Origin of the sequence: uncultured Polaribacter sp., assembly GCF_947503875.1 — a bacterium.
Classification (GTDB): Bacteria; Bacteroidota; Bacteroidia; order Flavobacteriales; family Flavobacteriaceae; genus Polaribacter.
Genome location: NZ_CANNFH010000002.1, coordinates 57,672 through 519,044, shown reverse-complemented (window position 1 = coordinate 519,044; position 461,373 = coordinate 57,672). Strand labels below are relative to the sequence as shown.

Sequence of the window (461,373 nt, the reverse complement as noted above, 5' to 3'; positions counted from 1 at the left end):
TTCCATCTAAGTCTTCTCAAAACAAATGAACTTACAAAACTTTTCCATAAATTTTATTTATAACGATTCTAAATAACATTGAATTAAAAAATAATAATTAAGTTATTAACTTTACCTTCGACTTAATGCTCAACAATCAATCACCTATGGAACACATCGTAATTATTGGTAATGGAATTTCTGGCGTTACCACAGCAAGACATATTAGAAAAAACTCAGATAAAAGAATAACCATTGTCTCTACAGAAACCGAATACTTTTTCTCTAGAACAGCCCTTATGTATGTTTACATGGGACACATGAAATTTGAGCATACCCAACCTTATGAAAACTGGTTTTGGAAAAAAAACAACATCGAACTGAAACAAGCTTTTGTTAAACAGGTAGATACCGCAAATAAAACATTACAATTTTCTAATAACGAAAGTTTACAATATGACAAATTAATTATTGCAACAGGCTCTAAACCAAATAAATTTGGTTGGCCAGGGCAAGATTTAGAGGGTGTTTTAGGAATGTACCATAAACAAGATTTAGAAAATTTAGAAAAATATGCACCAGATAACAAGACCTGCAACAGAGCTGTAATTGTTGGTGGTGGTTTAATTGGTATTGAATTGGCAGAAATGTTAAGAAGTAGAGATATACCCGTTACTTTTTTAGTTAGAGAAACTAGTTTTTGGAATGGCGTTTTGCCCGCTCAAGAATCTGAAATGATTAACAAACATATTAAAGACCATCATATAGATTTGCGTTTAAGTAACAACTTAAAAGAAATTAAAGCAGATGAAAATGGCCGTGTAAAATCTATTATTATTGAAGAAACGGGAGAAGAAATACCTTGTAATGTTGTTGGATTAACAGCTGGTGTATCTCCAAATATAAGTTTCTTAAAAGATTCTGGTATTGAATTAGGACGTGGTGTAAAAGTTAACCGTTTTTTAGAGACAAATATACCAGATGTTTATGCCATTGGAGATTGTGCAGAGCAGCACGAAGCTATTGGCCAGCGCAGAAATATTGAAGCAGTTTGGTACACAGGTAGAATGATGGGAGAAACTTTAGCGCAAACCATTTGTGGTAATAAAACGGAATATAAACCAGGACATTGGTTTAATTCTGCAAAGTTTTTAGATATAGAGTACCAAACTTATGGTTGGGTATTTAGTGAAAGAGGAAAAAAAGAAAATGAAATTTATTTTCAGTGGCAACACCCTAGAGATTACAAGTGCATTACCATTTCTTTTGATAAAAACACACACAAATTTATAGGTATTAATACGTTTGGCATTCGAATGCGTCATGAAATTTTTGACAAATGGCTTACAGAACAACAATCTGTAGAACATGTTTTAGAGTATTTAGCAGATGCAAATTTTGATCCTGAATTTTACAAAGTACATGAGCAAGAAATTGTAGCTAAATTCAACAAAGAAAACGGCACAAATATTCAATCAAAAAAGAAAAGCTGGAAACGTATTTTCTCTAAGGCTTAAAAATAACAAATCATCCAAATTACTTAAAACTACAGATTTTGAAAATTATAAAATATATAGGCTTAGCCATTTTTCTTATTGGTCTAACCATCTTTACAGGAACAATTTTTACAGGAAACTTTTCTTTTACACCACAAGAATTAGATAGCTATATTGCAGAAAAGGGCTACAAGAATGAAGTAATAAAAGAAGAACTATCTAAAGCAATAGTTACAGAGCAATCTTTAAATATTTTTCAGTTTTCTAAAAAAGCGAGAAATGCATTTACCAATGCCAATGCTCATTATGACGAATTAATTGCAAAATACGATACAGCAAAAAACTGGGATAAAAAAGGCGAGCAATACCAATATAAAATAAATGGAAAACCACATACATTAAGTTATCAACTAGCAAAAAAAGCAGGAAGTGGTTTTGTAAAAGAAAATGCTGGTTTAATGTGGTTCTTAACCTTTGGTTTAGGTATTATTGGAGCACTATTATTTATTATACCAAACTTAGTTTTATTAGGTAAACCTGGCATAAAAAATGATGGTATTTATTTAGAATCTGCCACCAATAGAGGTTGGATTGCTTGGTTGGTTTTAGTTTACTTAGTTACGTTTTATTTGGTACTTTATTTTATGGCAGATTACGCTGTAAACTGGACCTTTATTTTAGATCCAATTAGTAAAGCTCTAAATGGTGGGCCAGCATCTCAATGGTTTGTATACGGTTTTTTATACTGTACTATAATGTTAACCATGGGTGTTAGAATGTTTATTAAATACAGACACAACAAATACCAAATTGTTAGAACCATATCTGTTTTATTCTTTCAAATAGTTTTTGCTTTTTTAATCCCAGAAATTATGACTAGTTTAAATATGCCTGGTTACGATTTTAAAAATGCATTTCCATTAGATTATGATTTTTTCTTTGATTGGAATATTGAAAACTTAAAAAACAGTGGAGGAATTGGAATTTTTATTTTAATTTGGGGAATTGTATTAACCTTAATAATTGTGCCAGTTATGGTGTATTTCTTTGGAAAAAGATGGTACTGTTCTTGGGTTTGTGGTTGTGGTGGTTTAGCAGAAACTCTTGGAGATCCTTACAGACAACATTCTAACAAAAGCTTAAACGCTTGGAAATTAGAAAGATGGTTAATACATGCTGTTTTGGTATTTTCTTTAGTAATGACTTTGGTTACATTGTACTGTTATTTCTCTGGAGCAGAGTCTTTGTTAGGCATAAAATCTCAATGGATTAAAGACACTTATAGCTTTTTAATTGGTGCTTGGTTTGCAGGTGTTATTGGTACTGGTTTCTATCCTATTTTTGGTAATAGAGTTTGGTGTAGATTTGGTTGTCCTTTAGCAGCTTATTTAGGTTTAGTACAACGTTTTAAATCTAGATTTAGAATTACAACAAATGGTGGGCAATGTATTTCTTGTGGAAATTGTTCTACTTACTGTGAACAAGGAATTGATGTAAGAGCATACGCCCAAAAAGGAGAAAACATTGTAAGATCTAGTTGTGTAGGTTGTGGTATTTGTTCTGCAGTTTGCCCAAGAGGAGTTTTAAAATTAGAAAACGGACCAGAAGCAGGAAGAATTAACCCAACAGATGTTTTGTTAGGGAATGATGTAAACTTAATGGATTTGGTAAATAATAAATAATTACAAAGTCCCATAATCCCATCCCTAGCCCTTCCCAAAGGGAAGGGGACTTGAAGTAAAATTAAAACGAAATTTAGAATTAATGTTTTTTAGAAAGTTGTTTATTGTATTGTTTATTTTTTGTGTAACTCCCACTTTAGTTGCCCAAAAAACATTCAAAAAAACGCTTTATCAGAATGGCCAAATAAAGGAACAAGGTTGGCTTTTAAATAATGAAAAAACGGGTTATTGGAAGTTTTTTTACAGCAATGGAAACCTTGAAAAAGAAGGATGGTATAAAGACAATTTAGAAGTAAAATATTGGTACTTTTATCGCAAAAATAAACAGAAGGAAAAAGAAGGTCATTTTAAAAAAGGTTTTAAAACAGATTGGTGGTTATTTTATGATATTGAAGGGAACATCAACCATAAATGCCAATTAGAAAAAAATCAAAAAAATGGCTATTGCTTAATTTATAAACAAAAAAAACTCGTTAAAGCTTCCAAGTACAAAAAAGGAAAGAAGATAAATGAGTGGAAAGATTTTTCTTCTTTTAGAGAAGACAATAGTCTAAAAGACTTAAGATAAATGAACCCTATTATAAACGTAATTATTCCTGCTTACAACGAGCAAGACTCTATTGCAAATGTTATAAATGACATCCCTAATTCTGTTGAGGAAATTGTTGTTATAAGCAATAATTCTACAGATTTCACGGAACAAAATGCAAAAAACGCAGGTGCAACTGTTTTATCTGAAAACAGAAAAGGTTATGGATATGCCTGTTTAAAAGGTATGGAATACATAGCCAATAAAGAGACTAAACCAGATATTATTGTTTTTTTAGATGGCGATTATTCTGATTATCCAGAACAACTTACAGAACTAGTAGCACCTATAACAAAAAATAATATTGATTTTGTAATTGGTGCACGTGTTAAAGCGTTAAGAGAAGTTGGTGCTATGACACCCCAACAAATTTTTGGCAATTGGTTAGCTACTTTTTTAATGAAGCTTTTTTTTGGTGCAAAATTCACAGATTTAGGACCATTTAGAGCCATAAAATACAAAAAACTTTTAGCGCTTAATATGGAAGATAAAACCTATGGTTGGACTGTAGAAATGCAACTAAAAGCTTTAAAACAAAAATTCTCTTACACAGAAATACCTATGAAATACAGAAACAGAATTGGAGTATCTAAAGTTTCAGGAACCGTAAAAGGTAGTATATTTGCCGGAATAAAAATCTTAAGTTGGATTTTTAAATATAGCTTTAAATAATGGTTCTATCCTACATCATCATTGTAATCTACTCTGTTGCATTATTGCTTATATTCATGTATGCTTTAGCGCAATTAAACCTTCTTTTTAATTACTTAAAATCTAAAAAACAAGAAGATACATCTGAAAAACTAGATTTTTCGAAAGAAAAAGAAATTCCTTATATAACAATACAATTACCTGTTTATAACGAATTGTATGTTATGGAAAGGCTCTTAAAAAATATAGCCAAATTAGAATATCCAAAAGACAAACTAGAAATTCAGGTTTTAGATGATTCTACAGATGAATCTGTAGAAACTACTGCAGAACAAATTAAAATAATTCAAGAAAAGGGTATTGATATTTCTCATATTAGAAGAACCAATAGAAAAGGGTTTAAAGCAGGTGCTTTAAAAGAAGGTTTAAAAATTGCTAAAGGAGAATTTATTGCCATTTTTGATGCAGATTTTTTACCACAAAAAGACTGGTTATTACAAACTGTACCTTATTTTAAAAACGATAAAATTGGTGTTGTACAAACAAGATGGGGGCATATCAATAGAAATTATTCAACATTAACAAAAATACAAGCTTTTGCTTTGGATGCTCATTTTACCCTAGAACAAGTAGGTAGAAATAGCCAAGGGCATTTTATTAACTTTAATGGAACAGCTGGTATTTGGCGTAAAGAATGTATTTATGATGCTGGCAATTGGGAAGGAGATACACTTACAGAAGATTTAGATTTAAGTTACCGCGCACAACTTAAAAAGTGGGAATTTAAATATTTAGAACACGTGGAAACTCCTGCGGAATTGCCTGTAATAATTAGTGCTGCAAGATCGCAACAATTTCGTTGGAATAAAGGTGGTGCAGAGAATTTTCAAAAAATGATGAAACGTGTTATCAAAAGTAAAAACGTTTCTTTTAAAACTAAAATACATAGTTTACTACACCTTTTAAATAGCTCTATGTTTACCTGCATATTTTTAGTTGCTATCTTAAGCATACCTATGTTGTACATTAAAAACGAATATGCACACCTTAAAATGTACTTTTATGTGATGAGCTTTTTTGTAATAAGCTCTTTAATATTCTTTATTTGCTATTGGCACATGTATAAAAATATTTATGGTGGTGGCTTAAAAAATTTCTTTAAATATATTGGTGCTTTTTTTACCTTTTTCTCCATTGCCATGGGCTTTTCTTTGCATAATACTATTGCTGTATTAGAAGGGCATTTTGGTAAAAAAAGTGAATTTGTAAGAACACCAAAATTTAATATTAAGTCTATAAAAGATGGCTGGAAAAACAACAAATACATTAAGAAAAAACCATCTGTGCATGTAATCTTAGAAGGTATTTTAGCCATTTACTTTGTATTTGGCATGTACAGTGCATTTATAGTGGGTAACCAAGGTGGAGATTTTGGTTTATTTCCTTTTCATTTTATGCTTTTTATTGGTTTTGGATACGTTTTTGTAAAGTCTGTCTTTTCTAAAGCATAATGGTTGGGCTTAAAAAATATCAGGTTGTTTTTGCAACTGTATTAAGTATATTTACCTATTTCTTTGTTGCCTATTTTTTAGAAAGAACTCAATTTTATGTGCTTAGTTTTTCTTGGATTGTGCTTTTTAGTGCCTTTTATTTCTTTCTAAAAAATGAAAAACTAACCTTTAGAAACTTAGCGGCAATTGCCATATTATTCCGACTTATTTTTTTATTTTCCACACCTAACTTATCGCAAGATTTTTATCGATTTATTTGGGATGGTCGTATGATTTTAAACGATTTAAATCCTTATTTATCTTTACCACAAACTTATATAGCACAAAATTTACAGCCCATTGCAGAGGCAAATGCGCTCTATAAAGGAATGGGCGCTTTAAACGGAAGTCATTACACCAATTACCCACCATTAAATCAGCTTTGTTTTTTTATTGCAGCAGTATTTGCAAACAAAAGTATTTTTGGCGCTGTAATTGTATTAAGAATTATAATTATAGCTGCAGATTTAGGTATTTTGTATTTTGGAAAAAAATTATTGGAAAGACTACATCTTCCTGTAAAAAATATCTTTTGGTACATATTAAATCCTTTTGTTATTATAGAAATGACAGGGAATTTACACTTCGAGTCTGTAATGTTATTCTTTTTAGTTTGGGCACTGTATCAACTACACCAAAGAAAATGGATTTTTGCCGGAATTTTAATTGCATGTTCTGTTTCTGTTAAATTAATACCGCTTTTATTTTTACCTTTATTTTATCAATTCCTGAATAACAACAGTTCGAGAAAATGGTTACCAACCCAAAAAGGAATTAAAAATTTAATACTTTTCTATAGTGTAATTTTAGGCACTACAATTTTGTTTTTTGCTCCATTTTACTCCAATAACCTAATTGCTAATTATGGTAATTCAGTTGGTTTATGGTTTAGAAATTTCGAATTCAACGCCAGTTTCTATTACATTTTTAGAGAAATCGGGTATTTATTTAGAGGTTATAATGAGATTGCCATTATTGGCAAAATAACGCCCATTTTAACGATTGTCTTCTTAATTTACCTTACTTTTTTCAGAAAAAACAACACACTTATAGCATTAATTACTGCAATGCTATTTGGCTTAAGTTTTTATTATTTTACAGCCACAACTGTCCATCCTTGGTATGTAGCTACGCCATTAATTTTGTGTGTTTTTACCAAATACAAATTTCCTGTGGTTTGGTCTTTTGTAATTATTTTATCCTATCAAGCCTATGCCAACAATCCTTGGAAAGAAAATTTATATTTTATTTTTATAGAATATGCGGTCTTATTTGGTTTTCTAGGTTATGAAATTTACAAACAACGGCTAGTTACCAAATTGTAAAATAAAACCGGTTTACATCTATGGTAAAACAGTTTTTTGTATTTTAGTAAATTAATATTTATTATTTATGAAAAGACTTACCATTAAAGATATAGCAAAAGAATTTAGTGTTTCTATATCTACGGTTTCTAAGGCACTAAATGATAGCTATGAAATAAGTGTAAGCACTAAAGAGAAAATTCAAAAATACGCTAAAGAAAACAACTACAAACCCAACTTTAACGCGTTAAGTTTAAAAAACAGAAAAACCAAAACCATAGGTATTGTTATACCAGACATGCTAAATTATTTTTTTGCGCAAGTTTTTAAAGGGGTAGAAAAAACAGCCAACAAAAAAGGCTATAAAATCATTTCCTGTATTTCTAACGAATCTTTTGAAAAAGAAAAAGAGACTATAGAAATGCTTTCTAATGGTAGTATAGATGGTTTTATTATTTCTTTAGCTGAAGAAAGTGTGTTAAAAAATGATTTTAAACATTTTGAATATGTTATAAACGAAGGCACACCCATTGTAATGTTTGATAGAGTTGCAGAGGCTATAAATTGTGATAAAGTAGTTACAGACGATTTTAAAGGCGCTGCAAAAACGGTAAAATATTTAGCCAAAACTGGTAGTAAAAATATTGCTTTTATCTCTACCATAAGCAACCTTAAAGTAGGCAAAAAAAGACATCAAGGGTATTTAAAAGGATTAGAAAAAGCAAATTTACCTATAAACAACAATCTAATAATTAACATTTTAGATGACGATTATAAAAATTACGAGAAAATTTTAAAACCCATTTTTGAAAAAAACACAATTGATGCCGTAATTGCAACAGATGAGTCTTCTGCCATTGCAGCAATGAAAGTTGCGCAAAGAAAAGGGCACAAAATACCAGAAAATTTTGCTGTAGTTTCTTTTTCTAACGGAATTTTAGCAAGACACTCTAGCCCTAAAATGAGTACTGTTAGTCAGCATGGAGAAAAAATGGGTGCTACTGCAGCTAAACTACTAATTGAAAGACTAGAGCATAAAGGAGACAGCAATTTAGAGCACCAAACAGTAGTTATTAAAACCGATTTAGTGGAGCGTAATTCTACTAAAAAATCTTAATTAATGAATTTAGAAAATGTAAAATTAGTAGTTTCTGATATGGATGGAACGCTACTAAACTCCAAAAACGAAATAAGTCCTTTATTCTTTTCTCTTTTCAAAAAATTACAAGCAAAAAATATAACTTTTTGTGCCGCAAGCGGAAGACAACACAACAGTATTGTAGATAAACTAGCACCCATTAAAAATGATATTTTTGTAATTGCAGAAAATGGAGGCATTGCAAAAAAAGGAGAACAAACCATATTATCTCATTTTTTAGATGCAAGCAAAGTGCTAAAACTGATTCCCGTTTTAAGGGAAATAGCAGGTGCCAATATTGTTTTATGCTGTGATGAAGCAGCTTTTATAGAAAGTAAAGATGATGCATTTATAAAACTATTTCAAGAGTATTATAGCAGTTTTAAACAAGTAGAAGATTTGCAGGAAATTGCAATTACTACACCCATTTTTAAAATTGCAATCTATCATTTTAACTCTTCAGAAAAATATATTTACCCAATAGTAAAAAGTTTTGATAAAGAACTTTTAATAAAAATATCTGGAACCAATTGGTTAGATATTTCTGCTAAACAAGCCAATAAAGGCAATGCTCTAAAGGAGGTTCAAAAAATATTGAAAATTACCAAAGAAGAAACCATGGTTTTTGGAGATTACCATAATGATATTGAAATGATGCAAGAAGCCGATTTTAGTTTTGCTATGCAAAATGCACATAAAGACATAAAAGAAATTGCAAAATACACCACAAAAAGTAACAATGAATTTGGTGTAGAAAGTATTTTAGAACAACTTTTATAAATTTTATTTACATAGCAGCACCAAAAGCAGAAAGCACTAACTTTCTAGCGCCTCCATAATTTCTATGTTCGCATAAATAAATTCCTTGCCAAGTGCCTAAATTTAATTTTCCGTTGGTTATTGGTATTTCAATTGAACAACCCAAAACAGATGCTTTCAAATGCGCAGGCATATCATCACTACCTTCATAAGTATGAATGTAATAAGGTGCATTTTCTGGAATCATTTTGTTAAAATGACTTTCAAAATCTACTCGAACACTTGGATCTGCATCTTCATTAATGGTTAAACTTGCAGATGTATGTTTTATAAAAACCTTTAAAAATCCTTTTTCTATACTTTTTATTTCAGGTAATTTATTTAAAATAAAATTTGTAATCGAATGAAAACCTCTTTTGTAGGGTTTTAATTGTATTTCTTTTTGTTCAAAAATCATAGTATTAATTTAAAAATTATCGAATGTCATTTCGAGCGCAATCGAGAAATCTCAATTATGGTAATTAAAAATTTAGAGGTTCCTCTATTTCGCTATCGCTTCAATCAGAATAACATAGGGTACAAATTTAATATATGATTCTAAAAATGATATGAATCGAATTTTAAATAAAAAATACTTTAATTATAGAAATCATAAAAGTGTCAAAAATCTTTACACTTAATCATCCTGGAAGGAAACCGTACTTTGTCTTTCTCTGTTTACATGTAATTTAGTTACATCTGGTCTAGAGTAATGCCCAACACAATCAAAATTTTGTCTTTCCTCTAAAACACGATTAAAATCTAAAGTTTCTATAATTAAACCTTCTTTATGTAAAACGGGTGCTATTAACCATTCTCCATCTGGTCCTGCAATACAAGAGCCTCCATTAGCTAAAGTATCTGGCGCTTCCTGTAAAATTTTATCTAAATGTGGTGTATCGTCAGGAAAATCTGTTTTTGTCATTAAACTAGAAACAGAAATTACAAAAGAACGCGATTCTCTTGCTATAAAACGCGTTATATCTTTAGTGTTATAATCGCTGCCAGGCCAAACTGCAATGTGTAAATTTTCGCCTAAACCATACAGTGCTGCTCTTGGCAAAGGCATCCAATTTTCCCAACAATTTAAACCTCCAACTGTAAACTCTTTTAAAGGATGTACTTGTAAACCATTTCCATCTCCAGGCGCCCAAGTTAAACGCTCATCAAAAGTGGGTTGTAATTTTCTATGTACAGATTTAATTTCTCCTTCTTGATTTATATACACCAAACTGGCATAAATGCTGTGTCCTCCTCTATTCTGTGCACGTTCCATAATTCCTAAATAAATAGCAATGTTGTGCTTTTTGGCCAACTTACAAACGCTATCTAATTCACCTTTTTCTATAGTGATAGAGTTTCTAACATAATGCGCATGAATTTCTTTTTGCGTTTTAGAGTTCCATGCAGCACCATTAGTTAAAGCAATCCAAAACGGATAACCAGGCAACAAAGCCTCGCCAAAAACAATTAATTCGCAATTTTCTTTGGAGGCATCTAAAATTACTTTTTCAATCTTTTCAATTGTTTTTTCTTTATTCAGCCAAACAGGTGAAATTTGTGCTAAGGCTACTTTTAAAAGGTTATTTGCCATAATTTTCTAAATTTATACTGTTTTACTAAATACTTAATTCTACCACCAAACCTTCATTACTTCTTACATTAAAAACAGTTTCGTCTTCAAAAATTAAATACTGCCCTTTAATACCCACTAATTTTCCGCTAAAAGTTGGTGTTTTTTCTAAATTTAAACTTTTAGGTTTTTCAGGATATTTTAAAACCGGAAAATTGAGATTGGTTTCTGTATTATGCTCTATGAAATACGGTTTTGCTTCTTCAGGAATGTATTGTTTCAATTTATCTCTCCATTCTACTAAACTTTCATCTTCAATATCATTCTTTAGCATTTTGCGCCAATTGGTTTTGTCTGCTACAAATTCTTTTAACGCAACTTCTGTAATTCCTGCTAAATATCTGTTAGGCACCTCCACAATTTCTATGGCTTCATGCGCTCCTTGATCTATCCAACGTGTGGGAACTTGTGTTTTTCTAGTAACCCCTACTTTTACATTGCTAGAGTTTGCCAAATAGACAATATGTGGTTTTAATTGTACCGATTTCTCATATTCCAAATCTCTATCTTCTTCACCTAAATGTGCTCTACTTAATTCTGGTTTCATAATCCAATCGCCTGCATTTGGTGTATCAAAAAAACAAGATTTACAAAATCCTTGCCTGTAAATTTTCTTTTCTAAATGGCAATTTAAACATTCATAAGTAACAAATTTCAAAGAGATTTCTTTATCTAGTAACTGATTTACATTTAAAAAATCAGTTTTCATATCTAAATAATAATTGATTTCAGAGCCGTTTTCTGTCATCATTTTTTTTAGCACTCCTGTATAAATCATTGTACAAATTTTAGTATTTTTAAAATTCGATTTTAAAACTTATTTTGTTCAAAAATCGACGCTAACAAACTTACGAATTTCTATGGCTTTTCAGTTTATCAATTCTATAATTTCTTGGTTTTTAAAAAAACGAAAACATCAAATTGAGTTATTTTTAAAATACCCAAAAGATGTGCAAGAAGAGTTATTAATGAAGCTTTTAAAAACTGCAAAAAACACAGATTTTGGAAAAGAAAACAACTTTTCGTCCATAAAAAATCATGCAGATTTTATTAAAAATGTACCCATTCAAAAATATGAAACGTTTGAACCTTTGATTGAAAAATGTAGAAAAGGCACACAAAATATTTTTTGGCCATCAGATATAAAATGGTTTGCAAAATCTAGTGGAACTACTAATGCAAAAAGTAAATTTATACCTGTTTCTGATGATGCTTTAGAGTATTGCCATATGAAAGCTGGTAAAGATATGTTGTGTTTGTATATTAATAATAATCCTAAAACTCAACTTTTTACAGGTAAAGGTTTGCGCTTGGGCGGAAGCTCTGAAGTTTATAAAGACAATGGTTCTTATTTTGGTGATTTATCTGCCATAATTATAGAAAACATGCCTTTTTGGGCAGATTTTAGCTCTGCTCCTAGCCAAGAAGTAGCTTTAATGAGCGATTGGGAAACCAAAATGGATGCAATAATAGATGAAACGATAGCAGAAGATATTACAAGTTTAGCTGGTGTACCAAGTTGGATGTTGGTTTTATTAAATCGAGTTTTAGAACGCACAGGAAAAGCAAATATTTTAGAAGTTTGGCCTAATTTAGAAGTGTATTTTCATGGTGGCGTAAATTTTAATCCCTACAGAGAGCAGTACAAAAAAATTATACCCAATAAAGATTTCAAATATTACGAAATCTATAATGCTTCTGAAGGTTTTTTTGCAATTCAAGACAGAAATAATTCAAAAGAATTGTTGTTAATGCTAGATTATGGTATTTTTTATGAATTTGTTCCAATGAGCGAATACAAAGGAGAAAATTCTATAGCAATACCGCTTTCTGAAGTTAAAAAAGACATAGATTACGCCATAATTATTACCACAAACGCTGGTTTGTGGCGTTATTTAATTGGAGATACTGTTCGTTTTACTTCATTAGAACCTTACCGCATTAAAATTACAGGACGTACCAAGCATTTCTTAAATGTTTTTGGTGAAGAGTTGAATATTGAAAATGTAGAAGAAGCCTTAAAATTGGCTTGCGAAAAAACAAATGCCATAATTTTAGATTATACTGTTGGCCCCATTTTTATGGAAGGTAAAGAAAAAGGCGGACATGAATGGTTGTTAGAATTTAAAGAAAAACCGAATTCTATTGGCTATTTTACAGAAGTTTTAGACAATGCTTTAAAATCTTTAAACTCAGATTATGAAGCCAAACGTTATTTAAATATGACGCTTATGCCACCAAAGGTACATGCTGCTAAAACGGGTTTATTTTACAATTGGTTAAAATCTAAAAATAAGTTGGGTGGGCAGCATAAAGTACCAAGACTATCTAATTCTAGAGATTTTTTAGAGGAATTATTGGCGTTATAATACTATATCTTACGTTCAACTACGTAATCAATCATCATTTTTAATGATTTTTTATATTCAGATTCTGGAAAATCGTCTAAAATAGTTAGTGCCTTAGCTTTATAAGCGTTCATTTGATTGGTTGTATATGCTATACCTCCATTTTCTTTAACAAAAGCAATAACTTCTTTAACTCTAACTTTATTTTTGTTATGCTTTTTTATGGAATTGATTAACCAAGTTTTCTCCTTTTTAGAACAATTATTTAAGGTATAAATTAAAGGTAAAGTCATTTTTTGCTCTTTAATATCTATACCTGTTGGTTTTCCTATTTTAGCGTCTGAATAATCAAATAAATCGTCTTTTATTTGAAAAGCAATACCAATATACTCACCAAATTTGCGCATTTGTTGCACACAATCTTGGTTTGCACCAACAGATGCTGCACCAATACCACAACAAGCAGCAATTAAAGTTGCTGTTTTTTTTCTGATGATATCAAAATAAATGGCTTCTGTAATATCTAATTTTCTGGCTTTTTCTATTTGTAACAATTCACCTTCACTCATCTCTCTAACGGCGATAGAAATTAATTTCAGTAAATCAAAATCTTCATTGTCTATAGAAAGTAATAAGCCTTTAGAGAGCATGAAATCGCCAACTAAAACGGCAATTTTATTTTTCCATAATGCATTTATAGAGAAAAAACCTCTTCGCCTGTTACTATCATCCACAACATCATCATGTACTAAAGTAGCTGTGTGAATTAATTCTACCACAGATGCACCTCTGTAAGTTCTTTCATCAAAACCACCATTAGAAACCATTTTTGCTACCAAAAAAACAAACATTGGACGCATTTGTTTTCCTTTTCTGCGCACAATATAATAGGTAATTCTGTTTAAAAGTGGTACTTTAGAAAGCATGGATTCTTTGAATTTTTCTTCAAAGAGCTCCATTTCATTCTTAATGGGAAGTTTAATAAGTTCTACTGGTTTCATCTATATCAAAAATACGATAAATAACTAAGAATCTATTTGGTTTAAATTGCTAAACAACTACAATTAACACAAAAATAAGATTGTTTAATTTTAGGTTACAACAGAATAAAAAAATAATACTTTTTAAGATTTATTTGCCAATTGCCCACAAGCTGCATCTATATCTTTACCTCTACTTCTTCTTACGTTTACAGTAATATCATGCATTTCTAAATTAGAAATATAATTGTTTATGGCAGAAGAGCTGGCTTGCTGAAACTCACCATCGTCTATTGGGTTGTATTCTATTAAATTAACTTTGCAAGGCACATATTTACAGAATTCTACTAATGCTTTTATGTCTTGTTTTCTGTCGTTAATTCCGTCCCAAACTACATATTCATAAGTAATGGTTCTTTGGGTTTTCTCATACCAATATTCTAAAGATTCTTTTAAATCTTTTAAAGGAAATGTAGTATTAAAAGGCATTATAGAAGTTCTTACTTCGTCTATGGCAGAATGTAAAGAAACGGCTAAATTGAATTTTACTTCTTCATCTGCCATTTTTTTAATCATTTTTGGCACTCCAGAAGTAGATACTGTTATTCTTTTAGATGACATGCCTAAACCTTCTGGCGAAGTTATCATTTCTATAGATTTCAATACGTTTTTGTAGTTCATTAAGGGCTCGCCCATTCCCATAAACACAATATTGGTTAATTTTTTATTGTGATATAATCTGCTTTGTTTATCAATTACTACAACTTGATCGTAAATTTCATCTGGATTTAAATTTCGCATTCTTTTTAAACGTGAAGTTGCGCAAAACAGACAGTCTAAACTACAACCAACTTGACTAGAAACACAGGCTGTTGTTCTTTTTGGTGTGGGTATTAAAACAGATTCTACCACCAAACCATCATGTAATTTTATTCCGTTTTTAATAGTTCCATCGTTACTTTTTTGCATGGAATCTACTTTTATATGGTTGATGACGAAGTTGGCTTCTAACATTTCTCTGGTTTGTTTAGAAATGTTTGTCATAGCATCAAAAGTGTGTAAAGATTTGCTCCAAAGCCACTCGTAAACTTGATTTCCTCGAAATGCTTTATCGCCATTTGCTACAAAAAATTCTCTTAATTGTTCTTTGGTTAAGGCTCTTATGTCTTTCTTTTTAGTCAAGTTTTCTAGGTTTTAAAATGCTTTGGCAAAAATACAATATAATTTGAAGTTATTACTGTTGTTGGCAAACTGTTGCGTTAGTGATTGAAGCGATATCCTTTTTTGAGGTACGAAAAAAAGATTTAGCGGAAAGCACGACCCTTGGGTAACGCCCAAATAAAACTCAAAAAAAAAAAACTGACAATTCAAATTAATCATCAGTTTTAAATATATTTTTTTAGAAAGGTTTGTTAGATAATTAACATTGCGTCTCCGTAAGTTGAGAATTTGTAACCTTCTTTAATGGCTTCTTTGTATGCTTCCATTACAAAATCGTAACCACCAAATGCTGCTGCTTGCATTAAAAGGGTAGATTTTGGTGGGTGAAAATTGGTAATCATTGCATTTGCAATACTAAAATCGTGTGGTGGAAAGATGAATTTGTTTGTCCAACCACTGTAAGCATTTAACTGCTGATTTGAAGAAACTGAAGACTCTATAGTACGCATAACTGTTGTACCTACTGCACAAACTCTTCTTTTTTCTGCTTTTGCTTTGTTAATCATATCTGCAGAATTTTGTGGTATCACAATCTGCTCAGAATCCATTTTATGTTTGGATAAATCTTCTACCTCAACATCACTAAACGTACCTAAACCAACGTGCAAAGTCATTTCTGCAAAATCTACACCTTTAATTTCTAAACGTTTTAATAAGTGTTTAGAAAAATGTAAACCTGCTGTTGGCGCTGCAACTGCACCTTCATTTTTTGCAAAAATTGTTTGGTAACGCTCCTCATCTATTGGCTCTACCTCTCTATTCATTTCTTTAGGCAAAGGTGTTTGGCCTAATTCTAGTAATTTTTCTCTAAATTCTTCGTAAGAACCATCAAACAAAAAACGTAAAGTTCTACCTCTAGAGGTTGTATTGTCTATAACTTCTGCAACTAAACTATCATCTTCTCCAAAAAATAGTTTGTTACCGATTCTAATTTTTCTGGCTGGGTCTACTAAAACGTCCCACAACCTGTTTTCTGCGTTTAATTCTCTAAGTAAAAAAACTTCTATTCTTGCACCTGTTTTTTCTTTATTACCAAACATTCTGGCAGGAAAAACCTTGGTGTTGTTTAACATTAAAACATCACCTTCATCAAAATAGTTAATCACATCTTTAAAAACTTTGTGCTCTATAGTGCCTTCCTTTCTGTTTAAAACCATTAAACGAGACTCATCTCTATGGTCTGCAGGATATTTTGCTAGTAATTCTTCTGGTAATTCAAATTCAAAATTCGATAATTTCATACGTATATTTTCTTAGAAAAGTAGCAAATATACGATATGGAGATAGGCGTTGTCAAGCATTTGCCAATTTATCTTTACAAATTATCTATTTTAATACCAATTTGTTGCATATTATCCCAAAAACTTTGGAAGGATTTGGTAACCACTTCTGCATTTAAAATTTTAATAGGCACTTTTAAGGCTAAAGGAGCAAAAGCCATTGCCATTCTATGATCGTTATAGGTTTTTATGGCGATATTTTGGTTGATGTTGGTCGATTTTTCTAAATGCAAACTTTCATTAGTCACCGTAATTGAAGCGCCTAATTTGGTTAATTCTTCTTTTAAAGCTTCTAAACGATCTGTTTCTTTAATTTTTAAGGTATGTAAACCTGTTAAATTACAAGCAATACTTTCTGAAAAACAAGTTACTGCAATGGTTTGTGCAATGTCTGGCGCGTTTTTTAAATTGATTTCTAAGGTTTCCGTTTTGCTTTCGGCTACCTTTTTTAAGGTGATAAAATCTTGACCAAAAACAGTTGCTACTCCAAAATGTTGGTAAATTTCTGCCAAGCAAGAATCGCCTTGTAAACTTTCTTGTTTATAAGCCGATAATTTTATTTCTGAACCAATTTTTGCTGATGCAATTATTGAATAAAAATAACTTGCAGAAGACCAATCTGACTCTACAACTACCGTTTGTTTTTCAATATCTTTTTTAGGCAATACTTTAATAATATTTTCTTCAAACGAAGTTTGGATGCCTAATTGATTTAATAAACTCAACGTCATATTAATATAAGGAATTGAAGTTATTTTACCCACTAATTCAATTTCTAAACCATTTTCTAATTTAGAGGCTATTAATAATAATGACGAAATATATTGGCTACTTACATTACCATTAATGGCTACTTTTGCCTTGGTAATTTTTTGTCCTTTTACACGAATTGGAGGATAGCCAACTTTGTCTTCATAGGTAATTACTGCGCCTAAATCTTTTAGAGCATTTACTAGAATTTCTATAGGTCTGTTTTGCATACGCTCAGAACCTGTAAGCACTACTTCTCTGCCTTCTTTTACAGCAAAATAAGAAGTTAAAAAACGCATTGCAGTACCTGCATGCCCAATATCTACAGTTTCTTTATCGGTTGCTAATGCGTGTTGCATGTGCACAGAATCGTCTGAGTCTGATAAATTGGCTATAGTTAATTCTGGAAACAAGTTTTGTAAAATCAATAATCTGTTCGATTCGCTTTTAGAACCAGAAATTGTTATTTCTTCCTTTATTTTTTGATCCGCTAAAACATTTAACAATATGTCCATTCTAAAAAATGATTTTAATTCTTATTTTTAAACTTTAAAGTTACAACGAAACCTTATGAAAAAATATCTTTTTCTGGCTTTTTGCTTCTTTTTAACTGCAAACGCCAAAGTTAATGCACAAAAGAAATCTACCAAAGTTTCTAACGAAAATTTTAGCGCAATAAACTACAGAAATATTGGGCCTTTTAGAGGCGGCAGAAGTGCTGCTGTTACTGGTGTTACCAATAAAGCAAACCTTTTTTACATGGGAACCACAGGTGGTGGTGTTTGGAAAACCACAGATGCTGGTAACACTTGGCAAAACATTTCCGACGGATTTTTTGGGGGTTCTGTGGGTGCTGTTGCAGTTGCTGAATCTGATAATAACGTAATTTATGTTGGTATGGGTGAAAAAACTGTGCGTGGAAATGTTTCTTCTGGAGACGGCATGTGGAAATCTGAAAACGCAGGTAAAACTTGGAAACATATTGGTTTAAAAAACGCTAGACATATTCCTCGTGTAAAAATTCACCCAAAAAATCCTGATATTGTTTTTGCGGGTGTTATGGGAGATTTATACAAACCTACACAAGAAAGAGGTGTTTACAAATCTACTGATGGTGGTGCAACGTGGTCTAAAAAGTTATTTGCCAATGAAAATGCTGGTATTGTAGATTTAATAATAGACCCCAATAATCCTAGAATTTTATATGCAACTACATGGAATATTAGAAGAACACCTTATAGTTTGTCTTCTGGTGGACCAGGTTCTGCACTTTGGAAAAGTACAGATGAAGGTGAAACTTGGACCAACATTTCTACCAACAAAGGTTTGCCTGATGGCGTTTGGGGAATTAGTGGTGTTACAGTTTCTCCTGTAAATTCTGATATTGTGTATGCTTTAATTGAAAATAAAAATGGTGGTGTTTACAAATCTACAGATGCTGGTAAAACTTTTAAACTCATAAATTCGGAAAGAAAATTAAGACAAAGAGCTTGGTACTACACGCGTTTGTATGCAGATACACAAAATGAAGATATTTTATATGTGTTAAATGTACGTTACCACAAATCTACAGATGGTGGTAAAACTTATAAAACCTACAATGCGCCTCATGGAGATCATCATGATTTATGGATTGACCCAAATGACAACCAAAGAATGATTATTGGTGATGATGGTGGTGCTCAAATTTCTTTTGATGCAGGTGAAAATTGGTCTACTTATTTAAATCAACCCACTTCTCAATTTTACAGAGTAACCACAGATAATCATTTTCCGTATAGAATTTTAGCAGCGCAACAAGACAATTCTACCATAAGAATTTCGCACAGAACTGCTGGTAGATTTATTACAGAATCTGATTGGGAATCTACTGCTGGTGGAGAAAGTGCACATATTGCTGTAGATCCTTTAAATGATGAAATTGTGTACGGTGGAAGTTATGGTGGTTTATTAACTAGAAAAAACCATAAAACAGGAGAAACAAGAGCGATTAATGTTTGGCCAGATGACCCAATGGGGCATGGAGCAGAAGATTTCAAATATCGTTTTCAATGGAATTTCCCAATTTTCTTTTCACCAAATAATAAAAACCGTTTGTATGCAGCTTCTAATCATTTACACGTTACTGAAAATGAAGGACAATCTTGGAAATTAATTAGTCCAGATTTAACTAGAAACGACCCAAAAACCTTAAAATCTTCTGGAGGACCAATTACACAAGACAATACTGGTGTAGAATATTATGGAACAATTTTCGCTGCAACAGAATCTGCTTTAGAAACTGGTTTAATTTGGACAGGTTCTGACGATGGTTTGGTTCATATTTCTAGAGATAATGGAGCAAATTGGACTAATGTTACTCCTAAAAAAATGCCAGAATGGATGATGATTAATTGTATTGAAGTTAGTCCGTTTGATAAAGGAAGTGCTTATATTGTGGGTACAAAATATAAATCTGGAGATTATAAACCCTACATCTACAAAACAGAAAATTATGGTAAATCTTGGAAATTAATTGTAAGCGGAATTGAAAATGAAAGTTTTACAAGAGCTTTAAGAGCAGATCCAAAACAGAAAGGTGTTTTATATGCTGGTACAGAAAAAGGAATGTATATTTCTTTAGATGATGGTAAAAACTGGGAATCTTTTCAGCAAAACTTACCAATTGTACCTATTACAGATTTAGCCATTAAAAACGATAACTTAATTGTAGCAACTCAAGGTAGATCTCTTTGGATTATTGATGATTTAACACCTATTCATCAATTAAATAATGCGAAAGGGAAAGATAACTTTTTGTACAAACCCAAAGATGCATACAATTTAAGTGGCGGAAATGGTAGCACTTCTAGAACTTTAGGCACAAATCATCCTGGTGGAGTTGCAGTGAATTTTTTCATTAAAAATAAAGAAGAAAAAGATGTAGTTTCATTAACTTTTTATGATAGTAATAATATTCTAATTAAAAGGTTTTCTACAAAACCAAACAAAGAAAAAAGAGAAGGTACGCTTAACCTAAAAGATGGCAATAACACGTTTTACTGGAACATGATGTATGATGGTGCTGAATCTGTAAAAGGAATGATTCTTTGGTGGGCATCTTTAAGTGGACCAATGGCTTTGCCTGGTAATTATAAAGTTGAATTGACTGTAAATGAGACAAAAATGTCTCAGAATTTTAATCTTCTTAGAAATCCATCTTCTGAAGCTACAGAAAGTGATATGAAAGCGCAATTTGATTTCATTAATGACATCAATACTAAAATGACTGAAATTCATAAAGCACTTAAAAATGTAAAGAAAGTTCGTAATCAGGTTGGTCTATTAAAGAAGTCAATAAAAGATAAAGAAAAGTATAAAGCCTTACTTGACTATGCTGATACTCTATTAAAAGGCATGACTGTAATAGAAGAAGCTTTATATCAAACAAAATCGAAAAGTGGGCAAGATCCTTTAAACTTCCCAATTCGTTTAAATAATAAATTAGCGCATTTAAATTCTCTAACAAGAATGGGGAATTATGCACCTACGCAACAAGCAATCGATTTTAAAAATGAAATCACCAAAGATATTGATGCTGAATTGGTGAAATTAAATGCTCTTTTTAATTCAGGAGTACCTAAATTAAACAAAATGGTTAAAGAAAGTGATATAGATTTGATTCAGTTGGATTAAGTAATTTAGGTTTTAGTTGAAATTCAAAAGTCACACTGACGTAGATAGTATCGATTAAATTTTTGGATTTTAGATTATTTTTTAAGATTCAAAAAAATTATAGCTTAATATAAATACAATAAAAACTCAAAAAAGTCACACTGATCTTGTCGAAGTGCTCTCCACAACGTTGGCAGTATTATGATATCTTCGAAAAGCTCAGACTGACTTAGATAGTATTAATTGAAATTTTAGCGTTTATATTATTTTTGATAATAAAATAAATTATAGCTCAATATAAATACAATACAAACTCAAAAAGTCACACTGAGCTTGTCGAAGTGTTTTACACAAAGTTATAAGTATTATCTGGTCTTCGACAGGCTCAGACTGACTTAGTTAATGTTCATTGAATTTTTAGAGTTCATATTATTTTTGAGATTCAAATAATCTATCGCTCTAAATAAAAACGCAAAAAGGCCAACTATATATGTATTAATAGAATTTTCCTCTTTATTCTACTTCATTTTTTTATTAGTTATCCAAAGTGCATAGAAGAAACAAATAAAGATTTTTATTCCCCAAAAAGATTTCCATTTTCCATCAGCAAAATTCACCTCATTTACCTTTGCGAAATCGCCGGCAAAAATATCGCGCCAGCTGTTCATAAATAAAGAAATTAATGTAACCATTATAAAAAACGGAATGGCAACCTTAGCTAAATTTCTCCAAAAAACAGGTTGTTTAATTTTTTCTAAAAAAGTCATTTTATTTTAATTTTTCGTTATTGTGATGACGATCGTGATCTCGTTTTGTTTTTATATCTAATTTTTTTTCAAAAGCATCTTGTAAATTTATTCCGGTTTGATTTGCCAAGCACAAAACCACAAATAGTACATCTGCCAACTCTTCACCTAAATCTTTATTTTTATCAGATTCTTTTTCACTTTGTTCACCATAACGTCTGGCAATAATTCGTGCAACTTCGCCAACTTCTTCCGTTAACTGTGCCATATTAGTAAGTTCATTAAAATACCTTACTCCGTGGGTTTTAATCCAATCGTCTACCTGTTTTTGTGCGTTTTCTATATTCATTTGTTCTATTTCAAAAAATTATTTTTTCCATTTAATACCACAACCAACACTTGGCTTTTGATTTTCTAAAATTAATTTATTTTCTAGTAAATTGTCTAAAGCAAGTCTAATATCTGCACCTGTTACTGGTTTTCCATTTCCTGGCCTAGAATTATCTAACTGCCCATGATAAACCGACTTTAAATTTTCATTAAAAATATAAAAATCTGGTGTACATGCAGCATCATATGCCTTGGCTACTTCTTGCGTTTCATCAAATAAATACGGAAAAGGGTATTTTAAATTAATAGCAACTTGTTTCATATATTTTGGGGCATCTTGTGGATAGTTTTCAATTTCATTAGCGCTAATTGCAATAAAATTGATGCCTTTGGCTTGATACTCATTGGCCATTTTAACCAATTCTTCATTGATATGAATTACAAACGGACAATGATTGCAAATAAATAAAATAACTGTTCCTTTTTCTCCTTTTGCTGCTGCTAAAGAAACAAATTCATCATTTACTGTATTTAATAAATTAAAATCAGGTGCTTTTGTACCTATTAAAAATTCGTTAGATTCTGTTAATGCCATAACTTGGTTTTTGGTTGTTAGTTTTTGGTTTTTAGTTTGCTACCTATATTTTAATTATACTTCAGATATCGCTTGCGCGCAAAGATAACCACCTGTCCATGCATTCTGAAAATTAAATCCGCCAGTTACAGCATCAATATTTAAAACTTCACCTACAAAAAAGAGGTTTTTATGTTTTCTGCTTTCAAAATTTTTAAAATTGATTTCTTTTAAATCTACTCCACCAGCCGTTACAAATTCGTCTTTAAAAGTAGTTCTACCATTTGCGTTGTAAACACCGTTTGTTAATTGTTGTGCTAGTTTTTCTAGTTGATTATTATTTAAATCTGCCCAATTGTGGTTTTTAGAAATATCTGAAAACGTTACAAAACGCTCCCACAATCGTTTAGAAATTTCTGTAAAAGGCGATTTTAAAATTACCGTTTTTCTTGGTTCTTTCTTTTTTAAATTCAACAAAACATTTAATACTTTATCTGTTGGTCTAGACAACCAATTTACCACAACATTATATTGATACTTTTTATCTGCTAAAATTCTTGCGCCAAAGGCGGATAATTTTAAAACTGCAGGACCACTCATTCCCCAATGTGTAATTAGCAAAGGGCCAGACGCTTCTAGTTTTGTACCTGAAATGTTTACAGTTGCATTGGGCACAGCAATACCCAACAAATCTGTTAATCGTTTATCTTTTATATTAAACGTAAACAAAGACGGAACAGGATTTACAATTGTATGCTCTAAAGTTTTACACAACTCCCAAACCTTTTTAGAACTTCCTGCAGCAATTACAACTTTATCTGCCTCAAAAATTTGTTCTTTTGTGTTAATAACCCATTTATTTTCTTGTTGATAAACAGAATTTACGCCATGATTTGTGAACACTTTTATGCCTAAGTTATCAACCGCTTTTTGAAAACAATCTATAATTGCCTGACTTGTATTTGCTTCTGGAAAAACACGATTATCTGCTTCTATTTTTAAAGGAACTCCTCTATCATCAAACCACTCAAAAGTATCTCCTGTCATAAATTTATGAAAAGGTCCTAGCAATTCTTTTTCTCCTCTAGGATAAAATTTCACTAATTCTTTAGGTTCAAAACAAGCATGGGTTACATTACATCTTCCACCGCCAGAAATTTTTACTTTTTGTAAAACCTCTTTTCCCTTTTCTAAAATTGTAATGTCTAAATTGGGATTCTTTTCTTTTGCATTAATCGCTGTAAAATAGCCTGCTGCTCCTCCACCAATGATTATTATTTTTTTCATAAAATCATTTCTTCATAAGTAAGTATTGTTTCAAATCCTTTATTCTTAAAATAACTTGGTGTTTCTGTATTACCTGTTACTAAAACAAAATCTCCTCCCCAAGCACCTAAACTTTTTATTTCACCTAAATTATAGTCTGAAAATAATTTTTCTTTTACCGGTTGAATTTTTATGATTTCACTAATAATTTGTTCGTGCTCAACGATTAATTCGTTTAATTTTAAAACAGAATTGGCTTTTAAAAATTCATCAGCAATTTCTGAAATTCTTTTTATTTCTTTATCAAAATTAACACCACTTTCTCTAAATTTTGCAATACCTTCTTTAGAATCTTGTTTTTGATTTAAATGCACAAAAAACAAATTTTCTTTAAAACTAGGGTTAAATTCAACTTGATTTACAAGAGGTTTTTTATCATTTATTTGATAAAAAATTGGCGTGTTATTTTGAGCGCAAGCAATATCATAACCGCTTCCTTTAAAAGAATTCCAAAGTAATTGAAACGCGTCTACTTTTGCCCAAGCTGCAATAGAATTTATTAAGGTTGATGAACTACCTAACCCCCAATCTCTTGGGAAAGTTAAATTTGTTTTTACTACAAATCCGTTTGCTGTTGCTAAGAAACTTGGATTCATTCTTTTAGCTTCCTTTAAAATATCTAACAAGGTTTCTGCCACAAACTCTGCACTGCCTTCTTTATCTGAATTAAAAGTAGCATTAATTAAACGCATTTTATTTAGATCAAAAACGGCTTCAAACCAACATGCTCCTGTACTTGTAAAACTGCCCCAAATAATTTGGTTTTCTTTAATTTTTTCTACAACTAAATCTTGCCCAAATTTTGTGGGCAATGCCAAAGATTTTGCGCCATCTAAAACAAGGTATTCTCCTGTTAATAATAATTTTCCGTTAGAATAAAAATGCATTAAATTAAATTGAATTGTTTAAAATGATGTGTAAAATGTTTAGTGTGAAATTTAATCCAACCTGAATAATCTAATTCCCCAAAAAAGGGATGATTTTCTAATTTAGCGGTTTTAAAATGCTCATGAAATTTAACAATCTGAATAAATAAATCTTCAATCGCTTTTTCTAAGGAAGCATATTTTACAGGTGTTGGTTCTTCTGATAAAACAGCAGGTTTAAAACCTACTTTTAACTCTTCCGCAGAATCTAAAAATATTTTTCTTCTTTCAGATTTTTCTTCCTCTACAAAACTATCTGCTTGTATTCTACCATTAGAAATACGTAATATAAAACCCAAATGTTCTATCATTTGTTGGGCGTTCATTTTTCCAAAAACGGGCTTTGTATCAGGTTTTAATGGGTCTAATACATGTTTCAATTTGATTTCATCATTAAAATCGACCCAATTTACTGTATTTTTAATTGCTTCAAATTTTGAGACCACAGCTGCATGAGACACCGTTTTTTCTTTAAAATATTCTTCAACTATCACTTTTTCTCTGTTTGTAGCGCCTAATTGATTCAAAATATTTTGCAAATGCATTTTCATATGCCCATGCTGAATTCCTTTTGTTGTTAAGGCTCTTAAAGCTGCGAAATTTTGAGCTAAACCAGCAGCTGCAATAATTTGCATTAATTCTTGTGCAGAAGGTTTTTGTAGCATTTTTAAAGATAATTTTGCCAAAGGATGCAAAGCTGTTAAACCACCTACAGTTCCTAAAGCTAGCGGAATATCCATCCAAAATCTAAAAATATTGTTTTCTATGGTACAATAAGATAAACTACTATATGTTCCATTTCTAGATGCATAAGCGTGTGCGCCAGCTTCAATAGCTCTAAAATCGTTACCAGTAGCTAAAACTACAGCATCAATTCCGTTCATTATACCTTTATTATGGGTAACTGCTCTATAAGGTTCTATAGCTGCAATTTTTACAGCTTGCTCAAATTTCTGGGCAAATTTCTGCGGATTTTCTCCTCCCAATTCTTCCACTTTACAAGAAACCTCTGCTCTAACCAAACATTCTGGCACATAATTAGAAAGTATACTCATTACAATCTCAATGGTATCATTTCTAAATTGGTTTGCAATGGCCTCTAAACAAGAATTTATAAAGTTTGCACCCATAGAATCCTTGGTTTCAAAAGTAACATGCAACTGATAATAATTGTCTAATTTATCAGTTTTATCAACCAATTGTATATCTAAAATTCCTCCACCACGTTTTTCCATATTTTTGGTAATGGAAGCTGTAGCTGCATATAATTCTGTTTTATTTTTATTGAAATACGACGCTAAATCTGCCTTTTTACCAGCAAACATAAAATGAACTTGCCCTATTTTAGTGGTTCCTAAAACGGTTGTCTTAAAGCCACCTCTTGTACTCCAAAACTTTGCTACTAAAGATGCTGCTGCTACCACAGAACTCTCTTCAATAACCATAGGTATTGCGTATGTTTTATTATTGATTACAAAATTAGGCGCAACACCCATGGGTAAATAGAAATTTGAAATGGTATTTTCTATAAAATCATCATGCAGTTGTTGTAATTTTTCATCTTCATTAAAGTACTGTTTTATTATTGCTGTAGCATTTGTATTCTTTTGAAAGTAATTGTTTGCCAACCAAGCAATTTTTTCTTCTTTCGTAAATTTTGAAAAACCGGAAATAATTTTAGACATTGATATTCTTATTTTCTTAGAATACAAAGATAATTTAATCTGTATTACAGAACCTAAATAATGGATTGAATAAATAAATTACTATTAAAAATTAAAACCTTATTAAAAATCTATTAAACATTTCGTAAAAAAAAGTTAATATTTTAAATATTCAATAATTTAAATCAATGTTATCATAGAATAATTCAATTAAAATACCTTTTTATTAAGTTATTTCCAAATTATCTTTGAAGAGGACAAAAATAAAATATATACATATGAGAAATTTAAGCGTAATAGCAATTTTAGGGATTTTTTTATTTTCTAGTTGTGCAGTAGTAAGACCAGGAGAGGTAGGAATTAAACAAACTTTGGGTAAATTCTCCCAGGAGGTTAAAACTCAAGGAACTGTAGTTTACAATCCTTTGATTAGTAGGGTTATTAAAGAGTCTACTAAAACGAGTAATATAAAACTTGTTTTAAGTTTACCTAGTAAAGAAGGTTTAAGTGTAGATAGTGAAATTTCTATACTATATAGATTAGAAGCAAATATGGTTGCTTCTGTATTAGAAAATTTAGGGCAAGACTACGAATCTGTAATTACAAGTGTATTTCGTTCTGCAGCGTCTGATGTCTGTGCTCAATTTTTTGCAAAAGACATGCATTCTGGTATGAGAGCTTCAATTGAGTCGGAAATTCTAAAGAAAATGAAAATAAATCTTGAAAAGCAAGCAGACGGAATTGATTTAATTGCGGTTTTAATGAAAAGAATTCGTTTGCCTAGAGGTTTGGCAAATTCTATAGAAAGAAAATTACAAGCAGAGCAGGATGCTATGCGTATGAAGTTTGTTTTAGACCAAGAAAAATTAGAAGCAGAAAGAAAAATTATTAATGCTAAAGGTGAAAGAGACGCACAATTAATTATTGCAGAAGGTTTAACAAGCGGAATTATAAGATTGAAGGCAATTGAGGCTTTTAGAGAATTGGCAAAGTCTGGTAATAGCAAAACAATTATAACAGATGGTAAAACTCCATTAATTATTGGTCAAGAAGAAAAATAGTAAAAGACAATTTTAAATAAAAAATTAAACTCTTAATACAATTATTGTATTAAGAGTTTTTTTTTGAAAACTGTTAAAATTTTAAGTATTTTATAGTTTACAAGTAAGTTTTAAGCCTTTTTTTGCCAATTTTTCCGTAAACTTGACAAAGATTTATTAAACGAGACATTTCATGAAAAAAATACTATTTTTAATAGGAATAATTTCTATGACCAGTTGTAAAAAAAACAATTTAAACTCCACCAACTCTAACAACGGAGACAAAGCAATTACTTTAGAAGAAATTTGGGACGGTACATTTTCGCCTGAACGTATGAATGCTTTAAATGCCATGAATGGGGATTTTTATTCTTTATTAAATACAGATAATAGTGGTAATAGCACTGTAGATAAATACAGTTATAAAACCCTAGAAAAAGTTGCTACTCTAGTAAACAGCAAATCCTTAGATGCTATAGATGGTTTTTCTTCTTACAGCTTTAATGAAGACGAAACTTCTGTAATTTTAGGTACAAATTTTAATAAAATATATAGACGCTCTTTTACAGGTACTTTTTATCATTATAACTTACAAACAAAACAAGTGCATTTAATTGGCACAGATATTCAAGAACCAACCTTTTCTCCTGATAGTAAAAAGATTGCATTTGCTAAAAAAAACAATCTTTACATACTAGATATTGCAAAAGGAAACAAACTTACCCAAGTTACAAAAGATGGTGAATTTAACTCCGTTATTAACGGAATAACAGACTGGGTTTATGAAGAAGAATTTGCTTTTGTAAAAGCATTTGAATGGAGCAAGGATAGCAATAAACTAGCTTTTTTACGTTTTAACGAATCTGAAGTTCCTACTTTTTCTATGGATATTGTGGGTACAGAAAACTACCCAACAAGGCAAGTATTTAAATACCCTAAAGCAGGAGAGAAAAATGCAGTTGTAACCTTACACACGTTTACACTTTCTACTCAAAAAACATCCAAAATAAATTTGGAAGATTACGAATATATACCCAGAATAAAATGGACTAATGACTCAAATATTTTGGTGGCAACTACTTTAAATCGCCATCAAAATCATTTAAAATTACACAAAATAAACACTAAAAACAAAAACGTTAGCCTTTTGCTAGAAGATACAGATAAGGCTTATGTAGACGTTACAGACAACCTTACTTTTTTAGCAGATAATTCATTTATTTGGACTAGCGAAAAAGACGGGTTTAATCATATTTATCATTATGATTTTAATGGAAAATTAATCAATCAGATTACAAAAGGAAATTGGGAAGTAACCAATTATTATGGTTTTAATGAAGACAAAAAAACAATTTATTATCAATCTGTAGAAAACGGCTCTATAAACAGAGGTGTTTATTCCGTTGGTTTAAACGGTAGCAATAAAAAACAATTGAGTAATGTACAAGGCACAAATGCTGCATCATTCAGCCATAATTTAAATTATTTTATCAATACTTTTTCTACAGCTATAACACCTCCTGTTTACACTTTGTACACAGCAGAAGGAGAAAAATTAAAGGTAATTAAAGATAATGCAGATTTAAAAGAAAAAATTGCTTCTTATCAAATGTCTGCAAAAGAATTCTCTACCATAACTATTAATGGTAACGAATTAAATATGTGGATGATTAAGCCTGTAGATTTTGATGAAAACAAAAAGTATCCGTTACTAATGTTTCAATATTCTGGACCAGGATCACAACAAGTGGCTAACAAATGGAATGCGAGTAATGATTATTGGCACAATATGTTGGCTCAAAAAGGAATTATTATTGCTTGTGTAGATGGACGAGGAACAGGATTAAAAGGCGCTGAGTTTAAAAAATCGACTTATTTAAACTTAGTTAAATATGAAACAGAAGATCAAATTTCATCTGCTAAAGAGTTGGCTAAATTAAGTTTTATTGATAAAAACAATATTGGAATTTGGGGTTGGTCCTTTGGAGGACATATGAGTACCAATTGTCTTTTAAAAGGAAGCGATATTTTTAGTACTGCAATTGCAGTAGCGCCAGTAACTTCATGGAGATTTTATGATACTGTTTATACAGAACGCTTTTTAAGAACACCACAAGAAAACCCTGCAGGTTATGATGATAATTCACCAATAAATTACGCAGAAAAACTGCAAGGAAACTACCTTTTAGTGCATGGTACAGGTGATGATAACGTGCATGTACAAAACACCTTTAGAATGACAAATGCACTAATTGAAGCCAACAAGCAATTTGATCAATTTATTGTACCAGATAGAGCACATGCCATCTATAAAGGAAAAAACATGCGTTTGAATTTATATACTAAAATGACAAATTTTATAGAAACGCATTTAATTACTAAATCTAACTAAAATCCAAAATAAGAAATATGAACAATACAGTTAAATTACCGCATCAAAAAGAATTATTTGGACATCCTGTAGGACTATTTGTACTCTTTTTTGTTGAAATGTGGGAACGTTTTTCTTACTATGGAATGCGCGCAATACTTACACTATATCTTGCTGCTCCTGTAATTTTAAATGATCCTCAATCAGGATATGGTTGGACTAATGCAGAGACATTATCTTTTTATGGAACTTACACCATGTTTGTTTATTTAACCTCTATTCCTGGTGGTTGGCTGGCAGATAAGTTTATGGGACAAAAAAAGGCAGTTATGTTGGGTGGTATTTTGCTTTGTATAGGACATGGAATTTTAGCTGTAGACGAGCAATGGGCGTTTTTTACAGGTTTAATTTTTATAGTAACAGGTGTTGGATTTTTAAAACCTAACATTTCTACAATGGTTGGTGGTTTATACAAAAAAGGAGACGATAGAAGAGATAAAGGATTCTATGTTTTTTATATTGGTATAAATCTTGGCGCATTTTTAGGCGCATTAGCTGTTGGGGCAGTTGCTGCAAAATATGGTTGGCATTATGGCTTTGGATTAGCAGGAATAGGAATGGCTTTAGGACAAATTGTATACATGTATGGCTTAAAGTATTTAGGTACAGTTGGAGATTTTATTGGAAAATCAGATTCGCCTGATAAAGATTTATTAAAAAAACCTCTAAACAAAGTAGAGAAAGATAGGATGCTTGTAATGTTTTTATCATTCTTAATAATAATTGTTTTTTGGGGAGCCTTTGAACAAGCGGGTGGCCTAATGAGTTTGTATACTGAACAGAAAACAAACAGAATGCTTTCATTTTCATTACCATTAATTGGAAATGAGGTGCCTGCAGCAGTATTTCAATCTATAAACGCATTTTTTATTATTGTATTAGGAACTGCAATAGGCAGTTTTTGGCACAAATGGAAGAATAAAGGAAAGGAATCCTCCTCTTTATTTAAAATGGCAGTTGGAGTGATTATTATGGCTTTTGGGTTCTTCTTTATGAGTAAAGCATCTTCAGAGGTTGTAATGAATGGTAGTGAAATAGCAGAAAAATCAGCAATGATTTGGCTTGTTTTAGCATATCTTTTTCATACAATTGGAGAATTATGTGCGTCTCCAGTAGCGCTTTCTTTTATAACAAAACTAGCGCCAGTTAAATATGCGTCTTTTATGATGGGAGCATATTTTGCAGCAACAGGATTAGGTAATAAAGTTGCTGGTTATGTGGGAGGACTGTCTGAGAATGCCGGAGATTTTGAAATATTTACAGGAATTGGTGTTACGTGTACAATATTCGGTTTATTAATTATTGCTATTTTAAAACCACTTAAAAGATTAACTCACGGAGCAGAAGATAAAGTCTTAAGTGAATAAGATTTTAGAAAATAACTGTAAATTTCCCAGTGAAATTTCGACTTAAATATTATGAGAAAGCTAATATTAACTTTATTTTTAGTTGGAACCATTTATTCCACAAAAGCACAAGACAAAATAAATTGGATTTCTTTTGAAGAAGCAATAGTGCTGAACAAAGAAAACCCTAAGCCTATTTTAATAGATATATACACAGATTGGTGTGGCTATTGTAAAAAAATGGATGTAAATACATACACAAATCCAACAATCATAAAAAGCATAAACGATTCTTTTTATGCAATTAAATTTGATGGAGAATCAAAAGAAGACATTACCTATAAAGGACATACATTTAAGTATCAAAAAAGTGGCAGAAGAGGATATCACCAATTGTCTGCATCTTTAATGAATGGCAAACTTTCTTATCCTACAACCATATTTTTAGATGAAAACGAAGCTTTAATTCAAGCGATTCCTGGTTATTTAGATAAGAAATTAATGGAGAAAATTTTAGCTTTCTTTTCAAACAAAAACTATAAAGACAATAAATGGGATGTTTTTGAAAAAGAATTTAAAAGTCAAATACAAGACTAGTCTTTAAGTACAAAAGCACCTTTTTGCCCTGTATAATGAAAAGGGATCTTGTTGCGTAAACAAATCCTTTCCCAACCATTTACATAACTTTTAAAATTAGAGCCATCTGCAATTATAACAGATGGTTTTATTTTCTTTATCAATCGCTGTAAATTAATTTTAGGTGCATATTGTAGCACAACAATCGGGTTTTGCATACCATCAATATTATACACACCCAAACTATCTACCACTAAAATATGTTTTTCTTTTAAACGAATACTATTGTTAAAATGGGTTGTAAACACATTTAAATTCTCTTTAATACGGTATTGTTTAAGCGCATAAATGTCATTACTGTTTATTGAATCTAATTGATGTTGTACATATAAATTCTTGGCGAAACGTTTGCCTATAATTGAATTTCTAGTTTTATGAAAAACAATAAATGCATTGGTTTCCTTTGCCTTTTTCTGTTCTAACAAATACAAACCCTGCAATATTAAAATAGAAACTAAAACTACTATGAAACGGTTTGACTTTCGCTTCATTAAAAAATAAACTACAGAAAATATAAAAAAGTAACAAGCCAGCATCATTACTAATGACAATGTTAATTCTTTAAACAAAAAAGATTCTTGCTTAGAAATCCAACTTACAAAAGCATTCATTACAGAAATTACATTAGCATAAATACTTGCTAAAAATTGTGGCAATATATTTAACAAAGCCAACCCAATAATAAGAATTCCACCTATTAAAATAGCTCCTAAAAAAGGTATAATAACAAGGTTTGCCAAAATAAATAACCCAGGAAATTGTTGAAAATAATAAATACTTAAAGGCAATATGCCTATTTGTGCACCAATAGAAACTGTAATAAGTTCCCATATTTTTTTATCTACATAAAATTTGGGCTTGTATACTTTATACAACTTTGGCTGTACCCAAACAATACCAAAAACTGCCAAATAACTCAGCTGAAAACCAACATCAAATAAAAACATAGGTTTACAAATAAGCAGTAATAATAAAGAACTAATTAAAGAAAAAAACACATTGTTTTTTCTAAGAAAAATTTGCCCAAAAGCAACAAATGTAAACATGGTTACTGCCCTTACTACAGATGCAGATAAACCTGCAATAAAGGCAAACATCCAAAGTAAAAGAATAAGGATAACTACCTTGATATATTTACCTTTTCTTAATAATAGCAAAGGTTTTAATAAAATTGATAAAATTAAAAGCACAATACCTACATGCAAACCAGAAACCGCCAAAATATGAATGGCACCAGCATTGGCGTAATCTGCTAAAAGACCTTTTGAAACATCTTGCCTTTGCCCTAATAAAAGGGCATTAATTACCGCAAATTCATCGTTTTTAAAATGATAACGCTTTAACGCTTTCTGAATGTTATTTCTAACTTTTTCTGAGACTCCAACTAATGATGTAAACTGTTTTTCTTGGGCTATATATTGCTTGCTAGTGATAAATACTTGCTCGTAAATACCTTGTTTTGCTAAATATTTTTTGTAGTTGAATTGTTTCGGATTTAAGGGTGGCCTTAATTTACTGAAATTTTGAGTCGCTACAATTACATCATCAACATGTAAAAGACTTTGAGTGCTATCTTTTTCAAGATTTAATAAAATACGACCTCTAGTTTTAGTTTGCCTTACCTGAATAACCTCTGCAATATATTTTTTATGGTAAAGACTAGGCTTTAGCACACTAACAATTCGTAAAGTAACTCTAGAATTTGTGGAGCTAAAAAGTTCATAATTATTATTATAATTTTTAGAATTATTTACAAAAACCGCAGAAACTCCTAGAATAAAAAACAATAGAAAAGTAAGCAATGTGAATACTTTTCTATGAGTTATAAAAAGTAAAATTATGCCTAAAACAGATAATAGCAGGAATATTGGTAAAAAACCAAACACCCAAATTTTATAATAATATTGACTTAAAATACCTAAAGTTAGGCACAATAATAGATGCAAAGGCACATATTTAAGTAACTTGTTCATAGCAAGTTAAATATAGCACTTTTTCTTATAGAATCCTATTTACCTTTACAAATGCCTTTTTCCAATAAGGGTTACTTAATGACGATACAATAACGCCTTTAGATGTTGTAGCGTGTATAAAGTTTACTTGGCCATTATTTACAGAAACAATTAAACCTACGTGATTTATTCCCGCTCCTTTTTTAGCTGTTTTAAAGAAAATTAAATCACCTTTTTTTGCACTTTTTAGGCCTACTTTTTTACCAGTTTTAGCCATTTGTTTAGATACTCTTGGTAATTGTATATTTTCTTTTTTATAAGCAACAAAAACAATTCCAGAGCAATCCATGCCTTTATTAGTAATGCCACCATATTTGTATTTTACCCCTTTAAATTGTAATGCATTAGCAACTACTTTATCAGATTTTGATATGCTTACTGCTTTTGTTGTTTTTACATTTTTTGTAGTCGAACAAGAAGATAAAACGAATATCAACATTACAAACAATAAAAAAAAGTGCTTTAAATTCATTTTACTTGTAATTTCTTTACAATTTCTTTGGCGGCTTTTTTAGATGCGCCTTTACCACCTAATTTTTGCTCTAAATCAAAATAATTTAAGAATAATTTTTCTCTGTGTTCAGTATTCAAAATTTTACTTAACTCTGTTTTTAAATTCTTCTTATTAAAATCATCTTGAATTAATTCTTTTACCACTTCTTTGTTCATTATTAAATTTACCAAAGAAATAAATTTTAAGGTAATAATTCTTTTTGCAATTTGGTAAGAAATGTAGCCACCTTTATAACAAACCACTTGTGGTACCTTAAATAAAGCTGCTTCTAAAGTTGCAGTGCCAGAGGCAACTAAAGCTGCGTAAGAGATACTTAATAAATCATAAGTTTTGTTATTAATAAACGCTACTTCTCTAGAACCAATAATACGCTTATAAAAAGAAAAATCTTGACTAGGAGCACCAGCAATTACAAATTGATATTCTTTAAAATCATTTACTAAAGATAACATTACAGCCAGCATTTTAGTAATTTCTTGTTTTCTACTTCCTGGTAAAATGGCTATAATTTTTTGATCTCCTAATTGATGTTCTTTTCTAAATTTAGCTTCAGAAACCTGTTTTCTATCGGCAATAGCATCAATTAAAGGATGCCCTACAAAAGTTACTTTATAATTGTGTTTCTTGTAAAAATCCTCTTCAAAAGGAAGGATTACAAACAGTTGATCTATATCTCTTTTGATATCTTCTACTCTACTTGCTCTGCTTGCCCAAACTTGTGGAGAAATGTAATAATTGGTGCGATATCCTTCTTTTTTTGCCCATTTTGCAACTCGTAAATTAAAACCAGAATTGTCTATAAAAATTATAACATCTGGATTAAAACTTGCAATGTCTTTTTTACAAAACTTTATAAAACCAAGTACTTTAAATAAGTTTTTAATCACTTCAAAAAAACCCATAAAGGCTCTTTCTTTGTAATGGCTTACTAAAGTTCCGCCAACTGCCTGCATTAAATCACCACCCCAAAAACGTATTTCTGCATTTTGGTCTGCTAAAAATAATTCTTTCATTAAGTTGGCACCATGCAAATCTCCAGACGCTTCGCCAGCAACAATATAATACTTCATCTTTTAAAAAAATTTTAGTAATAAAGTAGTTAATGCTATTAAAATGGTGGTTAACAAAACTCCTTTTGCCTTATGATCTTGTTTCTTTTTAATAAAAACAAAAAAGACAAATAAATTAGGTATTGCTGCTAAAGCTAAAACTTTACCATACAAATCTCCCTCTTTTATCATTTGTAAAGTATCTGCAAAACTATATTGAGAAAAATATTCTAGGTATAAAAATATTCCACCAAAGGTGGCGAAAAGAGCAACTAAAACACCAATAAGTATGTCTTTTTTTACAGTTCCCATGCGTTTAATTTTTGAATCATGTGGTGTGCAGTCATATCAAATTGTACAGGAACCACAGAAACATAGCCGTTTTCTAAAGCATAAACATCTGTATCTTGACCTTTATCTTTACTTACAAACTGGCCAGAAAGCCAATAGTATTCTTTACCAAAAGGACTTTTTCTTTTATCAAAATCTTCTTTCCAATAGCCATTTGCTTGTCTACAAATTTTTACACCTTTAATTTCATTGGCTTTTAAATCTGGTATATTTACATTTAGCACAACACCTTCTGGTATGCCATTTAACAAAGCATTTAATGTAATATTTTTCACGTAAGTTTCACTTGGCACAAAATCTGCATGCCATTTAAAATCTAACAGAGAAAACCCAATAGCTGGTATACCTTCTATACCTGCTTCTATTGCAGCACTCATAGTACCCGAATAAATTACGTTTATAGAGGAGTTTGCACCATGATTTATTCCAGAAACACAAAGGTCTGGTTTTCTATTTAAAATTTCACTAATTGCCATTTTTACACAATCTGCAGGTGTACCAGAACAGGTATATTCTAACTGAGGCCCATCATCTATTGTAATTGGGTTACAAGTTAAAACATTATCAACTGTAATTGCATGTCCCATTCCACTTTGTGGGCTATCAGGTGCCACAACAACAACATCTCCAATTTTATTCATTATTTTTATTAAAGCTCTAATTCCTGGAGCTGTAATCCCATCATCATTGGTCACTAAAATTAAAGGTTTCTCTTGCATAGTTAGTATATTTTTAACACGAATTAAAGCATCTTTATTTACAAATGTAATTGAATTTATTCATTTTCTTTTTAACAATTTGTAAAGAATAAACTGCCTGTAAATTCTGTATTATTGTATAAAGAATCTAAAATAATCCTTTTTTAAATAATTTGGCACTATTTTAGTAATCTATAATTCTAAAAATTAAGAATAAATAGACAAACGCTCAATATATTTATGAATTTAAGACACCAAATTAGTATCGTATTCATAGCAACCTTAATGCTGTTTACTAGTTTTAACGGAAGTGCAAATAACACTGAAAAAAATCCAGATCCAAAGAAAGATAAAATTTTAGTATTTGTTTTAAAAAATATTTTAACTAGAGGCCATTTTGTGGTTAAAGATTTAAATGACGATTTCTCTGAAACAGTATTTACCAATTTTATAGACGCCCTAGATCCTAGCAAACGTTATTTTACTCAGAAAGATATTAAAGAATTTTCACGTTACAAATACGATATAGACAATCAACTTCTAGCAGATAATGTTGATTTCTATAATTTGGTTTATGATAAATTTTTAAACAAAATTAAAAATGCAAAGGCTTATTACGGAGAAATTCTAAAACAACCTTTCAACTTTAATAAAAAAGAAACTATAGATATTAATTATGCTGATGCTCCTTTTGCAAAGAATGAAAAAGAGCTGGTAAATTATTGGAGGAAACAATTAAAGCTTAGTACTTTAAGCAGAATTCAAGACAAATTAGATAAAGAAGAGTCGAAATTAGAAAAAGATAAAACGTATCAAAAAAAATCTTTTAAAATTTTAGAGCAAGAAGCTAGAGAAGAGGTTTTAAAAAACATGAATGATCTTTATTTAAGAATTGAAGAATTAGAACATGAAGATTGGTTTTCTGCATTTTTAAACAGTGTTGTGGGTGCTTTTGATCCACATACAACTTATATGGCACCAAGAATTAAAGAGCGTTTTGACCAAGATATGTCTGGTAAATTAGAAGGTATTGGAGCAAGATTGTCTAGAAAAGGTATTTATACTGAAATTTTTGAATTGGTTTCTGGCGGACCTGCATGGAAAGAAGGAAGTTTAGAACCTGGTGATATAATTTTAGAAGTTGCACAAGGAGAAGAGGAACCAAAAGACATTGTGGGCATGCGTTTAGATGATGCTATCAAATTTATAAAAGGCCCTAAAGGTACAGAGGTTAGATTAACGGTTAAGAAGAAAATAGATGGTACCACAAAAATTATATCTATCATAAGAGATGTGGTAGAATTGGAAGAAACCTTTGTAAAATCTACAGTTGTAGAGAAAGATAATAAAAAATTCGGTTTAATTGATTTGCCAAGATTTTATATTGATTTTACCGATAGAAATGGAAGAGATTCTGCCAAGGATATGGAAAAAGAAATTGCACGTTTAAAAAAGGAAAATATAGACGGACTTTTAATTGATCTTAGAAATAATGGTGGTGGATCTTTAAAAACTGCTATTGAAATTGCAGGTTTATTTATAGAAAAAGGGCCTATAGTACAAGTAAAATACAGAGGGCAAGATCCCATAGTAAAAAATGACGAAGATCCAAAAATGCAATGGCAAGGTGCTGTGGTAGTTTTAGTAAATGAACTATCTGCCTCAGCATCAGAAATTTTTGCAGCAGCAATGCAAGATTATGGCAGAGCAGTAGTTGTTGGCGGTAACCAAACCTATGGCAAAGGAACAGTGCAAAGTGTAATACCTATAAACAATTTTTACCCAAACTACAAAGAAGATTTAGGCGCTATAAAAATGACTATCCAAAAATTTTATAGAGTAAATGGTGGTTCTACACAGATTGAGGGTGTGTATTCTGATATTGCAATGCCAGACAGATTTAGTTACATGGCCTTTGGCGAACGTGACGTAGAAGGCGCTTTGGCTTGGGATAAAGTAGCACAAGCGAAATACACAAAAACCAATTCTTATGAGAATTTTAATGATGTGATTTATAAAAGTAAAAATAGAATTGCATCCAATAACAACTTTAAGCTAATTAACGACTACGCTAAATATTTAAGAAAAAATCAAGACGACAACTCTTTTTCTTTAAATTCTAAAGAATTCTTTAAAGAGAATGAGATGCAAGAGGAATATGCAAAAAAATACAAATCTGTATTTGAGTATACATCAAATTTAACTTTTAAATCTCCTGCATACGAAGCTGCTTTACTAAAAAAAGATAGTATTTTAAAAGATAAAAGAGCTGCATGGCATAAAAACCTCTCTAAAGACATTTATGTAGCAGAGGCCTTAAATGTTTTGGGTGATTTAAAATTAAAAAATAACGCCCAAGTTGTAAAAAATTAAAAATAGAATTAAAATAAAGGCCTGGTAATTTCCAAAATTATCAGGCCTTTTTATGTAAATAAATTATGAGTTTTCAAGTAGATTTTGCCACAAAATGGTCAGATTTTGATCCAAACAGACACATGCGTCATACAGCTTATAACGATTATGCTGCAGAGGTTAGAGTGCGTTATTTTGCCAAGTATAACTTTTCTATAGAAGAGTTTACAAAGCATAATTTAGGCCCTATTTTATTTACTGAAGAAACTTCTTTTAGAAAAGAAATTCATTTAGGAGAAAATATTACGGTAAACATAAAACTACAAGGTTTGTCTGAAAACAATGAGCGTTGGAAAATTGTACATGAAGTTTTTAATGAAGCAGGAAAACTATCTGCAATTATAAAAGTTTACGGTGCTTGGATAGATCTAACCAAAAGAAAACTAAGAGTACCACCAAAAGAAACCCAAGCCCTATTTAATTTTGCTGAAAAATCAGAGGACTTTGAAGTGATTCCTTTGAAAAAGTAACTTAATTTTAAATTGTTTAAAATTTAAGTTTTTGATCTTTAAATTACAGGTATCAACTTCAATTAAATCTACAATTTAATGATGAATTGCATTTAAAACTTAACCTTATAAATAAACCTCTATAAGCTTGGCTTGTTTTGATTGCGAAACTAACTTCACTTTATTAATAATTGCAGGTAATAAAATTGTTTCTCCCTTTTCAAGGGGATAAATTTCGTCATTAAAAGACAACTCTAAATTACCATCTACACACATATAAATTACAAAAGAATCTAATTGGGTGTAATCTTGTTCTAATGTTCCTTCAACCACTAAAAAATTAGAAGTAAAATAAGGGGAATGCACTAATTTATTCGCAACATTTTTAGCTGTCTTATAATTGGTTTTATAATTTTCTTTAGGCTCAAAATCAATTACATCTATGGCTAAGTCATTATGTAAATCTCTTAATTTACCCGTTTTAGCATCTACTCTATTATAATCGTAAATTCTGTAAGTAATATCTGATGTTTGCTGAATTTCTGCCAATAAAACGCCAGCACCAATGGCATGCACTCTACCTGTTGGAATATAAAACGTATCTCCTTCAGCAACTTTTTCGTGATGCATTTTTTCTAAAACAGTCCCATTTTCAACCAAAGAATTATACGCTGTTTTATCTAATTTTTCATCAAAACCAACAATTAATTCTGCATTTTCATCAGCTTCCATTACATACCACATTTCATTTTTACCAAAAGAATTGTGGCGTTCTTTTGCAATTTCATTACTTGGGTGCACTTGTATAGAAAGTGGTGTTTTTGCATCTATAAATTTAATTAATAAAGGAAATTCATTTCCAAATTGCTCATAAACTTTAGTTCCTAGAAAATCTCCTTTAAACTCTGCTATTAAATTGGATAAAGTTTTGCCTTTAAAAAAACCATTAGCAACCACAGTTTCGTCATTTTTAACATCAGAAATTTCCCAAGACTCTCCAATACTAGTCTCAGAATAATTTTTATTTAAAACTGTTTTTAATTTTTCTCCACCCCAAAGACGGTACTTATATAAAGGTGTAAATTTTAAAGGATATAATTTCATAAACTTATTTTTTTTTGAGCATAAAAAAAGCTGAAGTTTAAAACTTCAGCTTCAATTTGTACAGGCGGAGAGACTCGAACTCTCACACCTCGCGGCACTAGATCCTAAGTCTAGCGTGTCTACCAATTCCACCACGCCTGCTTAATTAGCAGATTAACCTGCAAACTTTCCGAAGATTTCGGGATGCAAATATAAACAATACTTACAAACTACAAACTTGTTATTAATAATTTTTCTATTTTTGAAAGAGAAAATAAAAACTAAAAATGGATACCATAAAACAATACATTTCAGAAAATAAAGAACGTCTTTTAGCAGAATTGATAGCTTTATTAAAAATACCTTCTGTAAGTGCCGACTCTAAGTACAAAAAAGACGTTTTAAAAACGGCAGATTTTATTTTAGAAAGTCTAAAAAAAGCGGGCTGTGATAAAGTTGAATTATGCGAAACACCAGGTTATCCTATTATTTATGGTGAAAAAATAATAGATAAAAATTTACCAACAGTTTTGGTGTATGGTCATTATGATGTGCAGCCTGCAGATCCTTTAGAATTGTGGGATTCTCCGCCTTATGAACCAGTTATTAAAAAAACAGAAATTCATCCAGAAGGTGCCATTTTTGCACGTGGTAGTTGTGATGATAAAGGCCAAATGTTTATGCATGTAAAAGCTTTAGAATATATGACTTCTAAAGGAAAATTACCTTGTAATGTAAAATTTATGATTGAAGGTGAAGAAGAGGTAGGTTCTGAGAGTTTGTCTTGGTTTGTACCTAGAAATAAAGAAAAATTAGCCAATGATGTTATTTTGATTTCAGATACTGGCATGATTGCCAATGACATTCCTTCTATTACAACAGGTTTGCGTGGCTTAAGTTATGTAGAAGTAGAAGTTACCGGGCCAAATAGAGATTTACACTCTGGTTTGTATGGTGGTGCAGTTGCAAATCCTATAAATGTTTTAACCAAAATGATTGCTTCTTTACACGATGAAAATAACCATATTACCATTCCTGATTTTTATGATAAAGTTGAAGATTTATCAACCTCAGAAAGAGCAGAAATGGCAAAAGCACCGTTTTCTTTAAATGATTATAAAAAAGCTTTAGATATTGATGCTGTTTATGGCGAAAAAGACTATTCTACAAACGAGAGAAATTCTATAAGACCTACTTTAGATGTAAACGGAATTTGGGGTGGTTACACTGGCGAAGGCGCAAAAACAGTAATTGCATCTAAGGCTTATGCTAAAATATCTATGCGTTTGGTGCCCAATCAAGATTGGAAGGAAATTACACAATTGTTTAAAACACATTTTGAAAGCATTGCACCTAAAGGTGTAAAAGTAGCAGTAACACCTCATCATGGAGGACAAGGTTATGTTACACCAATAGATAATGTTGGGTATAAAGCAGCGAGTAAAGCATATGAAACTACGTTTGGTAAAACTCCAATTCCGCAAAGAAGTGGCGGTAGTATACCAATTGTTGCATTGTTTGAACAAGAATTAAAAAGCAAAACTATTTTAATGGGCTTTGGTTTAAACTCAGATGCCATTCACTCACCTAATGAACATTTTGGAATTTGGAATTACCTAAAAGGAATTGAAACCATACCTTATTTTTACAAATATTTTACGGAGTTATCTAAATAATGTTAGTTTGAAATAACTTTTATAGTTTATGTTTTCTATGTGTTTGAAAATTAGTTCTATGTCATTTCCAACGAAACGAAGTGTAGTTGAGAAATCTGGTATTACATTTGAGATTTCTTCATAAAGTGGAAATGACATTAGTTTTAAATATTGTAAATCGTAAATAATAAACAGCATTTTGTTAATCCAACTCACCTTACATAAAAAACAACAGCACAGCATTACCTATTGTAAAGAAATATACCAAGTGGCGCGAAACCAAAACTGATTTTCAGTAGCATTTTGTATAAAATTACTAACTCTGTAATCGATACCAAATTCTATTTTGTCTTTTGCTGAAACTTGGTAGCCCAAATATGGTGTTAACCTAATTTCTAAATCTTTTTCTGCAAAGGCATATAAATATTCGTTACCTAATTTTAAGTAAAATTCTTTCACGTCTATTCTTTCTCCATTTAAAGGCAGCTCTGTGCTTACTCTATATCTAGATCTAAATGTAGTTTGTTTTTTTACTTGATAAAATTGTTCTAATGCAAAACGATGCCCAATTTTTAAAGCATTGTAATGCTGTAAAATATTATAATGCTGAAATGTTCTATGGATAGTTTCTGTACCTCTAAAACGTAAAATGTACCCAAAATTAAAAGATTGGTTTAGCGAAGTCTTTAAAGAATATATGGAAGAAATATCGAGTAAATTGTGAGTCAACTGCAAATTTTCATCATAAAAAATAGTACGTTGCTCTACACTATTTACCCATTTAGAAACCTTGTTTATTTTTTTAGACAACACTACTTTTGGTAAAAAAACCAAATCTGTATTTGATTGCGAAAAAACATTTAAACCAACAAAGAAAGTAAGAAACAAAAGTGATTTCGTTTTCATTAAAATTCTAGATTTAAAGTTAAACCAGTTCTTATTTTTTGCTCTTGTTCAATTTCTCCGTTTTGGTTTATTAAAACTTCAAAAAGTTGTTGCTTAGATTCTTTCTTCCCTTTCACCACAATTTCATACTTTAAAATTGGCGCTGCCTGCTCTGTTTTTACCTGAAATATTTTGTTATAGATAGCAGTTGCTGTGCCTGAATATTGTATTTGAATCTTATTAATTTTGTATTTCTTAAAACTAGATTGCAATGCTTTTTTTAAAACTTTTTTCGTTTCTAAAGACAGTTGTTTGAGCTTTACTGTTTTTTCTACATCTAAAATTTCACCTTTCGCATTAAATTCTATGCTATATTTATGCTTTTTAAAACGTGTTTTTGCTTCAAAGGTTTTGCCAATATTGCTTTCTTCTGCATACCATTTTACTTTTTTAGGAAAATTCCATGTTTCAAGTATTTGTAAGGCTTGTTTTGGCACTAATTCTGAATTCACCCGATATTCTTTTTCGAATTTTTCTTGTGAGGTTAGTGTTTGAAAACTCAAAAAAATAAATATAGATACTAATTTTAATTTCATCATTTTAAACTGTGTTTTTAGCTTACTAAAAGTTGAGTTAGCAATTAAGGCACTTTGTTTTTTTGGTAGAATAGACTTTACTTTTTTGTACTCTTTTCTGCACAAAATATTGGTTCAAGAAAGTGGATTAAAACACCCAAATAAATTACTTTTTTAAAATATAAGCTTTGGTAATAAAATCGATTTTAGGAAAATTTTCTTTGACATAAGTATTGCCAAACTTCGCAATTTGACCTTGTTTTTTTGCTGGTTTTTCTGCGTAACCACTGTAAAACTTTAAAATATTTTCTTGGCCTGAAATTACTTTTGCCACTACAGGAAAACCTTTTGCACCACCATAATCTAAATTATCTAAACGAAAATTATCCTCTAAATTAATAAATATTTGATTAGAACGTGAGTTTGCTCCTCCTCTAGCAAAAGCAATGGTCATTTTCTCATTTTTTTCTAGAACAGGTTCATCTGCAATAGATTGATCGCCCCAACTTTTGTTTATAAACGTATTGTTATGAATACCAAATTGCGCTACAAAATTGGGTACAACTCTAAAAATTGCAATATCTGTATAGTAATTTTTACTAATTAATTGATACAATCTGTCTACTCCTTTTGGAGACCAAGCTCTTTTTGCTTCAATATCAAAATTACCTTGTGTGGTTTCAAAACGAGCGGTAAAAGTTTCTGGAGCTTGAATCTCCGTCCATTTTTCTTTGAATAATTTTGGGCTACAACCCAATAAAACACTAAACAAACACAGGTAAACTAACTTTTTCATTTCAAAAAATATTTGATAGCGAAGATAGTAAAGAAATCGATTATTTTTAACTCTACATTTGTAGAATTCATTTTTTTATTCTATGTTTGTAGAGTAAAAATAGAATTCACATGCAATTATCTAAAACCGAAGAACAATTAATGCAGTATTTATGGAAACGTAAAAAGGCATTTTTAAAAGAATTGTTAGAAGATTTTCCAGAACCAAAACCTGCTACAACAACTGTGGCTACTTTATTAAAGCGTATTACAGATAAAGGTTTTATAAATTATAAATTGTTTGGCAAGTCTAGAGAGTATTATCCTATTATTAAAAAAACAGATTATTTCTCTAATCATGTAAACGGATTGATTAAAAACTTTTTTAATGATTCTGCGAGTCAGTTTGCATCTTTTTTTACCAAAGAAACCAATCTTACTACGCAAGAATTAGAGGCTTTAAAAGAAGTGATTGATAGTCAAATTAAAAAACAAAAAAAATGATAGTGTACTTATTAAAATCGGCAAGTTGTTTGGCATTGTTGCTGTTTTTCTATCACTTGGTTTTAGAGAGAGAAAAAATGCACAATTTCAATCGTTTTTACTTATTAATTGGGGTTGTATTTTCTTTTTTGGCGCCGTTAATAACGTTTACTACGTATGTAAAAGCTACAACTTACATTCAACCAGAAATTGTTAAAACCCCTTTTACAGAGGAATTTACTCCTATAATTATAGAAGAATCTACTGTAGATTATTCTCAAATTTTATTCGGAATTTACCTTACAATTGTTGGGGTTTTTCTATTTCGATTTGGAAGAAATCTATTTAAAATCGTCAAGAAAATTAAAACAAATAAAAACGTTGCACATCAAAAAGCGACTTTGGTTTTGGTGGATGACAACATTCTTCCGCATTCTTTTTGGAATTATATTTTTATCAATAAAACAGCATACGAATCTGGTAAAATTGAAGCCGAATTATTTACCCACGAATTAACACACGTAACCCAAAAACATACGTTTGACGTGTTGCTAATTGAATTATTACAAGCCGTTTTTTGGATAAATCCATTATTTATTTTCCTAAAAAAGGCAATACAATTAAATCACGAGTTTTTAGCAGACGAAAACGTAATCAATCAACATAAAAACACGCACCAATACCAGCATTTGTTGTTAAACAAAGCGTCTTGGAACAACGAATATTACTTGGCCAGTAATTTGAATTATTCACTTACTAAAAAAAGATTAAAAATGATGACAGCACAAAGTTCTCGAACAAAAGTTTTGTTCAAAAAATTGGCGGTAATTCCGTTATTAATTGGTTTTGTTTTTCTGTTTGCAGAAAGAGTGGAAGCGCAAGAGAAAGAGGAAGAAACCATTGAAATTGTAGAAACAGTCTCAATTAATGACACCAAATTAGAAGAAACAGAAATTTATAAAGAATATGTTTATAGAAACCTTAAGGTAGTACAAAAAGATAAAAATGGTAATAAAATTAGCAAAACGTACGCTGAATTAAATACAGAAGAAAAAGCCCGTTTAATGACTCCTCCATTAAAATTAAAGAAGATTGTTCCTACACAAAAGCAATTGAACGATTTAAAAAATGAAAAAAACTTCGCAGTTTGGATTGATGGAAAAGTTGTAAACAATACTGCTTTAAACCATTACAAAAATACAGACTTTGCAAGATATTCTAATAGTTATGTACATAAAAATGCTAGAAGTAAACGTTTTCCTCAAAAAAATCAAGCACATTTAGAAACTACTAAATATTTTGAAAATCAAAATAAAATTCGATTTCAAAATTATAGAGCGTTTTTTGAAAAAAAACATGGTATTCAAATAATAAATATCAAAGAAAACAGCACTAAAGCAGACAAAAAATATATAGAAGAAAAGAAGAAACTAAAAAACAACTATATCGATTCTCCTGTTATACAAGATAAAATTATATCCTTAAATAATATGAGAAACGAAGTTCCTTCTTTTATAGAAGAGATTAGAAAAAATAATGCCACTAAAGAAAGTAGAAAAGTAGATTCACTTAAAAAGGACAACGAGGTAACTCCAGAAGAAATGAAAACCTACACTACTTTATTTAATAAAGGCAAAAAATATAAATTTTATAAAGTAAAGGATGTAAATAAAATGAAAGATATTTACAATAGAATGTCTAAAAAGCAGAAACTTACGGTAGAAAGTGTTTTTAATTTAGTTCCTTCATCTCTTTTCCCAAAACCAGATTGGATTTATACTTATAATCGATTAGCCAATAAAGTTAAAAGAACCTCAGAAAACAGAAAAGCAAACCTTATTCGTTTAAAAGAAATCTATAATAAAAAAATGACGGATGCAGAAAAGTTAAAAGTTACTGCTCCTCATTTGTTAGTTCCACCTCCACCAACTCAAAAAGTTTTAAAAGGTGAAAAGTCTGATATTCCTCTATCACCAAAGAATAATAACAAAAGTAAAATAAAGCAAGATACGCTAAAGAAAAAACCAAAATGGACTGTAACCGATGAAGTACAATTCTTAGAAATAGAAGAAAATGACAAAAATATAGATGAAATAAATTTATTGTCCATAATTATAAACAGACCTGAACTTGAATCTAAGACTAAAAACTATTTTGTAAACAGTAAAAAAGTCACAAGAAACGATTTAGATAAGATTGACAAAAAATATATAGAAACAATCTCTATAAGTAATGTTAGTAAAAATGAGGTGAATTTGCATATAACATTAAAGCAAAAAAAAGAACTTCCTTCAAGTTTTAGAAAAAAGTACAATGCTAAAGAAGACTTTGTTTTTAACTCTGTTGCTGAAGTTAAAAAACAAAAAGAAACAACATCAAAATTAAGCGACAACGAAAAAAGACAATTTTTACTAAGAAAAACAATTATTCAAGCAACTACTTATAAAGCAACAAAATTCAATTTTAAAATTGATAAAAAAGTTTCTAAAATTAATGATGTCTATTCCTATTTACATAACAATCCACTTTGCAATATTAGTACTAGTAAAAACAAAGATGGAATACAAACATTACTTTTAAATAATTCTTCAAGTAAAAAAATGAGTGAAAGCGCTTTACAAAATATTTACACAGAAGTCTTTAATACTATAAAATAAAATTAGATTTCATAACTTTAAAAACCTCGAAATTTCGAGGTTTTTTCGTGTAACAAATTCTTTTTTAAAACGTTGTAAATATTCACAATTTCACTTCGAGTAATCACGTTTTTTTGCCTGATTGTATCGAAAAGTCTTTTTAAAAATCAATACAATTTTATGCTTCCTTCACAAATCTGCTTAAAGATGAAACTTCAAGCTGATTCTTTTTATAAAAAACAACAAAATATGCTGTAAAAAGAATGTGTTGGCAAACAAGTGCGTTAGCGATTGTAGCATTTGTTTGAGCTCTCACGCTTTTTAGCGTGAAGCGAGTGCGAAAAGCGCGACCTGCAAGGTAACGCCCAAATAAAATTAGAATTACTATGTCATTTCCACTTTATGGAGAAATCTTAACTTTAAGAATTCTCAATCGCTTAAAAAAGGGCATTGGGAAATGACAATAAACTAAAACTACTCCTTCTCTGCCATTTTTTTAACATAATCTGTAATAATTACAATTTGTGTTGGCCCAACTTTACCTTCTATATATTTTGCGTTTTCATGATCTAAAGAAATTCTGCGTACTGCTGTGCCTTGTTTAGCAACCATGCTAGCCTCTTTTACCTTTAAATCTTTTATTAAAACTACAGAATCTCCGGCTTGTAAAATGGCGCCATTTGCGTCTCTGTGAATTATTTTTTCGCTATCGTCTAAATGATCTCCAGATTCTTTTGCAAATCGCAAATCGTCGTCTTCTAAATACATCATATCCAACAAATCTTGTGGCCAACCTTCTTTTCTTAAACGAGACAACATTCTCCAAGCAACCACTTTTACAGCTCTGTGCTCACTCCACATGGCATCGTTTAAACAACGCCAATGGTTTGGTTCTGTAGCATCTGCATCCTCTATTTGCGTTATACAAGTTTTACAAGCCAGTAAAGAACCATCTACGCCACCACCGCCAATTAACGTTGGTTTTACCTCGTAAATAGTCAAATTATTTGTTGATGTGCATAATTCGCACGCATTGCCACTTCTGTTTTCTAATTCTTGCTGTAAACTCATAATTATTTTTGGTTGCTTGTGGCAAAAGTACATTTTTAATTTGAAGCCATTTCCAGCTTTCCACTATATCTTTTTGCCAAAAAAAGGCAAAAAGGATGCCGTTTCAATCTGGGCTAAACCTGTTTGCTGGCTTTTAGTTTCACCTTAAACCATTATTATTACCAATGGAATGATAATTCGCATAAAAAACACTTCGACAAGCTCAGTGTGACTTGTCCCGTTCAATTAAAAATAACAATATCAGTAAAAGCTTATCTTAAACCGCATAATAAGCTATCAAAAAGTGTATTTCTTACTAGATTTCTTTATTAGGTAAAATGATAAACAAAACACAATGTAATTTCGAATGAAACGCAGTGAAATTGAGAAATCTATTAAAATACAAATCGTTTTAAAATAATAAGATTTCTCCACAAAGTCGAAATTGTAAACGTAATGTCTACTCTTTTAACTCAATTTTAATAGGCAATTGATATCTTGTAGTTACAGGAATACCTCTTTTTACTGCAGGTAAAATACAAGGAATATTTGCAAAACTTTCGTTTATTAAACTGTCTAATTCTGGGAGTTGTTGTTTTATCTTTCCTGAAGAACGAATTGTGTCTAATATGAAATTTCCTCTTTGATTGATTATTAAATCTACAAGTACCAACTCATTAATAGCATCTTTAATTACAAACTGATGACTTTTTAAAACTGTGCCAATTTTTTGGTGAATTGTAGCTCTAAAACAATCTGCTTTTTTCTGTTTATGAATAATAGAATCACAATTTTTAAAAGAAGGATAAACATCTACGGAAGAAAAATCTACAATGGTATCTAAAACAGGTGCTTTTTTACTTTTAGTGAAAGAAAATTTATCACAAGAAGTAAAGCTAATGAGCACTAATAAAAAAGTAAAAACACGTAAAGACATGAGTAATTTTATGCTGTGAAATTACTAAAAATTAGTCAATTATTATTCTAAACTTTCTCCTTTAATAAAAAACGCTTTTTTAATGGCAGTAATTCTACTTTCCACAAAATCTGACATTTCTTTATCGCGATTTAAAAACATTTTTTTAAATGTTTTATAATGTTTATATGCTATCTTTTTGTCTTCATAATAATCGTCGGATAATCTTGCCAATTGAAAAAGTGCTTTGTAATTTCTAGAATTTTCTTCAAATGCTTTTTTAAAATACCTAATTGCAGTTTGTGGTTTTTTTTGCTCGTAAGCCATGGTTGCCAATCCGTAAAAAGCATCGTCTCTTTTTTCTTTACCAACAGTTGTTGCTCTAAAATAATAAAGCCTAGCAATTTTATAATTCTTCTCTTTTAAAGCAATATTGCCCAAATATGTATACGCCTTAAAATCTTGTGTATCTATTTTTACAACATTTTTAAAGCGTTTTGCTGCATTTTTATAATCTTCTTTTTGATAATAAACCTTACCTAACATGTTATTGGTAAAATGTTCCATTTTCTCTAAACTATCTAACTGTAACAAAACAGGTACAATTGCCTTAAAATCTTTTTCTCTATACAATTGATTTGCCTTAATTCTATTTAAACTAATATGATTTGGATTTACTTGCAACCCTTTATTAATGTATAAATAAGTAGAATCTTTATCTTTCAAATAAAAATAACTTGATGCCAATTTTGTCATTGCTTTTAAATGCGTACTATCTTTTTTAACCACATCTAAAAAGCTATTCATTTTTCTATTATTGTCTCTATTTAAAGCATAAGCCAAACCTAATTGATAAGAAAAATGAGGATTTAAACTGTCTTTTGCTATCAAGTTTTTAAAAACAGCAATTGCTTTTTTAGGTTTTCTGTTTTTTAGATACAATTTACCCAACTGATATTTTAAAATTAAATTACTGGTATCTTTCTCAACTAAATCTTCATAAATAGTAATGGCTTTATTCGATTTTGAAATTCTTAAATAGGCTTTTGCCAATTTTAAACTTGCTTTTTTATTTTCTTTAAAACGTAATGCTTTTTCTAAATAGGCTATAGTTTGTTTGTAATTGTCTATAGACTCATAAATTAACGCTGTTTTGTAATTGGCTAAAAAAGAAGGCGGTTGTATTGCTTTTAACTTATCTAAAGCTATTAAATACCTACCATTTTCTACTAAACTATCTATTGCTGAAAAAGTTGGAGTTTGCGCCCCAACTTTAACAATTACAAATAATACTACAATCAAAATTTTCTTTTTCATATTTCTTTAATCAACTATTACTGTAAATGGGAAATTGTAAGAAACAGTTATTTTTTCACCCTTGGTTTCTCCTGGTTTCATTTTAGGTAAATTATGCATTACTCTTATCACTTCTTCTTCTATTTTTGTATGTGGACCTCTAGCTTCTACATCTATAACATCTCCTTTAGTGTCTACTTTAAAACCTATAAAAATTCTTTTTATACCTTTTTGCAAACCTAAACTCTTTGGCAAATCTTTATCAAAATTTCTGACAAAATGTTTTTGAATTTTCTTATTAAAACAATCTTTATCTCCTACTTCACAACCTGGAAAGGTTGCTGCTGTTTCTATAGACATGAAGTTAACTGAATTACTCTTATATAATTTTTGTAGTGCTGTTCTTCTCTTCATCTGAGAATAATCTACTTCCATTACAATAACCTTTCTATTCTTTTTGTATGCAAATATTCTTAAATCTATTTTTGTATTAGTACCTCTTGCATTTAAACTACTGTCTAATGCAAATTTCATTTTTTGAAACTCCATTTTTTCACCAACAGTTAAATCCTCTGCATTAAACTCTTTACCTTTAGGTAACCTATATTCATCTCCAATACCTACGTAAGTATCCAAATAAGTCTCTGTTTTACGTACATACTCAGATTGTTTTCCTTTATTATTAAAATACATTGTTCTTAATTCTTTTTCAGAACCTAAATCTTTATTCAATTCATTCTCCGAACAAGAACTATAAAATAGCATAGCAATTAATACAGGAATCAATACCAAATATTTTAATTGATTCGTTTTTTTAGATTTGCTTTTCGTCATCATAAGAATTCTTTTTTTGATTAAACTTTGTTTAGTAAACTGGTTTATAAAAGCAATATTTTCTACCTGAAAAAAGTTAGACAATAACTGATTGATGTAATTCTCTTTGGGTAAAGATTTCGTGGCAACTTCGTCTGAAATATATTCATGTACTAAAGTGATTCGCTTTTGATAGATATAAACCATAGGATTAAACCACATTACAATTTTTAAAATTTCAAAAAATAACAGGTCTAAAGAATGCTTTTGCTTGCTATGCACTAACTCGTGCGCAATAATTTCTTCTTTTTGATTTTCTGGTATTTCTTTACCAATAAAAATGTAGTTGAAAAAAGAAAATGCTTTGGCTTCTTTTGGAATTAGAACCAACGTATAATTTTGCTTTTTAACGCGTTTGTAAGAACTTATCAAATCTATTATCTGCCATAATTTTGCTATAAAAACTACACTAAAAATAATAACGCCAATAGCAAATAAAATATCGATATAATTTAAAGATTGATACCAAGAAGTTTGTGCAATAACTTGTTCTGGATAAAAGACAATTTCTGGCACAGATAAAACATATGATTGTGGTACTGCCTTTTGAAAAGTAGGAATTTTAACCAATGGCAATACAAACGAAAGTATAGGTGTACTTAATAAATACCATCTGTTTTTATTAAAAAAGGTTTCTTTACTTAGAAAGAAATCATAAATAACCAAAAATAATATTTGGAAAAGGACTACTTGTATAATGTAATTTAACATAGCTTTTGTTTTTTTACTTGAACTTTAATTTTACTGACAACTGAAGACTGAATACTGAAGACTGCAAACTGCAAACTGAAGACTGCCAACTGAAGACTAAAAAACTACCTCTTCTTATTCACTTCCTTTAAAATAGATTCTAATTCAGAGACATCCATTTTGTTTTGTTTTACAAAAAAGGATACCATACTTTTAAATGAGCCGTTAAAATAACCGTTCATTAATTTGTGTAAACTTTGGTTGCTATACGTTTCTTTTTCTATAATTGGGTAATACACAAAACCTCTACCTACTGATCTATGCGCAACAAATTCTTTGTTTTCTAAAATTCTTACAATGGTAGAAACTGTATTGTATGCAGGTTTTGGCGCTGGCAATTTCTCGATAATATCTTTTACAGAAGTTTCTTCTAAATCCCACAAAACTTGCATTATCTGCTCTTCTGCTTTTGTTAATTGTTTGTTCATAATTTCAACTAAAGTTTTAGTTTAACAACACAAATATAACTAAATATTTAGTTTAAACTAATTTTTTAGTTATAAAGTTTTTACTAATCAGTTTTTGATTGGTACATTTTGAAGAAAAATTTTATGAAGTATTGTGGTCTTCGACAAGCTCAGACTGACTTGGTTTTGTCTATTCAATTTTATAATTACTCTATTTTTTTTTATAGATTGAATTATATTTTGCTTTTCTGTAGCTGAATTAAATCTAAAAAGTAGGACAAAATTTATAGCGGTTTTTATTTACGAATTGAAACGATTTTGTTTGTTATAATGAATGAAATAAAAATTAAACAGGATGTTAGCAAACAAGTCTAGCCCACATTGAAGCCCTTCGACTACGCTCAGGACAGGCTTTTTTTTTGAGCTCTCACGCTTTTATGCGTGAAGCGAGTACATAAAGCTGGAACCTGCCTGCCGCAGGCAGGATAGCTTCAAAAAAAATATTTTGAAATACATTCTTGAGTGCCTGAGGAAAATTCAGGATAAAAAAAAAGCGTCCCATTTAAGGGAAGCTTTCCATTGGTTAACAAAACCACGACACTTTTACTAAAGTGCCAAACAACACAACTAAATGCTACTTTAACAAAAAGTAGCATGCAAATATACAAACTTTTAAAAAATCTACAACAAATAATCTTTATTTTATCGAATTCTGCAATTGCTAGCTAATTGAAAGATTGTATCTTTGCACTCTTTAAAAATCATCATTAAAATATTAGAAATGCAATTATCAGAACAAGAAGTTGTACGTAGAGAAAAGCTTGTAAAATTAAGAGATTTGGGTATTAATCCTTATCCTGCAGATTTATTTCCTGTAAATGCAACTTCAGCCGAAATTAAACAAGAGTTTGTTGCCGACAAAGAGGTTGTAATTGCTGGTAGATTAATGGTGAAAAACATACAAGGAAAAGCCTCTTTTGGGCAATTGCAAGACGGTGAAGGTAGAATACAATTGTATTTTAACAGAGATGAAATTTGTGCTGGCGAAGACAAAACTTTATACAATACTGTTTTTAAAAACTTACTAGATTTAGGAGATTTTATTGGGGTAACTGGTACACTTTTTACTACACAAGTTGGTGAAAAAACGGTTTTGGTTAAAGAGTTTAAATTGCTTTCTAAATCTTTAAAACCTTTACCAATTCCTAAAGTAAAAGATGGTAAAACGTATGATGCATTTACAGATCCTGAAATGCGTTACAGACAACGTTATGCAGATTTAGTGGTAAATCCGCATGTGAAAGAGGTGTTTGTAAAAAGAACAAAATTGTTTAATGCAATGCGTTCTTTTTTTAATGATGCTGGTTATTTTGAGGTTGAAACGCCTGTTTTACAACCCATACCTGGTGGTGCAGCTGCAAGACCTTTTATTACACATCATAATTCTTTAGACATTCCTTTATACATGAGAATTGCGAATGAATTGTACTTAAAAAGGTTAATTGTTGGTGGTTTTGATGGGGTTTATGAGTTTTCTAAAAACTTTAGAAATGAAGGAATGGACAGAACGCACAATCCTGAATTTACAGCCATGGAAATCTATGTTTCTTACAAAGATTACAATTGGATGATGGATTTTTGTGAGCAGTTACTAGAGCATTGTGCAATTGCTGTAAACGGAACTGCAGAAGCTACTTTTGGCGAACATAAAATAAATTTTAAAGCGCCATATAAGAGAATTACAATGCGCGATTCTATTTTAGAATTTACTGGTTTTGATATTTATAACAAAACAGAAGATGAAATTAGAACTGCAGCAAAAGGCATGCAAATTGAGGTTGATAAAACCATGGGGAAAGGAAAGTTAATTGATGAGATTTTTGGCGAAAAATGTGAAGGTAATTACATTCAGCCTACTTTTATTACAGATTATCCTAAAGAAATGTCTCCACTTTGTAAAGAGCACAGAGAAAACCCAGAACTTACAGAACGTTTTGAGTTGATGGTTTGTGGTAAGGAAATTGCCAATGCATATTCTGAATTAAACGACCCAATTGACCAACGTGAGCGTTTTGAACATCAGCTAAAATTAGCGCAAAAAGGAGATGATGAAGCTACTGAATTTATAGATGAAGATTTTTTACGTGCTTTAGAATATGGTATGCCACCAACTTCTGGAATGGGAATTGGTATGGATCGTTTAATTATGTTTTTAACCAACAATCAATCGATACAAGAAGTATTGTTTTTCCCTCAAATGAGGCCAGAGAAAAAAGCGCCTGCTGTTGAGTTAAATGATGATGAAAAAGCAGTTTTAGCGATTTTACAAAAAGCTGAAAAAATAGATTTAACTGAATTAAAAACTCAGTCTGGTTTATCTAATAAAAAATGGGACAAAACCATAAAAGGTTTAACTAAAAAAGAGGTTGCCAAAGTTTTTAAAACAGATGAAGGTTTGTTTGTGGAAGTTGTATAAGAATTTTTAAATCTAATTTTTTTCAGAAATTCTATAGATTTGATAAAACAAAAACTAGCCATGAAAAATTATCAAAATATAATTTCTAATATCTACAACAAATTAAAAACTGTTGAAGATTCTGGAAAAGTAGCGAATTATATACCAGAATTAGGCAATGTTTCTGCAGCTAATTTTGGTATAAATATTACTGCTATCAATAGGGAATCTTTTAGTATTGGAGACGCTGATAAAAAATTTTCTATACAAAGTATTTCTAAAATTTTAACGTTAACCTTGGCCTATCAATTAGAAGGCGAAGACCTTTGGAAACGTGTAGATGTAGAACCTTCTGGAAATCCGTTTAACTCACTTTTACAATTAGAAGCAGATTTTGGTAGACCTAGAAATCCTTTTATAAATGCAGGAGCAATTGTAGTTTGTGATGTATTGTTAAGTCATTTAAAAAACCCAAAAGAAGATTTTTTAAATTTCTGCAAAAATATTTGTCATAATAACAATTTAGCGTATTCAGATAAGGTAGCACAATCAGAAAAAGAAACGGGCTTTAGAAATACAGCTTTGTGTAATTTTATTAAATCTTTTGGCAATATTAAAAATAATGTTGAAGATGTACTCGACTTTTATTTTTACACTTGTGCAATAGAACTAAGTTGTGCAGAACTTTCTCAAATATTTTTATTCTTAGCAGATGACCATTTTCTTTGTAAAAAAGGTAAACCTGTTTTAACTGAAAGCCAAGCCAAAAGAGTAAATGCCATTATGTTAACTTGTGGTTTTTATGATGAATCTGGCGAGTTTGCTTTTAGAGTTGGTTTGCCTGGTAAAAGTGGTGTTGGTGGTGGTATTGTGGCAATACACCCAGACAATTATGTTATTACAGTTTGGAGTCCTAAGCTAAACCCAAAAGGAAATTCTTATAAAGGAATGTTATTTTTAGAGGAATTTACTACGCAAACGGGTATTTCTATATTTTAAGAAATTACTATTTCCAAAATACTATTATTCAAAAAACGTAACATTTGCAAACGTTGGTGCAGATTCTGAAATAGAAGCTACACCTTTTTTGTTTATTTTAAAAGTGATATCTTTAGCTGTACTAAATAAAATAACCGATAAGAAAGTAGTTTTTAAATAAGGTTTTACCATACCAAAGGCTTCTTCTAAAGTACAAAGGGTAACTTCATCATCCATTTCTCTTGGCCTAAAACTTAATTTTACGGCAACTTTTTCCTTCTCTAATTCCGACATAGGTCTCACAAAAATATTTTTTAATTCTCGTTTACCTATTGTCTTGGCTAAAGTAACTTTGGCAAAAGTACCATTATTTGCACTTTGCTTTACTTGTTCCCAAAACTGCACAAATACTTCTTGATATTCCATTTGAACCATAACCAAACTAGCCTTTAAACTTCATTCCTAAATGCACTACTTTTTTGGTTTCAAAAAAGTCTTCTTCAAAAAAGTCTGGTAAATTATAAATTGTTGCAGAAGTGTATAATTTTAATTCTTCCGTTAAATCGCCACCTTTTAAGTATAAAATTCCGTTTTTTAAATCGTGATTTTGTTTTTTAGCAATTTTACCTTTATTCCAGCGCACAAAAGTTTCCATTTGTGCTACTGCTCTACTTACAATAAAATCATAAGTATCTTTTACCTCTTCTACTCTGCCATGTGTAGTTTTTACGTTTTCTAAACCTAAACCGTCTACAACTTCATTTACCACTTTTATTTTTTTTCCAATAGAATCTACCAAATGAAATTGTGTATCTGGAAATAAAATCGCTAAAGGAATTCCTGGAAAACCACCTCCAGTACCAACATCCATAACTTTAGCACCTGGTTTAAACTGTATTATTTTTGCAATTCCTAAAGAATGTAAAACGTGTCGTAAATACAATTCGTCAATATCTTTTCTAGAAACTACGTTAATTTTTAAATTCCAATCTTCGTACAATTCTTGCAATTTAGAAAATTGCGTAATTTGTGATTCTGTTAAATTTTTAAAATATTTGTGAATAATATTCATTTATGCTTAATTTAGTGCTGCGAAAATAGTTATTTAGAACGAAACAATTATAAGTAAAAGATGTCGTTTATGATTAAAAGCGAAATAAAATAGGCTATTTTTGCACTTTTAAATTTTTACATGAATACAATAAACTTCTCAAGGGTAGACAAAGCAAAGTTCTTTAGAACTCTTAATAAAAGAGTAAACACTTACTTTAAAGAAAATAACTTAAAAAGAACAGGAAACTGGAAACTTTATACGAAAGCAATCTTAATGTTTTCATTATTTTTGGTACCCTTTATACTTATTTTAACCGTTTCCATGCCACAATGGACAATGGTTTTATTAATGATTTTAACTGGTGTTGGCATGGCTGGTGTTGGCATGAATGTAATGCATGATGCAAACCACGACTCTTTCTCTAAAAGAAAATGGGTGAATAAATTAATGGGAAGCAGTATTTACATTTTAGCAGGAAATGTATACAATTGGAAAGTACAACACAACGTATTACACCATACTTTTACAAATGTAGAAGGACATGATGAAGACATAGATGCTGGTAGAATTATTCGTTTTTCAAAACACTCTAAATGGTTTAAAATACACAAAATTCAAAAATATTACTCTGTTTTTATTTATGGGTTACTAACTATTAACTGGGCAATTACTACAGATATCAAACAAATGCACAGGTATTTGAAAAGAAAATTATCTTATGGTGAATTTCCGAATCCTGCAGCAGAATGGACAAAACTAGTAATATCCAAGATTGCTTATTATGCCCTTTGGATTGTTTTACCAATTGCCATTTTAGATATTTCTTGGTGGAAAGTTATTATTGGTTTCTTTGTAATGCATTATACAGCAGGAATGATTTTAAGTTTGGTTTTTCAATTGGCGCATATTGTACCAAAAACAGAAATGCCAGTACCAGATAAAAATGGAAATCTAGAGCATACTTGGGCAGTCCATCAATTGTACACCACATCTAACTTTGCACCTAGCAATTGGTTGATAAACTTTTATACGGGTGGTTTAAATCACCAAGTTGAACATCATATTTTTCCGCATATTTCTCATGTCCATTATGGAAAATTAGCTAAAATTGTAAAAGAAACAGCCAAAGAGTTCAATTTGCCATATCACGAATATCAAACCACTAGAAAAGCGTTATTAGAGCATTTTAGACACTTAGGTGTTCTGGGTAAAAAACCTGAATTAGCATAACACAACAACTAATATACACAATGAAACATCCATTATCGGACAGAATTATGAGCTTACCAGCTTCTGCTACATTAGCAATGGCTGCAAAAGCAAGAGAATTAAAAACAGCAGGTAAAGATATTATAGGTTTAAGTTTGGGAGAGCCAGATTTTAACACTCCAGACTTTATTAAACAAGCTGCCATAGATGCTGTAAATGAAAACTACAATTCTTATACACCTGTAGACGGTTATGCAGAATTAAAAGAAGCAATTTGCACCAAATTTAAAAGGGATAATGGTTTAACATATACACCAAATCAAATTGTAGTTTCTACTGGTGCAAAACAATCTATCGCAAATGTAATGCAGGTATTATTAAATCCTGGAGACGAAGTTTTATTACCTTGTCCTTATTGGGTAAGTTACTCTGCAATTGCTACTTTATGTGAAGCGAAGTCTGTAGAAATTCGTTCTTCTATTGAAGCTAACTTTAAAATTACACCAGCGCAATTAGAGGCTGCCATAACGCCAAAAACCAAGTTAATTTTATTCAATTCGCCAAATAACCCAAGTGGAGTTATGTATAGCGAAGCAGAATATAGAGCTTTGGCAGCTGTTTTAGAAAAATATCCAGACATTTATATTATGTCTGATGAAATCTATGAGCACATTAATTATGATGCTAAACCATTTAGCTTTGGTGCCATAGAAAGTTTGTTTGACAGAACAATTACCGTAAACGGATTAGCAAAAGCTTTTGCTATGACAGGTTGGAGAATTGGGTATTTAGGAGCCCCAGAATGGATTGCAAAAGCGTGTACAAAAATGCAAGGACAAATTACTTCTGGTACAAACTGTATTGCACAAAGAGCAGCAATTACAGCAGTGTTAGCGCCAGTAAGTAAAATACAATATATGGTAGACGAGTTTAAAACTCGTAGAGGAATTATTATTGATTTACTTAGAGAAATTGAAGGTTTTAAAGTGAATGTACCAGAAGGTGCTTTTTACGTTTTTCCTGATGTTTCTGCATTTTTTGGTAAAACTTTAAATGGGGTAAAAATAGATAATGCTAGCGATTTTGCATTATACTTGTTAGAACATGCCAATGTTGCTACTGTAACTGGAGAAGCTTTTGGTGCGCCAGATTGTATAAGAATATCTTATGCGGCGTCTGAATTACAAATTAGAGAAGCTATTAAAAGAATTGCAACAGCATTAAGCTAAAAGCACTTCAACTGTTTTATATCATATTAAAATCCACCTTTTTCAAGGTGGATTTTTTTATGAGTAAGAATTAAAATTCTTAATTTATTTACTATACTTCTAAGGAAAATTCATCTAAAATAAATTAGATGCATTATGACATTTAGGAGTTTTTAATATTATCTAATCTACGTTATCGTGTAAAAAAGAATTGTTTGATTTAAAATCAATACTATCATCTTTTTTAATAGCTGTTTTAGACTTACTAATTGGTGCATTTACACTTAAATCTAAACCTTGTCTTTTATATGCTGGTTGCTTTTCTATTTCGTCTATATTTTTATTTAACTGATCATTAAACTTATAGTTAAACCCTTTCATTTTCTGACGTCTTTCTTCTGCTCTTTGCTGTAATTCAGAAATAGTAAGATCTAAAGGAGAAACTTCTTCGCTATAAGTTTCTATTTTATTTATTTTTTCTTGCTTTGGTTCTGCAGTTTTCAATTCAAAGTACATCTCTTCTTCCTCCACTTCGTTCTTTGGAGTAATATGAGAACTTTTTCCTATAGTAGGTTCTGCCTTAAAATCTTCCAAAACATAACGTGTTTCTTCAACATTATTTTCAGAAACCAACTCTTCTGAATCTTGATCTTCTAGGCTATGTACTTTAATTACGTCAGACTCCTTTTTTTGAACTTCCTCTTCAATTTCTTCCTTCGCACTATTTAAAGGAAACTCAAAAGATAAATCGGTTTGCAATTTTTCTGGTTCTTCATAGACTTCCTCTTCCACTACTGGGGTAACATCTGTAATTATAAATTTTTCTTCTGTTACGCTTTCAACAGAAATTTCTTCATAAGAAACCGGTATTTCTGCAATTACCTCAGGTCTTACTAAACTTTGTTTTCTTTGTTTTTCTATTTCTTTATCTTCAATATCGTCTTCTAAAGTATGTATAATTTTTTGCGATACCTCTTCTGTTATTGGACTATCTAAAGCAGGTGCCTTTGTAAGTGTTTTCGCATCAAAGTTATAAGTTGCCTTTTGTTCATCTTCTAAAGTATGTACAATTTTTTTAACCTCTGTATTGGTAATATTACTTTGTTGATCTGCTGCAAAACCTGTAGCTACAATAGTTACAGCAATAGCTTCTCCCAATTCTTCATCTTCTCCAATACCCATAATAATATTGGCATCGTAACCTGCTTCATCCTGTATAAAATCGTTAATTTCTCCTATTTCATCTAAGGTAACTTCATTGGTACCAGAAACAATTAAAAGCAACACATTTTTAGCGCCTGTAATTTTATTATCATTCAACAAAGGAGAGTCTAAAGCTTTTTTAATGGCATTTTTTGCGCGGTCTTGTCCGTCTTCTTTTGCAGAACCCATAATAGCTGTACCACTATTAGAAAGTACAGTTTTGGCATCATGTAAATCTATATTTTGTTTGTAGTGATGTGTAATTACTTCCGCAATTCCGCGAGAAGCTGTAGATAAAACTTCATCTGCCTTAGAGAACCCTGCTTTAAAGCCTAAATTACCATAAACCTCACGTAATTTATTGTTATTTATTACAATTAAAGAATCAACATTTTGGCGCAATTGATCAATTCCTAACTGAGCTTGTTTTGTACGTCTTCTACCTTCAAAAGCAAATGGCATTGTTACAATTCCCACCGTTAAAACATCCATATCTTTGGCTATTTTAGCAATAATTGGGGCAGCTCCTGTACCTGTACCACCCCCCATTCCTGCAGTAATAAATACCATTTTTGTTTGGGTATTTAACATTTGCTGAATTTCTTGCATACTTTCTTTAGCCGCTTGCGCACCAATTTCTGGATTAGCACCTGCACCCAAACCAGAAGTTAAGTTTGCACCCAATTGTATTTTATTGGGTACAGGACTATTTTCCAATGCTTGTGCATCTGTATTACAAATTATAAAATCTACACCCCTTATTTGTTGGGTATACATGTGATTTACGGCGTTACTACCACCACCACCAACACCAATAACTTTTATAGTATTGGATTGTGTCTTTGGCATATCAAATAAAATGTTATCAAATTCTGCGCTCATAATAACGTTCTCTTTTTTTATTGATTGGTTGAATAATTATTCTAATTTCTTTTTTAATTTATTTTTCTAACACCTATTTACTCGGCATTATCTAAAAAATCTTTTAGTCGTTCTGTAAATTTCTCAAAAAACGATGTTTTATTTTTCTTATCTGGTTTTTCTGACTCCAAAGCTTGTACTTCCTCTTGTGGCGAAATAGTATCTACAAAATCTTCTTTCGTTTCTATAACTTCTGCTACTATTTCCTCATCAACCTCTTCATCAATATCTTCCTTATGCAAACCTTCCATAAGCAAACCTACTGCTGTTGCGTATGAAGGACTAGATAAAATGTCTTCTGAATCTCCTGCTAAATGTTCATTAGGAAAACCAATTCTAGCATCCATACCCGTAATATATTCTACTAGTTGGCGTAGATGTTTTAATTGAGACCCTCCACCTGTTAACACTATCCCTGCAATTAATTTCCCTTTTTGGGTTTCATGTCCGTAGTTTTTTATCTCTAAATACACACGCTCTATGATTTCTTGTACTCTTGCATGTATAATTTTCGATAAATTTTTTAAGGTAATTTCCTTGGGTTCTCTTCCTCTTAAACCAGGAATAGAGACTATTTCTGTCTCCTTATTTTCACCTGGCCAAGCAGAACCAAATTTAATTTTTAACAATTCTGCCTGTTTTTCGATTATAGAGCAACCTTCCTTAATATCGTCTGTAACAACATTTCCTCCAAAAGGAATTACAGCTGTATGCCTTATAATACCGTCTTTAAAAATTGCTAAATCTGTTGTACCACCACCTATGTCTATTAAAGCAACACCGGCTTCTTTTTCTTCTTGACTTATTACCGCAGATGCTGATGCCAGCGGTTCTAACGTAATGTCACTTAAACTTAAACCAGCACTTTTTACACATCTACCAATATTTCTTATTGACGATACCTGCCCAACTACCACATGAAAATTAGCCTCTAAACGCCCTCCATACATACCAATTGGCTCTTTAATATCTGCCTGAGAATCTACCTTAAATTCTTGCGGTAAAACGTGAATAATTTCTTCCCCCGGCAACATTACCAATTTGTGTACTTGGTTTACCAAATCTTCAATATCAGACTCTTCTATAACCTCGTCTGCATTATCTCTAGTAATGTAATCTGAATGGTGCAAACTACGAATATGTTGCCCTGCAATACCAACAACAACATTATCTATTTTAACCCCAGAAACACTTTCTGCCTCTTCTATGGCTTGCTGTATAGATTGAATAGTTTGCGTAATATTACTTACAACACCACGTTTTACACCTAAACTTTTTGCTTTACCAATACCAACAACCTCAATTTTGTTGTACTCATTTTTACGCCCAATCATTGCTACAATTTTGGTTGTACCAATATCTAAACCAACAGCTATTTTATTGTTTTCCATTTTGATTTATTTTGTGCACACAACTTGGTTGTGATATTTTACATTAATCGATTTATACTCTTGTATCTTTTTATTTCTAAATGTGGTATTGTAAAAAGCTTTTAACTTGGTAAATTTTACTGCTACATTTTCTAATTTTCCAAAATCTATTTTATAATCTCCACTTCTAACTGAAAACTGATATTCGTTTGTATTAGATTTCGTAATACCGACAATTTCTTTTTGTAAAAAATCATCTTTTAAAATCAGTTTTATTAAAGGCAAGACAAGCTTTACCTCATCTTTTACCACCCCAGAAACCAACACAACTCTTGCCGAAAAAACAGTCGACAAGGGTATATTTACTCCCTCTTTATCAATATAATAAGAACTATCTTTTGCTATAATTCTTGCAACCGGTATTCTTTGTTTAATAGTTGTTTTTAACACACCATCAATAGTTAAAAACACCGCAGATTCTTCTACATACGGATTTTTAGAAACCTGCTGCTCTAATTTGTATAAATCTATTACAGATTTTGCAGATTTTACCATATTAGAATCGTTTTGTATTAACAATTTATTAACCATACTATGCGTTAAAAAATTATTGTTTCCCTCTAAAAATTTCACCTCGATTTCAGCTACTTTTTTAGTTGTATTTCTTGTTGTAGTAAAACTATATAAAAAGCCCACAAACCCTATGAATAATAGAAAAAACACATATTTCAAATTGCGTTTAACTTTCATATCTATCGCTATTTATAAGTGCTTGTGCTACCGTATTTGTAAGTGCTCCTATATCTCCAGCACCTAACATTACTACTACATTTGCAACTGAATTTTTAATATCTTTAATTAAATTTTCTTTTTTTACTATTTTTTTCTGCTTGTGCTGCATTTTATTAAGCAACAAATCTGATGTTACTCCTTCAATCGGTTTTTCTCTTGCAGGATAAATATCTAAAAGTATTACTTCATCAAATTTTTGCAAAGCAGTAGCAAAATCATTTGCAAAATCTTGAGTTCTAGAGAACAAATGAGGTTGAAAAACAACCAAAACTTTTTGATTTGGGTACATTTCTCTAACTGAACTTTCTACTGCATTTATTTCTGTAGGGTGATGCGCGTAATCATCAATTAAAACAAAATTTTCTGTTTTTATCTTATATGAAAATCTTCTTTTTACACCTTTAAAACTTTGCAAGCGCTCTTTTATAATTGCTAAATCTACCCCGTAAACATCTGCCATAGCAAAAGCTGCTAGAGCATTCATAACATTATGTTTTCCTGGTAAATTAAAGGCAATATCTTTTATTTTGCTCCTAGGTGTTTTTACATCAAAAATATACGTACCATTCTTTATTTTTAGGTTTTGTGCAGTATAATCTGCAGCCTCTTCAATTGCGTAGGTTAAGCCTTTTAATGGTATACCTTTAGCTACAATTAAAGCGCCTGTTACTTTATTTGAAAATTCCTGAAAAGATGTAGTTAAAGCTTCTGGATTTTTATAAATATCTAAATGATCTGCATCCATAGAGGTTACACAGGCAATATTGGGACTCAATTTTAAAAAAGAACGATCAAATTCATCTGCCTCTACAACACTTACTTTATCTGCACCTAAAATTAGGTTAGAATTATAGTTTTCTGCAATTCCTCCTAAAAAAGAAGTAGCATTTTCTGTTGCCATAATATGCCCCAAAATGGCAGATGTAGTAGTCTTACCATGTGTACCTGCAACCGCTAAACAAAAAGAAGTATTTGTAATTTCTCCTAAAATTTCTGCTCTTTTTAAAATTGTAAAATTGTTATTTACAAAGTAATTGTACTCTGCATGATTTTCTGGAATTGCAGGCGTATAGACTACTAACGTTTGTTCTTTATTCAAAAAAGCAATTGGTATGTGCTTAATATCATCCTCAAAATGAATTACAACACCTGCTTTTTGTAATTCTTCTGTAATTTTTGAAGCGGTTTTATCATAACCTGCAACAGCTTTACCAATAGAAACAAAATAACGTGCAATTGCACTCATTCCTATGCCTCCAATACCAATGAAAAAAATAAATTCCCATCCTAAACCCTTACCAAAGGGAAGGACTTTCTCACTATTGATGATATGATTTCTTTCTGTATTCAATTTTATTAAAGTATTCTATTGTTTATTAATTTTCGTTTTTAATATTTTTACTTTCCCACAGTCCTCAAGAGTATTTCTTACCTTTGGGAAGATTAAGTAGGGGTTTTTAATAATTTTTCTACTTCATCTACAATATCTTTCGTTGCACTTGGTAAAGCCAATTCTTTTATGTTTTCTGATAAACTTTGCTGTTTTCCTTCATCTTTTAATAAGGTTTCAAAAACAACAGGAAACGTATCTAGTTCACTCTCTTTTAATAATAAAGCGCCATGTTTATCTGCTATAGATTTTGCGTTTTTTGTTTGATGGTCTTCTGCCACATTGGGCGAAGGAATAAATAACACAGGTTTACCTACTATACACAATTCTGAAACAGAACTTGCTCCTGCTCTAGAAATAATTACATCTGCGGCAGCATAAGCTAAATCCATTCTATTTAAAAACTGATGCACTTGTATATTTTCTACATTGTTATATTTTTTATAGTCATCAATATAAAATTTACCACATTGCCAAAGCACTTGTACTTCTTGATTTTTAAAAAACTCCAAATTCTTCTCAATCAATTGGTTTACTTTTCTTGCACCTAAACTACCACCAATAACTAATACAGTTTTCTTGTTTAAATCTAACTTAAAAAAGCTTTTTGCTTCTGCAGTTTTACTGTGAATAGACAATAAATCTTGGCGCACAGGATTTCCTGTTTTTCTAATTTTTTCCCTTGGGAAGAAACGTTCTAGATTATCATACGCAACACAAATTTTACTTGCTTTTTTACTAAGTAACTTATTTGTAATTCCCGGGTAAGAATTTTGTTCTTGTATTAAGGTTGGTATTCTTTTTCTATTGGCCATAATTAATGTAGGCCCACTTGCAAAACCACCAGTACCAATAGCAATATCTGGTTTAAAACTTTTAATTATTTTTGATGCATTCCATAAACTACTCATTAATTTAAAGGGAAAAGAAAGATTATCTGCTGTTAATTTTCTTTGAATTCCAGAAATCCACAAGCCCTTAATTTTATAACCAGCTCTTGGTACTTTTTCCATTTCCATTTTATCTTTTGCCCCTACAAATAAAAAATTTGCATCAGGATAACGCACCTTTATCTCATTTGCAATTGCAATTGCAGGATAAATGTGTCCTCCTGTTCCACCTCCAGAAATAAGTACATTAATCGACTGTTTCATACAGACTTTTATATTTGTTTATATGAATGTATTTGACAATCATCATAATTTGTGTATTTAATTTTAAATATTTAGTCGATTGTTTCATGCAAAATATCTAAAGGATTATCATCTAAAATATCTTCTTCTGTTTCTTCTTTTGAGGCGCTTACACTTAAAATCATTCCAAGTGCAATACAAGTCATCCAAATAGAAGTACCTCCACTACTAATAAGTGGTAATGTTTGTCCAGTTACAGGAAACAAATTTGTAGCCACAGCCATATTTATAGTGGCCTGAAAAACAATAGGCAAACCAGAGCCAACTACTAATAAAGTACCAAAAATTGTAGTGGTTTTCTTTAAAACAACAAATATTCTAAACAGTAATAAGAAATAAACAACCACTAAAACAACACCACCAAATAAACCAAATTCTTCCACAATTATGGCATAAATAAAATCTGATGAAGATTGTGGTAAAAAATTCTTTTGTACACTTTTTCCTGGTCCAACACCAAAAGAACCACCTGTAGCAATTGCAATCTTCGCTTTTTCCACCTGATACGCTTCTTTACTACCTTCTTGCGAAAAACTCTCTATTCTACTTTGCCAAGTTTGCACGCGATTAGGCATAGCATCTGGAAAAGCTTTAGCCATTAAAATAAAAAACAATAAAGCAACCAAACCAGCTCCTAAAACAAACCCAAGGTACTTTAAGGGATAACCTCCTATAAAAGTCAATACTAAAACCATGGTAAAAACAATAGCGGTTGTTGAGAAATTTGCAGGCAAAATTAACATTAAAATTAAACCAACTGGCAGCCAAAGCTGCAATAAACTCTCTTTAAAAACAATAACTTTTTCTTTATTTTTAGCAAGATATCTTGCAACATAAATCATTAAAACCAAACCTGCTAAGGTTGATGTTTGAAAACCAACACCACCAATTCTAATCCACCTACTTGCATTTGCACCACCAATAGTAGTACCTTGAGCTAACGTAACAATTAGTAGTATAAAAACAATGGGTAACATTAAAGCAGAACCACCAGAAAAATAACGATAAGGAATTTTATGCACGCCATAAATGATTAAAAAACCAAAAAACAATAACGTTGCATGCTTTACCAAGTGCCCTAAAGTAGAACCATTACCTACAACATACACCAGATTTGTACTTGCACTGTACACTGGCATGAAGGAGAAAATAGCTAATGCTGCAACAATTGCCCAAATAGCTCTATCTCCTTTTATATGTTGAAGTATGGTTTTCATTTATAGGTACTTAGATTCTTGGATTTTTAGATTGATAGATTCTTAAATTAAAAATCAATTTCAACGAATTATTTATTTATATTTTTTTAAAGACATTTAACCGCTTTTTTAAACTGACGTCCTCTATCTTCATAATCTTCAAACAAATCGAAACTAGCACAAGCAGGAGACAACAACACTGCATCTCCTTTTTCTGCAATTTTGTGAGAAACTTTTACTGCCTCTTCTGCCCCAGCAGTTTCAATAATTATATCAACCACATTGCCAAAAGTTTCTTTAATTTTATCATTATCTAAACCTAAACAAACAATTGCCTTCACCTTTTCTCTTACTAAAGGCAGCAAATCGTTATAGTCATTTCCTTTATCAACTCCTCCAACAATCCAAACAGTTTGCTTATCCATGCACTCTAAAGCGTAAAAAGTTGCATTTACATTAGTTGCCTTAGAATCATTTATATAAGACACTTCTCTAATTTTAGCAACGTTTTCTAAACGATGTTCTACACCTTCAAAATTCGCTAAACTTTCTTTAATAGATTCTTTTCTAACTTTTAATAATTGTGCTGCCATTGTTGCTGCCATGGCATTTTTTACATTGTGTTTTCCCTTTACTGTTAGTGTAGATAATGGCATATAAAATATTTCTTTATTTATGTTGATTGTAATTTTATTGTCTTCTAAAAAAGCACCATACTTCAGTTTTTTTTCTATAGAAAAGGGAACTAATTTTGCTTTTGTAGTATTATTTTCTAACCAATTATTTATGGCTTGGTTATCTGCATCATAAATTAAATAATCTGATGCAGTTTGATTTTTTGTAATTCTAAATTTTGACGCGATATACTTATTAAAATCATAATCATATCTATCTAAATGATCTGGAGTAATATTGGTTAAAATGGCAATATGTGCTTTAAAATCTTCTATACCATCCAACTGAAAACTACTTAATTCTAACACATAATTTTTACAGGCCTCTGTTGCTAATTGCGCTGCAAAACTAGCTCCTATATTACCAGCTGCAGCAACATTTAAACCCGCATTTTTTAAAATATGATGCGTTAATAGCGTTGTTGTTGTTTTACCATTTGAGCCTGTAATACCCACTAAATTGGCATTGGTAAACTTTGCGCCAAATTCAATTTCAGAAATAACTGGAATTTGCTTTTGTTTCAATTTTAAAACCAACGGAACTGTGTCTGGTATACCAGGACTTTTCATTACTAAATCTGCTACTAACACCTTACTTTCTGTGTGCTTTTTCTCTTCAAATTCAATTGCATTTTCTAGCAACACTTTTTTATACTTTGCTGCAATTTCTCCTTTATCAGAAACAAATATTTGGTAACCTTTTTGTTTGGCCAAAACAGCTGTTCCTACACCGCTTTCTCCTCCACCAAGAACAACAAGCTTCCTTTCTTCCGAAGAAGAAAAAACTGTTTTTTGTATATTTTCTCGATTACTCATTGTTACTTTTCTATTTTTATTCTTCTATTCTTAATACTGTTTCGCACAAAATCAAAACATATCTACCGTCATATTCTAAAAAGAATCAGATGGTGTTTTTGAATTATCTTAATTTTAAGGTTACAATTGTTAATACTGCTAATAAAATTCCCACAATCCAAAATCGGGTAACTATTTTACTTTCGTGATAACTTAACTTTTGATAATGATGATGTAGTGGCGACATTCTAAAAATTCGTCTTCCTTCTCCAAATTTCTTTCTAGTATATTTAAACCAAGAAACTTGAAGTATTACAGATAGATTTTCTACTACAAATATTCCTGCCAAAATTGGCAGCAATAATTCTTTTCTTATCGCTATTGCAATAACCGCTATAATTCCGCCTATTGTTAAACTACCTGTATCTCCCATAAAAACTTGAGCAGGATAGGTGTTGTACCAAAGAAAACCAATTAAGGCGCCTGCAAAAGCGAGAATAAAAACCGTCATTTCTCCGGAATTGGGTATATACATTACATCTAAATAATCTGCGAAAATAATGTTACCTGAAACCCAAGCAAAAACACCTAGTGTAACCACCATTATTGCAGAAGAACCTGCAGCTAAACCATCTATTCCATCTGTTAAATTAGCACCGTTAGAAATTCCTGTAACAATAAAAACAACAATAAAAATGAAAACAATCCATCCATATTTTTCATAACCGTCTCCTAAAAATCCTAGTGCTTTTGAGTAATCTAATTCGTTATCTTTAAAAAAAGGAACTGTTGTTTTGGTAGATTTATGCGCTTCTCCAAACACTTTAACTTTACCATTATTTTGTACAATTTGTTGCTCTTTTGGTAGCTGTTCTTTAATTGTTACATCTTCATTAAAATACAACATTGCACCAACAAAAATGCCCAAACCAACCTGACCTAAGACTTTAAATTTACCGCTTAAACCGTCTTTATCTTTTTTAAACACTTTAATATAATCATCTAAGAATCCTATTAATCCCATCCAAACTGTGGTAATCAAAAGAATAATTATATAAATATTATCTAATTTTGCTAGCAAAATTGCTGGAATTAGAGTGGCTAAAATTATAATAACACCACCCATTGTTGGTGTACCTGCTTTTTGTATTTGACCATCTAAACCCAAATCTCTAACAGTTTCTCCAACTTGTTGATTTCTTAAAAAATTTATAATTCGCTTACCAAAAATTGCAGAGATTAATAATGATAAAATAAAAGCTGCAGCTGCTCTAAATGTTATAAACTGAAACACACTTGCGCCAGGAAAACTAAACTGAGTTTCTAAATAATGAAATAAATAATATAGCATGCTCTGTTTATTTTTTTAGTTGATTGAAACAGTTTTTCACTTCCTCTAAATCATCAAAATGAGTTCTAACTCCGTTTATTTCTTGATAATTTTCGTGTCCTTTTCCTGCTATTAATATGATATCTCCTGTTTCAGAAAATTTACAAGCTGTTTTTATAGCTTGCTTTCTATCTAAAATGGCAATTGTTTTTTTGTAATTTTCTGGTGAAACCCCTGCTTCCATTTCATCTAAAATGGATTGTGGATTTTCTGTTCTTGGATTGTCTGAAGTAAAAATAGCCTGGCTGCTTAATTGCGAGGCAATATTTGCCATTTTAGGTCTCTTGGTTTTATCTCTATCTCCACCACAACCCACAACTGTAATAACTTTTTCGTTATTTGTTCTAATATCGTTTATGGTTTCTAAAACATTTTTTAAAGCATCTGGTGTATGCGCATAATCTACAATTGCAGTTATACCATCTTCTGAAATTACATACTCAAAACGACCACTAACACTTTCTAATTCACTAATAATGGTTAAAACCTCTATTTTTTCTAAACCTAACAACTCAGCTGTGGCAATTATGGCAGTTAAATTATAAATATTAAATATGCCAATTAATTTTGTCCAAATTTCTGTACCATCAACAGCTATTAAAGTACCAGACAATTGCTTTTCTAAAATTTTAGCTTTAAAATCTGCAAAGGTTTTTAAGGCATAAGAGTATTTTTTTGCTTTAGTATTTTGCAACATATAATTGCCATTCTTATCATCTATATTTGTTAAAGCAAAAGCGGTTTTAGGCAAACCATCAAAAAATTCTTTTTTAACATCTCTATATTCTGCAAAGGTGTTGTGATAATCTAAATGATCATGAGAAAGATTTGTAAAAATACCACCAGCAAAGGTTAATCCCTCTATTCTTTTTTGATGTATACCATGAGAACTTACCTCCATAAAACAGAAATCTACACCTGCATCAATCATTTTATCTAAATAACTATTTATGGTAATAGAATCTGGTGTAGTATGTGTAGCTTTATGCTCAGTAACACCTACCAATACTTTTACGGTAGATAACAAACCTACTTTATAACCTGCTTTTTTAAATAATTGGTATAATAAAGAAGCAATAGTTGTTTTACCATTGGTACCTGTAACACCTATTAAAGGCAACTTAGCAGAAGGGTTGTTATAAAAATTAGAGGCCATGATTGCCAATGCTATATTTGCATTGTTTACCTGAACGTAAGTAATACCATCTTGTGTTTTATCTGGAAAAATCTCGCAAATAATTGCTATTGCACCTAAACTTATTGCTTTATCAATATAATTATGCCCATCTACAGTAACCCCTTTCTGAGCCACAAAAACTGTATTTTTCTCAACTTTTCTAGAATCGAAAACAATGTTTGCAACATCAATATTTGTAACTCCAAACACTTTGTTAATAGCAACCTTATATAATATCTCTTGTAAATTTTTCAAAACGACTATGATAATTTTAGGGTTATTACTTTTCCTTTAACTAACCTTTCTCCTTTTTTTAAAGATTGATGCTTTACTTTACCTGTTCCAGAAACTTTTACTTTTAATCCTAAATTTTCCAAAAGCGCTAAAGCATCCATACCTGTCATACCTTTCACACTAGGTATAACTGTATAATTTTTTCTTAAATAATTATCGTATTTGATATATTCTTTCTCAACCTCTTCAAAATCAATTTCATCTTCTACAGATTGTTTATCTATGGGAGTTGTAGTATAAATTTTTTGCGCAATTTCTTTAAAAACAGGTCCTGCAACAGTTGCTCCATAATACCCTTTTTCTTTTTTAGGATCATGTACAACTACAATACAAGAGTATTTGGGCGTATCTGCTGGAAAAAAACCTGCAAAAGAAGCTACATAGTGTTTATTTGAATAGCCTGCACGAACTATTTTGCCGTTTTCATCTTTATGTTTTGGCAAAAACTTTTTAGCTGTTCCTGTTTTACCAGCCATAGAAAAGTTGGGAGAGTATATATTATCTGCAGTACCTTTAACCACAACATTCTCCATTATTTTTCTTATTTTTTTTAGAGTAACATCTGAAGCTATTTTTGGGTTTACAATTGTAGTTTCAAATACTTTCTCAGTCTTGTCTTGTTTTCTTAGTTCTTTTATAAAGCGGGGCTTTACCATTACACCATTATTTGCAACAGCATTATAAAACATAAGAGTTTGCATTGGCGTAACAGACACTCCGTAACCCCAAGACATCCATTCTAAAGAAATTTTATTCCAGCGTTTTTTATCTTTAGGATTAGGTATATAAGGTTTTCCTTCGCCTTTAATTTGAAACCCTATGGGTTTTGTAAATCCGTAATCTTCTAACTTTTGGATAAATTTTTCTGGCTTTGCGTCGTAATGTTTTTTAATTAATTTTACTATCCCAACATTGGATGAAACTTCAAATACTCTTGCTGCCGAAATTTTACCATAACCTCCTCTATGAGAATCTTCTACTTTAGAACCATGTATAAAAATTCTACCTCTTTCTGTATCAACTACTGTAGCTGTATCTATTTTTTTATCATCTAAAATTGCCATTAAACTTGCCAACTTAAAAGTAGAACCTGGCTCATGACTTTCCCACACAGCATAATTCCTTTTTTCGTAATACCCAGTGTTACTATTATTTCTACCTAAGTTTGAAATCGCTTTAATTTCTCCTGTTGCAGTTTCCATAACTACTGCACAACCATGGTCTGCTTCAAACTTTTCTAATTGCGCTAACAAGGCGTGATGTGTAATATCTTGAATATTTACATCTATAGTGGTAATTATATCATGGCCATCTACAGGTTCTTTCTCATTATAATCACTAATAGGTTTCCATTGGTTTTTAGCAATTTTTTGTTCCCACCTTAATCCATTTTGCCCTTGCATATAATCTGCAAATGCTCCTTCTATACCTGCTTCACCCCTAAAATCATCATAACCAATTGTTCGTTCAGCAATTTTACCAATAGGATGTGCTCTTTCTGTTCTGTGTTTTGCAATAAACCCTCCTTTGTAGACGCCCAATTTAAAAATTGGAAATTTCTTCATCTTCAAATAATCTGTATAACCAATATTTCTTGCAATTAAAAAATAACGTCTTTTTTTATTTTTTGCGTTTCGTAACCTTTTTTGATGATAACTAGAAGACCCACCTAACATTTTAGAAAGCTCGTTAGACAATTCAATAAAATTATCTTCAAAAATCTGACTATTTACAGTTTCCAAATCCATGTAAATATTAAATTTAGACATAGATGTTGCTAACAAGTTGCCGTCTGCAGCATAAACGTTACCTTTGTTAGCATAGATAGTATCTTGTCTAACAGTTAAATCCATAGCCAGCTTTCTATACTGCTCTCCTTTTACATACTGTAAATGAATAACTTTAAAAATAACTGCAAATAAAAACAGTGCCATAAAAGCTGCCACCAAGTAAAATTTAGTAAGTATGCTTTTTTTATGTGTTGCCAATTTTAATCTTTATTTATAGTTACTTTTATTTTTTTTGGAGGAGTTGCTGACGGTTGTAAACCCCTTGCTTTCGCCTTTTTCTTAATACTAGACTCCATTTTCATTCGCATTAAAATAGTTCCGGTATCTATATATTCTGCTCTTAATTCTCTTTTTAACTTATTTAAGTCAGATATTTTAATCACCTTCTTATCTGCGTTGTGTGAGCTAGTAATCATAATTAAAAACAGAAACACTACGAATAAGATAATTTTCCAGTTTTTTAACGCAAACTCATCAGTTAAAAAACTACCTCTTAAAAACCCGTAAACACCTTTTTTAACCTTAGACATTTTTACACAATAGAAATTTATTTTCCACTATTTTTTATTCGCAACTTTTTTTAAAGTTGCAATTCTTAGTTTAGCACTGCGAGCCCTGTTGTTCGTGGTAATTTCTATTGGGGTAGGTATTACTAACTTTCCAACTTTTTGTAATGGCTCATTTGTGTTTCCAAAAAAATCCTTTTCTGGCTCGCCGCTAAACATTCCTGTTCTAATAAATCGCTTTACTAGTCTATCTTCTAGAGAATGGTAAGAGATTACACTTAGCCTACCTTCTTCTGTTAACAAATTTGGAGTTTGCTCTAAAAATTCTTTTAAAACTGCCAATTCTTCATTTACCTCTATTCTTATTGCTTGAAAAATTTGCGCTAAAATTTTATGCTCTTTTGCTTTTGGTAAAAACCTACGCAACGCCTCTTTTAACTGAAAACTAGTTTCAATTTTCTGCTCTTCTCTTTTTTCTACAATTGTTTTGGCTATGTTTCTAGAGTTTCTTAATTCCCCGTACAAAAACAAAATTTCCGCCAACTTCTCTTCAGAATAATTATTTACAATTGCTTTCGCAGAAATCTTAGATTTTTGATTCATTCGCATATCTAAATCCCCATCAAAACGAATAGAAAATCCTCTTTCCGCTTCATCAAACTGATGCGAAGAAACCCCTAAATCTGCCAAAATACCATCTACCTTTCTTACACCATGAAACCTTAAAAATCGTGTTATATATCTAAAATTTTCTGGTATTAAAGTAAATCTAGAGTCATCAATAACATTCTGTTGTGCATCAGGATCTTGATCAAAACCAAACAACCTACCACCTTCTCCTAGTCTACTTAAAATCTCTTTTGAGTGCCCACCACCACCAAATGTAACATCTACATACACCCCATTATGCTTAATAGCCAAGGCGTTTACACTCTCTTGCAATAAAACTGGATTATGGTAGCTCATCAAAATCTGTATTTCCCATTACTTCTTCTGCCAAATCTCCAAAATCTCCAGTAGCATCATCAATCGCCTTTTCATATCGTTCTTTGTCCCAAATTTCTATAATGTTTACCGCAGATGATAATACTACCTGTTTTTTAATACCTGCTATTTCACATAAATCTTTTGGTATTAAAATTCTACCAGCCGCATCAAATTCTACAATTTTAACTCCTGCTGTAAACCTTCTAATAAAATCGTTGTTCTTCTTTTTAAACTTATTTAGCTTATTTAGTTTTGCCATTAATAAATTCCATTCCTCCATAGAATACAATTCTAAACAAGGATGAAAAACAGCTCTTTTGATTACAAAACCTTCATTTAAAATTGGCTGCAATTGCTTTTTTAGAGCTGATGAAAACATCACTCTACCTTTAGCATCTGCCTTAACTTCGTATGTACCAATTAGGTTTATCACTTTTACTTATAACTTTAAACTGCCTCAAAAATATATAAATTTTACCACTTTTTACCACTTTTTACCACATTGTTAATAAATAAACACAATTCTAAGGAATTACAGCTAAAAAACCTGTTAATAACTGAATAATAGCCAATTACAGAAATAAGATATATGTTACAAAAAAAGGATTACATTTGCGGTTAGGTAATTATGAATCGAACAAATGACTGACAAGTTAAAAACGCAAGGAAAATTTACATATGCAGAAGCAGGAGAAGGACCAGTAGTTATTGTTTTACATGGACTAATGGGCGCTTTAAGTAATTTTGAAGACACTTTTAGCTATTTTTCTACAAATGGTTATAAAGTATTGATACCAGAATTACCGCTTTATACTTTACCACTATTAAAAACTAATGTTAAAAATTTAGCAACGTTTTTAAAGGAGTTTATGGAGTTTAAAGAGTTAGATAGCGCAATACTTCTTGGAAATTCTTTAGGAGGACATATAGGGCTTTACTATACAAAACACTATCCAGAAAAAGTGAGAGCGTTAGTTTTAACAGGTAGTTCTGGCTTATACGAAAACGCTATGGGAGATAGTTTTCCTAAAAGAGGAAACTATGCATACATGGAAGAAAAAACTAGAAATGTATTTTACGACCCAAATACCGCCTCTAAAGAATTAGTTGATGAAGTTTTTAGAATTGTAAACGATAGAAACTCTGCAATACGAACTTTAGCTATTGCAAAAAGTGCCATTAGACATAATATGTCCAAAGATTTACCTGAAATGAGCCAACCAACTTGTCTTGTTTGGGGAAAACAAGATACAGTTACACCACCAGAGGTTGCCATTGATTTTCATAAATTACTACCAGATTCAGAATTATTTTGGATTGATAAATGTGGCCATGCAGCAATGATGGAAAAACCAGAAGAATTTAATAGCATTGTTGACAATTGGCTTACTGAGAGAAAGTTTAAGTAATGAAAATTAAAGCGGCTGAATTTATAATGAGTAACAGTAATGTTACCAAAGCTCCAAAAGATAGATTGCCAGAATATGCTTTTATTGGGCGCTCTAATGTTGGTAAATCTTCATTAATAAACATGTTAATGGAGCGTAAAGATTTGGCCAAAATTTCTGGTAAACCAGGTAAAACACAACTAATTAACCACTTTAAAATTAATGAAGAATGGTTTTTGGTAGATTTACCAGGCTATGGTTATGCGCAAGTCTCTAAAAAGAAACGCGTAATTTTTCAGTATTTTATAGAAAACTATTTTAAAGAAAGAGAGCAATTGGTTTGTACTTTTGTTTTGATAGATTCTAGACACGATCCTCAAAAAATAGATTTAGATTTTATGCAGTTTTTGGGCGAAAACCAAATTCCGTTTTGTATTGTTTTTACAAAAGCAGATAAATTAGGAAGTTCTAAATTGAATAAACAAATTACCTCTTACAAGAAGAAATTATTGCAACATTGGGAGTCTTTACCCGAAACTTTTTTAACTTCATCTTCTACTGGTTTAGGCAGAAAAGAATTTTTGACATTTATTGATCAAATTAATGAAGATGTAGCCAAAGATTTTAAATAAGTTACTTATTCATAGTTACTAAATCTTTATTTTAGAGCATTACAATGCAATCTACCAAAAACAATTTATCGGTTTTATTTGAAGACAATCATATTATAGTGGTTAACAAAAACTCAGGTGATATTGTACAAGGAGATAAAACTGGCGACAAGCCATTAAGCGATGTTGTAAAAGAATATGTAAAAGAAAAATACAACAAACCTGGTAATGTTTTTATTGGCACAGTGCACAGATTAGATAGACCTACTTCTGGAATAGTAATTTTTGCAAGAACCTCTAAAGCTTTGGAGCGTTTAAACAAAATGTTACGCGATAAAACTATTGATAAAACGTATTGGGCTTTAGTACAAAACAAACCTTTGCAAGCAACAAATACGCTAACTAATTTCTTAAAAAAAGATACTAAAAAAAATAAATCTTTTGTGTACAAAAAAGAAATTGAAGGCAGTAAAAAAGCAATACTACACTATAAAGTAGCAAAAAAGCTAGACAATTACACCTTATTGGAAATTGATTTAGAAACTGGCAGACATCACCAAATAAGAACACAATTGGCAAATATTGGTTGCATAATTAAAGGCGATTTAAAATATGGTGCCAAAAGAAGTAATAAAGATGGAAGCATAAGTTTACATGCCAGAAAAATAAAATTTATACACCCAGTTTCTAAAAAAAACATTACTATAATTGCACCAACACCAAAAGACCCAATTTGGGATGCTTGCCAATAAATTTTGCTATTTTTTGGGTTTCAAAATTAGTACTTGAGTGCTATTTTTAACACCTTCTATATTCAGACGCATTTTTACAAACTCACCATCTACATACTTTTTTGCCTGATCTTTGTAATATTTACTAAACACATTGCCAGATTGCCCTGTTGGTAAAATAGACAAACTATTTTCTACATCAGAAAAATCTACTACTCTTCTTGTAGAAGGCCCAGCTTTAATTTTATAAATTCCTGTGCTATCTAAATCAAAAATTTGGTTGTTAATTACTTCATTTCCACCAATAGTTTCAAAAGGGCCAACATTAAAAAATGTTCTTAAAAAACCACCTGCTTTACCTATTGCATGTTCATACTCCACAGAAATCACCCTACTCCAAGTCCAATCTTTTATATTTTGTCCTAATTGATTTTCTAAAAACACTATTGTTTTTAGAAAAGCCTTTGTAATAATTTCCTTTCTATTTTCAACTTTATTTTTAGTATCAATATTATCCCACCAAACAGAAGTTTCTTTCTTAAGTTGTATTGGCAAGGCTTGGTCTTGCAACTGAGAATTTATAAACAACGTAAAACTATCGCCCATTTCATCTTTATACGTTGCTGCCAAAAACTCATATAAAAATCGGTTGTAAATTGTTGGTGCTACAGCATTTTTTAAATAATTACTATCCCAATTTTGTAAAATTAAAATTGCTTTTTTTTCTAAAGCTGATAAATTCGACTGATTGATATTTTTTACTAAATCTAAAATTATTTTTGATACTTTAGAAGATTTTACATCATACAACATAGTAGCTACATCATTTTTAGTAAAATTATCCTTTGCATTTAGTAAGGTTGTTATTCTTTTTGCTCTGTCTTCTGGTTGATAATAGCCTGGATACAATTCCCCATTTTGCATTTCTGGTTGATTATTTGCAGAATACACATAGTAATTACTTGGATTTATAGCTTGTGGGTTTTCAGAAAATAGTAAATAAGCTAAAATATCATCTTTACCATTGCTTCCTTTTAAATAGGTTTTAGAGGACAAACTATCTCTTAAGTTGTATAATTTTGCAGAGGCAAACCATGCAATGTTATCTTTTGCATCACCATACATTACATTTAAACCAGGAGCATGAATTTTTGAAACCGCATTTCTAAAATCCATTAAAGATTTGGCATGAGACATTTCATAAGTAACTGCCAATTGTTCATTTTTTAATTGCGTGTAAATCCAATGCATGGCAATAGGTCTTTCATCTTCTAAATGCGAAATAATTCCATTCATTATTGGTCCATGCCTGCTTACTTTAACTTGAAAGGTAGTATCTTTTTCATTTTTAATTGAAATGGTTTTATTGCGAATCGCGTAATTTTTAAAACCATTTTCTGTTTTGTATTGCTTATGATTATTAGGATTATTTTCTTCTATATAAAAGTTTAAATCGTCGTTTGCCATCATTGTTAAACCATAGGCATACGTTTTATTATGACCTAATAATGGAAATGGCATTAACGCAATATTAAAACCATACATTTCAAAATCTGGTGTTCTAATATGGTTTTGATACCAAACTGAAGGTTGCGAATATCCTATGTGTGGATCATTCGCAAAAATTACTTTTCCATTTTTAGTTTTTTCTGGCCCCAAAACCCAAGAATTACTGCCAATAAATGTAGCTACTGGCAATTTTTGCATCAATTTATTTACAGCAACTGACAAACTTCCTTTAATTTTAGAAACTTCTGTTTTATTTATGGTTAAGTTTTCTAAATTATTAGACACTAATTCTTCAAAATAATTATCTCCTAACTTTTCTTTCACCTCTGTTAGTAAAGGGTCTGTTTTATGCGCAACAGCAAAACTAAAAGCCATATAACCAAAAACATTATACACATCTTTTATGGTATAATATTCCTTTTCTATACCCAACATGGTAAACTCTAAAGGTGTTTTTCCTTCTTTTATATATTGATTAATTCCATCTAAATAAGCCTGTGTTAACACATAACTTTCTGCTGATTTATCTAATACTGCAATTGTTTTTTCAGCCGCTTCTTCAATTCCTAAACCAGCAAAAAAAACATCTGTTTTAAGCAAATCTCTACCAAAAATTTCAGACAATCTGCCAGCAGCTATTCTTCTTATCAATTCCATTTGCCATAATCTATCTTGTGCATGCACATAACCCAAAGCCAAATAGGCATCTTTTTGATTTTGAGCACTAATGTGAGGCACGCCAACTTCATCAAATTGAATAGTTATCTGTTCAGAGATTTTTTCCAATTCAAAAGTTCCATTATAATCTGGCGCCAACCACTTTGCATAACTCCACGCACAGGCAATAATTAAAACAATTATGAATACTAAAGAAAGCACTATTTTTTTAATAATTTTCATGGAAATGTTTTTGATAATCTCAAAGATAAAGGAATTATATTGTATTTTTGAAATGTTAAAAAAACGCAACTTCATGAAAAAAATTCAGATGGTAGACCTACAAGGTCAATATGCAAAAATTAAAGATTCTGTTAACGATTCTATTCAACAGGTTTTAAACACATCTGCATATATAAACGGACCTTTAGTACACGAATTTCAGGCGGATTTAGAGAAATACCTAAATGTAAAACATGTAATTCCGTGTGCAAATGGTACAGATGCTTTGCAAATTGCAATGATGGGTTTAGGTCTAGAGCAAGGAGACGAAGTTATTACAGCAGATTTTACTTTTGCAGCCACTGTAGAAGTTATTGCTTTGTTAAAATTAACACCTGTATTAGTAGATGTAGAAAAAGATACTTTTAACATCAATATTGAAGCTTTAAAAAAGGCAATAACTCCAAAAACTAAAGCAATTGTACCCGTTCATTTATTTGGACAAGTAGCAAATATGGATGCTGTTATGGAAATTGCTAAAGACCACAATCTATTTGTAATTGAAGACAACGCACAAGCAATTGGCGCAAATTATACGTTTAAAGATGGTTCAAAAAAGAAAGCAGGTACTATAGGCAACGTAGGAACTACCTCTTTTTTTCCTTCTAAAAATTTAGGTTGCTATGGAGATGGTGGTGCAATTTTTACTAATGATGATGATTTAGCACACACCATTAGAGGAATTGTAAATCATGGAATGTACACCAGATATTATCATGACGTTGTTGGTGTAAACTCTAGGTTAGATGCTATACAAGCAGGAGTTTTAAAAGCAAAATTACCTAATTTAGATAGCTATTGTAATGCAAGAAGAAATGCGGCTCGTTTTTATAACAATGCATTTGCAAATAATAAAAATATAATTACACCAACTACAAAATCTAATGCAACAAATAGTTGTGGACAAATTTGCGATGTTTGTGATTGCCACGTTTTTCATCAATATACATTACAAATAACCAATGGCAAAAGAGATGATTTGCACCAACATTTGTTAGAAAAAGGAATTCCAAACGCCATTTATTATCCGGTTGCTTTGCATTCTCAAAAAGCATATAAAGATAATCGTTATAAAGAAAGTGACTTTCCTGTAACTAACGAATTGATAAAAACAGTAATTTCTCTACCAATGCATACAGAGTTAGCTACTGAACAATTAGAATTTATTACAAGCACCATTAACAATTTCATAAGCTAAAAATGAAAAAAATATTAGTTACAGGTGGTTTAGGTTTTATTGGTTCTCATACAGTTGTAGAACTACAAAATAAAGGTTTTGAAGTTGTTATTATTGATGATTTATCTAACACTACCTTAAAAGTTTTAGACAGTATTACAGAAATTACAGGAAAAAAACCGGAATTTCACCAGATAGATTTAAGAATTAAAAGTGATGTCAAATTTTTTTTTGACACGAATAAAATAGACGGAATTATACATTTTGCGGCATTTAAAGCCGTTGGAGAAAGTGTACAAAACCCATTAGATTATTACGAAAATAACATTGGCAGTTTAGTGTATATTCTTCAAGAAATGAGAAATAGAAAATTAGATAATTTTATTTTCTCTTCTTCTTGCACGGTTTATGGCCAAGCGGATGAACTACCAATTACAGAAAATGCTCCTGTTAAAAAAGCAGAATCTACCTATGGAAACACCAAGCAAATAGGAGAAGAAATTATACAAGAAACGTGTAAAGCACACGGATTAAATGCAATTGCTTTGCGTTATTTTAATCCTATTGGCGCACATGAATCTATTAAAATTGGCGAATTACCATTGGGTATTCCTCAAAATTTAATTCCGTTTGTAACACAAACTGCGGCAGGAATAAGAAAAGAACTTTCTGTTTTTGGTAATGATTACTCAACTGAAGACGGAACTGCCATTAGAGATTATATACATGTTGTAGATTTAGCAAAAGCTCATATTGCTGCGTTAAATAGATTAATAGAAAATAGAAATAAAGAAAAGTTTGAGTTTTTTAACGTAGGATCTGGCACAGGAAGTTCTGTTTTAGAGGTTATTAAAGCTTTTGAAAAAGCTTCTAAAAAACCTTTAAATTATAAAATTGTTGGCAGAAGAGAAGGAGATATTACTGCTGCTTATGCAGATACTACAATTGCCAATAAAGAATTAAACTGGAAAACAGAAAAGTCTTTAGATGAAGCCCTAGATTCTGCTTGGAAATGGCAACAGCAACAAAAATAGTAACTACCTAAAATACAGATACATTTAAACCTTAAAACAGATGCTTTTAAGGTTTATTTTTGCATTTTATTTAACAAAAATCTTAATTTTTATCATTGTCATTTTAGTAGTTTTAAAATCTAAAATCCACTTAATCATGAAGAATACATTTCTTGCTTTTTTAGCAATTCTTTTCCTATTTTCTTGCGCAAACTCATCCGAAGAAAAAACACCAGAACTTAGCATCAATTATAAAAAAATAGAACTAGAAAATGGTTTAGATGTAATCTTTCATGTAGATAAATCAGACCCGGTTGTTGCTGTAGAATTAATGGTACATGTGGGTTCTGCAAGAGAAATTGAAGGCAGAACAGGCTTTGCTCATTTATTTGAGCACTTATTATTCTTAGAAAGCGAAAATTTAGGAAAAGGCGGTTTAGATAAAATGAGTGCAAGAATTGGAGGTTCTGGCGCTAATGGATCTACTTCTAGAGACCGAACAAATTACTTACAAACTGTACCAAAAGATGCTTTAGAAAAAATGATTTGGGCAGAGGCAGACAAATTAGGATATTTTATAAACACAGTTACAGAACCTGTTTTAGCCAAAGAAAAACAAGTAGTTAAAAACGAAAAAAGACAAGGTGTAGACAATAGACCTTATGGGCATAATCAATATGTAATTGGTAAAAATCTGTATCCTAAAGACCATCCTTACAATTGGCAAGTAATTGGTTCTTTAGAAGATTTACAAAACGCAACCTTACAAGATGTAAAAAATTTCTTTAACAAATGGTATGTACCAAACAATGCTACTTTAGTTTTGTCTGGTGATTTAGATATTGAACAAGCTACAAAATGGGTTAAAAAATATTTTGATGAAATCCCTAAAGGGGAAGAAATAGCGCCTTTAGAAAAAAGATCCGGTTTTGTAAAAGAAACTAAAAAATTATACTACGAAGATAATTTTGCAAGAGTACCACAACTTACTATGGTTTGGCCTACTGTAGAAAGTTATCATAAAGATGCTTATGCGTTAGATGTATTAAGCGAATATTTAACAGACGGTAAATCTGCTCCTATGAATCAAGTTTTAATAGACGATTTAAAACTCACTTCTTTTACAGGAATGTTTAGCAGAAATTCTGAATTGGCAGGAGAAATTCAATTGTCTATAAGAGCTTTTAATAACAAAAAATTAGACGAAGTTTTAGCAGGAGTAGAAAAAGCTTTTGCAAAATTTGAAGCAGAAGGAATTTCAGAAAAAGATTTAAAAAGAATAAAAGCAGGCCAAGAAACAAATTTCTACAGGAGTTTATCTAGTGTTTTGGGTAAAGGAACAAATTTAGCGTCTTACAATACGTACACTGGTAATCCTGGTTTTGTAACTGAAGATATAAAAAACACATTAGGAGTTACAACACAAGATGTAATGCGCGTTTATAATACCTACATTAAAAACCAAAACTACATTGCTACTAGCTTTGTACCTAAAAATTCCAAAGAATTAGCACTTGACGGCTCTATATTAGCTGATGTTGTTGAAGAAAAAATTGTGGTTGGTGCAGAAGAAAGTTTTGACCCTAAAATTACAGCAACTTATACCAAAACACCATCATCTTTTAATAGAAGTGAAGAGCCTCCTTATGGTAAAACGCCTTCTTTAGCTGTTCCAAAAGTTTATGAAAATACCCTAGAAAATGGCTTAAAAATTTATGGTATAGAAAATGATGAAGTTCCTTTGGTTCGTTTTAATTTAACTATTGATGGTGGACAATTATTAGAAAGTATGGATAAGTTAGGGGTTGCCAACCTAACCGCAGAATTGTTAAATAAAGGCACAAAAAACAAAACGGTAAAAGAATTGGAAGAGGCTATACAAGAATTAGGTGCTTCTATTTTTGTGTATTCTGATAAAGAGAGCATTACAATTAGTGGTACTACTTTAGCCAAAAACTACACAAAAACTCTCGCTTTAGCAGAAGAAATGTTATTAGAGCCAAGGTTTGATGAAAAAGAGTTCAGCTTACTGAAAAAAGCAACTGTTACTAGTTTAAGACAGCAAGAGGCAAATCCAAATGCGGTGGCAAGAAATACGTATAATGAGTTAATTTACGGTAAAGAAAATATGAGGTCTAAAAATACTTTAGGTACAATTTCCTCTGTTAAATCGATAACTATTGAAGATGTAAAAAGTTTTTACAACAACTACATTTCGCCAAGTGTGGCAAAATTATTAGTTGTAGGTGCTATTTCTGAAGAAAATATAACTGCTTCTTTAAATGATTTAAATGAAAAATGGAAAGCTAAAAAAGTAACCATTCCTGAATATAAAACACCAGATGCACCAACAAAACCTGTAGTTTATTTTTATGATATACCCAATGCAAAACAATCTGTTTTACAATTTGGAGCCCCTGCTTTAGCAGCTACAGACAAAGATTTTTACCCAGCCTCTGTTATGAATTATATTTTAGGTGGTGGTGGTTTTGCTTCTCGATTAACACAAGAATTAAGAGAAGGAAAAGGGTACACCTATGGAATTCGTTCTAATTTTTCTGGCACAAAAGCAAAAGGAGCATTTACCATTTCTAGTGGCGTACGTTCTAACGTTACTTTAGAATCTGCGCAAGCTGTTAAAAAAATATTAGAAGATTATCCAGAAACATTTTCTGATAAAGATTTAGAAACTACCAAAAGTTTTTTAATTAAAAGTAATGCTAGAGCTTTTGAGACTGCTGGTGCTAAATTAAGAATGTTGTCTAACATTAGTAATTATAACATGAAAGCTGATTATGTTTCAGAAAGAGAAAAAGTAGTAAAAAATATGACTACAGATAGAATTAAAGAGTTAGCAAACAATTATGTAAACCCTAGTAAAATGATTTGGCTGGTTGTAGGTGATGCAGAAACGCAATTAGAAAGAATGAAAGAATTGGGTTATGGAGAACCAATTTTACTAAACAAAACGCAAGAGAAAATTAAGAATTAGGAATTAGTTTTAAGTTTTAAACAACAAAAAAAATCCCAATTTCAAATATGAAAATGGGATTTTTTCCTTGTTTCTTGTTTCTTGCCTCTTGATTCTTGATTCTTGATTATAAGTTCTTTTTTCCTTCCTACTGCTTCCTTCTAAAACCTATTCAATAACAGCGCCACTTGCGGCAACACTTCTATCTATTTTACGCATTAAACCTTGTAATACTTTACCAGGTCCAACTTCCACAAATTCTGTTCCACCATCTGCAATCATTGCTTGTACGCATTGTGTCCATTTTACAGGAGCAGTTAATTGAGCAATTAAGTTTTCTTTAATTTCTTCAGGATTTGTAACCGCTTTTGCCACCACATTTTGATACACAGCACAAGTTGGTTCGCTAAAAGTAGTTGCTTTAATTGCTGCAGCTAATTCTTCTCTTGCAGGTTCCATCATTGGCGAGTGAAATGCACCACCAACAGGCAACAATAAAGCTCTTCTTGCTCCCTTTTCAGTTAAAACTTCACAGGCTTTTTCTACAGCTTCAATTTCTCCTGAAATCACCAATTGCCCAGGACAATTGTAATTTGCTGCTACTACTACTCCATCAATTGCAGCACAAGTTTCTTCTACTACATTATCTTCTAAACCCAAAACAGCTGCCATTGTAGATTTTTGCACTTCGCAAGCCTTCTGCATGGCCAAAGCACGTTTAGAGACTAAAGTTAATCCGTCTTCAAAAGATAAAACACCATTTGCAACCAATGCAGATAATTCACCTAAAGAATGACCTGCAACCATTTCTGGCTGAAAAGAATCTCCTAAAACTTTTGCTAAAATTACAGAATGTAAAAAAATCGCAGGTTGTGTAACTTTTGTTTCTTTTAACTGTTCTGCAGTTCCTTCAAACATAATATCTGTAATAGAAAAACCTAAAATATCGTTTGCTTTTTCAAAATATTCTTGTGCTAAAGCAGATTTTTCATATAAATCTAACCCCATTCCAGAAAACTGTGCTCCTTGTCCAGGAAAAATATATGCTTTCATTTAAAATTATTTAATTGTTGTTCTAATTTACTTTTTTAATCAGCTGCGAAAATAATCATTTTTATTGGAAGCTATTTCTTAGTATTGATTTATCTTATTTCAAAAAGACGCAAGAATAATGCAATTCAGATAAAATAATATTTCTACTGTACTTTGTAATTTAAATGAAGTGAATATTAAGAACTATAAGTTTCACAATTCAATCTACTTTTTATAAAGTTTTATTTTAACAAATCCTTTTCTACTAACTCTGTTTTGTTTTGTAATTTTAGGCACTACAAAACAAACATCTTATGAAAAAAACACTCCTTAACTACTTTACTTGCCTATTTATTAGCGTTGTTTTTATGAATTGCACTGCAGATAAAACATCAGAAAAAAACAAAAAAGACACTTATGTTGTAGATAATTACACTAAAAAGGAAGTAGCCATTACAATGCGAGATGGTATTAAGTTGCACACTACTATTTATTCGCCTAAAGATACCTCTAAAAAATACCCAATTTTAATGCAAAGAACACCTTATAGTTCTGCGCCTTATGGGGAAGGAAAAATGAAAACAAAAATAGCCCCAAACGTGCATTTAATGAAAGAAGGTAATATTGTTGTTTACCAAGATGTGCGCGGGCGCTGGATGAGTGAAGGCGTTTACGATAACATGCGTGCTTATTTACCCAATAAAAAAGAAAACGAATCTGACGAAGTTTCTGACACCTATGACACTATTGATTGGCTGGTTAAAAATGTTAAAAACAACAATGGAAATGTTGGTACTTGGGGTATTTCTTATCCTGGCCATTATGCAACAGTATCTGCAATAGATGCACATCCTGCTTTAAAAGCGGCTTCTCCACAAGCTTGTATTGGCGATTTCTTTTTTGATGATTTTCATCATAATGGCGCATTTTTATTAAGCTATTTTAGAGCCATCTCTTTATTTGGCACTTATAAAGACACACCAACAGACGCTGCTTGGTATTCTTTCCCAAAAATGAACACACAAGATCAATATCAATTCTTTTTAGACAAGGGGCCTTTAAAGAACTTAAACGAGTTTTTTCAATATGAGAAATTAGATGTAAATGGAAAGGCTTCCAAAGAAAAAATAGATGATTTCTTTTGGAAAGAAATTACAGAACACCCAAATTACGATTCTGTTTGGCAAAGCAAAGGCATTATTCAGCACATGAATAAAGTACCAAGCTCTGTAGCAACCATGGTTGTTGGTGGTTGGTTTGATGCTGAAGATTTATACGGACCTTTAGAGACCTATAAAGGCATAGAAAAACATGGTAAAGACAATTACAATACGTTGGTTTTTGGTCCTTGGGATCATGGTAGATGGGCAAGTTCTGTGCAAAAAAACTATGTGGGTAATTATTATTTTGGCGATTCTATTTCTTTAAATTATCAGAAGGAAATAGAAACCAAATTTTTTAATCACTTTTTAAAAGGAACAGGAGATAAAAACTCTGGTTTGCCAGAAGCTTATGTTTTTGATTCTGGTAAAAAAGAATGGAAGTCTTATGATGCTTGGCCACCTAAAAATGTAGTAAAAGAAGATTGGTTTTTATCTGAAAATCAAGAATTAACGGCTAATAAAAAAGGAACAGCAAAAATTAATTTCATTAGTGATATAAAACGACCTGTGCCCTATTCTGAAGATATTAAAACGGTTTTTACACCACGTAAATACATGACAGACGACCAGCGTTTTGCTGCAAGAAGACCAGATGTATTGGTTTTTGAAACTGATATTTTAACTGAAGATTATACGCTTGCTGGAGATATTTTAGCGAAATTAAAAGTGGCTACAACAGGTACTGCATCAGATTGGATTGTAAAAGTAATAGACGTGCATCCATCTGACTTAGCAACCGATAAAGAAAATGACAAATTACAAGATCACTTAAAAATGAGTAACTACCATTTAATGGTTAGAAGTGAAGTTTTAAGAGGTCGATTTAGAAATAGTTTTGAGTTTCCAGAACCTTTTACACCGAACAAAAAAACAGCTGTAAACATTAAATTACAAGACGTTTTTCATACTTTTAAAAAAGGACATAAATTACAAATTCAAGTGCAAAGTACTTGGTTTCCGTTAATTGATTTGAATCCGCAAACGTATGTAGATAATATTTACAAAGCAGATGAAAAAGATTTTAAAACCCAAACACACAGTGTTTTTACAGACTCTAGTATAGAATTTACAGTATTAAAATAGTAGCTAAACTTCCGACTTTAGGAGAAAAACAATACAGATGAAAAAAATAATTTACATACTATTACTTACTTTTATTATTCAGGTATATGCTCAAGAAAAAGTAACACCTATTTTTAAAGACGGTGAAGCTCAAGTTGTAGAAAGTTTTAAAAATCCAGAAAATTGGATTCGCCATGATTTATGGGTAGAAACTGAATTTGATTCTGATGGTGATGGAAAATTAGACAGAATGCATGTGGCTGTAACAAGACCAAAACAAACAGAAACTGAAGGTTTAAAATTACCTGTAGTTTACGAATCTAGCCCATATTATGCAGGAGTAGCAAGAGGTGGTAAAGAATTATTTTGGAATGTAAAGCATGAATTAGGAGAAAAAATGCCAAAACCTGTGCATGTAGAAGTGCAAAGAACAGGTAAAAGACCCATTATTTCGAATTCTCAAATTAGAACTTGGGTTCCTAGAGGTTATATTGTGGTGCATTCTTCTTCCCCAGGAACTGGATTATCTGATGGTGCACCAACAGTTGGTGGAGATAATGAATCTTTAGCGCCAAAGGCTGTAATAGATTGGTTAAATGGCAGAGCTAAAGGTTTTTCTGAGAGAGAAGGAAACGAAAAAGTTACTGCGTTTTGGAGTACTGGAAAAGTAGGAATGACAGGTACTTCTTACAATGGAACAATCCCTTTAGCAGCAGCCACTACAGGTGTAGCTGGTTTAGAAGCTATTATACCTATTGCACCAAATACTTCTTACTATCACTATTACAGATCTAATGGTTTGGTGCGTTCTCCAGGTGGTTATTTAGGTGAAGATATAGATGTTTTGTACGATTTTATTCACAGTGGCAAAGAAGAAAATAGAGCTAGAAACAACCGCGTTGTAAGAGATACAGAATTGGCAAACGGAATGGATAGAGAAACTGGAGATTATAATGATTTTTGGGCAGGTAGAGATTATTTAAATGAAATGCAACCCATGAAAGCGGCCTTGTTAATGTCTCATGGTTTTAATGATTGGAATGTAATGCCAGAACACAGTTACAGAATCTATAAAAAAGCTACAGAAATGGGCTTACCTACTCAAATCTATTACCACCAAAATGGACATGGAGGACCACCAACAATTAAAATGATGAATAGGTGGTTTACCAAATATTTACATGGTGTTGCTAATAATGTAGAAAACGATGCTAAAGCTTGGATTGTTAGAGAAGATGACAGACAAAGTTCACCTACTGCTTATGAAAATTACCCAAATCCTGATGCACAAAATGTAACGCTATATTTAAGTGGAAATGCACCAGAAATTGGTACTTTAACTTTTAAACAAAATACAACAAAACAAAAAGAAACCTTAGTAGATAATTATTCTTTTTCTGCAGAAGCTTTGGCCCAGGCAGATTATACAAACCACCGTTTGTTATACGTTACACCAACTTTAAAAGAAGATGTACATATTTCTGGTATTTCAAGAATAACTATTAAAGCAGCCAGTTCTAAAGAGGCTGTAAATTTATCTGTATATCTGGTTTCTTTACCATGGAATAAAGGAAGAAGAACTAAAATAACAGATAATATTATTACGCGTGGTTGGGCAGATTTACAAAACTACAAATCACTTACAAAAAGTAAACCTTTAAAAGTAGGTAAGTTTTATGAAATGACTTTTGATTTACAACCTGATGACCAAATTATTAAAAAAGGACAACAAATTGGTTTGCTTATTTTTTCTAGTGATTCTGAATATACCTTACTACCAAAACCTGGTACAGAATTAACTGTAGATTTAACCAAAACTAAAATTACAATACCTATTGTTGGCGGTTTTAGTGCTTTTAAAAAAGCCATGGAATAAAGTAATATCAATTTAGTTTGAATGAAGTTAACAACACTCCTTTTATTTTTTAGTTTGATAAGTTTTGGACAGAATTTAACGAAACACAAATGGCAAAAAAGAGTGTTGTTGGTTTTTACTGAAGATAAAAATGATACTGATTTTAGAAACTATGTACTAGAAATTGATAAAAAACAACATCAATTTTTAGAAAGGAAATTAATACTATACAAGTTTAATACAACTTCTTATGGTGTTAATTTTGAAAGGGAATGGATTAACTCTTCTAATTTATATTCAACATTTATTTTAGAAAAAACAAAGTTTAAAACAATTTTAATAGGTTTAGACGGCGCTGTAAAACAAACAGCAAACAAGTTAATACCTTTAGACAATATTTTTACTAGTATAGATGGAATGCCAATGCGAAAAAGAGAACTAGAAAAAAACAAAAAATGACTTCTACAGAGATTGCTTTATTATTAAATAGTGACAGCGAAAAAATTACGCGTATTGGAGAAATCATCACAAAAAAAATTGCTAAAAGAGATGATTTTAGCAATTTAAATGATTTTGAAAAGAATTTTATCTATATCGATATTTTAGAAAACAATGTTACAGAAGGTGGTTTTATTCAGTTCTTTTTTGATTCTTCAGGGCAATTTACGCATGAAATTTTTCAGGCATATTTGGCAATAAAAGCAGAAAAAACTGTAGCTATTTTAACCAAGGCCATTTTCTTGTTTCCCGTAATTCCTGTTCCTAAAGATTTAAATACTAGAAGAAGTATTTTAATGGAAAAAGAAGCAAACATAGATTTATGGGACGATTTAGATGACGAATTCGAAAAATATGAAGATGATATTATTGCACTTACATTAGATTATGTTAGAGAAAATATCACTCATTTTGATTAAAATGCTAAAAAAATAATTTCAATCTAACTTCTGCAAAAAGGCTAAAAAAACTCTATTAAATATTACCTCTTTGCTATCCTGATTCTTGTATCTTGTTTCTTGAAATTTGTTTCCTGATTCCTGTCTCTTGTCTCTTGTCTCTTGTCTCATATATCCTGTATCTATAATCTAAGAAACTTACTGCTCTAAAATCTCTTTAATATTTGGTTTAAAATAATTGGGTCCTTTTAAAATTTTACCATCTTCTCTGTAAATAGGTTTGCCATCTTCTCCCAACTTGCTCATATTACTACGCTGAATTTCGTTGAACACTTCTTCTATTTTTTCTTGCATACCATGTTCTACAATTGTGCCGCATAAAATATATAGCATATCACCTAAAGCATCTGCAACTTCCACCAAATCGTTATTTTTAGCAGCTTCTAAATATTCTTCGTTTTCTTCTTTCATTAAATTAAAACGCAGTAAATTTCTATCTTCTCCTATAGATGCTGTTGGTTTGTGTTTTATTCCTGCACCAAAAGCCTTATGAAATTTTTGTACGGCAGCTATTTTATTTTTCATACTATTTTAATTATTAAAAGTTATTTAATTCGTAATTTCGTATTGTAAAATTTATATTATTTTTAGAAAGACAAAATAGCTCGATTTTTTAAAAATTTTATACTTTTTAATTAAATTTAATAAATAACTTATTAAGAATACGACCTTATGTTTTTAGCTTTTTTTACCACAGGAAGAATTATTTTTATGATATTTTTTATTGTTGCTTTTATTTCTTTAATGATTTATAGCTACAAAAAAGATGTTAAAAATCATAAACGTTACTATCAAAATTCAGGTAAAAAAGTATTACTTTATGGAGGTTTAATTGTTTTAATTTTTATGGCAATTCGTTTTTTTACGGGACATTAATTCACCTTCTCTAGCAATTTAAAATTGTAAAAATCTGCTTCATCAGCATAACAAAAAGCACTAATTTTTAGTTTTAACACTTTTAAAACGTGACCATGTTTTATTGTAAATTAAAAAATAAATTAAAAAACAGCTAATATCCAGTAAAAAATAGAACAAACTAATTCCGCTTGGTGGATTATTACTAGGTAAAAAATCAAACACATTAAACGCAAAAGCAGGCCAATACCAACAACCAAAGGCAGTTCCTCCAATTTCTAACAAGGCAACTACAATATACATGGTATAAAAATACAGTTTATCTTTAGGTCTTTTGTGTAGTAGTAAAAAGACGAAAAAGGTCATTACAAAACCAAAAACATCGGCAAAAAAAGCTAAATACACTGTTGCAAAAGCTATAATAATATAACTAAATAGTTGTTCTATTTCTTTGTGATATTTTCTTGCTAAAACGTCTTTGCTAAAAATAAAAACTCTACCATAAAGTGCTGCATGGCCCAGAGGTACATACCAAGGCACATTTCCTAATCTGTAGGTATACATATTTAAATAAACAGAAAAAAAATACTCTCCTAAAAGACCAATTATAACTGCAATTAGCATTAGTTTTCTAACCCTTGGAAAAGCCCTTTTGTACATCCAAAGAAAGCTGAACAATGCTAACATATTTATAGGCACTTGAGAATTTACATAGTTTTCTGTGAAATAAGTTCCATCAAAAAAAAGTATAAAAATAAAACCTATAAAAATGCCCACTTTTCTTAGAAAAACATAACCAAGTCTTTTTAAATCTTGTTTGGGTATTTGCAATATTTTCATAAAACAGGATATTTAAAACAGTTTTTTGTATGATCATTAACCATACCTATTGCTTGCATGTATGCATAGATAACTGTAGAACCAACAAATTTAAAACCTCTTTTTTTTAAGTCTTTAGATATTTTTTCTGATAATGTTGTTGTTGCAGGAACGTCTTCTCTATTTTCAAACTGATTTAAAATAGGTTTATCATTAACATAAGCCCAAATAAATTTAGAAAACGAGCCAAATTCTTCTTGAATCTGCATAAAAAGTTTTGCGTTTGTAATGGCACTTTTAATTTTTAATTTATTTCTTATGATACCTGCATCTTGTAATAAAGATTGGTATTTACTTTCTGGATATTTTGCTATTTTTCTGTAATCGAAATTATCAAATGCGTTTCTAAAATTTTCTCTTTTGTTTAAAATGGTAATCCAACTTAAGCCTGCTTGAAAAGTTTCTAGCAGTAAGAACTCAAACAAGGTTTTATCATCATAAACTGGCTTACCCCATTCATTATCGTGATACTCTTGGTATAATTTACTTGAGGTAACCCAAAAACATCTTTGTTTCATACTTTAATTTTAAAAAGCAAATTACTACTAAAAATCATAAAAAATCATCTATTTTTTTAAGTATTTTTCTATAAAAACTGGTTAACTAAATAAGCATACCTATTTACTAAATGAAAGTTTTATTTAGAAATACGGCTATATATTTAACAAAAATGAGGAAACACAAACTACAATTTCAATTCATAAAAATTTAATACCTTTAAGAATCATGAAAATTATAAAAAAACTTGTAACTTTTTTAATACTTGCCTTTATTTTTTGGTCTTGTTCAGGTTTACCAAAAAACAACCCAAAACTAACAAAAGAAGAACCTGTAGTAATTGCTAATGACAGTTTAGAGTATAAAATTATTATTATAGATATTGGCTTTAACAATTACTTAAATTCAATTGCACAACCAAAAGGTTTTTACAACCAAAACTATTTAGAAGCTAGAAATAGAGCTTGGGTAATTTCTTGGAATTTAAGAGCACAAAATCCATCGCGTTTTAATCAGAATATTTACGAAAACATCATCGATTATCAACCAAACATAGATTATGGTTATGATGTAAACTACAAATTATTCAATTACTTTTTATTTGCACAACAAAAATATAATATAAATTTAGGTGGTGGTTTTAGAACGAATAGAATAAATTAGTTTTTCTGATAAGAGATAAAACTGTAGTCGTATTTATTTTTGTCATCAGCTTTAAAATCTTCTCTTGCTGTTTCTTTCCAGATCTTTTTATTAATCTCAGGAAAATAAACATCTGCATCAAAGGCTTTATGCACCAATGTAATATCTAACTGATCTGCCAAATCTTTTGCCAACGTTTCTTTATAAATCTGAGCCCCACCAATTATAAATATTTGTTTTTGTGCTTTTGCTAACTCTAAAGCTTCCTCTAGGCTATGCGCAATTAAACAACCTTCTTCAAAATAATTTGTATTTCTAGTAATAATTATGGTAGTTCTATTTGGTAGTGGCTTGCCAATAGATTCAAATGTGTTTCTACCCATTATTATATAATTACCTGTGGTAACCTTTTTAAATCTCTTTAGGTCTGCAGGCAAGTGCCATATCAAATCGTTATTTTTACCAAGTGCATTATTTTCTGCAATAGCAGCAATTACGGTAATCATAGTTGTTTATTTTAAAAAACAAAAATAGCTGAAATGTTTTGAGAAATGTTCATTTTAACTATTTTTAAGAAAAATAAGTGGTCAAAGAGACCTATACCTGAGCAAAGTTACTGAAAATCAAGCTAAAAGAGAATTGCTAATTTTAAGAACATAGCAATAGAATACAAGAAAAATTACTAAATAAGAACTTTGTAAAGCTACAAATTGGTAAAGTGATAATTCTTTTATAAAACACTTAAATTCTGTTTGTTATGTTGAAGGTCTTCTTTAATTTTATCCTATATTAGATTTAATTAAGAGATAAAATTAAAAAATTATGGCTATTAAAAAACAATTTTTGAAGAGTAAACCTGTTTGTAAAGTAACGTTTACTGTACCCGCAGAAGAAGCTAAAACTGTTGCAGTTATAGGTAGTTTTAATGAATGGAACGCAAAAGCTACGCCATTAAAAAAGTTAAAAAACGGTACATTTAAAGGAACAGTAAATTTAGAAACAAATTCTTCTTACGAGTTTAGATATTTAATAGATGGTGCTTACGCAAATGAAACAGAAGCTGATGCTTTTGCTTGGAATGAATATGCTGGCGCAGAAAATAGTGTTTTATCTCTATAAAAAATTAAAATGACAGATATAAAAAACGCTTTAAGTTTTTAATTTAAAGCGTTTTCTATTTTATTGTATTCAGGTATTAAATTGCTACTTTACCTTTTATATGCGGATGTGGATTGTAATCTAATAATTCAAAATCGTTAAAGGTAAAATCTTCTATATTTTTTATTGCTGAATTAATTTTCATCTTTGGCAATGGCCTAATATCTCTAGACAATTGCAACTCTAATTGTTCTTTATGATTGTTGTAAATGTGTGCATCTCCAAAAGTGTGTATAAACTCTCCTGCTTCATAACCACAAACCTGAGCAATCATCATTGTAAACAAAGCATAAGATGCAATATTAAAAGGAACACCCAAAAATATATCTGCACTTCTTTGATACAATTGACAAGATAATTTTCCGTCTGAAACATAAAACTGAAAAAACGCATGGCAAGGTGGTAAAGCTGCTTTACCATTGGCTACATTTTCTGAAAAAGACACAGAAGTATCTGGCAAAACAGAGGGGTTCCAAGCAGAAACCAACATTCTTCTTGAGTTTGGGTTCGTTTTTAAAGTAGCAATAACTTCATTTAACTGATCTACCTCATCACTATTCCAATTGCGCCATTGATGCCCATAAACGGGACCTAAATTACCCTTTTCGTCTGCCCATTCATTCCAAATTCTTACACCATTTTCTTGTAAGTATTTAATATTAGTATTACCTTTTATAAACCAAAGTAATTCATATACAATACTTTTTAAGTGCAACTTTTTAGTAGTTACCATAGGAAATCCTTCACTTAAATCGAATCGCATTTGATAACCAAAAACACTTTTTGTACCTGTTCCTGTTCTATCGCCTTTTTCGTTTCCGTTTTCTAAAACGTGCTTTACTAAATCGTGATATTGTTTCATATTCCCATCTTAATCTTCCCTAAGGGAAGAAACACTCTTGTGTTTAGTTTGTTTGTAAATTTAAAAAATGACCGATAAAATTTAACTCTTTCAAACCATAATTTATCAATAGGTTATTAACTTTTTCCCCTTTGGTGAAATGTCTGAAAGACAATGGGGATATTAACCAATAATCATCCCTGCAATAGTTGCAGACATTAAAGAGGCAATTGTACCGCCTATTAAGGCTTTTATGCCAAATTCTGATAAGGTTTTACGTTGGCCGGGTGCTAAAGAACCAATACCACCAATTTGTATACCTATAGATGCAAAATTTGCAAAACCACAAAGCATGTAAGTGGCCATAATTACCGATTTATTATAGGTTAAATGCGTTGCATTAGCAACATCTTTAAGTTCTGCTAGCTGAATGTAGCCTATAAATTCACTAGCCGCTAATTTAATACCTAAAAGCTGCCCCATTAAAGTCATATCTACAGTTGGCACACCAATTAACCACATTAATGGTGCAAAAGCATAGCCCAATAAAAATTCTAAAGAAAGCTTTTCATATCTTGTATTTGCTACAATTATTTCGTTTAAAGAAGTTAGGTCTCCAATAAGACCTAAACCACCATTTATCATGGCAATTACTGCAACAAAAACTAGTAACATTGCACCAACATTAACCGCCAAACGCAAACCTTCTGTTGTACCATTTGCAATAGCATCTAGTATATTAGACCCAATTTTTTCTTGAGAAACGCTAACGTCTGTATTCACTTTTTCCGTTTGAGGATATAAAATTTTAGCTATTACAATTGCACCAGGTGCTGCCATAACAGAAGCTGCCAATAAGTGTTTTGCAAAAACCAATTCTAGCGCCTTGTCTCCACCACCTAAAAAACCAATATAAGCTGCTAAAACTGCACCAGCAACAGTGGCCATTCCACCAATCATCACCAATAACATTTCCGACTTATTCATTTTTTCTAAATACGCCTTAATTAATAATGGTGCTTCTGTTTGACCTAAGAAAATATTACCTGCTACAGATAAACTTTCCATACCAGAAATACCCAAAAACTTAGACAAACCAATGGCTAATATCTTTACAATCCACTGAATAATACCTAAATAAAATAATAAAGATGTTAATGCAGAGAAAAATATAATGGTTGGTAATACTTGAAAAGCAAAAATGTAACCAAAAGTATCCATATCTGCAATTAGGCCGTCAAATAAGAATTTACTACCCGCTTTTGTATATTCTAAAATCTCTATAAAAAGTTTTCCTACAAGCTCAAACGCTTTTTGTACAAATGATATTTTTAAAACACCTACAGCTATAATTAATTGCAAGGCTAAACCTATACCTACTTTTTTCCAATCTATAGCTTTTCTATTGGCACTAAACAAAAAAGCAATTATAATTAAAGAAAACATTCCTAATACACCTCTCCACAAAGTACGCATACTAAAACCTGCACTTGGTCTTATTTCTGCAGTATTCTTTAGTTTATCAGCTTCTAATTTTGCTTCCTCTTTCTCTACTTGTAGATTTTCTTTTTGTGCTACTTTGGTTTCTGGTATTGTACTTTTAACATATACCTGAGATTTTAAATTGTAGATAGTATCTCCTTCTGATAATATTAAATTAGCATCATTTAAGGAAACAATATTTAAATATTTTAATTGCTGTTTTGGCTGTAAAAAATTTAAAATAAGTAAATTATTCTGACGTATGTAAGACCCACTTGCTCTTTTATGATCTCCAAATGTTGGATACTCAAAATTACCATTGGAAAATGAAAATACTGGTGGTTTTTCTTGATCTATACTAGAAATATCTCCTGCCTTAATTACTGAGTTTACTAACCAATCTTGCTCCAAATCTTGAGCAAAAAACTGCGTAAACACCAAGCAAAAAAGTAGGACGAATTTTTTTTTCATGTTGCTATTTTTTAAGAACGTTTGCTAATTTCATCCCTAATTTTTGCAGCTAATTCGTAATTTTCATCGGTAACTGCTTTATTTAATTTTTCATTTAAATCTTGCATAGAAAGCTTTGCATAAGGTGCAGGGTTATCTGTGTCTAAAATTGTTTCTATTGCAGCAGATACCTCTTCCTCTTGTTCTGATGGGTTATTTAAATCTAATTCTTCTTCTACTTTTAAATAAACTCCGGCTTTATCTAAAATATTTTCGTAAGTGTAAATTGGTGCCTGAAAACGAACTGCTATTGCAATAGCATCTGACGTTCTAGTGTCTATTACCTCTTCATCTCCATCTTTTTCACATACCAAACTAGAAAAGAAAACACCGTCTACTAATTTATGAATAATTACCTCTTTAATTTGTATTGCAAAACGGTCTGAAAATGTTTTAAACAAATCGTGTGTTAAGGGTCTTGGTGGTCTTATTTCTTTTTCTAAAGCAATTGCTATAGATTGTGCTTCAAATGCACCAATAATAATTGGTAATGTTCTAGAACCTTCTATTTCACTTAAAACCAAAGCATATGCACCGCTTTGTGTTTGGCTGTAAGAGATTCCCTTAATGTTTAGTTGTATTAAACTCATATATTTTGTTACAAAATAAAATAGCTTAAGTTGCTATTATTTTAAGCGCACAATTTACTAAAAAATAAATAGTGATTAATGATATATCTATTGAAATAATTTTAAAAAAATGACGAAAGCCCGCGTGAAGCATTAAACCTTTGTTTGAGCTCTTACACTTTTTAGGGTAAAGCGAGTGTTGTTTCGACAAGCTCAACAAAGGTTTAAGCCTGACGAAATTATTTTGATTAAAAACTAAATTGCATAAATAAGCCTATTATATTTTATGTTATAATAGGCTTATTAAAATGTACTATTTAAAATAATTTGGGCACGCCCAAAAGATTGTTTTTATTTTAAGCGGCTTTAAAGGCTTTTAATTTCTCAATAAGTTGTGGGATTACTTCAAAAGCGTCTCCTACAACTCCATAATCTGCGGCTTTAAAAAAGGGTGCTTCAGGATCTGTGTTTACAACAACTTTTACTTTAGAGGCATTTATACCTGCTAAATGCTGTATTGCACCAGAAATACCAATGGCAATATATAAATTAGAAGCAACTGGTTTACCTGTTTGCCCAACATGCTCTCCATGAGGACGCCAACCTAAATCTGAAACGGGTTTAGAACAGGCGGTTGCAGCGTTTAAAACACCTGCCAACTCTTCTACCATCGCCCAATTTTCTGGTCCTTTTAAACCTCTACCTGCAGAGACTACAACATCTGCATCTGCAATAGTTACTTTGCCTGTTACCCTTTCAATATTTTCTGATTTTACACCTGTAGTGGTAATTTCTGCATCAAAATTTTCTGTGGTTCCTCCTACTGGGTTTTCATGAATACCAAAAGAATTTTTAGCCAAACCAATCACTTTATTTTCTGTTGCAATTACAGTATTAGAAAAGGCTTTATTAGAAAAAGCTTTTCTTTTAACTGTAAAAGGTGCTGTGCTAGAAGGTGCTGCAACTGTATTTGATGCATAACCTGCTTCTAAATTTACAGCTACAAAAGGTGCCAAGTACAAACCATCTATACTAGAGTCTACAATTACCGTGTTTGCTGTTTCTTTTTTAGCTACTTGAGTTATAACATCTGCATATCCTTTGGCATTAAAAGTGGTTAAGGCTTCATTAGAAATGTTTACTACCTTTTCTGCTCCGTAAGTGTATAAATCTGAGGTGTTGTTTGCATTTATAGTTACAACAACTAAATTACTACCTAATTGTTCGGCAACTTTTTTTCCGTAAGAAACTACTTCAAAAGCAGATTTTTTAAAAGTACCTTCTGTTGCGTCTGCATATACTAAAACTGACATATTTTTTATTTTTTTAATGCTGAAACTAGTTTCAGAATCTTGTTATTTTAATTTTCAAAACCGATTAAGAATCAAATTACATTTGTTTCTAAATCTTTATCTGCTGAAGTGCGTTCAGCATAATTTAATAAAAGATTAAATTACTTTAGCTTCATTATGCAAAAGGTTAATTAGTTCATCTAAATTATTTGCATCTACTAACTTTACGGCTCCTTTTGGTGCTGGTTTTTCAAATGATGAAATACTTGTGGTTGCGTTTGCATTAACTGGTTCTATAACTTGTAAAGGTTTTTTACGCGCCATCATGATACCTCTCATGTTTGGTATGCGCAAATCTTTTTCTTCTACAATACCTTTTTGCCCACCAACTACCAAAGGTAAATTTGTAGATAAAGTTTCATTACCACCATCTATTTCTCTTTTGGCAGTTACATTTTTATCTTCAACTTCAACAGCTACACAACCGTTTACAAAGTTATAATCTACCAAACCTGCTAACATACCTGGCACCATTTGTCCGTTATAATCTGCAGATTCTTTACCTGCCAAAACTAAATCGTAACTACCATTTTTTACAACAGCTGCCAATTCTTTTGCTACTGAAAAACCATCTGTAGCCTCTGCATTAACTCTTATAGCATCATCTGCGCCAATAGCTAATGCTTTTCTTAAAGTAGGTTCTGTTTCTGCACCACCAATATTTACCACTGTTACTGTAGCGCCTTGCTTTTCCTTAAACCACATTGCTCTTGTAAGGCAAAATTCGTCATAAGGGTTAATTACAAACTGTACACCATTCTTGTCAAACTCGGCATTATTATTGGTAAAATTTATTTTGGAAGTGGTATCAGGAACATGGCTAATACAAACTAATATTTTCATAAATTGATTTTTATTTACGTTTCTAACAACGAAATTACGGCTTTTTTTTAAAATTTACTATGCATGCATAGTAAATTTTAAATTATTTAACAAATACTCGTTTAGTTTACCTTTAATTTTAGAATGATTAATATTGTCTTTTAATTGCGTATATCTAAAAAACACAACTTGCTTTTAAAACAAAAAACTACAAACAATAGAATAAATTGGTTAGACCAATTAAAAGGTTTCGGTATTCTTTTAATGGTATATGGCCACAATTTTCCTGTATTAGAAGATTATATTTATAGTTTTCATATGCCTTTGTTTTTTATTGTTGCAGGCTTATTTCATCCGGAAAAAATGGATAATGCCATTATTAAAAAAAGGGCAAAACAAATTCTAATTCCTTACTTTTTGTGGAGTTTTTTTTTATTTGGATTTTGGTTAATACTTGGTAGAAAATTTGGGGAATCTGCTCTTTTAGATTTATCAATTACCGAAAACTTTATTGGTATTTTCTTCTCTCAAGGAGATATTAATTACATGAATTGGGGAATACCCATGTGGTTTTTACCAACAATATTTTTAACATTTTTATTTTTTGGTTTTATTTTAAAATGTAAAAACAAGTATTTACAACATGGTGTTCTAGTTGCAAGTATTATTTTGGGTTTTTTAATTGCAAACTATTATAATCTTTATTTAATTTGGAGTTTAGATGTGGCTTTGGTTTCTCTTTTCTTTTATAGTTTTGGATTTTATACTACAGATTTTATTATCTCTAAAAAAATTAAAAACAAATATGCTTTACTAATACTTGGCGTACTACACGCGTTAGTCTCTATATTTTTATTACAAAAAATAGATATGTATAGGTCTATTTACAGTAACGAAATCTTATTTTTAGTAAATAGCCTTGTTGGTTTTCTTTTTTGGGCTTCTTTTTTTAAAAACTTTACACAATTAAAATTTTTAGCTTTTTTAGGAAAAAACACAATACCTATACTAGCCTTGCAAGCTAGAGCTTTAAGTGTTATAAAACTTTTTTTCTTTCTAATTTTAGGAATTTCTATTTTTAATTTTACAGAATTTGAAAAAGTGATTTTAACCTTTGCACAACTTATTATAATGTACCCAATTCTTATTTTTATTAACAGATATATTCCCATTTTAAATGGAAAAAATAAATAAATACAAACACGAATTTACTTTTCATATACTCTTAAATATAATAATCGCTTTTTTTATTAGTGCAGCCTCGTATATTCATATTCCATTTGGAAGCACAAAAGGAGTGCTTGTATATTGTATTCATTTTGTGATATTACAGTTTACTATTTTTGGTTTTATTTACGTTTACACTCTCTTTAAAACGCTATTTAAGTTCACCTTCCCAATATTGTTTAGCACGCTATCTGCACTAGCTTTTTGGGTATATACACAAGATATTACACTAGAGTCTAGCATTATTCAAGCAATTTTAGAAACAAAATTAGATATTGCTATAGATACACTTAGTTTTCCTTTTGTAATTTATGTGATTTCAGCTTTTCTAGTTTCGTTTTTTTTAATGAAAAGGTTTCAAAAACTACAACTAAACAATATAAAATCGCCTCTTTTTTTAATAGCAATAGTTGCTATTATCTCTTTTTTTATTGCAGAAAACTACCGTTTTGGAGTTTTAAAAAGAAAATTACCATATAACAGTTTTGTTTCGGTAAAAAATTACCTTACTAAACCGGAAATTCGATTAAAAGAACCTGAAAATAACATAACTGGAGCTAAAGAAAACCTTCATATTATCTTTGTTTTGGGAGAATCTGTTAGAGCAGATCATTTAACTCTTAATGGATATTACAGAAATACAACACCTTTACTTTCTTTACAAGAAAATATTGTTAGCTTTAAAAATATTTATACGCCTTTAACTTACACAGCTGTAAGTGTTCCGCAAATTTTAACCAATAAAGCAACTACAGACATTTCAAAAACGTCATTTTATAGTGTGTACTCCATACTAAATAAAGCTGATTTTTACACAGATTGGATTGGAAATCAGACCTTAGAAAAAAGCTACGAAGCAATTGTAAAAACAAATAAAAAAGTAACTATTATAGATCAGTTTCACTCTGTTTTAAGTTTCAAAAAAAAGAAAGATCTAGCGCTATTAGAACAGTTTAGCCTTCATAACACAAACCATAAAAACAGACTATCTACAATTCATATGATTGGTAGTCACTGGTACTACAATAGTAAGTATACAAAAGAATTTGAAAAATTTACACCAATTACCAATAGTAAATATGTAGGTTCCTTATCTAAAGAACAACTTATAAATTCTTATGACAATACAATTCTATACCTAGATTATTTTTTAAATGAATTAATTGAAGAATTAAAAAAATCGTCAAAAGAAACCTTACTAATTTACCTTTCTGATCATGGCGAAATTCTAGGCGAAAATGGGCAGTGGTTTCATGCTCAAAAAAATAATGCTTCAGAAAACCCTGCCATGTTAGTTTGGTATTCAGAAAATTTTAAAAATAAGAACCCTTTAATCGTTAAAAATGTTATCTCTAATCAACAGCAAAAATTTACTACAGATTTTCTATTTCATAGTATTTTAGATGTTTCTAAAATTAAAGGGTTTAAAATTGATAATACACAAAGTATTTTTAGCGATTTTAAAGAATTTAAAAAGTTTAACTAATGTAACTTTTAAGTATAAATTTTAGGTTTAAAATGCTTACTTTTGTGAACTAAAATTAACAACAACTTAGATTCAATGAAAACAGTTCAATTTAGAGAAGCCATTTGCGAGGCAATGAGCGAAGAAATGCGAAGAGACGAAAGCATTTATTTAATGGGTGAAGAAGTTGCAGAATATAATGGAGCTTACAAAGCCAGTAAGGGAATGTTAGATGAGTTTGGCGAAAAGAGAGTTATAGATACTCCTATTGCTGAGCTAGGTTTTGCAGGTATTGCAATTGGTTCTGCCATGAATGGTAATAGACCCATTGTAGAGTATATGACTTTTAATTTCTCTTTAGTTGGAATTGATCAAATTATAAATAATGCCGCTAAAATTAGACAAATGTCTGGTGGGCAATTTAACTGTCCAATTGTTTTTAGAGGACCTACAGCTTCTGCTGGGCAATTAGGTGCAACACACTCGCAAGCTTTTGAAAACTGGTTTGCAAACACACCTGGTTTAAAGGTTATTGTACCTTCTAATCCTTACGATGCAAAAGGTTTATTAAAAGCTGCTATTAGAGATGACGATCCAGTAATTTTTATGGAATCTGAACAAATGTATGGTGATAAAATGGAAATTCCAGAGGGAGAATACATTATACCAATTGGAGTTGCAGATATTAAAAGAGAAGGTACAGATGTTACCATCGTTTCTTTTGGTAAAATTATAAAAGAAGCTTACAAAGCAGCTGATGAATTGGCTAAAGAAAATATTTCTGTAGAAATTATAGATCTAAGAACTGTAAGACCTATGGATCATGATGCTATTTTAACTTCTGTTAAGAAAACAAATAGATTGGTTATTTTAGAAGAAGCTTGGCCTTTTGCAAGTGTATCTTCAGAAATTACATACAGAATACAAGACGAAGCTTTTGATTATTTAGACGCACCAATTAAAAGAATAACTACTGCAGATGTACCTGCGCCTTATTCTCCAGTTTTATTTGAAGCTTGGATACCTAATGCAAACGATGTTGTTAAAGCAGTAAAAGAAGTACTTTACGTAAAATAAGTAATTCACAATATATATTTTTAAAAATCCTTTTTTCTTAGTTGAAGAAAGGATTTTTTATTGTATTTCTATTTTCTGCTTATTCTAAAATTCGCAATACAAATACAAGATTAAAATTATAAAATACACAATAGATTTACTACTTTTGCTTTTATAATATAAATAATAGAAAGAAAAGAACATATGAGCGAAGAACAAAAAGGAGATTTAACTTTTGACGTTTTAATTGAAATCCCAAAAGGAAGCAGAAATAAATACGAATACGATTTTACTTTACACAAAATTCGTTTCGATAGAATGCTATTTTCATCTATGATGTATCCTGGAGATTATGGATTTATACCAGAAACTTTAGCACTAGATTCAGATCCTTTAGATGTTTTAGTTTTAGGACACCAACCAACTTACCCAATGGTTGTAATGGAAGTAAGACCAATTGGTGTTTTTTATATGACTGATGAAAAAGGACCAGATGAAAAGATTATTTGTGTACCTGTTTCTGATCCCATTTGGAGTAAAAAAGGAGATATTGCTGATTTAAACCCTCATAGATTAAAAGAAATTGAACACTTTTTTAAGGTTTATAAAGACTTAGAAAAGAAAAAAGTAGATACTGGTGGTTGGGGAAATGCAGCTGAAGCCATTAAAATATACCACGAATGTGTAGAGCGTTATGATAATAGTGAACACAAGAAAAAACGAACCTTTACCATATAATTGAGATATCCTCAATAAAACACTAAATAAATAAGCTATCTTTAATTAAAGGTAGCTTTTTTTATTACTTTGATTTTATTACATTTACCCATACTAATTAAAATAATAAGAAAAATATGGGATCATTAATGATTTGGATGCCAATTGCAATGGCAATTTTAGGTTTAATCTACATGTGGGTTAAACAATCTTGGGTAATGAAGCAAGATGCAGGAGATGGTAAAATGAAAGAAATTTCAGATTACATTTATGAAGGAGCACTCGCATTTTTACGGGCAGAATACAAATTATTAGCCGTTTTTGTTATATTAGTGAGCATTGCCTTAGCCGTGGTTTCTTTTATAGTACCAACCACACATATTCTAATAGTAGTTGCTTTTATTTTTGGAGCTGTATTTTCTGCTTACGCAGGAAATATTGGTATGAAAATAGCCACCAAAACAAATGTTAGAACTACCCAAGCTGCTAGAACAAGTTTACCAAACGCACTAAAAATATCTTTTGGTGGTGGCACAGTAATGGGTCTTGGTGTTGCAGGTTTAGCCGTTTTAGGTTTAACCGCATTCTTTATTTTCTTCTTTTGGTTTTTTATGGGAAGTGAATGGACAAATACCATGGATATGACTATTGTTCTAGAAACTTTAGCTGGTTTTTCTTTAGGCGCAGAATCTATTGCTTTATTTGCGAGAGTTGGTGGTGGTATTTACACAAAAGCTGCAGATGTGGGTGCAGATTTAGTGGGTAAAGTAGAAGCTGGAATACCAGAAGACGACCCAAGAAATCCTGCAACAATTGCAGATAATGTTGGTGATAATGTTGGTGATGTTGCTGGTATGGGAGCAGATTTATTTGGTTCTTATGTTGCTACAGTTTTAGCAGCTATGGTATTAGGAAATTATGTAATAAGCGATATGGGTGGAAGTATTGCTGATGATTTTGGTGGAATTGGTCCAATTTTGTTACCAATGGCTATTGCTGGCGCAGGAATAATTATTTCTATAATTGGTACTATGCTTGTGAAAATTTCAAATAACCAAGCAAAAGAATCTCAGGTAATGGGCGCTTTAAATAAAGGAAATTGGACATCTATTGTACTTGTTGGCCTTTCCTGTTTAGGCTTAGTAACTTGGATGTTACCAGAAACTATGCAAATGGAATTTTTTGGTGAAGGCTTGCAAGAAATCTCTTCTCTTCGTGTTTTTTATGCCACGTTAGTTGGTTTAGTAGTTGGAGCAGTTATTTCTTCAGTTACAGAATATTATACAGGTTTAGGAAAATCTCCAATTTTAAAAATAGTACAACAATCTTCTACAGGAGCAGGCACCAACATTATTGCAGGTTTAGCTACAGGTATGATTTCTACTTTCCCATCTGTACTTTTATTTGCAGGTGCAATTTGGGCTTCTTACGCTTTTGCTGGTTTTTATGGTGTTGCTTTAGCAGCTTCTGCAATGATGGCAACAACAGCCATGCAATTGGCAATTGATGCTTTTGGACCAATTTCTGACAATGCTGGTGGTATTGCAGAAATGAGTGAACAAGAACCAATTGTAAGAGAACGTACAGATATTTTAGATTCTGTAGGAAACACAACAGCAGCAACTGGTAAAGGTTTTGCCATTGCTTCTGCTGCATTAACTTCTTTAGCTTTATTTGCTGCCTATGTAACTTTTACAGGAATAGACGGAATTAATATTTTTAAAGCGCCTGTTTTGGCGATGTTATTTGTAGGTGGAATGGTACCTGTAGTTTTTTCTGCCTTAGCAATGAATGCGGTTGGTAAAGCTGCTATGGAAATGGTACAAGAAGTAAGAAGACAGTTTAAAGCAATTCCTGGTATTATGGAAGGTACAGGAAAACCAGAATATGACAAATGTGTGGCAATTTCTACACAAGCATCGTTAAAAGAGATGATGCTTCCTGGTTTATTAACCATTGGTTTCCCATTAATTATAGCCTTTTTACCATTAGCTTTTGGTATGGATAAATTAGCAATTGCAGAAATGTTAGGTGGTTATATGGCTGGTGTTACGGTATCTGGTGTATTATGGGCTATTTTTCAAAACAATGCAGGTGGTGCTTGGGATAATGCTAAGAAATCTTTTGAAGCTGGTGTAGAAATTAATGGAGAAATGACCTACAAAGGTTCTGATGCTCATAAGGCTGCAGTAACTGGAGATACTGTTGGAGATCCTTTTAAAGATACTTCTGGACCATCTATGAATATTTTAATTAAACTAACTTGTTTAATTGGTTTGGTAATTGCACCAATATTGGGTGGTCATGCAGATGCTAATGAACATGGTAAAAAATTAAAAAAAGAAGTACATCTAAAACATGAACATTCTTCTGAGCATATAGGAGTAACAAATTATAGCAAAACACAAATCAAAAATGACTTTGTAAAGATTGAAACTCACAAAAAAATTGTAACCCCAGTAAAAAATACAGAAAGAACAAACACAATTACTTCAGCAAAAAACAATATGGCTTTAAATAATAAAACACAACCATAAAAGTAATTGTAATAATATTAGCACAAAAAGGGACTATTTTTTAATAGTCTCTTTTTTATTTAAAGAACTTTTTAATCAGAAATAAAAAAACATATTTACCCGCATACTTTAAAATGGTACTTACAGAATTTAAAGACTTTATTTGAGTATCAAAATCGGTTTTTGTAACTTTTAATTCTTCTAAAGCAACCTTTCTTTCTAAATCAAGTTCTAGCTCCTCGTTACTTGTATAGTTTTTTGATAATCTTTATTTCATAAATTTACCAGCAACTTTAGCAATAACGAGCGTATCTATCTTTTTTCGCATCAAAAAAACTACAAAACTAAACAGTAAAAACAACAGACTAACAGCAACATAACCCAAAACCACATTTTGAAAACCTGCTCCTAATAATGATCCTACTAAAACTCCTGATAAATATTTGATATACTATTTTTAAATTGTTAATTTGTTATTCACACGTATTTTGTGCTATTTCAATTAATAAAAAGCAATAAGCATACGAGGTAATAGTTTAGTAACAGAAGGAATTTGATATTAATTTATAAAGAAAACTGTATTTTACAACCTACTGTTTTTTGAGCTAAAATATTTAGGGCAGATTCTTTTAATTGTAATATTCTTGGGTAACCACCTGTAACTTGGCAGTCTTTCATTAAAACAATTAGTTTTCCTGATGGCGTTAATTGTACTGTTCCTGGTAAAGCTGAAGAAGTTATGATACTGGACAAATTGTTTTGTAAACTTTCGTTTAAACGATAGCCCATTCTATTCATATCATTAGATATTGTGTATTTTTCTGCAAATAATTGTTCTTTTTGTAACGCTGTTAACAAATTAAATTCTGGTCCTTTACAGCAATTTAATAAACCTTCATCAAAATAATTTTTATGTACTTTAATAGAAGCATAAGATAATTCTGGGCTTTCCATTTTTTGTTTAAAATGTAAAATGGTGCCATCTTCTATTTTTTTCATTTTTGTAATGCACTTAAACATACTCCTGCTTTTTAACTTTACTTCAGATGCTAAACCTCCTAAAACAGCTATATAAGTTCTTGCTCCATAATTTATCTTTCCAAAAGTTAACACATCATTTTTATGTATAGCTATTCTCGTATTTTGTTTTACAAGAGTATCATTAATTTTAGGAGAAAAGTCTGCGCCCGAAATACAGATTGTAGTGGTTTCTAAAAATTGAAATTTGCAATTCGAAAAATTAAGCTCTAGTACTGCACAATTTAGATTATTATTTAAAATAGCATTGGCCAAATCCATAGCATAAGCATCCATAGCACCAGAAATTGGCACACCAATATTAGCAAAGCCAAACCTGCCTTTATCTTGTATTGTTGTATAAAAACCTGCTTTTAAAACTTTAATCATTTTACAGGATATTTACTTAATGTGTATGTCTTTTTATAAATACTATTTTTTATATGTTGATATTCTAAAAGGGAAATCGCTTTAAAATTTATAAAATCACCGGGTTTTGCAAAGCAGGGGTTTTCTTTTGAGATGTCAAAAAAATCAACGGGACTGTTGCCTATAATATTCCAACCACCAGCAGTTTCTGTTGGGTAAACACCTGTTTGATTTCCGCCAATGGCAATTGCTCCTTTTGCAACCTTTAATCTAGGATTTGCTTTTCTGTCGAAAAATAATTGCTTGTTCAAACCTCCCAAATATAAAAAACCAGGTAAAAAACCGATAAAATAAACTCTATACAATTTTTCTGAATGTAGTTTTACAATTTCTGAAATTGACAAACCAGATTTTTTTTCCATTTCTTGCAAATCAATACCAAACTGTAAATCGTAACAAACGGGAATTTCCCAAATAAAATTCTCTTTTTTAAAAGTTTTTACTGTTGAATTATAAATAGTTTTTAATTGATGTATTTCTTTTTCAAAATCTAGAATATTATCTTTAAAAATAATAGTCAACGAGTTATAAGCAGCAATTACATCTACAATATTTATATCTTTTTTTGTTTCAATTTTAGAGGCAAACATTAAAATATCTTCAGAAATTTTTGTGCTAATTTCTTTTTGCCATTCTATTAGAATTGCCTTTTCTCCATAAAGTTTGTAGGTTATTTTAATTGGCAACTTGTATCCCTTTAATTTTTAATTGCGAAGTTAAATATTTTAAAATTTCAACTGAGTTTTTATGATCTCCATGCACACAAAAAGTAGATGCTTTAATATTTTTTTCTTCGCCAGAAATGGAGATTACTTTTTTATTTGTTACCATATTTAAAACATGATTTAAAACGTCTTTTGGCTCTTCTATAATTGCATTTTTAGCCGCTCTTGCCACTAAAGTTAAATTGGTATTATAATTTCTATCTGCAAAAGCTTCATATTTAATTTTGATGTGATTTTCTAAAGCAACTTTTTCAATTTCTGAATTATAAGGAACATACAGAAAACAATCTTTTAAGTATTTTTTTGTAATACTGATAAACTTTTCAGCTTCACCTCTATCCTTAGCTATTAAATTATACAAAGCCCCATGAGGTTTTATATGATGTATTTTCTGGTTGAAGTTCGCCATTCTCTCTAAAAATAATTCTAATTGAAAGTCTAAACTTGCTTTTAATTCTTGTTCAGAAATTTGCAACACTTTTCTACCAAAGTTTTTAAAATCTGAAAAACTAGGGTGTGCTCCTATTTTTACATTATTTTTAACTGCCAGTTGTATGGTTTTATCAATTGATTTCACATCACCAAAATGACCTCCACAAGCAATATTACAAGAAGAAATATAAGGAAACAACAAATATTCATTTGCAATTCCTTCTCCAACATCACAATTAATATCAATATACATTTATGGAAAATTTAATACTTTTAAAATACCTTTTACACCTAAAAAAATAGCGATTACTAAAATTACAAACCCTAAAAAGTTTTGTGTTTTCGTATTTACAAAACTTCCTAAAACCGATTTTTTATTTACAATCCACAATAAAATTCCTGCTATAATTGGTAATAACATGCCATTTGCCACTTGTGCAAACTTTATAATTTCAATCGGTTTTATTCCTATAGAAGAAAATAAAACACCTAAAAAGAGAATGGAAACCCAAACAAATCTAAATTTTTTAGATTTTAAACCTTCACTCCATCCCAAACAACCTTTTGCCACATAAGCAGCAGCCAAGGGTGCTGTAATTGCAGAAGTTATACCAGCTGCAAACAAACCTAAGCCCATAAAATATTTAGCAAAATTACCATACAAAGGTGCCAAACCTTTTGCCAAATCTGCTGCATTTTTAATATCTGTAGTTTGTATAGCTGCTGCAGAAATTATAATTGCCATAGAAACCAAACCTCCAAGAATAATAGAAACAATGGTATCTTTTCTAGCAAATTTTAAATCTTCTTTTTTTTGCCAACGTTCTTTTACTAAAGAAGCGTGTAAAAATAAATTATAAGGCACCACAGTTGTACCCACCAAACCAATAATAGTTAAAATACTTTTCTCTGGAAATTTAGGAACGAACAAGCCATTTAAAATTGCTAAAATATTTGGTTTTGTTATAATTGCAGTAGCTACAAAAGAAACACTCATTAGTAAAACCAACGTAATTAATGCTTTTTCTAAAAACTTATAATTTCCAATATACAGCAATATAAACGCAATAATTCCTATTACAATACTCATTAAGTTTATTGTATTTTCTCCTAAAGAAAAACTATAATTTCCTAAAATACTTTCCAAACCTAAAATACCTCCACTTATATTTCCTGCTTCGTAAGAAGCATTTCCAATAACTACAGCAGCTAAAATTAAAATAGTAATAAACTGTCTTATAAAAGGTGTTTTTATCTCTTCTCTAATTACTGAAGATAATCCTTTTTGAGAGATAATGCCCAATCTTGCAGCCATTTCTTGTAAAACAATAGTTGCTATAATAGACAATAACATTGCCCACAATAAATTAAAACCAAAATTTACACCTGCCAAAGTACAAAGTGTAACCGTTCCTGGGCCAATAAAAGCGGCTGCAACTAGAGTTCCTGGACCAATATTTTTGAAATATTTTTTCAACATTAATAGGAATTAATTCAATAAATATACTTCTAAAAATAAAAAACACCTCAAAAATGAGGTGTTTTATTAAAAGTGAACAAAAATTCACTTTTCACAAAATCAAAAACTAAAAAAAAGATAAGTTTTATTGTTTTTAAAATGCAAAACGTTGTGGACCACCTCTTCTAATATCTTCGTTCGCAATTTCTTCAAATTGTGTGAAATTATGTCTAAATGCGTTTGATAATTTAAAGGCTGTTTTATAATATTCTTCATCATTATTCCAAGTTGATCTTGGACTTAATAACGCTGTAGGCACACCAGGGCAAGTTCTTGGTTGTGCCAATCCAAAAACAGAATGAATATGATAATCTTCATATCTATAACTACCTAAATCGCCATTTAAAACAGCGTTAATCATTGCTCTTGTATATTTTAAAGGCATTCTTCTACCAACTCCATATTGGCCACCAGACCAACCTGTATTTATCAACCAAACATTAACACCAGCTTCTTTCATTTTTTTGCTTAACATTTCTCCATATTTTGTGGGATGTAAAGGCATAAAAGGTGCACCAAAACAGGCTGAAAAACTTGGTGTTGGTTCTTTAACTCCTGCTTCTGTTCCTGCAACTTTTGCCGTGTAACCAGAAATAAAATGATATGCTGCTTGGTTTGGAGTTAACTTAGAAATTGGAGGCAAAACCCCAAATGCATCTGCTGTTAAAAAGAAAATATTCTTTGGATTTTTACCAATAGAAGGTGTTTGAATGTTGTCTATATGATAAATTGGATAACTAACTCTCGTATTTTGCGTAATAGAAGTATCTGAAAAATCTACATTATTATCTCTATCTAGAACTACGTTTTCTAAAATTGCACCTTTTTTAATAGCTCCAAAAATTTCTGGCTCCTGCTTTGCAGATAAGTTAATCACTTTTGCATAACAACCTCCTTCAAAATTAAAAACAGTGTTTTCTGCAGTCCAGCCATGTTCATCATCACCAATTAAACTTCTATTTGGATCTGTAGAAAGTGTTGTTTTTCCTGTTCCAGAAAGTCCAAAGAAAATGGCAGTATCGCCCTCTTTACCAACATTTGCCGAACAATGCATTGGTAAGGTATTTTTGTAAACAGGTAAAATAAAATTTAAAGCAGAAAAAATTCCTTTTTTTATTTCGCCTGTATAACCAGTTCCACCAATTAAAGCAATTTTTTTAGTGAAATTTAAAATTGCAAAGTTGTGTTGTCTTGTTCCATCAATTGCTGCATCTGCCATAAAACCTGGCGCATTAATAACTGTCCATTCTGGAGAAAACTCTTTTAGTTCTTCTTCTGTTGGTCTTAAAAACATATTGTAAGCAAACATATTGCTCCAAGGATATTCATTTACAACTCTAATGTTTAATTTGTAATTTTCATCTGCACAAGCATAAGAATCTCTTACAAAAATTTCTTTTTCAGATAAATAGTTTGTTACTTTCGTGTAAAGTGCATCAAACTTATCAGCAGCAAAAGGTATGTTAATATCGCTCCACCAAACTTTATCTTTTGTAATTTCATCTTTTACAATAAACCTATCTTTAGGTGATCGTCCTGTAAACTCTCCTGTATTAATGGCTATTGCACCTAAAGAAGACTCCACTCCTTGGTTTTTACACAAAATTTCTTGATGCAGTTCATCTGAAGTTAATTGATAATGAACAGTTGCATTTTTGATTCCTAAATCGACTAACGAAATCGATTTCGTATTTGATTCTATCATTGGTATGAATTTAGATGTTCTTTACTTTGTCTTAACAAAATTACATAATATTTTAAAACAAAAGTAAATAAGTATTATTTTTTACGATATTACGAATTAAAAGTTCTTTTCTTTAAAAAGTATATAACCATTAAAATCCACCCAATTATAAAAAACAAACCACCAAGAGGTGTTATAAACCAAATTGATTTTGCAGCAATGTTAGTCAATTGGATTAAATATATAGAACCTGAAAAACAAAAAATACCTAGGAAAAATAAGTAACTAATATAATTTTTCTGTTTTACAGAAAAACCTGCAAAAGTATTTACAAACAACAACACAATAACATGATACATTTGGTAACGAACTGCTGTTTCAAAACTTAACAACTGAGCAGATGTAAGTGTTTCCTTTAGCGCATGCGCACCAAAGGCACCTGAAATTATAGCTAGTGCTCCTAGCAAACAAGTTATTACTAAATTTTTAACCATGTGAGTTATTTTACCGACTAAAATAAGAGAAAGGAACACAAAACTACATTTTCAAATAAAAATCTTTTGTTAAATCTATATAATCTTGGGTATATTTATGTCGCTCTATTTCTATAATTAAAGTGTTCTTTTCAACATCTTTCTTCTCAAAAGAAAAAGCTAACAAACTTCTTTTAATTGCTGAAGTTTCATTTCCTTGAACATGACAAACTCTGTTTAAAAACAAATTTTGTGCTTTTGCTAGATTGATAAAACTTTCTTCCTCTTTAAAAGGAATAATTACAGAGAAAACTCCCTTTTTAGCTAAAATTTTTGCAACTCCACTCAACAATGCTTCAAAAGATAAAGCGGAAGTAAAACGTGCTTTGTTTCTGCCTTCATTTTCAGATTCAAAATCATCAGTATAAAATGGCGGATTTGAAACAATTACATCATAGGTTTCTTCTTCTTCGGCAATTTCATCTGCGAATTCAGTAAAACTTGTATGATAGCAATACAAACGATCTCCCCAATCTGATTGTTCAAAATTTTCTACAGTTTGTTCGTAAGCATTCTCATCGATTTCTACAGCATCAATAGTCATGGCATCACAACGTTGTGCCAACATTAAAGCAATGACTCCCGTTCCAGAACCAATATCTAAAATTGTATCAGTATAATTATCAACAGTACACCAAGCACCTAGCAAAACACCATCTGTACCTACTTTCATAGCTGTTTTATCTTGATGAATTGTAACCTCTTTAAATTTAAAAACTGTAGACATTGTAATATTTTTTTAACCAAAAAGTTCTGTGAAAAACACAGAACTTTTAAACTTTTTTCTTTGCAGAGAGGAAGGAACTAACTAAAAATTAAAAACCTCTTTATTTATCTGTGTTTGCAAATATATAATTTTATACTGACACCTAATTAGTCCCTTAAAATTTAATCTTTAATATACTCATTTACTATTTCTACCTGAATTCCAGAATATTCAGAAAACTCATTGATAGTTACAAATTGGTGAGGTTCTTTATCTAAAAAGTCTTTGATGTCATTCAACAACTTGCGCCCATAGCGTTCACTTCGCCCTGTGATACGCTGAATGTCTTTGGGATATATACAAGCTCTCTTTTGATTCATAATACTTTATCCGTGCTTTATCTATGGTTATAGATTACTTGAAAGTAATTTATAATGATGAAAATTATGCGTCGTTAAAATGTTGAAAACTCGAAGAGTTGTCAATATTTTAATGACGTTTTTGGTTGTTTCGGAATGAATGGCCAAAAACGGAATTTGTTTTTTTACTGACTGCTATAAAGTTACGTGATTTGAATTATTAATCATAAAAAAAGTAAAAATTATGGCAAAACAAACTGGAATTATTAAACTAAAAGGAACGATTGGAGGTATTTCTTTCTACAAAACTGCTGATGGTCATCTAGCTCGTGAAAAAGGTGGAGTAGATAAAAGTAGAATCCAAAATGATCCTGCGTTTCAAAGAACGCGAGAAAATGGCTCTGAATTTGGAAGAGCAGGTAAAGGAGGCAAAGTATTACGAAATGCCATTCGTGTGCTCTTGCAAAATGCAAAAGATAGAAGAGTTGTCTCTCGTTTAACAAAAGCAATGGTTGCAATTACCAAAACTGATGTTGTAAATGAAAGAGGGTTAAGAACTTTACAAGATGGAAATTTAAACCTGTTAGAAGCATTTGAATTTAACTTGAATGGAAAATTAGGTGCTACTTTATTTGCCGCATTTGCAAAAGAATTTGATAGAGTTTCTGGAGAAGCTGCTTTAGATATGGCAGCATTTTCTCCAACTGTTAGAATTGCAGCACCTGCAGGAACAACTCATTTTAAAATTGTAATGGGTGCATCTGAGTTGGATTTTGTAAATGAAACATCAACTTTTGAAAATGATGAAACTGCAATTTTACCTTATACAGCTGCTAACACAGCTGCAATTGCATTATCTGCGACTATCACTGCAAATTCAACTTTACCAGTTATTCAAGTTTTAGGTGTAGAGTTTTATCAAGAGGTAAATGGGCAAATGTATTCTTTAAAAAATGGTACTTATAATGCATTATCAGTTACCATTATAGATAAACCTTAATCATGGAGTTAATTCTTCATAGAAACTATTTTAAAGAGGGTACCAATGGTACTCTCTTTAATTCTGACAAGTTTCTTTGCCATACGATTGAATTACCTTGGAGAAATAACAAACGAAACATTTCTTGTATTCTGGAAGGACAATATGAAGTTACTCCTCGTTTTTCAAAACGTTTTAAACATCATCTAATATTAAAAAATGTAAAAAGTAGAAGTTTTATTTTATTTCATCCTGCTAATGATGCAAAAAGAGATCTAGAGGGTTGTATTGCTCCTGTAACTTACTTGAATGGAATTGGTAGAGGTGTTTATTCAAGAGAGGCAATGCAAAAATTACTATCATTAGTATATCAAGCTAGAGATCGAAAAGAAAAAATAACATTAACCATTAAATCACAGAATTATGAAAATTATAGAACGTTATAAAAAACCTACTCCGAAATTCTTCAGAATTTTAAGAAACATTGGAATTGCACTGGCTACCGCAGGTGGAGCAATTATTGCTGCTCCAATTAGTATTCCTGCAACCATTATTACAATTGCTACTTATATGACAGTTGCAGGAACTGTTGCAACTGCAGTAAGTCAAGCTGTAGTTTCTGATAAAAAAGAAAAATCAGTAGTAGATACAAATGAAAAAAGTAATTGATATGAATTTCCAATTACCTCATCAAAATTTGAGTGCTGGTGTTTTAGGTGGTATATTTTTATCTGCAATAACTCATATTGGTTCAGAAGATATTATTACTACTATTGTTTTGGCTATTTTGGGGGCAATCGTCAGTTTTATTGCATCTTTTATGATGAAAATATTGGTAAAAACGATCAAAAAAAAGCGCAAAAAGTAATATCAAAATTTAGTTAGAGAAAAGGATGTTTATATTTTAAATGTCCTTTTTTTTGTTTTTTACTTAACGAAATGAGGCAAACAAAGAATTTTGATAAAGAAACTAAATGAATTTAGCAGAATTTTTGTGCAGATGAATGAGATAAGGAAAAAAATTAATTGATATTATCGTTTTTAAAGATTGAAAAACAGAGGCTGGTTTGAGCGTGGAGTTTATCAATCTTTAAAAATGTTAGCCCAATGGCGATTGAATTAAATAATTAAAGACGAAGTACGTAGTGCGCTGGCAGAAGCGAGAATAAGTGTAAAGACTTTTTATTTTTGCTAACGTATTTTATTAGGTTTTATTAAAAGTGAATGCTCACAAAATTTAATTTTAAGTGGGTATTTTTCCTATTAATTAATTGTTTCATTTTTTCTAATTGCATTTACTTTTAGTGAAAACGGTACTGATTAATTTCCTACACAAATAAAAAGTTTTACTCTTATTGGCTTTTTTTGATTTTATAGGTGCTTTATAAATTGCCTTTAATTTATGTATTTGTTTATGTAGTACTTATTTGTAGTTTACTATTACCGCAAGCACTTATAAAAACAATGCAACAAAGAAGAAATTTCGTTTAAATATCTAAATTTCATTATTAACAACGGATGTGCGCGTTGGGTGAGCGGCTATTTTAAATAATGGAGTTATAGTGCCTGGAGTTTTTACGGCAGAGCAGTATAACTACCCGTTATGTAACTTAGCTTTGGGAAGTTTTGTGTTTTATGAAAAAATAGAAATGTGTTGGTTTTTAGAGTTGTGCAATGAGTATGCGAATGGAGCAAGCTCTAAAATGCAACAACCTATAGAATATTAAAACGCTAAACTTGCGTTGGCGCGCGGAACAAACCGAAAGACAAAGATTTTTTGCTTTTTTGCAATAAATTGGGTTTTGGTTTGTGGGGAATTTAATTGTTAGGAAGTAATTTATGATGTAGTTCTATATTTTCAATTTCATAAACTTTTGTAGTAATACATTCTAATTTATCAGGATTGAAAATTGCTAAATTATATCCTTCAGCAAACAATGAACTTTGGTATTCTTCACCATCAAAACCTAATGATTTAATATATTCTGAAATGTATTGAGTAGGAATATAATCTAATTGTTTATCTCTTTTTCTTATTGGTAATGAGATTTCTTTTTGTAAAGTTTGAATAAATGGAACATAGGTTAAAAAGTCTTCTATTGCTTCGTTTTCTGACCAAGGAATTGGATCATCTTTAGGATTTCTTAAATTAAGAATTTTTAAATCTTCATTCAAACGAAATTCGCCAACTGTAACATAATCAAATATAGATGCTCTGGTTTCATACAATGATGTTTCTAACTTATCAGCTACATATAAATAAGATATTCCTTTAGGATTTGCTCTACCACCAGTAGCAAGTTCGTTAGGTGGATTACCCATTTGATTTGTAGTAAAGCCTGTTTTATTTGATATGCGACATCTATAAAAAATGCGACCTTTTTTTATCGTTTTGTAGAAACTTTCGTGATTAAAAAAATTAGCTAATTTATTTAAATCAATAGTATTTTTAATGTGGTAGCGATTTATAGATTTTATTTCGTCTTTAAATTCTTTCCAAATACTATGAATTTGATTGGTTTCAGAAATTAATTCAATCTTTATTTCTGACGATACATTAACATTAAATAATTCATTTAGAATTTCTTCTTCATCCACAAAAATAGATTCAAATAACAATCTATTATTAGCAACTAAATTACTGGTGAGATTAAAATCCTTTTTTAAGGATTGTGCTAAATCAAATACTGAATTAATATCTACTTGATACAAAGAAATTATATTACGAAAAAAAGGAGCTAACTCTCTTGCTGCATAAATAGAAACGTTTATTGATTCACAAAAATCACAATTACCATTTCTATCATCAGCATTAATAATACTTATTAAGTATTCGCTATTGAAACAATTTACACAACAATTCATAATTAAATCTTATCTACAATTAATTCGATATGATTCATTATTGACAATTTTTTTAAGGTACCTAAACCAGGGAAATGACCACGATTACGAAGGTCTTTATATACTTCTACAGCTTGGGTATTTATATTGTTGTTAACACACCAATTTACAAGTTTTTCAAGTGCTTCTGCGAATTTACCACCTATATCAGATACATCACCATTTGAGTCAGAAACAAAATGTTTTACCATTATTTTGCCTGATGCATTAATATATGATAAATGCATTGCTACAGCTCTTGGTAAAAAACCTGAATCTGAATAATTATCGCCAACCGTTAAAAAGTCAGAAAAACCAAAAAAGCCTTCATCTTTATAAAAACTATATTCTTCAGAAAAAGGACTTTCGCCTACTTCAAGATAATCTGCATTTCTTGGCATATCTCTAAAGTAATCATCTAAAGAAATTCTACTTTCTTCAGAAAACAATCTATAATAACGTCTGCTTGTATTGCTAAAGTAAATTATGTTGTAAATAACATTTATGTTATTTTTAATTTCATCGATACTACCTTCTGATATTTCAGAATTATGAATTAAAGTAATGCCTTTATAATCTAACTCTAAATTATTTATACCTTCAATTAAAGCTGGAATTTGCTCTTCAATTTTTGTATCGATGATTATTGCAATTTGATAATTATTATAGTGTTGCAGTACCTCTTTTAGGAGATCTATAATTTTATTACCCTCACCAACTAAACCACCCACTTTAGGATTAATAATAATACTAAAATTTACATTTTTAGATGCTAAAGTCTTTAAAGCAGATTTTAAAGTAGAAGAACCTTTAATTGGTTCAATTACAGGTGAAATTTTAGCAGAAAAACTTGAAAGCAAACCACATAATTCTCTTAACGCGATTAATTCAAATTGTTTACCTCTGACATATGGGAAATACATAGCTTACTTTTTTTATATAGAAAATCTTCTAATTCAATAAATTCTTCATTTGAAAAATTTAAAGTGTAACAGATGTGTTTTAATGAATCTGGTACTAAATCTTCATTAAATAATTCTGGATTAGAAATATTTCTAAATTTTAATTCTTTAATAACTAATTTTTGAAACTCTAAAATATCTATTTTTTTTGAAAGTTTAAAACATTCTCTGAAAATTAGCGTGTTAGGAACATTAGGAACTTTTCCAAAATATTTTTTCAACAAATTAGTATATTCATCTTTTCGTAAACTTTTGAATAGTGTTTCGTGAGAAAATAAGAAATTTTGACCTGCTTTTTTAATAGTTTTTAATGCGTTCCTTTTTGTTAACTCTATTAAGCCAATATCTGTATTATGAAATTTAACTAAAAGATTTGGTATGTGTTTAGAATTTGAAACAACATAGATTTTATTTGCAAATTTTCTATAATCTGCTAACTGTTTATCTAATTTATCTAAACCGTCTAATTCTGTTTTTATTTCATAAACACGAGCTTCACCATTTAGAATTACAAAGTCAGCTATTGAATTACCAATTTTAAATTCTGATAATGCAATTGATTTTTTTAAGCTATATTTTTTAAGAAGTTTTTGATTTAAAAGTATATTTTTATAGACATATTCATTTTTATAAGTACCTAAAAGTGATTTGTAAATGTTATTAATGACTTCAAAATTAGTGGTAGTGTCAGATATTTTAGTATGCTTACTAATGCGATAGAATGTATCAAAATAATTCCTCTCCTTTACTATTTTTTTAAAATTAGCAGGAGATAGAATTTGTGCTAAATTCCTTAAACTTTCTATATTTTTAGCTACTTCCATTATTTTACAAAGTTAACAATTTACAGAAATTAAATTAACTGATTTTAGAAACTATTTTCGCTTATCAATACTTTCTTTATCAAAAGCAATTAAATTAAATAACTCTCTCATTCTGGAGCGTACACGAATACCATATCTACTTTCTATTTCTTGTGCATTTAAATTTGTGGTTGCGTGTGTTCTAATCTTTCGCTTTAGAAATAAATCGTAACGTGATAGTAATATTTCTCCCATTACATTGCAATCTTTTCCAAAATGTCTTCCTGTTGTTTCTACACCTAAATCGTCAAAACAATAAAAACCATTATTACCATAATCTTCTACAATTTTAAAACCACTTTTATTAAAACTAAACGTGATATTTCTTGCAGGAATTAATTTATGTTGATTATGATGTGGAACAATAAATGGCAATAATTTCATTAAACTGGTTTTACCACAACCTACTGGACCTGATAATAAAATACCTTTGTTCGGATCTATATTTAATTTTCTGCAGGTTTTAAAATCACGAATAAAATAAATACATAGTTTGTATAAAGTTGCTTCGTCCTCCATATATATTTTGAAGTTTTTACCAAACATTAATTTACCCTTTGCTTCTAAATAGATTAGCATTTTTGGGAAATCGTATATTATTTGATTTCCGCTTTGTGCACCTAATTGGTATTGAACGCTTCCTTCTTGGATTATGTGAGGTTGTAAATTATTCATGGTTCATAGACCTTTCGACTGCGCTCAAGGTGACATTTATAAAGGTTCATTGTAATTTTTGTTTTTACTTGTCTTTAAGTTGTCCATATTCTGGCTAATTGAGTTTTGTGTTTCTTTGTTTTTTTCTCTCGACTGCGCTCGAGACGACATAATTTCTTCCGCTTTTATCATCCAATTTTTTGCTGTTGCTTGCCAATTGACAATTTTTGTTTTACCCCCAACTTTCCAACCAATTCCTTGGTAATGGTTATAAAATTTTTGAGCCTCAATTATTGGCCAGTTTTCCTTTTCAAAAAAATGAATTACTTCTTTCTCATTTTTTGGCTGGTCAAGTTTACTAGTGTTTTTATTGTTTTTACTAGTTTGTATATGTTTATTAATAGATACCAGTGCTTGTTCATTACTTGTCTCAAATTTGAACATCTTAATCTTACTGCCTTTGTAAGGATTGTGTGAAGGAAAATAAACGATGTATTTCCAGTGACTTAATTCTTTAATACATTTATGATAAGTTGATTTAGATCCTATTTTAGAAAAACGCATTACTTCTTCTCGATTGATATAGAATTCTTCTAAAAATCGATTACTATTCCAAATTTGAAATAATGCTATATATAAACTTATATGTGTTGGATTTAAACGATTGTCTTTTGAGAATTGTATAAATACACCTTTTAGGTGTTTGATGTAGTTTACGTTTTGCATAGTATAGACTTCTCGATACAATTTTAGCATCAAATTTCACTAAAGTTCAACTTGATACTAAAATCACTCGAAGTGACAGCATTATTAAAAATTTAGAACTTATTATGAACACGGTTTTCTTCTAACACTTTGGTAATTTCTTCGTAATCGTAGTAAATAACACCACCAACTTTTGTGTAAGGTAACGTGCCGTTAATTCTTAAATTTTGTAACGTTCCTGGAGAGATACTTAGTAAATCTCTAACTTCTGGAGACTTGAGCCATTTTTTAGGCGCAAAACCAGATTGATGATTAATCATAGCTTTGATGTCTTCTAATAATTCTTCCTTGAATTCTCTTAAATCGTCTGTTGTGATGATTGAGGTTGGCATAGCTTTTTTTTTAAAAATTAATACTTTTTCTTTTCTAATATTACGAATTGACAATCAGATTATAAAAAGAAACTGCCCAAATATCCCTAACATTTTGGGCAGCCCTTTTTGTTACGATTTGACTTTCGTTTTACAAATATGAAGTGAATTATTGAAGAATACACACAAGTTACACCCAACTTGGGTATTTTTACGCACTCATTTTTAATGTATTAGATTGTTTTTATTTGATTTTTTAATACTTAAATCAATACCACAAAAAAGTGCAAATTATATGAAAATAATTTGCACTTTAAAACACCCAAGTTGGGTAATTATTCGTCTGACTCAATCATCTTTTTGAGCAGTGAATCTCTTATTTTATCAATAAATTTTGTCTGATTTATTTTTCTTGATTTTATTTCTAAAAAGGTTCTGTAATAATCGCCTAATTCAATATTAAACATCTGCTCACAAACCGATGCCAATTCTTTGATATCTGCTGTACCACTATTAATTGCTCCTGAACTATGTAGTGCATAAATCAATTCTATTAGATCTGTTTTGTTACCAGTCCAGAATAATTTTGATTGTTTCTTAAAGGCTCCATAATTTGTTTCCATTGTACTATAATTTTCAAGTTTATCTATTTCTATTTTTAAATAGATGATTAACATATCATAAGCAAGTATTGTTGCAACAGAAGAATCGTGACTTGTTGAAAACGTATCATCAGTAAAAAAAGAAAGTGAATCTGGAAATAATCTTAAATCTACTTTACCTCTCATAAAATATTCTTCATCGAGAAATTTAGCACCTCTTCTAAAATAATGATAAAACTCTAAATTATCATTAAAATAATTTTGCAGTTTATCAATATGATTATTGAAGTATTTAATTTGTGATTTATTACTACTTCGTGGTCTTTTACTTTCTATATTAAATAATTTTACATAATAAATTAATTTGCTAAAAACATAAGGTTTAGAATTTTTAAAAAAATGAATTTCTTCACTTTTAGACATCGTTCTGATTTTAAGAAACAAATTTTTTATTTGACCTAAAACTCGTTTCGTAATTCTTATACCTTCTTCTGCTCTTTCAATTGCACCTTCAATTTCTTTTTCTAAAAATTCTAAATTGTGATCTAACTCTTTAATAATTTTTTCAATCTTTTTCAATTTTCATAATCTGGAGGAAATCATCTTATAACAAAAATGATTTTTGTTACTATTCTATTTATTGGTTCATTTCCATAGTATGGTCATATTTACAACAACCAGGTAAATTGTCATAAGCATCTATATCTCCTATCGCTTTTTCTGTATCATAACCAGAAGCTGCAATTGCTTTATGAATAGCCATTTCATTAGTTTTACTTTCATCAAAAGAAACAGCAATTTTCTTTTTATCAACATCCCAAGTTGCAGTTGCAACACCATCAACATTGTTTGCTGCTTTTTCAATTGTACTTTTACACATACCACAGTTTCCTCTTACACCAAAAGAAATTTCTGTTGTTGCCACTTCTTTAGAAACTTCAGTTTTGTTGGTGTTTGTTTCTTTTTTACCTTCTTTTTTACAGCTTGTAAATACTGTTGCTGTAATAATTACTGCACTTAAAATTACTTTTTTCATTTGTTTAAAATTTAATTATTAATTTGTTTTATTATTGTATTACTTGTTTTAATTCTCCACAGGTTAACATTTTATCACCATAATAAGGATTTATTACTTTTTCTTCTTTACTTAACCAATAAGCACCCTTGTTACTATTTGCCATAGGACAGAATTCTACAAACACTTTTCTGTTGATTCCGAATATTTGAATTGCTTTTATTAAGTTTAAAGACAAATTTTTAAAATGACTTCTTTGTTCTTCAATATTTGATGTTGTAGAAATTGATGTTGTAGAAATTTTTATCTCTTTTACTAAAGACATCCAATTTGTATGAGTTTCGTTATCTTTTAGTAGTTTCATATCTACTTTAGATATGTTTTCTAATAGCTTTTTTGAAGCTGAAATTGATTTATTAGTTTTTACTTTAACCAGAGCATCTTTTAATTTTATATACTCATTAAAAACTGTTTTTAATTGATTTTGAAAATCCTCTGATACTTCTACTCTCTCGTTTTTATTGAAGTTGTTTGTTATTGATGAAGTATTCTTTTCCTTACCAAGATGATTTTCGTGACCTGTCATTACTTCACCACCTTTTTTATTCATCATAGATTTTTTACCTTGTAATTGAGCTGCTGCATCAACCGTAAAAGTTCCATTAGTTACTATTTCATCTTCATTTTTTAAACCTTTTAAAACTTCGTAGTTATCGCCAATTCTATTGCCTAATGTAATTTCGCGCATTTCAAAAACAGGAGCATTCTCATTCGTTTTTACATAAACAACAGAGCGTTTTCCTGTCCATAAAACTGCTGATGCTGGAATAGAAATAATTGCTCCTTCATTTGAATTTATTCCTTTAATTTTTCCTTCAACAAACATTCCTGGTTTTAATAGGTTGTTTCTATTATTAAGTACAACTCTTAATTTTACAGTTCTTGTTTTTGTATCTAAAACAGGATCTATAAAATCTACTTTTGCATTAATTACTTTATTAGTATTTGTTGTTATAGAAATTTCTTGACCTTTTTTAAACAAACCAATCTGATTTTCATACACATCAAAATTTGCCCAAAGAGTGTTAAAGTTTGCTATTTTAAATAATGGTTGCCCTTGTTTTACAGACGCTCCTTCTGCTACTAATTTTTCTAAAACTGTACCAGAAACAGTTGCATACACAGGAAAGTTTTCTTTTACTTTACCTGATGACTCAATTTGATTAATTTGAGTTTCTGAAAGTTTCCATAATTTCAATTTGTTACGAACAGCTTTGTATAATGCTGGTTGTGTTTCTTTTAAAGATGAAGCTGTAATTAATTCTTGTTGTGCAGCAAATAATTCTGGTGAATAAATAGTTGCTAATAGTTGCCCTTTATTAACCTTTACACCTGTAGAATTGATGTTTAAACGTTCTATTCTACCAGAGAAATAACTTACTTGTATAGCATTTTCTTCTTCATTTTCTACAATTTTTCCTGATAATAGAATTCCATTATTTTCTACTTTATCATTACCAACAATAGACGTTTGAATGTTTGCTAAAGCCATTGCATTTTCTGTCAGTTTAAATTGGTTTGCCATTAAACCATCTGAATTATTTTCTGCAGGAATTAAATCCATTCCACAAATTGGGCAATCACCAGATTCTGATTTCATAATTTGCGGATGCATAGAACACGTCCACATTTGACTTTTTGTAGAAACTTCATTGTGATTGTGAGTTGTCTTATCAGAAGAATTTCCGAAGAAAAAATAGCCCAACAACAAACCGAAAGCAAGTATTCCCAAATAGATTGCTATATTTTTATTTTTCATTTTCTAAACGTTTTATCATCGCTTTCATTTCTTCAATTTCTCTTTTCTGCGCTTTAATAATATCTTCTGCCAATTTTTTAACTTCTGGGTCTTTAATATCAGCTCTTCCACTTGTAAGGATTGCAATTGAATGATGTGGAATCATTGCTTTCATCCAAAGAACGTCGCCAACTGTAGATTTTTGTTCACGAACCAAACCTAATGAACCTGCAAAAAGAACAAAACTTCCAATAAGAATTGCAATGTTTTTTTTCTTATTCTCATACATATTTCTCATAAAAAACCACATAATTACTGCCATTGTAGAAGTACCTAAACAAACCATATAAAAGCGTGTTAGACTAAAATATACGTGGTCAAATTCATAGGTATTTAAATACATAGTTATGTACATCGCTATAAAAGATAAACCTAACATTAAAAAGAATTTGGTGTAATTACTCATACTTTTATTATTGTTTTTGTGTTCATTTGAATTCATAATTTTTCTATTTTAAATTGTTAACATTAATATTGCCATTATAATCATAATTGCGTTTTCTATAAAAGTAGCTTCTGTCATTGGTAACTTTAAAGCAGTACCAAGACAAGCGCATCTAATTGCTTTTTTGTCTAAAAGTGTTTTTGTAACTCCAATTGTAGTAACACCTAAAATAACCAGTGTAATTATTAGGGCTATAGTTATTTCAAAACGCATTAAAAACATTAGACCTAATGCAGTTTCTATAAAGGGATAAATTTTAGCATAAATAGGAACTCTTTTTGCCAAAGGATCATACATTCTAAATGAATCTGGAAATCCTTTTAAATCTAACATTTTAAAAAAGCTAAATACAATGTAGAATAAACCCATAAAATCGAGCATAAAACTACTCCAATTCCAGTTTTTGTAGTTCAATAAAATACCTGCAGTTGTAATATAAAAGATGATTAGAAATAATGGTTTTAATTGCTCGAATTTTGATTTTTCAAATTCTTCACCAAAATCTACTGCTGGTATTTCTTTCTTTTCTTCTTTTTTTTCTGAAAGTGTATATTTTTCTGGCAAAGCATCTTTTAAAACTTTGGTTTCTATATGTTTTTCCATTGTAACTTCTGCTACTCCTTTTTCGAGATTTACAGAAACATTGGTAACATTATTTATATCTCCTAAATATTTTTCTACGGAAGCTTTACAACCACCACAAGTCATTCCTGTAATATTATACGTGTGTTTCATTATTAAATATTTTAAATTAATCTGTAAAATTACATTGAGCTTTTCTAATTTACTTTTCTAATTATGCTTCATATTTATACAATTTTGTCTAAAGACTTTCTATCCCATATCTCTGATTTTTTTATAAGCTGTCATTGTAATACCCGTATTATTTTTAAATTGTTTTGCTAAATGACTGCTATTATTATAGTTTAAACTGTACGCTATTTCTGTAAAGTTTAAGTCATTTAGTTGGATGTGTTCTTTTACTTTTTCAATTTTCAAATTGATTAAATATTTTTCAAGCGTAATTCCTTCAGACCTACTAAAAACTTTACTTATCGTAGCATAATTTTTACCTAATTCTTTTGTTACTTCTGAAAGAATGTTGAGCGTGTTATTTTGTGTTACACGTTTAATCATACTAACTTTAATTTTTTCAATTAGAATATCAGAAGAATCTTTCATTAGCTCAAAACCCTTTTCAATCAAAGAATCTTCAAGACTACTATAGTTTATATTTTGATGGTCTTTTACAACTACTTTTCCGAGTTCAACAGATTCAATTTCTATGTTTGCATCATTAAACAGTTTTAAAACTGTCGTTTTACATCTACCACAAACCATATTTTTTATTAATACTATTTCACTCATTTTCTAAATAGTTTTAAAGTTATTTCGTTATCAAATAATAAATCATCAATATGGCCAGCGACTGTATTGTCTTTTGTTTTAAAATGAAGATATATATTAGTAGTATGATGTGTAAAAACTGCTTTATGTTTTGTGGAGTAAAACCCAATAATTTGAACCTCTTTATTTTCTGAATTTCCTTTTAAACCAGACTCTTTATGCTTTTTATGAGTATGTATTTTATCATTATCCTTCCAGTTTATAACGTGCCAGTCTATAGATGCAATGCTACCTTCTAATAAAAATGGAAAAGGGTTTTCTACATCTATTCCGTTACTTTTTGCTATTGAGAATATCCGATCTTCTAAATCTGTTTTGGTTTTAATATTTTCAATTTTAAAAGTGTTCCAGTCTTCAACTACTGCATATACTAATAGTGATGCTTTAATATTGTAACTGTCGTTAATTTGTAAATTATCGTTAATAACATAACTATTGCTTGGTTGACTATCAAATATTTGAATTTCTCCTTTTAAATTTTCTACAGCACCAAGTGCATATAAATTCTTTTTATTTAGACTATCCAAACTAATTACTGATTGAATATCCCCTGACATTATTGTTTTTAAAGCACCTGAATATTTTACTTTTACTTTAATGTTTTTTTTATCTTTCAATTGGCAGGAATTGATAAACAATATTATGATTAGTGATGCTATTATAACTATCGATTTTTTCATTTTTAATTGGTTAGATAATTAATAATTGTGGTTTGTACGAAGTAAGATTTTATAGATTCAATTTGATTCATTTTAAACTTCAATTGTAACTCTTGAATATCTAAAACATCATTAAAATCTATAGTACCAGTTTCGTAGTTTTTAATTAGAATTTCTTCTGCATTTTTAGCTTGTTTCAGATTTTTAGTTTGTGTTTTATAACTAATTCTTGCAGAAATGCGTTCGTTTTTTGCTTTATCTAAAAACGTTTCTAATTTATTTTTTCGTTCTTGCTTCTGTGCTAAAACTTCTTCTTGTTGTAAGCTGTTTTGTTTGGTTTTTGATTTATAACTATTATTAAAAATAGGAATAGAAAGAGATACCATTGGCATCAAAATATCTTTACCATTATCACTAAAACTAATATTTGGACGTTCTGTAACATTTATATAATCTAAACCAAAACCAATCATTGGAGCGCTTTCTTTCTGATTTAATAATTCTGATTTTTCTATAGATTGATACAATCTATCGTACTTTAATAATTCTGGATGAACTGATAAATTATTAGTTTTGGTATCAAAATTTTCTGCAGGAAAATTCAAATTACCCACAACATTTATAAAAATCGATTTATCTCGATTCAATAACTTATTGAAGGTAGTTTGTTCAGCTAAATACTGTTGATTTAAAATTGCCAATAATTGCTCCATTTCATTTTGGCGCATTTGCAAACGCAATACATCTACCATAGATGCCTTATTAACTTCAACGGATGTTAATGCTAATGTTTCATAAGTTTCAAGCAGTTTTATATTTTCTTTTAAAACATTTTGCTTTGCTTTATTTGCATACAAATTATAATAGGATTGAGAAACTGAAGTAATTAGTTTTCGTTTGGCAATAACAATATCTTCATATTTAACCTTTGCCAAAGAAGAAACATAGCTTTCTCTGGAAGTAATTGTACCAAACCAAGGCAACATTTGTTTTACAGAAATTCTAAATCGTTGTGCTCCAGTTCTGGTTTCTGGTTCACTTACAAAATACCCAACACCAAATTCTGTATTTGGTAATGTATTTACTTCATTAATTTTTTCTGAAGCAATATTATATTGCAATTCAAATTTTTGAATTGCTGGGTTATTTTTTAAAGCTTGCTCAATAAGTACATTTAATTCTTGTGCATTTGAAAAACCAAAAGCTAAAAAACTTATTAGTGTAAAAATTAAATTTTTCATTTGTTTGCTTTTTTTAATTTGAATTCTTCTCTCCAACTATATAAAACAGGTAAAAGAAAATAAGATGTGATATCTATGACCATTCCTCCAAAAATTGGAATCGCCATTGGAATCATAATATCGCTTCCTTTTCCTGTAGAGGTTAAAACTGGTAATAATGCTAAAATTGTTGTAACAGTAGTCATTAAACAAGGACGAATTCTTTTTTCTGCAGCTTCCAAAGCTGAAGCTCGTATGCTCTTTTTATCTGCAGGTTTTTCACGTTTAAAAGTTTGTGTTAAATAGGTTGCCATAACTACACCATCATCTGTAGCAATACCAAACAATGCAATAAAACCAACCCAAACTGCTACACTTAAATTGATGGTTTTCATATTAAATAAGTCTCGCATATTTTCACCAAAAAAGCTAAAATTGAAAAACCAATCTTGCCCATATAACCAAATCATAATAAAACCACCTGCAAAAGCAATGGTTATTGCTGTAAAAACCATAAATGATGTAGCAACCGATTTAAACTGGAAATATAAAATCAAGAAAATAATTGCTAATGCTAATGGAACTATAACAGACAGTGTTTTTTCTGCACGTAATTGGTTTTCATAAGTTCCAGTAAATTTATAACTGATGCCTTTTGGAACCGTTAATTCACCAGAATCTATTTTTTGTTGAAACAATTCTTGGGCATTTTCTACTACATCAACCTCTGCAAAACCATCTAATTTATCAAACAGTACATAACCAATTAAAAAAGTATCTTCACTTTTTATAACTTGTGGACCTTGCTCATATCTAATCGTTGCTAACTCACTTAAAGGAACAGAATTCCCTTTTTCAACAGGAATATAAATGTCTTTTATAGATACAGGATTGTTACGCAATTCTCTTGGATAACGAACTCGAATTCCATAACGTTCTCTTCCTTCAACAGTTTGAGTTAATTGCATACCACCAACTGCAACTTTTAAAACATTCTGAACGTCTTCAATAGAAATACCATAACGTGCTATTTTTTCTCTATTAATATCAATCAGTAAGTATGGTTTCCCTACAATTCTATCTGCAAAAACAGCTTCAACTTTAACACCTTCTGCTTGTTTTAAAAAACTTTCTAATTGCAAACCAAAAGCTTCAATTTGTTTTAAATCTTGTCCTTTTACTTTTATTCCCATTGGTGCACGCATACCAGTTTGTAGCATTACCAGTCTTGTTTCTATGGGTTGTAATTTTGGAGCTGAAGTAACGCCTGGTAATTTGGTGACTTTTACAATTTCATTCCAAATATCATCTGGAGAACTAATTTCTGGTCGCCAATTTCTGTAGTATACACCATCTTCATCTTCGATTAGTTGAGACCTTTCGACTTGGCTCAAGGTGACATTTTTAGAATTATTCGGATTTGTTACAAAACCACCATTTTTCAATTCAAAATCACCATCTTCATTTACTTTATAACGTTGTCTTTTTCCCTCTGAATTTCTCATATATTCAGTTTTATACTGAATCATATTTTCATACATTGATAAAGGTGCAGGATCTAAAGCAGATTCTGTTCTACCGGCTTTACCAACCACAGTTTCAATTTCTGGAATGGTTGCTACTGCCATATCCAATTGTTGTAAAACACGTTTATTTTCTGCTACACCAGAATGTGGCAACGAAGTTGGCATTAATAAAAATGAACCTTCATTTAAAGAAGGCATAAATTCTTTACCTGTGTTGTTTAAAATCCAACCTCCAAAAATAAGAACAGTTGCAGGAATTATTAAAAACAAAACTTTATTAGCCAAGGCCCATTTTAAAATTTGACCATAATATTTTCTAAAAACTGAAAATATACCTAAAATACCAAAGCAAATAATGGCTACAAAAAGCAGGTTGATTAAGATACTTCTATTAAAACCTAATGGACGCCAATATTCTGCGAGTAAGAATATAATGGCTGTACAAGAAATAATGATATTTATAAGGTTGTTATTTTTCTTGTTTAGTTTTCCTGTAATAACCAATAAACCATTAACTCCAAAAGCAATTAGAATTACACCTAACCAATAACCACTAATTGTAATTACAATACCAGCAACTATTAAAGCAATATTTATAATATGATTAAAAGATTTTTTTAGTGTTGTTTTTCTGAATAGATAAGCTGCAAAAGGTGGAATTAAAAATAAAGCAATAACCAAAGAAGCTGATAGTGCCATTGTTTTTGTAAACGCCAAAGGTCTAAACAATTTACCTTCTGCACCAATCATTGTAAAAACAGGTACAAAACTTATAATTGTTGTTAAAACTGCTGTTAAAATAGCGCCAGAAACTTCTGCAGTTGCATTATAAATTACTACGTCTGTAGTATATTTTGTTCCATCTTCACGAGTTTGTAACTTTTTATCATCTAAATGACGAATCATATTTTCGGCGAGAATTACACCAACATCAACCATAGTTCCTATCGCAATTGCAATACCTGAAAGTGCTACAATATTTGCATCCACATTAAATAGTTTCATCGTTACAAAAACCATTAAAACTGCAACAGGTAATAAACCAGATATTAAAATAGAAGCTCGAAGATTGAAAACCATTACAATAATTACCAAAATGGTAATCAAAATTTCTAATGTTAACGCTTCATTTAGTGTGTCTAAAGTTTCTTCAATTAATTCTGTTCTATCGTAAAAAGGAACAATAGTTACTTGTGATGTTCTACCATCAGCTAAAACTTTTGTTGGTAAACCTCCTTTTAATTCTTCAATTTGAGCTTTTACATTCGTAATTACTTCCATAGGATTTGCTCCATATCTTGCAACTACAACACCTCCAACAACTTCTGCACCTTCTTTATCTAACAAACCTCTTCTTGTTGCAGGACCTAAAGAAACTTTACCAATATCTTTTATTTTGATTGCTGTAAAATCTTCGGATGTAACTACTGCGTTTTCAATATCTTCAATAGATTTAATATACCCCAAACCACGAACTAAATATTCAGCTTGATTGATTTCTAAAGTTTGTGCTCCAATATCTTGATTGCTACTTTTAACGGCTTTTACAACTTGATTTAAACCAATATTGTATTGACGCATTAATTCTGGATTCACGTCCACTTGATATTCTTGAACATAACCACCAATTGAAGCAACTTCAGAAACGCCACTTGCAGACGACAATCCGTATTTTACGTAGTAATCTTGAATACTTCGCAATTCTTGTAAATCCCAACCACCAGTAACGTTTCCTTTTTCATCACGACCTTCTAAAGTGTACCAAAATATTTGTCCTAAACCTGTGGCATCTGGACCTAAAGCAGGATTTACACCTTCTGGTAATAAATTGTTAGGTAATGAATTTAGTTTTTCTAAAATTCTACTTCTGCTCCAATAAAACTCGATATCCTCTTCGAAAATAATGTAGATACTGGAAAAACCAAACATAGAAGAACTTCTAATTGTTTTAACTCCTGGAATACCTAATAACGAAGTTGTTAATGGATATGTAATTTGATCTTCAATATCTTGAGGTGAACGACCATCCCACTTTGTGAATACTATTTGCTGATTTTCGCCAATATCTGGAATAGCATCAACTGCAACAGGATTGCTTGGTAAAAATGGAATATCCCAATTAAAAGGAGCGTTTACGGTACCCCAACCTACAAATAATAAGAGTAGTAAAACTGCTACAAGTTTATTTTCTATTAAGAATTTGATGCTTTTATTTAGCATTATATTTTGATTATTAAACAATTAGACATAGATGTTAGAAAAACATCGAATACAACAAATTATCCTTATAACATTGCAGCTATAGGATATTATAGTCTATTGTTTAAAAATCAAATTAAATAAGTCTCGTCAATCTTGAAGATTTCTTTTATGACGAGTGGTGGTTCGTATTCTTCGAACGAAGATACATTATTCTCTAAATTTTCAAAAAGATTAATGTATGTGTAGATAAACGAAGCAATAAATAATTCTTGGTTAAAAGATATTTTATCAACCTGCAATTGTACTTCGTCTTGACCATCAATTAATACTTGTTCATCTTTGCAACAATCTTTTTTTATGATTGAACAACCAAAAATAGTTGCAGAAGTATCTTTTTGACTTTCCATCCCACAAGTTGAAGCTTCAGAAAAAATTGCAGTATCTACAAGAGTATCACCACAAAAATGTTTTGTGATAGCAAATGAAGTTGTAGAAAATAAGACTACAAACGACATTAAAACAGCTAATATTTTATGTGATAACTTTGACATTCTAAAAACAAAGGTACGAAATAGTGACAAAAAAGATTAAAATTAATGTTGAAAAATATTGTTTTAATAAATTCTCTGTAATCTTACAGCATTCAATATTGCTAACAAAGCAACACCAACATCTGCGAAAACTGCTTCCCACATTGTAGCTAAACCACCTGCTCCTAAAATTAGGACAATCACTTTTACGCCAAATGCTAATCCGATATTTTGCCATACAATTTTTCTTGTAGAACGACCAATTTGAATCGCTTTTACCACTTTTGAAGGTTGATCTGTCTGAATAATTACATCTGCTGTTTCAATGGCAACATCACTACCTAAACCTCCCATTGCAATACCAACATCACTTGCTGCTAAAACAGGTGCATCATTAATTCCATCACCAATAAAAGCAATCTTATTTTCTGAATTTTGTTTTAACTTTTCTACTTCATTTAATTTATCTTCGGGTAATAAACCGCCTTTGGCTTCTTCAATATTTAATTCTAATGCTACTTTTTGGGTAATAGAATCTTTATCTCCAGAAAGCATCATTATTTTTTTAATACCTACTTTGTGTAACGCCGTAATTGTTTCTTTTGCATCCTCTTTTAATTCATCTGCAATAACAACATAGCCTGCAAAAGCGTTATCAATAGCCACTAAAACTATGGATTCTACAATAGTGTCAATTTCTTTGGAAACTTCGATATTATTTGCCTTCATTAAGGCTTTATTACCAACTAAAACAGGTTTGTCATTTACGTTCCCTTTTAATCCTTTACCTGCAATTTCGGATACTTGTGAAGCTTCAAAATCTTTACCATCTGCTTTATACTCTAAAATAGCTTTTGCTATAGGATGTGTAGATTGTTCCTCCATAGCCATTAAGTATTTCATAAATTCCTTTTCCTCCCATTTAATGGCTTTAATATCTTTAATTTTAAAAACTCCTTTTGTTACGGTTCCAGTTTTATCCATTACCAAAATATTAATCTTGGTCATTGCGTCTAAAAAAGAAGCACCTTTAAATAAAATACCATTTTTTGAAGCTGCACCTAAACCACCAAAATATCCTAAAGGAATAGAAATTACCAAAGCACAAGGACAGGATATTACTAAAAATATTAATGCACGATATAGCCAATCTCTAAACACATAATCATCTACAAAAAAATAAGGTAGAAATGTAACAGCTATTGCTAAAAACACAACAATTGGTGTATATACTCTCGCAAATTTTCTAATAAACAATTCGGTTTTAGACTTACGAGTTGTTGCATTTTGAACCATATCCAGAATTCTGGCAATAGAACTGTCCTTAAATTCTTTAGTAGTTTCAATTTCAATAACACCATCCATATTAATGCTACCTGCAAACACTTTTTCTCCTTTTGTAATCGTATCAGGTTTGCTTTCACCAGTTAATGCAGCAGTATTAAAAGAACCTTTTTCGGATAATAAAATACCATCTAAAGGAATTTTCTCACCAACACGAACTTTTACTTTTTCTCCAATTTCTACAGTTTCAGGATTTACCGATTTATAATCATTATTTCGATATACTAAAGCTTCGTTTGGACGAACATCAAGTAGCGCTTTAATATTACTTTTTGCTCTATTAACTGCTGCACTTTGAAACAATTCTCCAACTGCATAAAATAACATTACTGCAACTCCTTCAGGATATTCTCCAATAATAAATGCACCTATGGTTGCTATAGACATTAGAAAAAACTCTGTAAAAACATCACCTCTTGTAATACTTTTCCAACCTTCTTTTACTACAGGAAAACCAACTGGAATATAAGCAACACCATACCAAACAATACGAATCCAATCTTTAAAAAATTCAACATCAAAATAATCTAATGCAATACCAATAATTAGCATTATAAAACTTATAATTGCTGGTACATAAGCTTTATAATTATTAGATTGACCACTATGATTGTGACCATCAGCGTGACTGTGTTCTTTTTCAGAATTTGTTTTAATATCTCTTAAACTAATTTTCTTTTTTTTCATTTATTTTAAATATTTCTTTAATATCATTTGGAATTGGCATTCTCTTTAATGGTGGTACATTTGCTCCTCCTGTATTACCAAGAGGAACGTGATTTATAAATGATTTCCAACCACCAACAAGCAGTCTTATAATTTGACCCAAAATCTCTTTTGTGTCTTTTTGTCTGAAACCAAATTTTAGCATTAACCAATGTGAATAGGTATGTTCTAAAGGATAAGATTGTCCTACAATGTGACTGCGTTCTAAATGATGCCAAGCATTACTATACTGCCCATTCTCTAAATAATGGTTGTATTGTTTTAATTCTTCTTTATACGCTTGTTTAAGGAGTACAGGTATTTTAGTATTAAAGTGCATAATTTTAGAGTTTACGTTATAATTTAATCCATACTTTGGCTTTTTCTTTCTCTTGAGTATTAAAATACTTTACTTCTGATTTCATAAAAAAATCGGTTATTTTAGTGACCAATTCCTGTAACTTATTTTCGCCAACAAAAGCCATTTTACCATAATCTGAACTATGAGATTTATCTACTTTTAAATCTTCTATAAAACCTTTAAAAGTATAACCTGTAAAATCTTTCATTTCAAAATAAAAATCTACTTGGTTACCATCATTAATAATTTTATGAATTAGCTTATGAACTTTATTCACATCTTCTTTTGTAACCTTGTCACTTATAATTGCAGAAATTAAATTTTCTTTATCTAAATCTATAAACTTTATCATTGTAAGTAATTTTTAAAATTTATCAAAAATATTGATTAACACCTTGCAATGGAAGTGCATTTTACCCACTACATTTATCACAAATACCTTTTACTACCAAGTTTACATTTTCCGAAATATAGCCATCTGGAACTTTAATTTGAGGTATTTTATGATCTGTTAAACAAACTGTTTCATTACAATTATTACAATGAAAATGTAAATGCAAATCGGTTTCAATTTCGCAATTGCAGTCTTTCTCACATAGTGCGTATTTTGTAATACCAGTGCCATCATCTATTTGGTGAACAATATCATTCTCTTCAAAAGTTTTGATAGTTCTATATAAAGTTGTTCTATCTGCTTTCTCAAAAGCGTTTTCAATATCACTTAAAGTAACAGCTATCTCTTTTTGTGCAAGAAATTTATAAATTAATAATCTCATTGCTGTAACTCTAATATTTTTTGATTCTAATATATTTTCTATTTTATTCATTATTATTCGTTTTCTTTATTATCAAAAGGTTTTATTAATATACCTACACTAAATATAAATCCATCTGTAGGTGCATAAATTTCTGGAAATACTGGATTTTGATGAGGTGGTAAAACCAAGGGCGAAAATCTGCTTTGTCTTCTATCTGTAAAATTCTCAAAATTGACAAATACAGTCCCAAATTTAAAATTACGCATTGCCAATAAGCCCATTGTTATAAAATCAGTTGTTTCTGTACCATCAGATAAATTTTGTTTACCAGTGTAATAGGTTTCATAACCAATTCTCCACTTATCAGATTCATACATTAAAATACTACCTGCATTATGTTTTGCTGTTAACGGTTTTTGTGGGTTACCAGGTAAATAATTTAATGTAGTGTTTATTAGTGCATAATTTAAGAACCATCTAAAATCTTTATAAGTGAATTTTATATTGGTTTCTGCACCTCTACTTATAATATTATCTGTCGCATTTTCAAATTTAAAAAAGTTATTATTAGTTGAGTTTAACAATAGAGCATCTTTAATTGCTGTTAAGTAGAATAATTGATTAATAGAAAAACCTATTTCATCAGATAAGTAACCTTGGTAATTAAAATCTAAATTCATACCATAAGAACGTTCAGCTTTCATTACAGATTTATCAATTGCAAGTACATTCTGAAAATTAATATACTCTGCTTCTTCTGTAAAAACATCTGGGATTTTATAACCTAAACCACCACCTATTCTGCTTGATAATCCAGAATTATTTTTATACAACAATGATATTCTTGGAAGTGGAAAAAAACCAAAGTCGGTATTGTAATCTGCTCTTAAACCTGTTTCTAATATCCAATTTTCTGAAATATCAAAAATATTATTTACAAACGTACCAAATGTTATATCTTTTTGATCTCTCTGTAATGATGCATTGTCATTCTCATCAAAATTTGAAGTGTAAAGATTTCCTCCAAATATCCAATCTGTTTTAGTTAATGCTTTGTTATAGGTAATTTCAGTAAATGTATTTAATTGCTTACCATCAAAATTAAAATTAGGAATAGTTAAATCTCTATCAAAAAAAGCAATGCTATTTTTAAACTCTAAAGAACTAAAGTCTTCAAATTGTGTTTTGTATACAAACTGACTACTTAAGCGTTTGGAAATATTTTCCTCTGTATATTGATGAATACCATTTTCACCATTTTCAATTTTATTAACATCACCACCAATTCTATCATCATAAGTTCCATTTAAACCAAACCAAAGTGTTGTGTTTTCTGATGGGTAATAAAATAATTTTGGATTGAATGAGATAGATTTTGTTTCTGGTAAATTACTAAAACCATCATTTTCTGGATCATATATTTTTTGGAAGTGACCAGAGCCATAAAGAGATACACCAAATTTTTTATTTCTTTTACTATAAAAAATATTAGCTGTACTACCTAAAGCTTGGGTTTGTGTGAACATTAAATCTAAAACAGGTTTTTCACCTGGTGTTTTTGAAACCATATTTACCAAACCTGCGATTGCACCACCACCATAAAGTGTAGAGGAGCTTCCTTTAATAATCTCAAATTGTTTTAGATCTAAAGGTGGAATTTGTAGAATACTTAAACCACTTGAAAAACCACCATATAATGGAAAACCATCCCTTAATAGCTGGGTATATCTGCCATCTAAACCTTGTATTCGAATATTAGTGCTACCACTACTTAAAGATGTTTGCTGCATCTGTATTCCAGTACTTTCACGCAATACCATAGAAATGTTAGTTGGATTCATTACAGCTTTTTCGCCTAATTCTTCAATACCAATAAATTCTATTCTTGTAGGTATTTTTCTTACAGTTCTTGTGCTTCTACTGGACTGTATTACAATTTCGTCAAGGTCACCTCCAGTTTCTTTCAATTTAAACAACAATTCTTTTTTATTAGGTATTTTTATTGTGGTTTCTAAACTCTCAAAACCTAAAAAAGAAATAATTATTTGATGAGGACCATTTGGAATATTTGAAAATTCGGCAATACCATCAAAATTAGTAACTGCTCCTTTTTCTAATGTTTTAAAATAGACAGTTGCACCCATTAAAGGTTCGTTTTTATCTACTGTAAAGACTTTTATTTGTATATCTGATGTTTGTGCTTTTAATGAAAAGCAAAGTAATAATATGAGCATTATACTCATTATATATTTATTCATTGAAGTAAATTATAATTAACTAAAAAATTGATTTAAAAATCTAAATGTTTAGCTAATTACTTGGGGAGGTTGCCAGATATTGGTATGAAAATCAAACCTATAATTTGATTGATAAACAGCAATTATTTGAGTAGAAATTTTTTGAAAATCAATTGAACTAAATACTTTTAGTGGCTCATAAGTTATAGACATACCACAACAACTGCAAATACAGGTTATTGGACAATTATCATCACTATCTTCTTGATGATTATGATTAACACCTATTTCTTCTTGATTTAGGTCTGCTTGATTTAGACCATCTGAACAAGGTGTTGCAGAAAGCAATATTATTAATAATGATAATATGATTGTAGCAAATTTCATTAATACAAAAGTAAAAAATAATATGTGCAATGGTTGTGCAAAATGAAACCTATATAATAAATTTACAAATGAAGCTCTTTCTTTTCTTTTACAGTTGTATGGATACTCAATTTATCTTTCAAAACAGCCATATCCTCACTAACTTTTCTATCAATTATTTTAGCATAATGCTGTGTTGTTTTCAGAGATTTATGCCCAAGCATTTTACTAACAGATTCTATTGGAACACCATTAGTAAGTGTTATAGTGGTTGCAAAAGTATGACGTGCCAAATGAAAAGTTAAGTTTTTATTTATTTCGCATATATCAGCAATTTCTTTTAAGTAAGCATTCATTTTTTGATTACTTAAAATTGGTAATAACTTATTTGAATTTAAAACATCAGAATCCTCTTCATATTTTTTTAAAATTATTTCTGCAGAAGGCAATAATGGAATATTACTTTTGGTTTTAGTCTTTTTTCTTGTTGTTTTTATCCAACGACCACCATCAATACCAATCACGGTATTATCTTTATTTAAAGCTTTTACATCTGCATAAGCTAAACCAGTAAAGCAGCTAAACACAAAAATATCTTTCACTAAATTTAAACGATGTATAGAGAATTCTTTTTCAATTAATCTTTGAATTTCTTCTTCATCCAAAAATTCTCTTTCTACCGTCTTTAAAATTCCTTTCCAGTTAAAAAACGGGTCTTTAACTATCCAATCATTGGCGTATGCAATTCTAACAATTTTCTTAAAATTAGTAATGTATTTTATTGTTGTATTGTGTGCACAATTTTTTTCTGTTTTTAGATAGTATTCAAACCCTGTAATAAATTTATTGTCAATCTCGGTTACTGGTATATCTTCTATTTTATATTCGTGATTGATATAATTTTTTAAATGTTTTTTTGCTGTTTTATATCTTTCTGAAGTACCTAAAGCATAATCTTTACCAACTAACTTTTCCATTTGAATATTATGATTTTCAAAAATTTCTAAAGTCATTTTTCGAACCTCATTTTTACCTTGGTAAATGTTTCTAATATTAATAGCAGTAATTAATTTATTTTCTTCTACTAATCTTTGGTGTATTTTATAAATTCGATTAGCAATACTATCAATATATTTATTAAGTTGTTGAGCCGCTCCAGAAGAACCTTTCATTTTGCCAGCAGAGGAACTCCACTTTTGAACATCAACCTTTCTTGAAATACTTAATTCGGCTCTTTTACCATTTACAGTAATCCTTAAATAAATATTTGCTTTTCCATTTTTGTCTGCTTTACTACGTTTGATGTAGAAAATGAATGAGAATAAATGTTGCATAGGTGTCAGTTAACTATTATAGCATAAATATACGAAAATAAAATTAAAAAAAACTCATAACTAATTAAATATCAGTATATTTAGTTTGATTCGGTGTCAGTTATAAATTAAAAAAACAGACCCCTAATCAGCATCTTACACAACAATTTTTGATGATTTTGATTGGTATGCTTTAAATAGAAAAAACCCTACAAACATAGCGTTTGTAGGGTTTTGACTCTAATTAGTATTCCTTTCGCAGAGAGGAAGGGATTCGAACCCTCGATACAGTTACCCATATACTACCTTTCCAGGGTAGCTCTTTCGACCACTCAGACACCTCTCTAAATATACAAGGCTATCAATCCATCTGGAGCGTTTACCTGTATTATTTTGTTTTCTCTATCTACTTTTTTAATAAAATCGTCAACCATAGGAATAAAAATTTCTGTCCCATCCCTATCAATTTCAAAAAGTGGTTGTGCAGCTTTATCGTTTATATGAACAATCTGCCCAACTTCACCAAAATTAGTATCTACCACAGTAAAACCAATAACTTCATGATAATAAAACTTATCTCCTGTTAATTCTGGCAACATGGTATTTGGTAAATAAACACCAGATTTTAAAATCGCATCCGCTTCTTCTTCAGAATATACATCTTCAAACTGAACACGTAATTGGTTGCCTTTATGCAGCGAACTTTTTTCAATAAAAAATGGAACCAAGTTTGCGCCAAATTCGACGTAAACTGATTCCATTTCTGTGTACAACTCAGGTTCATCAGTATCTAATTTGATAACTACTTCCCCCTTAAAACTATATTTTGTTACGATTTTGCCTAAATAAAAACAATCTTCTTTACGCATACTCGTGTAAATTATAATTTATTCTGCTGCTTTTTCTTGAGCTTCATCAATAGTTTCTGGAGCCACTTCAGCTGCATCTTCTGCTGCTGCTTCCACTTCCGCAACTTCTTCCACAACTGGTTTAGCTGCTTCAATTCTTGCTTCGTTTACTGCTTTTTCTGCTGCTAAAGCTTTTGCTTTTGCATCTGCTTCTGCCTTAGATAAACCTTCTGACTTTGCAGCAATTTTTGCTGCTTTTTCTTCTAGCCAAGCGGCAAATTTAGCATCTGCTTGCTCTTGTGTTAAAGCACCTTTTCTTACACCACCAGCTAAATGATTCTTTAACATTGCACCTTTGTAAGATAAAATGTTTTTAGCAGTATCTGTTGGTTGTGCACCATTTTGTAACCATTCTACAGCTTTATCAATGTTTAAATCGATAATTGCAGGGTTAACGTTTGGATTGTAAGTACCTATTTTTTCTAAGTATTTACCATCTCTTTTTGCACGAGCATCAGCAGCAACTATCCAATAGAATGGTTTCCCTTTTTTACCGTGTCTTTGTAATCTAATCTTTACAGACATAATTTGTTAATTTTTTGAGGTTCTCGACCTCGATTATTAAAATTCTTACCATCTCGTGATAAGCGAGTGCAAAAATACAAAACCTTTTTAAACTAAAATGCTAAAAATCAATATTTTTTATCACTTCTAATGTATTGAACAGCAAAAACTTGTCACCACAACGCCTGCCACTTCAAACGTAGTGAAAAGTTTCATAAACAAACATAGCAGTATGCAAAACAAACGTGAGCAATACTATGAGGTTTCTCCTGGCGTCGAAAAGACAAGTTTGCGGGTAAAAAATAATTATTACGGATAAATCAATTCAAAATTCATCAATCTAAAACAACCCGTTTATTTGAGAGTCTATCCTATCAATTATATATCCTAAATCTTCTTGGTTGGCTACAAAATCGAGTTTATCAACATTAATTACTAGTAATTTTCCCTTGGTATAAGTAGAAATGAATGCTTCATAACGTTCGTTTAATCGGCTTAAATAATCTATGGAAATAGAATTTTCATATTCTCTGCCACGTTTGTGAATCTGACCAACCAAAGTAGAAATATCTGCACGTAAATAAATTAATAAATCTGGAGGTGTTATTAGGTTTTCCATTAAATCAAATAGAGAAGAATAGTTGCTAAAATCTCTATTTGTCATTAAACCCATTGCATGTAAATTTGGTGCAAAAATATGGGCGTCTTCGTAAATAGTTCTATCTTGAATAATTTTTTTCCCGGTTTCTTTTAATTCTAAAATCTGTCTGAAACGGCTATTTAAAAAATACACCTGTAAATTAAAAGACCAACGCTCCATTTCGCCATAAAAATCATCTAAATATGGGTTTTCATCTACAGATTCGTAGTGAGGTTTCCATTTGTAGTGTTTGGCTAAAAGTTTGGTAAGCGTAGTTTTACCTGCGCCAATATTTCCGGCAATTGCAACGTGCATATTAAATTGTATAAAATTATAAAGGCGTTAAAGGTACATAAATTTTACAATTGTAAAAGGATTAGCAAAGTAATTTATAACCAATACCTCTTACATTTAAGATTTGTATACTTTCATCTTTTTTCAGCTTTTTTCTCAATTTGGTTATAAAAACATCCATACTTCTCGCGTTAAAAAAACCGTCACTGCCCCACAATTTATTTAAAATAAAACTACGGTCTAAAACTTGATTTTTATTGTTGGCTAAATAAAATAACAATTGCGCCTCTCTATGGGTTAACTGTTGCTCCTCATCTAATAGCGTTAAGGTTTGCTTAGTTAAGTTAAAAATATAATTACCAATTGTAATGTGCTCTTTGTCAGATTTTAGTTCAATCCTATTTAGGAGAGCATTAATTCTTACAATTAATTCTTCCATAGAAAATGGCTTTTTTATGTAGTCATTAAAACCTTCTAAAACATCTGCAGTTTGTGATTTTGCCGTTAAAAAGATAATGGGAATTTGTTTGTTTTCTTGTCTTATTTCTTTGGCTAGGGTAAAACCGTCTTTTTTAGGCATCATTACATCTAAAACTAAAATGTTTGGTTCTTCATTTTTATACATTTCTAGAGCCTCTTCACCATTTTCTGCATGAAAAACTGCAAAATTTCTAGATTCTAGGCTTTCTTTTACAATCATACCTAAACTGGCTTCATCTTCTGCAAGTAAAATTTTAATTTTATTCATTTGGCAAATTTATTTTAAATATGGTATTGTCTTTTGTCGATGTTAAGGTTAATGTACCCAAGTGCTTTTCAATAATTTTTTTGCAGTAATACAAACCAATTCCAAAGCCTTTTACATTATGTGTGTTTCCTTTTGGCACTCTATAAAATTTATCGAAAATCTTTTCTTGTTGTAATTTATCTATTCCTGTTCCATTATCTGCCACAGCAATTTCCATGCTATTTAAAATTGAATTTACATGTATTTCAATTGTGTTTCCACCATATTTTATGGCATTATCAATTAAATTGGAAACAACATTCTCAAAATGAAAAACATCAACATTTAAATGCAAAGGTTTTACATTGGCAGCAAATAAAATTTCTTTTTCATTCGCTAATAATTGATGTTTTTTTACTTGTTTTTCAATCAGGTCTATAATATCTACAGATTCTTTCTTTAAAATTAATTGTTCGCTATCTAAAGTGGCGGTTTCTAAAAGTTTTTCTACCATTTGATTTAGTTTTTTCAGCTGAACAGAAGACACAGAAAGGTACCTATTGGTTTTTTCTTTATCGTCTAAAACATTAAAATTTTCTATAGCTTCAATAGCGGTGGAAACTGTTGCAATTGGTGTTTTAAATTCGTGGGTAATATTGCTGATCAAATCGTTTTTTATAATTGCCAATTCTTTTTGCGTGCGAATTACTTTTAACAAATAAAATAAACTAGAAATTACCGCTAAAGCTAACAATAAAGACAAGGCAATTCCGAAAAAACTACGCTTTAAAGCTTCAAAATTTGGGTTGTTGTATACCAATTTAAAGGTTTCGTTTTCTTTTACATAAGTAGATTTAGAATTTACGGAAAAAACAGTTTGGTCTATTAAAGAATCATTTGTTTGATGAAATAGTGTGTCGTTTTTAAAGTGATTAAAACTGGTTTGAATACTAATTTTTTTATGGTCTAATTGTTTTTTTATTAAAGAATCAATTTTATCATAGGCTACATATTCATCTAAAAAAGAAATAAATATTGGTTTTAAATTAGATAATAATTTTAAGCTGTCTGCTGCTTTTTTACCTTTAAAGTATTTTACTGGTGTTTTTGTGCCATCAGCATTGGTGTTAAACCCGTTTTTATCATCTATAAATTTAGAAGATATTGCAATTGCTTTTACTTTTTTATCTGCTTTAGAATCTTTCTTTAAATTAAAATCAGTTACAAAATCTCTGGTTTGTGTCATCATAGAATCTATCTTTTCTTGAGATAGATTATCGTTAGAAGTAATTTTAATACCATTAAGAGTTATTTTTGGTTTTACAGAATCAACTTTATTTTCTCTTATTTCTCTTAAAATAGAACCAATAGAATTTTCTTTAAAAGTTGTTTTTTTATTTTCTACTATGGTTATAAAATTACTTTTTGCCAAAGTAGCGTAATATTCCTCTACAGCATTGTCTAAACTCAATTGTATATCATTGGTAACTTGTCTCTTATTTTCTTCATAATTTTTAAAGTTCCAATAAAATTGAATGGTAACAGTTGCTAGAATAGTAATGGCAATAACGTATAAAAGCCAAGGTTGTTTTGTGGTATTCATATTACAAATATAGAAGGTAAAAATTATAAAATCAGCTGGTTAACAATCGTTAACACTACTTAACTATGAAATACAATTGTCTTGTCCACCTTTGTACAGAACAATTAAAATCAATACTTATGAAAAATCTAATTTTTTATGTGCTACTTCTTTTTTGCGGAATTACAAATGCACAAGACAACAAGATAAATTCAAATTATGTAAAAGATGATGTTGCAAAAATTACCTCACTTAAATTTTCTGCGGATAAAGTAGAAGAATTAAAAAAAATTAATTGGGATGATATAAAATCGATTTTTGCAACCAACAAGCCAGAGCAAAAAATAGCTTTAGGTTTTGCTTTAGATTTAAGTAAAACTTCAAAAGATCAGTTTAAATGTGAAATAACTATAAATGATGAATCAAAAAATATAGAAGATGTCATTAAAAAGAGTAAGAAAATGGTTAAAATGATGATTAAATTATCGGAAAATAAATAAAACTATTATGAAAACACTATTAACAACAATCGCAATTTTATTCGCTTTTGCCATAAAAGCACAAAATTTTACAGGAAAAGCAGTTTATAAAACTAGCCAAAAAAGTACGTTTAAATTTAAGGATGGTAAAAATGCAGGTATTGATGAAAAAATGCAAGAAGAACTTAGGCAAAGAATGCAAAAAATGAATCAGAAAACATTCATTTTAAATTTTACTAAAAATACATCTACCTACAAACAAGAAGAAAAATTAGAAAACCCTGGAGCTAAAATTGGGGCAACAGGTGTTAAAATATTGTCTTTAGGTGGTTCTAGTGCTTCAGATGTATATTTTAAAAATAGTAAAGAGAATCGATTTGTAAATCAAACTGAAATACAAGGCAAACGTTTTTTAATAAAAGATAGTCTGCCAAAACATGCTTGGCAATTATCATCAGAAACAAAAAATATTGGGCAATATACTTGTTACAAAGCAACCTTTACCAAAGAAGTAAAAAATAAAAAGATTACTATGGTTAATGGCGAGTCTAAAGAAGAAGTTACCAAAGAAACCATTGTTACCACAGCTTGGTATACACCAGAAATTCCTTTAAATAATGGACCTGCAAATTACCAAGGTTTGCCCGGTTTAATTTTAGAAGTAAATAATGGTAAAAAAATAATAGTTTGTACAGAAGTTGTTTTAAACTCCAAAGAAAGTATAAGCATACAAGAACCAGAAAAAGGTAAAATTGTTACACAAAAAAAGTTTGACAAAATAAAAAAACAAAAAACAGAAGAGATGTTGGAAAAAATGAAAGGTAGAAATGGTTTAGATCTAGGAAATGGTCTAAATATTAAATTTGGAGGTTAAGCTTATTTATAATAAATATGAATTAAACGTTTAAAGATTTCAAATTAAACTTTTAAGTTTTCTTTAAGTCTAAGGGTAAAGCATTAACAGTAGTTTTGAATAAACTTAGAATTAAAGAAATGAGAGTATTACTTACAATTGCCTTATTATTAGGTACATTAACCAATTTTGCACAGAAAGATTTTCAAGGAAAAGCAACCTATATGTCTAAATCTACTATGGATATGAGTCGTTTTTCTAGAAACGGACAAATGTCTGAAGCTAGAAAAAAAGAAATTGCAGCCAGAATGAAATCTTTCTTAGAGAAAACCTACATTTTAACTTTTAATACAACAGCATCTGTTTATAAAGAGGATGAAAAATTAGCAGCTCCTGGCGCTGGAAGCGGAAGAGGCTGGGGAGGAATGACTGGTGGTGGCACAAAATATAAGAACACTAAAGACATGGTAGCTTTAGAATCTACAGAGTTTTTTGGTAAAAAGTTTTTAATTTCTGATGAAATGGAAATGCCACAATGGGAATTAGGCAGCGAAACTAAAAAAATAGGAAATTATATTTGTTATAAAGCTACCTTAACCAAAGATATAGATCCTTTAGATTGGACCAATATGCGTAGAAGAAATAGAGATGATGATAAAAAGAAAGATGATGCAAAAACAGATTCGACAAAGACAATAAAGGTTTCTGAAGAATTTGAAATGCCAGAAAAAATAACAGTAACAGCTTGGTATACACCACAAATACCAGTGAGTAATGGCCCTGGAGAATATTGGGGTTTACCTGGTTTAATCTTAGAAGTAAACCAAGGGAGAACAACAATTTTATGCACAGAAATTGTGATGAATCCAGAAGATAAAATAAAAATTGAACAGCCAACTAAAGGAGAAGAAATTACTAGGAAAGACTACACAGAAACCATTACCAAAAAAATGGAAGAAATGAGAGCACGTTTTAGAGGCAGAGGAAGAGGCGGAAGAAGAAGCTAGTAATTCAAAATAGAAATCAAACTTTATACCTAAATAAATGAAAAAAATAGTACTACTAATCCTACTTATGGTTACTTTTTTTACGAATGCTCAATTAAAACTTACTGGGGTTGTAAAAGATAGTATTGGAGAGCCTTTAGAAATGGCAAATGTTTTGGCCATTGATAAAATTACCAAAAAAATGGCATCTTATGGTTTTACAGATGCACAAGGTAAATACAAATTAGATTTGGCTAAAAACGGTACTTATAATATTAAAATTAGCTACATAGGTTTTAAGCCTGCAGATTTTGAAGTACTTACAAAAGAAGCAGATATCGTAAAAAATATAACCTTAAAAGAAGACAATTCTTTAGATGAAATTACCATAGTTTCTAAAATGCCAGTAACTGTTAAGGGAGATACTATTGTGTACAACGCAGATTCCTTTAAAAACGGATCTGAACGTAAATTAGAAGATGTTTTAGAAAAACTACCAGGTGTAGAAATAAACGATCAAGGCCAAATAGAGGTAGAAGGCAAGCGTGTAGAAAAAATTATGGTAGATGGTAAAGAATTTTTTAGTGGAGATACAAGGTTGGCTTCTAAAAACATACCTTCTAATGCTGTAGATAAAATACAAGTATTAAGAAATTACTCTAGTGTAAGCCAATTAAGTGGTGTGCAAAACAACCAAGATAGAGTTGCTATAAACATCAAACTAAAAGAAGGAAAAAAGAATTTTTGGTTTGGCGATATTTCTGTTGGAGGTGGAAACTCTCAAGATACAGGTTTGTACTTATTTCAACCTAAATTGTTTTATTATTCGCCTAAATATACAATAAATGTTATTGGAGATTTAAATAATTTAGGAGACATTGTGCTAAGCAGAAGAGATGTTAGAAGTTTTGGCGGTGGTTTTAGAAGTGAAAGTCCTTCTAATGGTACAAACATTAGTTTGCCAGATGTGGGTATTGGATTTTTAAATGCAGGTGCAAGAAATGCAAATCGAATAGAAACTAAGCTATCTGCAGTAAACTTTAGTTATTCTCCTAATACAAAATTAGATTTAACAGGTTTTTTAATCTGGTCTGGAAATAGCAATGGGCAAAGAAATATTATAGATATTGATTATATAGATCCTGCAATTCCAGATGAATTTAGAGACAATACTACAGACCAAAACAGCAACACAGGTTTGTTTCGTTTTGGAGCTGTTTATAAAAAAGATGTAAATAATCAAATGAATTATAACATATCTGGTCGTTTTTCTAATGAATCTAGAACAGAAAATATTGCTTCACGTGTGTTAAGTGATATTACAGAAACTCAAAATGCAACACCTTATACGATTAATCAAGATTTGAGTTATTTTTATACAGCAAACGAAAAAAATATTTTTGCTTTAGAGGTTACCCATGTTTTGCAAGATGAAGACCCTTTTTATGTAGCTTCTCTTGAAAATGATCCTAATAATAATGACTTGGCAGAGAATGATGGTTTTGATGATGCTGCAGAAGATTTAGGATTGGATAGAACCAATTTATTTTACACTTTAGAACAAGACAGAAAGGTAAAAACAAATCAATTAGATGCCAGATTAGATTATTATTACATTTTAAACGGAAAAAGTAATTTGAATTTTGTTGGAGGTACAATTGCAAGCAGTCAAAATTTTAATTCACGTTTTTTTCAAATTTTAGATAACGGAACACAATTTAATCCAGACCCAGAAATAGACGGAATAGATGATGAGCAAATTACCAACGACACCCAATATAATTTTACAGATGTATATGTTGGTGCTAGATATCGATTAAAAGCAGGTATTTTTACTTTTACACCAGGTGTTACAGCACATGCTTACAATGTGAATAACACACAATATGGTACAGAATTTTTTAAAGATACTTTTAATGAATTATTGCCTGAATTTGAAATGGTTGCTCAGTTTAAGAAAAGCGAAAGCTTAACCTTTAATTATAGAAAAAGGGTAAATTTTACAGACGTAAACCAAATTGCAAGAGGTCTTGTAGCTAGTAATTACGATTCTTTTCAAGCAGGTAATGCAGAGTTACTAAATTCTAACACACATAATTTTAGTTTATTTTACAGAAGTTTTAATTTGTTTAATAATACCAATGTTGTAGGAAGATTATCTTATAGTAAAACAGCAGATCAAGTAAATAGAAATACAATTTTCACACCAGGTAATATAGTTCGTAGTGCTTCATTTTTAAATTCTCCTTTAGATAATGAAAGTGCAACCGCTTTTTTAAATGCAGGAAAAAGGTTTGGTAAAATTCAAACTTCTTTAACAGGTAGGTTTAATTATTCTAAAACTTTTCAATTTTTAAATAGTACAGCCAATACAAACGAGAATATAAGTAGATCTGTAGGAGCAAGAGTTGGTACTAATTTTAGGAAAGCACCAAATGTAACGTTAAGATATAATGTTTCTTTTTTAGATCAAAATAACAGTGCCAGAAACGCTATTGTAAAAACAGTAAATCATAGGCCTTCTATAAATTTTGATGCTTATATCTGGAATGCTGTTACCTTAACATCTGATTATTCTTTTACGAATCAAATAGTGGATGGAGAAAGTACCAACACATTTAGTATTTGGAATGCAAAATTAGCCTATAGAAAAGATAGAGATGCAAAGTTTGAATATGAAATTGTTGGTAACAACCTTTTGGCAACAGGTTCAGAAGCAAGTGTTAATCAGAGTATTATTTCTACATCTATTAACGAACGTTTTATCTTACCAAGATTTGTAAGTTTTAGAATCCGTTATCAATTATAAAATTAAGAATTACATAACTTTTAAAAATGGCTCCATAATTATGGAGTCATTTTTATTTTGTTTATTATTTTCGCAGTATGAGTTTATTAGCAACAAAATCGCCTTTATACGCCACTTTAAAAAGTTTAGGGCTTATATTCTTTTTTTTAGCAACAGGTTTGTTTTTAGATAGTCGTTATTTTGTTTCAGTTACAGAAAATGCACAAGATTATGCAAACGGAGTAATGTTTGTGGTATTTACGATTGTATTTTACAAAGTAAACAAGCGTAACAGAGAACAAATGATTACAGCAGTACTCATTGCAATTATTGGTGAATATTTATTCTCTATTGTTATGGGAATGTATGCCTACAGGTTAGGTAATGTACCTCATTATGTGCCTCCTGGGCATGCTTTGGTATATATGGCAGTTTTATATTTTTCTAAAGCGGCCAGCATTATTAAACATAAAGCTAAAATTGAAGGTTTTTTTACGGTTTTCATCATCATTTATGCAACTGTATTTCTTATTTTAAAGAATGATGTTTTTGGTTTTGTAATGACGGCTGCAACACTTTTAATCTTAAGAAAAAAGCCTAGAGAGCGCTTGTTTTATTTAACCATGTATATAGTTGTAGCTTATTTAGAAATTGTAGGAACACATTATTTGTGTTGGGAATGGCCTGCAACTGCCTGGGAAGTTTTCGATTTTTTACCAAGTCATAATCCACCAAGTGGCATTAGTTTTTTTTATTTTTTGTTAGATTTAGGCACACTTTGGCTATACAAACAACGTCATAGATTGGCTTGGGCAAGAATGAAAAATATTAGAAAAATTAGAGAAAATTTAGCTCTAGCCAAAAACTAAACGTATTTTTATTTCGTTATTTTATAGTAGTAATTATAGCTTTATTTAAAGTAAAACCAAACGTTAGTTTTAGTGAAATTTCTTTTTCAGAAAATTTGTATCCAGAACTCGTTTAAATTATGAGATTTAGATTTAAACTAATTTTCAATTAAAAATGTCTATAGCAGTAACATCAGTATCTAAATTTTATAAAACACAAAAAGCGTTAAATAATGTTTCTTTTTTTGCGGAAAAAGGACAGATTATTGGTTTCTTGGGGCCAAATGGTGCTGGTAAATCTACAATGATGAAGATTTTAACAGGATTTATAAAACCAAATTCTGGTACTGTTTTAGTTGATGATATTGATGTTTTGCAAAGTCCGCTAAAAGCACAAAAACAAATTGGTTATTTACCAGAGCATAATCCTTTATATGCAGATATGTATGTAAGAGAATATTTGCAATTTCAAGCTGCTATTTTTAAGGTTGATAAAAGCCAAATAGAAATTTGTATCAATAAAGTAGGATTAACCTTAGAAGCTGGTAAAAAAATAAATCAGCTTTCTAAAGGATATCAGCAAAGAGTTGGTTTGGCAGCTGCAATTTTACACAACCCTAAAGTTTTAATTTTAGATGAACCAACTACTGGTTTAGATCCTAATCAATTGGTAGAAATTAGAAGCTTAATTAAGGAGCTAGGTAAAGACAAAACTGTTTTATTTTCTACACACATTATGCAAGAAGTAGAGGCTGTTTGCGATAGCGTTATCATTATTAAAAAAGGAGAATTAATTATTGATAAACCGCTTGCTGAATTACAAAATAATAAGCAACAAATTATAAAGGTTATTTTTAATGTAACTGTTAATGAATCTCTAATTCAAAGATTAGATTATCTTGTTGCATCAAAAAAAATGGATAGAGCTACTTGGCAACTTACTTTTAACTCTGAACAAGATATGCGTGCTAAAATTTTTGATTTTGCACAAAAAAATGACTTTAAAGTGCTAGAATTAAGTTCTGAAAACAAAACTTTAGAAAGTTTGTTTACAGAGTTGACAAAAAATTAAGTTGTTTGCTGTTAAAAAAATAAAATCCTCACAGTTTCCAAAATCTGTGAGGTCTTTATATCAAAAAAGTGGCTTTAAATTACTTCCTTTTGAAGTGCTCTATACGCGTTAAGGATTGAGCGACCTGTTTGAACTCTTTTTTGCTTTTTCAGCAAAAAAAGTGAGTAGCGAAAGCCTGACCTGAAAGGGAACGCCCAATTAATTATTTTGTAAATATTGATAAGCTTCCAGCAAAGTTGGAAAAACCAATGCACTCCCGCCCGCTTTTAATTCTTCTTCTGTGTATTGAGTAGTAATTCCAATAGGAACCATTCCTGCTAATTTAGCGGCTTTTGTGCCCGTTAAACTATCTTCAAAAACCCAAATATCTTTAAAATCAGTTTGCGTAAAACCCAAATGTTCAGCTAGTTTTATATAGGCTTCTGGCGCAGGTTTTGGTTTATCATAATCTTGAACTCCAAAATAATTTTTGAAGTTCAAGAATAAATGTTTGATGCTATTTTTTAAAAATCCTCTTGTGGCGTTACTTGCAATTCCGTAAGGAATATTTTTAGCTGTTAGAAAATCTGTAAACTCTCTAACGCCAGGTAATAAGTCTGGTATTGTAAAATATTTATCAAGATGAACGTCCTTTAACAAAAATAATTCTTCTGCACGTTTTTCTTCACCAATAACACTGCAATAATATTCAGAGATTAGCATTGGCGATTTACCTGCATGACTTTTAGGAAAAGGTGCAATTTCTTGATTAAATAATTCTCTAAAAGCACTACTCCAAGCATTACCATGGCTTTTAAAGCTATGTACAACTACACCATCAAAATCGAACAAAAAACCTTTAGGCAACACTTTTTTCTGCATGTACAGCTTTTTTTGCATTTACCAATTTGGCCAAATAAGGATTCAAAAATTTATTTGTAGGATCTAATTCTGCTCTTAAATCTTTAAAATCTTCCCATTTTGGATAAATTTTAGACAATTGTGCATCTTTGGCTGCAAAACGTTTTCCCCAATGTGGTCTTCCTCCATATTTTAAAAATATGTTTTCTACTGTTTTAAAAGCTTCGTAAGTATCTGCTGTTGCTGCATTTCTAGAAACACACCCCATAGTTACAATATCTTCATTGTATGCATAACTTAACCAAGCCTCATCTTTTTGCACAAAACGCACATCCATAGGAATATGAATAAAAGAATTGTTAGACCATTTGTTAATTTCTTCCTTCAATTCTGCAAAAACCTGTGGAAATTTACTTAAACCAACTGTCCATTCTGCCAATTCTAAAGTAGAACCTCTAGATTTTGTAACGGTTGCTTGATATAAAGAGCCTTTGTGTTCTTTTTTAGAACTAAAAAATCCACGATATAATAATTTATTAGCTACGGCAGTTATCCAAGGAAAAACGTGCGAATATTTATATAAAATTTTAGATGCAGTTCTTCTATGTTTTAAAAACTTAGGACCTAAATTTTCTGTAATTTCAGTATCAGGGTTTATTTTATCTCCAGTAATTACATAACCATTATTTGTATGTGGCAACCAAAGCACTCTTAAAAAAGCATGCTTTTTTAAACGTTCTTGTACTTTTGGTAACCATTGATTATCATTTTCTGGTCTTTCTTTAATATGTAACGTATATTCTGGTTCGCATTGAAAAGTTACAGTAGACAAAACACCTAACATTCCTAAAGAAACCTTTACCGCATTTAATAATTCGTCTTCTTTGTTTATCTCTTTTACAGAACCATCTGCTAAAACCAATCTACAAGAGTCTATATATTCAGATAATAATTTACCACTTGTACCATGTGTTCCTGTTGCTAAAGCACCACCAATTGTTATGGTATTAATGTCTGGCAAACAAGGTATACACCAACCTACTTTTTCTATAGCTTCCAATAAATCGCCCAAAATAACACCAGATTCTACAGTTATTGTTTTGGCATTATAGTCATAAGAAACTATTTTATTGTAGCTTTTCATGTCTAATAAAGCTGAAGTTCCTGCTGCAATATCTGCCGAAGATTGTTTGTTTCCAAAAAAACGAATCTTATCGTTGCTAGCAATTACTTCTCGCAACTCCTCCTCTGTGGTCACCTTATATAGTGATTTGTAGTCGTGTTTTAAGTTCTCATTCCAACTTACCCAAGTACCGTTCTTTTTTTGTTCCATTTTTTTTAAATTTTATTAAACAAAGTTAGGTTTAATAAACTCTGTAAAAGTGAAGGTTTCGTTAATTTATCTAAAAAGTCTTGATTTTACTTGAAGTTTTAAGGAAATGACAAAATAAATAGCGTTCAACAAAAATATTAGTATTTTGAAGAAAATATTTTATCAATTTGAAATTAAGACTGTTTTATTTTTCTGGTTGAAGATTAAAAAAGGTGCCAGAGCACACTTGACAGGTTTTAAAAATCTGTAAGATCTTATAGAAAGCTTTCAAAAATAAAGACAAATAATTTGAAAATGGTTATAAACCTAATTAAACCTCAAAGTGCTTAACTGCGCTTGTTGAATTACAATCTGTTTGTTTTTTTTAAACAAGCAGAAACTTAATTCAACTTAAACTGTATCTGCTGACTCTCTAAAGTAGCCAACAATTCATTAGAAATATGAATTTTTGTATTTCTACTGGGTAAACTTACTTCTAGTTTCTCTTTTTCGTCCCAAACCGTAAAATTTAAACTTTGCTTGCCTGGTTTATTTTTTAAAATGGATTCTAAATTTAAAATGGTTTGTGCATTAATTTCTTCTAAAGGCAACTGAATGGTTACTTTTTTACAAAGTTCGTCCATAATATCATGCAATAACTTCATTTCTGTAAATTTTAAACGAGGTTCTCCCATAACTCCTGTGTTTTTGTTCATCCAACCTGGTTGCACAGTACATCTTGTAAACAAGAAAGAATTGGGTACTAAAAAGTGTTTCATTTTTAAGTAATCTTCACCAAATATTCTAAATTCGTGGCTGTCTCCATAATCTTCCATAGTAAACATTGCCCAACCTTTTCCTGCCTTAGAAACACGGTGTTGCACATCTGTAATTATAGATGCAAAAGCTAAATTACTGCCTACCAATTTATCTAATTCGCCTTTAAAATACTTTAAAGATGCGTTACAAAATTTCATTTCATTTTTAAAATCGTCTAAAGGATGTGCAGAAATATAAATACCAATTACCTCTTTTTCTTGCGATAACAATTCCATAGTTCCCCAGGTTTCACATTCTGGAATATCTGGTTCTGGAAATTGTACCGTTGAAGCTTCGCCAAACATAGAAACTTGTGCAGAATTTTCATTTTCTTGAAATTTACTACCAAATTTCATGGCGCGTTCTAAAAACGTTTGTCCTTTTTCATCGGTGGCAAAATATTGCGCTCTATGTGTGTCTGTAAAAGAATCAAAAGCACCTGCTTTTATTAGGCTATCAAAAGATTTTTTATTGGCGGCACGTAAATCGATACGTTTTGCCAAATCGAAAATTGAGGAATAATTCCCGTTTTCTTCTCGCTCTTTAATAATAGCTCTTACAGCAGCAGCACCAACACCTTTTACAGCAGCCATACCAAAACGAACTGCGCCTTCTTTATTTACCGAAAATTTTAAGAAAGATTCATTTAAATCTGGCCCTAAAACTTCAAGCCCCATACGTTTGCATTCTTCCATAAAAAACGAAACGGCTTTAATATCTTTCATGTTATTAGAAAGTACAGACGCCATATATTCTGCAGGATAATGTGCTTTTAAATACGCAGTTTGATAAGCAATCCAAGCATAACAAGTGGAATGTGATTTGTTAAAGGCGTAACTTGCAAAGGCTTCCCAATCTTTCCAGATTTTTTCTAATTTTTCGGCATCATGACCATTTGCAGCAGCTTGTTCTATAAATTGAGGTTTCATTTTATCTAAAACCGCAATTTGCTTTTTACCCATGGCTTTACGCAAAACATCGGCTTCACCTTTGGTGAAATCTGCCAACTTTTGCGATAACAGCATTACTTGCTCTTGATAGACTGTAATTCCGTAAGTTTCTGCCAAATACTCTTCCATGGCAGGTAAATCGTACTCAATATCTTCTGTACCGTGTTTTCTGTTGATAAAACTCGGAATATATTCCATTGGTCCAGGTCTGTACAAAGCATTCATTGCAATTAAATCTGCAAAAACCGTCGGTTTTAATGAGCGCATGTGTTTTTGCATTCCTGGAGATTCATACTGAAAAATACCAACGGTTTCTCCCCTTTGGAAGAGTTCATAAGTAGGCACATCATCTAAAGGAAAGTTTTCTGGATCTAACTCAACACCATGTTTTGCTTTTACAATTTTAACGGTGTCTTTTATTAAAGTCAGCGTTTTTAAACCTAAAAAGTCCATTTTTAACAAACCTGCAGATTCTACCACAGAATTATCAAATTGAGTAACATACATATCAGAATCCTTAGCCAAAGCCACAGGAACGTAATTGGTAATATCTCCAGGTGTAATAATTACACCACAAGCGTGAATTCCTGTATTTCTAACAGAACCCTCTAAAATAGTGGCTTTATTTACCGTTTCAGAAGCCAAGTCATTTCCGTAAGAAATGGTTTTTAGTTCTTCTACCAGTACTTTTTCTTCGGCACGTAAACCGTCTACTTTTCCTTTACTTTTGGCATCGTCTCCAAAAATATTTTTTAGTTTAATACCTGGAATTAATTTGGCAATTCTATCCGCTTCAAAAAGTGGTAAATCTAAAACTCTGGCAGTATCTCTAATAGAGGATTTTGCGGCCATGGTTCCATAAGTGATAATCTGCGCAACTTGATTGGCGCCATATTTATCAATTACATAATCCATCACTCGCCCACGACCTTCATCATCAAAATCGATATCAATATCTGGCATAGAAACACGTTCTGGATTTAAGAAACGCTCGAAAAGTAAATCGTATTTGATTGGGTCTATATTGGTAATCCACAAACAATAAGCAACTACAGAACCTGCTGCAGAACCACGCCCAGGACCAACAGAAACATCCATATTTCTTGCTTCGCGAATAAAATCTTCAACAATTAAAAAATATCCAGGATACCCTGTTTTTTCAATTACTTCTAACTCAAAATCTAAACGTTCTTTTATGGATTCTGTAATTTCTCCATACCTTTTTTTGGCGCCTTCAAAAGTTAAGTGTTTTAGAAAAGCATTTTCTCCACGTTTTCCTCCATCTATTTTATCTTCTTCGGATAAAAATTCTTCAGGAATATCAAAAGCAGGTAATAAAACGTCTCTGGCTAACGTAAAAATTTCTATTTTATCTACAATTTCTTGAATATTAATAATGGCTTCTGGCAAATCTGCAAAAAGCGTTTTCATTTCTTCGGTAGACTTAAAATAATATTCTTCGTTAGGTAAACCATATCTGTAACCACGTCCTTTACCTTTGGGTGTGGCTTGTTTTTCGCCATCTTTTACACACAATAAAATATCATGTGCATTGGCATCTTTTTTCTCTAAATAAAAAGTGTTGTTTGTGGCAACAATTTTTACATCGTGTTTTTTAGAGAATTTTAATAAGGTTTCGTTTACAATATCTTCATCTTGCTGATTGTGGCGCATCAACTCAATATAAAAATCGTCTTTAAACTGTTCTTTCCACCAGATTAAAGCTTCTTCTGCTTGTTTTTCTCCAAGATTTAAGATTTTACTAGGTACTTCACCATACAAATTACCGGTTAAAACAATAATATCTTCCTTGTATTGTTTAATAATTTCTCTATCGATTCTGGGTACATAGTAAAAACCATCAACAAAGGCAATCGAAGACATTTTTGCTAAATTGTGATACCCTTTTTTGTTTTTTGCCAACAAAACAACTTGATACCCATTGTCTTTTTGTGATTTGTTTTTATGATCTTCACAAACATTAAACTCACAACCAATAATTGGTTTTATTGGGTTTTCTGCGTTTTTATTATGATTTAAAATAGCACTCACAAAATGGAAAGAGGCCATCATGTTTGCAGTATCTGTCATAGCAATTGCAGGCATATTGTCTTTTGCTGCAGCTTTTACAATATTACCAATTTGCATGGTAGATTGTAAAACAGAAAATTGTGTATGATTGTGCAAATGCGCAAATTGTACATTTTCTAATTCTGCTAAACCTTCTGAAGTGGATTTGGTTTCTTGAACATCTTTTAATTTATCTAGACGTTTACGAATCTTATCACTTTCTTTTTTTAGGTTAATGTGTTTTAAACCAATAACCTGAATTGGTTTTGGATTTGCCTCAGAGAAATTTTTAAAATAATCTGCATCTACATCTAATTGCTCTTTGGTAAATTCACGTAAACGAATCAACTCTAAAAAACAACGCGTAGTTGCCTCAACATCTGCAGTTGCGTTGTGTGCTTCACCAAAACCAACACCAAATAAATGATTGTGTAATTCTGTTAAAGTTGGTAGCTTAAACTTACCTCCTCTTCCTCCAGGAATTTGGCACATGGTTGCTGTTTTCTCTGTACAGGTATCTAAAAGTGGCAGTGTAGTTAAATTATTTTCTACACCCAATCTATGGAATTCACATCCCATAATATTAATATCAAAACCTACATTTTGCCCAACAATAAATTTGGTTTTCTTTAAAGCTTCATTAAAAAGTTGTAAACCTTCGTTTAAAGCAATTCCTTGTTCTTCTGCTAATTCTGTAGAAATACCGTGAATTCTTTCAGCATCAAAAGGAATGTTAAAGCCTTCTGGTTTTATTAGAAAATCGTTGTGTTCTAAAACATTTCCCATACCATCATGCAACTGCCATGCAATTTGAATACACCTTGGCCAATTGTCTGTATCTGTTATTGGAGCATTCCAACTTTTAGGTAAACCTGTGGTTTCTGTATCAAAAATTAAGTACATAGTTGTATTGTAAAGATATGATTGTGGAAATGTTTAATCATGTTAAACACTCTGTAAAAATACTTTTTTTTGATGATTTTTTGAAGATAAGTTATTAACCATTCAGGCTTTTTTACCGACAAATTGGTTCGTGTTAAGTTAGAAAAGATGCGTTTTTTTTTCTACAATTTTGTCTTTATTGACGATAGGAGAAAACTTATAGCAGTGCTAAGGTCTGTATTTCTTACTTTTACGCTAGCTTGTTTATAGGACTTCTCACTACGTTCGAAGTGACAAACGTTGTGGAGAAAAGAGTTTTTTTACTCGTAATTTTGCTCTTTTTCTTTACGCAAACTATTTCTAAGACCCACAAAACCACAAAAAGCTAATACTAATAGAGATCCACAAATAATGTAGTTATTAGAATTATAGCCGTAATTAATTAACTTATTTACATAGGAAATAAATAAAATTAATGAACCAGTAATTAAAAAAATAGCCGCATTTTTTTGTGATTTTATTTTTCTATTCATCATAAATCTTATTTTAAATATTTAAAGCCTGTTCTAAATCTGCTAGCAAATCTTCTATAGCCTCTATCCCTACACTTAAACGAATTAAAGCAGCTGTAATGCCAATTTTTAAACGTTTTTTTTCTGGTATAGATGCATGAGACATAGTTACAGGATGGTTTACCAAACTTTCTACACCGCCCAAAGATTCTGCCAAGGTGAATAATTTGGTGCTTTTTAGAAATTTAAACGTAGCTTCTTTTGTATTTTCATTTAAACTGAAAGAAACCATTCCGCCAAAATCTTTCATTTGCTTTTTGGCTATCGCATAATTGGGATGACTCTCTAAACCAGGATAATAAACTTTACCCACTTTTGGATGATTTTCTAAAAACTGAGCTACTTTTTTACCGTTTTCACAATGTCTTTGCATTCTTACATGCAAAGTTTTTATACCTCTTAATGCTAAAAAAGAATCCATAGGCCCAGAGATTGCACCTGCTGCAAATTGTATAAAATGAATGTCTTTTGCTAGTTTTTCTTCTTTTACCACTAAAGCACCCATTATTAAATCTGAATGACCACCCAAATATTTGGTAGCAGAATGCATGACAATATCTGCACCTAAATTTAAGGGTTGTTGTAAATAAGGGGTTGCAAAAGTATTGTCTACTGCAATTAAAACTTCTTTATTTACACTTTTTACTGCTGATGAAATGTTTGCAATATCTGCAATTTTCATTAGTGGATTTGTTGGTGTTTCTAACCAAACTAACTTTGTTTTAGGAGTAATTGCTTTGGTTACATTCTCAACCGTATTCATATTTACGTAAGTAAATTCTAAACCATATTTTTGAAATAGTTGGGTAAACATTCTGTAGGTTCCTCCATAAATATCGTCTCCAGCAATTACTTGGTCTCCTGGCTTTAGCAAACGCAAAACACAATCTATTGCTGCTAAACCAGATGCAAATGCAAAACCATGAGTACCGTTTTCTAAAGATGCCAAACTGTTTTCTAAAGCGGTTCTTGTAGGGTTTTTACCTCTTGCATATTCGTATTCTTGTGCTTCTCCTGGAATTGCGTGTGCAAATGTAGAAGTTTGGAAAATTGGCGGCATTACAGCACCTGTAGTTGGTTCTGGTTGCTGCCCACCATGAATTGTTTTGGTATTGAATTTCATTTTTAATTTTCTATAAGTTAGCAAACAAGTTTAGCCACGATTGAAATGGCATCCTTTTTTTTTCTTGATAAATAAATGATACTCTTAAAAAATAAGATGGTATTACATAAGCATCTCCTTCACTAAAACAACAGCAAAAAAAAAAAGATATAATGGAAAGCGTGATTAGCTCCTAAAAAAACTACAAACACTTTTTAATAGCTCTTATAATCCCGTAATGTATGCCTTCGTGAAAATTGTTAAACGGAATTGCATTTTCTATTGCGCTTAACACAAAGCCTGTGCTAGTTGGGTATTCTGTGTAATTTTGAAAAATACCTGCATTAAAATCTTCTTCTAAAGTATCTGGCAAGCCCATTAAAAGCTCTTTTACCTCTTCAAATTCTTCATCGGTAAAAGTTTTAGTAGCTGCTGTTCCTTTTTTATAATCTTCTATTAATTGATCTGGACAAAGGCAATTTAAACCCGATAATTTATAATGTAATAATTGTTGTGTAACCACCAAATGTGCAACATTCCAAGCAATATTATTTTTAAAACCTGCTGGTATTATGTGTAATTGTTCTAAAGTTAGCCCTTCTAATTCTTTTAAAACTAAAGTTCTAGAGGTTCTTAATATATCAAATTGTGCTTTCATTATTTTATGTTTATTTTTGATGTAACAAATATAATTTATTAAAATGAAGAAAGGCTACTATTTAAAAACTTGTGATACTTGCAAACGCATCTTAAAAGAAATTAATACTGATGGTTTTGAGTTGCAAGAAATAAAATCTACACCTGTTAATGAACAACAATTAGCGGAAATGTATGCGCTTTCTAATAGTTACGAAGGGCTTTTTAATAAAAGGTCTCGTTTATACAAATCTTTGGGTTTAAAAGATAAAAACCTTACAGAAAGTGATTACAAAAAGTACATTTTAGAGGAATATACATTTTTAAAACGACCTGTTTTTATTGTAGAAAATGAAATTTTTATTGGAAATAGTAAAAAGGTTGTGGAAGAATTGAAGGTGAAATTAAATTCTTAATGTGCTTTTGTATTTGGTAAAGACGATATCAAATTGAATTAATTTCTTGTTAGATTCACTGATAATCCAAAATTTAATTTGACTGAACTTAAAATTCAAAAAAGAATATTTTTTTTTGATTGAATTATAAAATTTTGATTTCGCTATCTTCTATGCATTACTGTCTGCACAGAAACGACAAAAATATTTAAGCGTTATAAACTTCCATCAACTTTACTGCCTCTTGTTTTGCGCTCCAGTTTTGTAAAATTTCTGCTCTGGCTTGTTCGCCTAAATTAGGTAATTCTCCTAAAATTGATTTTTCTAAAAGTTCTTGTAACTGCGTAATATTGCCTGCTTTGGTTAAATAACCATTTTTTGCATGAGTTATTAATGACGAATGTACACCTACATTTTTAGTTGCAATTACAGAACAACCACAAGCCATAGCCTCTGCAGTTACTAAAGAAAAACCTTCAGAAAAACTAGGGACTACAGCAATTTTTGCAGCCTGGTAATAAGCAATAATATCTGGTGTTTCATCTATAAAATAAACCTGATTTTTTATTTGGTGTTTTTTAGCAATCGCTTTTAATTCTTTTAAAAACTCGGGTTTATCTACTTTACCTACAATAGCTAATGCCCAATTTTTGTTGTTTTTTAAAACCTTAGCCGCTTCTAATAAAACAATCTGCCCTTTTGATTTTCTAACTCTACCTGCACAAAGTATTATGTTTTCTTGGGCAATTGCATCAATTTTTACGTTTGGTTTTGGTTTAAAATCGTTAATATTTACACCATGACCAACTACAGTATTTTTAATACCTAAATTAATACGCATACTTTGTATGAGTGTTACTACCTTATCTACACTTTTTAAAAGTTTTAAAGTTAAATTAGAGGGTTTAGATTCTGCGTGTCTTGTGGCAATTAAATTAAATTTTGCACCAAAAGCTCTGTAGATTAACATTCTAATAATCTCATTATTTCTATGGCAGTGCACAACAATTTTTCTGTTAGAAAAAATTATTTTTTTAAATTCTTTTTTTGTTAAATGATTACCATTAGCACCATAACCAAATAAATAGGTTTCAAATGAATCTTCAAAAAAAGGCAATACATTTTCTATGCTTCTGGTTACACCAGTTCTGCGTTTGTGAAAATGAGTATGTATTAAAATGGGTTTCAAAATAAGTTTGATAGTTGATGGTTGGTTTATAACAAAAAGAAAAAGTAGTTACTTTAAGCAAACTTTCTTGCTATAATTTCCATAAAACGGTTTTCTAAATCTTCTTTATTTTTCCAATTATAATCTGGCTTTACCATTTTATTTATAAATTCTAGCGCCTCTTTTGCTGTTCTAAAGGTATTTAACTGAGAAACTACCCTGTTAAAATCTTCTTGACTACCATCAAACAAATGCTTTACAAAGGCAATTCTATCATTTAAACCAATATTTATATTTTGTTGCAATTTATTATTTAACGATTTTGGTTGGGTTGGCTCAAATAAATTTGCAATTACATCTACAGGAATCGTGTCTTTTAACTCTTCCTCTAAACTCGATATTTTCGGTTCATCTTTAGATTTCTCTGTTTCAATTTCAGCTGATTTTTCCCCAAAAATTATATCTTCTAAAGTCTCAAAAGGTTGTTCTATTTCAGTTTCAACTGGCGCTACATTTACTTTTTCTACTTCTTCTTTTGTTGGTTCTTTTGGCAAGTCAAAATCATCACCAATTTCTTCTTTTAACTTCTTATTATCTAATATTTCTTTCCCTTCAACAGTAGTTTCTTCTGAATCTACTTTATCTTTTAAAACCTCATTTTCTTTCTTATCTACTGCTAATTCTTTAGATACTACTGCTTCTTCTATTGTGTTAATAAGTGATGTTTTAGATTGCTCTAAATTTGGAGTCGTATTTACATATTCTTCAACAAAGGCAAGTAAAGACAATTTCTCGTAAATTTCTTGTGCCTTTTCTTTTAAGGCAAAAACATCATCTTTATTTTTCATTTTTAACAGACTGTGTGCCAAACTCATTAAATCGTTTTCTAGTTTTTTGTGCATAAGTTGTAGGTTGATGTTATTTTTAATACTTAAATATCCCTAAATTTGTTATTATTCAAAGTAACGTAAATTTATAAAAATAAACTGCTTAAAATTACAAAATGTTTCTAGAAAATACGGTAAATCATACTGAAAAATTTGGTTGGATAGAAGTAATTTGCGGCTCTATGTTTTCTGGTAAAACAGAAGAATTGATTAGGCGTTTAAAACGAGCACAATTTGCAAAACAACGTGTAGAAATTTTTAAGCCAGCAATAGATGTACGTTATGATGAAGATGAAGTAGTTTCTCATAATGACAATAGAATTCACTCTACTCCAGTACCTGCCTCTGCTAACATTCGCCTTTTGGCAAATAATGTAGATGTTGTTGGTATAGATGAAGCCCAGTTTTTTGATGATGAAATTGTTGCAGTTTGCAACGATTTAGCAAATAGAGGCATACGTGTAATAGTTGCTGGTTTAGATATGGATTTTAAAGGCAATCCTTTTGGACCAATGCCAGCCTTAATGGCTACAGCAGAATATGTAACTAAAGTACATGCAGTGTGCACGCATACAGGTAATTTAGCGCATTACAGTTTTAGAAAAGCACAAAATAATGCGATTGTTATGTTGGGTGAAACCGAAGAATATGAGCCTTTAAGCAGAGCTGCTTACTACAAAGCCATGAAAGCACAAAAACAAGATTCAGCAAACCAAGAAAGCAAAGAATAAAAAGCAAAAACACCTAACCCTATGAATAATCATGTTACCGTTTTAGAAATTGATGGAAAAGCTTTAGAACATAATTTAAATTATTTTAAACAAAAGCTAAATCCTAAAACTAAAATTTTAGCGGTAGTAAAGGCATTTGGTTATGGCAGTGATGGAGTAAAAGTTGCTCAATTTTTAGAAGATAAAGTAGCTTACTTTTCTGTAGCATATACACATGAAGGTGTTGCAATAAGAGAAGCTGGAGTAAAAACGCCTATTTTAGTTTTACACCCTCAGATTCAAAATTTGCAACAAATTGTAGACTTTAGATTAGAGCCTAATTTGTACAACTTTAAAATTTTTGATGCTTTTTTAAGACTTGCAGATGAAACACCACTAATGAATTATCCTGTACATATTAAATTTAATACAGGTTTAAATAGAGTTGGTTTTTGGCATACAGATGTACCTAAAATTCTTACTGAATTAAAACAAACCACTCACATTAAAGTACAATCTTTATTTTCTCATTTAGCCGCTAGTGAAGATTTAGAAGAAAAAGATTTTACTGTGGGCCAAATTAACAATTTTGCTTACATAGTAAAACAATTTTATACCCATTTAGGTTATGAACCTATGCTGCATATTTTAAATACCTCTGGGGTTGTAAATTTTACAAAAGCCCAATTTGATATGGTAAGAATTGGTCTTGGCTTATATGGTTTTGGTAATGATGAAAAAGAAACTGAAGCTCTTAAAAACACACATAATTTAAAATCTATAATTTCTCAAATAAATATAATTCAACCTGGAGAAACCGTGGGTTATAATAGAGCATATACTGCAAAAAGACCCACAAGATCTGCAACAATACCTATTGGTCACGCAGATGGCTTGTCTAGAAAACTTGGCAATAAAAAAGGATATGTTGTAATTAACAACCAAAAAGCACCTATAATTGGCAATGTATGTATGGATATGATTATGGTTAATGTTACTAAAATAGACTGTAAAGAGGGTGATGCAGTTATTATTTTTAATAGTCAAAATATGATAAACCATATTGCAAATGTTTCTGAAACGATTGTATATGAGACTTTAACAGCAATTTCACAACGCGTTAAAAAAATATTAATCTAAATATTTTTTAATTACATTTGTTCATATTAATTAATTATTAAATCATATAATATGTTAAAAGAATTTAAAGAGTTTATTACTGGTGGTAATGTAATTGAGTTTGCAGTAGCCGTAATTATGGCAGGTGCTATTGGTGCAGTTGTTAAAGGTTTTGTTAGTAATATTGTAATGCCAATTGTAGGTTTATTTACTGGAGGCGTAAGTTTAGCGGATCAAAAATATGTTTTATCTGAAGCCGTTGTAGACGCAGCTGGTAAAATAGCAACTCCAGAAAATGCAATTACCTATGGTGCTTGGATTGATACGATAATAAACTTAATAATCGTTGGTTTTGTAATGTTTATGATTGTAAAAGCTTACAATAAAACTAAGAAAAAAGAAGAACCAGCTCCAGAAGCGCCAAAAGGACCAAGTCAAGAAGATTTATTAGCAGAAATAAGAGACTTGTTAGCCAAGAAATAATTTTAACTATATACTACTACATTAAAAATCCTGAGTTTATTGCTCAGGATTTTTTGTTTTTTAGAAGTATATCTTGTTTGAATCCTTTGCACAAAAGAATTTCTATACAGTTTATAATATTTTTATAGAACATCCTATTGCTCTTGTTTCTGTTTTAGAAACCTGTTTTCCTGCTAACAATTCATCCAAAGCATTTTCTACATACTTTTCTGTTACTTTGTTAGGATTTCTAGAACTGTTGTCTATTGCGCCAATATATTTTACTTTCATATCGTTTTTAGTTACAATATAAACGTGAGGTGTTTTAGTTGCGCCAAATTTCGGATACACTTTTTGCCCTTCATCAAACAAATACGGAAAATTAAACCTTTTTTCTTTAGACCTAACTTGCATATCTGCAAAACTATCTCCTTTCGATGCTTTCGGATCATTCGGGTTTATCGCAATTACAGGAAACCCTTTACTTTCATATTTATATTGTAATGCGATAATTCTATCTTCATTTGCCACAGAATACGGGCACATATTACAGGTAAAGATAATTACAAATCCTTTTGCTTTTGTATAATCGGATAAAGAAACTGTTTTATTATCAATATTTTTGAGTTTAAAGTCTTCTATTTTATCGCCAACTTTATAACCATTTGCATCTGTTTTTAAATTGAATGCTGTTATTAAACCTACCACTGCAATTGCTAAAATTGTTTTGAATACTTTCATAATTTCTTATTTTAAAAAGGTTTTTAATTCGTTTTCTAAGGTTTTGTAATCAAAAGATTGTTCATAAAATTTGCGTTTGCTTTTGTTGTAAATTAAAGTTGCTGGCAAGGCACCAGACCAATTTTTATCAATTGCTTTTATCCAAACATCTTCATTAACATCATCTAAAAGCACCACTTTAGCTTGTAGTTTTTTCTTTGCTATAAAAGGCAACAATCTTTTTTCTACTTGGTTTGCAAAATCTAAACTTACCAATAAAACCTGAACATTACTCGCTTTATACGTTTTTCTTATGCGCTCAAAATAAGGCAATTCTTTAACACAAGGTGCACACCAAGTTGCCCAAAAATTCACCACATAAATTTTATCGTCAACCTTTTCTAATAATGGTTTTAATTGATTGTAAGTGTATGATTTTACAGCACCAACCTCAACATTCTTTTCTACTATTGTATTTTCCTTTGTTTTTTGATCTTTATTAGTAGTTTCTTTTTTACAAGACAACAAGAATATCAAGCAAAGCACAGTAAAAATTATAAATTTATGCATATTATAAAATTACAACAATTATCAATTCTCCTTTTTTAAATTAACTTCTAATTAACAAAAAGAGGTTGTCTAAAAAGTAATTTTTGTCTGCCATTTCAACTTTACGGAGAAACCTAAACTATTAAATTTTAATTGAATAGATTTTTCAACTCCATTTCATTCCGCTCAAAACGACAAACTTTAATACTTTTCCGACAACCTTTTTGCACTCTCTAAAAGAAACTAAATCTTAGTTATAAATATCGTTTAAAACTTTAGCCAAACGAATTCCGCCAATTTGTAGTTGATCTCTAACAATCCCAAAATGGTCGTAAGAATATCTATAACGCAAATTTTCGCCAGATTTTACAGATTTGTATACTTTTTTAGTGATTTGGTGCACTTCATTTACCCAATTTTCTATAGTACCTTGTTCTATAGCGGCTATTTGCTCTTTAGATAAATCTTTAGCATTATCTGCCAATTCTAAATAACTCATATTCCATTCTTCAATCATTTTGGTATCCCAAACCGCGTGTAAATTTGTTCCTTGGCCAAACCATTGTACTTGCACAGTATTACCACCTTTATCTTCTTTTCTACCAATATGCATTGGTTGATGTAAATCTCCCATAAAATGCACTAACATTTTTAAGTAAAACACTTTATCTTCTTCACTACTATTCTTGTCTTTTAAAATGGTAATCGACTTTTTAATTCCTGTTACTAAATCTCCTTTAGGATTTTTCTTTGCAGTTGCATAGGTTTCATCAAAATCCATATTTACATAATGTAGAGGAGAAAATTCTCTGTATTTTCTGTCTGATTTTATTTCATCTGCAAACGTAGATACAAAAGCCAAACTTTGGCCGTTTAAAATTTCGTCTACCTTTCTTTTGGTCTTTCTTTTTAAGTACTGTTCCGCTATTTTACCGGTTGCTCTGTGTCCATTTTGCCCCCAAAAATCGTCATCTTCATGCGGAGCATTAGAAAATAAAAAAAACGGAATTATTAATAATATTTTAAAATTCATTTCTATAGTTTTAAGATAATTACTGCGAAGTTATAAAAAATAACTTGCATAAAATTTGTAAAACATTAATAAATTTTAATATATTTACGATATCAATTTAATATCACTTTAAAAATTATCTTATGAAAGCAGAAAAAATTATTAAACCCGCAAATGGTTATTTAATGTTACTAGTAACTTTCGCCTTATTTATTGGCGGAATTACAATTTGTATTATTCAAGAAACAGGAATTTACCTTCCTTTATCATTCCTAGGTTTTATTGGTTTTTTTGGTTTTATTCTAGTAAACCCAAATACTTCTAAAGTAATTTTACTGTTTGGAAAGTATGTTGGTACTATAAAACAAAATGGCTTATACTGGGCAAATCCGCTTTATAAAAAGAAAACAATTTCTTTGCGTGCTAGTAATTTTGATAGTGAACGTTTAAAAGTGAACGACAAACTAGGAAATCCGGTTATGATTTCTACAATTCTGGTTTGGCGTGTCACCAACACATACAAGGCCGCTTTTGATGTAGATAATTATGAGAATTTTGTACGTGTACAAACAGATGCTGCTGTTAGAAAATTAGCAAGCATGTATCCTTATGATAATTTTGCAGATGAAGGACATGATGAAGATATTACTTTGCGTTCTAGCGTAAACGAAGTTTCTGAAGCTTTAGAAAAAGAATTGGAAGAACGTTTGGCAATTGCAGGTATTGAAGTTTTAGAAGCAAGAATTGGATATTTAGCCTACGCTCAAGAAATTGCATCTGCCATGCTAAAAAGGCAACAAGCTACTGCAATTGTTGCTGCAAGACACAAAATTGTACAGGGTGCTGTAGAAATGGTAGAAATGGCTTTAGACGAGTTGAATAAAAAAGATATTGTAGCGCTAGATGAAGAACGCAAAGCAGCAATGGTAAGTAATTTACTGGTAATTCTTTGTGGAGATAAAGAGGCATCGCCTGTGGTGAATACTGGGACTTTGAATCAGTAATTTTTTGTTTGCTTTTGGCTTTTGACTTTTTGCAAAAGTAAAAATCTTGAAATTAACACAACGCCTGTCAATTGGAAATGAGCCTTTTTTGGCGATTGAGAAATCTCAACTCTAAAACTAACTTAAAAAAAATGAAAAAATTTGTAATGCTAGATGGCTATGTTTCTATGGATAACAAGCAATTGTTTTTAGACATAAATAGAACAAAAAACGATTTAAAAAGTAGAGGTGGTTGGCTAGGTATTTTTTTTTGTATTTGTAAGTATAAGTGTATTTCACACTTACAAAAGAATGGATAGTTTAAAAAACTTTTTTGAATATTTTGATTTCGGGTTAAGAATTTTAGGAATGCTAGTAATTGTTGGATTGATAATCTATTTTATTTTTTTTAGAAAATCTGAAAAAAAGTTATTTATCAACGAAATAGAAAAAATAGAGCTTGAAAAAATAGATTTTGAAACCGAAGTTTCTCTAGTTTTTAATAAAAAAAGAAGAACAGAATTAAGTTTTAGAAATTTAGAAAATCAGTTAACACCATTTTTAGAAGAGATTCAAAAAAGAAATACGAGAGTAGAGATTAAACATTTATAGCTTTGAAAAGTAAAACTTGCTTTAAAATAATTCATGGAAACCTAGAAATCAACAATTCTAACTTAAAAATTAAGTACAGAAAAGGTAAATACGTTTTAGATACCCTAAAGTTTTTTGGCAGTATTTCTTTAATTTCTCTTTTTGTTGATAAACTAAAAAATTATAATAACATCATTGGAGTTTATGAAAATGCCAAGTTTTGGATTTTTGCCATAGCTTCTGTATACTTAGTGTATTTGTTTTTTGAATTTATAATCAGAAAAAAATGGATAAATAGGCTAGAAATAAATAATATTTCAAAAATTAAAATTGAAGATGAGGAAGACTATAAAGAACCTGATGAGGACAGTAAAATTGAAATTACTTTTTACACCAATAGTAGTCTTAATAAAAAAATTGAATTACAGAAACAAAATAATCAATTACCAGAATTTTTAGAAGAATTAAAAAAGAGGAATACTAGAATCTTAATAGTAAATAAATAGTAAAAATTAAAAATAGTAATTTCTTATAATGTAAGATTTCTCTTCCGAAATTTCGGAATCGAAATGACAACTAGAACTCAAATAAAAATATAACATGAAAGAATATAAAATTGTTGAATTGAAATTAGGATTAAGAAATAGAACCCAAAAATTTGAAGATTTACTAAATCAATATGCAAGAGAAGGTTGGACGTTTAAAAACATACCATCTGGATGGAATAGTGTAATTTTCGAAAGAGACAAAAACAGATAAAAATGAGAGTTTTTAAAGAAGAACAGCGTTTTACACAAATTTGGTTACTAGTAATCATGGGCTTTAGTGTAGTAGCTCCTTTATATTTAATTATAAGGGAATATAACGCAATGTCTACTTTAGCTTTCGGCTTAACCATCTTTGGTGTTTTGCTTTCTTTTGGTTTGATATTTCTATTTAAACTAAAAACCAGAATAGACGAAAAAGGAATTCATTATCAATTTTTTCCTTTTCACTTAAAATACAAAACCATAAAATGGAACGAAATTGAAAAGGCTTATGTAAGAATTTATGATCCTATTGGAGACTATGGAGGTTGGGGCATTAAAGGCGGAGCTCTTTGGAACAAAGCAAAAGGAAAATGTGTAAATGTTTCTGGTGATATTGGTCTGCAACTAGAACTTAAAAATGGTAAAAAACTATTGATAGGAACGCAAGAAAAAACAGCGGTAACTGCTATTTTAAAAACCTATTTTAAAAAGAATAATGAGCAAAGCGAATAAAAACATACTACTATTTAGTGCAGTTATTACCATTGCTTCATGGCTTTATGTTATTTTTAATTATAATGCTTTGCCAGAAAAAATTGTAGGGCATTTTAATTTTAATGGCAAAGCAACAAGGTATGATGCCAAATATACCATTTGGTTTTTACAAGGCATATTTACACTTTTACAATATGGTATGTATTGGTTAGCGCAACAAAAATTACCTTACAATAGAAATTTAAAAAGTAAAACAGCAGAAAAAACTATAGCACTTTTTACCATACCTTATGTTGCTCTTGTACTTTTATTTTTAAACATTTTAATTGTAAAAAAATCAATAGATAGTAGTTTTAACTCTAGTTGGTTTATGCCATTTTTTATAGGTTTAACTATCTTATTTTTTGTATCCTTTTTTACATTTATTTATAAAAACTTAAAAACATAATGAAAAACTTAATTTATTTTATTATTTCTTTTGTTAGTTTTTCTGTTATTGCACAAATTAAATCTGAAGAAATTACAATTTTTAACCACCAAATTGAATTGCCAGGAACACTAACCTATCAAAAAGAAAAAACACCTTTGTTAATTTGGGTGCATGGTTCTGGTAATGTAGATCGAAATGGAAATCAACCAGGAACACCAGTAAAAGCAAACTACATTAAACAATTTAGAGATGCTGTAAACTCAGAAAATATGGCATTTTTTAGTTATGATAAAAGAACTGCCAATGCCAAAAATAGCCCATTTTTAAAAGGATACAAAATCACCGATTTTGTTACAGATGTAAAAAAAGTAGTTGCGCATTTTAAAAAAGAAAATCGTTTTTCTAAAATTATTTTAGTGGGGCACAGTCAAGGTTCTTTAATTGCAATGTTAGCTTTAGAAAACGTAGATAAATACATTTCTCTTGCTGGCGCAGGAGAAACAATAGACAAAACAATTGTAAAACAGATTACTAAAAATAATTCAACTTTAGGGGAAGCTGCGCAAACACAATTCGATTCTTTAAAAATTAAGGGTAAAATTGATATTGTAAATCCATTTTTAAGAAATATTTTCTCAAAACCAAATCAACCTTTCTTAATTTCTTGGATGAAATTAGATCCAAAAGTAGAAATCGCGAAAATTAACATTCCTATTTTAATCATTCAAGGTGAAAAAGATATACAGGTAACCAAAGAAGATGCTTCCAAATTATTAGAAGCCAACACAAAAGGGGAATTGGCAACAATTGCTAACATGAATCATGTTTTAAAAGAAATTACAAAAGATGAAGACAATTTAACTTCTTATTACAGTGATAAATTCCCTATTTCAGAAAAATTAATTGCAGTTGTAAATCAATTTGTAAAAAAATAATATGGGAAAGAAAAAAGCTTTCGCGTTGCGAGTTAATGAAGAGATGCTTAAAGCTATAGAAAAATGGGCTGCAGACGAGTTTCGTTCTACAAACGGCCAAATTGAATGGATGCTAAACAAAGCCTTAAAAGAAGCAAAACGAGAACCAAAGAAAAAAGAGTAAGTTCTTTTTGGCTTTTGGTTCTTGGTTCTTGGTTCTTGGTTCTTGGTTCTTGGTTCTTGGTTCTTGGTTCTTGGTTCTTGGTTCTTGGTTCTTAATGTACTATTTAACATGTTTCAAAGAATCTCTAAAACTCTAAAAAACTGTTAAAAAATTATCAGCACAAATAGAAACTCTTCTATTTTGTATCTTGTTAGCTTTTTAAACAAACTAACGCAATTTTACAATGAAAAATCTTTTTACACTTGTATTTTTACTAGTAACTACAGTACTCTTTTCTCAAGAGTTTTCTATGGATTTGGTTAAAAACATGAAACCCAGAAATATTGGTCCTGGTGGAATGTCTGGCCGTGTAACTTCTATAGATGTTGTAGAAAACAATCCAAATATAATGTATGTAGGTACTGCTTCTGGTGGTATTTGGAAATCTACTTCTGGTGGTGCAACTTGGCAACCAATTTTCGAAAAAGAATTAACAGCTTCTATTGGTGCAGTTGCCATTCAACAATCTAACCCAAGTGTAATTTGGGCAGGTACAGGAGAAGGAAATCCTAGAAATAGTTTAAATGGCGGATTTGGAATTTACAAATCTTTAGATGCTGGTAAAACGTGGCAAGCCATGGGTTTAGAAAAAACACGCCACATTCATAGAGTAATTATAGATCCAACAAATCCAAATATTGTGTACGTTGGCGCAATTGGCGCTCCTTGGGGAGAACACAAAGAGCGTGGTGTTTACAAAACTACAGATGGTGGTAAAACTTGGAAACAGATTTTATTTACCAATATTAGATCTGGTGCTGCAGATTTAATTATGGATCCTACCAACCCCAATAAAATAATTGCTGCCATGTGGGAACACAAACGCGATCCTTGGTTTTTTAAATCTGGTGGCGAAGGTTCTGGTTTATTCATAACTCATGATGGTGGTGAAAATTGGAAAAAAATCACCGATAAAGAGGGTTTCCCTAAAGGGGAATTGGGTAGAATTGGTGTGGCAATTGCACCTAGTGAACCCAATATAATTTACGCTTTGGTTGAAGCCCAAAAAAATGCACTTTATAAAAGTGAAGATGGTGGTTTTAAATGGAAAAAGATAAATGATAAACCAGGTATTGGAAATAGACCTTTTTACTATTCTGAAATCTACGTAGACCCACAAAATGAAAATAGATTATATACCGTTTTTACCTACGTAAACGTTTCACAAGATGGTGGTAAAAACTTTAAGCAATTAATGCCTGCTTATGGTGTAGACAATGGCGTTCACCCAGATCATCATGCATGGTGGATTCATCCAAAAAACGGTAAATTTATGATTGATGGTAATGATGGTGGATTAAATATTACCAAAGATGGTGGTAAATCTTGGCGATTTATTGGTAACATTCCTGTGGCACAATTTTATCACATTAATGTAGATAATGAATATCCTTATAACGTGTATGGTGGCATGCAAGATAATGGTTCTTGGCGAGGACCTGCTTATGTTTGGAAAGCACAAGGAATTAGAAATTCTTATTGGCAAGAAATTTCTTTTGGTGATGGTTTTGATGTGGTACCAGACAAAGATGATTCTAGATATGGTTGGTCTATGAGTCAGCAAGGTTCTGTGGTACGTTATGATTATAAAACAGGTAATAATTATTCTGTAAAACCAACACATAAAGATCCAAATATACAATTACGTTTTAATTGGAATGCTGCCATAAATATGGATCCTTTTGATAATAATACACTGTACTTTGGTAGCCAATTTGTACATAAATCTACAGACAAGGGTTTAACTTGGGAAGTTATTTCTCCAGATTTATCTACCAACAATCCAGAAAAATTAAAACAATCTGAAAGTGGTGGTTTAACAATGGATGCAACTGGTGCAGAAAACCATTGTACAATATTAGTGATTGAACCAACTCCTTTAGAAAAAGACGTTTTATGGGCTGCTACAGATGATGGACAAGTACACATCACCAAAAACGGAGGAACAACTTGGACAAACGTTGCAAAAAATTTAAAAGGTTTGCCAGAAAATAGTTGGATTACGCAAATTAAAGCATCCAACAAGAATAAAGGTGAAGCACTTTTAGTAGCTAATGATTATAGAAGATTTAAATACACACCTTATGCTTACAGAACCAAAAACTATGGTAAATCTTGGGAACGAATTGTAGATGCAGATGATGTACAATCTTATACATTAAGTATTATTGAAGATCCAGAAAATAAAAACTTATTATTTTTAGGAACTGATGATGGTTTGTATATTTCTGTTGATGCTGGAGAAAAATGGACAAAGTGGACAAATGGTTTTCCAACTGTTCCTGTAAAAGATTTGGTAATTCACCCAAGAGAACAAGATTTAATAATAGGTACTTTTGGACGTGCAGCTTGGGTTTTAGATGACATTAGACCTTTAAGAGCTATTGCAAACAAAAACGCTACTGATAAAAAAATACATTTATTTGAACCACCAACTGCTTATCAATCTGCATACCAACAACCAACAGGAAGTAGGTTTGGTGCAGATGCCATGTATCAAGGAGAAAACAGAAAAGGTGGTGCTATTATTTCTTATTTTGTTGAAGTTCCTAAAAAAGAGATGAAAGAAAATAGAGACAAGAAAAAAGAGAGGAATGTCATTTCGAGCGAAGTAGAGAAATCTAAATCTGCTAAAACTGATTCTATAAAACTAGAAATATTTGATGGTGCAAGACAAATTAGAACTTTAAAATTTAAAACACCAAAGGAAAGTGGAATTCACAAAACTACTTGGTATTTAAGAGAAAAAGGAGTGAATAGAGCTTCTAGAACTATTAGAAAATCTACTAGAGAGCCTTCTGGTGTAGAAGTAAAACCAGGAACTTATCGTTTAAAAATGACTTTTGGAAACGAGGTTTCAGAACAAAATATAAAAGTTGAATTCGATCCAAGATTAGAAATTTCTGAGGAAGCCATCAATCAAAAATACAAAGCAAGCAAAGAACTCGAAAAATATCAAGAACAAATTGCAAATGTTGTAAAACAACTAGTAGAAAGTAAAAATACAGCTACTACTATAAAAACAGATTTATCTAAAGAAGATAAAAAGATGTACAAAGAAGAAATTAAAAAATCTACAGAGATCATAAAAAAAGTAGATCGTTTAATTGCTAAGTTTTTAGGTTCTATAGATAAAAGACAAGGTATTACTAGAAATCCAGAAATTACGGTAAACCAACGTTTTGGACAAGCTAGTAGATATATTAGATCTCGTTTTGGAGAACAAACTAGTACAGAAACGGTTTTAATGAATCAATTTAAAGAAGAATTTAAAAAAGTTTTAAGTGAAACGAATACCTTTTTTAATAATGATTGGGTAAGCTATAAAGCTGCTGTAGAAAACATTAAAATTTCACCATTTAAAGAAACCAAAATATTTTCTACCAACTAACAACTTTTACTAACAAAATACTTTTTATTTGTTGCTTGAGTTTTTTATCATTAAAAACTCAAGCACAAATTTCTCCTGAAAACAAATTAGGAACTTGGTATATGTTTAATGCTACTCATAAACTCTCCAATTCTGTAAAATTAATTACAAATGCACATGTTAGGTATTTTGAGTTAGCATCTGAATATCAACAAGAAATATATAGGTTAGGTTTAAATTATACATTTAATAAAACTGTAAATCTAACTTTAGGTACTGTATATTCTATTACAGACAGCTCTTACAAAGAAAATTTACCAGATTTGTATGAATATCGTTTTTATCAAGATATAAATATAAACGATAAATGGGCTGGTTTTTTATTAAAACATAGAGTAAGATTAGCACAACGTTTTAGAAGGCAAAACTTTGAAAATAAAACAACGCACAGAATTAGGTATGGCTTGTTTTTAAGGTATCCTATTTCAAAAAAACTAACCACATATGCATTTAATGAAATTTTTATAAAGTTTGCAACAAAATCTTTTGGGCAAAATAGAACAGGCTTTGGTTTTATTCAAAAACTTAGCAAGCAACTAAAATTAAAACTGGGTTATATGCACACGTTATTTAGCAATACAAAATCTCATAGAGTGCAATTAGGAATTATTTTGAATACAAACCATATTAAACAAAAATAAATGAGCATCTCAGAAATCAATAATGACATTCCATTATTTGCCAATGACACTATTATTTTTGGTGTCCTTTGTGTAATATTAGCAGGCATATTTTACACTTCAAAATTAAAGTCTTTCCAAAAGTTTTACAAAATAGTACCAGCTTTATTGTTGTGTTATTTTATACCTTCTATTTTTAGTTCCTTGGGTTTAATCGCAGACAAATGGATAGATGTGGATGCAACAATTGCGCATCTAAATTCTTTATATGGAAACCTGGCAACTGATACTGATTTAAATACTTTAAAAGAATACATCGCTGCCAATAATATCAATAGTGATATCTATTCAAATTTTACAGGTGGTAGTAAATTGTACTATGTTTCCTCTCGATTTTTATTACCTGCTTCTTTGGTATTATTAACCTTAAGTATCGATTTAAAAGGTGTTTTTAAATTGGGCCCAAAAGCACTAATTATGTTTTTAACAGCCACAATTGGAGTGATGATTGGAGGGCCTTTAGCAATTTTATTTTTCAAATTTGTGGCTCCAGATATTTTAACCCAAGTAGAAGGTACAGAATTGTGGAAAGGATTGTCTACGGTTGCAGGAAGTTGGATTGGTGGTGGAGCGAATCAACTGGCAATGAAAGAACAGTGGGAAGTTTCTGACAGTCTTTTTAGCATTATGGCTGTTGTAGACGTTTTAGTAGCCGAAGTTTGGATGGCGTTTTTACTCATTGGAGTAGCAAAATCTGATGCTATCGATCGTTGGTTTAAAGCCGATAATTCATCGATAACTACGCTTAAAAATAAGATGGAAAAATTTACATTAGAAACAGCTAGAGTTCCATCTTTTAATGATTTAATCATTTTATTAGGAATCGCATTTGGTGTAACTTCAATTGGACATATAATTGGAGATAATTTAGGAAGTTATATTGCGAATAATGTTCCGTTTCTAGTAGATTTTGGTTTAGGTAGTTCTTTTTTCTGGCTGATAATTTCTGCAACAACCATTGGTATTTTCTTATCATTTACAAAAGCAAAAAATTACGAAGGAGCTGGAGCAAGCAAAATTGGGACCGTTTTTATTTATATTTTGGTAGCCTCTATTGGTATGAAAATGAATTTAAACGCCATTGTAGAAAATATTAGTCTTTTCGCTATCGGTTTTGTTTGGATGATTATACATGTTGGTCTATTATTCTTAGTTGCAAAAATAATAAAGGCACCTTACTTCTTTTTAGCTGTTGGATCAAAAGCAAATATAGGTGGAGCAGCCTCTGCACCTGTTGTCGCTGGTGCTTTTCACCCATCCTTAGCTCCTGTAGGTGTTTTATTAGCAGTATTAGGTTATGCCTTGGGTACTTATGGTGCTTTCTTTTGTGCTTTAATGATGAAATGGGTTAGTTAATTTATAATTATCATCCACTTTTTTAAATAAAAATCAGCATATTTGTAATCATAAAAAGCAAAAAATCAATGAGAAAAATAATAGCAATTTATTTGATATTAATGCTTGCAGCCTGTTCTTCTAAAAAGGAAGGAAACATGATTGTGCAAGGAAATATTAAAGGATTAAAAAAAGGAACTTTGTACCTTCAGAAAATGAAGGATACTTTATTAATTTCTGTAGATTCTGTAAAAGTTTTTGGTGCTGGTGCTTTTAAATTAACAGATAATGTAGAATCTCCTGTGATTTATTATTTAACTTTTGATGGCAATACAACAGACAAAAGAATTTTGTTTTTTGGAAATAAAGGTACCATTACTATAAATGATAATATTGAGGTTTTTGGTATTGCTCCTGAAATTACAGGTTCTGAAAATCAAACAATATTTAATAATTTCTTAAAAATAAATAATGGTTTTAACAACCAAAATCTAGAGTTTATAAAACAAGATTTTGAAGCTAAAAAATCACAAAATGTAAACTTACAAGAACAAATTCGAAAAGACTACAATAGAATGGTTAGAAGAAGATATCTGTTTACTACTAATTTTGCTCTTGCTAATTCAGACTCTGATGTAGCGCCTTATTTAGCCTTAACAGAATTGTACAACGCTAACATTAAACTATTAGATACCATAAACAAATCTTTAACACCAAAAGTGAAAGCATCTGATTATGGAAAACGTTTGGATAAGTTTATAGAAGAAATTAAATCTAAAGAAAAATAATATTTTAAACCGAGTTTTTTACTCGGTTTTTTTATGATTTGTTTAAGAAGTAAAATTCTTATTTTTGTATCAAACTATCACGTTATGAAATATTTAACTCCTGAAATTGAGGCTTTATCTAAACAATTTGAAATTACAAAATCTTTGGCAAGAACCAATGTATCTTGTGGTATTTTTCAAGATTGTGATTATACAGAAGAAAGACCAAAAATTTACATCCCTAAAGACAAAAATTAATTTTTAAATTTTAAAAATTTAGCCTTTACATTTATTAAATTTCTAGTTTCTAGGGTTAATGTTTTGTCTAGAATATCTTCAGAAACTTCACTATTTACTGTGTTATAAAAATTGGTAACCAATACAGCATCTGCACCAACAGCTTTTGCCTTTTCTGTAATAAGTTGATTATAATCTACAGATTCTCCAAAAAACCTTCCTCTTTCTGCATCTGTAAAAGTTAAAAAGCCCATTACAGTATATTCAAAATCTATATCTTCTTCTTTAAATACTAAACTTATATTTTCTGTAGGCGCATAATAATTGCCAACATAGTTTAATGGAGGGTTAGGAACTAACAAAGTTGCGCAATTAGAGAATAATAAAATACAAAAAAGTAAGAATACATTAATTTGTTTAGCAGACATAATTTTTGGTTTTAAATAACATACCAAAATTAATGCCATAATTTTATTTTACTTTAAGACTCCATTGAAAACTAAATTTAGAAACCACTACTCCATCTTGGTTTTTTCCTTCGGCTATTAGCACAATCTCCTGGCCTTCTTTTGTTTGTTTAGATTTTTGAATTGCATTTGTAATTTCTTTACCACTAGAACAGGTAAAAAAAATGGTACCTGTTGCTTTTTTATAAAAATTAGCTTCTTGATGTGTAACCAACATAGAAACTTTTAGTTTAGAAACTTCAATAGCTTGCATTACCAAAACTGCAGTACTCATTTCTGCAGCCATACCTTGTGCCGCCCAAAACATACTTTTAAACGGATTTTGATTCATCCATCTGTGTTTAATTTTTACAATGGCAGCCGTTTCTGTAATGGTTTTTATACGCATTCCACTTAAAAAACCAAGTGGTAACTTTAACAACATAAACCAATTTACTTTACTTGGCGTAATCTTCATAATCCTTTTATTTGAGGGTAATTTACCAATTTTAAAACAATTGACACATAAAAAACAAATGTTAACAAAACGTTAATTACAGTACTATGTATTGCATAATACCTTTTTTAAGATATATATTTGCATAAGAAAGTATTATACATTTAGACAAATGAATAGAAATAACGAAAATACGAATGCATTTTTAATACATATTTCTGCTTTTGCAGGTTTTATGTTTCCTTTTGGGCACATTATTACACCATTAATAGCGTGGCAATCTTTAAAAGACAGAAGTACATTTTTAGATGAACAAGGTAAAGAAGCTGTAAACTTCAATATTAGCTATACTCTTTATACGTTTATTTTAGCATTAAGTTTTGTTCCTTTTGCATTTGGCACATTCTTTAAAGAATTTAGACACGCTAATAACTTTAATTTCAACATCAACTTCAACTCAGAAAACCTATTTCAGATTATAAGTTTAGGTAGTTTAACAAGTTTGTTATACATAGTTAGTGTTGTATTGGTAATAATTGCTGCTATAAAAGCTAGAGATGGTGAAAATTATAAATACCCTTTTACCATAAAATTTATAAAATAAACACACCTCATTTTTTTCTTAAAAAAGAAAAATAAACACATAAACCGTATTCAATGAAAATAGAAAACACAAAGGCACAAATGCGAAAAGGTGTTTTGGAATATTGCATCTTATCTATCCTTAAAAAAGGAGATGCCTACACTTCTGAAATACTTTCTACCTTAAAAAATGCAGAAATGATTGTGGTAGAAGGCACCATTTACCCCTTACTAACCCGTTTAAAAAATGCAGGCTTACTTAGTTACAGGTGGGAAGAATCTACATCTGGACCACCAAGAAAGTACTATGTTTTAACCGAAAACGGAGGTCTTTTTTTAAAAGAATTAGACAAAACATGGAGTAATTTATTAAACGCAGTAAACCAAGTAATTAGCACAAAATCAACTACAGATGAATAAAACAGTAAACATAAATTTAGGTGGATTTTTCTTCCATATAGATGAAGTTGCATATCAAAAACTAAAAAGATACTTAGCATCTATTTCAAATTCTTTAAGTGAAGATTCCGCAGGTAAAAATGAGATTATTGCAGATATAGAGGCTAGAATTAGTGAGCTTTTATCAGAAAAAATTACAGATGCAAGACAGGTTGTAAATGAAAGTGATATAGAAGATATTATTGCAATTATGGGACAGCCTGAGGATTATGCTGATGCAGAAGAAGGTTATTCTGATGCCAGTTATTCTTACCAAAGAAGCACCAATACTGGTAAAAAACTTTTTAGAGACGGTGAAGATAAATTTTTAGGTGGTGTTGCATCTGGTATTGCACATTATTTTAATATTGATACCATTTGGATTCGTTTAGGGATGTTAGCACTATTTTTTAGCGCAGGTGTTGGCGTACTTATTTATATAATTTTTTGGATATTATTACCAGAAGCTAAAACTACTGCAGAAAAATTGCAAATGGAAGGCGAGCCTGTAAATATTGATAATATTGAACGTAAAATAAGAGAGGAATTGAAAAGTACTTCAGAAAATTTTAAAGATTTTGCTAACAATGCCTCTGAGAAAATTAAAAAAGGAGCGAATGAATTTTCCGAAAAAATGGCTTCAAATTTTCCAGTAAAGGCAAAAAAAAATAACGGGTTGCAAGATTTTTTAGATACTATTGGTAAAATATTTCTAGTATTGTTTAAATTCATAGGTAAATTTATAGGAATTATTCTAGTTTTTGTAGCTGCTGCCGTTATTTTATCTCTTATTGTTGGAGGGTTTTCCGTAGGAAGTTTTGAAATTTTAAATATTAATGGAGAGTTTATAAATTACCCTGACTTTTTACATGATGCTACTTTACCAAAATGGTTATTAACCTTAGCCTTATTTATTTTAGTGGGTATTCCTTTTATTATCCTGTTTGTTCTTGGGCTGCGCATTTTATCTAGTAATGTAAAACAACTTACAAAAACAACATCGCTTAGTTTATTGGGTATCTGGTTAGTCGCTTTAATAATAATGGCGTTTACAGGTGTAGAATTTGGCACGAAACACGCAAAAAATGGAAAATTTGTTGAAAAAACAGATTTAAATGTTAGTCCAAAAGACACTTTAACTGTAAAAATTGTAAATGACGATTTACTCTTTTACCAAGAAAATGTAAGAAGAAGGTATGGTAAAGAACGCATAGAAGTAAATGGAGAGACCATAACTTACAGTAATGATGTGAATTTAAATATTAAAAAAAGTATAACAAATAATGCATATGCTGTAATTCAAAAAAAATCTAACGGCCGTAGTAGAATTGATGCGAATAATTCTGCTGAAAAAATTAGATACGACTATAAAATAAACGAAAATGAACTTATTTTAAATGCCTTTTTCTTATCAAATATTGGAAATATTTATAAAGATGAACAAGTAACAATTACAGTTTATCTGCCAGAAGCAACCAACATTTACTTAGATGAATCTGTCAAATACTTTTTAAATGATGTAAAAAACTCAACCAAAATGTATAAAAGAGATATGGCAACACATTATTTTATAATGACCAATCAAAAATTAAAATGCACAGATTGTAGTATTAAAAATGAAAAAGAAGAATTAAAAAAGGTTTAAAATTAGTAATTAATACAGTTGGTCTTTAAATAGTAACAACTGGGAATACCTTTTTTTATAGAATGATTTAATATTAAGAAATTTGTTACAGCAATTAAAAAACCAAACTCATGATAAATAAGGCCATTAAAACAGTAACAATTTTATTCTTTATTACAATGCTTACAGCTTGCAATGCAGAAATGTTTAACGCAGTAAACGGCAATAGAAATGTAATTACAAAAGAAAGACGAGTAAATGAAAAATTTACTGCTATAAAAGTAAGCGCGGGAATAGAGGTTTATCTCAGTCAAGAATCTAAAACAATAATTAGTTTAGAAGCAGATGAAAACTTGCACGATTTAATTATTACAAGTGTAGAAGACGGTATTTTAAAAATTTATTCAGAAAAAAGTATTTGGAGCGCCAAAGCAAAAAAAGTATTTGTTGCAATGCCAGAATTAGATAATGTAAAAGCCACTAGTGGAAGTGCTGTTTTTACCGAAAGTACGCTAAAAACAGAACAAATTTCTATTTACGCCACAAGTGGTGCAGAAATACAAATGGATTTAGATGCGCATAGCATTATTACTAAATCTACTAGTGGAGCAAGTATTAAAATTTCAGGAGCAACTATAAGACATAACGCAAAAGCAACTAGCGGTGCTTCTATAAATGCTTATAAACTAAAAAGCGATAGCGTAAGCGCAAAAGCTACAAGTGGTGCTAGTATAAATATTTATGCAAACAATAAAATTGAAGCTAGTGCAACCAGTGGTGGTGATATAGATTTTAAAGGAAACCCTACAGACGTAAGCAAGAGCACGAACTCTGGAGGTAGTATTTCAAAAAAATAAAATTATTTAAAAGTTAAAATCTGCTATTAAAGTATACTAAATACTTTAATAGCAGATCTTTATAAGGTAAAACTATTTTAAAACATACTACTTATATTACCACTGTATTATGTTTAAGCTTTTCATCTTCAATTAAATCTGAAATAGCATTCCAAAGATCAATTCTTTTTTCTAAAGACTGTTTGGCCACGTTTAAAGTTTCTGTCCATTTTTCATTATCATCTTTACACAATTCACTCACCATTTCTAAAGACAATGGTCCATGTTCATCACCATCTAACTCAATGTGTCTTTCTAAATAATAATTAATTTTTTTGTATTGTTTGTTTTCAGTATCTGAACTTTTCAAAATTTCAATAAACATATCTGGTATAACGTCTTCTCTACCAAAAGTAAAAGCAGATGCTACTAAATGCGGTTTGTTAGATGCAATTATTGAAAAGGTGAATTTCACGAAATCTGCTATTCTTTGGTCTACAGCAACTTCATTTAAACAATATGAAACTGAGTGCCCTTGTTGAATTAATTTTATAAAATTATTTATTGGCTTTACGTCTCCATTAACCTCTAACATGGCATCTAAATACATTTCAAAATGACTTCTAGGTACTCCTAGCTCATTGATATCACTCTCTTCTCCATGTACTATTTCATTTATAAACCTTGCCAGCTTTGCATTTTTAGACGGAGTCCAAGGAGTTGATACTGTAGTTAGTTGTGCTTGTAAACTTTTTAAAAGCGACATAAAATCCCACACCGCAAATACATGGTTTTCCATAAAAATTTTAATGTCCTTTACATTCTGTAAATTTCTATAAAGTTTATGATTTTTCAATTCATTTCTTAACCCTGAAATCTCATATTCTATCTGCTCTATTTTATTCATTTAACACCATTTTTTAATTAAGTATACAAAACAAAGTTACCGCTAAAAGCTGATATTTTTTCTAAGTTGTAATAAATATAATAGATACTGAAATAAGTAAAATTTCTAGTAAACAGAAATTAGAATATTTTTTTAGTTCTCTATAAATTACAACAATAAATTTTTACCATAAAAACGATGTTAATCTTCAGACTAACTAAAATAGAAATGGTTTAAAAAATGTGTTTAACTACGTTTTAAAATTTTTAAAAACAAATCCCTAGAAATTTCTTTAGCACCTAAACTTGCTAAATGTGAGTTGTATATTTGACAATCTATCAATTGGTAATTTTTATGTTGTGCTAAATGAATAAAGGCTAATTTAGAGGCGTTTGCCACTTTACTAAACATACTTTCTCCACAAAAAACTCCATTAATTTCTAAACCATATAAACCACCAACTAAATTATCTCCTTGCCAAACTTCAATAGATTTTACAACTCCAATATTATGTAAATTAATATAGGCTTCTTCCATAGCATTAGTAATCCAAGTGCCTAAACCATCTTTTCTATTTATAGTTTTGCAATTGTATATTACAGCCTCAAAAGCCTTATTTTCTGTTATTAAAAATTCCTTTTTACGAATTACTTTGCGCATACTTTTTGAGATTTTTATTTCATCAGGAAATAAAACCATCCTTTCTCTAGGACAATACCAAACAATTGGTTCTCCTTCTGAAAACCAAGGAAAAATTCCATTTTTGTAGGCAAAAACTAAACGCTTGGCAGACAAATCTCCGCCTAAAGCAATAACCCCATCTTTGGTAGTAAATTTATAGTCTGGAAAAGCAATTTTATCTGTAAGCCACATGTAAATTAAAAGTATTTGAGTATGCTAAATTACAAACTTATTAAAATATAGTTAATGTAATTTTAATATGGTTCTACTAAAATAAAAGTTGTTATTTTTGTACTTCTTATTTATAAGGTTATTACCATCTATGAAAATAAAGAAACCCAAAATAAAAAGAATTAAAACTAAAACAGAGCGTGCAAAACTAATGCACAGTTATTATTCTAGAACAGGTTTTTACATTTTTATTTGGGAAAGTTTAAAAAAGGCTTTTATACCAGTTGTTGTTATTGTTACTGCCTTGTTTTTAATTAACAACTACGTTTATAATATTAATGATGGTTTAGAGCGTATTACAGAAACTTTTTCTAGAATAGGTATTTTCTCTTTCTTTTTCGCCTCTGAAACTCTTTTAGGTTTAGTACCGCCAGAAATTTTTATTGCCTGGACAAAAAAAACACCTGAACCAGTTTTAAACCTTGCTATTTTAGCAACCCTTTCTTACTCTGGTGGCCTAATCTCTTATTTTATTGGCAAAACAGCCTTAAAAATTAAATCGGTTAAAGTTTATTTAGAAGTAAAAATGGAGAAACATTTAAAAAACACTTCTAAATGGGGAGGTTTTTTAATAATTGTTGGTGCATTACTACCTGTGCCTTTTTCTATTACCTGTGTTGCTGCTGGTATGATTAAATATTCCTTTAAAAATGTAGTGCTTTTTGGTCTGTTTAGGTTTTTACGATTTGCAATTTATGCCTGGGCAATTTTTAAAGTAGTAGATTAATAAATTAACTTACATTTGCAAAATGGGACTTACAAACAACGACATTTTTAAGAAATTACGTGTAGCGCATAAACTAAGAGATACAGATATTATAGACATTTGTGCTCTAGTAGATTTTAAAGTTACTAAAGGCGAATTAGGTGCTATTTTCAGAAAAGAAGATCATCCCAAATACATAGAATGTGGAGATCAATTTTTGCGCAATTTCTTAAACGGTTTGGTTATTCATTTGCGCGGACCAATGCCCGAAAAGAAAAAGTAATTTTTTGTCTTAAATTAACTAGTTTACGGTAAATTTTGAAACTTGCCCAATGGCTTTTGCTCCAAAATTATCGGTTACATTTATTTGCCAAGAATACGTTTTGCCAGATACTACTGTAACGCCAAAATTAGGCTCTGTAGAAGCTTCTTCTAAAAGATTTAGTGCATTTCCTTCTCCAAAAAAGACTTCGTAAGTTAGCGTATCTGTAGTATTAATATCTGAAGCATTCCAAGTTAAATCTAACATACCAGCATCTACTGAAGTATTATGAGCTGGAAATACTAGTTCTGCCATAAATGGCGCATAATTTACAGTAGGATCTCCTTTGGTAAAAAAGGCAAAGGTATCTGAAAAGGTACCTTGGTTATTAACCCCATCTAAAGCAGTTACTTGCCAATAAAAAGCGGTATTTTTTTCTAAAATAATACTAATTTGAGAGTTACTTATTGTTCTATTTTCTACAATATCTGTTAACTGCCTATCTTTAGCTATTATAATATTATACTCAATTTCATCTTGCTCTGGATCTACAGCATCATTCCAATTAAAGGTAATGTTATTATCTATACAAAGTAAATCTTTACTAGGAAATACCAATGTAAAATTACGTGGTGGTTCATTTTTGGGTGCACTCTTAGCGCATTGCATTGTTAATTGAAAGAAACAAAAAACAAAAAATAGTGTTAGTATTTTTCTCATTGCTTTATAATTTTAATAGGGTTATTAGCTATTGACAATTTTAAAATATACAATCCTTTAGAGAAATCTTGAAAAGGAATGGACATTGTATTGTTATTTGTAGAAATCCATCTATTTAAAATCAACTTTCCTTTTACATCAAAAATAGTTGCTTTTACTCTATTATTATCTAGCTCTAAAGGCAGTAATAAATCAATAGAATTTACTACCGGATTTTTTAACAAAACTACAGTTTCTATAGATGTTTTAAAAGAACCCTCACATGCTTTAGCAGACTTTACTTCTAATTTACCTCCTACCCTAGGTGTAAACTCAAAAGTTTTTTCGCTAGTAGTTAAAAGTAGCTTTTCATTCAGAAAAACGCTAAAAGGAGCAGTTCCACTTTCCATACTTATTTTATACTTTTTCTCATTGGTAACTTCCGTTTTTAAAGCAATGGTATTAGATGCTACAATTTCTATCTCAAAACACTGGGTAAAATCCAATTCTTTTGTAGTTACACAAACCCTGTAAAAACCTGGCAATAAATTAGAAAATGAAGTACTTGATAAGTTAGTTACATCTCCCCGTAAATCTGTATTATCACCAGAAATTACTACAGTATAATTAAAAGCTTCTTTTACAAATTTTACAGTTATTTCTCCATCTCCTTCATTTACGCAAGTTTCTGAAGCCGTACTTACAGAAACATTATTAGGGTCTATTGTTGGCTCTGTAACTGTAATTGAATAATCTTCAGTTTCTCCCCATTCTGTAAGATGATCTATGTCACAAGGTCCATCACCAAAACCATCTGTAGGATCATCATACTCAATAATAACACGCATTGTGGTTTTACCCATTTTTGCATCTGCAGGTACTCTAATATTAAAGGTTGTTGTTGCAATATCATCAGTTTCTGTTCCTAAAGCATAGCGTTCTGTATCTTTATCAAAAACGTAATCTTGATTCCAATCTATAAATACGTAACAATGGTCTTGAAAGCCTGCCGTATCAAATGTAACAGATATTTCGTACGCTATGTCTCTAAACACATCTGTATTAATACTCGTAAAATCTTCATAACCGTCTATTAGGTCATTGCTAGAGTTGTTATTAATGGTATTAAAAGTAACATTAGAGATAAATTCAGAACCACCAGCTTCATCTGTAAAAGTAGATGGGCAATAAGAAGGTCTTTCTGTTATGAAACTAAAAACATTGGAAAAATCGCCTTCATTACAGGTGTTTTTTGCTTTAACTCGCCAAAAATAAGTGGTTTCTCCTCGTAAATTAGAAAGTGGTAAAAAAGTCTCAGAAACTTCTTCTTCTAAAATAATGTTTGTAAAAGAACGATCTGCTGCTACTTGCACATCATAAACAAATGCATTTACATCTGCTTGCCAAGTTAAAACATCTGTTAATAAGACATCTTGTAATGCATTAGTAGGACTTAAAAGCTGTACAGGATTTAAATTAGATGCTGTTATGCTAAAATTAATTTCTAAATTTTGATTAACAGTGGTAGAACTTCCTAAAACATTTATAATATAATCTCCTGCAGCAACATTATCTGTATTAGTAATTGTCATAACAGTATTGCCATCTGCACTTAAACTGACAGGATTAAAACTAACTTGAGAACCTGCAGGATTTCCTGTGGCGGATAGTGTAACTGTTTCTGTAAAATTATTTATAAAATCTAAATTTAAAGTATATGCTGTAGTTGCATTTCCTGAGTTACAAGCTGCTAAATTTCCTGAAGTATTGCTTAAAATAAAACTAGGTGCTGTAGATCTAATAGTAAAATTTGTACTATTTATGTTATAAAAAATATTATCTGCTGCTTCTATTAATATTCTGGCTGATGTAGTAATATTATTGGGTATGTTTATTATTTCTGTACCATCATTTGGTGTGTTTTCTTTCAATAGAAAAGGAAATGTTAATCCACCATCTGTGGATAATCTAATATTTACTGTTTTGCAATTTATTGGCGCTATATCAGAAGTACCTTTACTCCAAGTTACGGTTTCTGTTGCTCCTGCATCCCAAATTTCCGCTGTTGTTTGCGAGGTAACCTCAAAAGGGATAGCATCTACTACAGAAACTAAAATATTATCTCTAGAGGTTGCACCGCCATTAATGTCATTATCTCTTACCAAAAGAGAAAAATTTAAGCTTCGTTCTACATCTGGTAACACTTCCCAGGTACTAGTTTCATTAGCGACTACATTAGAGAATTCTGGGAAATATCTTTTTGGATCTGTTTTAGAAGGCAAAGAACGAAACATTGGCCCTACAGAATTAGTAGATTGTGGAGGCATTAGGCCAATTTCGATATCTACTTGTTCCCAGTTATAAGTTAAAGCACTTAAACCATCTGCATCTGTTGCTGTTGCTGTTAGCACAAAAGGCGTAGATTTTGGAATACTTACATCTAACCCAGCATTTGCCACTGGTGCGCTATTGCCATTTGCAGTTAAAGTTGCACAGCTTCCAGAAGACTGAATAATATTTTGTATTTGAGAGATGCTAAATGCATGAAAATAATCATCACTTTGCCCTTGTACATTTGGACTACAAATACCTGCATAACCCATTATTGTAGAACCACTACCTGCTTCTACTGCTGAAATTTGCGTTCTTTGACAATCGTTGTTTTGTGTGTGCGTAGCTCCAAATTGGTGACCAAATTCGTGTGCTACAAAATCTATATCATAAGGATCTCCAATAGGAGCACTTCTACCAGTAACACCTTTTGCTTTTTGGTTAGATAAGCACACTACACCTAAACCTGCCAAACCATCTCCTGCAACACTAAAAATATGTCCAATATCGTAATTTGCATCACCTATTGCTGTGTCAATTATAAGCTGCGCTTCATCTAACATTGCATTAGGATCTCCATCTGTAATATTATCTGTATCTGCATCTAAAAAAATAATTTTATCATTATCATCTACAAATTGCATGGTTACCGCCAAATCTTTTTCAAAAATACCATTTACTCTAGTCATAGATGTATTCATGGCAGATAAAACAGCCGCTTTTTTAACACTTTCTGTTGCAGAAGCTGCAATACCTTGATTGTTTAAATGAAACTGTGCATACTCTCCACTACATGTAATTGCTAAACGATAGGTTCTTAAATTACCATCACTTACAACTTTAGAACTAAAACTAGGCAATTCTTGATTTTTAGCAAAACCCTCTACTTCGCACTTAAAAACTTCATCTTCACTTTTTAAATCGGAAGTTTTATAAACAATAAAGTCTTTATTATTTTTAGTGTACGGATCTATATAAACGGTTTTACCATTAGATGAAAATATAACAGCATGAAAGCCATCTGTACCTACACTTATTTTAGCAAACGCTGTTGGGTTTTCTATACTCTTTGCTGTATAAGATTTAATCTTTGGAAATTTTGCTACTAATTTATTGGAGAAATTAGAAGTTTCTTTTATTACGAATGTTTCTAAAATTCCACTTCCATTTGGTAATTGTATTGTTTTAGTTTTTCCTTTAAGTTGGTTTTCTAAAACCTTAACATTTAAACTATAAATTCTATATTTTTCAGGAAAGTTCTTAAACGTTTTTAGAGGTTTCTTTTGCAAGAAATAGGTTTCTATGTCCTTTTTTTGCCACAAATCTTGGGCATTTATTTGAATAAACCCTAAGGTAAAAAATAAACTAAATAGAAAATAAAATTGTTTGTAATTCATGAATAACAATTTAAAAGTATAACACTACCAAATATAAGTAATTAATTATCTTTGTAGTCCGAAATATGAGCAAAACAGTACATTTAAAAGACCTTAAAGTTAAAGATTATAAAGAAACATGGGATTACCAAACCGATTTGTTACAAGAAACGGTAACTATTAAAGTTGATAATCGTAGAAATAATCTGAAACAAAATACAAAAAACTACTTCTTATTTGTAGAGCATCCGCATGTTTATACTTTAGGTAAAAGTGGCGATTTGGCTCACCTACTTTTAAATGAAAAGCAACTTGCGGAAAAAGGAGCTACTTTTTACAAAATTAACAGAGGAGGAGATATTACCTATCATGGGCCAGGACAAATTGTTGGCTATCCTATTCTAGATTTAGAAAACTTTTTTACAGACATACATAAATATTTACGTTTACTAGAAGAAACCATTATTTTAACCATAGCAGAATACGGTTTAAAAGGTGAAAGAAGTGAAGGTGAATCTGGTGTTTGGCTAGATGTTGGAACGCCTTTTGCTAGAAAAATTTGTGCTATGGGAATACGTTCTTCACGTTGGGTAACAATGCATGGTTTTGCACTAAATGTAAATACCAATTTAGGCTATTTTGATCATATTATTCCGTGCGGAATTAGAGGAAAAGCAGTGGCTTCTATGGAAGCAGAATTGGGTAGAAAATTAGATTTAGAAGAAGTAAAAACTAAAATATTAAAGCATTTTAAGGCTCTTTTTGAAGTGAAAGAGTTTGTTGGATAGTTTTTGGTTTTTGGTTTTTGGTTTTTGGTAAGAATTTTGAAAAATATTTTTGATTACAATACGCACCCAAATAAACTTATAAACTCTTTTTCAACTTTTCCAACTTTTAAACTTTTAAACTTTTAAACTTTTAACTAACAAAACTACTTCTCTTCATTAAAATACACTTTATAATACTTCATTTTCTTTTCTTCATCATATCCTCTTTCTAAATATTCTGAAGCAGCTTCTGGAGCGTCTACATCTAATTTTATATTAATGTTGGTATCTAGTTTTATTTCTGTTTTTAGTTTGCTTTTTTCTTTCTTTAAAACTACTCCAGAAACATCAAAATTGTTTCGAATTAAAACGTCATTTAAGTTCTCGAAATGTTTTTTATAATCGTCAAACAACTCTTTGTGCTTGTCTTCTGCAAAAACTTCGTCTTTAAAATCGTGATAATCTACAGCCTCGTGTTCTTTAAAATAATCTACTGTATTTGCTAAGAAATTACCTTGCTCTTGCATACCCATTTCTGGCTTAATTACTTCTTCTGAGAATTCTTTACACATTTCTAAATAACTCTGTGTATGCGAATTGTAATCGTCTGCTAGTTTTACAGATAAAAAGTTGTTAATCCAATATTGAGCATCGTAATTGTTGTTATCTACAGAAAAAACTACAGTACCTTCTGTGTCTGCTGTATTTAAAATTAAACAACCTTTGTCTATTTTTTTTGTTGAAATTCCTTTTTGTACCACAACATCCCAACTTTCATTATCATCTAAATAAGTTTGAAAGAAATCTACTTTATTTTCTATTTTAAAGAAACCTACAGCTTCTGTTAGTACGTCTTTATATTCTATACCTTCTATAAAAACTACCAAAACATCACCAGTTTTTATTTGTGCAGAGTTGGATTGTTCATACAAATGATTCACCATATTTTTAGAGAATTCTACAAAGGTAGTTTCGTCTTTAAAAATTTCTGTGGCATAATTGTTCATTTCATTTAAACGCACATCTGCATGATGTGAAAAACGATAACTTTGGGTAAGTGAACCAAAGGGTTTTAGTAAAAAAGACTTCATTAAATCGTAACTTTCTTGATCGAAACGAATTAAATCTTCTGAAAAAACATTGGTACCGCTATTAAATTTATTGGCAACTTTATGTAAAATACATTTTGTAATTTCTGCTCTTGTCTTTTTAATCATTTTTCTAAAATTTGAAATGTAAAAATAGTTGAACTTTTTAAATTAAAGAGCATTAAATAGCGGAGTTTTCTAAAATTTGGCAAACAAGTTTAGCCGTGATTGAAATGGCATCCTTTTTATGCTTCACTTAATGCAGTATCTGTTTTAACAAATAACTTACTCTTTTTAAAATTAAAAGATGCTGAAATAAATTCAGCATAAAAAGATATAATGGAAAGCGCGATTGGCTTCTAATACAAATAAGGAAACTACAAATTTAACTTTGTTTGCTCTGGCAATAGCTTAAATGTTTTTCTGTGGTAATTTGTTGCGCCAAATGTTCTTATTGCATTTCTGTGTTCTTTGGTTGGGTAACCTTTGTTTTTTGCCCAATTATACATGGGGAATTCTTTATGAATCCCTTCCATATATTGGTCTCTATAGGTTTTTGCTAAAACAGATGCTGCTGCAATGCTCACATATTTTGCGTCTCCTTTTACAATGGTTTCATGCGGAATTGCATTATAATTATTGAATTTATTACCGTCTACAATTATAAATTCTGGTGTAATTTTAAGGGCATCTATGGCACGATGCATGCCTGTAATAGAGGCTTGCAAGACGTTAATTTTATCTACCTCTGCTTGCCAAACAAAAGAAACACCAAAAGCCACAGCTTCTTTTTCTATTATTGGTTTTAGTAAATTTCTTTTCTTTTCTGAAATTTGTTTGGAATCGTTTAACAAAGGATGCGAAAAGTTTTCTGGTAAAATTACAGCAGCAGCCACAACTGGGCCAGACAAACAACCTCTACCAGCTTCATCTGTACCTGCCTCTAAAGCAAAACCACTGTAATTTAATTTTAACATATTGCAAAGAAAAGATTTTTTTTGGTGTTGTGTTGATTTGTGTTTTAAAATCATTTAAAAATAATAATTATCCCAATAATTATTAACTTATATTTTCGTTTTATTATTTTACATTTGTGACGCTATTTTTACACCATGAATAAAAAAGTAATTTTCTTTCTATTTTTTCAATTTATTGTTTCGTTTGCTATTTTTTCGCAAAGAAATGTAGAGAATAGAGACGATGAAAATATAAATAATAATGTAAATATAATTGGCAAAAATGCTGGTAATGTAAATGTTACTTTATCTGGCAAAACAAAATATACAGATTATAAGGTGTTTTCTCATAAAAGAGATACTACTTATATAGACACCACTTTAAGCATACAAAAAGAATATAAATTTAATTATTTACGTAAAGATTTATTTGAGTTTTTAGAGTTTCACAACCAAGGGCAACAGCTTAACAATTTAGCCTATGGCTTTAATAATACTGCTAGGCTGCCAGACATTGGTTTTACTGCAAAACAACCTAGTTATGTAGATATTGAGGACATAAAATATTACGAAGTACCAACAACTACTACAGAAATATTATACAGAACTGGTTTGCAACAAGGGCAAGTTTTAGATGCACTATTTACTACTAATTTTTCTAAAAGATTTAATGTATCGCTTTCTTACAAAGGCTTACGTTCTTTAGGCGCTTACAGGCAAGCTTTGGTTAGTAATGGTAATTTTAGAGGTACGTTTAGGTACAGCACAAAAAACGGACAGTATCAAATAAGAGGGCATTTGACTTCTCAAGATTTTTTTCATCAAGAAAGTGGTGGTTTAACAGAAGAATCTTTAGCAAATTTTATTGCTGATGATGCTGATTTTACAAATAGAGCACGTTTAGACGTAAACTTAAACAATGCAGAAAGTCAGTTTGATTCTAACAGAACTTATATTGAGCATAGCTATAAGCTTTTAGCCAGTAAAGACACCATAAATAACACCGATTTTAGCAATCTTAAAATTGGGCATATTTTTACTGATGAAACTAAAAACTTTGAGTTTACACAAAGTAGTTTAACACCCGCTATTTTTGGAGAGGCAAGCTCTTCTAATCCAAAAAATAGCATTGCAGAAAGTAAAATTACCAACAACGAATTAAATATAGAGTTTAACTCTAAATACGTTTTAGGTAAATTTAAAGCCAAAACAAATATTACCAGTTATACTTATGGTTATGATACTATTTTAAATAGTAACAGCGCCATAAATAAAATTAAAATTGAAGGAAACGCCATTTCTTTTGGTGCAGATTGGAATGCAAGAATTAAAAACTTTAAACTTAATGCAGATGCTAGCATAACTCCTGGGAATGGTAGACTTGCTGGTAATTATATTAAAGGAGAAGCTATTTTAGAAAAGGATAGTGTTTACAGTTTAAAGGGAACTTTGTTGTTAAATTCTAAATCGCCAAACTTTAATACCATTTTACACCAAAGTGAATATGATGCTTTTAACTGGCAAAACGAATCGTTTAGCAATGTAAATACTACAGATTTAGGTTTCGATTTAAAATCTAAATGGATAAATGCTTCTTTAAATTTTACCAATATAGATAATTACACTTATTTTAATGCAGACAGCCAGCCTGATCAGTTTGAAAACCAGATTGTGTATTTAAAAGTAAAAGCCAATAGAGAATTTAGGCTGGGTAAATTTGCATTAGACAATACTGTTATGTACCAAAATGTAAGCAGTGGTAGTAGTGTGTTTAGAGTGCCCGATTTTGTTACGAGAAACACTTTTTATTACACAGATTATTGGTTTAAAGGCAAACCAATGTTAGTAAATATGGGCGTTACTTTTAAGTATTTTACAACCTATAATGCAAATGCCTTTAACCCTTTAATTGCAGAATTTACGTTGCAAAATGAAGAAGAAATTGGTTTTCCCACTTTTGATGTGTTTTTTAATGCACAAGTGCGAAGAACGCGTTTGTATTTAAAGGTAGATAATGTAACTTCTGATTTTACTGAAAAGAATTATTTTTCTGCACCAAATTATCCGTTTAGAGATTTTACTGTTCGTTTTGGTTTGGTTTGGAACTGGTTTATTTAATACCTAATCCTTATCCCATACTAAATCCTTACTAGAGGGTAGGATTTTTAGCTTGTTTGATTACAATTTTTGGATGATGCATTTGATAGTAATTTTAATGTTTCTGATTTTTGTTTGGGTAATGAATTTTTACATTTTATGTGACTGAAAATTAGTTATTTGTCATTTCGAACGAAACGAAGTGTAGTTGAGAAATCTCGCATTTAATTTGAGATTTCTCCACAAGGTCGAAATGACATTCGTTTTAAATATTATAAATTGCATTTACTAAAAAACAGTATTTCTAAATCAAACTTACGCTAATGAGCTAGCCTAAAATGGAGTTGAAAAATCTATTTATTTGTGAATGTAATAGGTTAAATTTCTCTACAAGGTCGAAATAACAGACACAAAATACTTTTTAGACAACTACTTATCTTTTCTATTTATAAATCAATACAACTAAAAAACAATGAAAAATCTACTTAGAAAAAATTGGCTTCTTTTTTTAATGGCAAGTTTAACCTTGGGGTTAGCTCCTTTTAATCCGCCACATATTTGGGGTAAAATAAAATGGATTGCTGGTGGCAATGCTTTTACAGGAGAAAATGCAATGCAAGCCAAAGATTGGTTTGATGTTTTTTTGCATGGTATACCTTGGGTTTTATTACTGCTTGCCTTACTACTGAACCTTAAAAAAGAGAAAAAGTAACGTAAGCATACTTTTTACAATTCGCATTAAAATAAATAGTGATAAAGAATTATGTTAACTTAAAAAAGTAATTAAAACTATCGTTTTATTTTTTTACGAGTTGCCTAATTTTAAAATTTAATGCAGCAAATAATAAGGTAGTAAACGGACTTAAATAATTAAAAATAGCATACACAAAATAATCTGCTACAGAAACACCTAATACACTAGATTGGTATGCCCCACAAGTATTCCAAGGAATTAAAACAGAGGTTACTGTACCAGAATCTTCTAAAGTTCTACTCAAATTTTCTGGCGCTAAACCTTTATCTTCATAAGCCTTTTTAAACATTTTACCTGGTATTACAATAGCCAAATATTGGTCGGATGCAATTGCATTTAATCCTAAACAACTTAATACTGTACTTGCAAATAAACCAAAAACAGAACTGGCTACTGCCAATAAACTTTTTGTAATTTTTGCTAATGCGCCAATTGCATCCATAATTCCGCCAAAAACCATAGCACAAACTATTAACAAAATAGTCCATATCATTCCATTCATTCCTCCAGAAGAAAATAATTCAGATAATTTTTCATTATCTGTTTCTACAGTAGTATCAGATAAAACAGCATTAATTACTGCTTGTGTATTAGAATCTGAAAGAGTTGCTAGCACATTTTCCTGAAAAATAAATGCAAATATACCTGCTAAAACAACTCCTGTTACTAAAGCTATTAGTGGTTTTGTTTTCATTAAAATCATAGCAATTACAACACCAGGCACAACAAATAACCAAGGTGTTATTTGAAATGTATTTTTAATAGATTTTAGTAAATTACTTATATCTGCACTACCTGTTGTATCTATTGTACTGCTTAAAATAGCAAAAACAATTAATGTGATTATAACAGTTGGTACAGTTGTAAATGCCATATATTTTATATGCGTAAATAAATCTGTACCAGCCATTGCTGGTGCTAAATTTGTGGTATCTGAAAGTGGCGACATTTTATCGCCAAAATATGCACCTGAAATTACAGCTCCTGCAATCATACCTGTTGGTATGCCCAAAGCACTACCAATACCCACTAATGCAATACCTACAGTGGCAGAAGTTGTCCAAGAACTACCTGTAGCAATAGAAATTATTGCTGCAATTATAACAGACGCTGGTAAAAATATTTCTGGACTCAAAACTTGTAAACCATAATACACCATTGCTGGTATAATACCAGAAACCAACCAAGTACCTGCAAGTGCACCTACTAAAAACAAAATCATAATGGGTACAAAAACACTTTTCCAGTTTTCCCAAACCTCGGCAATCATAGTGTTTATAGCAACTTTATTAAAAAAACCAACAATTGTTGCCACCAAACCTCCTATTAATAAAATATATTGATTTGTGTAAGCTCCAAACCATTCTTGGTCTTCTACAAAGAAAATATTATACGCTAACAGCCCCATTAAAATTATTACGGGAACCAAAGATTCTAAAAGGTTTAATTCTTTATTGCTTTTAATTTTCTGATTTTCTATGCTGATATCAGAAAGGTTTTTCGAGTCTGGCATTGTACATTTTTTGTGTTGTAATGTTACGATTTTACCAGATGTTATGCAAATTGAATCTGTTAACTTACCTTTACTTTATGGATTCCTTAACCCAAATTATTTTAGGTGCCGCCTGTGGCGAAATTGTACTTGGTAAAAAAATTGGTAATAAAGCATTGCTGTTTGGTGCAATTGGTGGCACAATACCAGATTTGGATGTTTTTATTGGTAAACTACTTTACAATAACGAAATACAAGCCATGGCTTTTCATAGAGGTTTTATGCACTCTATCTTTTTTTCCATTTTAGGTGCTTTTTTGTTTGGGTGGCTAAGTTACCAACTATACAATACAGGTGTTAGAAAAGAAACTACAACTTTAAAAAACTGGATTTTACTTTTCTTTTGGGCTATTTTTACACATCCTATTTTAGATTCTTTTACACCTTATGGTACACAGCTTTTTGCACCAATAACAAATTATAGAATTGCTTTTAATACCATATCTGTTGCAGACCCTTTATACACACTTCCGTTTTTAATTTGTATGATTGCTGTGCTATTTATAAAAAGAACAAGTACCAAAAGAATGCAATGGACAAAAGCAGGAATTTATATTAGTTCTTGTTATTTGATTTTTACAATTGGAAACAAAATCTTCATAAATACCGTTTTTAAAAAATCTTATGAAAAAGCAAATATCAACTACAATCGTTTTACAGCACAACCTACAATTTTAAATAATATTTTATGGTATGCAGTTGCAGAAACAGAAAATGAATACCACTTTACATTTTACTCTTTATTAGATAAAAGTGAAACTGCAAATAATATTATTACAATACACAAAAATCATAATTTAATAGGAATGACTGCCCCTAATTTACAAACGTTATCTTGGTTTAGTAATGGCTATTTTAATATTTATAAGAGAGATAAAACAGGTACTTATAAGTATGTAGATTTAAGATATCCTCCTTTAAACCCAGATGATGTAAAAACTTCTGTATTTAATTTTACGGTATTTCATAAAAATAACGAATGGGATATTTTACCGTTTATGGGAAAGGCACCTAAAAAAGAAGATTTTAAGCTGTTTTTAGCGCGTATCAAAGGAATTAATTAATAGCTTAACAAAGTCAAAATTTACTTAATAGAAGCGTGCAGGGTTCTCTATAAAATTAAAACAACCGTTTGAAATTCCTTTACAAACGGCATTTTAAAATCTGGTTTTAAATTTTAACCAAAACTATTTTCTCTGATTCTTTTTGAATTCGTTGCCCATAAAAATCTTTTAGTGCTGCATAATATTGTACATTTACCTGTGGTTGGTTCATTTCTACCATGCAAGTAGTTTTAATTTTATTTCCTTCTTGTTTTATTACAAACTTAAAAACACCCAAATCGTCTGGTAAACCAATAGCCATACTTTCTGGTATAGACGCTACTTTATATCCTTCTGGAATTTCAATAGTTACCATATGTTTATCTTTCCATGGTGTTGTAAAATCTACAGGAAATTTTCTTTCTTCTAATTTAAATGGATTTTCGTGATGCGATAAAAACAATAATGGCTCTATATATAACTTTCCATTAATATCTTCCACTAAATCTTCACTTAAAAACTTTACGTTTCTAGTTATAGGTTTAGACAATTTGTTTTTGTTTATAATATTAAAATTGTCTATTTCTATATTATTATTTTCCTCTAAAGCTTTAATTATACCTTCTTCTTTAAGATGATTTGTATTTTTTCTAAACGTTAATGCAGTTAAATTCATAAATTTAGTTCTATACATGCCTTCTACCATTAAATCATCCTTTATTTTAACCATCACAATATTCTCTTCAATAGCCGGTTTTCTAGATTTTAAGCTAACCCAAGAAGAAGCCCCGTTTTTGGCTATTTTTCTACCATTCCAATTTAGAACTCTCCTTGGCAACGTAGTTGGTGTGCTATACATTTCTGTAGCATCTAATAAAACATAAGAATTATTTGGAAAATCTACTGCAGTAATTACATAATCAAAACCATCTATTGTAGGGAATAAAGGCACACCATTTCCTTTGGAACTTACTAAAACAGGACTAGCATTTAAACCTGCATAATTTAGCATAGAAGTAAGCATTAAATTAATATCTCCAACATTACCAGATTGTTCTTTATACGCCTTTCTAACTCCTTTTTCCGCAGAAAAACCGTAAAAACCATTCCATTTTACTTTACTTTTTACAAAATTAAAAATAAGATATAATTTCTCTGAATCTGTTTTTGCATTTACCAGTAATTTATTTAAATCTTCTTTATAATAATTTTGCCTTTTTAACTCTCCACCAAAACTAGAAAATTCATTAATTTGTCTACCTACAGCAGACCAAGAATTCGAAAAGTTTTTTATGTCTCCTCCAAATCTTAAAAAATTTACTTGAGTCAGCTCAAAAGACATTCCTCCTCTATAAGCTCTAATACTTCCTACATAAGGTTCATCATCTTTTAATGCAGGTATGTTTTCTCCTTCAAAATTTAAAATCTCTGTATTGTACGTTTCATTTTCGCTTAAAACACGCGTTCTTCCATCAATTTTCATAGGCACCATAAAGTACCCTGTATTTTTCTTTTTGTAAATAAAAAACTCTGGTATTTCTACACGCGCATCAAATTTTTTAACAGGAATTGCATATTGAAACTTTACATCGTCTACACTTGATGTTCTTGGCGAAACTATTGTATATTTTAACTCGATTATAGAACCTACTTTAATTGAAGGCATTGTTACTTTACGATCTAATCTGTATTTATTTTTTCTTACTTTAAAAATATTTTTACTTGATAATTTTTCTTTAACCACCTTACCATTTTCTAGGTTAAACGTATACCCTTTAATACCATTAACTTGATCTGAACTTGACACGCTAGCCTCAGGATCGTATACAGAAATTATTTTTGTAGCATAATTAAATGCCTCTTTATTATAAATTTTTATGCGCTCGTGACATGTAGTCATTATTTGCCAGCCATCTGAGTTTAATTTGTATTCCGTATTTCTTTTTTTAAATAGATAGGTAGCACTTGCAGTAGAGTCTGCAGGGTTAAATTTTTCTTGCAACTCTTCTTTAGATACTTTACCAAACTTATAATTTTGTGCAACTAAATTAAAAGCACTTAACAATAAAACGAGTGTTATAAAATTTTTCATTATTTGGTTAGATTTTTGGTTATGGCAATTCTTAAATTTTCGTGTTTGGCAATACTTCTTCTAAAACTTCTATAAGCCTTATAATCTTCTTTAGGATATACACCTTCTTTAATTACAACAGCTTTTTCATATTTAAAAGTGGTTTCATCTAATTTTGTGAACTTTACTTGATAATAACCAAATTTTGTTTTTAGTTCTTTTGCATCAGGCAATGCAATTAAGTTATATCCTTTAGGCAATTTAATCTTATAAAAATCTGCATCTTTGTAACCAGTAGAAATTTGTAAAGGCAACTTTCTATTTCTATATCTTTTTGGTATATAATTATCTCTATTAAAAACATTTACTCTAAACAAGAATTCATTTTCGTTTATTGTGGCGTAATTTTTTATGGAAACCTCTAAATCTTCTTCAAAAACAACGTTTTCCTTATCATTTTTTAAGACAACAGACTCAATCTCTAGGTTATTATTGTAATCCCAAACATTAGATTTGTAATTTTTTATGAGCTCTTCTTTGCTTATGGTCTCTAAATAAAACTTATCATCATATTGCAAACCTTTAGAACTTCTTTTTAAATTGGCTTGCAAATCACCATTATCTAAAAGTTGAATTTCACCTTTTAAGGTTTGTAAATTTGTTTCGTCTTTATAAGAAGTTGTTTTTTTAATAATGCCACCTTCTGGTGTTACAACCAACACATTTCTATCATGTGTAAAACTGCCTAAAAAGCCAAATGGCGTGGTTTGGCTGGTACACTCTAACCAAATATCATTTCCGTCTTTATTAGGTAAATTCAATATTACATGATTTCCTTGTATAGATGAAAATTCTTTATCTATATCTCTTTTTTCATCTGCATAAACTACCGTATAATAAGCAGTAACTCCTACCGCTTCTAAAAGTGCTTTTGTATAATTTGTTAAGCCTTTACAATCTCCATAACCTACAGCATCAACTGTATTTGCAGCAATAGGCTCCCAACCACCAATGCCCACTTGTACGCTAATGTATCTGGTTTTTTCTTGCATAAACTTATATACAATTTTCGCTTTTTCTATAGGATCTTGCACGTCTTTAACCAAAGCTTGTACGGCTGCAACTGTCGCTTCATCCAACTCATCTCTACCCAAAAGTAGTTTCTCATGCATCCATTTTCCAAAATCTTTCCAATTGGTGTAAGCACCTTCAACGCCTTTTAATTTAAAGTTGTCTAATGCAATTAATGCTTTTGGTAATAAATCTCTATATGCGATTGTATTTCTTTCGTAAACAAACGCTTTTTGATTTTCTAATATATATTGAATTGCCGTTTCTGATTCTGCACTCTTAATATTGAAGTTTTTAAAATTTGTACGCTTAAAATGCCAAGGAATTGCATTAGGGTTTTGTATGGTATAACTACTTTTTTGTACGGAAATATGATATCCATTTACGGGATACCACCAAGGAATAAAACCCGTTGTAGACGTTTTATATTCAGACTCAAAAACTAATGTATACGGATAAGAAATAGGAGTGTAATCTACATATTTTACCCTTGCATCTGAGTACAAGGTACCTCCATCTACTGCACTAACATCTGAAAAATCTCGTTCTTTATATTTTTTAATTTCTTTACCAAAACCATTGTAAATGTATGCAGTTAGTTCTGTAATTTTAGTATCATTATCATAACTCTCTCCAATTTTAGCGTCTACATTACCTATTTTATTTAAAACGGTAACTACCTTTCTTTTGCGCACAATCATTTTGTCTAGATCTTCTATAATAATTTCTATAGAATTATCTCTAACAACTGCGTTTGCATTCTCTTTTAAATCCTTAGGAATAGTAAAAACTGAATAATCAATAGCTTGACTTTGCATTTGAAAAACAAAGAAAACAGAAGTAATAAGTAAGGAATAAATTAACTTTCTCATAATTTTATTTGTGCAATTATACAAAAAAGCAAATAAAATTAATTTACGTTTCCAATAAAAACATAACATGTACTGCTCATATTCTTATTTTTTTTAAGTAATCAATCTTTGGTGAAAAGTATTTAAAATAAAAAAGCTCGAAATTTAAATTTCGAGCTTTTAGTCTAATATCTTAGTAGATATTTATTTGTTGGCGTGAGAACCATCACAATATCCGTCTTTATCAGATGTTAATCCACATCCACAAGGTCTTTGGGCTTTTAAATTTTTCATAATTGCTTATTTTTAGTAGTTTTAATTAGGCTTTAGTTTTTACGGTAAAAGATAATTCCATATTATCATCTATAAACTTATCTTTAAGATTATCAAAGAAAGATTTAGAACCGTACTTTACATTAAACTCTGCTCTGTTTACCATAAAAGCTTCACTTTTAAATATAGTAACTCCATTATCAGAATTAACAGTTGCAGGTATTGTAATGCTTTTGGTTACATCTTTAACGGTTAAGTTACCTGTAACGTGTATTTTATCTCCTTTATCTTCTACATTAGTTATTACAAATTTAGAAGTTGGGTATTTAGCTACATCAAAAAAATCTGCGCTTGTTAAATGCCCTAATAATTTTCCGTTTCCTTCGTTATCTGCTGGTATATCTAAAACTTTTATAGATGTCATATCAATAACAAATTCTCCACCAACTACTTTGCCGTTCTCAACTAACAAATCTCCATCTTTAATCATAACGTTTCCATTATGCGCCCCTGTTGGTTTTGTTCCTTTCCAGGTTAAAACAGATGCAGTGGTATCTACATTATTTAATTCAGAAACATTAACTGCTACTTTTTCTGCAGCTTTAGTGGTTACACTCTCCTTTTTTTGTTTACAAGCTGCAAATACAGATCCTACTAATACTAATACTACTATTAATTTTTTCATTTTTGTTTTAATTAGTTGATAATTTATTTTCCATGGCAAATATATTGTAATTTATTTTCCTTGGAAACTAATTATTGGTTTTTATGATAAAATTAACAACATGTGCAGCAGCTTGCAAACCAAATGCAGCAGGCATATAACTAATTGTACCATAATAGGATTTCTTAAAATTTGTACCATCTGTTACTTTTACACTAGCAGGAATTTGTACTTCTTCAGAATACACTGCTTTTACGCCTTTGTCTACTTTTCTTTCTTTTAAGCGCTTTCTTAAAACTCTGGCCATGGTGCAATTTTTAGTTTTAGCAATATCTTTTACCCTAATTTTTGTTGCATCTAACTTACCTCCTGCGCCCATAGAAGAAATAATTTTAACTTTTTTTCTTCTGGCTGCCACAATTAAATTCACCTTTGGTGTAATAGAATCTATACAGTCTAGTACATAATCAAACTCTTTTGCAACAATTTCATAAGCTCTTTCTGGAGACAAAAATTCGGTTAAAACCGTTAACTCAAGATCCTTATTTATTTCTTTAAGTCTTGCTGCCAAAACTTCGGTTTTTAATTTACCAATAGTAGAATCTAATGCAGGCAATTGTCTATTTTTATTGGTTTCATCAAAAACATCACCATCTACAATTGTTATTTTACCAACACCTGCTCTGGCTATAAATTCTGCGGCATAAGAACCAACACCACCTAAACCAACAATTAAAATATTTGCGTTTTGCAACTTTTCTAAACCTTCTTTTTGCACTAATAATTCAGTACGTTCTAACCAACTCATTTGCTAAATATTGTATTAAAGTTTTGTTTAATATGCTCTTGTAATTTTATCAATGTTATCTTTTTTATAGCTGAAGCTTGCCCATAAATTTCTTGAATGTCAATCTGACAATTATCTGTTTCAAATAAAATAGACGTTATTGGCATTGCTTTAAAAACTTCTTCTAATTTTTTATTGTTGATGATTGCCTTGCCAAAAGACAAGATAATATTGTTTTTAAGTAAACTTTGGGCAAGTTGAAGATTTTTATTAAAACCGTGTACAATCCAAACTTGTTTGGGTTTTAATTCTTTTTTAAACGCTATAATTTCTTGAAAACTTTTTACACAATGAATTATTAACGGTTTTTGATATTTTTCTGATAGCTGAATCTGTTTTCTAAATGTGCGTTTTTGTAAATTAAAATCGGTTTTCGTTAATTTATCTAAACCACACTCACCAATAGCCAAGCAATTTTTATATGATAATTTTTGTTCTAGAAATTTTAAATCTTCCTCAATTATAAGCTCATTAATAAACCACGGATGTATACCTATTGAAAAAGGTTTTGTAAAATCTGAAGAATTGGGATACTTATTTTCTATAGAAAACACGTTTTCTGTTGCCGATTTTTTATGTGTATGTACATCAAAAAAATCCATAGAACTATGCCTTGTTTTTAGAATCTATAATAATGGTTACAGGGCCATTATTTACTAACGCTACTTGCATATCTGCACCAAACTGCCCTGTTTGTATTTTTTTATTCAGTTCTTTTTCTAATGATAAAACAAAATTCTCATACAAAGGAATCGCAAGTTCTGGTTTTGCTGCTTTTATGTAACTTGGTCTATTTCCTTTTTTTGTTAAGGCGTGTAATGTAAACTGACTTACCACAATTACATCTCCATTTACTTCTAAAAGTGAATAATTCATTACCCCACTTTCATCATTAAAAATGCGCAAGTTTGTAATTTTTCTAACTAAATAATCTATATCTTCTTGGCTATCTTCTGCAACAATGCCTAACAAGATTAAAAAACCTGTTTTTATAGCTGCAACTTTTTTACTGCTAATTGTTACACTTGCTTTAGACACTCTTTGAATTACTGCTTTCATAATCCCATCTTTTATTCTTCCAAAAGGGAAGAAAAATCTTGTAGTATTTGGTATTTATAGTTTTTAGTAAACTTAACAAATCTGGTTTTCTACCTTAATAAACTACTGAGAATCCTCATTCCAAATATCTGTTCTAAAATGCTCAGATTCTTGTTCGCCTTCTAAAATTTGTAAATAACTTTTGTAACGAGACCAAGATACGTTCTCTTCTTCTAAAGCTGCTTTAACTGCACATTTTGGTTCTTTTAAATGCAAACAATTGTTGAATTTACAGTTTTGTTTTAGAGCGAAAAATTCTGGAAAATAATCGCCTAGTTCATATTTATCTATATCTACCACACCAAAACCTTTAATACCTGGTGTATCTATAATTCTTGCATTAAAACTTAAATCATACATTTCTGCAAAAGTAGTGGTATGTTTCCCTTGGTTGTGTTGATCTGAAATTTCTTTAGTTTTTAAATCTAAACTAGGTTCTATAGCATTTACTAAAGTAGATTTACCTACGCCAGAATGCCCTACAAACATGGCAGTTTTGCCTAGCATTAATTCTTTTACTTGGTCTATATTTTTATTTTCTGTGCCAGAAACTTCTAAGCAAGTATAGCCTATTGCTTCATAAATATCTTTTAAATATAAAATTTCTGCACGTTCTTCTATCGCATAAGAATCTATTTTATTAAAAACTAAAACAGTGTCTATTCTATAAGCTCTTGTAGAAACTAAAAAACGGTCTATAAATGTGGTAAATGTTGGCGGATTATTAATAGTGATTAATAAAAAAACCAAATCTACATTGGCAGCAATAATGTGGGTTTGTTTTGATAGGTTTACAGATTTTCTAACAATAAAATTTTCTCTATCTAAAATGGTTTTGATTACGCCTGTTTCTTCGTCTCCTTTTTTTTCTAAATCGAACACTACTTTATCGCCAACAGCAATAGGATTGGTACTTTTAATCCCTTTTATTCTAAACTTTCCTTTAATTCTACATTTATGAAAATTACCATCTGTAGATTTCACAAAGTACCAACTTCCTGTAGATTTGTATACGATTCCTGTCATTATTACAAAGATGCAGAATTTTCTGTAAAAAACAGGATTTTAGTGTTATTAAGGTTTGTTTTTTGGTAGCGCTATTTCATTTTTATTAAATTGTAAGTTTTGTGGGAGTTACTTTGTGTTGGTTACTGTTGCGTTAGTTTTTTATGGGTCTTCTCTCTACGTTCGAAGTGACAAGTTTGTGGGGAGACAAGTTTGTGATGTTTACTCTTTTGCGCGCGAATCCTGTCATTTCGAACGATAGTGAGAAATCTCATAATACTGCTCACGTTTAGCTTTGCTTACTGTTGGGTTGCTTACTCTTGGGTTAGCTTGTTTATGCGACTTCTCTCTGCGTTCGAAGTGACAAACGTTGTGGGCACAAGTTTGTGGTATTTACTGCTTCGCGGGCGAATCCTGTCATTTCGAACGATAGTGAGAAATCTCATAACACTGCTCACGTTTAGCTTTGCTCAAGTTTGTGATGCTTACTGTTGCGTTAGCTCGTTTATGCGACTTCTTTCTACGTTCGAAGTGGCAAGTTTGTGGAGAAAAATGTGGTTTGATTTTATTTTAGTACTTTTAAATAAAAAATGCTAAATTCACAAAAAGGCTTTCACAGTTATTATGTGTACATTATCACTAATGCATATCGTTCTACATTTTATATTGGTGTAACTAATAACCTTAAGAGACGTCTTGCTGAACATAAAACAAATATTAATAACAAGAAAAAAACATTTGCAGCTAATTATAACCTAGAATTTTTAGTTTTTTACGAAAAATATACTTGGATACAAATAGCTATCGCTAGAGAAAAAGAGCTCAAAAAATGGAGACGCGAAAAAAAATTAGCCCTTATTCGTACAAACAACCCTTCTTTTGCTTTTTTGAATAGCGAGTTTGAGTGAGTGGTACTTTAATTTTACCCGTAATTTTGTCTTTTTGATGATAAGAGGAATCTGATGGTGTTGTTTACTGTTGTGGTTGCTTACTCTTATGTTAGTTATATTATGGGACTTCTCTCTGCGTTCGAAGTGACAAATGTTGTGGGCATAAGTTTATAGTGCTTACTCGTTTGCGCACGAATCCTGTCATTTCGAACGATAGTGAGAAATCTCATTGCGTTGCTCACGTTTTGCTTTGCTTACTGTTGTGGTGGTTACTCTTGCGTTAGTTTGTTTATGGGACTTCTCTCTACGTTCGAAGTGACAAACGTTGTGTTGCTTACTCTTGCGTTAGCTGGTTTATGGGACTTCTCTCTGCGTTCGAAGTGACAAACGTTGTGGAACAAGCGTTTTTTACCCGCAATTTTGTCTTTTCGACGGTAGGAGAAATCTCATAATACTGCTCACGTTTGTGTGCTTACTATTGTGGGCTTACTCTTGCGTTAGCTGGGTTATGGGACTTCTCTCTGCGTTCGAAGTGACTAGCGTTGTGTGCTTACTGTTGTGTGCTTACTCTTGCGTTAGCTGGGTTATGGGACTTCTCTCTACGTTCGAAGTGACAAATTTTGCGTTTTTTTTATGAACTTATGCTCGAATGAAGCAATACGCGTTAGGGATTGAGCGGTTTGTTTGAACTCTCCCGCGCTTTTCGCGGGAAGTGAGTAGCGAAAGCCCGACCCTTGTGGTAACGCCCAAATAAAAATATTATGCAAAAAAAAATCCTACAAAGTTTAACCTTGTAGGATTTGTAATTTTTATTAAAAGATGCTGAAACAAGTTCAGTATTATCCGTTAATAATTTTTTCTTGGTGGTTTATAGATTCTTGGTGAATGGCTTTAAACATTTTAAGTATAAACTCTTCACTTAATCCTTTTCCGTTTCCTTCTAAAACCATGTTTCCTAAAATCTCGTTCCAACGTTTAGATTGTAAAACGGCAACGTTTTTTTCTTTTTTTAAGGCACCAATTTTATCGGCAACTTGCATACGTTTTCCTAAAAGATCGATTAATTGATCGTCTACCACATTAATTTGAGCTCTTAAGTTTTCTAAAGATTCTCTATAATCTGCAGAAGTTTCTGTTTCTTTTTTAATTTTTAAATCTACCATGATTTGCTTTAAGGTGTCTGGCGTTACTTGTTGTGCAGCGTCTGACCAAGCGTTTTCTGGATCGAAATGTGTTTCTATCATTAAACCATCGAAGTTTAAGTCTAAAGCGGTTTGTGAAACATCAAAAATCATATCACGCTTTCCTGTAATATGTGATGGATCATTAATTAATGGTAAATCTGGGAATTTGTTCTGGAATTCTATTGCCAATTGCCATTCTGGATTGTTTCTGTACTTTGATTTCTCGTAAGTAGAGAATCCTCTGTGAATTGCTCCTAAATTTTTGATTCCTGCTGTGTATAATCTTTCTATACCACCTAACCATAAAGCCAAATCTGGATTTACTGGGTTTTTTACCAATACAATTTTGTCTGTACCTTGTAATGCGTCTGCAATTTCTTGCATTATAAATGGCGATACTGTAGAACGTGCACCAATCCACAATAAATCTACATCATTTTCTAGCGCTAATTTACAGTGTGCTGCATTGGCAACTTCTGTACAGGTTCTCATACCAGTTTCTTCTTTTACCTTTTTTAACCAACCTAAACCTAAGGCACCAACACCTTCAAAATTTCCTGGTCTTGTTCTTGGTTTCCAAATACCTGCTCTATAGTAATTTACATCAGAATCTTTTAATTCGTGTGCAATTTTTAAAACCTGTTCTTCGGTTTCTGCACTACAAGGCCCTGCTATTACTAGTGGATGATCTAGTTTCATATCATCCAACCATGTTCTTAATTCTTTTGTATTTTTCATTCTAATAATTAATTTGTGTTATTTGGTTTGAAATTTCTCCACAAGGAGGAAATGACAAAACAAACAACGATTTTTGGCTTTTATTTTATGCCGTTTAAAATTTGCTTTATATAATTTGTATTCTCCATTTCGTTAAAAATTTCGGAGAAATTATCTTTTTGCATTAACTCCTTAAATTGTTGTAAATTATTAATGTATTCTTCTAACGTTTCTATTACGTTTTCTTTGTTTTGTTTAAAAATTGGTGTCCACATTGCAGGACTACTTTTTGCCAAACGCACGGTAGATTCAAAACCAGAACCTGCCATATCAAAAATATCGCGTTCATTTTTCTCTTTTTCTAGCACTGTTTTTCCTAACATAAATGAACTTATGTGGGAAAGGTGCGAAACATACGCAATATGTTTGTCATGCGATTTTGCATCCATATAACGAATACGCATTCCAATGGCATTAAAAAGTGCCAAAGCTTGTTCTTGTAACTTAAAAGTTGTTTTTTCTACTTCGCAGATAATATTGGTTTTCCCTTTATACAAGCCAGAAATTGCAGCTGTTGGTCCAGATTTTTCTGTACCAGCAATTGGGTGGCATGCTAAAAAATTGCGTCTTCTTTTATGATGTTCAACTACTTTACAAATTGCTTCTTTTGTTGAGCCTGCATCTATTACCAATGTATTGTCTGAAATTTTATCTAAAACGGTTGGTAATAATTTTACAGTGGCATCTACAGGAATTGATATAATTACCAAGTCTGCATTTTCTAAATCGTCTAAGGTTGCTTTCTTATCGATTAAGTTTAATTCTAATGCTTTGTGTAAGGTTTCGTCTTTTCTGCTAATTCCGTGAATTATAGCTTCTAAATTGTGATTTTTAATATCGATAGCAAAACTACCTCCTATTAATCCGATTCCTATGCAAAATATGTTTTTCATAATCAATGCTTTTGGCTTTTTGCTTTTGGCTTTTGGCTTTTTTTTTGTTTTCTGTTCTTATTATGAGATTTCTCCTAAAGTAGAAATGACATTTAAATTCTAAAATTTTATATATGCAGCAAAATTACTGGCAACTGCGACTGAAAAACTGCAAACTTATTTTACAACCTACTAATCGCTTCTTTAATTACCTCTTCTGTTACACATAATGAAAATCGAATATAACCTTCGCCTTGTGAACCAAAAATAGTTCCTGGTGTTATAAAAATATCGTTTTCATATAATACTTTATCGGTAACTTCTTCTGCTTTTTTTCCTTCAGGAATTTTTGCCCAAACAAATAAACCAGTTGCATTTGTATTGTAAACTGCGCCTAATTTATCTGCCAACTGCCAAATTAATGCTCTTCTTTTTTTATACACCTTATTTTGTTCTAAAAACCAATTATCTGATAATTGTAAGGCTTCTATAGCTCCTTTTTGTATGCCATAAAACATACCAGAATCCATATTAGATTTTACTTTTAAAACTTCGTTTATAAATGTTGCATTCCCTAAAAGCATTCCAACTCGCCAACCAGCCATATTAAAAGTTTTACTTAAAGAATTTAATTCTAAAGCAATGTCTTTGGCGCCTTCAACTTGTAAAATACTTATAGGATTATCGTTTAAAATAAAACTGTACGGATTGTCATTAATTATTAAAATATTGTGCTTTTTACCAAAAGCAACTAACTTTTCTAAGGTTGCTAAAGTTGCGTTTGTACCTGTTGGCATGTGCGGATAATTTACCCACATAATTTTTACATCTGTTAAATCTTGCTTTTCTAATTCATCAAAATTTGGTTGCCAATTGGTAGCTTCACTTAAATTATAAAACAACGGTTCTGCACCTACTAATTTGGTTACAGAAGTATAAGTTGGGTAACCTGGGTTAGGAATTAATGCTTTATCGCCTTCATTTAAAAAAGCCATAGAAATGTGCATAATACCTTCTTTACTTCCCATTAATGGCAACACCTCATTCTCTGGATTTGCATCTACAGAAAATTTATTTTTGTAAAAAGTTGCAATTGCAGCTCTTAACTCTGGCAAACCTTGATACGATTGGTATTTGTGTGCAGTAGCATCTGCTAAACTGCTAGATATTGCAGTAATAACATTTGCAGGAGGTTGTAAATCTGGCGAACCAATACCCATATTTATAATTGGTTTACCAGCTGCCACTAAACCCCTAACTTCTCTTAATTTTTTAGAGAAGTAATATTCTTTTACGGTATCTAATCTTTTTGCAGGTTTAATCACTTTCTTCCGTTTTTATAGGTTCCTAAAATTTTGAATTGTGCTGCCATTATTTCTATAATTGCAATCGCTTTTTGGTATTCTTTATAATCTTCAAAAGTAACATCAACAAAAAACGAATATTTCCAAGGGGTTTCTATTACAGGTAACGATTGTATTTTAGTTAAATTCATTTTACAATCACTCAACACATTTAAAATAGCTGCTAAACTGCCTCTTTTATGATCTAATTGAAATTTTAAAGAAGCCTTATTTACAGTTTCATTTACTGCTGGTTTTGCTGTTTGTACAATTACAAAACGTGTAGAATTATCTTTTATGGTCTGTATTTCATCTTCTAAAATAGCCAACCCAAAAATTTCTGCTGCTATTTTTGGCGCGATTGCAGCAATGCCTTTTAAATTTTCTTTTGCTATTCTTTTAGCCACTTCTGCAGTATCTGCATCTTCTACTAATTTAATATGCGGATGTTTTTTAAAAAACGCTTTACATTGTAATAATGCCATTGGATGCGACCACACTTCTTTAATATCTGCAATATTTTGCCCTTTTAAGGCCATTAAATGATGATGAATATTTAAATACTCCTCATTAGTAATGTGCAAATTATTGGCATCTATTAGTGCATAATTTGGTATTATTGAACCTGCAATGGTATTTTCTAAAGCCATAACACCTAAACTTGCACTTTTATCTAACAAACTAGCTACCAAAGCATCAAAAGACATACATTCTATTAATTGTATCTCTTCTCCATAAAAGTCTTTGGCAACTTTATGATGATTAGAGCCTTCTGCTCCTTGTATGGCGATTATTTTTTTCATTTTAGTTCAAAAAAAAAGCCTCGAGAATTAACGAGACTTTATATTTTATAGTTATTAATTATATACAAGTCTCATCTCTTACTAAAAAAGTAAAAGTAAAAATAGAAACGTGTGTAAAAATTATTTAACATTTGTAATTCAATTATTTGAGTGACAAAACTAAAGATTAAATTGTTACTAGCAAACTTTATTAAAATAAATATAAAATATTTCTGAATTTAGTAACAAAACCGAATAAAAAAGAGCAAATTTTATACATGTAATAGAAATTTAAACCATTGATTACAAAAGATGTAATATTAATTAACTTAAAACCAAAATAGGTTTAAAGTATCTGTAAGAAATCAGAAAAATAATTCTATATTTGCAGGCGCATTAGAAAAATTTTAATGCAAATACATAAAAATCATTTAAATAATATTGGCATGTACTTAAGTAAAGAAGTAAAAGAAAGCATTTTCGAAAAACACGGTAAAGGAAAAAACGATACGGGTTCTTCTGAAGGGCAAATTGCGTTATTTACGCACAGAATTAACCATTTAACAGAGCACTTAAAGCAAAATCGTAAAGATTTTAATACAGAGCGTTCTCTAGTAATGATGGTTGGTAAGCGTAGAAGTTTATTAGATTATCTTAAAAAGAAAGATATTTTAAGATATCGTGCAATTATTAAAGAATTAGGAATTAGAAAATAATTCTTACAAAAAAGAGGTACTATAAACGTGCCTCTTTTTTATTGACAATAGTTTTGAAAAATGTTTCAAATAGAAAAATTGTTATTCCTGTAAAACAGGAATCTTAAAAATAATAGTTTCTGCTTAACAAACAGATGTTATATAAAAAAGCAAGAATCTTAACAAAATTCTTGTATTTCCATTGGAAAAACACACAACAACAAAAACAACACAACAACAAACAGATTAAAAAATTAGTATTACAAATTTATGATTCCAAAAGTATTTAGAGAGGTTATAGACCTTGGAGATGGAAGAACCATCTCATTAGAAACCGGTAAATTAGCGAAACAAGCGCACGGTTCTGTTGTTGTTCAAATGGGTAAAGCAATGTTATTGTGTACAGTAGTTTCTAGCTACAAAGCAGGTACCGTAGACTTTTTACCATTAACTGTAGATTATAGAGAAAAATTTGCTGCTGCAGGACGTTATCCTGGAGGATTCTTTAAAAGAGAGGCAAGACCAAGTGATGGTGAAGTATTAACAATGCGTTTAGTAGACCGTGTTTTACGTCCATTATTTCCAAAAGATTACCATAGTGAAGTACAAGTTATGATTCAGTTAATGTCTCATGATGAAGATGTTATGCCAGATGCATTAGCAGGTTTAGCAGCTTCTGCAGCTATTCAATTATCTGATTTCCCATTTGAATGCCCAATTTCTGAAGCAAGAGTTGCTAGAGTAAATGGCGAATTCGTAATCAACCCAAGTAGAGCACAATTAGCAGCATCTGACATTGATATGATGATTGGTGCTTCTGCAGATTCTGTAATGATGGTTGAAGGTGAAATGGATGAAATTTCTGAAGAAGAAATGGCAGACGCAATTAAGTTTGCGCATGAGTCTATTAAAATTCAATGTGCTGCTCAAGTAAAATTAGCAGAGGCTTTTGGTAAAAAAGAAACTAGAGAATACGAAGGAGAAAGAGAAGATGCAGATTTAGAAGCAAAAATCAACGATTTTTCTTACGACAAATGTTATGCAATTGCTAAAAAAGGAACTTCTAAAGTAGAACGTACAACTGCTTTTGCAGAAGTAAAAGAAGAATTAAAAGCTACTTTTACAGAAGAGGAGTTAGAAGACTATGGAGATTTAGTAGGTAAATACTTTAACAAATCTCAAAAAAATGCAGTTAGAGAATTAACTTTAGCAGAAGGTTTACGTTTAGATGGTAGAAAAACAGATGAAATTAGACCAATTTGGTGTGAAGTAGACTACTTACCTTCTACACATGGTTCTTCTATTTTTACACGTGGAGAAACGCAAGCATTAGCAACCGTAACTTTAGGAACTTCTAGAGAAGCTAATAAAATAGACATGCCATCTTATGAAGGAGAAGAGAGTTTTTATTTACACTACAACTTCCCTCCTTTTTGTACAGGTGAAGCAAGACCTTTAAGAGGTACTTCTAGAAGAGAAGTTGGGCATGGTAATTTAGCGCAAAGAGCGTTAAAAGGAATGGTGCCAGATGATTGTCCTTATACAGTAAGAGTAGTTTCTGAAGTATTAGAATCTAATGGTTCTTCTTCTATGGCAACTGTTTGTGCAGGTACAATGGCAATGATGGATGCTGGTGTGCAAATGACAAGACCTGTTTCCGGTATTGCAATGGGGTTAATTTCTGACGGAGACAGATACGCAGTTTTATCTGATATTTTAGGTGATGAAGATCACTTAGGAGATATGGATTTTAAAGTAACTGGAACAGCAGAAGGAATTACTGCTTGTCAAATGGATATTAAAGTAAAAGGATTGTCTTACGAAATTTTAGTGAATGCACTAAAACAAGCAAGAGACGGTCGTTTACATATATTAGAAAAATTAACGGATACTATTGCTAACCCTAATGAAGAGGTAAAAGCACATGCTCCTAAAATGATTAATAGAAGAATACCAAACGATTTAATTGGTGCTTTTATTGGTCCAGGTGGTAAAAATATTCAAGAATTACAAAAAGAGACAGAAACTACTATTGTAATTACAGAAGACCCAGTAACAGAAGAAGGAATCATTGAGATTTTAGGTACTAAACCTGAAGGAATTGAAGCAGTAATTGCAAGAATAGAGTCTATGTTATTCAAACCAGAAGTTGGTAGCGTTTACGAAGTAAAAGTTATTAAAATGTTAGATTTTGGTGCTGTTGTAGAATATGTAGAAGCTCCAGGAAATGAAGTTTTATTACATGTTTCTGAATTGGCCTGGGAACGTACAGACAATGTTTCTGATGTAGTTAAAATGGGTGATGTTTTAGATGTAAAATACTTTGGTTTAGACCCAAGAACTCGTAAAGAGAAAGTATCTAGAAAAGCTATTTTACCAAAACCAGAAGGTTATGTTGCAAGACCACCAAGAGATAACAATCGTGGTAGAGACAATAACAGAGGTAGAGATAATCGTGGACGTGACAACAGACGTGATGAGAGAAAACCAAGACAAGAAAAGAAAGAAGATTAAATTTTTCTAATTCTTTATAAGTTATTAAAATCGCCAATTAATTTTGGCGATTTTTTTTGTGCTTTTTTGTTACTTTGTTACTTAAATATATTTTATTGAAAGTTACAAAAATCACATATTTATCCTTAGGAACTAATGAAGGTAATAAAGCAGAAAACCTACAAAATGCAATACATGCTATTGCTGATAAAGTTGGTGATGTGCAAAAAATATCTTCTATTTACAAAACTGCTTCTTGGGGTTTTAATGGTAATGATTTTTACAATATCTGTATAAAATTATCTACAAACCTTTCACCTGAAATGGTATTAGAGTCCGTTTTAAATATAGAAACAACATTAGGCAGAGAGAGAACAGGTGCAAAAGAATATCAAAACAGAAATATAGATATTGATATTTTACTTTTTAATAATGAAATTATCTTATCAAAAGATTTAATTGTTCCACACCCAAAAATGTTAGATCGCAAATTTGTTCTCGTTCCTTTAGCTGAAATAGCTCCTTCAGTAATTCATCCAATAGAAAAAGAAAAAATTACAATCTGTTTACAAAATTGTGAAGACAATTCAGAAATCACCATAGTAAATAAAGAATTAAAACGTCCAATACCATTAAAAGAAAAATACAATTATATTGCAATAGAAGGTAATATTGGTGCAGGAAAAACATCATTAACAAAAATGATGAGTCAAGAGTTTAATGCAAAAACCGTTTTAGAGCAGTTTTCAGAAAATTCTTTTTTACCAAAATTTTACAAAGATCAAGCGCGTTATGCTTTTCCTTTAGAAATGAGTTTTCTTATGGATAGGCAAGAACAATTGAGCAAAGATTTGGCACAATACAGCTTAAGTGAAAATAGTATTATATCTGATTATTATATTTTAAAGTCAATAATATTTGCAGAAATAACGCTATCTAAAGATGAGTTTTTATTGTACAAAAAGATGTTTAATTTTATCTACAAAGAAATAACAAAACCAGATTTATATGTGTATTTGCATCAAAACACAGATAAACTTATAGAAAACATCAAAAAAAGAGGTAGAGCTTATGAAAAAAATATTTCTGCAGCATACTTACAAAAAATAGAAAACGGATATCATAATTTCATGAAATCACAAAACGATTTAAACTATTTAATAATAGATATCTCCGATTTAAATTTTGTTGAAAACCCTGAAGATTACAACTATATTATTCAGAAAATTATTAATAACTAACGTGAATTCGTTGTAACAAACACTGTAAGTTAGTCGGTTACGGTTTGTAATATTTCAAACGAATGTAATTTCCAATTAACGGAAAATACGAGATTTCTCAACTAAAGTTTGTTGCGTTTGAAATGACAAACAAACAATTTTCAGCTATATAAAAATATAAACTGCTGTAGTGATATTAGACACAGGTTAAATGAAAAATTTATTTGCGTAAAGTTCGTTGTTAATTATCTTGTTTTTTAAACTGTTATATTGCACTACTTAAACTTTTTGATGTGCAGTAATTACTTTTTCAGCTCTAACTTTTCTGCAAAATAATCACAAAAATCACGCATTGTAGCACTCATTTTTTGATCATCTGTAGCACGCTCAAAAGTATCTGCCATAGACACTAAAGTTTGATGATAAAATTGTTTCATTTCATCTACAGGCATATCTTTTGTCCACAAATCCATACGCAAAGTATCCTTTTTTTTGTGATCCCAAACAGAAATCATAATGGCTTTAGATTCCTCATTATCTATACCACCATCTTTTGCTTCCCATAAAATTTCTTCAGGCACTTTATTCTCGTCTAATCCAATATTAAATTTTATTTCAGATTGATGTTTTACTGACATAACGTTTTACTTTCTTGGTTTATATTTAGATTTAGAATATAAATCTGTTGTATTCATTTTTAATAATTCTTGCAAAGATACGTTATTATGTTTCATGTAAGAGCGTACAATTTGCCAACCAACCCAAACCCCAACTTTACCAGGCGAAAGCTTATCTTGTTCGGAATAAAATTTAGAAAATGGAGCGGTTTCTAAAAACCTACTATTCAGTTTAGTATCTGTACTAAACAACAATTCTTTTTCAATAAAATAACTCCAAATTTGCTCTTCATTAGCCAAAAGCCAATTGTATTTATCTGGGTTTGCACCAAATTTTAAATGATTGGCCACAGTTGGCAAATACGCATCTAATACATATAACTTCACTCCTTCTGCAATCATTTTTTGTAAAAAAGTTCTATCATTGGGTTTTGGTAAAACTTGCTGCGCTATAATTGTATTGGCTACATCTACAATTAAGTGTTCTTTTGTATTATTTTCTTTAATATAATTAGGATAGTCATTATAAAACGGATGGTTTTTACCCAAAAAGACATCTAAAGATAGAATTAACAAACTATCTGCATAAACCACTCTACTCTCATAATCTATATTTGTAAGCATAGTAACTACCTTAGGAGATTTAAATTTAGGATTGTAATATTTTACATGTTTAAATAAAGAAGTAAGTTGTTTTTTTATAGGTTCAAAATCTTTATAAACTTTCTGTGTTTCGGCAAATAATTCTTGCTCATCTTTACTATTAATTTTTGCTATAGCAATACTATCTGTAATTTCCTTTGGAAAAAATACAGCATACTTATTTTTTAATTGTTGTAAATCCTTGGCTTCAGTAGTATAAAAATCAATATCAAATCTATTTACCTTAAAATTTACATCTACCTTAGAAACATCAATATTTTGGTTGTTTTGTTTAGAACAAGAATAAAAACAGCATAAAACAAGTAAAAATCCTATAAAAAATTTCATAAACTTTGTATCTTAGTATTATAATTTAAAACGATAAAAATACTAAAATAGTTTCTCTAATGAATACAGAAAAGGTTGCTAAATACATAATAGATTGGTTAAAAACGTATGCAGAAAATGCCAAAGTAAAAGGTTTTGTTATTGGCGTTTCTGGTGGAATAGATTCTGCACTAACTTCTACGCTTTGTGCAGAAACAGGTTTTCCCACGCTTTGTGTAGAAATGCCTATACATCAGGCTGAAAGCCAAGTTACAAGAGCAGAAGAACATATTAAGCAGTTAAAATCTAAATACCCTAATGTTTCTGATACAAGGGTAGACTTAACCACTATGTTTGATGATTTTGTAAAATCTGTACCAAAAATTGAAAATTCTACTAAAGTAAATTTATCTTTGGCTAATACTAGAGCAAGATTACGTATGACTACTTTATATTATTTGGCTGGTATTAATGACTTTTTAGTTGTAGGGACAGGAAATAAGGTAGAAGATTTTGGCGTTGGTTTTTACACAAAGTACGGAGATGGAGGTGTAGATCTAAGTCCTATAGCAGATTTAATGAAATCTGAAGTATATGAACTTTCTGCTTTTTTAAATGTACCCAACTCTATACAAATAGCAGCACCAACAGATGGTTTGTTTGGAGATAGCAGAACAGATGAAGATCAATTAGGCGCATCTTATGACGAATTGGAATGGGCAATGCGAATGCAAGATAATGGCAAAAGCCAAAATGACTTTACAGGAAGACAAAAAGAAGTTTATACAATTTACGAGAGACTAAATAAAATTAACCAGCACAAAATGGTACCTATACCCGTTTGTGAAATACCTGAAAGTTTAAAATAAAAAAAATCCCGTAAATATTAATTTATGGGATTTTTTTTATTTTGAAGTTTAACTAATTCTATAATAAATTTGCCGCTATCATCATTTTTTTGATTCTCATATAAGCTCTTCTTTTAGATCCATTAGAGATTTCAAAAGGTAAAAAAATAAATAACTGAACGATCTTTAAAATTTGTAAAGCTTTTTTCATGGTCGGTGTTTTTTCTTTTAGCACTCGCAATATACAAAAAAGATATTTTTTAAAATTACCTTTTAGTAGGGGAAAATGCCTGTTTTTACAATTTAGTAACATTAAAGCTAAATTATTTACATTAAAATCTAATGAAATGTTACTCAAATCTTTTCTGATATTAACTTTAAGTTATCTTAAAAAAATAACCTGCTTTCAAGGTATAAAAAAAACGCAATAAAAAAAACAATTACCTGACTTTAAATTATTTACAAACACGTAAACATGAAATCGCTGTAAAAAAACTTAAACTACACTACTCGTTTTAACTTCTCTGAAAGCCTTATTCTTAGAGAATTATACTTCATAATATCTTCTTTTTCTTCTGTAGTGTATTCCTTTCCTTGTACCAAAGCCTCTGTAACCAACTTATCAATTAATACTCTACGCAAATTAAAAACTACGTCAGATACTGCTTTTTGCAATACCTCTGCATCTGTTTTTACTTCTATATTTTTACTATCCCATTTGCTTAATTGCATTTTAGGGTTTTCTTTTTCCATAACTATAGAAGTTACAAGAGTCGCTATTTCTTTATTTTCAGAGTTAACTAAATCATCAATTTTTATGGTTTCATATTGATTTAAATGATGAATAATTTGCACATAAATTTCTTGAAAAATAGGATTGGTAAATTCGATTTCATCATCTTGTAGGTTTACATATATTTCTGCAGATACCTTATTGTTATATTTTCTATTGGTAATTGTAATTTTATCATTCTCGTCTATAGACTCTATTTCCTCTACAAACTCTACATCTTCATTACCAAAAAGTAATAAAAGCCTTATAATTTCTTTTTCTAAAATAGAAAGTTGATCTATTTTTTCTGTTGATACTGGCCCGCCTTTTACCAAACCCATTTGCGCTTGTTCTTGCGCCATAAAATATTCTGGTGGTGGCTCATTTGGGTCTTGTTGAGGAGAAAAACTTTGTTTTTTCTTAGCTTTACTCTTTTCTAATTCTCCTTTAGATATTATTTGAGCCAACTCACTAAACAAAACACGTTCAGATATTTCTAAAATACGAGAACATTCTTGTATGTAAACTTCTCTTTTTATTCCGTCTGGAATTTTAGCAATACTAGTTACAATATCTCTAATTACACCTGCTTTTTTTATAGGGTCGTTATCTGATTCTTTTAAAAGTAGCGATACTTTAAAATTGATAAAATCTTGCGAATTGTCTTTTAAATGACTTTTTAATTCTTCTGTAGAATGTGCTTTTGCAAAACTATCTGGATCTTCTCCGTCTGGAAATTGCACTACTCTAACATTCATACCTTGCTCTAGAATTAAATCGATTCCACGAATGGAAGCTCTTATTCCTGCTGCATCTCCATCAAAAAGTACGGTTATATTTTTGGTAAGTCTATTTACCAACCTAATTTGGTCTGAAGTTAATGCTGTACCAGAAGAAGCCACCACATTTTCTACTCCAGATTGATGAAATGAAATAACGTCTGTATACCCTTCTACCAAATAACAATTGTCTTGCTTTGCAATTTCTTTTTTGGCTTGATACAAACCATATAAAATTTTACTTTTATGGTAAATATCGCTTTCTGGTGAATTTAAATACTTTGCTGCTTTTTTATCTGCTGTTAAAATTCTACCTCCAAAACCTAAAATTCTGCCAGACATAGAATGTATAGGAAACATTACACGCCCTTTAAATCGATCAAATTGTCTGTTTTCTTTTACAATAGTTAAACCTGTAGCAGCCATGTATTTTAAATCGTAACCTTTTAAAAGTGCTGCTTTTGTAAAACCATCCCACTCGTCTAAACAATAACCGAGTTCAAAGGTTTTTATGGTTTCATCTCTAAAACCACGTTCTTTAAAATACGATAGACCAATTGCTTTACCTTTATTGGTATTTAGCATGGTTTCATGAAAGTAGTCTTTGGCAAATTTAGAAACCAAAAACATACTTTCTCTTTCATTCATCTGTTCTTTTTCTTCAGATGATTGTTCTGTTTCTTCAATTTCTATATTGTACTTTTTTGCCAACCATTTTATGGCTTCTGGATACGAATAATGCTCATGTTCCATTAAAAAAGAAATGGCATTACCACCTTTTCCTGTAGAAAAATCTTTCCAGATTTGTTTTACTGGTGATACCATAAAAGAAGGCGATTTCTCATCTACAAAGGGACTTAATCCTTTAAAGTTACTTCCTGCTTTTTTTAGTTGTACAAATTCACCAATAACCTCCTCTACTCTGGCAGTTTCAAAAACACGGTCTATGGTACTTCTTGATATCATTATTATTTATTAAAAGACGAATACAAATATAGTAAGAAGTTTTTTCTAAAAAACAAAGACCTCACAGGTTTTAGTAACCTGTGAGATCTGAAAATAAATTTTATAAACTTCCTTTTAAGCTAGCAATACGCGTTAAGGATTGAGCGTTTGTTTGAGCTCTCCCGCTTTTTTGCGGGAAGCGAGTGCGAAAGCCTGACCTGAAAGGGAACGCCCAAAAAATATTAAGACGCTGCTCTTAACTTTTTAAGTGCACTTTTTGTTAATTTTAACTCTGCATATGCTTTAGTTACATTAAACTCTTTATCGTTTGAGCTTGGTAAATCGAACATGGCATCTGTAAAAATAGCTTCACACAAAGAGCGTAAACCTCTAGCACCTAATTTATATTCTACTGCTTTGGCTACAATGTAATTTAAAGCCTCTTCTTCTATGGTAAAATTAACATCATCCATAGTAAAAAGCTTGGAATATTGCTTAATAATAGAGTTTTTTGGCTCTGTTAAAATAGCTCTTAAAGTCTTAGCATCTAAAGGATTCATGTAACTTAAAACGGGCAAACGACCAATAATTTCTGGTATTAAACCAAAAGATTTTAAGTCTGAAGGAATGATGTATTGCAACAGATTTTCTTCGTCTACTTGATCTTCATCTATTGAAGCACTATAACCAACAGCTTGCATGTTTAAACGCTTGCTAATTATTCTTTCTATACCTGAAAATGCGCCACCTGCAATAAACAAAATCTCTTTTGTATCTACCTCTACAAATTTTTGTTCTGGGTGTTTTCTACCTCCTTTTGGAGCTACATTTACAACTGTACCTTCTAATAACTTTAATAAGGCTTGTTGCACACCTTCTCCAGAAACGTCTCTTGTAATGGATGGATTGTCTCCTTTTCTGGCAATTTTATCGATTTCGTCTATAAAAACAATACCTCTTTGTGCTTTTTCTACATCATAATCTGCCGTTTGTAATAAACGACTTAAAATGCTTTCTACATCTTCGCCCACATAACCTGCTTGGGTTAAAACGGTGGCATCTACTATAGAAAACGGTACATTTAACATACGTGCAATTGTTTTTGCAACTAATGTTTTTCCTGTACCTGTTTCACCTACCAAAACAATGTTAGATTTTTCTATTTCAACCTCATCTTCGTCTTTTGTTTGCAACAATCTTTTGTAGTGATTGTAAACTGCAACTGCCATAGACCGTTTTGTTTCATCTTGCCCAATAATATATTGGTCTAAGAAGTCCTTAATCTCTTTTGGCTTTTTAAGCGTTAAGTCTTTAGATAGTGTACTGGATTTTGCTTCTGTAATTTCTTCTTCTACAATACCATGTGCTTGCTCTATACACTTATCACAAATATGAGCATCCATACCTGCTATTAACAGGTCTGTTTCTGCTTTTTTTCGTCCGCAAAACGAACACTCTAAATTTTCTTCTTTTGACATTTTCTGCTGCTTTTAGCTTTTCGCTATTTGCTTTTTGCACTTAGCTGTGTAATAAAATATTCTTTTAGCTAATGGCTAAAGGCCAAAAACTAACCACTAAGCACTATTATTTCCTAGCTAAAATTTCGTCAATCATACCGTATTCTTTCGCTTCATTTGCTTTCATCCAGTAATCTCTATCAGAATCTTGGTGTACTTTTTCTATTGTTTGCCCAGAGTGACTTGCTATAATTGCATACAACTCGTCTTTTAACTTTAAAATTTCTCTTGTTGTTATTTCTATGTCTGATGCTTGCCCTTGTGCGCCACCTAAAGGCTGGTGAATCATAATTCTAGAATGTGGTAAAGCAGAACGTTTTCCTTTTTGACCTGCACACATTAATACTGCTCCCATTGATGCTGCCATACCTGTACAAATTGTTGCTACGTCTGGTTTTATAAACTGCATAGTATCATAAATACCTAAACCTGCATAAACGCCACCTCCTGGAGAATTAATGTAAATGGATATATCTTTATTAGCGTCTACACTTTCTAAAAATAATAATTGTGCTTGTATAATGTTAGCAACTTGGTCGTTTATACCAGTTCCTAAAAATATAATTCTATCCATCATTAAACGTGAAAAAACATCCATTTGAGTGATGTTCATTTGACGTTCTTCCATAATATATGGCGTTAAACTACTTGTTATTTTTGTATAACTAGTGCTGCTTATTCCGTGATGTTTTGTTGCGTATTTTTCAAACTCTTTTCCGTAATCCATTTCTGTGTTTCTTTTAATATTTGTTCCGTAAAGATAAGAACATTTTTTTTGACTGTTTTAAGGGATATTGCTAAAAAAACCTGAATTTTTACAATTCAGGTTTTTGTTTGATTAAATTTCTAAATTTCTCTAGAAATAAAAATTTATATTTTAAGTACTTAAGAGACCTTTTGACTGCGCTTAAGGTAACATTGCAATCATTTAAAATGACTGAAACTGTATTTAAGTTAGCTCAAAATAGATTTTTTTACTATCTACTGAGATGCTGAAACGAGTTCAGCATTACAAATAAGCGACGCTTATTTGTAAACCTCTTTTACAAAATCTTCATAAGAAAGTTCTTTTGTTTTAAACTTCATGTTTTCCTTGTAGAAAGACAATAATTTCTGACTAATTAATTGAGATTGTAATTTTTGAGCTTCTTCTTGATTTTGTAAAATTCTACCAGCAATATCATCCAATTCTTTCTCTTCTGGATTCATATTACCAAACTGAGCCATTTGCGTTCTAATAAACCCTTTTGCATAGTCTACCAATTCTGCATACTCTAATTTGATATCGTTATCCTTCATAATCTTTCCTTCGATTAATTGGTAACGTAAACCTTTTTCAGACTTCTCAAATTCTGCAGCTGCTTCTTCTTCTGTTAATGGCTTTTCACCAGCTTGTGCTAACCATTTTTTAAGAAAATCTGCTGGTAAATCAAACTTTGTATTTTCTACTAAGTTTTCTGTTACTGCATTTAATAATTGTTGGTCTCCTTGTTGTGCAAATTGCTTTTCTGCATCCTCCTTAATCTTTGTTCTTAATTCTGATACTGTTTTAACACTGCCATCAGGAAATAATTTATCGAACAATTCTTGATCTAAATCTGCTGGCTCTGTTTTTGTAATTTCTTCTACAGTAAAAGTAACAGTAACATCTAAATCTTTAGCTACTTCTTCTGTTACGCCTAAAATATGTACTAATTTGTTATTATCTTCAAACAACTTTTTAGTTCCTAATTCTATAACATCACCAACTTTAGCACCAATCACTTTTTTCTCGTTCTTTTTACCTTTTAAGTCGTTTACTAAAAATGTAGCTTTTTTGTTAATTTCTTTTTCTTCATTAACAAAAGTACCTGTTACGTTACCATGCTCAATTGCTTCCTCTAAAGAAGACATTTTGCCATAACGATTTTGAATGTTTTTAACTTCTTCGTCTAATAAATCTTCTGTAGCTACAATATTATATTGTGTTACTTTCTTTTTAGGACTTAAATCTACATCAAACTGTGGTGCTAAACCTAATTCAAATTCAAAAGAAAATTCTGCTGCATCCCAATTAAAATCATCTTGTACTCTTGGTAAAGGGTTTCCTAAGATGTCTAGTTTTTCTTCTGTAATATATTTATTTAAAGAGTCTTGTAAAAGCTTGTTTACCTCATCTACCATAATAGATTGGCCATATTGCTTTTTAATCATTCCCATAGGCACATGCCCTTTTCTAAAACCAGGAATATCTGCTTTTTTACGGTAATCTGTTAATAGCTTATCAACTTTTGGTTGGTAATCTTCTGCAACAATATCTACTTTTACAACTGCGTTTAACGCATCTATGTTTTCTCTTGTAATATTCATTTCTTGTATATTATTCTTTAAAAAATCGAGTGCAAAATTAGTTAAAATAATTTAGTTAACAAGTATTTAAAAGGTTCTATTTCAACAGAATTGTTAAATAATTAAGAAACTTAGGCACCTGATTTTGATTGATTTAATTTAATAGCTTAATTTTTGTTTTTGTTCTCTTTTAATAAAGAAAATAATACAGATCTAAAGATAGAAAGTAAAATACTAAAAAATAATGCAGACCAAAAACCTGATACTTCGAAATTATTGACCATTTTATCTGCTAATAATATAATTACAGCGTTTATTACAAAAATAAATAAGCCAAAAGTTACTAAGGTTGCTGGCAATGTAAAAAAGATTAATAATGGCCTAACTATCATATTTAATAGAGCAATTACTATAGCTACAATTATTGCAGACAGATAACCAGAAACTGCTACTCCTGGTAAAATGTTTGATAAAACAACAACTGACAAAGCAGTTAATAAAATTTTTAAAAATGTTTTCATGTTGCTTAGATATCGAAAAGTATACCAAATTAAACCACCTGAATTTTTGGCAGGTACTTGTATTATACAGGTATTAGATTATAAAAAACAGTGCACTTTAAATTTCAGCGGCTCTTTTCTCTAAAGTAGCCTGAAACTCTTCCATAACTGGTTTTAATGTACTTTCTGGTATATCTGCAACCTTAATATACATTAAACCGTCTACAGAATTATTAAATTTAGGATCTACATTAAACGCCACTAAACGTGCATTTTGTTTTACATATTTTTTTAATAAAACGGGCATTCGTAAAGCGCCTGGCTCTATTTCGTCTATAATCCTATCAAATTTTTGCATATCTGCTTTAGCGGCATCAAAAACAAAATCTTTATCTGCATCTTTTAATTTTACTTTGTATTCTTTTTTAGGTTGAATGTATTGTGCCACATACGGATCATAATAATGAGATTTCATAAACTCTACCATTAAAGATTTTGAGAAATCTGAAAATTGATTGCTAATAGAAACACCACCCATTAAATATTTATATGCTGGATAACGCAATGTAACATGTATAATTCCTTTCCATAATAAGAATAAAGGCATTGGTTTTTGTTGGTATTCTTTTACAATAAATGCACGCCCCATTTCTATGGTTTCACTCATCATTTTATGCAACTCTGGTTCTAACTTAAATAAAGTTTGCACGTAAAAACCAGAAATGCCGTGGTTTTTATAAATTTCTTTACCAAGGCCCATTCTATAAGCACCAACTAAAACGTTTTTTTCTCTATCCCAAAGTAATAGGTGATAATAATAACTATCATAAGCATCTATATCTATAGCATTATTTGTACCCTCACCAACATCTCTAAAAGTAATTTCTCTTAATCTTCCTATTTCATATAATAGATTAGGAATTTTAAAAGCGTTTGTAAAAAACACTTCATAGTTTTTACTTTCTAAAAGCCTACCTTCTGTATGTCTAAGTGCATCAATCTCTGTAACAAAAGCACTAGTATCTTTTTGATCTACAATCTTTTTTACTGGCTTTTTAATTTTACTTGTAATCTTTTGGGTAGAAATTAATTTCTTTTGCTGCTCAAAAGGATTTGCCAACATGTAGGTTTTCTTTCTTAAAAACTCGTAAAAAGAAGGAATATCTGTATAATTATTTTGGTCTTCTACAGTTATTGGTGCTCCTATTCTTACCTTAATTACTCTGCTTTTTTGAGATAATAATTCTGATGGTAATTTTGCGGTTCTTAACGTACCAGAAATTTTTGATAGCATGTAAAATAAACGACTATTTTTTGCGTGAAAGTAAATTGGTATTACAGGTACTTGTGCTTTTTTAATTAAACGCACTGCACCTTCTTCCCAAGGTTTGTCTACATTTAACTTACCATCTTTGTAGGTAGAAACTTCGCCTGCAGGAAAAATACCCAAAGGCTTGTCTTCTCTTAAATGTAATAATGCATTTTTTATACCAGCTACGCTAGATTTAGCATCCTTTCTGTTTTCAAAAGGATTTACTGGCATTACATAAGGTTTTAAAGGCTCTATTTTATGTAATAAAAAGTTGGCTATAATTTTATAATCGGTTCTTTTTTCTAAAAGTAACTTTAACAACAAAACACCATCTATTCCTCCTAAAGGATGATTAGAAACGGAAATAAAAGCACCTGTTTTTGGAATTCTTTTTAAATCTTTTTCAGGAATTTCAAACTCAATTTTACAGTCGTTTAAAACACCATTTAAAAAATCTAAATCAGATTTACCTTTATTTTTAGTGTAAATTTTATTGAGCTTAGAAATTCTTAAAATTCGTAATAAAAGCCACCCAATAAAAGTACCTACAAATCTAAATTTATCTAAACCAATTGTTTTAGCAATTTCTTTAGCAGTTACTAATGCCATATATTTTAGGTTGATTGTTTAGCAAAAGTAAAGAAAAGAAACAACTAAAATTTACTAAGCATCTAAAACAATCTGCATGGTTTCTTTATTAACCTGGGTAAGCAAAAAGTTTCCTTTTTCTTCTATTTTAGCAACAGCTTCATCTGTAAAATGCCTTACTGTATATAGATCTACATCTTTTTGTACTTCAATTTTAAAATCGTTTTTAAGTTCATTATAAAACTCATCAAACTTATTAAATTTATTATCTATACAAACAGAAAAACTAATGGCAGAATTCTGAATTAAGTTTACTTTTAGTTGAAAATCGTGCAACTTCTTAAAGATATAGCTAATATTATCTTCTACCATAAAAGAAAAATCTAAAGCCGATATAGAAATTAAAATTTGACTTTTCTTTACAATAAAACAAGGTATTAATGGCTCTAAATTTACTCCTTTAGAAATTTTAGTACCCGGTTCTTTTGGGTTTACAAAAGAACGTACCAATAATGGAATTTCTTTTCTTTCTAAAGGTTGTAATGTTTTTGGATGAATAACAGAAGCACCATAAAATGCCATTTCTATTGCTTCTTCATAAGATATTTGTTCTAGCAAAGTAGTATCATTAAAAACGCGTGGATCTGCATTTAAAACACCTGGCACATCTTTCCATATAGTTACACTTTCTGCATTTAAGCAATAGGCAAAAATACCTGCTGTATAATCTGATCCTTCTCTACCTAAAGTTGTGGTATTTTCTGTATCATTTGCCGCTATAAAACCTTGGGTAATGTTAATTTTAGAAGCGTCTACTTTATTGGTAATTAATTCTTGTGTTAAGTCCCAATCTACTTTTGCATCTCTGTAGTTACTATCTGTTTTCACATAACTTCTGCCGTCAAACCAAACATTATCTTGCCCAATTTTAGATAAATAAGCACTTACAATTTTGGTAGACAATAATTCGCCAAAGCAAATAATTTGGTCATAAACGTAGTTAAATCTTGTTGAGGAATTTCTAGCCAAAAACCATCCTAATTCTCCAAAAAGAATCGCTATTTGTTTAAAAATTTCATCGTCTTTATCAAAAAGAACATTCATAACTTCTTTGTGATATTCTTCTATAAAATTTAATTTGCTAGGTAAATCTTCTAATTTATTGTAGTAAGAATGTATCACATCCTCAAAAGCGTTTGTCATTTTTCCCATAGCAGAAATAACTACTAAAGTATCACTAGCTCCTTCATTTTTAATTATTGAAGCTACATTTTTTACACTTTCTGCATCTTTTACAGAAGCACCACCAAATTTAAAAACCTTCATATTTTTTTGCTATTTACTATAAAATTATTGCGAATCTCTTTTACTTTTTTGTTATAAAACTCTCTAAATTTTCGTCATTCATTTGTACTACAGACCAATTGTTTAAGTAAGTTGCTCCTGTACTTTTATAAAAGTCAATTGCATTGGTATTCCAATCTATAACCTCCCATGCAACTCTTTTATAATTATTATCGTAAGCATATTTTAAAACAGCTGTATACAAGGCTTTTCCTGCGCCTATTTTCTGCTTTTCTTTGGTAACTATTAAGTCTTCTAAATGAATTGTTCTACCTTTCCATGTAGAAAAACGTTCGTAAAACAAGGCTATACCAATAATTACATTTTCTTGCTCTGCTACAAACACTTTAAATTTTGGGTTTTCTGAAAAACCATCTTTAATTAAATCTGCTACTGTAATTTCTACAGCATTTGGTTCTTTTTCAAAAATCGCCAATTCTGTTATTAAATTATGCACAGCTTGCATGTCTTCTTTGGTAGCTAATCTTATTAAAAAACTCATAATTTTAAAATTTTAAACAAAGGTATTTTTTAAAATAGATTGTTGAAAATAATTAGCGATTTTACACAGTTATTTTCTATTTGTTAAAATATATAAATTCAAAACACTATTCAATTCACAAAAACGGATAAAAAAGAATAGGCTTTCCGCAAAAAAATGTTCATATTTGTTTGTAATAATTACGAATAAGTAAAATGACTGTAAAAAAACAAACATTAGGAGAATTTATCATAGAACATCAGCATGCCTTTAAATACAGCTCTGGTGAGTTATCTAGTCTTTTAAACTCTATAAGATTGGCTGCAAAAGTGGTAAACCACGAAGTAAATAAAGCTGGTTTAGTAGATATTATTGGTGCTCATGGAGATACGAATATACAAGGAGAAGACCAACAAAAATTAGATGTGTATGCTAATGATAAATTTATACAAACCCTAACCAAAAGAAATATTGTTTGTGGTATTGCTAGTGAAGAGGAAGATAGTTTTATCTCTATTAACAGTCAAGATGAAAACAACCAAAATAAATATGTAGTTTTAATAGACCCTCTAGATGGTTCTTCTAATATAGATGTTAATGTTTCTGTTGGTACTATTTTTTCTATTTACAGAAGAATTACACCAGTTGGCCAGCCCGTAGAATTAAAAGATTTTTTACAAAAAGGTATAGAGCAGGTTGCTGCAGGCTATGTTGTTTATGGTACTTCTACTATGATTGTGTATACCACAGGAGATGGTGTTAATGGTTTTACCTTAAACCCAGCAATTGGTACGTTTTATTTATCGCATCCAAATATGACTTTCCCTGAAGATGGTAATATTTACTCGGTAAATGAAGGCAATTATTTTGATTTCCCAGAAGGTGTAAAAAAATATATAAAATATTGCCAGGAAGAAGAAGGAGACAGACCATACACTAGTAGATATATTGGTTCTTTAGTTTCTGATTTTCATAGAAATATGATAAAAGGTGGTATTTATATGTACCCAAAAGGATCTAGAAATCCAGATGGGAAGTTACGTTTATTGTACGAATGTAATCCTATGGCTTTTATAGCAGAGCAAGCAAATGGTAAATCTTCTGATGGTTATACTAGAACAATGGAAGTAGAACCTACAGAATTACACCAACGAGTTCCTTTTATTTGTGGCAGTAAAAACATGGTAAATAAGTTAGAGGAGTTTATGCAAAAATTTGGTGAATAAAATTAATTTATTGCGTTATAAGTTAAGATATCCTTAATATTTTGTGGAACTGTAGCATAATACTTAGTTTTACAAAAATAAAAATAACAACAAACTAAAACATAAAAAAATGGCTTTTAAATTACCAGAATTAGGTTATGCATACGATGCATTAGAACCAAATATAGATGCAAGAACTATGGAAATTCACCATACTAAACATCACAATGGCTATACAACAAAATTAAACGCAGCAATAGAAGGTACAGATTTAGAAGGTAAATCTATTGAAGATATACTAGGAAATTTAGATATGAGTAATGGTGCTGTTAGAAATAACGGTGGTGGTTTTTACAACCATTCATTATTTTGGTCGGTTATGAATCCTGAAGGAAAAGGACGTTTATCTGGAGAATTAAAAGATGCAATTGATGCTGCTTTTGGTTCGAAAGAGGCTTTTATGGATGCTTTTTCTAAAGCAGCTGCAACACAGTTTGGTTCTGGTTGGGCATGGTTATGTGTTTTACCTGGTGGTAAAGTAGAAGTTTGTTCTACACCAAACCAAGACAACCCATTAATGCCAGGAGTTACATGTGGTGGAACACCAATTTTAGGATTGGATGTTTGGGAACATGCATACTACTTAAACTACCAAAACAGAAGACCAGATTATATTAATGCATTTTTTAATGTAATTAACTGGAATGAAGTTGAAAGAAGATATGCAGAAGCGAAGTAATAATAGCCTTTGTTAAAATATATAAAAGAGATTGTTTGCAAAAACAGTCTCTTTTTTTTGGCATCTTGCTTGGGTATAGTTTTATTCGGTTAATTTATTTTTTAAATCCATTCTTTCGTATAATATTCTAACAACTTCAATCTCACTTTATAAATTAGACTATAAAATTTGATATGTTTTCCAGATTTTAGTCCGCGTAAATTTTGACTAATTTCATTGTATACCTTTCCTAATTCTGGATTTATTCCAATTTCTTGGCAAACAAATTTAATGGGCGCATAATATTTATCAGCTTGATTTTCGGACCAATTTTCATAAGTGTAATTCCAAATACTATTCAAATCTTCGTTGGCCTTCTGCCTGAAAGAAATTTAAACCATTCTTTCGTTTTTCAGATTTTAGTTTTTTCAGATTTTCATCAAAATCGAAATTTTCAACTATTGGACTATTCAGTCCTTCTTGGATAGCATTTTTTAAAGCAATCACTTTATTTTCCTCATTTTCTAAAAGACGAAGTCCTGCACGAATTACTTCGCTCACATTCTTATATCTACCAACAGCGACTTGTGAACTCACAAATTGGTCAAAATAATTTCCTAGTGATATTGATGTATTTTTCATGAATAATAAATTTAATAAAATTTACCAATTTTTGGTAAAAAATCAAAATGCATCTCGATTTCCAAATTATACACAACAATAAGATACCCCCATAGCAACAACATACACGTTACCAATTAAGTTTGAAGTAAACTAAAGCTTAAAATTGCCTTTAGTTGGCAAAAATGTTTAGCCCAGATTGAAATGGCATCCTTTTTTATTTTGTTCTGATTTTTTTCAGAACAAAATAAAAAAGATAGAATGGAAAGCTGGAACCTACCTACCGGCAGGCAGGATAGCTTCTTATAAAAATTTAAAAAATGAACTTAAAACAAATCTTTATTACTAATATCTAGGTAATTGCGTTTCACAAAGGCTAAAATAGTTTCTAAAATTTCGCCCATATTTTGGCAATCTTTAAACTTTACATCACCTACATATTCTATTAAATTACTTTTTAATTGGGCCACATTTTCTGGGTAAGAGATGCAATCTGCTTTCATACAGCTTATTAAACGTGCTGTTCTTCTAGGGTAAGTAATCATTCTTTTGGCCATAAAAGAGCGCTCTTCTATTTTATATTGAATAATTGAACTGTTTTGTAGTTTTTTACTAACCATTTCTACCATTTTAAAGTTTTCTTTCATAAACTGTAAATTGTAGACTTTTAAGTTTCCTTCAAAAGATTGTTGATCGAAATCTATGGCTCTAATTGTGTATACAATTTTATCGAAATCGTGAGTTGGTATAACTACATAATTGTAAGAACGCATGTCTCCCAACAAACGCACCAAACAACGCTCTTTAAATTTTACAAATTCTTTTGCTATCTGAGATTTTTCTGATTCTGTGCATTCTGGCAAAAAATCTTTTATAAAATCGTCTCCTGGCACACCTGCAATGTGCTCTTCTATTAAGGTATCTTTATACACCAAATAATTCATGTTATGAGGCGATAAAATGTGCTCTAACTCTAAACCATAAATTCTTGATGCATCTGCTTTTTTTACATAAAAATAGGTGAAATTATCATTCAAAATATTTCTAACTTTAATTCTAAAAGGTTTAGAATTTCCAAAAGTACAGTAATCTATGGCATCTATATTTAAGAATGGTATGGTTTCATCATTACCATCTGAATGCAGCATGGTGTAAATTTTCTTTAAGCTTCTGTCTATTTCTTCGCGTTCAAATTCAGAATAATAGGTTCTTACCCAAAGTGTATCTTCTTCGTTTTTATCATAAACAACTATAGAGCCCTGAAAACGCAACAAATCATCATAAAAAATGGGTATTTTTATGTTTCTGCTGTAGCGTTTTAAATAATCGTCTAACAATTCACAAACCGGAAAAGCCGGTTTTTTTTTAGACATTAATTTTTTTTCTACTGCCATATTCTTGTTAATTTAACTCAAAAATAAACATATTTATGCCAATTCAAACATCTTACCTGCTAAAGGTTTGGTTACTCCTTTTAATTCTAGCTGCAATAAAATGGAAGATAATTTAAATATAGGAATATTACATTCCAAAGCAATTACATCTAAAACTTGTGCGCCTTTGTCATGCAAAAAATCGTAAATTTTCTGTTCATTTTCATTCAAATCTAAAAACAATTGTTGTTGTATTGTTTTGGGTTGCTCTGTAATATCCCAATTTAGCATTTTTACAACTTCGTTTGCTGTGTTTAGTAAAAAAGCTTTGTTATTTTTAATTAAATTATTACAACCTTTACTATATAAGTCTGTTGTTCTGCCAGGTACAGCAAATACGTCTCTATCATAAGAATTAGCAATATCTGCAGTTACCAAAGAACCACCTTTTGCGGCAGATTCTATAATTATTGTAGCTTTAGAAATGCCTGCAACAATTCTATTTCGTTTTAAAAAATTTTCTCTTAAAGGCGTTTCTTTGTGCCAAAATTCAGTTAAAAATCCGCCATTTTCATTTACTTGATGTATGTATTTTTTATGCACTTTTGGATATATTTCTTCTAAACCATGTGCCAAAACACCTATAGTTTGTAAGTTGTGTTTTATTGCGGCTTTGTGTGCACAAATATCTACGCCATATGCAAAACCACTTACAATTATTGGGTTATGTTCTGCTAAGTTTTCAATTAAAGTATTGCAAAAATCTCTGCCATAAGCACTTATATTTCTTGTACCTACAATAGAAATTATTTTTTTACTGTTTAGGTTGATGTTTCCGTCTTGAAACAACAAAATTGGGCTATCTATACAATGTTGTAAATTTGTAGGGTAATTATCTTCTAAAAAATAAGCATATTCTATTTTATTTTTTTGAATGTAATGCAACTCTTCTTCTGCAAATTTGATGTTTTCTTCATTAAAAAGATGTTTTAGCACATGATTGCCTATTCCATTAATTTTAGATAAACTTGCAGGTTTTTCTTTAAAGATTTGTGTTACATCTCCCACATTTACAATAAGTTTCTTTGCTAAAATATCGCCCACAGCTTTACTTTTCTGCAAACGTAGAATAGCGAGTAGTTTTTCTTCTTTCAATAGCTAACAATTTGACTAACAATATATAAAAAAAATTGTTGATAATTATTAGCGAAGTTTACTTTTTAAAACCCTAAAAAAATTATATTTGTTAAGATGAATTTAGCCAACTACATTAACGATTTGCTGTACAGATATGATTGCGTAATTGTACCAGATTTTGGAGGATTTGTAACCAATACAACTGGGGCAAAATTAGACAGTACTACACATACTTTTTATGCGCCTACCAAACAAATTACATTTAACAATCATTTAAAACATAATGATGGTTTGTTGGCAAATTACATAGCTTCTGTTGAAGAAATTAGCTTTGAAAAAGCAACGACACTTATTTCTTTAGCTGTAATTAAATGGCAAAACGAATTGCAATCTAAAACTGTTGTTATTAACAATTTAGGTGTTTTGCATTTAAATAATGAAAAACATATTGTTTTTGAACCTGAAAACGAGCAGAATTATTTAACTACTTCTTTTGGTTTGGCAACAGTGCAATCTTCTGCAATTGAGAGATACAGAGAAGAAGTAAAACCTTTAGCAGTAAAAGAGACCAAAAAAGGATTTGCTACGTTTGCAAAATATGCAGCTGCAGCTGCAGTTCTGCTATTTTTAGGCGCTGCTGGCACTAATGTTTACAAACAAAATGAGCAACAAAAAGTTTTTGCCAAACAAGAGCAGCAATTGCAACAAAAAATACAAAGAGCGACTTTTGTAATCCCAAACCCTTTACCTACTTTAGAGTTAAATGTGGTTAAAGAAAAAGCAACACCTTATCATGTAGTTGCTGGTGCATTTCAATTTAGAGAAAATGCAGAAAAAAAAGTAAAAGAATTACTTGCTAAAGGGTACAATGCTAAAATTATTGGTAAAAATAAATGGGGTTTAACACAAGTTACTTTTAATAGTTTTTCCGATAGAAATGAAGCTACTAATAATCTTTATAGAATCCAGAAAACAATTTCTAAAGATGCTTGGTTACTTGTTAAAAAGTAAATAAAGCTTACCCACAATTTTATTTTATTGCCTTGCTTTATTGTTATATTTGCCTAAATTTATAAAGGCAATGGAAACAAAAACTGCACAAGAATCTTTAACGGTTTTAACAGACTTAGTTTTACCCGGAGAAACAAATTATTTAGATAATCTTTTTGGTGGCGAATTATTAGCTAGAATGGATAGAGCTTGTAGTATAGCTGCAAGAAGACACTCTAGCAGAATTGTAGTTACAGCATCTGTAAATCACGTTGCTTTTAGCAAATCTGTACCTGTTGGTAGTGTAGTTACTGTAGAAGCCAAAGTTTCTAGAGCCTTTAAATCTTCTATGGAAATTTATGTTGATGTTTGGATAGAAGACAGACAATCTGGTTTAAGAACTAAAGTAAATGAAGGTATTTATACTTTTGTTGCCGTAGATGAAACTGGCAAACCTGTGCAAATACCTCAACTAATACCAGAAACAGCATTAGAAAAAGAGCGTTTTGAAGGAGCGCTAAGACGCAAGCAACTAAGTTTGGTTTTAGCAGGAAAAATGCAACCTAATGCTGCTACAGAACTTAAAGCATTGTTTAGCTAACTATTTATACTATGGAATTTTTAAATCATCTTAAAATTTTACAATCTGTAATAGTCTTTATTATTGGATTAACTATTCAAGTATTAGCAACAAGGTCGTTAAAAAAAATTCAACTAAAATTTGGCTTTCATGCCTCTAGAATTTTAGTTTCTAGTAAAATAATTTCTATTCTTGTTTACCTTACTATAATAATTGTTATTGCTTTTATTTGGAATGTAGATGAAAAACAATTACTAATTTACATATCTTCTTTTTTAACCATTTTAGGGATTGCTTTTTTTGCGCAATGGTCTTTACTTTCTAATATTACTGCAGGTTTAATCCTTTATATTAACTATCCTGTAAAAATTGGAGACACCATAACTATTTTAGAAAAAGACAATAACATTACAGGAGAGATTAAAGATATTGGTGCATTTTTTATCACCCTAAAAACCGAAGAAGAAGCATTAATAACATTACCTAATGCCATAATTTTACAGAAAAACATTAGGTATAATCATAATAAAAATATTAGTAAACAAAACTCTAAGTAAACTATCGTTTTATAATCCAATAGGCAGGATTTAAACGAACCGTATTTTTAAACAAAACAAATATCAACTTTGTTTTTCCTGTTACCTTATCTGTAAATATTTTACCTAGTTTTTCACCGGTTTTTACCTTATCGCCAACATTAACCAAAGTACTTTCTAAGTTTTTATAAGTACTAATATAACTACCATGGCGCACCAAAACATTTTTTCTGCCTTCGGCGGTTCTTTGAATAGTTAAAACCTCTCCATTAAAAATACTTTCTGCATACATTCCAGCGCTTGTATTAATGTGCAAACCTGTACTATTTAAAGTAATACCACCAATTGTTGGATGTTTTTGTATTCCAAATTTTCGAGTAATCAAACCTTCTTTTACAGGCCAAGGTAATTTACCTTTATTGAGCTCAAATTTATTGGCTAAAGCCTTAGCTTCTGGACTTAAAATAAACTCACTTTTTTTAGTAGTTTTTGGCTTTACCTTTAGTTTTGCTCTTGCCAAACGATTGGCCCTTTCAATTTCTGCCTTAATTAACTTATCTATTCTCTGAGCTATTCTCTTTTCTTCTCTTATTTTTTTCTGAAGTTCTCTCTTATACTTGCTCTCTTTTTTCTTTATTTCAGAAATAAGTTGTTCTTGCTTATTTTTGTCAACTTCTATTTTTTGCTTCTGCTCTTGCTCTCCTATAATTAAAGTATCTTTTGCTTTCTTTTTAAATAGCAAAGAATCTTTAAGTTTTTGCACATATACTGCTTGCGTTACAATAGCTTCTCCTTGTTTTTTACGAAAAGAAGTATACTGTTTCATATACTCTAAACGTTTGTAAGCTTGGTAAAAACTTTGAGAAGATAACACAAACAACATTTTACTTTGTTGCGATTTACTTTTATAAGATTTGTAAATCATTGCAGCATAATCTTTTTTTAAAGCAGTTAACTCTTTATTTAATTGACTAAGCTTTTGTTCATTTTTTTTGATGCCTTTAGATAATATATTAGCTTCTAAATTAATTGTTTTTATCAACTGTAAACGAACGGCTATTTTTCTATTTAAGTCACTTAAATCCTCTAATGCGCTCTTCTCATTTTTCTTAGTTGCAATTAGTAAAGAATTTACTTGTGAAATTTCTTTATTCAATTTTTTACGCTGAATTTCGAGTTCTCTTTTTGTTTGTCCGAAGCCAGAAAAAAAACTTATACAAATAAGTAAAATTGATATGTGAAATCTAAATTTTATCACTACAAAACAATAGGTTTATATCCACTAGGTATTTTAAACGATGTATTTATTGGTGTATTAAACAATACTGATTTTAATTGAAAATCTATAGTTGTTAGCTTACTATTTTCCTGAGCTTTTATGTTAATTTGCTTTGGAAAAACTACCTCATTTATCAATTTATAACTAGGATATTTAATTGATAATTTTTGATTTTTTGTGTTTCCTACAATTTCTTGCGCATCTAATTTAAAATGCTGAGAATTTATAGAGAAAAAAGCATTGAATAAAAGCGCCTGTTCTTTTGGCGTTAACACATAACTATTTTTTGAGATTACTACATTCGATTTCGTTTCTTTTAAATCTAACATGGCTTGCCCCAAAAACAAATTTTGCAACTGATTAAAATTTACAGCAACTCCTAAAACTTTCTCTAACAAGGTAAAATCTCCTTCAAAAGATCTTTTTTCTAATGGAGAATAATAACTTACTTTTTCTGGAGTAATTTTTATTTTAAAAATATTAATAAACTTTGTTCCTTTTAACCAAATTACTTCATCTTTTTTAATTTTAAGCTGCACACTTATGCTCTGCTTCAACTTACCATTATTAAAATTAGCTTTAAACTTGGCATCTACAGTTTCTTTATCAAAATTAGAAGCATTGTGCTTTTTAGCTACTTTTTTAGCACTCATTTTTTTTGCTATTCCATTGGCATCAACAGTTACTTTGTTTGATTTACAAGAGCTAAAAACAAGTACTAAAAAGACTATATATTTTGTAAAACGCATGCTAACTTTTTAATTTTTTAGATTTTTGCGTGTATTTTTTTTCTTCGGCAGTATTGCCTAAAGCGCCATAAGCTTTTGCCATTTCATTATAAAAATCTGCTTCCATAGCATCTTCTATAACAAAATCTAAACCATTTTTAAAAACAGTTATTGCTTTCTTATAATTTTGTTTTAAAAGCAATGCTTTTCCATTCATAAAATAGACTAAAGGTTGCGCAGGAAATAGTGCAATACCCTCTGTACTAAATTTTAAAAGTTGCTCTGAATTATTTAAAGAACCTTCTAAAATCTGCCTTAATAATACAAAAGATTTATCTGTTTTAAAACTGCTAACAAGGTCTACTAACTCTAGTTTTTCAGTTTTCTTTTTAAGTGCTTTTTTAGTATTCTGATTTCTCTTTTCTAAATTTTCTTTGTAATTCTTTAAAGTTGAAGGCAAAGCATTTTCTGCCTCTAAAGTATTCATTAACTTCAAGGCAGTTTTAACATCTTTATTTTGCAGGTGTAGCCTTACCAAGTATTCTCTTTCCTTCGGATTTTTTTCAACAATTTTCTGTTGCGTTTGTATGGCTTCTTTATAATTTCTACTTCTCGCATTTACCTTTACCAAATGTTTTAGCATCCAAATATTATTAGCATCATTTTGCAATGCTCTTTCTATATATTCTTTAGCCAAAAGCGTATTATTCAGTTCTAAATAATTTTTAGAAAACTCAAAAAAAACAGTCGTATTATTCTGTAATATCTGATTACAACTTTCTAATAATTCAATTGATTTTTGGTAATTACCAATAGACTTTTCTGAAAGTGCTTTAAAAAAAAACTGTTGAAACTCTAATTCTTTATCTTCATTTAAATCTGGTGCAGCTGCAATACTATCTTGCGCATTAAAACAGATAGCAGAGAAAAATAAAAGCATACAAAAAAGAACCAATCCTTTACAATCAGTTCGCTTTTTACTTTTTTCTATTTTTTTACATCTATCCTCCATTAAGTAAGCTCTGTATAATCTCCTATACTTACAGAAGTAAACGCGCCATTATATTTTGCATGATTACCAATCATTGCATTATCTAATTTTGCATTAGAAATAGTAACATTCGTCTGAATTAAAGAATTTGTTATGGTTGAATTTTCTACCACACTATTTGCGCCAATAGAAACATAAGGGCCAATTTTAGTGTTCTTTAAAACCACATTTTCACCAATAAAACAAGGTTGTATAATTTCTGAATCTTCTAAAACAACGTCTTTAGCAACTAAATTATTTCCTGCTTTGTGCTCAAATTCTAAAACTTGCTTATTAGTATCTACAGTTGGGTCTTTTTTGCCACAATCCATCCAAGTACTTACAGTTCCTGGTATAAACTGAGCACCATCTTGTTTTAAGGTTTCTAAAACATTGGTTAATTGGTACTCGTTATTTTCTCTTAAATCATTATCAATTAAATATTGAATTTCATCTCTTACGCGGTCTCCATCTTTAAAATAATAAATTCCAATAATGGCCAAATCAGAAACAAAATCTTTTGGTTTTTCTACAAAATCTGTAATAATACCATCTTCTAATTTTACAACACCAAATGCACTAGGGTCTGCCACTTGTTTTACCCAAATTGCGCCGTCTGCGTTAGCATCTAATTTAAAGTTGGCCTTAAATAAAGTATCTGCATACGCCACTACACAAGGGCCACTTAAAGATTCTTTTGCACAAAAAAGTGCGTGTGCAGTACCCAAAGCTTCTTCTTGAACATAAACAGAACCTTTTGCACCTAATTCTTTTGCAATTTCTAAAAGGTTTGCTGCTGTATTTGCTGGAAATCCTTTTTTTGCAGGACCAATAATAAAAGCAATTTCGTCAATATCTTCATCTATTACAGAGGCAATATCTTCTACCAAACGTTGTACAATTGGCTTTCCTGCAATTACTGTTAAAGGTTTTGGTACGGTTAAGGTATGTGGTCTTAAACGAGAGCCAATACCCGCCATTGGTACTATTATTTTCATAAATATAAGGTCAATTATTGTTCGTGCAATATAGGATTAATTAAGCGATATTAAAAATTAGAATTTTAGTTAAATACACTAATTCTAAAAGGTTTTTTTCTGTTTATTTACTGATGAAAAACGGATCTTAAAACATGAATAAATTAATGAAATACACAAAGAATCGGTTTGGTTTTTCGTTTCTTTGTAAAAAATATAAAAAGTGAATTATTTATCAGTAGAAAATATATCTAAAGTTTACGGAGAACGCGTTTTGTTCGATAACATTTCTTTTGGAATTAATAAAGACCAAAAGGTTGCATTTGTTGCCAAAAACGGAAGTGGAAAAACCTCTATACTAAACATTATTGCTGGTTTAGATGTGCCAGATTCTGGCCAAGTTGTTAGCCGAAAAGATATTTCTGTAGCTTATTTAGCACAAAAAGATAATTTAGACACTAGCTTAACCATAGAAGAAACTATTTTTGCTACCGATAATGAAATTTTATCTGTTGTAAATAGATATGAAAAAGCACTTAAAAACCTAGACGATACAGATGCTTACCAAGCTGCTTTTGAGCAAATGGAGCAATTTAATGCCTGGGATTTTGAAACCCAATACAAGCAAATATTATCTAAATTAAAGTTAGATGATTTGTCTTTAAATGTAGGTAAACTTTCTGGAGGACAGCGAAAACGTTTGTCTTTAGCCATTGTTTTAATTAATAAACCCGATTTATTAATTTTAGATGAACCCACTAATCACTTAGATTTAGAAATGATTGAGTGGTTAGAAGCCTTTTTTGCCAAAGAAAAAATTACGCTTTTTATGGTTACTCACGATCGTTATTTTTTAGAACGTGTTTGTAATGAAATTTTAGAGTTAGACGACGGTAAAATTTATAAATACAAAGGGAATTATTCATATTACCTTCAAAATAAAGAGGAGAGATTAGCTTTAGAAGCTACCAATTTAAGTAAAGCCAAAAGTTTATTTAAAAAAGAATTGGATTGGATGCGAAAGCAACCCAAAGCCAGGACTACAAAGTCTAAATCTAGAACAGACGATTTCTTTGCAATTAAAGAAAAAGCACATCAACGAAGAAAAGACCATAAAGTACAATTAGAAATTAATATGGAACGTTTGGGTAGCAAGATTTTAGAGCTACACAAACTAAAAAAATCTTTTGGAGATAAACTGATTTTAAATGGTTTTGACTATGTATTTAAAAGAGGAGAAAGAATAGGTATTATTGGCAAAAATGGTACAGGTAAATCTACTTTTTTAAATATGCTAACAGATGCTTTACCTTTAGATGGTGGTAAAGTAATTGTAGGAGAAACTGTTAAGTTTGGTTACTATACACAAGCAGGAATTAATATAAAAGAAGGCCAAAAAGTAATAGAAGTTGTTAAGGAATTTGGCGAATTTATTCCGCTTTCTAAAGGTAGAAAAATATCTGCATCGCAATTGTTAGAACGTTTTTTGTTTGATAAGAAAAAACAATACGATTTTGTAGAAAAACTTTCTGGTGGAGAGCAAAAACGTTTGTATTTATGTGCGGTTTTAATACAGAATCCTAATTTTTTAATTTTAGATGAACCTACTAACGATTTAGATGTGGTTACTTTAAATGTGTTAGAAGAATTCTTATTAGATTTCCCAGGGAATTTAATGGTAGTTTCTCACGACCGTTATTTTATGGACAAGATTGTAGATTCTCTTTTTGTTTTTAGAGGTGAAGGACAGGTGGAAAACTTTCCCGGAAATTATTCTGATTTTAGAGCTTATGAAAACTCTTCTGTTGCCAATAAAAAAGAAAAAGTAGCGGTAGTTAAAGAAGAAAAAAAAGAAACTAAAACAAACTCTAAATCAAGTTTAAGTTTTAACGAGAAAAGAGAATTTGGCGCTTTAGAAGCAGAAATAGAGCGACTTCAAAAAAGAAAAGCAACAATAGAAAAGCAGTTTTTAAATGTAGAGATTGCTCAAGATGATATTGCCAAAAAATCTGAAGAATTACAAACCATAATTACAGATATAGAACAAAAAGAAGAACGTTGGTTTGAGCTGTCCATGAAAATGGAAGTATAGAATTATTAGATTAAAGTAAATAAAAAAAGCCTCATAAATTAAAATTTATCAGGCTTTTTTTTAAACACTTATAATATCCTCAGCATTTAAAATTTCTTGATTATTAAATTTCAATAAGATCTGTGCTACAGCAATTGTATCTTTTTCGCAGTATTTTACAATTCTTTCTATATTTTTTTCTTTGTAATAGACTTTCGCTACTTCACTCCCATCAATATCATCTTTAGGAGAAGGAATTCCTAAAATTTCAGTTAATAGTTTTAAGGAAGTATAATGTTTATAATCTCCAAACTTCCATAATTCTAAGGTATCTAAGTGTGCTACTTCCCAAGGTTTTTTACCAAATAAATTCAACTTATTTGGCAATGCAATTCCGTGTATAATCATTCTTCTGGCAATAAAAGGAAAATCGAATTCTTTGCCATTATGTGCGCATAACATTTGCGAAGGTTTAGAGAAATGTTTCTCTAAAATCTTTTTAAAATCGATTAAAATTTGCATTTCATCATCACCATAAAAAGAAGTAACCCTAAACTGGTTTTCTACAAAATACCCTACAGAAATACATACTATTTTACCAAACTCTGCCCAAATACCAGCTCTTCCATAAAAATCTTCTGCCGTAATTTCTTCTTTACGTTGGTAAGCTGTCTTTTTTGTAAAAAGTTCTTGTAATGTTTCTGAAACATCGTTCCAATTTTCTTCTTGAGGTACTGTTTCTATATCTAAAAATAGAATATTGGTAAGTTTAGTTTTTAAATTCATCTTTTTCTTTTGTCAATCTAAAGATAGTAAAAAAACAAAAAGCTCTCGAAATACGAGAGCTTTTTTTAAAATGGTTAAACTATAATTTTTATTGAATTATTAATTTTTTAGTAGCCGTTTTACCTTCTTCAGTTACTTTTAAAATATAAATTCCATTATTTACTTCAGAAACATCTATAGTAGTTTTTACTTCAGAAAATTTAGTAGCTAAAACTTTTTTACCTAGTAAATTATAAATTACAATCTCTTTAGTATTTGAATTACTAGTAACAATTGTAAGTTCTTTATTGGTAATTGGGTTTGGATAGGTAGAAAACTCCAAAATAGTATTGTTTGTTACATTTAAAACAAACGAATTGGCAGCACCTGGTGTTCCTAAATCCCCTCCAGAAGTTATTTCTACTGTAGCCTCTGCCCAATTTATGCCCAAATTATTATCAATTGCCGAATATTTGTCTGTAGCGAGTTCCATACTTTTACCACTAGGGTTTGGAAATGTAGTTCCTCCATCATAACTAACTTCATCCATCATTTTACTTCCACAACTTAAAACGATTGTTGCAGCATTATTGCCTAAAAATAGTTTATTCTCGTATTTATAATTTACAAAAACGCCACCATTTGTAGTCATATCATTATTTTCACCTAATACAACGTAACCATTTGCAGGTACAATAACAGATTTATCTATTACTGATGTAGCTGGCACGCCTGTTGTAACAGTAGCAATAGACCAGCCTAATAAATCTATGGCAGTATTTGATGTGTTGTAAACCTCAAAATACTCACCATTACTATCGCTAACAGCAGACGGATTTTGCATAATTTCTGTAATAATTAAACTACCAACATTTGGGCAAATTGGCTCTGGTAGGCAAGTAGGTGAAGTAATAGTTCTACTAAAATCACACTTGCTATTTGTTACATCTCCCTTTAGTTCAAAAATAATATCTGTTCCTTCTGGTATGTTTACAATATGTATGGTACCTGTTTCATTTACTGACGGATCATCTCCCTGAATGGTACCAAAATTACTACTTAACGTGTATGTTGAAGTTTTTCCCATTGTAAAAGGAATAGCAATGTTGTAGGTATCTATACCTGTAGTTATAGAATTACAAGAAAAAACATAGTCTCCCAATAGAATATCACAAGGAAAATTTATATTAAAAGTTACTGCGCTAATTACGGGAGTTGCCAAACTATCTCCATTATTATCTACCAACTCCATTGTTAAAGTGTATGTTTTACCTGCTTCAACAACTATAGCTGGTAATATTGTGCTAAAAAAAGAAGTAACCTCTTTTGCACCACCTTGTACTTCTAAAGTCCTTTTAATAAAACCATCCCCCGAATTATTCCCCATGTTATTGCCATTATTTCCAGAGAGTATAAAATTAGTAACTGTAATATTGGTAATCACAGAACTTCTGTTTTCATAAGCCACAGCTAAAGGAGAGTTTATAAACAACCCTGGCTCTGTAGAAATAAATGCTTTATAACTTGCTAAGGGAAAAGGAATATTTGTTGTAGCATTTGTTGTTCCTCCTTCTAATTTATTAGTTCCGCTAAATTTCCAATTATTTAAAACAAAGGTTCCGTCTGGTTTTGTAGTATTTAACCTGTAAGCCCAGCCATCTTGATAATTCCAACTTTCTCCAGTACCATCTTTATTAATGTCACCAAACGTATCTATTACTATTCCATTTTTAAAAAGTTCTACAGCGTCATCTCCATTTAAACCCATAGAACCATCTACATAATTAGGGGCAAAACCAAAAAAGACCTTAAATTGAGATTCCTCTACAGATACATAAATAAATGAACCGGCTGTAACAGCATCTGCAGCAAACGTAAACTCTTCACCATCTGAACCACCACCATTATTTGCACTACCAAGACTGTATATACTTAAATCTGGTATGTTATTTATAACGTATAATTCAACTCCTTTTGGTGTTCCACCTATGTTTGGCCCATCAAAAACGCCGGTAATTAGTAAATCTTGACTAAAAGAAAAAGCGGTAAAAATTAAAGTAAATAAAGTGATTTTAGGGTATCTCACATTCATAATAGAGGGTTTTAAATTCCCCTTAAAGTTACACTTTTTAATAATACAACAAATTATTACTAAGAATAATTTAAAGTAAACTCTTAAAAAGTTAAAATAAAATAAAAAGTTAACTTAAAGTTATGCACGTATCCTTCAAAATTAAATGATTGTTAAGAATGTAAATTTGTTTTATATTTTCGCTATTTTTGAAAAATAAAATTTTCTAAAGGAATTATGAATAAAGGAGATATTAAAATTTTATTGGTAGATGACGAACCAGATATCATAGAAATTGTAGGATACAATCTTAAAAATGAAGGTTATCAGGTTTTTACAGCTAATAATGGAATTGAAGCCATAAAATCTGCTAAAAAACACCATCCTCATTTAATACTTTTAGATATTATGATGCCAGAGATGGATGGTATTGAAGCTTGTGAAAAAATTAGAAAAATTAGCACGCTAGAAAACGTTATTATATCTTTTTTAACTGCAAGAGGAGAAGATTACTCTCAGGTTGCTGGTTTTGAAGCCGGTGCAGATGATTACATTACCAAACCCATAAAGCCTAAAGTTTTAGTAAGTAAAATAAAATCTTTACTACGAAGGCTTAAAACAAAACAAGAAAGTGAAGAAACTTTTAAAATAGGTGATATTGTTATTGACAGGGAAGAATATGTAGTGTACAAGGCAGATGTTAAAATTACATTACCAAGAAAAGAATTTGAATTATTCTCTTTGTTAACCTCTAAGCCCGGTAAAGTATTTAAAAGAGAGGTAATTTTAGATACTGTTTGGGGTAATGAAGTAGTTGTTGGCGGCAGAACCATAGATGTACATATTAGAAAACTAAGAGAAAAAATTGGAGACAATCACTTTAAAACAGTAAAAGGCGTTGGTTATAAATTTGTCTTAGAAGGAGTAGACAAATAATTTAAGTAGTTATGAAACTTAAAAAAACATACTCTTATGCCATTTGGTCTGCCATTTATTTAACCTTACTTTCTGTTGCTATTGCAACAATTTCTTACTTTTTTATAGTAAAACACTTAGGTATTAGTACTGTTATTATCTCTGTTATTATTCTATTTATCATCTCTTTTTTTATTATTCAGTACAGAGCAGAACATTTTATTTACCGCAGATTAAAAAGAATCTATAAAGAAGTTTCTATTTTAAATGTAGATGACTTAAAGCGTGATTCTGCCACTACAGACATAGATCAACTCTCTATGCAAATGCAAAAGTATGTTGAAGGGAAAACACTAGAAATAAAAAGTTTAACAGAAAGAGATTCTTTTAGAAGAGATTTTTTAGGCAACGTTGCTCACGAGTTAAAAACTCCACTTTTTACTGTACAAGGTTACCTTTTAACCTTAATTGAAGGTGCTATTAACGACAAACAAATAAGATTAAAATATTTAGACAGAGCTAATAAAGGTGTAGAACGTTTGGTAGCAGTTACTAAAGATTTAGACATGATTGCTAAATTAGAAACGGATGGAATAAACCTAAATATAGAAACGTTTAATATTTTAGAATTAATACAAAATTCTTTTGATCTTTTTGAAATGAAAGCTAAAAAGAGAAACATTACATTAAAGTTTGATAGAGTTTATAAATCGGGAATTTTTGTATTGGGTGATATTGAAAAAATTGAACAGGTACTTATAAATTTAATTGTAAATTCTATAAAATACGGAAAACCTAATGGCACTACCTCTGTTTCTGTAAGCAACTATGATGATAAGAAGCTTATTGTAAGGGTAACAGATAACGGAGAAGGCATTCAAAGAGAGCATTTACCTAGATTATTTGAGCGTTTTTATAGAGTAGACCAAAGTAGATCTAGAGAACAAGGTGGCTCTGGCTTAGGCTTATCTATTGTAAAACATATATTAGAAGCGCACAATCAAACTATTTTACTAAAAAGTACTTTTGGAGAAGGTTCTGAATTTTCATTTACTTTGAAAAAGGCGAAATAAATTACTATTAAGTGCAGTTTTTTGGGTTTCTAAACCTTTATAATTTTTTACTTGATCTATTTTTTTTACATTAAAACTTGCTAATGCAGCAAAAGGCGCAAAACTATTTTGTTCTAAATAAGCTGCTAAATATTCTTGTTCAGGTTGATTTTTTGTGGGTATAAAAAGTGTCTTTTTGCGTAGTATAGCTAAATCCATAATAGAAGAATAACCAGACCTGCAAATTACTAATTTTGCACTGTTAATAGCATCTTGTAATTGTTGAGTAAGCATATAATTGTAAAATGTACAATTATTATGCGTCCATTTTTTTTGTAAACCTTCTACTTTACCCAAAACAAAAACAATATTTCTAGTATCATTTTTAAAGGTTTCTTTTAATTTATTTTCAAGATAAGTTCTGTTGGGTTCAACTCCTGAAATTATAACCAAAATAGCTATTTTTTTTTGCTTTTCTTCCTTTTCAAATCGGCTTAAAACACCAATAAACTTTTTGTTTTTTATTTTTTTTGAAGTTGATAATTTTCCTGAAAACTGTGAGTTAGCATTGTCTGGCACCCAACACTCATTAAACTTGTTTATAATATTTTGATGTATTTTACTGCTAATAAATGTGGTAAAACCAGACAAAACATTTAATTGGTGTGAAATATAAACAGAAGGTACTTGTTTGCTATGTGCTCCAAATCGATTATCGGAAATTATACCTGCTACGTTTTTATTTTCTGCTATAAATTTTGCTATAATTTGTTTTTCATTACGAATTGCCTTTAAAATAAAAGGCGAATTTAATAGTAAACTTAATTTTAAGTTTTTAGTATAAGAAATATTATATGAGGGTAATTCTATTGTTTCTAAAGTGGGGAATTCTTTTTTTAAATACAGTAATGCATTGCCATCTGATGCTATTATAGGAACAAATTTGTTTTTAATTAAAGCTTTTATAATGGGCACACAACGTGTTGCATGCCCTAAACCCCAATTTAAAGGTGCTATAATTATTTTGTTTTTTAACATTTTTGTTTTGCAGAAACATTGTTATCTCTCTGCGTAAAGTTACAAAATCACGTTTTGATTGATTTACAATTGCAAAAAGTAAGTGAAGTTTAAAACTTAGCTATTACTACTTAAATAAGTGCGTTAAGGATTGAGCGCATGTTTGAGCTCTCCCACTTTTTTAAGTGGGAAGCGAGTAGCGAAAGCCCGTTAAAACGCCCAAATAAAAAAATTATATCAAATCGAAACCAATATCTTTTCTGTAATTTATTTTATCGAATTTTATTTTATCGATGCTTTTGTAACTCTTTTCTAGGGCTTCTTCTATGGTATTACCAAAAGAAGTTACGGCCATTACACGCCCACCATTAGTTACTACTTTATTGTTTTTTATTGTTGTGCCAGCATGAAAAACAGTGGATTCTGTTACAGTATCAAAACCTGTAATTTCTTTGTTTTTTTGATACGCTTCTGGATAACCGCCAGAAACTAGCATTACTGTAGTGGCTGTTTTTGGCGTTACTTTAAAGCTTTTTTCGTTTAAATTTTGGTTGGCAACGCCATCAAACAAATCAAATAAATCTGATTCTATTCTTGGTAGAACTACTTCTGTTTCTGGATCTCCCATTCTAACATTGTATTCTACTACAGATGGGTTTCCATTATCATTCATTAAACCAATAAAGATAAAGCCTCTGTAATCTATACCGTCTTTTTGCAAGCCGTTTATGGTTGGTTTTACTACCAATTCTTCTACTTTATCTAAAAAAGCTTTGTCTGCAAATGGCACTGGAGAAATTGCGCCCATTCCGCCTGTATTTAAGCCTGTATCTCCTTCGCCAATTCTTTTATAATCTTTTGCTGATGGTAAAATTTTATAATTTTTACCGTCTGTTAACACAAAAACAGACAATTCTATTCCTTTTAAAAATTCTTCTATAACTACAGTTGTTGAAGCTTCGCCGAATTTTTTATTGGAAACCATTTCTTCTAATTCTTGTTTTGCTTCTGCTAAATCGTTTAAAATTAAAACGCCTTTACCTGCTGCTAAACCGTCTGCTTTTAAAACAAAAGGTGGCTGTAATGTTTCTAAAAAAGCAAAACCATCTTGTAAATTTTCTTTAGTAAAAGATTGGTATTTGGCAGTTGGCACTCCATGCTTTTGCATAAATTGTTTAGAAAAATCTTTACTTCCTTCTAAAGTTGCCCCGTCTTTTTTAGGGCCAATTACTGGGATGTTTTTTAACGCTGTATCTGCAAGAAAAAAGTCGTGCACGCCAGCTACTAATGGTGCTTCTGGTCCAACAACTACCATTTTAATATTGTTATTTAAAACGGTGTTTTTAACCGCTTCAAAGTCTGTTGGATTAATGTTTATATTGGTGGCAATTTTGTCTGTACCTGCATTTCCTGGTGCTACAAAAACCTGATTTACCTTTGCACTTTCTACTAATTTTATTGTAAACGCGTGTTCTCTACCTCCAGAACCTAAAATAAGAATATTCATTTGTGTTGTGTTGTTGAAGTGCAAATATATTTTAAAAAAACTTGGCTACCTAAAACCCCACTTTAAAAAATACTTTATTGCTGAAGATGTGTGCCTAAAAAATAGTATTAGATTTTTTGAGGAGCCTTGTTTTAAAATATGTACAATTTCTAATTTTGGAAAATAAAGTTTTTTCTTACCAAGATCATCTATTTTTCTACAAATATCAATATCTTCCATGTATAAAAAATAGCGAGCATCAAAACCTTTTAAGGCTACAAAATCTTCCGTTTTATATAACTGAAAACATCCTGTTAAATATTCTGCAAAAAAGGGTTCTTCTAAATTTTTATCACGGTATTCTCCCGTAACTAATGCTTTTTTAAAAAATTGTTTTAAAAAAGGAAATCTTCTTGCCAATAATTCTGTTGGTGTTGGGTATCTTCTGCAAGAGTATTGATGTTTTCCGCTAGGAAAAATAACTTTAGGCGCAATCATTGCCACTGTATTGTCTTTTTCTAGTTGTAATATTAAATTAGGTATTACATCTTTTTGAAAAGAAACATCTGGGTTTAAAATTAGGTGATAATTTGATTTATCTTTTAAATGTTCTAATACTTCATTATGACCCCCGCCAAAACCAATATTTTCTTCTATTGCAATATACTCTATATCTGAATGGTTAAAGAGGTATTGAAAAAAGTTGTTAAACGTATTATCTATTAAATATAACTTTTTCTTTAAAGGAATATTCAGAAAACAATTTATAGTATTATCTAAATCCGAGAGCGTTTCATCAAATACAACTATAGAACCTGTAAGTATTTTATTTTCCATGACCTAATATGCTTTTTCTTCATTTTTAAAAACATTAATTATTGTTTGAGCAATTATCTTTATATCTAAGAAAAAAGACCAGTTCTCTATATAAAATATATCTAATCTAACTCTATTGTCAATATCAGACTTTTTGATAATTTCACCTCGATAACCACTAATTTGTGCTAAACCAGTAATACCGGGCTTTACAGAGTGCCTAATTAAGTAATTTTCTACTTCTTTAGTGTACTTCTTTGTTTGTACATTAATATGTGGTCTAGGGCCTACAACACTCATATCTCCCAAGAAAACATTAAAAAATTGAGGCAATTCGTCTAAACTTGTTTTTCTTAAAAACGCCCCCACTTTGGTAATCCTTTTATCATTTTTAGTTGCAGAAATCAAGTCTGAATTTCCATTTTTTTTCATAGATCTAAACTTGTAACAATAAAACTGTTTTCCGTTTAAACCGTCTCTTTTCTGTTTAAAAAAAAGAGTACCTTCAGAATCAATTCTAATAATAATCCAAATTAGCGGTACTAACCAAGAAAGTAAAAATACACAGACAAAAGATGAAAAAAAGATATCGAAGATTCGTTTTAAAACATGGGTTTCTATACGCTCAAAAGGTAAGGATTTAGGCTTTAAAATCGGTATTGTTCCAAAATATTCTAAAACATAATTTTTACTGTAAATTGCCTTATTTTCTGGTAAAACCCGAAGATCTATGGCGTTTTTTTCTGCGAAATTTCTAATTTTAGAAAAAACTTTTTCACTTAGACTAGTAGCATCGCAATACATCTCATCTATATCGTTACTAAGTAAGTACGTGAAACTACTCTCTATATTTCCTAAATACTTAGAAGATGCAAAGACTTTATCTGAAAAAAAACCAAAGAAACGATACCCTAAATCATTTTTACGATTAAATAAGTGCTCTAACTTTTTTGCTGCTTTAAACTCACCATAAAGAACAACATTTCTATAATTTTTACCATCCTGTCTATACTTTTTTAACAAGTAAAAAATTAAGAATTTAAAGAAACTTACGAAACTAAAAATGGTAGTTATAATTAATAATTGATTACTAATTATTTTTCCCTCTTTAAAAATTGTAAAATAACTTAAATAAGCTAAAGAAAAAACAAAAAACTGAGACAATAACAACGTAACTAATCTAGATACATGTGTATATCTATACACATTATAAAATTTTGTGTAGTAGGAAATTAAAATCCAAAAAAGTAAAATAAAAGAAAGAAAAGAAAAATTTAAATACTCCTTATCTGATATAAAATAGACAACAGCAATAATTAGAAATAAATCTAAAGTTATAACCAATGGTCTTATAAATATGGATCTTTTTTTAATCAAGAATATAATTGTTTTTTTTAGTTAATAACAATGCTAAAGCAATAAAACACACCATACCTCTTTGTCTCCAAAGAAAAGATTCTGTTATGCAAACTACTAATATTAGAATTATAAAGGATAATAAAAAATAATCTTTAGTATTTATTGCTTTTCTTAAAATTATATAAAAAGCACTCAATAAAAGAATAAGGCCTATGAAACCTAATTCTGCAAAAACTTGTAAATATTGATTGTGAAAATTATAGTAATAAAAACCAGGATACAAATTATATTCTTTATATTTTTCCTTTAAGACATCTTGCGAATTATTTAAGCCCAAACCTAACCAAAAAACTTCTTTTTCTTTAACAATTTCGAAAAAAACTTTAACCTGAAAAGCCCTTAACCCAAACCCTGTCCATAAGTAGACATGTCCAAAATCTTTTGTTTCCAAAACTTCAGATAAATTAGTTTCCTGAAATTCTACTTTTATTCTATTGCTTAATTTGTATGAACTTAACGCTATTATTATCAAAAAAAAAGGTAAGTATAAGAGCCACTTTTTAAAATTTATTTTTTTTGTTATCGTAAAAAAAAATCTAAAACCTATAATTGTAAAAACAGTTGCAATGATAATTTTTGACGATAGTAGTAATAAAAAAAGCATTAAAAAGGTAGCTTTAATATAATCCTTTTTTGATTTCACCTCTTTAAAAAGTAAAAAACAAATTGCCAAGCTTGTAAAAACAGATAAATAAATTGCGTTTAATTGACTTAGATTACCACTTAAATCATGATAAAAAAGAAATTTTTTATCTCCAAATCTTAGAACTTTAAGTACACCAAAAGAAATACAATATATGGCATACAAAACCAAAGTATTCGAAAATATTTTTAAAACTAAATTTTTATTTATTTTACTTTTATGGAGTAATGCAAACGTAATTGGTAATATTAAATAAGATAAAAAACGCTCTAAACCAAGTCTAGTATTTTCTATATTATTTGTCCAGATTAAAGAAAATACAAATAATATATACAGCGCAACAAAAAAATAACCTAACCTAGAAAAATGAAAACCTTGTTTGGTTTTAATATTTAAGTAAAATGCATATACAAAGAAGAACGCTACAGCAATACTATTTATAACATACACTCCTAAAGGAAGTGTTACTAAAATTAAAATAAATAATACATCTAAAATTGAAAGTAATTTAATGCGTTGCAAGACAGTCATAAAAATACGAGAGGTAGTTGCCATTTATTTTATTAATATCAAATTCGTTTCTAATTTTGTCTTTATTATTTTCTATTTTAATAGATTCTGATTGTTTATTTTTATTATTTAAGTAAAAACTAACATCTTCTGCACAATAAAAATAATAAGCATCTTCTTTTAAAACTGCTTTATTGAATATATTATTGTGTGCTATAATTAAATTACTAGACCCCATAGCCTCTAATAGAGAAGGGTTTGTTCCGCCCACTGAATGACCATGAAAATAGAGGTTAGAAAAATAACGCAAAGAGTTTAAAGCATTTGCATCATAAATGCTTCCTAGAAAGATAATTTGATTGGTATTATTGTACTTTTGTTTTAATCTTTTACCAAAGCTATTATTCTTGTAGTTACCGACCACTAAAAAAGGGGTGGTAGTCTTACTCAACACAACTCCATCTAAAATAGTTTCTACATTATTTTCTGGCTCTATTCTAGCAATTAACATATTGTAGTTTAACTTTTTTACGTTAAACCTCTCTAAAATTGCTTCGTCTGCATTATTTACAATATTACTACCGTAAGCTATATATTTAGAATTTTTCTTGTATTTTTTATCAATATATTTTTTAATTCCCTCTGAATCTGAAACTAAAAAATCGCTATACTTAACGCCTAATTTTTCAGCATATTTTAAAAATCTTCTTACAAAAAACGTGTATTTACTCCTCTTCCATTCTAAACCATCCATATTTGTAATTATAATTGGCTTTTTAGGAAAAAGTAAAGACCAAATAGAACTACTTGTATAACCTAATTGTAAAATAATATCTAAATCTCTTTTTTTTGTATCTAAAATGCAATTTAAATCGTAAATAAATTGCCCAACAGTACCCATTTTATCTTCCGGATCTGAGCAATGTACAATTTGAACACCTTTGTAAGTTTTCTCTTGATACGGATGATTTGAAGAATTATAAACAAAAACCTCGCAGTTGTTTTCTACCAAAAATACAGCTAGATATTCTGCAAATTGCTCAAAACCACCATAATGGTTTGGAATTCCTCTAGTGCCAATTATTCCTATTTTTATTTTTTGTTTCAATTACTATTCTTTTTGACTGCTTTGATAAAGTAGAACCCCTAAAATAAAAGCGTAAGGTTCTGTATTATTATAAATACCGGTAACAATTAATGTTGTAAAAACGTAATGAATTGCCAACCCACCAATTAAATTATTTGCTACCGTATTTTTACTATTTTTATTTTTTTTATAAGAGAATAAAGATAGTGAGAATAATAGCAATAGATAAAAAACTAGGCCAAAAACTCCAGATTTAAATAATATATTTACATAACCATTATGTAAAATAGGTATATATCTTATATTTTTTTCTCCTAATGGAGCTGCAAACTCTAAATCTACTAAAGAACCTAAACCTTTACCAATTAAATATTCATCATAAGTTGACATTTGACTCAAAGCCATATTAGCTTCATATGCTCGCCATCTGTCCCATAAGTTTTTATGATTTTTTTTATCTATACTTTTTGCCGGAGAAAAAACCTCTGCTGGAGCATTTTTCATTTTATATAAAAAAGATTCAAAACCAGATTGCCCTCTTTTTATATCTGCATTAAAAAGATACGCATAAAATAAAGCAAAAAAAGTAAGCACTAGTGCACCGTATTTAAGCCCTTTAGAAGTAATCTTTAAGTATCCAAAAGCTGCTAAAAGTAGCAAAAATAGAGTAACTAGCATTGTTCTAGAAAAGTAAAAACAAAATGAAGTGAGTAAAACAACTATAATTATTTTTTTATAAAAAGGATTTTTAATAATATTTATTTCCTTAATTTTAAATGAAATAAGTAATACTGCAATAGCTAAAATTTCAATCTCATTAGAAAGCCCGCCAATACGTCTTATATCACTAACTGTTGCCGAAGAAAAATCAACAAAAAAAATAATCTTAAATAAATGTATCACTGCAAATAAAAGAGATACAGCAACAATAATTTTAAGAATTCTTTTAAAATTATTAATTTTTTTCGCTAATAAAAACCCCGCAAGAATCGCTAATATTGGCTTAGACAAATAAGCAAAATCCTTAAGCCAATCGTAAAAAGTAAAGAAATTAAAAGTAGAAGCTATTAAAGCGATGATTAAAATTACCGATAAATAAACTATAATTTCTACTATTTTTTGAGAAACTTTAGCATAACACAGAATGCTTAGAATTGCAAATAATAAATAATGTAGTTGAAATATAGGTACAGCAATTACAATTATTAAAAATGCCGTAAACAACGTAGTATGAAAATTTATTTTTAACAAATTAGCTTTTTTATTTATTTTCCTCTAAAATACGCAGAAAGGTTCTGGAAACTTCTACCCAAGTATAATGCTTTCTTATTTCGGTTTGTACTTGCTCTAGGTGTTTTTGGTTTGTATCAATTAAAACTTCAGAGATTTTTTCTACTAAAAGTGCAGTATTATTTACATTGATAAGATATGGTTTAAAAAAACTAAAATCTTGCATTGCGGTACTATTAGAGCAAATCACAGGTATTTTTAGTGCTGCCGCTTCTAAAGGAGGTATACCAAAACCTTCTGCAAAAGTAGGATAAACAAATAATTTTGCAGCTTTATAAAATTCAATCAAATCTTGATCTGAAATTTTATCGAAAAAAAACACATTCTTTTTTAACTTGCTAGGTAAGGCTTTGTACTCTTTATCTAAAATTTTATTAGCTATTGTTTTAAATCCAATAAAAACAAGTTTTACATCTTGTTGTTCTAATTGTGGCAAAACTTTAAGTAATAATTGTTGATTTTTTCTAGGCTCTATTCTACTAACATACAATATATAGTTATTAACCTTGTACTTTTTGTAAATATAATCAATCGCTGTTTTCTTGTTATATATCTCTAAAAAAGCATTATTAACTCCATTTGGTGTTATAAATACTTTCTCTTCTTTAACTTTATAAAGCTTACATATTCTTTCTTTAGAATATGATGATACTGTTAATAAAATATCAGCTGTTTTGGCACTATATTTAAATAAAAAATTTCTTTTTATCTGGTAAAAATTCGAAAAATATTCTTTAAAGTCATTAAATAAAATATCATGTATTGTTACAATATACTTGCATTTTTTAGTTCTAGAAAAAGGCAATACATATTGAAAATGAGCATAATCAAAATTATATTTTGCAATAATTTTAGGAATTTCAAAAAGCATTCTAAAAACTCTTTTGGTATTTTTAAAATATAAAAACTTAATATTTAAGAAGTCTTTAAATTCGTTTTCTAAAACATTATCTTTAAAACAAGCAATATAGATGAGAAAATCAGGGTTTTGTTTTGCAAATTCCTTGTATAGCTCTTTTATATATGTTTTTGTTCCTTGATGTTCTTTATTTAATAAATAACCATCAACAAATATTTTCATAACAATACTTTATATTTTTTTTATAATCTTAGCTGGGACACCTGCAACTAAAACGTTATTAGGGAAAATATCTTTAACCAAAGCTCCTGCTGCTACAACAGAGTTATCTCCTATTGAAGAACCATCTAAAAAAGTGCATTTTGCACCAACCCAAATATTATTTCCTAATGTAATACCTTTAGAGGTAACACCTTGATCTTTAATTAATTTATCTTTAGCTAAGAAATTATGGTTTTGAGAATGAAATGAAACATATTCTCCCATGATAACATTGTTCCCAATTTCTATACCACCTGCTGCTCCAAAAAAAGCGAATTTACCTACACCTGAATTATTACCTAAAACAAAACCTTTCCCGTATTTAGAAAAGTGACCACTGCAGCTTACCTCTGAATAAGCACCTATTTTAGAGTTAGTACCTATTTCTAATTTTTCTTCACAAAAACCATCTATTATCACATTATTTTCTATGGTAACATGTTTTTCTAGAAAAATATTTTTTTTATTCTTAAGATTTACGCTTTTTCCCAAAAAAACGGCTTTCCTGTAAAATAACACCCCTCTAAAAATCATAAAAAACCTTTTTAAAAGTACGCTTAAAATAAAGCTATTTGGTATGTTATCATCTATAACATACGTTTTGCCAAAACGTTTTAGTAATTTTTGAAACAGTAACTTCATATAGAAATGCTCTTTTTGAATTTTAATACCAATAAGGCCAAAGGTTTAAAAATGGTAAAATGCTTTTTAACATACAATAAATAACCGTCTATTAATAATTTTTTTCTTGAGGGGTTAAAACCCCCAAAATGAAGGTAAGATTGATTGGATTGATACACCACTTTCTTATCTAATTTTTTAATTTTTTTACAAAAATCAACATCTTCTACATACATAAAATAATCTTCATCTAAACCGTTAACTTTAAGATATAAGCTTCTGCTTAATAATAAAAAAGATCCTTGAACCCAATCTACTTCTAACAATTTATTTGAGAAGTTACCGTCGGAAAATCCATTTTTATTTAAAAACAATTTAGAAAAAAATAAAAGATTTAAAATTGTTGGAAATCTACCAGCAGATTTTGCATAGTTTGAATTTTTATCTAACATTTTAATACTCAGCACTCCAAAGTCTTTATTTTCTTCTAAAATATTTATGGAATTTGTTATATCGCTCAATAAAACAGTATCATTATTTAGAAGTAAGACAAATTTACCTTTAGACTTTGCTACTCCTAAATTATTTCCTTTGGCAAAACCAAGATTTTCTTTGCTTTTTATTAACTTAATTTCTGAATTAAGTTCTTTTAATACATTAAAGCTATTATCTGATGAGGCATTATCAACAATAATAATTTCATAACTAATATTCTTACAACATTTATTAATTGATGTGATACAATCTTTTAAAAATTGTTCCCCATTATAATTTACTATTATGATTGATAATAATACAGTATCCATTTTTTTTATAAAACTATAAATGTATTAAACTTTATAAATCTAGTATTAAAGCTTATAAAGTATTTTTGGTATTTTTTTAAGCTAAATAAAGTTAATTAATATTTCTTCCCATTTTTTTGACAAGTTACTCTTGTAAAATTGTTTTGCCTTATTTTTTGCTAGCTCTTCTTTACCTAAAAATAAATTACTTTCTAAAATAGCCATAGTTTCTTCAATAATATGATCTTCATTAATTAAAAAACCATCTATACCATCATTAATAATAGATTTTGGCCCTACATGGCCTGTGGCAACTGTAATAACTCCGCAATATAAAGCTTCTATAATTACCATACCAAATAATTCTTCCCAAGTACTTGTCTTATTTTTTTTTGAAAAAAGTAGTTGTAAATCACAATTGGCGTAAATATTAAACAACTGTTCTTTAGAGGAAACATAACCCAAGTATTGTATGTTTTTTTGACTTTTTGCGGCCTGCTCTACTAATTTTCTGAGTGGACCATTGCCAATAATTTTTAATGAATACTTGTCTTGATCTAGTTTATTCATTAAATATATTAATTCTCGTATACCTTTACTTTCTAAAAGTCTACCAGCATATACTAAATTAATTTTATTATTATCTATAATAGACTTCTCTATTTTTTTAAATTTAACTTGATTATTTACAGCGTGAGATACTACAACTATTGGGCAACTTATTTTAAAATTTTGTTGCATATTTTGCTTTGCAAAACTTGTAACGCAAAAAATACCTTTTACCTTTTTTTCTAAAAAATATTGCCAGGTTTTTTTTATATAACTTAAATGACTAAACTTTTTCTTTGGAAAAAAATTACCAGACCAATCTCCCCAAGAGGTAAAATAGAATAAATTATGTCTTTGGAAAAATAATAAAATAAAGGGCAAATAAAAATCTAAAGGAGCAATACCAATAATAATTTTTCTTTTAGATGAAAAAAGAGCAGTTAAAAAAAATAAAAAATTTTTTATCTGTTGTACAAAAAGTTTAAAGTCTAATTTTAAAATACTTTTTGTAATATATCTTAAAATTAAAAATTCCCGATACTTTATAGTTATATTATTTTTACAAGCATAATGCTCTAATGCAATAAAATGTTCTTTTGTACTTCTCTCATGAAGTACATAAATAGTTTTACCCATTATTTTGCTTTCTTTATTTTTAACAAATAACCAATCACTATTAAAAGTACTATGAGCTCTGCAAAAATCAAAGCTATGGCAGACCCTGCAGCTCCATAGGTTTTTGATAATAAAAAGCAAAGTGATAAATTTATTAAACCACCAATTATTGTAGCTTTATTAAACCATTTTTCTTTATTTAAATTAACTAAACCAATAATACCCAAAAGATAATTTATAGTTCCTAAAATTATTACAGGAAGTAAAATATAAAATACAATATAAAATTCGTTGTTTTCTATACCCAAAAACTCCTTTATATAATTTTTAAAAAGAAGTAATCCAATTGTTATTATAAACAAAGGAACAATGTAGTAAGTTGCTATTTTAAATAGTTTAATTACTGCTTTGTTTGGCTTTAATTTAGAAAATTTAAGACTTATATTTGGGTAAATTGCTTGAGACATTGGCGCAATTAAAGATTGTACTGCTTTAATTATTTTTTCTACTGCAGAATAAATACCAACCTCTACATTAGTAGATAAAAATCCTAATAAAACTACGTTAAAATTTTTGTAAAGGTTAAGAGATAAAGTCGAAAAAAACATATGTCTATTGCTAGAAAGTAACTGCAGTGTATCAGCGGTTTTTGGTAAACTAAACTTTAAATCAAATTTACTGTAAGCAATGTAAATAGATAGCAAGCCTGCAATAGAAAAACCAATGGCTTGCGATGCAATAGCTAAGTTTATATCTTCTGGCGTTTTTACGAATAATAAAATTAAAATTACTGCAATAAGTCTTATCATTAAATTTATAATTGTTATAAACTTCATTTTCTCCATTCCTTGAAAAAACCATACTGGTACAATTGTTTGACCAATTAATACGCCAAATGATAAGAAAAACAATTCACTATTTTTAGAGAGTGCATCTACAAATAAAATTGCTAAAGCATAAACAATTAAAATTGCAATTAAAATTACAATTTTTATAATTTGTATTGAATGAAAAATAGCACTAACCTTTGCTTTATTATCTCTGTGTATTGAAATTAATTTAACTCCTGTAAAACCAAATCCGTAGTCAGTTAAAATTACTAAATACATGCTTATTGCAAAGGCAAAAGAGTACAAACCATAATTACCAACACCTAAAATATTAATTAAGTAAGGCATTAGTAATAAAGCTAAAGCAGTATTACCAAGTTGTAAAATTAATAGGGCACTAAAATTTTTGAATACAACAGTCTTAGTTAAATTAACTATTTTATTTACCATTTGCTGTTGTAGGCTTTAGGGTTTAAATTAATTTAGATTTCGTTAAATCTGTAAGCAATTTATCCTCATCAGACAACAAAACCTCATCATGGGCTAATTTCCAATCAATATTTAAAGTTTTATCATTGTAAACCACTCCAAATTCAGACTCTTTATTGTAAAAATTATCTACTTTATAGGAAAATATGGTATTATCTTCTAATGTAGAAAAACCATGCAAAAAACCTCTTGGTACAAACAATTGTTTATTATTGTCACCAGACAATTCAATAGAAAAATGCTGCCCAAATGTTGGCGAATCTTCTCTAAAATCTACAGCTACATCTAAAACCCTGCCTTGTATAACTCTTACTAATTTGGCTTGTGCAAAATCTCCTTTTTGTAAGTGCAAACCTCTTAAAACTCCTCTTTGAGAAATAGACTGATTGTCTTGTACAAAACTTACTTCTAAACCTGTTTTTTGCTGAAAGGTTTTTTTATTAAAAGTTTCTATAAAACTACCTCTGTTATCTCCAAAAACATTTGGCTCTAAAACAAAACAATCCTTTAAAAAAGTCTCTATTACCTTCATTTCTATTATCTGATGCGTTATTTACTTTTTATAATTACTTAAAAATGTATTTATTTTTATAAGAACTAACACAACAAACATTAAAAGTGCGCCTAAAGACCCATATTGAATAGCTTTGTTTTTTGTAATACCACTAATTTTATATCCTATGGGTTGAAAATTAGAAATTACATTGATTATCTCATACTCATCAGATTTCTCCTCAACCACTTTTTTTAATTCTTTATTTAATTCTTTATTGGTTTCAAACAAATCTAACTCCTTTGTTGTTCTTTTTACTCCTCCCAAATCTATACTTGTTCCTGTAGTTTGCTTTTTAGATTCTTCAACCATTACTTGCATATACACCATTCTTAGCGAGTCTACTTGTTTTAAATTTTGTCTTAGTAAAGAATCTGTTCTATTTAAATTTTCATTTATTAATTCTTTCTTTCTATTAAAATATTTATTTTTCACAATAGAATTTAAAATAACCTCATCTAATTTTGTAAAAACATCATTTTTTTCTGCGGTAACATTTATATTATGAACTTTATAATCTAAATCTGTAAAAGCCATTTTAAATTCTTTAAATGTGTAACTTTTAACAGTAGTTGTATCTACGGAAGTTATAAAATCATCATATCCCTTAATAATATCATTTTTATTAATTATGGGTTCTATAGTAAAACTTTTAAGAGAGGCTGCAGTGGCTTTATCTAATTTAAATTTTTTTTGTAATCCTAATGTATCTTTCTGTTTTACAAGATCATTGTAATAATTAATGTTATTATATAACTGCCTAGAACTTTTAAAGTTTGGCTGAACTAAAAGATCTGAACCATATTTAGTTGGAGATTTTACTTGAAAAAATAAACCAATGGCAGCTCCAATTGCAGTTGCTATTCCTATTTTTATAATATTTTCTTTGATAAAAATTAAAATGGAAATAACTGCGTGAAAAATGCTTTTAAAAACATTTCCAATAAAATTAAAAAGCTTAGAAAACCCCTTACCTATTATTACAAATAAAGAACCTAAGTCTACTTCTTCGTTATTATTTTGTGTATTATTATTTGTTGACATTTTATTTTTTTACTAGGTGTTAATTATTAAAAATTTGCTCCAATATTTTTTGTGTAATGGCATAAGTTGGTGTAACTCCTGTCATTCCTAATCCGCCAGAAGCAAGTGTAGCACCAGTTTCTAATGGGTTATCTGATGCGTAATATGCATAACGCACCTTAACATCTTCTGCAATATTTCCTCTAATTTTAGAGGCAGATTGTATGGCTTTTTGGTAGTGTGCGCCTTCCATTTCTAAACCAATTACATTCCAAGTAGATTCATAAAAAAACTTTAATAAATCTTTATTTTGTAGAGATGTACCTAAAACTGAAATCATAGAACCATCAAAAACTGCTAAACCAAAACCTTCTAAATCTTCTTTTGAAAGTTCATTTTTAAAAGGATAATTATCTGCTGTACCTTCAAAGATATGTGCAGTCGGTATCATTATATCGCCTTTACCACCTTCTAAAATACCAGCTTTACCCATTATAGATATTGATTTTATATCTAAATGTGTTTGGGTTTTTCTTTGGCAGATGTAAGGTTTCAAAAGCTCGTCCATGGTTTCATAAGCCTGCTCACCAAAAGCATAATCCATTACTACTATAACAGGGTTTTCTTTTAAACTTTCTCTTTTAGAGAACGTTAAAACGTCAAAATTTATTTTGGCGGTATCTATAATTTGTACATTAATATTGGTACCAGAAGTATCTTTAATATAAATTAAACCATTTTTAGCTGCAAAATCCTTTACTTTATTTTGTAATGCTTTACTATTGGCATTACTTAAAAGCTCGTAAATTTCAAAATCTTTTAAAGTTTCCACTTCTTTTACCAATGCTTTTTTAGCATATAAAGAATTTAAAACACTGTGCATATTTGCACTAATAATGTGCATGGGTCTTTTAATTAGTTGCTTATCTTCTAGTACTTTTTTTATGTTATTTGCCCATATTTCTCCATAAATATGATGCCCTATTTCTTCTACCAAAACAGAACTAAATGTTACCGTTCTTTTATTATTTTCTAAGATCTCATTACTGGCTAATTTACCTAACCAATAAATTAAATCGAAAAATCTATCTGGATTTTGGGCTACAAAAAAACTTTTATGAATAGCAAAAACCTCTTCAAATGTTCTACCCAAAATATTGCCTAAGTGTGCAATTGTAATTTCTCTTTGTTCTGCTGTTATTTCTTTTTTATGAATAACAATAGCTTCCAAATGTTTCCATTCTCTTGTAAAGTCCTCACCATCATTTAAAGCAATTCTTTCATAAATCTTATGCGATTCAATAAATAAAAAAGTAAGGTGCGTTAAAATGTCATAAATTTCAGATCTTCCTCTAGTAATTTCTATATTTATTTGATCCTTATCTATTCTATAACAATTTCTTCGCCTTTTTGGCGGAATTATAGCTTTAAAATGCGAGTTTTTATAACCTTCATCTGCTGTTAAATTTATAAACTGACATTCTTCTATTCCTTCTGGTAGCCTTTCTATTACGTAGGTTAAACCATTAAGTTCTATCTTATCTTCTGCAATAGACCCATAAATTTCTGGTCTTAGTAATAATAAAGATTTTCTTAAAGCATCACCAGAAACACCCATTGGCTTATAAAAACCTCTACTAAATAAATGACGCATAGAGATGTATAATTTTTCTATGGCATTTGTAGATTCTTGTGCTCTTGTTCTATTTATTTTTTTCAATTAAATGTAGCTTTGTTTGGTGGGTAAATATACTATCTTTTAACCGATAAAATTTGTGCATATCTAGACTCATTTTTCAACAAATCAACAGCCATAGAAATGGTATTATCTTTTTGTAAATTATATTTATAAACGCCTTCTTTATAAAAATACCTTTCTAAAATTTCTTCTTGAATCAATTCTAAAATAACATCTTCATTTTTAGAGATTTCTTTAATTTTTGCGGCAAATAATTTTTCTTTTATAACCTCGTACTCTTTTGATATATTATTTCCTTTAGCAACTTTGTATGCAGATTTAAATAAACTTTCTTGCTTTGTAACAAAAGTAGTATCTGTTTTTAAAAATTTGGTAAAATCCTTAAAATTGCCTGTATTAAACTTAAAATTTTCTAAATCGCCAATACTGGCATTTTCATAATAAAACTTTGTAGCAAAATTAAAAATGGCTTTCGATTTTAATAACTTATCTGTAGTATTGTTTTTATTTGTGGTAGTAATTTCTACATCTGGTTGTACGCCTCCACCATCATAAACGGTTCTACCATTTGCTGTTTTAAAAGCATTTACTTCTTTATCAGAAAATTTAGGAATATTCCCTTTATCATCTCTATTGGTATAATCTAATTCTTGTATACATCTTCCACTTGGTGTGTAATATTTAGAAATTGTTAATTTTAACTGCGTACCATAAGTTAGCTCTCTATAACGTTGCACCAAACCTTTACCAAAAGAACGTTTTCCTAAAATTACAGCTCTATCATAGTCTTGTAAAGATCCACTAACTATTTCAGATGCAGAAGCAGAACGTTCATTTATTAAAACCACAATTGGTATTTCTAAATCTAAAGGTTCTTGCCTTGTTTTATAGGTATTGCTCCATTTTTTAACTTTTGCTTTTGTAGTTACAATAGTTTTTCCTTTTGGTAAAAAAAAGTTGGAAATTCTTATAGATTCTAGTAAAGAACCTCCTGGATTGTAACGTAAATCAAAAACAAGTTTTTTCATGCCTTGTTTTTTTAATTTTCTGTACGCTTTTTTAACTTCAGAAGATGCTTTTTCATTAAAACGAGTTAAGGTAATATAACCCGTTTCTTCATCTATCATTTCTGCAAATGGCACAGGGTTAATAATTACTTTGTCTCTAGTTATTTCTTTGTTTAAAGTTTTACCTTGTCTTTCTATTTTTACCGTAAACTTACTATTTGGTGTTCCTTTTAATAACATGGAAAGTTGCCCTCTTTCCATATTTTTTATAGATTGGTTATCTACAGCAACAATAATATCTCCCGCTTTTAAACCTGCTTTATCTGCAGAGTATCCTTTGTAAATTTCGTTCAATTCAATACCTTTTGCAGTATAATATACAGATACACCAATACCACCATACTCTCCTGCCCTTCTTATTCTAGCTGTTTCTACATCTTGTTCATTGTAAAAATTTGTGTACGGATCTAAATTTTTTAAAGTATTTTTAATGGCTTTATCCGTTAAATCTGCAGGATTAATTTCATCTACATAATACATATTTAACTCTTTAAATAATGTATTGTAAATTTCTATCTGTTTGGCAACTTCAAAAAACTTAGATTTAAATGAATAGGTTAAAAACAATGTACCTACTAGAAGTAGAATAACTGTTTTTTTCTTAAATTTAAATATTTTCATCTGTTTTATTTTTTATTTTATTGATAAAGTTATTGAGTAACTCTTCCATTTTTACAAACAATTCTTCATACTTTAGCTCATCTTTCCCAATATACGAAATCATATACACATAAGGTTTATCTACATTTTTGTATACAATTTCTTTTTGCAAACGATAAGTCTCCCTTAGCAATCGTTTTAACCGATTTCTTTTTACGGCTAATTTAAAAATTCTCTTAGGAACAGAGACACCAACTTGCGCCGGAAAATTTGAAGTATGTTCTATTTGCAAATACACCATTCTTAAAGGAAATTTTTTAACAGAATTACCCTCTGTATAAAGTCTTTCTATCAGTTTTCTACTTTTTAAACGTTCTTCTTTTCCTAAAGTATATTTCATTGCTACAAACTTAAAAGAAATGCTTTACTTTTTAACAATTTCTAGGGTTTAACTTTAAAAAAGATATGTATTTTTACTAGCGCATCATTATTTTTCCATGTACTATGCTATTATAACCTTTCGTTTCAATATATTTTTCTAAAACATCAAACCCAAAAAGCATTTATGAAACCAGATCTTTTTAAAGCGCCAGATTATTATCATATAAACGATTTGCTAACAGAAGAGCATAAGCTTATTCAAAATACGGCAAGAGAATGGGTAAAAAGAGAGGTTTCTCCTATTATAGAAGATTATGCACAAAAAGCAAAATTTCCAAAACAAATTATAAGCGGTTTAGCAGAAATTGGTGCATTTGGTGCTCACATACCTGTTAAATATGGTGGCTCAGGTTTAGATCAAATTTCTTACGGATTAATTATGCAAGAAATAGAACGTGGCGATTCTGGTATAAGAAGTACAGCTTCTGTGCAATCTTCTTTAGTAATGTACCCTATTTTTGCTTATGGTAATGAAGCACAACGTAAAAAATACTTACCCAAATTAGCCACTGGCGAATGGATTGGAAGTTTTGGTTTAACAGAACCAAACCACGGCTCTAATCCTGGTGGCATGGAAACTAATTTTAAAGACAAAGGTGATTATTATCTTTTAAACGGTGCAAAAATGTGGATTTCTAACGCACCTTTTTGTGATGTAGCTGTTGTTTGGGCAAAAAATGAAGAAGGTGGAATTCATGGTTTATTGGTAGAACGTGGCATGAAAGGCTTTTCTACACCAGAAACACACAACAAATGGTCTTTAAGAGCTTCTGCTACAGGGGAACTTATTTTTGATAACGTGAGAATACCTAAAGAAAATTTATTACCAAATAAATCTGGCTTAAGTGCACCCTTGGGTTGTTTAGATTCTGCCAGATATGGCATTGCTTGGGGCGCAATAGGCGCTGCAATGGATTGTTATGACACTGCTTTAAAATATGCTAAAGAACGTTTACAATTTGGCAAACCTATTGCGCAGTTTCAATTGCAGCAAAAAAAATTAGCAGAAATGATTACAGAAATTACCAAAGCACAATTATTAGCTTGGCGATTAGGTACATTAAAAAATGAAGATAAAGCAACCTCTGCTCAAATTTCTATGGCGAAAAGAAACAATGTAGAAATGGCCATTAAAATTGCCAGAGAAGCAAGACAAATATTAGGCGGAATGGGAATTTCTGGAGAATACTCTATTATGCGTCACATGATGAATTTAGAAAGTGTAGTTACTTATGAAGGAACGCACGATATTCATTTACTAATTACAGGATTAGACATAACAGGTTTAAACGCTTTTAAATAAAAAATTGATTGCTATTTTATTTAAGAAAGTTGCAGCTGATTAAGAAGCCTTTTGAAATACTATTTTAGGGCATCGTTTACAATTAATACCTTTCTTTTTGTATTTATTACAACACTTGCTTTTTGGTTTTATGCAATTGGTGGCACAAGACGTATCACAATCTATCAATCTTGTGGCAGCAACTACTTTAGGTATTGTAGTTTTAACGGAGTTTGGCTTATAAAAAACAATCATTTCGCTAATTTATACTGCAAATATAATTGTTTATTTAGAATAAATAAAGATAAATATTTATTTTACACGCATTTTAACAAAAAGTTCCATTCCTTTTCTGTTTTCATAAGAATTATAGGCTAGCTCCATTTTTTCTGTAATAAACTGCTTTTCAAAATAAGTTATGTATTCTTCCTTACTTCCACCAAAAGGTGGATGATCTTCGTTTAATTTTGCATTAAAAAGTAAGCCTACTAACTTTCCATCATCATTTAAAATACTGTGCATTTTTTCAGCATACTTTTGTCTAAGATTTGGTTGAATGGCACAAAAAAAAGTTTGCTCAATTACCAAATCAAACTTTTGTTCTAACTCAAAAAAATCTCCTAATAGCAGTTGTGATTTAGGGAAGTTAGCAACTCTATTCTTTATGTTTTTAAGCGCACTTTTTGCCAAATCCACAACATAAACATTTTTAAATCCTTTGTTAAATAAATACTCTGCTTCATAAGAATTACCACCACCAGGAATTAGAATTTTTAAATCTTTGTTCTCAAGTTGATCAAAATATGCTTTTAAAGGTGGAGACACCATACCCAAATCCCATCCAATTTTATTGGTTTGATACTTCTTTTCCCAAAAATCTTTATTTAAAATTAACATATATTAGCTTTTATTGCTACAGAATGCTTGCATTCATTTTATTACCCACAAAAATGCAGTTATATTTGCAAACCAGTTAAAAATAAAGAAATTTTATGGATACTTTAGTGGTTGCAAAGAAAAATCTTAGTGAAAAAGGGTTTTTAGATATAGAAACACCTAACATAGATTATGTAGAAGAAATTCTAAAGCTTAAAAAAGAAAAAAATGCAGTTATTTTGGCACATTATTATCAAATTGATGCCATTCAACAAATTGCAGATTTTGTTGGAGATAGTTTGGCATTAGCACAACAAGCGGCTAAAACAGATGCAGATATTATAGTGTTTGCAGGCGTGCATTTTATGGCAGAAACAGCTAAAATTTTAAATCCTACTAAAAAAGTCTTATTACCAGATTTGCTAGCAGGTTGTTCTTTGGCAGATTCTTGCCCACCAGAAGATTTTGCTGCCTTTAAAAAGAAGCATCCAGAACATTTAGTAGTTACTTATATTAACTGCTCTGCAGAAATTAAAGCTTTAAGCGATTATGTTTGTACCTCTTCTAACGCAAAAAAAATTATAGAGTCTATACCAAAAGAACAACCTATAATTTTTGCACCCGATAGAAATTTAGGAGATTATTTAAACAAAGAAACAGGCAGAGAAATGTTACTTTGGGATGGTGCTTGCATGGTACATGAAGCTTTTTCTATGGAAAAATTAATAGATTTATACAAAGAAAATCCAGATGCAGAAATTATAGCGCATCCCGAATCTGAGGCACACTTGCTAAAAGTTGCTAAATATATTGGATCTACTTCTGGTTTGTTAAATCATGTAAAAAACAGCAAAAACAAAAAGTTTATTGTAGCTACAGAAGCTGGTATTTTATTTCAAATGTCTCAAGAAAATCCAGATAAAGAAATTATACCTGCACCTGCTAAAGAAAACAATACTTGCGCTTGTAGCGAGTGTGCTTATATGAAAATGAACACAATGAAAAAGTTGTACCTGTGTTTGCAACACGAATTACCAAATATAGAGGTAGCAGAAGAGTTGTCTAAAAAAGCAATTATTCCAATACAAAGAATGTTAGCGCTTTCTAAATAAAATACATGTTTAGTAACAAAAATAAAATTACAACAGATTTTTTAGTAATTGGTTCTGGGGTTTCTGGCCTTACTTTCGCGCTAAAAATAGCAACAAAACACAAAAATGCAAAAGTTACTATTGTTACAAAAGACACGCAAAGCGAATCTAACACCAAATATGCACAAGGTGGCATTGCTACTGTATACAACCAAACTTTAGATAGTTTTGAGCAGCACATACAAGATACTTTAATTGCTGGTGATGGTTTGTGCGACGAGAGTGTGGTTAGAATGGTTATTGAAAATGCTCCTAAAAGACTTCAAGAATTAATAGATTGGGGTACAGAATTTGATAAAAATGAGCAAGGTAATTATGATTTAGGTAAAGAAGGTGGCCACTCACAAAACAGAATTTTACATCATACAGATATTACTGGTGCAGAAATAGAGCGTGCTTTATTGGCACAAGTAAATGCCTTACCTAATATAGATTTTTTAACGCACCATTTTGCAATAGATTTAATTACAGAACATCAAGTAAAGCAAAAACCAATTAAAAGAAATAGTAAAGTTTCTTGCTATGGTGCTTATGTTTTAGATAAAAAAAACAATCAAGTAAAAACATTTGTAAGTAAATTTACCTTACTTGCCTCTGGCGGAAATGGACAAGTTTATCAAACTACAACCAACCCAGAAATTGCAACAGGCGATGGAGTAGGAATTGCATACCGTGCAAAAGCAGAAATTTCTGAAATGGAATTTATCCAATTTCATCCCACTGCATTATACAATCCAGGAGAATACCCTGCTTTTTTAATTTCTGAAGCTGTAAGAGGTTTTGGTGCCAAATTAAAAGATTTTTATGGCAAACCGTTTATACATAAATATGATGAACGAGAAGAATTGGCCTCTAGAGATATTGTGGCTAGAGCCATAGATAACGAACTAAAAAAAAGTGGCAAACCTCATGTATATTTAGATTGCACAATGCTAGATATGGATAAGTTTAAAGAACATTTTCCAAACATAACTCAAAAATGTGCCTCTTTAAATATTAATGTTTGTACAGATTATATTCCTGTAGTACCAGCATCTCATTACATTTGTGGCGGTGTTGCAGTTAATAAAAAAGCAAAAACTTCTATTAAAAATTTGTACGCCTGTGGCGAAGTAACTAAAACGGGTTTACATGGTGGTAATAGACTTGCTTCTAACTCTTTATTAGAAGGTTTAGTGTATGCACATAAAGCATTTAAACATATTTCTAAAAAATACAAAAATGCAAAATTCCCTAAAAACATACCTGTTTGGAATGATAATGGTGTTTTAAAAAATATGGAAGAAGTGTTAATTACTCACGATAGAAATGAGGTAAAAACTATTATGACCAATTATGTGGGTATTGTGCGTTCTAATGAGCGCTTGCTTAGGGCAGAAAGAAAATTAAAAGTTTTATACGAAGACAACAAACGTTTGTATGATAACTCTGAATTATCTGTAGAATTATGTGAACTAAGAAACCTTATTACAACAGCATATTTAATAACACAGTTTTCTAAAAAAAGAACTAAAAATTGTGGAGGGTTCTATAATTTAGACTTAGCATAGCATTTAAAACATAGTTTACAATTCTAAAACCTTAATACTACTTCTAAATAATTTTACTTTTCCTTCATTTTCTAGTTTTTTAAGCAATCTAGAAATTACAACTCTAGAGGTATGTAAATCTTCGGAAATTTGTTTGTGTGTTGTGGTTAATTCATCATTTTTATTAACCATAGCTTTGTCTTTTAAATATTTAAAAAGGCGCTCGTCTAATTTTAAGAAGGCTATGGTATCTACAGCCTGTAAAAGTTCTTCTACTCTATTATGGTAGCTTTCTAAAATAAAAGCTTGCCATGTTTTATAAGAACTTAACCATGTTGTCATTTTTTCTTTTGGCAACAAAATAAGAGAAACATCTGTTTCTGCAACTGCTCTAATTTTACTTTTGGTTTGGCCCAAGCAACAAGATAAAGTCATTGCACATGTGTCTCCTTGCTCTAAATAATACAACACCAATTCATCTCCATTAGCATCTTCTCTTGTAATTTTTATAGCACCAGAAAGTAGTAATGGCATAGATTTTATAAAGTCTCCTAGCTCTATAATTGTGGTTTCTGCCTTAAATTGCCGAGCAATACCTAAAGTATTGATTTCCTCTAACAGCGCATCTTCAAATAAATAACCAAAATTTTTAGCAAGTTCATTTTTCATTCCAAATAAAAATTTACAAATATAAGTTTAACCAAAAAAAAATGTATACAATAAAAAAACTATTTAAAAATTGTTTTTTTGATTATTGTAAGTTTTTTTATTTTAATTATCAAATGTATATGAAAGAAACTAAGTAACAACATCTAAACTAAATTGTTTGCTGTATAAGTTTTTATAGTATCCTTTTTGTTTTTCTAAAAGTTCTATATGTGTTCCCTCTTCTACAATTAACCCCTTATCCATTACAATAATTTTATCTGCTTGCTTTATAGTAGCTAATCTATGCGCAATTACAATAGATGTTCTGTCTTTAGTTATGGTTTCTGTTGCATGTTGTATCATTTGCTCCGCATGCGCATCTACAGAAGAGGTTGCTTCATCTAATATTAAAATACTAGGTTTACTTACATAGGCTCTTAAAAATGCAATGAGTTGTCTTTGACCAGAAGAAAGCATTGCACCGCGTTCTTTTACGTTGTAATAATAGCCATTAGGTAAAGTCATAATAAAATCATGAATACCAATTTGTTTTGCAGCTGCTATAACTGTTTCTTCTGAAATGGTTTCATCTTTTAAGGTAATATTGTTTAATATAGAATCTGAAAACAAGAATACATCTTGCAAAACAATAGCAATTTCGTCTCTTAGCGTTGCTAACTCATAATTATCTATTAACACATTATCCACAGAAATAGTACCACTATCTATTTCATAAAAACGATTTATTAAATTAATAATTGTAGATTTTCCTGCGCCTGTTGCTCCAACAATAGCAATAGTTTGACCACTTTTAACGTCTAAACTAATTCCTTTTAATACCTCTTCATCTTCTAGGTAACTAAAGCGAACGTTATTAAAGCTAATATCTCCTTTTAGATTTTTTGCAATTTTTTTACCATTTTTAGAGATTGTACTTTCTGTATCTATAATTTTAAAAACTCTCTCACCAGATACAATACCCATTTGCAGCTGATTAAATTTGTCTGCAATTTGCCTTAAAGGTCTAAATAACATTTGCGCCATTTGTACAAAAGCCATTACAGTACCTGGACCAGGAACAGCATTACCAATAACTTGCTTGCTACCAAACCAAACAATTAAACCAATACCTATAGAGGATAAAATTTCTGCAATTGGAAAAAAGATAGAGAAATACCAAATGGTTTTTAAGTATGCTTCTTTGTGTTTGTTATTTATTTCTTTAAAATTTTCATACTCTATGCGTTCTCTATTAAAGAGTTGTACAATTTTCATTCCTGTAACTCTTTCTTGTACAAAGCCATTTAAATTTGCTACTTGATTTCTAACTTCTTGAAAAGTTGCTTTTATTGCTTTCTGAAAAACTTTGGTAGCATACAGTAAAATAGGTAATACTGCAATTGCTACACATGCTAATTTCCAGTTGATAATAAACATCACAATAATTACGGCAAACATTTGCAAAATATCACTTACAATAGTAAACACACCAGAACTAAAAAAGGCGGCAATAGTTTCTATATCAGAAACTACTCTTGTAACCAGTTTACCCACAGAATTCTTATCAAAATAAGACATTCTAAATTGTAAAATATGTCTAAATATTTTTGCACGAATATCTCTTATAATATGCTGGCCTACCCAATTTGCAAAATAAATAAAAGTAAAACGTAATAAAACTTCTAGCAGTAGCACACCAAACATTAGCATTACATTAAATACTAAGCCTTCTAAATTTTTATCTGTAATATAAACATCTACAGTTTCCTTTAAAATTATAGGAGTTAGCAAAGCAACACCTGCCAATGTAATTGTAGATGCAGAAGCTATAAAGAAATTAAGCTTATATTTTTTTGCGAAACTCATTAGTCGCAAAAAAATATCCATATCAAAAGCATTTCCTGTTTTGTTCGCCAAAATTTAATATTTTATTTGTGTTAAAAATAAACCTTTTGCAGGCACAGACAAACCAGCATTACTTCTATTTTTACTTTCTATAATTTGTCTAAAATCATTTGTATTTATTTTACCTAATCCTACATCTATTAAAGTACCAACAATAGCTCTCACCATATTTCTAAGAAACCTATTCGCAGAAATATGAAATGTTAATAAATTTCCTTCTTGTTGCCAGACTGCTGTTGTAACCTTGCAATTGAATGTGTATACTTCTGTTTTTACTTTAGAAAAAGTTTGAAAATTTGTATATTCTAAAAGCAATTCTGCGGCTTTATTCATTTGAACTACATCTATTTCTTGCGAATGAATCTGCCAAGAGAAATCGAGTAAAAAAGGATTTCTACCCAACCATATTCGGTATTCATAACTTCTAGATAATGCATTAAAACGTGCATGAATCTCATCATCTACCAAAAAAACTTTAGCTACTGTAATATCATTTGGTAAAATAGAATTCAGTTTAAAAACCATATCGCCTTTTAATGCTGTTTCTACATCAAAATGCGCAAACATTTGTGTTGCGTGCACACCTGTATCTGTTCTACCAGCGCCAACTACCTCTATTTTAAGCTGTAAAATGGTACTTAAGGCGTTGTTTAACTTTTCTTGTACAGAGATAACATCTGGTTGAATTTGCCAACCGTGGTAATTTTTTCCGTTATAAGAAAGTTCTATAAAATATCTCAAAAAAAGGTTTTTTTAATAGCTGTCAAAATTACGGAATTTATTTTGTTATTGTTATTTTTGAATTGTGAAGAAAATCTTATTATTATCGGACACGCATAGTTTTATAGATGCTCAAATTTTAAAATTTGTAAAGCAGGCAGATGAAGTTTGGCATGCAGGAGATATAGGTGATTTAAAAGTTACAGATGCTATTAAAAAACTAAAACCCTTACGCTGTGTTTATGGGAATATAGACGATAAAGACGCAAGGCTAGAATTTCCTCTTGATCTAAAGTTTACTGTAGAAAGTATTTCTGTTTGGATTACTCATATTGGTGGTTACCCATACAGATACAAACAAAGAGTTAAAGAAGAGCTAGAAAAAAACCCGCCTAAGCTTTTTATTTGTGGGCATTCTCATATTTTAAAAGTACAATTCGATAAAAAACTAAATCTATTGCACTTAAATCCTGGTGCTGCTGGAAATCATGGGTTTCATAAAATAAGAACCATGCTTCGTTTTGAAGTAGATCAGGAAGAAATTAAAAATTTAGAAATTATAGAATTAGCTAAACGCGGATAATAAATTCTTTTTCTACAATTGGCAATTCAATATGAATAACTGTTCCCTTATCTGTTTTTGACTTCAGCGAAAAGTCACCTTTCATTAACAAAACTCTTGCCTCTATATGGCTTAAGCCTAATCCATTTTTGTTTATGGTTTTAGTTTTATCAAAACCAATTCCGTTATCTGAAATTTGAAAATAAATACGATTATTTTTTTCATTGAATACAATATTCGCTTCATTTGCTTTACTATGTTTTATAATATTATTTAGTAATTCTTGTATAATATTATAGATTTTAATTTCGAAATTTTGTTCATATCGCTTAATATTTTCAATATTTGCTGTAATTTTTAAATTAGAATTTGAAAATTTACTTGTTAACTCATTAATAGCTAATTTTAATCCGAATTTCAGCAAAATAGAAGATACTAATGTGTGCGATAAATCTCTTATTTTTTGCGATGCTTCTGCAATAATATCTTGCGTCTTAGAAATTTCTACTGGCGCACTGTTTTTTAATTGTTTTTTAGTTGCCATTAAGTGCAAATTAGCAGAAGAAAGTAAGGCGCTAACACTATCATGTAAAGTTTCTGCTATTTCTTTTCTTTCTGTTTCTTTACCATCTATGGTTGCATTTAAAACCCTATTTTGAACTTCGGCTTTAATTTTTTCCATATTTTGATTTTGTATTAGTTGCGTTTGACTTAACTCTAATCGCAAATTTCTTTGTCTAAGTTTATAGGTGTGTAAAAAATATAATAAAGAAAGTATTACTAAAATGCTACCTGCTGCATATACCCAAAAGGTAATTCTATCTTGTAATCTTTTATTTTCTTCTTGCTTTTTTATTACATCTACATTATACTTTGCATTTACCTCTTCAATTGCTCTTCTTATTTCTTTATCTCTTAAGTCATCTTCAATTTCAAATGAAAGTTCTTGATAATCGTATGCCTTATATTCTTTTAAATTACGCATTGCCCATGCCAAATTGTAATACAAATCTGCTTTTAATTTTACAGCAGTTTGGCTGTTATCATTATTAATTAAATTGATACCCGAAAGATAAATTTCTTTAGCCAACTTAAAGTTACCTTGAGACAAATAGATACTCCCCAAATTGGTTAAAGCAATAGATTCGCCAATTTTGTTTTTTATTGTTTTATTTATTAAAATAGATTTTTTAGCATAATCAATAGCTTTATTATACACTGAATCTAATTGATACATGCCAGATAAACTTGCGTAAGCTACAGCTTTATACTTGAGTACTTTATTATCTAAACTATTATTGTTTTCAACTTTCTTATAATAGTATTTTGCACTATCTGCTAATGATAAATACTGGTAAGAATTTGCTATTCTAAGGTTTAACTTAGCAGTATTAACCTGCTTGAAATTAATATTTTCGCTGTTATCTTTATCTATGGGTTTTACTTCTAATAAACTTATAGTTTTTTTATAGAAAAGTAAAGCTTGTCTGTAGTTATTTGTTTTGCTGTAGGTATCTGCTATTAAAGTTTGAATATCAATTAATTTAAGGTATTCTTTTTCTGGAATTGTCTCATATAAATTTAATGCGTCTTTTAGCGTTTTTACAAAATTTTCTTTTTGATAATTTTCTTTTATTTGTTTGTATTTTTGTAAAAAAAGAGAATCTTTCTTAAATACAAAAACTGAAGGAGTTTCTGCAATAGAAGCTCCTTCAGTAACATTTTTATTTAGGGGGCTTGTACTTAACTTAAAAGCGTTAAGTAAAACAAATAAAATGTAAAAACAATATTTCCTTTTCCTTTTCAATATTCTTTTCTAGCTTAGAGGTATTTAGGCTATAGATTTTCTACACTTTCTCCATTACCTACAACAATTCTAGGCTTTCTTCTTTTTTTAATTAATGCTTTAGAAGCTAAACCTTTGGCAGCAACATTAGTATGGTTTACAAAATCTATTTTTAAAACATCTCCTGTTTTGGTTAAAGTTCTAGAAAAAGATGTTACATCAGATTTTCCTTTCTCTAAATGAATTTCGTAGATATTACTTTCTTCGTTAAAAACAAAATCTACATCTGTTTGAGAATTTACATTAAAACCTAAAGTAAAAGTACCATCTTCATTTGTTTCTATACTATAGTCTTTTAAGGTAGAGTTGGTTTTTGCTAAAGAAATATTATCATCTTCAATAGTTATATTAGAAGCGCTGTTTATATTGGTATCTATAAATCCTATTGCTAATTTTTTGCCATCAATAACTAATTCTTCAGATTGCTTTTGAGCAGAAATCTCGTCAGATTCATATAAGTGAATTTGGCTGGTATTTGTCTCGTAATTTTTAACTTTTTCTACTCTAACATTCTCAGCAACATTAAAATCTACGGAATATGCCCCTGTAGCATCTCTTTTAATTTTATACGTCTTTAATAACGGCTGAATTGCTGTTTCATTTTCTAATGATAAGGTTTCGTTATTAGAACAAGAAGAAAATACAAATGCAAAAATAGCAAAAAGGGTAATTAATTTAATAGTTTTCATAATATTTGGTTTTTAGTTTTTTTATTAACATAAAGTTTAAAGTAAAAAAAGCAATGTTTACATATGGTAAAGTATATTTTGGGGGAGCTTAAGTTTTTTAGGGGCTAAAACTTAAAATTGGGGAATATCAGTTATACAATCCCATATTTAACCGCAAACATTGCTAATCCTACAGTGCTTTTAACATTTAATTTCTTTTTTAATTTCTTTCTATGAGTTTCTATTGTGTGCGCACTTACATTCATCAACTTTGCAATTTGCACCGTACTTAATTCCTCTGATATAAATTTTATTACTTTAATTTCTGTATCTGTTAAAGAAACAAGTTTTTCTAATTCTGGTTCAGTATCTAGAGCTTTGTCTAAATTAGAATAAGCTCTTAATAACTCTGTTCTTATACTATCACTAAAATACTGCTCATTGTTATAAACCGCTTTTATTGCGTCTAAAATATGTTCTCCTGCTTCATTCTTAGATATATACCCATTTCCTCCTAATCTTAACACCTCTTGAACAAATTTGAGCTCATCAAAACTAGAGAGCACAATAACTTTTTGTTTTATACCTTTTCTATAAAAATGCTTTAAAACATCTATTCCATCTATAACAGGCATTGTAATATCTAATATTAAAATATCGGCTGTATTATTTCTAACTAAAAACCAATCAATAACTTCTTGACCTGTAAAAGAACACCCTTTAACCTCTATATCATCATCAGTATCTAAAACAGCTATAAGACCATCTATTAATATTTTATGATCATCTGCTATATGAACGTATATTTTTTTTTTCATGTTAACACTACAAATTTAGATTAGATTATTATACTACACAATCCCTTAATTAGGGGATATTTGCCATCCCTTAATTAGGGGATGGCAAACACTTAACTATCACGTTATCAGAGACATCGAAATTTTATTTTTTTTGCTCTAAAATTGTTAAGATTCTTGAAATTCCGAAAAAAGGAAAATAAGTTATTTTTTTTAAAATAAAAAACCGAGAATAATTCTCGGTTTTTTTTCGCACTAAATATAACTAAGATGTTAGTTTTATCTCAATCTATCCGCAGATTTTACGAGATCTTCATCCTTTTTAATAGCTTTATTTGCCAAAACAACAAGCAAAATAGCCAAAATAGGTAAAAACATCCCAATACCCTTCTCAGAAATAACAAGTTCTCCAGGTAACATTAGCGACACATATATCAATAATCCTAATAAAATAAGGTTTATCAAAATTACAATACGACCAATAACAAATTGTAATTTTCTATTTTTAAATACAAAAATAGTAACAAAAGCTACAACCGCAGAAATAATAAACAATATAGGTATTGTTTTAAGGGTTAAGAGGTCACTTGCTATTAAATCTATAGCAAACACATCTTTCTTAACAGAGTCCCATAAATCGAAAACAAAAATTAAACCGCCAGAAATTGCCGAAGCAAATAATAAATATAGGGTTTGTATTCTTTGAATCATTTACTTTATATTGTTGCACAAAAATAGGATTTTCTTTTTTAAAAAGAAAAGGAACAACTAAAAAAAAAAGTATATATTTGCTACATAATAAAACCACGCATTAGTTATTTTGTAGCACTATACAAAACTAAAACCTATCATTAAAAATTACACAAATCTTTATAAACAATTAAGATTTTAACTTAACACATATATAATGTTCGAAATTTCAGAACTAAAAGCAAAAACACTTGCTGAACTACAAGGTATTGCTAAAACTATTGGTCTTACTAAAACTAGCCAACTAAAAAAATTAGACTTAGTATACCAAATCTTAGACACACAAGCCGCTAACCCTTCTAAATCTAAAGTAGAAACTACTAAAGATGCTAAAAATACTACTGAAGAAAAACCAAAAAGAAAAAGGGTAGTAAAAAAAGCGCAACCAAAGACAGAAAAGCTAGACAATACAAAGCAGGAATTTTCTGTAAAAACAAATAATAAAGAACAAATAGAAGATAAACCCCAACCCAAAAAGAAAGTTGTTATAAAAACAGCACCAGTAAAAAAAGAGCAAGTTAAAGCTGAAACTGTTGTAAATACAGATAAAGAAGATAAAAACAATACACCAACACAACACAAACCTGTTCACAAAAACAAGGCAAATAACACCTCTCAAAATAATTCTCAGCAACAAAATAAAAACGCTAAGAATAACCAAAATAGAGATAAAAGCAATTCAAATAGAAATAAATCTAACAATAGATATAGAGATCCAGATTTTGAATTTGATGGAATTATTGAAAGTGAAGGAGTATTAGAAATGATGCCAGATGGTTATGGTTTTTTGCGTTCATCTGACTACAACTATCTATCTTCTCCAGATGATATTTATGTTTCTCAGTCTCAAATTAAATTGTTTGGTTTAAAAACTGGGGACACAGTTAGAGGAAATGTAAGACCACCTAAAGAAGGTGAAAAATATTTTCCTTTAATTAGAGTATCTAAAATTAACGGATTAAACCCTAATATTGTTAGAGATAGAGTTTCTTTTGAACACTTAACACCTTTGTTTCCTCAAGAAAAATTCAATTTAGCTGAAAAAGGCAGTTCGTTATCCACTAGAATAATCGATTTATTTTCTCCTTTAGGTAAAGGACAACGTGGTATGATTGTAGCGCAACCAAAAACAGGTAAAACCATGTTATTAAAAGATGTGGCCAAAGCTATTGCCTACAATCACCCAGAGGTTTACCAAATTGTTTTGCTTATTGATGAAAGGCCAGAAGAGGTTACAGACATGCAAAGAAGCGTGCGTGGAGAGGTAGTTGCCTCTACCTTTGATGAGCCTGCAGATAAACATGTAAGAGTTGCCAATATTGTGCTAGAAAAAGCAAAACGTTTGGTAGAATGTGGCCATGATGTAGTAATTCTTTTAGATTCTATTACACGTTTGGCAAGAGCTTACAACACTGTTGCACCAGCCTCTGGAAAAATACTTTCTGGTGGTATAGATGCAAATGCATTGCACAAACCGAAACGTTTTTTTGGAGCAGCTAGAAACATAGAAAACGGAGGTTCTTTAACCATTATTGCTACTGCACTTACAGAAACTGGCTCTAAAATGGATGAAGTTATCTTTGAAGAGTTTAAAGGAACAGGTAATATGGAACTGCAATTGGATAGAAATATTGCTAATAGAAGGATTTACCCTGCAATAGATTTAATTAAATCCTCTACAAGAAGAGATGATTTATTATTAGACGAAAAAACAGTACAGAGAATGTGGGTTTTACGTAAATATTTAGCAGATATGAATCCTATTGAGGCTATGGAGTTTATAAATGAAAGAATTAAATTTTCTAAGAATAACGATGAATTCTTAATTTCTATGAACGGCTAAGCCTTTATACATTTACAAAATTAAAATAAAGCCTTTTTGAGAAATCGAAAGGGCTTTTTCTTGCAACAAATCTAAAATAGATTAAGAAGATTAAAATAATATAAGTACAACGAATTTATAGCACTAACCAAATAATTTGCATCAACAAAATAAGTTAGCAATTAATCCTTTAAATAACGCCACAAAAAAAGCAGTAATAGAAAAATTATTTACTCTTATCGTTTTTTTAGTTGTGAAATCTATTACCACATAAAAAATACTATTAAAAACAGGATTTAATCAAAAAAACACTGTATTTTAATTAGTTACGAGTTATTATAGTTAAACTAATCTCATTTTGATTTAAATAGAGACATCTAAAATTAAATATGAGATTTCTCAACTACGCTTCGTTGTGTTTAAAATTATTAATTTTCGGTCACATAAGAAACTGTAATACCTATATGAAACTCATGTATTAAAAAGACTGTATTGTTTCTATTTACTTTTTTTTTCTACTAGATAAAAATTTACTTAAAAACAAAAAACCCGTTTAGCAGTTTGCTAAACGGGTTTTTTATATGCTTTTTCTAATTAATTAGATACATACATACTAGCTCTATTATCTTTTACCTCTGTTGCCTCTTTCATAGCCTCGTAGATTTTAAAAGTTTGTCTTTTTCTTTCTTGAGAAATCGACTTTCTTTTTGTCTCATAATTAGGCAATGCCGTAGGTAAATCTCTTTTTGTAACGGTAAAAGCAAAAACTCCTTTATCGCCTTCAATTTTATTGTACACTTTATTTAATGCAGCGTTATACATAGCACCAACAACTTTAGGCTCTAAACCTACACCAGAAATTGACGGACTTTTTAACTTAACACTATTTACAGACCTAACATTAGTATTGCTCGCTTTTGCTATTTCTGCTAATGTAGCACCTTGCAACTTTTCTTCAATTAAAGCTGCTTTTTTACTATTTGTTAAAATTGGTCTTACTGTGTTTATTGCTTTCTCTACCGGTAATAAACCTTTTTTTGTTATGTTAGATACAATAGCTACAACATGGCTGCCTTCTAAATCAAACCTTTTAAAAGCTCCTAGTTCTATATCGCTACCAAATGCCCAAGAAACTATTTGCCTTTGGTTACCAATACCAGGTACATTTTCATCTAATACCTTTAAACCAACAGCAGGTCTTAAATTGTAATTATTTTCTTTTGCTACAGCATTATAATCTGAGTTTTTAGAAACTGCTAAAGCAAATTGTTCTGCTTTTTGAAATACTGCATTCTCTGTTGGCTCAGAAGCTATAATTTTTCTACCAAAAGTAGCTAGTTTTAACACCTTTTGGTTGTTCTTTTGATCATCTATTTTAATAATATGAAAACCAAATGGCGATTGAACAACATCCATATCTCCTGTTTTATTATTAAAAGAATAATCTCTAAATTCTGGAGTCATTCTGCGGTAATTAAACCAACCTAAATCTCCACCTTTTGCTCCAGAACCACTATCTGAAGAAAATTCTTTAGCTAAATCTTCAAATTTACTACGACTTCTTTTAACAACAGTTAGTAAACTATCTGCTAATTGCTTAGCCTCTTCTTCTGTTCTAGTTACCTCTGGATTAGCTCTTTGAGAACCTACAAACGGAATTAAAATATGACTTGCTTTTACTGAATCTGGCATTTTAGAAACAGCAGTAATTTTAGAAACTTTAAAAAATTCTTGGTCTTTATAAGGACCAAAAACATCTCCCTCATTTCCTTCAAAAATCTCTTTAGCAATGGTTTGATTAATGTCTGTTACATATTTAAAACTTTCATCTAAATTTATATCCGAGCCATTTGCATCAAAAAACTCTTTGTAACTTGTAGCATTTTTAAGACCAACTACAGTTTGTTTATTTCTATCTATAGAATCTTCAATAACATTAGCTACATTTTGCTTTATTACCTCTTCATCTTCTGGTGTAGCTTTAATATTAAACTGAACATAAGAAATATCTCTAGTTGCATCTGTTTTAAATTCTGTAGCATTTTCTTTTATATACGCTGCAACCTCAGATTTAGTAATTTTTACTAAGCTATCTGCAATAGATGTATACGGCACGTAAACTATTTGTCCGTTAAGTTTTGTATTCTCTAACATATAATCCATTTCACCCTCTTTAAGAGAAGCGCCTAAACCAGCGGTAACTAATTTGTTATACACATTAGTTTCTGTACTTGTTTTTATCTGATTCATATAATTAGACCATGCAGACCATAATTGTTTTTGGCTTTCATCTTCTTTAGTGGTTGCTAAAAAAGTTTTAAACAAACCTTCATCAAACAAACCTGCTTCGTTTTGAAATTCTGGACTATTTTGCACAGAAGGCGCGTTTATCAATTCATTCCAAACATCATTTTCTCCTACAGTAATGCCTGCCTCTTCTAACTGACCTTGGTAAATTTTTGTTCTTACTAAGTTATCCCAAACTGTTTTTGCCGCTTGCATTTCCGTAACTCTTCCGCCAGTTTGTTGTTTATATTGCTCTAAAGCATTTGCAAATTCTTGTCTAGAAATGGTTTCTCCATTAATTTCTCCAACTTCATTTACTTTGCTTGAGTTAAAAAAGTCTCCTAAAGTAGAAGGATCTAATACAAAAGCAAAAAGTGCTAAACCAATTATTATAATTAAGAACAAAGAGCGTTCTCTAATTTTCGATAAAATTGCCATAATTTTTAATTTAATTTCAGTGGGCGAATATACGATTTGGGTTTGAATATTGCAACCCATTTAAACTAAATAATAACAAGTAACAGTGGTTTTATTCTATATTGTTTTTCAGTCTTCTAGGTGGGTAACTTTTAAACTAACGTTGTCTATTTTTGCGCCACTTGTTTTTAAAATTGTAATGGCAAAACCTTCTATATTTACAACTTCATTTTCTAAAGGAATATTTTCTGTATGATTAATTATAAAACCTCCTAAAGTCTCATAGGCCTCAGACTTAGGTATATTTAAATCATACGTTTCATTTAAATAATCTACCTCTAATCTTGCAGAAAAATTAAAAGTGGTTGCGTTAATTTTTTCTTCTAAAAATTCCTGTGAATCGTGTTCATCTTCAATTTCTCCAAAAAGTTCTTCTACAATATCTTCTACTGTAATCATGCCAGATGTGCCACCATACTCATCTACCACAATAGCAACACTCTTTCTTTTTTTCATAAGAATGTTTAATACTACATTAATCATCATAGATTCTGGTACAATTTCTACTGGTAGTAATATAGATTTTATACTTTTTGGTTTTTTAAACAGCTCAAAGGCATTTACATAGCCAATAACATCATCCATTGCTGTTTTATACACAAGAATTTTAGACAAACCTGTTGTGATAAATATATTTTTTAATATACTCACTTTTTCATGAATTTCAACGGCAACAATTTCTGTTCTTGGCACCATTACTTCTCTTGCTTTTACATTATGAAATTCTAGTGCATTTTGAAAAATTTGAATTTCTGAATCTAATTCTTCATCTTCATTACCTGTTTCTAATTGCTCAGTTATATAATTCCCTAACTCTTCTTTACTAAACGCAACTTGTTGCTCGTCTGCATTTGTTTTAAAAAATACACGTAAAAAAAAGTCAGAAATTAATGTAATAAATTCAGAAAAGAAATGAAATAATATAAAGAAAAAATATGCTGGTAAAGCAAAAATCTTTAAAACTTCATTCGCGTATATCCTAAATATTGCTTTTGGTAAAAATTCCGCAGTAATTAAAATGATTATGGTAGATATTAGTGTTTGAATTAAAAGTATAGAAAAGTCGTTAAAACTTTGTAAAGGTAAAAACCGAATTAAAAACCTACCCATATAGTAACTGTAAATTACTAATGCAATATTGTTACCAACCAACATTGTTGTGATAAATTTTGAAGGTTTTTGAGTAATTTTATTCAATATTTTTGGAATAAAACCTTCGCGCTTTTTCTCTAATTCGATATGTAATTTATTGGAGGAGACAAATGCAATTTCCATTCCCGAAAAAAATGCGGAAAGAATGACTGAAATCACAATAATTGCAAATTCTATTTCCATTACAAATACATCTATTTTTTATTTTGATTATTTTGTATTCGTTTTCTAAAACGTCTTTTTACAAGAAAAAGAATGGTTACCAAAACAGCTGTTCCAATAAGAATACTGCCGGTAACATAGTTGTTTTCTGTAAATTTAATAATTCCTTCAACAAAACAAATAACGGCTAATATTAAGTAACCGTACTGAAAAAATTTCCAAAGTTTATTCATAATTTTATTTTTTCGCTTTCTAACCTACCTGTTGTTTTTTTTGCTAAGTGTTTGCTCAAATCTTCTTTACATTCAAAACCAATACCATAAATAGTATCTTGTTCTTTAAACAAAACAAATGGCTTTTCAGATACAAAATACTGTGTTTTTTGATCCCAAAATAATTGTTCTGTCTGGAGCCTAGATTTATCTGTATGGTTTACAACAACTACATTTCCTTTAATTTCAGAAATTTCAGTTTTAGAGTAGGTTAAAGCATATTTACCTGTAATTGTTACAGAGTCTTTATTTTTATTACTAAAATTAATAATTTTTACACCTTCTGGAAACTCACTATAAGGATGTTTTTCTCTATTGCTAAAATCTAACAAAAGCGGTGTTATTAATTTAGAAGTTATTCTGCCAGAATCTTTATAAACATGATAGGCATCTTTTGCTTTTCCTATGGGTAAATTTTTATCTTTTAAGAAATCACTTACCTCATCTGTATTATTTGAGCAAGAAAAAAGCATTACTGTAATACAAATTACAGTAATGCTTTTTCTAATTATTTGTTTTTGTGTTATCACAAAATTATTTGGTTGGTACTGTTACAGTTTCACTAATCCAACATTTTATAGTGTGTCTGCTTCCTGGTGAAACACCAGCTGTAAAAATAACAGATTGGCTTGGCACATTGCCGCTATAACTTCTTATATATTTTTTAGCAGTTGTAGAAATACTTGGATCTACGTTAGCAGCTCTTCTTGCCATGTTTAAAGCAGCAACATAAACCATTCTTTTTTCGAACTCTGTAGCGCCACAACTGTTTGCACTTTTTGCGTATAAACTAGAAATTAATAAATATGCTCTACCAGAATTAGGGTTAAAAGTTAAAGCTTCTCTTGCTAAACTTCTTGCCTTAGAATATTGCCCTTTGTCTCTTGCAGCTTGTGCAAACTTTAATTTATACTTTGCCTTTTTTAAAGGATCTGTTTCTAAATCAAAAGATTTTTGTCTCATTGCATTTGCACCAGCAGTATCTCCATTATCTTCTAAAACGCTAGCTAAAAAGGCATATGCTTCTGGAGATGGTGAAGCCTCTGCATAAGCTCTTGCTAATTTTGCATATAAAGGATCTGATTGACATCCTTTATTAAACATTCTAGATACCGATCTTTGTAACCACTTTGCATTGTTTCTATTTGCTTCAAAATCTCTAGTATATAATGGTACTAATCTCTCACAAGTAGATAAAGTAACAATTATATTATCCAAACCACCTTCTACTTGACCTAATGCTTTTGAGTTTGTAGAATATGCGTGAATTAGCCTTTTGTTTGCTATGGTATCTTTTTTAAGATCTACTAATTTAGCGGCATAACCTTCTAATTTTTTATTTACATTATCTAAAACATCATCATAAGTATCAAAAACTTTTTGAGGGTTGGTATCTTTATTTCTGTCTGTTACCCCTTGAAAATATAAATATAAATTCTTTATTCCCATTCTAGTAGCATCAGTTTTATAACCTTTTTCTAAAATTAAGAAAATTTCATCTTCTGTAGCTAATTTGTTTTTATACAAATAGGAAGCATAATCACTGTGTACTTTTGCAGGATCTACGTTTGGATAATATTGTAATCTTTGTTCATAAACTCTTTTTACCAAAGCAGGGTCTTTTTTAACTTTTTCTGCTAAAGTTGCTCCTAACTTATAAATATTTACAGATAAATCTTTACAATTATCCATTAAATAAATCCAATTAGGGTAAGCATCTTCATATTTTTTAGATTGAAAATCTCCTTTGAATAAATTGTACTTAATTGTACATTCTCTTTCTTGATCCTGAGCATTTGTTTCTACTACCGTTATAAATAAGAAGGCAGCTAATAAAAACGTAATTTTCTTCATTTTAAAATTTTTAGTTATGTTAATCAATTTTCCTTTTAATAAACCATCTATCACTAAGAGATAAACTTAATCTAAAGTTAAAATAATTTTCTTGTACTAGATTATTGTTTGTTGTTCCTCTTTGACCATATTCTGCAGCAACATTAAGCGTAGATAGACCTTTTAATGGTATACCTAAACCAAAAGACATGCCAAAGTCGTTTATTGCTGTAAAATTCCCTCCAGTACCTGTTCCGTTTACTGCTAACCCCAAGCTTTCATAGCGCAAACCTGCTCTATAAGTAATCCTTTGAAAATAATTTGAAACGGAGTTAATTTTTGGAAGATAAAAGCCTCCTAAAGAAAATCTGTTGGAGTTTTCATACCTAAAAGCAGTATTTGTGTTGTTAGATAAGCCTTGTGTTTCAATCGCATTTTGATTTTCGTATTCTAAACCTAAATACCACTTGTCAAATTTACCAACCCCAACACCAATAATAGATTTTAATGGCAATTTATACCTACCGTCTAAAGCAACATTTGTTAGGGTATCTCTTGGTGCTTCTATACCTGTTGCACCTATGGTTAAAGAATATAAAAACTCATTACCAATAACATTTAAATTGTTACCTAATTTAGCAGTTGCTCCAGCATCTACATGTACATTATTTTTTAAAGTTTTTTGATATTGTGCACCTACCGTTAACGAGTTTCCTCTCGTATTATAAATCTCTTTATATCTTGTTGCTAAAGCAACATTATTTCTTTGGTTTGTAATAACACTTTCTGAATTACCAAAACTAAAATCTGCTTCTAAACCTAAAGCCAACTCTTTAGTAAGTTTAATCCCAAAACTACCAAATATTCTGTTTACACCACCTTCTCCTGTAAAAACAGTAAAACTATCAAATTCACCATCTATAAAATTATTATTTACTAATGAATAACCTATGGATGATAAAGGTTGTAGCCCAAAAGAAAAACCTGCTTTTTCTCCTAGTGGAAAACCTAAAGCCAAATAATTTAAATTAGTACTATAAGAGGTTTGTTGGGTATCTGCGGATTGTATATTTAAATTTGTATTAAAAACACCTAAAGAATAAGTTGTTCTTCTTAAAAATGCGTTTGCTGCCGGATTTGTAAAATTTAAGTATTTATAATGATTGTAAGCAACACCTATGCCACCCATACTATTTTGCTCTACTGTTCTAGGGCTATATCTTTCTCCTATACCAAAAAAAGAATAAGGTGAAGAATTTGTTCTTTGTGCTACAAGTGCAGCAGAAGTTATAAAAAAGATAACTACAAAAATCTTTTTAATCATTTGTATGCGTTAAGTTTCAATATTTCATTTAATCCGTGTAGGAGAAAATTTTGATTCGCAAATATGCTACTTTTTAATTGTTTTGACAAGAAATTTGTGTCTCCTCCTGTTAAAACTACTGTTAAATCCAAATATTGTTCTTTATACCCTAAAATTACGCCATCAATCTCCTTTACAACGCCGTTTAAAACACCAGACACAATACTCTCTTCTGTATTTTTACCAATAAAATTCTCTAATTTTAAAGAAGCAATTAAAGGTAAGTTTGCTGTAAAGGAATTTAAAGCTTTGTAGCGTAGTTTTATTCCTGGCGAAATTGCGCCACCTAAATATTCTTTTTTTGCATTAACAAAATCAAACGTAATACAGGTACCTGCATCTACAATTAAAACATTTTTATTAGGATATTGTTTAATGGCAGCTGCCACTAAGGCTATTCTATCTACACCTAATGTATTTGGTGTTTTGTATAAATTAGTAAAAGCTAATTTTGATTGAGTGGAAAGCACATGAAATTTGACGATTTTTTTTAATTGCGCCATTTTTTTTTCTGAAATACTAGCCACATTAGCTATAATTCCCTGTGTAATGGAATACGATTTTACTATTTTTTTAATTTCTGAAATTATTTTTCTTTTATCAAAAACCACTAAATCTACAACGCTATCATTCTCAAAAACAGCAACCTTAACTCTAGTATTTCCAACATCTACGGCAAGGTTCATTCGCTTATTTTTAGTTAAAATTAAAAATACAAAAGATTTTTTTGATTTTTCTTTAGCAAATGTAAAAAAACATTTTATATTTGCAACCGCTAAGGCAATGGTACCTTAGCTCAGTTGGTAGAGCAAAGGACTGAAAATCCTTGTGTCCCTGGTTCGATTCCTGGAGGTACCACTTAAAACCCGAACAAATGTTCGGGTTTTTTTATGCTTTTAAATTAAACATATAGACCAAAAAAAAGTGAACCTAAGTTCACTTATACATTTATTTCATTTTCTGAAGATTAGAAACTTCTAAATTAGTAAGCTCTCTCCACCTGCCTCTTGGCAAATTTTTCTTTGTGAGCTCTGCAAAAATAACACGATCTAACTTATTTACTTTATAACCTACGTGTTCAAATATTTTACGCACAATTCTGTTTCTTCCAGAATGAATTTCGATACCAATTTCTGTCTTAGGCTCTCCATTCACATAAGAAACAGCATCAATAAATACTTTTCTACCTTCTATAACTACTTCTCCTCTTAATTTTTCTAAATCTCTTAACTCTAATTTTCTATCTAAGGAAGCATGATACAATTTACGTACATTGTGCTTAGGATGCGTTAATTTCTTAGCCAAATCACCATCATTAGTAAACAACAACAAACCTGTGGTATTTCTATCCAAACGTCCTACAGGATATATTCTTTCTTTAGAAGCATTTGCAATTAATTCCATTACTGTTTTTCTACCACGATCATCATCCATAGTAGTAATGTAATTTTTAGGCTTGTTTAAAAGCACATACTTTTTTTGCTCTGGTGTAATAGAGGTGCCATCAAAACGAACAATATCATCTGGTTGTACTTTGTACCCCATTTCTGTAACCAACTGCCCATTAACCTCTACACTACCATGTTCTATATAAGTATCTGCTTCTCTTCTAGAGCAAATACCAGAATTGGCAATGTATTTATTTAAGCGAATACCAGATGTTGCATCTGAAGTTTTTGTTGGTGTTGACTTTATAGTCGTTTTTTTAGGCGGTTTTCTGTCTAAAGGCTTTCTTTTTCTACTTAGAGGTGTATTTTTTTTTCCTTCTTGTCGTCCTCTCGACGAGTTTCTATTTGAATTCATTATAAAAATTTTTGCAAAGGTAGTTATATTCTATCAACTTATTTTAATCTAAGAATTACTTTATCTAAGAGCAAAGAAGTATCAATAAAAATTAAACAGATAACCCCTATAAAAAGTAAAATTTTTAAAAGATTGTGCAATCTTCTAAATTCGTTTTTAGTATGAGATTTCCAAAGCATAAAGCTTATAAACACTAGTGCTAAAGCCATTACATAGAAATAATATTTCATGTAACTTAAATTGGCATAAGTAAGCAAAATATAAACGGGAAAAACAGTAATTAGCAGTAATAAAATTGCCAATATTTTTGTCTTTTTTTCGCCATAAACGGCGGGAAAGGTTTTGTAATTATTAGCAATTGCGCCCTTTAAGTTTTCTAAATCTTTAATTAATTGCCTTACCAATATTACCAAAAATAAAAACCCAGCATGCACAAATATTATTTTAGAAAAATTATCAAAATAAATAAAAACGGCAAAAAATGGTGTTATAGTTAGTGTTGATGCAGAAAATATACCTAAAAAAGGATACTTTTTTAATTTATGAGAGTAAAACCAAATCCCAAAAATAAAGAGTGCAAAAAATAAAGCTGCCCGCCAAGAAATTAAAGTACCAAAATAAAAACCAATAAAATTCAGCAAAAAATACAGCCTTAGTTTCGTAGATTGTTTTATGTAACCATCTAAGCCTACCTTTAAGGGTCTGTTAATTCGATCTAATTTATCGTCGTAGAAATTATTAATAATATAGCCACCTGCAATTACGCATACACAAGCTAAAATGAGAAATAATAAATGCAAATCAAAAACTACATCTTTTACCGATTTGGTTGGCGAAAAAACAAATATTGCTGCTAAGTATTGGGCAAATATTAAAACAAGAATATTATAACCTCTTACAACAGAAAACAGACTAAAAAATTTTAGTAGTACTTGTTTAATTTGTAAGCTTGCCATAAAATTTTAGAATCTATAAACCAGTTCTAATTTGTAATCTTGTAAACTTTTTTGCGCTTTCTCATAATCTTCTGTAAAGCCTAAGATATAACCTCCACCTCCAGAGCCACACAATTTTAAGTAGTAATCATTTGTAAGAATACCATTCTCCCAAATTTTATGAAATGCATTGGGTATCATTGGTTTAAAATTCTTTAAAACAATTTTAGACAAAGACTTTACATTGCCAAATAAAGATTTTACATCGCCTTGTAAAAAATCTTCTATACAGGCATCTGTTGTAGTAGCAAACTCTTCGCTAATCATTTTTCTAAAACCTTCGTTTTTCATCTTATTCATAAAGATGTTAACCATTGGTTCTGTTTCTCCAATTTGCTCAGAATCTAATAAGAATACAGCTCCTTTACCTTCTTTTTGAGAAGGAATACCTGCAGGCTCTACATTATCTTTAGAATTGATTAAAATTGGTAAACTTAAATAGCTATTTAAAGGGTCTAAACCAGAACTTTTTCCGTGAAAAAAAGATTCCATTAAAGAAAAGACTTGCTTTAATTTTAATAATTTATCTCTAGTTAGGTTTTCTAAAACGGTAATCTTATCGGCTGCATACTTGTCATAAATAGAAGCTACAAGCGCGCCAGAACTACCTACACCATAACCTTGAGGAATGGAAGAGTCGAAATACATTCCGTTATCAATATCTGTTTTAAAAGCAGGCAAATTAAAAACAACCAAATTAGAATTTAAGGTGTTTAGATAGTTGTAATACTTCACTAAATTTTTATTAGATTCTTTTGCTTTACCAGATAATTGTTCAGAAGTTTTTAAAGCACCTCTGTAGGCATTAAACGGAATTGCTAAACCTTTGGAATCTTTTATAATTCCGTATTCTCCAAAAAGAAGAATTTTAGCATAAAATAAAGGTCCTTTCATTTCTTTTTTTATAGATAATCAAAAGTACAAAAATTATACTGATTGCACTTTGTCTTTAACTAAACTTTAATCATAATAACAAAACAATCAAGGGTTTTCCTTTTAAAATCGATTATTTTTCTATTGCTCCTAAACCTGCATTGTCTAAAATATATTGTTTATTTTGACAAAAAACAGCCAATTCTTTTTCAATAAAAGTATTTACACTTTTCTTTTCATTTTCTGGATACAAAACATGCACATTTGCTCCTGCATCTAAAGTGAAACAAATATTGCTATCATTTTCTGCTCTATATTCCCAAATTTTATTAATAATTTTTAATGTATTGGGTTTCATTAAAATAAAATAAGGGCTACTAGCCATCATCATTGCATGTAGCGTTAACGCCTCACTTTCTACCAAACTTACAAAGGCTTTTAAATCTCCTTTCTGTAAGATAGTAGCCATTTTTTCTAAATTTTCGTTGGCATCTTTAAATCTAGCATCAGCATAAGGGTGATTGTTCATTAAATTATGCCCAACTGTACTAGACACCTGTTTTTCTCCTTTATCTACAAGCAAAATAGCATCTTGATAATTGTTAAAAACTGGCGCTACTTTGTAAGGGAATTTTACGCCAAATAAATCTGAAGATTCTTCTACAGCAGCATGCTTACCCCAAACCACTAATGGCCCTTCTATACTTCTGCTTGCACTACCAGAGCCTAAACGTGCCAAAAAAGAAGCTTTTTTATTGATAAATTCTTCAGATAAATCTGAATGCAATTGTTTTTCTAAACTCATTAAACACATAGCAATAGCACTTAGACCACTTGCAGAAGAGGCAATACCACTAGAATGTGGAAAAGAATTTTCTGATTTTATCGTCATTTCATAATCAAAAATATAAGGACAATAAGCTTGTATGCGTTTGAAAAATTCGGCAATTTTTGGCTTGAATTCTTCCTTCTTCTTTCCTTCAAAAAACAAATTGAAAGCTACACTTTTATCAGATTCTGAAACAATTTCAGCATTATGTTTGCGCTTAAAATCTATAGTAGTAATGGTATGGCAATTATTTAGCGTAAAACTAATAGAGGCATTTTTTGGAATTTGAGGGTTTGTTTTTCCCCAATATTTTACCAAAGCAATATTACTTGGTGTTTGCCACGTAAAACTTACATACTCTATGTTTTTTACCGCCTTTTTTGCTATAAATTCAGATGTTTTCAAACTTTTTATTTTAAGTTCAAAGATAAAACTAATTGTGTTAAAATTACAGTTAAGATTTTTAAGTATTTTTGCACCTATGCAAAAACAACGTGTTTTTTTATTGCTGAATGGAGATTTTCCAAAATCGATTCCAAACCTAGCTGTATACCACATAATTTGCGCAACAGATGGTGCTTATCAGCACCTAAAAAAACACCATATTACTCCAGATTTTATTAGTGGCGATTTTGATTCAATAGAAGAAATTCCAAAAAATATTGAAGTTATTACAACACCAAATCAAGAGTATACAGACTTTGATAAAATTTTAAAAATTCTTTACAAAAAAGGCTATACAAATGTTGATGTTTTTGGCGCAAGCGGAAAAGAGCAAGATCATTTTCTTGGAAATTTAAACACAGCTATTACTTGGAAAAAAAAATTAAAACTTACTTTTTTTGACGATTATGGCTTTTATTTTTTGGCAGATAATGTTACAAAATTCACAGGTTGTATTCACAAAACAGTTTCTTTAATTCCGTTTCCTAAAGCAAAAAACATCACTACAAAAGGTTTGCAATATGCTTTAAAAGGAGAAGATTTAAAATTAGGAAAACGAATTGGCACACGAAATAAAGCAATTGAAAATAACATAGAAATTACTTTTACAAAGGGTAATTTATTCATCTTCATCAACAAATAAAAACAATTAAATGGATAGAAAAATAAAACTAATTTGGGATTTTAGAGGTCCAGATGCCAAAGAAACTGCCAAACACCATACCATTCATTTAAAAGAGTTTGCCAATTTAGAAAACCTAGCTTTTCATGAAATTGACATTCAAGAAAAAAACGAAATGCTAGTTGCAGCTTTTATTACGGTAAATGAAACCGATATGAAAGTATATAGAGATGCTTTAAAACCACATCGTGGAGAAATTGCTTAAACCATTAGCTATACCAATCAACTTAAAAAAATTACAACCTCACTATAAAATTGTTTGGGATTTTCTGCATGCAACCAATGCCCAGCTTTGGCAATAGTAGTTATTTTAGAATTGGGAAAATGTGCCTCAATTAAAGGCTTTTCTTCTGCTGTAATGTAATCTGAGTTTTCTCCTTTTAAAAACAAGGTATCCTTTTCAAAAACTGTAAAAGACGGCAAAGCTTCCCCTACTTCTGGATTATTTTCTGTTAAAGATTGTAAATTAAATCTGTAATCTAAAACACCTTTTTCTTTCCAATACACGTTTTTTAACAAAAACTGTCTTACGCCAAATTCTGGTATTAAATTACTTAACTTTTTATCTACTTTTCCTCTAGTATTTTCTACAGAAAAATCAACAGAGTTTAAAGCAGCCAAAATTGCGTTATGATGTGGCGCATATTTTCTTGGAGAAATATCTACAACAATCAATTTATCTAATAATTCAGGATAAGTAACTGCAAACAACATCGCTGTTTTACCTCCCATAGAATGCCCAATAATGTTAACATTCTCTAAATTATGAAATTGTATATAATTATATAAATCTTCAACTAAAACCTCATAATTAAAAGTAGCGTTATGAAAACTTCTCCCGTGATTTCTTTGGTCTATTAAATGTACTTGGTAGTCTTCTGAAAACTGATTGCCTAAAGTTTTCCAATTATCAGACATGCCAAAATAACCATGTAAAATTAATAATGGTTTCCCTTCTCCTTTAATTGTTGAATGTAAAATAGTTTTGTTGGACATTTTTGATGGTTAGATGGTTAGATGGTTAGATGGTTAGATGGTTAGATGGTTAGATGGTTAGATGGTTAGATGGTTAGATGGAGTTTTTAAAAAAATGTAATTATAAAACGATATTCAAATAAAATTATAAACTCTTTTTCAACTTTCAAACTTCACAACTTTTCAACTTTTCAACTTTTTAACTTTTCAACTTTATAACTTTATAACTTTATAACTTTATAACTAAAAAAAACTACTTCAATCGATGCAAATACATATTTACCACATTCTCTAAACCTAAATACAAACTCTCTGCAATTAATGCATGCCCAATAGAAACTTCTGCTAGGTTTGGTATATTTTGCTTAAAAAACTGAATGTTATCTAAGCTTAAATCATGACCAGCGTTTATACCTAAACCTAAATCATGGGCTAAAACTGCAGCTTCAGTATAAGGTTTTATGGCGTTTTTATTACCAGCTTCAAACTGCGATGCAAATTCTTCTGTATACAACTCAATTCTGTCTGTACCTGTTTTTACAGCAGCCTCAATTAATTTTAAATCGGTATCTATAAATATAGAAGTTCTAATATTATTATTTTGAAATTCTTGTATTACTTCATGCAAAAAAGATTGGTGTTCAATAGTATTCCAACCCGCATTAGACGTAATAGCATCAACAGCATCTGGCACCAAAGTAACCTGTGTAGGTTTCGTTTCTAGCACTAAATCTATAAAAGATTTTATCGGATTTCCTTCAATATTAAACTCTGTAGTTACCGTTGTTGCCAAATCTCTAGCATCTTGGTATTTTATATGTCTTTCATCTGGTCTTGGATGTATGGTAATGCCCTGCCCACCAAAAGCCTCTATATCTTGAGCTACTTTTAACAAATTTGGCACATTTCCGCCACGAGAATTCCTTAATGTTGCAATTTTATTAATATTTACACTTAACTTTGCCATTGTATTAATTTAGAGTGCAAAGATAAATCATTAAAACATTTTATCCTATCTTCGTAAGGTATGAACATTACAGATTATATTTTAAATGAAATTAAACCCTTAAGTTTAAAAATTAAGGTAAATGAGGCTAAAGAACTGTTTCATAATTTTCCTATTACCCATTTTCCTGTAATAGAAAACAGTAAGCTTTTAGGTTCTTTTGCAGAAGGAGATATACATACTATAGAAAATAAATTAGAAGAGTTAGTGGCGCATGCGCATCTTTTAAATTCTTTTTTTGCCGATGAAAAAGCCACTATTTTAGAACTCCTAAAAATTTTTGCAGATAATGACACTAATATTATTCCTGTTTTAAACGAAGAAAAAGAATATGTAGGTTATTACGATTTGTGTGATGTTTTAGATGTTTTTTCTACCAGCCCTTTTATGATAGAAAATAGCGAAACTTTAATTATAGAAAATAATGAAAAAGATTATTCTATAAGTCAAATTGCTCAAATTATAGAGTCTAATGATGCTAAGGTCTTGGGGCTATATATCTCTGAAAGAAAAAACGAGATTGTACAAATTACTACAAAAATAGTAACAGCAGACATTAATGAGATTATGCACACCTTTAGAAGGTATGATTATAAAATAATTTCAACACATGAAAACGACATTTACCTAGAAGATTTAAAAAATAGATCTGACTATTTACAGAAATATTTAGAAATGTAAGACTAGTTGGTTGTTGGTTAAAATTAGAAAACACTTCTTAACATTTAACTGAAAAATATAAAATTAAAGATTAAAAAAATTGAAAAAAGTAGCAGTTTACGGACAGTCTTATTCGATATCCGCAGAAAAAGAAATAAAAATTCTTTTAGCCGTTTTAGAACAAAACAATATTGACTGTTTTATAGAAACAGCGTTTTATGACTTACTAATTAAAGGGGAAATACTAGATAAAAAGTATCCTACATTTAATCATTTTAATGATTTAGACAATACTTTTAATGTAATGTTTACCCTTGGTGGAGATGGCACAATTTTAAGAGCAATAACGTATATTAGAAATTTAGACATACCAGTTTTAGGTATAAACACAGGTAGGCTAGGCTTTTTAGCGACCATTAATAAAAACACAATAAAAGAAAGTATTGCTCACATTTTAAAAGGAGAATACACTACACAAGAACGTACTTTACTTGCCGTAGACACAGCGCCAAAATCTAGTGAAATAGCCGATTTAAACTTCGCCTTAAATGAAATAACAATCGCCAGAAAAAACACCACTTCTATGATTGGTGTAGCTACACATTTAAATAATGAATATTTAACTAATTATTGGGCAGATGGTTTAATTATAGCCACTCCAACAGGTTCTACGGGTTATTCTTTAAGTTGTAATGGCCCTGTAATTTCTCCAGATTCTAAAAACTTAATTATAACTCCAATTGCACCGCATAATTTAAACGCAAGGCCAATGGTTATTTCAGATGAAACTAGCATACAATTAGAGGTAGACTCTAGAGAAAAAGATTTTTTAATATCCTTAGATTCTAGAATTGCTACTGTTCCTCAAAACACCAAAGTATTTTTAAAAAAAGCGCCTTTTACCATTAAAAGTATTATCCCTAATAACCAATCTTTTTTACAAACATTAAGAAGTAAACTACTTTGGGGCGAAGATACCAGAAACGAAACCAACCTTTAAATTAAACTTTACAATAAATTTCTAAAAAAATAGTTATTCAAAAAAGACTGAATATTAACTTTATAAAGCAAATTCATTTCCCTATATTTGCTCGCTATTTTTTAAGATGAAAAACTGTTTTTTACTTATTATATTACTAAGTTTTAGCTCTCTAATTACAGGGCAAGTATACGAAGTTGGTGTTACCTTAGGAGGCGCTAACTACATTGGTGATGTAGGTAGCACAACCTACATTAATCCTAATGAAGTAGCAGGCAATGTTTTTTTTAAGTATAATTACAATCCTAGAATTGCCTTAAAAGCAACTTATAGTTATTTACCAATTAGCGGCAATGATTTAGATGCAGACACAGATTTTAGACAAAACAGAAACTTTAATTTTGATAATGTAATAAACGAATTGGCTGTTGGTTTAGAGTTTAATTTTTATGAATACGACGTTTATTCAGACGATAAAAGCTGGACACCTTACATAACCATAGAATTTGCTGCCTTTAATTACAGAACAGTACAAAGTGAGGTGCAACCAGGAGAATTTATTTATACGAACAACACCGCTTTTACAGCCCCAATTGGTGTGGGTTTTAAATCAAGATTATTTGGTAAGTTTGCCTTTTCTTTAGAATCGAAAATAAGATATGCTTTTCAAGACGATTTAGATTATTCTACAGACCAAATACCAGCTGTAAATGTAGAAGGAACCTCAAACGATTGGTTTGTATTTACAGGCTTTTCTCTAATTTACACTTTTGGAAGACCTGCTTGTTACACAAACGGTTTATAAATATGGATAAAAAACTACACATTAACCTAGAAAGAGTTCCCAAACATGTAGCCATTATAATGGATGGTAATGGGCGCTGGGCTAAAGGTAGAGGAATGTCTAGGGTTTTTGGCCATAAAAATGCACTTACCGCTGTAAGAGAATCTATAGAAAGTGCCGCTAAAATTGGTGTTGAAGCCATTACGTTATATGCTTTTTCTACAGAAAACTGGAAAAGACCAAAACTAGAAATAGATGCTCTAATGAGTCTTTTGGTAAGTTCTCTTAAAAAAGAATTGACAACTTTTCAAGAAAATGAAGTAGCCGTTAATGCAATAGGCAAAATAGATAGTTTACCTAATAAAGCAAGAAAAGTTTTAAAAGAAGTTATAGAAATAACTAAAAAAAATAAGAGAATTGTGTTAACACTTGCTTTAAGCTATGGCGCAAGAGAAGAAATTGTTAATGCTATCAAAAACATATCTAAAAAAGTTGTTAATAAAGAACTAACTCTAGAAAAAATAGACGAAAACACTATTAATAACCATTTATATACATTTAATTTGCCTCAAGTAGATCTAATGATTAGAACTAGTGGAGAACAACGTATTAGTAACTTTTTACTATGGCAAATGGCTTACGCCGAATTATATTTTACAAATGTACTTTGGCCAGACTTTAGAGAAAAGCATTTTTACGATGCCATAATCGATTACCAGAATAGAGAACGAAGATTTGGAAAAACAAGCGAACAAATTACAGAATAAATTTTTTATGAAATTATTTTCTGCAACAATAGTGTTTTTAGCACTATTTTTTAGTTACAATGCAAAAGCACAGGTTAAAACAGATAGTTTACCTACAGTAAAAACAGAACCTATTTCTACTCCTAACATTTCTTACGAAAAAGGAAAAGAATACATACTTGGAGGCATTTCTGTAATTGGTTTACAAAAATTTAGCGAAGAAACCGTGCGTGTTTTTACAGGACTAAGATACGGCCAAGCCTTAAGATTACCAGGAGACAAATTAACAAGCGCCATAAAAAAACTGTATGAAAGTAAACAATTTAGTAATGTAGATGTTTATTTAGCTAGAGTCGATGGAAATACAGTTTACTTACAATTAGATGTTAAAGAATTACCACAACTAAACCAAGTAACACTTAATGGCTTAAAAAAATCTAAAGCAAAAGAACTTATTAAAGAAGCCGAGTTAAAGCAAGGTGAAATGGTTACCGATAACCTAATTGTTACCACAAAAAATTATTTTAAAAAGAAGTACACAGACAAAGGGTTTTTAAAAACAAAAGTCTCTTTAGACGTAAAAAAAGACTCTTCAGATATCAATGCAGTAAACCTGTCTATTTTTGTTGATAAAGGAAAAAAAATAAAAATTAAGAACATTAATTTTACAGGTAATAATGCCGTAGGTGGCAGTGGGTTAAGAAAAGCCATGAAAAACACCAAGAAGAAATTCTTTGGACGTTTCTGGAAAAGTTCTAAGTATTTAGAAGAAGAATATCAAGAAGATTTAGAGAGTATTTTAGATAAATACAGCAGATTGGGTTACAGAGATGCACGTATTTTAAGTGAAGGAATTTCTTGGAATGATGATAATACTATAGATATAAACATCAATTTAGAAGAAGGTAGACAATATCGCTTTGGAGAAATTAAATTTGTAGGTAACAAAGAATATACAGACGAACAACTACAAAATATTTTAAGAATAGAAAAAGGAGACGTTTATAATGGTGCTGTTTTAGAAGAACGTGTTAATGGAGATAATACACCTACCTCTAAAGATATATCTACTTTATATCAAGATAATGGTTTCTTATTCTCGCAAGTAAATACCGTAGAAACAAAGGTAGAAAATGACTCGATTACTGTAGAAATTAGAATTAGAGAAGACGATAAAGCTAGAATAAAAAGAGTAACAGTAGCCGGTAATGATAAAACAAATGATCATGTTCTTTTTAGAGAGATACGTGTAAAACCAGGAGATTTATTTAGCAGAAGTGCAATAATTAGATCTATTAGAGAAATTGGGCAATTGGGGTTTTTCGACCAAAATGTTACACCAGATGTTATACCCAACTACCAAGACAAAACTGCAGATCTTAATTTTAATGTAGTAGAACAAGGTGGTAGCCAAATAGAACTACAAGGTGGTTATGGTGGTGGTGCTTTTATTGGTACGTTAGGTTTATCTTTTAATAATTTTTCTATTAAAAATATATTTAATAACGAAGCATACAAACCATTACCTATGGGAGATGGGCAAAGCCTATCTTTAAGATTACAAACTAGTAGAACATTTAGCACCTACAGCTTCTCTTTTACAGAGCCTTGGTTTGGTGGTAGAACACCAAAGTCGTTGTCGTTTTCTATTTACCAATCCAATCAATTTCAAATAAACCCACAAACATTTGATGTGGCTAGAGACCAAAGATTAGGTATTACTGGTGCTTCTGTAGGTTTAGGGCAGCGTTTAAATTGGCCAGATGACTTTTTTCAATTATCACAAACTATTTCATATCAAAGTTTTCAATTAAAAAATTACAATTTTAGAGTTGGTAATAATATTTTAAATAATGGTACATTAAATAATTTATCTTACAACTTAAACCTTACTAGAAACTCTGCAGGGCCAAGTTTAATATTTCCTACCTACGGTTCTGAATTTTCTTTTGGTGTAAAAGCAACAATCCCTTATTCTTTATTCGGAAATAAAGACTTTTCACAACCAGAAGGTTTAACAGAAGAACAACAAAACGATTTTTTAGCAGACAAATTTAAGTGGTTAGAATACTATAAATTAAATTTTAAAGGAAAGTGGTATACCTCTTTTACAGATAAATTAGTTTTAATGTCTAATGCAGAATTTGGTTATTTAGGTTTTTATAATGAAGAACTAGGGCAAACCCCTTTTGAAAGATTTTTTGTTGGTGGAGATGGTATTCCCGTTTTTCAATTAGATGGTAGAGAAGTTATAGGTTTAAGAGGTTATGAAAATAATAGACTATCTCCTGTTGAAGGTGGAACAATTTATAATAGATTTCAATTAGAACTTAGGTACTCTATAACAGATGCACCTTCTGCCTCTATTTATGCCCTTGGTTTTTTAGAGGCCGGTAACTCTTATGACAATTTTCAAGAGTTTAACCCGTTTCAATTAAAACGTTCTGCCGGTTTTGGTGTTAGAATTTTTATGCCTGCTTTTGGTTTATTAGGTATTGATTTAGGTCACGGATTCGATCCATTACCAGGACAGATAGAAAAATCTGGCTGGCAAACACATTTTATAATTGGAAGACAATTCTAGAAAAACTGTACATTTGTAACGCTAACAGTTTTTTTGGCACGGTTTTTTCTAAATAAACAACAAATGAAAAATATTTTTTATTCAATAGTTCTTTTACTTACTGTTAGTACTTCTTGGTCTCAAAGAAATCAAATAATTGCCTATATAGATATGGAATACATTCTAGAAAATGTTCCAGAATATTTAGAAGCACAAAATACTTTAGATGAAAAAGTAGTAAAGTGGAGAAAACAATTAGACAAAGAAGCACGTTTTATAGAGGTTTTAAAAACAGATTTGGCCAATGAAAAAGCGATTTTAACTAAAGATTTAATTGAAGAAAAAGAAGAAGAAATCACTTTAAAGCAAGATGAATTTAGACGTTTAGAATCTTTGTATTTTGGTCCTAATGGAGATATGTTTACTTTAAGAAAACAATTGGTAAAACCTATACAAGACCAAGTTTATAATGCCATACAAACTATAGCCGCCAGAAAAAAATATGATTTTGTATTTGATAAATCTAGTGATTTAGTAATGCTATATTCCAATAAAAAATACGATATTAGCGAACTAGTTTTAGCAACTATAGATAGAACGAGATTAGTAGATAAAAAGAAAGAAAAAAGACAAGAACAAAACAAACCAAAAGAATTATCTGCAGCACAAAAAGCTGCTGTAGCTAAAAAAGAAGAGCTCTTAGAAAAAAAGCGTTTAGACCAAGAGACTAAGAAAAAAGCCTTAGAAGAAAGAAGAAAAAAACTATTACAACAAAGAGAAGAAAAACGAGCTTTACTTAGAAAAAAGAAAGAAGTGATAAAAAAGAAAAAAGAAGAAGCTAAGAAAAAGAAAGCCCAAAAAGAAGATCAAAAATAGAAATAAGACAAGAATAATAATTAAATTAAAACAAGAATGAAAAATTTTAAAACTTTACTATTAATTGCTGTATTTACTTTAGGAGTAGCGGGTATTTCAAATGCACAAAAAATAGGCCATATAAATTACCAAAGAGTAATAGATAATATGCCAGAAACTAGAGCACTTACAGCTACTTTAGAAAAAATTGGAAAAACATACCAAAGTGAAATAGAAGGTATGCAAAAGAAATTACAAGACAAATTTCAAAAATATAGCGCAGAAGAAAAAACTCAAACTGCAGAAAATAATAAAAAAAGAGCAGAAGAAGTTCAAATGGGCAGAGTAAAGTTAGAACAAGCACAAAAAGCTGCTTACCAAGAAATGCAAGTAAAGCAAAATGAAGGCTTACAACCTATTGTTAAGAAAGCAGAAAAAGCAATACAAGACATTGCTGCAGAAAAAGGTATTTTATATGTTTTTGATGAAAAATCATTAATTGTAAAAAAAGGAGAAGATCTTTATGCTGCTGTAAAGGCAAAATTAGGTTTACTAGCAGATAAGCCATTACCACAGCAACAAGCTGGGCAATAAATCTAATTTAAAAATAAAATTTTAGAACCTACTTTTTTAAAGTAGGTTTTTTTATTTTTACTACTATGGATAGCTCTAAAAATGCCATTGGTTTTTTTGATTCTGGTGTTGGTGGTACCTCTATATGGAAAGAAGTAACTACTCTATTACCAAATGAAAATACAATATACCTTTCAGACAGTAAAAATGCGCCTTATGGAGCAAAAACCAAAGAAGAAATTATACAATTGTGTGTAAAAAATACAAGATTTCTTTTAGAACAAAACTGTAAAACAATAGTAGTTGCATGCAACACAGCAACAACAAATGCCATAAACTTTTTAAGAAAGAACTATAACATACCATTTATAGGTATAGAGCCTGCAATAAAACCTGCCTCATTAATTACAAAGACTAAAAAAATTGGCATATTAGCTACAAAAGGCACACTTAACAGCACTTTGTTCGAAAAAACAGCAAATAGTCTAAAAAATGATATTATTATTAAAGAAACTATTGGTACAGGTTTAGTAGAACTTATAGAAAATGGCAAATTGAATTCCTTGGAAATTACAACCTTATTACATACCTATTTACAACCTATGCTAGCAGAAAATATAGATGCCTTAGTGTTAGGATGCACACATTATCCGTATTTAACAAACCATATTAGAAAAATTGTAGGTACTAAAATACAAATTATAGATTCTGGTGAAGCCGTTGCCAGACAAACAAAAGCAGTACTAAATAAGCACAACCTACAAAATCAATCAAAGGCTAGTGCTAAGCATGTATTATTTATCAATAAAAATAAAGGTGTTTTAGAACAGTTAATTTCTAAAAAGCACACAACAATTATAGAGCGTGAGTTTTAAAAACTACCAAATAGTGAGTTAATATTCGGGCAAGCTGCAGCTCTAGGCTTTCTTGTCCATAAATTAAAACCTAAAGTAATTTGATGAAAACCGCTATCTGCAAATAATATTTCATTCAATTGCCTGGTATACGTGTAAGAAAACATAAAATTTTTGTAGTTAACTCCTAAAACTGGCGATAAAAAAGAAGAATTATCAACACTATTTGCATCAAAGTTTGCTCTGTAAGAAATAGCAGCCCAAAGTTGTGTGTCTTCAAAATTACGATAAGCTTTTAAGTTAAAATCCCCAAGACGCTCTTGTGTACCCTCTCTAAATTGCAACATAAAAGAAGGCTCAAATTGTAAAAAATTACCTTCACCAAAATAATAACCCGCAGACAAAATATAATTTCTTAAATCTAGTGGCTCTTGTATATTCAAATTATTTTTAGCTGTTAAAAACAAGTTTTTTACCGTAAAGTAACTAGACAAGCCACCTCTGTGATAAGCCACACTAAAATCTGCATTATAATAACTTGTACTCTCTATAATCTGACTAATTACACCTGGTCTATCTCCTGTAAAACTTCTTTGATCTGCTTGATTTTGAACGAAGGTAAATGCCAAACCAAAAGATAACTGCTCAAAAATTCTACCATCGCTTAAAGGTAAATGATAAGCATAAGCACCTTGTACACCTTGTTGCGAATGAAAACCATTTTTATCGTTAAACAACACCAAACCATAACCGGCATTTGTATCTTCTCCTAATTTTGTATGAAAACTAGCCGTTTGCAATGCAGGTGCATTAGGTACTCCAATCCACTGTTGTCTTGCTGTTAGTCTTAATTTACTAGAATTACCAATACCTGCCGCAGAAGGGTGTACTAAAAAAATATTGTCTGATAAATAATCTAAATAAATTGGCAGTGTCTGTTGCGCCTGAACTTTGACAGAAAGAAAAAAAATGCACAAAAGGCAAAATCTTATGTAAATTAACTTCATTAAAGTTATCGTTTTTAAGAAAAGAATCAAATATATTGTTTTTATTGATACTATGGAGTTTTATAATGTACTTTTAACACACTAATAAAACAATTGAATCTTTTTTTTATTGTGTTTGATTACTCTAAAAAATACTAATGACAAATTTTACCAGATGCAACTAAATCTAAAACCGGGGCTGGAGAAACATAAGGTATTCCTAAACCCAAACCCCGTATAATAAAAAGAAGACCTATACAAACTACTAAAACAGGTATTGCCTTTTGCAATTTTTTACGAAAAGCACCTTTTGTAAAGTTACCTAAATAGACTACAGAAGTCATTAATGGAATTGTTCCTAAACCGAATAAAAACATATACAAACTACCAGAAAAAGCATTTGTGGTAGCTAAAGCACCAAAAAGAGCCATATAAACCAACCCACAAGGTAAAAAACCGTTTAAAAAACCAATGGTAAAAAAAGTATCATTTCCTTTCTTTTTTAATTCTTTACCTAAAGCATTTTTAAGTTTCCCTATAATAGAAGTAAGTTTAGCAGAAAACGTTATTTTTTTAAACAATCTTGGAAAAACGATAAAAGCAATCATTAAAATACCTGCTATTATAGAAATTTGCTGTTGAAAACCAAATAAGAAAAATCCCTTTCCTAAAAACCCAAATAATAACCCAATAAGGCTATAGGTTAATAATCTACCTAAATGATAACTTAGTATTTGAAAAAAACCTTTTGTTTTATTTACTCTGTCTATTGGCATCATAAAAGCAATAGGCCCGCACATTCCCACGCAGTGGAAACTACCTAATAAACCAAATATGAGCGCAGATAAAAACATTAATACACAATTTCTTTTTTAACTAGATATTCTTTATTTTTATATTTAAAACCTATATTAATGTTCCAACGACCATCTACTAAACGTTTCTCAGGCACGAGCAAATATGTATTAGAAGTTGAAATAGGTATTTCAAAATCTAATTGTTTATTAGATGGTCTATATAGGAACACTTTTCCTTTAATTTTGTTAGGGGCAAAATCTTTAGGGAATGCTATTTGTAAACCTTTTGCAGTTCTTTGAACTGTAATTTTTTCTTTTAAATTATTGGCATTTTTTTCTGCATCAATTTCGTTTTGAAAGCCTAATTCTTTTTGGTAGTATTTCTCTGTAACCAAATCATGACTATAGGTATTGTCTGTACTCATTGTAATTACGAAATACATAATAAAGGCTATAAAACCTATAATGGCAATTACAATTCCTGTTCCCCAATTAAATTTCATAATTTTTTATTTTTTCTGTTTGATAATGAGACTTCTACTTTCGTCGAAATGATAATTTTACGGTATTCTTTATTTCTCAAAACTAACGACTGCGAACTGACCACTAATGACTACCAACTTATTTATAACTCCTTGGTCCTAGAAAATTAGTTATGGTAGTTTCTATCAATTTATCACCACTATAAACGCCTATTTCTAGTTTATCTTTATCGCTTTTTAAAGCGGATGCATTTAGTTCTATAAACAAAGTACCTTCTGCTAAACCTTGTTTTGGAACCACAAAATTATGATTAGACACCAGTTTTATTTCACCTTTATGAGATAAAATTTTATAACTCACATCTTCTATATTTTTAGATGTTTTATTAATCACTTTAAAGGTATAAACATTACTAATAATGTTATTTTCTTTTTGTTGATATAATTGACCTGGTAATCTTAAGATAGTAGCTTCCACATCATTTCTTAAAAATAACATGCCAATTAAAATACCTACCAAAATTAATAATACTGCAGAATAACCTTTCATTCTTGCTGTAAACTGAAAAGGGTTCTTTTTTGCAATATTATCTTCACTTGCATAACGAATTAATCCTTTTGGTAAATTTATGCTTTCCATTATATGGTCACATTCATCTATACAAGCCGTACAATTTACACACTCTAATTGTGTACCATTTCTAATATCTATACCTGTTGGGCAAACTACTACACATTGTTTACAATCTATACAATCTCCTTTTCCTAAGGCTTCTCTATCTTCATTTTTCTTGAATTTAGATCTTCCTTCCTCTCTTTCTCCACGTTTATAATCGTAAGCAACGTTAATGGTTTTATTGTCTAATAAAACGCCTTGTAACCTACCATAAGGACAAGCGATAATACAAACCTGCTCTCTAAACCACGCAAATACAAAGTAAAAAACACAAGTAAAAATGGTTAATGATATTAGTGTACTAACATTATCTAAAGGGTTTCCTGTGATGTAACTTATCAAAGTATCGCCACCAATTAAATAGGCTAAAAATACGTTTGCAATTAAAAAGGAAATCACAAAAAAGATAAACCATTTTAGAAGTCGTTTTCTAATTTTTTCGGCATTCCAAGGTTGTTTGTCTAAACGAATTTGTTTTCCTCTATCACCATCTATCCAGTATTCTATTTTTCTGAAAACCATCTCTAAAAAAATGGTTTGCGGACAAATCCATCCACAGAAAATACGACCAAAAATTACAGTAAATAGAATAACAAAAACTACCCCAACAATCATAGAAACCACCAACAAATAAAAATCTTGTGGCCAAAACGGAAAGCTAAAAATATTAAATTTACGTTCTAAAACATTAAACAATAAAAACTGATTACCATTAATTTTTATAAAAGGCGCAGACAGTAAAAATGCTAATAACAGGTAACTTACTAAACTTCTGTATTTGTAAAATTTACCACTAGGTTTTTTAGGAAAAACCCAAGAACGCTTTCCATCAGCAGTAATAGTACCAATACTATCTCTAAATTGTTCGTTATTGGGTGTTTCCATTTTTTAAAAAATTACTTTTCTTCTTCAACTGTATCTTCCCAGATTTCACCTTGTGGTTCTTTTGCTTTTGCAGGCGTTGTGCCTTGTAAAGACAATACATAACTAGCTACTTTTGCCATATCTGCTGCTTTTAGCGTCTTGTTCCAAGCAATCATACCTTTACCATCTCTACCACCATTAGAAATGGTGTTGAAAACGTTTTTAATTCCGCCACCTAAAATCCAGTTTTTGTCTGTTAAGTTTGGTCCTATTTGTCCACCACCATCTTTTAAGTGACAAGAAGCACAGTTTAAATTAAAAACAGCTTTACCTCTACTTAAATCTGATGCTTCTGTTAATAAGGTTACATTTTCTGCTGTAATTAAATCGGTAGCAGTGGCTTTGTATTTGCTTACTTCCATTTTTGCTTGCGCAACAGCTTTGTCATACTCCATTATTTGGTTATCGTCATTTAAAACATGAAACCTTACCAAATAGACTACTGCAAAAACCATGGTTGCATAAAACATATACACCCACCATGGTGGTAATGTATTGTCTAGCTCTCTAATACCATCGTAATTGTGGTCTAAAATAATTTCTTCTTCTTGCTCAACTTCTTTAGCTCTAGTCCATTTTGCCAATAAATTTTTAATCCACAATTTTGGATCTTCAGCAACAACGCCATCTTTTTCATTTTGTAGCTCAGTTGCTTTTTTAATGGCAATAACATTTACCATTTCTTTTAGTACAACTACTAAAATAAAACCAATTAAAGCCAACCAAACTAATGGATTCTCATAAATACTAAATGGGTTTTCGTACACCATAAACGATTTTGCAAGTGCTATAAACGTAACAATTACAAAAACTACATATATTGTAGATTGAAAAGATTTTTTCATTTTTTTTAAAGCTTAATAATTAATCTAATGGCATTTGACTTACCTTATTGATGTATTCTTTTTTAGCGGTAAACACCCACCAAAACAAGACTACAAAAAAGGTGAAAAATATAACTAACGATATTATTGGATAAATTTCTATACCAGTAATACTCTCTAAATGTCCTTTTAAAAACTTAAACATAATTTTTATTTTTTACTGATTTGTTGTTCTTCCTTTACCTTAATATCTGTTCCTAAACGTTGTATGTAAGCAATTAAAGCTACAATTTCTCTATCTTTTAATGGAATAAAATCTTTGTTATTATTTGTCATTGACGTCTTAATATCATCATCTTTCATTAAATTTTCTGCAATTTCAGAGCTTTGTAAATCCATACTTTTCATTGCACTTACTATTTCTTCTTCTGAGTAAGGTACACCTAAAGAAACCATAACTCTCATTTTATCTTGAGTTGAAGATTTGTCTAATCTATCTCTAATTAACCATTTATAAGATGGCATAATAGAACCTTCAGAAGTACTTACTGGTTCATACATATGTTTGAAATGCCAGACATCTAAATATTTTGCACCTACTCTATGTAAATCTGGCCCAGTACGTTTACTTCCCCATAAAAATGGATGATCATAAACAAACTCTCCCGCTTTAGAGTATTCTCCATAACGTTCTACTTCACTTCTAAAAGGTCTTACCATTTGAGAGTGACACCCAACACAACCTTCTCTTATGTATAAATCTCTACCTTCTAACTCTAAAGGTGTGTAAGGTTTTACACTACTAATTGTTGGTATATTAGATTTTACCAATAAAGTTGGTATAATTTGTACAGCACCACCAATTAAAATAGCTACAGTTGCATAAATGGTTAATTTTACTGGTTTTCTTTCTAACCAAGTGTGGTATGCTTCCCCTTTTGTTCTGTATTTTGGTACTTTTGGTAAAGCTGCTGCTTCTGCCAATTCATCTGTAACAGCACTACCCGCTTTTACAGTTCTAACTACATTGTACAACATTACAATTGCACCTACAATGTACATACTACCACCAATGGCACGCATCCAATACATTGGTATAATTTCGTTTACAGTTTCTAAAAAGTTACCGTAAGCTAAAGAACCATCTGGGTTAAATTGTTTCCACATAGAAGCTTGCACAAAACCTGCTACATACATTGGTAATGCATATAGAATAATACCTAAAGTACCAATCCAGAAATGTACGTTTGCTAATGCTTTAGAATATAAAGTGGTTTTAAATAATCTTGGTATCATCCAGTACAACATACCAAATGCTAAAAATCCGTTCCATGCTAATGCACCAACATGCACGTGTGCAATAATCCAATCTGAAAAGTGTGCAATTGCATTTACATTTTTAAGTGATAACATTGGCCCTTCAAAAGTTGCCATACCATAACCGGTAATTGCCACCACCATAAATTTTAAAACAGGGTCTGTTCTTACCTTATCCCAAGCACCTCTTAAGGTTAACAAACCGTTTATCATACCACCCCAAGATGGTGCAATTAACATTACAGAAAAGGCAACTCCTAAATTTTGTGCCCAATCTGGTAAAGCTGTGTATAATAAATGGTGTGGTCCTGCCCAAATGTAAATGAAGATTAAAGACCAAAAGTGAACGATAGATAATTTATAAGAATAAACTGGTCTGTTTGCTGCTTTAGGCACAAAATAATACATTAAACCTAAAAACGGAGTGGTTAAGAAAAAAGCAACTGCATTATGACCATACCACCATTGTACTAATGCATCTTGCACACCTGCGTAAACAGAATATGATTTTAACATACCAACTGGTAATGCCAAACTATTAAAAATATGCAATACTGCAACTGTTACAAAAGTTCCTAAATAGAACCAAACTGCTACATACAAGTGACGTTGTCTTCTTTGTAAGATTGTCCAAATCATGTTTACACCAAAAGCTACCCAAACCAAAGCAATGGCAATATCTATTGGCCATTCTAATTCTGCATATTCTTTAGATGATGTATACCCTAATGGAAGTGTTATAGCTGCTGCTACAATAATTGCTTGCCATCCCCAAAAATTAAAGTTACTTAAAAAGTTACTAGCCATTCTTGCTTTTAACAAACGTTGTAACGAATAATAAACACCTGCATAAATTGCGTTACCTACAAAGGCAAAAATTACTGCATTGGTGTGTAATGGTCTTAAACGACCAAAGCTTAACCAAGATATACCATCTGTTAAGTTTGGGAATAAAAACATTAAAGCTAAAAGTAAACCTACAGACATACCTACTATTCCCCACAGTAAGGTTGCGTAAATAAACTTTTTTACGATTTTATTATCGTAATAAAATTGTTGCATTTCCATAATTTAAAATTTAATCTTTTGTTAGTTTTTTGGTTTTTTTGATAACAAGTTCATCATCAAACAGCATACGAACAGATGGTGTGTAAGCATCATCATACTGCCCTTTTTTTACTGAATAAATAAATGCAATAAAGAATATTATTGCCACTAAAATACTTAGTGTTAGAAGTAGGTATATTACGCTCATATCTTGCCTGATAATTTGATAGTTCAAAGATAGTTTTGATTGTTTTTTTAAAATATGACAATTGTCATGTTTCTTAAAATTATCTTAAAAAAGAGGTTTTTTTTTATAGTTTAAAAGGTATCAAGAGAATTTAGAATTATACCTTTTAAACTCTAAACTTTACAGGGTCTTCGACAAGCTCAGACTGACTTATTTAGTATATATTGCAAGATGTTATGAGTATTAATTTACTGAAAATTCAATAAAAATAGAACACAAACTAAAAACAATTAAAAAGCAAAAAGTCACACTGAGCTTGTCGAAGTGTTGCTCATAAAGTTCTAAATTGCGTGGGTCTTCGACAAGCTCAGACTGACTTAGTTAATTTGTAATAAATAGAAATCACAAAATAGAGAAGTGGATGTAAGGTTTCTCAATCGCCTAAAAAGTCTCATATTGAAATGGTAAAATTGAGTTTTAATTAGTTTTATGGTTTAAACGACTGAGTAAGCCCACAATATTTGTCACTTCGATTTTAAGAGAAGTCCCATAAAGTAACTCACACAAAGTTTACAGTTCTAGCGAGATTTCTCCACAAGGTCGAAAAGACATAGAAAACCTAAATAGTCATAGAAAATAGTTGTGTTTTTGGCTTATTTTCTAATAAGTGTACGTCAAAAGCCATACAAATATTTCTTACATAAGGTCGTGCTTCTTCTGGTATGGTTAAGGTTTTTGCTTTTTTATCAATAAAAACCAAACCATCGTTTTGCATTTCTTCTAACAATACTAAATGTTTCTCTATATTTTTTATTTCAGTCGATTTTTCATCCCACGTAGTGGAGAAATGACACATCATATTTAAAATATGCTTTCTTATAATTCTGTCTTCTTCGGATAATAAATGTCCTCTAAAAATTGGAATTTCACCTTGATTTACCAACTGTTGATATTCTTTTACTGTTTTTACATTTTGTGCAAATGCATACCAAGAATCGGAAATTGCAGACATACCCAAACCAATCATTAACAAAGTCTTGTTAGCTGTATAACCCATAAAATTTCTATGCAAGGTTTTGTTGATGGTCGCTTCAAATAAACTGTCGGTTTTTAGCGCGAAATGATCCATCCCAATTTCTTCGTACCCTAATTCTGCAAATAATTCTTTACCAATTTCGTACAATTCTCTTTTTTCGTCATTTTTTGGCAAATCGTCTTCATTAAAACCTCTTTGTCCCACACCTTTTACCCAAGGCACGTGTGCATAACTGTAAAATGAAATTCTATCGGGTTGTAATTCTTTGGTCTTATTAATAGTATAAATTACGTTTTCTTTAGTTTGGTGTGGTAACCCAAAAATTAAATCGTGACTAACAGAAGTATAACCAATTTCTCTAGACCATTTAGTAACTTGCTCAACAGCTCCAAAAGGCTGAATTCTATGAATGGCAATTTGTACTTTTTCGTTATAATCTTGTACGCCAAAACTAACCCTTGTAAATCCACAATTATAAAGCGTTTGTAATTGTGCTTTAGTTGTATTATTGGGATGGCCTTCAAAACTAAATTCTGCATCTTTATGCCTTTTGGCATTCTCAAAAATGCCATCCATTAAGTACTTTAAATTTTCTTTAGAGAAAAAAGTAGGTGTACCACCACCCAAATGCAACTCTTTCACAATAGGCGTTTCATCTACCAAAGCCACATACAATTTCCATTCTTTTAAAACGGTTTCTATATATTCCTCTTCTACTTCGTGACGTTTAGTAATGTGTTTATGACACGCACAAAACGTGCACAAACTCTCACAAAAAGGTAAGTGAATGTATAAACTAATACCTTCTGTTGCATTACTTTCTTTAAAAGATTTCTGAAAAGATTGTATCCAATCTTGTTTCTCAATTCCGGCTTTATTCCAATAAGGTACTGTTGGGTAACTGGTATATCTTGGTCCTGGAATGTTGTATTTTTGTACGAATGATTTCTGCATAATTATTTTATTTTTTTACCCAATAAATTGGTAGCAATTGTTGTAAAAACAACTACGCTAATAGAACTTAAAGGCATTAATATTGCTGCAATTACTGGCATTAACTGGCCTGTAACTGCAAAATACAATCCCACAATATTGTAACATAAAGACAATACAAAACAGTATCTTATAATTTTGATTGCCTTTTTTGAAGCATTTAAATAGGTGGCTATTTTATAAAACTGTGTTGCATCTAAAATACCATCGCAAGCAGGAGAAAATACATTTATATTTTCTGATAATGCAATACCAACATCACTTTGTGCTAAAGCACCAGCATCATTTAAACCATCTCCAATCATGGCAACTTTTTTGCCTTCTTTTTGCAATTTTGATACTATATTTAATTTATCCTCTGGTTTTTGATTAAATAAAAACTGTGTTTCTTTGGGTAAAAATTCTTCTAAAAACGCTTTTTCACCTTCATTATCTCCAGAAACCACCCACAAATTATTGGTGTTTTTTAATTGATTAAAAATTGACTTTACTCCCTTTCTATAAGAATTTTTAAAAGTGTATTTACCTTTATAAACATTATTAAAACTAACATGAACAGCAGTATCTAAATTATTTTCTTCTGTAGTGTTTTTTACAAAAGAAGCACTCCCTAACTTTAGGCTTTGCTCTTTATAATTTACTTGAATTCCCTTACCTACAACCTCTTTAAAATCTGTAATTTCTAAAACATCAAATGCTTTAAAAGTATCATACAAGGTTCTGCTTAATGGATGGTTAGATGCTCTTAATGCACTTTTTAAAAGCGTACTTTCTTGGTTATTTAAAGCAATACCATCATAAAAAATACTGTTTTTTGCATTGGTAGTTAAGGTTCCTGTTTTATCGAAAATAAGAGTATCTATTTTTGCCAATTGCTCTATAACTGTAGCGTTTTTTAAGTAGAATTTTTGTTTTCCTAGAATACGCAACATATTCCCTAAAGTAAATGGCGCCGCCAAAGCAATTGCACAAGGGCAAGCAATAATTAAAACCGCCGTAAACACATTTAAAGCTTTACTAGTATCTTTAAATAACCATAAAGCTGTTGCTAAAAATGCAATTGTTAAAACCCCAACTGTAAAGTTTTTACTAATTTTATCTGTTATGGTTTTAAAAGGCGATTTGTTGTCTTTCTGAAAAACATCACTAGACCACAATTGCGTTAAGTAACTTTGAGAAACAGAAGCCAAAACCTCTATTTCTAAAATTCCCGAAAGCTGTTTACCTCCCGCAAATAATTTGTCTCCAGATTTTTTAGCCACAGGCTCTGCTTCACCCGTAACAAAACTATAATCTATTTGTGCATTTCCGTTAATTAAAATACCATCTACAGGAATTAATTCTTGATTTCTAATTAACAAACGATCTCCTTTTTCTACATCGTAAATTTGTACATTTTCTTCTGTATTGTCTTTAATTCTAGTAACTGCAATAGGAAAATACGATTTGTAATCTCTTTCAAAAGACAAGAAATTGTAGGTTTTCTGTTGAAAAAACTTTCCCAATAATAAAAAGAAAACCAAACCGGTTAAACTATCAAAAAAACCAGTTCCTAAATCGAAAATAATTTCTACAACACTTCTTATAAATAATACAGAAATACCCAATGCAATAGGTACATCAATATTTAAAATTTTAGATTTTAAACCTTTATAAGCCGAGATAAAATACTGATTTCCTGCATAAAAAACTACAGGTAAAGAAAACACAAACATTAACCATCTAAAGACATTTTTATACTTTTCTATCCAAAAACCATCAACCTCAAAATACTCTGGAAAAGACAAAAACATTACGTTACCAAATGCAAAACCTGCAACACCTAATTTATAGGTTAAACTTCTGTCTACTGCTTTTTTTCCACCTTCGTAATCTTCTAAACTAATATAAGGTTCGTAACCAATTGTGCTTAATAATAACACAATTTCTTTTAAAGAAGTAGTTGCAGAATTGTAAGTAATTCTTACCTTTTTCTTTGGAAAATCTACCTGAGAAGCAGTTATTTGTGGTTGTAATTTGTGTAAATTTTCTAGAATCCAAATACAAGAACTGCAATGTATATGTGGAATATATAGTGTAGCAATCTGCGTATTCCCATCAGAAAAATCTAAAAGTTTTTGTACAATTTCTTCCTTTTCAAGAAAATCGTATTTTCCTTGAATTTCAGTAGGAATTGCTCCTGGATTGTCTTGAAAATTGTAATAACTGGTTAAATCATTTTCAGAAAAAATCTCATAAACAGTTTTACAACCATTACAACAGAAACTTTTTTCATCAAATTTAATGTGAATGTCATCACAAGAATCGCCACAGTGATAACATTGTGTAGATTTCATATTTACTCGTTTGCCTACCACAAAAATCTGTTAAATCTCAACTCTAAAATATGATATATGTCAGTTTTTTTAATATATTTGAATTAACATATAATTAACACATCTCATGAGTAAGTGCGAGCAGTGCATTGTAAAACAGTTTAATTCTTTAAAACACCTTTCTAGAGAAGAGTTAAAAAGAGTATCTGCATGCAAAACTTCTAAAATTATAAAAAAAGGTAAACCTTTATTTGAAGAAGGTGATAGAATAAATGGTGTTTTCTGCATAAAAGACGGTGTTTGCAAAGTTTCTAAAATGAGTGAAAATGGAAGAAACCAAATAATTAGTTTAATTAAAAAGGGAGATATTATTGGTGAAAGAAGTTTAATTTCTGATGAGCCAGCCAATTTAACTGCTATTGCTTTAGATGATATGGAAGTTTGTTTTATACCTAAAGAAGAAATTATAAAAGACCTAGAAAAAAACCCTGGGTTTACCATGAGTGTTTTAAAAGACATGGCTAATACTCTAAAAAAAGCTGATAATGTTATTGTTGATATGGCTCAGAAAACAGTAAAACAACGTTTGGCAGAAACTCTTATTCGCTTAAAAGATAAGTTTGATGTGACTGATGATGGCATTATTAACCTGCAATTATCTAGAGAAGATTTTGCCAATATTGTAGGCACAGCTACAGAATCTGCAATTCGTTTGCTATCTGACTTTAAAAAGAGAGGTTTGGTAGAATTTAAAGGTAAAGAATTTAAAATACTAGACACAAAAAGTTTAGAAAAGATTGCCCAAGGTTTTTAAGCTGTAAAACTTACTCTAATATTTTAATAAAATCTTCAAAAGCCACATAATAGGGTTGGTTTTTAAAAACCGGGTTTTCTACACTTTCTGCATTAGCAATACCAACTCCTGCGAACCATACTTTTGCATTTTGCTTTTTTGCATGATTTTTAAAGGTTTCCATCCATAAAACATCATAATCATTAGGATTTTGAATGTTATTGGTAGCTTTTACCAAAACAAAAATAGTAGGTTCTCCTTTCTTAAATAACACATACTGTGGATGTCTTTTCAGCTGGCTGTTAATTGCCTGAAATTCGTAACCCATTTTCTCTAATTTTTCTCCAACAATATTCATTGCTAAGTTGTGCAATTCTTGTGCAGTTAAAATTTGCATTTTTTGTTTTTTTATTTATTTTACAGCTAAATTATTAAAATTTAGATTTACATTATCGATTTCGACAAAGGCAACCTACATCTCTAAAATTACTAAAAAAGCATAAACTTAAAATGTTATTTTTAGGGAAATAAAATGGAGTTGAAAAATTAAATACTATTAGAATAATATTTCTCAAGTTTCTCCAAAATACCCAAATTAAAAACTACTTCTTCTTATTTCTACGATTGTAATTTTTATCGCCTCTAGTTTTAGGTTTTTTATACTTTTTCGCAATTTCTCTTCTGTAAGAACCGCCTAAATTTACCTTGCTATTTTTCTCACTCTTTTCATGAAAAGCTGGTCCAGGAACATACTCTAAAGCAGTTCTATTTCTAGATTGTTCTCTATCTTCTTTTGGGCGCTCATCTTCTGTAAGCATTGTAGCAATTTCTACTTCTTCTGGCAATGCCAAAACCGGAATTTCATAATCCATTAAAGTTTCAATCGCCGCTTTTGGTTCTTGCTCTTTTGGTGTAGATAGTAAAATGGTTTTTCCTGCTCTTTCTGCACGACCTGTTCTACCAATTCTGTGCATGTAATTTTCAGGAAAATCTGGTGTATCAAAATTAATTACATGAGAAACTCCATCAAAATCTAAACCACGCGCCATAACATCTGTAGCCAGCAAAATGCGATTTTTACCTTCGTCAAACTGCTTTATAGAACGTATTCTATAATTTTGGGTTTTATTGGAATGTATTACACACATTTCATCATTAAAAACATCTTGCAAATGTTTAAATAACAAATCTGCCGTTCTTTTAAAGCCCACAAAAATTAATACTTTATGAAACGTTTGCTTATCTCTTAACAAGTGATGCAACAGATTTACTTTAGTAAAAAAGTTAGGTATATTGTAAGAAACTTGTTCAATATTATCTAACGGTGTTCCAGAAACAGCTATAGATATTTTCTCTGGATTTTTAAAGAAATCGTAAATTAAAGCGTCTACATCTTCTGTCATTGTTGCAGAAAACAATACGTTTTGTCTTCTTTCTGGTATAATTTCAAAGATATTCATCAGCTGAAAGCGAAAACCCAAATCTAGCATTACATCTACTTCATCAATTACCAATTTCTGAATAGATTTTAATTTTAAAGAGTTACTTAAACCCAAATCATACAAACGCCCAGGAGTTGCCACAATAATATCTTGCCCTTGTAAAATGGCTTGTATTTGCGTGTTTATGTTTGTACCACCATAAACTCCTAAAACTCTTACATTTATATATTTTGCTAATTTTTCAATTTCATCTACCACCTGAATTACCAATTCTCTGGTTGGCACCAAAACCAAAACTCTAGGATGCAACTGTTTAGAAAATTTTAAATCTCTAAGAATTGGCAACATATAGGCAAAGGTTTTACCAGTACCAGTTTGTGCAATTCCTACTACATCTTTACCAGATCTAACCACAGAAAATGCCTGTTCTTGTATAGGCGTTGGCGTAGTAAAACCCAAATCGTCTATGGCATATTGTAATTGATTTGATAAGTCTAAATCTTCAAAAGTCATTCCTTGTAATTTTGTGCAAAGATACTATTAAAGTTTTTGTGTTTCTAGTGTTCTTTACTGCATTCATAAAATGCTTTTTTTGCTTATTTTCTTTTGATATTTCAGTATTTTTGTTGTGCTAAAAAAGCTTTAAAAAATGATTACAGATACACATACACATCTTTACGCAGAAGAATTTAAAGAAGACCAAGCAGCCATGATGCAACGTGCTAAAGACGCTGGTGTATCTCGTTTTTTTGTTCCTGCAATAGACAGTAGTTGTACAACCAGCATGTTACAATTAGAAAAAGATTTTCCTGAAAGTGTTTTTTTAATGATGGGCTTACACCCTACTTATGTGAAAGAAAATTATTTAGAAGAATTGGCACATGTAAAAGAATGGTTAGATAAAAAGAATTTTTACGCTATTGGCGAAATTGGAATCGATTTGTATTGGGACAAAACTTTTTTAACCCAACAGCAAGAAGCATTTAGAACACAAATTAAATGGGCAAAAGAAAAAAAATTGCCTATTATAATTCATTGTAGAGATGCTTTTGATGAGATTTTTGAAATTTTAGAAGAAGAAAAAGCAGACGATTTATTCGGTATTTTTCACTGTTTTACAGGAACGTTAGCACAAGCAAAACAAGCCATTTCTTACAATATGAAATTAGGAATTGGTGGTGTTGCCACTTTTAAAAATGGTAAAATTGATAAATTTTTAAACGAAATAGATATCAAACACATTGTTTTAGAAACAGATGCACCCTATTTGGCACCAAAACCTTTTCGTGGCAAAAGAAATGAAAGTGCCTATATTACCTATGTTATAGATAAATTGGTAGACATTTACAGCGTTTCTTATGATGAGATTGCAAAAATAACCACAGAAAATTCAAAAGCCGTATTTGGTGTATGATTATTTTAGAAACCATAAGAACGCACAGAAAGTTTTTTAACTTTAAGCATCCTAAAATTTATATGTATATAGGTTTGTTTGTTGCTTTTATGGCGGTTATTGCAATTATAATTATTAAGGATGAAGCTGATTTTGATAGTTTATCCAATACATTTTACACAATTTCTACAGTTGCATTTCTCTTTTTTAGTATTTCTGGCCTTTTAAATCGGTTTTTAAAAGATGATATTTTAATTACCAAAACCGGCAAAATTAAAGTTACAACAGCAGCTTTTTTAATTGATGAAATTACTATTCCTTTTGAAGAAGTAACCGTTTTAGACTGTAATATTTTAGATTATTCAGGTAGAACTTCTAATAGTGGTATTTTAACGAGTATGTACAGTGCTGGAACCGATAATTTCATCACCATAAAAACAGAAAATACTGAAATTAAAAAACAAGTTTTAATAAATTCAGATCGAGAAATTGCATTGCTTTTTAATTTTTTAGGCAATCAAATTGTGCTGGATAAATTCTCTAAAATGAATCCTAAAAAAATGATTGGCACTTTTACTGCTGATTTTAGAAAAACAGAAAAAGCAAGAAATTATATTGCAAAAGAAATAAAAAATGGCACGCTAAAAACCACAGAAGGTTTGCTAATGATGAATTACGCATCTGACAACGAGGCAAAAGAATTAAGAGCTGCCTACAATTTATAAATTTTGAAAACAGAAACTACTTATCAAAAAACACCAATTGGAATCGCAAAAATTATTGGCGATAAAAATGGAATTCAGTCTGTTTCTATATTAGATGAAGAACAAGTTTCTGCGGAAGAATTGAATAAATCTGTACCATATTGCTTACAAGATTGTGTAGTGCAACTAGACGAATATTTCAACAAAAAAAGAGCAAGTTTTAATTTAACTGTAAATCCAAAAGGCACTGCTTTTCAAATAAAAGTTTGGAGACAATTATTGAAAATTCCGTATGGAAAAACCACCACGTATTTAGCGCAAAGTAAAGCTTTAGGAGACGTAAAAGCTATAAGAGCAGTTGCCACTGCCAATGGCAAAAACCCACTTTGGATAATTATTCCGTGTCACAGAGTTATTGGTTCAGATGGTTCTTTAACAGGCTACGCTGGCGAAATTTGGCGTAAAAAATGGCTTTTGGCTTTAGAAAATCCAGTAAAACAACAAACGCTCTTTTAAAATACCTTTTTAGGCATATTAAAAATTCTATTTTTACGTTTTGTTGCTATAGCTTGTAAATGTTTAAAAAACAATTTCTTTTTCTATCTCTATTTTTTATTGGATTCGCTATCCAATCGCAATCTCTTACCACAGATTTTAGAACTAAAAAATACGAGCTTAAAAAAGATACTTTACAATTTGATTCTGTACCCATAAACCCGTTAAAGTTTAAAGTTTTAAACGCTTTGTTAAAACCAATTAACAAAGAAGAGTATACTGTAGATTTTAACAATGCAACTTTATTTATTAATGCTAAAAAATACACAACAATAACTTTAGAATATTATAAACTACCTGCATTTTTAACCAAAGTTTATACACCTTATGATGAACGTTTAATTGTGCCCAATAGCGCAAATACTGGCCAATTATACAGCTTAACTACAAACAAAAAAACCAAAGAAATAAAACTTTTTGAAGGTTTAGAAACCAAAGGATTTATTGCAAGAGGACTAACTTCTGGTAACAACCAAAATGCAGTTACCAATGCCGCTTTAGATTTAGAAATTTCCGGAAAACTATCTGAAAGCATTACCTTAAAAGCCAATATTTGGGATACTAATATTCCTATTCAAGAAAATGGTTATTCACAAAATATTACAGATTTTGATCTCATTTTTGTTGAAATGTTTCATGAAGATTGGCGTGTTAGAGCAGGAGATTTATCGCTAACAAACCAAGAAAGTTATTTTGCACCCTTTGTAAAACAAGCTGCTGGTTTAGAAGTAGAAGCAAACATTACAGACAACTTAAAAGTAAGCGCCTCTGGTGCTGTGGTTAGAGGTGTCTTTAACAGATTTACCATTACAGGTTTAGAGGGCAACCAAGGACCTTATAAAATAATTGGCGCAAATAATGAAACCAATATTTTAATTATTGGTGGTAGTGATAAGGTATTTATAAACGGCATACAAATAGAAAGAGGTGCAGATAAAGATTATACGATAGATTACAATTTAGGTGAAATTACTTTTAATACCACCTACCCTATTACAAATGATATGCGAATTGTAATTGAATTTCAATTTTCTGATAGAAATTATACTCGTTTTGTAACTTATGAATCTGCAAAATACACCTCAGAAAAGTTAAATATTAGTGGTTTTTTTTACAGTGAAAATGATGCTAAAAATCAACCATTACAACAAGTATTAACAGAGGAACAAAAACAAATTTTAGCGGCTGCTGGTAATGATACTACTTTAATGTTTGCAGAAAGTGCTTTTGTAGACACCTTTGATGAAAATAAAATTTTATATAGAAAAGTACAAAATGGTGCTGTAGAAATTTTTGAGAATTCTGTAGATGAAAATGAAGAACTATTTTTTGTAAACTTTATAAATGTTGGCACAAATAAAGGAGATTACAGCTTAGAACGTAGCACTGCTATTGGCAACATTTACAGATTTGTTGGCGTAAATAACGGTAATTTTTCTCCCATAACTAGATTAATTCCGCCCACTAAAAGTCAGATTTTTATGGTAAAATCTGATTACGATTCACAAAAAAAGACAAAAATTTCTTCTGAAGTTGCTGTTAGTAATAACGATGCTAATTTATTTTCTTCTATAGATGATAACACCAATAGTGCAGTTGCTGCAAAAGTTGGATGGCAACAGGTTTTAATTGATAAGAAATGGAAACTAACTAGCGATATTAACCACGAGTTTGCGCACAAAAACTTTAGAACTTTACAACGGTGGGAAACAGTAGAATTTAATAGAAACTGGAATTTGTTAACCAATAACGCCACAAAAAATCACTTTCAAACCGAATTTAAGCTCGAAAATAAAAAGCAAGATTTTATACAATACAGATACAACCACTTGAATTATATTGATACTTATAATGGTAATAAACACGAACTGAATGCCAAAATGCAATTAAACAATACTGCTTTTTTTGTAGATGGTAGTTTTTTATCCAACACTTCTACCCTAGAAGAAAATACATTTTTAGTGCTTAGAGCCACTGCAGAACAGCAGCTTAAAAAAGGTTGGTTAGGCGCGTTTACTAATTTAGAAACCAACAGTAGAAAAAATAATAACAGTAATAATTTTGTAAATACAAGTCATCGTTTTAAAGAATTTGAAACCTACTTTGGTATTGGAGATACTGCTAAAGTATTTGCTAAAATTGGTTTTAATTATAGAGATAATGATAGTATTAAAAACAATACTTTCACCCAAATAAACAACCGTAAAACAATATATATAAACAGTAAACTAATCAATAAAAAAAACACCAATTTAAGTGTGTTTGCAAACTATAGATTTACAGAAAATGCATTTACAGAAGATGAACAATCTTTAAACTCTAGAATTGTTTTTACTAAAAATCTATTTCAAAATTTTTTAACCTTAAACACCTTATATGAAACTTCTTCTGGTAATATTGCTAGGCAAGAGTTTGTTTATGTGCAAACAGAACCTGGTTTAGGTTACTATACTTGGTTAGATTACAATAATGATGGCATACAAGATTTTGACGAATTTGAAATTGCAGAATTTCAAGATCAGGCCAATTATTTGCGGGTTCCCAAGCCAAATTTACGTTTTTTAGCCACGCAAAGAGCGAAGTTTAGACAAAGCGTAAATCTTAATTTTAAAGGTTGGAAATCTAAAACAGGACTTAAAAAAACGCTTTCTTACTTTACAAACGAAAGCTTTTTAAGCGCAGAAAATGAACAACGTAGAATTGGCAATTCCTTTAATTTTAACCCTTTTAATTTTAAAGAAGACCAACTAGTAGGCTTAAACTTTAGCTTAAGAAATAGTTTGTTTTTTAACAGAAACCTACAAAAATATAGTACTACTTATACTTTTGGAAACTTGCGTAACAAACAACAATTTTTAATTGGTTCTCAAGAAAATAACATTAAAACACATCAATTAGATTTTGCGCACAAATTTGCTACTTTTTGGTTGGCAGAGTTTATGACTAAAATATCTGAAAACGATTTGCAAACAGAGAATTTTAACAATAGAAACTACTTTATAGAAGCTACAGAAATACAACCTAGAATTAGCTTTTTACACAATAACAATAATAAACTTTCTGCTTTTTATCATTACAAGAACAAAAAAAATACACTAGCCGATTTTGAAACTTTAATTCAACAAAAATTTGGTATAGAATACCTTTTTATAAAAGGTGCAAAAAACCAAATTACGGCGAATGCAAATATCTTTTTAAATAATTTTAATGGCGATACTAACACACCTGTTGCCTACCAAATGTTAGAAGGTTTGCAAGATGGCCAAAACTACACCTGGAATTTGCTATTGAACAGAAAATTAAATAACTTTTTAAACCTAAACCTTAGTTATTTAGGCAGAAAAAGTGAGAATACTAAAACCATACATACAGGCAGTGTGCAATTAAGAGCTATATTTTAGTAAGTTTACCTCAAATTTTAATATGTTTGTGTAAACAATAAAAAAATAAAAAATGAAAAGAATAGTACTCCTGTTAATAATGTCTTGTATTGGTTTTAATACTTTGGCACAAGAAAAAGAAGCTGTAAAATACCCACAAGACATTAATAAAAACCATGAAATAAAGTTAAATGCATTTAGTTTAATTGTATTTTCTACCATAGATGTTTCTTATGAAAAATTATTAAACAAAGATTCCTCTTATGGTATCTCTCTATTTTATAATTTTGCAACACCTGATAGCGATTTATATTTTCCTAAAAAATTCTCTTTAACACCATATTACAGATGGTTTTTTACAGAAACTAGATATGCAAGAGGCTTTTTTGTTGAAGGTTTTGGTATGCTAAACACCTATGAGGAGACTTTATACTATTTTGATAGTACTAATGACGAAACCATATCTGAAACAGGTTTTGCGCTGGGAATTTCTGTTGGAGGTAAATTTATTATTAAATCTGGTTTTACAGCTGAAGTATATTTAGGTATTGGTAGAAATTTATTTAATAGTGATAATGATTTTCTTGAAAATAACATAGTTACTAGAGGTGGTATCTCTTTAGGTTACAGATTTTAAGAAGATTAATTTTTCGTAGATTTGAGAAAATGAATCACATGAAAAAATTAATACTCGTATTTAGTCTCTTTTTAAGTTTTTTGGGTTTTGCGCAACAAGAAATTAAATTGGATATTGCAGATGCTTTGGTAGTTAGAAGTTTAGAGTTTTCTTATGAAACGTATATAAGCGAAGTAAATTCTTTTGGTGTTTCTGCATTAGTAAACTTAGTTAAACAAGAAACAGAGTTTAGATACAATGAAAACTTTATGATTACCCCTTATTTTAGGCACTACTTTACTAAAGACGCCAAATGGAATTTCTTTGGAGAAGCTTTTGTAGGCATAAATTCTGGAAAAAAAGAAATAATAGAAAGTTCTAACAATTTCAATTTAAGTTATACAGATGCTGCTTTAGGTATTGCTGCAGGTATTAAACATATTACCAAAGGTGGCATAGTAATATGCGCTTATGCTGGTTTTGGTAGAAATATGTTTGGTGAAGATTCACCTATTTTAGTACCAAGAGTTGGTGCAAATATTGGATGGCGTTTTTAGATGGTTGATGATTAATAACACAAAAAAAGTCAGCTTTCGCTGACTTTTTTTGTGTTCTCTAGGAAACCATTTAAGACTCCATAACTGGCTCTTTTCTTACAGGTATGTTTTGTATTAAATCAATATATAAATTAATTTGTTTCTTTAAATCTTTACGCTCGTAAATAGCATCTAAAAAACCATGCTCTAATAAGAACTCAGATTTCTGAAAACCTTCTGGCAATTCTTTACCTGTAGTATCTTTTACTACTCTTGGGCCAGCAAAAGCAATTAATGCATTTGGTTCTGCAATATTAATATCACCTAGCATTGCATAGGAGGCTGTTGTGCCTCCTGTTGTAGGATCTGTACACAAAGAAATATAAGGTATTTTAGCCTCTGCCAATTGTGCTAATTTACTCGAAGTTTTTACCAATTGCATTAAAGAAAGTGATGCCTCCATCATTCTTGCACCACCAGATTTAGAAACCATTAAAAACGGAACGTTATTTTTGATAGCATAATCTATAGCCCTTGCAATTTTCTCACCAACTACAGAACCCATAGAACCACCAATAAAAGCAAAATCCATTGCAGCAATTACCAAATCTTTACCATAAGATTTACCAACGGCTGTTCTAACAGCATCATTTAATTTTGTTTTATTTTGTGCAGCTTTTAAACGATCTGGGTACTTTTTCGTATCCTCAAATTCTAATGGATCTTTAGAGGTTAATTTTTCATTTAACTCTGTAAATTCATTATTATCAAACAACAACTCAAAATACTCTTTACTACCAATTCTTACATGATACCCATCTTCTGGACTCACATATAAATTTCTTTTTAATTCTTCTGTATCTATAATTTTACCACTTGGGGTTTTATACCACAAGCCTTTAGGCGTATCTTTTTTATCTTCTGTAGAAGTTTGTATCCCTTTATCTGTTCTTTTAAACCAAGCCATGTTACGTGTTTGTTTTAATGATTCATTTTAAAAAGGTTAGTTTTTTTTAAAATAAAAATTGAAATACAAATGTAACAGAAATTTTGTAAAACTACTTTGTAATCCTAGCATTATATCACAAACTTTAGAAAAATATTAGGCAATAAATTAAAAAGTTTTGATTTAATGTATTTGTATTTTGTCTTAAATACTTGCACAACCTGTGCATCAGAAAATAGAGAGAAAAAAAAGCATTTTGATTAAAAATCAAAATGCTTTTTTAAAATAATAAAATCTAAAATACTATAACGTATTTACGTTATTTAGATCTTCAAAGGCCTTTTTTAAACGAGCTATAAAGGTAACTTCACCTTCACGCAACCATTTTCTTGGGTCGTAATATTTTTTATTAGGTTGGTCTGCACCATCAGGATTACCAATTTGAGTAGCTAAATAAGCTGCTTTTCCTTGCATATAATCTCTAATTCCTTCTGCAAAAGCAAATTGTAAATCAGTATCAATATTCATTTTAATAACCCCATAACCTATAGCTTCTTGAATTTCTTCTTCTGTAGAACCAGAACCTCCATGAAATACAAAATCGATATGATTTTCTTCTACACCATATTTTTTAGTAATAAACTCTTGAGAATTCTTTAATATTTTTGGAGTTAATTTTACGTTACCTGGTTTATAAACACCATGTACATTACCAAAGGCAGCTGCAATAGTAAATTGAGGAGACACTTTAGAAAGTTCTTCATAAGCATAAGCAACCTCTTCTGGTTGTGTATATAATTTAGAAATATCTACATCAGAATTATCTACACCATCTTCTTCACCACCTGTAATACCCAACTCTATTTCTAAAGTCATGCCCATTTTACTCATTCTAGCTAAATAGGTTTTACAAATTTCTATATTTTCTTCAATTGGTTCTTCAGATAAATCTAGCATATGAGAGCTATACAAAGGCTTACCTGTTTCTGCAAAATGCTTTTCAGATGCATCTAGTAAACCATCTATCCAAGGTAATAATTTTTTAGCGCAATGATCTGTATGTAAAATTACAGGTACACCATAAGCTAAAGCCAATTCATGTATGTGTTTTGCTCCAGCAATACCACCAGCAATAGCTGCTTTTTGACCTTCGTTAGACAAACCTTTACCTGCTTGAAATTGTGCACCACCATTAGAAAACTGTATAATTACAGGTGCATTTAAATCTCTAGCAGTTTCTAAAACACCATTTATAGAATTAGAACCCACAACATTTACAGCTGGCAATGCAAAACCTTTTTCCTTTGCAAAGTTAAAAATCTCTTGCACTTCTTTTCCTGTTGCAACACCAGGTTTTATATTGTGACTCATTTTGTTTAATTTTTTGTTTGAAGGTTAATAACTTAGGCGAAAATACAAAAAATACAAGTTTATGTAGTCATAAAAAAACGAAAACGTTATCGCATTTACACGTATTTTTTAAAAAGGATAGTTGATACCAATATTATAAACAGCACTGTCAAAATTATAATTTTGAAGCCATTTATTTCCTTTTAAATAAGGCTCATAAGTTTTAAAACCAACATCTAATCTTAGTACAAAAAAACTTAAATCGTAACGTATACCAATACCAGAACCTACAGCTATTTCTTCTAAAGATTCTAAGCCAGAAAATCTAGATTCATCATCTATAAACTCAGAGCCAGATATATCCCAAATATTACCAGCATCTATAAACATAGCTCCTTTTAAACTTCCAAAAAGAGGAAATCTATATTCAGCACTCGTTAAAAACTTTAAACTACCTACGTTAAACTCTAAACCTGTATTTCTGCTTCCAGGACCTAACTCATAGGTTTGCCAAGCTCGTATATCATTAGAACCTCCTGCAAAATAACTTCGTGTAAAAGGTATGTCAGAATTATCATAAGTTATAATTCCTCCTAAAAAACTTCTAAAACCAAAAACAGAATTGTAGCCTACATCCCAAAACTTCTTATAATCTAAATCTATTTTAAAATACTGCGCTAAAGGAATATTAAAAAGCGTTTTCTTATTATTACTATTGTAATTATCAGATAAAAAACCAAGAACATTACCAGAGTTGGCTGCTCTTATCTTAAAAAAAGAAAAATTATTGTCTTTAAAATCTAATTGACTATTATACGTAAAAGAATATGCGATTACTGGTACTAAAAAATCTGAAGTTACAATATTGTATCTGTTCTGAATATTAAAAATAGTATTAAATTCTTCTGGATTTGCAGTTTCAAAACCAAAATTATCATTTAACACATCATCTATAAAATTTAAAGATTCACTTGCTTGTCTGTCCAAATCTGAAGACAAAGGTGTAAAAGCATTTCCATTAAAGGCATCAAAAGATTGTTTAACCATATTTAGATTTGCAAATTCTGATCTGTAAATGTCAAAAAAACGATTTACGTTTAAATTCTGAATGTACTGCGTGTTAAAAACCTCTAACTGAATGGTTTTTTTAGCATTGTATTGCCATTTATAGTCAGATAATAATGTGAATGTTTGCCTATCTAATCCAATATTTTTTTGAAAACTAGATCCTAATGAAAACAAGGTTCTAGGATTCATTCTTTTTGGCACTAACTTACTTAAGCCAAAAGGCGCCACAAATCTTGGCAATTCTATAGAGGCATCTGCACCAATTTCCCAACCAGGACCATTATTTGCCTGAAAATAGGATCCTAAAAAAGATAATTTCAACAATTCTGCACCTCTAAATGCATTTCTATTCGTTATAGAAAACTTGGCAGAAGTACCAATTTCTCTAATATTAGAGTGGGTTAACTCTGTTTCAAAGCCTAAAGTATACTTTTCTATTGGTGCTAAAAATAAATCTAAACGCAACTCGTCTTCTTTACCCTCTATTTTTTCAAATGAAATATTAGTAGATTTAAAGTTATTTAAAGATTTTAAATGTGTTCTTGTTAAGTTTCTAAGTGTATCTTTATAAATATCGCCAGCCTTAAAAAATACAGATTGGGCTAAATATTTAGGATTGTATTTTAGCTTCTTATAAGCTAAAAAATTAATACCATTATAGGTGATGGAATCTTTAAATTCACTATCATTTTGAGTAAAAGAATAATCTGTAACTACATTAATTTCAGTTACTTTATGTATTTTAAAATCTTTTTTTATAAACTCGCCATTTTCTTTCTGAACAAAACGATCTTTCGCAATTAAAAAATCTACGTTAGTTTTGTGATCTATTCTTGTAGAATCTACATAAAAGCCCAAAGCTGATTCTGAAAAATTATAAATACCATTATTTTTAAACAACTTTACAGTATTACTTGTTTCTGTTCTAAAAGTATTATCATTATACGCGTTGCCTGATTTTAATAAAGATGTTGTTCCAGAATTTTTATAGATAGAATCTAAAACTTTTGAGGCTATTTTTATGTTTACAGTATCTAAAAGTGTAGGTTGTCCTGGAGAAACAAAATAGTTTACTATTGCTTTTTTATTATCAAATTTATTAATTTCTTGCTTAACTTCAGCTTCAAAAAAACCTTGATTTTTATAATATGCCAATAAATTATCAGTAGTTCTTTTTACTTTGTTTTCGCTAATAATTTGGGGTTTTTCGTAATTCAAAAACCAATTATTAAGTTTAATTAATGAGTTTGCATAGGCAATACTTTGTTTTTCTGAAAAAATATTTTTTATAATGCGATATTGCTTCGGATATTTTTCTCCCCAAGTTTTAGGTGTTTTGGGTTTATCATGATTTCCTAAATTATGAAAATACAAACCAAAAGGCAACCCAATAAAACGTGGATTTGGTTTTTGTAATACATATTTTTGTAAATCTTCACTTTTATCCTTTACGCTATCTACATAAATATAATTTTGTGTAAGCATGTGCTCATCTGCTGCAACATGTTTGGTAGCATTACATGCCACAAAAATAAGCAGTAGTAAAAAGTAAATAGTAAGTTTTTTCATTACTTTAGCAATCATTCAGCTTCAAAAATAGTATTTTTAACCGGTTTATTTTCATTTAGAAACAATTAATGAGCATCTCAAAAAATCAACTTAAACTTATAACAAGTTTATCGCAAAAAAAGTATCGCCAAAAAGAACAATTATTTATTGCAGAAGGTGTTAAAGTTGTTCATGAGCTTTTAAACTCTTCTCTAACGTTAGCTTTTCTTTTTTGTACAGAAGATTTTGCTACAACACTTAATTCTGATAAAACACAAATAATTTCAGCAACAGAATTAAAAAGAATAAGTAGTTTAAAAACACCTAATAAAGTACTAGCTATTTTTAAAATTCCAAATGGTAAAACAATAGTAGATTCAGGACTTACAATTGCCTTAGATGCTATAAATGATCCTGGAAATTTGGGTACTATAATACGTTTGTGTGATTGGTTTGGTATAACCCAATTAGTATGCTCTAAAGATACCGTAGACTGCTATAACCAAAAAGTAGTGCAAGCCTCTATGGGTTCTTTAACCAGAATTTCCATTATTTACACAGATTTAAATCTGTATTTAAAAGAGACCAAATTACCAACTTTTATTGCAGATATGCATGGTAAAAACGTTTACAATACTGCATTACCTAAAGAAGGGATTTTAATAATGGGAAATGAGGCCAATGGCGTTTCTGATAAAGTTAGTGCTTTAGTTTCGCATAAAATTTCTATTCCTCAATTTGGAGAAACACAAAAAACTGAAAGTTTAAATGTAGCTACAGCAACTGCAATTTTGTTAAGTGAATTTAAGCGTAATGTTTAAAACTATTTGGTATTCAACTAAAAAAATAGGCTGTTATTCCTTTTCATAATCATGCACAAAGGTTATATGGGCACTACTAGCCATTAAATTAGGGTTTGTACCTTCAATTCCTTCAGGAATTGGTTGGTTGCGTTTTTTATAATACTCTACCCAACTAGCCATTGGTTTTCCTGCACTATCATTAAACGTCATTGCATGCGTAAGAAATGGGTTTTTGTCTTTAGACAATTCTTGAGAAGAAAACATTTTATAGACCAATTCAGAGCAATAATACGCATTATCATCCCATAAAAAAACCTCATCATAAGGTGTATTTAATCTTTCTAAACCGTAAGCAATTGCTTTATCAATATAAGGCGTATACTTAGTATTTAATCTTGCAACTGTAGTTTTAGATTTGTTAAACTGATTTTTATTTCTGTCTAAAAATTGTGATAAAGGTGTAATGCAAATTCCTTTTTTTGGTATAGCTTCTAATACAAACCAGTTGTTGTCTTTTTGAATTGCCATACCAACATGCGAGTAGTTTTTAGCAGATGAAGTTGCTGTTACCGTTTTAATAGCATTATCCAATTCATCTGAACCCGTATTTTGAAACATTAAATCTCCTTGCTTTAAGGTAAAACTAGTTTTACTAGAATTAGTACTACAGCTAATCAACACAAAAAAGCATATAAAATAAAGATATGTTTGCCTTAACATTTTTTGTATGTTGTTTGGTATTGAAGTTCAAATATAAAAAAGGTTATTTACCTAATTTTTAAATAAATGCTACACAAAACAAATGATTTAATTCTCAAAAGCGAAGTTTAAGAAAATACCACGTGTTCCCATAAAATTAATAGGTGCTGTCCAACGACTGTTAGGATCATCATCATATTTAATTTCATTATTCATTGCAAAAATTCCACGAATAGATGGAGAAAATTTAAAATAATACAAGTAAAATTCTACACCTATACCAACTTCATACATAAAGTTATGTGTTTGCATTCTAAACTGCCCTGCAGCGTTATCATCTTGGTTACGTTCGTTACTAGAAAAGTTATAGTCGTAAGAAACACCTCCAATTAAATAAGGTCTAATGTTTCTATACCTATCTGTACTAAATTTTAATAATAAAGGCACGTGCAAATAGGTAGAACCAATTTCTCTAATACTGTCTCTTGGTGTTGTAGAGTTTGTTAAGTGATTGAATAAAATTCTTTTAGAATTACTTGCTAAACCAGGCTCTAAACGCAAATTTAGATTTTTATGTAATCGTAAATCTGCAATTAAACCAACGTTAAATCCTGCTGTAGACTCTACAGTAATGTTTGCATTTTCTATAGGGCTTTCTCTTAAATTTAATTTAAAATCGTTTTGATTTACTCCTAAATAAAATCCAAAATGAAATTTTACTTTATCTACAGTAGGCAAATATTCTACTTGTTCTTTTTGAGCAAAGAGCTGTATCCCTACAAAAAGAGAAAAAATAAAAAATAGGTTTCTTTTAATCATAATTATTTACGTGCTGTGTAAATTGTTGCAACTCCAAAAGTTACAGGATTATCTTCTGTATGTGTAAACCCATTTTTCTGCAAAATATTGTTAAACGCTTCACCAAAAGGAAAAGAATTTGCAGATTCTGATAAATAAGAATACGCTACTTTATCTTTAGAAAATAATTTACCTACAATTGGTAAAAATAAGTTTGTATACAATTTATAGCCTTGTTTAAAAGGAAATTTTATAGGGTTAGAAGTTTCTAAAATTACCAAAACACCTGTGGGTTTTAATACTCTAGCAATTTCTCTAATCCCTTTTGCTAAATTCGCAAAATTTCTTACTCCAAAAGAAACAGTTATGGCATCAAAAGTATTGTCTTCAAATGGCATGTCTTCAGAATCACCAACAATCATTTCTATTTTATCGGAAAGCTTTGCTTTGGCAATTTTTTGCTTGCCAACCTCTAACATTCCTGCAGAAATATCTAAGCCAACAATTCTATCTGGTTTTAAAGCAGACATCATTAAGGCAAGATCTCCTGTACCTGTGGCAATATCTAAAATTTGTTTCGGCTTATTTTCTCCAACAATTGCTACAACTTTTTTTCTCCATTTTACATCTATTCCCAAAGAAATAACACGGTTTAAACCGTCGTAATTACCCGAAATATTATCAAACATTTGGGCAACTTGTTCTTTTTTACCTAAATTAGAATCTTTGTACGGATTTATTTTTTCTGCTGACATATTTTAAGCTTTTGGCTTTTAGCTATTTGCTCTTAGCCTAATTTTATGTTTTATTTTTTCTTAAGGAAAATATATTTTAAAATAACAAGAACTCTAGCCATTAATTGCAACTACCTCATTTACTTGATTTGGCAGCATTTCCTTTAGCAGATTTTCAATTCCGTTTTTTAAAGTAGCTGTAGAAGATGGGCAACCACTACAAGCACCTTGCAATATAACGCTTACCACTTTGTTTTGCTCATCATAAGCTCTAAAAGCAATATTACCTCCATCTCCAGCAACAGCTGGCTTTATATACTCATCTAAAATATCTACAATTTGTGCAGCAACTCCCTCTAATTCTAGTTTTTCTTGCACAGGCGCTTTTACACCTTCTGCTACCAATTCTTCTTTTGGTAATTCTTTAATTATAGTTTTGCCTTCTGCTAAATATTCTCTTATAAATGTTCTTACTTCGCCGTAAACCTCATTCCACTCTACCATATCATATTTGGTAATAGATAGGTAATTATCAGAAATAAAAACTTCTTTTACAAAAGGAAAATTAAAAAGTGCTAAAGCCAAAGGTGAAGACTCGCTAGCTTCGTCTATATTTTTAAACTCAACATCTGTTTGTGTTAAGGCTTTGTTGGTTCCAAACTTCATTACAGCTGGGTTTGGTGTTACCTCTGCATAAACCTCTATAGGTTCTTTTTTAGAAACCTTTTCTTCATTTACAACTACATTACCTTCGTTTAAATACGCTTCAATTTGCTCTTTAACTTCTTCTTGTACATCTTTCCATTCCACAATATCAAAACGTTGTATGGCAATAAAATTTGCCGTAACAAATATCTTTTTCACAAAAGGAAGATAAAATAATTGTTGTGCTAAAGGAGAGTTTTTAGCTTCGTCTATATTGTTAAATTCGTAACTACCACCATTTATTAAAATGGTGTTACTATTTAATTTTATAATAGTATCGTTTGTAGTTTCTTGTATTGTAATTTTAGTGTTTACCATTTTCTAAGAAATTGAAATGCAAAATTAAGGGAAAAAAGGCAGAAAGCCTTGTTATTAATATCATAAAAAGACTTCTTTAGTTTTGATGTGCTGTTATCAAAACTAAAGAAGTCTTTCTGTCTTAAAAATTTTAGGCTATAAACTTATGGTTACACTTGCCGTAAAAACTCTATTATCTATATTTAAATTTGCAGAAGCTACATTAAAACCTGGGTAAAAATTGTAAGGTGCTGTTCTGTTATTATTCGAGTAAGCAAAATCTAATTTAAAATTCCCAAAGTTATAGCCTCCACCAAAAGAGTAAGCCTGCAAATTATCTGTATCTAAAGCTAAAATATCTGGACTTTGCTCCAAACGATATCCGCCTCTAATACTAAACCTATCTAAACGCCACTCTGTACCTAAATTAAATGAATGTGTGTTTCTTAATTCATTTTGAAAGAAGTCGTTTTCTCCAGAAAAATCATCATTAGATAAGCGTATATTATTAAAATTTCTATACACATAATCTAAGCTTAGTAAGCCATTTTTACCAAAAATAAAAGCAGCACTAGATGTTAATTTACTTGGTGTTTTAAATCTGTAAATAAAACTATTAGAAAAGAAATTATTTCCAGTAATATTATCATAAATAACAGGACTGTTGCTAACTCTAATTTCTGTATCTCCCTGAAAACCATCATTATCTACTATATTAGAATCTTCAATAACCTCTGTAAACCATCTTGGCGTTTCGTAAGCAACACCAAATCTAAAATTTTTGCTAACTTTATAAATAAAACCTGCGTTAAGAGACACACCTGAGCCATTTGTAAAGTTTTCTTGATACAAATTCGCATCTAAAGTATTCCCATTACCATCATTATTAAATTCTACTAAAGTAGCTTGTTGACTAAAGTTTAGATTAAAAAAATTTAAACCACCACCTAAATAAAATTTGTTTAAGTGCACACCAGAAAAAGCAAGATTAAACTCCGTTAAATCTCCATTATAATTGTTAAAGAATTGTTGTTCTTCTGCTACATTATAATCTATTGTTGGCACATTATTATCTAAAGGGAAATCTCTAAAAGTAGCTACACCACTATTTCCAATAGCACTAAAACTATCTCTAAAATCTTTAGTTAATCTGTAATTAAAACCAATTGCAAATTTTGTCCAATCAGATTTTCTTGAACTATCAAAAACCAAAACTGCACCTGCCTGCGCTAAATTAAAAAATTGATCTTGGCTGTTTACAGCATTATCAAAATAAGTTGCTGTAATATCTGAATTTCTTGTATTAAAAGATGCTGTAAAAGCACTGTTATTAAATATTGCTAGCCCTGCTGGGTTTACATTAATAGCAGATATATCTCCACCAAGTGCACCAAAAGCACCACCCATAGCATTAAATCTTGCAGTTCCGTTTAAATCGTCTTGAGAAAACAATAACGCCAAATCTTGGTACCCTAAAGATTGGGAATAAGATGTTAAAGTTACTGCGAACAATACCGCTAATGTGATTATTTTTTTCATAAAATTTTATTTCTAATTAAGATATTGTTTTTAATTTCTTCTTCTTGATGAAGAGCTTCTTGCAGACGAACTTCTTGATGAAGAGGAACGAGAAGGTGTATAACTTCTACTTCTTGAAGAACTACTTCTTGCCGATGAATTTCTTGATGAAGAAGAACGAGATGGCCTATAACTTTTATTTCTAGATGACCTACTACTTCTTACAGACGAATTTTGTGATGAAGAAGGTCTTGTATTACTACTTCTTGCTGATGAATTTCTGTAAGATGACCTAGAAGAAGGTGCATAATTACCTCTACTTCTTGAAGAGCTACCTCTAGAAGTTGCAGATCCTCTTCTTGATGAAGAACTACTTCTTGATGTTGATGTACCTCTTCTTGTAGAAGAACTACTTCTTGCACTTCTGTTAGAAGAATTAGTTGTACCTCCCCTTCTTACCGAAGATGAAGATCTTCTATTTGGTGTTGTTGTGGTTGTAGCACTTCTTCTAGAAGTATTACTATTTCTAGCGGTTGTATTTCTTCTTGATGTTGCAGATGAGTTTCTGTAGTTTACATTATCTCTTCTACTATTATTGTAAGCCAATCTTCTGCCAAAGGTTGTATTTCTAACATATCTATTATTAAATCCGTTGTTCCAACCAAAGTTATTAAAACCTCTATTCCAACCAAAGCCACCATTCCAGCCAAAGCCTCTGTTCCAACCAAAACCTCTATTAAACCCAAAGCCTCCGTTCCAACCTAAACCGAATGCAAAATTATTATGAAATGGATGCCAAAAAGGATCCCATCCCCAATTATTCCAACCAAAACCTCTATTAAATCCAAAATTGTTAAAACCATTATTCCAGCCCCAATTATTAAAACCATTATTCCAAAAAGGATCTACAGTATTAATATTAACAACAACATCGTTATTTGGGTTATTTCCCCAAGAAGAATTTGTATTGTAATTCACATCATCTTGCTGAAATGTCTCATCTGCAGCGCTGTAATCATCGGCATCTAAAAAAATAGCATCGTTATTAAGATTCTCTAAACGGTTTAATTCTCTTGTAAAATAATCGTTGTTATAGGTATCATATTCTCTTTCATTTGCAATAATTACATTATTTTCTCTCTGCGGTCTTTCAGCAGATTCTCCATAAATACCGTCGTCATTATACACACTTTGGTAAGTACCACAAGAAAGTAGTAAGAAATTAACTGCTAAGAATAATAGCAATTTACTGGAATTAGGACTTGTATATAGTTTCTTCATGACGATTGTGTTTTAAAATAAACATTCTTTTACTAGAAAAATTGTTAAACAAAAAATTTAAACTTTAGTTGTTTTAACCTTTTTATAGTAGTTTTGTATTCTTATGTACAAAACATTGGTTCAACAATAATTTCAACCTAAAGATAACAATATTTGTGCCAAACATTTAATTATGAGTAAACATTTAACAAAAAGAAAAGACGATTATTCTAAATGGTATAACGAATTAGTTGTAAAAGCAGATTTGGCAGAAAACTCTGCTGTAAGAGGCTGTATGGTAATAAAACCTTACGGTTTTGCTATTTGGGAAAAAATGCAAGCAGAACTTGATAGAATGTTTAAAGAAACAGGTCATGAAAATGCTTATTTTCCATTATTTGTACCAAAAAGTTTATTTGAGGCCGAAGAAAAAAACGCAGAAGGTTTTGCAAAAGAATGTGCTGTAGTTACACATTATAGGTTGCAAAACGACCCAGATAATGAAGGCAAATTAAGGGTAGATCCAGAGGCAAAATTAGAAGAAGAATTGGTAGTGAGACCAACATCTGAGGCCATAATATGGAACACCTATAAAGGTTGGATTCAGTCTTATAGAGATTTACCATTACTTATAAACCAATGGGCAAATGTTGTACGATGGGAAATGCGTACGCGTTTATTTTTAAGAACTGCAGAGTTTTTATGGCAAGAAGGCCATACTGCACATACTACCAAAAACGAAGCAGTTGCAGAGGCAAAACAAATGCAAGAAGTTTACGCTACTTTTGCAGAGCGTTTTATGGCAATGCCTGTAATAAAAGGATATAAGTCTGATAGCGAGCGTTTTGCAGGCGCAGAAGATACGTTAACAATAGAAGCATTAATGCAAGATGGTAAAGCATTACAAGCAGGTACCAGCCATTTTTTAGGTCAAAATTTCGCAAAAGCTTTTGATGTAAAATTTACCTCTAAAGATGGAAAAAAGGAATATGTATGGGCAACTTCTTGGGGTGTTTCTACAAGATTAATTGGCGGGTTAATAATGACACATTCTGATGATGCTGGCTTAGTTTTACCTCCAAAATTAGCGCCAATACAAGTAGTTATTGTGCCTATATATAAAAATGAAGAACAATTAGATGCTATTACTGAAAAAGTAAATCCGCTTGTAAAAGAACTACGCGCAAAGGGTATTTCTGTAAAATTTGATACAAGAGATACTTTTAGACCTGGTGCTAAATTTGCAGAATACGAACTAAAGGGTGTACCTGTAAGAATAGCAATGGGAAATCGTGATTTAGAAAACGGAACAGTTGAAATTGCAAGAAGAGATACTTTTGAAAAACAAACGGTAGCTGCAAATGAAGTTGTAAATGTTGTAGCTAATCTTTTAGAAGACATACAGCAAAATCTATTTAAAAAAGCAATAGACTTTAGAGCAGAGCACACCACAGAAGTAGACGATTTTAAGGAATTTAAAAAAGTAATTAAAAACAAAGGTGGTTTTGTATCTGCACATTGGGATGGTACAGAAGAAACCGAAGATAGAATTAAAGAATACACCAAAGCAACTATTAGATGTATACCAAATGATGCTAAGGAAGAAGCAGGAGTATGTATTTTAACTGGAAAACCATCAACAAAAAGAGTTTTATTTGCAAAAGCATATTAAAAACAAGGTAGCATACTAGTTGTTTTATGGCAAATTTTATTTTTTTTCGAAAAAAAAGTAATTTTTTTTTAAAAATAATTGCAGAATTTAAAAAACGTTGTATATTTGCACCCGCAATTAGACAATAATAATTGTTATGGTCCGTTCGTCTAGGGGTTAGGACGCATGGTTTTCATCCATGTAACACGGGTTCGATTCCCGTACGGACTACAAAAGTTTTAATAAAAAACGAATTAAGAAATTATGGCAAATCATAAGTCAGCATTAAAGAGAATCAGAAGTAACGAAGCAAAAAGACTGCGCAACAAGTATCAGCACAAAACTACACGTAATGCTGTTAGAGACTTACGCGCTGTTGAAGATAAAAAAGAAGCAGAGACAAGCTTAACTAAAGTTATTTCTATGTTAGATAAATTGGCTAACAAAAACATTATTCACAAGAATAAAGCAGCTAATTTAAAATCTAAATTAACAAAACACGTAGCTTCTTTGTAGTAAGTAAGTTACCAAATTATTAAAAACTCTGAATTTTAAATTTAGAGTTTTTTTTTGCTTTTTTTTTACCTTTTGTTTGATGAGAAAATCTTTACCAATCGTAATTTTTGTGGGCATCTAAACGAATAAAAATAAACAGTAAAATAGTAAAGCCCCATAAAGAAGAACCACCATAACTAAAAAATGGTAACGGAATACCTACAGTTGGCAACAAACCAATTACCATACCTACGTTTACAACTACATGAAAGAAAAGTAGCGATGCTACACCATAACCATAAATTCTACCAAATTTATTAGTGTGTGTTTCTGCTAAATAAATAATACGATACATTAAGCACATAAATAGTAAAATTACAATAGAACTACCTAAAAAGCCCCATTCTTCTCCTATTACACTAAAAATATAGTCTGTATGTTGTTCTGGCACAAAATCTCCTTGCGTTAAATCTCCTTTTAAAAAACCTTTGCCTGTTATTTTACCTGAACTAATTGTGAGTTCTGATTGATAAGAATTATAACCTACACCTTGATTGTCTGTTTTTAAACCTAATAAAACTTCAAAACGATCTCTTTGGTGTTGTTTAAAAATATTGTTGTAAGCAAAACCTGTTCCTAAAATAAATAGCGTAGCAACTGTATATAGCCCCAAAATTTTATGCCAATTAAAACGCAAAAAGCGTTTGCCTTCTTTATAAAACAAATAAAACGTAAAAAGTGAAATAAAGAGTAATAAAGTACCCAAAACAAGACTAGTACCAAATAAAATAGTAAAAATAAAAAGTACAATTACCACAATACCAATAATTATATAATTTTGCGTTAAACCTTCTCTTTGCAATACAAAGAAGAAAGCTAAATAGATAACAGCAGAACCCGCATCTGGCTGCAATATGATAAGAAATGCGGGTGTAAAAATGATAATGAAAGCTTTAATTTGATTTTTAATCAATTTAAAATTGTACTGTCTATCACTTAATAATTTTGCAACAGCAAGGGCTGTAAAGGCTTTAACAAACTCAGAAGGCTGCAAACCTAATACCCCAAAGTTAAACCAAGACTTTGCACCATTTATCTCTTTTCCAAAAGGAAACAATAATAACAATGAGATTAGAGATATAATATAAAAAATACTAGAATATTTTTCATAGTACTTTCCATTAAAAAATAAAATACCAACAATTAATGGAATGGTTAAACCTATAAAAATAAGTTGTTTACCATATTTAGTACTAAAACTTAAAAGTGCAGTTGCGTCTACTGTTTTAGAGGCCGAATAAATATTAACCCAACCAAAACCCACTAAGATTGTGAAAATTAATACTAAAAGCCAGTCTATATTTGCAAAAATATTATTTTGTTCTTGACGCAATTTCTTCTGTTGGTTTAGCTATTAATTTATCATACTCAGACTGCAAACTTAAATTAATCATTTTTGTTTCTCTGTACTTAGAAACTTCTGAAGTAATCTCTCCCTTTAAATATTTCTCTATAAGCAAACTTGTAATTGGCGCTGCAATAGTAGAACCATAACCACCATTTTCTACAAAAATAGCCAATGCAATTTTAGGATTATCTTTAGGTGCAAAAGCCACTAAAATAGAATGATCTGCTAATTGTTCTCTTTTGCCATTAACTATTGCAAAGTTTTCTGAAGTTCCAGTTTTTCCGCAAATCTCAATTCCTTTTACTTGGCTAAACCTTCCTGTTCCTGTTTTAAATACTTCATGCATTGCTTCTATAACCGGTTCAAAATGTTCTTTATTTATGGTTGTTGTTTTTGCAACCGTATACGTACTATCTTGTATGGGTTTCTTTTCTATTTCCTTTAAAATATGTGGTGTATAAAAATAACCTCTGTTTGCAATAGCTGCTGTAAAGTTAGCCAATTGTATTGGTGTAGTTAAAACCTCTCCTTGCCCAATTGCATTAGAAATTGTGGAAGAACCATTCCATCTGTAATTTAATCTTTTATCATAATAATCTCCTGTAGGTATTAAACCAGGACTTCCGGCAGGCAAATCGTACCCTAAATAATTGCCCAAGCCAAAACTTTTTACATGCTTTGCCCAATTATTTAAACCTTGTGTTGGTTTATTTTCTTTCTCTATAATTCTCTTATATGTGTTTGAAAAATAACTGTTACAAGATTTCGCTATTCCTGTTTTTAAAGAAATAGGTCTGCCAAAAATACCACAATGACATCCCATAAAAGCATTTTTCCTTTTTCCGTATTTAAAACCATTATAACAATAAAAGCTAGTATTTGCATTAATAACTCCCTCTTGTAAACCTATTAATGCATTCATCATTTTAAAAGGAGAACCAGGCGCATATGCCGCTAACAATCCTCTATCATAGGCTGGCTTGCTTATTTTATCATTAAATAAAATGGTAGAATTTATTGAACGTTTTCTACCTACTAACATATTTGGATTGTAAGAAGGAGCGGTAACCAAAGCCAAGATTTCTCCAGACGAAGGCTCTATAGCAACAATACCTCCTCTTTTACCTTTCATTAATTGTTGTGCGTATTTTTGCAACTCAATATCTAATGTTAATGTAAGGTCTTTTCCGTTGATAGCTAAAGTATCTGCTTTTCCATTTTTATAAGAACCGGTAATTTTATTTAAATTATTTCTTTTGTATAATTTCTTACCTTTTCTTCCACGTAAAAATTGTTCGTATTGACTTTCTATACCATTTTTACCAATTAATTCTCCTGGTTGGTAATAATCACTTTTTTTTGCTAAAGCTTCATTAACTTCACTTATATAACCCAAAACATTTGCCGCAGCATTTATAGGGTACTCTCTTATAGTTCTCTTTTGAATAAAAAACCCATGATATTTATGTAGCTTTTCTTGTAAAAAAGCAAAATCTTCTTTTGCCAACTGTTTTTGAAAAACGGAAGGTAACCATGGAGCATAATTATTAGCTTTTTTAAACTTTTTTAAAAATTCTTCTTTTGTAATTTTTAATAAACTACAAAACTCTAAGGTATCTAAAGGTTTTACTTGATTTGGTTGCACCATAACATCATAAGAAAGCTGATTAGCCACTAACAATTTTCCGTTTCTGTCATAAACATAACCACGTTCTGGGTAATCATACATTACTTTTACAGCAGCATTATGTATTGGATCGTAACTTTCACCCCTAATAATTTGAAGCTGAAATAAACGACCAATAAAAATAACACCTACTAAGGTAATTAAAGAATAAAGTAAACTACTTTTTTGCATTACTGTTTTTTAGTAAATATAAATATTGCCAAGAAATATAATAGCAAAGTAAATACACTAGACAAAAGTGTATTTAATAATACATGTGTTATATTTTGAAAACTAAAATTAGCAAAAGAAAATAATATAAAATGATGTATGAGTGTTAAAGTTACTACATAGTTAAAAACTTTTCCAAAGGCTTCTGCATGTAATTTAAAAAAAGGATAATCGATTTCATACTTTTTTAAGTATACCTTTATAAAAAATAAACGTAAATAACCAATAGTTAAGGTGGCAAAGGCATGAATACCTCCAGAATCTAAAAAAAAATCGACACTTAAACCTAGCAAAAAACTTAAAAATAAAAAGAGAAATCTATTTTTATTTAATGGGTATAAAAATATAAAGGCAATATAAAGGTAAGGATTAACATAGCCTAAAAACAAAATATTGTTGAATACAAAAACTTGTGAAAACACTAGAACAACAAAAAGAATTAAAAAATAAATTTTCTTATTCATCTTGTATGTTTTCTATAGATTGAATTGCTATTTTATGTAAATTCTTAACTACGTAAACCGGCTCTAGATTACTCATATCATTAAATAACTGAACGTCTATGGCGTTATTAACGGTTTTATTACTATTTACATTTATTACTTTACCTATCAAAATTCCTTCTGGAAAAATTGCAGATTTACCTCCTGTTTCAATAGTATCTCCAATTTCTATGGGAGCTTGTCTTGGTATGTCTATCAACTGTACTGTATTATAGTCTTTACCATTCCACTGTAAAGTACCAAAATATCTGCTATTTTTTAAACGTGCATTTAACTTACTGTTTTCATTTAAAATGGACTGCACTCTAGTATAGTTAGCGTTTACATTATCGGTAACACCAATAATGCCTTTGCTATTAATCACAGCCATTTCTTTTTCTATACCATGCTTTTCTCCTCTGTTTATGGTTAGAAAGTTAAAAGCATTTGTGTAGTTATTGTTAATAATTTTTGCACTTGTATATGTGAATTTTTGTAAATATTTTAAAGTGTCTATTATTGTAGAATCTATAGCTATATTATTGTACTTGTTTTGGTGTAACTGGGTTCTAAGTAATCTATTTTCTTCTAAAAGACTGGTATTTACTTCTTTTAAATTAAAATAACTAGAAATATTAGAGGCTTTGTTATAAAAACCACCGGTTACGGCATTAGCAGAGTTAACAAATTTACTTTTTTGAAAATTTAAGTTGTTAAAACTAAGCCCAAGTGCAATAAACTGCAACATCAAAAAGAATAAAAAATATTTAAACTTTTGAAAAAAGTAAATTAGTTGTTGCATTGTAATACGTTTCTAAAAAAATTATTTCATTAATACGTTTTTGTATTTATCTAATTCTTTTAAAGCAATACCAGTACCTCTTACAACAGCTCTTAAAGGATCTTCTGCAACGTAAACTGGCAAATCTGTCTTTCTAGAAAGACGTTTATCTAAACCTCTTAGCATAGAACCACCTCCTGCTAAATAAATACCAGTATTATAAATATCTGCAGCCAATTCTGGTGGAGTTTTAGATAAGGTTTCCATAACTGCATCTTCTATTCTTAAAATAGATTTATCTAGTGCTTTAGCAATTTCTCTGTAAGATACTTGTACTTGTTTTGGTTTACCACTTAACAAATCTCTACCTTGCACCAACATATCTTCTGGTGGTGTTTCTAAGTCTTCTGTAGCGGCACCAATTTTTATTTTAATTTTTTCTGCTGTAGTTTCTCCAACATGTAAATTATGTTGGGTACGCATGTAATACATAATATCATTCGTAAATAAATCTCCTGCAACTTTTACAGACTGATCACAAACAATACCTGCTAAAGCAATTACTGCAATTTCTGTAGTTCCTCCGCCAATATCAATAATCATATTACCTTTTGGTTCCATAATATCTACGCCTACACCAATAGCTGCAGCCATTGGCTCATAAATTAGATAAATTTCTTTGGCGTTCATATGCTTAGCAGAATCGCGTACAGCACGTTTTTCTACCTCTGTTATACCAGAAGGAATACAAATAACCATTCTAAGCGCTGGTGGAAATAACTTTTTCTTAATAGAAGGTATTTGTTTTACAAACTCCTTAATCATTTCTTCAGATGCCTGAAAATCTGCAATTACACCATCTTTTAAAGGCCTAATTGTTTTAATATTCTCATGGGTTTTTCCTTGCATTAAATTGGCTTCTTTACCAATTGCAATAATTTTACCCGAAACTCTATTTCTTGCAACAATAGAAGGACTGTCAATAACCACTTTCCCATTGTGAATTATTAAAGTATTTGCGGTCCCTAAATCGATCGCAATATCTTCGGTCATAAAATCAAAAAAACCCATAAAAATATGTATATAATTATATTTTAACTATCTCATTACAAATCTACTAAAATTATAGTTGTAAGTAAGCTATATTAAATTAATGTTTAAAGTGTCTTGTACCAGTCATAACCATTGCAATATTATTAGCATCACAATAATCTATACTTAATTGGTCTTTTATAGAGCCTCCTGGCTGAATTACACTTTTAACACCTGCTTTATCGGCAATTTCTACACAGTCCGGAAAAGGGAAAAAAGCGTCACTTGCCATTACACTTCCATTTAAATCAAATTTAAAAGAAGTAGCTTTTTCTATTGCCTGGTTTAATGCATCTACCCTACTTGTTTGCCCTGTACCTCCTGCTAACAGCTGCTTATTTTTAACCAAAATAATGGTGTTTGATTTTGTGTTTTTACACAATTTAGAAGCAAATAACAAGTCTGCAATTTCTGACGTTGTTGGCTTCTTCGCAGTTACATATTTTAAATCTGATAATTGATCTGTAACACTATCTTTATCTTGCACTAAATTACCATTTAAACAAGTTCTAATGGTTGTACTTGGTAAAGCAACATCTTTCTGAATTAAAATAATTCTATTCTTTTTACCTTTTAAAATAGCTAAAGCATCATCAGAAAAACTTGGTGCTATAACTACTTCACAAAATAATTTATGAATTTCTTCTGCAGTTGGTGCATCTATTTCTGTGTTGGCTATTAAAATACCACCAAAGGCAGAAACTGGGTCTCCTGCTAATGCATCTACATAAGCTTGATGAATGGTTTTTCTCTGTGCAAAACCGCAAGCATTATTGTGTTTTAAAATCGCAAAAGTTGGGTCTTCTCCTTTAAATTCTTCTATTAAATTTACAGCTGCATCAACATCTAAAAGATTGTTATAGCTCAATTCTTTTCCATGCAGTTTATCAAACATTTCTTCTAAATCTCCAAAGAAATAACCTTTTTGGTGTGGGTTTTCACCATAACGTAAAACTTGCGCGTTTGTTTCACTAACTTTTAAAGCAGGCTCTGTATTATTATTAAAATAATTAAAAATTGCAGTATCGTAATGAGAAGATATATTAAACGATTTGGCCGCAAATTTCTTTCTTTGTTCTATTGAAGTGGTTCCTTTATTTTCTGACAAAATTTCTAAAAATTCATCATATTGTTCCATAGAAGATACTGTAAATGTATCTTTAAAATTTTTAGCAGAGGCCCTTATTAAAGAAATACCTCCAATATCAATTTTTTCTACAATGTCTTGTTCTTGCGCACCAGATGCTACTGTTTTCTCAAAAGGATATAAATCTACAATTACTAAATCTATCTGCGGAATATCATATTCTTTTAACTCTGCAACATCTCCTTCATGGTCTTGTCTGTTTAAAATTCCTCCAAAAACCTTTGGATGTAAAGTCTTTACTCTTCCACCTAATATAGAAGGGTAAGAGGTAACGTCTTCTACAGGAACTACATTTATACCTAGTTCATTTATAAACTTTTCTGTTCCACCAGTAGAATATATGGTTACATTTAACTCGTTTAATTTTTGTACAATTGGTGCTAAACCATCTTTGTGAAATACCGAAATTAATGCGGATTTAATTGTTTTAGAAGTATTCATTTATAGTTGTGTTATTAAACACACAAAAGTAGTAAAAGCAACGTATTGCAACAATAAAAGATAGTAACAAAAAACAGAAGTAATTAACAACTACTTAATCAAAACCTTAGTTTTAAAACTTTCTACTAAAGCACTGTAATTACGGGGTTCTTTTTTTTGCTGACTCTTTTTAGGCAAACTAATTATTTTTGCTAAAAAACTTGATTTTGTTTTCTTCATTTCTAAGGGTTCTTAAATGTTAGGGGATAAAAAACTATTCTGCAGATTCTAAGAAATTATGAAACCATGCTACTATGGCGTGCGTCCATGATTTTTTTTCTTTAGAAATACTATCGTAATTAACTGCTTTATAAGCAACTGGAGTAAGGTGTTGTTTTTCTCTCATTATTTAGGGATAAATGATTAGAAACTATGTAAAAGTTTAATTATTTCACTCAAAAGTACAAAAAAAAATAGAAGTAATAAGTAATTAAAGAATTTTGGCTACTTTTTCACACACATACTCCAACAGCTTTTCGTCGTTTTTTGTAAAAATATTTGCAGTATGCGAATCTATATCTATTTGCCCTATATTTTCATTATTTACAAAAATAGGAATCACAATTTCAGACTTTACCTTCCAGCCACAAGAAATATAATTATCTTGCTCAGAAACATCTTGCACAACAAAATTCTTATTAGATACCGCTACTTGCCCACAAATTCCTTTTCCAAAAGGTATAATGGTGTGTTCTGTTTCCTCTCCTGTGTATTGCGCTAGTTTCAACTCATTTTTATCTGCATTCTTAAAATAAAAACCAACCCAATCGTAATAAGAGATTGTAGTTTCTAAATAATCGCAAACTGCTTGTAATTTGTTTGCTGTACTATTTTCTTTGTTAAAAATTACATCAATTTCGTTTTTTACTATATCAAGCTCCATTTTTATATATTTGTTACTGTTTAATATTGCAAATTTAAATGAAATTCTATTGTGAATAAACATAAAAAGGTAGTCATTTTTCTAATACGATTTTTTGTTACTTATGCGCTACTATTTGTAATTTATGCTACCTATTTAAAAAATTCTCAACAAAAAAAACCTGTTTTTAAAACCGCATCTGTAACTACACTTGTTGCAAATCAAACCGTATTTTTACTAGATATTTTCAAACTTAATGCTAATGCTATTCAGCATGAAAAAGAACTCTCTGTAAAGTTATTAATTAATAACAAATATACTGCCAGAGTTATAGAAGGCTGCAACTCTATTAGTATTATAATTTTATTTATTGCTTTTATTATTGCTTTTGCTGGCAGTGTTAAAGCCACAATTATTTATACACTTTTAGGAAGTGCATTTATATATGGCATAAATGTAGCTAGAATAGCATTTTTATCTTTTATGATTTATAAATACCCTAACCAACAAGATCTGCTGCATAATTTAGTTTTTCCTGCCATAATATATGGCGCTGTATTTTTACTTTGGGTAATATGGGTTAATAAATTTTCGAAATACAAAGAATGAATAAATTTTTAAAAGCTTTTTTATTATTCATATCTATTGCTGCCTTATTTATAGTAAGATCTTTTGCTGCAGAAGTGTTTTATGATCCTTTAATTATATATTTTAAAAACGATTACCTCTACACCAAAATACCAACTTTAGATACCTACGCATTAATGCTAAGTTATACACTTAGGTATAGCCTAAACGCAATAATAACTCTTGCAATTATTTATACAGTTTTTGAAAAAAAAGATCATATAAAATTTACAAGTATCTTCTTAATTATAGCTTTTGTAATTTTATCTGTAGCATTTACATTTTTGCTTAATAACCAATTTAAAAATGGATATTTACTCCCATTTTACATACGCAGATTCTTAATTCATCCTTTATTTCTGCTTATATTATTACCTGCATTTTATTTTCAGAAAATAAATAAAAAATAATTTTAACAAATACTTCTATTTTACTTTTTGTAAATTTGTAAAGTATTTATGCAAAGTAGAATAACCAAAATAACAAGTACACTTTTAGCCATTTTAGTGCTATTTTCTACCTTTTCTTTTACGGTAGAAAGCCATTATTGTGGAGAATTCTTAATGGACGTTTCTTTTACTGGCAATGCTAAAGATTGCGGAATGGAAATGGAACAACAAGCCATAACTAAAAAGAAGAACTGCTGTACAGACGAAACGCACACTTTTGAAGGTCAAGACGAACTACAACCTAATACAGAGCTAAAATTCGATCTTAAGAAACAACAATTTTTTACTTCCTTTTTAATATCCTATCAGCAATTATTTTCCGATAAATCTTCAGAAAACAAATACTATAAAGATTTTTCTCCACCAGATATTCCTAGAGATTATCAGGTTTTATTCCAATCTTTTTTAATTTGATTTTTTATTGAAAAGAAATTATGATGGTTTTTTATCATTATAACCTCTTTTGAAATTGTTATTTCCATTTTAATGGAAATTCTACACCACAATATTCAAAATTTCAATAAAAATTAAAACATAATGAAAACATTTATATTAAGTAGTTTCCTGCTACTTTTTTCCACATTTTTTTATGCTCAAACTGAGTTAAAAGGAATGATTATGGACAAAGAAAATCCTAAAAACAATTTAGGTGTACCAGGTGCAACTGTAAATTGGCTAAACACAAATGTTGGTGCAATTACAAACAACAAAGGCTGGTTTACAATTCCTTATAAAAAAGAATATAAAAAATTAGTAGTTAGTTACATTGGCTACAAAACAGACACTTTAACAATTACTAGTTTAGAAACAATTCATCATTTTATAACTCCAGAAGGTTCTTTAGACGAAATTACTATTGAAATCAAAAGAGATGCTGTACAGAGATCTTTATTTGCAACTGCCAACACTTTTACCGTAAATAATGATGAACTTTTAAAAGCAGCTTGTTGTAATTTGGCAGAAAGTTTTGAAACAAACCCATCTATAGATATTAGTTTTTCTGATGCTTTAACAGGAACACGCCAAATACAAATGTTAGGTTTAAAAAGTCCGTATTTATTAATTACACAAGAAAATGTACCTTCTATTAGAGGTGCTGCACAAACTTTTGGTTTAACGTTTACTCCAGGAACTTGGGTAGAAAGTATACAAATTACAAAAGGCGCAGGTTCTGTTGTAAATGGCTTTGAGAGTATTTCTGGACAAATAAATGCAGAATTGGTAAAACCATTTTCTGATAATAAATTCTTTATAAACGTTTATGGTTCGCAAATGGGACGTTTGGAATTAAACACGCATTTTAACGAAAAAATCTCAGATAAATGGCAAACAGGTTTATACATTCATGGCAATTACAGAGGACAGAAATTTGATAATAACAACGATAATTTTTTAGATATGCCTTTAGCAAATCAAATTAATGTAATGAATCGTTGGCAATATACAGATGCCCAAAATGGTTGGATTGGATTTTTAAACGTACGTTTTTTAAATGATGAAAAACAAACGGGAGAACTAAATTTTAATCCAGAAACAAACAGGGTTTTCCCAAACACCACCTTAACTGGAAACGAAGTTTGGGGGAGCGAAATAGACACCAAACGTTTTGAAACCTCTACTAAAATTGGTTATGTTTTTCCGGAACTTCCTTTTCAAAGTTTTAGTTTGCAGGTTGCCTATAGCAACCACCAACAAGATTCTTATTTTGGGCGCAATATTTACGATATTAAACATGAAAGTGTATATTCTAATTTTATTTTTAAATCGATTATTGGAGATACTAGAAATACATTTAAAACGGGTTTAAGTTTTACACATGACAATTATGATGAATTGGCAAACACCACAAACTTTAACAGAACAGAAAATTCATTCGGTGGTTTTTTTGAGTATGCTTTTGATAATTTAAATGATTTTAGCCTAACTGCAGGTTTAAGAATAGATACGCATAACTTGCTAGGTACTTTTTTAACACCAAGAATTCATTTAAGATATGTGCCTTGGGAAAAAGGTATTTTTAGAGCTTCTGCAGGAAGAGGAAAAAGAAGCGCAAATATTTTTGCAGAAAACCAACAATTATTTGCAAGTACTAGACAAATAAATATTGATGATGTTGGTGGAAACATCTATGGATTAAACCCAGAAATTGCATGGAATTATGGAGTTTCTTATTTGCAGAAATTTAATTTATTTCATAGAAAAGCAGACATTACTTTCGATTTTTACAGAACAGATTTTACAAACCAAGTAGTGGTAGATTGGGAAAATCCGCAAGAAATTTCTTTTTACAATTTAAATGGAAAAAGTATTGCAGATAGTTTTCAGGTAGAAATAAATTATAACATTGCAAAAGGTTTTAATTTAAGAACCGCTTTTAAATACTTTGATATTACTACAGATTATAAAAGTGGAAACTTACAAAAACCAATTCAGCCAAATAATCGGTTTTTTGCAAATCTTTCTTATGAAACAGTTGCTGAGGAAAATGCAAAACAATGGAAATTTGACGCTACTTTTAATAATATTGGCAGACAACGTTTACCAAACACAAGTAGTAATCCTACTCAATATCAATTGCCAGAAACTACGGAAAGATTTAGTTTATTACACGCACAAATAACCAAAGTATTTTCTAACAAATTTGAAGTATATTTAGGAGGAGAAAATTTAACCAACGTACAACAAAATAATCCTGTTTTAGCTAGTGATAATCCTTTTGGCGCAAATTTTGATACTACAATTGTGTTTCAGCCAATATTTGGACGCTCTATTTATGCAGGTTTACGATTTAAAATAAAGTAGCCCACAGATTGGGATTAAATAATAAGTGTAAAAAAAATAATTAACAAAAAATGTTCTTGATAAATCACGCCAAAAAGCGTGACACAAGAACTAACAGCAATCTTAAAAAACAATAAAAATGAAAAAAATAATAGTAGTATTCAGTTTATTCTTAATTGGTTTTTCTGTACAAGCGCAAGAAGCAAAAACTGTAAAAAAGAAAAAAAATGCAAAAATAACTATGGAAGTTGATGGTATTTGTGGCATGTGCAAAACACGAATAGAAAAAGCTGCTTTAAAAACAAAAGGTGTAAAATTTGCCATTTGGGATGTAAAAAGTCATCAATTAAACCTAATTATGGACGAGCGTAAAACTGATGTTAGCACCGTTCAAAAAAACATTATGGCAGTTGGGCATGACATTGTTTTAGAAAAAGGTAAAAAACTTATTGCTGCAGAAGAGGCTTATGCATCTGTGCATCCTTGTTGTAAATACAGAGATGAAAAAATTGTTTTAGACCATGAAGGCGGTGTAAAGAAAGTGAAGAACTAGCATTCATTTTAAATTCAAAAGCAAAAAACTCCTATTATTTGCAAGAAATGATAGGAGTTTTTTATTGAAAATAATTATGCTTTGCAGCATTCAACTAATAAAAAATATAACGCTAGTGTATGATTTATAATTTTTAAATAAAAATTGCTATACTATTAAAAACTCCAGTTTTTGTAAGCATTAGACGCTTCTAGTTTCTTTTCGATTTTATCATCTAATTCTGCAAAGAAATCAATACCTGTTAATGCCTCTATTTTATCTACAGGCACTACAAATTTATACAAAGGCAAATTCGATTCTTTGTGTGGCATTAAAAAAGCCAATACTTTTATTTTTCCTTTTGTATTGTCTAAAATTATTTTGTAAAATTGATTTGGCACAGCAACATTCTCACTACCAATAGTTTTTAAATTATTTTCTAAAATACCACCTGTAACCACAAACACTCCGTTATTTTTCTTTGCCCAATAACGTACTTTTTGTTCTAAACGATTCCAAATACCTGCATTAAAACTGTGTTTTTGTGGACTTATATTACTTGTTAAAAAAGTTTCATCATGTGCTGCTTTTGTAAATCTTCTATCGCCTGCAGGACACAGATGTCCTCTATCATAACCGGATTTTTTATAATTACGCCAATGTGCAGCTTTTGTTTTTACAGCTTTGTCTATTTCAAAATAAGGTCTTTTGTGGTTAGTTCTGCTTAAATGATTTTCTTTTAATTCATAAGCAACCCACTCTGCCTGTTCATGCTTTTCACTGTAAGAAAGTGAATAATTTTGATGATGTACTACTTGATTGGTTGTGCTTGTTGGTAAAAAATATTGATTTGTGGTGGCTTTTGGAGTTTTGCCATTTTCTATAACATTATTTTCTTCTTTGTTATTTAAAAAATGCTCGTAACCATAAACAGCTATTAAAATGATAATGGCAAGTATAGAAAGGAGTTGTCTTTTTTTCAATTTGTATTATTATTTTTAGAATTGTAAAGATATAAAAGAAGTAATAAGAAATTAAATAAAAACAGCTCGATACAAATTTGATAAAAAATCAAATTCACTCGATGTTACAATGCACTTTTAAAAATGCTAAAAGTTTTTTCGCGTTAGGGATTGAGCGGTCTGTTTGAGCTCTTTTTGTTTTTTCAACAAAAAAGCGAGTAGCGAAAGCCCGTTAAAACGCCCATATTTCGACAAGCTCAATATTAAATGAAAAAACCTTCCCAAATTAATGGAAAGGTTTTAAAATTTTATGAGATTCCTGCCTGCGCAGGAATGACAAACTATTTTAGCTGAGGTTGGTTTACTAAAAACTAACAACCAAAAACTAATAACTAATTTTAATATCTGTAATGCTCTGGCTTATAAGGGCCTTCTTGTGTTACACCAATATAATCTGCTTGGTCTTGGCTTAATTCTGTTAACTCTACGCCTATTTTAGCTAAATGTAATTTTGCTACTTTTTCGTCTAAATGTTTTGGTAACATATACACTTCGTTTTTATAAGCATCTGCATTGTTCCAAAGTTCTATTTGTGCCAAAGTTTGGTTTGTAAATGAGTTAGACATTACAAAACTTGGGTGTCCTGTTGCACAACCTAAATTTACCAAACGCCCTTCTGCTAGTAAAATAATATCTTTTCCGTTGATGTTATATTTATCTACTTGTGGCTTAATTTCTACTTTTTCGCTATTGTTGTTTAAGTAAGGTACATCAATTTCATTATCAAAATGACCAATGTTTGCAACAATTACCTTGTCTTTCATTGCCTCAAAATGTTCTCCTCTAACAATACCTTTGTTACCTGTAGTTGTAATTACAATATCTGCATTTGCAACAACAGTTTCTAATTTCTTAACTTCAAAACCGTCCATTGCAGCTTGTAACGCACAAATTGGATCTATTTCTGTAACAGTAACAATAGAACCTGCACCTTTAAAAGAAGCAGCTGTACCTTTACCAACATCTCCATAACCACAAACTACTACTCTTTTACCTGCTAACATAATATCTGTTGCTCTACGAATTGCATCTACTGCAGATTCTTTACAACCATATTTATTATCGAATTTAGATTTTGTAACAGAATCGTTAATGTTAATTGCTGGCATTGGCAACGTTCCGTTTTTAACTCTTTCGTATAATCTATGTACACCAGTTGTAGTTTCTTCTGATAAACCATTGATTCCTGAAGCCAATTCTGGATATCTATCTAAAACCATGTTGGTTAAATCTCCACCATCATCTAAAATCATGTTTAATGGCTTTTTGTCTTCACCAAAAAACAAGGTTTGTTCTATACACCAATCAAATTCTTCTTCGCTCATTCCTTTCCAAGCATAAACGGGTGTACCTGTTGCAGCAATTGCAGCAGCAGCTTGGTCTTGTGTAGAAAAAATATTACAAGAGCTCCACGTAACTTCTGCACCTAAAGCTTGTAAAGTTTCAATTAAAACTGCAGTTTGAATTGTCATGTGCAAACAACCTGCAATTCTTGCTCCTTTTAAAGGCTGAGAATTTGCATACTCTTCTCTTAAACTCATTAAACCTGGCATTTCTGCTTCTGCCAATTCTATTTCTTTTCTACCCCAATCTGCCAAAGAAATATCTTTAACTTTAAATGGTACGTATGCTGTTTTTGTGCTCATATTTTGTATATTTATATTCTATTTTTAGCGACTGCAAAGGTACAAATTACATTTTAAATTCTATGGCTCTTTACAAAACATTAACGGTTAATAACACCACTAAAGTACTGATTTGGAAGATTGAAGAAACCATTGCCGATTTACAGCAAGGTATTTCTTTAACTGAAAGCAACACAGCACGTTTACAATCAATGAAATCTGAGTTGCATCAAAAAGGATTTTTAAGTATAAGACACTTGCTAAAAAAAGTGGGTTACACAGATTTTGATTTGGTTTATGATGAATTTGGAAAACCGCATTTAAAAAACGGTAAATTTATTTCAATTACGCATTCTTTTACGTTTACTGCTATTATTATTTCTGATGATTTACCTGTTGGAATTGATATTGAAATGCAGCGTGAAAAAATCTTGAAAATAGCGCATAAATTTACGCCAATACAAGAATACAACACCATTGCAAATGTAACTGCTAAAATTAGCAAACTAACTATTGTTTGGGGAGGAAAAGAGAGTTTGTATAAAATTTACGGTAAAAAGAAACTGCGTTTTTTAGAACATATTTTTATTGAAGATTTTAGATTTGACGATGGTAAAACTACTGGCGAAATTCGTTTTGATGGAGAAACCTATCCTTATAATATTCAGTTTTTAGAGTTTGAAGGGTTTACTTGTGTGTTTGCATATTAGTTTTAAAGTAAAAAGTAAAAAAGTTTTAAAGTTTGTCTGCTCGAGCGCAGTCGAGAACTAATTTGTATTTTCGCACTTGTGACTATTTACCAAAACATTTTAGAAGCTAAACAACAAGGCAAAAAACTTTTAGCCGTTTTAATTGACCCTGAAAAAATAGTTTTAAAAAATATTCCTGCTTTTTTTGAGAAAGTGCATCAATCTATTGCCTCACATATATTTGTTGGTGGCAGTACAGATAAAAATAATGATACTGAAAAAATAGTTTCTGCAATAAAAAAAGCAACCCATTTACCTGTTATTTTATTTCCTGGTGATTTCTCGCAAATCACTCAAAAAGCAGACGCAATTTTATTTTTGAGTTTACTTTCTGGCAGAAATCCTGAGTATTTAATTGAACAACAAATAAAAAGTGTTCCGTTTTTAAAAAATTCTAATTTAGAAATTATACCTACAGGCTACATTTTAGTTGATGGTAAAAAAGAAACTGCCACTCAAAAAGTAAGCAACACAAAACCAATTGCTCAAGAAAATGTAGAATTGATTGTAAACACTGCTTTAGCTGGAGAATATTCTGGTAAAAAACTTATTTATTTAGAAGCTGGCAGTGGAGCGACTGAGGCAGTCTGCCAAGAAATCATCACTGTCGTGAAACAGAATTTGTCAATTCCTTTAATTGTTGGTGGTGGTATTCGTTCTAAGCAACAATTAGAAAATTCTTTTAATGCTGGTGCAGATTTGGTGGTTATTGGCACTGCTTTTGAAAATGATGAACGTTTTTTTGAGGATTTGAGAAGGTAATTACAAAATAATTTTAATACAGTTTTGTCATTTCGACCTTTTGGGAGAAATCTCATAAAGTTAAAAAATCTCCTGTTAGTTTTTAGTGAGATTTCTCCTATCGTCGAAATGACAAGTTTGAAGTGTTTGAGTAATAAAAAACAATGCTCTCTATACATCACACAAAAAAGCGCGACACTCGAACTGAAAGATTATAGTATTTTTAGTTTCCTGCGCAGGCAGAAATAACAGAAAAGAGTAAATTTACACCTTCAACAAAAAAACAATGCTAGAAATTTTTAATTTTCTTTTTGCCCAATACAAAACTTATGAAACTACAGATATTGTTTTAGAAATTACGGCTGTAATTTTTGGTTTTTTATCGGTTTGGTTTTCTAAGCAAAATAAAATTTGGGTATTTCCAACGGGCATGATTAGCACTTTGATTTTTGTGTACTTGCTCTTAAAATGGGAACTTTTAGGAGACATGATGATTAACGGCTATTATTTTATAATGAGCGTTTATGGTTGGTATATTTGGACACGAAAAGTAGATGAAACAAAAGTAACACCCATTTCTAGAACCAATTTAAAAGAAAAAAAGATTTCTGTTGTGATCTTTTTAGCAACTTTAGTTTTTGTATATTCAGTCTACAATTATTTTAATAAATGGACATCTTGGGTTGCATATGTAGACACAATTACCACTGCTATTTTCTTTGTAGGAATGTGGTTAATGGCAAAACGTAAAATAGAAAACTGGCTTTTTTGGATTGTTGGCGACCTAATTTCTGTACCTTTATATTTCTATAAAGGATTTACATTTACAAGTTTCCAATATTTTGGATTTACTTTTATTGCCATTTTTGGTTATTTAGCATGGAGAAAACGCTTACACAAGACCCAATTAACATCATAAAAGTTGTTTTATTTGGTCCAGAATCTACAGGAAAAACAACACTTTCTAGACATTTAGCACGTTATTATAATACAGTTTGGGCGCCAGAGTTTGCACGCGAATATTTACAAAACAAATGGAATAACAAACGGAAAACATGCGAAAAACAAGATTTATTACCCATTGCAGTTGGACAAATGAAACTAGAGAATGAAATGGCTAAAAAAGCGGATAAAATTTTAATTTGCGATACAGATTTGTTGGAAACAAAAGTCTATTCAGAAGAATTTTATGGTGGTTTTGTAGATGAAAAATTAGATGAAGCTGCACATAAAAATGAATATGATTTGTATTTATTAACGTATATAGATACACCTTGGGAAGAAGACGATTTGCGTGACAGACCAGAGCAACGTTTAGAAATGTTTACAGCTTTTGAAAATGCGCTTAAAAAACACAACAAAAATTATATTTTATTAAAAGGCGATAAAGAAACTAGACTAAAAAATGCTACAAAAGCAATTGATAAAATACTTTCTGATAAGGAAAATTTACATTCATTTTCTGATACGCTGCAGGATTTAGACATGCACTTTATGCATCAGAATAAAGATTTTGGTACTAATTTTGATTAATAGAATAAAAAAATAAAATAAAGAAAAGAGAGAAAAGAATATAGATTAGTAAACAGAGATTAAAACTTTTTAAAGCAAACATTATCTATTTTCTTTGTTCTATTCTCTATTATCTTGAATTAAAAAATGAACACAGAAAACATTACAAAAGAATTACAATTTAAAGCTATTAGAAGTTCTGGCGCTGGTGGGCAACACGTAAACAAAGTGTCTTCTAAAATTGAATTGTCTTTTGATTTAGAAAATTCTAACGCACTTTCTGAAGAAGAAAAATTGCGCTTAAAATCTAAACTTGCTTCCAAACTCACCAAAGAAAATGTATTGATTTTATTTTGTGAAGAAACAAGGTCTCAGCATAAAAATAAAGAATTGGCTATCAAACGTTTTTTAACCTTGTTAAAAACAAGTTTAATAAAACCTAAAAAAAGAAGACCAACCAAACCTAGCAGATCTGTAATTAAAAAACGTTCTGAAAGTAAATTGAGAAATTCCGTTAAAAAAGCGCTTCGTAAAAAACCAAAATCAGATTCTTACTAGTTCTTATTGAATGATTATAATTTCAAAAAACTCAAATTATAAGAGAAAACTCTAAATTTTCACCAACAAACATAATACAATCTAAACAAGTTCTATTTTTAAAAGTAACTACCATAATAAAGAAACTAATCTAAATTCTAGCTGCTTTTTTCTATCTTGCACATCAATTTAAAATAAGTTTACATGCAAAGATTAGCCTTTAAAATGAAATTAAATTCCGGACAAAAAGAAGCCTACACAAAGCGACACAACGAATTATGGCCAGAATTGAAAAAGTTATTAAAAGAAAACGGTGTTAGCGAGTATTCTATTTTTTTTGATGAAGAAACAAGTACACTTTTTGCTTTTCAAAAAGTAGCTGGAGAAGGTGGTTCTCAAGATTTGGCATCCAATGAAATTGTGAAAAAATGGTGGGATTTTATGGCAGATATTATGGAAGTAAATTCAGATAATTCTCCAGTTTCTATCCCTCTAGAAGAAGTTTTTTACATGCCTTAGTTTTCTACATTTCAATTTTATTATGCTGATGACAATTCTTTAAATCTAAAAAGAATATTAGATCATGCCAAAACCAGCTATTTTATATGCTTTACATTTCTTTTTACTTCTAATTTAAATTTTAATTTCTCAGAACACAACAGGACACTTGTATTCTAAAAAAAGCTGAAATTGCTTCTTAAAATGATTATATAAAACAACTATTCATATTCACTATAATTTTAAACCATTAGCATGATGTTTGCTAACAGTTTCAATTTCTCAAACTAATTTCCAATGAATAAAAAATCGATTTTTAACTCTTGTTTTGCCTTCGTTATAAGTTTGCTTGTTCTTTCCGCTTGTAAAAAACAACCTATATTAGAAAAAGCAATAGATTTATCAATTTCCGAGGGTTTTAAAAACCCTTTGGGTTTTTATGATACAACACCAACATTTTCCTGGAAATTACCTGCTTTAGAAAACATTAAAAGTCAATCTGCATATCAAATTGTAGCTGCTTCAAGTCCAGATTTGTTGCCAAATAATCCAGATTTATGGGACTCTAAAAAGCAAGAAACAGCGCAATCTATTTGGGTAAAATATCAAGGAAAACAATTACAATCGAGACAAAAAGTATATTGGCAAATAAAATACTGGAATCAAAATAATGAGGTTTCTAAATGGAGTGAGACCAATCACTTTGAACTAGGTTTATTAAACAATAGCGACTGGAAAGCAAAATGGGTTGGTTTAGATACTGCAAAAGACAGCATAAGAGGAAGAGAAAAAGTTCTAATACATAAACCACAATATTTACGTAAAGGGTTTGAATTGTCTAATGATGTAACCTCTGCAAGATTATACATTACTGCAAAAGGTGTTTTTGATGTAGCTATAAATGGAAAAGATGTAAGTGATGATGCCATGTCACCAGGATTTACAACTTACGATAAGCGAATAGAAACTTTAACCTACGATGTTACTAATTTAATAGCATCTGGGCAAAACACAATCGGTGTAGAGTTGGCTTCTGGTTGGTATTCAGGTAGGTTGTTATGGAATACCACACCTTGGAATAATTCTGTTTCACCAAAAGTGTTATGTCAGTTAGAATTAACTATGAAAGATGGCACAAAAAAAGTTATTCTTTCTGATAAAACTTGGAAAGGAACTACAAATGGGCCGTTACAATTTGCAGAAATTTATGATGGAGAAATTTATAATGCCAACTTAGTAATGCCAGATTGGACAACCAATAATTTTGATGATAAAAAATGGACGAATGTAGAGGTTGAAAACCTTGATAACAAAGTAAACCTCGAACCAAAAAGACACACTGCAGTTAAAGCAAAAATAGAATTAACCTCAAAAGAGATTACAAAAAAAGACGGTGCTGTAATTTTTGATTTTAATCAGAATATGGTTGGTGTTCCTAAAGTAAGTGTTCCTATGAAAAAAGGAGACACTTTAAGAGTACGTTTTGCAGAAATGCTTTCTCCAGATGGTACTTTTTATACCAAAAATTATAGAAGTGCACGTTCTACAGACTACTATATAGCTAAAGAAGATGGTACTATAAATTATACACCTAAGTTTACTTTTCACGGGTTTAGATTTGTAGAATTAAGTGGTTTTGATACTTCAAAACAACCAACTAAAGATTGGGTAAAAGGTCTCGTATTATATTCAGATTTTGATGATAATGGTACATTTACTACTTCACATAAAAAACTAAATCAGTTACAAAGCAATATTGTTTGGGGTTTACGTGGTAATTTCTTAGACATTCCAACAGATTGCCCACAAAGAAACGAACGTTTGGGCTGGACAGGAGATGCACAAGTTTTTGGGCCAACCTCTATGTTTAACGCAGATGTTTACAAATTTTGGGCCAGTTGGTTGCAAAGTGTTAGAGAAGCGCAATTAGAAGATGGTGCTATTCCTTGGACAGTGCCAGACACAAGAGGCAATAAAATAGCAAGTTCAGGTTGGGGAGATGTAGGTACCATTATCCCTTGGAAAATTTATAAAAGAACAGGAGATATTGGTTTTTTAGAAGATAATTTCGAAATGATGAAAGAATGGGTTGGCTATCATCAAAAAAAATCTAGAAACAATATTTCTAACATGATGTCTTTTTCAGATTGGTTGCAACCTTATCCAGAAAGTGGAAAAAATACAGGTGATACATCTAGAAATTTAATAGGAACCGCATTTTTTGCGCGTTCAGCAAAATTAACAGCTTTAGCAGCAGAGGTTTTAGGAAAAACTGATGAACAAACAAAATACGAAAGTATTTACAAGGAAGTTGCGAATGCATTCGATAAAAAGTTTTTTGACGAAACTGGAAAGGTAAAGGGAGCTACAGAAACGCAAACATCTTATTTATTGGCATTGGCATTTGATTTATTACCAGACCATAAAGTAAAAAATGCTCAAGCAAATCTATTACGAAAACTAAAAGAAGCAGATTATCATTTAAGAACTGGTTTTTTAGGAACTCCTTTATTGTCAAAAGTTTTAGATGAAATGGGAGAAATAGATATGGTTTACAAACTAATTTTTAACGAAACATATCCTTCTTGGTTTTATTCTATCAATCAAGGTGCAACCACTATTTGGGAACGTTGGAATAGCTACAGCAAAACAGAAGGTTACAACCCAATGAGTATGAATAGTTTAAATCACTATGCATACGGAGCAATTGGAGAGTGGATGTACGAACGTATTGGAGGAATAGCTCCACTAGAAGCAGGTTATAAAGTAATAAAAATTGCTCCAGAACCAAGAAAACCATTAACATCTGCTTCCACAAGTCTAGAAACACCTTATGGTAAAGTTTCTTCTACTTGGGAGATTAAAAACGATGAATTTCAATTAAAAGTTACTATTCCTCCAAATACAACTGCAAAAGTTATTATTCCTGCAGACACAAAACAAAAACTTGTATTAAATGGTACAACTTTTGAAACTAATTCGAATGTGAAATTATTGAATTCAGGCAAAGACGCTTTCGAATTAGAAGTTCAACCTGGGCAATATACCTTTCAATCAACATTAAAATAATTATAAATGAAATTAAGGTTAATACTATCGTTATTTTTTGTGGCTAGTTCATTTTTACAAGCACAAAGTGTAAAACTAAACACTCCAATTGCTGATAAAGATGTTGTTTTTATGGAAAACAATGGTTTGGTTTCTGTTGAAGCAGAATACTTTTACAAACAAAGTAAATCTGATGTTAGACAATGGTACATTACTGCTAAAAATGCTCAGACAAAAGTTACTCCAGACAAAGACAAATCGAATCATAAAAACGCTAGTAACAATACTTATGTAGAAATTTTACCAGATACTAGAGTTACCCATTCAGATAAATTAGTAAACGGAGAAAACTTTTCTAATAAAGCTGGTGAACTAGGTATTTTACATTATAAAGTTAGAATAACAAATCCTGGACGTTACTATGTTTGGGTGCGCGCTTTTAGCACAGGAAGTGAAGACAATGGTTTGCATGTTGGTTTAAACGGAAAATGGCCAGAAAACGGAAAACGTATGCAATGGTGCCAAGGAAAAAATAAATGGACTTGGGAAAGCAAGCAAAGAACAAAAGCAGCACATTGTGGTGTGCCACAACAAATTTATTTAGATATTGATAAAAAAGGTTTGCACGACATACAATTTAGTATGCGAGAAGATGGTTTTGAATTTGATAAATTCATTTTAACAAAAGATATTAACTACAAACCAAAAGATTTAGGTGCAAAAGCAACTACACTTTGGCCTTTACAATCGTATTACAAACAAATTGGCGCTTCACTTTTAAAAAACAAAACCTTGCCTATAGCAGATTTTCCAATAAAAGGAACCGGATTTTACAAACACGCAGGCGGAAAATGGTTAGGAATTAATCCAAACAAACAAAAAGAAGCAAAAGCTACTGCTCCATTTACTTTTAGAAGTGGTAATTATGATATGGTTTTTGTTGCCGTTGGCGAAAATGACGGACAATCTGAATTTAAAGTGCTACTAAATAATAAAGAATTAGGGACTTTTAAACCACCTTTAACCCAAGATGTTTTTGAAGAAGGCGAAAGAAACAACAAATTATGGGAAAATGTAAAATTTAAGAAAGGTGATAAAATTACAGTAATTGCCAAAATAGGTAGTGCAGATGGTAAAGAATGGGCAAGAGCACGTTGGTCTGGTATTGTTTTTACACCAGTTGGTAAAGGTAAAAGAATTGTTAAAACACCTTTTGAGGGTACTTTAAAAGTTGTACAAAATAACACTCCTTTAGTTGATGCACCAAAAGGACGTATTGCTGTTGTTGCAGATGGTAACTCTCCAGATCCTGATGATTTAGGTGGTACTGCAGTTACTTTAGCTTTATTACGTGCTACTGGTTTAGCCAATAAATTGGTGCATTATTCGCATAGTTGCGATTTGGTTCGTGTAAAAAGAATTTCTGAAAAAGCAGAAAGAGAAAGACATGCGTTAATGCAAAGTGTTTGCGATGTTACTGCTAGACGTTGGGGAGGTTTTGGAGATCTTAAATTTTTAGATGCCAAATGGAATCAAAAAGAAACCGTTAAAGATTTGGCAAAAGCAATTAATGCATCTTCTGCAGAAGACCCACTTTGGATTATTGAAGCTGGTGAGCCAGATATTATTGGTTTTGCACTAGATAAAAGTTCTAAAAAGAAACACAAATATGTAAAAGTAATCACACATCATCCTGCCAATGATGATGCTGGAGATTTTTATACTTGGCAACAAATACTAGATTTTGGTGTGGAGGAAGTTAGAATTCCAGACCAAAATATTAAACTAAAAGTGCCTATTAAAGAATGGGATTGGGCTAGAGACCATAAAGACAAAAGATTACAACAAGTTTGGATGTATGGTAAAATGGCTGAAGTAGATGATGTGGTTCGATTTCAAAAAGGAAAATGGGATTGTTCTGATGCTGGTATGGTTTTATATTGGATAACTGGTGCTAATGTAAACGACGGTTTAAAACAAGGTACAGTTAATGATGTAAAAAGTATTTTACTGAATTTTATAGAAAAGTAAACAAAACATCAATTAAAATTATTCAGATTATGAATAAATACATAGTGTTATTTATAGCAATATTATCATTTTCATCAATTTATGCGCAAAAAGAAAAACCTAATGTAGTGGTTTTTTATGTTGATGATTTAAGAGCAGAATTAGGCTGTTATGGCAGTGAAACAGCAATAACCCCAAATATAGACAAGCTTGCAAAAGATGGTGTTTTATTTAATAAAGCCTATGTGCAACAAGCAATTTGTGCACCTTCTAGAATGAGTACTTTAACAGGTTTACGTCCGGAAACTTTAGGTATATACAGTATTTTTACACCACTTCGTAAAATACATAAAGAGGTGGTTTCTATGCCACAACTTTTTAATAAAAATGGCTATAAAACCATTAGTATTGGTAAAGTATTTCATCATGGTAGAGATGATAAAAAAGTTTGGTCTTCATTTTTTGAAAAAGAAGAAAACTCCTATTTAAAACCAGAAAACATTGCTTTAATAAACGATTTAAAAGCAGCAGGCAAAAAAAGAGTAAAAGGGCCTGCTTTTGAAAATGCAGATGTTGCTGATGAAGGCTATAAAGATGGTAGAGTTGCAAAATATGCTATAGAAACCTTACAAAAGGTAAAAAATGATAAATTTTTAATGTTTGTTGGCTTAAGCAAACCACATTTACCTTACAATTCGCCAAAAAAATATTGGGATTTGTACAACAAAAACGATTTTAAAATACCTTCTAGAAAAAAACCTGAAGGAGTTTACAGATTAGCCTTACCAAAGTGGGGAGAATTAAAAGGATACCATGGAATTCCTAAAAAAGGGGATTTAAATGACGACTTAACAAGAGACTTAATTCACGGTTACCACGCTTCTATAAGTTATATAGACGCTCAAATTGGTAAGGTAATGAATACCTTAGAAGAATTAGATTTAAAGAAAAACACCATGATTATTTTTATGAGTGATCATGGGTATAAAATTGGTGATTATGCATCTTGGTGCAAACAATCTAACATGGAAATAGATGTTAGAGTGCCCTTAATTATAAGTAGAGAAACTAATTATAAAAATAGAGTTACCAATAAAAAAACAGATGCTTTAGTAGAAAATGTAGATATTTTTTCAACTTTAGTAGAAATATGCGATTTAAAAAACGCCCCACCTTCAGATGGTAAAAGTATAGTGCCTGTGCTTAACAAACCTAAAAAAAAGTGGGACAAAGCTGCTTACAGTGTATATGCAAGAGGTCCTAAAATTATGGGAGTTACTGCTACAGATGGTAAATGGCGTTACACAGAATGGAGAGATTCTAAAACACATAAAATTATAGAAGCAGAATTGTATGAACATAAAAAAAGTTTACTTTCTTATGTAAACCTGTCTAAAAATAAAAAATACAAGAAAATAGAGCAGCGAATGAAAGTTCTTTTAGAGGCTCAATTTCCAAGAGACAAACCCTTTTTACAAAACGATATACCAAGAAAGTAGGGCATTTTTAAAATTATTATCAATATAGTATATAAAAATGTTAAAAAACTATTGGCTACCATAATTAAGATTTCTAATATATTCTAGTTATTTAATTTTACCGTAATATTTAAAAATTAATATTATGGTTGAATTTATTAAATTAGACACATCATCTATGGTGCCTAAATATATTCAAATTATAGATTCTATAATTTATAATATAACCATAGGCAAAGTAAAAATTGGCGACAAAATACCGTCTATTAATAAATTAAGTGAAGAGTTTTACCTATCTAGAGATACTGTAGAAAGAGCCTACAGTGTTTTAAAAAAGCAAAAAGTTTTAGTTTCCGTTCATGGTAAAGGTACCTATGTTGCTCAAAATGAAGTAACGTTTAGGCCAAATATACTTTTCTTAGTAAACAAATTAAGTTTATTTAAAATGAAAATATATGATGCTTTTGTAAAAGAAATTGGAAATAGATTTAATGTAGATTTACAAAGCTATCATTGTGACGAATCTCTGTTTCTAGAACTTATTAATAAGCATAAAACTACCTACAACTATTATGCTATTATTCCTCATTTTAGAACAGATAATCTTTTGCATAAAAGTAGCACAGATAAAGTACTTAAAGCAATAAATGAGTTACCTAAAGATAATTTAATAATACTAGATAACAAAGAAAACCAAATCTCAGGAGACTTTATAGAAGTCACCCAAGATTTTGAACAAGATATCATAGAAGCTTTACATATTGGTAAAGATAAAGTTAGCAAGTACAAAAAAATAAACTTGGTATATCCTAAAGCTACATTTTATCCATATCCTTCAAAAATATTAACAGGTTTCAAAAAATTCTGTACCCAAAATAATTTCGAATTTGAAATTTTAGAGGAAGTAACAGCGCAAACGGAAATAACCTCTCAAAGTTTATTTATCACCATAGAAGACAACGATTTAGTAAAAATTGTAAATAAAACTAAAAGTAACGGTTTTACTTTAGGCAAAGAAGTAGGTGTAATTTCTTACAATGATAATCCTCTAAAACAATTACTAGGTATTACCGTAATTACCACCAACTTTTTATCTATGGGGAAAGAAGCCGCTCAAATGGTTCTACAAAAAAAGAAAGAAAAAATAAAAATTCCAGTTAATTTTATAGATAGAGCTTCGTTATAATAACCTTAAAATATAAAATTTACACAGAAGGAAGTCTGAAACAGACTTCCTTATTTTTTTTATAAAATTTAGTATTCAGACAAATGTATTTTTTTTACCTTCGAAGAGATTAAAAAAACTTCTGCTGAAATAAGCTTTTAATGAAACAAAAAATATTTTTATTTATACTGTTGTTATTTACAAAGTTGGCCTCTGCTCAATTGAGTAGTTATAATTTTAAGAATATTAATATTTCAGACGGTCTTTCAAACAATACAGTTACAGCAATACAAGAAGATAAATTTGGGCAGATTTGGTTTGCTACAAGTAATGGTTTAAACAAATATAACGGCAGAGAATTTACCATTTATAGAAATAAACCAAGAGATAAATTTAGTATCAGTAGTAGCGAAGTATCTAATATACTTATAGACAAAGAGGGTATAATTTGGGCTGGTACTTTTAATGGTTTAAACAGATACGACCCTAAAAACAATACTTTTAAAAGGTTTTATAGAAGAGCTTCAAATAAATTCTCTTTAAGCAATAGTCTAATTATCTGTAGCTTAGAAATGTACAGAGGAAATATTTGGTTTGGTACCGCAAACGGAGTTTCTATCTACAACAAAAGAACGAAAAACTTTAAAAGATTTTTAACTAAAAACCCTAAAAAAGGTTCTAGAGCAATAAATGACATTTACAGAGATAATAAAAATATTATATGGTTGGCTACAAACGATGGTCTGATAAAAGTAGATAGAGATAAAAACTATAAATTTATTACGAGTGAATATAATTTAAATAATAAAAAAAATAAGTTTCACATTAACAGTGTTTTACAACTATCTCCAGAAATTATTGGTTTGGGCACTAAATATAATGGCTTTTTGCACTTTAATACGAAAACAAAAAAATTTGAATACCCTAAAAAAATAAATATTCCACAGAACTTAGATGTAAGAGATTTGGAAATAGATAGTGATAAAAATTTATGGATTGCTACTACAAACGGACTTTATATAATTGATTCAAATAACCAAACCACATTTATAAATGAAAATAATGTTGACAATTATAGTCCTATTCAAAATTACATTAGAACTATATTTAAAGATAAAAATGGATTAATTTGGTTGGGTACACAAAATGGCGGCGTAATTACTTGGGATAAATCTTACCAAAATTTTTTACATTTTAAGAACAAAAAATCAAATAATAACATTACCAACAGTATTGTTACAGACCAAGAAAAAAACATATACTTTGCTACAGAAAAAGGTGTTGTAAATGTTTTTGATAAAAATGGCAATGTTTCTGAAATATTTAGAATAAAAAGTACTGAAAAAAACAGAACACACCCCATTAAAACATTGTTTTACAACAATATAGATAACCTGCTTTTTATTGGCACAGAAAACAAAGGTATTATTGTTTATGATGTAAAATTGAAAAAAATACGTCCTAATATAATTTCTAAACCTTTAAAAGATCTTTTAAAAAACTCAATAGTAAATGATATTAAAAAAGATTCTAAAAACAATTTAATTATTGGTGCGAATGGTTTAGGGATAATACGTTACAATTGCGATACAAAAAAAATAAGACAATTTGCTAGAAATAGGATAGCTTCTAACATTATTAAATCCATTTATATTGATACTAATGATGAAATACTAGTTGGAGGTATTGGCGGAGTTTCGACAATAAAAATAAATGAAAAAGGTATAGCCAAAATTAACAATTACTTTAAAAACAGACCACTATTAACTTATAATGTGAGTGCTGTTTTTAAAGACTCCAAAAATGTAATCTGGATAGGAACTACAACCAGAGGCTTGTATAAAATAAAAAATAACAAAACAGAAATTGTAAATTTCCCAAATAGAGATAAATTTACATCAGTACATTCTATCTTAGAAGGAGAAAAAGGAGTTTTATGGCTAAGTACAGATATAGGCATTGTAAGGTATAACATTAATACAAGTAAAAGTTTTACCTATAACCATAACAACATCATAGCAAACAACAAGTTTAGACCAAACTCGAGTTTAAAAATTGGAAAACAATTTTATTTTGGAGATTTATTTGGAGTAACTACCTTTAATACAGAAAAAATAATAAAAAGTACAGATGTACCTAGAGTAGTCTTATCTAAATTAAAAATAAAAAATAAAGAAGTAAATTTAGATACAGATGATATGATCTTATCTAAAAGCTTAAACTACTCAGATGCTTTAGAATTAGATTACAAGAATTCTAATTTTTCTATTAGCTACGCGCTACCCAATTACATAAACTCTAAAGGGAATAAATACGCATATCGTTTAAAAGGCCTAGATAACTCTTGGACCTACACCAATCAAACAGAAGCCTATTTTACTTTGCAAAGTGCAGGCGAATATACATTTCAAGTAAAAGGAGCAAATCATGACAATGTTTGGAACAATAGACCCGCTAATATAAACGTAATTATACATCCTGCTCCTTGGAAAACCTGGTGGGCTTACACTATTTATTTACTGTTACTATTTATTGCCTTGTACGGAATTTCTTGGTTTATACAATCTAAAGCAAGATTAAAAGACAAGTTGAAGTTAGAATCTATTACCAACAAAAAAAATGAAGAATTAAATAAGGTGAAATTAGAATTTTTTACCAACATTTCTCATGAATTTAGAACACCATTAACCTTAATTACAGCACCACTCGAAAAAATACTTTCAGATTATTCTGGCCCAAGTGAAATCTATAAGAAACTAAAAATTATAGAAAGTAGTACCAATCATCTTTTAAGACTTATTAATAGATTAATGGATTTTAGAAAATTAGAAAGCAATCAATTTCAATTAGCCACTGCAGAAGGTAATATTGTAAAGTTTTTACAAGAAATCTTTTTATCATTTTCAGAGCATGCCAAAGATGGTAACTACAATTATCAATACTTACCATCAGAAGAAGAAATTTTGGTGTATTATGATCGCTATAAACTAGAGCGTGTTTTTTATAATTTAATATCTAATGCCTTTCGTTATACTAAAAATGGAGGAAATATATTTGTAAAAATTAGCCAACAAAATAAAAAAGTAGTTATTACCATCGAAGATTCTGGCGTAGGTATTTCTGAAGAATTTATAGATAAAATATTTGATCGTTTTTTTGAAGTTGCAGTGCATAAACAAACCAACACAAATCATGTAAAAGGAACAGGAATTGGTTTATCTATCGCTAAAAACATAGTAAAACTGCATCATGGAGATATTTCTGTAGAAAACATAAAACCACATGGTGCAAAATTTACAGTAAAGTTAAACTTGGGTACAACACATTTATCTGAAAAAGAAATTATACCAAATTTCAAAAAAAGTGACGATGTTTCGCAATACATCACCCAAATAAATTTACCAAAATACGAGAAAAACAAACCCGTTAAAAATTTAATTTTAGAGGAACAAAAACAGACCATTCTTATTGTAGAAGACAACACTGTTTTAAGATCTTTTATGAAAGAAATTTTAAAAGAAAACTATAACATTTTACAAGCTAAAAACGGAAAAGAAGCGTTTAATCTTGCCACTAAGCATTTACCCGATTTAATTGTTAGTGATGTAGTAATGCCAGAAATGGTAGGCACAGAGTTGTGCTCTAAAATAAAAACAAGTATTACAACAAGCCATATTCCTGTAATTTTATTAACCTCAAGAACTTCTTTAGTTTACAAATTTGAAGGTTTAGAAAGTGGCGCAGATGATTACATAACAAAACCTTTTAATATTAAAGAATTCACCCTCAAAATTAAAAACATTTTAGACTCTAAACAAAGTTTAAAAAATAAATTTATGTCTAATACTAGTTTTGAAACCTTAGATATTTCTTTGACTTCTATAGACCAAAAACTATTAGAAAAAGCTTTTAAAATTGTTAAAGATAATATTGCAAATGCAGATTTTAATATTGCACAGTTTTCAGAAGATTTAGGCGTAAGTCGTTCAATGTTGTTTACCAAAATTAAAGCTTGGGCAAATGCAACCCCAAACGATTTTATACAAGAAATAAGACTAAAACACGCTTCTAAATTATTAGAGTTAGACAAACTTAGCGTGGCAGAAGTTAGCTACAAAGTTGGCTTTAAGAGACCCAAATATTTTAGTCAGTGTTTTAAGAAAAAATACGGACTAACACCTTCTGAATTTGGAGAAAAATTTAATTCAAAAATATAGCATCTCAGCTATAAAAATAATATTATTAAATCCTGACAGTACAGGATTATTAATCATTATTTAAAAGGTAAGTTTGAAACCTAAGCAAAAACCATACCTCAAAATGAAAAACATATTTCTAATCTTTTTTTTATTCATTTTTACCCGTCAATATAATGCACAAAGAATAGAAACCAACTTCAACAACAATTGGAGTTTTATTTTAGAAGATAACCCTTCATTTTCAAAAGAATCTTTTGATACGAAAAGCTGGAAAAACCTAAACGTACCTCACGATTGGTCTTTTGAAAAAGGCGTAAGAAAAGGTGGCGATCAAGGACAAGGTGGTGGTTATCATGATGGTGGAATTGGTTGGTACAGAAAACAATTCAACGTAAAAAAAGAAAGTCTTTCAAAAATTACGTACATCAATTTTGATGGGGTTTATATGAATTCTGAAGTTTGGGTAAATGGCAATCTTTTAGGCAAAAGACCTTATGGTTATATCAGTTTTAGATATGATATTTCTAAATACCTAAAAGAAGGAAAAAACACCATTGCAGTTCGAGTTGATAATTCTTTAGAACCTTCTGCACGTTGGTATCATCCTTGTGGAATTTACGCGCAAGTAAAGTTGATTGAAGTAAATAAGACACATTTTAAACCAAACAGTATTTTTATAAAAACACCTTCAATTTCTGATAATAATGCAACAGTTACTATTGATGCAGAAATCAATGGAAAATTAAAAGGATTAAAATACGAAGTAAAACTATTTTCTCCTGAAGGAAAAGAATTGACAGATAAAAGCGAAAAACTATTAGCGGCAAATCCTAACTATCAATTAGAAGTAAAAAACCCACAATTATGGAGTCCAGAAACTCCTAATATTTATAAAGCAGTTACTCAAATTTTAAAAGGAAAAAAAGTTATTGATAAAATTGAAACCACATTTGGATTTAAAACCGTAGAATGGAAAATAGACACTGGATTTTGGTTAAATGGAGAAAATGTAAAGTTAAAAGGTGTTTGTGAACATTGGGAAGGTGGTCCTGTTGGAGGTGCTTGGACAAAACCAATGCTGCGTTGGAAACTACAATCTTTAAAAGATATGGGAATTAATACCATTCGCCCTTCTCACAACCCTACTCCACCTATGTTTTATGATATTTGTGATGAAATCGGTTTATTGGTGATGGATGAAATTTTTGACGGTTGGCACAAAAAAGCACCACAAGATTATGGAAAGCAAGCTTTTGATGAATGGTGGCAACGTGATGTAACAGAATGGATAACAAGAGACAGAAATCACCCAAGTATTTTTGTGTGGAGTTTAGGAAATGAAACCCATAGCCCAATTGGACCAGAATTGGTAAAATTCGGAAAAAGTTTAGACCCAACACGATTATTTACATCAGGTGCAGGAAATCCTGAAGATATGGATATTACTGGTGTTAATGGAGGATCTGAAACCAAATCGTTTATAGAAAGTAAAACGTTTGATAAACCATTTATTTCTACTGAAGCACCACATACTTGGCAAACTAGAGGGTATTACAGAACACAAACGTGGTGGAGAGATAACGAATTACCTGGAACTTATGAATTACCAAATCTAACTGAAAAAGAAATTTTCTTTTACGAAGGAATCAATCCTAAAAATTGGAGAAACAGAAAACAAAGTTTCAATTCGTCTTATGACAATGCTACAGTAAGAGTTTCAGCCAGAAAATATTGGGAAGTAATGCGAGACAATCCTTGGCATAGTGGTCATTTTAGATGGACAGGTTTCGATTATTATGGAGAAGCTGGTTTGGTGCACGGAGGTTTACCTTTCAATTTATTTATGGGAGGCGCCTTAGATGTAGCTGGTTTTAAAAAGGATTTATTTTATTTCTACCAAAGTCAATGGACTAAAGAACCAATGATTCACATGTTACCACATTGGTCGCATCCAAGAATGAAAAAAGGAACGGTTATTCCAGTTTGGGTGTATTCTAATGCAGATGAAGTTGAACTATTTTTAAACGGAAAATCGTTAGGAAAAGACAAACCTGGAACGGTTTGGAACGAAATGCAATGTGAGTGGATGGTGCCTTACCAAGAAGGAAAATTGGAAGCAGTTGGGTATATTGATGGAAAAGAAGTCAAAAGAACTTCATTTTCCACGAGTAAACAACCTTCAAAATTAAAAACAAGCATTCAAAAGTTAGATGCTGAAGATTCTTTTACTACGAGCTACATCATTACCTCCCAAAGTTTAGATGAAAATGATAATTTGTATCCTTATGGAGAAAATAAAATCTACTACAATATTCTAGGTGATGTAAAAATCATTTCTATGGAAAATGGAAATCCAATTGATCCTACAAGCAGAACAAAATCTGATTTTAGAGCCTTGTTTTTTGGAAAAACAAGATTATTTTTAAGAGAACAACCTAATGCTAAAAATGCATCTGTAATTACAGCTTCCATTTTAGGTGATAAAGCTTTATACCTTTCTAATAAAATAACCATAGCAGCCGAACAATTTGCAGTAGTTGGAGTATTAAAAGCATCAGATTTACAAATTTCATATACCATAAATGGCGATAATCCTGAAACAAATGGAATACTTTACAAAGGTGCTTTTGAAATTGAAGACAATACCACTGTAAAAGCCATTGTAAAACAAAACGGAAAAGTAGTGTTAACGCTAGAAGAAACTTTTGGTAAAAACGAAGGCTTATTTTGGGGAGATGAACATTCTAAAGATATGTGGATTGGTAGAGGAATTAATATTTCTGCAGAAGAAGGTATTTTAAAAGGAAGTGCCACAGCAAGCAGAAAAGCAAGACGTTTTAAAGGTACTGGATTTGTAGATTTTAAAGGTGGAGAAGGTTCTGTAGAATTCTATCAAGAAAATGATGGTGAAGAAGGCGATTACAGCATGCGCTTTAGATATATGCATAATAACAAAGGCGAATTGCATCCTATGAAATTATTTTTAAACGATGAATTTGTTAGGATGTTAGAGTTTAAACCAACAGGTGGTTGGGAAAAAGAATGGAAGTTTGTCCCAGCAATTTTAAGATTAAAAGCAGGTGCAAATAGCATAAGAATTGAAACCACAGGAAAAAGTGGGCCTTATATTGATGAGCTGTTTATTGATTAATTACTTTTAAAAGAAATATTCTTTTATCAGACCTTCCAGATTTTAAAAACCTGAAAGGTCTACCTAAATAAACAAAGAACCAATTTTAATTTCTACACAAATAAAAATTTAATAATGAGAATATCGGTATTTTATAAACTAACAGTTCTTATACTTTTAATAAGCATATACAGTTGTAAGAATACTCAAAACAATGCTAAAAAGGATAATCAACTTATTCAAAAAGCAGATTCATTATTAACTATAAAACCATTTTCTGTAGTACATAAAACAGGGTTGCCACCAAGTAAAAACAAACACGATTATATGAGTATTGGGCCTTATTGGTGGCCAAATCCAGATACACCAAATGGTTTACCATACATTAGAAAAGATGGAGAAATAAACCCTGAAACTCGAAATAATTTTACAGATTATGTGGAGAAAAACAATTTTATTACAACCATAAGAGATTTAACCAAAGCTTATTCTTTAACCAACAATAGTAGATATGCCGAAAAAAGTATTAAACTTATTAATACTTGGTTTTTAGATGATGAAACCAAAATGAATCCGAATGTGAATTTTGGGCAATATGTGCCTGGTAAATCAGAAGGTAGGTGTTTTGGAATTATTGAATTTAGCGGCTTAACAGCAGTTCTTCAATTTTTAGAAATCGCAAAAGCGAACAATTTGCTAGATAAAAATACAGAAAAAGGAATGTACAATTGGTTTACGGAGTATAGCAATTGGTTAAAAAATAGCAAACTAGGAAAAGAAGAAGCTATAAGAAAAAACAACCACGCTACACATTATGATGTTCAATTGTTAAATATTTTATTATATCTAAATAAAATTGAAGAAGTCAAAAACTACCTATCAACAACAACAAAAGCTAGAATTTTTAGTCAAATTGAACCAGATGGAAGTCAGCCACTTGAATTGGCAAGAACAAAATCTTTTTCTTATTCAGTAATGAATTTACACGCATTTTTAGAGTTGGCAGAATTAGGTCAAAAAGTTGGCGTAGACCTTTGGAATCTTACTTCTAAAGATGGCAGGAGCATAAAGGCAGCTTATCAATATATGATTCCTTATCTGTTGAATGAAAAGAAATGGGAATACAAGCAGATTAAGAGTAAAAAATCTTCCGAAGAAAAATTAATTAGAGATTTAAAAAAGGCTCGTAAACTTTTTAAAGAGGATGCTTTTGATGAAGCACTACAAATTATAAACCAAAGAAATACGCCCAAACATTAATATATTACCTAAATAAGGTTAGAAAATACGCTACTATGAAATTACAAAGAAAACTTCTTTTTTTAATGCTACTTATCTTTATTAGTTGTAATGGATTAAATGGTACAAAAGAAGCTGTAGTTTCTTATCCAAAAAGCTTAAAAGCGTTTCACAAAAATGTGTTGACTTATTATATCAATCAAAAGCTAGAAGACGCAAAAATAGCAAGCTTATTATCTAGTTTTCAAGAAAATGGTTCATTTTCAACCATAGATTATACCAATAAAATTAGAAGCAATTGGCCTGTTAAAGACCATTTGCAGTACGTGCAAGACTTAGCAATTAATTATAACAATAAATCCTCTAGCTATTATCAAGATAAAAGGCTTTCAGAAAAGATTCATAAAGGGTTAAATTATTGGTTAGAAAACGATTTTTTAAGCACCAATTGGCACGATCAACATATTGGAGTTCCAGAATTGTTGTTGCCTATACTGTTTTTAATGGAAAACGAATTGACTCAAAAACAGCTAAATAAGGCTACAATTTTACTGCATCGTGCCAAAATAAAAATGTCTGGTCAAAACAAGGTTTGGTTATCTAATAATGTAATGCTTCGCTCTTTATTGCTAAGAAAAAAAGACTCAGTTGCTGTTGCCAGTAAAGCCATACAAAGCGAGCTCAAAATTGCAAAAGGAGTTGGTGTAAAACCAGATTGGTCGTATCACGAACATGGTGCACAATTGCAATTTGGTAATTATGGGTTATCGTATTTAGAAGATATGATAAAGACCTACACTTTTTTAAACAATACGCCTTTTCAATTCGAAAAGGATAAAATTCAATTTTTAAGAAACATCATTTTAGAAGGACAGCAATGGATATTGTACAACAATAGCTATGACACAAATGCTTGTGGAAGACAACTTTTCCCTAATGAACAATTGCAAAAAGCGAATCGTTTAAAAGAATGTATTCAAAAAATGAAGGTTTTAGACAAGGAATTTACAAAGCCCTACAATGTTGCTTTAAACTCTAAAAACTTATCAGGAAATAAACATTTTTGGAAATCAGATTTTCAAGTGCATAGAAGAAAAGACTTTTATTTTTCGGTAAAAATGAGTTCAAAACGAGTGGTTGGAACGGAGTCTGTAAATCAAGAAAATGTTCAAGGCTATTATATGGGTGATGGTGTTGCACTCTTATCAACAAACGCAAAAGAATATGAAAATGTGTTTCCTTTTTGGGACTGGAAAAAATTACCTGGAACAACAATAATTCAAGATAAAAAACCACTTCCAGTAATAAAATTTAAACAGTTTAAAACCAATAGTACTTTTGTTGGTGGCGTTAGCAATGGTAAAAACGGAATTGCAGTGATGGATTACAATCGAGATGGATTAAAAGCCAAAAAATCTTGGTTTCTATTTGATGATAAAATTGTGTGTTTAGGAAGTGATATTTCAGCAAATACAAATCATCCTGTAACTACAGCTATAAATCAATCCTTTTTAAAAGGCAATGTTATTGTGGGTGAAAATGATAAAATACAAACCAATTTAAGAAAAGGAAACGCAATACAACCCAACTGGATTTTACACGATAATATTGGATATTTATTTCCAAAAGACGGAAATATCAATTTCTCTACAAACATTTTAGAAGGTAGTTGGAATTATGTGGCAAAACGTTACAGACCAGTATTATTAACAGAACATATTTTTAAGTTGTGGTTCAATCACGGTTCGCAACCTAAAAACAAAAGCTATAATTACGTACTTGTACCCAATGCAAACCAAGATAAAATGGTGGATTTGCATAAAAACAATCCCTTCAAAATAATCAACACAAAACAACAGCAATCCGTAGAAAGTTTAGATAACAAACAAACAGGAATTGTATTTTATAAAAAAGGAACATCAACAATTAAGGGTGGTATTGCTGTGGATAAACCTTGTGTTGTGTTAATGGAAGAAAAAGCAAATCAATTAATGTTCGCCATAAGCGATCCTTCACAGCAACTAAAGAATGTTAACGTTACAATTAACGGAAAATATATTGTAAAAAATAGCAATTATAATAATGGAAAAACGCAATTTACAGTCAATTTACCACAAGCAGATTATGCTGGTAAAACTGTAGAATTAGTATTAGATAAAATTTAGTAAAAAATGAAAAAAGCACTTATATATTTCATCTGTTTTGTATCGATTTTAGTGTCGTGTAAAAGTAAAAACTCAAACACCAATTCAGAAAAAGAAATCAGTTTAGAAACAGGATTTCAAAATCCACCTCAAGAAACGAAACCAAGAACTTGGTATCATATTAATAGTGGAAACGCTTCAAAAGAAGGGTTTACCAAAGATTTAAAAGCCATAAAAGAAGCTGGAATTGGTGGTGTTTTGGTTTTTAATGTATCAATGGGTTTGCCAGAAGGCGATGTAAAATACAACTCGCAAGAACATCGAGATATTTTAGCACACGCAGCCAAAGAATGTGAAAAACTAGGTTTAAGTTTTGGTGTTCATAATTGTGATGGATGGACGTCTAGTGGAGGACCTTGGGTAACTCCAGAAAATGCAATGAAAGTTGTTGTGAATAGCCAAGTAATTTCAGAAGGTGGAAAAGAAGTAAATATGAAACTACCACAACCACCAGCAAGACATAATTATTATAAAGATATTGCTGTGGTGGCGTATCCAACTTTAGCAACCGAGTTAATTGATGACAGTGTAAAGCCTGTAATTACATCATCAGACAAAAATTTTAAGGTGGCTTTAGCAACCGATAAACAAACTAATACACACGCAAATTTAAAAGCAAAAGCTTGGGTGCAGTACGATTATGGAAAACCACACATAATTCGTTCAATGTCTGTGTTTATCAATAAACGTAAAGGACGCTTAAAATTGTTGAAATCAGATGATGGTATAAACTTTACTTTGGCTCACAAACCCAATGAAGAACGTATTGGAAAAGACGAATGTTATTTTGAAGAACATTTTAAACCGATTACAGCGCGTTATTTTAGAATAGTAACCGAATTAGATACTGGAATCTACGAAATGCAACTTTCTGCAAATCATAGTTTAGGCAATAAACTAGAGTTTACATCCTATAGAAAACGTAGAAGATCTATTGGGAATGCTGATGAAAATACATACATCAAAAAAGAAGACATTATTATTTTAACCGATAAAATGGATGCTGATGGTGTTTTAAAAACAACATTACCAGAAGGAAATTGGACGATTATGCGTTTTGGCTTTACAGCTTCTGGCGCAACAAACGAACCTGCATCAGATGAAGGAACTGGGCTTGAAGTAGATAAATTCAGTAAAAAAGCATTGAAAGTTCATTATGATGCCTTTGTTGGTAAATTGATAAAACAAGCAAAAATTGATGCTCCAAATGCATTACAATATGTAGAAATTGATAGTTATGAAGTTGGACCACAAAACTGGACTGATGATATGGAGCAAATTTTCCAAAAAAGATTTGGGTACGATTTTACTCCATTTTTATTAACGTATGCAGGTAAATACATAGAAAATAACGAAACTATTGAAGCTGTTTTTTGGGATATGAAACAATTGGTAAGCGATTTAATGGTTACCAATTATTTTGATTATTTTACAGAATTATGTCACCAAGATGGCTTAATATCTTACATAGAACCTTACGGATTTGTAGGGCCTTTTAATAGTTTAGATGCAGGTAGAAGTGCAGATATTCCTATGGGTGAATTTTGGTTGGGAAAACCCAACAAACACAAACGTGCTGCTGTTTCTGCTGGACATATTTATGGTAAAAATGTAATTTCTGCGGAAGCCTTTACAAGTACTAAATTGAATTGGAGTTTTCATCCGGCTTTAGCCAAACAAAAAGGCGATTACGAATGGACAAACGGAATTAACGAATATATGTTTCATCGTTTTGCGCATCAATCGAATACGCACGTAAAACCTGGAATGAGTATGAGTTTTGTAGGATCTCATATAGACCGTACACAAACTTGGTGGAACAATGCAGGACCAGAATGGTTCAACTATTTGGCAAGAGGTTCGTATATGCTACGTCAAGGAAATCCTGTTTTAGATGTATTAGTTTTTGTGGGCGATAGAGCACCAAGTCACGTAATTCACGCCAACCAAATGCGTCCAAAACTTCCAGCTGCTTACAAATACGATTGTGTAAATGCTGATGTCATTATCAACCGTTTAACGGTAGAAAACGGAAAATTAAAATTACTCAATGGCGTTACTTATAATGCCTTGTCTTTGCAAAGACATGACATTATCAATTTAGAAACTTTAAGAGGAATTCATAAATTATCGCAACAAGGTGCATTAATTGTGGGTAAAAAACCAAAAAAACTGGGTGGCTATGTTGTAAATGAAGCGATGCAAACTGAATTTAAAACTTTGGCTGATGCTATTTGGTCGAGTAAAAAAACATACAGCACAGGCAAGTGGGAAGAAATTTTGAAAGCGAATAACATCGAGAAAGATTTAATTGTTGAAGGACAACCCGATTTTAATTTCTACCACAGACGTACTGAAAATGAAGATATTTATTTTGTATACAATCACAACCTAACAGAATCAGAAACGTTAAAATGTAGCTTTTTAGTTGAAGGCAAAGTACCCCAATTATGGAATGCTGAAACTGGAGAGATTACCAAATTAGTGGAGTACACTACTAAAAACGGTAGAACTGATATTGCAATAGAAATGAAACCTCAGCAATCGGTTTTTGTAGTTTTTAAAGATGCTAATAAACCACAGCCTAAAGTTGCTTTTACACCAACTAATAATGGAGTTACACCAATATTTAGTTTAGATGAAAATAATAATTTACAAGCTAAAATTTATAAAAACGGAAACTATACAGCACTTGTAAACGATTCTGAAAATTGGAATATAAATGTAAAGGATATTCCTAATCCTTTTGAAATTAGAGGCAATTGGCAAATCGATTTTAGAGCAGAAGATTTTTATGAAGCGACCTTAAAAACCGATAAATTATTTGATTGGACAACAAGCAAAGTAGATGAAATTAAACATTATTCAGGTACCGCTATTTATACAACAACATTTAATATTGAAAAAGGAATGTTACAAGATGACAGACAATTTCAAATCAATTTAGGGAAAGTAAATGTCATTGCTAAAGTATTGGTAAACGGAAAAGAAGTTGGTGTAAGTTGGATAGCCCCTCATAATTTAAATGTTACAGATGCTTTAAAAGAAGGTAAAAATTCTTTAGAAATTCAAGTTACCAACCAATGGACAAACCGTTTAATTGGCGATGAAAAATTACCCAACCAAACGGAGTATGATGTAAGAAGAAGTAAAAAAGGTTTTGGCTCTGAAGATTATAGAGGCAAATACAAAAAAATGCCAGAGTGGTTTAGAAATAATGCCCCACTTCCTGAAGGACCACGCAAAACATTTAGTGCGTATTCTTTTCAAAAACCAACAGATGCATTATTACCATCTGGATTGTTAGGTCCTGTAACAATTTCAACATCAAAAATTATAAAAAAACAATAACCACACAATGAAAAATATAGCTGTTTTAATTCTACTATTTCTATTTTTAGGATGCAATTCCTCTTCAGAAAAAGAGACGCAAACTGTAACCTTAGAAGAAGGTTTTAAAAATCCACCAAACCAAGCCAAAGCCAGAACTTGGTGGCATTGGATAAGTGGAAACGTTTCCAAATCTGAAATTACAAAAGATTTGGAAGCAATGAAAGCCGTTGGCGTTCAAGAAGCCCAATTGTTTAATGTGCATCTAGGGTTTCCAAAAGGACCTGTAAAATATTTAAGTGAAGAATGGCTAGACTTATTCAAGTTTTCTGCAGAAGAAGCCAAACGTTTGGATTTAGAATTGGCGTTTCACAATAGCCCAGGATGGTCGTCTTCTGGCGGTCCTTGGGTTACCGAAGAAAATGCGATGCAAACCGTGGTTTTTAGCGAATTAAATATTGAAGGCGGAAAGCAAATTAAAACGCAATTACCAAAACCAAAAACAAAATACAAGTATTATAAAGATATTGCAATTTTAGCTTTTCCAAAACCAAAAGCGACTCAAAAAATAGCAGGATTAGATTATAAAATATTATCAGAACGTGTTCGAAATCATTTATTACCAGATACAAAAGCAATTTCTCAAGAATCAATTATTTCTAAAGAAACCGTTATCGATTTAACTTCTAAAGTTTCTGTTGATGGTGTTTTAGAATGGAATGCTCCAGCTGGAGAATTTGTTATTTTAAGATTTGGCCACACACCAATTGGTACTCAAAATCGTCCTGCACCATCTGAAGCTAGAGGATTAGAAGTAGATAAAATGAGTAAAACTGCAGTAGATGCCTATTGGAAAGGTGGTGTACAACCTATTATTGATAAACTTGGTAATTTAATAGGAACAACTGTAAATAATTGTTTAATTGATAGTTATGAAGTAGAAACCACCAATTGGACAACAGGTTTTGAAACACAATTTGAAAGTTTAAGAGGATATGATTTGACATCGTTTTTACCAACTTTAGCAGGTTATTATGTGGAAAGTGGTGAAATATCTGAACGTTTTTTGTGGGATTTTAGAAGAACTATTGGCGATTTAATTGCCGAAAATTATTATTCACATTTTAGAGATTTGTGTCATGAAAACGGAATGAAATTCTCTGTAGAACCTTATTGGGGACCTTTTGATAATATGCAAGTTGGTGCCACAGGAGATATTGTAATGTGCGAGTTTTGGAGTGGTGGTTATCCGTTTTTCGATTCTGCAAAATTTGTGTCTTCTATTGCGCATTTAAATGGTAGTAGTATTGTTGGTGCAGAAGCATTCACAGGAATTGGTGGTTGGGACAAACACCCAGCAACTATAAAATCTATTGGAGATCAAGCTTGGGCGCAAGGAATTACCCGCTTTATTTTTCATTCTTATGTGCATCAACCTTGGGATGTTGCTCCTGGTATGGCTTTAAGTTATCACGGTTATGATTTTAACAGAAATAACACTTGGTGGAATCAAGGAAAATCGTTTTTGGATTATATTGCACGCTCTCAATTCTTGTTACAACAAGGAAAAAATGCAGCAGATGTTTTGGTATTTACAGGAGAATCATCGCCAAATACGGCTTTTTTAATGCCACAAATTAAAAAATTAGGATTCGATTACGATTTAATTGGCGCAAATAAACTGAAAGATTTAACTGTTAAAGATGGTGTTATTTATTCTTCCGTTGGAAACACTTACAACATTTTAGTATTACCAAATTCTGATTTTATAAAATCCGAAACTTTACAAAAAGTAAAAGAATTGACAGCTGATGGAGCAACAGTAATTGGAAAAAAACCAATGCAATCGCCAAGTTTAAGCAATTACCCAAATAATGATGTTGTTGTTAAAAATCAAGTTGAAGAATTATGGGATTCTGGTTTGGTAAAAGATGTTTCAATTGAAACTGTTTTAAGCGATAAAATACCCGATTTAAAAGTTAAAAGTGCAGATGCAACAGACCTGAGTTTCATCCATAGAAAAACAGCAAAAGCTGATATTTACTTTATTGCCAACACCAGAAAAGAAGCTAGAGATATTAAAGTACAATTTAGAGTTTCAGAAAAACAACCTGAATTATGGAATTCAGAGAAGGGAACTATTGAAGATGCTGTGGTTTTTAGTGAAAATGAAGATGGTACTACAAGTTTACCATTACAATTAGATAGTGAAGAATCTATATTTGTCATCTTTAAAAAACCTTCAAATAAAAACCATTTGGTAACTACCAAAATGGAATTAGAAAAACCAAAGCTAAAACCACTTTCCGATTTAAAAATTGTAAAAGCAGCATATGGTACATTTTTACAAGAAGGATTGATTGATATTACAGACAAAGTAAATAATACAATCAAAAACGGAATATTAGACTTTAAAATGTCTCGTGCTTTTTGTGATTGTGATCCTGCAATGGGGTATAAAAAAGAGTTCAGAATGGAATACCAAATTGGTAATTCCATAAAACAATTATATGCAGAAGAAAGAGAACATATTAAAATAGATGCTGGCAATAAAAAGTTAAAAGTATTGAAAGCCGTTTTTGGGAAATTTAAAGGAGAAACTAAGGGAATTCCTGAGAATTACAAAACGTATGACATCACGCAGGAGATACAAAAACAAGTTGCTTCTGGGAATTATAATATTCCTGTTACCAATAAATTAATTGGTAATAAAATACCAGAAGGTAATAAAATTACTTTAAAAATTACGATTGTTACAGATGGTGAAGAACGCACAATTTACGTTCCTAAAGGTCAGGTTTTGAAATTATCAAAAGATAAAACGAAACCAAAATTATTTTACGAAAATGACGAAATCAAATGGATAACACCTTATGCAGGAAAACTAACTTACACTACTATTTCAGGAGAAACAAAAACTACTGAAGTAAAATCGATCCCTAAACCAATTGATTTATCAAACAATTGGAAAGTTGAATTTCCGCTAAAATCAAGAGGAAGCTTTACAGAAACTTTTACTGATTTAACCTCTTGGTCAGATCATAAAAATGAGGCAATTCAGCATTTTTCTGGAACAGCAACCTATACCAAAGAGTTCAATTTATCTGATAATGTATTGCAAGCAGAAAATAGTTTGGAACTCGATTTAGGAAGTGTTGCAGTAATTGCAGAAGTAATTGTCAACAACAAAAATGTTGTAACTTTATGGAGAGCTCCCTTTAGAACAAATATTAGCGACTTTGTAAAAAAAGGAAAAAATACAATCAGTATAAAAATTACGAACTTGTGGCCAAACAGATTAATTGGTGATGAGAAGTTACCTTTAGATTATGAACGTAAAGGAAATAAAATAAAAAAGTTACCAGATTGGATGTTGAACAAAACTGAACGTCCGTCTAAACGCACAACTTTTTCTTCTTGGAAACATTGGAGTAAAAACGATGCCTTACTTACGTCTGGTTTACTAGGACCCGTTAAAATCAATATCAATAAAGTGCAAAAAATCAAATAATGATTACAAAACAAAATTTACTCAAAATAAGTGTATGCTTTTTATTATACGGTTGCAATGCCACAAAAAAGGATGCTTCAAAAATTGAAAATACAGAAAAAAAAGTAGACTATTTTGCTGATAATGGTTTTGGTAATGCAGTTGCTATTGTGCAACATCCATCTGGTGTTTATCATAAAGGCATTACTTATGTGGCGTATCAAGGTGCTTTAGAAGATCCTTATGTAGCTTCCTATAATCATAAAACCAAAGAATGGAAAGGCCCTTTTAAAGCTGGTATTAGTGAAATGGGAAAAGACCCAAATCGAAAGAAAAAAATAGACAATCATGGTAAACCTGCTTTGCTTATTGATGATGCAGGATTTATTCATATTGCTTTTGGTGGTCATGGAGGAACACGTTCTGATGGTGAGAATCCACTAGGAAATCATCATTATGGAAAAAATTTACATGCAGTTTCTAAAAAACCTTTAGATATTTCTGCTTGGGAAACATTGGATAATATTTCCTTATTTGGAACCTACAGTCAGTTTGTAAAAATGGACAATGGAGATATCTATTTATTTTATAGACATGGAGCACATAGAAGCAATTGGGTGTATCAAAAATCTACAGACAATGGTGTTACTTTTAATGCACCTGTTTCGTTTTTAAAACACAAAAGAAGAACAGATATAGAAGCTGAAGATTCTTGGTATCCTTGGGTGAGTAAAGGAAATGGAGATGATATTATTGTTGCTTTTGATTATCATATTTGTAGAGATAATAAAAATGCTCAAGATAAAAGAGGACATATACCAGAAAGACATAATGTGTATTATATGGTTTTTGACACTAAAAATGGTGAATGGAAAAATGTTAAAAACGAATCTTTAGCAATGCCTTTAACCAAAGAAATGGCAGATGAAAAGACCTTGGTAAAAAAAATACCTAGTGATTGGACGTTTCAAGGAGTTACAGATGTAGATTCAAAAGGAAATCCACATGTTATTATGCTAGTTGGGCCAGATGTAGGCGCAAAAAGAAGTGGACCAAAACGTTTACAACATTTTAGATGGGATGGAAATACTTGGCTAGAAAGTAAGAATGTGAACTTACCTAGAGGAAATGGAGATTTAGAAGTAAAATCTGCAACAGAAGTTAGTATTTATCTAGAAAGTGAAACAGCTAATGATGTTGGGCAGATTAGCAGATGGGATAGTGCTGATGGAGGAGATTCTTTCAAAAAAGAAAAGGTTTTTTTAGAACGAAAAAACTCAGGTTTTGTAATTTCTGCCTTAATTGATAATCCACATCCAGATGCTAGAATTATTGTAGGAGAAAAAGAAAAAGGCTCAGATTTTAGAAAAATGTATCTGTTAGGCGATAGTGGACCAATACAAAGAATTAAGAAATTTAACTAAAATGAAAAAAATAATTATAGTAATAGTTTTGTTCAAAGTTTTGTGCTTTTCAGCCCAGTCTTTAGAGCACCCAATCATTTGGACTACAGCCGCAGAAAAATCTACAATTTTAGAAAAAATTGACAAATATAACTGGGCAAAAAGTATCCTGTCTCAAGTAAAAGGGCATGTAGATTCTAGAGTAAATGCGCATGTTTCAAATCCAGCTACTTTTATAAATAGCATCCCTGCATTGGCCGCAGACGATAATGTATCTGAAGCTGACGCTGGATCTGCTATTAAAGGACATTCAAACACCTTAAATTATGCATCGTATGCAGCTTTAGTTTATTACGTTACAGGAGAGGAGAAATATGCTCAATTTGCTTCTGACGTTTTATGGCATTATATAGAAGAACTCGAACCGAGAACACCAGAGACAACTGCTATGAGTGGTAATTATTTTGCAGATCCTAGAACAGGATATCTACATTTTGCGATGGCTTATGATTTTATGGTAAATTATTTAAAAAAATCAGAAACTAGAGTGTATCAAAAAAGTTCGGGGACAAAAATATCTTTCGATAATGTTAAGGCACAAAAAGCGGTACTAAACATAGCAAAGAACGCACTAGGAGAATTTACGGGAAGAGACAATAGATATGGCAGAATAGTAAGTAATCATCCTATTTTAACTGCTCCCGGCTCTCTATTTACCATACTTTGTATAGAAGATGATGCAGAAAGAGAAAGGCTATTTAAAATCTTTTGGGAAACAGGTACAAAACGTCAAAATTCATTTACTAAAACAGTTTTACCACTTTTTGGAGACCAAGGTATCTGGCCAGAACCAGTAAGCTATAGTTTTATGCCAAATGTTACTATGGTACTTAATATCGTAGAACAACTTAAACCAGAATTGAGTGTACTTGACGAATATAAAAGGATATTAGACGGAAACTTTTTATTTGATAACCTAAGACATCCTAACAGAACCTTTGTTCGTTTTGGAGACTCTAAAAGAAAAAGTGATCAAACCGCAACAATCTATAGATATACGCATAACATCGCCTCTAGAAAAGGACTTACAGATTATGTTCAGCGAGCTGAGGTAGCTTTAAGACAGGGCTATAATGCTGTTGGAGGTTATAATCCAGATATAAAAATTAGTACTTATGAGAATTTTGCTGCTTTTGAACAGTTATTTTGGGGAGCAGACATACCTAGTAATATTCAGGGAGAAATAGATTTTGAAAAACCAACGGTTATTATTAAACATGCTGGTGTAGCTTTGCAACGTAATTATGTAGAAAACAATAATGAAGATTATGGGCTTTGCGGAATTATTGGTGGCGCACATTATGTGCATTCTCATGTTACTGGTATAACCATGGAATTGTATGGAGCAAATTACATTATGGCGCCAGGGGCAGGTTTGCCTCCTACAGTTGCAGATAGAAAAAAGCCAGAACATAGAGGGTATTTTTGGAGACATGCGGGTAATAATACGATGATTGTAAATGGAACAACCCATGGTATTCAACCTGGTTCTTGGAATTCGAATGCAGAATTGTGGATGGATACAACAGTAAACGTAGCTTCAGAACCCAAACATTTGGAAGACCCCATAAGTCCAAAATTTAGTTTTGCTACGCAGTTTTTGGATGATACCGTTAATGATGACCAACAGCGAAGAACACTTAGTACCATTAGAACCAGTGAAACTACAGGATATTATTTTGATATGTTTCGTTCTAAATCTTTAGGCGAAAATAATTTTCATGACTATATCTACCATAATATTGGGGATGCCACAAATATCATGACAATGGATGGAACAGCATTGGCAGTTTCTCCAACTAACAGATATCAAGACGATATAGGAGATTTAAATAAATCTCCAGGTTGGCGATTTTTTGAGAATACGAATGTAACAGAACCTACAAATGCAGCTGTTTATGTGCGTTTTGATTTGAATGAAACAAATACATATATGAATATGTTTGCTCCATCTGGAGTAGCTAGAGAATATACCAAAGCACTTGGACCTTCAACTCGAGAAGCAAAAGGGAGCTATATTAATAAGAAAACACAGATTCTAGCAATAAGACAACAAGGGGAAGCTTGGGAAAAACCATATGTACATATTTTTGAGCCTTCTAAATCTACCAATACTAGTGTAAAGTCTGTAGAGCATATTTATGATGGAAGTACCATTGCAGGTGCTAAAGTTATTTCTGAAGTGAATGGCGTGAAAATTACAGATTATATATTTTCTAATAAAAGTAGTACCAATGTTCAATACTTTGATATTAATTTTACTGGGGAATTCGGGATTGTTCGTACAGCATTAAAAGATGGTAAAACCAATGTTTCATTGTATATAGGGAAAGGAAGTTCCTTGCAATTTCTTGATGAAACTATCACTGGTGGTGGAGAAGAAAAGGCTTATAAAGAGTATACATTAAACTATGAATATTTTTCTGAAATTTCTCCAGAAAACTTTACCATACAGACTATTAGTGAAACATGCCTTGGAAAGAATAATGGTAAAATTGTAATTAATGCTTTAGAAAAGTTTAATTATAAGGTTACAATAAATGGTATCGATTACAATTTTACAAACAAAATGACAACCGAAGATTTGAGTCCAGGAATTTATGACTTTTGTATAGGAATAAAAGATAGCGATTTTGAACAATGTTATCAAGTAACTATTCAGGAAGCTGCTTCTATTTCAGCTAAAATTACTCCAACAAAAGGGAAAGTAGCTATAGCAATAGAAAACGGGAAAGCTCCATATAAAGTTATAAAAAATGGAAAAATGATTTTAGAGACTGAAGCAACTCATTTTGTTATAGATGCAGTTCAAGGAGATAAAATTGAAGTAAAAACGGATGCAGCATGTCAAGGTTCTATATTATCAAAAGTAGATTTTCTGTCTGAGGTTCAAGTATATCCAAATCCAGCTTCTAATTCTTTTACAATTAAATCAAATTATACCCATTGGAAAAATTTAAGTATTTACAATACGCTGGGCGTAAAAGTATATTCAAACAATACAGTTCAAAATAGTTTAAATATAAATACTAAAGAGTATAAAATGTCAAGTGGAATGTACTTTGTTGTTATTCAAGACGAGCAGGGAGAGCAATTCATAGAAAAATTACTTATAAAATAACCAACCAATTATTATAACAAAATGAAAATTATAAAAAAACTAACTTTAGCATTATTTGTAGTAAGCATGTTCATTTCCTGCGGAAAAGAAACTAAAAAAGAAACAGCAAATGCGACTAAAAAAGGGCAAAATCAACCAAATATTGTATTTATTCTTTCTGATGATCAATCATGGACAGACTACAGTTTTATGGGTGACGAAAATATTGAAACCCCAAGGCTAGATCAATTTGCAAAAGAAAGTTTAACTTTTACAAGAAGTTATGTGCCAACACCTTTATGTTCGCCATCTTTAGCAACAATAATTACAGGTTTGTATCCAAAAGATCACGGAATTTTAGGAAACGATAAGGTTTATAAAAAAGTAAAAGGAAATTTTAAAGCAAGCAGAGCAAACAGATCTGAAGCCTACAAACCAATTATTTCAGCATTTGAAAAGCAAACTACATTGCCAGATATGCTAAAAGAGAAAGGCTATTTGTCGTTTCAAACAGGTAAATGGTGGCATGGAAACCATAAAGTTGGTGGTTTTGATTATGGTATGACGCATGGTAACCCAAAAAGAGGAGGAAGACATGGCGATTTTGGTTTAGAAATAGCAAGAAAAGGATTAGACACCATTAATAGTTATGTAGACTTGGCTTTAAAGGAAAAGAAACCGTTCTTTTTATGGTATGCACCTTACTTGCCTCACAGACCACACACACCTCCACAACGTTTGTTAAATAAATATTTAAAAAAGACAGATTCAGAGCATTTAGCAAAATATTGGGCAATGTGCGAATGGTTTGATGAAACTTGTGGGCAATTATTCGATCTATTTGAAGATAAAGGATTGACTGAAAACACGCTTTTTGTGTATGTTTGTGATAATGGTTGGGCTCAAAACCCAGAAAAAAGCGGTTATTTAAAAAACTCTAAACGTGCACCTTACGACATGGGAATTCGTACACCAATTATGTACAAATGGGCTGGCAAAATAAAACCAGAAATGAACAAAACTACCATAACAAGTAGTATAGATATGGTGCCTACAGTGTTAGATTTATTAGATATTGAGAAACCTAAAAACCTGCCTGGAATTAATGTTTTAGATGAAAATGCATTAAGCGAACGAAAAGGAATTTTTGGAGAAGTGTACGCACATGATTTTGATACGATAGAAAACAGTATGTTTTACAATATGGCAATTTTTCCTCCATATAAAATTATTGTACCAGATGCTGTAAGAAAGAAAAATGAAGTAGTGCAATTGTTTAATATTGATAAAGATCCTTTAGAAAAGAATAATATTGCAGATCAAAACCCAGAAATTGTAAAAGATTTACAAGAAAAAATTAAAGCCTTTAGATCAAAATAATATAAAATGAAAAAAATATATTTCCTTGCATTAATAAGTATACTCACATTAAGTGCTTGCAAAACTGAAAAAAAAGCAGCATCAAAATCTACAAAACCTAATGTGCTTTTTATAGCTGTTGACGATTTAAATACTTGGATTAGTCCAATTGACAATTTTTCAAATGTAAAAACTCCAAATTTTGATAGATTAGCAAAAATGGGTGTAACCTTTACAAATGCGCACGTACAAGCGCCACTTTGTGGCCCTTCTAGAGCTTCTATTATGACAGGTTTACGTCCATCTACCACAGGTATTTATGGTATGACACCAGACAATAAAATAAGAAGACCAGAAAACCCAGCTACAAAAGACATTACTTTTTTACCAGAATATTTTGAGCAAAATGGTTATCACACCATGGGAATTGGAAAACTATTTCACATTCATGCACCAGACAGTATTTTTAATGAATCTGGTGGACGTGTAAAAGGTTTTGGACCTTACCCAAAAGAGCGTATTGTTTGGGATGGTTTTGGAACTTCAAAATCAAAAGAAAACAAAGGAAAATACGGGAGAACCAGTACAGATTGGGGCGCTTTTCCAGAAAATGATACTTTAATGCCAGATCATAAATCTGTAAATTGGGTTGCAGAACGTTTACATAGAGATTATGATAAACCGTTTTTTATGGGACTTGGTTTTTTACGTGTGCATGTGCCTTTATATGTGCCTCAAAAATGGTTCGATTTGTATCCTTTAGAAGATATTCAAACTCCTCCTTATAAATCTGATGATTTAAATGATATTCCTCAAATAGGTTTACACATTAACGATTTACCAATGATGCCTTCTACAGAATGGGCAAAAGAAAGTGGCGAATGGAAAAAGATTGTGCAAGCTTATTTGGCGTGTATTAGTTATGTAGATTACGAATTAGGTAGAGTTTTAGATGCTTTAGAAAGTAGCAAACATGCAGACAATACAGTGATTGTTTTATGGTCTGATCATGGATACAGATTAGGAGAAAAAGGAACATTTGCGAAACACGCACTTTGGGAAACTGCCACAAAAGCCCCATTATTATTTGCTGGACCTAATTTACCAAAAGGAAAAAAAATAGATGCTCCTGTAGAAATGTTATCTATCTATCCTACTTTATTAGAGTTAAGTGGTTTGTCTGCAAACAATACAAATGAGGGAAAAAGTTTAGTAAATATGATGGAAAGTGATCAAATTACAGAAGATACGTATGCGATTACAACCTTTGGCATGAACAACCACGCTGTAAAAATCAATAATTACAGATACATTAGATATGAAGATGGTACAGAAGAATTTTACGATCATACTGCAGATCCTAATGAATGGAATAACGAAGCTAAAAATCCAAAATATGCAACTCAAATAGAAAAAATGAAAGGTTTACTACCAAAAACAAATGTGATTTGGGATGAAAAATCTTCTTATACTTTTCAGCCTTATTTTGTAGAACACAAAGCACGTGTTAACGGAGAAGAAAAAAAACCTGTAGAAGTAATTGGGGCAGATAGATAATCTGATTTCTTAAAATAAAAAGTAATTTACATGAATTTCTTATCAAAAATTATAGGTTGTGCCGTATTAATAACACCGTTATTTATGAGCTCTCAAATTAAAAACGAAAAAAATACTAAGCCTAATATCGTATTCATATTTGCAGATGATTTAGGTTGGGCAGACGTAAGCACTGGAAATACGAATAATAACAACGGTTCTAAAATTTATGAAACTCCTGTTATAGACAAACTGGCATCTCAAGGAATGTCTTTTACAAATGCATATACCAATCAAAATTGTGCACCATCGAGAGCTGCGTTAATTAGTGGGCAATATGCCACAGGTACAGAAAACCAGGTGTATAATGTTGGCTCTTTAAAAAGACAAGACAAAAGAACCAAAGGTTTTCCAAACATACTTATTGAACCCTTTAAGCAAAAAAAGGTAATTGCAGAAGATGGAATTAATATGTTTGATGTACTAAAAACAAAAGGTTACAAAACGGCTTTAGTAGGTAAAAGTCACGGAACACCTCATCCTTTAAAAGGCGATTATGGCATTGATTTACCAGCAGATATTCATCATATTATAGCAGCACCAATTAACGGAAAAAGAACAAAATCTTTTTATTTAGCGATGAATTCTGATAAAAAAGGATGGACTTTTAATTCGGAATTTGTAGATAAATATGCAAATCCTTATGATGATGCATACATCAACACCATTCTAAAACCTTATAACAGTCAAGGAGATGTATCGCTTTTAAAAGGAACTCCAAAACACCTTACAGACGCTATTGGAGATTTTTCTGTAGATTATATCAAAGAAAACGCGAATTCTGAAAATCCCTTCTTTTTGTATGTGCCGTTTCACGCTGTACATTCTGATGTTACAGGTAGAAAAGATTTAACCCAAAAGTATTTGAAAAGAGGCTTAAAACCAAGAATTGCAGAATATGCGTCTATGATTGAATTGTTAGATCAAAATGTTGGAAAAATAAATGATGCTTTAAAAGATCCAAATAGAGATGGTAATAATGAAGATGATATTACGAATAATACCATTTTTATTTTTTATTCTGATAATGGAGGTCTATTTAACAATACACCATTAAAAGGTAAAAAAGGAAACTTAACTGAAGGGGGAATTAGAGTGCCCTTAATTTTCAGATATCCAAATGTAATAAAAGAAAATTCAGTAAGCAATCAAGCAGTACATTGTATTGATTTTTTACCAACCTTAGCAGCATTAACAAGTGTAGATATTACTTCACTAAAAAAGAAAGATGGAAACACACCTAAATATGATGGTGCATCTTTTGCCAAAATTTTAACGGGTGAAGCAGAAAGAATTTCAAGAGAAAATTTGTTTTGGCATTTGCCAGGATATATGGATGAACGTTTTTCACCATCAACATTAATTCAGAAAAGAATTGAAGACGAATATTACAAACTGTTTTATTTTTATGAAACAAACGAATTTGAAATGTATAACATAACCAAAGATATTTCTGAAAAAAGAAATATTTTAGAAAATCCCACTTCAGCAGAAATGGAAATTGCTCTAAAAATGAACGCTGATATGTTAGCCTGGTTAAAAACAAACAACGCTCCAACAGGAACTTGGGTAAAAAATGGAGAAAAAGTGCCTTATCCCAAATTAAATGCAGTTAAAAAATATTTAAATGAGTAAAATTTATCCATATTTAATTAGTTTTTTAATTCTTTTTACGGCTTGTAAAGTTCAAAAAAAAGAAACAATAAATACAGTAAATAACAAACCAAAAAACATCTTATTTATAGCTGTTGATGATTTACGCCCAGAACTCAATTTTTACGGAGCAAAACACATTAAATCGCCCAATTTAGATAAACTGGCTTCACAAAGCTTGGTGTTTAATAAAGCGTATTGCAACATTCCCGTTTGTGGTGCATCTAGAGCAAGTGTACTTACAGGAGCAAGACCCACAAGAAACAGATTTATCGATTTTAATACGAAAAAGGATGAAGATTTTCCTAATGGAACTTCACTACCAGCTTTACTAAAACAAAATGGGTATCAAACGATTTCTAATGGTAAAATATATCACTATAATAAAGATGACAAAAACGCTTGGAATGAAATTTGGCAACCTGCAAGACGTTGGAGGTATGCTACAGAAGAAGCTTTTGAATTGCGCAAAAAACAAGGCAGAGGAATGCCAACAGAAAATGCTGAAACTCCAGATTCTACTTATTTAGATGGAAAATTAGCTTTAAAAGTGATCAAAGATTTGCAAAAGTTAAAGCAATCTAAGCAATCTTTCTTTTTAACAATGGGCGTTGTAAAACCACATCTACCCTTTAATGCTCCAAAAAAATATTGGGATTTGTATGATAGAAAAAACATTCAACTTCCTGTAAGTTATCAACAGCCAAAAACAACACCAAAAGAAGCATTTCACAATTTTGGAGAACTACGAAAATATGCAACAATTCCTAAAAAAGGAGATTTGTCAGAAGATATGGCGAAACAACTAATTCATGGCTATTATGCTTGTGTTAGTTATATTGATGCTCAAATTGGCTTGGTTTTAGACGAATTAAAACGATTGGAATTAGAAGAGGATACCATTGTAATTTTATGGGGAGATCATGGTTGGAATTTAGGAGACCATAAATTATGGAGCAAACATGTTACTTTTGAAACCGCTTTAAGAACGCCATTACTTATTAAAGTTCCAGGGAAAACCAAGGGAACAAAAACAAATGCCATTACAGAATATATAGATATTTACCCAAGTTTAGCAGAATTGGTAGGTTTAGAAGTTCCTAAAACTGTTGATGGTAAAAGTTTTGTACCCATAATTAATGGTGGTAAAAGTGATAAGGATTGGGCTGTTTCTAAATTTAAAGATGCAGTAACTTTAATTAAAGGAGATATATTTTACACAGAATGGACTAATGATGATGGTGTTGCTTATGCTAGAATGTTATTTGATCATAAAAAAGATCCTTTAGAGTTAGACAATTTAGCTGAAAAACCAGCCTATCAAGAAAAAGTAAAAGAATTGGCCATTGAACTGAGAGAAAAATGGGGTAAAGATTTTTTAAAATAATAAAGTATGAAAATTGACGCAAAACTATTTTTGGTATTTATAATTGCTTTCTGTGGAAATATTCTTGGTCAAGAATTAGAACGCCCCTTTATTTTAGTAAAAAACGCTGAAAGAACAACAATTCTAAAAAAAATAGAAACAGAAACTTGGGCGAGTAAAATTTATACAAATCTGAAAACAAAAACAGATTTAGAGGTCAATAAGTTTTATAAAAACCCAAAAACATACTTAAAAAACCTACCCTTTAATTGGGCTGAAGGAAAAGAAAATGAATTTCCACCATTTTTTAAGACAGATCATATATTAAACGGTAAACATAGAAACTTAGACAATGCTACCGAAAAAGAATGGGCTCCAGCAGAAGCACTTATTAACTATTTGCAAATAGGTATAGATTGTGGTGCCATGTATTTTATAACCCAAGACGAAAAATACGCATATATGGCAAGTAGTATTTTGTATTCATTTACAAAGTCTGTACAAAAAGCTAAACTGTCTGATTGGCATGGTAGAGGTGGTTGGTTGTTTCCTTATGATGGTTTTAGAGAAGTACGTGTAATTGGTTATAAAGTTCCTTTAGTTTATGATTTTGTAGCTAGTTATCTTAAAAAAGGAGGCAATGTATTGGACATCATTCAGAATAAAAAAGTAGCTTTTCCTATTAATGAGCTACAAAATGTATGCAGAACTTACGCAGATATTACCATAAATTACGGACAAACAGCATCTAATCATCCTGTTTTAGAAGCACCAAGTTTGGTGTATAATGCTTTGGCTATGGATGATAAAAAGGAACGAGAAAAATTACTTTCTTATTTTTTAACAACAAGTACAAAAAATCAAGATGCTTTGCCTGTTTTTGCAGAAAACTTTAAAAATAAAGGAAATATCTGGCCAGAAACATCAGGGTATTTAAATCACTCAACATCAATTTTAACCAAATTAATGTTGGTGATAAGCAGGTATAATCCTGATTTAAATTTAGCTGAGCAATACCAAAACATTTTATTTGCTTTACCTAGATTAGATTATTTTGTGTATCCGAACAACGAAATTGTAAGGTGGGGAGATGGAAAAAGAAAAGGAAAAGCACCTTATAAAGCTTTCGATAATGCGTACACTTTGGCAAAAATGTATAACTTAAATGAAGTTACCCAAGAAATTGGAGCGCTTTTAAAAAACGCTTTGTTAAAAGACAAGTACCAAAGAAATACTATAGAAGCATTATTTTGGCACAATACTGTAGATGAAAAACCAGTTGCTATAAAACTACCAAGAACAGATAGAGTATACCACGCAGGAATTGTAATGCAAAGAAATATTAGTAGTACAAAAGACCCAAAAGATGGATTAATGGGTTTTGTTGGTGGAGCAGCTATGGTACATGGTCATGCAGAAGGCATGAATATTGAATTATATGGAGAAGGGCAAGTTTTAGGCGTAGATAATGGGAATGGAAAATATGCCAAAGACATTCACGAAAATTACTCTAGAATTTTTGCGGCCCATAATACAGTTATCGTAAACGGTGCTTCACAAGGTGAAGGAGGTTGGGTAAATTTAGGAATGAACACAGTTCAATTAATCTCTGTAGAACCTAAAGTTGGAGAAGAGGGAGTTACGCCAAACTTTTCTTTTAGCCAAACTAGTTTTGAGGATACAGGAGGAAATAAAGCAGAAGCTACTCAAGAAAGAACTTTAGGCTTAATTAGAACATCGCCAACCACTGGTTATTATGTAGATGTATTTCGTTCTAAATCTAAGTTACCAAATGAATATCACGATTATTTATACCATAATATTGGAGATAAATTGGTGTTTGAAAGCAAGGATTTAAAATTAAAAAAGACGCCTAACAGATTTATGGAAAGTGCTCGTTTAAAATGGACGAGAAGATCATATAGAAATCCTGGATGGCACTTTTTTAAAGATGTAAAAACTTCACAAGAATATGCAAATACTGTAAAAGCTACTTTTAGTGTAAAAAAATTAAAAGGCAATGATTTGTTTATGCAATTGCACATTCCTGGGTTTGAAAATAGAACCTATACCAAAGTAAAAGCACCACACACTTTTCAAGCTCCAGAACCTTATAACGATTTACCAACACCAACTTTAGTAGTTAGAAAAGAGGGAGAAGCTTGGCAAAACCCTTTTGTAGTAGTTTATGAGCCTTTTAATGAAACAGAAAAACCAAGCATACAATCTGTAAAAAAAATAGAGCAAGATGGGGTTTACAAAGGACTAGTTATTGAAAGTAAAACTTCTAGTGAGTATTTAACTCAATATATAATTACACAATCTAAAAACGAAGTTTTTAAAAGTAAAGACATTTATTTTAAAGGTTCTTATGCTGTGATTACTCTAAACAAAAACAAAACTTTAAAAAGTATTTACATTGGTGAAGGGGATAAATTAATCTTTAAAAACACAGCAATTACTACCAACGCTTCAAAAGCCTATTTTAAAACTTACAATTAAAAAAGCATCTTATTAAGATATTCTTTTACTTGAATACAAAACAAGGCATCATGAGGTAATGTGATCAAATATAGTTGCTGAAGAGATTCTCAGATTCTGTTTTTACCAGTGATACCACAAGTTATATGAAACATGTTTCACTATTTAAACAACACTAGCATTACTAAAAAACCAAATAGTTTTGAAAGAAAAAACACCAATTTAAAAAAATTAAATTGGTGTTTTTTGTATGTAATGCAATAAGATTATTATTCTGGTATCAGTTCAATTAACTTCACTGCATGTGGCGCTAAATCTACTTTTAACATCAAATTATCTACATTTGTACCTACCAATGAATCTTTAACTGTTTGCGACAATTCTGAAAGTCTTTCGTATTTAGATAAATTGCTATTTAATACATTTCTCCAATTATCTTCAAAACGATCTGAAGGTCTATTACCGTATATTCTTCCATTTGTCTTCTCTCCTACTCCTGCGTTTCTTAAATCTTTATACAACTCGTGCATTAAAATACTATTTTCTTTGTCTATAGTCCATTCATTTACTCTCCACTTGGTTGTATTAGCAACTAAATTCCCTTCTAATTTTGGATAAATAGTTTTTGAATTTGTGCTATTTCTGCTGGTGTTATGGTTGTATATCAGTAAATACACTTTACCATCTTTTAACACAGGAATAATCCCTGAAAAACCAGATAAATTTTCTGAGGCAAACATTCTCATACCGCCTTCTAATTTTAAAAACATTTCTGTAACATTTCTTCTTCCAATAGGTAAAGCACTACTTTCTAGTTCTTGTCCCCAATCGTAGATTTCAGCAATATTATATTCAAAAGCCAAATCTGCTATTGCCGCATACCAACTAGCACCTAATTCTGTACCATCATTTAAACTTAATCCTCTTTTTCCATTATCTCCTCTTAAAATACCAAATTCGTGAATATCAAAAGGAATATTACTAAACTGAGGGTAACTATTTAATTTAGTTCTATATGGTTTTACTATTTCTTCAAAAATTAATTCATTTTTATCTAATTTCTCATAATAAGAAAGTGCAAAGAAATCCATTTGAGTACCTTTTTCTCCTGTAACGTAGTTTGTCCCATTTGCACAATGATCTATAATTTCTGTAGTAAAAGTACCTACTTGCTCTGTTAATAAATTTCCTGGGCCAACAATTGCATCTGGAATAACTTTTAAAACTTCATCTACAGTAATGTCATAATGTTTAAAATATTCTGCTGGAGTTCCATTCCAATGATTAGGTGTGTAATTTGGTTCTGTACTAATTCTAAAACGCCATGTTTTAACTTCGTTCATTCCAAATTCATTAACCAAAGTAGATAAAAAAGCGTTTACATATTTTCTCCAAAGATCGTAGTCTTTTGGCGGATTGGTATTTCCAAAGTCATTTTCAACTCTTTCTTCTACCATTGCCCAAGGCACTTTACTTAAAACAATTCTTGGTTTAAAGCCTGTGCTTCTAAAATTTCTCATTGTGGAAATTAACTCAGAAAAATCTGTTATAATATTGCCATCTTCATCTGCACCTTTATAGAAATCATTTAAATTATCATTTCTACCTCCCATGGTTCTTACCAAATTATAACTTTTCACATAGCTTTTTAAAGGTTGAATAGCGTTTCTAAAACCGGCTGCATTAAACCTACTTTGATTTATCATAGGTCTTGTAGACCAAAAGTTGTAAAACATTCCTTCACCTGAACCTGTATTAATGCTTACTATTTTATCTGCAGCTGCATTAGGAAAATTACCTATAACAAAATCTCCATTCATTTCTAACTCCTCTTCCTCCTCTTCCAAGAGTTCTTCTAAATCTATTGCGTCTCTAGTGACTTCTTCACTAGAACAAGATGCAAAAGAAAAAATTAGGATTGTTATAACGAAAACATTTAATACTAAAGAATTTATTTTTTTCATAATGTTAAATTGTATGTTTGGTAAGACGAAATTACAGACAAAACTTACATTTATGCCCTAAATTTTTCTTAATTTATAATCTATTAAAATTTGGTAAAACCATATTTTTAGAAACTAAAACTTTTTAAATTTAGTATTAATTCTAAAGGTCTTTAAATAGTATGTTTTTGTACTCTACTTTCATTGGTGGGCCAACATGCACTTGAACACCAATATAACCTTTTTTAGACCTATTTACTTCATCCAAGTCTTTAACTTCACTCATTAAAACACCATTTACATAGTGCTGCATTAGGCTATCTTTTACTATTAAATGCATAGTATTCCAATCATTATCTTTAATAACTGCTTTTAATTCTTTTTTATTGCCTAAAGAGTTGACTACACTTCTAGTTTGCCAACAATTTCTTTTTACATTTTTTCTAATATTTGTAGTTGGAATACTATCTGGCATTGTTTCAATAATTACTTTCTCGCCAATATAAGCTAGTGTAGTTCTCTTTTTCTCTTCGTAATTTTGTCCTACAAATCGTTTTTTACCATCTATATCAGATTGGTAACCTCTTAAAGCAAAAGGCCTGTTTTTAATCTTTTCACTTCTATAATTTAAACCGCTATTTCCAGATTCTGAAATTCTATATGCTAGTTTTAATTCGAAATTTGCAGGTTGTTCTTTTTCATAAATTATAAAAGAGTTGCTTTTTAAAATAGTTTCTGGGGTAACTTCCCCAATTAAAATACCATCTTTTACAGACCAATAGGTTTCATCTCCACTCCAACCTTCTAAATTTTCTCCATTAAAAATAGATCTAAAATCATTTTTTTTTTCGCTCTGGCAAGAAAAAAAACAAAAATTGATACTCAAAATTATTATGTAAATTGTTTGTTTCATTTTTTTAGTCTTTAGTTATTTTACTCTTCCACCAATTCTCATTGGGTTTAAAATCTTTAGATAACACTTTTAATCTTTCTTCTTCTAAAGATTTCCACTTGTTATTTTTGATGTTAATCAATCTTTTTTCACGTTTAAGAGCATCAAACCTTAAGTCTTTTACAGGATATTTTGCACCAACTTCCTGTAACCAATTCATTAATTGATTGCTTAAATCTTGCGCAATTTTTGGGCGTTTTTCAACAACATTTAAATCATCTTTTTCTGTGGATGGTAATTTGAATAATTCCTGACGATTATCTTCCCAATAATGAATTAATTTCCAACCATTTTGCTGAATAATAGAAGAAGGTTCACCACCTTGATTGCCATAATGTGGATAATGCCAAAACAAAGGTCTGTTATTCTCCATTTCTTTTCCTTCTAAAAGCGGTTTTAAACTAATACCATCTTTGTGCTGTTCTGGCTGTAAATTAATATTTGCCAAGTCTAAAAGTGTTGGGTAAAAATCTGTACTAATTACTGGAAAATCTATTGTATTTGGTTTATTTTTCAACCAAGGCACTTTCATAAAAAAGGGAGCTCTAATACCTCCTTCCCATTGATAACCTTTACCACCTCTTAAAGGTAAATTACTTGTAGCATAATTGTCTCCAGAAGCCACACCTCCATTATCTGAAGTAAAAACTACAATCGTATTTTTATCAAGATTAGTATCTTTTAATGCCTTTAAAACAATACCTACAGCATCATCCATAGTTGCTAATAAACCCGCATAAATAGGGTTGTCTTGCACTTGTCTTACTGGTAAAACACGTTCCATTTTATAACCAGTATTGGCAACTCCTAAATTTTCTGCTTTGGTTCTGTATTTATTCCATTTGGTTTCTGTGGTTTGTATGGGCGCATGCACCGCATAAAACGATAAAAAAGCAAAAAATGCACTGTCTTTTTGTTGATGAATAAATTTTGCGGTTTCCTTTGCCAAACGAATGGTTAGGTTTTCCCCTTTTTGGTTGTCTTTTAACTTTGGATTGTTAAAAGGCGCAAAAAAGCCTGCTGAAGGTCCTCCTCTATGATAACCTCCTTTATTAATATCAAAACCATGATTTTCTGGATATGAGCCTTTGTCTCCTAAGTGCCATTTTCCTGCAAAAAAAGTGTTGTAATTATTTTTTTGAAAAATTTCTGCTATGGTTACCTCTTCCTTGTCCAAAGATTGGACATAATTGGCGGGTAACATTTTATCAAATCTGTTTCTTTTTCTCCAATCTTCTCCTGCTTTTGCGCCAATCCAATCTGTAATTCCATGGCGCGCAGTAAACTTACCTGTTAAAATGCTTGCTCTAGATGGGCTGCAAACTCTACTTGCTGCGTAACCTTTAGCAAAAACTGTACTTTGTGCAGCAAGCTGATTTACATTTGGTGTTTCATAATATGTACTACCTGTTACCCCTAAATCGTGATAACCTAAATCATCTACCAAAATAAAAAGTACGTTGGGTTTTTTATGCTTTAATTCCATTTCTTTTTTACAACTGAAAAAAAGAAATGGAATTAAAAATAGTACTTTAAAGCGCTGAAACAATTGTATTTTGATAATTTATATCTTTATTATTTTTTTTACAAAACGGTTGTTTTGATCATTATTAGATAAAAAATATACACCTTCGTTTAAATCACTAATATCAATACTTTCTGATTCAGATTTTACGCTTATCTCACGCACCTTTGCTCCTAAAATATTTCTAATTGTTAGTTTTGTATTCAATGGTAAATTAGTAAGTTGAATATTTCCTTTGGTAGGATTAGGATAAATAGCAACCTCATTTATATCAACATCTGTAGTAGATAAAGAGGCATCAAAACATGCAGATGGTGCATTATTTAAATTATGCGCAACTGAGTCTGATACATCACTTCTTCTTAATACCATTTTATCCATAAAAAATGAATTTGACCTTGCATCTACCATTATTTTATAATTACCAGGAGTGTTAAACGTTGCCCAAATAAATCTAAAAGAATCATGATCGTTAGTATTGGTTACAAAACCCCATCTACTTTCCACAGGAAGGTTTACTGGATGCCTGTTCATAAATGCCTTAAAAAAACCATCTCTAGTAGAACCTGCAGGACAAGCTCTATCTGGATTGCTTTCACAACTAGGTTTAGGTTCAAGAACCTGAGTAGATGTAGGGCTACTTGTCTTCGTAGCAAAAAAATCATCTGCCTCAATTTTTAACCAAGCATCATTATGTTCACCTCCAGAATCACCTTTTCCTATTCGACCTCTCCAAGCCAATCTATAAGTTCCCGGATTGTTAATCTTAATGTTATAGGTAATTGTTACTCCAGTAGGTCTACTAAAAAACTCTGTACCATCCCAAAATATATAATTAATGGTTGCTCCTTCTAAATTTGGATCTTCTTCACTACCTATTTTCCAATCTGAACCAGCAGGTAAAATACCAGACTCCATTTCTATGGTTAAAATTCCGTCTTTTTCTTCAAATGGAAGGGTTCCATTACAATTGGCAGTTTGCGCAAATAATTGTAATGAAACTATAGACAATAAAAAGAATAAAAATTTATTTTTCATTTTGATGTATAAATGGGTTTCAACAAAAATAAAAGAATTTGACATACAAAGTATCCTGTGCTGTAGTGATTTTATTTAGATGCTTTTTCGTATACAATTTTGTATTGACCAGAACCTAAAATAACTTCTTTTTTATCGCCAAAAGAAGCATCATTTACTTTTAAGGTTTCTAATTCTTTTTTATTTAAAATAATTTTAGCAGATGTATTAAAAGGAACCTCAAGATTCATGTTTAATGTATTATTTTGAAGATTCCAATCGTTTTTAATAGTTCCATAAGGCGTTGGCACAGTAACTTTAGTACTGGTAATTTTACTAGAAAACTCTGGATTTACTGTAAATATTTTAAATCCTGGCTTTTCTATAGACGAATTTATACCTCCTAAAGATTCAAAGAAATAAGCTGCAAAACCACTATGCATTGGATGATTTAAGGAATTACTTGGACCTTCCATTTCTTCCCAAATAAATTGACGCTCTGGCCAAGTAGTAAAACCTGAGTTCATTACATATGTTTGACTTGGAAAATCTGGCGTAGTTAAAATATCATAGGCTAAATCTGCTTTTCCGTATTTAGACAAAACTGTATAAATGTATCTGTTTCCGTGAATTCCTGTAGCATGATGACCACCTTTAACCTCAACAATATTATGTACCAATCCATTTACAACCGTTTCAATTTCCTTTTTGGGAACCATACCGAATTGTAACGCTTGCACAGTTGCAGTCTGACTTTGATACCATTTGTGTTTTGTATTTGGAATAGCTACTAAAAATTCTTTGTTGAAAGCTTCTAACAAGGCCTCTTTTTCTTGTTTCATTTTGGCTTGATAAATAGCATCATTATTCATTTTTGCAAATTTTTCCATAATGCCTAAAACATCATAAAAATAAGCATTTGCAGAAATTATTGGATCACATTCCATTGCACTTGGGTTCTTTTTTCTATCCCAAAGAGGTGGACACCAATCTCCCATTCCATCTTGCATAATTCCGTTTTCTCCTTTAAAATTAAGATAGAAATTGGTTAAACCCTTCATTGGTTCATAATAATCTTTAACAATTTCATCATCGCCGTAAAACTTATAATTGTACCAAGGCAAATACATTGTGGCAACTCCCCAATCTATTTTTGCATAGGTAGATGTGCGTTTTCCAGGAGCAATCATTGTAGGCACTTGAAACTTTAATTCTGGGTTGTTACGCCCTTTTGTTGGGCGCATTTGGGTTTTAATATCTTCCATGTATTTTTTGTAGAAATCATACATATCATAATTAAAAAACGCATATTCACAAAACGCATGTGCATCTCCTAGCCAACCACATTTTTCTCTATGAGGGCAATCTTCTGGTATTCCATGAACATTATCTACAATTGTCCATTTACTAATACTATGCATTTTGTTTAGTAAGGCATCAGAAGAAGTAAAACTTCCTGTTTCTTTAATATCTGTAGCTACCAAAACTGCCTTAATCATATTAGCATCAGGCTTTTTAGAAATTCCTGTAATTTTTGCATATCTAAATCCATGATAACTAAATTTAGGCTCCCAAGATTCTACACCTTCACCTTTACAGATATATTTGTAAATCTGTGTCATTCCGTTTGCACCACCACCAGTAGAACCTTTAAAAATATCTTTTCCGTTTGTTAGCAATGCTTCTGTGGTAATTACATCTATTAATTGCCCTTTTTTACCTTCCACATTTAATTTAACCCAACCTGCAATATTTTGTCCAAAATCTACAATCCATTCTCCATCTGCTCCTTTAAAAACTTTTTGAGGAGATAATTCTTGTAATTTTTTAATTGGCGGAATTTGACTTGCACTAATATTTCTCAATTTTGGTGCTACTTCTTTTGGATTTCCCCAAGATTTATCATTATAACCTACTGTATTCCATTTTCCAATTTCAAAACGTGCATCATAAGTGTCTCCTCCATAAATATTATTAAAAACAATTGGCCCTGTTGACTCTTTCCAGTTTTTGTCTGTGTAAAAATCTTTGGTAGAACCATCTTCATATTTTAACTTCAATAAAAATTTTACAGTTGGTGGCCCATAAGCCATATCTTTCTCAGATTCAGGATCTCTTTTCCAAGAAATATCCTGAGCGTAGAAACCGTTTCCTAAAATAATTCCGAATGCATTTTTACCAGAATTTATACTTTTTGTAATATCATAATTTACATAATAGGCTTGTTTATCATAATTAGAAGGTGCAGGATCTAACACATGATCACCCACTTTTTCGCCATTTAAATACAACTCATAATATCCTAATCCGCAAATATAAACTTGAGCGTTCGCTATTTTTTTATCAATTGCTAATTCATTTCTAAAATAACTTGCTGCAAACCCATTTACTTTTTTTGCAGGTTGATTGCCCATTCTACCAGTTTTATAATCTCTAAATTGATATGGAGAAGTTCTAGTATCGTTATTTAGTGTAATCCATTTGGCATCTCCCCAATTCTTTTTATCAATCAATCCCATTCCAAATTCCTGAATTTCCGACCATTTTGAAGATGTACCTTTTTCATCCCAAATTTTCACCTTCCAAAAGTATTTTTGCATTGCTTTTAAAGGTTTCCCCTTATATTTTACAAAGGCAGATTTATTACTTTCTGTTTTATTAGAATTCCAAATATCTGCATCATCTTCATTTAATTTATCTTCTATAGATGCCACCAAAATATGATAGGCTGATTGTGACTTGTTAAAACCTTCAACACTTGCAATCCAAGAAAATAAAGGTTGCTTACTTTCTATGGTTGATGGATTTTGTTTGCTGTTTACCAATAAATTTTGAAATGAAACTGATTTATTTGATGACGGAGACTTTTGGCATGATACAGAAACTAGAGCTAAAATTACTAATGCAAGTATCGATTGTTTTTTTATCATTTTGAAATATAAAGTTTTAAAGTTTGGTATTAAGATCAATTAAAGTATGAAATTAAAAGAAATTTTGTAGGGTGTTATCCTGTAGTCTCATGAAAAAAATATATTAACATAATAAAAACAACTAAATAGAATCTGATTTGATCACGGAAACTAGATATCAAATACTTAAGAGCGTTCTTCTTATTTTAATAAGATTATAATAAATCACTAAAATTAGCGAGATAAAATCTTTAATCCCTTGAAACTTTTGATTTATTCCTTCAATTAAGTATGGTCTGGTGTTCTAATCTTAAGAATTTTAGGTGTGAATTAAGGTATAAAATCATACTATACTATTTTAACATTATAATATTCAAAATTAACATTAAATTCCGGATAGTGCAGGATACTAATATTTCTACAGGTAACTAATTTTAAACTAAAAATTAAATTACAATGAAAAAAACAATTACAACTTTTTTTAAATTAAGTGTAATATTTACACTTTTTATTGCTACCTCCTGTTCAAACGAAGGAGAAGTTATTGAAGACCAAAGTCTAGAAGTAGAAAATACCGATTTTGAAAGCCCTGAATTATTAGCACGAACTACTTGCAATGAAACTAGTTTCCCTAATTTAGGACCAGGTGCAGCTAGTGGTCAAGCAAGTGGCTGTAATGACTCTTCTAATCCTAATAATATTGGTACGCTAGATTGCAGGTCATCAGCATCATTTGGTGGTTATGCAAATGTAGGTGGTGGTTTTGGTAGATATCGTTTAACAGGCTCTACAGATAGATTTGATGGCACAAGAACACGTGTTGAGCGCTTTTTTAACCGAGTAAATAGAGGTAGAAATAAATCTACAACTCTAAGCTACGAATTTAGAGTAGACGAAGTAAGCAGTGGGCGAACTTGTATTGTACAAGTGCATGCTGAAGGCGAAATTAAAGAAGGCCTTAGAGAAGGAAGAACTGCTAGAAGTGCCGTTTTTCTGTTGTACATAAAAAAAGCAAATAGAAGAGATAGGCAAGGTAGAGAAGTTTACACTGCTGAAATTAGTGAATCTACCGTACCTTTTGTAACTGGAAGTAATGGAAGTGGTACTAGAACAACCACATTTCTCAGAAATATTACACAAGGAATTCGTTATAATTTAACTTGTAAAACTGGATATGACAATTCTAGCAGTCAACTTGCAGAATCTACTGTAACCATATCTGGAGGAGGAAATACTAGAAGTAGAACAATGGAACATACATACACTGCTGAAGCTGCAACTACACGCTATGGTGCTTATGAAGCTTGTGATACCTGTAGTGATGATAGATTTCAAATTAGAATTAGAAATGTAGATTTCTGTAGAACAAATTAAAAATATTTTTTCCATAAAATAAAAGAGACTGCCTTTAAAGGCAGTCTCTTTTATTTATAAAAACAGTAAAAAATAGAAATTATATTATCAGGATATTCACATAAATTATTTGAAATAAAAAACTATCTATTTTTGATATTTTTTTAATTTATAAAGAATTACCAATACCTACTAAAACAACAGATAAAAGAATAACGGCAATACCAGCAGTAATGGTTAGTTTTGTTTTCTTAGCAACACCTTTCCATTCCTTTCTATAGATTCCCCAAAGATTGGCTGTTAAAATAATAGTAGACATGTGCAAAATCCAAGAACTTGCGCCATTACCTAACTTACTTTCTCCCATTCCATAAAAGAAAAACTGCAAAAACCAGATGGTGCCTGCAAAAGCAGAAAACAATATATTTTTTCTTATTGGTGTACTTTTATTGGTAAAATCTTTGTAAGATTTATTTTTGATACTTAAAAAGGTAGTCCAAATTAGGTTGGTTGCTAAACCACCCCAGAGAATGACTACAAAAGTAACATTGTTGGCGAATAAATGGTCATAACCAGCAGCTACTGCAGCATCTGCAAGTGGTTTTCCACCTTCTATACCAAAACTAAAAAACGAACTTAAAATTCCGGAAAGTACAGCTACAATTAATCCTTTTGTAAGATTAAACTCTAAAACACTTTCTTTTTTCTCTTCATCAGATAATTCTTTCTCCTTCATCATACCTGCTTTTCCTGAAAGTGCAATACCTAACAAACAAACCAAAACACCCAATAAAACAACTTGACCACCTGTAGAAGATAGCATTTCTGTAAAAGACGTTTTACCTTCTTCTGGATTAAAATTGTAATAAATTGAAGGAACTATCGCTCCAAAAGCAGCACAAAACCCTAAAACCACTGAGTTTCCTAAAGACATGCCTAAATAACGAACACCCAAACCATAAGACAATCCGCCAACTCCCCAAAGCAAACCCATTAAAAAGGTAAAACTTAAAATAGCATTGGAACTAGATGCTATAATATCTACAAAACCTGGAACCGTTAAATAGGCTGCAATTGGCGGTACAATTAGCCAAGACATTATACCTCCAACCATCCAATAGGTTTCCCAAGCCCAACCTTTTACTTTGTTATAAGGCATGTAAAAACTACCTGCTGCTACGCCTCCTAATGAATGAAATAATACTCCTAAAATTGCTTGCATGTTTGTTTTGTTTTTTGGTTAATAGTTACTGGTTTATGGTTGATGTTTGTTAACAAATACGAACCACTCTTAAATTTAAAATATTTCCTAATTTTTCTATTTTATTGGCAATATGGCCAACGCCAATTGCACAATGATGAGATGGCCCTTGTTTAGACCACTCATTCATAAAATTTCTTGCGCCTATTGAAAAACGATAACGGCTATTTGTATTTCCTATTTGTAAAACTGGGCCTTCTACAGATTCGCCTTCTGCTACTAATAAAAACACATCGTCTTTACCTTCTACAACTGATAACAAAGTAACTGGACCGTGTTTGACCGTCATTTGAATGGACAATCCTTTTCCTGGTTTTCCATGGTAAACTGGTAAAGGCACTAATTGTACATTCCCTTCTGCAATGGCAAAATGTGCAGGACCATCATGACCTAACATCACAATATCATCATTAAAATCCATCGCATAAAACTCAGAAAAAGAACCACCAACACCAAAAGCATCCATAATTTTCATAGCCTGTGCATTTTTTACTTCATATTCTCCTGCTACTGGTACATTTTTACCTGTTAATAATGTGTTTCCAGCGATTACAGAAGTTACAATATTTTCGTATTCATTGGCATTTTCGCCTTCATAATAATAAGCCAAAGAACCTAAATCATGATTTTCTACTAATTTATCTAAAGCGATTGATGTTTTTGCTGCGCGAATTAATTCGGATTCTTCGCAAGTATCAATTACTTCAAACGTAGTTTGAAATTCGGCTAACTTTTCATCAACCTCAACTTGTGTAACCCCATCTCTGTACTTTTTTACTTCACACATTTCAACAATTTCTATGTGGGTTCCAAAAGCAGCAGATTGTTTGGTTAAATCGGAATATACATCTAGCATTCCTGCATAATAATGCCCTAAAACACCTAATCTGTTATTTTGCATTATGGATGCAACTTTGGTGGCATCAATCCAATCCTGAATATCATCCCAAACAAATTGTTCTCCTAAATATCCCGTTATAAATTCATAATCTATTCCTGCACGATTAAAAACATTCGCGAATTCTGGTACAGAACAAGCCTGACAATGTGCCAACCATTCTCCTGTCATTTTTCCACGATCGCCCAAAGCATTAAAACTTTCGTAATCTATGGCAGCCACAGGCTGAATATTTAAAATAACTACAGGACATTTTACTTTTTGCACCACAGGTAAAACTGTGGATGACAAAGCATAGGTTGAAATATACAAAAACAAAATATCTACATCTTCAGTCTTTAAAACTTGTGCTTTTTCTCTCGCTTTAATGGGAGAATCTACCAACCCAACGTTAACTACTTCTGCTCCAAACTCTTCCATTTTATCTGCTATCTGTTGCTGATAACCTTCTAAACGTTCTAACAGTCCTTCAAACTGCGGCCAATAGGTATCTAAACCAATACCAAATAATCCTACTTTTATCATTATTTTATTTATTTTAACCTATTACTTAACTTCACTTTTAACTCTTTAACTAATTCTGGGTGTTCTTCGGCTACATTCTTAGTTTCCTTTTCTTTTGTTGTGTGATCATATAATTCTACAAATCCATCCTGATGTAATGTCATTCTATGCGTTGAAGTTCTGATGGTTGAAGCTTTATTGTTGTAGGATATAGCAAAGTGACCACTAGCATTCGGATCTACTAATATTTCTTTTAGAGACGTCCCATGAGCAAACTCAGGAATTTTAATTTCTACTAAATCACATAACGTCGGAAAAATATCGACTGTTTCCACAATAGCATTCGTATTCGTCCCTTTATGTTTCATTCCTGGGTAATGAATTATTAAAGGTGAATGCAACGATTCCTCAAACAAACTATGTTTTCCCCAAATCGCATGTTCTCCTAGATGCCAACCATGGTCTCCCCAAAGCACAACAATAGTGTTTTTATCTGCTCCTGTTTTTTTTAAAGCCGTAAGAATTTTGCCTACTTGGGCATCCGCATAACTGACACATGCAGCATAATGACGACGCACCTCATTCGCAAAATCAACATCTTTATTAGGGTTTTTACCCCAACGGTTGTATTTCATAAATTCACCAGATCCATGCCATGTTGTTCTTCCTTTCGGTTTTTGAGGATTTTTTATTTCAGGAATATCAACACCATCATACCTATCATAATATGTTTTTGGTGCACCAAAAGGCAGGTGTGGTTTAATAATTCCGACAGCAAGAAAAAATGGATTTTCTTTATTACTGGCAAGTGCTCCTAGTTGTTTGACAGCTTCATCTGTAATTGCTCCATCTGGATAAATGTTGTCGTCTCCTTCTACTGTCTGAAAAACAGCCATATCACCAGATTTTACTCGGGTTTCACCATTAGCTAATCCATGCATCATCCCTCGTGGGTGTTCCCATTCTGCAACTGGCATCAAATGCTTATCCCACGCATTGGGCATTTCTACTTTTGTGCTATCATTCCAATTTTTTCCACCTCTCCCTCCAGGGTGATGAGATACTTTTCCAACCGAAACTGTTGTGTAGCCATATGTTCTGAACCACTCTGGGATACTTTTATCTACCTTTTGAGTGCCTTGTTTTATTTTTTTTGCTCTACTAAAAAGTGCATTGTTTCCTGCTGGTCCATACTGCCCTGTTAATAAAGTATATCGAGATGGACCACAACTTGGGGAGTTTACAAAATGTTTTTGGAATTTAATTCCTTTTTCCGCTAAAGCATCAATATTAGGTGAGTTAATATAATCTGCTCCAAAACTCTTCAATTCTGGACGAAGATCATCTACACAAATAAGTAGCACATTTGGCTTTTGAACAATTTGTTGTTTTTGACAATTAGTCAACAGGAAAAAAAATAACGTAACAAAAAAAATAGGATCTATTTTTTTAACTATCATTATTATGTTTTTTATCATTTTCAACAGTCTTTAAAATTTACGTTAAACTTCTATATACAATTCACTTACTTTTTTTAAGTGAACTGTATCTAATTCTACTCCAAAGCCAGGTTTTGGTTCGAATGAATAATAACCGTTAGCTTCTTTTTTAGTAGCTGTACTTTGCAAGCATTCTAAATACAATTTAGAATCTTCCTTTTTCTCAATAGCTTCTACCCAAGTAGCATCAACTCCAATGGCAATTTGTTGCCACGCAGAACAAGCTGGTCCAACCAAACTATCATCACCAATCATTACTTTTGCACCAATTTCTTTTACTTTATGTGCTAATTTAGCTGTATGCGTTAAACTTCCCATCGTAGATGGATGTAGGTTATAAATATGTCCCATACCTTTTTGCATCGTTTTGATACCTTTCCAAGCTGGACGCATTGGCGCATCTGGAATTAAACTTAAATCGCCTACCATTTCTTGTAATTGAATCCATTGCTTTGTTTTCAAATTTGCTGGATCTTCTATCGCGTTTAAACCATTAGCACTAAAACGATCTAAAATTCCTTTTAATTCATCTAATGATTTCCATTTTTTGTAACCTTTATTTACATCTGAAATTACCACTGCATCATTACCTAAAACTGCTCTAATTGTTTTGAGTAATTGCATATCAACTTTTTCATCACCATACATTTTAAATTTCATGTGATGATTAAGATTTTGTTCGATACTTTTTTCTGCTTCTGCTCGTACTTTTTTCTCGTCTTTATCGAGTATACAATACAAACCTGGAACTGGTTTAGTTCCTGTTAAACCCAACAATTCTACTGCAGCTTTATTTTGAATTCTTCCTGACAAATCCAACAATCCCATATCTAAAGATTCTAACATTTTTAGAGATCTTTTGGAACCTAAAACTTGTTCTGAGGTTAATCTTTTTTGAGCTTCACCTATGGTTAAACCTTTAAACTGTTCTAGATATTTTACCCAAGCCGTGGGCTTAAAATTAGGGTTGTTTTTTGAAGCAGGAGTTTCTGTCCAACCATAAAAATCTCCAGCTGATATTTTTATAAATAAATGCTGACGATTGTGCCAAGTTCCCCAAGAAAAATAACGTGGAATATTAATATCATATCGAAATATTTCGATTTTTGTAATCTTTTCGTTTAAATATTCGTTTCCGTTTTTACTTCCGCAAGCGGATAATAATGGATATGTGGCACCAACAATACTAAGTGCAGACAAATTTTTTATAAAATGGCGCCTATTTGTTTTCATAATTATTTTTACCAAGAATCATTCATAGAGGTTAACAACGCTGCCAATTCTGTTTCCATTTTAGTATCTAAAACAGCATCTTCTCCCCAAATATTTTTCATTTGAAAAGGATCTTTAGCATCATCATAGAGATAATGAAATTTACTCCCATTTTCGTGTTTTACCACAGCATACGTATAGTCTTTGGTTCTAAAACCTCTAGCATCGCCTTTAGAAGCAAAACTTTTCCCTCCAAAATACAACTGTTTTTCTGGGCGGTTTACAGGTTTATCAAAAAATAAATCTGCATAATTTTTACCTTCTACTTCCTTTGGTATTTTATCTTCAAATCCCATTAAACCCAAAATGGTTGGCATATAATCTGGCACACTTAATAAAATATCATCTTTCTTTGGTTTTACTTTTTTCGGATAATGGACAATCAAAGGAATTTTATAGGCTTCTTTAAACCATACATTTTTATGCATTAAACCTTGACTTCCTAGCATTTCACCATGATCTGCAGAAAACACAATAATGGTGTTTTCATATAATCCTGCTTCTTTTAATTTTGCAATAACACGTCCTATTTGATCATCTACACCATTTACAGACGCAAAATAATCTGTAGCTTGATCTAAACGTTTTTCTACACCATGATCTCCCCTTTTTAAATCGTAGTTGTCATTAAACTGTACATTTGGTCTATTTAAAACGTCTTTATGCGTCATGCCTTCATAACGTTTTCTGTAACGTTCTGGCACTTGTTTAAAAGGTGTATGTGGTGGATTTATTGACCAAAACAAAGCAAAAGGTTCATCAGATTTTCGTTGTTTTTCGTTGTTTTTCAGGTAATCGATAATAACATCCGCTTCGTGTTCTGCTGACCATTTTTTGATGTATGTTTTTTCATCTTCTTTGGCATTGGTTGTCCAATAATAAGGTGCATTATGCCTATTGTGAGTCCCATAAGCATACCAAAAAGAAAAACCATGTCTGCGATTTGGAGGACACCAAGTATCCCAAACCCTTTTTACATCTGGTGGTGTTGGTTCTGGACCATCTAAATGCCATTTACCTACATAGCCTGCACTGTAGCCATTTTCAACTAAAACATCAGAAAAACAAATTTCATCTTTCTTTAAAAAATTCCCCAAAGCTGTTCTTTGGGAATTGCAGTTCTCTACAACTCCTGTTGATATTGGATAACGACCCGTCATTAACATCGCCCTATAAGGGCTACACAATGGATTGTTGGAAACAGCTTCACTAAAAAACACACCTTCATTTGCCAATTGATCTAAATTTGGCGTGTGTACAGGATCTTCTTTTAAAAAACCCAAAGAAGCTTGTCTGTATTGGTCTGCAAAAATAAACAGTAAATTTGGTTGTTCCATTTCTGCTTTAGAAATCTGCTTTGTTTTCTGACCACAAGAGAGTATTACTAAAAGCAAAATAAACATGTTTTTGTTCCAAATATTCTTTTTTAAACCTCCAACTACTGTCATTTATGTTTGATATTTATGAAATACTGATTACTAATAATCAACTTTAAAAGTGTACGTTCCTGGCAAAGCTTTTAATACAAATGCGTTTTCAGTTTCCTTTACTAATGTAACATCTGGTATTGTTTTAAATTTTTTACCATTTAAATACAAATTACTTTTTCCATTTTTTGGTATTTCTACCTGAGCAGTTGTGTTTGGTGGTATGGTTGTTTGCAATTCAAATTCACCATTTTTAATATGCCAAGCAGAACTTACTTTACCATATGGTGTATTATAACTTGCTTTAGCAGACGTTAATGGTCCTCCTGGAATTGGTGCTATGCGTATTTCTTTATAACCTGCCTTTAAAGGTTTTAATCCTCCAATACGTTCATACATCCACTGACCAATAGCACCATAAGCATAGTGATTTAAAGAATTCATAGGTTCTACTTTAAATCCTGTTTCTTTAGAATAACTATCCCATCTTTCCCAAGTAGTTGTTGCACCTTGGTTAATAGAATGAAACCATGATGGATAAGTTTCTTTAAACAATATGGTATACATTAAATCTACTTCTCCCATTTTATCTAATGCAAAAGGCAATATTGGTGTTCCTAAAAAACCTGTACGTAAGTGATTATCACACTCTCCAATAAATCTTTTTAATTGTACAAGGGCTTTTTGAGCTATTTCTTTTGATAATAAATCATACTGCAAAGCCATTAAATATTGAGTTTGTGTTTCTATTGCAGAAGTTACACGACCATTTTTATCAAAAAATTTGTTTTCAAAAGCTCGTTTTAGTTTCGTATGCAATTCCTTTAGCTTTTTTACATCTTCAGTTTTACCAAGCACCTCTGCACTTTTCATGGTTAATTCTACTGTGTACGCGTTATATGCTGCAGCAATTAAAGTGCCTGGAGTATCTCCACGACGCATGTGTCTAAAATTCTCTTTAGGTTCTGGAAACGGTTGCAACCAATCGCCAATAGTTACTCCTTTAGGGAGGTCATTTTTAGTGATTGACGCATAATACTCTAACCAACCCATCATCATATCATAATTATCTTCTAATATACTAACATCTCCTGTTCTAAAATACATTTCCCAAGGCACTACAACACCTACATCTCCCCAACCTGCGTAACCTTTCTGATTTCTAAAACAATTTGGTACTACAGGTGGTATTACACCATTTGGTAATTGGTCTTCTCGCAAAGTTTGTGCATATCCTGCCCAAAAAGCATACATGTCTGCATTGTAAATGGCTGTTGGTGCAATTACCTGAGCATCTCCTGTCCAACCCCATCTTTCATCACGTTGTGGGCAATCAGTTGGCACATCAAAAAAGTTACTTCTTAATCCCCAGCTAATGTTATTTTGTAGTTTATTTAATTTTTTATGAGACGAAGTAAACGTGCCATTTAAATCAAAATCGGTATGTTGTACAATAGCTGTTACCCAGTCTTTTTGTGGTATTGCATTTGGTGCGTACCCTTTTAATTCAATAAATTGATATCCGTGAAACGTAAATTTAGGACGCCACTCTATCATACCATCTTTAGCTGCAACATAATAATCTGTAGAACGTGCACCTCTATAATTTTTTCTATGAAATGTTCCATCTGGATTTAACATTTCAGCAAAACGAATTCGTAATGTATCTCCTTTTTTCATGGGTACTTTTACCAATGGAACACCTACATTATTTTGCTTGAAATTAAAAATTGGCTGTCCTTTTACGGGTTCTGTAATACTTTTTACAGAAATTACATCCATATCCTTTACACCCGCAAATCGTTTGGGTAATAATGCTATACTATCTAGTATTTTATATGAGTTTACTTTTAACCATTTTGAGTCGTTGTAATTATTACTGCTCCATGCGCCCAATTCTAGGTTGGCATCATAAAACTCGCCATCGTAAATTTTAGACGTTCGTATAGGACCATTTTGTGTTACTTTCCATGTATGATCTGTTACAAAGGTTTTTGTACCTTCTTCAGTTTCTATTTCTAACTGACCTAACAAGTGAGGTCTATGTTCTGGTGTTTTTTTAACATATCTTAAATTAACACGACCACCAAACCAACCTTCTGCAACTGTTGCGCCTAAAGTATTGTTGCCTTCTTCTAGTAAGTTGGTTACATCATAAGTTAATGTAGGAATACGTTTATTGTAAGGTGTCCAACCAGGGGACATCACATCATCTCCTACTTTTTTTCCGTTTATATAAAATTCATAAGCTCCTTTTGCTGTTATGTAAAGCCTCGCTTTTTTAACCTTTTGTTTTAATGCAATTTGTTTACGCATGTACTGAGGTCTAAATAACAGTTGTTTATGTCTGTCTTTTTTATTCAGTTCATTGGCTGGTAAACTAATCCACTTACCTTTCCAATCTGAATTTTTTAGAAGACCTAATTCTAAACTAGCAACATCACTCCATTTAGAGGCTTTTTTATTAGCATCCCAAAACTTTACTTGCCAGTATACTTTTTGTCTCGATTTAAGTGGCTCTCCTTGAAATTTTACAAAAGTGGTTTGGTCTGAATTAACTTTCCCACTATCCCACAAATCAGGATTATCTTGTAAAAGTTCTATTTGGCTTGCTACTCTAAGTTGATACGCTGTCTGAAAAGCTATCTCCTTTGGTAATTGCCAAGAAAAACTAGGCGAATTACTGTAAAATCCTATTGGATTTTTAAAACCTTCACTCACAGTCAATTCTATGGGTTTTTCTTGTGAGCCATTCGTTTTACAAGATAACAGCAAGATACAGGTTACCATATATAAGATTACCTTTAATGCAGTTTTTGTTTTTTGTTTCATTATATAATGATATATTTATTTTGGCACAAATAATTGTAACGCTATGTTTTAAATTATTTGTAGGTAGCTTTAATTTGCCATGTTGCAGCTTGTGCCTTAAACTTTAAAAAATCTTCATTTTCACTATCAAACTCAAATCCTTTAACCCTTTTTCTCTTTTTACCTTTTTTCCAGACTACTTCACCATTTACAACTACCTTATTAATAGCTTTTTCTGTTTTAGGAATTCCTATAATTGCTGTTGAATTCTCTGGAGATTCCAATGCTAACTCGTACGTATTTTCTTTAACTTCTAAGTCTATTTTAATGTTTCCTTTTACTGTTGGAATCGTCTTTTTAAGACTTTTAAAATGCACCAAGTTTGGCATAATTTGATATTCACTCCAACCTACTTTAGTAGGGGCTACACCTGCTATGTATTTAGATAAAATTTTATTAGAACCATTCCACGCGTGATTGTAACTACCTCCTCTTGGAAACATTTCATATAAAGTTGACATGGATTTTTTATCCACTTGACTTTGGTACATGTCTTTCATTCTATCTAAAGACGCTTTATAATTGCCTGCAATACACATTGCCTCCTCTGCAACCCACTCAAAATGTGGACTAGAAAATCGATTTGGAATTAAAACATTATCTACAATTTGATTGTAATATTTTGGATTAGCAATCCCTGAAACTATGGCAATTGCATTGGCTCTATCATCTTTTAGTTTTTCTTTATTAGAACTATAAAAACCATCTTTCCAATACGCTTTTTCAAATGCTGGTTTCATGGTTTTCATCCTTTCCTCGTACCATTTTATATCTTTGGTTTTACCTAAAACTTCTGCCATTTTTTTAGCTTCGCTTAAAGCTAAATAATAAAAAGCCATTTGTATTGGTTTTTTATCGGCTGTTTTTTTCACTCCCCAATCTACCCAATCCCAAGCATCTGGACTTTTTCTTAAGCGATATTCTGGCAAGCCATTTTCTTGCATTGGAAATAATGCTAAATAATCATACACAAAAGGATACGCTTTTTCTAAGGTTTCTTTGTCTCCAGTATTTAAATAATAAGGCCAAATACCTTGTGCAATAAACTGCAATGTTTGTGCAACCAACTCGCGCACTCTTAAAGGCCCTAAAGCACCCATTACTCCATTTTCACTAAATGCTGTAGTTTGTAAAATGGCTTTTTTTAGTAATTGACGACCTGCATTATCCATAGCATAAAATAAATAACCTACTTGGTCTGCAACATCACCAATCCATAAAGCGCGCTCTCTATCTGGGCAATCCATAAAATTATCTCTTGCACAAACAAATAAGGTGTTATTTCCCATCCACCATAAACGATTGTAAAAAGGATCGTCTATTTCAAATTTACCAGCCATTTCACCTACACTCATCCATCTGTATTTTAAAGCATTTACTTTAACACCTTTTGGAATAGTGTATTTAATTTCGTTACCATTCATCCAAGAAAAACTCTCGAAAGATTGTTTGCCTTTTTTTGTGATGTATGTTGCATTAATTCTATTAAGTCTGTTATCTGTTGTAATAAAAATGGTATCTCCTGCTTTGGCTTCAATCTCCAAATAAGGTGTAATTTGTTTGTTAAAAGCCAGTTTCGCTTTTATGGTTTTTCCATCACTTACAAAAGGAAATTTCAAGGCATTATGGTTCTTATAATTTTGTAAACCGTGATTAACCAAATGCGGAACTATATTTTTTTCTACATTGTACCAAGGTTTCACACCTAATTTTCCTTTTTCAACTGCGGAAGTCCAATTTGTATCATTAAAATTTGCTGAATACCACGCATTTTCAGACCAATCTTGCATTGATTTTTGAGCATCGAATTCAACACTATATTGCACAATAGCTTTACTTGCAGGTGGTATTGAATTGTTATATGCAGGATGCTGAATTGCTTTCCAAGTTTTATCTGAAACTACGATTTGATTACCAATTTGAGAAGAGAAAAGTAAACCTCCTTTTCCACTATCTATATGTGTGCCTTTATGCGTTTCTCTACCCCAATACCAAACTAAAATGGCAATTGTATTTTCTCCTTTTTTTAAATAGGGTTGAATGTTTAGCGTATCAAACCAAGAATTAGTTGGTGTTATTTTTTGTTTTCTATTCCAATCTCCTGCTTGACTTGGTCCTCTTGATAAGCCTCCTTCAAAAATTACCATTTCACCATTAACCCATAACCAAAACTTACTATCTACTGCTATATTTGCTTCAACAACATCTGGAATTTCATCAATAGTTATTGTTTTTCTAAAACTCATCCACGTATTTGAAGGCCCATCTTCTGCTTGCCAAATCCATTTTGCATCATTCCAATCATTAGAAAATGCGAAGGAAAAATTGAAAGCGAACAGTAATAATAATAGATTTTTTTTCATAATTGTAATCGGTTTTAAAATATATTTTTTAATTTATTGTATTTCTTTAAATAAGTTATTTTATTGCTTTGCTGTCTTAATGTGCATCATTATAAATGATTTCATAAACGCCACTTTCTAAATTATCTATAGTTAATTTTTCATCTGTTAAAACAGCCTCAACTTTATTTCCATTGACAGTAATATAAATATTATCACTAAACCTAGGTAAAATTACTTTTGCGGTTGTATTGGTAGGAACAGTTATGTTGTAAACAAAATTACCTGTTGTAAACTTCCATTCCGATTTAATTTCACCGTAAATTGAGTTATAGCTACCTTGAGCTTCTGAAATATTTTCATGTGGTAAAGGTGCAAACAATATTTTCTTATAACCTGGTTCTAAAGGCGAAATTCCTGCAGTTCGTTCATATAACCACTGGCCAATAGCCCCATAAGCGTAATGATTAAAAGACAATGCTCTATTAGCAAAACCTTTATCGTGTGTATAGCCATCCCATCTTTCCCACATAGTGGTTGCTCCTTGGTTTATAGAATAAAACCAAGATGGATAGGTTTCCTTAAAAATAATTTCATACAACAAATCTATATTGCCAGTTTTATCTAAAACAAGCGCCAATAAAGGAGTTCCTATAAAACCTGTGCGCAAATGTGTACCTCTGTCTCTTATAAGCTGAACCAGATGGTGTATGGATTTGTTTGCGGTTTCTTCAGATAGAATATTAAAACCAAGCGCCAATAAATAGCCTGTTTGTGTTGGTGTGTATGGGGCTTTTATTTTTCCTGTAGAATCAAAAAATTCATTTTCAAAAGCCTTAGAAATTTTATTTAGTAAGTCTTGGTAGTGCTTAACATCTTCTTTAAAGCCTAAAACTTTTGCAGTTTCCATTGTTAAATAAACAGAGTACGCATAAAATGCTGAAGATATTAATGTGTTTGGAGTATCTCCTCTTCTATCATCTTTTTGCTGCGAATAAGGTTGTAACCAATCACCAACTGTAGACATGTGGCTAATATTATTAGTTGCTTCTGATGTATGATAATCGCACCATTTTTGCATCATCTCATAGTTATCTTCTAACACCTTAATATCACCTGTTCTGTAATACAATTCCCAAGGAATTATCGTGGAAGCATCAGACCAACCTGCCTGAGCAAAATTTCCTGTAAAATTTGGAACAACCACAGGAATACCTCCATTACTAAACTGCTCTTCTCTCATGCTACTTAGCCATGCAGACCAAAATGCATGAGTATCTGCTAAAAACAACGATGTTGGTATAAAAACCTGTGCATCACCTGTCCAACCTAAACGTTCACTTCTTTGTGGGCAATCTAATGGAACATCAAAAAAATTGCCTCTTAAACCCCATTGAATATTGCTATGTAATTGATTTAATTTTGTGTGCGAAGACTTAAAATGTCCGGACATTTCAAAATCTGAATGTTGTACAATGCCTTTAACCCAAGATTTTTTAGGTGTAGATTCATTATTGTAGCCACTTATTTCTACATAACGAAAACCGTGAAAAGTAAATTTTGGTTGCCAAGAAATAGTAGCACTCTCTTTGGCTATGTAATAGTCTGTTGCTTTTGCAGAACCGAGGTTTTTAGTAAATAATTTGCCTGCTGCATTTAGCATTTCTCCATGCCTGATTTTTATAGTATCTCCTTTTTTTACTGGAATTTTCAATTCAACAACACCTACCATATTTTGATCAAAATCAAATAAAACTTGATTTTTTTTCTGAACCATCATTTTACTAGGATGTAGAATTTTCTTATTTCTTATTGCAGCATGTTTCTTAGGAAATAGCTTTATTTTGTCCTGTATTTCTTCTGTTATTACTTTCTCCCAAGAGCTGTCATCAAAATCAGGTTTGTCCCAATTTAGCATCTCAAAATTGGCATCGTATGTTTCGCCATCATATAATCCAGCAACTCTTATAGGGCCTTTTCTTGTGGCTTTCCAATTACCATTACTAGTTATCGTTTTTTTGTTGCCTTTTATGTCTTCTATTTCAAGTTGAAAAATGACTTGAGGTGGCGCAATTACAGTGTCCCATCTTCGTTTTGGACCAAAACGTCCAGAATGCCAACCTTCAGCAAGTATTATACCTAAAGTATTCTTGTCTTCTTGTAACATATTCGTAACATCATACGTTAAAGATTCTATTCTTTTGCGGTAAGGTGTCCAACCAGGAGTTAACACATCGTTACCTATTTGCTGTCCATTAATTTGTGCTTTAAAAACACCTTTTGCTGTCGCATACAAACGTGCTTTTTTTACTTTTGATTCTATTTTGAAATCATTTCTTAAATATTGAGGTCTGAATAACCTTGTGCCATATCGTGTTGTATCCCACTTTTTAGGATCAGGAATTTTTATCCATTTTGCCTTCCAATCTTTATTAGATAGTAATCCCATCTCTATGCTTACAATTTCACTCCAATTGGATGCTCTATTTTCATTATCCCAAAAACGCACTTGCCAATATATTTTCTGTCTTGATTTTAATGGGTTTCCACCATATTTCACAAAAACAGACTGATTTGAAATGATTTTTCCAGAAGACCACACATCAGGATTTTCTGGCAATAAATCTGGGTTAGATGCTACTACTATGCTATAGGCTGTTTGTTTTTTAATACTAATTTCTGCAGGTAATTTCCAAGAAAAAGAAGGTATGCTATCATGAAAACCTAAAGGGTTTTCAAACCCTTCTGAAACAGATAAACTATTTGGCCTTTCTAGATTTGTATTGTTTTTTTCTACGCAGCTTAAAAATAAAAGTTGCGCTAGAATAAGGAATATGATATTACTTTTCACTTTTCTGTTTATATTTTTGCAATGTTCTTTTAACTTCATTTCGCCCATAGATAACTTACAATTGTATGTATTATTTATTATCCAATGAAATTTTCAATTCTTTTATTGATGGTGCTTGTTTTGCATCCAAAATAAAAACTCTACATTTTGTAGATTGAATAGCATCAAACTCGTGAATTTTATTTGCTCCACAAGTAGTTCCTTCTACAATATCTTTCCATTTGTCATCTTCCCAATATTGCAATTTATAAGAAGAAATGTTTTGCTCAAATTCATCAACAATAATTTGATTGAAGGTTTGTGGTTTTACCCATTCTACTTCTACATATTGATTTTTAGTTTCTGTTGCTAACCAACGTGTTTCTTCATCTTCATCATTTACTCTAAAGGCTTCAAAAACGGGTAGTTTTTCAGTTTTAATAAACATAGAACTCGCATTCATTCTTCCTAATTTGGCAAGATTCTGTATGTTATTTAATGGTTCTGGAAATTGGGTAACAGGAATTTCTTCAACCTTAAAATTGTAAACTCCAGAGGTTACATTATAGATGATATAATTACCTACTGCCTTACTTTTTTCTGATCCCACAAAAGTGATTCCTTCTGCATTTTCAGCTAAAACACCACTTTCCGTAATTTCGTTATTACTTGTTGCTGGTAAATACACTTTTGCAGTTGTATTTACAGGAACTTCAATATGAAATGTTGCGCCTTCCCACTCTTTTTTCCAATTAACAACAACGTTTCCATACATCGATTCATACTCGGTATTTGCAAAGGTTAAATCGCCAACAGGAGCTGGCTTAATCATCATATTTTGCATGCCTAATTGCTCTGGATTTGGACGAATACCACCAAAACCTTTTACAAAATAGCCTCCAATTCCTGTATAACAAGTATGAATTTGACTGTTTCCAATGGCAGACCAACGCTCTGGCCATACTGTTTTCCCTTGCTCTAAAAAGTAGCCATAACTTGGGTGATGTTTGTCTCTTAAAAGTTCATAAATTAAATCCATACGCTCGCCAGATTCTGTAAAATAACGCGTGTATAAAGCTTGTCCTGAACTTCCTGTATCGTAATATGGAAATTTATACAACACATTATCTTCTAGTTGTGCTGCTACTTTTTCTTTTTCAGATGAAGGCGTTACACCAGATAATAAAGCAAAAGCTTGATCCACTTGATAGCCTTTTAAATATTTACCTGTTTCTGGATTGTAAGACAATTTATGCGTTGCTTCTCTTTGCACTTTTAAACGTTCTTTATAAATTTTAGCATCTTCAGTTTTACCTAAAGCTTCTGAAATTTGCATTGCATTTTCTAACATATAAGCGTACAAACAATTGTTAAAATGTGCAGCATCTGGAGAATTACTACTCGTCCAAAAATTACCTCTTGGCGTACACCAATCGCCTAAACCTGGCATTTCTCTTTTTCCTTGTTCTCCTATTTTTAAAGCACCACCAGTATTAGCATTCGAATGTTCGTACAACCAACTCATCCATTTTTGCATCGATTTATAATTGTCTTCTAACACTTTTTTATCGCCTAACATTCTGTAAGTTTCCCAAACCGTTAATGGACTATTCGCTTTCCACATTAAAAACGGACGATCTTCTTCATTTAATACAGCTCTTGTTTGTCCGTCTGATAATTGTGCATCTCTTGTATATTGTAAATATTGATCCATATAGGCACCACTTTCAAAGTTTGGTAAAGCATCGCCATACATTGCAGCTACAGTAACTTCTCCCCAACCTCTTCTTTCTCTGTGTGGACAATCTACCAAAACACCATCCATCGTATTTGCTAAATAAGTGTTTAAATTGATTTGATAAATTTGATTCAATTGCGTGCTAGACGATTCAAATTTGCTGATTTGCTTGCGATTATTGGTAACCACATAGCCTTTAGCGTCTTCTATTTTGGGCTCATAATTCAAACCATAAACGGTAACCCACCTTCCACCAGCAACATTAAAACGGTTTTGGAATTTCCCTTTTCCCGATTTCCCAAAAATGTATTTACTCTTTTGATTCCAACTTGTGGTTGTTTCTGTTTGATCGCTTATTTCAAACAAAATAGAATCGCCTTCTTTTCCTTTATATAAATCCATTTCAAAAAAACCAGTATAGTTTTCACCCATATCAATTCTATACGTTCCGTCTTCATTTTTATTAACTCCAATCGCTTTTATTTCTTTAAACTTTACTTGTGGTTCTACCATTTGCGAACTTAAAGTAGCTCTAATAGGGCTGTATAATGCACGTACTTCTCTATTTTTTCTGCTATTTAAAGCAAAATACATATTGTTGCCTTCTGGTATTTTAGCGTTTAATGCTTTGTGATTGTACACACTAGCATTCATCCAATAGCTATCATCATAATCTACTGTATTCCAATCATCTTCACGCTTGCGATCATCAATCGTTTCACCTCCAAAACGTAAAATATCCCAATCGCCATAATACTCAGTATGGCTTTTTTTGGTTTTCCAAGTGGTATCTGTTTTTAGGGTGATTTTTTCTCCTCCTGAAATAATTTCTGCTTGTGCTTTAAATACAAAAGGCACATTTCTGTATTCACGAATACGTTTCCAACGTGCCCAACCTGCAGCGTGCCAAATGGCAATTACATTGTCTCCTTTTTTTAGTTTGTCTGAAATATCATAGGTTAAATAGGCAATTCTTTTCTTCATATACGTTGAAACAGGATTCATTACATTCTCTGTAATTTTTTCTCCATTTACATACAGTTCGTGATAACCAAAAGAACCCACAAACACAAATGCAGATGATGCTTCATCTGAAAGTGTTACTTTTTTTCTGTACCAATTATGGTCTGTTTTTTTCTGATCAGATTTTAAAATCCAGTCGCCTTTCCAATCAGATTTTTTCAATAATCCCATAGAAAATTTTCCAAAATCACTCCAATTGGAAACGTTTCCATCTTTATCCCAAACCTTTACTTTCCAAAAATATTGTTTTGCAGATGCTAATTCATTGCCTTCATAAGTAACATTTACAGATTGATTTGAATCTACTTTTCCAGAATCCCAAACATCGCCAGTATTACTCTCTAGATTATCTAAACTACTTGCAATCAATATTTGATATGCTGTTTGTTTTTGGCCTCTAACTGCATTTTCTTGTGCTAACTTCCAGCTTAATCTAGGGCTTGTATTATCTATTCCTAAAGGATTTTCGCGATACTCGCATTTTAAAGTTGTGGGTACTACTGAAATATCAGTGCTGCAACTGCTTATTACACCTACAAAAACTAAAATTATAACGCTATTAAAGATGTTCTTCAAGCTATTTTTCATTTGTTGACTCTTTTATTCTGATAAATTATGTATTTCAAATTCGCTAATGGATACAGGATTCAATGCTTCAGCAATGTATAAACGACATTTTTTTGTAGTAACTGCATCAAATCCTATGGTTTTATTTTGTCCGCATTTGTTACCTGATGCAATGTCAACCCAAGTATTTCCATTCCAATATTGGATTTTATAATTGCTTATATTTTCTCCCAATTCATTGATAACTACTTTATTTATTTTTTGAGGTTGCATCCATTCCATTTCTAACCATTGGTTGTTCTTATAACGTGCTATCCATTTGCTTGTTTCATCATTATCATTAGTTCTAAATGCCTCAAAACCCGGATTTTGCGCATCTTTAAAATACATAGAAGAAGCACTAGCTCTTGCAGTAAGTGCTGCATTACTTCCTGTATATTGTGGTTTTGGATAACTCACTTCTGGTAAGTTATTAGCAGTAAAATCATAAACTCCAGATGCGACTTCAAAAATGATGTATTGCCCAACTGCATCACTTTTTTCTGTTCCTACATATTTTATATGACTTACATTAGAAACTTGCTGACCGTTTACAAGTACTTCGTTTGCACTTGTAGCAGGTATGTATATTTTTGCAGCTGTATTTTCTGGTATTTCAAAATGAAAGGTGGCACTATCTTCAGACTTTGTCCAATTACTGACAATATTTCCATATAAAGATTCTAAAGAGGTATTGGCAAAAGTTAAATCGCCAACAAGCGCTGGTTTTATGATAAACTTTTGAAAACCATAATTTTCTGGATCTACACGAATACCACCAAAACCTTTAATAAAATAACCTCCAATACCTGTATAACAAGTATGAATTCTGCTTGGCCCTCTACTTGACCACAATTCTGGCCACGTAGTTTCGCCTTGTGCTATAAAATACCCATAACTAGGGTGACTTTTATCTGTAAGTACTTCATAAATTAAATCCATACGTTCGCCAGATTCAATAAAATAACGGGTGTATAATGCTTGTCCAGAACTACCTACATCATAATAAGGAAAACTGTAAAGCATTCTATCTACCAAATTATTGTACACTTTTTCTTTTTCGGAAGCTGGCGTTACACCAGAAAATAAAGCAAAAGCTTGGTCTACTTGTCTACCTGTTCCATAATTACCAGTTGTAGCATTGTAGCTATTATTGTGGGTTGCTTGTCTCTGTACTTTTAAGCGAGCATCATATTTGGTGGCGTCTTGGTTTTTGCCAAGTTCGGTTGCTATATTTTTTGCAATTTCTAACATATAGGCATACAAACAGTTGTTAAAATGTACTGCATCTGGTGCGTTACAGCTTGTAAAATCGTTACCATGTGGTGTTGCCCAATCTCCTAAACCTGGAAATTCACGTTTTCCTTCTTCGCCTGCAATTAAAGATCCGCCAGTTTCAAAATTAGAATTTTTCAATAGCCAATCCATCCACTTTTCCATAGATTCATAATTATCCGCTAATATTTTTAGATCTCCAAAAGTTCTGTAGGTTTCCCAAATGGTTAGTGGATTATTCGCTTGCCACATTAAAAAAGGGCGATCTTCTTCATTTACGATTGCTCGTGTTCGTCCGTCAGGAAACTGAGCATCCAACATATATTGCATATATTGATCCATATAAGCACCACTTTCAAAATTAGGAAAAGCGTCTCCGTACATTGCAGCCACAGTAACTTCTCCCCAACCTCTTCGTTCTCTATGAGGACAATCCATCATAATACCATCTAAGGTATTTGCTAACATGGTATTGATATTTATTTCATAAATCTGGTTGAGTAATTCGCTAGAACTTTCAAACGTACTGATGCGTTTTCTATTATTCGTTAATACATAGCCTTTTATGTCTTTTAGATCTGGTTTGTAATTTAAGCCTGAAATGGTATACCATCTTCCACCTGCATAATTGAATCGATTGGCAAATTTTCCTTTTCCTGTTTTATCAAAAATATATTTGCTACGTTGACTTTTATTACATCTTACCCCTTTTATATCACTAATTTCTATGGTAATCGTATCACCTTCTTTTCCGTTTCTTAAATCAATTTCAAATTGACCAGTATAATTTCTTCCCATATCTATAAGATAAGGGCCATTTCCTGTAATTGCTACTGGCTTTAGTGTTTGATAACGCACTTGTGGTTCTACACGTTGCGCACTTAAATGTTTAGCCGTTTTTCCTTTCCAAACGATTGCCTGTTCCCAACTGCTATCATCATAAGCTACTGTATTCCAATTTGGTTCAGCTTTTCTGGCATCAATTAGTTCTCCTCCAAAATCTTGAATGTCCCAACCACCAACATATGTACTTAAACTGTTTTTACATTTCCAAGATGCATCAGAAACTATTGCCATTGTTTTGTCTCCCGCTTTTATTTCTGCTTGCGCTTTAAATGTAAACGGCGGATTTCTATATTCTCTAATTCTTCTCCAACGCGTCCAACCACCTGCGTGCCAAACTGCAATAACATTTTTTCCTTTTTTTAATTTATCCTTAATATCGTAAGTTAAGTATGGAATACGAGTTTTCATATACGACAATACTGGATTCATCACATTATCTGTAATTTTTTCTCCATTTACGTAAAGTTCGTGATAGCCATAAGACGCTAAATGTACCATTCCTGAAGTTGCTGTTTCAGAAAGCTCAAACGTTTTTCTATACCAATTTTGATCTGTTTTTTCTTGATTTTTTTTCTGAATCCAATCGCCTTCCCAATCACTTGTTTTTAATAATCCTATAGAAAATAATGCAGGTTTACTGTAGTTTGATGCTTCTCCATTTACGTCCCAAACTCTTACTTTCCAGTAACATTTTTGATTCGTCAAAAGCGGTTTTCCAGCATACAAAACGTTCACAGATGTATTGGTTAATGCTTTTCCAGAATCCCATAAATCGCCATTATCATCATTAAGATTATCTAAACTACTTGCTACTAAAACTTGGTATGCTGTTTGTTTTTGACCTTTTGTTTTATTTTCGTCTGTAATTTTCCAACTTAATCGTGGAGTAGTATTATCTATTCCTAAAGGATTTATTCTGTATTCGCAACGTAAATCAACAGCATCCACAGAAGTAGTTTTACACGAGAAAAATGTTATAGATATTACTAAAAAAAGAAGCACTTTAAAGCCCTTTACAAAAGACATATTTTTTTTATTTATTTTCATATTATTTTATTGTAACTACATATATACCCGAAATTAATTCGAATACATTATTTCTAATTCGTTTTTAATAGCCTTACTTTTTTTTATTCTTGAACTGGTAATTATGCCAAATTAGCTACTTTTTCTTAAAATGTAAAAGCCAAATTTATTTCAATATTATACATAAAAACCTTGTTTTAAATTGTTATAAAAATGCTTTGTTGTACAAACATTAGTCTTTTACAAATATCACCCATTAAACTTATTTTCAATCAATTGCTAAAAATAAAACATAACCAAATTCGCTTTAATTTAAAATTAAAGACAATTATTACTTAGAAATAATTTAATTTCATTACACTTTTTTTGCTAGTTTTATTTCGCATTCTTAGAAAAACATTACCCTATAACTTTTAAAATACGAATCTAAATAATACCAACACAAGCCATCATCTTAAAAAGTTTTTCGGTTTTATGTACTAAGAATTTTATAAATATATTTGAAAGACCTTATATAACTATCCTGCAATATCTAGGTTTCATACTCTTTAGAATTAAAAAATAAAGTGTAAATTACTGCAAAAATAAATTTGTCTATGCCTTTTTTTCAACAGGACACTACAGGGTGTTTTTTTGAAATTTATGAAATAGATTTGAAGGAAACGCTTGAATTTTAATAACAACTAAAATCAACTTTATGAAATTAAATACTTTATTTTTTATTACGTTCATCACATTAATTTTTTCTTCTTGCGCTGAAAATAAAATACCCTGGAAAGAACTTATCTCTAAAGATTCTCTAGAAGGTTGGAATATTAAAGGTGGTAATGCTACTTATAAAAATGAAAACGGAACCATAATTGGAACCACAGCTGCTAATACTCCAAATACTTTTTTATGTACTAATAAAATGTATAGTGACTTTATTTTAGAAATTGATTTTAAAGTAGATCCAACCATGAATTCTGGAGTTCAAATTAGAAGTAATTCATTACCTTATTATAGAGAAGGAATGGTTCATGGATATCAAATTGAAATTGATCCTTCTAAACGTGCTTGGAGTGGAGGAATTTATGATGAAAAAAGAAGAAAATGGTTAAATCCATTAGAAAATAATGCAAAAGCACAAAAAGCATTTCAACAAAACGAATGGAATCATTATAGAATTGAAGCTATTGGAGATACTCTAAAAACTTGGATTAATAATGTGCCTGCAGCCTATTTAATTGATGATAAAACAGCCTCTGGTTTTATTGGTTTACAAGTACACTCTATAGGAAAAAACAAAAAAAGTTTAGGTAAACAGATTATGTGGAAAAATGCTAAAATTCTCACCACAGATTTAGCTAAATACAGTAAAAAAAATCCTTTAGACCCCATAATTACCAACAATAATTTAACGTTTGACGAAAAAAGAACTGGTTGGCAAATGCTTTGGGATGGAAAAACAACAAATGGCTGGAGAGGTGCAAAACTTGATAAATTTCCAGAAAACGGTTGGTCTATAGAAAATGGAGAATTGATAGTTGCAGAAACTGGTGGTGCAGAATCTACTGCTGGAGGAGATATTGTAACCACAAAAGAGTATAGTAATTTTGAGCTAAAAGTAGATTTTAAGTTAACCCCTGGTGCAAATAGTGGTATAAAATATTACGTAGATACAGAACTAAATAAAGGACCTGGTTCTTCTATTGGTTTAGAATATCAAATTTTAGATGATGAATTGCATGAAGATGCAAAAAGAGGTTCTTATGAAGGTAGTAGAACTGTTGCTTCATTATATGATTTAATGAAAGCAGACCCAATAAAACCTATAAAACCAATTGGAGAATGGAATCACGCTTATATAAAGTCCATTGATAATCATGTAGAACATTGGATAAATGATGTAAAAGTTTTAGAATATGAACGTGGAAGTGCAGCATTTTTAAAACTAGTTGCTGGAAGTAAATATGAGAAATGGCCAAATTTTGGAGTTTTAGAAAAAGGGCAAATCTTATTACAAGATCATGGTGATAAAGTATCTTTTAGAAATATAAAAATTAAAATTCCTACAATCAAAAAGAAAAAATAATGAAAACAAGTAGAAGAAACTTCATAAAAAAGACAGCTACAGCAGCTGCAGGAATTGGTTTGGTAGGAACTGCAAATGCGATGTCTGCTAAAAGTTACAACAACATTATAGGTTCTAATGATAGAATAAATGTGGCCATACAAGGTTTAGGGCGTCGTTATTTTTCTTTTATAGAAGGTATTGCTGCCAAAGAAAATAATGTTCGCTTAAAATATTTATGTGATGTTATGCCTAGTCAATTAGACAAAGCGCAAGAAAAAGTAGGGCAAAAATTAGATTATAAGATAAAATCTGAAGAGGATGTTAGAAACATTATTAATGATAGAAATATAGACGCTATTTTTATGGCAACACCAGATCATTGGCATACACCAGGAGCAATTATGGCAATGCAAGCAGGTAAACATGTCTATCTAGAAAAACCATGTAGTCATAATCCGCATGAAAATGAATTGGTAGTTGCTGCCCAAAAAAAATACAATAAAATTGTACAAATGGGTAATCAGCAAAGATCGTCTTTAGAAAGTCAAGAAATTATTACAGACATTCATAATGGAGTTATTGGTGATGTTTACAAAGCGGTTGCTTTTTACACCAATGGAAGAGGAGCAGTTCCTGTGCCTGTGAAAACAGCACCTCCAAAAGGACTAAACTGGGATTTGTTTCAAGGTCCATCACCTAGAAAAGACTATACACATGATACCTGGAATTACAATTGGCATTGGTATGGTTGGGATTTTGGAACTGCAGAAATGGGTAATAATGCAACACACGAATTGGACATTGCACGTTGGGCTTTAGATGTAAAATATCCTGAATATGTAGATGTTATTGCAGGTAAGAGACAATTTAAAGAAGATGGCTGGGAAATGTACGACCAAATGGAAGCCACATTTAAATTTGCTGATAATAGAGTTATTCAATGGAATGGAGATAGCAGAAATGCCTATCAAAAATATGGAAGAGGAAGAGGAACCATTATTTACGGATCTAAAGGATTGGTATTTGTAGATAGAAGTGGTTACGAGTTATATGACTTAAAAGGAAAGTTAATTAGAGAAAAAAAATCTGGAGGAAAAGAAGGAGGACTTGCATTAGGTGGTGGTGGAAATTTGACTACAAGACACGTTACTAACTTTTTTGAAGCCATTAGAGGAAAACAAAAATTAACTTCCTCCATAAAAGTTGGTGCTGTTTCTCAAATGCTAACACATTATGCAAACATTGCCTACAGAATTAACAAAGGTTTTAATGTTGATGAAAATTCTGGTAAAATATTTGATAGAGACGCCATGAAGCTTTGGACTAGAACCTATGAACCTGGATGGGAACCAAAATTGTAAAATTTTATAAAACGTAATTTTATAAAAAAATAGGAATTGCATCTACAGGAATTTTAAGTTCTAATGCTTTATGTAGTTAGTGACATATTAAATTATGCCTAACTAACTAATATACTAATCCTTAATTCCTTTTGTTGTTCCTTAAAAAACGCTTCAAAAGGAATTGCCTCTACACCAGGTACCATATTAAAGGTTCTGTTGCCTTGTATTTCTTTTATTTTTATAGGTGAATTAGATTTTACGGTAACTAAACCTTCAGGTTTTTGAATGGTAAATTCTGTTTCATTAATTTGAGTAACAACTTCTTTATTTGGAGAAATTATTGGCAATACAAATGCTGTTGGTGCTGTTATATTTTGATCTGTTTTTACTGTAACCTCCATTTTATCTACAGAAGATTTGTAGTTAATTTTAAAGTCAGCAGCTGTTTGTTCTACTACTTTTCTATCAACGTCTTTTAGTTGAATATTCGCTAATAATTCTATCGTATTATTTTCATCTTTAGAAGCAACAGTTGCTGGCAAATCATACAGATTTGTATACCAAACATCGTCTTTAAAAACCTCAACTCTTGGTGTTAAGCAAATATCTTTATTGGGTTGTACTTGTTGGTTGTTCTTTTCAACCAAAGCATATTCTGCCATACTTGCTGCACATAACAATCCTACTTTATTATGATATAAAACTCCCAATGCACCTCCAGAGGCTTGACGATAATCATATTTATAGTGATATTCTGCATCATAAGCACTTACAGTTCCTCTCCAATCTCCTCGTGCAAAAAGATACACATCTAAATCTTTAAAGTGTTTTACGCCATCTGCATTTGTTCTTGGCAAATTTGTATTTGCATTTATTTCTGGTAAATGCTCCCAATGATCTAACAAAGCTGCTAGAGGTTTTGCGTGTGTGAACGTATGGTGTACACAAGGTGGAATGCCTGCTTCAATAAAACCAGGACCACCGTGAATTAAACCATCTGCTGTACAACGTTGTAATAATTCAGTATTTTTTACTGCTGCTATTCCAAAAGCGGGGTTAATATCTGCCATCATCCCAAATGCGGGTTGACTACCATCACAGGTTCTACTTCCCCAATAACTCCATTTGTACATTCTATTACCCCAACTATTATCCCAAGCACCATCTGGCAACATAAATTCTAAATGACTGTTTAAAGATTTGGTTAAAATTTGTAGTAATTCTTCATCTTTCTGTTTAACAGCATACATTACCAAACTATTCAAAGTTTCTTCTACATTGTAGCCTAAATCTACACCATGTAAACCTTTTTCACTTAACTTGCTTGAACTTTTCTTGCATTCTCCAAATAGAAAACTTTCGTTTTCTGTAAAGTATGCTTTTACTTGAGATGCTAATTTTTTACTCTTTGCTTTAAAATCTTTTCTATTGACAACATCACCAATTAAATTTAGACCATAAACTGCTGTTCCTGGATAATTAATGTTTGTAAAATCTATGGTAAACGTTTTGTAAATATAATCTCCTGCTTTTTCTAAACGTTTTGTCCAAGCATTTCTGGTTTCTTCATCTAAAACGTGCCCATGATAATGCAATGCTTCTGCTAAAGCAATTGCCCCAAAAATGGTAATTCCTTTCCAAGATTTTGGATTTTTTATAACGGTCCAAGCACCATTTTCTTGAGAGACATTATTTTCTGCCCAAGTCATTACTAATTTAGCACCTTCTACATACTTTTCTTCACCAGTTTTGTCTGCCATGTATAAAAACGGATACACAGCATCCATACAACGTCCGTGAATATGAGAACAAGAAGGGCAACCTAAAGCACCATGTATGTCTAAATTTGATGGATTGTTAATTTGTACTTTTAGCATACCATCACTCCAATCTTTTAATAATCCTGATATTAAATTTTTAAATTCTTGTGAATGTTCGTTATGAGTAGCACACCCGTTTAATAATCCTGACATTGGTAATGTTAAACCTACACCTGCTATCGCAGAAAGTTGAAGAAAGTTACGTCTTTTCATTAAGCTTCTATTTGAAATTTCAAATTATAAAGATACTATTTAAATTCTATCCTGTTTTGTCCTGTTTTGGAAAATTTAAAAAGCCAAAAGAACTATTTTCTTTTGGCTTTTCAATAAAATTACATTTGTACTTTACTTCATTATTAGTTTAGAATGATATACTTTATTTGTGCTAGTAATCACTTTTACCATATATATTCCTGAAGTAAATTTTCTGTTATTCTCAATAGTAACACTTCCATTATTTATTGTGTCTTGATATACTATTTTACCCAAAGTATTGTAAATAATTACATTTGCTTTAGAAACATTACTTAAGGTTATTGTAAAGTTTTCTTTGGCAGGATTTGGATAGACGTTTAAAGAAGTAATATCTCTAACATTATCTTCAACACTTAAAGTTTGACTTGTAGGTATGGCTTCCCATTGCCCTCTCTGGTCTGTTGCATTGGCTGCAAAAGTAACAACGCTGCCATCTTCATTTACATATAAAAATCTACCATTATTTCTATGTTCAAACCTATAGAAATCTGTAGCTTCATCTTTGTATAATGTCCAAACTTTATCTGAGTCACTTGCTGGCGGTGCTTTAGAAGTACTTACAACGGCAAATGAACCTGCAGAAAAATTACTACCTGTAGCTCTTAGAATACCAAAAACCTGACTATCAATATTAATAAATTCTCCACTTTCTTCAAATGTCCAGTGAGTATTTGTTGTTTCTCCAGAATCTGATATTGTTACTGGCGTTGCAGCAGCTCCAGAATCTTTTAAAAATTGACCTGTAGCTACATTTCTTAGTCTAAAAATATCATCAGAAACTACGGGTCTGTCAACACTTTCTTCAACCTCTGCTCTTTAATAAGTGGTGTTTGCCCATCTAAACTGAGCCCTACCACCTCTTACTCTATATGCTCCATATCTAATACCAGATTCTAAGCCTCTTTCTGGCTCTGGAATGGCATAAGGAAACGATTCTCCATTAATTACAGCATCACAATAATGTATTTTTTTCGTTGGATCGTTTGGATCTTCTCTAAAACCAACTTCCAATTCAAAAGTAACTTCCTCGTTTTTATTTACTCTTGTTAACAGCACCACTTCTCTTCCATTACTTCCTTCACCTCCTCTTGTTAGAATGCGTTCTGCGTAAATATCAAAAGCTACTTGTTTGCCTGCATTAATACCAACACCTTCAACGGGGTGAGCTCTATATAAACAAATGGCTGGATCTCTAGAACCTCCACCACCAGAATGTTTTCCTTTGGCCTGTGCTAAATAACTTCCGTTTTGACTAAAAGCTCCTCCATCTCCTACTTCTAAAATTCTTACAATTCCAGTAAATCTTGCAAAACTTCCTACACCTGTTTCACCAGATCTTGGTAAAGAACGTTCTATTCTAGGTTGTAATGTAGCTGCATCCCAATGGTTAGAACCATCTGTAATATTATAAACTCCCCAAGTTTTGCCATACAATTCTACTTCTGAATAATCTGAATAACAACTTCTGTCGTCCGCAGTTCCTACATTAACAGCATTAGATATATCTACATTTCTAGTATTATTATTTTCAAATTCCCCAGAAGAAGGACAACTTAAATCTGTACTAGTATCTTCATCTGGTGCTATTTCAACAGGTATTTCTACAAATGGGATTATTTTCCAGTTACTTCTATTATCTGCAGCTGAAACAGTAATATGTGTAACAGTTCCATTTTCTTCATGATATAAAAACCTATTATTTCTTGATTCAAATCTATAAGTATCCTCTGTTCCGTTATAAAATATTGACCATGTTTTATCTGTATCTGGAGCTGGTGACGCTTTAGATGTACTTACCACAGTACCTGTTCCTACAGCACGAATTATTCCAAAAGTTTCACTATCTATATTATAAAATGCGCCACTTTGTACAAATTTAAAATGTGTATTTGTTGCTTCACCAGTATCTGACATGGTTACAGGTGTTGCGCTTGCACCAGAATCTGTTAAGAATTTTCCTGTTTCTGCATTTTGCAATCTAAAAACACCATCAGAAGGCAATTCTCCTTGTGCTCGTATAAAAAATGAACTTAATATTAAAACGAAAAATAATATTGATGTAAAAGTTTTGTTACTCATTACTTTTTTGAAATTTAATTTATGATACAATAATGTTAATCCTGTAAAGTTCATTTACAGAAATTAGTTTACCATCCTGAGCTGTTCTGAATTACCTTAATTTTAAGAAATCTAAAACTATAAGAAACAAAAAAAACAGAGGTTAGCTCTGTTTTTTTTGTTGATTTTACATTTTTAACTTCTTAAAGTAGTATTTTAAATTAACTATTTTATAATTAGTTTAGAACGAAATGCTTTACTGCGTTCTGATATAGCTTTTACCAAATATACACCTGTTGCAAATCTAGCATTATCTATTTTTAGAGTACTTCTTACAGATGAATTTTGATAAACTCGTTTTCCTAGTACATTATAAATTTCAAGATTTTTAATAGTATCTGTATCTTGGAATCTTATTGTAAATTCTCCTTCTGAAGGATTAGGATAGATTTGCATAGAAGATTCTAGTAATTTTTCGTTTGATATACTTAATGTTTGACTAGTAGGTAATACTTGCCATTTACTTCTTGCATCTGTATCTGGTACTGCAGTTGTAATAACCTTTCCATCGTCTCTATAGTACAAAAAACGGCCTGTAGTACCCGCTTCAAATCTGTAAGAATTATCACTTTCATTGTAATAGGAAGTCCATACTTTATCTCCATCTGCTGCTGGTGATACTTTACCTGTACTTACCACTGCAAAAGGGCTAGCTGTAAAACCTGCACCTGTAGCTCTTAAAATACCACTATTCATGTTATCGATATTTACAAAATTTGAATTCGGAACTTTTGTTATTTCCCACCTCATTGCATTATCTCCGTTAACATCATGCATATTTACAGGTTGTGCAGTTGCAGATCCTTCACCTAAAAACTTATTTGTTGCAACATTTCTAAACCAAAAAATATCATCTGAGCCATCACTTTCTCCCCCTGAAGTTGCATCACCAATTATCATTCGATCAAAATTAAAACCACCAACTTCGCCTACAACTCTAATTTTTTGAACTCCTTTTTGTAGAGTAATTGTTGTTTTTGTAGGTAAAAATCGAGTTAAATTTGGTGTTCTTACTACTGTTACAGATTTCAAAACTGTATTCCCTTTCATTATCTTTAACTTTTTACCTGTAGAAGGCACAGCAGCAAATATTTCTAAAGGATATACACCGTCTTTAGGAACATCTATAGTATACTCTGCATAATCATTTACATTCCAAGAATTTAAATAGAATACAGAATTACTCCAACGTGTAACATTTACCCCTTTTTTTGAAGTGTAATACTCTGCTTCAATTTTTGATGGAATTTTATGTGTTTTCGGAGCAACTGTAATCGTTTTTGAAGCTTGAGCAGCTATAAAATAAGCATTCCCAGCATCTGAAACTGTTATTTTTGCATTACCTGCACCTAAAACTTGCCTTACCTGATTATTCCAAACTACAACTACTTGATTATTTGGAGCAATAAACCGTAACTGAGCCTCAGGGTTATTAGTTGTTACTTCAAGATCAAACGCTGGATCTCCTGAGGTTACTGTTGGAATATCTTGAAACGTAATTACTTGTTGCTGAACAGGTACGTTAAGTTTATACCCTACTATTGGAGCAGCATTATAATCATTGTTACCAGATTGTATGGCGTTAATTGTGGTTTCTCCTGCGCGTTTTACTTGTAGTTTTCCATCTACAATTGCGGCAACATCTGTATTTGTACTTTCATAAGCTACTGGTAATCCTGAACTGGCAGTTGCATTTAAAGTTTCATCTGGAGAACCCCAAACATAATTTGTAGATGATAAACTAAAATCTATAGTTTGATTCAATTTTGCTGTATTGGCATTAACTACTAAAGTTCTTGAGACCTCTGTGGCATTATCATAATTTCCATTTCCGCTTTGACTAGCAGTAATTTCACATGAACCAACTCCCATGATTTTTATTGTATTACCATTAACGATACGTGCAATATTTGCATTAGAAGACTGGTAGGAAACAGGAAGGTTTGAGGTTGCTGTAGCGTTTAACTCAAAATCTTCATCTCCTTCTGTTTTCTCTGCTAAAGCGTTAAAATTAATGGTTTGTGGAGTATATTCTTCTTTCTCTATTTTAAAAACAAAACAATGTACAGGTACTTCTGGGCTATTTTTTCTTTCACTAAATAGAAATGCAATAACTCCATCGTCCATTATTGTGATACTTTTTTGAACACCTATTCCAATACTTTTTCTAAAATCCTCTCTCCAATCATAAGTTCCTGCTAAAGCACTTGTTACAATAAAGTTCCCACCAGAGACTCTAAACTTGTACATTCTTTTACCATAAAAAATACCTAAAGACCCTTTTCCTCTTTCTTCTTTAAATTCTTTTTCACCGGCTTTTTTCAAGTAATTAAAAGGAGATATAGCTCCTCTTGGGTTTACATACATGTAGATATCATTTTTAGGAGAAATAGCCAACTGTGGACCTCCTGCCCAGCCCCAATCAGAATTCTCTCCTCTTGGATCTGCTATTCTAAAAGGGGTATGATTTGTAACTGGTAAATCATAACTTTTACCATCAAATGTTCTTGCTTTGTCATTCATTCTTGGCCCTAATTCCATCAAGTTAACGCCTTCATTTGCTTCTGTTGGAGATTCTGCCCAACGTGGGGAATATGAATAGTAAAACTTGCCGTTTAAAAAATGAGCGTTACCGTAGGCAAAATGTCTTTCTCCTTGGGTAACTTGCGCACCTCTTCCTCTAATAATTGTTGTTTCTGGCGACCAAGTATCTCCATTATAGTAGGTCATAATAATATCTCCTCCAACAGCAGAACCCAAACGTCTTTCAAAATACATTTCTCCCTGATCGTTATTAAATAAATCTGGGTAAGTAACACCTGTTACTTTTTTTCCAGGAATCAAATAATTTTGTTCTGGCAAAAAGTTTGCTGCTGTAAATTCACTATCAGGAGCATAGGCAATATTTTTCTTCGACCTTATGTAATTTAAATCTTCATTATGATGATCGAACATTAAATGTACTGTTCCATCAATAGGAGAAACACCAACATTTGTAGTTAAATGTGTATCTCCTTTTCCTCCCACCAAACTCATTTTTGCCGGAAGTTGCACATGTACCCAGCCACCTTCACCAATTTTCTTTCTTGAAACCATTAAAGTTCGGTCTGCCCAACCCCCACGATACCAAGTATAAAAAACAAAACCCTTGGATACTTTCATACAGTTACCATGCGGATTTATGCTTCTACCATAATGAAATGGTCTTGGGTCATCTGGTTTCCAAAAAAATAATGCTTCATCAGTAACTTTAGAACTTTCTAAAAAAGTTACTTGTGCAGTAACTCCGTTAGAAAAAGTAATGAAAACTAAAAATAATAGCAATATTAATTTGTAGTTTCTAAACAGAATAAATTGGGGGATTGCTTTCATAATTATATTTTTAGTTAATGACTAGTTTTGAATGAAAAGACTTGTTATCATCTGATAAAACATTTATGATATAGACACCAGATGAAAAAGTAGTACTATTTATTTCTAAGGTGTTTGTATTTGATCTATTTTGATACACTCGTTTACCTAGCATATTATAAATTTCCACTCGTTCAATTTTATTTATATTTTGTACTGAAATTGTAAAGTTTCCTTCAGCAGGATTTGGATAAACCTTTATAGATGTAGCGTTTAAAATTTCCCTATTAATACTTAATGTTTGGCTTGTAGACACGGCTTCCCATTTACTTCTATCATCTGTATCGGAAGCAGCAATATTGGTTACATTACCATCTGCATCATAATATAGGTATCTATTATTATCTTTTGATTCAAATCGAAACGTATCATCAGTTTCATTGTAATGGATTTTCCAAACTTTATCGGAATCGTTTGATGGCGATGCTTTACCAGTACTTACCACGAAAAAAGGTTTCGTTCCATTTTCGAAACCTGAACCTGGCGCTCTTAGTATACCAAAAGTTTCGCTATCTATATTATAATATTCTCCTGCTTTTACAAATGTCCAATGCGTATTTGTTTCTTCCCCAGAATCACTCATAGATACAGGAACAGCACTTCCTCCAGCGTCTACTAAGAATTTTCCTGTAGCAACATTTTTTAATCTATAGGTATCAAAAGTTAAATCTGATTTATCTACTGCTATAACTTCTATAGTAATTTCTGAAGATGAAATACGCTCTCCACTTGTTTTGTAAGCGTCTGCTTTTACAGCGTAAGTTCCTGGAGCACTTGGAGTCCAATCTAACAAATAAGGTTTTGTTGTGTCTTCTTGAAGCAAAGTATCATCAACCATAAATGCTACCTTTGTAATTTCTCCCTCATCTGCAGTTGCATTTGCAAACAATTGAATATTCTGTCCTTCTCTAAAACTCTGATTATCTGTTGGTGTTACCAAATTTACAGCAAAAGGCTGTGGTCCTGTAACTATGTTTAAATCTATTATTTGTAAATACGTAGGTTGTGTATCATCATTATCAGATGCATTATTCTCCAATAAATAGTAGTATAATTTACCATCAGAAATATAAACTTGTCCTTTTCTAAAACGTTTGCCAGATGTTGCTTCATAAACTCTTGTAAAAAGATTTGTACCTCCTGGAGCTTGTTCTACAAAAGGTCTTCCTGAAGAATTTAAACCAATAATATATACGTTACCTCCTGCTGAGTACAAAGTTTCTGCTCCAGAAAAGTCTGTTGAAGTGGTAAACTCTGAAGCACCTGCTGCCTTATACGTATGTACCTGTTTCGTTACATTATTTTCATTATCCTTTACTCTACCAATAAAATGAACATCATCATTATCAGTAACCGTCCAATCGAAACCTTGTACCATATAAACTTGATTAAGCCCTGTGGTTTCAACCAAATCTCCAGGTTCTGAAATTTTTATTAAATCTGATTTAGCCAAAGGTCTTGTAAAACCAGTTCCTTTATGGTCTTTCCATTGTGTTAAACCACTTGGATCATCTGAATACGCATAATAAAAACCATTTTGATATTGGTATTTATCATTTCTAACATTAGCTCTTTGCTGAAAACCGACTCTTATTTTTCCATTTAGATATTTTAAATCTCCATATAAACCCCAATTGTATGGGCTACCATGACTAGAGGCACTTGTTCTATTAAAATCTGTATAACCTTCCCAATCATTACCATCATATTTAGCGAATAGAAATTTACCATTTTCAGAAAAACCAAATCTGTTTTTCATAAATAAATCGCCTTCATCGTTGGTAAAAAAAGCAGGATATGTTAATAATTTGGTAGTATTATCATCTGTAATACCTGGAAATCTTAAATGTTTGTAATTATTGTTAGGTGATTGCACAAATAGATCTAGCGTAAACTCATCATCTGGCACTGTAGCTGCATTTGGTGTAGTGTAAGAATATCTTAAATAATCATTTGCAAATGCGGCAATTCTTCCATTTCTATGCATATCATACACCATGTGAATTGAGCCATTTTTTGGAGAAATTCCAATGGCAATAGTATTGTGCGTTTCTCCAATCCACCATTTGCCTTGAAAACCAGTATGTCTGTGAGGAAATTCAATTGTTTTTTGAACTCCTGTTTTTTGATTGTATCGCGTTAGCATTACATGTCTGTCTTCTTTTCCTCCTCTATACCAAGTTAAAAAAACATAATCTCCAAAAACTTTAATACAATCTCCATGAGGTGTTAAGGCAGCACCAAAAGAATAATCATAAGCATCATTTACATTTTGACGTGTACTATTCTGGTTTCTAACACCATTAAAATACATTGCCAGATCTGTTATTTTCACCTCTTTTTCTAGTGTTACTTGAGCCTCTGTAATAAAGGAAATGAGGACTAACACTGCGAAAAATATAGTTCTGAAAGTAATTTTCTTCATAAATTAATAAATATCATGTTATTAGCGCATTAAAATTACTATTTTGCACATAACATTGTATCCTGAACTATCCTGATAAAATTAACTATATTCTTTACTATATTAACATGACTACTTTTTAAACGCTATTATTACAGGTCCAATTAAACCTGCTTTTTCCAATTCAGTTTCGTTATTTCTTGGACGTGCAGTAGTCCAAGTTTTTTTAGCTCCTTTTGGTCGTTTGTTGTCAAATATCAACTGATTTCTCCAAGTGTTGGTTACTTTAATTTCCAATTCGTTTTTACCAAGCTTAATTTTATCTGTAATATCGAACTCAAAAGGTGGTGCCCATTTTACACCTACTTTTTTTCCATTACACCAAACCTCTGCAATATTGGCAACTTCACCCAAATCTAAAACCGTTGTTTTACTTGCTTCTTTAATTTCAAAATTTTTGGTGTATGTTGTTGTTCCAGAATAATGTTTAACCGCATTATTTTCTAATGCTGTTAAAGATTTTAACTCATTAATGCTAATAGATTCTGGAGTATCCCATCCTTTTTCAAAAGATAACTTCCAATTATTTTGAAGTGATTTTTCTTTAACCTCGATGGTTATTCTGGTGTGTGGCGTATTGTCATGAAAAAAGTAATCTCCAGAAATTGAAGCTGTAAACTCATCTGCTTTCCAAGATAATTTAGGATAATCTTTTGTTGTGTGTATTTGATACCATCCTGTTTTGGTGTCTAAAACAGTTTTATCTTTAAATGTAATTTTCGACACGATTGATTTTTTATCACTTTTAGAAAACACAACAATTGTGCTTCCGCTTGCGGGTAAAGAAACAGCAACATTGGTTCTGTTGTTTTCAGACTTCCAAACTTTCGCATCTTGCTGATTTCCTGTAAAAGCATCCCAAATTTGAGGTGCTAAATTAGCAATTCTAAAACTTAACGAAACATCAACTGGATTTTCTTCTTTTGAAGCTATAAAATAGATGTGAGCATCTTCTGTTTCTCTATGAATCCAATTGATATCTAAATCTTTAGAGACAATTACGTCTTTTTCAATTTTTTCTGATGCTAAAACTTCGGCAATGCTTTTGCCCCAGTAAACCCGACCTTTTCCTATTTGTTTTACGCCGCTTTTTGTTGTTCCCCACAATTCATCTGAAATTGATTTTAGTTCTTGTAAATCTTCTTCATCATCCATTAAACTTGGAGAATCTATAGGTTTGTTACCCAAAATAACAGCTCCATTTATTACTAATTCTTTCAACTTTTTTAAGGTTGATAACAACATACTTTCTGAATCTCTTAGTTTGATAATTCTATAATCTCCGCCATTTTCAACGTGAATTTTATCCTCTTTAATACTAATTTTTTCTTGTAAAATTTCTGCATTTAAATAATCAAACCTGTATCCTTTTGGAAATTCATCTAAATCAAAAGGCGGACGTTCATAATGATCTCCATAATATCTTAAAACATCTGCAACATATTCTCCTTGTTGCAGCACATATTGATTTCTAGACAAATATTCTATCCATTCTGGCATATATTTCCACCAAGTTTGCTGTCTTACAAATGGAAAACCAATATTGCCTCCAAAGCTAGAACCTGGATAAACATCTGTTTGTGGTGTATGCGAAAATGTATGAAACACCAAATGATTCACCCCTTTTGCAAAGTTATAATCGATTAAATATTTTACAGAAAAAGGATGTTCGTTCCATTTTACACCAACTTGCGTACACGCTTCTGCCGCCAATTTTGGTTTATTGTACAAATGCACTGCAGAGGCTGCATTAAAAATTGGTTTTGCATATTCATTTTGTGCAGATGGTGCTTTTGGATACCAAAATTCTGTCATAGGAATATCGCTAACACCATAATAACGCATTGGATCTACAGGTAAAACCTCACCTCCTGCACCTTCTGTATAGACTTCTGCGCCCATATCGTGTGCAACTGTTGCAAAATGTTTGAAGAAATTATCAATAAAAACCTCATCCATTGTATGGCGTAAATCTCTTAAAAATTTGGTTGTTATTGCTTTATTTTCGACAATATACCCCATTGTAGCTGGTAAATATTTCTTTAAACCATAGCCTCTTCTTGTCTCAAACTCGCTAAACATATCTTCAGAATTTATGGTCCAAGTTGGCACGTGACTTTCCCAACTATCAATTAACAAACCGTGTAATTTACCATCTCCAATTGGGCCACCAGGTTTTATCAAATCGCCAATCATTCCATTTCGCAAATGATTTTCTATGGCAATTTTATCTAGTTTGCTAGACTCCCAACCTGTTGCTTCTGGTACTGCAGGTTTGTTTGTCAATCTCATATTAATATGTCCAAATCGTACAATTGTCCAATTTCCATTAGGAACATTCCAAGTTAGTTTTCCATCATCAGATAATTTATCGGTTAAGTTGATGATATTCTTAGATTTGATAATTGTGTTTTCTGCATAATTATAATCAACTTCTTTTTTTAAACGCCTTAACACCTTAGCTGCTTTCGCTTCGTGATTGTGTAATTTGGGTTTAGAACTTAATCTAATTGATTCTGGAGCAATATCGTGTGTTCCTAAAAACGTAAATTTAAAAGCTGTAGCACTCGTTTCTGGAATTGCTAATGTTAAGTATTTACGTCTATCATTCCAATTGGCGTCTGGTATTTTTACGGTTGTTACTTCTTGGAATTTATCAGCTACTTTGGCTTCAACTTTAATAGCAACATCAATTTGAGGGTAATTTGTCCCCATAATAAAATGACGAATTTGTGGAAAAACAATAGATCTCAAAGTAATTTCTTTATCAAACGAAGTTTTTACCCAAGTTTTTTGGTTTTTTACTTTTGAAATTCCTGTTTTTCTATACTGATCTAATGGTTTGTCTAAACGTGTTGTTTTACGAGTTACAATTAATTTTGAAGCTGGATTAAAAATCGCAGCCCAAGGAACTGAGTTGTTATTGGTTTCAATATTTGTTGGATTATGAGTTTTTACATCCGCTCCTTTTGGAGTTGGAAAAGCCAAAACCTGAATATCTTTGTAATCGTAATCTGGAGTATGGTACAAAGCGTCAATTTCTAAATTTTCATCAAATTGTTTTCCTCCAGAAATATGATAGGTTGTTTCAACAACTTCACGTTGTGCTTCTGCTGCTGGCACCCAAGGACCACCAGTCATAGACCAACCAGGACAATTTTGCATCGTAAATTTTAAACCTAGACGTTGGCATTCGTCAGCAGCAAAACGAATCATATCTTCCCATTCTGGTGATAAAATTTTAATTGGTTTTACATTTGGAAAAGCACGACCGGCTTTGTTAAATAAATGGATTCCTTGCAAGCCTGCATCTTTAATAGCTTGTAAATCTCGTTTTAAACCTTCTTTACTAATGTTATTTCCATTTAAATGAAACCAAGTTTCTGGGTGGTATTCTTTTGTTGGAGATTTGAAGGTTTTAGATAATTCTTTTAAGTTTGGACTATAAGTCTTGTTTTTAGAATGCTCTTCTTTAGTCTTGCAAGAAAAAATTATTAATATTAAAAGAAATAAGGTGTATTTACGCTTCATTTTTGCATATTTTGAGAATTCAATAAAACTGATTTTCCGCAGTAGAGCATCCTGTCGTATCAGGTAAAAAGTATAATAAAACCCAATTAACTGCGTTTATATTATAGACTCATCCTTTTACACTATGAATAAGCATTTTAAGGTTGACTATAATTTAAAACTAACATTAGTTTAAAATAAAATAATTTCCACCTTAAAATTATAAAACAGCATTCATCAGGATAGTTTAATACAATTATAATATTATTTTTCTAAAAATTTTTAGCATTATGTATACATCAAAATTAAATATTAAACTAAACGCAATTACTGCCTTAATTGTTTTAACTACCATTTTTGCTTGTTCAAGTGAAGAAAGTGAAGGACCGGAAAGCATATCAATTGAAGATTTTGAAATTATTGAACAAGTGCCAGTAGTCGTGGCAGCTGATGAAGATACAGGGTCTTACGCAACATGTAATGCTGATGGAGCAAATGAGACTAGAACATCAAATGATTTACCAAGCCCAGTTAATGTAGGTTTAATAGATGACAGAAGTTGTTACGCTAATTACAAAGAAAGCGTTATTGATGGTACAACATGGGGTATTTATAATATTACAGCTGGATCTAATAACCAAGATGCAGCAAACACCTTAGACCCAAGAATAGAGCGTTCTTTACCAAGGGCTGTAAGTACTAAAATAGGAACCTATGTTAAATTTACAGGAACCTTTAGAATATTAGAGGTTGCTGATGCTAGAGGAACAAATCAAGATGGTTCTTATATAGCGCAAGCCAAAGGAAAGCATTCAGGAGGTGGTGGCTCTATAGACCCTGCCATTTGTTTGTACAGAGCTTATCCCGTTTACGGTGTAGGCATAAATGCCGATAAACAAATAGCATTTGACATCTATGCAGAACGTATTTTAGAAAGAGGTGGAGAAGGAACTAGTGGTAGAGAAATTGTTTTACTAAAACGTGTAGATAAAAATGCACAAGTTGACTTTGAATTAGAAGTTGGTTTTAAACAAGACCCAAACAATGCTTCTAAAAAAATACACTATTGTAACGCTGTAATTGGTGGTGAAACTTTTAACTGGGATATTCCTGAAGCTGATAGAGCAACAGAATCTAAAATTAGATATGGTGCATACCGTGTTAAAGGTGGTAGAGCTCAAATTAGATGGGCAAATACCAAATCTGAAAAAGTGGAGATCTAAAATTACTCTTATTTTTTTTAGAAATTAGTTGCATTTTTTTTAATAAATATGATCCACTACAAAAGCAAATAAATTTAAGTTTACTTAGTTTTTAGTGGATTTGTTTTTAATTTATATCAACATAAATAATGGACAATTAAAAATGTTCTTATTAAACATAGTAATTATGCCAATAAACAATTTACTACCAAGTTTAATTTCTTATAAAATTACTTTAGCGCTTGTTAAGAGCAATTTTACAAGTCTATAAATTATAAAGCTGTTAAATAAGACAAATACCTCCTTTTTTTATTCAAATATCTATTTCACCAAAGCTTATTTAAACAAGTTGTAAATTGGAACTTCTTCTCTAAATGTAGCTTGTTTGCATTTGATCACCATTATGTAAAGTGCTACTTACTAGGCTATAAGATAATTACTGTCTATCATTCCATAACTTAGTAGTTTCAATCAGCATTCATCAGGACAGTTTATTGCAATAATTTTACTAATTTTATAAAAAAGTATAGAAACATGAATAAAACAAAAATAAATTTTAGGTTAGGTACCATTAAAATGTTAGTTATTTTAACTACCATATTTGCCTGTAGCAGTGAAGAAGATAGTGGACCCGAAGGTGTATCACTTGAAGATTTTGAAATTATTGAACAGGAGCCAGTGGCAATTGCTATAGATGAAGATACAGGAGCTTATACTACTTGTAATGATGATGGAGCAAATGCTACTAGAACAGATGGAGACCTACCAAACCCTGCTAATGTAGGAACTATTGACGATAGAAGTTGTTATGCAAATTACAAAGAAAGCACTATTGATGGAGTTACTTGGGGTATTTACAATATAACAGCTGGCTCTAATAACCAAGATGCCGCAAATACATTACAACCAAGAATTGAGCGTTCTTTACCTGTAGCAAACGCTAAGGTAGGATCTTTCGTAAAATTTAAAGCAGATTTTAGAATACTAGAAGTTGCAGATGATGGTGTTTTTAGTAGAAATGGTTCTTATATCGCGCAAGCTAAAGGCCAACATACTGGTGGTGGAGGCTCTCCAGATCCTGCTATTTGTTTATACAGAGCACATCCTATTTACGGCGTAGGTATTAATAAAGACAAACAAATTGCATTTGATATTTATGCAGAGCGTATACTGGTTCGTGGTGGATCTGGAAGCGGTAGAGAGGTTGTTCTTTTAAAACGTGTAAACAAAAATGAAATTACTTCTTTTGAACTAGAAGTAGGTTTTAAAGCAGACCCAAGTGATGCTACTAAAAAAATACATTATTGTAATGCTATAATAGGTGGTGAAGCGTTTAATTGGAATGTTCCCGAAGCTGAAAGAGGAACACAATCCAAAATTAGATATGGGGCTTACCGTGTTCCAGGTGGTAGAGCACAAATTAGATGGGCAAATACAACACACGAAAGAGTACAAAAATAAAATTCATTTAATTTCTGTAAGAAATTAAGGACAGTCTTTTTCAGTAAAAGATTGTAAAATCAAAAAGCCAGTAAATTTTATTTACTGGCTTTTTGATTTTACATATTATTTGGTTTATAGTCTCATTAAATGACAAATATTAGAAAATATGCTTAGTAAATTTCTTTGCAATAAATATTAAAAATTCACCATAGATCTCATATCTTAATATGGCATTCAGTTATCTAATAAATTGATTTTAAAAAAGCTATTTTTATAATGACCTAATGCTATTAAGAAATAGAGCTTAATCGAAATAAAGCAATTATAAATTGAAAACATTTACAAACTTTAACCCACTAGAAACCGCTTTAAACAATCATTTCAAAAAAATCTTAGCTATCGTGTAAATCGTATTTTTTCTAAAATACTTGCATTATAAAATACCACTATTCAATTAAAGCTAACAATTGATTAATTAGTACTAAAACTCCAAACTTGACCTACTGTTGTACCACCATTGTTATCTTTTACTAATATTTTAAAATAGTAAGTAGTATTGGCTACTAAATTTGTAGCTTCATAAATAGTTGAAGTCTGATTATCTGACACTTTAGTTGTTGGATCTATATTTGTATCTAAATACACATCATAAGTTAATGGATCTTCATCTGCATCACTAGCACTCCAACGTAATATTGTATTTGTTCCAGAAATTTCTGAATCCATACTTGGAGATATTAATTCTGGAATAAAAGGTAAATGATTACGTTCTGGATCTCCTTCCGTTAAAAATTGACTAACTTCTGAGTATTCACTTTCAGCATTATTTGCATCTATTGCTTTAATTCTCCAAAAAAAAGATAGTCCTTTTTCTAAGGTAATTATTCTTGCTGTTCCGTTTGAAACGGTTACGTTCTCAATAACACTTTGAAAATTTGAATTATCAGCAATTTGAATTCTATAAGTTAACGCATCTCCTTCTGGATCTTGTGCGGCATTCCACTGAAAATTTATAGCATTATCTACACATAAAGTGTTGCTTAAAGGAAAAATTTTAGTTGGAATAGATGGTGCCATGTTCTCTGGTTCTTCATCATTTCCGCAAGAATACACTAATAAAAGTGCAAATACTAGGTAAATATAAGTGTGTTTCTTCATCTTATTAATTCTTTATTAGTTTAACAAATACTGGTTTGTCTGCATTCATTTTTACAACATAAACGCCATTTGGCATATTACTTATATCTAAACTAAGTTTGCCATTAGTAATCGTATATGTTCCTTTTTTTATTAGTTGAGATCTGATATTATAAATTTCTAAATCAACATTTTCTAGTTCTGTTGACACAAAAATGGCGAAGTTTCCTTTAGATGGATTTGGATATGCCCTAACATCTTCAAGTAAATCTATAGTCTTAGATAAGATTCCTTGACAAGCACTTTTGCTTTTTACCTCTATATTGTCTCCATTATTAACGCTTATAGAAAAATCTTTAAGTTGTGTTTCAAAAAGAACTTCTCCATTTTTAATTACCGTAAATGGTGCTTCACCTTCTGCTATAGAAATTTCTGCAGAACTTTGTTTACCTACAGCTATTTTACCTGATAAAGTTACGCCTCCTGCTACTGTTAATTCATAAAGTTGTGGAGCGTCTACTCCTTCTGTGGTTATGGCCAATTCATAAACTCCTGGCTCTAAATCTTCAATAATTGTGCTATTATTAAAAGGATAATTAACACCATTTAAAGTGGCTGTATAATTACCATTTACTGCTGCTGTAATATTAATACTCCCATTACTTTTATCTACACAGGTTTCTCCTAAAACTTCAACAGTAAAATTATTAGCTGATGCTGGTCCAGTATAAACAAAATCTAAAGTAGATTCTTGAAAGGCTTTATCTTCTTCATCTGCGACTAAAGTGTTGTCTAAAAATTTTAATTGCTCACCTTCACCAATATACATTGCAATATTTGTTGTTGATGAATTAGGCTGCGATCTAACAATAGCATAACGCCCTGTAAATTCAATTTCATAAGCATCTAAAATTAGTGTTTCTACATTTGTATCATTCGCAATAATAATGTCTCTAATTTCTTGGTTGTTCACACTAGATAAGACTTCTAAACCAACAACCTTACCTTCACTATAAATTAATTGTGAAGATACTATTGTGCTTTGTGCATTTCCAGAAGGCTCGTAAAGCGCTACAAAGGGTTCGTCCCAAGCTTCACCATACTTCCGCATAATAAACATTTGGGTATCCTTTTCATCATAGCCATTTCTTACTTCTTGCGTTGGCGGTGCCAAAGCAGCGCTATATTCTTTATTAATACCTCCAGGCACGTTAACATGCAAATAATCATTTGTTGCTTGTAAATGAAACCTCGCTGTAACTGGGTTACCTGTTAGTGTTGATGTTCTCGCGCCAGAATACCATTTCCAACCTGGTTGTTCTCTATCATCTCCAACATCATTTTGATATCTGTTTGGCGTGCTTGTTAATGCCAATGGACTTGTGCCAGATCTAATTTGCATTACATCTCCTAAACCATGAAACAAATAATCATGAAAATTATTTTCATCATTAGAAAATGACCTAAATATATCTACATAATAACCAGTTGTTGGGCTTGTACGCACGATACCATTTGTTCTTAATTGATCTACATCGTTTTGATTATCATCTAAAAACTGTGCTGAAAAATTAAAATTTTCTGCTATTGGATCTATATCTACCTTAGGTTCTGAGGCTTCTAAAACTATAGGATCTACAATGTTTTGCCAAGTACTAGCTCCATTAGTTTTTGGTCCTCTACCAGAAGTTCCGTTTACAATAATTGTGTTATGTGCAGCATAAGAAACTGCGTATTGCTCATGAATAGGTGTACCATATTGACTTGGAGAGCCTCCAAAATCTGGACCTATAACATAGCCTGCTCCATAAATTTCCATATCTAAACCTGTAGCGTGTGCGTGCACGTAAGTGCCACCTCCTGTATAATACATTAATCCATTTTGCAAATCATTTACACCAGAATAATTACGTTGCATTACAACACCTGCATGAGCTGCAGTAATTGTAGTACGTTTAATTTCGCCGGTAGCTGGTACTGATGCATCTATATTTACACCCCAAAGTAATTGTAACGGATTATGCCATTCTAACCTTTGGTTGAAAATCTCAGGTCTATAGCCGCCCTCTTCTGTATAAATTTTTTGCAGTGTTGAAGCAGCTCTATCCTTTAAATCCGTAAAATCTTTTCTATCTGCTATTTCTAAAACGCTTCTAAAAATATGAGCATGATCTGTAAATGTTCTTCCAATATCTCCAAATGCAATTGTTGCTCCATTTGGGTATAAGTAATTTTCATAGTCAAATATACTTTCTAATAAGTCTTTATTGTCATCTATAATATTTAACTCTGGCTTATATCTATCAACCACATTCATTAATTGAATAAATAACGCGTGCGTAAATTTGGCATAATTAGCTGCTTCTGGCCACAAACGGTCTTCGTCTGAAAATTCACCTAACATCCAATTAATACCTGGTTGATTACTATTAGCAGCACCATTCATCAATAAATTAAAATAGGCTTCTCTTTTAGCATCATCTCGCATACACATTACACTGTACAGAGCACCTGGTAATTCTAAAACAGGATGATTTGAACCATTACCGCCTACTTTTATTACATTTTCTGTCATTACCTCTAATGCTTTTTGGGCATCATCAAAATTAAAAGGAACTTGACTTCTAGATGCTAAATCATAAACAGTTGTACCTTCTTTTGAAAGAAAAGGTTCTACAAAATCATAGATCATTGCAACTCTTGTAAACAATTCTCTACATTGTATTAAATGATTAAAATTTGGAGCATAAAACTCAAGCGTTACTGGGTTTCTGTCTTTAAGCAATTTTACATATTCATTTAAAATATCTGAAGCAAGCTGAGCGTATTTTTCATCTTCCGTTAGGTAATATAAAATGGCTGATTCTGCACCAATATTTAACTTTGTTCTGTGTGTAGTTCTGTTACCTGGTATTGCAGGTATTGCCGAAATCTCTGAAGAGGGATTATTGCCATGATTATTTGCTATAGCACTATTACGAGTTTGTAATTGCGTAAACAAACTATTAGCCCAACTAAAATTAGAAATATTATTTAATATTTCTTGTTTATCTGAAGAAGACACCCAAATATGTGGGTGTGTTAAAGACGCTGTTCCAGAACTTCCTGTATCTCCTTGACTAGTATTTAAAAGGTCTTTAAACACTATATTATCAAAAGAAAAAGTACCCAAACCTGAACGAGATGTTGCTTGAATTTTAAAACCAGTAATATCTGCTTTTGGTGAGGCTGTATTTCTTAATGGAAAATTATCTATAACTTTTACTGTGCCCACCCAAACTTGCATTCTTTCTGCAGGAATGGTTGTTGAATTGCCATCTGGAGCATCAAAATCTTGACTACTACCAGAATTATTTATAATAAATGTTATGCGCTGCTTTCCTTCAAAAAAACTTGAACTTGGTGCACCATTTATGTTATCTACAGTTGTTACTCTAAATTCGTTAGATCCGTCTCTCCCAACAATTCCTAGACGACTTGCAAATGAAGAATTCCTTCCAAATGAGGCGTTAGAAAAAGTATTCCCTATAAAAATGTTAAATAAAGGATTTTGCGTACCCGATTCGTAATTTTCTAACTCAAAATCAAACTCAAACTGCACTAAAGTTGGATTTTCAGAAAAATTAAAATTTCTATAGGCAAACATTGTAGCTGGTGCAGTTCTTTCAAATTGTAAAGCTCCATTAGTTATTGAAGTAACTAAGCCAGATTGCCCTTGAGTTAAACCGTTGAATTCTCCAATACTAGGCACAACACTTACATAATCTGCAAGATCTGCTGAGCTATCAAAATCTTGAATAAATAATTGCGCTTGAAATAAACTTGGCAGCGTAAGAAGTAATATAAAAATAATTTTTTTCATCGATCTTATTTTATAGAGTTGAAAGATAAATTCTGAAGCTTGTGCAAACGTCATGCACTATCCTGTTATAAACTGTTAAATTATATGCTTAAATTTAGTCGAACGAAATAAAAAAACCTTTCAATAAAATTATTGAAAGGTTATAAAAACTTATTCTACTGTGCAAAAGCGATTATTTCACTTTTAAAGTTGCTTTTTGCAAATCTTTTTCTTGTGATGATGCTCCTACAGAAATTGTAAACGTACCAGGTTCTACCACTCTTTTCATTTGTTGATTTAAGATATTTAATTCATCAAAACCTAAGGTAAACGTTACGGTTTTAGTTTCTCCTGGTTCAAGTGAAATACGCTCGAAACCTTTTAGCATTTTGTTATAACGCCCAACAGAAGCAAAATCATCTCTTACATACATTTGTACTACTTCATCTCCTGCTCTATCTCCAGTATTGGTTACATCAACAGAAATGGTTGTACTTCCATCTACACTTATTGATGCATCTTTAAATTTAGGAGTACCATATTTAAAAGTTGTATAGCTTAATCCATAGCCAAAAGGGAATAATGGTGTTTTATCTGCATCTTTAAATTGCCCTTTTCCAGAACCAATAAAATCTGGTCTTTCTAAATAGGTTACAGGAACTTGCCCAACAGATCTTGGGAAAGAAACAGTTAATTTCCCTCCAGGGTTTACATCACCAAAAATAGCATCTGCAATAGCATCTCCAGAACGCATACCCAAATACCAAGTTTCTAAAATTGATGGTATATTTTCTGCCACATAATTAATAGACAAAGGTCTACCATTTATTAAAACAGCAACTACAGGTTTACCCGTTTTATGAATTGCTTTTACCAATTCTTTCTGTACGCCATATAAATCTAAATCTGCTCTATCTACTCCTTCTCCGCCAGTTCTTCTAGAACCTCCAATTACTAAAACCACTGCATCCGATTTTTTTGCTGCTGCAATTGCTGCTGGAAAACCATCTTTAGAGTTGCTTAACAAATCGCAACCTTTTGCGTAATTGATTTTTACTTTATCGCCTACTTTTGCTTTAATACCATCTAAAGCAGAAACATAAAATGGAGGCAAACCAGAATAGCCACCTAATAAAGAATAGGTTCCTTTTTTAGGTTTATTTTCATGTGCATTTGGCCCAATAACTGCTAATGATTTTATTTTAGACATGTCTAAAGGCAAAACATTGTTATCATTTTTTAATAGAATAATAGCTTTTTTGGCCATTTCATAAGAAAACTCTTGGTGTTCTTTTGTACTTGTATATACAGTTTCTGTATCAATTTCTTTTGGTTCTGCATCAAATAAACCTAACTTATATTTTGCAGTTAAAATACGCGTTGTAGCTATATCAATATACTTCTCCAAATCTGGGTTTTGTGTTATGGTATCTTTTAAGACTTTAGAATTATACGCTGCTAATTTCTCATTTTTTCCAATAACTAAATCCATATCAACACCTGCCTCTAAACCTAAAAGGGCAGATTTTGTTCTATTTTCAGCAATAAAATGCATGGTTCCTAACCTAGCAATATCATTATTATCAGAAACAATTAAACCATCAAAACCTAATTCATCTCTTAAAATATCTTTAAGCAACCAAGTATTCATGTGATTTGGAACGCCATTATAATCTTGATGACCAGGCATTAAAGAACCAATTTTTGCTTCCTTTATAGCTGCTTCAAAAGGTGGTAAATACACTTCTCTTAATCTACGTTCAGACATATCACTAAAACCTCCGTTAATTCCACGTCTATTTTCTGGGTAACCAATAAAATGTTTTGCTGTTGCCATTACATGATTTTCATCAAATTGCTCATCACCCATTCCTTGCAAACCTTGTATAAAGGCAACGCCCATTCTAGAAACCAAATATGGGTCTTCTCCATAAGATTCTTCTACTCTTCCATATCTTGGGTCTCCAGAAATAACATCTAAATTAGGTGAATACGTATGTGTAACACCTAAAGCTCTTGCTTCTATAGCTGTTTGTGAAGCCATTTTTTTAACCAATTCTGGTTGCCAAGTAGAGGCAGCTGCAATAGCTTGAGGATACACAGTTGTATTTCCATAATAATCTAAAACTAACCAAACTCCATGTAATGCTTCTGCATACTTCATGTAAGGGATCCCTAAACGCTCATTTGCAGGAGCATCTTGCGTCATTTCAGCAATTTTTTCATCCAAAGTCATTTTACCTAGTAAATCTTGAACTTTGTTGGCAATCTCTTTGTCTTTTTCACTTTTTTCAGAAGTTTGATTTTCTGAAGTACATGCAAAAAAGAAACTGAATAAGATGGCCGAAACAACTATTTTTCCTTCTATTGTATTTTTCATATTTTCTTTTGATGGTTAATGGATATATTTATATTTAATATCAGATAATTTATTGCGTTAAAATTACTTTTATATTCACAAAAAGCTATCCTGTTTTATCCTGATGTATTTGTCAAAAAAAAATCGAGAACTTAGTTCTCGATTTTTAAGTTTTTTCATGGAATTAAAGTATTATTTTAACTTTAATACTTCACTACCTGCTAGTAAAAAGGCACCAGTTCCAAAGTTTTGGTAACTATCTTTAGAAGCTGGCTCTGGAAAAGCACCAATATTTTGTACCCAACCTACTCTACCATCTTCATGCTGGCAAGCAGCTAAGCCTTTCCAAGCTTTTTTTACTGCTGACGTGTATTTTTTATCTAATAAACCGTTGTTAATTCCCCATGCTAAAGCAAATGTATGAAAACCACTACCACTAACTTCTCCATGATCATAAGATTCTGGACTTAACAAACTCGTTCTCCACAAACCATCTTCAGATTGAATTGCTAATAATTTTGCAGCCATTTCTTTATATAAATTTACATAGAAATTTCTGTGTTTGTAATCTTTTGGCATATCATCTAATAACAAAGCTAAACCACCAATTACCCAGCCATTTCCTCTAGACCAAAATATCTTTTTCCCATTTGGTTCTTTGCTGTCTTTTCCATCTCCTTGCCAAACATAACGCATATCTCTAGCAAATAAATTTTCTTCTTTGTCATACAATCTATTATACGTTTCCATATAAAATTTATGCATTGTATCTAAATATTTAGGCTGATTTGTTTTTTTAGCATACAAATTAATTACAGGAGGTGCCATAAACAAAGCATCACACCACCACCATAAAATAGTTTCTCCTTTGATGTCTTTAGACTTCCCACTTGTCCATTTATTTGGTTCATATAAATGTGCATCTAAAAACTTTTTTGTAGGCTCTAAATCTACAAAGTTTCTTCTTTTATCTGTTAAAGCAATATATAGGTAACTATAAGAAATGGCTACATCATCTGCATGATAAACACGCTTGTACGTCTGCCAATTATTACCAACTGCTTGGTTTTTTAAAGCAGCCATATACATCATGTCCTTTGTTGTTTTATGTGCTCTTGCAACGCCTGTGTAGTAAGCTCCGTTTGTCCAATCTGTTGGATGAATTGCAAAAATAGGATGTGTTTCTTGCCACTCTAAGGCTTTAATCATCGATTTTTGAATTGCTTCATTATCTAAATCAATTGATTTTTGAGCTACTGTATTTTGTGATACTGAACAACTAAAAAGTGTTAGTGCTACAGCTAATAATGTTAAGATTGATTTGTTCATTTTAAATCTATTTTTTTAATTTAAATTTTGCTTCTAAGTTTTCACTAGATGAAGTTCCTATTTTTACGGTATAATCTCCAGCTTCTAGTACTTTTTCCATTGAAATACCCGTAAACTCTAACATTTTTGGAGTAATGGTAAATGAAACTGTTTTGCTTTCTCCTGCTGCGAACTCAATTTTCTGGAAACCTTTTAATTCCTTATCTGGTCTTGTTACAGAGCCAATTTCATCTTTAAGATACATTTGTATTACCTCTTTTGCCTTAACATTACCTTTATTAGTAACGGTTACACTAGCTGTAATTTCTGAATCTGGTGTAATTTCTGCACTTGATAATGTAATATCAGCATATTCAAAATCACCATAACTTAATCCGTGTCCAAAAGGATAAATCGGTCCTTTTTCTAAGAATAAATATTCTTTTTTATAGTTGATTTCTTTCATACTATAATGATAAGGCAATTGCCCAATTGATCTTGGAATAGTAACTGGTGATTTCCCTGAAGGAGAGACATCACCAAAAATAATTTTGGCTGTAGAGTGGTCTCCAAATTCACTTAAATCCCAAGTATCTAAAATTGCATCTGCGTGTTTTGCAATTGTATTTATAGATAAGGTTCTTCTATGTTTTAATACTACAATTACTTTTTTACCTAAAGCTGTAATTTTTTCTACCAACTCATCTTGAGGACCAACAGGATCTATTGTAGCTCTATCTCCTAAAGTACTGTTGCTAAAATACGCTTCTTTCGCAGTATATTTATCACCTCCTAAAAACAACACTACAACGTCTGCTCTTTTAGCTGTATTTACCAATTTGGCAATTGCTTTTGGGTCTCTATCTAATAATTCTGGAGCACCTCCTCTTTCATTCGTTAAATTAAACCCTTTTTCTGCCATAAATTTCACGTTGCTATTCCCTACAGCAGCCTCAAACATTTCTTTGGTATTCTTTTTTAATAAAGGACCTAATAATGCTACTTTTGTTGCTTTATTTTTGTTTAAAGGCAATGCATTTTCTTCATTCTTTAATAAAATAATAGACTCTAAATCAGATTCTTTTGCCAATTCTAAAGAACTTGCTGCACGAACACCCTTTTTAGTTTCTTCTAAATCGATATAAGGATTATCAAACAAACCTAAAATGAATTTTGTTCTTAACACACGTCTTACAGATCTGTCTATTAGTTTCTCTAATTCTGGATTTTTTTCTACCATTTTTGGTAAATAAGAATACGAATCTTCTGCATATAAATCGATATCTATACCTGCTTCTAAACCCATTTGCGCGGCTGCTTCTGGAGTTTCTGCAACACCCATAAAATAATACAAACGAGCAATATCGTTAGAATCTGAAACTACATAACCATCAAAACCCCAATCGTCTCTTAAAACACCTGTTAATAATTCTTTGTTTCCATGAGATGCTACTCCATTTAAATCTCCATGAGAAGCCATAATTCCTAATGTTTTTGCTTCTTTAACTGCCGCTTCAAAAGGCGGATAAATTTCATCTATTAAAGTTCTTTCAGAAATTTCTATAGCTGCAAAGTTAGAACCTCCTAAAACTTGGCCATAACCTGCAAAGTGTTTGGCAACAGCACCAATATGTGTTCCTGCTCCTAAACCTTCGTAATTTCCTTGCACACCAATAATTGCGTTTTTAACCATTTGTGTGGTTAAATACGTATCTTCTCCGAAAGCCTCACTCATTCTACCAAAACGTGGGTCTCTAACAATATCTGCTTCTGGCGAATGACACATGTGCATCCCTCTTAAACGTGCTTCTCTACCTACAACATCCCATTGTCTTTGTACCAAATCTGGATTAAAAGACGCCGCAGAAGTCATTGGTCTACCAAACAACGTACAACCAGCTGCATCTACACCATTATAAGATTCTGTTACAAATAAAGCAGGAATACCCCATCTGTTGTTTTCAATAATGTATTTCTGTAATTCATTATTCATTTTTGCTGCAGCCACAGGATCTATGTGTTCTCCTGGGTTTTTAATACCTGCAATACCTAATTTTAATTTTTTAATTACTCTTTCAGATAATTTTAAATTTCCATTTTCGTCTGGTTTTGTACCAATATTTGCATGAAAAATTCGCATTTGTGCAACTTTTTCTTCTAAAGACATTTTTGGTAAAAGCGCTTCTACTCTCTCATCTATAGATAAAGAGGCGTCTTTGTAATCTTTTTCTGTTGATGATGATTCGCCACAGGCTTGCAACAGCGTTGCACCTAAAAACAGGACTAGTAATTTTCTCATTGGTTTTTTTATTATTTTGAAAATGAAAATGAATCGATTAGTAATTGATTATTGTTTAGTTGATTTATTAAAAAATAAAGGTTTTCTTTATTTTTTAACGATTTCAAATTTATGTTAAATTCTTCCTTTTTTTCTGAATTTCTTGTTAATTCAAACGTTTGTTTGCCTATAATTTCTCCATTAATATGATCTCTCACTACTTTAATAGAAAATTTGCCAGATTTTTTCCCAGTCACCTTAATTGTAAGCTTCGTTTTATTTGCTAAATTCTTTACGTTTGTATAATAAACATAACTTTTATTAGCTTGGGTTTGCATACCAAAACCATTTTCAGTTTCAATTTTAGAAAATCCTTCTGCTTTAAAGTAATCTTCTGCTTCTATTTTTTTGTTTCCATTGTAATTGGCAACACCAACACCATCTACTCTTATGGTTGCCATTTCTCCGTTTTCTTTATAATGCACGTAACTTATAAAAGTATCTCTAAAATATCTGTTTCCTGTTTGGCTAATATCACAATAGGTATAATACCATTGGTTATTCCATTCAAAAAAAGAACCATGTCTGCCTTGTAAAAAGCCATTTGGCCATGTAGGCGCATCATAACCTTCTGCAAAACTTTCTTGTTTTATTACGGAATCTTTATAATCGTAAGGTCCGTATAAATCATCTGCCATAGCATAAAAACAGCCCCAAGATAAATAGTATTTATCTTTGTATTTGTGCACAAAAGGCTTGTCGTCTGTAGGTTTTTCTGAATTTTTACCATCTTGATTGTAAGGCCCTCTAGGATTATTTATAATGATTTTTCTTGGCTTTTCTGCCAAACTAATCATGTCGTAATTTAGTTTTGCTATGTAGTAATCCCAAACACCAAAAATAATGTAATGCTCGCCATTTTCTTCAAAAATAGCCATATCATATTCGTCTGTTGGTGTTAGTTCTGAGGTTAGCAAAGGTTTCCCTAAAGGATCTTTCCAAGGACCAACAGGTGTATCTCCTACAACAACTCCTGTTTGCTGATTTCCTTCAGAAAAATACCAATAATATTTGCCGTTTCTAAAAGCGACGTCAGTTGCCCAACTTCTGGTAAAGTTTTTATCGCCAATGTAGGTGTCTTCTGGTTTTAAAACACTCCTTTTTGTCCAATTCACTAAGTCTGGAGAAGACCAAATCCACCAATCTTCCATAATAAATTTTTTATTATTTATGGATTTGTCATGTGAAGCGTAAACATACGCAGTATCGTTAAAAATATGAATATGAGGATCGTTTAAACCTTTATTTGGCACAATAG

The 461,373-nt window shown here is 30.7% G+C and carries 386 protein-coding genes and 4 tRNA genes (1 of these 390 cut by a window edge); 154 read left to right on the top strand and 236 right to left on the bottom strand.

Features of this window, described 5'->3' with window-relative positions; all coding sequences use genetic code 11:
* Positions 1-146 precede the first annotated feature (146 nt).
* From Q0684_RS04695 to Q0684_RS04660, 8 genes are all read left to right on the top strand, one after another.
* On the top strand, positions 147-1,496 hold the full coding sequence (locus tag Q0684_RS04695; protein WP_299013142.1) for an FAD/NAD(P)-binding oxidoreductase: 1,350 nt from the start codon (positions 147-149) through the stop codon (positions 1,494-1,496).
* A 38-nt stretch (positions 1,497-1,534) separates the two neighbouring features.
* A complete protein-coding gene (locus Q0684_RS04690; RefSeq protein WP_299013135.1) occupies positions 1,535-3,157 on the top strand; it encodes a 4Fe-4S binding protein in 1,623 nt (540 codons plus the stop codon).
* An 82-nt stretch (positions 3,158-3,239) separates the two neighbouring features.
* Positions 3,240-3,725, top strand: coding sequence for a hypothetical protein (locus Q0684_RS04685; RefSeq protein ID WP_299013130.1), 486 nt, complete (start codon positions 3,240-3,242; stop codon positions 3,723-3,725).
* A complete protein-coding gene (locus Q0684_RS04680) occupies positions 3,726-4,418 on the top strand; it encodes a glycosyltransferase family 2 protein (protein WP_299013127.1) in 693 nt (230 codons plus the stop codon).
* On the top strand, positions 4,418-5,908 hold the full coding sequence (locus Q0684_RS04675; protein ID WP_299013124.1) for a cellulose synthase family protein: 1,491 nt from the start codon (positions 4,418-4,420) through the stop codon (positions 5,906-5,908). The genes Q0684_RS04680 and Q0684_RS04675 overlap by 1 nt, the downstream gene beginning before the upstream one ends.
* Positions 5,908-7,272 carry a mannosyltransferase gene (locus tag Q0684_RS04670; RefSeq protein ID WP_299013118.1) on the top strand — a complete coding sequence of 455 codons (1,365 nt, stop codon included), beginning with the start codon at positions 5,908-5,910 and terminating at the stop codon, positions 7,270-7,272. The genes Q0684_RS04675 and Q0684_RS04670 overlap by 1 nt, the downstream gene beginning before the upstream one ends.
* 67 nt (positions 7,273-7,339) lie before the next feature.
* Positions 7,340-8,368, top strand: coding sequence for a LacI family DNA-binding transcriptional regulator (locus Q0684_RS04665; protein WP_299013116.1), 1,029 nt, complete (start codon positions 7,340-7,342; stop codon positions 8,366-8,368).
* A 3-nt stretch (positions 8,369-8,371) separates the two neighbouring features.
* Entirely contained in the window at positions 8,372-9,169 is a 798-nt protein-coding gene (locus Q0684_RS04660; protein ID WP_299013113.1) for an HAD family hydrolase, read from the top strand.
* Positions 9,170-9,176: 7 nt separating this feature from the next.
* On the opposite strand, the gene Q0684_RS04655 is transcribed toward Q0684_RS04660, so the two are convergent.
* From Q0684_RS04655 to Q0684_RS04645, 3 genes are all read right to left on the bottom strand, one after another.
* Complete coding sequence (locus Q0684_RS04655) at positions 9,177-9,605, bottom strand: secondary thiamine-phosphate synthase enzyme YjbQ (protein ID WP_299013111.1); 429 nt, start codon at positions 9,603-9,605, stop codon at positions 9,177-9,179.
* A 219-nt stretch (positions 9,606-9,824) separates the two neighbouring features.
* Complete coding sequence (locus Q0684_RS04650) at positions 9,825-10,781, bottom strand: carbon-nitrogen hydrolase family protein (RefSeq protein ID WP_299013109.1); 957 nt, start codon at positions 10,779-10,781, stop codon at positions 9,825-9,827.
* A gap of 25 nt (positions 10,782-10,806) precedes the next feature.
* On the bottom strand, positions 10,807-11,598 hold the full coding sequence (locus tag Q0684_RS04645) for a DUF2797 domain-containing protein (protein WP_299013106.1): 792 nt from the start codon (positions 11,596-11,598) through the stop codon (positions 10,807-10,809).
* A gap of 82 nt (positions 11,599-11,680) precedes the next feature.
* Here Q0684_RS04645 and Q0684_RS04640 point away from each other — a divergent pair, with 82 nt between their 5' ends.
* Positions 11,681-13,189 (top strand): GH3 auxin-responsive promoter family protein, encoded by a 1,509-nt coding sequence (locus tag Q0684_RS04640; RefSeq protein WP_299013104.1) that lies wholly within the window; start codon positions 11,681-11,683, stop codon positions 13,187-13,189.
* Between the two features lie 2 nt (positions 13,190-13,191).
* Here the strand turns inward: Q0684_RS04640 and Q0684_RS04635 are convergent, their stop codons facing one another.
* The 4 genes from Q0684_RS04635 to Q0684_RS04620 form a co-directional block, all read right to left on the bottom strand.
* A complete protein-coding gene (locus tag Q0684_RS04635) occupies positions 13,192-14,169 on the bottom strand; it encodes a polyprenyl synthetase family protein (RefSeq protein WP_299013103.1) in 978 nt (325 codons plus the stop codon).
* A 123-nt stretch (positions 14,170-14,292) separates the two neighbouring features.
* Positions 14,293-15,330, bottom strand: a complete 1,038-nt coding sequence (rlmN, locus tag Q0684_RS04630; RefSeq protein WP_299013101.1) for a 23S rRNA (adenine(2503)-C(2))-methyltransferase RlmN — start codon at positions 15,328-15,330, stop codon at positions 14,293-14,295.
* A gap of 230 nt (positions 15,331-15,560) precedes the next feature.
* Positions 15,561-16,610 carry a tRNA preQ1(34) S-adenosylmethionine ribosyltransferase-isomerase QueA gene (gene queA / locus Q0684_RS04625; RefSeq protein ID WP_299013096.1) on the bottom strand — a complete coding sequence of 350 codons (1,050 nt, stop codon included), beginning with the start codon at positions 16,608-16,610 and terminating at the stop codon, positions 15,561-15,563.
* Between the two features lie 74 nt (positions 16,611-16,684).
* Positions 16,685-17,914: a 3-phosphoshikimate 1-carboxyvinyltransferase gene (locus tag Q0684_RS04620; RefSeq protein ID WP_299013091.1), complete on the bottom strand. Its 1,230-nt coding sequence runs from the start codon at positions 17,912-17,914 to the stop codon at positions 16,685-16,687.
* Positions 17,915-17,969: 55 nt separating this feature from the next.
* Between Q0684_RS04620 and Q0684_RS04615 the strand changes: the two genes are divergently transcribed.
* Positions 17,970-21,074 carry a sialidase family protein gene (locus tag Q0684_RS04615; protein ID WP_299013085.1) on the top strand — a complete coding sequence of 1,035 codons (3,105 nt, stop codon included), beginning with the start codon at positions 17,970-17,972 and terminating at the stop codon, positions 21,072-21,074.
* A gap of 497 nt (positions 21,075-21,571) precedes the next feature.
* Here the strand turns inward: Q0684_RS04615 and Q0684_RS04610 are convergent, their stop codons facing one another.
* Genes Q0684_RS04610 through Q0684_RS04580 form a run of 6 tightly spaced genes read right to left on the bottom strand, consistent with a single transcriptional unit; the run spans position 21,572 to position 26,667 of the window.
* Positions 21,572-21,820, bottom strand: a complete 249-nt coding sequence (locus Q0684_RS04610) for a hypothetical protein (protein ID WP_299013082.1) — start codon at positions 21,818-21,820, stop codon at positions 21,572-21,574.
* Between the two features lies 1 nt (position 21,821).
* Positions 21,822-22,148 (bottom strand): nucleotide pyrophosphohydrolase, encoded by a 327-nt coding sequence (locus Q0684_RS04605; protein WP_299013080.1) that lies wholly within the window; start codon positions 22,146-22,148, stop codon positions 21,822-21,824.
* 18 nt (positions 22,149-22,166) lie between these two features.
* Complete coding sequence (locus tag Q0684_RS04600) at positions 22,167-22,724, bottom strand: thioredoxin family protein (RefSeq protein WP_299013078.1); 558 nt, start codon at positions 22,722-22,724, stop codon at positions 22,167-22,169.
* A gap of 54 nt (positions 22,725-22,778) precedes the next feature.
* Entirely contained in the window at positions 22,779-23,990 is a 1,212-nt protein-coding gene (locus Q0684_RS04595) for an NAD(P)/FAD-dependent oxidoreductase (RefSeq protein WP_299013076.1), read from the bottom strand.
* Positions 23,987-24,916, bottom strand: coding sequence for a GYDIA family GHMP kinase (locus tag Q0684_RS04590; RefSeq protein ID WP_299013074.1), 930 nt, complete (start codon positions 24,914-24,916; stop codon positions 23,987-23,989). The genes Q0684_RS04595 and Q0684_RS04590 overlap by 4 nt, the downstream gene beginning before the upstream one ends.
* Positions 24,916-26,667, bottom strand: coding sequence for a hydroxymethylglutaryl-CoA reductase, degradative (locus Q0684_RS04580; protein WP_366140185.1), 1,752 nt, complete (start codon positions 26,665-26,667; stop codon positions 24,916-24,918). Before Q0684_RS04580 ends, Q0684_RS04590 begins: the two co-directional genes overlap by 1 nt.
* A gap of 230 nt (positions 26,668-26,897) precedes the next feature.
* On the opposite strand from Q0684_RS04580, the gene Q0684_RS04575 reads away from it, so the two are divergent.
* From Q0684_RS04575 to Q0684_RS04560, 4 genes are all read left to right on the top strand, one after another.
* Positions 26,898-27,680 carry a prohibitin family protein gene (locus Q0684_RS04575; protein WP_299013072.1) on the top strand — a complete coding sequence of 261 codons (783 nt, stop codon included), beginning with the start codon at positions 26,898-26,900 and terminating at the stop codon, positions 27,678-27,680.
* 172 nt (positions 27,681-27,852) lie between these two features.
* Entirely contained in the window at positions 27,853-30,051 is a 2,199-nt protein-coding gene (locus tag Q0684_RS04570; RefSeq protein ID WP_299013069.1) for a S9 family peptidase, read from the top strand.
* A 17-nt stretch (positions 30,052-30,068) separates the two neighbouring features.
* Positions 30,069-31,457 (top strand): peptide MFS transporter, encoded by a 1,389-nt coding sequence (locus Q0684_RS04565; protein WP_299013066.1) that lies wholly within the window; start codon positions 30,069-30,071, stop codon positions 31,455-31,457.
* Positions 31,458-31,508: 51 nt separating this feature from the next.
* Positions 31,509-32,033 carry a DUF255 domain-containing protein gene (locus Q0684_RS04560; protein WP_299013063.1) on the top strand — a complete coding sequence of 175 codons (525 nt, stop codon included), beginning with the start codon at positions 31,509-31,511 and terminating at the stop codon, positions 32,031-32,033.
* On the opposite strand, the gene Q0684_RS04555 is transcribed toward Q0684_RS04560, so the two are convergent.
* From Q0684_RS04555 to surE, 5 genes are read right to left on the bottom strand one after another with little or no spacing between them, the layout of a single operon-like run.
* Entirely contained in the window at positions 32,030-34,045 is a 2,016-nt protein-coding gene (locus Q0684_RS04555) for a ComEC/Rec2 family competence protein (RefSeq protein ID WP_299013054.1), read from the bottom strand. The two genes, Q0684_RS04560 and Q0684_RS04555, sit on opposite strands and share 4 nt — an antisense overlap.
* A gap of 25 nt (positions 34,046-34,070) precedes the next feature.
* Entirely contained in the window at positions 34,071-34,556 is a 486-nt protein-coding gene (locus tag Q0684_RS04550) for a C40 family peptidase (protein ID WP_299013050.1), read from the bottom strand.
* Positions 34,553-35,668, bottom strand: coding sequence for a lipid-A-disaccharide synthase (gene lpxB / locus Q0684_RS04545; RefSeq protein WP_299013047.1), 1,116 nt, complete (start codon positions 35,666-35,668; stop codon positions 34,553-34,555). Before lpxB ends, Q0684_RS04550 begins: the two co-directional genes overlap by 4 nt.
* Positions 35,669-35,671: 3 nt before the next feature.
* On the bottom strand, positions 35,672-35,959 hold the full coding sequence (locus Q0684_RS04540) for a hypothetical protein (RefSeq protein WP_299013042.1): 288 nt from the start codon (positions 35,957-35,959) through the stop codon (positions 35,672-35,674).
* Positions 35,947-36,717 (bottom strand): 5'/3'-nucleotidase SurE, encoded by a 771-nt coding sequence (gene surE, locus Q0684_RS04535; RefSeq protein ID WP_299013039.1) that lies wholly within the window; start codon positions 36,715-36,717, stop codon positions 35,947-35,949. Before surE ends, Q0684_RS04540 begins: the two co-directional genes overlap by 13 nt.
* A 219-nt stretch (positions 36,718-36,936) precedes the next feature.
* Here surE and Q0684_RS04530 point away from each other — a divergent pair, with 219 nt between their 5' ends.
* Together Q0684_RS04530 and Q0684_RS04525 are read left to right on the top strand one after the other, a co-directional pair.
* Positions 36,937-39,069: a carboxy terminal-processing peptidase gene (locus Q0684_RS04530; RefSeq protein ID WP_299013035.1), complete on the top strand. Its 2,133-nt coding sequence runs from the start codon at positions 36,937-36,939 to the stop codon at positions 39,067-39,069.
* Positions 39,070-39,134: 65 nt separating this feature from the next.
* Positions 39,135-39,578, top strand: coding sequence for a thioesterase family protein (locus Q0684_RS04525; protein ID WP_299013027.1), 444 nt, complete (start codon positions 39,135-39,137; stop codon positions 39,576-39,578).
* A gap of 105 nt (positions 39,579-39,683) precedes the next feature.
* Here Q0684_RS04525 and Q0684_RS04520 read toward each other — a convergent pair whose 3' ends face one another.
* Both Q0684_RS04520 and Q0684_RS04515 read right to left on the bottom strand, forming a co-directional pair.
* Entirely contained in the window at positions 39,684-40,661 is a 978-nt protein-coding gene (locus Q0684_RS04520; RefSeq protein ID WP_299013026.1) for a type I phosphomannose isomerase catalytic subunit, read from the bottom strand.
* 59 nt (positions 40,662-40,720) lie between these two features.
* A tRNA-Leu gene (locus Q0684_RS04515) sits at positions 40,721-40,802 on the bottom strand.
* 125 nt (positions 40,803-40,927) lie between these two features.
* Between Q0684_RS04515 and Q0684_RS04510 the strand changes: the two genes are divergently transcribed.
* Entirely contained in the window at positions 40,928-42,316 is a 1,389-nt protein-coding gene (locus Q0684_RS04510) for a dipeptidase (RefSeq protein ID WP_299013024.1), read from the top strand.
* A gap of 225 nt (positions 42,317-42,541) precedes the next feature.
* Here Q0684_RS04510 and Q0684_RS04505 read toward each other — a convergent pair whose 3' ends face one another.
* From Q0684_RS04505 to Q0684_RS04495, 3 genes are all read right to left on the bottom strand, one after another.
* Positions 42,542-43,201 carry a DUF2490 domain-containing protein gene (locus tag Q0684_RS04505; protein WP_299013018.1) on the bottom strand — a complete coding sequence of 220 codons (660 nt, stop codon included), beginning with the start codon at positions 43,199-43,201 and terminating at the stop codon, positions 42,542-42,544.
* Positions 43,201-43,779, bottom strand: coding sequence for a hypothetical protein (locus Q0684_RS04500; RefSeq protein ID WP_299013016.1), 579 nt, complete (start codon positions 43,777-43,779; stop codon positions 43,201-43,203). Before Q0684_RS04500 ends, Q0684_RS04505 begins: the two co-directional genes overlap by 1 nt.
* Positions 43,780-43,921: 142 nt before the next feature.
* Complete coding sequence (locus Q0684_RS04495) at positions 43,922-44,551, bottom strand: peptidylprolyl isomerase (RefSeq protein ID WP_299013013.1); 630 nt, start codon at positions 44,549-44,551, stop codon at positions 43,922-43,924.
* A gap of 110 nt (positions 44,552-44,661) precedes the next feature.
* Between Q0684_RS04495 and Q0684_RS04490 the strand changes: the two genes are divergently transcribed.
* Both Q0684_RS04490 and Q0684_RS04485 read left to right on the top strand, forming a co-directional pair.
* Entirely contained in the window at positions 44,662-45,033 is a 372-nt protein-coding gene (locus Q0684_RS04490) for a BlaI/MecI/CopY family transcriptional regulator (protein WP_299013011.1), read from the top strand.
* Entirely contained in the window at positions 45,030-47,669 is a 2,640-nt protein-coding gene (locus Q0684_RS04485; RefSeq protein ID WP_299013009.1) for a M56 family metallopeptidase, read from the top strand. The genes Q0684_RS04490 and Q0684_RS04485 overlap by 4 nt, the downstream gene beginning before the upstream one ends.
* A 453-nt stretch (positions 47,670-48,122) precedes the next feature.
* On the opposite strand, the gene Q0684_RS04480 is transcribed toward Q0684_RS04485, so the two are convergent.
* The 5 genes from Q0684_RS04480 to Q0684_RS04460 form a co-directional block, all read right to left on the bottom strand.
* Entirely contained in the window at positions 48,123-48,719 is a 597-nt protein-coding gene (locus Q0684_RS04480; protein ID WP_299013002.1) for an alkylphosphonate utilization protein, read from the bottom strand.
* A gap of 439 nt (positions 48,720-49,158) precedes the next feature.
* The gene (locus Q0684_RS04475; protein ID WP_299013000.1) at positions 49,159-49,635 is read right to left on the bottom strand and encodes a hypothetical protein; all 477 of its coding nucleotides are present in this window, start codon (positions 49,633-49,635) and stop codon (positions 49,159-49,161) included.
* Between the two features lie 42 nt (positions 49,636-49,677).
* Complete coding sequence (locus Q0684_RS04470) at positions 49,678-50,931, bottom strand: tetratricopeptide repeat protein (RefSeq protein WP_299012995.1); 1,254 nt, start codon at positions 50,929-50,931, stop codon at positions 49,678-49,680.
* Between the two features lie 6 nt (positions 50,932-50,937).
* A complete protein-coding gene (locus Q0684_RS04465) occupies positions 50,938-52,494 on the bottom strand; it encodes a M56 family metallopeptidase (RefSeq protein WP_299012993.1) in 1,557 nt (518 codons plus the stop codon).
* Between the two features lie 104 nt (positions 52,495-52,598).
* Positions 52,599-52,961: a BlaI/MecI/CopY family transcriptional regulator gene (locus tag Q0684_RS04460; RefSeq protein WP_299012991.1), complete on the bottom strand. Its 363-nt coding sequence runs from the start codon at positions 52,959-52,961 to the stop codon at positions 52,599-52,601.
* 760 nt (positions 52,962-53,721) lie between these two features.
* On the opposite strand from Q0684_RS04460, the gene lysS reads away from it, so the two are divergent.
* On the top strand, positions 53,722-55,416 hold the full coding sequence (gene lysS, locus Q0684_RS04455; protein ID WP_299012988.1) for a lysine--tRNA ligase: 1,695 nt from the start codon (positions 53,722-53,724) through the stop codon (positions 55,414-55,416).
* A 60-nt stretch (positions 55,417-55,476) separates the two neighbouring features.
* On the top strand, positions 55,477-56,394 hold the full coding sequence (locus Q0684_RS04450) for a glutaminase (protein WP_299012985.1): 918 nt from the start codon (positions 55,477-55,479) through the stop codon (positions 56,392-56,394).
* 24 nt (positions 56,395-56,418) lie between these two features.
* Here Q0684_RS04450 and Q0684_RS04445 read toward each other — a convergent pair whose 3' ends face one another.
* Together Q0684_RS04445 and rsmG are read right to left on the bottom strand one after the other, a co-directional pair.
* The gene (locus Q0684_RS04445; RefSeq protein WP_299012983.1) at positions 56,419-56,799 is read right to left on the bottom strand and encodes a hypothetical protein; all 381 of its coding nucleotides are present in this window, start codon (positions 56,797-56,799) and stop codon (positions 56,419-56,421) included.
* A 16-nt stretch (positions 56,800-56,815) separates the two neighbouring features.
* The gene (rsmG, locus tag Q0684_RS04440) at positions 56,816-57,445 is read right to left on the bottom strand and encodes a 16S rRNA (guanine(527)-N(7))-methyltransferase RsmG (protein ID WP_299012980.1); all 630 of its coding nucleotides are present in this window, start codon (positions 57,443-57,445) and stop codon (positions 56,816-56,818) included.
* A gap of 120 nt (positions 57,446-57,565) precedes the next feature.
* On the opposite strand from rsmG, the gene Q0684_RS04435 reads away from it, so the two are divergent.
* Both Q0684_RS04435 and Q0684_RS04430 read left to right on the top strand, forming a co-directional pair.
* Positions 57,566-58,657 carry an acyl-CoA desaturase gene (locus Q0684_RS04435; protein WP_299012977.1) on the top strand — a complete coding sequence of 364 codons (1,092 nt, stop codon included), beginning with the start codon at positions 57,566-57,568 and terminating at the stop codon, positions 58,655-58,657.
* A 20-nt stretch (positions 58,658-58,677) separates the two neighbouring features.
* Positions 58,678-59,865, top strand: coding sequence for a pyridoxal phosphate-dependent aminotransferase (locus Q0684_RS04430; RefSeq protein WP_299012970.1), 1,188 nt, complete (start codon positions 58,678-58,680; stop codon positions 59,863-59,865).
* A gap of 162 nt (positions 59,866-60,027) precedes the next feature.
* On the opposite strand, the gene ftsZ is transcribed toward Q0684_RS04430, so the two are convergent.
* The 13 genes from ftsZ to mraZ form a co-directional block, all read right to left on the bottom strand.
* Positions 60,028-61,929 carry a cell division protein FtsZ gene (ftsZ, locus tag Q0684_RS04425; RefSeq protein ID WP_299012966.1) on the bottom strand — a complete coding sequence of 634 codons (1,902 nt, stop codon included), beginning with the start codon at positions 61,927-61,929 and terminating at the stop codon, positions 60,028-60,030.
* A 77-nt stretch (positions 61,930-62,006) separates the two neighbouring features.
* Complete coding sequence (gene ftsA, locus Q0684_RS04420) at positions 62,007-63,359, bottom strand: cell division protein FtsA (RefSeq protein ID WP_299012964.1); 1,353 nt, start codon at positions 63,357-63,359, stop codon at positions 62,007-62,009.
* A 6-nt stretch (positions 63,360-63,365) separates the two neighbouring features.
* Positions 63,366-64,088 (bottom strand): cell division protein FtsQ, encoded by a 723-nt coding sequence (locus Q0684_RS04415; protein WP_299012962.1) that lies wholly within the window; start codon positions 64,086-64,088, stop codon positions 63,366-63,368.
* Positions 64,078-65,457 carry a UDP-N-acetylmuramate--L-alanine ligase gene (gene murC, locus Q0684_RS04410; RefSeq protein WP_299013342.1) on the bottom strand — a complete coding sequence of 460 codons (1,380 nt, stop codon included), beginning with the start codon at positions 65,455-65,457 and terminating at the stop codon, positions 64,078-64,080. Before murC ends, Q0684_RS04415 begins: the two co-directional genes overlap by 11 nt.
* Before the next feature lie 116 nt (positions 65,458-65,573).
* Positions 65,574-66,674 (bottom strand): undecaprenyldiphospho-muramoylpentapeptide beta-N-acetylglucosaminyltransferase, encoded by a 1,101-nt coding sequence (gene murG, locus Q0684_RS04405; protein ID WP_299012959.1) that lies wholly within the window; start codon positions 66,672-66,674, stop codon positions 65,574-65,576.
* 71 nt (positions 66,675-66,745) lie between these two features.
* Complete coding sequence (locus Q0684_RS04400; protein ID WP_299012957.1) at positions 66,746-67,930, bottom strand: FtsW/RodA/SpoVE family cell cycle protein; 1,185 nt, start codon at positions 67,928-67,930, stop codon at positions 66,746-66,748.
* Between the two features lie 86 nt (positions 67,931-68,016).
* Positions 68,017-69,399, bottom strand: coding sequence for a UDP-N-acetylmuramoyl-L-alanine--D-glutamate ligase (murD, locus tag Q0684_RS04395; protein WP_299012952.1), 1,383 nt, complete (start codon positions 69,397-69,399; stop codon positions 68,017-68,019).
* Positions 69,400-69,502: 103 nt separating this feature from the next.
* Positions 69,503-70,729, bottom strand: a complete 1,227-nt coding sequence (mraY, locus tag Q0684_RS04390; protein ID WP_299012950.1) for a phospho-N-acetylmuramoyl-pentapeptide-transferase — start codon at positions 70,727-70,729, stop codon at positions 69,503-69,505.
* A 7-nt stretch (positions 70,730-70,736) separates the two neighbouring features.
* Positions 70,737-72,200 carry a UDP-N-acetylmuramoyl-L-alanyl-D-glutamate--2,6-diaminopimelate ligase gene (locus Q0684_RS04385; protein WP_299012945.1) on the bottom strand — a complete coding sequence of 488 codons (1,464 nt, stop codon included), beginning with the start codon at positions 72,198-72,200 and terminating at the stop codon, positions 70,737-70,739.
* Positions 72,201-72,205: 5 nt separating this feature from the next.
* Complete coding sequence (locus Q0684_RS04380) at positions 72,206-74,173, bottom strand: penicillin-binding protein (RefSeq protein ID WP_299013339.1); 1,968 nt, start codon at positions 74,171-74,173, stop codon at positions 72,206-72,208.
* A gap of 56 nt (positions 74,174-74,229) precedes the next feature.
* Entirely contained in the window at positions 74,230-74,559 is a 330-nt protein-coding gene (locus tag Q0684_RS04375) for an FtsL-like putative cell division protein (protein ID WP_299012930.1), read from the bottom strand.
* Between the two features lie 27 nt (positions 74,560-74,586).
* Positions 74,587-75,501, bottom strand: coding sequence for a 16S rRNA (cytosine(1402)-N(4))-methyltransferase RsmH (gene rsmH, locus Q0684_RS04370; protein ID WP_299012921.1), 915 nt, complete (start codon positions 75,499-75,501; stop codon positions 74,587-74,589).
* Positions 75,488-75,955 carry a division/cell wall cluster transcriptional repressor MraZ gene (gene mraZ / locus Q0684_RS04365; protein ID WP_299012918.1) on the bottom strand — a complete coding sequence of 156 codons (468 nt, stop codon included), beginning with the start codon at positions 75,953-75,955 and terminating at the stop codon, positions 75,488-75,490. Before mraZ ends, rsmH begins: the two co-directional genes overlap by 14 nt.
* Before the next feature lie 208 nt (positions 75,956-76,163).
* Between mraZ and Q0684_RS04360 the strand changes: the two genes are divergently transcribed.
* From Q0684_RS04360 to Q0684_RS04350, 3 genes are read left to right on the top strand one after another with little or no spacing between them, the layout of a single operon-like run.
* The gene (locus Q0684_RS04360) at positions 76,164-76,931 is read left to right on the top strand and encodes an alpha/beta hydrolase (RefSeq protein ID WP_299012893.1); all 768 of its coding nucleotides are present in this window, start codon (positions 76,164-76,166) and stop codon (positions 76,929-76,931) included.
* On the top strand, positions 76,931-77,542 hold the full coding sequence (gene yihA, locus Q0684_RS04355) for a ribosome biogenesis GTP-binding protein YihA/YsxC (RefSeq protein ID WP_299012889.1): 612 nt from the start codon (positions 76,931-76,933) through the stop codon (positions 77,540-77,542). The genes Q0684_RS04360 and yihA overlap by 1 nt, the downstream gene beginning before the upstream one ends.
* A gap of 44 nt (positions 77,543-77,586) precedes the next feature.
* On the top strand, positions 77,587-78,273 hold the full coding sequence (locus Q0684_RS04350) for an RluA family pseudouridine synthase (protein ID WP_299012879.1): 687 nt from the start codon (positions 77,587-77,589) through the stop codon (positions 78,271-78,273).
* A 6-nt stretch (positions 78,274-78,279) separates the two neighbouring features.
* On the opposite strand, the gene Q0684_RS04345 is transcribed toward Q0684_RS04350, so the two are convergent.
* Positions 78,280-80,661, bottom strand: a complete 2,382-nt coding sequence (locus Q0684_RS04345) for a penicillin acylase family protein (RefSeq protein ID WP_299012876.1) — start codon at positions 80,659-80,661, stop codon at positions 78,280-78,282.
* Between the two features lie 73 nt (positions 80,662-80,734).
* Here Q0684_RS04345 and Q0684_RS04340 point away from each other — a divergent pair, with 73 nt between their 5' ends.
* The 3 genes from Q0684_RS04340 to Q0684_RS04330 all read left to right on the top strand — a co-directional run bounded on the left by Q0684_RS04340 (position 80,735) and on the right by Q0684_RS04330 (position 85,882).
* Positions 80,735-81,898: a DegT/DnrJ/EryC1/StrS family aminotransferase gene (locus Q0684_RS04340; RefSeq protein ID WP_299012871.1), complete on the top strand. Its 1,164-nt coding sequence runs from the start codon at positions 80,735-80,737 to the stop codon at positions 81,896-81,898.
* Between the two features lie 2 nt (positions 81,899-81,900).
* Positions 81,901-82,911, top strand: a complete 1,011-nt coding sequence (galE, locus tag Q0684_RS04335; RefSeq protein WP_299012869.1) for a UDP-glucose 4-epimerase GalE — start codon at positions 81,901-81,903, stop codon at positions 82,909-82,911.
* Between the two features lie 136 nt (positions 82,912-83,047).
* Positions 83,048-85,882 (top strand): pitrilysin family protein, encoded by a 2,835-nt coding sequence (locus Q0684_RS04330; RefSeq protein WP_299012868.1) that lies wholly within the window; start codon positions 83,048-83,050, stop codon positions 85,880-85,882.
* 147 nt (positions 85,883-86,029) lie between these two features.
* Here the strand turns inward: Q0684_RS04330 and fabD are convergent, their stop codons facing one another.
* On the bottom strand, positions 86,030-86,914 hold the full coding sequence (fabD, locus tag Q0684_RS04325) for an ACP S-malonyltransferase (protein WP_299012867.1): 885 nt from the start codon (positions 86,912-86,914) through the stop codon (positions 86,030-86,032).
* Between the two features lie 347 nt (positions 86,915-87,261).
* On the opposite strand from fabD, the gene Q0684_RS04320 reads away from it, so the two are divergent.
* Genes Q0684_RS04320 through Q0684_RS04305 form a run of 4 tightly spaced genes read left to right on the top strand, consistent with a single transcriptional unit; the run spans position 87,262 to position 91,890 of the window.
* On the top strand, positions 87,262-89,139 hold the full coding sequence (locus Q0684_RS04320; RefSeq protein ID WP_299012865.1) for a CocE/NonD family hydrolase: 1,878 nt from the start codon (positions 87,262-87,264) through the stop codon (positions 89,137-89,139).
* 37 nt (positions 89,140-89,176) lie between these two features.
* The gene (locus Q0684_RS04315; protein ID WP_299012863.1) at positions 89,177-90,994 is read left to right on the top strand and encodes a Xaa-Pro dipeptidyl-peptidase; all 1,818 of its coding nucleotides are present in this window, start codon (positions 89,177-89,179) and stop codon (positions 90,992-90,994) included.
* A 21-nt stretch (positions 90,995-91,015) separates the two neighbouring features.
* Positions 91,016-91,432, top strand: a complete 417-nt coding sequence (locus Q0684_RS04310) for a DUF4174 domain-containing protein (RefSeq protein ID WP_299012860.1) — start codon at positions 91,016-91,018, stop codon at positions 91,430-91,432.
* Positions 91,429-91,890, top strand: coding sequence for a DUF4375 domain-containing protein (locus Q0684_RS04305; RefSeq protein WP_299012853.1), 462 nt, complete (start codon positions 91,429-91,431; stop codon positions 91,888-91,890). Before Q0684_RS04310 ends, Q0684_RS04305 begins: the two co-directional genes overlap by 4 nt.
* A gap of 177 nt (positions 91,891-92,067) precedes the next feature.
* Here the strand turns inward: Q0684_RS04305 and Q0684_RS04300 are convergent, their stop codons facing one another.
* On the bottom strand, positions 92,068-92,454 hold the full coding sequence (locus Q0684_RS04300) for a nucleoside triphosphate pyrophosphohydrolase family protein (RefSeq protein ID WP_299012844.1): 387 nt from the start codon (positions 92,452-92,454) through the stop codon (positions 92,068-92,070).
* Positions 92,455-92,601: 147 nt separating this feature from the next.
* Here Q0684_RS04300 and Q0684_RS04295 point away from each other — a divergent pair, with 147 nt between their 5' ends.
* A complete protein-coding gene (locus Q0684_RS04295; RefSeq protein WP_299012841.1) occupies positions 92,602-92,805 on the top strand; it encodes a hypothetical protein in 204 nt (67 codons plus the stop codon).
* 60 nt (positions 92,806-92,865) lie between these two features.
* Here Q0684_RS04295 and Q0684_RS04290 read toward each other — a convergent pair whose 3' ends face one another.
* Together Q0684_RS04290 and Q0684_RS04285 are read right to left on the bottom strand one after the other, a co-directional pair.
* The gene (locus Q0684_RS04290; RefSeq protein ID WP_299012840.1) at positions 92,866-93,624 is read right to left on the bottom strand and encodes a hypothetical protein; all 759 of its coding nucleotides are present in this window, start codon (positions 93,622-93,624) and stop codon (positions 92,866-92,868) included.
* Positions 93,621-94,181 carry a DNA-3-methyladenine glycosylase I gene (locus Q0684_RS04285; protein ID WP_299012837.1) on the bottom strand — a complete coding sequence of 187 codons (561 nt, stop codon included), beginning with the start codon at positions 94,179-94,181 and terminating at the stop codon, positions 93,621-93,623. Before Q0684_RS04285 ends, Q0684_RS04290 begins: the two co-directional genes overlap by 4 nt.
* Positions 94,182-94,389: 208 nt before the next feature.
* Between Q0684_RS04285 and Q0684_RS04280 the strand changes: the two genes are divergently transcribed.
* Positions 94,390-94,824, top strand: a complete 435-nt coding sequence (locus Q0684_RS04280) for a DUF6146 family protein (protein ID WP_299012834.1) — start codon at positions 94,390-94,392, stop codon at positions 94,822-94,824.
* On the opposite strand, the gene Q0684_RS04275 is transcribed toward Q0684_RS04280, so the two are convergent.
* Positions 94,821-95,309: a dihydrofolate reductase gene (locus tag Q0684_RS04275; protein WP_299012829.1), complete on the bottom strand. Its 489-nt coding sequence runs from the start codon at positions 95,307-95,309 to the stop codon at positions 94,821-94,823. The two genes, Q0684_RS04280 and Q0684_RS04275, sit on opposite strands and share 4 nt — an antisense overlap.
* Before the next feature lie 316 nt (positions 95,310-95,625).
* On the opposite strand from Q0684_RS04275, the gene Q0684_RS04270 reads away from it, so the two are divergent.
* Complete coding sequence (locus Q0684_RS04270; RefSeq protein ID WP_299012827.1) at positions 95,626-95,922, top strand: isoamylase early set domain-containing protein; 297 nt, start codon at positions 95,626-95,628, stop codon at positions 95,920-95,922.
* 76 nt (positions 95,923-95,998) lie between these two features.
* Here the strand turns inward: Q0684_RS04270 and Q0684_RS04265 are convergent, their stop codons facing one another.
* The 5 genes from Q0684_RS04265 to Q0684_RS04245 all read right to left on the bottom strand — a co-directional run bounded on the left by Q0684_RS04265 (position 95,999) and on the right by Q0684_RS04245 (position 101,558).
* On the bottom strand, positions 95,999-96,823 hold the full coding sequence (locus tag Q0684_RS04265) for a thymidylate synthase (RefSeq protein WP_299012825.1): 825 nt from the start codon (positions 96,821-96,823) through the stop codon (positions 95,999-96,001).
* 162 nt (positions 96,824-96,985) lie between these two features.
* Entirely contained in the window at positions 96,986-98,755 is a 1,770-nt protein-coding gene (locus Q0684_RS04260) for a nucleoside transporter C-terminal domain-containing protein (RefSeq protein ID WP_299012822.1), read from the bottom strand.
* A gap of 11 nt (positions 98,756-98,766) precedes the next feature.
* Complete coding sequence (locus Q0684_RS04255; protein ID WP_299012820.1) at positions 98,767-99,384, bottom strand: bifunctional nuclease family protein; 618 nt, start codon at positions 99,382-99,384, stop codon at positions 98,767-98,769.
* Between the two features lie 335 nt (positions 99,385-99,719).
* Positions 99,720-100,676: an electron transfer flavoprotein subunit alpha/FixB family protein gene (locus tag Q0684_RS04250; protein ID WP_299012818.1), complete on the bottom strand. Its 957-nt coding sequence runs from the start codon at positions 100,674-100,676 to the stop codon at positions 99,720-99,722.
* Between the two features lie 135 nt (positions 100,677-100,811).
* Positions 100,812-101,558 carry an electron transfer flavoprotein subunit beta/FixA family protein gene (locus Q0684_RS04245; protein WP_299012816.1) on the bottom strand — a complete coding sequence of 249 codons (747 nt, stop codon included), beginning with the start codon at positions 101,556-101,558 and terminating at the stop codon, positions 100,812-100,814.
* Between the two features lie 168 nt (positions 101,559-101,726).
* On the opposite strand from Q0684_RS04245, the gene Q0684_RS04240 reads away from it, so the two are divergent.
* The 5 genes from Q0684_RS04240 to Q0684_RS04220 all read left to right on the top strand — a co-directional run bounded on the left by Q0684_RS04240 (position 101,727) and on the right by Q0684_RS04220 (position 108,539).
* Positions 101,727-102,731 carry an acyltransferase family protein gene (locus Q0684_RS04240; protein ID WP_299012813.1) on the top strand — a complete coding sequence of 335 codons (1,005 nt, stop codon included), beginning with the start codon at positions 101,727-101,729 and terminating at the stop codon, positions 102,729-102,731.
* Positions 102,715-104,250, top strand: a complete 1,536-nt coding sequence (locus Q0684_RS04235; protein ID WP_299012810.1) for a phosphoethanolamine transferase — start codon at positions 102,715-102,717, stop codon at positions 104,248-104,250. Before Q0684_RS04240 ends, Q0684_RS04235 begins: the two co-directional genes overlap by 17 nt.
* 75 nt (positions 104,251-104,325) lie before the next feature.
* Positions 104,326-105,306, top strand: a complete 981-nt coding sequence (locus Q0684_RS04230; RefSeq protein ID WP_299012808.1) for a pyruvate dehydrogenase complex E1 component subunit beta — start codon at positions 104,326-104,328, stop codon at positions 105,304-105,306.
* A gap of 183 nt (positions 105,307-105,489) precedes the next feature.
* Positions 105,490-106,023, top strand: a complete 534-nt coding sequence (locus tag Q0684_RS04225) for an inorganic diphosphatase (protein WP_299012806.1) — start codon at positions 105,490-105,492, stop codon at positions 106,021-106,023.
* A gap of 116 nt (positions 106,024-106,139) precedes the next feature.
* Positions 106,140-108,539 carry a sodium-translocating pyrophosphatase gene (locus tag Q0684_RS04220; protein ID WP_299012804.1) on the top strand — a complete coding sequence of 800 codons (2,400 nt, stop codon included), beginning with the start codon at positions 106,140-106,142 and terminating at the stop codon, positions 108,537-108,539.
* Positions 108,540-109,082: 543 nt separating this feature from the next.
* Here the strand turns inward: Q0684_RS04220 and Q0684_RS04215 are convergent.
* From Q0684_RS04215 to Q0684_RS04185, 7 genes are all read right to left on the bottom strand, one after another.
* Positions 109,083-109,925 carry a biotin-dependent carboxyltransferase family protein gene (locus Q0684_RS04215; protein ID WP_299012802.1) on the bottom strand — a complete coding sequence of 281 codons (843 nt, stop codon included), beginning with the start codon at positions 109,923-109,925 and terminating at the stop codon, positions 109,083-109,085.
* On the bottom strand, positions 109,922-110,650 hold the full coding sequence (pxpB, locus tag Q0684_RS04210; protein WP_299012799.1) for a 5-oxoprolinase subunit PxpB: 729 nt from the start codon (positions 110,648-110,650) through the stop codon (positions 109,922-109,924). Before pxpB ends, Q0684_RS04215 begins: the two co-directional genes overlap by 4 nt.
* A complete protein-coding gene (gene pxpA, locus Q0684_RS04205) occupies positions 110,640-111,374 on the bottom strand; it encodes a 5-oxoprolinase subunit PxpA (protein ID WP_299012798.1) in 735 nt (244 codons plus the stop codon). The genes pxpB and pxpA overlap by 11 nt, the downstream gene beginning before the upstream one ends.
* Positions 111,375-112,601, bottom strand: a complete 1,227-nt coding sequence (locus tag Q0684_RS04200) for an Nramp family divalent metal transporter (protein WP_299012795.1) — start codon at positions 112,599-112,601, stop codon at positions 111,375-111,377. It abuts the gene before it with no gap.
* A gap of 133 nt (positions 112,602-112,734) precedes the next feature.
* Positions 112,735-114,345, bottom strand: coding sequence for a phosphoenolpyruvate carboxykinase (ATP) (gene pckA, locus Q0684_RS04195; protein WP_299012793.1), 1,611 nt, complete (start codon positions 114,343-114,345; stop codon positions 112,735-112,737).
* An 89-nt stretch (positions 114,346-114,434) separates the two neighbouring features.
* A complete protein-coding gene (locus Q0684_RS04190) occupies positions 114,435-114,818 on the bottom strand; it encodes a DUF423 domain-containing protein (protein ID WP_299012791.1) in 384 nt (127 codons plus the stop codon).
* A gap of 43 nt (positions 114,819-114,861) precedes the next feature.
* Positions 114,862-115,584: a methyltransferase gene (locus Q0684_RS04185; RefSeq protein WP_299012789.1), complete on the bottom strand. Its 723-nt coding sequence runs from the start codon at positions 115,582-115,584 to the stop codon at positions 114,862-114,864.
* 582 nt (positions 115,585-116,166) lie between these two features.
* On the opposite strand from Q0684_RS04185, the gene Q0684_RS04175 reads away from it, so the two are divergent.
* From Q0684_RS04175 to Q0684_RS04155, 5 genes are all read left to right on the top strand, one after another.
* On the top strand, positions 116,167-116,922 hold the full coding sequence (locus Q0684_RS04175) for a hypothetical protein (RefSeq protein WP_299012786.1): 756 nt from the start codon (positions 116,167-116,169) through the stop codon (positions 116,920-116,922).
* Between the two features lie 2 nt (positions 116,923-116,924).
* Positions 116,925-117,347 (top strand): DUF5675 family protein, encoded by a 423-nt coding sequence (locus Q0684_RS04170; protein WP_299012785.1) that lies wholly within the window; start codon positions 116,925-116,927, stop codon positions 117,345-117,347.
* Entirely contained in the window at positions 117,325-117,570 is a 246-nt protein-coding gene (locus Q0684_RS04165) for a hypothetical protein (protein WP_299012784.1), read from the top strand. The genes Q0684_RS04170 and Q0684_RS04165 overlap by 23 nt, the downstream gene beginning before the upstream one ends.
* A complete protein-coding gene (locus tag Q0684_RS04160) occupies positions 117,554-117,769 on the top strand; it encodes a hypothetical protein (protein WP_299012783.1) in 216 nt (71 codons plus the stop codon). Before Q0684_RS04165 ends, Q0684_RS04160 begins: the two co-directional genes overlap by 17 nt.
* Before the next feature lie 694 nt (positions 117,770-118,463).
* Positions 118,464-118,628, top strand: coding sequence for a hypothetical protein (locus Q0684_RS04155; RefSeq protein WP_299012782.1), 165 nt, complete (start codon positions 118,464-118,466; stop codon positions 118,626-118,628).
* A gap of 91 nt (positions 118,629-118,719) precedes the next feature.
* On the opposite strand, the gene Q0684_RS04150 is transcribed toward Q0684_RS04155, so the two are convergent.
* The 29 genes from Q0684_RS04150 to Q0684_RS04010 all read right to left on the bottom strand — a co-directional run bounded on the left by Q0684_RS04150 (position 118,720) and on the right by Q0684_RS04010 (position 146,563).
* Positions 118,720-119,766 carry an RES family NAD+ phosphorylase gene (locus Q0684_RS04150; protein ID WP_299012781.1) on the bottom strand — a complete coding sequence of 349 codons (1,047 nt, stop codon included), beginning with the start codon at positions 119,764-119,766 and terminating at the stop codon, positions 118,720-118,722.
* 2 nt (positions 119,767-119,768) lie between these two features.
* Positions 119,769-120,707: a sce7725 family protein gene (locus Q0684_RS04145; protein WP_299012780.1), complete on the bottom strand. Its 939-nt coding sequence runs from the start codon at positions 120,705-120,707 to the stop codon at positions 119,769-119,771.
* A complete protein-coding gene (locus Q0684_RS04140; RefSeq protein WP_299012779.1) occupies positions 120,668-121,570 on the bottom strand; it encodes a sce7726 family protein in 903 nt (300 codons plus the stop codon). Before Q0684_RS04140 ends, Q0684_RS04145 begins: the two co-directional genes overlap by 40 nt.
* Positions 121,571-121,621: 51 nt before the next feature.
* Positions 121,622-122,284, bottom strand: a complete 663-nt coding sequence (locus tag Q0684_RS04135; RefSeq protein WP_299012778.1) for an ATPase — start codon at positions 122,282-122,284, stop codon at positions 121,622-121,624.
* Between the two features lie 36 nt (positions 122,285-122,320).
* Positions 122,321-122,989, bottom strand: a complete 669-nt coding sequence (locus tag Q0684_RS04130; protein ID WP_299012777.1) for a hypothetical protein — start codon at positions 122,987-122,989, stop codon at positions 122,321-122,323.
* Positions 122,990-123,081: 92 nt separating this feature from the next.
* Positions 123,082-123,360: a helix-turn-helix domain-containing protein gene (locus Q0684_RS04125; protein ID WP_299012776.1), complete on the bottom strand. Its 279-nt coding sequence runs from the start codon at positions 123,358-123,360 to the stop codon at positions 123,082-123,084.
* Between the two features lie 314 nt (positions 123,361-123,674).
* Positions 123,675-124,520 carry an RteC domain-containing protein gene (locus Q0684_RS04120; RefSeq protein WP_299012775.1) on the bottom strand — a complete coding sequence of 282 codons (846 nt, stop codon included), beginning with the start codon at positions 124,518-124,520 and terminating at the stop codon, positions 123,675-123,677.
* A gap of 58 nt (positions 124,521-124,578) precedes the next feature.
* Positions 124,579-124,977: a heavy-metal-associated domain-containing protein gene (locus Q0684_RS04115; RefSeq protein ID WP_299012774.1), complete on the bottom strand. Its 399-nt coding sequence runs from the start codon at positions 124,975-124,977 to the stop codon at positions 124,579-124,581.
* 31 nt (positions 124,978-125,008) lie between these two features.
* On the bottom strand, positions 125,009-126,775 hold the full coding sequence (locus Q0684_RS04110) for an efflux RND transporter periplasmic adaptor subunit (protein WP_299012773.1): 1,767 nt from the start codon (positions 126,773-126,775) through the stop codon (positions 125,009-125,011).
* Entirely contained in the window at positions 126,765-127,256 is a 492-nt protein-coding gene (locus tag Q0684_RS04105; RefSeq protein WP_149025838.1) for a DUF305 domain-containing protein, read from the bottom strand. The genes Q0684_RS04110 and Q0684_RS04105 overlap by 11 nt, the downstream gene beginning before the upstream one ends.
* 12 nt (positions 127,257-127,268) lie before the next feature.
* A complete protein-coding gene (locus Q0684_RS04100; RefSeq protein WP_299012772.1) occupies positions 127,269-127,994 on the bottom strand; it encodes a heavy-metal-associated domain-containing protein in 726 nt (241 codons plus the stop codon).
* Positions 127,995-128,093: 99 nt separating this feature from the next.
* Entirely contained in the window at positions 128,094-128,627 is a 534-nt protein-coding gene (locus Q0684_RS04095; RefSeq protein ID WP_299012771.1) for a helix-turn-helix domain-containing protein, read from the bottom strand.
* The gene (locus Q0684_RS04090; protein ID WP_299012770.1) at positions 128,624-129,346 is read right to left on the bottom strand and encodes an acetolactate decarboxylase; all 723 of its coding nucleotides are present in this window, start codon (positions 129,344-129,346) and stop codon (positions 128,624-128,626) included. The genes Q0684_RS04095 and Q0684_RS04090 overlap by 4 nt, the downstream gene beginning before the upstream one ends.
* A 2-nt stretch (positions 129,347-129,348) precedes the next feature.
* The gene (locus Q0684_RS04085; protein WP_299012769.1) at positions 129,349-130,566 is read right to left on the bottom strand and encodes a TolC family protein; all 1,218 of its coding nucleotides are present in this window, start codon (positions 130,564-130,566) and stop codon (positions 129,349-129,351) included.
* Entirely contained in the window at positions 130,563-134,291 is a 3,729-nt protein-coding gene (locus Q0684_RS04080) for an efflux RND transporter permease subunit (RefSeq protein WP_299012768.1), read from the bottom strand. Before Q0684_RS04080 ends, Q0684_RS04085 begins: the two co-directional genes overlap by 4 nt.
* Positions 134,292-134,401: 110 nt before the next feature.
* Entirely contained in the window at positions 134,402-134,824 is a 423-nt protein-coding gene (locus tag Q0684_RS04075; RefSeq protein ID WP_299012767.1) for a hypothetical protein, read from the bottom strand.
* Positions 134,825-134,887: 63 nt separating this feature from the next.
* Positions 134,888-136,834 (bottom strand): heavy metal translocating P-type ATPase, encoded by a 1,947-nt coding sequence (locus Q0684_RS04070; protein WP_299012766.1) that lies wholly within the window; start codon positions 136,832-136,834, stop codon positions 134,888-134,890.
* The gene (locus Q0684_RS04065; RefSeq protein WP_299012765.1) at positions 136,815-137,192 is read right to left on the bottom strand and encodes a DUF3703 domain-containing protein; all 378 of its coding nucleotides are present in this window, start codon (positions 137,190-137,192) and stop codon (positions 136,815-136,817) included. The genes Q0684_RS04070 and Q0684_RS04065 overlap by 20 nt, the downstream gene beginning before the upstream one ends.
* A 16-nt stretch (positions 137,193-137,208) precedes the next feature.
* On the bottom strand, positions 137,209-137,565 hold the full coding sequence (locus Q0684_RS04060) for an STAS/SEC14 domain-containing protein (protein ID WP_299012764.1): 357 nt from the start codon (positions 137,563-137,565) through the stop codon (positions 137,209-137,211).
* Between the two features lie 61 nt (positions 137,566-137,626).
* On the bottom strand, positions 137,627-138,040 hold the full coding sequence (locus Q0684_RS04055) for a transcriptional repressor (RefSeq protein ID WP_299012763.1): 414 nt from the start codon (positions 138,038-138,040) through the stop codon (positions 137,627-137,629).
* A 2-nt stretch (positions 138,041-138,042) separates the two neighbouring features.
* Entirely contained in the window at positions 138,043-140,229 is a 2,187-nt protein-coding gene (locus tag Q0684_RS04050; protein WP_299012762.1) for a TonB-dependent receptor, read from the bottom strand.
* Positions 140,230-140,277: 48 nt separating this feature from the next.
* The gene (locus tag Q0684_RS04045) at positions 140,278-140,625 is read right to left on the bottom strand and encodes a DUF6660 family protein (protein ID WP_299012761.1); all 348 of its coding nucleotides are present in this window, start codon (positions 140,623-140,625) and stop codon (positions 140,278-140,280) included.
* A 32-nt stretch (positions 140,626-140,657) separates the two neighbouring features.
* Complete coding sequence (locus tag Q0684_RS04040) at positions 140,658-141,908, bottom strand: site-specific integrase (protein ID WP_299012760.1); 1,251 nt, start codon at positions 141,906-141,908, stop codon at positions 140,658-140,660.
* 238 nt (positions 141,909-142,146) lie between these two features.
* A tRNA-Ser gene (locus Q0684_RS04035) sits at positions 142,147-142,233 on the bottom strand.
* Positions 142,232-142,756, bottom strand: a complete 525-nt coding sequence (rimM, locus tag Q0684_RS04030; RefSeq protein ID WP_299012759.1) for a ribosome maturation factor RimM — start codon at positions 142,754-142,756, stop codon at positions 142,232-142,234. The genes Q0684_RS04035 and rimM overlap by 2 nt, the downstream gene beginning before the upstream one ends.
* Before the next feature lie 18 nt (positions 142,757-142,774).
* Positions 142,775-143,320: a 30S ribosomal protein S16 gene (locus tag Q0684_RS04025; protein WP_299012758.1), complete on the bottom strand. Its 546-nt coding sequence runs from the start codon at positions 143,318-143,320 to the stop codon at positions 142,775-142,777.
* Between the two features lie 319 nt (positions 143,321-143,639).
* A complete protein-coding gene (locus tag Q0684_RS04020) occupies positions 143,640-144,254 on the bottom strand; it encodes a deoxynucleoside kinase (protein WP_299012757.1) in 615 nt (204 codons plus the stop codon).
* Positions 144,255-144,315: 61 nt separating this feature from the next.
* Complete coding sequence (locus Q0684_RS04015; protein ID WP_299012756.1) at positions 144,316-144,981, bottom strand: response regulator transcription factor; 666 nt, start codon at positions 144,979-144,981, stop codon at positions 144,316-144,318.
* Complete coding sequence (locus Q0684_RS04010) at positions 144,974-146,563, bottom strand: HAMP domain-containing sensor histidine kinase (RefSeq protein WP_299012755.1); 1,590 nt, start codon at positions 146,561-146,563, stop codon at positions 144,974-144,976. The genes Q0684_RS04015 and Q0684_RS04010 overlap by 8 nt, the downstream gene beginning before the upstream one ends.
* 119 nt (positions 146,564-146,682) lie before the next feature.
* On the opposite strand from Q0684_RS04010, the gene Q0684_RS04005 reads away from it, so the two are divergent.
* The 6 genes from Q0684_RS04005 to gldA all read left to right on the top strand — a co-directional run bounded on the left by Q0684_RS04005 (position 146,683) and on the right by gldA (position 153,568).
* Entirely contained in the window at positions 146,683-147,042 is a 360-nt protein-coding gene (locus Q0684_RS04005) for a hypothetical protein (RefSeq protein WP_299012754.1), read from the top strand.
* 7 nt (positions 147,043-147,049) lie between these two features.
* Positions 147,050-147,895: a GLPGLI family protein gene (locus Q0684_RS04000; RefSeq protein WP_299012753.1), complete on the top strand. Its 846-nt coding sequence runs from the start codon at positions 147,050-147,052 to the stop codon at positions 147,893-147,895.
* A gap of 119 nt (positions 147,896-148,014) precedes the next feature.
* A complete protein-coding gene (locus Q0684_RS03995; RefSeq protein WP_299012752.1) occupies positions 148,015-148,881 on the top strand; it encodes a GLPGLI family protein in 867 nt (288 codons plus the stop codon).
* A gap of 37 nt (positions 148,882-148,918) precedes the next feature.
* On the top strand, positions 148,919-151,669 hold the full coding sequence (locus tag Q0684_RS03990) for a carboxypeptidase-like regulatory domain-containing protein (protein ID WP_299012751.1): 2,751 nt from the start codon (positions 148,919-148,921) through the stop codon (positions 151,667-151,669).
* 77 nt (positions 151,670-151,746) lie between these two features.
* A complete protein-coding gene (locus tag Q0684_RS03985; protein ID WP_299012750.1) occupies positions 151,747-152,517 on the top strand; it encodes a hypothetical protein in 771 nt (256 codons plus the stop codon).
* 154 nt (positions 152,518-152,671) lie between these two features.
* Positions 152,672-153,568 (top strand): gliding motility-associated ABC transporter ATP-binding subunit GldA, encoded by an 897-nt coding sequence (gene gldA / locus Q0684_RS03980; protein WP_299012749.1) that lies wholly within the window; start codon positions 152,672-152,674, stop codon positions 153,566-153,568.
* 198 nt (positions 153,569-153,766) lie between these two features.
* Here the strand turns inward: gldA and Q0684_RS03975 are convergent, their stop codons facing one another.
* From Q0684_RS03975 to Q0684_RS03950, 6 genes are all read right to left on the bottom strand, one after another.
* Positions 153,767-154,429 (bottom strand): HAD family phosphatase, encoded by a 663-nt coding sequence (locus Q0684_RS03975; protein WP_299012748.1) that lies wholly within the window; start codon positions 154,427-154,429, stop codon positions 153,767-153,769.
* Complete coding sequence (locus Q0684_RS03970; protein ID WP_299012747.1) at positions 154,407-155,741, bottom strand: D-arabinono-1,4-lactone oxidase; 1,335 nt, start codon at positions 155,739-155,741, stop codon at positions 154,407-154,409. The genes Q0684_RS03975 and Q0684_RS03970 overlap by 23 nt, the downstream gene beginning before the upstream one ends.
* 380 nt (positions 155,742-156,121) lie before the next feature.
* Complete coding sequence (gene dnaE, locus Q0684_RS03965) at positions 156,122-160,462, bottom strand: DNA polymerase III subunit alpha (protein ID WP_299012746.1); 4,341 nt, start codon at positions 160,460-160,462, stop codon at positions 156,122-156,124.
* A gap of 299 nt (positions 160,463-160,761) precedes the next feature.
* Positions 160,762-160,977, bottom strand: a complete 216-nt coding sequence (locus Q0684_RS03960; RefSeq protein ID WP_299012745.1) for a hypothetical protein — start codon at positions 160,975-160,977, stop codon at positions 160,762-160,764.
* A 10-nt stretch (positions 160,978-160,987) separates the two neighbouring features.
* On the bottom strand, positions 160,988-162,136 hold the full coding sequence (locus tag Q0684_RS03955) for a cystathionine gamma-synthase (protein WP_299012744.1): 1,149 nt from the start codon (positions 162,134-162,136) through the stop codon (positions 160,988-160,990).
* Positions 162,137-162,317: 181 nt separating this feature from the next.
* On the bottom strand, positions 162,318-162,773 hold the full coding sequence (locus Q0684_RS03950; protein ID WP_299012743.1) for a DinB family protein: 456 nt from the start codon (positions 162,771-162,773) through the stop codon (positions 162,318-162,320).
* 43 nt (positions 162,774-162,816) lie between these two features.
* Between Q0684_RS03950 and Q0684_RS03945 the strand changes: the two genes are divergently transcribed.
* Positions 162,817-163,167, top strand: coding sequence for an ArsC/Spx/MgsR family protein (locus Q0684_RS03945; protein ID WP_299012742.1), 351 nt, complete (start codon positions 162,817-162,819; stop codon positions 163,165-163,167).
* 187 nt (positions 163,168-163,354) lie between these two features.
* On the opposite strand, the gene Q0684_RS03940 is transcribed toward Q0684_RS03945, so the two are convergent.
* Complete coding sequence (locus tag Q0684_RS03940) at positions 163,355-164,335, bottom strand: glycosyltransferase family 4 protein (protein ID WP_299012741.1); 981 nt, start codon at positions 164,333-164,335, stop codon at positions 163,355-163,357.
* Positions 164,336-164,388: 53 nt separating this feature from the next.
* Complete coding sequence (locus Q0684_RS03935; RefSeq protein ID WP_299012740.1) at positions 164,389-165,216, bottom strand: hypothetical protein; 828 nt, start codon at positions 165,214-165,216, stop codon at positions 164,389-164,391.
* A gap of 101 nt (positions 165,217-165,317) precedes the next feature.
* Here Q0684_RS03935 and Q0684_RS03930 point away from each other — a divergent pair, with 101 nt between their 5' ends.
* Genes Q0684_RS03930 through mscL form a run of 3 tightly spaced genes read left to right on the top strand, consistent with a single transcriptional unit; the run spans position 165,318 to position 167,513 of the window.
* On the top strand, positions 165,318-165,932 hold the full coding sequence (locus Q0684_RS03930) for a thymidine kinase (protein WP_299012739.1): 615 nt from the start codon (positions 165,318-165,320) through the stop codon (positions 165,930-165,932).
* Positions 165,933-165,953: 21 nt separating this feature from the next.
* The gene (gene alr, locus Q0684_RS03925) at positions 165,954-167,051 is read left to right on the top strand and encodes an alanine racemase (protein WP_299012738.1); all 1,098 of its coding nucleotides are present in this window, start codon (positions 165,954-165,956) and stop codon (positions 167,049-167,051) included.
* Between the two features lie 51 nt (positions 167,052-167,102).
* A complete protein-coding gene (gene mscL, locus Q0684_RS03920; RefSeq protein ID WP_299012737.1) occupies positions 167,103-167,513 on the top strand; it encodes a large conductance mechanosensitive channel protein MscL in 411 nt (136 codons plus the stop codon).
* 111 nt (positions 167,514-167,624) lie between these two features.
* Here mscL and Q0684_RS03915 read toward each other — a convergent pair whose 3' ends face one another.
* The 3 genes from Q0684_RS03915 to Q0684_RS03905 all read right to left on the bottom strand — a co-directional run bounded on the left by Q0684_RS03915 (position 167,625) and on the right by Q0684_RS03905 (position 169,794).
* Positions 167,625-168,233: a thioredoxin family protein gene (locus Q0684_RS03915; protein ID WP_299012736.1), complete on the bottom strand. Its 609-nt coding sequence runs from the start codon at positions 168,231-168,233 to the stop codon at positions 167,625-167,627.
* A 6-nt stretch (positions 168,234-168,239) separates the two neighbouring features.
* Entirely contained in the window at positions 168,240-168,782 is a 543-nt protein-coding gene (locus Q0684_RS03910; RefSeq protein ID WP_299012735.1) for a TlpA family protein disulfide reductase, read from the bottom strand.
* Positions 168,783-169,011: 229 nt separating this feature from the next.
* Entirely contained in the window at positions 169,012-169,794 is a 783-nt protein-coding gene (locus Q0684_RS03905; protein WP_299012734.1) for a S1/P1 nuclease, read from the bottom strand.
* Positions 169,795-169,916: 122 nt separating this feature from the next.
* Between Q0684_RS03905 and Q0684_RS03900 the strand changes: the two genes are divergently transcribed.
* From Q0684_RS03900 to Q0684_RS03835, 14 genes are all read left to right on the top strand, one after another.
* On the top strand, positions 169,917-170,777 hold the full coding sequence (locus Q0684_RS03900) for an SPFH domain-containing protein (protein ID WP_299012733.1): 861 nt from the start codon (positions 169,917-169,919) through the stop codon (positions 170,775-170,777).
* Between the two features lie 131 nt (positions 170,778-170,908).
* Positions 170,909-171,076 carry a hypothetical protein gene (locus tag Q0684_RS03895; protein ID WP_299012732.1) on the top strand — a complete coding sequence of 56 codons (168 nt, stop codon included), beginning with the start codon at positions 170,909-170,911 and terminating at the stop codon, positions 171,074-171,076.
* Positions 171,069-171,368, top strand: coding sequence for a hypothetical protein (locus tag Q0684_RS03890; protein ID WP_299012731.1), 300 nt, complete (start codon positions 171,069-171,071; stop codon positions 171,366-171,368). The genes Q0684_RS03895 and Q0684_RS03890 overlap by 8 nt, the downstream gene beginning before the upstream one ends.
* Before the next feature lie 2 nt (positions 171,369-171,370).
* The gene (locus Q0684_RS03885; protein ID WP_299012730.1) at positions 171,371-171,853 is read left to right on the top strand and encodes a hypothetical protein; all 483 of its coding nucleotides are present in this window, start codon (positions 171,371-171,373) and stop codon (positions 171,851-171,853) included.
* A gap of 94 nt (positions 171,854-171,947) precedes the next feature.
* Entirely contained in the window at positions 171,948-172,106 is a 159-nt protein-coding gene (locus Q0684_RS03880; RefSeq protein WP_299012729.1) for a DUF4177 domain-containing protein, read from the top strand.
* 2 nt (positions 172,107-172,108) lie between these two features.
* Positions 172,109-172,609 carry a hypothetical protein gene (locus Q0684_RS03875; RefSeq protein ID WP_299012728.1) on the top strand — a complete coding sequence of 167 codons (501 nt, stop codon included), beginning with the start codon at positions 172,109-172,111 and terminating at the stop codon, positions 172,607-172,609.
* Positions 172,593-173,039, top strand: coding sequence for a DUF1648 domain-containing protein (locus tag Q0684_RS03870; RefSeq protein WP_299012727.1), 447 nt, complete (start codon positions 172,593-172,595; stop codon positions 173,037-173,039). The genes Q0684_RS03875 and Q0684_RS03870 overlap by 17 nt, the downstream gene beginning before the upstream one ends.
* Positions 173,039-173,956, top strand: a complete 918-nt coding sequence (locus Q0684_RS03865; protein ID WP_299012726.1) for an alpha/beta hydrolase — start codon at positions 173,039-173,041, stop codon at positions 173,954-173,956. Before Q0684_RS03870 ends, Q0684_RS03865 begins: the two co-directional genes overlap by 1 nt.
* A gap of 1 nt (position 173,957) precedes the next feature.
* A complete protein-coding gene (locus tag Q0684_RS03860; RefSeq protein WP_299012725.1) occupies positions 173,958-174,119 on the top strand; it encodes an Arc family DNA binding domain-containing protein in 162 nt (53 codons plus the stop codon).
* Positions 174,120-174,342: 223 nt separating this feature from the next.
* Positions 174,343-177,549 (top strand): hypothetical protein, encoded by a 3,207-nt coding sequence (locus Q0684_RS03855; protein WP_299012724.1) that lies wholly within the window; start codon positions 174,343-174,345, stop codon positions 177,547-177,549.
* A gap of 35 nt (positions 177,550-177,584) precedes the next feature.
* Positions 177,585-178,229 carry a DUF2490 domain-containing protein gene (locus tag Q0684_RS03850; protein WP_299012723.1) on the top strand — a complete coding sequence of 215 codons (645 nt, stop codon included), beginning with the start codon at positions 177,585-177,587 and terminating at the stop codon, positions 178,227-178,229.
* Entirely contained in the window at positions 178,230-179,624 is a 1,395-nt protein-coding gene (locus Q0684_RS03845) for a DUF819 family protein (protein WP_299012722.1), read from the top strand.
* Positions 179,625-179,692: 68 nt separating this feature from the next.
* Entirely contained in the window at positions 179,693-180,391 is a 699-nt protein-coding gene (locus tag Q0684_RS03840; RefSeq protein WP_299012721.1) for a DUF4369 domain-containing protein, read from the top strand.
* An 84-nt stretch (positions 180,392-180,475) separates the two neighbouring features.
* Entirely contained in the window at positions 180,476-180,628 is a 153-nt protein-coding gene (locus tag Q0684_RS03835) for a hypothetical protein (RefSeq protein ID WP_299012720.1), read from the top strand.
* On the opposite strand, the gene Q0684_RS03830 is transcribed toward Q0684_RS03835, so the two are convergent.
* Both Q0684_RS03830 and Q0684_RS03825 read right to left on the bottom strand, forming a co-directional pair.
* A complete protein-coding gene (locus tag Q0684_RS03830) occupies positions 180,625-181,035 on the bottom strand; it encodes a hypothetical protein (protein WP_299012719.1) in 411 nt (136 codons plus the stop codon). The two genes, Q0684_RS03835 and Q0684_RS03830, sit on opposite strands and share 4 nt — an antisense overlap.
* A 43-nt stretch (positions 181,036-181,078) precedes the next feature.
* Complete coding sequence (locus Q0684_RS03825) at positions 181,079-181,531, bottom strand: DUF4442 domain-containing protein (protein ID WP_299012718.1); 453 nt, start codon at positions 181,529-181,531, stop codon at positions 181,079-181,081.
* Positions 181,532-181,682: 151 nt separating this feature from the next.
* On the opposite strand from Q0684_RS03825, the gene Q0684_RS03820 reads away from it, so the two are divergent.
* The 4 genes from Q0684_RS03820 (at position 181,683) to Q0684_RS03805 (ending at position 185,011) form a co-directional block, all read left to right on the top strand.
* On the top strand, positions 181,683-182,114 hold the full coding sequence (locus Q0684_RS03820) for a DUF4870 domain-containing protein (protein ID WP_299012717.1): 432 nt from the start codon (positions 181,683-181,685) through the stop codon (positions 182,112-182,114).
* Positions 182,115-182,167: 53 nt separating this feature from the next.
* A complete protein-coding gene (locus Q0684_RS03815) occupies positions 182,168-182,512 on the top strand; it encodes a PadR family transcriptional regulator (protein WP_299012716.1) in 345 nt (114 codons plus the stop codon).
* On the top strand, positions 182,505-184,175 hold the full coding sequence (locus Q0684_RS03810) for a PspC domain-containing protein (RefSeq protein ID WP_299012715.1): 1,671 nt from the start codon (positions 182,505-182,507) through the stop codon (positions 184,173-184,175). The genes Q0684_RS03815 and Q0684_RS03810 overlap by 8 nt, the downstream gene beginning before the upstream one ends.
* A gap of 110 nt (positions 184,176-184,285) precedes the next feature.
* On the top strand, positions 184,286-185,011 hold the full coding sequence (locus Q0684_RS03805; protein WP_299012714.1) for a head GIN domain-containing protein: 726 nt from the start codon (positions 184,286-184,288) through the stop codon (positions 185,009-185,011).
* Positions 185,012-185,102: 91 nt separating this feature from the next.
* Here Q0684_RS03805 and Q0684_RS03800 read toward each other — a convergent pair whose 3' ends face one another.
* Together Q0684_RS03800 and aat are read right to left on the bottom strand one after the other, a co-directional pair.
* Positions 185,103-185,897 carry a DUF3050 domain-containing protein gene (locus tag Q0684_RS03800; RefSeq protein WP_299012713.1) on the bottom strand — a complete coding sequence of 265 codons (795 nt, stop codon included), beginning with the start codon at positions 185,895-185,897 and terminating at the stop codon, positions 185,103-185,105.
* A gap of 225 nt (positions 185,898-186,122) precedes the next feature.
* Positions 186,123-186,749: a leucyl/phenylalanyl-tRNA--protein transferase gene (aat, locus tag Q0684_RS03795; protein WP_299012712.1), complete on the bottom strand. Its 627-nt coding sequence runs from the start codon at positions 186,747-186,749 to the stop codon at positions 186,123-186,125.
* Positions 186,750-186,879: 130 nt separating this feature from the next.
* On the opposite strand from aat, the gene Q0684_RS03790 reads away from it, so the two are divergent.
* Both Q0684_RS03790 and Q0684_RS03785 read left to right on the top strand, forming a co-directional pair.
* Positions 186,880-187,515, top strand: a complete 636-nt coding sequence (locus Q0684_RS03790) for a VTT domain-containing protein (RefSeq protein ID WP_299012711.1) — start codon at positions 186,880-186,882, stop codon at positions 187,513-187,515.
* 22 nt (positions 187,516-187,537) lie between these two features.
* Complete coding sequence (locus tag Q0684_RS03785) at positions 187,538-187,777, top strand: DUF1456 family protein (protein ID WP_299012710.1); 240 nt, start codon at positions 187,538-187,540, stop codon at positions 187,775-187,777.
* Between the two features lie 18 nt (positions 187,778-187,795).
* Here the strand turns inward: Q0684_RS03785 and Q0684_RS03780 are convergent, their stop codons facing one another.
* Positions 187,796-188,476: a hypothetical protein gene (locus Q0684_RS03780; RefSeq protein WP_299012709.1), complete on the bottom strand. Its 681-nt coding sequence runs from the start codon at positions 188,474-188,476 to the stop codon at positions 187,796-187,798.
* A complete protein-coding gene (locus Q0684_RS03775) occupies positions 188,473-192,183 on the bottom strand; it encodes a reprolysin-like metallopeptidase (RefSeq protein WP_299012708.1) in 3,711 nt (1,236 codons plus the stop codon). The genes Q0684_RS03780 and Q0684_RS03775 overlap by 4 nt, the downstream gene beginning before the upstream one ends.
* 65 nt (positions 192,184-192,248) lie before the next feature.
* Here Q0684_RS03775 and lipB point away from each other — a divergent pair, with 65 nt between their 5' ends.
* The gene (gene lipB / locus Q0684_RS03770) at positions 192,249-192,950 is read left to right on the top strand and encodes a lipoyl(octanoyl) transferase LipB (RefSeq protein ID WP_299012707.1); all 702 of its coding nucleotides are present in this window, start codon (positions 192,249-192,251) and stop codon (positions 192,948-192,950) included.
* 143 nt (positions 192,951-193,093) lie between these two features.
* Here the strand turns inward: lipB and Q0684_RS03765 are convergent, their stop codons facing one another.
* Positions 193,094-194,146 (bottom strand): nucleoid-associated protein, encoded by a 1,053-nt coding sequence (locus tag Q0684_RS03765; protein WP_299012706.1) that lies wholly within the window; start codon positions 194,144-194,146, stop codon positions 193,094-193,096.
* Between the two features lie 248 nt (positions 194,147-194,394).
* Positions 194,395-194,994 carry a ribonuclease HII gene (locus Q0684_RS03760; RefSeq protein ID WP_299012705.1) on the bottom strand — a complete coding sequence of 200 codons (600 nt, stop codon included), beginning with the start codon at positions 194,992-194,994 and terminating at the stop codon, positions 194,395-194,397.
* A gap of 135 nt (positions 194,995-195,129) precedes the next feature.
* On the opposite strand from Q0684_RS03760, the gene Q0684_RS03755 reads away from it, so the two are divergent.
* Complete coding sequence (locus Q0684_RS03755; protein ID WP_299012704.1) at positions 195,130-197,091, top strand: putative porin; 1,962 nt, start codon at positions 195,130-195,132, stop codon at positions 197,089-197,091.
* 451 nt (positions 197,092-197,542) lie between these two features.
* Positions 197,543-197,782 carry a hypothetical protein gene (locus Q0684_RS03750; RefSeq protein ID WP_299012703.1) on the top strand — a complete coding sequence of 80 codons (240 nt, stop codon included), beginning with the start codon at positions 197,543-197,545 and terminating at the stop codon, positions 197,780-197,782.
* A gap of 85 nt (positions 197,783-197,867) precedes the next feature.
* On the opposite strand, the gene nhaC is transcribed toward Q0684_RS03750, so the two are convergent.
* Positions 197,868-199,337 (bottom strand): Na+/H+ antiporter NhaC, encoded by a 1,470-nt coding sequence (gene nhaC / locus Q0684_RS03745; protein WP_299012702.1) that lies wholly within the window; start codon positions 199,335-199,337, stop codon positions 197,868-197,870.
* 77 nt (positions 199,338-199,414) lie between these two features.
* On the opposite strand from nhaC, the gene Q0684_RS03740 reads away from it, so the two are divergent.
* Positions 199,415-200,440 carry a metal-dependent hydrolase gene (locus Q0684_RS03740; RefSeq protein WP_299012701.1) on the top strand — a complete coding sequence of 342 codons (1,026 nt, stop codon included), beginning with the start codon at positions 199,415-199,417 and terminating at the stop codon, positions 200,438-200,440.
* 106 nt (positions 200,441-200,546) lie between these two features.
* On the opposite strand, the gene Q0684_RS03735 is transcribed toward Q0684_RS03740, so the two are convergent.
* From Q0684_RS03735 to rsgA, 7 genes are all read right to left on the bottom strand, one after another.
* Complete coding sequence (locus Q0684_RS03735) at positions 200,547-202,511, bottom strand: DUF3857 domain-containing protein (RefSeq protein WP_299012700.1); 1,965 nt, start codon at positions 202,509-202,511, stop codon at positions 200,547-200,549.
* A complete protein-coding gene (locus tag Q0684_RS03730; protein ID WP_299012699.1) occupies positions 202,511-204,433 on the bottom strand; it encodes a DUF3857 domain-containing protein in 1,923 nt (640 codons plus the stop codon). Before Q0684_RS03730 ends, Q0684_RS03735 begins: the two co-directional genes overlap by 1 nt.
* A gap of 298 nt (positions 204,434-204,731) precedes the next feature.
* Positions 204,732-205,370 carry a YceI family protein gene (locus tag Q0684_RS03725; RefSeq protein WP_299012698.1) on the bottom strand — a complete coding sequence of 213 codons (639 nt, stop codon included), beginning with the start codon at positions 205,368-205,370 and terminating at the stop codon, positions 204,732-204,734.
* Positions 205,371-205,437: 67 nt separating this feature from the next.
* Complete coding sequence (locus Q0684_RS03720; protein ID WP_299012697.1) at positions 205,438-206,157, bottom strand: tRNA threonylcarbamoyladenosine dehydratase; 720 nt, start codon at positions 206,155-206,157, stop codon at positions 205,438-205,440.
* Positions 206,154-206,798 carry a TatD family hydrolase gene (locus Q0684_RS03715; RefSeq protein ID WP_299012696.1) on the bottom strand — a complete coding sequence of 215 codons (645 nt, stop codon included), beginning with the start codon at positions 206,796-206,798 and terminating at the stop codon, positions 206,154-206,156. Before Q0684_RS03715 ends, Q0684_RS03720 begins: the two co-directional genes overlap by 4 nt.
* A gap of 4 nt (positions 206,799-206,802) precedes the next feature.
* Complete coding sequence (gene dtd, locus Q0684_RS03710) at positions 206,803-207,255, bottom strand: D-aminoacyl-tRNA deacylase (protein WP_299012695.1); 453 nt, start codon at positions 207,253-207,255, stop codon at positions 206,803-206,805.
* 102 nt (positions 207,256-207,357) lie between these two features.
* Positions 207,358-208,320 (bottom strand): ribosome small subunit-dependent GTPase A, encoded by a 963-nt coding sequence (gene rsgA, locus Q0684_RS03705; RefSeq protein ID WP_299012694.1) that lies wholly within the window; start codon positions 208,318-208,320, stop codon positions 207,358-207,360.
* 569 nt (positions 208,321-208,889) lie between these two features.
* Between rsgA and Q0684_RS03700 the strand changes: the two genes are divergently transcribed.
* Positions 208,890-209,207: a GIY-YIG nuclease family protein gene (locus Q0684_RS03700; protein ID WP_299012693.1), complete on the top strand. Its 318-nt coding sequence runs from the start codon at positions 208,890-208,892 to the stop codon at positions 209,205-209,207.
* Positions 209,208-210,028: 821 nt separating this feature from the next.
* On the opposite strand, the gene Q0684_RS03695 is transcribed toward Q0684_RS03700, so the two are convergent.
* From Q0684_RS03695 to Q0684_RS03680, 4 genes are all read right to left on the bottom strand, one after another.
* The gene (locus tag Q0684_RS03695; protein WP_299012692.1) at positions 210,029-211,111 is read right to left on the bottom strand and encodes a bifunctional 3-deoxy-7-phosphoheptulonate synthase/chorismate mutase type II; all 1,083 of its coding nucleotides are present in this window, start codon (positions 211,109-211,111) and stop codon (positions 210,029-210,031) included.
* Between the two features lie 80 nt (positions 211,112-211,191).
* Positions 211,192-212,043, bottom strand: a complete 852-nt coding sequence (locus Q0684_RS03690; RefSeq protein WP_299012691.1) for a prephenate dehydrogenase — start codon at positions 212,041-212,043, stop codon at positions 211,192-211,194.
* Between the two features lie 161 nt (positions 212,044-212,204).
* Positions 212,205-213,347 carry an aminotransferase class I/II-fold pyridoxal phosphate-dependent enzyme gene (locus Q0684_RS03685; protein ID WP_299012690.1) on the bottom strand — a complete coding sequence of 381 codons (1,143 nt, stop codon included), beginning with the start codon at positions 213,345-213,347 and terminating at the stop codon, positions 212,205-212,207.
* Positions 213,344-214,168, bottom strand: a complete 825-nt coding sequence (locus Q0684_RS03680; RefSeq protein ID WP_299012689.1) for a prephenate dehydratase — start codon at positions 214,166-214,168, stop codon at positions 213,344-213,346. The genes Q0684_RS03685 and Q0684_RS03680 overlap by 4 nt, the downstream gene beginning before the upstream one ends.
* Positions 214,169-214,593: 425 nt before the next feature.
* Between Q0684_RS03680 and rpsO the strand changes: the two genes are divergently transcribed.
* From rpsO to folK, 3 genes are all read left to right on the top strand, one after another.
* Positions 214,594-214,863, top strand: a complete 270-nt coding sequence (gene rpsO, locus Q0684_RS03675) for a 30S ribosomal protein S15 (RefSeq protein ID WP_298767020.1) — start codon at positions 214,594-214,596, stop codon at positions 214,861-214,863.
* 249 nt (positions 214,864-215,112) lie between these two features.
* Complete coding sequence (locus Q0684_RS03670; RefSeq protein WP_299012688.1) at positions 215,113-217,356, top strand: polyribonucleotide nucleotidyltransferase; 2,244 nt, start codon at positions 215,113-215,115, stop codon at positions 217,354-217,356.
* A 95-nt stretch (positions 217,357-217,451) separates the two neighbouring features.
* Positions 217,452-218,576 (top strand): 2-amino-4-hydroxy-6-hydroxymethyldihydropteridine diphosphokinase, encoded by a 1,125-nt coding sequence (gene folK / locus Q0684_RS03665; protein ID WP_299012687.1) that lies wholly within the window; start codon positions 217,452-217,454, stop codon positions 218,574-218,576.
* 281 nt (positions 218,577-218,857) lie between these two features.
* Here folK and gldC read toward each other — a convergent pair whose 3' ends face one another.
* Entirely contained in the window at positions 218,858-219,193 is a 336-nt protein-coding gene (gene gldC, locus Q0684_RS03660) for a gliding motility protein GldC (RefSeq protein WP_299012686.1), read from the bottom strand.
* A gap of 6 nt (positions 219,194-219,199) precedes the next feature.
* Entirely contained in the window at positions 219,200-220,162 is a 963-nt protein-coding gene (gene gldB, locus Q0684_RS03655) for a gliding motility lipoprotein GldB (protein ID WP_299012685.1), read from the bottom strand.
* Between the two features lie 59 nt (positions 220,163-220,221).
* On the opposite strand from gldB, the gene nadE reads away from it, so the two are divergent.
* Positions 220,222-221,010: an NAD(+) synthase gene (nadE, locus tag Q0684_RS03650; RefSeq protein ID WP_299012684.1), complete on the top strand. Its 789-nt coding sequence runs from the start codon at positions 220,222-220,224 to the stop codon at positions 221,008-221,010.
* 480 nt (positions 221,011-221,490) lie between these two features.
* On the opposite strand, the gene dnaG is transcribed toward nadE, so the two are convergent.
* From dnaG to Q0684_RS03610, 8 genes are all read right to left on the bottom strand, one after another.
* Positions 221,491-223,506: a DNA primase gene (gene dnaG, locus Q0684_RS03645; protein ID WP_299012683.1), complete on the bottom strand. Its 2,016-nt coding sequence runs from the start codon at positions 223,504-223,506 to the stop codon at positions 221,491-221,493.
* Positions 223,507-223,727: 221 nt separating this feature from the next.
* Positions 223,728-224,963 carry an ATP-dependent Clp protease ATP-binding subunit ClpX gene (clpX, locus tag Q0684_RS03640; RefSeq protein ID WP_299012682.1) on the bottom strand — a complete coding sequence of 412 codons (1,236 nt, stop codon included), beginning with the start codon at positions 224,961-224,963 and terminating at the stop codon, positions 223,728-223,730.
* Between the two features lie 106 nt (positions 224,964-225,069).
* A complete protein-coding gene (gene clpP / locus Q0684_RS03635; protein ID WP_299012681.1) occupies positions 225,070-225,729 on the bottom strand; it encodes an ATP-dependent Clp endopeptidase proteolytic subunit ClpP in 660 nt (219 codons plus the stop codon).
* 299 nt (positions 225,730-226,028) lie between these two features.
* Positions 226,029-227,351 (bottom strand): trigger factor, encoded by a 1,323-nt coding sequence (gene tig, locus Q0684_RS03630; RefSeq protein WP_299012680.1) that lies wholly within the window; start codon positions 227,349-227,351, stop codon positions 226,029-226,031.
* A 146-nt stretch (positions 227,352-227,497) separates the two neighbouring features.
* Positions 227,498-227,851 (bottom strand): phage holin family protein, encoded by a 354-nt coding sequence (locus Q0684_RS03625; protein WP_299012679.1) that lies wholly within the window; start codon positions 227,849-227,851, stop codon positions 227,498-227,500.
* Positions 227,852-227,948: 97 nt separating this feature from the next.
* Positions 227,949-229,751 carry a lysophospholipid acyltransferase family protein gene (locus Q0684_RS03620; protein ID WP_299012678.1) on the bottom strand — a complete coding sequence of 601 codons (1,803 nt, stop codon included), beginning with the start codon at positions 229,749-229,751 and terminating at the stop codon, positions 227,949-227,951.
* 54 nt (positions 229,752-229,805) lie between these two features.
* Positions 229,806-231,056: an aspartate kinase gene (locus tag Q0684_RS03615; RefSeq protein WP_299012677.1), complete on the bottom strand. Its 1,251-nt coding sequence runs from the start codon at positions 231,054-231,056 to the stop codon at positions 229,806-229,808.
* Between the two features lie 40 nt (positions 231,057-231,096).
* On the bottom strand, positions 231,097-231,576 hold the full coding sequence (locus Q0684_RS03610) for a GNAT family N-acetyltransferase (RefSeq protein WP_299012676.1): 480 nt from the start codon (positions 231,574-231,576) through the stop codon (positions 231,097-231,099).
* A 194-nt stretch (positions 231,577-231,770) separates the two neighbouring features.
* On the opposite strand from Q0684_RS03610, the gene fbp reads away from it, so the two are divergent.
* Together fbp and Q0684_RS03600 are read left to right on the top strand one after the other, a co-directional pair.
* Positions 231,771-232,781 carry a class 1 fructose-bisphosphatase gene (fbp, locus tag Q0684_RS03605; RefSeq protein WP_299012675.1) on the top strand — a complete coding sequence of 337 codons (1,011 nt, stop codon included), beginning with the start codon at positions 231,771-231,773 and terminating at the stop codon, positions 232,779-232,781.
* 109 nt (positions 232,782-232,890) lie between these two features.
* Entirely contained in the window at positions 232,891-233,499 is a 609-nt protein-coding gene (locus Q0684_RS03600) for a superoxide dismutase (RefSeq protein WP_299012674.1), read from the top strand.
* A gap of 101 nt (positions 233,500-233,600) precedes the next feature.
* On the opposite strand, the gene Q0684_RS03595 is transcribed toward Q0684_RS03600, so the two are convergent.
* From Q0684_RS03595 to dprA, 4 genes are all read right to left on the bottom strand, one after another.
* On the bottom strand, positions 233,601-233,840 hold the full coding sequence (locus Q0684_RS03595) for a type II toxin-antitoxin system RelE/ParE family toxin (RefSeq protein WP_366140176.1): 240 nt from the start codon (positions 233,838-233,840) through the stop codon (positions 233,601-233,603).
* Positions 233,833-234,120, bottom strand: coding sequence for a type II toxin-antitoxin system ParD family antitoxin (locus Q0684_RS03590; protein WP_299012673.1), 288 nt, complete (start codon positions 234,118-234,120; stop codon positions 233,833-233,835). The genes Q0684_RS03595 and Q0684_RS03590 overlap by 8 nt, the downstream gene beginning before the upstream one ends.
* A gap of 305 nt (positions 234,121-234,425) precedes the next feature.
* Complete coding sequence (locus Q0684_RS03585; RefSeq protein ID WP_299012672.1) at positions 234,426-235,493, bottom strand: hypothetical protein; 1,068 nt, start codon at positions 235,491-235,493, stop codon at positions 234,426-234,428.
* Between the two features lie 33 nt (positions 235,494-235,526).
* Positions 235,527-236,627, bottom strand: coding sequence for a DNA-processing protein DprA (dprA, locus tag Q0684_RS03580; protein ID WP_299012671.1), 1,101 nt, complete (start codon positions 236,625-236,627; stop codon positions 235,527-235,529).
* A 96-nt stretch (positions 236,628-236,723) separates the two neighbouring features.
* Here dprA and Q0684_RS03575 point away from each other — a divergent pair, with 96 nt between their 5' ends.
* From Q0684_RS03575 to Q0684_RS03565, 3 genes are all read left to right on the top strand, one after another.
* Positions 236,724-237,620, top strand: coding sequence for an SPOR domain-containing protein (locus tag Q0684_RS03575; RefSeq protein WP_299012670.1), 897 nt, complete (start codon positions 236,724-236,726; stop codon positions 237,618-237,620).
* Between the two features lie 70 nt (positions 237,621-237,690).
* Positions 237,691-238,200: an acyl-CoA thioesterase gene (locus Q0684_RS03570; protein ID WP_299012669.1), complete on the top strand. Its 510-nt coding sequence runs from the start codon at positions 237,691-237,693 to the stop codon at positions 238,198-238,200.
* An 11-nt stretch (positions 238,201-238,211) separates the two neighbouring features.
* Positions 238,212-238,736 carry a mechanosensitive ion channel domain-containing protein gene (locus Q0684_RS03565; protein ID WP_299012668.1) on the top strand — a complete coding sequence of 175 codons (525 nt, stop codon included), beginning with the start codon at positions 238,212-238,214 and terminating at the stop codon, positions 238,734-238,736.
* A 1-nt stretch (position 238,737) separates the two neighbouring features.
* On the opposite strand, the gene Q0684_RS03560 is transcribed toward Q0684_RS03565, so the two are convergent.
* The 4 genes from Q0684_RS03560 to Q0684_RS03545 form a co-directional block, all read right to left on the bottom strand.
* Positions 238,738-239,871, bottom strand: a complete 1,134-nt coding sequence (locus Q0684_RS03560; RefSeq protein WP_299012667.1) for a peptidoglycan DD-metalloendopeptidase family protein — start codon at positions 239,869-239,871, stop codon at positions 238,738-238,740.
* A 101-nt stretch (positions 239,872-239,972) separates the two neighbouring features.
* Positions 239,973-240,743 carry a DUF4292 domain-containing protein gene (locus Q0684_RS03555; protein ID WP_299012666.1) on the bottom strand — a complete coding sequence of 257 codons (771 nt, stop codon included), beginning with the start codon at positions 240,741-240,743 and terminating at the stop codon, positions 239,973-239,975.
* 1 nt (position 240,744) lies between these two features.
* Positions 240,745-241,662: a hypothetical protein gene (locus Q0684_RS03550; protein WP_299012665.1), complete on the bottom strand. Its 918-nt coding sequence runs from the start codon at positions 241,660-241,662 to the stop codon at positions 240,745-240,747.
* A gap of 71 nt (positions 241,663-241,733) precedes the next feature.
* The gene (locus Q0684_RS03545; protein WP_299012664.1) at positions 241,734-242,750 is read right to left on the bottom strand and encodes a sugar phosphate nucleotidyltransferase; all 1,017 of its coding nucleotides are present in this window, start codon (positions 242,748-242,750) and stop codon (positions 241,734-241,736) included.
* A gap of 202 nt (positions 242,751-242,952) precedes the next feature.
* Between Q0684_RS03545 and Q0684_RS03540 the strand changes: the two genes are divergently transcribed.
* Complete coding sequence (locus Q0684_RS03540) at positions 242,953-244,821, top strand: ABC-F family ATP-binding cassette domain-containing protein (protein ID WP_299012663.1); 1,869 nt, start codon at positions 242,953-242,955, stop codon at positions 244,819-244,821.
* 60 nt (positions 244,822-244,881) lie between these two features.
* On the opposite strand, the gene Q0684_RS03535 is transcribed toward Q0684_RS03540, so the two are convergent.
* Positions 244,882-245,586 carry a 3'-5' exonuclease gene (locus Q0684_RS03535; RefSeq protein WP_299012662.1) on the bottom strand — a complete coding sequence of 235 codons (705 nt, stop codon included), beginning with the start codon at positions 245,584-245,586 and terminating at the stop codon, positions 244,882-244,884.
* Positions 245,587-245,674: 88 nt separating this feature from the next.
* Positions 245,675-247,657, bottom strand: a complete 1,983-nt coding sequence (locus Q0684_RS03530) for a T9SS type A sorting domain-containing protein (protein WP_299012661.1) — start codon at positions 247,655-247,657, stop codon at positions 245,675-245,677.
* 216 nt (positions 247,658-247,873) lie between these two features.
* On the opposite strand from Q0684_RS03530, the gene Q0684_RS03525 reads away from it, so the two are divergent.
* Both Q0684_RS03525 and Q0684_RS03520 read left to right on the top strand, forming a co-directional pair.
* The gene (locus Q0684_RS03525; RefSeq protein ID WP_299012660.1) at positions 247,874-248,572 is read left to right on the top strand and encodes a response regulator transcription factor; all 699 of its coding nucleotides are present in this window, start codon (positions 247,874-247,876) and stop codon (positions 248,570-248,572) included.
* An 11-nt stretch (positions 248,573-248,583) separates the two neighbouring features.
* Positions 248,584-249,624, top strand: coding sequence for an ATP-binding protein (locus Q0684_RS03520; RefSeq protein ID WP_299012659.1), 1,041 nt, complete (start codon positions 248,584-248,586; stop codon positions 249,622-249,624).
* On the opposite strand, the gene Q0684_RS03515 is transcribed toward Q0684_RS03520, so the two are convergent.
* The 17 genes from Q0684_RS03515 to rnpA all read right to left on the bottom strand — a co-directional run bounded on the left by Q0684_RS03515 (position 249,598) and on the right by rnpA (position 268,222).
* The gene (locus Q0684_RS03515) at positions 249,598-250,641 is read right to left on the bottom strand and encodes a glycosyltransferase family protein (RefSeq protein WP_299012658.1); all 1,044 of its coding nucleotides are present in this window, start codon (positions 250,639-250,641) and stop codon (positions 249,598-249,600) included. The two genes, Q0684_RS03520 and Q0684_RS03515, sit on opposite strands and share 27 nt — an antisense overlap.
* Positions 250,642-250,852: 211 nt before the next feature.
* Positions 250,853-252,127: a phosphoribosylamine--glycine ligase gene (purD, locus tag Q0684_RS03510; protein WP_299012657.1), complete on the bottom strand. Its 1,275-nt coding sequence runs from the start codon at positions 252,125-252,127 to the stop codon at positions 250,853-250,855.
* Between the two features lie 45 nt (positions 252,128-252,172).
* Positions 252,173-252,943 (bottom strand): glycosyltransferase family 2 protein, encoded by a 771-nt coding sequence (locus Q0684_RS03505; RefSeq protein ID WP_299012656.1) that lies wholly within the window; start codon positions 252,941-252,943, stop codon positions 252,173-252,175.
* Positions 252,944-252,946: 3 nt separating this feature from the next.
* The gene (locus Q0684_RS03500; protein ID WP_299013336.1) at positions 252,947-254,266 is read right to left on the bottom strand and encodes an exopolysaccharide biosynthesis polyprenyl glycosylphosphotransferase; all 1,320 of its coding nucleotides are present in this window, start codon (positions 254,264-254,266) and stop codon (positions 252,947-252,949) included.
* Between the two features lie 25 nt (positions 254,267-254,291).
* Positions 254,292-255,539: an O-antigen ligase family protein gene (locus Q0684_RS03495; protein WP_299012655.1), complete on the bottom strand. Its 1,248-nt coding sequence runs from the start codon at positions 255,537-255,539 to the stop codon at positions 254,292-254,294.
* Positions 255,493-256,602, bottom strand: coding sequence for a DUF1972 domain-containing protein (locus Q0684_RS03490; RefSeq protein WP_299012654.1), 1,110 nt, complete (start codon positions 256,600-256,602; stop codon positions 255,493-255,495). Before Q0684_RS03490 ends, Q0684_RS03495 begins: the two co-directional genes overlap by 47 nt.
* A gap of 3 nt (positions 256,603-256,605) precedes the next feature.
* Positions 256,606-257,832, bottom strand: coding sequence for an O-antigen ligase family protein (locus Q0684_RS03485; protein ID WP_299012653.1), 1,227 nt, complete (start codon positions 257,830-257,832; stop codon positions 256,606-256,608).
* Positions 257,833-257,842: 10 nt separating this feature from the next.
* Positions 257,843-258,952 (bottom strand): glycosyltransferase family 1 protein, encoded by a 1,110-nt coding sequence (locus tag Q0684_RS03480; RefSeq protein ID WP_299012652.1) that lies wholly within the window; start codon positions 258,950-258,952, stop codon positions 257,843-257,845.
* A 9-nt stretch (positions 258,953-258,961) separates the two neighbouring features.
* Entirely contained in the window at positions 258,962-259,633 is a 672-nt protein-coding gene (locus Q0684_RS03475) for an acyltransferase (protein WP_299012651.1), read from the bottom strand.
* Complete coding sequence (locus Q0684_RS03470; protein WP_299012650.1) at positions 259,630-260,418, bottom strand: glycosyltransferase family 2 protein; 789 nt, start codon at positions 260,416-260,418, stop codon at positions 259,630-259,632. Before Q0684_RS03470 ends, Q0684_RS03475 begins: the two co-directional genes overlap by 4 nt.
* Positions 260,419-260,499: 81 nt before the next feature.
* Positions 260,500-261,582, bottom strand: coding sequence for a glycosyltransferase (locus tag Q0684_RS03465; protein ID WP_299012649.1), 1,083 nt, complete (start codon positions 261,580-261,582; stop codon positions 260,500-260,502).
* Positions 261,582-262,841, bottom strand: a complete 1,260-nt coding sequence (locus tag Q0684_RS03460; protein ID WP_299012648.1) for an oligosaccharide flippase family protein — start codon at positions 262,839-262,841, stop codon at positions 261,582-261,584. The genes Q0684_RS03465 and Q0684_RS03460 overlap by 1 nt, the downstream gene beginning before the upstream one ends.
* A gap of 22 nt (positions 262,842-262,863) precedes the next feature.
* The gene (gene rfbC, locus Q0684_RS03455; RefSeq protein ID WP_299012647.1) at positions 262,864-263,412 is read right to left on the bottom strand and encodes a dTDP-4-dehydrorhamnose 3,5-epimerase; all 549 of its coding nucleotides are present in this window, start codon (positions 263,410-263,412) and stop codon (positions 262,864-262,866) included.
* Positions 263,413-263,433: 21 nt separating this feature from the next.
* On the bottom strand, positions 263,434-264,477 hold the full coding sequence (locus Q0684_RS03450) for a hypothetical protein (RefSeq protein ID WP_299012646.1): 1,044 nt from the start codon (positions 264,475-264,477) through the stop codon (positions 263,434-263,436).
* A gap of 19 nt (positions 264,478-264,496) precedes the next feature.
* Entirely contained in the window at positions 264,497-266,176 is a 1,680-nt protein-coding gene (locus tag Q0684_RS03445; protein ID WP_299012645.1) for a hypothetical protein, read from the bottom strand.
* A gap of 32 nt (positions 266,177-266,208) precedes the next feature.
* Positions 266,209-267,843 carry a S41 family peptidase gene (locus Q0684_RS03440; protein WP_299012644.1) on the bottom strand — a complete coding sequence of 545 codons (1,635 nt, stop codon included), beginning with the start codon at positions 267,841-267,843 and terminating at the stop codon, positions 266,209-266,211.
* Positions 267,830-268,222, bottom strand: a complete 393-nt coding sequence (gene rnpA / locus Q0684_RS03435) for a ribonuclease P protein component (protein ID WP_299012643.1) — start codon at positions 268,220-268,222, stop codon at positions 267,830-267,832. Before rnpA ends, Q0684_RS03440 begins: the two co-directional genes overlap by 14 nt.
* Before the next feature lie 165 nt (positions 268,223-268,387).
* Here rnpA and Q0684_RS03430 point away from each other — a divergent pair, with 165 nt between their 5' ends.
* Both Q0684_RS03430 and Q0684_RS03425 read left to right on the top strand, forming a co-directional pair.
* On the top strand, positions 268,388-269,566 hold the full coding sequence (locus Q0684_RS03430; RefSeq protein ID WP_299012642.1) for an acyl-CoA dehydrogenase family protein: 1,179 nt from the start codon (positions 268,388-268,390) through the stop codon (positions 269,564-269,566).
* 97 nt (positions 269,567-269,663) lie between these two features.
* Positions 269,664-269,789, top strand: a complete 126-nt coding sequence (locus Q0684_RS03425; RefSeq protein WP_299012641.1) for a hypothetical protein — start codon at positions 269,664-269,666, stop codon at positions 269,787-269,789.
* A gap of 68 nt (positions 269,790-269,857) precedes the next feature.
* Here the strand turns inward: Q0684_RS03425 and Q0684_RS03420 are convergent, their stop codons facing one another.
* A complete protein-coding gene (locus Q0684_RS03420; protein WP_299012640.1) occupies positions 269,858-270,442 on the bottom strand; it encodes a methyltransferase domain-containing protein in 585 nt (194 codons plus the stop codon).
* Positions 270,443-270,537: 95 nt separating this feature from the next.
* Between Q0684_RS03420 and nadA the strand changes: the two genes are divergently transcribed.
* The gene (nadA, locus tag Q0684_RS03415; protein WP_299012639.1) at positions 270,538-271,533 is read left to right on the top strand and encodes a quinolinate synthase NadA; all 996 of its coding nucleotides are present in this window, start codon (positions 270,538-270,540) and stop codon (positions 271,531-271,533) included.
* Between the two features lie 5 nt (positions 271,534-271,538).
* Complete coding sequence (nadB, locus tag Q0684_RS03410; protein ID WP_299012638.1) at positions 271,539-273,122, top strand: L-aspartate oxidase; 1,584 nt, start codon at positions 271,539-271,541, stop codon at positions 273,120-273,122.
* Between the two features lie 15 nt (positions 273,123-273,137).
* On the opposite strand, the gene Q0684_RS03405 is transcribed toward nadB, so the two are convergent.
* From Q0684_RS03405 to truA, 3 genes are all read right to left on the bottom strand, one after another.
* A complete protein-coding gene (locus Q0684_RS03405) occupies positions 273,138-273,770 on the bottom strand; it encodes a Crp/Fnr family transcriptional regulator (protein WP_299012637.1) in 633 nt (210 codons plus the stop codon).
* A 129-nt stretch (positions 273,771-273,899) separates the two neighbouring features.
* Complete coding sequence (locus Q0684_RS03400) at positions 273,900-275,666, bottom strand: ABC transporter ATP-binding protein (RefSeq protein WP_299012636.1); 1,767 nt, start codon at positions 275,664-275,666, stop codon at positions 273,900-273,902.
* 3 nt (positions 275,667-275,669) lie between these two features.
* Complete coding sequence (truA, locus tag Q0684_RS03395) at positions 275,670-276,395, bottom strand: tRNA pseudouridine(38-40) synthase TruA (RefSeq protein ID WP_299012635.1); 726 nt, start codon at positions 276,393-276,395, stop codon at positions 275,670-275,672.
* Between the two features lie 64 nt (positions 276,396-276,459).
* Between truA and Q0684_RS03390 the strand changes: the two genes are divergently transcribed.
* Entirely contained in the window at positions 276,460-276,957 is a 498-nt protein-coding gene (locus Q0684_RS03390; RefSeq protein ID WP_299012634.1) for a metallophosphoesterase family protein, read from the top strand.
* Here Q0684_RS03390 and Q0684_RS03385 read toward each other — a convergent pair.
* The 4 genes from Q0684_RS03385 to Q0684_RS03370 all read right to left on the bottom strand — a co-directional run bounded on the left by Q0684_RS03385 (position 276,944) and on the right by Q0684_RS03370 (position 280,958).
* Positions 276,944-278,743 carry a tetratricopeptide repeat-containing sensor histidine kinase gene (locus Q0684_RS03385; protein ID WP_299012633.1) on the bottom strand — a complete coding sequence of 600 codons (1,800 nt, stop codon included), beginning with the start codon at positions 278,741-278,743 and terminating at the stop codon, positions 276,944-276,946. The genes Q0684_RS03390 and Q0684_RS03385 overlap by 14 nt on opposite strands.
* 29 nt (positions 278,744-278,772) lie before the next feature.
* Positions 278,773-279,471 carry a hypothetical protein gene (locus tag Q0684_RS03380; protein ID WP_299012632.1) on the bottom strand — a complete coding sequence of 233 codons (699 nt, stop codon included), beginning with the start codon at positions 279,469-279,471 and terminating at the stop codon, positions 278,773-278,775.
* A 131-nt stretch (positions 279,472-279,602) separates the two neighbouring features.
* On the bottom strand, positions 279,603-280,268 hold the full coding sequence (locus Q0684_RS03375; RefSeq protein ID WP_299012631.1) for a response regulator transcription factor: 666 nt from the start codon (positions 280,266-280,268) through the stop codon (positions 279,603-279,605).
* A 258-nt stretch (positions 280,269-280,526) separates the two neighbouring features.
* Positions 280,527-280,958, bottom strand: coding sequence for a DUF4293 domain-containing protein (locus tag Q0684_RS03370; protein WP_299012630.1), 432 nt, complete (start codon positions 280,956-280,958; stop codon positions 280,527-280,529).
* Between the two features lie 196 nt (positions 280,959-281,154).
* Here Q0684_RS03370 and rho point away from each other — a divergent pair, with 196 nt between their 5' ends.
* On the top strand, positions 281,155-282,840 hold the full coding sequence (gene rho / locus Q0684_RS03365; protein WP_299012629.1) for a transcription termination factor Rho: 1,686 nt from the start codon (positions 281,155-281,157) through the stop codon (positions 282,838-282,840).
* Between the two features lie 573 nt (positions 282,841-283,413).
* On the opposite strand, the gene Q0684_RS03360 is transcribed toward rho, so the two are convergent.
* From Q0684_RS03360 to Q0684_RS03330, 7 genes are all read right to left on the bottom strand, one after another.
* Entirely contained in the window at positions 283,414-285,543 is a 2,130-nt protein-coding gene (locus tag Q0684_RS03360) for a peptidylprolyl isomerase (protein ID WP_299012628.1), read from the bottom strand.
* Between the two features lie 108 nt (positions 285,544-285,651).
* Positions 285,652-286,917, bottom strand: coding sequence for a hemolysin family protein (locus Q0684_RS03355; protein ID WP_299012627.1), 1,266 nt, complete (start codon positions 286,915-286,917; stop codon positions 285,652-285,654).
* 11 nt (positions 286,918-286,928) lie between these two features.
* Entirely contained in the window at positions 286,929-287,129 is a 201-nt protein-coding gene (locus Q0684_RS03350) for a hypothetical protein (protein WP_299012626.1), read from the bottom strand.
* Positions 287,126-287,698, bottom strand: coding sequence for an LPS export ABC transporter periplasmic protein LptC (gene lptC / locus Q0684_RS03345; protein ID WP_299012625.1), 573 nt, complete (start codon positions 287,696-287,698; stop codon positions 287,126-287,128). The genes Q0684_RS03350 and lptC overlap by 4 nt, the downstream gene beginning before the upstream one ends.
* A 4-nt stretch (positions 287,699-287,702) precedes the next feature.
* Positions 287,703-289,022, bottom strand: a complete 1,320-nt coding sequence (locus tag Q0684_RS03340; protein WP_299012624.1) for a hypothetical protein — start codon at positions 289,020-289,022, stop codon at positions 287,703-287,705.
* Between the two features lie 19 nt (positions 289,023-289,041).
* Complete coding sequence (locus Q0684_RS03335) at positions 289,042-290,325, bottom strand: hypothetical protein (RefSeq protein WP_299012623.1); 1,284 nt, start codon at positions 290,323-290,325, stop codon at positions 289,042-289,044.
* Positions 290,322-291,050, bottom strand: a complete 729-nt coding sequence (locus Q0684_RS03330) for a type III pantothenate kinase (protein ID WP_299012622.1) — start codon at positions 291,048-291,050, stop codon at positions 290,322-290,324. The genes Q0684_RS03335 and Q0684_RS03330 overlap by 4 nt, the downstream gene beginning before the upstream one ends.
* A gap of 99 nt (positions 291,051-291,149) precedes the next feature.
* On the opposite strand from Q0684_RS03330, the gene Q0684_RS03325 reads away from it, so the two are divergent.
* A tRNA-Phe gene (locus tag Q0684_RS03325) sits at positions 291,150-291,222 on the top strand.
* A 90-nt stretch (positions 291,223-291,312) separates the two neighbouring features.
* Here the strand turns inward: Q0684_RS03325 and Q0684_RS03320 are convergent.
* The 4 genes from Q0684_RS03320 to Q0684_RS03305 form a co-directional block, all read right to left on the bottom strand.
* A complete protein-coding gene (locus tag Q0684_RS03320) occupies positions 291,313-292,167 on the bottom strand; it encodes a pseudouridine synthase (RefSeq protein WP_299012621.1) in 855 nt (284 codons plus the stop codon).
* Between the two features lie 38 nt (positions 292,168-292,205).
* On the bottom strand, positions 292,206-293,123 hold the full coding sequence (locus Q0684_RS03315) for a geranylgeranylglycerol-phosphate geranylgeranyltransferase (RefSeq protein WP_299012620.1): 918 nt from the start codon (positions 293,121-293,123) through the stop codon (positions 292,206-292,208).
* A 6-nt stretch (positions 293,124-293,129) separates the two neighbouring features.
* Positions 293,130-294,056: a mevalonate kinase gene (locus Q0684_RS03310; RefSeq protein ID WP_299012619.1), complete on the bottom strand. Its 927-nt coding sequence runs from the start codon at positions 294,054-294,056 to the stop codon at positions 293,130-293,132.
* A gap of 112 nt (positions 294,057-294,168) precedes the next feature.
* Positions 294,169-295,269, bottom strand: a complete 1,101-nt coding sequence (locus tag Q0684_RS03305; RefSeq protein ID WP_299012618.1) for a diphosphomevalonate decarboxylase — start codon at positions 295,267-295,269, stop codon at positions 294,169-294,171.
* A gap of 76 nt (positions 295,270-295,345) precedes the next feature.
* Here Q0684_RS03305 and Q0684_RS03300 point away from each other — a divergent pair, with 76 nt between their 5' ends.
* The gene (locus tag Q0684_RS03300; protein WP_299012617.1) at positions 295,346-295,951 is read left to right on the top strand and encodes a thiamine diphosphokinase; all 606 of its coding nucleotides are present in this window, start codon (positions 295,346-295,348) and stop codon (positions 295,949-295,951) included.
* A gap of 10 nt (positions 295,952-295,961) precedes the next feature.
* Positions 295,962-296,195 carry a hypothetical protein gene (locus Q0684_RS03295; protein ID WP_299012616.1) on the top strand — a complete coding sequence of 78 codons (234 nt, stop codon included), beginning with the start codon at positions 295,962-295,964 and terminating at the stop codon, positions 296,193-296,195.
* Positions 296,196-296,212: 17 nt separating this feature from the next.
* On the opposite strand, the gene Q0684_RS03290 is transcribed toward Q0684_RS03295, so the two are convergent.
* Both Q0684_RS03290 and Q0684_RS03285 read right to left on the bottom strand, forming a co-directional pair.
* Complete coding sequence (locus tag Q0684_RS03290; RefSeq protein ID WP_299012615.1) at positions 296,213-296,986, bottom strand: alpha/beta fold hydrolase; 774 nt, start codon at positions 296,984-296,986, stop codon at positions 296,213-296,215.
* Positions 296,987-297,218: 232 nt separating this feature from the next.
* On the bottom strand, positions 297,219-297,932 hold the full coding sequence (locus tag Q0684_RS03285; protein WP_299012614.1) for a pyridoxine 5'-phosphate synthase: 714 nt from the start codon (positions 297,930-297,932) through the stop codon (positions 297,219-297,221).
* Between the two features lie 60 nt (positions 297,933-297,992).
* Between Q0684_RS03285 and Q0684_RS03280 the strand changes: the two genes are divergently transcribed.
* The 8 genes from Q0684_RS03280 to murI all read left to right on the top strand — a co-directional run bounded on the left by Q0684_RS03280 (position 297,993) and on the right by murI (position 306,006).
* A complete protein-coding gene (locus Q0684_RS03280; protein WP_299012613.1) occupies positions 297,993-298,652 on the top strand; it encodes a CBS domain-containing protein in 660 nt (219 codons plus the stop codon).
* Positions 298,653-298,731: 79 nt separating this feature from the next.
* Positions 298,732-299,631 (top strand): NAD kinase, encoded by a 900-nt coding sequence (locus Q0684_RS03275; RefSeq protein ID WP_299012612.1) that lies wholly within the window; start codon positions 298,732-298,734, stop codon positions 299,629-299,631.
* Positions 299,632-299,737: 106 nt separating this feature from the next.
* A complete protein-coding gene (locus Q0684_RS03270; RefSeq protein WP_299012611.1) occupies positions 299,738-300,415 on the top strand; it encodes a DUF6089 family protein in 678 nt (225 codons plus the stop codon).
* A gap of 2 nt (positions 300,416-300,417) precedes the next feature.
* Positions 300,418-301,161 carry an isoprenyl transferase gene (locus Q0684_RS03265; RefSeq protein ID WP_299012610.1) on the top strand — a complete coding sequence of 248 codons (744 nt, stop codon included), beginning with the start codon at positions 300,418-300,420 and terminating at the stop codon, positions 301,159-301,161.
* Positions 301,162-301,168: 7 nt separating this feature from the next.
* Positions 301,169-303,724, top strand: coding sequence for an outer membrane protein assembly factor BamA (bamA, locus tag Q0684_RS03260; protein WP_299012609.1), 2,556 nt, complete (start codon positions 301,169-301,171; stop codon positions 303,722-303,724).
* A gap of 63 nt (positions 303,725-303,787) precedes the next feature.
* Positions 303,788-304,579 carry an OmpH family outer membrane protein gene (locus tag Q0684_RS03255; protein WP_299012608.1) on the top strand — a complete coding sequence of 264 codons (792 nt, stop codon included), beginning with the start codon at positions 303,788-303,790 and terminating at the stop codon, positions 304,577-304,579.
* A gap of 36 nt (positions 304,580-304,615) precedes the next feature.
* The gene (locus Q0684_RS03250; protein WP_299012607.1) at positions 304,616-305,152 is read left to right on the top strand and encodes an OmpH family outer membrane protein; all 537 of its coding nucleotides are present in this window, start codon (positions 304,616-304,618) and stop codon (positions 305,150-305,152) included.
* 65 nt (positions 305,153-305,217) lie between these two features.
* A complete protein-coding gene (gene murI, locus Q0684_RS03245) occupies positions 305,218-306,006 on the top strand; it encodes a glutamate racemase (RefSeq protein WP_299012606.1) in 789 nt (262 codons plus the stop codon).
* Here the strand turns inward: murI and Q0684_RS03240 are convergent.
* The 10 genes from Q0684_RS03240 to Q0684_RS03195 all read right to left on the bottom strand — a co-directional run bounded on the left by Q0684_RS03240 (position 306,003) and on the right by Q0684_RS03195 (position 317,590).
* Positions 306,003-306,992 carry a type IX secretion system membrane protein PorP/SprF gene (locus Q0684_RS03240; RefSeq protein ID WP_299012605.1) on the bottom strand — a complete coding sequence of 330 codons (990 nt, stop codon included), beginning with the start codon at positions 306,990-306,992 and terminating at the stop codon, positions 306,003-306,005. The genes murI and Q0684_RS03240 overlap by 4 nt on opposite strands.
* A gap of 134 nt (positions 306,993-307,126) precedes the next feature.
* The gene (locus tag Q0684_RS03235; RefSeq protein WP_299012604.1) at positions 307,127-307,825 is read right to left on the bottom strand and encodes a sulfite exporter TauE/SafE family protein; all 699 of its coding nucleotides are present in this window, start codon (positions 307,823-307,825) and stop codon (positions 307,127-307,129) included.
* On the bottom strand, positions 307,825-308,271 hold the full coding sequence (locus tag Q0684_RS03230; protein WP_299012603.1) for a FixH family protein: 447 nt from the start codon (positions 308,269-308,271) through the stop codon (positions 307,825-307,827). The genes Q0684_RS03235 and Q0684_RS03230 overlap by 1 nt, the downstream gene beginning before the upstream one ends.
* A 118-nt stretch (positions 308,272-308,389) precedes the next feature.
* Positions 308,390-309,811, bottom strand: coding sequence for a cytochrome c oxidase accessory protein CcoG (ccoG, locus tag Q0684_RS03225; RefSeq protein WP_299012602.1), 1,422 nt, complete (start codon positions 309,809-309,811; stop codon positions 308,390-308,392).
* Positions 309,812-309,822: 11 nt separating this feature from the next.
* Positions 309,823-310,695, bottom strand: coding sequence for a cbb3-type cytochrome c oxidase N-terminal domain-containing protein (locus Q0684_RS03220; RefSeq protein WP_299012601.1), 873 nt, complete (start codon positions 310,693-310,695; stop codon positions 309,823-309,825).
* 19 nt (positions 310,696-310,714) lie between these two features.
* Positions 310,715-310,879, bottom strand: coding sequence for a CcoQ/FixQ family Cbb3-type cytochrome c oxidase assembly chaperone (locus Q0684_RS03215; RefSeq protein ID WP_298763292.1), 165 nt, complete (start codon positions 310,877-310,879; stop codon positions 310,715-310,717).
* 5 nt (positions 310,880-310,884) lie between these two features.
* A complete protein-coding gene (ccoN, locus tag Q0684_RS03210) occupies positions 310,885-313,059 on the bottom strand; it encodes a cytochrome-c oxidase, cbb3-type subunit I (RefSeq protein WP_299012600.1) in 2,175 nt (724 codons plus the stop codon).
* A 10-nt stretch (positions 313,060-313,069) separates the two neighbouring features.
* The gene (gene ccoS / locus Q0684_RS03205) at positions 313,070-313,246 is read right to left on the bottom strand and encodes a cbb3-type cytochrome oxidase assembly protein CcoS (RefSeq protein ID WP_299012599.1); all 177 of its coding nucleotides are present in this window, start codon (positions 313,244-313,246) and stop codon (positions 313,070-313,072) included.
* A 598-nt stretch (positions 313,247-313,844) separates the two neighbouring features.
* A complete protein-coding gene (gene hemN, locus Q0684_RS03200; RefSeq protein ID WP_299012598.1) occupies positions 313,845-315,215 on the bottom strand; it encodes an oxygen-independent coproporphyrinogen III oxidase in 1,371 nt (456 codons plus the stop codon).
* Between the two features lie 2 nt (positions 315,216-315,217).
* A complete protein-coding gene (locus tag Q0684_RS03195; protein WP_299012597.1) occupies positions 315,218-317,590 on the bottom strand; it encodes a heavy metal translocating P-type ATPase metal-binding domain-containing protein in 2,373 nt (790 codons plus the stop codon).
* Between the two features lie 106 nt (positions 317,591-317,696).
* On the opposite strand from Q0684_RS03195, the gene Q0684_RS03190 reads away from it, so the two are divergent.
* Positions 317,697-318,383 (top strand): Crp/Fnr family transcriptional regulator, encoded by a 687-nt coding sequence (locus Q0684_RS03190; RefSeq protein ID WP_299012596.1) that lies wholly within the window; start codon positions 317,697-317,699, stop codon positions 318,381-318,383.
* Positions 318,384-318,393: 10 nt separating this feature from the next.
* On the opposite strand, the gene Q0684_RS03185 is transcribed toward Q0684_RS03190, so the two are convergent.
* Together Q0684_RS03185 and Q0684_RS03180 are read right to left on the bottom strand one after the other, a co-directional pair.
* Positions 318,394-318,759 (bottom strand): Na(+)-translocating NADH-quinone reductase subunit F, encoded by a 366-nt coding sequence (locus tag Q0684_RS03185; protein WP_299012595.1) that lies wholly within the window; start codon positions 318,757-318,759, stop codon positions 318,394-318,396.
* 205 nt (positions 318,760-318,964) lie between these two features.
* The gene (locus tag Q0684_RS03180) at positions 318,965-320,317 is read right to left on the bottom strand and encodes a DEAD/DEAH box helicase (RefSeq protein WP_299012594.1); all 1,353 of its coding nucleotides are present in this window, start codon (positions 320,315-320,317) and stop codon (positions 318,965-318,967) included.
* A gap of 136 nt (positions 320,318-320,453) precedes the next feature.
* Here Q0684_RS03180 and Q0684_RS03175 point away from each other — a divergent pair, with 136 nt between their 5' ends.
* The 6 genes from Q0684_RS03175 to Q0684_RS03150 are packed head-to-tail and all read left to right on the top strand — an operon-like array spanning position 320,454 to position 327,009.
* Positions 320,454-321,218 carry a TatD family hydrolase gene (locus Q0684_RS03175; RefSeq protein WP_299012593.1) on the top strand — a complete coding sequence of 255 codons (765 nt, stop codon included), beginning with the start codon at positions 320,454-320,456 and terminating at the stop codon, positions 321,216-321,218.
* On the top strand, positions 321,215-321,922 hold the full coding sequence (locus Q0684_RS03170) for a hypothetical protein (protein WP_299012592.1): 708 nt from the start codon (positions 321,215-321,217) through the stop codon (positions 321,920-321,922). Before Q0684_RS03175 ends, Q0684_RS03170 begins: the two co-directional genes overlap by 4 nt.
* Positions 321,923-321,925: 3 nt before the next feature.
* On the top strand, positions 321,926-322,417 hold the full coding sequence (locus Q0684_RS03165; RefSeq protein WP_299012591.1) for a methylated-DNA--[protein]-cysteine S-methyltransferase: 492 nt from the start codon (positions 321,926-321,928) through the stop codon (positions 322,415-322,417).
* 59 nt (positions 322,418-322,476) lie between these two features.
* Positions 322,477-325,857 carry a hypothetical protein gene (locus tag Q0684_RS03160; protein WP_299012590.1) on the top strand — a complete coding sequence of 1,127 codons (3,381 nt, stop codon included), beginning with the start codon at positions 322,477-322,479 and terminating at the stop codon, positions 325,855-325,857.
* Positions 325,858-325,909: 52 nt separating this feature from the next.
* Positions 325,910-326,473 (top strand): DUF3575 domain-containing protein, encoded by a 564-nt coding sequence (locus tag Q0684_RS03155; protein ID WP_299012589.1) that lies wholly within the window; start codon positions 325,910-325,912, stop codon positions 326,471-326,473.
* A gap of 38 nt (positions 326,474-326,511) precedes the next feature.
* Positions 326,512-327,009, top strand: a complete 498-nt coding sequence (locus Q0684_RS03150) for a hypothetical protein (protein ID WP_299012588.1) — start codon at positions 326,512-326,514, stop codon at positions 327,007-327,009.
* A 70-nt stretch (positions 327,010-327,079) separates the two neighbouring features.
* Here the strand turns inward: Q0684_RS03150 and accD are convergent, their stop codons facing one another.
* The 3 genes from accD to Q0684_RS03135 form a co-directional block, all read right to left on the bottom strand.
* Positions 327,080-327,955 (bottom strand): acetyl-CoA carboxylase, carboxyltransferase subunit beta, encoded by an 876-nt coding sequence (gene accD / locus Q0684_RS03145; protein WP_299012587.1) that lies wholly within the window; start codon positions 327,953-327,955, stop codon positions 327,080-327,082.
* Between the two features lie 282 nt (positions 327,956-328,237).
* On the bottom strand, positions 328,238-329,305 hold the full coding sequence (gene fbaA / locus Q0684_RS03140) for a class II fructose-bisphosphate aldolase (protein ID WP_299012586.1): 1,068 nt from the start codon (positions 329,303-329,305) through the stop codon (positions 328,238-328,240).
* Positions 329,306-329,413: 108 nt separating this feature from the next.
* Positions 329,414-331,921, bottom strand: a complete 2,508-nt coding sequence (locus tag Q0684_RS03135) for a BamA/TamA family outer membrane protein (RefSeq protein WP_299012585.1) — start codon at positions 331,919-331,921, stop codon at positions 329,414-329,416.
* 68 nt (positions 331,922-331,989) lie between these two features.
* On the opposite strand from Q0684_RS03135, the gene Q0684_RS03130 reads away from it, so the two are divergent.
* Complete coding sequence (locus tag Q0684_RS03130; RefSeq protein ID WP_299012584.1) at positions 331,990-332,721, top strand: RNA methyltransferase; 732 nt, start codon at positions 331,990-331,992, stop codon at positions 332,719-332,721.
* 33 nt (positions 332,722-332,754) lie between these two features.
* Here the strand turns inward: Q0684_RS03130 and Q0684_RS03125 are convergent, their stop codons facing one another.
* The 6 genes from Q0684_RS03125 to Q0684_RS03100 all read right to left on the bottom strand — a co-directional run bounded on the left by Q0684_RS03125 (position 332,755) and on the right by Q0684_RS03100 (position 338,735).
* The gene (locus Q0684_RS03125; protein WP_299012583.1) at positions 332,755-333,423 is read right to left on the bottom strand and encodes a YiiX/YebB-like N1pC/P60 family cysteine hydrolase; all 669 of its coding nucleotides are present in this window, start codon (positions 333,421-333,423) and stop codon (positions 332,755-332,757) included.
* A gap of 87 nt (positions 333,424-333,510) precedes the next feature.
* Positions 333,511-334,221, bottom strand: a complete 711-nt coding sequence (locus tag Q0684_RS03120; RefSeq protein WP_299012582.1) for a porin family protein — start codon at positions 334,219-334,221, stop codon at positions 333,511-333,513.
* A gap of 2 nt (positions 334,222-334,223) precedes the next feature.
* Complete coding sequence (gene ubiE / locus Q0684_RS03115) at positions 334,224-334,955, bottom strand: bifunctional demethylmenaquinone methyltransferase/2-methoxy-6-polyprenyl-1,4-benzoquinol methylase UbiE (RefSeq protein ID WP_299012581.1); 732 nt, start codon at positions 334,953-334,955, stop codon at positions 334,224-334,226.
* Positions 334,956-335,048: 93 nt separating this feature from the next.
* Positions 335,049-335,957, bottom strand: coding sequence for a NifU family protein (locus tag Q0684_RS03110; RefSeq protein WP_299012580.1), 909 nt, complete (start codon positions 335,955-335,957; stop codon positions 335,049-335,051).
* A gap of 135 nt (positions 335,958-336,092) precedes the next feature.
* Positions 336,093-337,475 carry a hemin receptor gene (locus Q0684_RS03105; RefSeq protein WP_299012579.1) on the bottom strand — a complete coding sequence of 461 codons (1,383 nt, stop codon included), beginning with the start codon at positions 337,473-337,475 and terminating at the stop codon, positions 336,093-336,095.
* A gap of 30 nt (positions 337,476-337,505) precedes the next feature.
* Positions 337,506-338,735: a hypothetical protein gene (locus Q0684_RS03100; protein WP_299012578.1), complete on the bottom strand. Its 1,230-nt coding sequence runs from the start codon at positions 338,733-338,735 to the stop codon at positions 337,506-337,508.
* Between the two features lie 172 nt (positions 338,736-338,907).
* Here Q0684_RS03100 and proS point away from each other — a divergent pair, with 172 nt between their 5' ends.
* From proS to rpsT, 3 genes are all read left to right on the top strand, one after another.
* Positions 338,908-340,386, top strand: coding sequence for a proline--tRNA ligase (gene proS, locus Q0684_RS03095; RefSeq protein ID WP_299012577.1), 1,479 nt, complete (start codon positions 338,908-338,910; stop codon positions 340,384-340,386).
* A gap of 138 nt (positions 340,387-340,524) precedes the next feature.
* A tRNA-Glu gene (locus tag Q0684_RS03090) sits at positions 340,525-340,596 on the top strand.
* Between the two features lie 33 nt (positions 340,597-340,629).
* Positions 340,630-340,881 (top strand): 30S ribosomal protein S20, encoded by a 252-nt coding sequence (gene rpsT / locus Q0684_RS03085; protein WP_299012576.1) that lies wholly within the window; start codon positions 340,630-340,632, stop codon positions 340,879-340,881.
* Positions 340,882-340,972: 91 nt separating this feature from the next.
* On the opposite strand, the gene rodA is transcribed toward rpsT, so the two are convergent.
* The 7 genes from rodA to Q0684_RS03050 all read right to left on the bottom strand — a co-directional run bounded on the left by rodA (position 340,973) and on the right by Q0684_RS03050 (position 349,030).
* The gene (rodA, locus tag Q0684_RS03080) at positions 340,973-342,253 is read right to left on the bottom strand and encodes a rod shape-determining protein RodA (RefSeq protein WP_299012575.1); all 1,281 of its coding nucleotides are present in this window, start codon (positions 342,251-342,253) and stop codon (positions 340,973-340,975) included.
* A complete protein-coding gene (gene mrdA / locus Q0684_RS03075; protein WP_299012574.1) occupies positions 342,234-344,126 on the bottom strand; it encodes a penicillin-binding protein 2 in 1,893 nt (630 codons plus the stop codon). Before mrdA ends, rodA begins: the two co-directional genes overlap by 20 nt.
* Positions 344,127-344,621: 495 nt before the next feature.
* On the bottom strand, positions 344,622-345,449 hold the full coding sequence (gene mreC / locus Q0684_RS03070; RefSeq protein ID WP_299012573.1) for a rod shape-determining protein MreC: 828 nt from the start codon (positions 345,447-345,449) through the stop codon (positions 344,622-344,624).
* 21 nt (positions 345,450-345,470) lie between these two features.
* Positions 345,471-346,499 (bottom strand): rod shape-determining protein, encoded by a 1,029-nt coding sequence (locus Q0684_RS03065; RefSeq protein WP_299012572.1) that lies wholly within the window; start codon positions 346,497-346,499, stop codon positions 345,471-345,473.
* Between the two features lie 79 nt (positions 346,500-346,578).
* Positions 346,579-348,108, bottom strand: coding sequence for a bifunctional phosphoribosylaminoimidazolecarboxamide formyltransferase/IMP cyclohydrolase (gene purH / locus Q0684_RS03060; RefSeq protein WP_299012571.1), 1,530 nt, complete (start codon positions 348,106-348,108; stop codon positions 346,579-346,581).
* 253 nt (positions 348,109-348,361) lie between these two features.
* Positions 348,362-348,493 carry a hypothetical protein gene (locus Q0684_RS03055; protein ID WP_299012570.1) on the bottom strand — a complete coding sequence of 44 codons (132 nt, stop codon included), beginning with the start codon at positions 348,491-348,493 and terminating at the stop codon, positions 348,362-348,364.
* Between the two features lie 84 nt (positions 348,494-348,577).
* The gene (locus tag Q0684_RS03050; RefSeq protein ID WP_299012569.1) at positions 348,578-349,030 is read right to left on the bottom strand and encodes a GAF domain-containing protein; all 453 of its coding nucleotides are present in this window, start codon (positions 349,028-349,030) and stop codon (positions 348,578-348,580) included.
* A 51-nt stretch (positions 349,031-349,081) separates the two neighbouring features.
* Between Q0684_RS03050 and xrtF the strand changes: the two genes are divergently transcribed.
* The 5 genes from xrtF to Q0684_RS03025 all read left to right on the top strand — a co-directional run bounded on the left by xrtF (position 349,082) and on the right by Q0684_RS03025 (position 353,419).
* Positions 349,082-349,618 (top strand): exosortase family protein XrtF, encoded by a 537-nt coding sequence (gene xrtF, locus Q0684_RS03045; protein ID WP_299012568.1) that lies wholly within the window; start codon positions 349,082-349,084, stop codon positions 349,616-349,618.
* Positions 349,615-350,046: an exosortase F system-associated protein gene (locus Q0684_RS03040; RefSeq protein WP_299012567.1), complete on the top strand. Its 432-nt coding sequence runs from the start codon at positions 349,615-349,617 to the stop codon at positions 350,044-350,046. The genes xrtF and Q0684_RS03040 overlap by 4 nt, the downstream gene beginning before the upstream one ends.
* 48 nt (positions 350,047-350,094) lie before the next feature.
* Positions 350,095-350,499, top strand: a complete 405-nt coding sequence (locus tag Q0684_RS03035) for a hypothetical protein (protein ID WP_299012566.1) — start codon at positions 350,095-350,097, stop codon at positions 350,497-350,499.
* A gap of 123 nt (positions 350,500-350,622) precedes the next feature.
* Positions 350,623-352,887 carry a carboxypeptidase-like regulatory domain-containing protein gene (locus Q0684_RS03030; protein WP_299012565.1) on the top strand — a complete coding sequence of 755 codons (2,265 nt, stop codon included), beginning with the start codon at positions 350,623-350,625 and terminating at the stop codon, positions 352,885-352,887.
* A 118-nt stretch (positions 352,888-353,005) separates the two neighbouring features.
* On the top strand, positions 353,006-353,419 hold the full coding sequence (locus Q0684_RS03025) for a cation transporter (RefSeq protein WP_299012564.1): 414 nt from the start codon (positions 353,006-353,008) through the stop codon (positions 353,417-353,419).
* Positions 353,420-353,574: 155 nt separating this feature from the next.
* Here Q0684_RS03025 and Q0684_RS03020 read toward each other — a convergent pair whose 3' ends face one another.
* Both Q0684_RS03020 and ahcY read right to left on the bottom strand, forming a co-directional pair.
* Complete coding sequence (locus Q0684_RS03020; RefSeq protein WP_299012563.1) at positions 353,575-354,381, bottom strand: DNA/RNA non-specific endonuclease; 807 nt, start codon at positions 354,379-354,381, stop codon at positions 353,575-353,577.
* 377 nt (positions 354,382-354,758) lie between these two features.
* Positions 354,759-356,066: an adenosylhomocysteinase gene (gene ahcY / locus Q0684_RS03015; protein ID WP_299012562.1), complete on the bottom strand. Its 1,308-nt coding sequence runs from the start codon at positions 356,064-356,066 to the stop codon at positions 354,759-354,761.
* Positions 356,067-356,128: 62 nt separating this feature from the next.
* On the opposite strand from ahcY, the gene Q0684_RS03010 reads away from it, so the two are divergent.
* From Q0684_RS03010 to Q0684_RS02900, 23 genes are all read left to right on the top strand, one after another.
* Positions 356,129-356,755 carry a 4'-phosphopantetheinyl transferase superfamily protein gene (locus tag Q0684_RS03010; RefSeq protein ID WP_299012561.1) on the top strand — a complete coding sequence of 209 codons (627 nt, stop codon included), beginning with the start codon at positions 356,129-356,131 and terminating at the stop codon, positions 356,753-356,755.
* Positions 356,756-356,833: 78 nt separating this feature from the next.
* A complete protein-coding gene (locus Q0684_RS03005) occupies positions 356,834-357,556 on the top strand; it encodes a geranylgeranylglyceryl/heptaprenylglyceryl phosphate synthase (protein ID WP_299012560.1) in 723 nt (240 codons plus the stop codon).
* Positions 357,557-357,821: 265 nt separating this feature from the next.
* Complete coding sequence (gene pnuC / locus Q0684_RS03000) at positions 357,822-358,454, top strand: nicotinamide riboside transporter PnuC (RefSeq protein WP_299012559.1); 633 nt, start codon at positions 357,822-357,824, stop codon at positions 358,452-358,454.
* Positions 358,415-359,068, top strand: a complete 654-nt coding sequence (locus tag Q0684_RS02995) for an ATP-binding protein (protein WP_299012558.1) — start codon at positions 358,415-358,417, stop codon at positions 359,066-359,068. Before pnuC ends, Q0684_RS02995 begins: the two co-directional genes overlap by 40 nt.
* 126 nt (positions 359,069-359,194) lie before the next feature.
* Positions 359,195-359,605: an alternative ribosome rescue aminoacyl-tRNA hydrolase ArfB gene (gene arfB, locus Q0684_RS02990; RefSeq protein ID WP_299012557.1), complete on the top strand. Its 411-nt coding sequence runs from the start codon at positions 359,195-359,197 to the stop codon at positions 359,603-359,605.
* Positions 359,606-359,788: 183 nt separating this feature from the next.
* Complete coding sequence (rhaM, locus tag Q0684_RS02985) at positions 359,789-360,103, top strand: L-rhamnose mutarotase (RefSeq protein WP_299012556.1); 315 nt, start codon at positions 359,789-359,791, stop codon at positions 360,101-360,103.
* Positions 360,104-360,379: 276 nt separating this feature from the next.
* Positions 360,380-363,151, top strand: a complete 2,772-nt coding sequence (locus tag Q0684_RS02980) for a family 78 glycoside hydrolase catalytic domain (protein WP_299012555.1) — start codon at positions 360,380-360,382, stop codon at positions 363,149-363,151.
* Between the two features lie 6 nt (positions 363,152-363,157).
* Positions 363,158-365,161, top strand: coding sequence for a hypothetical protein (locus tag Q0684_RS02975; RefSeq protein WP_299012554.1), 2,004 nt, complete (start codon positions 363,158-363,160; stop codon positions 365,159-365,161).
* A 29-nt stretch (positions 365,162-365,190) separates the two neighbouring features.
* Entirely contained in the window at positions 365,191-366,639 is a 1,449-nt protein-coding gene (locus Q0684_RS02970) for a sulfatase (RefSeq protein WP_299012553.1), read from the top strand.
* A 124-nt stretch (positions 366,640-366,763) separates the two neighbouring features.
* The gene (locus Q0684_RS02965) at positions 366,764-367,804 is read left to right on the top strand and encodes a GntR family transcriptional regulator (RefSeq protein ID WP_299012552.1); all 1,041 of its coding nucleotides are present in this window, start codon (positions 366,764-366,766) and stop codon (positions 367,802-367,804) included.
* Positions 367,805-367,944: 140 nt separating this feature from the next.
* A complete protein-coding gene (locus Q0684_RS02960; RefSeq protein ID WP_299012551.1) occupies positions 367,945-372,000 on the top strand; it encodes a two-component regulator propeller domain-containing protein in 4,056 nt (1,351 codons plus the stop codon).
* Positions 372,001-372,103: 103 nt separating this feature from the next.
* The gene (locus tag Q0684_RS02955) at positions 372,104-375,133 is read left to right on the top strand and encodes a sugar-binding domain-containing protein (RefSeq protein WP_299012550.1); all 3,030 of its coding nucleotides are present in this window, start codon (positions 372,104-372,106) and stop codon (positions 375,131-375,133) included.
* Between the two features lie 114 nt (positions 375,134-375,247).
* The gene (locus tag Q0684_RS02950; RefSeq protein WP_299012549.1) at positions 375,248-376,372 is read left to right on the top strand and encodes an alginate lyase family protein; all 1,125 of its coding nucleotides are present in this window, start codon (positions 375,248-375,250) and stop codon (positions 376,370-376,372) included.
* Positions 376,373-376,407: 35 nt separating this feature from the next.
* Positions 376,408-378,516 carry a polysaccharide lyase 8 family protein gene (locus tag Q0684_RS02945; protein WP_299012548.1) on the top strand — a complete coding sequence of 703 codons (2,109 nt, stop codon included), beginning with the start codon at positions 376,408-376,410 and terminating at the stop codon, positions 378,514-378,516.
* Between the two features lie 6 nt (positions 378,517-378,522).
* Positions 378,523-381,906 carry a glycosyl hydrolase gene (locus Q0684_RS02940; protein ID WP_299012547.1) on the top strand — a complete coding sequence of 1,128 codons (3,384 nt, stop codon included), beginning with the start codon at positions 378,523-378,525 and terminating at the stop codon, positions 381,904-381,906.
* Between the two features lie 7 nt (positions 381,907-381,913).
* Positions 381,914-385,396 carry a glycosyl hydrolase gene (locus Q0684_RS02935; protein WP_299012546.1) on the top strand — a complete coding sequence of 1,161 codons (3,483 nt, stop codon included), beginning with the start codon at positions 381,914-381,916 and terminating at the stop codon, positions 385,394-385,396.
* On the top strand, positions 385,396-386,799 hold the full coding sequence (locus tag Q0684_RS02930; RefSeq protein ID WP_299012545.1) for a BNR-4 repeat-containing protein: 1,404 nt from the start codon (positions 385,396-385,398) through the stop codon (positions 386,797-386,799). The genes Q0684_RS02935 and Q0684_RS02930 overlap by 1 nt, the downstream gene beginning before the upstream one ends.
* Before the next feature lies 1 nt (position 386,800).
* On the top strand, positions 386,801-389,959 hold the full coding sequence (locus tag Q0684_RS02925) for a T9SS type A sorting domain-containing protein (protein WP_299012544.1): 3,159 nt from the start codon (positions 386,801-386,803) through the stop codon (positions 389,957-389,959).
* Between the two features lie 21 nt (positions 389,960-389,980).
* Positions 389,981-391,318, top strand: coding sequence for a sulfatase-like hydrolase/transferase (locus Q0684_RS02920; RefSeq protein ID WP_299012543.1), 1,338 nt, complete (start codon positions 389,981-389,983; stop codon positions 391,316-391,318).
* 6 nt (positions 391,319-391,324) lie between these two features.
* Complete coding sequence (locus tag Q0684_RS02915) at positions 391,325-392,854, top strand: sulfatase (RefSeq protein WP_299012542.1); 1,530 nt, start codon at positions 391,325-391,327, stop codon at positions 392,852-392,854.
* A gap of 30 nt (positions 392,855-392,884) precedes the next feature.
* On the top strand, positions 392,885-394,528 hold the full coding sequence (locus Q0684_RS02910; RefSeq protein ID WP_299012541.1) for a sulfatase-like hydrolase/transferase: 1,644 nt from the start codon (positions 392,885-392,887) through the stop codon (positions 394,526-394,528).
* Positions 394,521-395,933 (top strand): sulfatase, encoded by a 1,413-nt coding sequence (locus tag Q0684_RS02905; protein WP_299012540.1) that lies wholly within the window; start codon positions 394,521-394,523, stop codon positions 395,931-395,933. Before Q0684_RS02910 ends, Q0684_RS02905 begins: the two co-directional genes overlap by 8 nt.
* 6 nt (positions 395,934-395,939) lie before the next feature.
* Positions 395,940-398,414: a heparinase II/III family protein gene (locus Q0684_RS02900; protein ID WP_299012539.1), complete on the top strand. Its 2,475-nt coding sequence runs from the start codon at positions 395,940-395,942 to the stop codon at positions 398,412-398,414.
* Between the two features lie 248 nt (positions 398,415-398,662).
* Here Q0684_RS02900 and Q0684_RS02895 read toward each other — a convergent pair whose 3' ends face one another.
* The 5 genes from Q0684_RS02895 to Q0684_RS02875 form a co-directional block, all read right to left on the bottom strand.
* A complete protein-coding gene (locus tag Q0684_RS02895) occupies positions 398,663-400,357 on the bottom strand; it encodes a hypothetical protein (protein ID WP_299012538.1) in 1,695 nt (564 codons plus the stop codon).
* A gap of 142 nt (positions 400,358-400,499) precedes the next feature.
* The gene (locus Q0684_RS02890) at positions 400,500-401,249 is read right to left on the bottom strand and encodes a DUF1080 domain-containing protein (protein ID WP_299012537.1); all 750 of its coding nucleotides are present in this window, start codon (positions 401,247-401,249) and stop codon (positions 400,500-400,502) included.
* 4 nt (positions 401,250-401,253) lie between these two features.
* A complete protein-coding gene (locus Q0684_RS02885; RefSeq protein ID WP_299012536.1) occupies positions 401,254-402,774 on the bottom strand; it encodes a sulfatase in 1,521 nt (506 codons plus the stop codon).
* Between the two features lie 78 nt (positions 402,775-402,852).
* Positions 402,853-403,851: a T9SS type A sorting domain-containing protein gene (locus tag Q0684_RS02880; RefSeq protein WP_299012535.1), complete on the bottom strand. Its 999-nt coding sequence runs from the start codon at positions 403,849-403,851 to the stop codon at positions 402,853-402,855.
* Positions 403,852-403,922: 71 nt separating this feature from the next.
* Positions 403,923-406,760: an alpha-L-rhamnosidase gene (locus Q0684_RS02875; protein WP_299012534.1), complete on the bottom strand. Its 2,838-nt coding sequence runs from the start codon at positions 406,758-406,760 to the stop codon at positions 403,923-403,925.
* 435 nt (positions 406,761-407,195) lie between these two features.
* Between Q0684_RS02875 and Q0684_RS02870 the strand changes: the two genes are divergently transcribed.
* Entirely contained in the window at positions 407,196-408,113 is a 918-nt protein-coding gene (locus Q0684_RS02870; RefSeq protein WP_299012533.1) for a hypothetical protein, read from the top strand.
* Positions 408,114-408,261: 148 nt separating this feature from the next.
* Here the strand turns inward: Q0684_RS02870 and rhaT are convergent, their stop codons facing one another.
* The 10 genes from rhaT to Q0684_RS02820 form a co-directional block, all read right to left on the bottom strand.
* Complete coding sequence (gene rhaT / locus Q0684_RS02865) at positions 408,262-409,314, bottom strand: L-rhamnose/proton symporter RhaT (RefSeq protein ID WP_299012532.1); 1,053 nt, start codon at positions 409,312-409,314, stop codon at positions 408,262-408,264.
* A 49-nt stretch (positions 409,315-409,363) separates the two neighbouring features.
* Positions 409,364-410,776 (bottom strand): L-fucose/L-arabinose isomerase family protein, encoded by a 1,413-nt coding sequence (locus Q0684_RS02860; protein WP_299012531.1) that lies wholly within the window; start codon positions 410,774-410,776, stop codon positions 409,364-409,366.
* Positions 410,777-410,784: 8 nt separating this feature from the next.
* Positions 410,785-412,233, bottom strand: a complete 1,449-nt coding sequence (locus tag Q0684_RS02855; protein ID WP_299012530.1) for a sulfatase — start codon at positions 412,231-412,233, stop codon at positions 410,785-410,787.
* A 24-nt stretch (positions 412,234-412,257) separates the two neighbouring features.
* The gene (locus Q0684_RS02850) at positions 412,258-413,487 is read right to left on the bottom strand and encodes a mandelate racemase/muconate lactonizing enzyme family protein (RefSeq protein WP_299012529.1); all 1,230 of its coding nucleotides are present in this window, start codon (positions 413,485-413,487) and stop codon (positions 412,258-412,260) included.
* 8 nt (positions 413,488-413,495) lie between these two features.
* Positions 413,496-414,974 (bottom strand): sulfatase, encoded by a 1,479-nt coding sequence (locus Q0684_RS02845; protein WP_299012528.1) that lies wholly within the window; start codon positions 414,972-414,974, stop codon positions 413,496-413,498.
* Positions 414,975-415,004: 30 nt separating this feature from the next.
* Complete coding sequence (locus tag Q0684_RS02840) at positions 415,005-417,785, bottom strand: glycoside hydrolase family 78 protein (RefSeq protein WP_299012527.1); 2,781 nt, start codon at positions 417,783-417,785, stop codon at positions 415,005-415,007.
* Positions 417,786-417,838: 53 nt separating this feature from the next.
* Positions 417,839-420,187: an alpha-L-rhamnosidase C-terminal domain-containing protein gene (locus Q0684_RS02835; RefSeq protein ID WP_299012526.1), complete on the bottom strand. Its 2,349-nt coding sequence runs from the start codon at positions 420,185-420,187 to the stop codon at positions 417,839-417,841.
* 76 nt (positions 420,188-420,263) lie between these two features.
* Positions 420,264-423,017, bottom strand: a complete 2,754-nt coding sequence (locus Q0684_RS02830; protein ID WP_299012525.1) for a family 78 glycoside hydrolase catalytic domain — start codon at positions 423,015-423,017, stop codon at positions 420,264-420,266.
* 70 nt (positions 423,018-423,087) lie between these two features.
* Positions 423,088-426,345: a family 78 glycoside hydrolase catalytic domain gene (locus tag Q0684_RS02825; protein WP_299012524.1), complete on the bottom strand. Its 3,258-nt coding sequence runs from the start codon at positions 426,343-426,345 to the stop codon at positions 423,088-423,090.
* A 12-nt stretch (positions 426,346-426,357) separates the two neighbouring features.
* The gene (locus Q0684_RS02820) at positions 426,358-429,531 is read right to left on the bottom strand and encodes a family 78 glycoside hydrolase catalytic domain (RefSeq protein WP_299012523.1); all 3,174 of its coding nucleotides are present in this window, start codon (positions 429,529-429,531) and stop codon (positions 426,358-426,360) included.
* A gap of 676 nt (positions 429,532-430,207) precedes the next feature.
* Here Q0684_RS02820 and Q0684_RS02815 point away from each other — a divergent pair.
* Both Q0684_RS02815 and Q0684_RS02810 read left to right on the top strand, forming a co-directional pair.
* Entirely contained in the window at positions 430,208-431,584 is a 1,377-nt protein-coding gene (locus Q0684_RS02815) for a DUF1080 domain-containing protein (RefSeq protein WP_299012522.1), read from the top strand.
* Positions 431,584-432,927 (top strand): Gfo/Idh/MocA family oxidoreductase, encoded by a 1,344-nt coding sequence (locus Q0684_RS02810; protein ID WP_299012521.1) that lies wholly within the window; start codon positions 431,584-431,586, stop codon positions 432,925-432,927. The genes Q0684_RS02815 and Q0684_RS02810 overlap by 1 nt, the downstream gene beginning before the upstream one ends.
* Before the next feature lie 98 nt (positions 432,928-433,025).
* On the opposite strand, the gene Q0684_RS02805 is transcribed toward Q0684_RS02810, so the two are convergent.
* From Q0684_RS02805 to Q0684_RS02785, 6 genes are all read right to left on the bottom strand, one after another.
* On the bottom strand, positions 433,026-434,942 hold the full coding sequence (locus Q0684_RS02805) for a hypothetical protein (RefSeq protein ID WP_299012520.1): 1,917 nt from the start codon (positions 434,940-434,942) through the stop codon (positions 433,026-433,028).
* Positions 434,943-435,074: 132 nt separating this feature from the next.
* The gene (locus tag Q0684_RS13510; protein ID WP_366140191.1) at positions 435,075-435,314 is read right to left on the bottom strand and encodes a T9SS type A sorting domain-containing protein; all 240 of its coding nucleotides are present in this window, start codon (positions 435,312-435,314) and stop codon (positions 435,075-435,077) included.
* A 486-nt stretch (positions 435,315-435,800) separates the two neighbouring features.
* Positions 435,801-437,117 carry a hypothetical protein gene (locus Q0684_RS02800; RefSeq protein ID WP_299012519.1) on the bottom strand — a complete coding sequence of 439 codons (1,317 nt, stop codon included), beginning with the start codon at positions 437,115-437,117 and terminating at the stop codon, positions 435,801-435,803.
* Between the two features lie 150 nt (positions 437,118-437,267).
* Entirely contained in the window at positions 437,268-440,474 is a 3,207-nt protein-coding gene (locus tag Q0684_RS02795; protein WP_299012518.1) for a BNR-4 repeat-containing protein, read from the bottom strand.
* A 10-nt stretch (positions 440,475-440,484) separates the two neighbouring features.
* Positions 440,485-442,938, bottom strand: coding sequence for a BNR-4 repeat-containing protein (locus Q0684_RS02790; RefSeq protein WP_299012517.1), 2,454 nt, complete (start codon positions 442,936-442,938; stop codon positions 440,485-440,487).
* Positions 442,939-443,049: 111 nt separating this feature from the next.
* On the bottom strand, positions 443,050-446,508 hold the full coding sequence (locus Q0684_RS02785; protein WP_299012516.1) for a glycosyl hydrolase: 3,459 nt from the start codon (positions 446,506-446,508) through the stop codon (positions 443,050-443,052).
* Between the two features lie 269 nt (positions 446,509-446,777).
* On the opposite strand from Q0684_RS02785, the gene Q0684_RS02780 reads away from it, so the two are divergent.
* Both Q0684_RS02780 and Q0684_RS02775 read left to right on the top strand, forming a co-directional pair.
* Positions 446,778-447,710 (top strand): hypothetical protein, encoded by a 933-nt coding sequence (locus tag Q0684_RS02780; RefSeq protein ID WP_299012515.1) that lies wholly within the window; start codon positions 446,778-446,780, stop codon positions 447,708-447,710.
* A 513-nt stretch (positions 447,711-448,223) separates the two neighbouring features.
* Positions 448,224-449,150: a hypothetical protein gene (locus tag Q0684_RS02775; protein WP_299012514.1), complete on the top strand. Its 927-nt coding sequence runs from the start codon at positions 448,224-448,226 to the stop codon at positions 449,148-449,150.
* A 453-nt stretch (positions 449,151-449,603) separates the two neighbouring features.
* Here Q0684_RS02775 and Q0684_RS02770 read toward each other — a convergent pair whose 3' ends face one another.
* The 6 genes from Q0684_RS02770 to Q0684_RS02745 all read right to left on the bottom strand — a co-directional run.
* Positions 449,604-450,290, bottom strand: coding sequence for a hypothetical protein (locus Q0684_RS02770; protein ID WP_299012513.1), 687 nt, complete (start codon positions 450,288-450,290; stop codon positions 449,604-449,606).
* A gap of 4 nt (positions 450,291-450,294) precedes the next feature.
* Positions 450,295-454,131, bottom strand: coding sequence for a T9SS type A sorting domain-containing protein (locus tag Q0684_RS02765; RefSeq protein ID WP_299012512.1), 3,837 nt, complete (start codon positions 454,129-454,131; stop codon positions 450,295-450,297).
* Positions 454,132-454,303: 172 nt separating this feature from the next.
* Positions 454,304-456,490 (bottom strand): beta-xylosidase, encoded by a 2,187-nt coding sequence (locus Q0684_RS02760; protein WP_299012511.1) that lies wholly within the window; start codon positions 456,488-456,490, stop codon positions 454,304-454,306.
* A gap of 171 nt (positions 456,491-456,661) precedes the next feature.
* Positions 456,662-457,798 carry a glycoside hydrolase family 88 protein gene (locus tag Q0684_RS02755; protein WP_299012510.1) on the bottom strand — a complete coding sequence of 379 codons (1,137 nt, stop codon included), beginning with the start codon at positions 457,796-457,798 and terminating at the stop codon, positions 456,662-456,664.
* A 7-nt stretch (positions 457,799-457,805) separates the two neighbouring features.
* The gene (locus tag Q0684_RS02750) at positions 457,806-460,076 is read right to left on the bottom strand and encodes a glycoside hydrolase family 3 N-terminal domain-containing protein (RefSeq protein ID WP_299012509.1); all 2,271 of its coding nucleotides are present in this window, start codon (positions 460,074-460,076) and stop codon (positions 457,806-457,808) included.
* Positions 460,077-460,087: 11 nt separating this feature from the next.
* A protein-coding gene (locus Q0684_RS02745) for a family 43 glycosylhydrolase (protein ID WP_299012508.1) crosses the window boundary here: on the bottom strand, positions 460,088-461,373 show its 3' portion. Its footprint extends 76 nt past the window's final position; only the last 1,286 of its 1,362 coding nucleotides appear in the window; its start codon lies off the right edge, out of view; it ends in the stop codon at positions 460,088-460,090.

Coding starts and splice junctions, on each gene's coding strand:
- Q0684_RS04695 (WP_299013142.1), top strand. CDS start 147: ATGGAACACATCGTAATTATTGGTAATGGAATTTCTGGCGTTACCACA.
- Q0684_RS04685 (WP_299013130.1), top strand. CDS start 3,240: ATGTTTTTTAGAAAGTTGTTTATTGTATTGTTTATTTTTTGTGTAACT.
- Q0684_RS04680 (WP_299013127.1), top strand. CDS start 3,726: ATGAACCCTATTATAAACGTAATTATTCCTGCTTACAACGAGCAAGAC.
- Q0684_RS04675 (WP_299013124.1), top strand. CDS start 4,418: ATGGTTCTATCCTACATCATCATTGTAATCTACTCTGTTGCATTATTG.
- Q0684_RS04670 (WP_299013118.1), top strand. CDS start 5,908: ATGGTTGGGCTTAAAAAATATCAGGTTGTTTTTGCAACTGTATTAAGT.
- Q0684_RS04665 (WP_299013116.1), top strand. CDS start 7,340: ATGAAAAGACTTACCATTAAAGATATAGCAAAAGAATTTAGTGTTTCT.
- Q0684_RS04660 (WP_299013113.1), top strand. CDS start 8,372: ATGAATTTAGAAAATGTAAAATTAGTAGTTTCTGATATGGATGGAACG.
- Q0684_RS04655 (WP_299013111.1), bottom strand. CDS start 9,605: ATGATTTTTGAACAAAAAGAAATACAATTAAAACCCTACAAAAGAGGT.
- Q0684_RS04650 (WP_299013109.1), bottom strand. CDS start 10,781: ATGGCAAATAACCTTTTAAAAGTAGCCTTAGCACAAATTTCACCTGTT.
- Q0684_RS04645 (WP_299013106.1), bottom strand. CDS start 11,598: ATGATTTATACAGGAGTGCTAAAAAAAATGATGACAGAAAACGGCTCT.
- Q0684_RS04640 (WP_299013104.1), top strand. CDS start 11,681: ATGGCTTTTCAGTTTATCAATTCTATAATTTCTTGGTTTTTAAAAAAA.
- Q0684_RS04635 (WP_299013103.1), bottom strand. CDS start 14,169: ATGAAACCAGTAGAACTTATTAAACTTCCCATTAAGAATGAAATGGAG.
- queA (WP_299013096.1), bottom strand. CDS start 16,610: ATGAAATTATCGAATTTTGAATTTGAATTACCAGAAGAATTACTAGCA.
- Q0684_RS04620 (WP_299013091.1), bottom strand. CDS start 17,914: ATGGACATATTGTTAAATGTTTTAGCGGATCAAAAAATAAAGGAAGAA.
- Q0684_RS04615 (WP_299013085.1), top strand. CDS start 17,970: ATGAAAAAATATCTTTTTCTGGCTTTTTGCTTCTTTTTAACTGCAAAC.
- Q0684_RS04610 (WP_299013082.1), bottom strand. CDS start 21,820: ATGACTTTTTTAGAAAAAATTAAACAACCTGTTTTTTGGAGAAATTTA.
- Q0684_RS04605 (WP_299013080.1), bottom strand. CDS start 22,148: ATGAATATAGAAAACGCACAAAAACAGGTAGACGATTGGATTAAAACC.
- Q0684_RS04600 (WP_299013078.1), bottom strand. CDS start 22,724: ATGGCATTAACAGAATCTAACGAATTTTTAATAGGTACAAAAGCACCT.
- Q0684_RS04595 (WP_299013076.1), bottom strand. CDS start 23,990: ATGAAAAAAATAATAATCATTGGTGGAGGAGCAGCAGGCTATTTTACA.
- Q0684_RS04590 (WP_299013074.1), bottom strand. CDS start 24,916: ATGCATTTTTATTCTAACGGAAAATTATTATTAACAGGAGAATACCTT.
- Q0684_RS04575 (WP_299013072.1), top strand. CDS start 26,898: ATGAGAAATTTAAGCGTAATAGCAATTTTAGGGATTTTTTTATTTTCT.
- Q0684_RS04570 (WP_299013069.1), top strand. CDS start 27,853: ATGAAAAAAATACTATTTTTAATAGGAATAATTTCTATGACCAGTTGT.
- Q0684_RS04565 (WP_299013066.1), top strand. CDS start 30,069: ATGAACAATACAGTTAAATTACCGCATCAAAAAGAATTATTTGGACAT.
- Q0684_RS04560 (WP_299013063.1), top strand. CDS start 31,509: ATGAGAAAGCTAATATTAACTTTATTTTTAGTTGGAACCATTTATTCC.
- Q0684_RS04555 (WP_299013054.1), bottom strand. CDS start 34,045: ATGAACAAGTTACTTAAATATGTGCCTTTGCATCTATTATTGTGCCTA.
- Q0684_RS04550 (WP_299013050.1), bottom strand. CDS start 34,556: ATGAATTTAAAGCACTTTTTTTTATTGTTTGTAATGTTGATATTCGTT.
- lpxB (WP_299013047.1), bottom strand. CDS start 35,668: ATGAAGTATTATATTGTTGCTGGCGAAGCGTCTGGAGATTTGCATGGT.
- Q0684_RS04540 (WP_299013042.1), bottom strand. CDS start 35,959: ATGGGAACTGTAAAAAAAGACATACTTATTGGTGTTTTAGTTGCTCTT.
- surE (WP_299013039.1), bottom strand. CDS start 36,717: ATGCAAGAGAAACCTTTAATTTTAGTGACCAATGATGATGGGATTACA.
- Q0684_RS04530 (WP_299013035.1), top strand. CDS start 36,937: ATGAATTTAAGACACCAAATTAGTATCGTATTCATAGCAACCTTAATG.
- Q0684_RS04525 (WP_299013027.1), top strand. CDS start 39,135: ATGAGTTTTCAAGTAGATTTTGCCACAAAATGGTCAGATTTTGATCCA.
- Q0684_RS04520 (WP_299013026.1), bottom strand. CDS start 40,661: ATGAAATTATATCCTTTAAAATTTACACCTTTATATAAGTACCGTCTT.
- Q0684_RS04510 (WP_299013024.1), top strand. CDS start 40,928: ATGGATACCATAAAACAATACATTTCAGAAAATAAAGAACGTCTTTTA.
- Q0684_RS04505 (WP_299013018.1), bottom strand. CDS start 43,201: ATGAAAACGAAATCACTTTTGTTTCTTACTTTCTTTGTTGGTTTAAAT.
- Q0684_RS04500 (WP_299013016.1), bottom strand. CDS start 43,779: ATGATGAAATTAAAATTAGTATCTATATTTATTTTTTTGAGTTTTCAA.
- Q0684_RS04495 (WP_299013013.1), bottom strand. CDS start 44,551: ATGAAAAAGTTAGTTTACCTGTGTTTGTTTAGTGTTTTATTGGGTTGT.
- Q0684_RS04490 (WP_299013011.1), top strand. CDS start 44,662: ATGCAATTATCTAAAACCGAAGAACAATTAATGCAGTATTTATGGAAA.
- Q0684_RS04485 (WP_299013009.1), top strand. CDS start 45,030: ATGATAGTGTACTTATTAAAATCGGCAAGTTGTTTGGCATTGTTGCTG.
- Q0684_RS04480 (WP_299013002.1), bottom strand. CDS start 48,719: ATGAGTTTACAGCAAGAATTAGAAAACAGAAGTGGCAATGCGTGCGAA.
- Q0684_RS04475 (WP_299013000.1), bottom strand. CDS start 49,635: ATGTCTTTACGTGTTTTTACTTTTTTATTAGTGCTCATTAGCTTTACT.
- Q0684_RS04470 (WP_299012995.1), bottom strand. CDS start 50,931: ATGAAAAAGAAAATTTTGATTGTAGTATTATTTGTAATTGTTAAAGTT.
- Q0684_RS04465 (WP_299012993.1), bottom strand. CDS start 52,494: ATGTTAAATTACATTATACAAGTAGTCCTTTTCCAAATATTATTTTTG.
- Q0684_RS04460 (WP_299012991.1), bottom strand. CDS start 52,961: ATGAACAAACAATTAACAAAAGCAGAAGAGCAGATAATGCAAGTTTTG.
- lysS (WP_299012988.1), top strand. CDS start 53,722: ATGCAATTATCAGAACAAGAAGTTGTACGTAGAGAAAAGCTTGTAAAA.
- Q0684_RS04450 (WP_299012985.1), top strand. CDS start 55,477: ATGAAAAATTATCAAAATATAATTTCTAATATCTACAACAAATTAAAA.
- Q0684_RS04445 (WP_299012983.1), bottom strand. CDS start 56,799: ATGGAATATCAAGAAGTATTTGTGCAGTTTTGGGAACAAGTAAAGCAA.
- rsmG (WP_299012980.1), bottom strand. CDS start 57,445: ATGAATATTATTCACAAATATTTTAAAAATTTAACAGAATCACAAATT.
- Q0684_RS04435 (WP_299012977.1), top strand. CDS start 57,566: ATGAATACAATAAACTTCTCAAGGGTAGACAAAGCAAAGTTCTTTAGA.
- Q0684_RS04430 (WP_299012970.1), top strand. CDS start 58,678: ATGAAACATCCATTATCGGACAGAATTATGAGCTTACCAGCTTCTGCT.
- ftsZ (WP_299012966.1), bottom strand. CDS start 61,929: ATGAGCGCAGAATTTGATAACATTTTATTTGATATGCCAAAGACACAA.
- ftsA (WP_299012964.1), bottom strand. CDS start 63,359: ATGGAAAACAATAAAATAGCTGTTGGTTTAGATATTGGTACAACCAAA.
- Q0684_RS04415 (WP_299012962.1), bottom strand. CDS start 64,088: ATGAAAGTTAAACGCAATTTGAAATATGTGTTTTTTCTATTATTCATA.
- murG (WP_299012959.1), bottom strand. CDS start 66,674: ATGAAACAGTCGATTAATGTACTTATTTCTGGAGGTGGAACAGGAGGA.
- Q0684_RS04400 (WP_299012957.1), bottom strand. CDS start 67,930: ATGAAAACCATACTTCAACATATAAAAGGAGATAGAGCTATTTGGGCA.
- murD (WP_299012952.1), bottom strand. CDS start 69,399: ATGAGTAATCGAGAAAATATACAAAAAACAGTTTTTTCTTCTTCGGAA.
- mraY (WP_299012950.1), bottom strand. CDS start 70,729: ATGCTATATTATTTATTTCATTATTTAGAAACTCAGTTTAGTTTTCCT.
- Q0684_RS04380 (WP_299013339.1), bottom strand. CDS start 74,173: ATGGCACTGTTTTTATTTGCAGTTATTTTTAAAGTTATTCATTTACAG.
- Q0684_RS04375 (WP_299012930.1), bottom strand. CDS start 74,559: ATGTCTAAGGTTAAAAAAGGTGTTTACGGGTTTTTAAGAGGTAGTTTT.
- rsmH (WP_299012921.1), bottom strand. CDS start 75,501: ATGAGCTACCATAATCCAGTTTTATTGCAAGAGAGTGTAAACGCCTTG.
- Q0684_RS04360 (WP_299012893.1), top strand. CDS start 76,164: ATGACTGACAAGTTAAAAACGCAAGGAAAATTTACATATGCAGAAGCA.
- yihA (WP_299012889.1), top strand. CDS start 76,931: ATGAAAATTAAAGCGGCTGAATTTATAATGAGTAACAGTAATGTTACC.
- Q0684_RS04350 (WP_299012879.1), top strand. CDS start 77,587: ATGCAATCTACCAAAAACAATTTATCGGTTTTATTTGAAGACAATCAT.
- Q0684_RS04345 (WP_299012876.1), bottom strand. CDS start 80,661: ATGAAAATTATTAAAAAAATAGTGCTTTCTTTAGTATTCATAATTGTT.
- Q0684_RS04340 (WP_299012871.1), top strand. CDS start 80,735: ATGAAAAAAATTCAGATGGTAGACCTACAAGGTCAATATGCAAAAATT.
- galE (WP_299012869.1), top strand. CDS start 81,901: ATGAAAAAAATATTAGTTACAGGTGGTTTAGGTTTTATTGGTTCTCAT.
- Q0684_RS04330 (WP_299012868.1), top strand. CDS start 83,048: ATGAAGAATACATTTCTTGCTTTTTTAGCAATTCTTTTCCTATTTTCT.
- fabD (WP_299012867.1), bottom strand. CDS start 86,914: ATGAAAGCATATATTTTTCCTGGACAAGGAGCACAGTTTTCTGGAATG.
- Q0684_RS04320 (WP_299012865.1), top strand. CDS start 87,262: ATGAATTGCACTGCAGATAAAACATCAGAAAAAAACAAAAAAGACACT.
- Q0684_RS04315 (WP_299012863.1), top strand. CDS start 89,177: ATGAAAAAAATAATTTACATACTATTACTTACTTTTATTATTCAGGTA.
- Q0684_RS04310 (WP_299012860.1), top strand. CDS start 91,016: ATGAAGTTAACAACACTCCTTTTATTTTTTAGTTTGATAAGTTTTGGA.
- Q0684_RS04305 (WP_299012853.1), top strand. CDS start 91,429: ATGACTTCTACAGAGATTGCTTTATTATTAAATAGTGACAGCGAAAAA.
- Q0684_RS04300 (WP_299012844.1), bottom strand. CDS start 92,454: ATGAAAAATAAAATAGCTGCCGTACAAAAATTTCATAAGGCTTTTGGT.
- Q0684_RS04295 (WP_299012841.1), top strand. CDS start 92,602: ATGTTTTTAGCTTTTTTTACCACAGGAAGAATTATTTTTATGATATTT.
- Q0684_RS04290 (WP_299012840.1), bottom strand. CDS start 93,624: ATGAAAATATTGCAAATACCCAAACAAGATTTAAAAAGACTTGGTTAT.
- Q0684_RS04285 (WP_299012837.1), bottom strand. CDS start 94,181: ATGAAACAAAGATGTTTTTGGGTTACCTCAAGTAAATTATACCAAGAG.
- Q0684_RS04280 (WP_299012834.1), top strand. CDS start 94,390: ATGAAAATTATAAAAAAACTTGTAACTTTTTTAATACTTGCCTTTATT.
- Q0684_RS04275 (WP_299012829.1), bottom strand. CDS start 95,309: ATGATTACCGTAATTGCTGCTATTGCAGAAAATAATGCACTTGGTAAA.
- Q0684_RS04270 (WP_299012827.1), top strand. CDS start 95,626: ATGGCTATTAAAAAACAATTTTTGAAGAGTAAACCTGTTTGTAAAGTA.
- Q0684_RS04265 (WP_299012825.1), bottom strand. CDS start 96,823: ATGAAACAATATCACGATTTAGTAAAGCACGTTTTAGAAAACGGAAAC.
- Q0684_RS04260 (WP_299012822.1), bottom strand. CDS start 98,755: ATGAAAAAAAAATTCGTCCTACTTTTTTGCTTGGTGTTTACGCAGTTT.
- Q0684_RS04255 (WP_299012820.1), bottom strand. CDS start 99,384: ATGAGTTTAATACAACTAAACATTAAGGGAATCTCTTACAGCCAAACA.
- Q0684_RS04250 (WP_299012818.1), bottom strand. CDS start 100,676: ATGTCAGTTTTAGTATATGCAGACGCAACAGAAGGTACTTTTAAAAAA.
- Q0684_RS04245 (WP_299012816.1), bottom strand. CDS start 101,558: ATGAAAATATTAGTTTGTATTAGCCATGTTCCTGATACCACTTCCAAA.
- Q0684_RS04235 (WP_299012810.1), top strand. CDS start 102,715: ATGGAAAAAATAAATAAATACAAACACGAATTTACTTTTCATATACTC.
- Q0684_RS04230 (WP_299012808.1), top strand. CDS start 104,326: ATGAAAACAGTTCAATTTAGAGAAGCCATTTGCGAGGCAATGAGCGAA.
- Q0684_RS04225 (WP_299012806.1), top strand. CDS start 105,490: ATGAGCGAAGAACAAAAAGGAGATTTAACTTTTGACGTTTTAATTGAA.
- Q0684_RS04220 (WP_299012804.1), top strand. CDS start 106,140: ATGGGATCATTAATGATTTGGATGCCAATTGCAATGGCAATTTTAGGT.
- Q0684_RS04215 (WP_299012802.1), bottom strand. CDS start 109,925: ATGATTAAAGTTTTAAAAGCAGGTTTTTATACAACAATACAAGATAAA.
- pxpA (WP_299012798.1), bottom strand. CDS start 111,374: ATGTATATTGATATTAATTGTGATGTTGGAGAAGGAATTGCAAATGAA.
- Q0684_RS04200 (WP_299012795.1), bottom strand. CDS start 112,601: ATGTTGAAAAAATATTTCAAAAATATTGGTCCAGGAACTCTAGTTGCA.
- pckA (WP_299012793.1), bottom strand. CDS start 114,345: ATGATAGAATCAAATACGAAATCGATTTCGTTAGTCGATTTAGGAATC.
- Q0684_RS04190 (WP_299012791.1), bottom strand. CDS start 114,818: ATGGTTAAAAATTTAGTAATAACTTGTTTGCTAGGAGCACTAGCTATA.
- Q0684_RS04185 (WP_299012789.1), bottom strand. CDS start 115,584: ATGTCTACAGTTTTTAAATTTAAAGAGGTTACAATTCATCAAGATAAA.
- Q0684_RS04175 (WP_299012786.1), top strand. CDS start 116,167: ATGGCAAAACAAACTGGAATTATTAAACTAAAAGGAACGATTGGAGGT.
- Q0684_RS04170 (WP_299012785.1), top strand. CDS start 116,925: ATGGAGTTAATTCTTCATAGAAACTATTTTAAAGAGGGTACCAATGGT.
- Q0684_RS04165 (WP_299012784.1), top strand. CDS start 117,325: ATGAAAATTATAGAACGTTATAAAAAACCTACTCCGAAATTCTTCAGA.
- Q0684_RS04160 (WP_299012783.1), top strand. CDS start 117,554: ATGAAAAAAGTAATTGATATGAATTTCCAATTACCTCATCAAAATTTG.
- Q0684_RS04150 (WP_299012781.1), bottom strand. CDS start 119,766: ATGAATTGTTGTGTAAATTGTTTCAATAGCGAATACTTAATAAGTATT.
- Q0684_RS04145 (WP_299012780.1), bottom strand. CDS start 120,707: ATGTATTTCCCATATGTCAGAGGTAAACAATTTGAATTAATCGCGTTA.
- Q0684_RS04140 (WP_299012779.1), bottom strand. CDS start 121,570: ATGGAAGTAGCTAAAAATATAGAAAGTTTAAGGAATTTAGCACAAATT.
- Q0684_RS04135 (WP_299012778.1), bottom strand. CDS start 122,284: ATGAATAATTTACAACCTCACATAATCCAAGAAGGAAGCGTTCAATAC.
- Q0684_RS04130 (WP_299012777.1), bottom strand. CDS start 122,989: ATGCAAAACGTAAACTACATCAAACACCTAAAAGGTGTATTTATACAA.
- Q0684_RS04125 (WP_299012776.1), bottom strand. CDS start 123,360: ATGCCAACCTCAATCATCACAACAGACGATTTAAGAGAATTCAAGGAA.
- Q0684_RS04115 (WP_299012774.1), bottom strand. CDS start 124,977: ATGAAAAAAGTAATTTTAAGTGCAGTAATTATTACAGCAACAGTATTT.
- Q0684_RS04110 (WP_299012773.1), bottom strand. CDS start 126,775: ATGAAAAATAAAAATATAGCAATCTATTTGGGAATACTTGCTTTCGGT.
- Q0684_RS04105 (WP_149025838.1), bottom strand. CDS start 127,256: ATGAATTCAAATGAACACAAAAACAATAATAAAAGTATGAGTAATTAC.
- Q0684_RS04100 (WP_299012772.1), bottom strand. CDS start 127,994: ATGAAACACACGTATAATATTACAGGAATGACTTGTGGTGGTTGTAAA.
- Q0684_RS04095 (WP_299012771.1), bottom strand. CDS start 128,627: ATGAGTGAAATAGTATTAATAAAAAATATGGTTTGTGGTAGATGTAAA.
- Q0684_RS04090 (WP_299012770.1), bottom strand. CDS start 129,346: ATGAAAAAATCGATAGTTATAATAGCATCACTAATCATAATATTGTTT.
- Q0684_RS04085 (WP_299012769.1), bottom strand. CDS start 130,566: ATGAAAAATTTAATTTTTACACTAATAAGTTTTTTAGCTTTTGGTTTT.
- Q0684_RS04080 (WP_299012768.1), bottom strand. CDS start 134,291: ATGCTAAATAAAAGCATCAAATTCTTAATAGAAAATAAACTTGTAGCA.
- Q0684_RS04075 (WP_299012767.1), bottom strand. CDS start 134,824: ATGTCAAAGTTATCACATAAAATATTAGCTGTTTTAATGTCGTTTGTA.
- Q0684_RS04070 (WP_299012766.1), bottom strand. CDS start 136,834: ATGAAAAAAAAGAAAATTAGTTTAAGAGATATTAAAACAAATTCTGAA.
- Q0684_RS04065 (WP_299012765.1), bottom strand. CDS start 137,192: ATGCACTTTAATACTAAAATACCTGTACTCCTTAAACAAGCGTATAAA.
- Q0684_RS04060 (WP_299012764.1), bottom strand. CDS start 137,565: ATGATAAAGTTTATAGATTTAGATAAAGAAAATTTAATTTCTGCAATT.
- Q0684_RS04055 (WP_299012763.1), bottom strand. CDS start 138,040: ATGAATAAAATAGAAAATATATTAGAATCAAAAAATATTAGAGTTACA.
- Q0684_RS04050 (WP_299012762.1), bottom strand. CDS start 140,229: ATGAATAAATATATAATGAGTATAATGCTCATATTATTACTTTGCTTT.
- Q0684_RS04040 (WP_299012760.1), bottom strand. CDS start 141,908: ATGCAACATTTATTCTCATTCATTTTCTACATCAAACGTAGTAAAGCA.
- rimM (WP_299012759.1), bottom strand. CDS start 142,756: ATGCGTAAAGAAGATTGTTTTTATTTAGGCAAAATCGTAACAAAATAT.
- Q0684_RS04025 (WP_299012758.1), bottom strand. CDS start 143,320: ATGTCTGTAAAGATTAGATTACAAAGACACGGTAAAAAAGGGAAACCA.
- Q0684_RS04020 (WP_299012757.1), bottom strand. CDS start 144,254: ATGCACGTTGCAATTGCCGGAAATATTGGCGCAGGTAAAACTACGCTT.
- Q0684_RS04015 (WP_299012756.1), bottom strand. CDS start 144,981: ATGAATAAAATTAAAATTTTACTTGCAGAAGATGAAGCCAGTTTAGGT.
- Q0684_RS04010 (WP_299012755.1), bottom strand. CDS start 146,563: ATGAATACCACAAAACAACCTTGGCTTTTATACGTTATTGCCATTACT.
- Q0684_RS04005 (WP_299012754.1), top strand. CDS start 146,683: ATGAAAAATCTAATTTTTTATGTGCTACTTCTTTTTTGCGGAATTACA.
- Q0684_RS04000 (WP_299012753.1), top strand. CDS start 147,050: ATGAAAACACTATTAACAACAATCGCAATTTTATTCGCTTTTGCCATA.
- Q0684_RS03995 (WP_299012752.1), top strand. CDS start 148,015: ATGAGAGTATTACTTACAATTGCCTTATTATTAGGTACATTAACCAAT.
- Q0684_RS03990 (WP_299012751.1), top strand. CDS start 148,919: ATGAAAAAAATAGTACTACTAATCCTACTTATGGTTACTTTTTTTACG.
- Q0684_RS03985 (WP_299012750.1), top strand. CDS start 151,747: ATGAGTTTATTAGCAACAAAATCGCCTTTATACGCCACTTTAAAAAGT.
- gldA (WP_299012749.1), top strand. CDS start 152,672: ATGTCTATAGCAGTAACATCAGTATCTAAATTTTATAAAACACAAAAA.
- Q0684_RS03975 (WP_299012748.1), bottom strand. CDS start 154,429: ATGCAGAAAAAAGTGTTGCCTAAAGGTTTTTTGTTCGATTTTGATGGT.
- Q0684_RS03970 (WP_299012747.1), bottom strand. CDS start 155,741: ATGGAACAAAAAAAGAACGGTACTTGGGTAAGTTGGAATGAGAACTTA.
- dnaE (WP_299012746.1), bottom strand. CDS start 160,462: ATGTACTTAATTTTTGATACAGAAACCACAGGTTTACCTAAAAGTTGG.
- Q0684_RS03960 (WP_299012745.1), bottom strand. CDS start 160,977: ATGATGAATAGAAAAATAAAATCACAAAAAAATGCGGCTATTTTTTTA.
- Q0684_RS03955 (WP_299012744.1), bottom strand. CDS start 162,136: ATGAAATTCAATACCAAAACAATTCATGGTGGGCAGCAACCAGAACCA.
- Q0684_RS03950 (WP_299012743.1), bottom strand. CDS start 162,773: ATGAAAGCACAATTTGATATATTAAGAACCTCTAGAACTTTAGTTTTA.
- Q0684_RS03945 (WP_299012742.1), top strand. CDS start 162,817: ATGAAGAAAGGCTACTATTTAAAAACTTGTGATACTTGCAAACGCATC.
- Q0684_RS03935 (WP_299012740.1), bottom strand. CDS start 165,216: ATGCACAAAAAACTAGAAAACGATTTAATGAGTTTGGCACACAGTCTG.
- Q0684_RS03930 (WP_299012739.1), top strand. CDS start 165,318: ATGTTTCTAGAAAATACGGTAAATCATACTGAAAAATTTGGTTGGATA.
- alr (WP_299012738.1), top strand. CDS start 165,954: ATGAATAATCATGTTACCGTTTTAGAAATTGATGGAAAAGCTTTAGAA.
- mscL (WP_299012737.1), top strand. CDS start 167,103: ATGTTAAAAGAATTTAAAGAGTTTATTACTGGTGGTAATGTAATTGAG.
- Q0684_RS03915 (WP_299012736.1), bottom strand. CDS start 168,233: ATGAAAGTATTCAAAACAATTTTAGCAATTGCAGTGGTAGGTTTAATA.
- Q0684_RS03910 (WP_299012735.1), bottom strand. CDS start 168,782: ATGCATAAATTTATAATTTTTACTGTGCTTTGCTTGATATTCTTGTTG.
- Q0684_RS03905 (WP_299012734.1), bottom strand. CDS start 169,794: ATGAATTTTAAAATATTATTAATAATTCCGTTTTTTTTATTTTCTAAT.
- Q0684_RS03900 (WP_299012733.1), top strand. CDS start 169,917: ATGAAAGCAGAAAAAATTATTAAACCCGCAAATGGTTATTTAATGTTA.
- Q0684_RS03895 (WP_299012732.1), top strand. CDS start 170,909: ATGAAAAAATTTGTAATGCTAGATGGCTATGTTTCTATGGATAACAAG.
- Q0684_RS03890 (WP_299012731.1), top strand. CDS start 171,069: ATGGATAGTTTAAAAAACTTTTTTGAATATTTTGATTTCGGGTTAAGA.
- Q0684_RS03880 (WP_299012729.1), top strand. CDS start 171,948: ATGAAAGAATATAAAATTGTTGAATTGAAATTAGGATTAAGAAATAGA.
- Q0684_RS03875 (WP_299012728.1), top strand. CDS start 172,109: ATGAGAGTTTTTAAAGAAGAACAGCGTTTTACACAAATTTGGTTACTA.
- Q0684_RS03870 (WP_299012727.1), top strand. CDS start 172,593: ATGAGCAAAGCGAATAAAAACATACTACTATTTAGTGCAGTTATTACC.
- Q0684_RS03865 (WP_299012726.1), top strand. CDS start 173,039: ATGAAAAACTTAATTTATTTTATTATTTCTTTTGTTAGTTTTTCTGTT.
- Q0684_RS03860 (WP_299012725.1), top strand. CDS start 173,958: ATGGGAAAGAAAAAAGCTTTCGCGTTGCGAGTTAATGAAGAGATGCTT.
- Q0684_RS03855 (WP_299012724.1), top strand. CDS start 174,343: ATGAAAAATCTTTTTACACTTGTATTTTTACTAGTAACTACAGTACTC.
- Q0684_RS03845 (WP_299012722.1), top strand. CDS start 178,230: ATGAGCATCTCAGAAATCAATAATGACATTCCATTATTTGCCAATGAC.
- Q0684_RS03840 (WP_299012721.1), top strand. CDS start 179,693: ATGAGAAAAATAATAGCAATTTATTTGATATTAATGCTTGCAGCCTGT.
- Q0684_RS03835 (WP_299012720.1), top strand. CDS start 180,476: ATGAAATATTTAACTCCTGAAATTGAGGCTTTATCTAAACAATTTGAA.
- Q0684_RS03830 (WP_299012719.1), bottom strand. CDS start 181,035: ATGTCTGCTAAACAAATTAATGTATTCTTACTTTTTTGTATTTTATTA.
- Q0684_RS03825 (WP_299012718.1), bottom strand. CDS start 181,531: ATGAAGATTACGCCAAGTAAAGTAAATTGGTTTATGTTGTTAAAGTTA.
- Q0684_RS03820 (WP_299012717.1), top strand. CDS start 181,683: ATGAATAGAAATAACGAAAATACGAATGCATTTTTAATACATATTTCT.
- Q0684_RS03815 (WP_299012716.1), top strand. CDS start 182,168: ATGAAAATAGAAAACACAAAGGCACAAATGCGAAAAGGTGTTTTGGAA.
- Q0684_RS03810 (WP_299012715.1), top strand. CDS start 182,505: ATGAATAAAACAGTAAACATAAATTTAGGTGGATTTTTCTTCCATATA.
- Q0684_RS03805 (WP_299012714.1), top strand. CDS start 184,286: ATGATAAATAAGGCCATTAAAACAGTAACAATTTTATTCTTTATTACA.
- Q0684_RS03800 (WP_299012713.1), bottom strand. CDS start 185,897: ATGAATAAAATAGAGCAGATAGAATATGAGATTTCAGGGTTAAGAAAT.
- aat (WP_299012712.1), bottom strand. CDS start 186,749: ATGTGGCTTACAGATAAAATTGCTTTTCCAGACTATAAATTTACTACC.
- Q0684_RS03790 (WP_299012711.1), top strand. CDS start 186,880: ATGAAAATAAAGAAACCCAAAATAAAAAGAATTAAAACTAAAACAGAG.
- Q0684_RS03785 (WP_299012710.1), top strand. CDS start 187,538: ATGGGACTTACAAACAACGACATTTTTAAGAAATTACGTGTAGCGCAT.
- Q0684_RS03780 (WP_299012709.1), bottom strand. CDS start 188,476: ATGAGAAAAATACTAACACTATTTTTTGTTTTTTGTTTCTTTCAATTA.
- Q0684_RS03775 (WP_299012708.1), bottom strand. CDS start 192,183: ATGAATTACAAACAATTTTATTTTCTATTTAGTTTATTTTTTACCTTA.
- lipB (WP_299012707.1), top strand. CDS start 192,249: ATGAGCAAAACAGTACATTTAAAAGACCTTAAAGTTAAAGATTATAAA.
- Q0684_RS03765 (WP_299012706.1), bottom strand. CDS start 194,146: ATGATTAAAAAGACAAGAGCAGAAATTACAAAATGTATTTTACATAAA.
- Q0684_RS03760 (WP_299012705.1), bottom strand. CDS start 194,994: ATGTTAAAATTAAATTACAGTGGTTTTGCTTTAGAGGCAGGTACAGAT.
- Q0684_RS03755 (WP_299012704.1), top strand. CDS start 195,130: ATGAATAAAAAAGTAATTTTCTTTCTATTTTTTCAATTTATTGTTTCG.
- Q0684_RS03750 (WP_299012703.1), top strand. CDS start 197,543: ATGAAAAATCTACTTAGAAAAAATTGGCTTCTTTTTTTAATGGCAAGT.
- nhaC (WP_299012702.1), bottom strand. CDS start 199,337: ATGCCAGACTCGAAAAACCTTTCTGATATCAGCATAGAAAATCAGAAA.
- Q0684_RS03740 (WP_299012701.1), top strand. CDS start 199,415: ATGGATTCCTTAACCCAAATTATTTTAGGTGCCGCCTGTGGCGAAATT.
- Q0684_RS03735 (WP_299012700.1), bottom strand. CDS start 202,511: ATGAAAAATTTTATAACACTCGTTTTATTGTTAAGTGCTTTTAATTTA.
- Q0684_RS03730 (WP_299012699.1), bottom strand. CDS start 204,433: ATGAGAAAGTTAATTTATTCCTTACTTATTACTTCTGTTTTCTTTGTT.
- Q0684_RS03725 (WP_299012698.1), bottom strand. CDS start 205,370: ATGAAAAAATTAATAGTAGTATTAGTATTAGTAGGATCTGTATTTGCA.
- Q0684_RS03720 (WP_299012697.1), bottom strand. CDS start 206,157: ATGAGTTGGTTAGAACGTACTGAATTATTAGTGCAAAAAGAAGGTTTA.
- Q0684_RS03715 (WP_299012696.1), bottom strand. CDS start 206,798: ATGGATTTTTTTGATGTACATACACATAAAAAATCGGCAACAGAAAAC.
- dtd (WP_299012695.1), bottom strand. CDS start 207,255: ATGAAAGCAGTAATTCAAAGAGTGTCTAAAGCAAGTGTAACAATTAGC.
- rsgA (WP_299012694.1), bottom strand. CDS start 208,320: ATGACAGGAATCGTATACAAATCTACAGGAAGTTGGTACTTTGTGAAA.
- Q0684_RS03700 (WP_299012693.1), top strand. CDS start 208,890: ATGCTAAATTCACAAAAAGGCTTTCACAGTTATTATGTGTACATTATC.
- Q0684_RS03695 (WP_299012692.1), bottom strand. CDS start 211,111: ATGAAAAATACAAAAGAATTAAGAACATGGTTGGATGATATGAAACTA.
- Q0684_RS03690 (WP_299012691.1), bottom strand. CDS start 212,043: ATGAAAAACATATTTTGCATAGGAATCGGATTAATAGGAGGTAGTTTT.
- Q0684_RS03680 (WP_299012689.1), bottom strand. CDS start 214,168: ATGAAAAAAATAATCGCCATACAAGGAGCAGAAGGCTCTAATCATCAT.
- rpsO (WP_298767020.1), top strand. CDS start 214,594: ATGTACTTAAGTAAAGAAGTAAAAGAAAGCATTTTCGAAAAACACGGT.
- Q0684_RS03670 (WP_299012688.1), top strand. CDS start 215,113: ATGATTCCAAAAGTATTTAGAGAGGTTATAGACCTTGGAGATGGAAGA.
- gldC (WP_299012686.1), bottom strand. CDS start 219,193: ATGTCAGTAAAACATCAATCTGAAATAAAATTTAATATTGGATTAGAC.
- gldB (WP_299012685.1), bottom strand. CDS start 220,162: ATGAAATTTTTTATAGGATTTTTACTTGTTTTATGCTGTTTTTATTCT.
- nadE (WP_299012684.1), top strand. CDS start 220,222: ATGAATACAGAAAAGGTTGCTAAATACATAATAGATTGGTTAAAAACG.
- dnaG (WP_299012683.1), bottom strand. CDS start 223,506: ATGATATCAAGAAGTACCATAGACCGTGTTTTTGAAACTGCCAGAGTA.
- clpX (WP_299012682.1), bottom strand. CDS start 224,963: ATGTCAAAAGAAGAAAATTTAGAGTGTTCGTTTTGCGGACGAAAAAAA.
- clpP (WP_299012681.1), bottom strand. CDS start 225,729: ATGGATTACGGAAAAGAGTTTGAAAAATACGCAACAAAACATCACGGA.
- tig (WP_299012680.1), bottom strand. CDS start 227,351: ATGAATATTACAAGAGAAAACATAGATGCGTTAAACGCAGTTGTAAAA.
- Q0684_RS03625 (WP_299012679.1), bottom strand. CDS start 227,851: ATGAAAACATTTTTAAAAATTTTATTAACTGCTTTGTCAGTTGTTGTT.
- Q0684_RS03620 (WP_299012678.1), bottom strand. CDS start 229,751: ATGGCATTAGTAACTGCTAAAGAAATTGCTAAAACAATTGGTTTAGAT.
- Q0684_RS03615 (WP_299012677.1), bottom strand. CDS start 231,056: ATGAAGGTTTTTAAATTTGGTGGTGCTTCTGTAAAAGATGCAGAAAGT.
- Q0684_RS03610 (WP_299012676.1), bottom strand. CDS start 231,576: ATGAGTTTTTTAATAAGATTAGCTACCAAAGAAGACATGCAAGCTGTG.
- fbp (WP_299012675.1), top strand. CDS start 231,771: ATGACTGTAAAAAAACAAACATTAGGAGAATTTATCATAGAACATCAG.
- Q0684_RS03600 (WP_299012674.1), top strand. CDS start 232,891: ATGGCTTTTAAATTACCAGAATTAGGTTATGCATACGATGCATTAGAA.
- Q0684_RS03590 (WP_299012673.1), bottom strand. CDS start 234,120: ATGAAAAATACATCAATATCACTAGGAAATTATTTTGACCAATTTGTG.
- Q0684_RS03585 (WP_299012672.1), bottom strand. CDS start 235,493: ATGGCAGTAGAAAAAAAATTAATGTCTAAAAAAAAACCGGCTTTTCCG.
- Q0684_RS03575 (WP_299012670.1), top strand. CDS start 236,724: ATGAATTTAGCCAACTACATTAACGATTTGCTGTACAGATATGATTGC.
- Q0684_RS03570 (WP_299012669.1), top strand. CDS start 237,691: ATGGAAACAAAAACTGCACAAGAATCTTTAACGGTTTTAACAGACTTA.
- Q0684_RS03565 (WP_299012668.1), top strand. CDS start 238,212: ATGGAATTTTTAAATCATCTTAAAATTTTACAATCTGTAATAGTCTTT.
- Q0684_RS03555 (WP_299012666.1), bottom strand. CDS start 240,743: ATGCGTTTTACAAAATATATAGTCTTTTTAGTACTTGTTTTTAGCTCT.
- Q0684_RS03550 (WP_299012665.1), bottom strand. CDS start 241,662: ATGCTTTTATTTTTCTCTGCTATCTGTTTTAATGCGCAAGATAGTATT.
- Q0684_RS03545 (WP_299012664.1), bottom strand. CDS start 242,750: ATGAAAATAATAGTACCAATGGCGGGTATTGGCTCTCGTTTAAGACCA.
- Q0684_RS03535 (WP_299012662.1), bottom strand. CDS start 245,586: ATGAATTTAAAAACTAAACTTACCAATATTCTATTTTTAGATATAGAA.
- Q0684_RS03530 (WP_299012661.1), bottom strand. CDS start 247,657: ATGAATGTGAGATACCCTAAAATCACTTTATTTACTTTAATTTTTACC.
- Q0684_RS03525 (WP_299012660.1), top strand. CDS start 247,874: ATGAATAAAGGAGATATTAAAATTTTATTGGTAGATGACGAACCAGAT.
- Q0684_RS03520 (WP_299012659.1), top strand. CDS start 248,584: ATGAAACTTAAAAAAACATACTCTTATGCCATTTGGTCTGCCATTTAT.
- Q0684_RS03515 (WP_299012658.1), bottom strand. CDS start 250,641: ATGTTAAAAAACAAAATAATTATAGCACCTTTAAATTGGGGTTTAGGG.
- purD (WP_299012657.1), bottom strand. CDS start 252,127: ATGAATATTCTTATTTTAGGTTCTGGAGGTAGAGAACACGCGTTTACA.
- Q0684_RS03505 (WP_299012656.1), bottom strand. CDS start 252,943: ATGGAAAATAAAATACTTACAGGTTCTATAGTTGTATTTGATGAAACG.
- Q0684_RS03495 (WP_299012655.1), bottom strand. CDS start 255,539: ATGGCAACTACCTCTCGTATTTTTATGACTGTCTTGCAACGCATTAAA.
- Q0684_RS03480 (WP_299012652.1), bottom strand. CDS start 258,952: ATGAAAATATTTGTTGATGGTTATTTATTAAATAAAGAACATCAAGGA.
- Q0684_RS03475 (WP_299012651.1), bottom strand. CDS start 259,633: ATGAAGTTACTGTTTCAAAAATTACTAAAACGTTTTGGCAAAACGTAT.
- Q0684_RS03470 (WP_299012650.1), bottom strand. CDS start 260,418: ATGGATACTGTATTATTATCAATCATAATAGTAAATTATAATGGGGAA.
- Q0684_RS03465 (WP_299012649.1), bottom strand. CDS start 261,582: ATGGGTAAAACTATTTATGTACTTCATGAGAGAAGTACAAAAGAACAT.
- Q0684_RS03460 (WP_299012648.1), bottom strand. CDS start 262,841: ATGGTAAATAAAATAGTTAATTTAACTAAGACTGTTGTATTCAAAAAT.
- rfbC (WP_299012647.1), bottom strand. CDS start 263,412: ATGAAGGTAATAGAGACTTTTTTAAAGGATTGTTTTGTTTTAGAGCCA.
- Q0684_RS03450 (WP_299012646.1), bottom strand. CDS start 264,477: ATGTCAACAAATAATAATACACAAAATAATAACGAAGAAGTAGACTTA.
- Q0684_RS03440 (WP_299012644.1), bottom strand. CDS start 267,843: ATGAAAATATTTAAATTTAAGAAAAAAACAGTTATTCTACTTCTAGTA.
- rnpA (WP_299012643.1), bottom strand. CDS start 268,222: ATGAAATATACTTTAGGAAAAGAAGAACGTTTAAAAAGTAGAAAACTG.
- Q0684_RS03430 (WP_299012642.1), top strand. CDS start 268,388: ATGAAACCAGATCTTTTTAAAGCGCCAGATTATTATCATATAAACGAT.
- Q0684_RS03420 (WP_299012640.1), bottom strand. CDS start 270,442: ATGTTAATTTTAAATAAAGATTTTTGGGAAAAGAAGTATCAAACCAAT.
- nadA (WP_299012639.1), top strand. CDS start 270,538: ATGGATACTTTAGTGGTTGCAAAGAAAAATCTTAGTGAAAAAGGGTTT.
- nadB (WP_299012638.1), top strand. CDS start 271,539: ATGTTTAGTAACAAAAATAAAATTACAACAGATTTTTTAGTAATTGGT.
- Q0684_RS03405 (WP_299012637.1), bottom strand. CDS start 273,770: ATGAAAAATGAACTTGCTAAAAATTTTGGTTATTTATTTGAAGATGCG.
- Q0684_RS03380 (WP_299012632.1), bottom strand. CDS start 279,471: ATGAAAACTATTAAATTAATTACCCTTTTTGCTATTTTTGCATTTGTA.
- Q0684_RS03375 (WP_299012631.1), bottom strand. CDS start 280,268: ATGAAAAAAAAAATATACGTTCATATAGCAGATGATCATAAAATATTA.
- Q0684_RS03370 (WP_299012630.1), bottom strand. CDS start 280,958: ATGATTCAAAGAATACAAACCCTATATTTATTATTTGCTTCGGCAATT.
- rho (WP_299012629.1), top strand. CDS start 281,155: ATGTTCGAAATTTCAGAACTAAAAGCAAAAACACTTGCTGAACTACAA.
- Q0684_RS03360 (WP_299012628.1), bottom strand. CDS start 285,543: ATGGCAATTTTATCGAAAATTAGAGAACGCTCTTTGTTCTTAATTATA.
- Q0684_RS03355 (WP_299012627.1), bottom strand. CDS start 286,917: ATGGAAATAGAATTTGCAATTATTGTGATTTCAGTCATTCTTTCCGCA.
- Q0684_RS03350 (WP_299012626.1), bottom strand. CDS start 287,129: ATGAATAAACTTTGGAAATTTTTTCAGTACGGTTACTTAATATTAGCC.
- Q0684_RS03340 (WP_299012624.1), bottom strand. CDS start 289,022: ATGAAGAAAATTACGTTTTTATTAGCTGCCTTCTTATTTATAACGGTA.
- Q0684_RS03335 (WP_299012623.1), bottom strand. CDS start 290,325: ATGATTAAAAAGATTTTTGTAGTTATCTTTTTTATAACTTCTGCTGCA.
- Q0684_RS03330 (WP_299012622.1), bottom strand. CDS start 291,050: ATGAACCTTGCCGTAGATGTTGGAAATACTAGAGTTAAGGTTGCTGTT.
- Q0684_RS03320 (WP_299012621.1), bottom strand. CDS start 292,167: ATGAATTCAAATAGAAACTCGTCGAGAGGACGACAAGAAGGAAAAAAA.
- Q0684_RS03315 (WP_299012620.1), bottom strand. CDS start 293,123: ATGGCAAGCTTACAAATTAAACAAGTACTACTAAAATTTTTTAGTCTG.
- Q0684_RS03310 (WP_299012619.1), bottom strand. CDS start 294,056: ATGAAAGGACCTTTATTTTATGCTAAAATTCTTCTTTTTGGAGAATAC.
- Q0684_RS03300 (WP_299012617.1), top strand. CDS start 295,346: ATGCAAAAACAACGTGTTTTTTTATTGCTGAATGGAGATTTTCCAAAA.
- Q0684_RS03295 (WP_299012616.1), top strand. CDS start 295,962: ATGGATAGAAAAATAAAACTAATTTGGGATTTTAGAGGTCCAGATGCC.
- Q0684_RS03290 (WP_299012615.1), bottom strand. CDS start 296,986: ATGTCCAACAAAACTATTTTACATTCAACAATTAAAGGAGAAGGGAAA.
- Q0684_RS03285 (WP_299012614.1), bottom strand. CDS start 297,932: ATGGCAAAGTTAAGTGTAAATATTAATAAAATTGCAACATTAAGGAAT.
- Q0684_RS03280 (WP_299012613.1), top strand. CDS start 297,993: ATGAACATTACAGATTATATTTTAAATGAAATTAAACCCTTAAGTTTA.
- Q0684_RS03270 (WP_299012611.1), top strand. CDS start 299,738: ATGAAAAACTGTTTTTTACTTATTATATTACTAAGTTTTAGCTCTCTA.
- Q0684_RS03265 (WP_299012610.1), top strand. CDS start 300,418: ATGGATAAAAAACTACACATTAACCTAGAAAGAGTTCCCAAACATGTA.
- bamA (WP_299012609.1), top strand. CDS start 301,169: ATGAAATTATTTTCTGCAACAATAGTGTTTTTAGCACTATTTTTTAGT.
- Q0684_RS03255 (WP_299012608.1), top strand. CDS start 303,788: ATGAAAAATATTTTTTATTCAATAGTTCTTTTACTTACTGTTAGTACT.
- Q0684_RS03250 (WP_299012607.1), top strand. CDS start 304,616: ATGAAAAATTTTAAAACTTTACTATTAATTGCTGTATTTACTTTAGGA.
- murI (WP_299012606.1), top strand. CDS start 305,218: ATGGATAGCTCTAAAAATGCCATTGGTTTTTTTGATTCTGGTGTTGGT.
- Q0684_RS03240 (WP_299012605.1), bottom strand. CDS start 306,992: ATGAAGTTAATTTACATAAGATTTTGCCTTTTGTGCATTTTTTTTCTT.
- Q0684_RS03235 (WP_299012604.1), bottom strand. CDS start 307,825: ATGTTTTTATCTGCGCTCATATTTGGTTTATTAGGTAGTTTCCACTGC.
- Q0684_RS03230 (WP_299012603.1), bottom strand. CDS start 308,271: ATGAAATTTAATTGGGGAACAGGAATTGTAATTGCCATTATAGGTTTT.
- ccoG (WP_299012602.1), bottom strand. CDS start 309,811: ATGGAAACACCCAATAACGAACAATTTAGAGATAGTATTGGTACTATT.
- Q0684_RS03220 (WP_299012601.1), bottom strand. CDS start 310,695: ATGAAAAAATCTTTTCAATCTACAATATATGTAGTTTTTGTAATTGTT.
- Q0684_RS03215 (WP_298763292.1), bottom strand. CDS start 310,879: ATGTTTAAGTTTTTAAAAGGACATTTAGAGAGTATTACTGGTATAGAA.
- ccoN (WP_299012600.1), bottom strand. CDS start 313,059: ATGGAAATGCAACAATTTTATTACGATAATAAAATCGTAAAAAAGTTT.
- ccoS (WP_299012599.1), bottom strand. CDS start 313,246: ATGAGCGTAATATACCTACTTCTAACACTAAGTATTTTAGTGGCAATA.
- hemN (WP_299012598.1), bottom strand. CDS start 315,215: ATGCAGAAATCATTCGTACAAAAATACAACATTCCAGGACCAAGATAT.
- Q0684_RS03195 (WP_299012597.1), bottom strand. CDS start 317,590: ATGAAATCTACACAATGTTATCACTGTGGCGATTCTTGTGATGACATT.
- Q0684_RS03190 (WP_299012596.1), top strand. CDS start 317,697: ATGAGTAAGTGCGAGCAGTGCATTGTAAAACAGTTTAATTCTTTAAAA.
- Q0684_RS03185 (WP_299012595.1), bottom strand. CDS start 318,759: ATGCAAATTTTAACTGCACAAGAATTGCACAACTTAGCAATGAATATT.
- Q0684_RS03180 (WP_299012594.1), bottom strand. CDS start 320,317: ATGACTTTTGAAGATTTAGACTTATCAAATCAATTACAATATGCCATA.
- Q0684_RS03175 (WP_299012593.1), top strand. CDS start 320,454: ATGATTACAGATACACATACACATCTTTACGCAGAAGAATTTAAAGAA.
- Q0684_RS03170 (WP_299012592.1), top strand. CDS start 321,215: ATGATTATTTTAGAAACCATAAGAACGCACAGAAAGTTTTTTAACTTT.
- Q0684_RS03160 (WP_299012590.1), top strand. CDS start 322,477: ATGTTTAAAAAACAATTTCTTTTTCTATCTCTATTTTTTATTGGATTC.
- Q0684_RS03155 (WP_299012589.1), top strand. CDS start 325,910: ATGAAAAGAATAGTACTCCTGTTAATAATGTCTTGTATTGGTTTTAAT.
- Q0684_RS03150 (WP_299012588.1), top strand. CDS start 326,512: ATGAAAAAATTAATACTCGTATTTAGTCTCTTTTTAAGTTTTTTGGGT.
- accD (WP_299012587.1), bottom strand. CDS start 327,955: ATGGCTTGGTTTAAAAGAACAGATAAAGGGATACAAACTTCTACAGAA.
- fbaA (WP_299012586.1), bottom strand. CDS start 329,305: ATGAGTCACAATATAAAACCTGGTGTTGCAACAGGAAAAGAAGTGCAA.
- Q0684_RS03135 (WP_299012585.1), bottom strand. CDS start 331,921: ATGAAAAAACTTACTATTTACTTTTTACTACTGCTTATTTTTGTGGCA.
- Q0684_RS03130 (WP_299012584.1), top strand. CDS start 331,990: ATGAGCATCTCAAAAAATCAACTTAAACTTATAACAAGTTTATCGCAA.
- Q0684_RS03125 (WP_299012583.1), bottom strand. CDS start 333,423: ATGTTAAGGCAAACATATCTTTATTTTATATGCTTTTTTGTGTTGATT.
- Q0684_RS03120 (WP_299012582.1), bottom strand. CDS start 334,221: ATGATTAAAAGAAACCTATTTTTTATTTTTTCTCTTTTTGTAGGGATA.
- ubiE (WP_299012581.1), bottom strand. CDS start 334,955: ATGTCAGCAGAAAAAATAAATCCGTACAAAGATTCTAATTTAGGTAAA.
- Q0684_RS03110 (WP_299012580.1), bottom strand. CDS start 335,957: ATGGTAAACACTAAAATTACAATACAAGAAACTACAAACGATACTATT.
- Q0684_RS03105 (WP_299012579.1), bottom strand. CDS start 337,475: ATGAAAAAAATAATCACATTAGCGGTATTGTTCGCAGTAACTTTAACA.
- Q0684_RS03100 (WP_299012578.1), bottom strand. CDS start 338,735: ATGAAGAAACTATATACAAGTCCTAATTCCAGTAAATTGCTATTATTC.
- proS (WP_299012577.1), top strand. CDS start 338,908: ATGAGTAAACATTTAACAAAAAGAAAAGACGATTATTCTAAATGGTAT.
- rpsT (WP_299012576.1), top strand. CDS start 340,630: ATGGCAAATCATAAGTCAGCATTAAAGAGAATCAGAAGTAACGAAGCA.
- mrdA (WP_299012574.1), bottom strand. CDS start 344,126: ATGCAAAAAAGTAGTTTACTTTATTCTTTAATTACCTTAGTAGGTGTT.
- mreC (WP_299012573.1), bottom strand. CDS start 345,449: ATGCAACAACTAATTTACTTTTTTCAAAAGTTTAAATATTTTTTATTC.
- Q0684_RS03065 (WP_299012572.1), bottom strand. CDS start 346,499: ATGGGTTTTTTTGATTTTATGACCGAAGATATTGCGATCGATTTAGGG.
- purH (WP_299012571.1), bottom strand. CDS start 348,108: ATGAATACTTCTAAAACAATTAAATCCGCATTAATTTCGGTATTTCAC.
- Q0684_RS03055 (WP_299012570.1), bottom strand. CDS start 348,493: ATGAGAGAAAAACAACACCTTACTCCAGTTGCTTATAAAGCAGTTAAT.
- Q0684_RS03050 (WP_299012569.1), bottom strand. CDS start 349,030: ATGGAGCTTGATATAGTAAAAAACGAAATTGATGTAATTTTTAACAAA.
- Q0684_RS03040 (WP_299012567.1), top strand. CDS start 349,615: ATGAATAAATTTTTAAAAGCTTTTTTATTATTCATATCTATTGCTGCC.
- Q0684_RS03035 (WP_299012566.1), top strand. CDS start 350,095: ATGCAAAGTAGAATAACCAAAATAACAAGTACACTTTTAGCCATTTTA.
- Q0684_RS03030 (WP_299012565.1), top strand. CDS start 350,623: ATGAAAACATTTATATTAAGTAGTTTCCTGCTACTTTTTTCCACATTT.
- Q0684_RS03025 (WP_299012564.1), top strand. CDS start 353,006: ATGAAAAAAATAATAGTAGTATTCAGTTTATTCTTAATTGGTTTTTCT.
- ahcY (WP_299012562.1), bottom strand. CDS start 356,066: ATGAGCACAAAAACAGCATACGTACCATTTAAAGTTAAAGATATTTCT.
- Q0684_RS03010 (WP_299012561.1), top strand. CDS start 356,129: ATGGCTCTTTACAAAACATTAACGGTTAATAACACCACTAAAGTACTG.
- pnuC (WP_299012559.1), top strand. CDS start 357,822: ATGCTAGAAATTTTTAATTTTCTTTTTGCCCAATACAAAACTTATGAA.
- Q0684_RS02995 (WP_299012558.1), top strand. CDS start 358,415: ATGGAGAAAACGCTTACACAAGACCCAATTAACATCATAAAAGTTGTT.
- arfB (WP_299012557.1), top strand. CDS start 359,195: ATGAACACAGAAAACATTACAAAAGAATTACAATTTAAAGCTATTAGA.
- rhaM (WP_299012556.1), top strand. CDS start 359,789: ATGCAAAGATTAGCCTTTAAAATGAAATTAAATTCCGGACAAAAAGAA.
- Q0684_RS02980 (WP_299012555.1), top strand. CDS start 360,380: ATGAATAAAAAATCGATTTTTAACTCTTGTTTTGCCTTCGTTATAAGT.
- Q0684_RS02975 (WP_299012554.1), top strand. CDS start 363,158: ATGAAATTAAGGTTAATACTATCGTTATTTTTTGTGGCTAGTTCATTT.
- Q0684_RS02970 (WP_299012553.1), top strand. CDS start 365,191: ATGAATAAATACATAGTGTTATTTATAGCAATATTATCATTTTCATCA.
- Q0684_RS02965 (WP_299012552.1), top strand. CDS start 366,764: ATGGTTGAATTTATTAAATTAGACACATCATCTATGGTGCCTAAATAT.
- Q0684_RS02960 (WP_299012551.1), top strand. CDS start 367,945: ATGAAACAAAAAATATTTTTATTTATACTGTTGTTATTTACAAAGTTG.
- Q0684_RS02955 (WP_299012550.1), top strand. CDS start 372,104: ATGAAAAACATATTTCTAATCTTTTTTTTATTCATTTTTACCCGTCAA.
- Q0684_RS02950 (WP_299012549.1), top strand. CDS start 375,248: ATGAGAATATCGGTATTTTATAAACTAACAGTTCTTATACTTTTAATA.
- Q0684_RS02945 (WP_299012548.1), top strand. CDS start 376,408: ATGAAATTACAAAGAAAACTTCTTTTTTTAATGCTACTTATCTTTATT.
- Q0684_RS02940 (WP_299012547.1), top strand. CDS start 378,523: ATGAAAAAAGCACTTATATATTTCATCTGTTTTGTATCGATTTTAGTG.
- Q0684_RS02935 (WP_299012546.1), top strand. CDS start 381,914: ATGAAAAATATAGCTGTTTTAATTCTACTATTTCTATTTTTAGGATGC.
- Q0684_RS02930 (WP_299012545.1), top strand. CDS start 385,396: ATGATTACAAAACAAAATTTACTCAAAATAAGTGTATGCTTTTTATTA.
- Q0684_RS02925 (WP_299012544.1), top strand. CDS start 386,801: ATGAAAAAAATAATTATAGTAATAGTTTTGTTCAAAGTTTTGTGCTTT.
- Q0684_RS02920 (WP_299012543.1), top strand. CDS start 389,981: ATGAAAATTATAAAAAAACTAACTTTAGCATTATTTGTAGTAAGCATG.
- Q0684_RS02915 (WP_299012542.1), top strand. CDS start 391,325: ATGAAAAAAATATATTTCCTTGCATTAATAAGTATACTCACATTAAGT.
- Q0684_RS02910 (WP_299012541.1), top strand. CDS start 392,885: ATGAATTTCTTATCAAAAATTATAGGTTGTGCCGTATTAATAACACCG.
- Q0684_RS02905 (WP_299012540.1), top strand. CDS start 394,521: ATGAGTAAAATTTATCCATATTTAATTAGTTTTTTAATTCTTTTTACG.
- Q0684_RS02900 (WP_299012539.1), top strand. CDS start 395,940: ATGAAAATTGACGCAAAACTATTTTTGGTATTTATAATTGCTTTCTGT.
- Q0684_RS02895 (WP_299012538.1), bottom strand. CDS start 400,357: ATGAAAAAAATAAATTCTTTAGTATTAAATGTTTTCGTTATAACAATC.
- Q0684_RS02890 (WP_299012537.1), bottom strand. CDS start 401,249: ATGAAACAAACAATTTACATAATAATTTTGAGTATCAATTTTTGTTTT.
- Q0684_RS02885 (WP_299012536.1), bottom strand. CDS start 402,774: ATGGAATTAAAGCATAAAAAACCCAACGTACTTTTTATTTTGGTAGAT.
- Q0684_RS02880 (WP_299012535.1), bottom strand. CDS start 403,851: ATGAAAAATAAATTTTTATTCTTTTTATTGTCTATAGTTTCATTACAA.
- Q0684_RS02875 (WP_299012534.1), bottom strand. CDS start 406,760: ATGATAAAAAAACAATCGATACTTGCATTAGTAATTTTAGCTCTAGTT.
- Q0684_RS02870 (WP_299012533.1), top strand. CDS start 407,196: ATGAAAAAAACAATTACAACTTTTTTTAAATTAAGTGTAATATTTACA.
- rhaT (WP_299012532.1), bottom strand. CDS start 409,314: ATGCAAGCAATTTTAGGAGTATTATTTCATTCATTAGGAGGCGTAGCA.
- Q0684_RS02860 (WP_299012531.1), bottom strand. CDS start 410,776: ATGATAAAAGTAGGATTATTTGGTATTGGTTTAGATACCTATTGGCCG.
- Q0684_RS02855 (WP_299012530.1), bottom strand. CDS start 412,233: ATGATAAAAAACATAATAATGATAGTTAAAAAAATAGATCCTATTTTT.
- Q0684_RS02850 (WP_299012529.1), bottom strand. CDS start 413,487: ATGAAAACAAATAGGCGCCATTTTATAAAAAATTTGTCTGCACTTAGT.
- Q0684_RS02845 (WP_299012528.1), bottom strand. CDS start 414,974: ATGACAGTAGTTGGAGGTTTAAAAAAGAATATTTGGAACAAAAACATG.
- Q0684_RS02840 (WP_299012527.1), bottom strand. CDS start 417,785: ATGAAACAAAAAACAAAAACTGCATTAAAGGTAATCTTATATATGGTA.
- Q0684_RS02835 (WP_299012526.1), bottom strand. CDS start 420,187: ATGAAAAAAAATCTATTATTATTACTGTTCGCTTTCAATTTTTCCTTC.
- Q0684_RS02825 (WP_299012524.1), bottom strand. CDS start 426,345: ATGAAAAATAGCTTGAAGAACATCTTTAATAGCGTTATAATTTTAGTT.
- Q0684_RS02820 (WP_299012523.1), bottom strand. CDS start 429,531: ATGAAAATAAATAAAAAAAATATGTCTTTTGTAAAGGGCTTTAAAGTG.
- Q0684_RS02815 (WP_299012522.1), top strand. CDS start 430,208: ATGAAATTAAATACTTTATTTTTTATTACGTTCATCACATTAATTTTT.
- Q0684_RS02810 (WP_299012521.1), top strand. CDS start 431,584: ATGAAAACAAGTAGAAGAAACTTCATAAAAAAGACAGCTACAGCAGCT.
- Q0684_RS02805 (WP_299012520.1), bottom strand. CDS start 434,942: ATGAAAAGACGTAACTTTCTTCAACTTTCTGCGATAGCAGGTGTAGGT.
- Q0684_RS02800 (WP_299012519.1), bottom strand. CDS start 437,117: ATGAACTTTACAGGATTAACATTATTGTATCATAAATTAAATTTCAAA.
- Q0684_RS02795 (WP_299012518.1), bottom strand. CDS start 440,474: ATGAAAGCAATCCCCCAATTTATTCTGTTTAGAAACTACAAATTAATA.
- Q0684_RS02790 (WP_299012517.1), bottom strand. CDS start 442,938: ATGAAGAAAATTACTTTCAGAACTATATTTTTCGCAGTGTTAGTCCTC.
- Q0684_RS02785 (WP_299012516.1), bottom strand. CDS start 446,508: ATGAAGCGTAAATACACCTTATTTCTTTTAATATTAATAATTTTTTCT.
- Q0684_RS02780 (WP_299012515.1), top strand. CDS start 446,778: ATGTATACATCAAAATTAAATATTAAACTAAACGCAATTACTGCCTTA.
- Q0684_RS02775 (WP_299012514.1), top strand. CDS start 448,224: ATGAATAAAACAAAAATAAATTTTAGGTTAGGTACCATTAAAATGTTA.
- Q0684_RS02770 (WP_299012513.1), bottom strand. CDS start 450,290: ATGAAGAAACACACTTATATTTACCTAGTATTTGCACTTTTATTAGTG.
- Q0684_RS02765 (WP_299012512.1), bottom strand. CDS start 454,131: ATGAAAAAAATTATTTTTATATTACTTCTTACGCTGCCAAGTTTATTT.
- Q0684_RS02760 (WP_299012511.1), bottom strand. CDS start 456,490: ATGAAAAATACAATAGAAGGAAAAATAGTTGTTTCGGCCATCTTATTC.
- Q0684_RS02755 (WP_299012510.1), bottom strand. CDS start 457,798: ATGAACAAATCAATCTTAACATTATTAGCTGTAGCACTAACACTTTTT.
- Q0684_RS02750 (WP_299012509.1), bottom strand. CDS start 460,076: ATGAGAAAATTACTAGTCCTGTTTTTAGGTGCAACGCTGTTGCAAGCC.